Raw genomic sequence first — 461,373 nt, forward strand, 5'->3', positions numbered from 1 at the left:
CTTTACCTTCCTCTGAAGGTAAAAAACCTCTATCTTTTACACCAAAGTCATCTTTCCAATATCTAACGATTAAATCTCGATTAAAATTATTTTTTGATATTTCATTTGGAAGGATATCACTCTCGACAGCCTTCTCACTGTAGCTCTGCCGAACAGTGATATTTTCCGCAGATCTCATCTTATTTGCAGCGGTAACCAGCAAAGTATCAGGATGTGACATCACATATAAACCAAAATCTTTAGGGCTCAATCCATCAAGTCTCATCTGTATGACTTGATCTCGCAGATCTTCTGAAGAAATAGCAATATGGGAATACCAGTCTATGGAGTCCTGAGGTAAATGAACCCTACACAAATCATCATAGCCAGAACGATAACCGAACCAACGGCCCATCTGCATGAGCGTGTCATACATTTTAGTATTTCTGTACATGTAACTAATACATAAACCTTCGATAGTAAGCCCACGAGAAAGACTTAATCCACCTACAGCTATAGCTGTCAAACCATGACCATCTCTTTCATATTTTTTATAATCAAGAGGCTCATCAGACTTACTATTTACAACAAAAGTTCTTATCGAGTCAGCAGAGTCACATAAAGCAGGTTTTAGTTCTTCCCAAGAAACACCAACATCCACAAAATCAGATTCAAAAACCTTCTTTAACTGAGCCATATTCTCATTTTTCTGGGATACAGCATCAGGCATCAGATAGTTTGCCTTGATTGCTTCCTTCAATTTTTTGAGATACACGTTGATGTGAGTGCGTACTAATGCTTGAACGTCTACAAACCGTGAAACATTTACAAGCATTGAGCAATGTTTTTGCTGTTGTCCTCTTAGATTTCTAATCGTTTTGACTACAACAAATTGTCTAATAGCTTTGTAGAGCGAAGGTGGTAAGTCTAATACATCAAAATCTTTTCTATGAACAAAAGGAATATAATTTTCTGCGTCTTTAATCGGTTCCAGAATCCGAGTAGAACTATCATCGTCTAGGAAAACCCTATCAGGGCCAAAATATGTTGTAGGGGCATCAAGGCAATAAATAAAGTCTCTGGGAAAGAGTTCTTCGCGTAGCTTCTCATCACCATAAGCATCTGGATTAATAAAAATATTAGCAAACGGCGTTGCCGTATACCCCACGTAAGAGGACTTTTCAAACAGACTTAAAATTTCTCTAATTCTTCGGTTTGTTTGTGTCGGGTCATTATCTTCTTTTTTGGTGTTAATTGATGCATTATCAGCTTCATCATCAATCATTAGCATTGGGACGTCAGAGATTCTTCCTAGTCCTTTAGTATTAAGCTCGTCCAGCCAACGGTAAAGAGACTTAAGAGTTGAAACATTTTTCTTAATAACCAAGACAACCGGATTATTATAATTGTTGATTGTCCAACCGCTATCATCAGCAGTTCGCTTACTAAAATCTGAATAAATATTAGTGAGAGAGATTGGGTGTTCATCATTATTAAAACCATGACCAACACCAACCGTCTTCCAGCCTTCTTCATACTTAGTACGACCTACAAAACCTTCATCAACCCGCTCTTGAGTCTGCCTACGAAGATTATTATGAACACCAGCTATAACTATAATGAATTTGTATCCAGCATCAGCAGCTTTTGCCACCAATCCTAAGTAATTCGCTGTTTTACCCGATTGCACGTGACCAATCACCAATCCACGTCGATCCCAAACGCCGGGTGATGTTGGGTCTTGAAGATGACCAAGTATTTTCGTACCAACATCACTCAAAGACTGAACAACTGTAGGAGACCACTTCTCTTTTTTTAGGTGCTTTTCATATGCATCAGAATAAAACCATTCAATATCCTTACGCTTATAAACCCATTCTTTATCATGAGTTGCCTCAGGATCGACAAGCGAAATACCCAATCCCATTCTGGAATCTATTTCATAGTAAGCGTCATTAGCACAACTTACTGCATCATGTTCATCAAGACCTAATATCTTTGCTAGATCGACAGCTAAGGCATCAACTTCTTCTCGTGTTGGAACATAATCTGACCAACGTGCTTTTGCCGCAGTGATCAAGGAAACAGTAAAATTCTTTTTTGCCTCCAAGTTTTCTTTATCATTCCCCATTTTTTATCCCTTCATAATATTGTTCTACTAGTTCTTTGTGAGCATCAAACATACGTACAGAGTCAACTACGCTCCGAAAAGTATCGACATTCACCTCACCAGAACCAAATAAAGACCTTCTAAGTTCTTCAAGCTTTTGCAAAACATTGTTTTTTTCTATTGAGAACTGATCAACGCTTCTAGGTGCCGAAGAGTAATCCGAGTAGATCATCTCCACTGGAATTGCTGCTGAAACAGCTTCCAGATATGAATTCAAGATCGAGGACTGCCAGTCCGACAAACCATTCTTTAGACTCTGTAAAAGAGGATGAGATAAATTCAACTCAAATCGAACTCGTTCCTTATCAGCATACCGCTCCCAAATAGGTTCGAGAGAATCCTGAAAAAGCTTTTGCCCTCTGCCTCGATGAATTCTAGTACTAGTGTCTGTAACTTTAGATATGATCTGCCTAAGTCTTTCCCTTACTTCATTTGGTGGTCTCGCTCTTGATTTTTTGATATCAATTGTCCAACTTTCATCAAGAGCATTTGGAAAATCGATCTGAATTCTGGCAAGCTTGGTAGATTCACCTTTTGGAACTAATCTGAACCAGTCTCCCCAAGCCATAAGCCTGCTATTCCGGTAGATATATGCTCCTTGATTTGAGATAAAACTGCTACGGTCTTCGTAGAAGTCATATTCTGTAGCCGTGAGCTTACTATGATGCGGTAATATGTATGGCTGTATCATTACTTCCATACCATTAATTCTGACTATTTCTTCTGGAAGTACCTGTGTCGCTTTAATTTTTCGACAGAACGGATCGAATGCTTTTACAACATGTCCATTTATTCGAATTGCGAACCTTGGATGATGCTTAACTTCACCTGCAAGAAATCTATGGAAAACCAAAGATAAATGACGATCGACAAGATCCAGTTTTTCAAAAACTATTTCATCTCGTTTACTACCATACTGGTCTTCAAATAGCCGATCTAACTTCGTCCAAACAACTGCCGTTCCAGTTTCTCCTAACTGATCCAAATACGATATTTTTTGAATATCGTTGTCATCCAAAATCGATAGGTACCAATCATCCCTCTCACTGACATGATCCAGATCCCACTCAGCCCCACACATTTTTGATTTTATAGAGCTTACGACTGTTAAATTTCTGCACTGAGAAAAAGATGCTGTCTTCATACCCAAACCAAATCGACCTAAATCATTAGGGTCTCTGGCTTGTTTGGGGTTAGATGAGCCATGTTTCATTGCGAGAAGAAGCTCATCCTCAGTCATACCTTTGCCGTTGTCTAGGATAGCCAATATTGGTATTTTACAATTCAAATCACAGTAGACATCTACTTCTGTTGCTCCAGCAGTAATACTGTTATCTATTATGTCGGCAACAGCTGTCGCCAAAGAATATCCGAGGTCTCTCATAGACTCAGACAATGACGAAGCACTTGGTGGCAACATGAGTTCTTTTGCCATTAGTCCCCCCGGCAGAAGTAATTTAATTAGTTCCAAGACATCAATGAGGAATTTTGCTTTTCACAATCTTTGCTCCTAGGTAACAAAGGGGCATATATCGGTTCGATTGTTTCCGAACACATTGATGTAACTTTATAACATTCATCAAATCGGTAGAGATATTAAACTTACCTAATACCACTTTGAAACCGTCGGTGTTAGAAATGAAAAATATTTCACATTCGCTTGCATGCATATATCAAATTAGTATACATAATAAAAATTCGTTTAAACAATGATTTAGATAAATGTATTGCCAATCGCTCTAACCACATAATATATCTATGGAAAGTAAACGGACGTACATGACCAATAAGTCTGTTTCAAAAATATGAGAGCAATAAAAAGGAATACACAACCAGAGATGTTTATGTGACCGCTTCTGCCACATGCATGACTGTGCCGATTACCTAGAACAAGAACAGATTTCTGGAGTAGCATCAGGGAGGTATTCGCAAAGATGGTAAGTGAAATAGTACAATCAATTACATCCTATTGTATCTGGGGCAGGTTTATCTGGGCATGTGCTCTCAGAGGTAAGGAAAACACTATCCGAAAATATTTACTTTCACTGATTAAAACTTTTTTCCTTTCTGAACCTGAAGCAACAGAAATCAGTGGTAGGAGACTAATTTTTGCACACTGATTTGAAAGGCAACTTATAAAAAATAGTTATACGCCCATATCTTGACCCGTGAGTGATGTTTTTGTAATTGCCTACTTGCTCCAGAAAATAAGCCTGGTATTATTGCCTAGCAATTTGGAGAGGATAACATAATGAAATCGGGTGAAATTTTAGTCATAGATCTATTTGCTGGTCCGGGTGGACTCGGTGAAGGCGTGTCTTCAGTTGAAACTTCCGATGGTGTTTATCCTTTTAAAATTGGTATATCAGTTGAAAGAGAAGCCAGCGCTCACCGGACGTTAACTACTCGAGCATTTTTCCGCAAGATCAGACATAAACAAAATGCTATGACTGATTATTACGATTACGTAAAAGGTCTGATTACCAGAGATCAATTATTAACGAAGCATCCGACAGAATCTGCAGAAGCAGTCCAGGAAACACTTGATGGTCCAACTGAACTGGGCAAAGACAATGACCTAATTCACAAGAGAATTAAAGAATTAGTTTCTGCTCATGATGGTCCCAAAGTTGTTATTGGTGGTCCTCCATGCCAGGCATATTCATTAGCCGGTCGTTCACGTAATGCCGGTATAAAAGATTATGTTGCTGAAAAAGATAAGCGTCATTTTTTATACAAAGAATATTTACAGGTACTTTCAATAGCACAGCCAGATGTATTTGTTATGGAAAATGTAAAAGGTATATTATCAGCCAAAATTAACGGTCAAATAATGTTCCCTTCCATACTGGATGATTTACGTCATCCAGGCAAAGTTGCCCTAGATGGAGACAATACCGGAAAAAGCTACAGAATTTATTCGCTTGTTACTGAAGCAAAAAATCCTGAGAATCCACAGTATCCAAATACTTCAGACTTTCTGATTCGCTCTGAAAGATTTGGTATTCCACAAGCTCGTCACAGGGTGATTCTTCTTGGTGTTCGTGAAGATATAAAAGCAATACCAGGAACTTTAACAGAAAAAGACAATGCTGAATTAAACGTTAAAAACATATTAGATGATCTTCCTGAACTTAGAAGCGGATTTTCTAAAAGAACAGACGCTGTTTCGGATTGGGAAAAAACAGTATCTGATAATGCACAACTTTTAGAAAAAATTCTCCAAGAAGAAGGATATAGTGCAGAACAGATAGATGAACTGGACTTGAAACCATATTCAGGACTGCCTCGCAAAAGCAATAAACATGCTGATATCAGATTATGCCGAATTCAAGAACCATTAAAAACATGGCTAATTGATCCTGATTTAGGAACAGTACTTAATCACGAAACCCGTGGACATATTGAAGCAGATTTACTGCGTTATGCATTTTGCGCTGCATATTCTTCACTAAATGAGGGAATATCACCAAAATCGAAAGACTTTCCTGCAGCATTAGCTCCAGAACATGCAAACTGGAAGACAGGAAAACATGCAGATCGTTTTCGAGTCCAGTCGGCTAACCGTTATTCCACAACAGTAACCAGCCATATATCTAAAGACGGTCATTATTTTATCCACTATGACCCAAAACAATGTCGAAGCCTGACTGTTCGTGAGGCTGCAAGATTACAAACATTTCCGGACAATTACTTTTTTGAAGGAAACCGAACTCAACAATATGTCCAAGTGGGAAATGCCGTACCACCTTATTTAGCTCGACAGATCGGTAAAATTGTATTGAATTTGCTCGAAGATAGACATAATTAAACTCTGAGAAAATAGTGCTGACATTAAAATTTTAATATTGTAGCCAGAACTGGGATATATCATAAGTATATCGCAAACCCCATATCCTAATCAGGCTTCGTCCACTCGACAATCACATCTCCAACCTAAAGGAAATGTGATATAAATATGACGCACCGACCAAGAATGGCTGTCTATGATTGAACAATGCCAAGCTAGTTCATTTACACAACAAGATCTTGGCAATACCATATCCGACTCTGCTACATAATCTATTTAGTAGTTGGATCACAAATCAGTCAACATTACTCAACAAAAAAGACCGTTGATTACAATAGTAACCAACGTTCTTTTTTAAATGACATGTGTGATATTAAACGTAAGCGCCCCATGAACACACGGGGCGTTTTAATGTGAGAAGTTCCACGGAAGAAGTGAGTCAATGTCGGGCTCTGCTTTCGCCAGCTCTTTCATGCACTTGACCATGTAATCGTAGAGAATGAGCCCATTGGCTTTAGCCGTCTCGATGATGCTATAGAGTAATGCGCTAGCATCAGCACCTTTTGATGTGTTGGCGAAGAGCCAATTTTTTCGGCCAATGACCATTGATTTTATCGCACGTTCTGCTCGATTGTTGTCGATGGATAAGTGCCCATCATCCACATAACGCACCAACTTTGGCCATTGACCCAAGGTGTATTTAATCGCTTTACCCAGTGGGCTGGATTCGAACACTTTCTGTGTCGTGAGCCATTGATACAGGTCGTCCAATATTGGTTTGGCGTGTGTTTGTCTTTCTGACCAACGCTCTTCAGCTGACGACTGTTTTAAGCGAGCTTCAAGCGCATAGAGTTTTTGGATTTTTGCTAGCGCGATATCCACTTTCCCAGTCTTGCCTTTTCCCTGAATCTTTTTTGCCTCCATGAACTTACGGCGAGCATGAGCGAAGCAACCAACATTCGTCACTTGAGTGAGACCATCGTACGCCGCATAACCATCAGTTTGCAGGTAACCCGAGTAATCTCCCAAGAAGTCCATTGGGCACGCTCTCGCGCGACTGTTTTGATAGTCGTACAAGACGATGTTTTTCATATCCGGTAAACCAGCTTGCGGAGAGTCAGCTCCTGAGCAGTAAAGCCACATGTAACTGCGCTTCTCTTCTTGAAGAACATTCAACGGGGTTTCATCGGCATGAACCACCACTTGCTCAAGTAAGTGCGTTTTTAAGGCTTGGTACAAGGGTTGGAACTTCTCACTGACTTGGATAACCCAGCGAGCCATAGTGGTTCTTGATAAATCGATACCCGATTGCGTGAACAAGGTTTCTTGTCGATAAAGCGGCAATGCGTACTGGTATTTACCCAAGATGATATTGGCCAGCAAGCTTTCTGTGGCGAAGCTTTTCGGGATAATGCTCTCGGGTGCTGGCTGTTGGTGAACTGGGTTAGTCTCACTGTGTTGCTCACAATGACGGCACGCGTATTTAGGACGAACGTATTCGATAACTTTGAGGACTGCAGGCGTGAACTCCAGTTTCTCGCTACGGTCTTCCCCGATTTGATGCAGAGAATGCTGGCAGCAAGGACAATTTTTATCGTGCTCATCCAGGTCAAGCACCACGGTTTCGCGAGGTAAGTCTTTCGGTAATGACTTGCGTTTACCACGGCGCTTTGTTGTGGTCGTCGTGGTCACCACTTCTTCCTCGACGTTCTCCGCTTCGCATTCCACTTCATTAAAGAAGTCGCCCTGAGCTTCGTTATACGGTTTTAACGCTTCAGAGCGTTTGGCGAACTGACGGTCAAGTGCCAGTTTGAACTGCTCAATTAAGGATTGGCGCTCTTGTTGCCACTGCGATTCTTTTTGCTGCCAAGCGGCTTGCTCAGACATCAACGCCTTCACCATCGCTTGAAGTTCCGCGATGTTTTGGCTGTCTGGATTGATGTCGGGGGTCGTCTTTTTCATGGTGGTTATTGTACTTTATACCGATAAAAAAGGCTTGGTTTATCTGACTTTTTTTGCCATTAACCCATTGTAAAACTGTCGATTTTTACCGGTTTATGGCCGATTATTGTGAAGCCAGAAAGCAGCCTGTCGAGGTCAAATTGCGTTAAGGTAAACACCGTGTTTTTCTCTTGTGTTGGCCACTTAAACTTGGCTTTTTCGAGGCGTTTATACCAGAGCGCATAACCCGTTTGGTCCCAATACAGAACTTTGATTTTATCGCGTTGTTTATTGGTGAAGAGGAACAAAGCCCCTGAGCCCAATTCGAGGTCGGTTTCAGATTCAATCAACAGCGCCAGACCATTGATAGATTTTCTGAAATCGACAAACTCACGGTATAAATACACCACTGGCGCGGTCATCATGCGTTTCATGACAAGGCTCCAATCAACTCTGCAAGATAGTGTGGTGGCGTGCCTTGAGGAATACTCAATTCGACGTTATTTACCATCAAAGTCATGTTGGCTACCCACGTCTGGGTCACCTTGCGACAGGTGGTTTTTTCAATAATTTCGGCCTTAACGAAGCCACTCTGAGTTGGGGATGGGTTAACACTCAACTGCTGCCGCTTAGCGTAAAACGTCGATACGCTAATGTCGTGTTTTTGGCAAAAAGCTTGTTGTGTGAGCGAACTGGCTTGGCATTGCTCAATCAGCGAAAGCCATTCTTGGTCGGTGCGTCGTTTATTCATGTCACATCTCCTTTGGATTGGAGATGTGATCATAGAGTGGGCAAAGCCTGTTTAGAATGTGGGGTTTGTGGTGCGCTTACTATTAAACCACCGTACTAAGCATCATAATGAGTGATATACCTACTAATGACATAACGGTAGACATCAAAGTCCAAGAAAGAACCGTCTCTTTTACTGTTAAACCGAAAAAGTCTTTGATCATCCAAAAACTTGCATCATTAACATGAGAACAAATACAAGAGCCTGCGCCTGTAGCTAGAGTGACTAGAGCCAAATTCACATCCGAGTGAACAGCTAGTAGAGGAAGAACTAAACCCGATGTTGAAATAGCTGCAACAGTGGCAGAACCTAGACAGATACGCAGTAGAGCAGCAACACCCCAAGCTAGAATAAGAGGATTAATATCAGTTCCAGATACAAGTGAAGCTATATAATCACCAGCGCCTGAACCTATCAATACTTGCTTAAACGCACCACCACCACCGATAATAAACAGAAGCCCTGCAATACCAGCGATTGCACTTGAGCACGAGTTCATCAGTTCAGATACAGACTTATTTCGCTTAATCCCCATTGTGTAAAATGCAAACAGTAAAGAGATCAACATAGCGATAGTTGAATTACCCAAAAAGTTCAGAATTGAATACAACATATTCTGGTGAGCAGATCCAACCGACACTTCCATTTTATAAATCGTAATACAACCCATCATTATTACTGGCAACATTGCTGTCAAAAAGCTAATACCAAATCCAGGCATTTCATCTTCACTAAATTCTTTCGGAGTACCAAGTGATTGCAAACTACCCATTTTCACAAAAGCATCAGGAATAATACGTTTACAAAATTTGTTTAAGATAGGACCTGCAATAATAAATGTTGGCAAGCCAGCCATTAAGCCATAAACGAGAACATGTCCGATATCAGCTCCATATTCTTTAGCAATAACTGTTGGTCCAGGATGAGGGGGAAGAAAACCATGTGCTACCAATAACCCAGATAACATAGATAGACACAGCATCATTGGGGAAATTTTCGCTTCACGCGCAATGGCGAATACAATTGGGATTAACAAGATTAAACCCACTTCGAAAAATAGTGCAATACCAATGATAAAAGCAGAGAAAACAACAGCCCACTCTAGTCTTTTTTTACCAAAGAAATCAATCATAGTGAGCGCAATACGCTGAGCGCCACCAGCATCGGCTAATAACCTGCCGAGCATAACACCAAAGCCGAAAATCAATGCAATACTTCCCAAAGTACCGCCCATTCCAGACTCGATAGTACTCACTATTTTTCCTGATGGCATACCACTAGCAACTGCGACCCCAATTGAAACCAAAATTAAAGAAATAAAAGTATTTAGCTTTAGTTTTATTGTAAGCAGCAGAAGTACTGCAATACTAACTGCAATAATAAACAAAGGCATATGATTACCTCATAGATGTAGGTTTATGTGTAGGTAGATGTTTCTGTCGAGCTACAGCTGATAGAACTACTGGTATTTTTATATTTGAACTATCAGCTGCAGGTTTCTTATTTTTGTTTTAGCTTGGCTATAGATTCGGAAATCATATCGACATCGTAAATACAACCGCGCCAAGTACCACCGCTGAGTGATTGAAGTAATGCCCATAAACGAGTATCTTCCGGCAATAGTGGATCGGGCTGTAAATTAGGATTTGATTGACGACGAGCTAATTCTTTTGCGCCTTCTTGCGGAGAAAGCTCATGCTCTCCATCTCCAAGGAAGTTCACACTTCCCGTCAAATTCTTGCAGTCAATCTTAATCTCAACAATATCGCCATCTTTTAACTTGCTGATCGGACCGCCAGCTAATGCCTCAGGTCCAACATGACCGATACATGCACCTGTTGAAACTCCAGAAAAACGAGCGTCTGTGATCAACGATACTTCTTTACCATAAGAAAGGTGCTTTAACGCACTAGTAACTTGATAGGTTTCTTCCATACCGGTTCCTGAAGGTCCTGTACCCATGATGACCAAAATATCTCCAGCTTTTACCTTATGGTGTTTAATATCGTAAACAGCTGATTTTTCAGAAAGGTATGTTTTTATTGGAGCTTTGTGATAATAGATACCCTCTTCATTTATCACCGAAGGATCTATCGCAGTTGACTTAATAACAGAACCTTCTGGGGCAATGTTGCCGATAGGGAATGTAATTGTGGACGTGAGACCTTTTTCTTTAGCTCGTTGAGGAGACATAATGACATCATCTGCACTCACCTGCTCCTGGCGTTCAAGAAGCTGTTTGAAAGTGCCCCTTCTTTCAGATTGTTCCCACCAATCTAGATTTTCTCGCAATGTACTTCCTGTTACCGTTAATACATCTTCATGAAGCAACCCTAGGCTGCGAAGATGTAGCATGACTTCTGGTACACCACCGGCCATAAATGCATTAACTGTAGGATGATAAACAGGTCCATTTGGTAGCACACTGACTAATCGAGGAACTTCTCGATTAATTCGAATCCAATCTTCTACTGTCGGAATTTTGCAGCCAGCTTGATGTGCTATCGCAGGTATATGGAGTAGTAAATTGGTCGAGCCACCAAATGCAGCATGCACCATCATGGCATTTTCGATTGCCTTATCCGTCAAAATGTCTCGCATAGTGATATTTTGCTTTAACAAATCCACAACAGCAGTTGCAGATCGTTGTGCAATATCAACCCAGACAGGCTCTCCTGATGGTGCAAGAGCAGAATGAGGAAGAGCTAAACCGAGACCTTCAGCAACGACTTGGGATGTACCTGCTGTTCCAAGAAATTGACAACCACCACCAGATGAAGCACATGCTGAACACCCCAGACGACAAGCTTGTTCAAGTGATAGTTCATTATTGGCAAACCTCGTTCCTATAGTCTGAACTTTACCATTATCTTCACCATGAACTGCAGGTAATGTTGAACCACCTGGAATAAGAACAGCCGCTTTATCATGCTGTGACGCTAACGCCATCATTGTTGCTGGCAAACCTTTATCACAACTAGCAACACCAATTACTGCTTTCGCCGTAGGAAGTGAGCGAATTAAACGACGCATTACCATAGATGCATCATTTCTATATGGCAATGAATCAAACATACCTGTAGTACCTTGTGTTCGACCATCACAAGGGTCAGAAACATAAACAGCATATGGGATAGCATTGTGGTTAGTTAACGTATCAGCGGCTGCTTTCATCTGAATATCTAATTCATAGTGACCTTGATGCAATGCTAATGCAGTCGGAGAACCATCACTATTACGCATTCCCCCTAACGTGCTTAGTAAGAGCACCTCATCTCCGAGTAATTTTTCCGGCTTCCATCCCATACCGGCATTCATCGTCATACCGAAAATATCACCGCTAGGTTTATTGATAAGCATATCGCCCGTCAAAGGCAAATTTCCTGTAGGACCCTTTGCATGAGTTCTGATCGTATAAATTTCATCATTTTCTATTTCATAGAGATGATTTACAGACATAATGCTCCCCTTACTATCCGATGATTTTTTGTTGGGAAAGAAATTGTTTAACTTGATTTTTAGTTGTTTCAGATGGAGGAAGTGTTGGAGGAAGACAATAGGTGTTGATGTCCAATCCTACATATTGCATTGCATGTTTAATAATGGAAATGAAAGGGCTATCCAAACCATATAAGCTAGGCATTTGAAGTAACTTTTTGTTTAAAGTAATTGCTGTTGCCCAGTCACCTTCGACGACAGCACGATATATACCAACCGATAACTGGGGTGCAAAATTAACACTAGCTGTAATGGAACCATCGCCACCGAGTAAAAGTGTATTCAGTAAGTGATCGTCATAACCACAAAATACTGAAAAATCTGGGCGATAAGACTTAACTTCATTGATCATTGAACGTAGGTGACCAACACTGTCGATGGTGTCTTTTATTCCTACAATATTGTCATATTTTGATACTAACAGCTTTACAAGTTGAGGGGACAGGTCCTGGCCAGTCAGGCTAGGAAAGTTATATAACATGATGGGCAGCTTTGTGGCACTAGCGATTGAATCATAATAATGAGTTAAATTCCGCTCCCCAACCTGCCAATAGTAAGGGTTTATAGCAATTACACCATTGGCGCCAATTTCTTCTGCATGACGAGTTAACTCTAATGCTTCTTTTGTGCTAGTTGACCCAACCCCAATAAGTACAGGAACTCGACCTCGAGCAGCCTTAACACCTGCTTCAGCCATCTCAAGACGTTGACGACCATTCATTTGACTAAATTCGCCGCCACTCCCAAGATAAAACAACCCATTAACGCCTTGTTCAATCAAGAAGTCAGCAACTCTATCTGCGGATTTGTTATCCACATTTCCATTATCATCAAATGTTGATGAAACTGGAGGAATAATTCCTTGAAAAATGGTTTTGTTCATATTTATTCCTTAATAGTTTAACTATTTAAATCTCTTTTTATAACCAAGGCCACGAGAAATATTATCTGCATATTTTTTAACAAGAAATACATAGCTATTGATATTTCTTTGAGAGAAAACATTAGGATTACCTGATAATGAAATTGCATAATTTACATGATGATAAATATCAAATATAGGTGCACTTATACATACAGAGTTATATGCAGACTCTTCCCTATCAATTGCCCAACCTCTACTTTTTGTTAATTCTAACTCTTTAACAAAATCAATTTTATTAACAATGGTATTTTTTGTATAACACCTCAATGAACAATTGTTTATGTAATAATCAATCTCACTAGCACTTTTCCAAGCTAATAATGATTTACCAAGCGCAGTAACATGTAATTCCAACTCTTTGCCTATCCAGCTTTTACGAGTTGGTACAGAAGAGCTAGACTCAATTTTATCTAAGTAAATCGCATGATTACGTTCAATTGTTCCTAAATGACAAATCAATCCGCTTTTATATGAAAGTTCTGTCATAGGCCTTTTGGTAATTTCAAAAATATCTTTTTTATGTATAGATTGACATCCTAGCTCATATATCTTTAAACCAAGTGAATATTGTTTACTTTCATTTTTAATTAAAAAACCAATTTCACACATTATATTAAGCAATACCAACGCACTACTTTTAGGTATATTAAGATTGGAAACTATATCCATAAAGCTAGCTGAACCAGCGTGACTGATATAACTTAATATCTCTTCAGTTCTAATTAATGATGTACCACCTCTATTACCCATAACTCATCCTATACGAATTAGATTAAAATAATATACCGGCGAATAAAACACTTAGTTCAGCATGCTGAACCAAAATAAAACCAGAATAGAATCCCAATAGTTATATGCGATTAAAACGAAATTTAATTTATTTGAAATAGATCACTTAATTTTAAAAAATAATTTATAACTAATAAGGACATAATAAATAATAATTTATATGTATTTGTAAGGAAGAATCATTCAAATAAAAAATGTATCGATTATTAACTTAATTAAAGATTAATTAAATGACATTAGTCGCATATTCTCAGTCATGTGATAGTTCAATATACCAATAAGTTAGATTCTATAAAAAAGCTAGTAGGTTAGAGAAAATGTGAGGTACTTCTTATAGATACCATAAGAAGTGGTGATGTCGCCGAATAGCACAGAAAAACAAAAATAGGTATGTATCTACATTAAAGCACGCAATAAAGCGAAAGTAAGACGACAAAGACAAGCTTTACTTTGAGCTGCTAACACAAATTAGATTTAGCTTAATAAGTAAACAGTTGCCACCTTACCAATTTTGCTTTTTCTATCCGATTTATGAAACACGTCTTTTAACGCTTGTCCAAAGTGAGGTCTTTAGGATTAGCAATACGGAAGTAATAGACGCCCGTTTGAGGGTGTTTGAATGGTGATGCCATAACACTCCGCTTTAACCAAACAGAGATGGCCTTGGGCAGTAACGAAACCTTATTAACCAAGGTACTCGTAGATACAAAAAAAGACGTCCTAGGACGTCTTTTTTCTTGAATGTGGCGGTGAGCAAGAGATTCGAACTCTCGATACGTTGCCGTATACACACTTTCCAGGCGTGCTCCTTAAGCCACTCGGACAACTCACCGTGTTTTCGTTAACTGTGTTAACGAGGCGCTAATTTAATGATTCTACTCAGGTTGGTCAAGTGCAATTGGCAAAAAAAGCCCTTTTTCTCGCACAACTGCCTACAAAATAACTGATTTGATCAAATTAGCTGCAAAGCATTCCAATAAGTGATGTTCTCTAACCTACGTGGTAATACCCTGGAACTCGAAACCAACGGCGACACATGTCGAGGAAGTAACCATAAAGAACGCCCATACCGCAAGAAATAACAGCGTTACTGGTTACCGCGGTCGCGATTTGGTCCCATGATGCACCTACCGTAAACAGAATCGCGGCATAGACTGGCGATTGAAATAGCACATAAGCCACTAAATCAGCACCGTTTTTCATCCAACGAGTATCCGATATCCGCTTACCCTGACGCAAAACGAAATCTCTGAACACTCCATAAGGCCATGCAATGGCAATATTAACTGGAATCGACAACGTTCTTGACGCTAAAGACTGTTCAAAACTCATCCCTGAAATAAATATCTCAACAATCATTCCTGAAATAAAACAGAACACGACCATAGCAAAGGTATCGGCAGCAGCATGCCGAATACAAAATGGGCCACGAGCTTTCATTTACATCCTCAAAAAAATAAATCACTAGCTATTTGCTTTTATTGTAAAACAGATGACTACACTAACCCTGACCATCCAGTTTATGGCGCTATTAAAACATAGCTTTTATAGTTTTAGATTCCGTATTTAAATATGTTGAGTTAATAAACCACTAGTTTTGCCGAGAAAACTAGCAGCTCTAGCTACTTTTTCGCTTTGGCCATTTATTACACAGTTTGAGTTCGCGTAATTCGGCAAAAATGACTCTGTATTACTCGCCTCAATAGACGGTTTAAAGGTACACTAGCGGCAGAATTGACAACAAAGTGGAAAGTAATTTTGACCCTTCAAGAACTGCTCGCTCAACCAGAGTTAAACGATCGTCTTCTTAACGAAGCACAAACGACTGGATTTGTAACTGCAATGGCCTGCACTCCAAATACCCTACCACCGCAAGAATGGCTACCTTATTTGTGGGGAGAAGAAGAAGTGGCTCCGTTTAGCGATGGGGAACAGTTAGAAAATTATTTAGAACTGATTATCAACATGTGGAATCATTTTCGTCCTGCACTATTGAATAATCAGTGGACTTGGCCGGAAGGTTACGAACTTGATGAGCAAGAAATCGTAAATGAATCGGTTCGAGATTTCTGTGAAGGTGTACTTCAAGGCTGGCAGCTCACTCGTGACGACTGGGAAAATATCATACCGCCAGAAAGTGAAGATGGTGTTTTACTTGCTGGGGTTATTCTGTCACTGAGCATGCTTTATGATCCTGAGACCTCTATCTCGACCCTAAGTGAACAAGGTGTTGAGGGACTAGAGCAATTTGAAGAAATTTACAATGCAATGCCAGCTATGCTGTGCGGGCTCACGTTGCGCGGTGCTCAGCGAGCTGAGAACCAATAAGACACGCTTGAGCGTGACAGAAAAGCGGCACCGGATACAAGGTGCCGTTACCATCATAGTGAATGGTGAAATTGCTCCCAAAGCCAGTTTGGGAGCGAACAGGAATAATAATCAGCTTAAACAATATGGTTTTCGCTTAACCGTTACGGAAAATATAGCTGTAAGCGTTAATGGCAGGCACACCACCAAGATGGGCATACAACACTTTGGAGCCTTTCGGGAAATAGCCTTTGCGCGTTAAATCAATTAAGCCTTGCATTGATTTACCTTCATAAACAGGATCGGTCATCATTGCTTCAGTGCGAGCAGCGATACGAATTGCTTCTACTGTTTCATCTGAAGGCACACCGTATGCTGGATAGGCGTAATCATCAATAATCACCACATCGTCTTTGGTAATCGATTGATTGAGTTCTACTAAATCCGCTGTATTTTGCGCAATACGGAGCACCTGCGCATGGTTTTGTTCTGGCGTACCAGATGCATCAATCCCAATCACTTTTTGTGCTCGACCATCAGCGGCAAACCCAACCACCATACCAGCCATCGTTGAACCCGTTACCGTACATACCACGACATAATCGAAGGTAAAGCCAAGTTCTTTTTCTTGCGCCCGCACTTCTTCAGCAAAAGCGACATAACCTAAAGCGCCATACTTGTGCTCAGATGCGCCGGCAGGAATGGGATAAGGCTTACCACCTTTTGCTTCAACATCCTTGAGCGCATTTTCCCAACTTTCACGAATACCAATATCAAAACCTTCATCGACCAATTCAACATGGGCGCCCATAACACGGCTCATCAATATATTACCCACACGGTCGTACACTGCGTCTTGGAAAGGAACCCAGCTCTCTTGAACTAAGCGGCATTTCATACCCACCTTTGCAGCCACTGCTGCCACCATACGCGTATGGTTAGATTGCACACCACCAATAGAGACTAACGTATCGGCCCCTTCTGCTATCGCGTCAGGAACAATGTATTCCATCTTGCGTAACTTATTGCCACCAAAGGCAAGACCACTGTTGCAGTCTTCTCGCTTTGCGTAGATCTCCACGTCGCCACCAAGGAACTCAGATAATCGACTCAGTTTCTCAATCGGGGTTGGGCCAAAAGTCAGTGGGTAGCGTTCAAATTTGTCCAGATTCATAGCAACTCTCCATCACGAAATAGTTGGGTGGCACTCCATCCCACCCGTTTTTTGTTGCTTTCAGCTTACCGAATCCGCATTGAAATGTGCTTTCTATTTTCTAGTTATTAATAACTACTATTTTCATAGTAAGAAAAACATGTTTAACTAAATTTCAAATAGTGACGGATTAACGGAAGAATATTTCATGGACGAATCATTAGATCGTATCGACTATAAGCTTCTGCGCTTATTACAACAGGATGGTCGTATCTCTAACGCCGATTTGGCGCAACAAGTGAATATCAGCGCAGCAACCTGCCATCGACGCGTCGACCGATTATTTAAAAAAGGCATTATTCACTCTGTTCGCGCCCTTGTTGAACCGAGTGCGATACAGTTAGGCAGTTTGGTGATTGTAGGAGTGGTATTAGATCGCTCTACACCAGAAAGCTTTGCGGAGTTTGAACAGGCGGTCACTCTCCTCCCCGTCATCATTGATTGCCAATTGGTTGCGGGAGAGTTTGACTATTTTTTACGGATTCGGGTAAAAGACATGGCTGATTTTAACCAACTGCATGCCTCTCAGCTGTTGGCATTACCTGGGGTACGCCAAATTAGAACCTTCTTTGTGATGAAAGAGGTGGTCGAAAATGCCCCACTCACTTTTTAGGTTCGACAATAAGCCGTATTAAAAACACAAGCCCTGCTCTGTTGCTCAACAGTTCAGGGCTTTGTTTGACACTTTGAACATTCGATTAACGAGTTAAAGTTTGCGCAAAGTCCAACATTCGATTCAGTGGAACCAAGGATTTCACTCTGGTTTCTTCATCGACAAAAATCTCATGCTTATCGCCGCCCTCTTGTAACGCAGCTTCAATAGCGACCAAACCGTTCATCGCCATCCAAGGACAATGGGCACAGCTGCGACAAGTGGCTCCGGCTCCTGCAGTAGGTGCTTCAATTAAGGTTTTTTCCGGCACCATCTGCTGCATTTTAAAGAAGATACCTTTATCGGTCGCTACAATCATTGTCGACTGAGGCAGCGTCTGAGCGGCTTTAATGAGTTGGCTAGTAGAACCCACCGCATCAGCAAGTTCTACCACACTAGAAGGCGACTCAGGGTGAACCAAAACGGCAGCATCAGGGTAAAGACCTTTCATTTTACGCAATGCATCCGCAGAAAACTCATCGTGAACGATACATTCACCATTCCAAAGCAACATGTCCGCTCCGGTTTGTTTGGCAATATAAGCGCCTAAATGACGATCGGGTCCCCAGATGATTTTCTTACCTTCACTATCAAGATGCTCGACGATCTCTAGTGCAATGCTAGAGGTTACAACCCAGTCTGCCCTTGCTTTCACTGCCGCGGAAGTATTGGCATAAACCACTACCGTATGGTCGGGGTGAGCATCACAAAACGCACTAAACGCATCGGCAGGACAACTCAAATCCAAAGAACACTCAGCTTCTAAGGTAGGCATTAAAATACGTTTTTCTGGCGTGAGAATCTTAGCGGATTCGCCCATAAACCTCACCCCAGCAATCACTAACGTAGTTGCGGGATGACGATTACCAAACTTCGCCATTTCTAACGAATCACCAACAAATCCACCAGTTGCTTCAGCAAGAGCTTGGATTTCTGGGTCGGTGTAATAATGGGCAATCAACACAGCATTGTTTAACTCTAATAGTGCTTTAATGCTCTGTGTGTATTGCTCTTTTTCTGCATCAGACAATGCGATTGGCTTGGGCGGAAATGGGTAAACAGTTTCAATTTTATCCAAGATATGTGTCATTGCTCTTGCTCTATACGGCTTTTTTGTGTTCTGACAGTTTACACCGATAATTTGCCAATACGCAAAATAGAGGTCTCATTTATCAAATGAATAAAACATAAAATCGCAGCACGCTTTTCGTTCCAAGAGAAATAACGCCAATTGCCGCCAATATCTGACCACAATGAGTGTCAGACAATCGCCATAAGACGCTGAAATAACCTTGTAGCAAACAAAGATAATTAGAAAAGAAGAAGGTGATATATGTGCAGTGCCAGACAAAAATAATGAGGAGCGCTCTCCCCATTATTTTGCCTGCTGCCAGTTTTGCTCTGCATTGTGAAACAAAACCAAGCTTTATTTCAAATGCGAACGAGCCACTTCAGCTGATGAACTGTTTGGATATTCATCAACAACTTGCTGGTAATACTTCTTCGCTTGAGCGGCGTTATTGTTACGAGTCGCGATATCACCCAACTTCACAAGTGAGTCTGCTCGCTTGTTTGATTTAGGGAATGAAATCACAGCAGCAAAACTCTTCGCTGCATCAACATCTTGTTTCTTAGCAAAGAACAATTGGCCTAACCAATAATGGCTGTTTGGTAAATAAACCGATTGAGGAAAGTCTTTTTGGAATTGTTGGAACGCGGAAATCGCACCGGTGTAATCATGTTTCTTCAAGATGAGGTCAACAGCATCTTGGTAAGCGGTTTGTTCGTTAACGTTAGCTGAATACGTTCCACCTTTACTGGCATCGTTGCTTTCATCTTCGCTTTTAGGCGCTGAAGTTGATGATTTCATATTGCTACGAACACGGTCGAGCTCTATAAACAGTTCGCGTTGACGCTGCACCATTTGTTGCATGTCGTAACTGTTTTTCTCGATTTGACCTCGTAAATTACGGATTTCTTGTGACATTTCATCCAATTGCTGCTGCATGCGCAATTGGGTTCTATTACGGTTTTCTAATAGGCGCTCCAAACGCTGAACATCTGTTTCAGATGCAGGGCCTGAGCTTACAGACGCGGTGTTTGCACTTGTATTGGAACTATTTCCAATCTCGGATACTGGAGCTGGTGCAGCGAGCACTGAGCTCGCTGCACTTGCCAGTAACGAAAGCGTGACTACGCGCTTTAAGTTACTGAACATGAGGTTCGTCCTCAATAATTAGTAAACGAGAACCGCACGACGGTTTTTCGCGTACGCTTCTTCAGATTGACCAAGAACTAGAGGTTTTTCTTCGCCGTAGCTAACAATTGAGATTTGTGCAGGTGCAACACCTAGTGCTTCTAGGTATTTTTCAACTGCTTTAGCACGACGCTCACCAAGAGCGATGTTGTACTCTGGAGTACCACGTTCGTCAGTGTAACCTTCGATAGTCACTTTAAGGTTGCTGTTTTTGCTTAGGTATGAAGCGTGAGCAGCTAGCATATCTTCGTAATCGCTTGCGATTGTTGAGTTATCAAATGCAAAGTATACAGTTTGATTTTCACGAAGAGCTTGCTCTTTAGCTTCTTGCTCAGAAACTTGAGCACTGCTGTCATCCATAGGAGTAACAACTGTGTTGTCAGTCGTTGTTTCTGTTGCAGGAGTAGATTGCTGTTGGTTTGTTTCAGAAGAGCCAGATGCATTTGCTGCATCATCGCTTGAACTACATGCTGTCATTGCTAGAACTGGTAGCGCGATCAGTAGCCCTTTAAGAACTTTATTAAGTTGCATCTTTATTTTCCTTACTATTGAAAAGTTTGTGCTTATAAAAACGGTGACCAAGCTGGAGCTCTTACGCGCCCATTTGTTGCTGGTAATCTCGCTTTAAATCTTCCATCTATTGAAACCATAGAAAGAACGTTAGTACCGTTATAAATCGAACTGTATATAACCATAGCACCATTAGGCGCGATACTTGGAGACTCATCAAGCAAAGTCTTCGTCAGAATTTGCACAGCTCCTGTTTCCAAATCTTGTTTTGCTAAATTAAACCCTGAATTGCTTTGGTTAACCATTACAAGATAACGTCCATCTGGGGTGATTTGGCCCCCCAAATTTTGATTACCTTGCCAAGTCAGGCGTTTAGTTGAACCATCATTTAAATTTACTTGATAAATCTGTGGTTTACCACCCCGATCCGAAGTAAAAATCAGTGATTTGCCATCCGGTAACCAAAATGGTTCGGTGTTGTTTGCACGGTCGTGAGTGATCTGCGTCAACTTACGAGTTTGCAGGTCAAGTATATACAGTTGTAGCGAACCTGTTTTAGACAAGACTAACGCTAACTTCTTACCATCAGGCGAAAATTCAGGCGCGCCATTATGGCGTGGGTATGATGTCAGTTTTTCTCGCTTACCCGTGTAAATATTCATCATGTAAATTTCAGCTCGGCCATTTTGGAAACTAACATAAGCCAGTTCCTTTCCGTCTGGTGACCACGATGGTGACATTAATGGCTGTTTAGAACGAAGAACTAATCTTTCGTTATAGCCATCATAGTCAGCAACACGTAGCTGATACGGATAGGCTTCTTTGTCATTCACAACAACATACGCTATCCGTGTAAGGAAAGCGCCTTTTTCACCCGTGAGCTTTTCATACACCAAATCTGAAATGCGGTGAGCATATTCACGCATGCGTTGTCCTGGCACAGTGGCAATTTTGCTAAATAGAATATGATCTTTTGACATAATCAATTGACCATCAGAACTTAGCCCTTTGCTTTGACCATTTGTTAGCTGACCACGTACCACATCAATGAGTTTGTACTTAATAACATAATCGCCCTTCGCATCTTGCGCGATGGTTCCTGTTAATAATGAATCAACCCCGAGCTTCGTCCAAGCTTCAAAATTAATGTCATCATCATTATATGGCGTCTGTGGCATTTTACTGGTTGGAACGGGACTAAATTTACCACTGCGCATCAAATCCGAAGCCACTACCGCCGAGACGTCTTGAGGAAGTTTTGATTTCCCTTCCCACTTAAAAGGAACAATGGCAATAGGCCGTGCCGCGTTGATACCATCTGTAATAACGAGATCCAAGGCCGCATTGGCCATGTGTAAACTGCTTAGCACTAAGCATAAGCATCCTAGAAGTAATCGCTTAAACACAAGCATTTCCTTTTTACTCTGGTGCAACGGTTAAGTTGATATTTTTTAATGTTTCGACGACTGCTGGATCTTTAGGCAAAGGGAAAGTACCCACTTGAGCGACCGCAGAGCGCGTTGCGCTACACAATCTCGAATCTCCGCCTTTAACACTTAAACTTCCTACGATAGCATCAGTGCCCGTCGGTATTAGCTTTAAGTTAACTATGCATTCTTTACCACGATAGCTATCTTCAATAATCAATTTTGCTTTAATCCTTTGCTGGTAAATTAATCCCCAACGTTGGGCTTCACTGGCTACGTACTTTGCCTGAGCGGACTGGTTTTCAGAAGACTCCGTTTCAAGGCCTTTAAAAATATCATCGAGTGCTTTTTGCTGCTGCTCTTTCTGCTGCTGCAACTTTCTTAAGCGTTCTTTTTCAGCAGCGGCTTTTTTGGCAGCTTCTTGCGCCGCTTTTTCACGTGCAATACGTTGCTGCTCAGCTTTCGCGGCCGCTTCTTTTTCTTTACGCGCTTTCTCTGCTGCTGCTTTAGCTGCCTTTTCTTGCGCTATACGCTGTTGCTCTGCTTTTGCCGCTGCAGCTTCTCTTTCCTTTCGTTGCGCTTCTGCTTTTGCTGCTAGGGCTTTTTCTTTACGCGCTTTTTCGGCAGCCGCAGCTTGCTCTTGCTCGCGCTGCTTACGCAATTTTTCCGCTTCTCGCGCCGCTTTAGCTTCTTGAACTTGCTGCTCTTTCAGCTTACGGATGCGTTCCTCTTCTGCGCGACGATTAGCTTCAAGCTGTTCACTCTCTCGACGCATCTTATCCAAGCGTTGTTGCTCTTTTTGTGCTGCAGCTTGACGCTGCTCACGAATTTGCTGTGCTTGCTTCTTAATTACCTGAGGGTCGATGACCACCGCTTCCACCATATTTCCGCTTGGCTTCGGCTTCTCCATCGAAAAGTCAGCCCCCCAAATCAACGCAGCAATTAACAATAAGTGCAATGCGAAAGATATCAGCAGAGGCTTCTTATAATAACTCTTGTTCTGTCTCTTTGTTTTCATGAACAGTACTAAGCCTAGTCCTTGATATCTGTTAACAAACCAACTTTGGGAATGCCCGCTTTACTTAACTCATCTAACACCATAACAATATTGGCGTAAGGCGTTGCCTTATCACCACCCACTGCAACTGGGGTTTCTGGGTTAATTTGACGCTCGGCTTTAATCCTCACGATGGCATCAGACAAAGAAACGCCACGTTGCATTTCTTCATCATTCACGCTAATTCCTAATTGTCCTTCTTTATTGATCTCGACAATAATAAAACTCGAACTATCACCAGCTAATTCAGAAGCCGGTTTCGCTGTCGTTGTTTTTGGCAAATCGACATCAACACCTTGAGTCACAAAAGGTGATGTCACCATGAAGATGATCAACAGAACCAACATAACATCGATATAGGGAACGACGTTGATTTCAGCTGTCATCTTCCGTTTTTTCGGTTGATAACCCGCCATAACCTATTCCTTTCCCGCCATCGCTTGACGATGCAAAATGTTGTGAAACTCTTCGGAAAACGTTGCGTAGTTATGCTCGAGCTTACTTACTTTATTACTTAAACGGTTGTAAGCGATAACAGCTGGAATCGCTGCAAACAGTCCCATCGCCGTCGCAATAAGTGCCTCGGCAATACCAGGTGCCACCATAGCTAAGGTGGCTTGTTTCACCTGTCCTAATGCAATAAAGGCGTGCATTATCCCCCACACGGTACCAAATAGACCGATGTATGGGCTGATAGAACCGACTGTAGCCAAGAATGGTAGATTGGTCTCTAGCTCTTCGACTTCACGACCAACCGCGACGCGCATAGAGCGACCCGTACCTTCCATCACATAATCAGGGGATGCTGAGTTGGTTTTATGTAGGCGAGCAAATTCAGTAAAACCGCAATAGAAAATTTCTTCTGTTCCGGCAAGATCGTCTTTGCGTTTTTTTGAATCTTGATACAGGGCAGATAGGTCACTACCCGACCAAAATTTATCTTCGAATTCATCAGCACTCTTTTGTGCTTTAGAGAGAGCTTTACTGCGTTGCAAAATCATTGTCCATGAGACAACAGACATGCCTAGCAGTAACAGCATAACCAATTTAACAAGGAAACTGGCTTGTAGAAACAGATCAAGAATTGAAATATCAGCACTCACTGGGGGTTAACTCCACACTTAATGACTGAGGCATCGCAATGGGCCTCATGTTCTGATTGTTGATACATGCTACCTTAACTATTGCTTTACACAATAGGTCGCCTTCAGGATTAACCAGCTCTTGACAGAATGTTAGGGAAGCCTTTTTAAGTTGAGAAACACTCGTGTTTACCGTCAGCTTATCGTCAAGACGAGCCCCTTTCAAAAAATCGATGTCTATATGTCGGACAACAAACCCGATATGTTGTTCCAGCAGAACTTGCTGATTGAGACCGATGCTGCGTAACATCTCAGTCCGAGCACGTTCAAAAAATTTGAGGTAATTGGCGTGATAAACCACTCCGCCAGCATCTGTGTCTTCATAGTACACAGTTACAGGCCATTCGAAAGTTTCCATAGTTTTGGCACGTTCTGTCAAAAAGTTAATACAACTGACTGATTACTATAACGCAACTTGTTGTGTTGAGTACAAGACTATGGGGTGATTTCACAAATAACTGATAAAAAATTAGCGCTGCCTCAACAAGACAGCGCTAACTTGATTAATTCATCAACACACTATGACGCTATTATGACAAGTTGCAACCTATGCAACGAGGCGTAATGCCGTCAAATAGAGCAAGATGAGCAGCGAAAAATAGGGACTGAATAGAATTTGCCAAAACCAATGGCGTGGCTTAAAACCAACCCCATAAATCATGCTGGAACAGATTGCCCAAATCATCAGCGGTGCAATGACAGGATTAAACCCACCAATCGACTCCGCATATAACTTGGGATCCCACATCATCATGGCAACATGATAGAAGCCAAGAATCATGGATAAGGCTCTAAGCAGAGCCTTATCAAGTGGAGCATGAATTTTGGAAACCTGTTCGGACCAACTATTATTCACTATCTTTGTCCATCATCTCTCTGTGCTCTAGCCAAAGAGCATTGATAATACCGAATGAACAAGCCAGTAGTAGGCCTAGGATCCAAGCGAAATACCACATAGTTTCAGCTCCTTAGTAAGTAGAATTGTTTTTGTCTTCAACAAATTCTTTGTTAACACGACCGTACATTTTGTAGTAACAGAATGCAGTGTAAGCCAGGATGATTGGTACGAATACCGCAGCAACACCTGTCATCAGTTTCAGAGTCAACTCACTTGATGTTGCATCCCACATGGTCAAGCTCACGTTTGGATTCAAGCTTGAAGGCATGATGAATGGGAACATTGCAAAACCAGCAGTAAAGATGATACCAGCAATACCAAGGCTAGAAGTCACGAATGCTAATGCGCCTTTTTCAACGCGAGAAAGCAGCGCTGCAAGTAATGGCATTACCACACCAAGAATTGGTGCAATCCACATTGCTGGGTACACTTCAAAATTGTGTAACCAACCACCAGCTTGACGGATAACTTCTTTGTTTAGTGGGTTTGATGCAGCATTAGCATCAATGTTGCTTGCTACTAGGAAACCATCGATATGTTGGATCCAAAAACCACCAATCACAAATAGAACTGCGGTAAGCACGCCCATTAATTGGGTAACGGTACGAGCACGCGCATGAACTGCTGCGTCAGTTTTCATTTGTAGCCAGCTTGAACCTTGCATTAGGAACATAAATACCGATACAAGGCCACACAAGATACCAAATGGGTTTAGTAGACCAAAGAATGAACCATGGTAAGTCACCATTAGGAATTCATTGATGTCTAGTGGAACACCTTGAAGTAGGTTACCAAACGCAACACCGATGATAAGTGGTGGAACAAAACCAGAGATCGAAATGCCGATATCTAATGCGTTACGCCATTTGTCGTCATCGATTTTTGCACGGTATTCCAAACATAGTGGACGTAGCCATAGGCCAGCCAATACGAGAATCATACCTAGGTAAAAACCAGAGAATGATGCAGCGTAAACCATTGGCCATGCAGCAAATAGTGCACCACCAGCAGTGATAAGCCAAACTTGGTTACCATCCCAGTGAGGAGCAATGGTATTAATCATTACACGACGTTCTGAGTCACCTTTACCAATAAATGGAACTAGTGCACCCACGCCCATATCGAAACCATCGGCGACTGAGAAACCAACAAACAGCACACCAATTAGAATCCACCAAATAAATCGTAGGACTTCGTAATCAAACATTATTGAGTCTCCTTGCTTAAGCTTCTACTTGGCGGCTAACTTTGTCTTCAACAGAGTTACCGTTTTGCTCGAAATGGTAGCGGCCTGTTTTCAAGCTACTTGGACCCTTACGAGAGAATTTAACCATTAGGTACACTTCAGCAATTAAGAAGATAGTGTAGAGCGCTAAAACAGCAATTAGAGAAGTGATCAATTCACCCATACTCAATGCAGAGCTAGCGACTGTTGTTGGTAGAATTTCACCAACAGCCCAAGGCTGACGACCATATTCAGCAACAAACCAACCTGTCTCTACAGCAATCCAAGGTAATGGGATTGAGAATAGAGCTGCTTTTAGCAGAAGTGGATGTTGTTGGATTTTGTTACGGCACGTTTGAATAAATGCAGCACCGAATACCAATAGCATGATAACGCCACAAGCGACCATGATACGGAACGAGTAGAACAAAGGCCAAACTTCAGGGATAGAGTCATCCGCTGCTTGTTGGATTTGATCTTCAGTCGCATCAGTTACGTTGTCTGTATAGCGTTTAAGCAATAGACCATAGCCCAAGTCTTTCTTCGCTTCTTCAAAGTTTGCTTTATCTTCAGGTGTTTGAGTTCCTGAACGCAGTTTTTCAAGCAAAGAGTATGCGTAGATACCATTACGAATACGCTCAACGTGCTGTTCACGTAAATCACGTAGACCTGGAACTTGTTGATCAAGAGAACGAGTTGCAATGATACCTAATGCCCAAGGAATTTGGATTGAGTATTTGGTTTCTTGCTCTTCATTACTTGGTAGACCGATCAGTGTCCATGCTGCTGGAGCTGGTTGGGTTTCCCACTCACCTTCAATTGCAGCCAATTTCACTTTTTGCACATCACCCATTTCGTAGCCAGATTCGTCACCTAGTACGATAACAGACAGCACAGCTGCCATACCGAAAGAAGCAGCAACAGCGAATGAACGACGAGCAAAGCCTAAATCGCGGCCTTTTAGCAGGTAGTATGAGCTCACACCTAGAATGAACATTGCACCAGTACAGTAACCAGCAGCTACAGTGTGAACAAATTTCACCTGAGCAACAGGGTTAAGAACAACGTCTGCAAAGCTCACCATTTCCATACGCATGCTTTCAAAGTTGAATTCAGCACCCACTGGGTTTTGCATCCAGCCGTTTGCTACAAGAATCCAAAGCGCAGAGAAGTTTGAACCGATTGCGGTCAACCAAGTCGCTACTAAGTGTTGACGTTTAGATAGGCGATCCCACCCGAAGAAGAATAGACCCACAAAGGTAGATTCAAGGAAGAAGGCAACTAATGCTTCAATCGCAAGTGGGGCACCGAAAATATCACCTACATAGTGAGAGTAATAAGACCAGTTTGTACCAAATTGGAATTCCATGGTGAGACCAGTAGAAACACCTAGGGCAAAGTTGATACCAAACAGTTTACCCCAGAACTTAGTCATGTCCTTGTAAACTTGTTTGTCGGTCATTACGTAAAGAGACTCCATGATGGCAAGCAAGAAAGTCATGCCTAGAGTCAGAGGTACGAATAAGAAGTGATACATCGCTGTTAATGCAAACTGCAATCGCGACAGATCAACTACGTCAATCATAGTAACTCCTTTGTGTCGGCTGAAAGACACGTTGAGCACTGTTACTCATTTTCACTTAGTTACACAAAATGTAGGGTTGTTATAAAAAAGTGATTTTTGTTGTAATCATGTGCCGTTGTGGTTAGTTAATTGTTAAGCGCTAGCTAATATAGCTGCGACTAATACTACTGCCAAAAGTCTTTTGTTTCAAAAGGTTTATAGGAGGATTCCGCTTTGATTCAAATCAAGTTTCGACGCGCAAAACTGAGCAAGAAAACAACAAAATGATTCAAATCAATAAAATTACAGTTTTATTGTTACCGAGACGTAAATTCTAGAAAAAAGAGAGGAAGAGAAAGAACAAATAGTTAACAAGAGCACCATTCTTGCTAACTATTCACTAAGAAATGGATTTTTCTTTTTGTGATAAAAGTCACACCAAAATGTCAAATATAAACAGATGCTAATTTTTGTAACCTTTAACGATCAAGTCCGAAATGCAAATAAGCTCGATCAGTCGCTATTCTACCCCGTGGCGTGCGCTGAAGGTAGCCCTGTTGAATAAGAAATGGCTCTAACACATCTTCAATAGTGTCTTTTTCTTCGCCAATTGCCGCCGCTAAGTTATCAAGCCCCACAGGACCACCAGAAAACTTCTCCATAATTGCTAATAGTAACTTACGATCCATGTAATCGAAGCCTTGGTGATCAACATCAAGCATGTTTAACGCTTTATCTGCAATGTCGGCACAGATATGACCATTCCCTTTTACTTCTGCGTAATCGCGTACACGCCTTAACAAACGGTTAGCAATACGTGGTGTACCACGAGCACGTCTAGCGACTTCTAATGCGCCTTCACTGTCCATAGAGAGCCCAAGGCAAGTAGCACTGCGTTGTACAATATGTTGTAAGTCGGCAACATTGTAATATTCAAGGCGTTGAACAATACCAAAACGGTCACGTAACGGGGATGTTAACGACCCCGCTCGTGTCGTCGCCCCGATCAGGGTAAATGGCGGTAAATCAATTTTTATCGAGCGTGCAGCAGGGCCTTCACCAATCATGATATCGAGTTGATAATCTTCCATCGCTGGATAGAGCACCTCTTCTACTACAGGGCTTAGGCGGTGAATTTCATCGATAAACAACACGTCATTTTCTTCGAGGTTAGTAAGCAAAGCCGCTAAATCACCCGCTTTCTCTAGCACAGGGCCAGAGGTGGTACGAATGTTTACTTCCATCTCATTCGCAACAATGTTAGCTAAGGTTGTTTTACCTAGGCCTGGGGGACCAAAAATCAGTAAGTGATCTAACGCTTCACTGCGCTTTTGTGCTGCTTGGATAAAAATTTCCATCTGATCACGGACATGATCTTGCCCCCGATAGTCGCACAGTTTTTTGGGTCGTATTGCACGGTCAATCGCTTCTTCCTCTCTAAAGGAAGGGTTTTCAGGTGCAATGAGACGGTCGGCTTCTATCATGAATGAGGTTCCTACTAACTTTTCTTTTAATGACGGCTTTGCCACTTCAAATAACAAGGTGGCCAAGGTCAAAGTGCTACAACATGGTTAACGACGCTAACGTTCGTCAACAACACTATTGAACGGTTAACTACACCATCGATTTTAGTGCGTCACGAATTAATTGCTCGCTGCTCATGCCTGGTTTAGTAATTTGAGACACAACCTTAGAGGCCTGAGCCGGCTTGTAGCCCAATGCGAGCAGAGCACTAATGGCTTCCTCTTCCGCACTTTGTTCCGCAGTTGTTAAATTATCAATCGGCGCAGCATCGGTCGCTGGAGTAAAGAGATCTCCCGCGCCCCACCCTTTCAAACGATCTTTCATTTCGACAACCAAACGTTCTGCGGTTTTTTTACCCACGCCTGGAAGCTTCACCAAGGTCGAGATATCTTCTTTTTCAACACACGAAACAAATTGAGTTGCTGTCATACCAGATAAGATACCCAGCCCCATTTTTGGCCCTACACCGTTTGCTTTTATCACTTCACGGAAAAGGGCTCGTTCTTTCACTGTATTGAAGCCGTATAATAGCTGTGCATCTTCACGGACAACAAAGTGAGTATAGATAATCGCTTCTTCACCAACATTTGGCAGTTCGTAAAAGCAGCTCATTGGCATTTGTATTTCGTAGCCAACACCACCCACTTCAATTAACAATTCTGGTGGCTGTTTTTCTATCAATATTCCGCGAAGACGTCCAATCACGGTAGTATCCTTATGAAGACTTAATATGGAAAAGATGATAATCAATAACTGGATGGATAGCCAGTAAAAGATAGATGAAACCGTTAACGATAACGACCTCGGCGGGCACTGCTCGCTTTACCAGCTAAAGCGATAAGCGTCTTATTGGTATTAGCGTGACAAATTGCAACGCCAAGAGCATCTGCAGCGTCAGCCTGCGGTTTCGCGGGCAATTTCAACATCTGCTGCACCATGTGTTGAACCTGAGCCTTTTCTGCCCCACCTGTTCCCACCACCGCTTGTTTAATTAAACGTGCGGCATATTCAAATACCGGTAAATCGGCATTCACAGCAGCAACAATTGCACTACCACGAGCTTGGCCTAACTTTAATGCAGAGTCGGCATTTTTTGCCATAAACACCTGCTCGATAGCAAACACATCGGGTTGAAATTGGGTAATGATTTCACTCACACCTGCGTAAATTTGTTTTAGTCGGAGCGGTAAATCCTTTTCAGAAGTTCGGATACACCCACTGCCCAAATACTGCAGTTGCCGACCTTGCTGACGTATCACACCATAACCTGTGATACGAGAACCGGGGTCAATCCCCAAAATGATAGACATAGATAAATCTTGATAAGGTAACGATATTCTTAACGATGTTAGCTTAATTCATCCAAGTACGATAGCTAACACCACTTGTTCCGAGCTCAACATCCAATTAAATGAACGTTGCAAAAAAAGAAAGTGGGCCTAAAGCCCACTTCCATTTTTAACGCAACACTCGGACTTACTTACGACGCCAAGTTGTTCCTTCTGGACCATCTTCTAATACGATGCCCATCTCATTTAACTTATCGCGAGCAAGGTCGGCATTAGCCCAATCTTTTGCCGCACGAGAATCATTGCGTAACTTGATTAGTGCTTCTATTTCAGCTGCTTCATCAGAATCACCCGCATCCCCTTGCAGGAAGTGCTCTGGGTCTTGATGAAGAATGCCGATCACGTCAGCAAGCTCACGCATTAGTGCACCTAACGCATTGGCTTTGTCGAAGTCTTCACCTTTTAGACGGTTAATTTCACGCGCCATATCAAACAGCACTGAATACGCTTCTGGAGTATTGAAGTCATCACTCATCGCGTCGTTGAAACGTTGTTTGTAATCGCCCATTTCAACAGGAGCCGCAGTTAAGTCCAAACCACGTAATGCCGTGTATAAACGCTCGAGTGACGCACGTGCTTGATTGAGGTTTTCTTCACTGTAGTTCAATTGGCTACGGTAGTGACCAGACATCAAGAAGTAACGTACTGTTTCTGGATCGTAATGACCCAATACATCGCGAATGGTAAAGAAGTTGCCAAGAGATTTTGACATTTTCTCTTTATCTACCATTACCATTCCACTGTGCATCCATGTATTCACGTAATGACCACCGTGAGCACAGCATGATTGGGCAATTTCATTTTCATGGTGTGGGAATTGCAAATCTGAACCACCACCATGAATATCAAAGTGATCACCTAAAATGGATGAGTTCATCGCTGAACATTCAATGTGCCAACCTGGACGACCGGCACCCCATGGAGATTCCCACGTTGGTTCGCCCGGCTTAGACATTTTCCAAACCACAAAATCCAATGGACTGCGTTTTGCGGTTTCAATATCAACACGCGCACCGGCTTGCAATTGATCTAAATCTTGTCGAGAGAGCTTTCCGTAATCATCAAATTTAGCCACTTCAAACATAACGTCGCCATTATCTGCCACGTATGCAAAACCTTTTTCGATCAGCTTTTCAACTAAGGCAATGATTTCAGGAATAAACTTAGTTGCTCTTGGCTCTACATCTGGACGACGCATATTCAGCGCATCAAAATCGGTATACATATCTTGAATCAAACGCTCAGTTAATGAATCACATGATTCACCGTTTTCCGCAGCGCGCTTAATAATTTTATCGTCAATATCGGTGATATTACGGACAAACGTCAAATCGTAACCCAAATAACGTAAGTAACGAGACACGACATCGAAAGAAACAAAAGTACGACCATGGCCAATATGACAGAGATCGTAGATGGTGACTCCACAGACATACATGCCAACTTTGCCAGCATTGATCGGTTTAAATTCCTCTTTTTGTCTTGTGAGTGTGTTATATATCTTCAACATGATCTCTATCTAAACTGTCTAAAAAACGAAATGGTCTAGTAGTATAACAACTCTGTTATCGTCTGGTCATCCATTTGATGTTTTGAATGAACAAAAAGTTAGGCTAGAATTGCCATTTCATACAAAACAAAGCAAAGGTAATGCTCATGATCACCCTTCACACTAACTTTGGTGACATTAAAATTCAGTTGAACGAAGAAAAAGCGCCAGAAACTAGCGCAAACTTTCTTCAATACTGCCGTGATGGTTTTTACGACAACACACTGTTTCACCGTGTTATCGACGGTTTCATGATTCAGGGCGGTGGTATGACTTCAGGCCTGAAAGAGAAAGCCACTCGTGCCTCTATCAAAAACGAAGCAAACAATGGTCTGAGCAACAAAGTAGGTACGCTTGCAATGGCTCGTACTATGGAACCGCACTCAGCAAGTTCTCAATTCTTCATTAACGTAAACGACAACACCTTCCTAGACTTCCGTTCAGAAAGTCGTGATGGTTGGGGTTACTGTGTTTTCGGTGAAGTGATTGAAGGCATGGATGTGGTTAACCAGATTAAAGGCGTAAGCACTGGTTCTTACGGTATGCACCAAGACGTACCTCTAGACGAAGTGGTTATCACCAGCACAACTATCGAAGAATAATTCGATTATGGGGCGCTGCGGCGCTCCATCTATTCCTATGCATAAAACATTATTTATTTCTGATTTACATCTCACCCCTAAACGCCCTGATATTACCGACTGTTTTGTACACTTCATGCGTACAGAAGCGATAGAGTGTGATGCACTTTATGTTCTCGGTGATCTGTTTGATTTTTGGGTTGGAGACGATGATAACAGCGAATTTGCCCTGCGCATTCAAACAGAGTTTCGAACGCTCACTCAACGTGGTATTCCTTGCTATTTTATTCACGGTAACCGTGATTTTTTGGTCGGCAAACGGTTTGCAAAAAATACGGGTGTCATCTTACTTAACGAAGAGTACGTGGTGGATCTTTATGGACAAAAGGCCCTTCTGCTTCATGGCGATACCCTATGCACGAAAGATGTTCGCTATCTCGAATTTCGTAAAAAGGTCCATCAACCCTGGTTACAATGGCTATTCAACCGCTTACCACTGTTTATAAAACGCAAGCTTGTCGCCAAAATTCAACAAGATATCCGTTCAGATAAGCAACAAAAAGCAATGGAGATCATGGACGTGACTCCAGAAGAAGTCGAACAGCGCCTCTCGTATCATAACGTAAACCTTATGATTCACGGACACACACACCGTCCTTTTATCCACAAAGAACATTACGGCACGCGTATCGTTTTAGGGGATTGGTACGACCAAGGCTCAGTTTGTGTGGTCACCAAAGAGGGTTACACTTTAGAACAGCGCACTTTTTTAAACTAAATCACAACATTTAGTCTCCCATACATACGTTTTTGGAATACGCTTAGTAGATGGAATCTTAATGACTAATTCGAGAGTTATGGCGTCGAGCAAAGACACACCAAAGTTTTCCTATATAGCACGTCAACCGATTTTAAATAGCGAGCGCGTTACTATCGGTTACGAACTGCTATTTAGGGATGGGCCCAATAATAGTTTTCCTGAAGTTGATCCGGAAAAAGCAACGAGCCAGTTGCTATCGGATCATTTTTTGTCGACGCATTATCACACCTTAGGCGGAAAGCTTGGCTTTGTTAACTTTCCCTACGATAGTTTGGTCAATATGATTCCCACCAGTTTTCCAACCAATAGCTTGGTTATCGAAGTGCTGGAAACCTGTGCTCCATCTGTAGAATTGTTAACATCGATAAGACAGATGCACAAACAAGGTTACAAGATAGCGTTAGATGACTTTATTCCAAGTAAAGAGTGGAAGGCTTTTTTACCTTATGTGTCGGTGATCAAATTTGATTTACGCCAAACGTCGATCGATCATGCCAAACGGTTTATGCGCAGTACCAAGCAGTTCAATATCGAGTTTCTTGCGGAAAAAATAGAAACCTATGAAGAATTTCAACAAGCAAAGGCGGCCGGATTTACGCTTTTTCAGGGTTATTTCTTTGCTCGCCCTGAGATTCTACAACACCAATCTCTCGACCCTTCTTTTCTCACTGTGATTCAACTTTGCCAAGAGGTCGCAAAAGATCAACTCGATTACCCTGCATTAGAAGCGATCATCACCCGTGATCTCTCGATGTCGTATAAACTGCTGTCTTTTGTTAATGCATCCGCTAGCGTCAGTTCAAAAATTCAAAACTTTAAACAAGCCATTATCTATCTTGGCGAACATCGTTTACGCCGATTTATCTCGATAGTGGCTGTCGCCTCGGCCCAAGAGGCCAAACCTCATGCTCTTTATACTCTTTCAATTCAAAGAGCGCGCTTTTGCGAATTGCTGTGGCAGAGTGCTAAAAAACGTGACCATACCCTCGAGCAAGGTGCTGCGTTTTTAACAGGCATGTTCTCATTGTTAGACAGTTTACTCGATCAACCTTTAGAAAACATTCTGCTACAAATGCCCATCGACGTGTCGATAAAATCGGCATTGTTACAGCGTGAAGGTCTACTCGGTGACATTTTAAACTTGGCGATTAGCTATGAAGAAGCAGACTGGACAAACGTAGCGACGCTCTCCCACAATCTGGCCATTCAACACTCAGATGTCATTGGCAGTTATGACGAAGCGATTCAATGGGCTGATGTGCTGATGGATATGGACTTATAGACAAGCTGATCAGATATTAATAGACTTTGTGATTATTTCATTATCTAGTATACGTTTATGACTCTTTGCCATTGTGGGTCTGGTGTGGATTACGCCAAATGCTGCCAGCCTGTCCATCATAATCACGCACATGCAACCACCCCCGAACAGCTAATGCGCGCGCGATACTGTGCTCATGTCCTCAAGCTAGTCGATTTTATTGTGGCGACCTACCATCCATCGTGCCACGCAGAACAAGACCGTGCTGATATAGAATCGTCAACGCACAGTAACTGGCAAAAACTCGAGGTTTTGTCTACTACGCCAGGAAAGAGTGACAACGAAGGCTTTGTGCACTTTAAGGCCCATTTTGTTGACCATGACCAACCGTACTGTTTAGAAGAACGCTCTCGCTTTTTACGCGAAGAAGGATTGTGGTTCTATATTGATGGGGAGTTTCCATCGCAGCCTGCGCAAGCTAAAGTGGGTCGTAACGATCCTTGCCCTTGTGGCAGCGGTAAAAAATACAAGAAATGCTGTGGTTAACCTTTGGACCATAAAAAAACCAGCTACCGCTGGTTTTTTTATTGAAATGAGTCGTCCACGATTACTCTTGGTCGACAATCCATTTACGAAATGCTTTGCGTTCTTGTTCAGAAGATCGGCTGTACCAAACCTTTAGCTGCTCAACATTATTCGACATTAATTCAGATGTTTGAGCTAATGTTTTAGCATTAGAATGAATTTTATATGTACTATGTTCTTTATTACTAGTTACGGCGACAACTGGGGATTTTGTTTTAGCCAATAATGTGATTGCCGCGGCACCTCTAGCAAAGTTATATTCTCGAGCTTCAGTGATGTAGTCTCGCCCATATTGAACACCATCTTTTGTAAGAAAGTCATATTTAACAGGAATAGAATGTTGAGTGTTAGCTTCGACAAATCCCCATTCCATTTCACGAATATTTTCTTGTGCTATACGAACACTTCGATATTCTGGTAATTTGAAATCCAAGGTAGTATCAGCAGCATTAAATTTAGTCACCACGGCTTCGCTTGATACATTCCTTATTTCATCTCCAGATTCAAACGTTGGTATGTATTTAAAAAGTATTTGATTCTCACCATTTGGTAAAGTCAACTTCTTACCAGAGAATAAGCTGTTTTCAACGTTCGGCTTATTCATGTTCACCACTAAAATACTCACGTCTTCTGGTACGTTTATTACCACGTTTGCAGCAGCTGTAAAAGGAGAAGTAAGCACTACTCCAAAAAGAAACATTGTGGCTTTTTTCATTTCAAATCCTTTGGGCCTTTTCATAACCATAACAGTAACTATCTCTTACAATGAAACAGCAGACATCAAGCGCTTAATTATGTCAAGTTTCTCAAATAATAAAAGCCATTGATTATCAGATTTATAGTTAACTTTAAAATCAGTGAAAAACAAAACCCGACCAAAAGGTCGGGCTTTAGTAATTTTCAGGTCAAGTAGATACTTATTACCAGTATACTCGAGCACCTACACCGTAGTAGTAATCGTCATCAGCTGCATCTTGATTGTTTACGCCACCTTCAGCGAACACACGAGCCCATGAACCAAATTTGTACAACATACCACCGTATACGTTATTGTAGTCGTTACCCTCTTCAGCATAGTCAGCTACGAACTCGTAACCACCGTACGCTTGAAGTTTTTTGGTTAGACTGTAAGCTCCAGCAACAACAATAGAGTCAGAAGATAGTTTTGTATCTGCTGAATTGTTCTCCAACTCTGCGTGCCAGTAAGTAGTACCTAGGTTCCAACCGTCACCGTTATAGTTTACCGTAACCATACCGTGTTTAAGCTCTTTATCAGCTTTCACTTTAGTAGTTGTAGACACAATTTCAGAACCAACTACAGATTGCGTAGTTGTAGAAGTGTTTGTACGGTCATCTTGGTAACCTACACCACCATAGATGTCTAGGCTTCCTACTTTAGTACCTACGAAAATTTCGGCAACAGTTGGGTTAGTGTCACCATTGTCGTATGAGTATTCAGCTTGAACCCAACCAGCATCAGTTTCGAAAGAGTACTTCAACATTGCCTGTTGTAGCCACTCTTGAGAGAAACCGCTAGCTTCTGGAAGCATACTTGCAGAGTTACCTAGGTAACTGTTTTCAACACCCCAAACGTCATCAGAAATGATGCTTTGCTTACCTACAGTCAGAGTACCCCATTCAGATGAAGTTAAACCGATGTAGTGTTTACGGTTGTCACCACTGTTAGATTCACCAAGACCAAATTCTACTGAACCTAGTAGTTTTACAGTATCGGTTACTTTGTAGCTAGCGTTGATACCTGCACGAGATGAGCTTGATTTCAGAGTTGCATCTGTATCTTTAGCATTTTTAGTTGCGTATTCACGTAATTGACCGTAAAAATCTACTGATGCATCGTCAGTTTTAACGATTTCTGCTGCGTTAACAGAACCTGCTGCTGCAAGCACTGCTAGTGCTAAAAGAGTCTTTTTCATATTAATCCACTGCCTTTTCTTAAATCGGGAGATCCTTGCCCGGTTCCCTTTTGTTTTGAAGATGGTTTATCAACTCTGCGGTTGTTGCCCATCGCCACTAAATTCGAGTTTTAGATTGCAAAAGAATATGCTGGGTGTCAAATGCTCTAAAAGAATAGTTAAAAAAACCTAAAAATCATTATATATCAAAAACTTAATTCAAAAGGTTTGTAAAAAACGCTTAAAAATCAACCAAAAACATCAATTTTCATCACTATCAAAAGGTTAGCCAATCCGGATAATTATCTTTTTCTATGCCTTATAAATACCAATAAGTAGCATTTTATAAAGACTAAACCCTCTTTTTGGAGCTTTATATTTTTGATTTGCTAAAAAATATTTAAGTGCATGAAGGTTCAATCTTTTTTTGTGAACGAGATCTACATTTGATTTAAAACAGTGTTGTTTTACGGAACTACTTGTTAGCAAGCCTTATGTGGTAGCATCTCCGGGTTAGATTCCAGAGCGCCAACATGATCACTAATAACATCCAGAAATCGATAAGAAACAGCTATCATAACCTACAAGCACAGCTTGATAATTTTGTTCCCCGCCGAGCACAAAATTACCTTGTGGCCGAAATAGCCAAAACGTTATGTGGTGAATATCACAAATCTACCCGTATGCTTGTTGCAGAAGCCGGAACGGGGATCGGTAAATCCCTTTCTTATTTGATGGGCGCGATTCCCGTTGCCCTATCAAACCAGCGTAAAATTGTTATTTCAACCGCAACTGTTGCGCTGCAAGAACAATTAATGAATAAAGATTTACCGCTATTTCGCCGCATCACCGATGTGCCTTTCTCCTTTATTGTGGCAAAAGGTCGGCAACGTTATTGCTGTGCAGAAAAACTGGCTGTTGCCGCTGGTGTGGATGGTGGTCAATTAGCCATCTTTGAAACCAAGCCCACGAATGACACACTAGAAACACTAAAAACGCTTTATCATGAGCTGGCTAATCAGAAATGGGACGGCGACCGAGATTCGTGGCCCGATACGATACCTGATGATGTTTGGCAATTAATAGTGAGTGATAAACATAGTTGTAATCATAGTTTTGCTGCTCATCGGCACTGCCCGTTTCAAAAAGCGCGCTCGGAATTGGATCGTAACGATATCATCATCGCTAACCACAGCTTAGTGATGGCCGACGCCGACTTAGGTGGTGGCGTTATACTTCCCGAACCTGAAAACACTATTTATATCTTTGACGAAGCGCATCATTTACCTCATGTTGCACGAGATCATTCTGCTGCAGCTGCGACCTTAAAGGGAGCCGCTAGCTGGCTTGAGAAACTGAATCAATCTTTGAGTAAGTATGCCAACCTTGCCGATGAAAAGCGCGTCGGGCGCTTTCGAGAGCAAGCAGCTTCCGCATTTCAGCAACTTATACCCGAATTGACTCGCCTACCCAACCAATTTACGCCCAGCCAGTTTGATGAAGGAACGTTGCGATTTGAAAATGGTGAGCTCCCAGAATGGTTAGAACTGATGGCTAAAGAGCTGAAGCGTGAGAGTCAAAAAGCCAACCAAGCGGTGTCAAAAATAGCGGATCTGATTGCCGAACGAGTCAAAGAAGGCGAAGTGGCAAGTCGCTTAGCGGAACCAGCCCTCTCCGAATTAGGTTTTTATATTCAAAGACTAGAAAACCTACAACAGGTTTGGACCTTAATGGCTCAGCCTCAGCCGGAACGCGGAGCGCCATTGGCGCGTTGGTTTGAAATCAGTAAAGAGCGTGATGGTGATTACGTGGCAAACGTATCCCCACTTGAAATAGGCTGGCAACTAGATCAACAAATATGGAGCCGTTGTGTGGGAGCGATTTTGGTTTCAGCCACCATGAGAGCCTTGAATTCATTCCAATACTTCTGCCGCCAAGCGGGCATCAGTGATAAAGAGGAAGATGGCGTACAATTTTTAGCGCTTTCTTCCCCTTTCGACTATCAAAAACAAGCCGAATTATTGATTCCTAAGATGGATATCGAACCAACATCGCCGGAATTCACATCTTATTTGGCAAAACGTTTAGTGGATTACATCCAGCCTAATCGTGCAAATCTCATTCTTTTCTCTTCTTATTGGCAGATGAAAGAAGTAGCGGAAAAGCTGAGACCCAGTTGCAAAAAGTTGGATTGGACACTACAACTTCAAGGTGAAAAATCCCGTTCAGAAATTCTAAAAAAACATAAAAAACTAATTAAAAATCAAAAAACCAGCATATTATTCGGCACCGGTAGCTTCTCTGAAGGATTAGATCTGCCTGGTGAGCTTTTGGAAAATCTGGTGATTACAAAGATTCCTTTTGGCGTACCTACCTCACCAGTGGAACAAGCTCATGCTGAATACATTCAACGCTTAGGCGGAAATCCCTTTTTGCAAATTTCTGTTCCAGACGCCAGTAAAAAACTGATTCAGTCGGTTGGTCGTTTACTACGTAAAGAAAGAGATTCTGGTCGAGTTGTGATCTTAGACCGCAGAATTGTTTCAAAACGCTATGGTAAACAGCTTTTAGACTCTCTGCCCCCGTTTAAACGAGTGATAGAATATTAGGAGTTGTTTTTCTAATTTGAACGTTATGAACGATTTGTCTCAACTACGCCACGGTTTGAATCAGTTAGCTGCCGACGCGACTCGATTTGATGAAAAAAGAGGTAAAGATGTGAAGCCTCTTTTTGATAAAGCACTCTTTCGCAATGACACTAGGCATGCGGTATCTTGTGTGAAAGAAGCTCAAGCGACATTAGAAAGCTTGATCGTGGGGCAACGCAACGCAACGTTAACTAAAGAAAGTGCCGAATACTTAACTGAGCGACTGCTACTACAAATTAATGCGCTTTATCGCACATTAGCCAGTGTACCAGCAAAAATAGACCAGCAAGAGGTGGCTAACACAAACCAGCATAAAACGCTTGATGACCTATATCGCGACAAAATCCAACATCAGGAGTGGCTACGGCGTTTAAACCAATTAGTCGCAGACAAGCAAGTTGCTCTTGAACAATCGGACTATTTAACACGCAGCCCCGCGCAAGAAGCGTTAGACGTAGCAGAGCAGCGGTTGCAACGCTGCCAAATTGCGCTAGCCAATATTGAACAACTCATCACACAAAAAGAGAAACAACAATAAATGTCAGATACAAAAGAAACATCTCTCGACCAGGCCCCTGATGAGATTAAATTGGCCGTTGATCTCATTTACCTATTGGAGACCCATAACATTGCACCAGATACTGCGCTGGCAGCTCTCGAGATTGTGAAGAACGATTTACTACGACGCCAAGCCGATGGCATCACTAAAGAAACAGATTCCCTGTAAAACTTGGGGTTGAGACAACCGAGCACAGTGGTACTATCGACAAATAATTCAATGATAAGGACTCTGAATGAAAGTCGTCAGTTTTAATATCAACGGCCTACGCGCCCGACTACATCAATTACAAGCACTGATCGACAAACACGATCCAGATGTGATTGGTCTGCAAGAAATCAAAGTTCATGACGAAGCATTTCCAATCGCGGATGTGGAAGCCATGGGTTACAAAGTCTATTTCCATGGTCAAAAAGCCCACTACGGTGTTGCCCTTCTGTGCAAGCAAGAGCCAATTTCGGTACAAAAGGGTTTTCCTTCAGATACTGAAGAGCACCAAAAACGGATGATCATGGCGACTTTCGCTGATGAAAATGGCGATAAGGTAACGGTGATGAATGGTTATTTCCCGCAAGGCGATAACATTAACCACGAAGTAAAGTACCCATACAAACGCCAGTTTTATGCAGACTTGATGAGCTACTTAGATGAGTATCATCAGCCTGATGAACAAATCATTGTGATGGGTGACATCAACATTAGTCCAATTGACTTGGACATCGGTATTGGTGAGCCCAATCGCAAACGCTGGCTTAAAACCGGCAAATGTTCATTCCAACCAGAAGAGCGTGAATGGTTACAACGGCTACTAGATTGGGGTTTTATTGATACCTTCCGTCAAGTTCACCCAGACGTTGAAGACCAGTATTCATGGTTTGATTACCGATCTCGCGGCTTTGACGATAACCGCGGGCTGCGCATCGATGTGATTCTTGCAACACCTTCGTTAGCCAGTCGCTGTATTGAGTCGGGAATTGATTACCCTTTGCGGGGAATTGAAAAACCATCAGACCACGCACCTATCTGGTCGGTATTTAGCGCTTAGTAATGGACGCTTTATCTGCCTAAGGTTTATTAGAAAGATATATCTTAATGGGTATATCTTTCTATGTGCGTGGCTTAAGGTGGGCTAGATACCGTTTCTCAGCTTGTTTAAAACACCAAATGAGCGAAAAACTCAGCACCATATAAAACAGCCCCGCCGTTAAAAATGCTTCAAAAGGCGCGTAATAACGAGAATTGACCAGCCTTGCCGCGCCAGTAAGGTCCATGATAGTGATGATCCCTGCCACAGCGCTACCGTGGAGCATGAAGATCACTTCATTACTATAGGCAGGAAGCGCGCGACGCAGCGCACTAGGTAGAACAATGCGCTGAACTATCTTCCACCGCCCCATCCCAAATGCGGTAGCGGCTTCAATCTCGCCTTTTGGCAACCCATTAATCGCACCACGAATAATTTCTGCGGTGTAGGCAGAGGTATTTAAAACAAACGAGACTAATGCGCAGAACCAAGCGTTTTCCCACAGTGTATCTTTAACCGCGAAAAACTGATCCATTCCATAGTAAATAAGATACAGTTGCACCAATAAGGGCGTACCACGGAAAAAATAGATATAGAGCCAAGCAGGATAACGTAACCAAGGCTGCTTGCTATTGCGAATAAACGCCAAGGGGATAGCAACAATGATCCCAAACACCAACGACGCCCCCACCAGCCACGCGGTTGTCCCGAGACCCTTTAAATAAATGGGCATACTTGCCATTATTAATGAAAAGTCCATATCCTCTCACCTTGCCTTAATCGCATAACGTCGCTCAAGCAAATTCAATGCACCGGTCGATAGACTCGTAAAGATCAAGAAGATAACCGATATCGCCATATAAAAAGTAAAGGGCATTTTGGTCGAGCCGGCAGCAAGAGCGCCAATTCTTACCATATCTTCAAGGCCAATGATCGATACTAATGCGGTGGTTTTTAGTAACACTAACCAGTTATTGCCAAACCCAGGCAAAGCATGCCTAACCATTTGGGGAAACAATACTCGCTTAAAACTAAGCCAAGGCCCCATTCCATAAGCCTTGGCCGCTTCAAGCTCGCCTTGATCAACCGCCATGATTGCACCGCGAAAAGTCTCTGCCATGTAGGCACCAAAAATAAAACCGATCGTTAAAATCCCAGCAATAAATGGGCTGACATCAATGTAATCGGGTAAATAGGCGGCCCATTCATGTTGAGGGTTAAAAGAGGTGATTACCGTGTTAAGCCACTCATTCACATGATAGAGACTATTATTAAGGAAGATCTGTCCACCAAAAAAGATCAACATCATGAGTACCAAATCGGGAATACCACGAATGATGGTGGTATAGACAGTCGCCCCAGCGCGAAGCAGTTTGGAACTCGACAGTTTTGCCATCGCCCCTACCAGCCCTAAGACAACCGCGACCAATAGGGAGAGCAACGCAACTTCAATCGTTAACCCAGCACCTTTTAAAATGGCCCAACCAAACCCTTGAAGCTCAAATATCACTGGCCACCAGCCTCCCTATTGGGCTCGAATAACATGGTCAAGCAATCGTCAAATAACGACATGCTTAGAGTGTCAATATTATTCACCGTACACATCGTAATTGAAGTACTTAGAAGAAATTTGTTTATAAACACCTTTAGCTCGAACAGCATCAATCGCGTTATTTAGCTTTTCGGTTAGGTCCTTGTCCCGCTTACGAACTGCAATACCGAATCCTTCACCAAACCATTTAGGATCGGTTAATGTTGGTCCAACAAATTCATATTTATCGCCACCCGGTTTTTTCAACATCCCTTCTTCTAACGCTGAAGCATCACCAAGTACTGCGGCAATACGACCGTTAGCTAAATCAAGATAAGCTTCGTCAAATGAACCATAGCGAACGATGTCGACTGAATCACCATAGTTATCGGAAAGGTATTTATCATGTGTGGTTGCACGTTGAACACCGATTTTTACGCCTTTCAATCCTTTTTTAGTAAAATCAATATTGCTGCCTTTCTTGGCAATAAACTTATTGGGAATCAATGCATACTTGTGGGTAAAATCGACTTTCTTGCGGCGCTCATCGGTGATCGACATCGCGGCAATAATCGCATCGTATTTACGCGCTAATAATGAAGGAATAATGCCATCCCAATCTTGACGCACGATTTTGCATTTCACTTGCATCTGCTTGCAGAGCGCATTCGCCATATCGACATCAAATCCTTTTAACGATCCGTCTGGTTCAGTCCAACTAAATGGAGGATATGCGCCTTCAATCCCAAACCTTACCACTTTCCATTCTTTCGCTTGTGCCACACCTGTCACCGCTGTTGCGGCCATTGCAGCTACCAGTAACCACTTTTTCATATCCTTACTCCTGTGATAACGCTGTTTTATTTGCAAAAGTGGCAGACCAAATCGCTACCACTTATATCCATATCGCCTTGCGGCATAGCCGTCGCTACTCTGTGCCACGGTTAATAAATAGAGGAGATAAATTGTTTTAACCTTTGTGATTTTGGATGGGAAAAAAGCTCATTAGGATCACCTTGTTCTTCTACCATCCCTTGATGTAAAAACATGACATGAGACGAAACATCGCGCGCAAACGCCATCTCATGGGTCACCACTAACATGGTTCTTCCCTCTTGCGCCAAATCGCGCATCACACCTAACACCTCACCAACCAATTCAGGGTCAAGCGCTGAGGTAGGTTCATCAAAAAGCATCACTTCTGGTTCAACGGCTAGGGCCCGAGCGATTGCCGCCCGCTGTTGTTGTCCACCGGATAAATGCCCAGGGTAATAATCTTTATGCTCATACAACCCAACTCGTTTGAGCAGAACTTCTGCCTTATCAATCGCTTCTTGTTTATTTACCCCTAAAACATGGACAGGGGCTTCAATCACATTCTCAAGCACCGTCATATGCGACCAGAGATTAAAACTTTGAAACACCATCGCTAAACGTGAACGAATCCGCTGCACTTGCTTCGCATTCACTGGAACATATTGCCCACTTTTATTCTTGCGCATTTGCAATTGCTCACCATTAACCCAGATATCTCCCTGCGTCGGCGTCTCGAGCAAATTGATGCAGCGTAAAAAAGTACTTTTCCCAGATCCGGAAGAGCCAATAATAGAGATAACATCGCCTTTATTAGCTTGTAATGAAATGCCTTTTAACACCACATTGTGGCCAAAGGTTTTGTGAAGGTTGTTGATTTGCAGCGCCGGAACATTCGTCATGCGCTTTCTCCCTATCAATAAATAGACTGCTACCCCCGATACTTACAGAGCATTTTTCATTAAAACAACTGTACAGAAAAGAGTAGCATAAGCTTCCTAGCTCATAAGATGCCAAAGTATCACTTGAACAAATTCAAATCAACTTACAAACAAATGATTGAATATTAATGCGCACATATTATATATAATTCATACAAAAACCCACAAAAAAGCAACTATATGAATATTTATTCAAACCCTATTTTAATCGTTTGTTACTTATCGTCAGAATTGTACGTATGTCACTAAATTTTAAGTGAGATATGTCACAATGCGCCATAATTGAGGGCGTATAGATGGTAATTTTCGTGCTTACTATGCGCCTCAAAGCTTATAAATAGTGGCAAAGTACAAATAACACGCACCTTGAAGAGAAAATCAGCAATACCGAGTTCACTTTATTCCATTTTTTGAACTTTTATTGATTTAGTTTAAGGTTTGCCATTTTTTTTTAGCTTAAATTGAAACTCAACAAAGCGAAGTAGCGATATCCATACTCAAATCGACACGGTGTGATTATCAATATTGTTATTTCTATGAGTGTACTGCTCCGATAAAAAGGATAGCTGGCTCAACGGCTAAGACAGTACGTGTTTTTTCTACTAATAAAGGTAGGTATGTCATGGCAGAGCAATTTGCTAAAGCTTGGGAAGGTTTTGCTGCAGGTGAGTGGCAAAACGAAGTAAACGTTCGTGATTTTATCCAAAAGAACTACACTCCTTATGAAGGCGACGAATCTTTCCTAGTTTCTGAAGGTACTGAAGCAACTAAAACGCTTTGGGCTAAAGTAATGGAAGGTATCAAACAAGAAAACTCAACTCACGCTCCTGTTGATTTCGATACTTCTATTATCTCTACCATCACTTCTCATGATGCTGGATACATCAACAAAGACCTAGAAAAAATCGTTGGTCTACAAACAGACGCTCCTTTGAAACGTGCTATCATCCCTAACGGTGGTATCCGCATGATCGAAGGTTCTTGCAAAACTTACGGTCGCGAACTTGACCCACAAGTTTCAAAAATCTACCACGAATACCGCAAAACACATAACCAAGGTGTTTTCGACGTTTACACTCCTGGTATCCTAGCATGTCGTAAATCTGGCGTTCTAACTGGTCTTCCAGATGCTTACGGCCGTGGTCGTATCATCGGTGACTACCGTCGTATCGCGCTTTACGGTATCGACTACTTGATGAAAGACAAATTCGCTCAATTCACTTCTCTACAAGAGCAAATGGAAAACGGCGAAGATCTACAAGCAGTTATCCAACTGCGTGAAGAAGTTGCTGATCAACACCGTGCTCTAGGCCAAATCAAAGAAATGGCTGCTAAATACGGTTGTGATATCTCTCGCCCTGCAGAAACAGCTCAAGAAGCAATCCAATGGACTTACTTCGGTTACCTAGCTGCTGTTAAATCTCAAAACGGCGCGGCAATGTCTCTAGGTCGTACTTCTACTTTCCTAGACATCTTTATCCAACGTGATATCGAAGCAGGTAAAATCACTGAAGTTGACGCTCAAGAAATGATCGACCACTTCGTGATGAAACTACGTATGGTTCGTTTCCTACGTACTCCAGAATACGATGACCTATTCTCTGGCGACCCAATCTGGGCAACAGAATCAGTAGGTGGTATGGGTCTTGACGGTCGTACTCTAGTTTCTAAAACTAACTTCCGTTTCCTAAACAGCCTATATACAATGGGTCCTTCTCCAGAGCCAAACATCACTGTTCTTTGGTCTGAGCAACTACCTGAAGGCTTCAAAAAATTCTGTGCTAAAGTATCTATCGATACTTCATCTATCCAGTACGAAAACGATGACCTAATGCGTCCAGACTTTGAGTCTGATGACTACGCAATCGCATGTTGTGTATCACCAATGGTTGTTGGTAAACAAATGCAATTCTTCGGTGCTCGTGCAAACCTTGCTAAAACTATGCTTTACACCATCAACGGCGGTGTTGATGAAAAATCTAAAGCACAAGTTGGTCCTAAGATGCCTAAAATCACTTCTGAAGTTCTTGATTACGATGAACTTTGGGAAAAAATGGATCACTTCATGGATTGGTTGGCAAAACAATACGTTACAGCATTGAACGCTATCCACTTCATGCACGACAAATACAGCTACGAAGCGTCACTAATGGCTCTACACGACCTACACGTGAAACGCACAATGGCTTGTGGTATTGCTGGTCTATCTGTTGCAGCTGACTCTCTATCTGCAATCAAATACGCTAAAGTAACTCCAATCCGTGACGAAGACGGCGTAGCGGTAGACTTCAAAATTGAAGGCGACTACCCTAAATTTGGTAACAACGACGCTCGCGTTGATGACATCGCATGTCAATTGGTTGAAACTTTCATGAACAAAATCCGTTCATTGAAAACTTACCGCGATGCAATCCCAACTCAGTCAATCCTTACTATCACTTCTAACGTTGTGTACGGTAAGAAAACTGGTAACACACCTGATGGCCGTCGCGCAGGCGCTCCATTCGGTCCTGGTGCAAACCCAATGCACGGTCGTGACCAAAAAGGTGCTGTAGCATCATTGACTTCAGTTGGTAAACTGCCATTTGCACACGCTAAAGACGGTATCTCTTACACCTTCTCTATCGTTCCAAACGCACTTGGTAAAGAAGACGATTCACGTCGCGCTAACCTAGCTGGCCTAATGGATGGTTACTTCCACCACGAGTCTGGCGTTGAAGGTGGTCAACACCTAAACGTTAACGTTCTAAACCGTGACACTCTTCTAGATGCTGTTGAGCACCCAGAGAACTACCCTCAGCTAACTATCCGTGTATCAGGTTACGCTGTTCGTTTCAACTCTCTAACTGCTGAACAACAACAAGACGTTATCTCTCGTACATTCACTGAATCAATGTAATTGACTCTTCTGAATGAATGATTCTAAGCCCCGCAATGCGGGGCTTTTTTTATGTCTTTTGTTTGAGGGGTGGCAAATCTCATGACAGAATCCATAACCAATTCCCCCGCTTTCAGCCAACCAGAATGGTCAGATAGGATTGGAAGCTTGCCAAGCATTCGCTTTTCCGTTTCGAAGACAAACCAGTGAAATAAAAATCGGCCTCAAAATAGATTGAGACCGATGTTAGTATGAGAAGAACAGGACTCAATCGGTAGTTAACAAAACCGAGCCGAATCCGATTGATAGATTAAATAGCAAAGCGCTGACAATCCTCATTTAATCGAGTTGAACGCTTATCTACTTCTTGACTAGTCTGACGAATCTGATCGTTACCTTGCTCAAGAGACTTCATTGACGAAGATATTTGCACCATATTGTTCGCCATTGACTGACTGGTGGTTGCCAACTCTTTCATTGAAGCAAAAATAACTTCTGTCTGGCTTGCCGCTTCATCAGCCTTTTCGGTAATCAGACGCATCGCTTCAATTGCTTCCAACCCACGTTGCTGACCGACCGACATCGAATCTTGTGATTGCGAGATATACTGGATAACTTCCGAGCTTTCATCTTTCATCGTTTTGATGGTGAGAGTAATGTCCGATACCGCATCAACAGTTCGCACCGCCAAGCTGCGCACTTCATCAGCTACCACAGCAAACCCTCGCCCCTGTTCGCCAGCGCGAGCCGCCTCAATAGCAGCGTTTAACGCAAGTAAGTTGGTTTGTTCGGCAATGCCATTGATGATCTCCATCACCGAATCGACTTTGGTCGACGCCTGCTCAAGTTGTTGAATATGCCCGGCAGCAGAATCGAGTATTTTGCCAATGTCTTCAAGGGAACCAATTGCAGCAGAGATGACTTTAGCCCCCTCTTCGGCCGCCTCATTCGATGACTTGCTCATCTGTGCCACAAACTCAAGAGAATTCGACACTTCTTGTGTGGTAACACTCACCTCTTCCGTTGCAGAAGCAAGCAATTGGGTCTGACCAATCACATCACTTTGGCTAAGCACTTGCTTATCTATACCGCGATTTAATACCGCAGCATCACCAGATAATGCGCGGCTATTTTCCTGCACTTTACGAACTAAGCTGCCCAAATGCTCACAACTGTCGTTGATTGCAATTGCTAACTGATTGAATTCATCATTAGGGTTATTGGTCAAACTCATGCGTTGAGATAAATCTCCCTCAGAGAGCTGTTCTAAAACGCGTTTGGTTTGCGCCAAAGAACGAGTCAATGACATGCTTAACATCATAAAGATGGAGATGGTGACTAAAGCAAGCACCGCACAAGCAATCAATACTGACCATAACGTAGTTGTACCAGTGTGAGCTGCTTGTTCTTGATGTTGAGTACTGAGATTTTCAATATTCTGAGAGATACTGGCAATCACATTCCGCGCTTCAACTTCGCCCTCAATTAGCTTCTGGGCGTGTTGTTTTACCAACTCATTGAGTTCGGCCACTCTTTTAAAAACAGCTTTGTATTGCTCTATTTCTGTTTTGTATAAATTGAGCATCGCATAGCTGTTCGACGTATTGATAAAGCCAAACATAGCTCGATTGAACAACTTGAGATTTTGCTCACTCTGCTTTAGCAGGTAATTTTGCTGCATTTTGATCATCGCTTGAAAATCAGACATAACTGTCACCATGCCGGTCTCATCTATCTTTTTTTCAATTTGATTTTCGAGCGATTTCAATTGCCCCAATTTCCCTTCATCGACGCTAAAACCTAGTTCAGCTTTGGTGTTTAACCACGGGCGAAATGCCAAATCAAACGATTCTACCGCTGACGCGAGCTTATCAGCGTCACCAACCAGGCCAATACCTTGTAGAAACTCAACATCATGCTTCACGACTAAGGCTAAGGTATCTAACTCCTGCAATGCCTTATCTACCTGCGATGAAGTGAGATCATCGCGCTCAGCAGCCAGAGTTAAGAGTTGCGATTGGGTTGAATGGAGGCCAACAAGACCAGAAGTGATGTTATTACTCTGCTGGTACTGTGAACTCATACCTTTCAGGCTATGCGCTGCATAGGTGCCTAGAGCAACAAATCCGATGCAAAGAACAACAATAAAAGCAGTTATTTTCTGCTTTTGAGACAACTTAATTACATCCATGTACGTATCCCTTTGAGAGTGTTAAGGTTTAAATCGACAGCCTAATATCCTTATTATTTTCTAGCCGAATGGTATTGTTATAACACATTTTTGCTCAATATCTAGGCATTTTAGTGCTGGCGGATTCCGACCTTAATAATCATAAGGAAAAACTATTTTATCCTGTTGGTTTGTAATAAAATAACACCCAAGAACCTCCAAGAAGAAGAGCTGCACATGTCTACTACTGGTCGTATACATTCCTATGAAACCTGCGGTACTGTCGATGGTCCAGGAATCCGTTTTATTATTTTCCTACAAGGATGCCTATTCCGTTGTAAGTATTGCCATAACCGAGACACATGGGATGTGCATGATGGTAAAGAATCTTCTGTGGAAGAGATCATCCAAGAAGCGAAAAGCTATCGTCACTTTATGAAAGCGTCTGGTGGTGGTATCACCTGTTCCGGTGGTGAATCGTTACTTCAACCTGAATTCGTTCGTGACCTATTTACTGCTGCCCATGCTGAGGGTATCCACACCTGTTTGGACACCAACGGGTATGTACGTAAGTACACTCCCGTTATCGACGAAGTACTCGACGTCACGGATCTAGTGATGCTGGATATTAAGCAGATCAAAGATGACGTACACCAAAATTTGGTTGGCGTTTCCAATAAACGTGTTTTGGACTTTGCGCGATACCTTAACAAGATTGGTAAGAAAACGTGGATTCGTTATGTTGTCGTCCCTGGCTACACCGATGACGATGAATCAGCCCATTTGCTAGGTCAATTCATTAAAGAAATGAGCAACATTGAAAAAATTGAAATGTTGCCATATCACAAGCTAGGCGCTCATAAATGGGAAGCCATGGGTGAAGTTTATCCTTTGGAAGGCGTTAATCCGCCACCTAAAGAGACAATGGAACGCATCAAAAACATCCTGTTAGAGTACCATCCTGTCGTTAAGTACTAAGCGTTTAAGTACTAAGAGTTTAGTACTAACAGGTTGAGTACTCGGCTAATTAGCCGTCTTAACAATATTCCCCAAAGGTCAGCACTGTGCTGACCTTTGCTATTTTAGGTGACCTCTTGGGAGGTCATTTTTGCTCTAGTTAGCAGCCAAAGTCCCTCACAATTGCACTCGCAATTCAGTAGCACGATTTTTTAGCCATTTTCAAATATTTGTTCACTAAATATGTGTTTAGATCATATTTATCGAGCGGCTATCACGGTAATCTGATCCCATAAACACAAAATTTAAACCTTTTCATTTAGTGAGGCCACCATGGAAATGACTAACGCTCAACGTCTAATCTTGTCGAACCAATACACTCTAATGAGTCAGCTGGATCCAGCTAATAGCGCCAAATATCAACGTTTAAAAACCATTGTTGAACGTGGGTATGACCTACAGATGAAAGAGTTAAACAAAGAATTTGGTTGCTTATCTGAACAAACTTGCCGTGAAGTTATTGATATCATGGAGATGTACCACGCTATGCAGGAATCATACAATATGCTTCCTGAATCCGCTCAATCCGATGTCGACCAACGCCGCTTAATATTTTTGGGATTTGACGCGGCAACCGAAGGCCAGCTTGTTCAATACGTCCGTTTCTTGGTTTCCAGCGAAGGTCTCTATACCCAATTTGATCAAGGCGAGCATGGATTTAATAGTCAAATACCTATGGTTGAGAAGTACCACCGCATGCTAACCGTGTGGAAAAAATGTCCGCGTCAATATCACCTATCCGCTAGTGAATTGCATCAAATTTTTGGAGCTTAAACGTAACGTCCCCCTAACGGAATTCAGAACTAAAAACAGGGAGCGTGTTTCGCTCCCTGTTTTTTATTATCTACGCACAGATGATTGTCAGATGGAAACACTAAAACAGGTAAGAAGCCCCTGTAAAAAATGCCACATTCTCGCCATGTGAAACCATAGGGCTATCCTCTATTTCACTGTCGTATGAAGTTAAACGCAGCCCTGCGTCAAAACGCACATTGTCAGTAAGATGGTAAAAACCATTCAAACCGATATAAAACTGTCCCGCGCCATCAGCATCATATTGATCCAACCCAGAACGACTCGCTTCACCGGCAGAAACACCGTAAAGATAGTTCGTCATTTTGCTTGAGTTGTATTCGTAACCAATACCCGGAATCACCCCCCACGGGCCAGCAATGATTGGATAGCTCCATCCAGCATGTGCCATATAACCATCATGCTCACCGGTAAATTCAATTGCAGCGCCAACCTCAAGTTTACCAAGTGGCAAACGTAATTCGTATTTTGGACCAATTAAGCCCGTAGCGTGGCGTTTATCAAGTTCTCGCATTTGACGATCATCTGAATCAGACGGGTCAAAATGACGGCCATCATAAATCAGGCGTAATGAAAAGTTTTGTGCAGAATCTTGGGGTAATACTCGATAGCCTAATTCACGACCACGAAAATAAACATAGTCGCCTTCATAGCCTCCCACAAGGGTCGAACCAGTAGTGTAATCAGTATCCTTATACAACTCCGAAGAGACACCCGCACCAACACCAACAGACCACCGCGTACCCGCAGCATGAGCAAAACTTGTACAACCGATCGCTAACATGATCGCGGTCTTAGCCAAGCGGCCAGCCATTTTTGTTTGCACTTTTTCAATCCTCGTTCAGTAAAATTGGTAGATAAATCACACTTACTTAACAATATTTGTGCGAGTAATACCTATGGATATCGTGTTGTAAAGGTAAACCGCTTCTCGTATAGACCCAAAATATAATCAGTAAGATTCATATCCAACCTAATAATGGCAAATATGTAAACACGATACAACCATCACGATTTTGAAATAAATGCATAATTGTTAAGCAAAATCGTATGTTTGGAACTAGGCTTAGATTGTTAGGGATTTGTGTTTTAAGCGGTTGTATGTCAATAGACATTTCTAGAGGGGAATCACTATGAGTATTTTTGACCACTTTCAGGCGCGCTATGAAGCAGCCAAGGACGAAGAGTTATCAATACAAGAGTTTCTAGCTCTATGTAAAGAAGACAAAAGTGCTTATGCTAACGCCGCAGAGCGTTTGTTGTTAGCTATCGGGGAACCTGAACTGGTAGACACATCTAAGCACCCTCGTCTAAGTAGAATTTTTTCAAACCGAGTTGTTTCACGTTACGAACCTTTTAAAGAGTTTTATGGCATGGAGGAAGCCATAGAACAAATTGTTTCTTACCTAAGACACGCAGCTCAAGGCCTAGAAGAACGTAAGCAGATCCTTTATCTGCTAGGTCCAGTAGGTGGTGGTAAATCATCTTTGGCTGAAAAATTAAAAGCCTTGATGCAACAATGTCCAATCTATATTTTGTCAGCAGATGGTGAACGTAGCCCAGTTAACGACCACCCTTTCTGTTTGTTCGATGTCAATGAAGACGGCTCACTTCTAAAAGAAGAGTACGGCATTGATAAACGTTATTTGCGTTCAATTATGTCCCCTTGGGCAGCTAAGCGTCTTCATGAATTTGGTGGCGATATCACTAAGTTTAAAGTAGTAAAAGTTCGTCCATCTATCTTAGACCAAATCGCGGTCGCCAAAACCGAACCTGGGGATGAAAACAACCAAGATATTTCTTCATTGGTCGGTAAGGTCGATATCCGCAAACTAGAACACTATTCTCAAGATGATCCTGATGCATACAGCTACTCCGGTGCATTGTGTCGAGCTAACCAAGGTTTGATGGAATTCGTGGAAATGTTTAAGGCGCCTATCAAGGTGCTACACCCACTCTTGACCGCGACCCAAGAAGGCAACTACAACGGTACAGAAGGGCTATCTGCATTGCCATTTGATGGTATGATCTTGGCTCACTCAAACGAATCCGAATGGCAAGCCTTTAGAAACAACAAAAACAATGAAGCGTTCTTAGACCGTGTTTACATCGTCAAAGTCCCTTACTGTTTACGTGTTTCTGAAGAAGTTAAGATTTATCAAAAACTGTTGGATCACAGTGAACTATCTCATGCTCCATGCGCGCCAAGCACCTTAGATCTTTTAGCACAATTTAGTGTACTTTCTCGCTTAAAAGCTCCTGAAAACTCGTCTATTTTCTCCAAAATGAGGGTATACGATGGGGAAACGTTAAAAGACACCGATCCAAAAGCGAAGAGTTATCAAGAGTACCGAGATTATGCCGGTATTGATGAAGGCATGGCAGGTCTATCCACTCGTTTTGCGTTTAAGATTCTGTCTCGTGTCTTTAACTTCGACCATGGTGAAGTCGCGGCTAACCCGGTTCACTTGTTCTATGTTATCGAACAGCAAATCGAAAGAGAGCAATTCCCTCAAGATGTTGCTGAACGTTACCTCGAATTTGTTAAAGGTTACTTAGTCCCCCGTTACGTGGACTTTATCGGTAAAGAAATCCAAACCGCATATCTAGAGTCTTACTCTGAGTACGGTCAAAATATCTTCGACCGTTATGTAACTTATGCTGACTTCTGGATTCAAGACCAAGAGTACCGTGACCCAGAAACCGGACAATTGTTCGACCGTTCAGCGCTAAACAGCGAGCTGGAAAAAATTGAAAAAACAGCAGGCATTAGCAACCCTAAAGATTTCCGTAATGAAATCGTCAACTTTGTGTTGCGTGCTCGCGCCAATAACAATGGCAACAATCCACTTTGGACCAGCTACGAAAAACTGCGCACGGTCATTGAGAAGAAAATGTTCTCTAATACCGAAGAGCTGCTGCCAGTTATCTCCTTTAATGCGAAAACCTCTTCAGAAGATCAGAAGAAACACGACGACTTTGTCGCTCGTATGATGGAGAAAGGTTATACAGAGAAACAAGTGCGCTTGCTCTCTGAATGGTATCTACGAGTTCGTAAATCCTCATAACCCTCCTATGGCCCTTTAGCCCCTCATCACGGCAGGACGCCGTGATGAGGAAAACTTAATCTAAAGGTACCCATTTGTCGTTAAAAGGGGAAACACATGGCGCAATTTATCGATAGAAGATTGAACGGCAAGAATAAAAGCGCAGTGAACAGACAGCGCTTTTTGCGTCGCTATAAAGATCAAATTAAGGAATCGGTAGCAGACGCTGTACATCGTCGTTCTATTACCAATACGGATACAGGTGAAGATGTATCCATTCCAAATCGTGACATCAGTGAGCCTTCTTTCCATCAAGGAAAAGGGGGTGAGCGTGAACGTGTTCATCCAGGTAATGACCAATTTATTCGTGGCGACAAAATAGAGCGTCCCAAAGGTGGTCAAGGAGGCGGCGGTTCTGGTGAGGGTGATGCCAGTGCCGATGGAGAAGGCGAAGACGATTTTGTTTTCCAAATTTCCAAAGACGAATATTTGGATCTTCTATTTGAAGATCTTGAGTTGCCAAATCTTGAAAAAAACCAAGTCAATAAAATTACTGAGTGGAAAAGTCACCGAGCTGGTTACAACACCGCAGGGGTGCCCACCAACATAGCGATAGTGCGTTCACTGCAACAATCATTAGCTCGTCGTACAGCAATGACCGCAGGGAAACGCCGATTACTGCACGAGTTAGAAGATGAACTCGAGAGAATTCAACACACTGAGCCAGCGCAGTTGTTGGAAGAAACTCGCATCAAAGAAGAGATTGAAGAGCTACGTAAAAAAATTGAAAGTGTGCCATTTATTGACACTTTCGACTTACGCTTCAAAAACTATGAACGACGCCCAATACCTTCAAGCCAAGCGGTCATGTTTTGCTTGATGGATGTCTCTGGCTCAATGGACCAGGCAACCAAAGATATTGCTAAGCGCTTCTACGTGCTGCTGTATCTATTTTTAACCCGTAAATATGAAAATGTTGAAGTCGTCTTCATTCGTCACCACACTCAGGCGAAAGAAGTCGATGAGCACGAATTCTTCTATTCCCAAGAGACCGGGGGCACCATAGTGTCGAGTGCTCTAAAACTTATGCAGGAGATCGTGGAAAAACGTTATCCCAATGGTGAATGGAACATTTATGCAGCGCAAGCCTCAGATGGTGATAACTGGGCTGATGACTCACCACGCTGTAAAGAGTTGCTCAGTGAGAAATTGCTTCCACTGTGCCGCTACTATTCCTACATTGAAATTACTCGTCGCTCACATCAAACCTTATGGCACGAGTATGAAAAACTTCAGGAGTCTTTTGGAAACTTTGCTATCAAAAACATTCGGAGTACAGATGATATCTACCCCGTCTTTAGAGAGCTATTCCATAAAGAGACAGCATAGGGAGGTCATATATGGTGACAAAAACTAAATCAGCGAAATCTAGCGCTCCCGATAAAAGTCGTATGCTGCCAGACGGACCCGACTGGACATTTGATTTGCTAGAGCAGTACCACACCGAGATTCGTCGTGTGGCTGAGCACTATAAACTGGACACGTATACCAATCAAATTGAGGTAATCACCTCTGAACAGATGATGGATGCGTATTCCAGCATCGGGATGCCGATCAATTATAACCACTGGTCGTTTGGTAAAAAGTTTATTCAAACGGAACAGGGTTATAAGCATGGTCAAATGGGGTTAGCTTATGAAATTGTAATTAACTCCGACCCTTGTATCGCCTATTTAATGGAAGAAAACACGGTCACAATGCAGGCGTTAGTGATGGCCCATGCCTGCTACGGTCATAACTCTTTCTTTAAAGGGAACTATTTGTTTCAAACTTGGACTGATGCGTCGTCCATCATTGATTACCTACTTTTTGCGAAAAACTACATTCGCAAATGTGAAGAAAAGTACGGTGAAAAAGAGGTTGAAAAACTGCTCGACTCTTGTCACGCCCTAATGAACTATGGTGTCGACCGATACAAACGCCCAGAAAAAATTTCCATTGCAGAAGAGAAAGCGCGCCAAGAAGAACGTGAGGCGTATCTTCAATCGCAAGTGAATGAACTTTGGCGTACGGTACCTAAAAAGGAAAAAGAGGATGCGAGTGTAAAACGTTTTCCAAGTGAACCTCAGGAAAATATTCTCTATTTTATTGAAAAACATGCACCATTGTTGGAATCTTGGCAACGTGAGATCGTACGTATTGTGCGTAAAGTGAGCCAATACTTCTACCCTCAAAAGCAGACCCAAGTCATGAATGAGGGATGGGCAACGTTCTGGCACTACACCATTTTAAATCACCTTTACGATGAAGGTTTTGTGTCTGATAAATTCATTCTTGAATTCCTTCACAGCCACACCAGCGTAGTGGCACAACCACCATACAACAGTCCTTATTACAGTGGGATAAACCCTTATGCGCTTGGTTTTGCCATGTTCCAAGACATTAAGCGTATATGTGAAAATCCGACCCAAGAAGATTATGAATGGTTCCCTAACCTAGCGGGGACTCCATGGTTAGAAGCGGTACACTTCGCCATGCGTAACTTTAAGGATGAAAGTTTCATTAGCCAATATTTATCACCTAAGATAATTCGCGATTTCAAATTGTTTGCAATTGACGATGATGACCGAAAGAACTTTATCGAAGTTAGTGCGATTCATGATGACACGGGCTACCGTGCTATTCGTGAAAAGCTCGCGGCTCAATATAACTTGAGCAATCTCGAGCCCAACATCCAAATCTACAATGTGGATGTCCGTGGTGATCGTTCGTTGACACTTCAATATGTGCCACATGATCGCATTCCATTAGACCCTAGTTATGACGAAGTATTGAAACATCTTCATCGTCTATGGGGGTTTGAAGTGAAATTAGAGGAGGTAAAAGACACTGGAAGAAGGGAAATCCTCTCAACCTGCCCTAAACGTAACGATTACGACACTCGCATATGATTGGGGCTCAAAACATTAAATCACTTAACACCTAATCAAAAGGCTCCATTATGGAGCCTTTTCATCAATTGTGGTTGATGCCTCTACCCTGTTGGTCACGGCAAATTAAGCTTTACGCTGTGCCACAATGTGTCTTACTGCTTCTAAATCTTCTAGGGTATCAACGCCAGCAGGCGGTGCTTCTTTGGCCACATCAACATGAATTTTCTCACCGTACCATAGTACTCGCAGCTGCTCTAAACTCTCTATCTGTTCAAGCTGGCTTGGTTGCCAATTCACGTAAGTGTTAATGAAACCAGCACGATACGCGTAAATACCTATGTGGCGTAACAATGGGCGAGTAATTTGCTTCGGTTCAGCCGCGTAATTATTACGATCCCAAGGGATAGAAGCACGACTAAAATAGAGAGCATACCCATCTTTATCCGTGACCACTTTAACCGCATTCGGATTAAAGACCTCAGACTCTTCGGTAATTTCGATGCCTAATGTCGCCATAGGAGCCACACTATTAGCCAAATTATCCGCCACTTGGCCAATAATGGATGGCGGTATGAGTGGTTCATCACCCTGCACATTCACGATAATCTGATCGTCTGCAATGCCCATCAGTTTAACGACTTCCGCTAAACGTTCAGTTCCAGACTGGTGATCGGAAGATGTCATGCACACTTGGCCACCAAAACCAGTGACAACGTCAGCAATACGCTGATCGTCAGTAGCAACAATCACCTGCTCAGCACCAGCTAAACTGGCTTGTTCATACACCCACTGCACCATAGGCTTACCACAAATGTCAGCTAATGGTTTCGCAGGTAAACGTGACGAATGATAACGCGATGGAATCACCACGGTGAAAGACATATTAACGCCCCTCATCCATCGACATAGTGCGAGCTTCCGTTTCTAGTAAAACAGGAATACCATCTTTGATCGGATAAGCAAGTCGGTCAGCTTTACAAATAAGCTCTTGTTTTTCTTTATCGTAAACCAGTCTACTTTTGCAGACAGGACAAGCAACGATCTCAAGTAGTCGATGATCCATAGTGTTCCATTACCTCTTGTATTTTATGAATGATGCGCTCCGCATCTGGCGCTGCTAAAGTTGCAGTCACCGGCAAATACCACCAATTTTCTTTAGCAATATGCGCGCATTTAACCGCATCTTTCTCGGTCATGATCAGATTGTCACCACGTTGATCGAGCGCTTCTAGCTCGGCTGGCGAAAAGTCCTCATGATCAGAGAACGACTTTGTAACCAAAGGATTAGCTCCCAACTGTTTGAGAGTATTAAAAAATCGTGGTGGATGACCAATACCTGCAAAAGCAACTAAGCGAGTTAACGATGCTGCACTGCATCGCTCACCTGTCACAAGATTGACAGCATCATCAGGACGTAACGACATGGCAATTTCAGAGTCCTGAGCCTGTCCACCATTCGTGATTTTGAAATCCACTTGTCCTAAGCGAGACATCGGCTCTCTTAACGGGCCAAGAGGAATCAAGTGTTGATTACCAAAGCGACGAACGCCATCAATCACCACCAGTTCAATATCCCTCTCTAAGGCATAATGTTGTAACCCATCATCGGTAATAATGATGTTAATACCTTGGTTTAGCAAAGATTTTACCGCTTCAGAACGGTTAGGATCTACCGCTACCGGTACGCCAGTGCGCTGATGAATTAATTTAGGTTCATCTCCGCAATGGGATGTAGGAGTGGTTGCATTAAGCACCAATGGGTATTGTAGGGCTTTTGCGCCATAACCACGGGAAACAACACCGGGTTTGTAGCCAAGAGCAAGCAGAGTTTCAACAAGCCAAATAACAACAGGGGTTTTACCATTTCCACCAGCAGTGATATTCCCCACCACCACGACAGGTACAGGTGCACGATAACGTGCTTTTTCCCCATCGGCATAGGCCTGACGACGAGAGCGACTGACCTTTGAAAATAGGCAGCTCAATGGCCACAATAGTGGCCATAGAAGATAGAAAAGAACCGAGCGTTGAAACCAGATTTTTTCTATCACGCTTTTTCACCAAACTGAATGCTGTGTAGCTGGGCGTATGCCCCATTTAAACTCAGCAGTTCAGAGTGACTGCCTCGTTCAATGATTTCACCATCTTCAACCACTAAGATTTGATCTGCATTCTCAATAGTCGATAAACGGTGCGCAATCACTAATACCGTTTTATTCTTTTGTAGCTCTTCTAATGCAGCTTGAATCGCACGTTCTGATTCCGTATCCAAAGCAGACGTTGCTTCATCAAGAATCAACACTGGCGAATCACGAAGCAGCGCTCGAGCAATGGCGATACGCTGGCGTTGTCCGCCCGATAGACTCGTACCATTTTCACCAATAACCGTATCAAGACCTTGAGGCATGTTATTAATGAATTCCATGGCATGGGCTAACTCAGCAGCATGCTCAATTTGTTCACGGGTGTACTCACCTTCAGCCGCGTACGCGATGTTATTTGCGATAGAGTCATTAAAGAGGTGAACGTTTTGTGAAACAAGACCAAAATGGCAACGTAAGTTCGCCAATTTATAATCTCGCACGTCGTGTTCATCAAGGGTAATTGAACCTGAGTCTACATCGTAAAAACGGGTGAACAAGTTGGCAATGGTCGATTTACCCGAACCAGAACGCCCTACCAAAGCAACGGTTTTCCCGGCTGGCAAATTAAAACTCACATTACGTAACGCTGGCTTCTCTTTACCTTGGTAAGTAAAGGTAACCTCTTTCACCGCTACATCACCAGAAACTTTATCTGACTCAAATTTACCTTGGTCTTTCTCACGTTCCAGATCCATCAGACCGAATAACGTTTGGCTTGCAGCCATCCCTTTTTGGAATTGAGACGTTACATTCGTTAGTGACTTCAAAGGACGCATCATTGAGAACATGGAAGTAAAGACGACGGTAAAAGTACCTGGAGTCAAACTTTGACGAATCTCATCAACGCTTGCTAAATAAAGTACCGCTACCACAGCAAACGATGCAATAAATTGGATCAATGGGTTAGCAATCGCTTGTGCTGATACCAACTTCATTGACTGCTGTCGCATTCGGTTGCTGACTTTATCAAAACGGTCTTGTTCAATCGCCTGACCACCGTAACTCAAAACGACCTTGTGACCTTTCAGCATCTGTTCCGCCGATTCTGCCACATGGCCCATCGCGGTTTGCATATTTTTCGAGATCTTACGAAAACGCTTCGAAACCACGCGAATCGCAATAGCAACGATTGGCGCAATGACAATTAACACAAGAGATAACTGCCAGCTACTCCAGAACATCAGCGTTAACAAGCCGATAATGCTAGCCCCTTCTCGAACAATGCTCACCAATGCTTTACTGGTCGCATCGGCTACCTGCTCTGAGTCGTACGTAATACGCGATAGCAAACTACCGGTCGATTCTTTATCAAAAAAGCTCACAGGCATGTGCATAAACTGGCCGAATATAGCGCGGCGCATCGACATTACGACATTACCGGAAACCCAGCTCAAACAATAAGCCGACACAAAACTACTGGTACCACGGAGAAACATGACTCCGATAACAATCAAAGGCAAAGTACGCAAAAAGTTAGAATCGGTAGAAGTAAAACCTTCATCAAGCAACGGTTTTAGTAGTGACATCATGTAGGTATCAGATGCCGCGTTAAGAACTAAAGCAATACAAGCAACAACGAGGCCTGCTTTATAGTTGCGAATGTAGGTCCACAGGCGTTTAAACGTCTGCCAGGTGGTTTCATCTGTATCGATCGACATGGATATCCATCACTGATTAAAAAATTGGAGTCATTCTACCCCGTTACGCAGCATCTGCCTATACCATGGCTGGTTAGCATCTGAGCGTTTCGTTGTAATTGTTATCTTACTTGTCTGAAAATTAACAGTTATTTGACCTGAGTCAGCCGTATCTAGCCAAACAGAATCTAAAGAACGATACAAATTTACGATATTTTTTGACGGCAGACGCCATTGCCCACCTTTTTCTACCGATGCAATCGCCCAATTAGGATGCACCTTTTCAACAAAATGACGAGTCGATGATGTACGACTGCCATGATGAGGGACTAACATCACATCAGCATGTAAATCGTCACGCCCGCGAGAAAGTAACCACTCGCCAACAGCATCTATATCCCCCGTTAATAGCATTCGATGCCCAATAAGATCACTAACCATGACAACACATGAATGCTGATTACTGGCGCGAGAAACCATTGCCGGGGGCCAAAGCACATCAAAGCGTAACGCCTTCCACCACCAATGACTGCCCGCAACACAAGGTTGATACCCAGTTAAACGTTGGCTAGCGCGCAGCCATGCATTAGGCGCAGACTCTTCAAGCCACTGTCTTCCTCCACTATGGTCGTTATCAGTATGGCTCAGGATTACGCCGTCTAACTGCCACCCTCTCCTCGCTAACATAGGTAAAATCAAGCTTTGCGCATAACTACCATGGGTCCAAGAACTGCCAGTATCGTAAATCACAACACGCCCCTGCTGTTCAATCAATATCGCTAACCCATGCCCTACATCTAACACATGAATACTCCACCCTTCCTCTGGCTTAGCAAATGCCTCGTGCAGTAACCAAAGCAAAAGCAATAAACCAAGCATAGAACGACGAACGACATGTCGAATCAACCATAATCCAACAATAACCATCATGATGCCGATGAGAGTTTGACTTAAGGGTAACCATCCTCCTTTTGCCAAAGGTAACGCCCATTGCAGTGGCGTAAATCCCAACACAATGGCTTGCCATAACCAACCGCTAAAGCCACTCGTAAGCAATAGCGTCATGAGTAAAAGAAATACCAGCGGCACCAATAGAAAGCTAAACCAAGGGATAAAAAACAAGTTAAACAAGAAGGAACCGACACTGATACCAGAGAAAAACCAACCGGTCACAGGCAGCATTCCAATGCTCATTCCAAGTTGAATCAGCAGCGCCTTTTGCCAAGCATGGCGAATATTCATGACCGAATGAGCAAAGACAATCACCATCACCACAGCAAGAAACGATAACCAAAAACTACTCGAATAACTGGCAAAAGGGTCCAGCAACAAAACGCCGGACAAGGTAACGATAATGCGCCAAACACTCGACACCTTAACCTGAGCAAGCAGCAAGATAACCTGTATAGCACACATCATGAGCGCTCTTTGGGTTGGAAGCGTGAACCCCGCGAGCCACGCGTAACTCCAAGCTACCCCAAAGCCCATTAACCAAGGAGACCAGAGTAGCCATCGATGACCACGCCCCACCAAGTTGCCAATAAAAAAGCCGACACCAAATGCGATACCAATATGCAAACCTGAAATAGCCACCAAATGAGCCAAACCGCTATCGCGTAACTGCTGCCACTGCTCTGCACTGATTTTGCTACGGTCTCCAAACACAAGAGCAAAGACTAAGCCCTGTATCGGACTATCTGCGCTTAGTAGAGTAAGATGGCGGTATAATTTGTCCTTTATTCCCGTATAAGAGCTAACCACAAAGGAGGATTTTGGCAAAACACTCGCACGAGCGACTATTCTCTGACTTATGACTTGTTTTTCAAAATCATAACCCACTTCGTTTAATACGCCGTAAATAGGCTTAATCGCGACTTTAAAGCGAGCAACTTGACCATTTCTCAGTTCAATAGGCGCCCGCAGGTAAACTCGGGGCTGCTGAAACCATGACAAAGGCCGATTATTAATTTGAATAATTTTAACCGTCCCCGAATATCCGCTCTGGTTTGCTTTAAAAAAGCTGTCAACTTTTGCGGTTATGGTAATATTCGCCCCAAATTTAAAAATCATTTGTTTTTGTACGCTCAATATTTGGCTGTGTGTTAGTATCAACACCACAGCAAACCCAATACCAGCGCCCCATCTTAAGTGTCTAAGAACGATGCAACAGGTGCACAGTAATATGCCCAATTGCCACGATGGCATTGCAGGCCAAACGACTGAAGAGAGTATGGTGAGCGAGAACGAAATCAATATCCAATAATTATATAAGCGAGTCATGATCCCTTATGCCAAGAAAGTTCATTAAGCGGTTTATGCCTAACCACGACTTAATTAAACGTCAGAAGGCACTTAAAATTTTTGGCAACGTGCTATACAACCCCAATTTGTGGTGTCTAAATCGACGCTCCGCAGCCGGGGCATTTGCTGTTGGTCTATTTATGGCGTTTGTTCCACTTCCAAGCCAAATGATCATGGCTGCCGGTCTGGCCGTGCTGTTTGGGGTAAACCTACCACTCTCAATTGCATTGGTATGGATTACCAACCCAGTCACCATGCCTGTGATTTTCTATTTCTGTTACAAACTGGGGGCTTGGGTAATGCAAATGCCGCCGCAAAACTTCCACTTTGAGTTAACGTGGCAGTTTCTACGTGAACAACTCAATACGATTTGTTTACCTCTATTAGTGGGTTGTGGCATCAGTGCTGTCATCGCATCCATTCTGGGCTACTTTGGCATCATGGGTCTATGGCGCTACTCAGTCGTGCGTAGTTGGCAAAAGCGTCGCCATAAATTCGGTAAGAATTGAGCGGCAATCTCAACGCCATTCCCCAAATCTGCTTGAGCAGCTTATAAGTTTTGCGGCGTAGAGCGATAGGCAATCCAGTAGGGTGCGAGTGAACCAGCGATTTAGTTTGAAAAAAATGCAAACGCACCGAGTAACCGCTGGTTATCACAATGAAAAATAAAAAAGGACCTCACGGTCCTTTTTTATTTCATCGATTCTAACTTTTTGATGTTTTTCTATTTACCACTAAGAACGATCGCCGGGTTAAGCCTACTGGCTCTTTTCGCCGGATACCAAGTCGCGACTAGACTCAATATAATCGCGGTACCTGAGACTAATACCACATCCGCCAATGCCACTTGAGACGGCAGAAAATCGACAAAATAGATATCACCGGATAAGAAATGATGGCCAATTATCCCTTCAATTAGTTTGACTATTTGAGTGAGATTCATCGCTAATACCACGCCAAGGACGCTACCGACAATACTACCTAGCACACCGGAAAACACGCCTTGCCAAACAAATATCCGCTTCACTAATCCATCAGTAGCCCCCATGGTGCGCAAAATAGCGATTTCTGCTGCGCGGTCTTTTACCGCCATCATTAACGTTGAAACGATATTAAAACTCGCAACACCAATCACAAGCACCATGACCAGATACATGATGGTCCGCACCATTTCAATGTCACGGTACAAATAGCCAAACTTCTGCTTCCAACTGCGCAAGTAAACAATTTCGTTGAGCTGTTTACCAACTCGACGCACGACATCCGTCGCCATGAACACATCATCAACCTTAATAGAAACCCCTGTTACCTTGTCACCAAGGTCGGTGTACTGCTGCGCATCTGAGATAGGTAACAACGCAATATTGTGGTCAATCTGTCCATTCAGCGTGAGTAAACCAACGACTTTTACCCTAACTCGTTTAGGTGCCTCAACCTTATTGGCTTTATTCACTTGCGGAATCATCAAGGTGATGTAATTTCCCACTTTGACATTCAGCTTGTCCGCCACCCCTTTACCAATAATTATCTGCTGTTGATTAGGTTGAAAATTTTGCCAAACATCGGCGCTAATAAAACGAGAAAGATCAGACACCTTGTCTTCTTGCTTCGGATCAACGCCACGAACCTCAAGCGCTTTAAGCTGCTTGCCTCGCTCTGCTAATGCCGTAAACCGAACATAAGGTGCCGCGGCGATCACACTCGGATCGCTCTGTGCTTGTTTCACCATCAAAGGCCAGTCTTGAATTGGTGCTCGCACCCCTTCAAATTCACCATGAGGAATGACTGACAATACTCGGTTTTTCAATTCACGCTCAAAACCGTTCATCGCAGATAAACCAATGATGATCACTGCAACACCAACAGCAATGCCAATCGTGGACGAAAGCGAAATAAAAGAGACCATTTTGTTACGCTGCTTGGCTCGGCTAAAACGACCACCAATAAAAAGAGAGAGACCGCCTAACACTTAAGCCTCCTTATTTTCAAGCAACAAACCATCTTGCATGAACATACGACGATCCATTTTACCCGCTAACTCACTATCATGAGTAACGACCAAAAATGCGGTGCCGGACTCTTGATTAAGCTGACGCATCAAATCGTAAATCGACAGTGCGGTTTGATGGTCAAGATTACCTGTTGGCTCATCAGCTAACACAAGATCAGGCTTATTCACGAGGGCGCGTGCGATGGCAACACGTTGACGTTCACCACCGGAAAGTTCGGCAGGACGATGCTGCATACGATGTCCAAGACCAACACGCTCAAGCAACTCTTTTGCTGCTTGCTTAGCTTCTGCCACCTTCTTACCACCAATCAAAAGCGGCATGGCGACATTCTCTAACGCGGTAAAGTCGGCCAACAAATGATGAAACTGATAAACAAAGCCGAGATGGGTATTGCGAACCTTCGCCTGTCGATTTGAGCTCAAACGCGCCATATCATGACCAAGAAACTCAACCTGCCCTTCACTTGCATCGTCCAAAGCACCTAAAACATGTAACAGGGTGCTTTTACCAGAGCCAGAAGAACCAACAATTGAAACCAATTCACCCGGTTTGAGCGCAAAGCTCACACCTTTAAGCACTTGAGTGGAGAACTCGCCTTCTTGATAGGTTTTGCATACATTCTGACAAGACAACAAATTATTCATAACGTAACGCCTCAGCGGGTTTCACAGATGATGCTCGATAAGCAGGGAAAATAGTGGCTAAAAGACTTAAAGCAATAGCCAGCAAAATCACGACCGTGATTTGTAATGGGTCAATAACAACAGGAAGTGTGCTACCTAACGCAAAAAATGCCACGCCTAACGCACTAAGTAAGGTATTGAGATTATCAGCGACTGCCACACCGAGTAAACCGCCTACCAACGCGCCAATCACGCCACTGCTCGCCCCTTGTACCATAAATATGGCCAGCACTTGACGATTGGTCATGCCCTGAGTTTTCAAAATCGCCACTTCTGCTTGTTTTTCCATAACCACCATAATAAGAGCAGAAATAATATTAAACGCAGCAACACCAACGATGAGTCCGAGCATTAAGCCCATCATGTTCTTTTCCATGCCAACGGCTTGGAAGAGTTCGCCCCGTTGGTCGCGCCAGTCACTCCAATGCCAACCGTCTGGCAACGACTTACGTGACATTTCGCCAACAACAAACGGATCATTAAAGAACAAACGCCAGCCGGAAATGGTGTCTTGACTGTAATGCAATAGCCGACCAGCATCAGCAATATGAGAAATAATTAACTGTCCATCGACATCAGATCCCGTATTGAAAATTCCCGCGACCAGAAAGTTACGCTGACTAGGAATGCGACCAAATGGCGTGTACTGACTCGCACTTGTGACCATTAAACGAACTTTATCACCTACAGTAACATTGAGCTCTCGCGCCAACATTTGTCCTATAAATACTCGATAGCTGTTTGGCTGCAAATAAGAAACTTTACCGCCCAAGAGATATTGCTCAATCGGATCGTTATCTTGTGGCTGAATGCCAATCAATAACCCAGCAGTGAGTTCACTTGAACTTTGGATAACAGCTTCACTACGGATTATGGGTTCAGGCGCCCGAGCTGTGGAAAGCTTTGATATGAATGAAGGAGGCGTCGCGCTCGCACGCGTCTGATCATGGTCTTGGCTAATAACTGCTTGTGGTAACACGCCCAAAATGCGGTCTTTCAATTCGCCTTCGAAACCGTTCATCACGGATAATACCGTCACTAATGCCATCACACCAATGGTAATACCCGCTGTGGACATGTACGAAACAAATCGACTAAACCTATCACCTGAGCGACCACGCAGATAGCGTAAACCAATAAAGGTTGAAATCGGGTGAAACATAATACAAACCAAACAACTAGAATGGCGCTACTGTAGCGGGAATCGGCAGAAGGTTGTAGTTTTTCTTTGCTAAAACTGTGTAAGAATCGGTTCATCTCACGTTTATTGTTGGCTATTTCACTGAGATAACACTAAGACACCTTGATTACTGCACCAGTATGACGATAATCATCTCAAGCGTAACAAGGAATGAGAATATGACTGACCAAGAGTTTTTTTCGGTGCATCACGCACTCACAATCAATGTGGAACCCCTAGAGGCCAGTTTTGTTCTGCCTTCCACTGATGATTTCGTTCGTGAAATCCCAACGCCGTTCATCGTCGCTAGCGAGTTTAGTCAGCTAGATAGCCTTACTGAACAAGCCAAATCAGATATCAAGAGCAACGATTTTCGGCATGTATGTCAGTTGCTGGATACACAGAATGCGAAATTGAATTTATTACTTACGTTCATGCTTTCCCAAGAGGACAGCAAAGAACATCGTTATAAAAGCCTTTCATTTGGTGCCAGTCAGTTTACCTATCCAACAACGACTGCATTAGCGGTCGGTACCAAAGTGCGCGCAAAGCTCTTTTTAGAACACCCTTCAGCCGCAATTTACTGTTACGGCAATGTGGCAGCATGTGAAGTGAAAGACACCCAGCACATCATTACGGTAAAATACGATTTACTGCGCGATGTTGACCAAGATCTGTTAATCAAAGCCGCACTTTATCAACAGCAAAAACTGTTACGCCAACGTTCACTAGATCGAGAAAAATAATAAGCCTTACCAATGACAACACAAACACTACTCCCTCTAGCAAACGCAACCAAAGCTGGAGATAAAAAATTTAATGGCAATTTGCCCGGCGCGAGTTTAGCGCTCGCCATTGCAGAACTGGCTAACCAGCATAACAGCCACACTATTTTAGCCGTTCCAGATCCACAAACGGCGCTGCGTTTACTCAATGAAACCGAGCAGTTTATTCAAGGTGACATTGCCATGTTCCCTGATTGGGAAACCTTGCCATACGATCATTTTTCGCCTCACCAAGAGATTATCTCTGAGCGTATCGCACGTCTTTATCAACTGCCTAACCTAGGTAAAGGCATTACGATCGTCCCAGTCAGCACTTTACTGCAGCGCCAATCGCCACGCTCCTTTTTGTTGCAACACACCCTAATGGTTAAACGTGGCGACCGTTTTTCTCTCGAAAAACTGCGCCTTCAGCTCGAACATTCGGGCTATCGACATGTTGATCAAGTATTTAGCCCCGGTGAATACGCCAGTCGTGGTTCGATTTTGGACCTATTCCCAATGGGCAGCCAAGTACCCTACCGTTTTGATTTTTTCGATGATGAAATTGATACCATCCGCACCTTTGATCCGGAAAATCAACGTTCTATCGATGAAATCGACAATGTATGCTTGTTGCCTGCTCACGAATTTCCTACAGCAGAAACAGCAATAGAAGAGTTTCGCAGCCGTTGGCGCCAGCGTTTTGAAGCCCGCCGCGAGCCAGAATCAGTCTACATGCAAGTGACCAAAGGCACTTGGCCTGCCGGTATTGAATATTGGCAACCACTCTTTTTTGATCATACTGAAACCTTATTTGACTATCTCCCTGAAGGCAGCCAAATCATCGCCGTGGGTAACCTAGAACCGGCCATCGATCAATTTCTGAGCGACACAGCTTATCGTTATGATCAACGTAAAATTGATCCGCTACGACCACTGCTTCCACCAGAAGAGCTGTGGCTCAAAAAAGATGAGCTGTTTGGCTTATTTAAAACGGTTCCCGTTATTCAGCTAGAGCGAGAGCCAGTCGCAGAGAGAGCTGGGCGCGTTAACATGCCAATTAACGCGCTACCAGAGCTAGCAGTCAAACATCAACAAAAAGAACCATTGGCAGCACTGCGTCAATTCACCGAACAATTTGCTGGCAAAATACTGTTTTCGGTTGAATCACAAGGGCGTCGTGAAGCACTACTTGAACTGCTGCAACCACTCAAGTTACGACCAAAAACCGAAGCCAATTTCCAAGAAGCACTTAACAGCAAAAGCAAATGCACACTGGTCATTGGCTCAGCAGAACATGGTTTTATCTATGGTGACAACCAAGTCGCTTTGATTTGCGAAAGCGATCTCCTTGGTGATCGTGTTCTACAACGGCGCAAAAAGGACCGTAAAGTCACCACCAATAGCGATGCGGTTATTCGTAACCTTGCCGAGTTAAAACCGGGGCAACCCGTGGTCCATATCGATCATGGCATCGGGCGCTACTTAGGCCTGCAAACACTCGAGGCGGGTGGCATTACCACCGAATATGTGACGTTAGAGTACCAAAACGAAGCGAAACTCTATGTTCCTGTTGCGTCACTCAACCTCATCAGCCGCTATTCCGGTGGCGCAGAAGAGAGTGCCCCACTGCATAAGCTGGGTGGTGAAGCATGGGTAAAAGCTCGGCGTAAAGCCGCTGAAAAAGTACGTGATGTGGCGGCAGAACTATTGGATGTATACGCCAAACGCGAACTCAAACCGGGTTATAAATTCCACCTTGACCGCGAACAATACGCGACCTTTAAAAGCAGTTTCCCATTCGAAGAGACTGATGATCAAGCCATGGCAATCAACGCCGTGCTGTCGGATATGTGCCAAGCCAAAGCCATGGATCGCCTAGTCTGTGGTGATGTGGGCTTTGGTAAAACCGAAGTTGCTATGCGAGCAGCCTTTGTTGCGACAGATAACAGTAAACAAGTCGCGGTATTGGTACCTACTACCCTGCTAGCTCAACAACATTTTGAGAACTTCCGTGACCGTTTTGCCAACTTACCTATCCGGGTGGAAGTGCTGTCACGCTTCAAATCAGCAAAAGAACAGAAGCAGATTCTCCAAGACGTTGCCGAAGGCAAAGTTGATATCGTGGTCGGTACACACAAATTGCTTTCAAGTGAGATTAAGTTTGCCGATTTGGGCTTATTGATCGTCGATGAAGAACACCGCTTTGGCGTACGCCAGAAAGAGAAAGTGAAAGCGATGCGTGCAGACGTAGACATTCTCACCTTAACCGCGACGCCAATTCCACGTACGCTTAACATGGCAATGAGTGGTATGCGTGACTTATCGATCATTGCGACACCACCGGCTCGACGCCGAGCCGTAAAAACCTTTGTTCGTCAGAGCGAAGACGCCGTGGTCCGTGAAGCGATCTTGCGCGAAGTTGCGCGTGGTGGCCAAATCTATTTCTTACATAACCAAGTAGAAACCATAGACAAAGTTGCTGCTGATTTGGAGAAACTGGTTCCTGAAGCCCGTATTACTGTTGCCCATGGTCAAATGCGTGAACGCGAACTAGAAAAGATCATGAATGATTTCTATCACCAGCGTTATAACTTGCTGGTGTGTACCACCATCATTGAGACAGGTATCGATGTACCCACTGCCAATACGATTATTATTAATCGTGCAGATAGTCTAGGGCTGGCTCAGTTGCATCAGTTACGTGGTCGTGTGGGTCGTTCACACCACCAAGCCTATGCTTATTTGCTAACGCCACCGCCAAAAGCGATTACCAAGGACGCAGTGAAGCGTCTTGAAGCCATCGCGTCCCTTGAAGACTTAGGCGCTGGCTTTACTCTCGCCACGCACGACCTTGAGATTCGCGGCGCAGGTGAACTGCTTGGAGAAGAGCAAAGTGGGCAAATCCAATCGGTTGGATTTACGCTCTATATGGAAATGCTTGACCAAGCGGTTGAAGCACTGAAATCGGGTAAGGAGCCAACGCTGGATGAATTACTTCGCGAACAAACGGAAGTGGAAATGCGTGTTCCCGCACTGCTGCCTGAGGAGTATATTCCAGATGTAAATACACGCCTATCCATGTACAAACAGATAGCGAGTGTGAGCAGTGCCGATGAATTAGCAGAGCTAAAAGTGGAATTAATTGACCGCTTCGGTAAGCTGCCCGATGCCGCACAGCATCTATTAGCGATTGCTCAGTTGAAGCTCGATGCGGGCCAACTCAAAGTTCGCAAAATTGAAGCTCATGACAAAGGTGGCTACATCGAGTTCTATCCAAATGCTGACATTAACCCAATGTTTTTGGTTAAACTACTGCAAGCACAACCAAAGCAATTTGCGATGGACGGCCCAACTAAATTCAAATTCACCTTGCCATTAGTGGATAGGCGCGAAAGAATGAGTTTTGTCGCAAACATGCTAAACGAATTTGAGCAGAATCTTCTGCCAGCAGCCTAATGCTGTTTTTTTGAGCAACCTCTGTTGCAGTCATACTAATAGCCTTTGGCAAACATGACGGAGTCATAATGAAAAAACTGATCCCTTTACTTCTTCTTTTGGTGGCAATGCCTAGCTTGGCACAGCGGCAATTTGACATCGAGGTGATTATTTTTAAACGTGCCGTAGACGCAGAAAAAGTCAGCGAATCATGGCCAAATAGTCTGCCTGCTATCAATGTTGATAACACAGGCACTTTTGCTGATAACGCTTATCTCGAAAAGAAAGGTGCAACCTTATTACCGGTTAGTGATTACCAATTGAATGCACAAGAGCAGATATTGAAAGACCACGCAGGCTTTGAAGTGCTGTTGCATACGGCTTGGCGTCAAGGGGATGAAGGAAAATCTAAGGCTCCAATTTTCCATATTCAAGCTGGCAAAAATTACGCAGATTCATTTAATCCCGATGGTAGCGCTCGTCAGCCGCAAGATGAGCCAGCAATTCCGGTTGAAGGTGTCGTAGAACAAACCATGCCTGCACCAATTTATGAACTTGATGGAACCTTACAAGTTTATGTACAGCATTATCTCTACGCAGAAACCACCTTGGATTTAAAAGAACCTAGCACTCGAGATGTGGTTCTTAAAGATAAACAACTGGAGTTGGAAGTAAGCCCAGAAGACCAAGATGCCAATGTGCAATTAGGTCACCTAGAGTCTGTGTCACCAACTCAAGAAGTGGAGACCTTCCTTAAGAGCTATCGCATGGAACAAAAGCGTCGCATGCGTAGTGGAGAAACTCACTACCTTGACCATCCTTTGATGGGCATGATCATTCAAGTTCGCCGTGTCGACGAATCTGCTCAAATTGCACAATAATATGCGTGGCACCTTAAACGGTGCCACTTGCTTTTCTGCACAAAGGATTAGCAATGACACCTGATTTTCACATCGTTACGCCCCGCTTAATACTGCGCTTGATCGTGTTAGATGAATCTGACCAACTGGTGCACTGTATTCAATCTTCCCCATCGCTTCATCACTGGATCGACTGGTGCCACAAAGATTTTTCCCATAATCAGGCAGAGCGCTTTATTTTAGCCACACGATTAAATTGGGTAAAAGCGGAAGCCTATGGATTTGGCGTGTATCACCGCCGTACCAATCAGTTAATCGGCATGGTTGCGATTAATGAGTTTTACCCCACCTTTAATATGGCAAGTTTGGGTTACTGGATAAGCGATGAGTTCCAACATCAGGGCTATGGAAAAGAAGCCTTAGAGGCGCTAATTGAGTTCAGTTTTAGTAAACTCTCTCTCACTCGCTTAGAAATTGTATGTGATCCCGAAAACAAACCCAGTCAAAAACTGGCTATCGCTTGCGGGGCCGAATTTGAAACGCTCGCACGCCACCGCTTCTTGCACAATAATCAGCCCAAAGTTGGTGCTGTATACTCGATCATTCCCGAATAACCGCGTCTGAGGTTACATAGATAAAGAGATATGAGGGTATATTTTTCTAGTAGAATAACTAGGTATTCTAATCGGTGCCTTGCCTATGAGCGAATACATTCTCGCTGAAACCGCATCTTGAGGTTACTTGGGTAGAGATAGTTATTCCATAAAAAAACCGCCAAACGGCGGTTTTTAAATAGGGGTAATGCACTATCAATAGACTTAGTGTAATTTCAAGTTTGGACGCAACACACGGTTAATACGACCAACTAACATCATCAAGCCTGTTTTGAACATGCCATGCAACGCCATTTGGTGCATGCGGTAAAGCGAGATATACACCATACGCGCTATGCGACCTTCAACCATCATTGACCCTTTCGTTAGGTTACCCATTAAGCTACCCACGGTAGAGAAGCGGCTAAGAGAAACAAGTGAACCGTGATCTTTATAGATATACGGTTTCATCTCGCGACCATTTAGCTTCGCTATGATGTTTTTGAACGCCAAGCTCGACATCTGGTGAGCTGCTTGAGCGCGTGGTGGCACAAACTTACCATTTGGTTGAGTACACTGTGCTAAATCACCAATCACGAAAATGTCTTCATCGCGAGTTGTTTGCAACGTCTCTTTCACTACCAATTGGTTAATACGGTTAGTTTCTAAGCCTGCGATATCTTTCATGAAATCTGGGGCTTTAATCCCCGCAGCCCATACCATGATTTTCGCGTGAATCTTCTCACCGTCTTTAGTCGTTAGACCATCCGCCTCAGCTTTCGTTACCATAGTCGCGGTACGCACATTAACGCCCAACTTTGTTAACTCTTGATGAGCTGCTGCGGAAATACGTGGAGGAAGCGCTGGAAGAATACGTTCACCCGCTTCAACTAAGTTCACGTTCAGTTTGCTCGAGTCTAAGTCACCAAAGCCATAGTTACGCAATTCTGCAACGGCATTGTGCAATTCAGCAGAAAGCTCTACACCAGTAGCACCGCCACCGACGATAGCAATGTCGACAGTACCGTGACCTTGGTTGGCATGTAGCTTGAGGAACTCATTGTTCATTTCGGTACGAAAACGATGCGCTTGTTCAGGGCTATCAAGGAAGATACAGTGATCGCGCACCCCTTCGGTATTGAAATCATTGGAAGTCGAACCAATTGCCAGAACAAGAATATCGTATTCCAATTCGCGCTGTGGCATCAGCAGCTCGCCAGCTTCATCATGCTGTTCAGCCAAAACGATCTTTTTCGCATCGCGATCGATCGACTGTAAGCTACCGAGTTGAAAATCAAAACTGTGGTTGCGAGCATGAGCACGATAACTCAACGCATCAACACCTTCATCCAGTGAACCCGTTGCTACTTCGTGCAATAAAGGTTTCCAAAGATGGCTAGATTTACGATCAACCAGAGTAATTTTTGCGCGTCTTTTTCGGCCAAGGGTTCGACCTAATTTGGTTACCAGCTCAAGGCCGCCCGCGCCTCCGCCTACAACAATAATGCGTGTCACTTTACAAAGATCCTCAAAAAATAAACATTAGTAATTGTTTTTCTATTCGACAAAAGCCAAACAGAAAGAATTTGTCAGGTGCAGTAAATATCCGCACTCTTATGAGGTTCATAAACAACCGATAGTTCTAAACAACCGATAGTTCTGAGATGCCGAAACAAGGTTATCTGACATCAAAGTTTAGGCGAGTTTTTCACTCGTTCTTAATTTTTTTTGATATCTATCAATTTTTTTTGATGGCAATCATTATATATGGCAAATCTAGTCACGCAACCAAGAATTCATCGGCTCTGTCGGTTTTTTTAAGTAAAACCGCTAGAAAAAAGCGGCGATTAATGATCGCCGCTAATAACAGGACACTTAATGATCACTAAGCGTTTTGAACGCCTTTAACAATTGTAGATGATGGGAGATTTTAGGAAATTTATGTGGCTGTTTTTCATCCCACATAATGGAATAGTATGGTGAAAGTTCAGCAGCCGACTCACGGCTATCAAGGATGCCATCGGTACGAGATAAGAAAACCATACAACGGCTGGCATTATCATTACGAAAGCCATCGATACATTTGGTCGCAATATCTTCATACTCTTCTGGACGGTCTATTTTGCCGCCCATAGTCAATTCTGGATGGAGGTTAGGGTTAAACAGCGCCTGTTTTATCCCACAGAGAAACCCTACTCGTTCAGACCAATAAGCCCCTAGTCCGACCCCACAGATCAAGGGGGAAGGGTCATCACTGGTTTCAATCGCCTTTTGCACTTCATTGAGTAGATGCTGCATATCATGCTTGGGATGCTGAGTGCTGTAACTGATAAACCGCACATCATCATCAATAAACTGCAGCTGCATTATTTTTTCGTGGTTACCAGGGCTGGTAGAATCATACCCATGTAAATATACAATCATGTCACTTCCCTGCTTTATCGTTCAAATGACAGTCAGATTTGAGCTGACGCTTTGCCAATTTACCTGACTTACATGATGAAACAGTGATCCTACTTACATAAATTTTCTTTTATTTGAATAGCTTGTTGTTCATACACAGGGTCACCTCGTAGCTGAAATGCTAAGAGATACCACAGCAGAGCCATCATGTGGACACGGATAGACCACTGTTTCACCCCTTCAACCCAGCCATCGATATTATCAATATCGCGCAATTGACAATAGCGAGCGACATTAGTGGGCTCTAATTGATTCTCGGTGGTTAATAACATCGCCAAATCTAATCTTGGGTCAGCAATACCAGCATACTCCCAATCAATAACACTGAGCCCTTGGGGTGTCTTAATCAAATTATGCGGCCCCAAGTCAAAATGACACAGGGTCAACTCGACTGGGTCAAGTGCAGGTGCAGAACGCCACTGGTGATAGAGCTCGACCAGCGCCTCATCTTTCATTTTTGCATCGAGCTGCATCCAATAATGATCAACTCTGGCAGTGTAATTAAATGGCGCGACAGGAATGCGCTTTTTGTCCAATAAGTGAATGCGCACCAGTGTCTTAATTTGTATATCGAAATCCGCATCATCAAACAGCTCGCCATCAACCCATTCCACCAGCAAACCTTGATCATTAATGTACGCCGCATTCGGGGCAATCATGTCATGTTCGATGGCTTTGAGGATTTGGTACTCTTGAAAGCGCGAGATAGTGAAGGCTTTGGTTAACTCAGTAATAGGACGCCACACAAAACTGCCTTTGTGTGGCGCAATCACTTTCCAACAGCGGTTGGTGAGTCCGCCGGCTAACGTTTCTGCGTAAGTTGGCGGCACATCAAAGAAACGAGTCAAAGACAATAAAGTAGGATCAAGCTGACATGCTTCTGCCCATGCTATTTTGGCCATCACTCGTCTCCTTATCGGGGGCTAGCTCAATTTAGTGTTTATAAGCCAAACAGACTTTTTTGCTCTTGTTTACGAATTTCAGTTTCATCAGCCCATTCGATAAGACCGGTTTTTAGATCCATCAAACGCATTGTCATTTTGTAATACACGTCTTTATCACTGCCGGCATTTTTCACAATACTGGATAGATTGCCGTACAGCATGTATTGCGCACCAACCATTTTACCAAATTGGATTGCTGAGTTTTGGTTCACTAACTCGTCGTTATTTTGGAATTTTAGTTGCTGACGAACGGAGTCGACACGGTCCATATCCACAAAACGGAATTTACCTGAGTTTAGCAACTTCGTGCTGATCGAATCTGTGATGGATTCAGTATCAATATGTTCGCTGGTTTTATTTTTAATTCGTTCCACAAACACAATTGGACGTTTATCGTGAGTGATAGCCCCCACAGAACCAGACATCATCATGCTATCGACCATATCCGCAGCGATTTTTTGTAAGTCAGTAGAACCAAAGTCAGCGGTGACAGTTTCTACACCTTGTGCATCACCATAACTGACTTTATTAGCACAACCACCAAGTAGGACAGCTAATCCCAGTACAGCCCATAAACCTTTGTTCATTTTTGAAACCTCAAACTATTTCAATTTATTGATTAAACTGGCGAATTTGCACACGGAATTGCGTGCCATTGGGTTTGATTGATACTTCTGACAAGGTAATACCCTCACCGCCACGCACAATCGCTTGCTGCCATGCACTTGGCCGCGTATTCACTTCTAAACCTTGAGCATCGTACCAATAGAAACGATACTGAATAAACTGGTCACCTTTATAATGGCTGGTGAGTCGTACTACGCCGCGAGCATGCCCATTCAACTGAGTGGTGGTGATATCTTCGACTCTAAGTCGATCACCCAAAACATGGTCACCAAATAATACTTGTTGATTGGCGCCATCAACTTGCAAGCCTGCGGTATTCTTTGCACATCCAGCAAGCAGTCCTATCGCTATCAATGCTCCCAACCATTTTTTCATCACAATTTCCCTAGTTGTTTATGCCAAATCGTGGCGTTATCGCCTTGGCGTGATAACCAAACCAGCGTCGTCCCTCCAGAGGGGACGTTAAAAGTATAACTCTTTTGACCGACCTGAAGTGTTTGCTCTCCTGCAGAGACCAATTGACTCATCGCATTAACTTGAGCAGGTAAAGTTAACCAACTGCGGGTGTCTGGCTGCTCAGTAAGCGTGTTCCAAATGTTAAAGACCAAACTGCCAATATCATTACCTTGGGTCGTATTCTTACGCAGTTCGTCCTTAGCAATCACTCGTAACACTTGTCGGACAACAAGTGTGGGCATACGTTCAGTCAAATCTTGTTTAGCCATATTATTGACATCCGCTAACCGCGATCCCAACACAACCTTTTGGTTAAGCACTAAGTCAGCTTTACCGTGGTGGGCGTGGGATGGGTAATAAGGCAGGGCAACAGAATACAATGCTAATTGGCCTCGACTGTCATACAGAGGTAAAGTTAATTGCCATCCATCTAACGCATCAACAATGCCTTGTTCATCAATAAGAATGACTCGCCCTTGGCCTGTATTTAAGGAGGGCATATCCCCATAGCGTTTTTTCAGCATACGAAGGTCTTCATTCATAGCCAATGCTTTAGCAACACGGATGCTGGCTTCAATCACCGCTTGGTTATTTGGTGCTACGGCTAACGCTCTACGATAGTCAACATAAGCATCATTGAGATCATGAGACGTTTCATATAAAAGCCCAGATAAGAAAAACAAATACCCATTTTGTACCGCAGACAGCTTTTTGCCTGCATCTGGGTAATGCGCTAAAACAGCGCCTATATTGGGGCTGACACCTTCATCTTCTAGCTGCTGCTGTGCATTATCTAACTCAGCTTCTCGGCTCTTGCGTGCCGCCTCTTGTACTTGATTAGCTCGGCGCATTTCTACGAGGGCATCTTCCAGCTTTTGTTGTTGAAGATAGTTCAAACCAAGATAAAGATGCAAAAATCCCAATTCATAATCGGGAGCAATATACTCTTTTAAATTATCATTAATGGCGAGTGAGCCAACGCTGTTGGCACTGCGGCTAAGTGAAATGGTGGCTTCGTCCTGTTGCTCTTTTACGGCTTGATCAGACTTTTCAAATGCTGAAAAGCTTTGTGGATATTGGGCATCTAGAAAATAGACTCGCCCTTTTTCCAAATTATCAAGCACATCCCCTGCAACAAAATCATCGAGATTGTCAGTCGCTTCGGTGTAATTACCTGCTGCGACGGATTGATAAAGATCTTTATTTTGTGCGCTGTAATGGCTAAATAAGTTGCCGGCAGTAAAGTTAGCGCAACCACTGAGCAGCACACTGCACAGGGTTAACGAAACGTAACGTCGATGCATCGTCACCCGTCACTCCGTTTTTTAGTATTGCGATCGACACAGTGCCCGTTAAACGGGCACCTGATTCCTATTAGCTCATTAGCAATGGCCCAAGAGGGCGACCACCAAGAAGGTGCATATGAATATGATAAACTTCTTGGCCACCAAATGAGTTGGTATTCACAATGAGACGATAGCCATCGGCTGCAATACCTTCTTGTTCTGCGATTTTTTTCGCTACGGTAAACATACGACCAAGAGCTAACTCGTCTTCTTCCTCAACGTCATTGACAGTTGGGATAAGTTTATTCGGAATGATCAAAATATGGCTAGGCGCGCGAGGGTTGATATCACGAAAGGCTGTCACAAGGTCATCTTGATACAAGATATCGGCTGGGATTTCTTTGCGAATGATTTTACTAAAAATGGTTTCTTCCGCCATGAATTCACTCCATTGGAATATTGAGATTTAACATGTTGACAATGAGTATGCGCTAAGGGGTTGTAAAGCTCAATAAAAAACAGTGTTCTAGAAATTCACTCACTGCTCTGAACTATTTAGCTCACCGAGGTCTAAACCAGATATAGAGCCTAATATACCCAAATGACCTCAAGATGCAGACTTCAGAGCTTCATCAACGAGCACAGGTCAAGCTCAATGACGGAAGGAATGGTCATTCCCTTTCAACGTCATTTGGCGCAGAAATGGGCTTGTTGATGAGCTCCCAAGGGGCGAGTTGTATTCGCTCCTATGCTGCGTTACCGATTTTCTACGTAGAATAACTATGTATTCAAATCGGTGCCTTGCCTATAAGCGAATACATTCTCGCTGAAACAGCATCTTGAGGTTATTTGGGTATAAAACGCAATCCCCTTTGTTACAGAACGGCGTACATAGTTGCCGTTTTTACCACTTATTGTTAATACCCCGTCAAAAGACACGGTTACTGTCAGTATTCTCACAATAGGGTCTTGTTTTTTGCTCGAACCACCATTATATGAGTACCAAGCGCTTGCATCCTACCCTTTCGATACCTTCAGATTTTTGCAAGCCACACATGAGGATAATAATTTAGATGAGCATTCATGTTGGCATTATTGATCAAGATCCTGTGAGATTGGTCACGCCGTTATTAGACAGTCGAATCGATTGTCAGCACATTATTTTCGTTGGCGACAGCAACCAAGAAAGCATGTATCTCCGTTTACATACGGTACTGACTCAGCGAGGTATCGGGTCCGAATTTTTCGAAATTCCTTCAGGTACGAACATCTCGGAAATTAAACATAGTGTTCGTGGCCTAGTGGAAAGCCTTAAAGATCGTAAGCAAGAAATTCACCTCAATGCTAGTTGTGGTCTGCGACACCGTTTATTAGCCATTTATGAAGTTTTTCGCTCCTATCACTGGCCTATTTTTGTCGTGGAACCGTCAAGTGACCAACTCTGTTGGCTCTACCCAGATGCCAATGAAGATACACAAGTTCAAGACCACATCACTATTGCTGATTACCTCACTATTTTTGGTGCCCGCGGTGAGTTCGCCGAACAAACATTATCGCCCCAACTGGATCAAAAACTGTATGAGTTAGGTGAGCGCTGGGCAGGCAATGCGTTGGAATTAGGCCCTGGATTAGCAACGCTGAACTATCTTGCCACCACCTGTCGTAAAGAGCAGCGCCTTGATGTTGAACTATCCGAGAAACAACAAGGTTATCGTGAATTAAACATTCTCTTAGACGATCTTGTAGAAGCCGCTATCGCCACATACGAAAATGGCGTACTCACCTTCGCTAACGAAGATGCACGTCGTTTTTCTAACGGTGAGTGGCTAGAAACACTGGTTCATAGCACAGTGAAACAAATACAAGATGATATGCCAACCATTCAAGACCGCTCGCTCAACGTCCAAGTGTATCGCCAGCTTGGTGAACGAGAAGTTCGTAATGAACTAGATGTGGCTACAGTTGTTAATAACAAACTGCATATTATTGAATGCAAAACTAAAGGCATGCGTGACGATGGCGACGACACCTTGTATAAGCTGGAATCGCTACGTGATCTTTTAGGTGGCTTGCAAGCGAGAGCGATGCTCGTCAGTTTCCGTCCACTGCGCCATAACGACATTACTCGCGCCGAGGACCTAGGACTAGCTTTGATAGGCCCAGACGAACTTAAAGATCTAAAGCCTCACCTAGCCCGCTGGTTTAAAGAAGCTGGCGGTCGTGAAGAAGAGTTATAATTTTCAGTAACGTCGATAAACAACAAGGCCCGCTGAGTGCGGGCCTTGTTATTATGTCTAGTAAAAAACGTCAGATTAGCAATCATCTTCTGTAAAATTCGACGGCAACGTTTTCTTCATTTCATTCCACAAATGAGCACTGGCGATTCCATAATGGCGAATCAAGTTAGGTAATTGTTCACTTGAACCGCTTTGGCACACAGCCAAAAGATCTTTGTAGAAATTCAACGCCAATGCACATGACTGAGGGTTGGAGAAATAATAACTACCCACTCGATCATAGAGCTTTTTAAGGCCATTAAAAATCAAACCGTAAATCTGATTTCCAGAATGAAATGCTAAACGTTGGAACAGCATATAGTCATAAAAGTTAAAGGTTTTCGCCACCAATATTTGCTGACGTTTCTCTTCATCTTTTTCGCCATCATCTTTCACTTCTTGGGCAATTTTATCTGCATAAGGCGACTGAGAAACAAAAGCATCCCAAGACTCAGCACTTAATAAAGCCTCACAAGAGTCAATGACATTTTTAATTGTGCGTTCCGAATTCTCACGGTTTACTTTGAAAGCATAACGCATGAAAATAGGGCTAATATTGGTACGAGCCGCTAAAAGGTCTTCCACAATGCTGGTTGCGTTATCCGCATCTAACGTCATCAAGGTATCCAAAATATGAAGCCCGGAGGTTTCCATAAATTGGTTTACTTTAGTAGGTTTGCCGTGCTGAATGGTTAACCAACCATCTCGAGCTAAACGCTGTAATACTTCTCTTAGTGTCGTACGAGTAACACCTATCAATTCAGAGAGTTCTCGCTCGGCTGGTAGAATCGAGCCTGGGGGGAAACGTCCGTTCCAGATGCTTTCAATAATATATTTTTCTGCAAAACCTGCTGGGCTTTTTGCCTTAATGACCATTAAGTACTTTTCCGGTTTTTTTAATTATCTATCGAATGAACTCATCATACCACTATAAGCTAACTAGCGGAAACGACCCATCGATAAAGTTGTCAAAATGTCACACCTGTCATTGACAGCCATGGTGTTTTATTACGATATTGTTAGCTTATGTAACTAAAACATAACGATTTTTTATGTTTCAAAATATTACATATCCACTAATGTGTGACCACCCTATAAACAACACTAACAATAACACCCTATCAAAAATACGATAACTCTCTCTAAGTTAAAAAGTTTTTTGTGACTTTTATCATAAGGATTGGATGCAAGATCACCAATTCGGTTTGACGTGAACCATCGGTTCAATTTGTGATATGCTCGAAGTACTTTAGCGATGTGGTAGATAACGATAAGATGATTTGTTACTGTTTTGTCGTTGATTTTTTAGTCACATCTCGTTTATCGCGTTGAATGTTTCCATGTAGCATCGCTTTTAGGGATAGCTTGAGACCACACATTTCAAACTATTAACTCAGGCTATTTATGGTTTAGCAAACACACCGCTGATGTTGATGTACTATGCGTCGATATCATTGAATCTCCTGCATAATAAACGATTCGCCAATGCGGACCGCTTTGGAGGCTTCAATGATCAATGTCTCATCGAGCTCTCATAGTCAGTAATTAAGCAGTGTCTATTCATAATAACAGATAAGAGTAATCATCATGCCAATATCCTTAGGAAACGCTTTTATCAAGAATTTCCTTGGAAAAGCGCCAGATTGGTACAAAGTTGCCATTGTTGCATTTCTAATAATTAACCCTATTGTCTTTTTCTTTATCAACCCCTTCGCTGCCGGCTGGTTGTTGGTCGTAGAATTCATTTTTACACTTGCAATGGCGTTGAAATGTTACCCACTACAACCAGGTGGACTACTTGCTATTGAGGCGATTGCTATCGGCATGACCAGCCCAGAGCAAGTTAAACACGAATTGGTGGCTAATATTGAAGTTTTATTGCTGTTGGTCTTTATGGTCGCCGGCATCTATTTCATGAAGCAGTTGTTGCTGTTCATTTTTACTAAAATTTTGTTAGGTATTCGCTCAAAGATCGCCTTATCTGTCGCCTTTTGTGTCGCGGCTGCATTTTTGTCAGCGTTTCTAGATGCGCTAACGGTAATCGCCGTTATCATCAGTGTTGCGGTCGGTTTCTACTCGATCTACCACAAAGTGGCATCTGGACAAGGAAGCAACTCAAGCCATGACCATACTCATGACGATTCTATCCCAGAACTCACACGTGACGATTTGGAACAATACCGCGCTTTTCTGCGTTCTTTGCTCATGCATGCGGGTATTGGTACTGCGTTAGGTGGCGTAACCACGATGGTGGGTGAACCACAAAACTTGATCATAGCCGATCAAGCAGGATGGCTGTTTGGCGAGTTTTTACTCCGTATGTCTCCAGTCACCTTGCCTGTCTTTATCGCTGGGCTTTTGGTTTGTATGTTGGTGGAAAAATTCCATTGGTTTGGCTATGGCGCACAACTTCCGGTGGCTGTACGTCAAATCCTTAACGACTTTGATCAAGAAGAGCGTAAAAACCGCACCAAGCAAGATGTCGCTAAACTTATCATCCAAAGCCTTATCGCTTTATGGTTGATTTTTGGCCTAGCGCTACACGTGGCGGCAGTAGGTCTTATCGGCCTGTCCGTCATTATCCTCGCGACTGCGTTTACTGGCGTTGTAGAAGAACATTCTCTGGGCAAAGCCTTTGAAGAAGCCTTGCCTTTCACAGCGTTATTGGCCGTGTTTTTCTCTATTGTGGCCGTTATTATCGACCAAAATTTGTTTACGCCAATCATCGACTGGGTGTTACATATCGAAGATAAAGGCTCACAACTTGCGCTGTTCTATATCGCAAACGGGTTACTCTCGATGGTATCAGATAACGTGTTTGTCGGTACTGTCTACATCAATGAAGTGAAAACAGCGCTGTTGCATGGCGTGATAGACCCAGACCAATTCGCGTTGCTTGCTGTTGCTATTAATACCGGTACTAACCTACCTTCAGTAGCGACACCAAATGGTCAAGCAGCGTTCTTGTTCCTACTAACCTCGGCTCTCGCTCCACTGATTCGCCTTTCTTATGGCAGAATGGTGTTAATGGCCCTTCCTTATACAATTGCACTGACCATTATTGGTCTGTTATCCATTGTGTTCTTGGTTGAGCCTGCAACCGCTTATTTCTATGATTTAGGCTGGATATCACATCATACGATTCAAGCAGTAGGCACAGCGGTATCAAGCCATTAAAATTTGCCTTGGCAATGAAACTATTTCAAGATAAAAAGCTCTGATATTTCAGAGCTTTTATTTTTAACCAAGGATGAACCTGTGAACATTCTCTATCCACTCAACACATTTTCACGTCAACGCAAAGCCTGGTTACTGCTGCTACTGTGCATTATCATTTTCGAATCTTGTGCGCTGTTCTTTCAACATGTCATGCTACTTGCTCCATGTGTCATGTGTATTTATGAGCGCATTGCAATGCTTGGCATCGGTCTAGCAGCCATAGTCGGTGCAATAGCGCCACAAAACCCGGTTTTTCGTTGGGTAGGCTTCGCTGGCTGGGGTATCGCTGCTATCAAAGGGTTGACGTTAGCCTTGCAGCATGTTGAATTCCAACTGCACCCATCACCATTTCACACCTGTGATTTATTTGTGACTCTGCCGAGCTGGATGCCTCTCAACGAATGGATGCCATGGATGTTTCAGTCTTACGGAGATTGCAGCGAGATTGTCTGGCAATTTTTAACTCTCTCCATGCCTCAATGGCTTGTGGTCATCTTCGCCGGTAACCTCGTTGCACTGGCTATTATGATTGTGGCGCAATTTAGCAAGCAACGTTAATCGTAGCTCTATCAACTAAACCATCACATAGCCTAAAAAGAAAAAAGGGCGTTTATCCATCGATAAACGCCCTTTTATATGTCTGCTAATCAGTCATTCACAGCTTGCGATTAGTCTCGTATCGGCGCAGGTGCCAACACTTCTCGATTACCATTATGTCCAGGGGCACTAACGATACCCTGCGCTTCTAATTGCTCAACAATACGTGCCGCACGGTTATAACCAATTTTGAAACGACGTTGTACGCCAGAAACCGAACCTCGGCGAGTTTCAACCACATGCTCAACCACTTGGTCGAATAGAGGGTCGACATCTTCATCCGCTTCCATACGTTCGCCAGGCAGCAACATTTCAGGGCTTTGATCACCTGAGGTAATTTCATCGATATAATTCGGCTTACCACGTGCTTTCCAGTTATTGACTACCGCATGCACATCATCGTCGGACGCAAAAGCACCATGAACACGGACAGTATGGCTAGACCCCGGAGGTAAGTACAACATATCCCCCATACCCAAAAGCGATTCTGCCCCGCCCTGATCGAGAATTGTACGTGAGTCGGTTTTTGTCGATACCGTAAAGGCAATACGCGCAGGAATGTTGGCTTTGATCAAACCGGTTATCACATCCACCGATGGGCGCTGTGTAGCAAGAATTAAGTGAATTCCCGCCGCACGAGCCTTTTGTGCTAAACGTGCGATTAACTCTTCTACTTTCTTACCAACCACCATCATCAGATCGGCAAATTCATCGACAACCACGACGATATACGGCAATTTTTCCAGTAGTGGAGGCTCAGGATCCATACTGTCCCCTTCACGCCATAATGGGTCATGAATTGGGTGACCAGCTTCCGCTGCCATTTTAAGTTTTTCGTTAAAGCCTTTAAGGTTACGCACCCCTAATACAGACATCAGCTTATATCGGCGCTCCATCTCACCAACACACCAACGTAAAGCATTCGACGCATCTTTCATGTCTGTAACAACTTCAGACAACAGATGAGGGATCCCTTCATAGACGGACAATTCCAACATTTTCGGGTCAATCATGATAAAGCGAACGTCTTCTGGTGTTGATTTATACAACATACTCAGAATCATCACGTTTACACCCACAGATTTACCTGAACCAGTGGTACCAGCAACCAATACGTGCGGCATTTTCGACAAATCAGCAACCACGGCATCACCGGCAATGTCTTGACCCAAAACAACCGTTGTTGGTGATTTTGAACGTTCAAACTGCTCACTAGCCACCACATCAGACAAATAAACTGTCTGACGGGTCATATTCGGCAGCTCAAGTCCGACATAAGGTTTGCCCGGTATCACTTCGACAACACGTACAGCCAGTGCAGAGAGCGAGCGAGCCAAGTCCATCGACAAGCTCGAGATACGGCTTACTTTGACCCCTGGCGCCAAATCCAACTCAAAACGTGTAATCACAGGTCCTGGGAATATATCCACCACCTTGGCTTGGATTTTATAATCAGCCAATTTGGATTCAACCAAACGAGCAATCTGTTCAAGCGCATCTCTATCGATGAAGTCTTCCCGTTTCTCTGGATGATACAGCAGTTCCAGTGTCGGCATTGGTTCAGCGGGTTTAGGTAGTACCGTTTCCTTTTGTACTAAGAACGGATTTTGACTTGCCGCTGCGTTATTTTGTGCCTCAGATACCATATTTTGGAACGCCTTTACGTCCTCATCTTGGTCATCATCAGAACTGGCTAATTCATCTTGATCCGAAATATAGAAATTCGTCTCATCATCATCGATATCGAGATGGGAAATTGTAGGACCATTCTCTTCATCAGTCTCAACCGACAAATTCGCATTAGGCTCATGAGAAGTCTCATTATGCCATGGCATCTCGTCATCAGTGAGTGGCTGTTGTGTTATTTGCTCAACATTATCGGCATAATCATTATGCTCTCGAGCGTCCATGTCCAACTCTTCAATCGTTGAATTAAGTTGCTTACTCCGAGGTATTTCTTCTTCATCGTCATACACATACGTAGGCTTTGCTGACTCTGTAGCGAATGAAGTTTCAGGAGCCACTCGTTCACGGCGCTCAGGGACATGGATATTAAATCGGCGTGCATTATCGGTAGGTTCAACGTACTCATCTTCCGCAACGCTATGAGCCTCCTGCCCTACCTGCTCCAATTCATCTTGCTGGTCTAAATCGACCGTGGAAATTAAAGGATCATTTTTATCTTCGACGGGCAGCTCTGCGTCATCCACGATTGACGGTTCTACAAGGTTAGGCGTGATAATTTCTTCTTTTTCACCACGCATACGATTCGCGAGCCACTGAAAACCTTCAATACATTTCTCACCAAGGCGCTCGACAATCCTTAACCAAGAGATCCCGGTAAGTAGCGTGAAACCTGCGCCCCAAAGAAATAACATGGCAAGAGTGGTACCCAATACATTTAATGTCGGTAAAGATAAACTGGTAATAACATCACCAATCACACCACCGGAAGAGAAATACCAAAGGTCATCAAAATTGATATCAGCTAAAGCACAGCTGGTCAGCATCAATACGATAAGACCCAATAAACGCGTTCCCCACAACATAAAATCAATCGGTTCATCAGCCGAGCGTTTACGTAAGGTAATCCATGCGCCTAGAGTCAATAGAAAGGGAATCGGATAGGCCAGTGAACCAAAAACAAAAAACAGCGTGTCAGCAACCCAGGAGCCTAGTAAGCCACCCGCATTGTGAATATTGCTTCCCCAAGCCGTTTGTGACCAAGAAGGGTCGGCTGGGTTAAAGGTAAATAAGGATACGGCCAATAGAACGGATGCCAGCACTGCCAGTATCAGTCCACACTCTTTTAATCGTTCAACACCATTAAGACGAAAGAACGGTGCTAATTCACCAGTCTTCACAATGGTCTCTACTTTTTTCTTGTTCTCTTTGAACATAAACCAACTTGATTATGACTTGAGCCAATATGGTAAACAATATACTCATATTATGGGCGTGAAAACAGTCCGAGCGGCCGGAGCCGCTCGATTTGTCAAAAGATTTAACCATACCTAGGTCAAAAACCCAATTAGCCAAAGTCAGAATGTGGCAAGAAGTTGCACTTTTTAGAGTGACTTCGCTTAACGAGTTTTGATAACCAGTTGGTTGGTTTGTTTGACTTCTTCCATTACCACATAAGTACGTGTGTCGTTTACCCCAGGCAAACGCAACAGCGTATCCCCTAGCAGCTTACGATACGCCCCCATGTCGGACACCCGTGTCTTTAAAAGATAGTCGAAATCACCGGAAACGAGATGACATTCTTGAATATCATCTAGCTTTTGAACGGCAGTATTAAACTGTTCAAACACATCAGGTGCACCACGGTTCAACGTAATTTCAACAAACACAAGTAGAGAAGCATCCAAATATTGCGGATTCAGTAATGCAGTATAACCTGTGATATAACCTTGACGCTCTAGACGTCGTACACGCTCCAGACACGGTGTAGGAGAAAGGCCTACGCGTTTGGATAACTCTACGTTTGAAATACGACCATCTTTCTGCAACTCATTGAGTATATTGCGATCAATACGGTCTAGATCCTTGGACGGCTTCTTATAGTTGTCTACCATTTTTTATTCCACCTTTTTACTTCCTTGCAAACATATATGCTACAACTTATTAAAATTTAGCATCAAATATAAACAACCAGCAACTATACTAGCGTTAAATTCGTACTAGCACTCTATAAATAGTCATTACAACCATACTTTTACAAGGGGGCAGAATGATCATTGGCGTGCCGAAAGAAATCAAGAACCACGAATACCGAGTCGGGATGGTTCCTGCTAGTGTCAGAGAACTGATCTCTCACGGTCACCAAGTGTATGTAGAAACTCATGCCGGTAACGGCATCGGCATTTCAGACGATGACTACATCGCTGTAGGTGCATCCATTCTACCCAAAGCTGCAGACGTCTATGCGTGCGCAGATATGATTGTAAAGGTTAAAGAACCTCAAGCTATCGAAAGAACTTTACTTAAAGAGGGGCAAATATTATTTACCTATTTGCACCTAGCCCCAGATTTTCCACAAACTGAAGCGCTTATCAAGAGCAAAGCTATCTGTATAGCCTACGAGACTGTAACAGATAATATGGGTCGCCTACCACTATTAGCCCCTATGTCCGAAGTCGCCGGTCGAATGTCCATCCAAGCTGGAGCGCAAATCCTTGAAAAATCCCATGGTGGGCAGGGGTTGCTACTTGGAGGTGTTCCAGGCGTTGCACCAGCCAATGTCCTTATTCTTGGCGGAGGGGTCGTCGGAGCTAATGCCGCGCGAATGGCTGCGGGGCTACGCGCCAATGTTACAATACTCGATCGCCATCTTGACACATTACGGCGGTTAGACCAAGAGTTTCAGGGGCGAATTCAATTACTTTATTCCACAAAAGAGGCAATTGAGCAACAAATACTCGGCGCAGACCTTGTCATTGGAGCGGTTTTAATACCCGGCGCATCTGCCCCCAAACTCGTTACAGCAGATCATATCCGCCAGATGAAGCAAGGGGCAGCGGTTGTTGATGTAGCAATTGACCAAGGTGGGTGTTTTGCAACCTCCCATGCAACTACGCACGACAACCCAACATTTATCGTTGATGATGTTGTCCATTACTGCGTAGCAAACATGCCCGGAGCAGTGGCAAAAACATCCACTTATGCGCTAAACAATGCCACTCTCCCCTACATCATAACGTTAGCTAACTTAGGTGTGAAAAAGGCTCTGTTACAAGACGAAGGGTTACGCAATGGTTTAAACGTCTATTTAGGTCATATTACATGCCAAGAAGTCGCTGTCAGTGCCAATTTACCTTATATACCCGCGCTAGAACTGCTCAGTCTCTAAAATCGGCAAGTCGCTCCCTAAAGCATGGATTGCTTTGGGGAACATGACCTACCTTGAATGACGTTTCCTACCTTGAATAAAAAAGTTGCGCGGCGTAGTGGCCCGCGTACAGAATTCGCTAACGGTAACATCGTAGCCGTGTTCTTCGAGAAATAACATACGATCGAGTATTAGCCACCATTCTAATAGGCGGCGAAATCCCCCTTGTACCAAGCTCAATTTTTCCATCAATAGGAATTGTTGCTCACCAATACGTTGATAATGATTCCAATCCACTGACGCGGGCAGGACCCACCCTTTCTGATCACACGCCCATTGGCAAAAATGCGCAAACCCTGAATCGAGCAATGATTTTTTAATACTGGGGACTGTTTCATAATCGCAAAAACCAAGTACATCTTTGCCTAGTGCTTGAAAGCCTAGGCGGTAAACCATTTCCGTTTGGCGATGGCGCCGAACTCTCTCTCCCCCTGTCACCGTTTCTTGTAATGGAATGCGCAATTCATTACGCGACAGAAGCAAGGCACTTTGCTGCGCTGTCAAAGACAAAGGTTGATAGTGTTCAGCCTGAATTAAATGGTAACAACAAGGAGAAAATGAGATCGCCTGACAGCCATTCGCTACAGCATGTTTAAGCATCACTGTATGAAGGTCACCGCAAGCATGCAGAGCAACAACGTGAGAATGAGATGTTAGCAATTGACTGGCTGATGCATCAAACGCATCACCTTGCACAAAATGCATCGGTAAATGCTGCTGATCAGCAAACACCTGTCCTGAATCGCATAACGCTTGCTGATACTCGAAGCTAACCACTGGTGCTTGATAACGAAAAGCCAGCAACCGACCAAGATACCCTTTACCAGAACACCATTCGACCCACGGACCTTTAACACCAGGTTGGCGCTCAATTTCATGAGTAATAGCAAGAATCTGCGCCACTTTTCGCCCAGGAACCCCCGTCAATAAACGGGCCTCATCAGCCAGTGGATGTTGAACGGTTTCCGTCGTCAGTGAAGACTGCTCAAGTAACTGTTGATATGCCATCATATCTGGGAAAAACTGACCTAACTCAGTCATGTGTCGTTTAGGATCATTTTGCATGGCTTCAACGTGTTGGTAATCAAGTGTATTAAGCCAGTCAATCAAAGGGGGGAGACCCTCTTTCCATGCGGTAGGATAGCAAGAACACAGAGACTGTAAAAAAGGTTCAAAACGCCAATAATTTTGATGTCGTAGCAAAAACGCTGTGAGTTGGTTAAAAGTCGCTTTCATACCGCCCCCGAAATGTCAGTGGCGGTATTCTAAGAGTCGAGAAAAAAAACTCAAACTAAATCATTATCGAGTCGGTAAAACGATATCCCTAAACATCTCATTGATTTCCGAGTTCGACTTTAATGTAATGGCTTGCTCTACTACAGGACGAGTTAAATGCGGTGCGAATAATTGCATAAAATCAAACATATAAGAGCGTAGAAACGTACCGCGACGAAAGCCAACACTAGTGGTACTGTCACCAAACATATGCCGCGCATCAATGGCAACGAGATCGCTATCGGCCTCTTGATCAATCGCCATACTGGCGACGACACCAACACCAATCCCCATACGCACATAGGTTTTAATCACATCTGCATCGGTTGCAGTAAAAACAATACGTGGTGTTAATCCTTCACGATGAAATGCAGCATCCAATTCAGACCGACCAATAAAGCCAAACACATAAGTGACCAAAGGGTATGCAGCTAAATCGGAGATAGTCACTTTATCTTTGTTGGCGAGAGGATGGTCTTTAGGTACTACAATTGATCGATTCCATCGATAGCACGGCAACATCACTGCATCTTCGTACAGATGCATCGACTCAGTTGCAATCGCAAAATTCGCCGCACCTTTCGCAACAGCTTCTGACATTTGAGAGGGAGTGCCTTGATGCATGTGAAGAGAAACACGTGGATATTGGTGGGTAAATTGCTTGATGGCTGAGGGAAGTGCGTAGCGAGCCTGAGTATGGGTAGTTGCAATGTGAAGCGAGCCCATTTGCGGATGAGTATGTTCCCCAGCAACCGACTTAATACTCTCAACTCTTGATAAAATATCCGTCGCAATTCGAATTATTTCGTCCCCAGCACGGGTGACCTGCGTGAGATGCTTACCACTACGCTCAAAGATCTGTATGCCCAATTCATCCTCTAACATACGAACTTGTTTACTAATACCCGGCTGAGAGGTATAGAGGCTCTCTGCCGTTGCTGAGACATTTAAGTTATGATTAACCACCTCAACAATGTATTTTAATTGTTGTAACTTCATGAACTATTCCGCTTTTCCCTAAATTGGACACAACACTTATGCTACTTTATTTATATTAAATAGTTATATCGTGTTAAAGCCTATTTTCAAAGGATAAAGGTCAATTAGTAGCAACAATTCTTAATCTTTTTATGCATTCTGTGGAAAAATTGCCAAGTGTCGCCCAAACTCTACATTCAAATACGGCTTTCTGTTGATAAAACAGTAATAATGTAAAATATAAATTTGTGGGTGTGTTGATTAACGGGGATAGTGTATCCTTTGTTAGTTGTTTGCCATTCGAAATAGTGAAGACTTGGATTATATGAATATTGGTTTAATAATCGCTCTAGTTGCTGTGTTGCTCGTATTGGTGCTGGGTTACAACATAATGCTCCAATACAAAGTGCGTCTAGAATCCACAAAGAAGCAGGAAGCATCGAAATACATTGCGATTATCGATGCAACTGAAGATTTGATCGGTAACGCTCACCATATGCCATTTAGCAAAGAGCTTCTCGTATGTTTAAATACAAGAATACTGGATGCACTAGAGGCAATGCATGAGATAGATCCCAAAGATAAAAATCTGGAACATCGTGTTGCTAATATGCGTAATCAGGTTGAACAGCTCAAAGCGAACCATCCCGGCGGCGAAAGTGCTTCTTTTAAAGTACCTAGTAGCGACAAACAAGCTCTATTGATGCTTAAATTGGTTAAGCGGTTACGAGACACCATTCGCAGCGAACATAATAAGGGGCGTTTTGATACTCAATCCTTTGTTGCTGAAAATGCTCGTCTTGAGAACATCCAAATCAAAATTAACATAGAAAACGTTCTGAAACGCTCTAACGATGCAATCGTTAGAGGACAACCGGGAACTGCACTGCAGTTGTTACGTAAAGGCATTGATGTGTTAAGTTCTAAGAATGACGCTTATTCAAATCAAGCAAGAGAGAAATTGCAAACCATGCACGACGAGCTAGAGAAACGTCGTCAAACGAAAAGCGAAGCCGAACTTCACCAAATTGAAGCAAATGAACACGATAGTGACATGGAAGCGCTCTTTGGCGAGAAGAAAAAATGGTAGTATAACGCCTCGTTTAAAGGCACCTCTTTTATTTAAAGGCCGTCATGACGGCCTTTTTTACTGTTTATAATTATGATTATTCAAGAAGACGCTATCCAGCAATTGTTACAACCTATCAGTCAGTTTTTAAAATGCTCTACTCCAGATGAATGGATTATCGAAGCGCGTAAACCTGAAAACTTGCGCGTATTACTGCTCGATCACCTACTGTGCGAGCTCAAAGCTGGCCAATCGGCTATGTACCTCATTCGCAAATATGCCGTAGACCCATCGAGCCAACACTCCTTGTTAGATTGGTTTAAACCTTATGAAGATTTTGCTTATCGTGGTTTAGGTTCGATTGAAACGTTAAAAGGGAAAAGCCAGATATCCAAAGCAATCATGGCGAAATCGGATTCTCCCTACAGCCAAGAGCTAATTGATAAAATGGTGCTACTTATTAAAGAAGAGTTGCACCATTTCTATCAAGTTCTGGAGATCATGGAGCAACGTGGTGTGCAATATGAGTCGATACCAGCCAGTCGCTACGCGAAAGGATTGCTTTCACATATGAAAACACACGAGCCAGAGACGTTAATCGATAAATTGATAGTGGGTGCTTACATCGAAGCTCGCTCTTGTGAGCGATTTGCTAAATTGTCCCCTTATCTCGATGAAGATATGGCTCGCTTTTATATTTCACTGTTACGTTCAGAAGCTCGCCACTATCAAGACTATTTAGCGCTTGCTGAACAAATCGCGGGTAAAGACATCAGTGAACGCATCGCCTATTTTGGCAGAGTTGAAGCAGAACTCATTTCATCACCTGATCAGGAATTCAAATTCCACAGTGGTGTTCCCGCCTAATTAGGTACGGGAAACGAACCAATAAAAAGGGGCAGTATAATCACTGCCCCTTTTCGTTTAGCGATAAATCCTAGCGTTACGCTAGCGTTGCGTTAATATCGAGTAACACTTGAGACGGATTTTCCGCTTGGGTAATGGGACGCCCAATCACAAGATAATCAGAGCCAGCTTGAACAGCATCATAAGGCGTCATGATACGACGTTGGTCACCGGCAGCAGAACCTGCAGGACGAATTCCCGGAGTCACCAATTTAAAATCTTTACCAAGCTCACCTTTTAGTAAAGAGGCTTCCTGAGCAGAACACACTACCCCATCAAGCCCCGCATTTTTGGTTAGCGTCGCTAGCGTAATCACTTGCTGTTGAGGTAAGCGATCAATACCAATACCCTGTAAATCGGATTGCTCCATACTGGTTAGTACCGTTACTCCGATAAGCAATGGGCGATCTTTACCGTAAGGCTCCAAAATTTCGCGAGAGGCTGTCATCATACGTTCACCGCCACTGGCGTGAACATTTACCATCCATACTCCCAATTCTGCTGCTGCACGAACCGCTTTAGAACAGGTGTTCGGAATATCATGAAACTTCAGATCTAGGAATACTTGGAATCCACGACGGTGTAACTCTTTAACAAAATCAGGACCAAACAAGGTGAACATCTCTTTACCTACTTTTAGGCGACATGTCGCAGGGTCGATTTTATCAACAAAGGCAAAAGCATCTGCTTGATTATCATAATCTAAAGCGACAATTACTTTTGGATCGTTCATTTGTACTCCTAACTAGTTACGCTAAAAAAATGCAGCCATTAGGCTGCATAAAAAATTTCAATATCACTATTCCCCATCCAGTCCACGGATAGGCTTAATACAACCCCAGCTCTTACAAGATGGGCAATGCCAATAGAGTGAGTGCGTCGCAAAACCGCACTGGCGGCACCGATACTGAGGTTTCGCTTTTAACTGTTCCCCTACTAATTTTTGCAACGTTAACAAACTCTCTTTTGCTCGTCCTTCTTCTGCCTCAGCAATATGGTAATCAATAAGGCGGTAGAACCCTTTCATCGTTGGGTTTTTAACTAGCTGGCGAGTTAATAAGTCCTGCGCCGAAGCCGTACTTTCATGCTTCGCCACTAAATGCGCAAGCATAAGCTCAGCCGACACACCGGCGTTATGTGCGATGCATTCACGTAAGAAACGCACTAACTCATGTTCTTGGCCTAAATGGTAATAGCAGTCTGCCATGATGGGCAATACTTCACCGATAAAATCGATATCTTGTCTTACCACTTGGCGCAAATACTCCACTGTATGTGCATAGTCTTCGTGCTCAAGATAAAGCTTACCAAGAGAGATACTGGCGCGAACACACTTAGGGTCTATTTGCAGTGCTTTTTTAAATAGTTGAATCGCTTTGTCGTGGTGACCATCACCTTTCTCTTGCATCGCTATCTCACACCAAAAATGTGCGATATTCGTCTTGTTTTTGTCACGCCCCATTTTGACCAGAGCTTGGGCACAATCAATGGCTTTATGCCATTCACGAGTCTGCTGATAAATCGCCGTTAGTTGCTGCAAAGCTGATTCTCGATGTTCTGGTTCATCGATCAATTGTTCAAAAATACGCTCTGCCCGATCTAAAAAACCTGAAACCATATAGTCTTTGGCAAGTTGTTGCAGCGCTAAGTTTTTTTGATCAATAGTTAAACCAGTACGAGAAATAAGGTTCTGGTGAATACGAATTGCACGGTCTACCTCGCCTCGAGAACGAAAAAGATTACCCAATGCAAGGTGAGTATCGATGGTATCGTTATCGACTTGCAAAAGTTCAATGAAGTGATCAACTGCCTTGTCCGATTGGTCAGACAATAGCAGGTTCAATCCCGTCACATATTGACGAGAGATTTGGTGAGATTGTTTCTGTTTATCTTGTTGAGCACTGCGGTGCCCCATATACCAACCATACGCAGCTGCGATTGGTAATAACAAGAACAGTATTTCTAACATTAAAAAACAGCCTTATCCTATCAAATCAGTTCTGATCTGCAGAGACATCGTTCTTGGCAGCCTGCTTTTTTAATTGTTTGTTCAGTTTACGAATTCTAAATTTTGATTTGAAATGTACACCCACAAAGAGCATCCACGCCAATACAAACCCAACAACAAAAACGCTTCCAAGTAATGTCGAAAGATGGAACTGTCCCTGAGCCAACAAATAGTTAAAAGTGACTACTTCTTGGTTTTGAGCTCCCAACGCTAATGCGATAAGAAACAGAGCCAGAATGAGTACAATTTTTATAATTTTCATACGCGTCACCTATTCAGGAATGAGCCTCCATGATTATGCAGGAAAATCGCGTTACAAACCACGCCTAATCGGCATTCATGCTATAAAAAAGCGGCACGCTTATAATAGCATGCCGCTTTCTAGAAATGCGTTTAGTTATCAGAGACTTTCGTTTACACGTTCGCGCAATTCTTTACCAGGTTTAAAGTGTGGAACGTATTTACCTTCCAGCTCAACTTTATCACCAGTTTTAGGATTACGGCCGACACGAGGCTCACGATAATGTAAAGAGAAACTACCGAAACCACGAATTTCGATGCGCTCTCCATCTTCCAACGTAGATGCCATATGTTCAAGAATGTCTTTCACCGCATCTTCGATCTCTTTTGCAGACAAGTGAGTTTGTTCAGCACAGAGTCTTTCGATCAATTCAGACTTAGTCATAGTTTCCCTCTTTGAGTTGTTCACACTCATTATAGTAAGTAATGCCAATTCCAACAAACACTTGAGAGCTATTGGCCAAAAACTTCACGCTTTGATATTGGAACTTTGATCCAGTTTACACAACTTTGCTATTTTCGTGTGTAAAAAATGCGCAAAAGTGATGTAAGAACAGGAATTACTTCTAAATTATAGACAAAAAAAAGGAGCCAGGATGGCTCCTTTTTTATAAAGGTCGATTATTCGCCTTTAGCAGCTTTGAAAGCGTCAGCCATAGCGTTACCGAACGCAGCATCATCTTGCTTGTTCAGAGTAGCCATTGCTTCTTGCTCTTCAGCTTCGTCTTTCGCTTTGATAGACAGGTTGATTACGCGGTTTTTACGGTCAACGCCAGTAAATTTCGCTTCAACTTTGTCACCAACGTTAAGAACTAGAGTTGCATCTTCAACGCGGTCACGTGAAGCTTCAGAAGCGCGGATGTAACCTTCAACGCTGTCTTCTAGTTCGATAGTTGCGCCTTTAGCGTCAACTGCAGTAACAGTACCGTTAACAAGAGTACCTTTCTTGTTGTCAGCAACGTAAGCGTTGAATGGGTCATTTTCCATTTGCTTAACGCCTAGAGAAATGCGTTCACGCTCTGCGTCTACTGCTAGAACTACTGCAGAGATTTCGTCGCCTTTCTTGTATTCACGTACTGCTTCTTCTCCAGGAACATTCCAAGAGATGTCAGATAGGTGAACTAGACCGTCGATGCCGCCTTCAAGACCGATGAAGATACCGAAGTCAGTGATAGACTTGATCTTACCAGTAACTTTGTCGCCCTTAGCTTGCATTTCTGCAAATGATTGCCATGGGTTAGCTTTACACTGTTTTAGACCTAGAGAGATACGACGACGTTCTTCGTCGATATCAAGAACCATAACCTCAACTTCGTCGCCAACATTAACAACTTTAGATGGGTGGATGTTCTTGTTAGTCCAATCCATTTCTGAAACGTGAACTAGACCTTCAACGCCTTCTTCGATTTCAACGAAGCAGCCGTAGTCAGTTAGGTTAGTTACGCGACCAGTCAGTTTGTGACCTTCTGGGTAACGAGCAGCGATTGCTACCCATGGATCTTCGCCAAGCTGTTTCAGACCTAGTGATACGCGAGTACGTTCACGGTCGAATTTAAGAACTTTAACAGTGATTTCGTCACCAACGTTAACGATCTCAGATGGGTGCTTAACGCGTTTCCAAGCCATGTCAGTGATGTGTAGAAGACCGTCAACACCGCCAAGGTCAACGAATGCACCGTAGTCAGTAAGGTTCTTAACGATACCTTTAACTTCAGTACCTTCTTGTAGAGTTTCAAGAAGTTCGTCACGCTCAACACTGTTTTCTGATTCGATAACAGCACGACGAGAAACAACAACGTTGTTACGTTTCTGGTCAAGCTTGATAACTTTGAACTCTAGCTCTTTGTTTTCTAGGTGAGCTGTGTCACGGATAGGACGTACGTCTACTAGAGAACCTGGTAGGAACGCACGGATACCGTTAAGTTCAACAGTGAAACCGCCTTTAACTTTACCGTTGATGATACCAACAACAGTTTCAGCTTCTTCGTATGCTTTTTCAAGAACGATCCAAGCTTCGTGACGTTTCGCTTTCTCACGAGAAAGTTGAGTTTCACCGAAACCATCTTCAACAGCGTCTAGAGCTACGTCTACTTCAGAACCAACTTCAACTTCTAGTTCGCCAGCAGCGTTTTTGAACTGTTCTGCAGGGATTGCAGATTCAGATTTAAGACCTGCGTCAACAAGAACGTAGCCGTTTTCGATCGCTACTACAGTACCTTTAACGATAGTACCTTGTTGGAATTCAGTCTCGTTTAGAAACTCTTCAAAGAGTTGAGCAAAAGATTCAGTCATTTAAATAATCTTCAATTAAATTAAACTTCCACGGGTATCCTACCTCGTGGGGTTATTAAATTCGCCAGTCATCTTCCATGCGACCAACGCTCTATACTTCCCCGATGCAACTATGCTCGTGGAAGCTTAGATTCAATATATATCAGTGCCTGTTCTACCACTTGTTCAATAGACATCGTTGTAGAATCAAGCACTAGCGCATCCTCTGCGGGGCGTAAAGGAGCCACCGGGCGGTTACGATCACGATCGTCACGCTCTTGGATTTCGCTTAAAAGGGCGTCAAATTTAACATCTAAACCCTTAAGTTGCAACTGCTTAAAGCGTCTACGGGCACGTTCTTCAGCACTTGCATCGAGAAATATTTTGACTTCCGCTTCAGGGAAAACAACCGTACCCATATCACGACCATCAGCAACCAAACCTGCACCATCAGCAAATGCTCGTTGACGACGAAGTAGAGCTTCGCGCACCCGTGGGAGAGCGGCCACTTTCGATGCAGCCATTCCAGTTTCTTCTTTACGAAGTTCACCAGACACATCTTCGCCTTCTAAGATAACGCGGACTAAATCGCCTTCTGCAATAAATTGCACATCGAGATGAGTTGCTAGCGGCACCAACGCCTCTTCTGATTCAGTATCCACACCGTGGTGAATTGCGGCCAAAGCCAACACACGATAAATAGCACCAGAATCAAGGAGATGAAAACCAAGTTTTTTTGCCAATAACATACAAAGCGTACCTTTACCCGCTCCGCTTGGTCCATCGACGGTCACTACCGGTGTTTGAGAGGACATGTTTTACTCCACTTTGTGTTAATTACGCAGCCTCTAATGACAGCGTTTTACCGGCCCGAAATTATAATAACAATCGCGTCTATGTGCCAGTTTAGAATCTCCACTGTGATAGATTTTGCTCAGATAAAACATAAAGCCCAATCACAATGGATTGGGCTTTATGTCATAGGTCACAATTAGAGCAGAATACGCTGTTCGTTTTTCTTTAATATTGATTTACCAATGCCTTTTACTTTAGTCAGGTCATTTTTCGTTTTGAATGGACCGTTTGCTTGACGGTATTTTACGATAGCTTTGGCTTTAGCCAGCCCCACTCCTTTAAGTAAAGTGGACATTTCATCCGCAGATGCCTCGTTTATGTTAACGGTTATCTGAATCTGTTCACTTTTAGGGTTGTTGTCTGCCGCAACGGCTTGGAAGGTAGGAATACCCAAAAACAAAATGGTGCTGAGTAGCCAATGTGGGTTTCGTAATAATAAATAGTGCATAAAGTGTTCCTTTGCTCTTGTTTAATCGTCGTAGAAATTTTACAAGCGATGGATTCTCCATCCGACACAAAGGCACCTAAAATACGACGGGCCCCATTTGGGGCCCGTCTTTTGTCACATCAAATACATTGACGCTTGGATTTACTTCACATAATACTCAATGTCAGTATTCGCACGTAAAATCGCGAGAATGCCAGCCATATCTTGCTGTACCGAAATTTGAGTCAGCTGCTGACCAATTTGCTGTTGATATCTGCCATCATTGTTGGTAGCCACTTTTTCTAGCTTAACCACCACAACGTTTTGCTCTGCATCAGAAGAACGACTGTAGGTTGCTTTGTCTGCTTCAGGTTTAGGCATCGCAAATACGGCTTCGGCCAGTGGCGAGTTACGATCAATTGTCTCTACATCACCAAACTTAAGCTTGTTCGCTTTCAGAACGGAATCGTCACCTTTCGCCAGAGCTGCCACTAATTGGTCACCCAGTGACGCTGCAGCGTCTTTCGCCTTCACATCAGTCAACTGTTTAACCACTTGGTCTTTCACTTGAGCTAAAGGAAGAACTTGCTCTGGACGAGATTCTTCAACACGAACAACCACTACATGCTCAGGAGCCACTTCCACCACTTCAGAATTAAGACCGTCTTCTTTTACTTCTGGGGTTTCTAGTGCTTTTTGTACATCAGTATTTTGCAGAAGCTTAGGTGCATCTTGAGCGGAAACAAAGTCAGTTGTGACCACTTTAGCACCAATAGTTTTAGCCGCTTCGTCTAATGAATCTGGCGACTCAAAAGCCACTTTCTCCAGCTTGCTTTGTAAGTCGTAGAACTGATCGATAGCTTTTTGCGAGACAAGTTCAGTGCGAATTTGCGCCGCAACCTCTTTCAGCGGTTTCACCTTACCAGGCTTCACTTCATCAAGTTTAATGATGTGATAACCAAAGGCAGATTTAACAACACCCGAAAGTTCGCCAGCTTTTGTCAATGCGAATGCTGCTTTTTCAAACTCTGGGTCCATGGTGTCGTGTTCAATCCAACCGAGAGAACCACCTTCATTGGCACTACCGACATCTTGAGAGTCTTTCTTCGCTAAAGCAGCGAAATCAGCACCGCCTTTAAGCTCGCTTAATACTTCTTCTGCTTTTTTCTCATCATCTTTAATTAAGATGTGGCTAACTTTACGTTGTTCAGCAGTAGAGTATTTATCTTGGTGTTCTTTGTAATACTGTTGAACCTCTTGGTCGGTCACTTTAATTTGTGACTGCAATGCTTGGGCAGACAATTCAACATAAGAAATTTTAGCTTGCTCTGGGCGAGTATAAGCTTCTGGATGTTCCTTGTAGTACTGATTGATTTCGTCGTCACTCAACTGAACTGTTTTCGCGAAATCCACTGTTTTTAGCGTAATTGTACGAACATCACGTGTTTGGTTAATCAAGGCAGCCTGCTGTGCCACTTCACCTTTCAAACTGAAAGCGCTGCCCTGCAGAGCTGACATTAGCTGGTTACGAACTAGATCCTGACGAAGATATTCAGCAAATGAATCCGGCGTGAAACCAACGCGACGTAAAGCAGATTGGTAAAGCTCTTGATCAAACTTGCCATCTTTTTGAAAAGCAGGAATGGCAAGCAGTTGTTCACGAACTTGAGCATCGCTAACACGCAGGCCTAATTGCTCGGCTTGCTGTTCAACTAAAAGATTGTTGATCATACGATCAAGAACAGATTTACGGAAAGAGGCAACGTAAGCAGGGTCGCCCAGAAGATTTGAGAAATAATCACCCAATTGAGATTGCATGCGATTACGTTCGTTCTGGTATTCTTGTTCAAATTCAGTGCGACTGATTTTGCTGTCTCCAACTTTCGCCGCTGCATTGTTGCTACCACTAACCAAGTAGCTACCGATGCCAGCAAAAACGAAGGATAGGATGATGAGTCCTAGAATAACTTTAATCGCGATGCTATTAGCGCCTTCGCGTAGTCGATCCATCATAGTGTTACTGCTCTCCGGATTAAGAAGTGAGATACTTCGTTCAAAATTGAATAGCGCGATAATAACAGAAAAAGAAATGCGCATCAGTAGGATGCGCATATTTTAAAAAGGTTCGATTTAATTGCTAGAAAAGATAACTAGCAACATTCGAATTAGTTACAAGCGTCTTTAAGCGCTTTACCTGCTTTAAATGCAGGTACTTTAGCTTCTGCGATTTGGATTTCGTCACCAGTTTTTGGGTTACGACCAGTGCGAGCTGCACGAGTACGTACCTGGAAAGTACCAAAGCCAACAAGAGCAACTTGGTCACCTGATTGAAGCGTATCTGTTACTGCTTCGATGAATGCGTCTAGAGCACGACCTGCAGATGCTTTTGAGATATCAGCATTCGCTGCGATTTGTTCTACTAATTGTGTTTTATTCACTGTGATTCCCCTTTGGTCACCAATTATTATTTTGTTCGGTGCCTGTTCGTTCCATTATATTCCAAAAATGTGTCGCAACCCTTGTCATTAAAGGGCTAGCGTCACAGAGCTTAACGTTAGCTGGCAAAAAAAACGCTGACAAGCCTTTTTTGAGCTAATCAGCGTAATCTTTTACTTATTTTTGCTACACATCACTATTTTACAGGCTCTAACTCGACACCTGTTGGGTCTTTAGCCAGTGCAACTTTCAAAACTTCGTCAATCCAACGCACCGGACGAACGTCCAGATCAGCGATAACATTGGCTGGAATCTCTTCCAAATCGCGTTCATTATCTTTTGGAATCAGCACAGTTTTGATGCCGCCACGGTGTGCCGCAAGCAGTTTTTCTTTCAATCCACCAATCGGTAATACTTCACCACGTAGTGTGATTTCACCCGTCATTGCCACATCAGCTTTGACAGGATTACCAGTTAGGCTTGATACCAATGCGGTGCACATCGCAATACCCGCACTTGGACCATCCTTAGGTGTCGCACCTTCCGGTACGTGAACATGAATATCACGTTTTTCATGGAAGTCGGCATTAATGCCCAATTTATCGGCACGAGAGCGAACGACAGTCATTGCTGCTTGAATAGACTCTTGCATCACATCACCCAATGAACCGGTTTGGGTCATTTTACCTTTACCAGGCATGGATTGCGCTTCAATAGTCAGTAGATCACCACCCACTTCAGTCCAAGCTAAACCAACAACTTGACCAATACGATTGTGATCGTCTGCTTTACCATAGTCAAAACGCTGTACGCCTAGATATTCTTTCAAGTTATCCATGGTCACTGTCACGTGTTGAACATCTTTGTTCAGCAAAATATTCTTCACTGCTTTACGGCAGATTTTAGAAATCTCACGTTCTAGACTACGGACACCAGCTTCTCTAGTGTAGTAGCGGACGATACCGACAATAGCAGAATCTTCAATTGTAATTTCTTTTTCTTTCAATCCATTACGTTCAATCTGCTTACCAACTAAGTGGCGTTTTGCGATATTCAGTTTCTCGTCTTCGGTGTAGCCAGAGAGACGAATCACTTCCATACGGTCAAGCAATGGACCCGGAATGTTCATTGAGTTTGACGTTGCAACGAACATCACATCAGACAAATCGTAATCCACTTCTAAGTAGTGGTCGTTAAACGAGTTATTCTGCTCTGGGTCAAGAACTTCAAGCAGTGCTGAAGCTGGGTCGCCACGCATGTCAGACGACATTTTGTCAATTTCATCTAAAAGGAACAGTGGGTTTTTTACGCCAACTTTCGCCATTTTCTGAATCAACTTACCAGGTAATGAACCGATGTAAGTACGGCGGTGACCACGAATCTCGGCTTCATCACGCACGCCGCCAAGCGCCATACGTACATATTGACGACCTGTTGCAGCAGCAATCGAACGACCTAGCGAGGTTTTACCCACACCTGGAGGCCCAACAAGACAAAGGATCGGGCCTTTTAGCTTGTTAATTCGGCTTTGCACTGCGAGGTATTCCAAGATACGTTCTTTAACGCGTTCCAGACCATAGTGGTCTGAGTTTAAAATCTCTTCCGCTTTAGCAAGGTCTTTTTTCACCTTAGAGCGCTTATGCCAAGGAACGCTCACCATCCAATCGATATAACTACGTACTACGGTTGCTTCCGCAGACATAGGCGACATCATTTTCAGTTTTTGCAGCTCTTGCTCGGTCTTTTCACGAGCTTCTTTTGGCATTTTTGACGCTTCGATTTTCTGTTTTAGAGCTTCGAATTCGTCAGGAGCATCGTCCATCTCACCCAGCTCTTTCTGAATAGCTTTCATTTGCTCATTCAGATAGTACTCACGTTGAGATTTCTCCATCTGCTTTTTCACTCGGTTGCGAATGCGTTTTTCAACTTGCAGCAGATCAATTTCCGATTCCATTTGGCCCATGAGGAACTCTAAACGTTCCGTCACATCCAAAATTTCCAACACCTTCTGTTTATCAACCAATTTCAAGGGCATATGAGCTGCAATCGTGTCTGCAAGACGCGCTGCTTCATCAATACCATTGAGTGAGGTTAAGACTTCAGGTGGGATCTTCTTGTTAAGCTTGATGAACCCCTCGAATTGATTGATCGCACTACGAACAATCACTTCTTGTTCTTTTTCATCTAGCTCAGGAGTGATCAAAAACTCTGCTTCAGCAGAGAAGTAATCGCTCTCGATGAATTTTTCGATTTTAGCGCGCTGTTGCCCTTCAACAAGAACTTTTACCGTACCGTCTGGTAACTTAAGTAATTGCAAAATAGTGGCAACAGTACCAACGTCAAACAAATCAGATACTGTCGGCTCATCAGTCTCCGCCTGCTTTTGTGCGACAAGGAGAACTTGTTTGTTGTTATCCATCGCAGCTTCAAGGCATTGAATGGACTTTTCTCGACCAACAAACAAAGGGATAACCATGTGTGGATAAACCACTACATCGCGCAGAGGTAGTACGGGGATCTCGATACGCTCGGAACGTTCCAAGTTCATATTTTTCTCTCTTCCGCTTTCATTCATATCGAAGTATATGGGGGCTAACTTACTGGAATCAATAACAGAACATAAAAAAAGGAGGTATTTCTACCTCCTTTGCTATTTTCTTGACCGAAGTTACTCAGCGCCAGCCGCTTGGCTGTCTTTATTTGAGTAAATCATCAATGGTTCTGATTCACCGTTAATAACGGATTCATCGATAACCACTTTACTCACATCGGTCATGGAAGGAAGTTCGTACATTGTTTCCAAAAGTACATTTTCCAGAATAGAGCGCAGACCACGAGCACCTGTTTTGCGTTTCATTGCTTTGGCAGCAATCGCTTTCAGTGCGTCTTCACGGAATTCTAAATCTACGTTTTCTAGCTCGAACAACGCACCATACTGTTTTGTTAGAGCGTTTTTCGGTTCGTTAAGAATCTGGATTAACGCGTCTTCATCCAATTCAGTCAAGGTTGCCGTTACTGGCAAACGACCGATGAACTCTGGAATCAAACCGTATTTCACTAAATCTTCAGGCTCAACTTGAGTAAACAGTTCACTCAATGATTGGCTCTGGTCTTTAGAGTGCACTTCAGCAGCAAATCCGATACCCGTTCCTTTTGATACACGCTGTTCAACCACTTTATCTAGGCCAGCAAACGCACCGCCACAGATAAATAAGATTTTAGAGGTATCAACTTGAAGGAATTCTTGTTGCGGATGTTTACGGCCACCTTGTGGTGGAACAGATGCAACCGTGCCCTCGACAAGCTTCAATAGCGCTTGTTGAACGCCTTCACCAGAAACATCACGGGTGATGGATGGGTTTTCTGCCTTACGAGAAATCTTGTCGATCTCATCGATATAGACAATACCACGTTCAGCTTTAGCCACGTCGTAGTCACATTTTTGAAGCAATTTTTGGATGATGTTTTCAACGTCTTCACCCACATAACCCGCTTCAGTCAATGTTGTTGCATCGGCCATCGTAAACGGCACATCTAGAAAACGCGCTAAGGTTTCAGCAAGAAGCGTTTTACCGCTACCTGTTGGACCAATCAGCAGGATGTTACTTTTACCAAGTTCCACGCCTTCACTAGTGGTATCGCCGTTACGTAAACGCTTGTAGTGGTTATAAACCGCAACCGCAAGCACCTTTTTAGCTTGTTCTTGGCCGATCACATAGTCATCTAGGTGGTCACGAATCTGACGCGGCGTTGGTAATGCCGTTGATTCTTTCTTAGGAAGAACATCTTTAATCTCTTCACGAATAATATCGTTACAAAGATCGACACATTCGTCACAGATATACACCGATGGACCTGCGATCAGCTTGCGAACTTCGTGCTGGCTTTTGCCACAGAAAGAGCAGTAAAGCAGTTTACTACTACCACCCTCTTTGCTTTTATCTGTCATTCGCTAACCTCTTAGCCTTTACACATATAGGTCTGAGTGTATAACAATTTTATTCAAATTGCGTGAAGCAATTTGCAGAACTGTCAAACACCAGACATCAAGTCTATTACTTGCTAATTTTACTCACCACGGTGAGTTAGTACAGCATCTACCAAACCATATTCCACTGATTGAGACGCAGACATGAAGTTATCGCGATCAGTATCACGTTCAATCACTTCTAGGTCTTGACCAGTGTGCTCTGCAAGCAATTTATTCAATTTCTGTTTGATAGATAGAATTTCTTGGGCATGAATTTGAATGTCTGAAGCTTGCCCTTGGAAACCACCTAACGGTTGGTGAATCATTACACGAGAGTTTGGTAACGCATAACGTTTACCCTTCGCACCACCCGCTAGTAAGAATGCGCCCATTGATGCGGCTTGTCCCATACATACAGTGCTAACGTCAGGCTTGATAAATTGCATGGTGTCATAGATAGACATACCAGCAGTCACGCTACCACCAGGAGAGTTGATGTAGAGGAAGATGTCTTTGTCAGGGTTTTCAGATTCTAAGAAGAGCAGTTGCGCCACAACCAAATTAGCCATGTGGTCTTCAACTTGACCCGTTAAGAAAATGACACGCTCTTTTAACAGACGAGAATAGATATCATAAGAACGTTCACCGCGAGACGTCTGTTCTACTACCATAGGTACTAGCGCATCAATAATTGGTGACATTGCATTTTTTTCTTGGTAGCTCATAGTCTTATATCCCTAAAATAAATGGCCCGGATGACGAATATCATACGGACCATTGTTAGCAGAAGAGTCAACGTTTCGTCAACCTTCTACGCTACATATTGCTTATTAAGCAGCAGTTTGAGGGTTCATTAGCTCGTTAAAGCTAACTGCTTTCTCAGAAACTTTTGCATCAGCAATGATCGCGTCGATTGCCTGATCTTCAAGAGCCAGGTTACGCATGTTATCCATCATTTGTTGGTTTTGCTCGTAGTAAGCAATCACTTCAGATGGGTCTTCGTATGCAGTCGCCATTTCTTCGATAAGAGCTTTCACTTTCTCTTCGTCAGCTTTTAGCTCTTTAGATTTGATGACTTCACCTAATAATAGACCAACTACAACGCGACGTTTTGCTTGTTCTTCAAATAGTTCGCGTGGAAGTTGTGCAGCAGCTTCAGTGTTGCCACCAAAACGTTGTGCAGCTTGACCACGTAGAACGTCGATTTCTTGGTCGATCAGTGCAGAAGGAACATCGATGTCGTTTTCAGCTACTAGGCCGTCAATAGCTTGCTGTTTGATGTTTGCTTTAACAGCTTGTTTAAGCTCGCGTTCCATGTTTTTGCGAACTTCAGCTTTAAGCGCTTCAACACCACCTTCTTGAACACCGAATTTAGAAACAAATTCGTCATTCAATTCAGGAAGCTCTTGAGCTTCAACTTTGTTCACTTTGATAGCAAATTTCGCTGCTTTACCTTTTAGGTTTTCAGCGTGGTAATCTTCTGGGAAGTTTACTTCGATATCGAATTCCATACCTGCAGTTTTGCCAACGATACCGTCTTCAAAACCAGGAATCATACGGCCAGCACCCATTTCTAGTGGGAAGTTTTCAGCTTTACCGCCTTCAAATTCTTCACCGTCGATAGAACCAACGAAATCGATACTAACGCGAGTGCCTTCAGCTGCTGGAGCGTCAACTTCAGTCCAAGTAGACTGTTGTTTACGTAGAGTTTCTAGCATTTCTTCTACGTCTGCATCTTGTACATCAGCAGTTGGTTTTTCAACAGAGATGTTAGATAGACCTTTCAGTTCAACTTCTGGGTACACTTCGAAAGTCGCTGTGAAAACAACGTCTTTACCTTCAGCAACTTCAACAGGAGCAAAAGTAGGTGCGCCAGCTGGGTTGATTTTTTCTTTTACGATTGCTTCGATGAAGTGACGTTGCATAACTTCGCCTAGAACGTCTTGACGAACTGCTTGACCGTACATTTGAGCAACCATTTTCATTGGCACTTTGCCTTTACGGAAGCCATCGAAACGACGGTTTTTCGCAATGTTGCGTAGTTCAGCTGTCACTGCATCTTCAACGTTTGCAGCAGGAACAGTAATGTTAAGACGGCGTTGTAGGCCTTCTAGCGTTTCAACAGTAACTTGCATTATATTTAAACCTCAAAACTTGCTCAGTTCACTGAGCATCGTGAGCCAAAACCTAGTTTGGCTGCATCCATGTAGTATGCCCGAACGAGCACATAAATGTATCAATTGAGTGTAGATATACGTCCCACGAGGAATCGTATATCGGACTAATGAGTGATATCTTGGCCAGCCATTGGCTGATGAAAGGTATCTCCGATTAGTCTCAGAACCAAAAATTAGAGACGCGACATTCTAACGAGCTACGCTTTTCCTGTCGAGCGCCGACCCGAGATGAAGTGTTTTAAGTTCTAAAAACCCAATCAAGTGCTAAAAAAAACACCAAACTAACATGGCACGGTGTAGGAAATGGGGGCATATCAACCTATTTCAAGGCGTTGTTAAGGTTTTTTTCTTGAAAATAGGCCGAATTGTTTAAAAAGAGATCTTGCTCAGGTTTTACTCCGCAAATTCAGCACCTTTCCCAGCACGTTTTATCGCTTTCCCATTATGCTTAGAACTCTGGAATCTGCAGTTGAGGCATCAGGATGCTGCCATTACGTCGTTTTAATGTCTATTTTGTGCTTCTCTACCTGTTTGTGACGGCACTGACCGCTCATTGGGTATGGCACTATAGTTATCAGTCGCTCATCACTGACCATACTACACAGTTAGAACGATTCTCTTCACATATTGCTGCGAAACTAGACAAATATGCCACCATTCCGCGCTTGTTATCAAAAGATCGCGAATTAATTGACGCACTACTCAGCCCCAATAACTCGGCCCAAATTGAAATAACTAATCGCTTTTTAGAACAGGTAAATAACGTTATTCAGGCATCCGACACTTACCTACTGGATCCCAAAGGAACCACTATTGCAGCAAGTAATTGGTCCTTAGGCCGAACTTTTATTGGCCGTAACTTTGCGTGGCGCCCCTATTTTTATGAAGCGATTGTTGGTGATAGCAGCCAATACTTTGCACTCGGCTCGACCTCTGGCGAGCGAGGGTACTATTATTCCTACCCCGTTATTTATGCGGCAGAAATCATCGGCGTCGTCGTCGTAAAAATGGATTTGACAGCGATTGAGGACAATTGGCAAAACCCTGACAGTTACTTTGTTGCCACAGATGCCAACAGTGTCATCTTCATGTCGAGTCAACCCAAATGGCTATTTAAAAGTATTATCGACTTATCCCCAGAGACGAGGGAAAAAATACGTAATAGTCGCCAATACCTCAACAATACCATTCCATCATTGGGCTTTGTGGCTGATTTAACCCATTCGCCAGCAGAATGGACCAACCCGAAACAAGGTTGGCTAACAGGAGACATGATTGTTAACAGTCGCCCGTTATCAGAGTTAAACCTCAATATTCGCGTTCTTACTCCTAAAATGGATCTGTTTTGGACTACTTTTGGCGCGGTGCTCATTCTGACTATGGTTTTCGCTATTGTATACCTCATTTTATTGTTGATTTACCATCGTCTTGCACGGCAAAGACAGATTGAACAAATTCAACAAGAAGCAAAACAGAAACTCGAATTTTTGGTGATGGAGCGTACATCAGAGTTACATGCAGAGGTGCAAGAGCGTATTCGCACCGAAGGGGCTTTGCGTCAAACTCAAGACGAACTTATACAGGCGGCTAAACTCGCGATGCTCGGGCAAATGTCGGCGAGCATCAGTCATGAACTTAACAACCCGTTAGCCGCGATTCGCGGCTTTGCCGATAATGCTCGACGTTTTATCGCTAAAGGCCAAATTGAACGAGTGGATGACAACTTAGCGCGCATTTCATCTCTAACAGACCGTATGGCGAAAATCAGCAATCAATTAAAGTCTTTTGCTCGAAAATCTGATGCAAAAGAACAAGTTGTCGCCCAGCTTTTGCCCGTCATCTTATCCGCTAAAGAACTGGTTCAGCCACAATATCAAGCTCACCATGTTGATTTAGCCATTCACACTCCAGAACAGCCAATTTGGGTTAGCATGAATCCAATCCAGCTTGAGCAAGTGCTGATTAACCTGCTGACGAATGCTTTACAGGCCATGGAGAATCAAGAAGTAAAACAAGTCGACATACATCTAGAAGTACATGAAGGTTTGGTCATGCTGTTTGTTGATGACAATGGCCCCGGAGTTCCTCTAGACAAACGAATACACCTTTTTGATCCCTTTTATACTACCAAGAAAAATGGCTTAGGCTTGGGGCTCTCTATCTCTCATCAAATTATTGCTAGTTTAAACGGTAAGCTCACCGTCACCGAGGCACCAAGAGGCGGTGCAAGGTTTGTTATAGCTCTCCCCGAGGTGGAGGTCCCCATGGTTCTATCGCCCCCGCCACCAGAGAATCAACACTGAGGAGCCATTATGTGTGATGTGTTTTTTATTGACGATGAAAATGACTTAAGAGTAGCAATCGAACAAAGTTTTGAACTAGCGGATATTGATGCCCGTTTTTTCGCTTGCGCTGAAGATGCCTTACTTGCTCTCAAAGAGGGAGAATCACCTGCTGTCATTATTTCAGATATCTGTCTCCCTGGTTTAACTGGGCATAATTTGTTGGCGACGTTGACTCAACAAGAGCCTGACATTCCTGTTATTTTGATTACAGGCCATGGCGATATTTCTATGGCTGTTCAAGCAATGCATGATGGAGCCTATGATTTTATTGAGAAACCCTTTGCCACAGAACGTTTAATTGAAACCACGCTACGTGCTATAGAAAAACGCTGCCTGACCATTGAAAACCAAAAGCTCAAGCGCAGCTTAAAAGCCAGTCAAACATTAGGTCCACGAATTATTGGCGAAACACTCTCAATTCAACAACTGCGCGACACAATCTCTCATATTGCAGATACGGATGCCGACATTCTACTGTTTGGCGAAACCGGCACAGGGAAAGAGCTTATCGCTCGCTCCCTACATGAGCAAAGCTCGCGACGTGAGCGTAATTTTGTCGCTGTCAACTGTGGTGCAGTACCAGAAAATCTCATTGAAAGTGAGCTTTATGGCCATGAGAAGGGGGCTTTTACAGGTGCAGAAGCAAAACGTATTGGCAAATTCGAGCATGCCCAAGGCGGCACGCTGTTTCTTGATGAAATTGAATCAATGCCAATGCAAGCGCAAATAAGGTTACTTAGAGTATTGCAAGAACGAGTCATTGAGAGAGTTGGATCTAATGAGCTGATTCCTCTCGATATTCGCGTTATTGCAGCAACGAAGATCGATCTTAAACAAGCGGCGTTAGATGGTGTATTTAGGCAAGATTTGTATTATCGCCTTAACATTGTCACACTCGACATTCCGCCGCTACGGGAGCGAAAAGAAGACATCCCCGCATTATTTCATCACTTTCTTTTGGTGGCGGCGGCTCGCTATGGCAAAGCCGCTCAATCGCTATCGCGCCAAGATCTACAATCCTTAATTAATCACTCTTGGCCAGGGAATGTACGTGAACTGAGAAACAGTGCTGAGCGCTACGTTTTACTTGGCAAATTGAGCCACCTTACCGATACACCTATCTCGATATCATCACTTAATAGTCTGGCAGATCAAGTTGCTGAATTTGAGAAAACCGTGATTGAAGAGGCGCTCATTGCTTGTGGAGGTAGCATTAAGGAAACCATGGATAAATTGGCCATTCCACGTAAAACCTTATACGACAAAATGCAAAAATATCGCCTAGATAAGGACTTATACAAAGCCAGCTAATTCATTATGCCAAAGAAAAACCTCATCCGAAGACGAGGTTTTTTTATGCTATGAGATTACTTGGTAATAATTTCAGGCCCCATCAGCATCGTTGGCAACCAGGTCGATACAGCAGGAATATAGGTTACGATAATCAAGAACAGGAACATAATCGCTACCCAAGGTAAGGCGGCCTTCACCACATTGAGCATCGACATTTTCGCAACCCCAGCCGTCACAAAGAGGTTGAGCCCAACAGGAGGCGTTATCATGCCAATTTCCATGTTTACTACCATCATGATACCTAAGTGAATTGGGTCAATCCCTAAAGCAATTGCAATCGGGAATACCAATGGTGCCACTATGATGAGTAGCCCCGATGGCTCCATAAATTGACCACCGATTAACAGCAATATGTTGACAGCGATAAGGAAAGTAATTGGCCCAAACCCAGCCTCCAATATCGACTCAGTAATCATTTGCGGAACACGTTCTTCTGTTAACACATGCTTCAGAATCAATGCATTGGCAATAATAAACAGCAGCATGATAGTTAACTTACCGGCATCAACTAAGGTTTTCTGAGTGTCTTTATGCACAAAAGAATGCAATACCTTGACCACAAAGTTGGCCCGATTTTGTTTATCAGCAAACGGCCCCATATCGCGGTAGATAAAATTAGCAATAAAGAAGGAGTATATTGCAGCCACTGCCGCCGCTTCTGTTGGGGTAAAGATACCGCCATAAATACCACCCAGGATAATAACGACAAGTAATAACCCCCAGCTTGCTTCTTTGGCAGAGATTAATGCCTCTTTCCACCCCACAAAAGGTTGTTTCGGCAACTTTTTCACTCGCGCAGCGATGTAGATAGCAACCATTAACATCAACCCAGCTAACAGCCCAGGGATTACGCCTCCCAAAAACATACGCCCAACCGAAACATCGGTGGCGGCTGAGTACACAACCATTACAATCGAAGGCGGAATCAAGATACCTAGCGTACCTGCGTTACAAATAACCCCAGCGGCAAATTCTTTGGTGTAGCCATTTTTGATCATCGCGGTAATCACGATACTACCAATCGCCACTACTGTTGCTGGAGAGGAACCCGATAGGGCAGCAAACATCATACACGCCACAACCGATGCCATCGCCATACCACCAGGGAACCAGCCTACCATTGCTATTGCAAAGCGAATGATTCGTTTAGCTACCCCACCCGTGGACATAAAGCTTGAAGCCAAAATAAAGAAAGGAATAGCTAATAAGGTGTAATGGCCTTCGAATGCATTAAACAGCGTTTGCGCAACGGAAGCCAAAGAGGCTTCAGAGTGCCACATCAAAAACAGAATACTGGATAGGCCGAGCGAAACAGCAATTGGCACGCCAATCAGCATAAACCCAATCACCATCAAAAAGAGAACCAAAATAGCCATGATTATTTCTCCTTATCAACAGTTGAATTGGTTTTCGAGTCAAATGCCTCTCCAACATCGGCCAATTCAGCTTTAAGCGCATCAAGATCTTCTTCAGCTTCATGACCAGCAATTAAACGGTCAGCACCACAGAACACAATCATCCATGCTGCCTGTAAGAATCGAAACGTGAGTAATGCCATACCTAGTGGCAGAGCAAGATAAGGAATAAAACGAGGCAATTTTTCGTAAGCCTCCCCTTCGTTTAACCAATCTTCCATAAAACGCAGAAGATCAGGCATAGGGATATCGTCGGTCTCATACCATGCGCGCTCCGTCGCAAACGGATACCAATAGTTCCACGAGCCGACTAATAGCAAAATGGCGAAGGCCAGACAGCTTACGGCAGAAAGGAGCGCCAACACTTTTCGCCATGGAGGTGACACAATATTAATCACCACATCGACGCCAATATGGAAATGCTTCTTTACACCGTAGGAGGCGCCCACAAGAACCATCCATGCAAACATAAAGACCGTTAATTCGACAGCCCACAAAATATTGTCATTAAATGCATAACGCATAATGACATTGACAAAAGTCAGAAGAGTCATCGCTCCGAGAAAGAACGCGATCAAGGTTTCTTCTACCTTATCGGTCACCTCGCCTACGCGACTAAAAAAGGATTTTTCCATGAGATACATCGCTCAATTGGTCAAATGGGGTGTGGCCTTCCCGCACAGAAGGCCACTCGAACGCTATTTTTTATTCGCATCCAACGCGGATTGAATCAGATCAGAACCGATGTCTTTTTCGAACTTCTTCCAGACTGGTTTCAACGCATCAACCCACTGTTGACGTTGTTCTGGGGTTAACTGACGAACAACACCACCAGCATCGATGACGTATTGACGGTTCATCTGTTCTACTTTGTTTGATTCGGCGTTACGGGTTGCCGACACTTCCTTGATAATTTGTGCCAATTGAGTGCGCACATCGTTTGGTAACTTGGCCCACCATTTAGATGATGTCACAACGAGGTAATCGAGAATTCCGTGATTGGTTTCCGTTGTACCATCTTGAACTTCAAAGAATTTCTTACCGTAAATATTGGACCAAGTGTTCTCTTGACCATCGATAACTTTGGTTTGCAAACCACCATACACTTCGGCAAATGACATTTTTTGAGGGTTGGCGCCAAGCTGCTCAAATTGGGCAACTAGCACATCAGACGCTTGTACACGGAACTTGAGGCCTCTGGCATCGGAGGGCATCACAATAGGTTTGTTGGCCGAGATCTGTTTCATACCGTTATGCCAAAATGCAAGACCTTGGACGCCGCGGCGTTTCATAACGTTTTTCAATTTTTCACCAGCCGGTGAGTTTTGAAAACGGTCTACCGCTTCTACATCATCAAAAAGAAAAGGAAGGTCAAAAATGCGGAACTTTTTGGTGAATTTCTCAAATTTAGAGAGAGAAGGTGCGGCCATTTGCACATCGCCATTGAGCAAGGCTTCGAGTACTTTGTCATCATCGTATAACGTTGAGTTAGGGAACACCTGCATACACGCTTTGCCATTCATCTCTTCGTTAACGCGTTTCTCAAGTAACGAAGCAGCAATGCCTTTAGGGTGTTTATCCGTATTGGTAACGTGACTAAATTTGATGACAATCTCGCCCGGTTCACAAGCAGCAAATGCAGAAAAACTGGTCGTAGCAAGAATGGAAGCAGTAAGTAGGGTAATTGGTTTCAACATTCTTATTCTCCTTAAAGGTTTTATATATCAGCCCCATCAATGGAGTCTGTATGCCTTTAAAAGAGCAATAAACAAGCCAAGTTGAAACAATTTTATAACATTTGTTTCAATTCAACAACTTAACACCTATTAACATAACTTAAGACGTTAAAAAGAAAAAATGATGCATCTAAACTTGGGGGAAATGGGTGGAAAGTAACCCATCCAGATCGACCAAATGAGTCATTTCCCGCCAACCTTATCTCGAATAGACGTTGAAAGGGGTGAGCGTTCCTTCCAACATCGAGATTGACCTGTGCTCGTTGATGAAACGTTGAATTCTGATCAGAAATCAAAGATCAGACTAAAGCACTATAGATCGGATTAAAGTACTATGAAGAACAGCTAATTTCCAACTGCTTGCCCCACTCTGGGGGTAGTTTGGCTAAATGAGCGTGCTCATTATGTTCATCAAAAGGTGTAGCAAGTACCTTAGCCAACAGTAATACCTCGCTTATATCGCCCTGCTCTGCTTTTTCAATCGCTTGTTGTGCTAAGTAATTTCGCAGAATGTATTTGGGGTTTACTTGACGCATTGCAGCGCAGCGAATTGACCAGTCAACCTCACCTTCGCTCTCACAACGTTGGCGATAAGCCGCTAACCACTGCTCTGCCTGGTTTCTATTGATAACCAAGTCGAGTAGCGGTTGATTTCCGTCGCGATCGATGCAAGCAAGTTGGCGCAGAAAACGAGTATAGTCGGTTCGGTTACTTGCCAACATCGCAAACAGTTGATCAAACAGCTCGCTGTCGCCCAACTGTTGAGTGGTTAGCCCTAACTTTTTGCGCATCAAAATGCTGTATTCTTGGTTTAATGTTGGCTCGTAAAGGGCCAATCCCGATTCCAAATCGGTTCGATCGATAAGTGGTGAGAGCGCATGAGCTAGCGCCGACAAGTTCCATAACGCGACCCGAGGCTGGCGATCAAAACGATAACGCCCTTGATAGTCTGAATGATTACAGATGAATTCAGGATCATAATCGTCTAAAAATCCAAATGGTCCATAATCAAAAGTTTGGCCAAGTATCGACATGTTATCGGTGTTCATTACGCCATGGGCAAATCCCACCGCTTGCCAATGGGCTATCATGGAGGCAGTCGTTGTTACAATTTGTTCAAACATAGCAGCATAAGGTTTTTCGGCCTCTAAACATGAGGGGAAATGCCATAGCAAAACGCTATCAGCAAGTAAACGTAACTCTGCAATTTGATTGGTATAGAAAAAATGCTCAAAGTGACCAAAGCGAATATGACTTTGGGCCACGCGCAACAGTAAAGCACCACGCTCCTGCGTTTCACGATAAATTGGTGTTTGACTGCCAATCATTCCTAGTGCACGTGTGGTTGGAATCCCTAATCCGGCCATCGCTTCGCTACACAAATACTCACGAATGGTTGAACGTAATACCGCTCGTCCATCTCCCATACGAGAATAAGGTGTTAGGCCAGCACCTTTAAGATGTAGGTCGTACACTTCACCATCTAAAGCCGTTATTTGGGTCAACAGTAATCCGCGTCCATCACCTAGGTCCGGGTTGTACACACCAAACTGATGGCCAGCATATTTCATCGCTAACGGGGTTAACTTATCATCTGACACAAGCCCGGTAACACTCTCAAGCAATTCAAGAGTGGGTGACTCAGGCTGACCCAATAGTTTGGCTAACGGCGCATTCCACACTAGCCATTCCATCTCATCGAGTGGTTGGGGTTTAATACGAGTGTAAAAAGCGTTAGGTAATTGACTGTAACGCGAAACTAATTGGACGGAATCCCAAATCGACATGCTGCATCTCAACTTATGAAACAGATCCAAACGGTAGCAAATACTTGAGTAAAATACTAGGTTTTAGTCAATTACCTTGAGAGGGAATGACTATTGCTACCATAATTAAGTTTGAGCTGTTCTTGTTGATACAGCTTTGAATTCTGCATATTGAGGTCATTTGGGTATATAAACTGTCTCTATCTATACTTCAGCTAATACAGTTCAACGTTGTTCATGACTATGGAGTGAACGATATGCTATCGATATTTGATATTTTCAAAGTAGGTGTAGGTCCATCGAGTTCACATACTAACGGGCCAATGGTCGCTGCCGCTGATTTTGCACAACAGCTTACAGGCTACACCAACGTACATCGCATACAAATTGAACTGTTTGGCTCACTTGCCTTAACCGGTAAAGGTCACCAAACTGACCGAGCAGTCATTGTAGGTTTAAATGGATTTCAGCCGGACACGATTGACAAAGAAACCGCGGAGCAAGCGTGGCAGCATGGGGTAAAGGCCGGGTATTTATCTATTCCAGCTCTGGGCGATATTCCTTTTAGCTATGATAAGGATTTACTGTTCCATACTCATTCCCTTCCCCATCATGAAAACGGAATGCGTTTTTCAGCATTTAACGAAAAAGACAAATTAATTCATCACTATACTGCCTATTCGATTGGTGGAGGCTTTGTTGCTTCTGAACAAGAGTTACTTAATCCAATACCACGCCTAAGCACCAATTTCCCCTATTCGTTTACCAGTGCCAACCAATTGCTCAGTTTGGCGGAAAAACATGGCTTAAGCATCTGCGGATTGGTACTCGCCAATGAACAGGCTACCCGGACGACACAAGAAATAGACACCCAAGTCGATCATCTATGGCAAGTAATGCGCAATTGCATGCAAAAAGGCTATGAACAAGAAGGCATTTTGGCGGGAGGACTGAATGTGATTCGACGTGCGCCTGCGCTACTAAAAAAATTGGAATCGAATATCACTCTAGAAAAAGATCCTATGGCGATTCTGGATTGGGTCAATTTATTCGCGTTTGCCGTAAGTGAGGAAAACGCAGCCGGTGGACAAGTGGTCACTTCCCCCACTAATGGTGCAGCAGGCGTAATACCTGCGGTATTAATGTACTTCAACCAATTTGTTCGACCGCTCGATACCAAACAAGTACGTGATTTTTTTGCCGTTGCTGGAGCCATCGGAATTCTATACAAAACGAATGCATCGATTTCCGGTGCAGAAGTGGGGTGCCAAGGGGAAATTGGAGTGTCATCATCGATGGCAGCGGCGGGTCTTACGTCGCTGTGGGGCGGAAGTAATGAACAGATCTGCATGGCTGCCGAGATAGCCATGGAGCACTCGCTTGGCATGACTTGTGATCCCATCGGAGGCTTAGTACAAGTCCCCTGTATTGAACGCAATGCGATGGGAGCGATGAAAGCCATTAATGCATCACGCATGGCAATAAAACGCACAAGTAAGAGTCTAATTTCTCTCGATAAAGTTATCGATACTATGTACCAAACAGGCAAAGATATGAACGCAAAATACCGAGAAACCGCATTAGGGGGACTTGCCTTAGTGCACCTCGCTCCACCATGCGAATAGCAATGTGTCATGTTGAAATAGTGAGCCGCTCAGCGGACGCTAGCGTCTTAAGTGTCAGTATATGGTCATCATTTTTCGAACTGCTTGAATTGCCAAGCGAAGCACGTCAATATGAAACCAGATTAGCAACAGAGGTAAAGGATTAATGAGAAATCCAACCCCACGTCTTACGCTACGTGTGATAGAGAAAAGTGATTATCCTCAATTGGCAGAACTCATGGATCTCGTCTTTCCCGACGTAGGTGGCGCATGGCCAAGAATGACCATAATGGATTTAATCCATCAATTTCCTGATGGACAAGTTTGTATCGAAGACAACGGGCAAATCGTCGGAGCTGCACTGACAATTAAAGTAGATTATAACCGGATGTCTCTTCCCCACGTTTACACAGACATCGTCGATGAACACAATGTTATCCAGCATAAACGTAATGGCGACGCTCTGTATGGTTTGGATGTTTTTGTTCACCCTGATTATCGAGGTCTTCGCTTAGGACGTCGCCTTTACGAAGCTCGCAAAGAAATTTGTCGTAGTAATAATTTAAAAGCCATTCTCTCTGGCGGTCGAATACCCCGCTACAAAGACCACGCAGACGAGATGACCGTGTTGGAATACATAGAAAAGGTGAAGCGTAAAGAACTCTACGATCACATTCTCTCCTTCCAACTCTCCAATGATTTTGATGTTAAACGTGTCATGCGACACTACCTCCCTGAAGATGAAAGCTCCCATGGTTATGCCACTCTATTAGAATGGGATAATGTCTTTTATGAAGAAGATATTCATTCTATTCATGATGTTGAAAAATCCCTCATTCGTATCGGCATCGTACAATGGCAGATGCGAGCGGTCGTCGGTGTTCAAGATCTCATGGAACAGGCCGAATTCTTCGTCACTTCGCTCTCAAACTACAAAGCAGATTTTGCCCTATTCCCTGAGTTTTTTAATGCGCCATTAATGGGCTTAAAGCACGGCCAAAGTTCGGTTGAGGCAATTCGTTTTCTCGCCTCATTCAGTGAACAGATCAAACTTCGTTTTGCTGAACTCGCCGTTTCCTACAACATCAATATCATCGCGGGAAGTATGCCAGTTGAAGAAAACGGGCAGCTCTATAACGTTTCTTACCTTCTGCATAGAGATGGCACCATTGATGAACAGAAAAAGATACATATTACGCCACACGAACAGCGTGATTGGGTAATTGATGGCGGTAATCATATTCAAACCTTTGAGACCGACGCTGGTCGTGTTGGAATATTGATCTGTTATGACAGTGAATTCCCTGAATTGGGACGTATGCTCGCCGAACAGGATGTACAAATTATCTTTGTTCCTTTCTGGACCGATACCAAAAATGGCTACCAACGAGTCCGTTTGTGTTCACAAGCACGTGCGATTGAAAATGAATGTTATGTCGCGATTGGCGGAAGCGTCGGCAATTTACCTCGTGTCGATAACGTAGACATTCAATATGCGCAATCAGCGGTATTTTCTCCATCAGACATTTATTTTCCACACGATGCCATGATTACTGAGGCAAGTCCCAATACTGAGATGATCATCTTCGCCGATGTAGATTTAGATAAACTCAAACAATTAAATACTGAAGGCTCTGTAACCAATATAAGACATCGTCGATTGGATCTGTACGGTAACTTCACACAACCGCAAATTGCTCCAAAATAATCATCTAGAGTCACTCTGTGATTGTTTCGAGCGATGAGCCTTGAGTTCTAACATTGTAACGCCCCGTTTTATCGGGGCTTTTCCCCACTTCAACACCACGTCAATTAACCGTTTATAGGCTCATGCCCCTTATTGTTTGACCATCATCGACATTACGCATAAACATTCATAACAAGTAAAACTCCGCAATACCTCGAAAGAGTCAACTATTTCAAAGCGCTAGTAAGCTCTTGTATTGGTGTTTATTCATTAGATGCTTATTTAATCTGACTATACTTATACTCAAACAACCTCAAGATGCTGTTTCCGCGAGAATGTATTCGCCCGCAGGAGCTTGAGGTCATTGGGGTATATTTTGTAATGATTTACTTTATCTCGAAGAAGGAGCTTTGCGATGGTTCACTCTCAATGTAGTCGCTGGTTATTGGTCGGTGCAGCAACCCTATTTTCAACGGTCTCATTTGCTCAAGAAGATACCGTACTCACAGTAACGGGCATTCCAAACACACAACAATTTAGTCTTGAGCAGTTAATTCAAAATGCAGATGAAGAGATTGTCACGGCGACACCTTGGACTGATGGACAAACCAAATTTAAAGGCATCTCAGCCCAGAAGTTGCTGGAATTGACCGGCAGCATGAAAAGCAACCTAAAAGTGACGGCTCTTAACAACTATTGGGCCGTTATCCCATATTCGGATATCGAAAAGTACAACCCTGTATTTGCCGTAGAACGTAACGGACAAGAGATGAGCGTTCGTGACAAAGGGCCTATTTGGGTTATCTATCCATTGTCTAAATATAATCAAGTAAACAATGAATTACTGCATAGCCGTATGGTATGGCAAGTTAATCGAGTTGAATTGACCCAACAAACCAAATAGCCCTTAGTCTATAGGTGGTATAACTGCGCATGAATAAGAGTTTTTTTGGTTTCATAATGATGGTTTTTGCTCTTTTCATCTTCACCATTATGACACTGTTTAAATTCAACAACGTCTACGACATGCTGACAAAAAACACTCAACTGTCGGCATGGTCGCTTGCGCAAATGGAAGTGGAAACACTGGAGCTAATGAACCAGGTAGATCGCTATTTACTCGATAAAACCGTCTCTAAACGGCGGTTAAATCTCAAATTCGATATACTTTGGAATCGCTATGAAACATTTTTAACCAGTGACGAAATGAAGCAAGTGCGTAATAGCTATGACTCAAAATCCACCGTTGAAAGAGCATTTACCCTTTTAAAGGTTCATGAGCAAGATGTGATAACAGGTAATCGCGAAAAACTCGCCATCCTACAACAACAACTGCACGCTATTCTACCGGAAGTGCGTAATCTCATGATCGTTAATTTTACTGGAAGTCAGTCGATTGAACACCGGCGCATTATTGAAGAAACCAAGACGCAAATCTATATCTCGATGATCTTTATTTTGTTCATCTTGGCATACCTCTCTCGTCGTTATTACAATCACAACAAATTGCAGCAGGAAATGGCTTGGCAAGACCCATTAACCAAGCTCAAAAACCGTAACTTCCTATTCTTTGCCATTGAAAAACAAAAACGAGCGGCCAAGCCAACTTCATTGGCACTATTTGATATCAATGGTTTCAAAGACCTTAATGACACCTTTAGCTATGACTATGGCGATAGAGTTCTGGTCTCTTTAAGCGCCTATTTACGCCAACAGTGTGCGCTATATGAAGGCGTTGATTGCGCCCGTGTTGGTGCCGACGAGTTTGCCATTCTCTCCACTAACCCACAACTCGATATGGAGAGTTGCATTAGTAAGCTTGCAACAGAACTTTCTCTGCTACTCAAAGAGATGGATCCGTCCCATCGAGCAAGTTTATCGTTTGGTATAGCAACTTCACATGAACTATCAGAAACCAACCGACAATACGTCAAGCGCACAGCCAATCTATTCAATAATGCCGATTTTGCACTCAATATTGCCAAGCGAAAGACAGAAAACTCGATCATTCATTACAGCCAAGAAATCGAAAATGAACATCGTAAAAAACAACAATTAGCGACCGAACTGGAAGCACTGCTAACAAGCCCTGATCAAACCCAACTGTACATGTGCTTTCAGCCTATTATCTCCGTTGTGAGTTCCAATAAATTGGGCTGTGAGGCTCTTATTCGTTGGAATAATCCCAACTATGGTTTTATCAATCCTGAGTATCTAATTCGTATTGCGGAAGAGGCAGGGCTTGCCAAACGTTTGGGTTACTGGATCATGCTACAAGTAAAGCATGCACTAATGCACGACTGGGCACCATTTAGCCATCGGGTTGAGGTGGCGATTAACTTGTCAGATTCCCTTTTCGATGAGGAGTTACCAGAGATGATGGCAGCCATTTTCTCTGGAGAGGCTGAAACCAATTTCCTTAACTCTATTGTATTGGAAATTACCGAAACCATGACGCTAGATGAGGTTGAACGCAGCAGTAATATCATCAAACGTTTAGAAGAAATTAACATACGCATGGCGCTAGATGACTTTGGTACAGGTTGGTCATCACTTTATAATTTAAACCACATGAAATTCAACAAGTTGAAGATTGATAAATCCTTCGTTGAAAATATTAGCCAGCATGATAACCAACATTTCTTTATTTCAGCGATCGTAACACTCTCCCATCAACTTGGGATCAAGGTGGTTGCTGAAGGCGTCGAGCAGAAAAATCAATTGGAGCGGTTAACGGAATTAGGGGTAGATGAATTTCAGGGCTACTATTTTTCAAAACCGGTTCGCAAAGAAGAATTTGCCGAATTTGGCCTGCGCTTTTTCGCTGAACAAGATGAAAAACGCAACAAATCACTTCACTAGTTCTGATCATTAAGCTAATGCAGATAAGCAGGCTCCCTTTACCAGAGATAGAAAAGAGAGTCTGCGTAGGACATTTACCTAAATGACTGACATTTTAGAATCGCTTAATCGGCCATCATCACACTGACACCCGTCGCAACAGAACGACGACGTAGCCACGTCATCACCCGCTCAGGCCATTCAATTTCAGGTAAGCAAATCCAACCTCGTAACAGCGAGTAGATGACGGCTTCTTCGAGCAAACTTGTCACACCTTGAGCTGGGAACAAGAACGCCTCAACTGCGGCAATATGTTCTGAAACTTGCGCTGCTATTGCGTCTTTATCAGCAATTAAACGCTCAAAATTAAGCTCTTCAGTCTCTTTGTTTTGTTGCCACTGTTGACGACTGTTAAGAGTTAAAAATTCCCCTAAGCCCAACTGATGCCAACGTGGGTAACCCACTTTTTGCAGCAGAGGAAATGCTTGAGATTGCCAGTTTGCCACATCATCACTAACCGTTTGAGAGGCGACTTGTTGAATCTTTAGCTCCAGAAGATAATGGATAATATCTAGGCTTTCACCCATAGCAGAACCATCATCTTTAACCAAAATCGGCACAGCTTTTTTACCAATCAGTTCCGTTGGCGTTGCCACATCATCATAAGCCAATACCTTTTCTTCAACAGGAATATGCAAAAGGCCAGCAACATAACGAACACGCGCACAAAAAGGGCAATGCTCGTAAATATAAAGAGTTAGCATAGTAGTACCGTTTATCATTAAATATCACCGCATTATGCCATAACCGACATGGCATGACGTTTTTTCTTTGATTCTCTCTTGCTACTTGAATCACACAATATTAATGTGAAGATCAGCTCAATAATAAGGATATGGATTTCATTTATGAACACGGCAATATTGGGTATGTTTATCCCTACTTTCTTTTTTGTATCGATCACTCCTGGGATGTGCATGACCTTGGCTTTAACGTTAGGCATGAGTATTGGCTATCGTCGCACATTGTGGATGATGGCGGGAGAAGTCATTGGTGTCGCTGTAGTTGCCATATCGGCGGTGGTTGGCATTGCGGCAGTCATGTTGCACTATCCTTGGCTATTTACCGTCTTTAAATGGATAGGGGCAAGCTATCTTGCTTACCTTGGTGTTCAAATGTGGTTATCGAAAGGCAAACTGGCCGTCAGTTTTGATGAGCAACAGCGTTTTGAAGGTAACGATCGTGATTTGATCGCGCAAGGTTTTATCACTGCGATCGCCAACCCAAAAGGCTGGGCATTTATGATTTCTCTACTGCCCCCTTTCATTGATAACTCAATCAGCTTGACTCCTCAGTTAGCGTTTTTGGTGAGTATTATTATGCTGTCTGAGTTTCTTTGCATGTCTCTTTATGCCACCGGTGGTAAAGGACTACGCAAAGCATTAGGCCAAGCAAAAAATGTACGTTTACTCAATCGTATAGCAGGTTCATTGATGATAGGGGTCGGTATTTGGCTTTTCTGCAGTTAAGGTTTCCTTCTCCATCCGAAAAAAAAGCCCACATTACTGTGGGCGTTTTGCTTTTCTCTTTTAACGACTTCTCTCAGAGATTCGCTTAATAGGCGTAAGCCTCAGACTTATCAACTTGAACTGATAATTGCAGTGGTCCCGGTAGCGGGTTTGAGTCCTGCGTAGTGAGCGTTATGGTGTCGTCTGCTTTCATCGTATTCGACAATAGGATGTTATCTGAACTATCGCCGACTTCGATACGGTAAGTCCCTGGCTCAACCACCCAACTGTCACTACTTTTCACATAATAAGCAAATGAACGCGCATTAAGTGGAATAGAAACGGTTTTGCTTGCACCAGCCTCTAAGTAGATCTTGCTAAAACCTTTCAGCTCATGCTCTGGGCGCTCAACACTCGCGCTTAATGGAGCGATATACAGTTGAGGTACCGCATACCCAGCCTTACCGCCAGTATTGGTTACGGTAAAGTTGGCATACATAACATCGTCTCCGGTGACTTTGCTGGTAGAAAGTGACATATCAGAGAAGATAAAATCAGTATATGACAAACCAAATCCGAACGGATACAGTGGCTTATGGCTAGATACTTCATAACCACGGTAACCAAAGAACAGCCCTTCAGAATAGGTCATACTGGTTTTCGCATCATCGCCCACGTATTCGTCAGGGTCAGAATACGATGCATAACTTGGGTTAAATTTGACTCGTTTATCGAGTGTAATTGGCAGTTTACCCGATGGGTTTACGTCACCATATAGGATTTCAGCCAACGCTTGACCACCGTATTGACCACTGTACCAAGCGTGCAAGATACCCGGAGCGGTGTTTGCCCATGGCATCATATTCATCGCCCCACCACCATGCATCACAACAATAGTATTTGGATTAGTGGCGATCACTTTTTTCAGCATTACTTTTTCTTGATCTGGAAGATCAAAGCTTGGGTCAAAACCTTCTCCTTCATACTCGTAGTTACGACCAACAACTGCAACAACGGCATCGTAATCAGCAAGATCAGTCGGCGGAACCAATGATGCCCAGCTAAACTGAATTCCGTTTAAACCACCAAGGTTAGATTGGAAATATTGCTCACGGCTGTATTCCAGACGGAATGAATAGAGGCTTCCCGCTTCCAACTTAGGTGTTTTCACCGTTACAGGTACTGCGTTAGGTACATCCGATGCGCGTGGCTCACCGTCGCTTTCCATCAACAAATCACCATTCATGTACAACTTGAATGGGCCATCTGCACGCACTTTAAAGACGTGCACACCGTCGACGGTTGGACGTAATTTACCAGTCAAACGTACAGAAAACGCACCTTGTGTTGGCGACACATCGCTTATTTCACGAACACCATCTTGTGCATCACTTGGAATGGAACTGCAATCTAGGCCTGTATCGTTATCACTGTCATCATCGGTACATGGGTTAACCACTTCGTTGGTCATCGTTGTCCAATCAAAGTTAATGCCAAGTTCTTTACGCGTTAATACAGGTTCGCCTGATAAGTCAGTATTATCGAAGTACTCCGCAGTTACACCCACTTCACATGTATCATCTTCGCTAGTGCAATCTGGTTGAACATATAGCGCTGTGCTTGGCGTTAACGACATGCTCTTAATAAAGGTAACATTATTAGCGTTAGTGTTTAGTTGTTGTAAACCTGCAAGCTCCGTCACATAGTTATCGTCGGGATCGGAGTTAGCCGTTCCGTATGGAGAAGTTGGTGCTTGCTGTGCAAAGTCACCAATTACGGCAACCTTAGCTGATTTGCTCAACGGCAAAATTTTACCATTGTTGCCCGACTCGTTTTTCAGTAACACAATCCCTTCTCGAGCCGCATCAAGCGAAGCTTCCTGACCATACTCTGGATAATCTAATGTATGAGCAGAATACGTTGCTTCATCAAAACCATAACGAACCAATGCACGTAAATTACGTTTCACTTTATCGTCAATCACGTTTTGTGTCAGTGCACCACTTTCTACGTACGGCTGTAATGTTGACTCGGTAAATTTCAAGCCTGATGGCATATCCAAGTCAGTACCAGCCCACGCGCCTTCAAAACCATGTTGAATAGAGTTAAAGTCTGACAGAACAAAACCTTGATAACCCCACTCACCTTTCAAAATATCGGTTATGATGTGGTGGTTTTCACAAGCGTATTCACCATTGATTTTGTTAAAACCACACATGATGGATGCGATATCCGCGTTTTTCACTAGGGATTCAAATGGCACCAAATACATTTCACGTAAGGTGCGTTCGTCTACATTCACATCTAGATAATGGCGATTAGCTTCTTGCTCATTGGCGATTAGGTGCTTAGCACCCGCTTGAACACCTTGCACCTGAATACCATTAGTAATCGCTGGAGCCATCACAGCGCATAAAAAGGGGTCTTCACCACAGATCGACTCTGCAGTGCGTCCATTAAAAGGGGTACGGTATAAATTCACCACCGGAGACAATACTTGTTCACCACCAGCACTACGTGTTTCGTAGGCTAGCGCCATACCCAGTTGTTTGGCACGATTAATGTCCCAAGTTGCAGCTAAAAGGGTTTGAGAAGGGTAACTTGCGCCGAAAATAGTACGATTGACATACACCCCCATGGAAGAGTCGTAAGCCACCGTTCCATCAATCCCAAATCGCGAATTGGTTGGGATCATGTGCCCATCATCAACACGAATAAAACTGTATTTTTCGGATTGAGACATGTTATCCGCAATTGCACTGACTCGTGCTTCGACTTCTGCCCATGTTTTTCCATTGTAATCAGCTTGTGCGCCCATTGGTGCAACCAAAATTGCTAATGAGACTAGCGATCCTACCTTGCTTAATTTCATCGTCTTACTCATCACTCTTATTTGGTTTTAACGCTCAGGGAGTCGTCGTGTTTTGGTGAAACCTGCAACAGTTGCTGCTGTTTTGTATTGTTCTTCTCCACGTAGTCACTGGCGTACGTAATATTATCTTTTTTCTGTTCGTACTCCGCTCGTGCTTGTGCGTCACTGTTGTTTTGAGTGCTTTGCGCGAATGCGGCTAAAGGCGAGGTAACCATTATTGCGATACCTAAAAGACTCCACTGCTTTTGAAAACTCATCACCATCTCTCCTTACTGGATGCTGCTGTCATGAATTGATTCGATTTAAATTAAACCAAACCGTACGGTTATATTAACCATGGCGAAATACGGTAAACAAGATGGAACTTCTTTAAGGGGTAAGCTGTCAAATAGTACCTAAAGTCTCATGTCATCCCAATGAAATAAAGACTATTAAAACTTAATAAATCAATTAGTTATGTATTTTTGTTCGTATAAAACCAAAATAAGTATGCGTACAACGTGCCAATTAAATGAGTATTATATCGACAAAGGGTGACATTTATTGCACCCACCTAACACTCAGCTGACAGAAAAATTTCATAGATAAATCAGATTGTTGGAATATAGATCTAAAAAAACCTCTTCGTAATGAAGAGGTTTTTGGGGTGTTTCGGTCGCTAACTAACTGTTCTTATACCCATTAGGCAGATTCTGATAAGCAGCCCCTCTTTACCAAAGGATGGCAAAGAAGAGCCCCATGGATAGATTTATGCGAGTCTGCGTTCAGCATTTGCCTAAATGACTTACATTTAGGAATAGTGCGTTAGTAATGAGCGTTATTCCGCATTACCAAAGTCAGGCATACCATCTTTCCAAGTAAAGGACTTCATCCTTGTATGGCGATTAGGGTCCCACAAAGGGTCGCCTTCAATTTCGGTATAATCCCGCGCATGGTAAACCAACACATCATTACCCTGCTCATCCTTGGTAAAACTGCTGTGACCCGGACCATAGACCTTGGCTGGCCAGTTGGTTCGAAATACGGGCACTGGTGATTTATGCCAATTGTCTGCCACCAAAAGATCACTACTTTCATCCGCCCAAAGCATTCCCATGCAATAGTTTTCATCCGTTGCACTGGCGGAATATGTTAACCACACCTTACCGTGACTCTGTAACAAGTACGGTCCTTCATTGACCATAAACCCGCGGGTTTCCCACTCAAATTCCGGAACCGTTAGTAACGTACCAGGCAATTTAAGCTGTGTTGGTGTCGCCATTTCAGCAATATAAAGATTGGAATTTCCCGCAATCTTCGGATCTTTTTGCGCCCAGATGTAATAGTCTTTCTCCTGATGATGAAACACTGTCGCATCAAGGCAAAAAGCATCAATACCTGAATCCACCTGACCAGCAAATGTCCATTCTGGTGTCATCGGGTCAGAACTTAAGTTTTCTATGGCATACATCCGATGTTGGAATAGGTCATCCTTAATTTCACGACTTGGCGCTGCTGCGAAATAAATCATCCAGCGACCTTGCACTAGGTGAATTTCCGGAGCCCAAATCAGTTCAGAATAAGGGCCCTCATCGGGTTTCTGCCACGCGGTAATGATCGATTCTGGATCAGCCAGACCTGTCAAAGTCTTGGCACGACGCAGCTCAATACGGTCATATTCCGGTACTGACGCGGTAAAGTAGTAGTAACCATCATCATGCAGATACACCTGCGGATCGGCACGTTGAGATATGATCGGATTGTTAAACTTCATTGCGCTTTCCTTTTATTTCAATACAGCATGAGAGTGAGTTGGATCCAACTCTGGGCTAGCCTCTGCTGTTTCATCCGGCATGTTTTCCATCATTTTGTGATAGTAAGCATCGGTCACTTTGTATTTAAACATCAGCCCACCCATTAAGAAATGGAACACCCCAGGGATAATCGTCAGCATTAAAGCAATACCCGTCAACGCCATGGAGCTTTGTTCTTGGTTTGGTACGTAATCAAAGAAAGTCAGCAACCAACCAACAATCGCACCGGCGATCCCCATCCCAAATTTTTGCGCAAAAGAGATCCCCCCAAAGGCAAGTCCAGAGACACGTTCACGCGAGCGGTACTGTCCATAATCCACTGCTTCTGCAATCGCAGACCAGAAAACGGGGGCATGAAGATCCACCACGAAACAGATGAGGAAGTAAAAAACAAACGCGAGTACAACATCATCACGCCCTACGACCAAATACATCAAAGCACTCAACACCATGACCAATATTTGGCTATAACGGAACAGTTTTACTTTACAAAAACGTTTTGTAATCCAAGTGGATGCAACCATAGCCAAAATAGCCGCTGTCACACCAGTAGCAAGAAACGCGGAAATCATGCCAGCGTCACCACCGAGATAATATTTAGCGTAGTAAGCACCAACAGAACCTCGAATAACATAACCCACCGTACCGGTAATACACACTAAAAAGAGAACTACCCACTGGTCGTTTTTAAATAGCATTCCCATTTGATGTAAAATTGGGGCTTTTTCTACTTGGTGCTCTAACCGTTCTTTGGTGGTAAAGAAACAGAACAGGAATAATAGAGTCCCCATTAATCCCATTAATCCCATTGCGTATTTATAACCAGCCTGAACGCCACCTTCGCCCCAAGAGGCTGCTAATTGAGGAACAATAATAGTCACCAAGAAAGCCGCAATTTTGGCAAAGAACAGACGATAACCATTCGCAGATAGTCGCTCTTGTGGGTCATCGGTTAATACACTGATTAATGAGATATAAGGAATAGTCACCGCGGTAAACATAATGGTTACTAGAATATAGGTGGCATAGGCATAAGCCAGTTTTTCGTTATATCCTAAGTCTGGTGTACTAAATGTTAAAAATACAGAAAGACCAAACGGAATGGATATAAACAACATGTATGGACGATAACGTCCCCAACGTGTATTGACTTTATCGGTAATCAGCCCCATCAGAGGGTCTGTAATCGCATCGATTAAGCGCACAACAATGAACAACATCGCCAAATCTTGAGCATGAATACCAAAAATATCGGTGTAGAAGAAGGTAATGATCAGCATCATGGATGAAATCACGACGTTGACCGCCATATCACCAGAGCCAAATCCCACTTTTTCCAAAACGGAGAGTTTGTATTTATACATAGAGTACCTCTTTGCAGGGCAAGACTTTTATAATGTTTCTTACTTATAAAGAGTTACTCAACGCTCTGATGTTAACCTATTCCAACTCGAACAATTACAGCTATTTTGTCCATATATTCAGCGAATGTTACAACGCACGAGATCACAACTTAATAATATTCCTCTATTTAATAAGGCTAATTCTCTGATTGAAAGACGTTTTTTATAAATAAAAAAAACGACACTGCTAAACTGTGTCGTTTCCGTCGAAGTTGAATGAGTTTGATTAAACTAGCCAATATCGGTCAAAGTATGCCGATAAAAAAAGCAAACACTAACATAACCAAACCAACAATCCACAAACCTAAAAAGCTGTAACGAATGTGCTCTTTTAATTCCACATTCGCCAACCCGATACCAAGGTAAGTAGCAGGAACAAGTGGGCTAATCAGCAAAGCTAAGTTTTTCCCAACCAGCATCGCAATAGCCATCGTTAATCCGGGAATTTGGTAGTTTTTACCTACTTCAATCGCAAGCGGCAATAAACCATAGAAGTAAGAATCCGTACCCAACATTGTTCCTAATGGGAAGGCAAATATCCCCATAATGATGTGCAGATACTGAGCGATTGATGCCGGAATGACGTGCAAAAGCGGTACAGCCATTGCTTCCAACATTCCCGACTTACTCAACACACCAACCATAATACCCGCAGCTAGCATCACGGAAGAGACATCGATCGCTGCAGGTGCATGAGCCATCATACGTGCTTTTTGCTCTTTCATATTGGGATAGTTGATCAGCAAGGCCACACAGCACCCAACCATGAAAACGAAATAAGTTGGAAAAACATCAATGACTAACACGATCAACATCAGCAATAAAACACCGAGGTTGACCCAAGCAAGATGAGGCCGTTTTAATCGTAACGCCTCATCATCAACCTCTTCGAGTTTCACGGCTCCTTGCGCATCTTCCACCACGGCAACTTGACCTGCGCCATGGAATTTCTTCTCTTTAAGAGCCATGACCACCGCAAGCGCCAATGTGGCGACAATACCAGCCCCTTGCATTGGCAAGAGTATGTGCCAGAGATCGCCAGCATCCATTTTTAGCACAATGGCTTCGCGCATCACAGGGCCCCCCCAAGGTAAGAGGTTCATCACCCCCATACCACAACCAACGATCATCAACAGTAAATGGGGACGAATATTAAGTTTCTTATAAATAGGCAACATAGCCGGAACCGTCACCAATACGGTGGTCACCGTTGCCCCATCAAGATGAGAAAAAATACCAATAATCGCTGTTGCAATCGCCACCGCAACAACATTAGTTCCCGCTTTGGTCACAAGCTTATTCACTAACCCATCGAACATGCCTGCATCAGACATCACTCCAAAAAAGGTTACCGAAAAAATAAACAGCACGGCCATCTTGCTGGTTTTGGAAATACCAAACTCAACAAAACTCACGACTTCATCAATGGAGAATCCAGCGGCGAACGCGGCAATGACGGGAATGGTGATAAACACCACCACGGGAAGTGTTTTGCTTTTGAACAACAAAAACAAAATAGTAAAGAGCATTAAAAAGCCACAAATAGCCAGCAGCATACATACCTCATAAACATCCGTTGTTATTTTTATGTCGCTAACGAGGTTAACACTGAATATTTATTTCGCTTTTTTCAATAAATGGGATTGTGATATTACGCAGAAATAACAGCTCAAATGTTAAACAAATAAGCACCATTGTGCATAATTTGTTTTTAATATGTTGATTTAAATAGTGTAAAAATTGACTTTTATACCTAATCGGGTCAATTCGGATTGAATTATAAATTATCATTATATGAGAATTATTGCTTTTCAGTATCTATGCGACCAATATTTATTCAATAAAAATTCACTGCATAAATGTTGTGCATTTTACCGTTGGCTCATAAGGGTCACTTCGTTCGTAGCCCTATCGCTCTCTGTTTAAGCTCAGATAACGTAACTTAATCACTATTTATTGCTCTTTACGTTTCTTTACCCATCCTAAATTAAAAGAAAATATTTATATATTAATCAAAATGTTAAACAATTTCACTCTTAGTTTTTGTCATCCATTTATTAAGCATTTGGCTCATTTGGTGTTTGAAATTATTTATGAACCAGACTAAATTATGAACCATAACATCAAATGAACAAAAAGGTTTCTGTATGACAACTTACCTCTACACCAAATTTTCTCCCAAAAATGAACACTTTGCCACTCAACTGGATGAGTTAACCCAACAACACCCACAAGCCACTCTATTCAAAGATGTCGTAAAAGGGCGAGTTCCTCCACTAGAGCGCCCTGAGTTCTCTGCCTTACTCGCACAATTGGTGGATCAAGATACGCTTGTTGTTTACTGGCTAACGGCCTTCTCGAAAAATATGCAGCAATGTCACGACATAATGCAGACCTTACTCGCCAAAAACATCACGGTGCAAACCATAAAACCAGCCCTCACCATCACGCCCGATAGCGAGGCCAGCCAAATTGTTTTGCATATGCTTGAAGGCTTTGCTGGCGCAGAAACGCGTCATCGCTTACGCGCAGCCCATCAAGGACGCGAAGCTTTGCGTGGTGATAAAGCCGCGTGGAATGAAAAATTCCGTGGGCGTCCCGCTAATCGAGAAAAACATCAGCTCATTGCCGCGAGCCTACTGGAAGGCAAAACACTCGAAGAAGTGGCACAAGAGTGCGACTGCAGTCTGTCAACGGTAAAACGCGTTAAAGCAAAAATAGCGGAGCATGATGAATTTGGCGGCTTACGCCATCGAGGACGCGGACATCATCGCGGTGGCCGTCATGAGCACAAAGGAGAACGCGGCCATGACCGTTCAGGCAAGGAGCGCGGATTGGGCGGACGTCACCATCGAGAAGAGCGAGGAAGACGAGGGCAAGGAAAGCAGCAAGACAGTACGACAGCCGAATAGTCATCCTATCTCACTGCTTTATATTCAGCGATTAACCAGCTACCCAGTTAACCGCTTTACAAATAAAAGGTGCATCGTTGCACCTTTTTTTGCCAAGTCTAATCCTGAGCAAAGGCTTCTTTGACCGGTTGTACTGTATGACTGCGATGAGTAAGTACAAACAACACTAGCATTGCAACCATAATCCAACCAGATAACGTAAATAGAAAGGTATAGCCCGTTTCTACCGCAATCATGCCATAAATAATAGCCCCTAAGCCGTTACCGATATCCAACATGTTATAAAACGTGGCGCTAGCAGCACTGCTCTTTTCCGCTGGAACGCTGGTCAATATTTGAGTTTGTAATGCTGGGAATAAGGCACCTAAACCAAATCCATAGGCCAAAGAGCAAACCAAGAATAAGGTCTCACTATGCACGCGAGCAATGCCAAAGAAGGCGACCATAAACAAAATCGTGCCGGGAATAACCACGTAAGGTGCGCCTAATTTGTCGTAAATACGCCCTGAGAACAGACGTGAAATAAACACACATACCGTGGACAATAAGAAGAACAAACCCGGGCTGCCAATGCCATTTTGCTGTGAAAAGATAGAAACGAAATTCAAAACACAACCATAACCGATACCAAACAGTAACGTTAACACAGCTGGGATTCGTGCGCCTTTTACCGCAAATTGGTCAATATAAGAAATGGCCATTTTCGCAGGAGAGCTTTGGCTTGAGAGCTGCTTATGGAACCGACAAAAATAGGTCCACACTAACGCAATCAGTTGGCTTGCAAGAGCAACATAAAACACATAGTAATAGTCGTAATCAAGAGCAAGCCATAAACCAATAGCGGGTGCCACGGCCATCGCGACGGTGGTCCCTAAACCAAAATACCCCATCCCTTCACCTTTGCGATGCGCAGGAATAACAGCAGCGGCCAACGTTGCGTAAAACGTGGTGGCAATGCCAAATCCGACGCCGTGCAGCAAACGTACTTCCAGCACACCATCCACAGATTGGCATGTGCCATAACCGACCACACAAATCAACGAAATGATGATACCAACAAAAAGGGAACCGATTGTGCCAAAACGTTTTTTAAGCACATCAGAAAAGAGACGAATAACGATAGCAGAAAAAACAAAGATACCCGCTACTAATCCTACTTGCGTCGCATTTGCCCCCATCTTGGACACATACAAAGGCAATACTGGTAGCAACAGATGGAAACCACCAAAAAACAGACCATTGGTGACAATTAATGCAACAAATTTAGCATTCCACAACGATTGCGAATGCTCTGACTGAACTTTAGACATAAAGAATCCTTGCGTTTCTCGCTGCGTTATCCTCAATAGCCTACCTTTTACAACGCTCCGATAAGCTGTTAGATAACCAACAAGAACAAACAAACCATGTAATGAAAACGAGAATGTGTAGAAAAACGGACTCTCGTGATTTGCGCTAAGCAGACCAATCTAATCGATGAGGAAAAAGCATGATTGGTGTAACGCGAAACTGAATAACATCAGTGAAAGGAAAACTAGCAGACGCTCATTTCAGCTTGGGAAACTGTCATGATTGACGCCATAATAACTCCGCATGAAACCTCCATAATGTAACCTGTGCACGACAATATTTTAAAAATAAGCTTGAACAAGCAGTTTTATTATTGGAAGTGCGTCTATGTTGGTCAATATCAAAAAATGAAGCATTCCTATCCAATAATAAAAACTGTTATGCAACTAGATCCAACAAATCGATTCAATCTATCTTATAAATTGCTGATAAAGCAGACTCTTAGCAATAAGAGCACTTAAAGCAAAAAGCCTCGATCAATCGATCGAGGCTTTAATTATTCATCTCATTCAGTTTACTTGATTTGCTCAAAGGTCTTAATGATGTCCAACACGCATCAAGATTTGAGCGAGTAAGATACCCGTTAATCCACCTAAGATATCCACCATCACATCCATGGTTTCTAAACCGTGGTGATGACCCCAAATCTCACAGATTTCATGGCCCAATGGGATCATAACGATCAATAAGCAGTGCCAGCGCCAGCTTAACCTTGATAGTGCCCACGTCGTGACCACACCAACCAAACCGAAAGCGAGAAAGTGCAGTTCAAAATGCCAAGGGCCAGCGGCCTGACCTACCGCAGGAACGTAGGCGCCAGCGAACAGTACTGACAGCATGACGCTAAACGTTAGTAAGCGCCATGGATGGGATACGGATGATAAGTACATGTTGCCCCCGAATGAGTATACCTATTGAATATAGCGACGCTGTCACCAAACAGCAATCAGATGGTAACAGTGATAGGTCATCACTGCGTTCGTTTTGCGTTAGGATTATTGCCTACGTGCTGTTCTTCGCGTCAAAAACACGCCACAGACAAAAGACATACCACTCGTAAGGAAAAGGTAAGTTCGCCTAATCAAGGCGGCAAGCATGACAATCCCACATTGTCATAATAAAATCGAGCGCTTGAGTGAGTGTCGCTAACGTCGCTCCATCACGAATTTCTATCGAAAGCCCTTTGAGAAAGGAATCAAACACCATAGCAAAACTCAAAACATCGGTTTTTTCACTGAGTTCGTGTTGCTCTACCCCACGTTGAACGCATCGCACTAATGCTTGGCGAGTTTGATGACGAGCTTGTTCTGAAACCCGGCAAATCGCTTGATTATCATCGTCGCAATTTAGTCCAGCAAGAACCGCCATACAACCTTTGGGTGTTTGGCTATCTAGTTGTGCTTCAATGGTCTTTTTCAACATAGCATACATTGCGCTACGAGCACTCATCGAAGTATCTTCAAGCGGTTGATTTAGCGCCTCACACATCGTCATGTACTTGGCCAGGCACTCTTCGAACAGTTGCTGTTTAGAGCCAAAAGCCGCATAAAAGCTCGCAGAGGAGAGATTACCTAACTGAGCTTTCAACTCAGCCAATGAGGTGGGTTCATACCCTTTTTCCCAAAAGAGATGCATCGCTTTGGTGATCGCTTCATCGCGGTCAAAATTTCGCGGCCTACCAACTCGTGCCATGTACTCTTTTCTCCCTTACGTTTTTATTGGGTGAGAGGTCATTCCTTTACACTCTCCCTCAATAAGAAATCAGCCGCTTACTCGGCGGTGACTTGAGTTGCCTCGCTCTCTTCGTCTAATTCCACGACGGCAACGGCTTCCTCATTTACTTGCTGTTCGGCTTCTTGTGCTTCTAATGCCGCACGTTCTGCTTTAGAGATGTAGCGCGGTTTGTTGCTACGGTGCAGGCGAGCGTTCGCCTTTTTTTGCTTCTGCTTGTATATCTGATTAATCTTTTTCTTGCGGTTCATTATGAGGCATCCTCAGGTAAATGGCGCAGTAAAATAGCAGAAAGCGCACGCTTATTCTACGTATCCTTACATCATAAATTTGGGGGCGGATTTATGAATATCAATCACTATAGTTACTCACATCGTCCTCATTATGTCTTCGCTTATCTATCATACAATTTAGAACATACAGCCACTTTTTTTGCTGATTCGGTACTCTGCATTGCCAATAGTGAGGAAAAGTAGCACAGCAAGTAGCACACAGTGCATACCCCATCTTTTGTTCAATACGAGTCCACTCATGAAACAAATACACCTTTCCTATACAGGAGCGGCACTATCCTTAGTTACAACGTATTTAGCCTCTGGTACCCCCATTCCACTTTACGGGCGCTATCAGTTGGAAAATGGCGTTAGCTATATGGCGCTATCGTTAAGTTCAGTCTTGTATTTTATTGGCGCGGTCACAGCGCTGCTCTTTTTCGGCCGAGTATCCAACTTTTTGGGTCGCAAACCCATCGCTCTTGTGACCGTACTGCTCGCTGGCGTGTCTACCTTCTACTTTATGAATATTACGGAAGCGACGCCTTTGATCGTTGGTCGGCTATTGCAAGGGTTGGCATCGGGTTTAGCCTCAACAGCCATGGCAGCCTGGGTGGTTGATAATGCCAAAGCAGTTCCCCGCTGGTTAACCCCCGCAATTTTAAGCTGTGGCCCAATGACAGGGCTAACTATTGGTGGTGTGGGTTCTGGTGTGCTGGTTGAATATGGTCCAGATCCGCGCCACTTGTCTTTTTATATCGTATTAGTGCTATTGCTATGCTGCCTAGCTTTACTGGTGATGAGCACTGATTCCGTTATTCATAAGTCAGGCGCATTAAATTCTCTCAAACCCCGATTAGCGCTACCTTGCAAAGCACGAAGTGCATTTCCCGTGGCCGCTTCTACTTTTGTCTGCACTTGGGCATTAGGGGGATTTTTCCAAGCATTTGGCCCAGCAATGGCACAACACAATTTACACTCATCAAGCGCAGTCGCTGCTGCCTTTGTCTTTGCCGCCATTATGGCGCCAAGTTCACTCGGCGCTTCTCTCGCAGGCCGAGTATCGGCCATCAAGGCACAAAAGGTAGGAATGTACAGTTTCACACTGCTACTGGGTGGAATTTTGTTTTTCCTTTACCAAGGCATGCTTATTCCATTTGTGATCACCAGTATCTTGGCTGGGATTGCCCAAGGTGGCGTACTCACCGGAAGCATTCAAACCTTAGTCACCGATTTAGAGCAGGATGAACGCGCGAGTGTGTTATCTCTGATTTACACCACATCTTACATAGGTGCCGCTATCCCAACTCTTGTCGCTGGGCGTGCATCTGAACACTATTCACTGTTTACCATCGCATGTGGCTATGGAGTGTTGGCACTACTTGGCTCAATCTATATGTTTGTTTTTCATAGCAAAACGTCAAAAACGCAGGTCAATCAGCACGTTCGTTCTTAATCAGGATGGGTAATTCGTGACAAGAATATTTAGATAGGTAAAATGAAAAAGCCCCGACAACTCATAGAGTTCTCGGGGCTTGAATTTGATGGCACGCCCTACAGGATTCGAACCTGTGACCACCTGCTTAGAAGGCAGGTGCTCTATCCAGCTGAGCTAAGGGCGCGCTACAGGGAAAGGATTATACGAGTTAAAGAGGGTAAATCAACGCATTTCTCTAACAATCTGTTTCAAATGACGATTTTTTTACCAATAAATGCTAATCCGATTAAAAACACCTCAAAGCAAACGTTTGCCTATAGATGTTCTCTGAATTATCTGCGACAATGCGCGCAAAAATTTCACGACCCAAGTGTTAAGGAAAGTCATGACTGCCCAAAATATAGATGGAAAGCTCATATCTCAAACGGTTCGCTCAGAAGTTGCTGAGCGTGTTAAAGCACGTCTTGCCCAAGGGCTACGCGCTCCCGGCCTTGCTGTTGTCTTGGTAGGTGAAGATCCTGCATCACAAGTTTATGTCGGCAGTAAGCGCCGCGCTTGTGAAGAAGTCGGGTTTATCTCTAAATCATACGATATGCCAGCTACCACTACCCAAGACGAATTGCTCGCTTTGGTTGATGAATTAAATAACGATCCAACCATTGACGGTATTTTGGTTCAGTTGCCGCTGCCAAAAGGCATCGACTCAACGCCAGTTCTCGAACGTATTTCCCCAGCGAAAGACGTTGATGGTTTCCACCCATACAACGTTGGCCGCTTAGCACAACGTATTCCGGTACTACGCTCTTGCACCCCAAAAGGGATTATTACGTTACTTGAGCGTTATAACATCGAAGTGCGCGGTAAACATGCGGTTATCGTTGGCGCGTCGAATATTGTCGGTCGCCCTATGACACTAGAATTGCTTCTGGCGGGCTGTACTACCACCACTTGTCACCGTTTTACACAAGATCTCGAACATCATGTTCGCCAAGCAGACTTGCTCGTAGTTGCGGTCGGTATACCCCACTTCATCCCGGGAGAATGGGTCAAAGAAGGCGCTATCGTGATCGATGTCGGTATCAACCGCTTAGAGTCTGGTAAATTAGTGGGTGATGTGGACTATGATGTCGCTCGTGAGAAAGCCAGCTTTATTACGCCAGTTCCTGGTGGTGTTGGCCCAATGACAGTAGCAAGCTTGATTGAAAACACCTTAATTGCTTGCGAGCTCAATGAAACTCAAAACTAAATTCAGTTTTTATTAGAGTACCAAAAAGCGGCAGTCAAATGACTGCCGCTTTTTTAATGATCATTGAATGATCTGAGTGAATTGGAACTCTATCTTTCTCTTTTAAAACACGATAGCATCCGCTAAATGAGAAACCGCCAACGCAAAGTAGTATGAACGGTTCCATTTCATCAACACGTTATAGTTGTTGTATACCAAATACACACGCCCTTTTTCATCATCTGGAATGATAAGCCAAGCTTTAATGTCTTTACTTAATTTAGGCAGTTCACGACCATCGTAGCGAGTCACACCAAGCTTGTTCCATTCGTGCAAATAGCGCCCTTTATCGGCCTCTCTACCCGCTAGGCTTGCATCAAACCCACTTGGCAGCTTAACTTGACGCCCCCAAGTCCAATGGTCATTCCAGCCTGATTTACTCAGATAATTGGCAGTGGATGCAAACACATCGACTTTCGTACCCCAGATGTCTTTTTTACCATCGCCGTCACCGTCCGCAGCAAATGCCAAAAACGAACTAGGCATAAACTGACACTGCCCCATCGCACCAGCCCATGAGCCTTTCATGGATTTCGCTTCAATGTGGCCCTGTTGCAAAATTTTAAGTGCCGCCATCGTTTCATTACGGAAGAACGACTCACGGCGACCGTCGTAGGCCATAGTAGATAAAGCATCAATGACATTATAACCTCCGGTTAAAGAACCAAAGTTACTCTCTACTCCCCACAGAGCGACAATAAACCGAGGCTGAACACCATATTCAGCACCAATTTTTTGCAGCTCATCATGATATTTCTTATACAGGTTTTTCGCCTGTTTCACTTTCCAACTGGGGACGGCACGCGGAATGTATTCGTCTAAAGTCAGTTTTTTCTCTGGTTGGTTGCGATCAGCCACAACCGCCCGAGGACGATACTGAACACCAGCAAAGGCATCTTGAATCACTGTGTCCGAGATCCCTTCTTGTTTTGCCTGCTGTTTTAAGCCTTCAACATACTTTTCAAAACCAGCACTGTCGCCGGCTAACACTGGTGAGGCGAGTGTTACACCTAAAATAATCGAAAGTAACTTTCTCAAGATCTCCTCCTTGAGCGGTGAGGCGTTTGAAAGCGGAGCCTCAGGTTTCATCAAAATTCGAGACTGATTGATGTCATTTACCCTGTTGATTCGCCCTTTCTTGTTTATATTTTTCTAGTAAATTCTCTGGCGGCGGTGGTAATTGCAGGAAAAAACCTTGTTCGTTTAAAGCGCTTTTCACTTTTTCCACATCTACCAGCGCTAATTGACGCTTGTCCAGATTAACTAACATTACAAAACTAGGTTTACCGAACACCTGCATTAGAGTGTCAGGTACCTGTGAAAAATCGTCTCGTTTTGGCACATAGAGATAGGTGCCTTCTTTCTTAGAACTTTTATAGATAGAGCAAAGCATGACAAGCCTTTTATTGTAAATAAGCCGCTTTTATCGCGTTTTTGTACAGAAACCGTCAAGTTTCAATAAAATTACCAGCAAATCACTCAAAAGGTTGTAAGATAACTTGCTGTGGTCTGTTATGGAATATAACATGACACCCCTAGTCTCAGGCAACGCCCTTTCTTAATTAGCCATGAGTTTATCGAGGTCACAGTAACGATGTCTAATATACCTGACCTAAAAGGTAGTAGTTTCACTTTGTCAGTATTACACCTTTCTGACAATCAAATCGCCAATAGCGTAGAATTTTTAAAACAGAAAGTGGAACAAGCACCTGCTTTTTTCGCGAGTGCCCCCGTTGTAATCAATATTGCCAAAGTGACTAGCGATATTGATTTCAGTGGATTAAAACAAGGTATTGCTGATGCTGGATTAATTCCAGTGGGCATTACAGGTTGTCATGATAAACGTACGCAGAATTTAGCGAAAGACGCCGGATTTGCCGTGATGACCACCAGCAATTCACCCACCAATGCTCCCGCTCTGATTGCACCAACCAAAGTTATCCATACTCCAATTCGCTCTGGGCAACAGGTGTACGCAAAAGACGGTGATTTAGTCATTCTCAATCACGTTAGTCCAGGAGCTGAAGTGATTGCCGATGGTTCAATCCATATTCATGGGACCTTGCGCGGCCGGGCAATTGCTGGAGCGAGTGGTCAAAAACAAGCAAAGATTATCTGTCAAGATTTACAAGCTGAACTAGTCTCTATTGCAGGGAACTATTGGCTTAGTGACCAAATTGAAAGTGAGTTTTGGCAAAAGAAAGTGATCCTGAGTATGAATGAAGAATCACTGCATTTTGAACTACTTACTATATAAGTTTGAAAGGAAAATAAAAAATGGCACGCATTATTGTCGTAACGTCAGGAAAAGGCGGTGTTGGTAAAACCACCTCTAGCGCAGCGATCGCGTCGGGGTTAGCGCTTAAAGGCAAAAAAACGGCGGTTATCGATTTCGATATCGGCTTACGTAATCTAGATCTTATTATGGGGTGTGAACGACGCGTTGTTTACGATTTCGTTAATGTAATCAACGGCGAAGCAACCCTAAATCAAGCGCTTATCAAAGACAAGCGCAACGAAAACCTCTTTATTCTGCCAGCATCACAGACTCGAGATAAAGACGCCCTAACAACTGATGGTGTGAAACGCGTACTCGATGAGTTAGACAGTATGGGGTTTGACTTTGTTATCTGTGATTCTCCTGCGGGCATAGAACAAGGCGCATTAATGGCACTTTACTTCGCTGATGAAGCAATTGTCACAACAAACCCAGAAGTCTCTTCTGTGCGCGATTCAGACCGTATTCTAGGCATTCTTGATTCCAAATCGCTTCGAGCAGAAGAAGGCAAAGAACCGGTCAAACAACATCTTTTACTTACTCGCTACAACCCAGCTCGCGTTAACCAAGGCGAAATGCTGAGCGTGAACGACGTCGAAGAAATTCTACACATTCCGTTATTAGGTGTGATTCCAGAAAGCCAAGCGGTATTGAATGCATCAAACAAAGGTATTCCTGTTATTTTTGACGAACAGTCAGATGCAGGCCAAGCTTACGATGACACCGTTGCACGTTTACTCGGTCAGGAGATCGAATTCCGTTTTCTGACTGAACCTAAAAAAGGAATTTTTAAACGACTGTTTGGAGGCTAATGACGTATGTCACTACTTGAATTTTTCCGCCCAACGAAAAAAACAACGGCCAGCTTAGCCAAAGAACGTTTGCAAATTATTGTGGCAGAACGTCGCAGCGGCAGTGACCCTGCACCTACTTACCTACCACAATTAAAAGAAGACATTCTAAAAGTGATCGCTAAGTATGTGCCGATTGATCCAGAAATGGTTGAGTTAACTTTCGATCACAAGGACGACGATATTTCAGTATTAGAACTGAACGTCAAACTGCCTGAAGAAGAACGCTAATTCAGAGCTTAAAACAAAAATGCCAGCCGCAGGGCTGGCATTTTTATTATTAACATTCAATTAATTAGCTGAAATAATGCTTAGTGATATACTGCTCAAACTCGTCACACATTTGTTCCGTAGATTGCGCGTTCGAAGCTAACTCTTTCGCTCCATCGACAATACGAATAGTCGCATTCAGATCCGCCGGCTTAGTTTGCTCACGCTCTGCCAAGGCCGCGATTTTTTTCTGCTGCACTTGCCACGCTTCCTCTACCGAGAGGTTACACGTATCGGCTAAGTACTTAGCATTAAACCCTTCTCCAGTTAACGCCTTAATGGTGTCGTTGTGCGACACACTATTACCGCGATGCCAGTAATGCTCAGCAAGCAATGGACCAATCTCTGGGTTATCAGTTAGGTAGCCAAAACGATTCAAGAAGTAAGCACGAGTTTGATATACCGCCATATGTGCCAACAAGTAGCCATGGTAAGCACACGCAGATTCATCAGACAATAGGTGCGGAATCGCCATTAATGGACGTGGGCTGCACTTTAGACCAAGAATGTTTTGCTCACATTCGCGAGCCAGCGCAGTAGCACGCTCTGGTGTTAACTCATCATCACTTAACTGATACAGCGCACGTTCAAAGTAAGGAACAACTAGGATGCTACGCTCTTCGTATGCTTTAAATGGCTGACGGCTCTGAATCATCGCTTGAATGACTTCGTCAGGTACAGGCGTACCCTGAGCATCCAGCGCATAGGTTTTTAACCAATCGGCATCGGTTAATAAGCTATCGCAGAACATAGATTGAGTTTCTGCATAAGCCATTGATGTAGGTGCAAACTCTTGAGAGAAACATGGCGCATTAAGTTTTACATTCGCAAAGTGAGCTGCATGCCCCCCTTCGTGGAACAAGGTGTTAATGCCATCATAACCACTACCAACTTGGTCTGGTTTTGCATTACTGGTGAAGTTCACCTTGGCTGCGATCCATTGGTTCTGATCGTAGAAAGAAGGAATCGGACCATGACAGAAACCGTTGGGATACTTACCTTTACGATCGAGTAAATCCAACGTTAGTTCAGCACCAGAATAATCGATATGCAAACGGCCAAAGGATTCCGCCCAACGGCGCAGCGATTGTGCAAAAGGAACGTACGGGTCCAATTCGCGCATCACATCACCAGCAAATGAATAAATGAAGTTATGACCGGTTAATGCACTCTCGCCTTTTTCTGCAGCCAGTGCCGCTAAACTGCGTTGATGAGCGCTACGAGTGCGCTGTTCAAAGTCGTCTAAAATAGTGAACAACTGCTCACTGGTCATCTTTTCACCCTTAGCGACAGAGTAGTCAAAGAAGGTGTCAAACCCTAACGAGCGAGCAAATTTATTACGCAGTTTGATCAGTTCAATAAAACCGTTATTCAATACCCATTGCTCTAAACCAAGCAAAGCTTGGTGAGCACTTTGACGTACCGACTCATGGTTATTAGTACGTACCGTTGAACCTAATGAAACCAATGATGCTTCAACTGCTTCATCGTTTTCATTTTGGTACGTCATTACGTACGCCTTTTTCTTTTCAAACAAATCAGCTTCGAACTTAATCAGTTGGTCTTTGAGCTCTTGAGCTTCTGCCGATTCAATCGCATGGGATTCGAACATGGCTAACCAGCCTTTTAAGCCTTGTACCGTTTGTGCTTTTTCTTGTGCATCGGTGATCTTCTCAGCTTGTACTAGCTGATCACGAATCGCTTGAATTTGCTCAGCTGCGCTCAGAAACTTAGTCCATGCCGTTTGCGCTTTAGCCGAGCCTTCATGGTCATCACTGATGCCCATGTAAGTTTCCCAGAAAAAATCTTCCTTGACGCGGTGAACATTCAAATAACGGTGGTTAAGATCGTTAAGGTATTGGGTTGCAGTCATGACTATCCTTCTTTTTATTTCCTTTAGGCCTGAACGTCAGGGCCAAAACGACAACAACCGCTCAAAGAGCGGTTATGTTCTTAATTCATTGTACTTTTTGGTTGAGCTTATCCCCGACTAAGGCCAAACGCCATCCTTGCATCACATCGGGTAACTTAGCGGGATCGCGCTCTTTCTTCCACACCCAACTCAATAATTGGTTGATCTGTTTTTTCGAGGCGACAAACTCACTGGCCAATCCTTTACTCTCTGCAGCCGCTTTAACAATATCTTTCAATTGTTTAAAGAGCTGCTTATACCCGGGGTAATCCATTAACGGCACGATGGCCTCTGGATATTCGTCAGCAGGAATGGTTAATGAGTCTTTTACAATAGCGGCCAGCTTCGCGCCATGACGGCGAATCGCATGGGCGTCCACTCCCGCTTCTTCCATCGCTTTAGGTGTTAGCAGTAGCTCTCTCGCAATCGATAGCATTTCGTTTTCACGCAATACAAAATTAAGCGCAAGGTTACGTTTAATGGCCTCTTGGTGTCGCCATGTAGCTAACGATTTTAGCGCCGCTAGCTCTTTGGGCGTAAGCTGCCAAGCCCCTTTAACATCAAGATAGGCTTTCTCAGGATCGGTAACACGAGTTCGCTTAATGCATTGCAATTCAGATTCTTGCCAAGCGGCTTCTAACCATCCAGCTTGTTCTACTCTCGTACGCAACGCATCATAAATAGGCATAAGATAAAAGACATCAGCCGCTGCGTAGTCAAGCTGTTTCGCCGTCAATGGTCTTGCTAACCAATCGGTACGAGATTCACTCTTATCCAGCTCTACACCAACGAATTCCTTAACCAAAGCCGCAAACCCAGTTGATAAACCATACCCTAAAAACGCCGCCATGATTTGAGTATCAACCATAGGTGTTGGCACACAACCAAATTCATTGAAGAACACTTCAATGTCCTCTCCACATGCATGCAGGACTTTGAGTACCGCAGTATCTTTTAATAACGCAACAAACGGCGTCATATCTGTGATAGCAAGAGGGTCGATTAATGAGGCATTTTCACCATCGTACAATTGGATTAACCCCAATTGAGGGTAGTAAGTTCTAACCCGAACAAACTCCGTATCTAGCATCACTACATCCGTCTCACGCGCCGCCGCGCAGATACGTTCTAATTCGCTATTGGTTGTTATTATCTGATATTTCACTCAAAGCTCACTTCTGTGAATGGGGACTGGCACATAAAACAATGCCGGCGTATTCTGCCGGCATTGTAACACTGTTTAGGTTAGATAACTGCTCTGACAGGCAGTAAGATATCACCCACGCTCTTTATTACGCGTTTTTTTGCTGCTGCTCATTCTCTTCACGCAGTACTCTACGGAGAATTTTTCCGACATTCGTTTTCGGTAGTTCATCGCGAAACTCAACAATTTTGGGCACTTTATACCCCGTTAAATGCTCACGGCAGTGTGTAATGAGCTCTTCTTTGGTCAAACTATTATCGCGAGCAACAACGTAGACTTTGACCACTTCGCCTGACACTTCATGCGTCTGACCAATTGCCGCGACCTCAAGCACTTTATGGTGCAACGCCACCACATCTTCGATCTCGTTAGGATAGACATTAAAACCAGACACCAGAATCATATCCTTCTTACGATCAACGATATACATCATCCCATTATCGTCAAAACGCACAATATCACCGGTCGATAACCACCCATCATCAGTCAACACTTCTCGCGTCGCATTTGGACGACGCCAGTAGCCCTGCATCACCTGTGGTCCGCGAACTTGCAATTCACCGACTTCATTATGTCCTACCACTTCACCCTGTTCGTTAACAAGACGAGCTTCAGTTGAGGGCACAGGGAAACCAATCGCACCAGAGTAATCTGTTAGATCATAAGGATTACCAGCCACCAGCGGTGAACATTCCGTCAAACCATACCCTTCTAACAGATGAATACCGGTGATTTTTTTCCACTTGTCGGCCACCGCTCGTTGCACAGCCATGCCACCACCAACAGAGAGTTTTAAGTGGGTAAGATCTAATGTATGAAAATCTTCGTTGCAAACCAAGGCATTGAATAATGTGTTCACCCCGGTAATTGCGGTCACATCATGTTTATCCAGCTCTTTAATGAATCCTGGAATATCACGCGGATTGGTGATCAATAGATTCGAACCACCCATTTCAATAAATAACAAGCAGTTTACCGATAATGCAAACACGTGATAAAGCGGCAGTGCTGTCACCACCAGCTCTTGACCTTCACGTAATACCGGACCATAAGCGCCTTTGGCCTGTAATACGTTCGCCACCATGTTACGGTGAGTCAATATTGCCCCTTTCGCCACGCCAGTGGTCCCCCCCGTGTATTGCAAGAAAGCAATATCATCACCCGATAACTTGGGCTGAACATAGGGTAAACGGCGACCTTTACGAATGGTTTGGCGCATAGAAATGGCGCCTGGCAGATGGTATTTCGGCACTAAACGTTTAACGTATTTCACCACGAAATCGACGAGCGTTCCTTTAGCACGAGGTAACATCTGCCCAAGACTGGTCAAAATCACATGTTTGACTGGCGTGTTGGCGACAATCTTTTCCAGCGTATTGGCAAAATTCGATACGATCACAATCGTCTCGATATGCGCATCTTTAAGCTGATGCTCCAGTTCACGCGGCGTGTAAAGAGGATTAACGTTTACCGCCACAAGACCGGCGCGTAAAATTCCGAACAACGCGACGGGGTACTGCAGTAGGTTGGGCATCATCAAAGCAACACGATCCCCCTTTTTCAGCTTGAGATCATGCTGAAGATAAGCAGCAAAGGCACGGCTACGCTCTTCCAGTTTTTGGAAGGTCATTACTGTGCCCATATTTATAAATGCTGGTTGCTCGGCGTATTTTTTTACCGATAACTCAAACATCTCAACAAGTGACTGATATTGATCGGGATCGATGGTTTCAGGTACATCACTTGGGTAACGTGAAAGCCAGGGTTTATCCACGGTATACTCCTCGTCATTGGCCTTTCTGCTGTTTATTATTTTGATAACACTATCAGCATAGCCAATTGGCTTGAGTATCTTTACTCAAGCTCTTTATTAATTTTATTAACCAAGCCAAGAATCAGTTCAGCAACTTGTTGGGGCTGCTCCAGATGGCAATGGTGTCCACCTGCAATGGTAAACACTTCTGGTCTTTTTTCCGTCAGTTCAGTGCATTGTTGATGTAAATGAGGATATCCCTCCTCCCCTAAAATGACTCGATCCACACAAGTCACCTTTTCCATAATCTGTTTCGCATGCTCCGGGCTCATCCGGTACAGCGCATCACATTTTAATTTTGCATCACAACGCCAATACCACAAGTCTCCGACTTGTCGCATACCTCGCTCAATCACTGGCGTAATCAATGCTGGCGCGATCTTGTTCACTTGGGAACGATGACGAATGGCCGTTTTTAAGCTGTCATAGCCTCGAGCAGGAACACTGCGATATTGATGACGACTGATCACCCCTTCTCGCATTCGTGCAACACAGGCATCGGGTTCTTCAAACAGCGGAGCATAACCTTCAATTTGAACTAATCCTGCAACTTGCTCAGGAAAGGCGGCACTATAGCAAGCTGAGATTAAAGCACCAAGAGAGTGACCCACCAAAATTCGTCTATTTGGTGAAAAATTTGGCATGAGTTGATAGATGTCGTCCACATAATCATGAAATAGATAGAAATTACTACCTGCTTTGTTGGTCGACAAACCGTGCCCAGGAAGATCAATGGCACATAAATGGTATTGAGGGGCTAGCTGATGAAAAGCTTCCATGATAGTAAAAAAACTGGCAGCGTTATCTAGCCATCCATGTAAAAACACGATGGTGGTATCCGCACTTTTCGCATCGCCTATCTCAACGGCAGCGAGCTCACCATCAGCCAGTGTATACTTCGTTTCAGTCAACATTATTTTACCGTCTGAATCACGCGACCTTCATTAGATTCTCTATCGAAGTGTCGACAGTAATATCCCCGGCATGGATAAAAGAAAGGACCGACATCCATAATGACGCGCTGTTCTACTTTCCATAAATGGTAACCAGTTACCTTCATCACAGGGAAAGAGTAAGCGTAATCCCCAACTTTACCTTGTTCATTCGCCGCCGTTTTACCAATTAAGGTAATCAAACGATCTGGAGCATAGGTCACTGGGTCGATAAATCCTTTTACATAAGCAATGAACCGACCATGAGGTTCTTGGCTGATGTCTGGGCGTCCTGCTTTATCTATTGGGAGATTAACAATTTCCAATCGAGTGCTATTGGCCTGATTAGAAATTCCCGCGATTACTCCACCTAAACGGACTTCACTACCGGCAGATGGTTTTGTTTCAGTCCAAGTTGAGTAATCAGTCACGACAGCCGTATCATTTGCTGCTAATTCTGGCGGCAAAGACGCACAGGCTGTCAATAATACGATTGGAAGGAAGCTAAGGAGAAATCTCCATCTCATCACATACATAGTTAACCCTCTAACGTGTTGATTAGATGTATATATCGACGCCTAATAACTGAGCAAGTTCCTCTTTTTTTGCTCGATTCATCACATCCATATACTCTTCCATTGCTTTTCGGGCTCGTCCTTCCGGTAAATCATAGTGCAATTGAGCACCACGAATGTCCGCTTCATCAACATGGCGTATCGATTGAGAAACGGCAGTTGCAAGTTTCGACGGAGCCGCTACTTCCGTGCTTGCGCTCTTTTTTCCTTGGCCCTTTTTAGCCTTTGATGCACGATTAGGACCGGGGATGGAAGGGGGTAAACCGTTAATAGATACCATACAGTTCCTTTACAGGTTGAGACAAGGTGTGAACCACCCCATCTCAACGAGGGAGGAGAGGGTTATTCACGTCCTGGCAACTTCTTCCAAGTTACGTTATCACGCAAATATACTGGGCTGGATTCTTCCACCGGAACAGTATTGCCATTTTCCAATTCAAATTTAGCAAGAAAAACAATATCACGCGATTCTGGATACAGCACATCCGTCGTGGTACGTTCTAACTTAACCTCGGCCATTTCTACTTGATAAGCATCCCAACCTGTGCCGACTTGTGCCCAAGTATTGTTATCGTGACGCAAATGTGCCACTAAGTCACTTGGTGGTATAACACATTCATTGCCAACTGTGATCCAGCTACCATCTTGCTGACGTTGATACTGTCCCCAGTAAACTTCGCTCATTCGTGCATCAATAGCACATGCGACATGTTCAACACCATGACGACGATAAGCCCCCTGCGCCATCGCTGCTAGGGTAGATATTCCTATCATTGGTAAATCAGCACCAAGCGCTAAACCTTGAGCAATACCAATCCCAATACGCACTCCCGTAAAACTGCCTGGGCCACGTCCATAGGCTAAAGCATCAAGTTCAGATAAGCTCACGCCAGCTTCTTTCAACACTTCATCGACCATTGGTAAGATCTTTTTCGTGTGATCGCGTGGAGCAATTTCGTTACGGGAGAAAATCTCATCCCCCACCATTAAAGCAACAGAACACATCTCTGTTGCGGTATCGATGGCAAGAATTTTTGCGCTCATGGATATCTCTAATTATTTTCTGTTTCTGATAATGTACCAAGAAAGTCGGAAATCACCTGCAAGTCACGTGTGCGTGGTATTGGAGGCAAACTGGCGAGAAAAATACCGCCATAATCCCGAGTGACCAAACGGTTATCACAGATGATCAACGCGCCTCGGTCTTTCTTATCTCGAATAAGTCGTCCGACCCCCTGCTTTAAGGTAATTACCGCTTCAGGTAATTGCACTTGAGCGAAAGGATCTCCCCCACGTAACCGACAATCCTCGATGCGAGCTTTCAATAAGGGATCGTCAGGGGCGGTAAACGGAAGTTTGTCGATAATAACACAGCTTAGTGCATCGCCTCTAACATCAATTCCTTCCCAAAAAGCCCCGGTTGCCACCAGCAACGCATTACCTAACTCAAGAAACTCAGCTAATGTTTTTTGCTTGCTGGTTTCCCCTTGCAAAAGCACGGGCAATGACAAGCGCTCGCGAAACTTTTCACCTAAATCACGCATCATGCTGTGTGATGTGCATAAAAAGAAGCAACGACCGCCATTCTCCTCAATCACCGGTGCTAGCATGCGCACTAATTTGTCCGCCAACCCTGGACTATTTGGTTCTGGCAAATATCGCGGCACACAGAGTTTGGCCTGGTGCTGATAATCAAATGGACTCGGTAATGAAAATTGCTGTTTAGGTTTGATCCCTAACCTTTGGGTAAAGTGGCTAAAGTCATCATTCACCGCAAGTGTGGCTGAGGTAAATACCCAAGCGCCTTGTTTGATTTCAATCTGTTCATGGAACTTGTCAGCCACTGTAAGCGGCGTAATGTGTAGTGAAAAATGGCGTGGCGTGGTATCAAACCAATAGGAATAACCAGTAATCGACACATCGCAAACCCGCTCTAATCGCCCTTTAATCAAGTTGGCTCGTTCATAAGCCGTATCCAGTAATTGGCTGCGGCCCAACGCCATTTTTAATACTTCAATGGCAAAATCTAAACTGTCTTTAAGACGCTCTATCTCTCTTTGTACTGACGGTGACCCCATCGCATCGCGCCAATTACCACGATACCCCGGCTCACCGAGTACAATGCGCAAATCCATCGCACAGTTTTGCAGCTTCTCAGCCATTTTCTGAAGTTGGCGCATGTCTTTTGCTTCGGTGCGATAGCCGATTTCGATGTCTTTCGCGAGCTCTTGAATCTGGCGGCTTGATAACGACTGACCAAAGTATTGGCTGGCAATATCAGGAAGCTGGTGCGCTTCGTCGAAAATGAACACATCGGCCTCAGGAATTAACTCACCAAATCCTGTCTCTTTAATTGCCAAATCCGCCAAAAACAGATGATGGTTAACCACCACCACATCGGCATCCATTGCTTTGCGGCGCGCCTTTGAAACAAAACAGTCTTGATAGCTCGGACACTCTTTACCCAAACAATTATCGTTGGTTGAGGTAATAGTGGGTATGACTAAGCTGTCTTCCGGTAAGGCATCACACTCGCCTAAATCGCCCGTTTTGGTTTCCGATGACCAACCGCGAACTTTCACTAGTTGACTGAGCAAGGTTGGGTCTGATTCATTGGTATGGCTTTCAATCATCTGCCGACTTAATCGGTCAAGACAAAGATAGTTTGAACGACCTTTCAGCAGCGCGGTTTTACCAAGAAATCCCAATGCTCCGATCATAAGCGGCAGATCACGATGATAAAGTTGTTCTTGTAAATTTTTTGATCCCGTACTGATGATTACTTTTTTACCACTAAGCAGTGCAGGAACTAAGTAAGCAAAGGTTTTCCCCGTCCCCGTACCTGCTTCAACCACAAGTTGACCATCGTTACGAATCACATCATCTACAGCCTTTGCCATATCGATCTGTGCTTGACGAGGTTGAAATCCAGGTATCGCTTGTCCTAAAGCGCCCTGTTGAGAGAAGGTTTTCGCGATCATTGCCTGTTCATATCGGAGAAAAGATGGCGAGATTATGGCAGGTTTCTAAGGGTGACGCGACTTTGATTGCATGTCACCGCCTAGAGTCACTGTTGCAGAGTATAGACGCCACTTTGCCATCCTTAGCAAAGTGAATCGGTTTATCAAGCTCCGCCTGATGACCAGAGCTGGAGTAATACTTGAAACCATTGATGAGTAGCCGTTTACCTATCTTTAAACTGCTTATTGTCCGTCTTACATCACTTTCGATTTAGATAACGAGTCAACCAAGCCGGTGCATCAAAACTCGGTCCCTGTTCTTGTTGCATCAACATTATTTTGGCGGCAGAGCTAGGAGAGGCTTTTGCTTCCCACATTTGGTCTAGCAAATCGTAATCGATATTGTGGTCTCCCATAAGAGCACTTACACGTTCGATATAGAGTTTATGAGCAAGTAGATCTTTGTCCATAACAGTCACCTTGAGACAGCGTTTAACAATCGTTTTGTCTGATTTAGACGGTTTTTCCCTTACGGATTCAAAAGGTCACACAATGCCAAGACGGATGGTTTTTACTGTAGAGGTTGAATCTATTCTGATTATGGATTAATTATAGTGGCTATTCTCGAGTGTGCCTCTGCCGTTATGGCTACTCGATTTATTTTTTATGATAAAAAATTCTTTCACGGAAGTCGTATTTGATGGAAAAGAAAACCCTGCTGACACACTGCAGCGATGAGCCTGGACTCATTTCAAAAATCACTAACATCTGTTACAAGCATCAGTTGAACATCATTCACAACAGCGAATTTGTAGATAACACCACAAGCCAGTTTTTTATGCGCACTGAGCTAGAAGGTTATTTCAATGACGAAACCTTGCTCGCCGATCTCGATCAAGCGTTACCTGAAGGTGCTCTGCACCAATTGGTAAACTCTGGTCGAAAACGCATCGTGATCTTGGTGACCAAGGAATCTCACTGTTTAGGTGATATTCTGATGAAAAACTACGATGGCAGTCTCGACGTAGAAATTGCAGCGGTAGTAGGTAACTACGATAAATTACAAGCCCTCACCGAACGTTTTGATATTCCTTATCATTGTGTCTCTCATGAAGGTCTTACTCGTGATCAACATGATCAAAAGGTACTAGAAGCGGTCAATCAATATCAACCGGATTACCTCGTATTGGCCAAATACATGCGCATTCTGACACCAGAGTTCGTCAACCAATACCCACATCGCATCATCAATATACACCACAGTTTCTTACCTGCTTTCATTGGTGCGAAGCCATATCAACAAGCTTATGATCGTGGCGTGAAAATCATTGGTGCCACTGCTCACTTTGTTACAAGCAATTTAGATGAAGGCCCAATCATCAAACAAGACGTTATCCCTGTTGACCACACCTTCAGTGCGCAAGATATGGCGCAAGCAGGTCGTGATGTAGAGAAAAACGTCTTGAGTAAAGCCCTTGGCAAGGTGCTCAACGACCACGTTTTTGTAGAAGGCAACAAAACCATCATTCTCTAGCTTACCCTACCCAAGTAACCTCGAGATGTTGTTTGAGGTCATTTGGGAATATTAACGCCCATGTTTTTCTGGGCGTTTTTCTTTTTCCCTTAACACCCGCGATGCATTGACATAAAACTAACGCACATTCCCACGCAAATGCGATCCCGGACGCAGTTGTTTGGGTATAATAGATCACGTAGGATATTCTTATTATTTACTATTCGTCACTCACTAACCTCCTAGTGATGGAGCACTAATGAAAAAGTTATTTCGATTTATCGGCCTGATTTTTAAAGGCATATGGAAAACCATTACCTTTATTCGTGTCGCCCTACTCAATCTGATTTTTTTTGTCATTTTGGGCGCAGTCGTGGTTGCTTATCAACAAGCATCAGGGCCAACTGAAACGCCACCTTCAACGCCATCAGCTTTAGTTCTTAACTTGTCTGGGCCAATCGTTGAACAAAGCACCTATTTAAGTCCGATGGATTCATTAACCGGAGGTGTGTTAGGCAATGAAATGCCTAAAGAAAACGTGCTATTCAAAGTCGTAGACACGCTTCGTTATGCCAAAGATGATCCAAACGTCACTGGCTTAGTGCTTGCATTGCGCGATATGCCAGAAACCAGCTTGACCAAGCTACGCTATATCGCTAAAGCGATTAACGAGTTTAAATCGTCAGGTAAGCCCGTATTCGCTGTGGGTGATTTCTACAACCAAAGCCAGTACTACTTAGCAAGCTACGCCGACAAAATATTTCTAGCACCAGATGGCGCAGTAATGCTCAAAGGTTACAGTGCGTACTCGATGTACTTTAAAACCTTGCTCGATAAATTGGATGTCACCACACACATCTTCCGTGTAGGCACATACAAATCTGCCGTTGAGCCATTTATGCGTGATGATATGTCAGATCCAGCCCGTCAATCGGCATCGCGCTGGCTGGGGCAGTTATGGGGAGCCTATATTGATGATGTAGCGAATAACCGCCATATCAAAGTAGACACATTAACACCCGATATGCAGCAATTCCTCGCTCAGTTCAAAGCCGCCAATGGCAACCTTGCAGAACTGTCATTGAAAGCAGGACTCGTAGACCAACTCGCCACACGCACACAAATTCGCTCGGAACTGACCAAAAAATTTGGCAGTGATGGCGTTGACAGTTACAACGCCGTGAGTTTCTACGATTATCAGAGCCAAGTACCACACCGGACTAGCATCGCCAGAGATCGTGTTGCTGTGATCGTGGCTAGCGGTACAATTATGGACGGCACCCAACCAAGAGGAACGGTTGGTGGAGATAACCTCGCCGCGCAAATTCGTGACGCTCGCAATGATAAGCAAGTGAAAGCAGTTGTCCTTCGAGTGGATAGCCCTGGAGGTAGTGCATTTGCATCGGAAGTGATTCGTAATGAACTGGAAGCGCTAAAAGCATCGGGTAAACCAGTTGTGGTATCGATGTCGAGCCTTGCTGCATCTGGCGGTTACTGGATCTCAATGAGCGCGGATAAAATCGTCGCTCAACCAACAACCCTCACTGGCTCTATTGGCATCTTCAGTGTCATTACCACATTTGAAAAAGGCTTATCTAAGCTTGGGGTGTCAACCGATGGTGTCGGCACAACGCCGTTCTCTGGTATCGGGGTGACAACAGGGTTAAGTGATGGAGCCAAACAGGCACTGCAAATGGGAATAGAGCACGGTTACCATCGCTTTATCTCACTGGTAGGCGAAAATCGTCATCTGCCTTTAGAACAAGTCGATAGTATCGCTCAAGGTCATGTATGGACTGGCCAAGATGCGTTACGTCTTGGCTTAGTCGATAAACTTGGTGACTTTGATGATGCCGTCGCATTAGCGGCACAGTTAGCTAAGCTCAAACGTTACCAGTTAGATTGGATTAATGAACCACTCTCCCCGACTCAACAAGTTCTTCAAGAGCTGTTAAGTGAAGCTCATGCGAGCCTTGGTCTTAATATCGAAAGCTGGATTCCAGCAGCGTTAAAACCGGCAGCAACTCAATTAAAGGAAAGTGCCAATATTTTAGCCTCCTTTAACGACCCACAAGGCCAATATGCTTTTTGCTTGCCTTGCCAAGTTGAATAGGATGCCACTTCAGCAAAAACGGTCACCAGGTGGTGGCCGTTTTTCTTTTGCCACACCAACGTTACGCAAACGTTTAACTCATAATGAATATTTATGCGTACAAAATAGCTATAAGAAAGCAAATAAAATCCTTTGCTGCGTGTAGCACCTATTTTTATTCCTAAAGTTTTCGCTATAATCCACGCTCTGTTCCCTACTACATGAGTGATTTCTAGCAATGGCCAGAAAACATATCTATATCGCCTACACAGGCGGCACCATCGGTATGACAAAGTCAGATCATGGCTATGTACCGGTAGCTGGATTTATGGAAAAACAGCTGGCTAGCATGCCAGAATTCCATCGTCAGGAAATGCCTGAATTTACCATTCATGAATATGATCCGTTGATCGACTCTTCGGACATGACTCCAGAAGATTGGCAAAAAATCGCTGACGATATCCGTGATAATTACGATAAATATGATGGTTTTGTCATTTTGCATGGCACTGATACCATGGCGTATACGGCCTCAGCGTTGTCATTCATGCTGGAAAACTTGGGTAAGCCCGTTATTGTTACAGGTTCACAAATTCCTCTCGCGGAATTGCGTTCAGATGGTCAAGCAAACCTACTGAATGCGCTGCATATTGCAGCCAACTACCCAATCAACGAAGTCACACTTTTCTTCAATAATAACTTAATGCGTGGTAACCGCAGTGTGAAATCTCATGCCGATGGTTTCAATGCATTTACCTCACCAAACTTACCACCGCTGCTAGAAGCAGGAATCAACATTCAAGTGGCTAATTTCGTCAACGTGGATGAAAAACCACAAGGTGAGTTCCGCGTACACAACATCACTCCACAACCCATAGGTGTGATTACTATGTACCCAGGCATCTCCCATGAAGTGATTCGTAACACCTTACTCCAACCGGTTAATGCAATGATTTTATTAACCTTTGGTGTAGGTAATGCACCACAAAAACCAGAGTTGCTGGCACACTTGCACGAAGCATCTGAGCGTGGCGTGATTGTTGTAAACTTGACTCAATGTTTGGCTGGTAAGGTCAACATGGGTGGTTATGCGACAGGATGTGCTCTACACGATGCTGGCGTTATCAGTGGTTTCGATATGACTCCAGAAGCCGCTCTTGCCAAACTGCACTACTTGCTAAGCCAAGATTTGACTTACGAGCAAGTAAAAGAGCAAATGCAGCAAGTTCTGCGCGGTGAAATGACACTATAACCCATTGTTATTACAGTGAATTGAGAAAGCCCCGTTTATTACGGGGCTTTTTATACCCAAATGACCTCAAGATGCGGTTACTTGGGTATATTTGTTCTCAAATACAGCGTTACTGATTTTCTACGTAAAATAACAGGGTATTCAAATCAGTGCCTTGCCTAAAAACGAACACATTCTCGCCGCAACAGCATCTTAAGGTAACTTAGACACATCTGTATTTTTTGCTGAAAAATTGAGCTAAGACATAGTACTATTTGGATTTATTCTTATTATATCTTCTTGATTAGATTGAAAACGTTTTTTTAGCTCGGCTTTCGATTTAAAAACGAGCTCTCCCTCGGTGTTGATACTCATGTGGTCAGGCTCTACATTGTGTTTTGCTTGATACAACATCACAGCTTGCAGACAAGAATCTCGCTGCTCAGGAGAAAGTGGTGTACCTTCTGGCCACTTCCCTGTTTCAACAGCATATAACAGACGTTCATACGCCTGCGGGGTAATTGCATTAATCAACTGATCTCGGTCCATGAAGAGTTCTCTCTTTACTAAAGGATGAGCTTTACCGCTCAACTCTGATGAGTAACACCTTATCTCGCTGGAAGTTTGAGTCAAGAAAGGCTAAATAGTTAAGTGTCATCGATCACAAGCGAACTCTATGAATAGCATAAAATTTGCAGCACTTTTACTACTCACCGCTAGTATCAGTGGGTGCTTTGAAAACCGAAATAATACAGACAAGCTCTGTAGTGAAAATCCTAACTTACGGTGTGAGCGTCTCAACATTGATGACGGGCAGTGCCGCGTAGCACGCACAGATTTAATCTGGCATCGCTATGAAGTGTTGAAAAACGACACTGTGTCCAACAAAATTGAAGAATACCATTACCTTGCTAAGTACAAAAAGTGCATGGAATTGGCTTCTCAAATTCGCGCGATTGACCAAACAGAACTCAAACGCGTTCGTTTTCAAGCAACGCAAAATGCCGCAGAGGATCAACTGGCACTTATCGAATCAATTCGCCAAAGCAAAACTCCGCAAGCTTACTACTTTCTGTGGAGCCAAATCGGTGATAGAAGTGCCCAGCGTGAATTCTTGCAAATGGAAGGCAAGCCGCAGTTGGAAACCACCGAGATGCAATATGCTTTAGCGACGTTTTATACTCAACGCGACCAGAAAAAAACCGTGCGATTGCTCGATCATGCTCTTGAACTTGCCTCAAATGACAAGGTCAACATCGACATATTCAAATCATTAGCCAGTACCCATCAACTGCTGAATCAAGACGAATATGCCTATATTTGGGCGAAGGTAAGTCAGCATTATGGTGTGCAGATTGCCTCTGCTAAGGACTTGCAGCTTTTATACGGTTTCACAGCAGCGAAATACGGAGAGTTGGATAACGTTGCAGACAAAGTGATTGATGCCTTGAAAAAAGGTCAATATCACCCCTCGTTAATCAAAAATCAGCTTGCATCATTACAGGAGCAACCGCTGAAGGATCAAACACAACCCGAGTAACGAGTGTTCATTTCCAAATAGGTATTTTCAATTGATAGAACGCCTTCAGCCTCTCAACAACTATGAGAGGCTGATTTATCGTTCAGCGCCAGAAGATCAACCTCCCTCCGCATAATGGCGACGATGGGCACACTCACATGATCACACATACATTCGCTTAAACGTGCAACAGCGCTTGTAACGTGCCGCAGAAATGAAATTTCTTGATCAATTTTTGTTAAAAACTAACGAAACTGAATTCACACAGTAGCGCTCACCTGTCGTTTGTGGCCCATCAGGAAAAACGTGCCCTAAGTGGCTATCACACGCTGCACAACGGATCTCTGTACGCACCATTCCGTGACTGGTGTCATCTAAATAGCGAATGGCTTTTGCTGAGATAGGCGCATCAAAACTTGGCCAACCACACCCCGAATCGTATTTATTGTCTGAGATAAACAATGGCGTTTGGCAACAAGTGCAGTGATAAATTCCCGTCTCTTTATTGTGTAACAAGGTCCCTGAATAGGGCATTTCGGTTCCTTGTTCACGGCAGACTCGATACTGCTCTTCAGTTAGTAATTGGCGCCAATAGTCATTTGATTTTAATTTATTTTCTTGGTCGTTATTCACGTTAAACTCTCTTCCTTAGGCTGATTTATTTGTCAAATTTTTCGAATAAACCTTGCATCACAAATGCTTTGTAGCACATACTTTTTTACTATGCTATGGCAGATGGTTTATTGATAAATTACCTAACATAACATGACAATTTTCGTTAGCTGGCAGTCCATATTTCAGCATCACGTGCAAAAAATAATCAGTCGTGACTGATTGTCAAAAAAAGCGCCGCTTTTTTTTGACTTTAAACAAGTTAAGTCGGATTATCTGTTGCAGACAAAAGCTGGATTCTGTAATTTTACTACCAGTTATCTTTAATCAGAAATTAAGTTGTGGAGCAACTATAATGACTATCAAAGTAGGTATTAACGGTTTTGGCCGTATCGGTCGTTTCGTATTCCGTGCATCTCAAGCTCGTAACGATATCGAAGTTGTTGGTATTAACGACCTTATCGACGTTGAATACATGGCATACATGCTTAAATACGATTCAACTCACGGTCGTTTCGACGGCACTGTTGAAGTTGAAGGCGGTAACCTAATCGTTAACGGCAAAACTGTACGTGTAACTTCAGAACGCAACCCAGCTGACCTTAAATGGAACGAAATCGGTGTTGACGTTGTTGCTGAAGCAACAGGTCTTTTCCTAACTGACGAAACAGCTCGTAAACACATCGAAGCTGGTGCGAAAAAAGTTGTATTGACTGGTCCTTCTAAAGACGCAACTCCAATGTTCGTTATGGGCGTAAACCAAGAAACTTACGCTGGTCAAGATATCGTTTCTAACGCTTCTTGTACTACTAACTGTCTAGCACCTGTAGCTAAAGTTCTTAACGACAAATTCGGTATCGAATCTGGTCTTATGACTACAGTTCACGCTACAACAGCAACTCAAAAAACTGTTGACGGTCCTTCTCACAAAGACTGGCGCGGCGGCCGTGGTGCAGCTCAAAACATCATCCCATCATCAACTGGTGCGGCTAAAGCTGTAGGTAAAGTTCTTCCAGAACTAAACGGCAAACTAACTGGTATGGCTTTCCGCGTACCAACTGCTAACGTATCTGTAGTTGACCTAACAGTTAACCTAACTAACGCAGCTTCTATCGAAGACATCAAAGCAGCTATGAAAGCAGCAGCTGAAGGCGAACTAGCTGGCGTTCTTGGTTACACTGAAGATGCAGTTGTTTCAACTGACTTCAACGGCGACACTCGCACTTCTATCTTCGATGCAAGCGCAGCAATCGCTCTAACTGACAAATTCGTTAAAGTTGTATCTTGGTACGACAACGAAATCGGTTACTCAAACAAAGTTCTAGACCTAATCGCACACATTTCTAAATAATGTAGGCTGTTAGCTTAGCACTATTGAGAGGGCAGCGTTTCGCTGCCCTTTTTTCATTTCAGAACCAACATCAATGAGAATAACTGATGTCATAAACAACAGACGTTCGCCACGAACGTTATATTAAGGTACTGATATATGGACTTACAAAAACTTCCTGTCATCTCTACACTCTCGGACTATATTGACGTCGTTCAACACGACCAAGTCAAAATCCTTCGCGTCACTCATCCTAAATTAACTGCTGGCATTTCGCTGTACGGTGGTCACGTTGTTTCTTTCCGTCCTAAAGGTTTTCAAGATCTCATTTGGATGAGCGAGGAAGCGGTTTATGATGCAAAACTGCCACTGCGTGGTGGCATTCCTATCTGCTGGCCTTGGTTTGGTCCAATTGCCTCACCATCTCATGGTTTTGTCCGTAACGCACAATGGCAACTTGTGGAACATCGTGAAAACGAGCAAGGGGTCGTCATTTGTTTAGGCCTGACAGACAACAGCGACACACAAGTTATTTGGCCGTATCAATTTGAAGCCAAACTCTATGTAGAAATGAATGATACGCTCAAAGTAACGTTAGACGTAAAAAATACCGATGAAAAACCATGGACCTTCTCCGGCGCCTTGCACTCCTATTTAAACGTAGGTGATATTCATCAAATAGAAGTAACCGGTATGGGCGACCGTTACATCGATAAACTGCAAGATGGCAAAGAGTGTGAAGGTCCAGAAGTACTCAAATTAACGGCCGGTATTGACCGTATTTACACTCAACCAGCGGCTGTGATTACTGTCGCCGACCCTGAATTTAATCGCCAACTGACCATCGAAAACCTAGGTCATAACTCAGCAGTGCTTTGGAACCCTTGGGCTGATGGTGCTAAAAACATCAAAGACATGAGTAACACAGGTTATCTCAATATGATGTGTGTAGAATCAACCGTATTCGCTCCTTGTATCTCTGCGGGAGTTACATTGTCTCCAGGCGAATATCACCAGTTGATCACGACCATCGCTCAACGTTAATGCAATCAAAAGTAAATTAATCAAGGACAGCTGAGCTGTCCTTTTTATTTTGAGCACGAACCGTTACACTAGCGCCTTTCTTATTTAGACCGAGATCTTTATGGCTTATCAATGTCCATTATGCCAGTTACCTTTGGCGCAATCCCCAAAAGCCTATGTATGTGCCAATAACCACCAATTTGATGTAGCCAAAGAAGGGTACGTCAATTTGATGCCAGCTCATCACAAACGTTCTAAAGATCCGGGTGATAACAAAGAGATGACTCAAGCACGCCGTCGCTTTTTAAATACAGGGCATTATGATCCAATGCGAGATCGCGTCGCGCAATTGTGTCGTCAATATCTCAAAGAGACAGAGCACCAACTGCTTGATATTGGTTGTGGCGAGGGCTACTACACTACATACGTCGCTGAGACATTAACGCAGCAACACTCAACTGCTCAAACTTTTGGCTTAGATATTTCCAAAGTCGCTGTTCGTTATGCGGCAAAACGTTACCCCAATTGCCAGTTTGCCGTGGCATCAAGTCACCGCTTACCCTTTGCCGATAACTCTCTCGATGGCATTTTACGAATTTACGCTCCTTGCAAAGCGCAAGAGCTTGCTCGCTGTGTCAAAACGAATGGCGTTGTGATTACCGTCACTCCGGCTCCTCATCACCTTTATCAATATAAAGAACGCATTTACGAGGCAGTGCGCTTGCATGATGACAAGCCTGAAGAAATGGCAGGCTTCCACTTAGTTCATAGTGAGCAATTACGTTACACCATGACACTCAACAGCCAAGATGCGCTCGATTTGCTCCAAATGACACCGTTGGCGTGGCATGCGAGTGATGAGTTTCGTGAGTTTCTAAATAATTCTGTGAACTTTGAAAGTGAAGCTGACTTCACATTGCGAGTGTATCAACGACAGTCCGAAAACGAATAATCCATTAATCAAGGATTAATAATGACTACGCTGCCTTATGTCTTATAGGGCAGCAACCTTTACCTTATTCACCAAAACTCCTTAATCTTTGATTTTATTCCCAAATTTATTACCATTTGCTACGATTTCTATTAAAAGAGTCAGTATTTGTTCATTCCGGCACAAAGTTTGCTCGTAAATTTTATGCTCAGATAGTGTAAAAACTTCGCAAGTTTTTGGCCTATCGGTCGATAACACTAACTGAGGATAGACTTAGGAGAGAAGTATGAACCCAGTAGGAGCAGGATCAGCAAATCTGTATTCCACCCAAACGGTGAAATCTCATACATCGACTCGCCCTGGCAATTCCACCACGGCTACAGCAAATACTTCACTTATCGAACGCAAAGAAGGTAGTGACAAAGTCTCACTCTCATCTGAGGGACAGGCTCTGCTTAAAACCTTAAAGCAGATTGATAAAACGGGTACGTTGGAAAACGTGAACAAAGAAAAAACCATTGGCGATAAGGTTGAATCCTTCACTTACGGAGCGCTTGGGTTGGAAAAACCTGAACAAAAGGCGGAAAAAGAAGAAGAGAAAGATAGCTCATACTCTGCAGGACGTTACTTATCGGCTGCTGCCACTATCGGCGGTCTCATTTTAGCAATCGTCTAACGAATTGAGATAGGTTTCTTTGAATTTTTAGTCTCGCTTCAAGCAAAAGGCACATTATGTGCCTTTTTTATTTTATCTTTCAGTTGTAACGGGTTAACTCTCCTAACTGGCACCTAGCTTCCTCTTAAAATTCGCTTTCTCTCGGTACATGTTCTGGTCAGCCAAAGCAAGCAGCGCATCAAGGGTTATGTCTTGGCCCTTAAACAGTACATGGCCAACAGCAAACGAACCATGTAACCGCAGTGTTTTCCATAAAAATGGATGGCGCTCAAAGTAACGACGAATTTTATAATTGATGAGGTCAACTTGAGCACAAGTCACGATACCGCGCATAACCACAATAAACTCATCGCCCCCCATGCGCGCTACAACATCGTTTTTTCGCACACAGCGAGTTAACATATCCGCGATGTATTTGAGGTACTCATCCCCCACATTGTGACCGTAGGTATCATTAATCGTCTTGAAGTTATTTAAGTCGATATTGAGCAGAACAAACGATTCGTTTGCCGCTCGTCTCTCTATTAACTGGCCAATATGATTTAGAGCAAATCGCCGGTTTGGCAAACGCGTAAGTTCGTCATGCATCGCATCGCGATGGGTAAACATGTAATGGCGATAGAGTAAGGTAAATACAAAGTAGATCAGTAAGCAGATCACAATCACGCAGCCTTGAACTGCCCATCTAAACTTCATAACTTCAGGCGTTGCGATGGAACTGAAGTTAGCGTAAAGCTCCCAACCTCCACTAGGAAGATTGACTGATAACTTGGTATCAAAGTTGTTCAAGACCTTATCATCACCATAGAAAAAGCCTTTTTGAGCAGTTAACGCAATGAGGGTATTGGGCAAACTGGCGATACCGGCATCAGCTATCAGCCTTTGATAATCAATCACGACACTAACTGTCCCCCAATACGCCTTATTATTAGGAAAGTCAGTAAAAATAGGATATCGGGCGATTATCGCTCTCCCCCCCTGAACGAGTTCTAAAGGGTGAGTAATATAAACACTCGCTTGTTTTCTCGCCTGCTTTACGCTCTCGTATTGCGCTGGAATATTACGAAAATTGATGCCTAAAGCTTTTTCATTCCCCTTCAACGGATAGACGCGAGTAATTACATCATTTGGCGCTATTGCAATGTTTCTAACGTAGGTCGCTTTTTTTAGCAGTTGCCGTGCAATTGTATCCCAATGTTTTAGAGAGAAGTTGGGGTCGATAGTCACCATCATCGCCAAACTGTCAGTAAGATAAGTATCAATGTACACTTTAGATTCGATATTGGAGCGAATCATCGAGAGCTTGTTCATCAGAGCTTCTTGCTCGGTACGCACTTGTCTCTCAACTAATAAATTAGCAATAAGAGAAGCCATCGCTATGCTAGCGATTAGATAAATCACCGAAAAAGTGCTGATGATAACTTTTTCTTTATGTGTAATTTGGTGAGATAACTGGGTCATCAACTCGTCTTTTCAAATTGTTTATCCCTGTTTGTGTTCCACACATCAGGCCAAAATTAGTGATGTAAGTGTAGACGAGGATCTCCCATGTTCATCAACCAAAAGCCTCTCTTTAAATGTGATTTCGCACACATATCAATCTTTATACCCCCTTTTAGATTTCCCATGTCACCTTTGCTTCTTCTATTTTTAACGAGTTGCAGCAGACTGACCAAGACAAAACGCCAAGTTCGTCTATTCTTAAATCATTAAGTTAAAGTCTGTGTACTTTTTAAAACCTCATAATAACAGGCAAACAATGCCGATTAATCCCGTCTGGATTGGCTGAATCGTTAAAAACTCGTGTTAGTTAAAGGCTCGGGCGACTTAGGAATAGGATTCGCTATGTTAAAAAGTGCAAAAACAATATTTATTATTCAATTGATTGTTGCCATCACCTTGGTATTAGGTGTCACTGGGTATCTGGACTATACATCGTCTAAGACGGATCTCTATGAAAAGCTTGATGCAAGAATCGAAAACGTAGGGCATCGTCTTGGTTTGAGCCTGCCAGCTGCCATCTGGAACTTTAACTTGGATGCAGCCAAGCTGAGTATTGCTTCTGAGTTACGTTCTTCCGATTTGAGATCGGTAAAAGTATTAAATCCTCAAGGCGATATTGTTCTATACGTAGCACTCGACCCAGATGACCAAAGTAAACTCATTGAATTAGATGGAAAAACGCCCCCAAAGAGCGATGAATTCGAAGCGAAAACCGACCTTGTTTACTCGGAGTATGGCTCTGAAAATGCCGTTGGTAGTGCCGTTGTCTACTACCATGCTCACACAGCTGAACAGCAGCTAGCTAGCAGCCTCAGGAAAAACATTTACCAAGTCATCATCCTAGATGTATTGATGGTCATCATCCTGATTATTTCTTTATCAACTACGTTATTACGTCCATTACGTGAACTCACAGAACGAATTTCCCAACTCTCGTCAGGAGACGGCGATCTGTCGCATGTGATTCCTCCGGCCCGTTATAGCGAATTTCAGCAAATTACTGACAGTATTAATAAGTTCACTCGTTCTTTACGGGATATCGTAGCGGACGTGACCAACTCATCAGCCCAATTAAAAGATTCGGCCGAAACCACCGAACGAATGGCATTGGAAGGTTCTCAACAAATTGATTTACAACAAAATTCCCTGTCGGTAGTTGCTACTGCTGCAACTGAAATGACGCAATCAATTGCCACGGTTGCAGATACAGCAACAGTAGCCGCTTCACAAGCAACAGAGACAGCTAATCTAGTCAAAGTTGTGATTAAAACCATTGATGAGTCCTCGACAGAAATCTTCAATATGCGCTCGGAAATGAACAACGTAAATGCAGAAATGCACAAGCTTTTAGAAGAAGGGCGTAATATTTCAACCGTAGTCAATGTGATTAACGAAATTTCTGAGCAAACCAATCTCCTAGCATTAAATGCTGCAATTGAAGCTGCGCGAGCCGGAGACCATGGCCGCGGCTTTGCCGTGGTAGCTGAAGAAGTTCGTAATCTGTCGCAAAAAACCAGTGAATCAACAGATCAAATACAAAACAATATTCGGGCGCTTAGTGGCGCAACCGAATCCGTAGAAAAAGAGATTAATCGTATATCAACACTGCTTGAGAAAACCGCAACTCAGGTTTCCGAGTCTCAGCAATCGGTCATTCAAGTAACAGATAACATTTCTGAAATTGCGCAACAGAATAGCCAAATTTCTCAGGCCACCGATGAACAGCGCCTAACTATCGAAGATGTTAGTAGAGCCATTGTAGAAGCATCAGAGGCAACCTATGAGCTTGCATCAGGTGCAAAAGAAACTGCAAGTAGGACTAAAGATGTACTGCAACTAAGTTCAACAATCCGCAGTCACATGCAGAAGTTCAAAATATAAATCACACTGGAGAGTGAGTATGAAATATTGTTGGGGGTTATTTCTAAGCTGGTTGCTGGCCATACCCATGAGCTTTGCTGCAACCCTTACCGCAGCTCAAGACCCATGGCCACCTTTTATTACTGGTGACCCTAATATGCCAGGTATCTCGGTAGAAGTCGTAACAGCAGCAATGAAAACACAAGGTTACGACGTCCAGTTTAAAGTCATGCCTTGGGCTCGAGCTCTTGATGAAGTTAAAAATGGTCGCGTTGACCTATTACCTGCAACTTGGTACACCAAAGAAAGAACGGCTTTTCTAAGATACAGTACACCCTATATCGAAAATGAGTTGAGCTTCATTAAGCTCGTTGGCAACCCTTTCGAATATGATGGATTAGCTAGCTTGCAAGGAAAAAACGTGGGGATCGTTCGTGGTTACGGTTACAACAGTGATTTCATGACTGACAAAAACTTTAATCGCCCAGAATCCGGCGATTTGGTGACCAACTTGAAAAAGCTGATGTCCAAGCGTATTGATTTAACGATAGAAGATAAGGTGGTTGCTTTATCCATCATGAAAGAAAAGGGAATTCCTGCTTCTCAGTTCGCTTTTACTAACAACCCGCTCTCTCGTAGCCCGGTTCACGTCACATCTGGTATAGCTAACCCTAACTCACAGAAATACATCGACGCCTATGAGAAAGGAATAGCAGCTATCCAGCAAAACGGAACCTTCGATGCTATCTTGAAAAAATACGGTATCAAATAACCTACCGGTTAGATGCTGACCTTTTGCGCAGCAAAGGTCAATGCGCAGAAAAAAGAGAAGCCTAGGCTTCTCTTTTTGCGTAATGCGATTTAGGCACACAGGATGCCCATAATAAAAATGCCCACAGGGGTGGGCCTAGGTCAACGATCACTATCCAATCAGCAACCTAAAATAGGTAAACCGCATAACGAGTCTTATTTAACACTAGTTCAGGATAGTGAGATCGTAAACGTGGAGAAGCCCCTTTTTTCTCTCATAAAAAGGCTGAATTTATCCCAATAGCAATCATTGATATGGAAGGTATACCCTTGATATCCCTAGGCTCGATTAGGGTGATTCAAAATGTGGTCTTCCCAGTCGATTACATCAATTTCATAGACCACTTTGTTACGAACGCTCTCGCCACAGCGATGCATCGCTTCTTTTGATCCGGTGATCAACGGATGCCATTCTGGTAGCGGTTCTTTCTGCGACAACAAACGATAAGCGCAGGTTTCTGGTAACCAGTTAAACTCATCAATACGTTCACGTGTGAGCTTGGTACACTCCTCGCCTGAAGCAAAGCGATTTGGGTAATCTTTACAACTGCAGGTTTGATTATCTAGCAGACTACACGCGACGTTGGTGTAATAAACCTCGTCACTATCTTCATCCATCAACTTATGCAGACAGCATTTACCACAACCATCACATAGAGATTCCCACTCTTGTTCCGTCATCTGTTCTAAAGATTTGGTTTGCCAAAAAGCGTGTGTCATAGAAACTCTCGTTTGATTAAGGTAAAAATTAGGACGGCATTTATACCCGTCCTCGGATTAAAGTGCAACCATCAGGCTATACCCAAATGACCTCAAGATGCAGAATTCTGAGTTTGACCAAAGAGTATAGGTCAAACTCAATTCCGGCCGGAATGTCCATTTCCTCTCAACGTAATTGGACGCAGAACTGTATATCGATCCCGCGTGCATTTTCTGATAGGATTTGCGCCCTTTGAATTCTGTTTGATGTTTAAGTGTAGGTAATAGATGGATTGTCGACTTGGCTGTGGTGCATGTTGTATTGCGCCTAGTATTTCATCCCCGATTCCCGGGATGCCCAATGGTAAACCTGCGGGAGTACGTTGCGTACAACTCAACGAAGAAAACCTCTGCAAACTGTTTGGTAAACCAGAGCGCCCTGCCGTGTGCCACCACTTTAAAGCAGAACCGGATATATGCGGCAGCACTAACCAGCAAGCGATAACAATTATTACTGAGCTAGAATCGATTACCTAAGCGGATTTCAACTGACAAAGAAAACCAAAATAAAAAATCCTCCGCGGAGGATTTTTGCATCGGTTGAGGACAACTAACGCTAGAAAGCGCTATTCCATTATTCAAAGTCGATGACGACCCAATAATGAGTGAGACAGTGTAGTACCATCCACCAGCTCAAGTTCACCACCCACAGGAACCCCATGAGCAATTCGGCTAGCGGATACACCATGTTCACGGCATAACTCAGCAATATAATGGGCTGTTGCTTCCCCTTCCACTGTTGGGTTCGTCGCCAGAATCACTTCGCTAATGCCACCTTGTTGCAAACGAAAATCTAGCACATCCAAACCAATATCACTTGGACCGATACCATCGAGTGGTGACAAATGCCCCATCAAGACAAAGTAGCGTCCAGAATATTGCCCCGTTGCTTCTAATGCAGCAATGTCGGCAGGACTTTCTACCACACACAGTTGGCCGTTTTCACAACGTTTGGGATTATTACAGATATTGCACACTTCTTCTTCGGTAAACGTGCGACATTCACGGCAGTGACCAATTTCCACCATCGCTTTGCCTAACGCATCCGCTAACTGAAGTCCGCCTTTTCTATCGCGCTGTAACAAATGAAAGGCCATACGCTGTGCTGACTTGGGGCCAACCCCAGGTAGACAACGTAAAGCCTCCATCAATTGCTCCAGCATAGGGCTGGTTCGCATCAATAACCTTCTTAGAGATTAAAATGGCATTTTCATGCCTGGTGGTAGCTGCATACCGCCAGTCACTGAGGCCATTTTTTCTTTTTGAGTTTCTTCAACACGACGAGCAGCATCGTTAAATGCAGCTGCGATAAGGTCTTCAAGCATCTCTTTGTCGTCTTCCATCAAACTTTCATCAATGTTGACACGACGCACACTGTGGCTACCAGTGATAGTAACTTTAACAAGACCAGCACCAGATTCACCGGTGACTTCCATGTTTGCAATTTCTTCTTGAAGCTTTTGCATGCGATCTTGCATTTGCTGGGCTTGCTTCATTAGGTTGCCCATTCCGCCTTTACCAAACATTCTATTCTCTCTGGTTTCGTCTTGAAATGTTGCACATTAAGTGGGGGTGATTATCAAAAAAACAACCCCACTCCGGTTAAACAGGTCGCACACTATCTTTATCAAGTACCGCTTGAAAACGTTGCTCAATAAAGTGGACATTGGGGTCACTGGCTAAACTGTCCATTGCTTGGGAAAGTTTACCTTGGTACAGACGCTCTCTCAATTCTAGAGGGGTTTCACCATCTTCACCAATTGTAACGGTTAAATGGCACTCCTCTTCAAGTTGGTCATTGAGCGCGTGTAGAAGTTCACTTTGTGCTTTGTCATTATTTAGGTGAGCATGACTTGGGCGTAGAACGAGCTCAATCGAGGAACCATCTTTACGATAAAACGAGTTAAGAGCTAACTGTTCCACAAGTTTTGCTGTATCTGTTTTGGCAATTAGTGCTGCCCATTCATTCTGCTCTATCGACTCTTGAGCGAGTTTTTCAGCCATCGCAGGCGTCTTCTCATGCTCAAGAGCACGCTTTAATTGTGTAGGTGTGAGCTCTGATTTTTTCTCAACATGTTTCTCTGGTTGAGAAAAACGCCATTGATAATCACGCTCATCGATAACGTCGTCTTGCTCGGCGCCTGCCTCATCATAAACGTATTCTGGCGACACCTGAGCAGGTTGGCTGATTTGCCCACGCTGAGCAACACGCTCAATCACTGTGGTTGGCTTATCAGATGTCGCTTGGCCCTTTTTTGCGCCGTTCTCACCTTTGGCTGCTAGACCTTTACGCTGAGAACGTAATTGGTGACGTAAGCTGCCAATCTGGGAATGACGAGGCTCCGTCGATGCTTGATTAGGTGCTTGCTGAGACACTGGCGACTCAACAGGTACTGATTGCTGTTCAGGCACTGGTTGAGAGACAGCCCCACCAACATTAGGTGGTACTGCCGTGTTCGGCATCGGTGTTTTAGCAGGCGGAACATAGGCTGGCTGCTGTGGCGCTGGTGTTGATGGCTGAGTTTGAGCCGGAGCCACGGATGACTCAACGCCCGAATTTGACAGCGGCATTGAAGTGACAGCCGCTCGGTCAGGCTGCGCGACAATCGCTTGTGCAGTCACTGATGCTGGCCTAAACGCCATCATACGCAGTACGATCATTTCAATGCCAATACGAGCCGTTGGTGACAGCGGTAAATCCTGCCGCCCTTTCAATGCAATTTGATAATACAACTGCACATCTTGTGGCGAAAGCATATCGGCGATCGCTCGAACTTTATCCGCATCCGGTAACTCTTTATCTAGCGATGACGGCAAAGCCTGAACCATGGCGATACGATGTAACTGCGTTGCTAATTGCTGAAGCAAACCATCCCATTCAACGCCATTCTCAGCGAAGGTGTGAATAGTATCCATCACGGTTTGGGTCGAATAAGACCCAATCGCAACCAGCAGGTTTAACGCTTGGTCAGTATCTAACGTGCCCAACATGTGGGTCACTGTGTCAGCATGAACTTGACCATTACCTAATGCGATAGCTTGGTCAGTCAAACTCAAGGCATCGCGCATACTGCCATCTGCAGCATGGGCAAGCATTGCCAAGGCGCGAGGCTCACTTGTGATCTGCTCTTGAGTTAAAATGTGTTCCAATTGCTGTGAAATGGTCTCCACACCAATTGGTTTTAAATGAAACTGCAAGCACCGGGACAAGATAGTCACCGGTAACTTTTGGGGATCTGTGGTCGCCAGAAGAAACTTCACATATTCTGGTGGTTCTTCTAGTGTCTTCAATAAGGCGTTAAAACTATGACGAGAGAGCATGTGCACTTCGTCAATAAGATAAACTTTAAAGCGACCACGAGCCGGCTTGTATTGTACGTTATCCAGCAACTCGCGCGTGTCTTCTACTTTAGTGCGAGAAGCCGCGTCGATTTCTAAAAGATCGACAAAACGGCCTTGGTCGATTTCTCGACACGTAGCACACTGACCACAAGGATTGGCGGTAATACCGGTTTCGCAATTTAATCCTTTAGCGAAGAGTCGAGCAATGGAGGTTTTACCCACCCCTCGAGTCCCGCTGAACAGATAGGCGTGATGAAGCCTATTTTGCGTCAGGGCGTTCTCTAAAGCTGTTAATACATGGGATTGACCAACGACTTCATTGAATCGAGTCGGTCTCCATTTACGCGCAAGAGCAAGATAACTCATGAATACTTCCGTTTTGGGTGTTTAGTGGCCTTCGAATTCACAGATGCTGTAAACGTTTAAGCCTAAACTTTCCAAACGCTTGTCTCCACCAATTTCTGGTAGGTTGATAACAAATGCAGCATGCTCAACTTCACCACCTAGTTGGCGGATAAGCTTAGTTGTGGCTTCAATGGTACCACCTGTTGCAAGTAAATCATCAACGACAAGCACTTTATCGCCTGGCTTGATCGCATCAACATGGATTTCCAGTGTATCAGTACCGTATTCCAAATCGTAGGTTTGTGCGATTGTTTTCCGTGGCAATTTGCCTGGTTTACGGACAGGTACAAAACCCACACCCAATTCAAGCGCCAATGGTGCACCAAATAGGAAACCACGAGCTTCTGTACCCACAACTTTGGTAAAGCCCATTGCTTTGTATTTGTCCACTAGCAATTGAATTGTCGCGCGGTATGCTTCTGCATCTTCTAGCAGACTAGTCACATCACGGAACAAGATTCCTGGCTTTGGGTAGTCATTGATACTTTTAATGCTTGATTTGATAAGTGAAAGAGTTTCGGTTGTCATAATTACGTTAACTTCGATTGAGACAATGCTCCCGTGAATAATCACAGCATTGCTGTTTAAAATTCTTCGCCCGTAATCCGAAGATTTCCAGACGCTGAAAAAACAAACGCCCACTCGAAGAGTGGGCACACTTCCACATAATGCTAGTGATTTTCGCGTCTATTAGCAACAAGCTCGTGCGTTGGTAGCTTAAGAAACCAGCTCATTAGAATCACAAAAACCACAAAAAGTAGCACTTTAAGCCATAGATTAGGCACAATATAAATGGAAAAACAAAAACTTAGCGCAATCATTATCGCACCACGTTGTTTGACTACTTTTGATACAGCTCGCTGTTCTTGCCATGTGACTAGAACGGGACCCAACATTTTATGCTGATGTAACCAACGATAACAACGTGGGCTGCTTTTCATAAAACAGTAACTGGCTAAAAGTAAAAATGGCGTGGTCGGCAACAAAGGTAAGAATATTCCCGCAATCCCTAATAGAACAGCAAGAACCCCCACTCCCAGCAGTGCCCATTTTTTAATCATCTGATTCACCGAGATTTATCTGTTAACGATATCATGCTAACCAGAGTGTTTTATAAAGTCTTTAGAAGGGAAAAATACCGTTACAAATAAAAGGTAATACAGGGCGAACTCTGAACAATCACTAGCAATTCGCCATGTATTACCTTAGAGACATTAGATTTCGTAGAGGTCTTGCTGGGTGAAAATATCGAAACTAAAACTACTTGAACCGATATTGTGCAGAGTTAATTTGCAACCTTGACCAATTTGCAACTCTTTAGTCATAAAGTTCTTCAAGCATTGATTACCAAGCATCACATCGCCGGAAATATGCATTTTTTTGCGTCCATTAGACCACTGACAATCCAGCCCTGCAGGTAATATCGAAAGGCTTGCGTCATTGAAATCAACTAAGCCAAATAACGCAGACACGGGCTCAGTACAATCTGAACAACCGATACCACGTTCCAATATGGTCGCTAGGTCTTTCAAATCAACACTCATGCTGCGCAAATTACGCAAGTAATCATGGAACAATGCTCGCACCAACAAGGTGGTACCGACACCTTTATCTTCTCCACTCGCGGAGTCGATAATGTAAAATGCCATTTGCCCATTCATCAACCATGTGTAATCAAAAACTAACGGCAAACTTTCTGTCGATTGCAACAAACGATAGCTACAATGCCAAGCGCCTTGAGAACTGTCATTTTCTGGCAGCAAAGCATGGAGTAACTCTTTGGCAGCATTAGGATTTTTGTGTAAATAATCTAGATGCCAATGCAGTTCACGCTCTTCCGGCATATCTCCGCCATCATCAACACGAAACCATTGACTGGAAAAGTCACGCTTATCCGCCACGGTGTTTTCTGTGTCTTCTAACGTGCTCTCGATGGCGCAGGCCAAATGCTCATGATTGCTGATAGGCTTGGGCAAAAAGTCTTTAATACCAAACTTAAGTGCTTTAGCGACTTCAGACATATCTTCTGTCGCAGAAACCACAATCAACGGAAGTGATGGATAAGCACCGCTTGCTTCTTCAACAAATTCTATCCCGTTCAACACCGGCATTGATAAATCGCATAATACAAGGTCTGGTGGCGTTTCTTTTAATTTACGCAAACCGTCTAAGCCATCTTCGGCTTCAATAACGATATAACCTTGAGCGACTAAATAGCCACGCGTGATACGGCGAAAGATGGGATCATCATCAACGACCATGATGATCTTGGGTTGAACAGCTTCATGCACTTGCGCCTTAGCCTCATCATCAATCCGACCCTCTGTTTTATACATAGCTTGAACCTCACTATGCTCTTCCTGTTCACAAATTTTTTTATTGTTATAGGATAGTTTCATACGTTACCTATTAAGGTAGTCTTGAAATAAGATTTATACAAATATTCCGGATTTACGTATAGTTGCATACTATACGTACGGAATATGGCATATCATACTAGTCGTTGATATGTCTCAAACTTTGTTATTGTATATGCGTATAAATTACTCCTTCTTGTAAAATAATGTGTCTGGAACTATGAAATTAGATGACCTAAACCTCTTTCGACTGGTTGTCGAAAATGGCAGCTACACCGCAACTTCACGCAAAACTATGATCCCCGTAGCAACCATTACCCGACGCATTCAAGCGCTTGAAGATTCTCTGAATCTAAGACTATTGAATCGCCATGCTCGTAAGCTGTCTCTTACTGAAGCCGGTGAGCGTTTCTTCGGTGAATGTTCCCCCCTACTTGAGCGTCTAGCTTCAATGGCAGAGGAGATCACTGACGAATGCCGCGGTGCTTCAGGGAAAATAAAAATTTCTGCTCCTTCAAACCTAACAAAACGTCTGATGATGCCCATGTTTATTGATTTCATGCGTGCTTTTCCCGAAATCAATATTGAACTCACAACCAGTAATCATGCAGACCAACTGGATCCCACAGAATGGGACGTCATCTTTCGTGTCGGCCCCCAACGAGATTCAAGCCTCATTGCCCGCAAGATCAGTGAAGTTAAAGACATTTTAGTCGCAAGTCCTGACTATCTTGCTAAAAACCCAACGCCCACTCACGCTGAAGATCTAACCCAACACTCCTTACTGAAAGGCTACCCACTCATCAAATGGCAACTTACTGATAGTAAAGGTGAAACCGTTGTCAACGTAGACAAAGCTCGCTTTCAAGCCAACACCATTGATGTGATACGTCACGCCTGTTCACAAGGTCTTGGTATTACACTAATGCCTGATGTTATGCTCGAACAGTACATTCAAACTGGCGCACTTGTTCGGGTTCTAAGTGATTGGTCGGCAAACCCCCGAGACATCTACATGCTTTACAATCACAAAGACCACCTTCCAGAAAAAGTACGTCTCTTTATCGACTTTGTGATTGGGTACCACATCCACTGATCATTTACAGTATGCAACAAAGAAAAAGGGCCAATATGGCCCTTTTGCATTATAAATATTCGACAAAATCCCCTAAGGAACGTGTTGGAACTGGCATGGCAGATCCCATAGGTGTCCCAAGATAAAGGAAACCTACAATTTCATCTTCCCCCTCCACTCCAAAAGCGGCTCGCACTTCTGGATGGAACATCCAATTACCTGAACGCCAAATACCTTGAAAACCTTGTGCTACTGCTGCCATTTGCATCGCTTGTACTGCACATCCTGCCGATAGATGCTGCTCAATAGCAGGAACTTTAACGTGAGGTGTTACTTTTGCAATTACGGTAATAACCATGGGCGCACGAAACGGCGCATTCTTCACTTTAGTAATAACCGCTTCATCACTCTTATCCATTTCGGCGGCTTTGACCAAAATTGCAGACAGCTTCTGCAATCCACTACCTTGGGCAATAACAAACCGCCAAGGTGTCAAATTACCGTGGTCTGGAGCCCTTAAACCAGCACGAATAATATTTTCAAGCGCCTTACCTTCTGGGGCAGGGCCTTCCAGTTTTGCCATTGAACGGCGATTTAACAATAATTCTAGAGCGTCCATAACCATTCCTAACATCGAGTTACAGTACCAACTGCCGCGTATTCAGCCAGTTTCATTCCCCTTATCGTTTTATACCACTTATTGATAAGAATCCTATATCTTATCAATTTCATAACAAAAAAAGCGAGTGATGCACTCGCCTTTTACATTCTTTTTCCGATTTAAAGTGACGTTTTTATACACAATAAAGAATAATCTAATAAAACTTCTCCCCTTTTCCTGCGCGATCTAATAACCCGCTATAAGGGGCAAATCGAGCTCCATAAAGCTCGCTATAACGGTTCATAATGTCAATTACCTTCGGTAGTCCAATTCGGTCCATATAAGAGAATGGCCCACCAAGAAAAGGAGGGAACCCTATACCAAATATCGCTCCGACATCACCATCACGAGCAGAAGCAATCACCTGTTCATCTAAACATCGTGCCGCTTCATTAAGCATGGGTAATAGGCAGCGTAAAGATATTGTTTTTGGTGTTAAATGCGTTTCGCTCGACAACCCAAACATCCGGTAAACCTTGCGATCCACTTCCTTACGTTCTCCTTGACGATAAACATAAAACCCTTTGCCCACTTTTCGTCCTAACCGTCCACTGGCAAGTAAGGGTTCAAAAATATCAGGGCCAGAAAATCGCGCTCCTAAATTCTCCACCAAGTTAGGGATCACTTTAGCACCTATATCAATTCCCACCTCATCTAATAAGGTAATAGGTCCAACTGGAAATCCAAAGTTGACTAACGCCTGGTCAATCTCATCTATCGGCTCACCATCCATCATCAATTGTGCAGCCTCATTCATGTAAGGCGCCAAAATACGATTGACATAAAACCCCGCACTATCTTTTACAACGATAGGTGTCTTACCTTGCCGCCTAGCGAAACTTACTGCCAAAGCAATCGTATCTTGCGAGGTTGTGCTGTGTGGCACCACTTCAACCAATGGCATTTTATCTACCGGACTAAAGTAATGCAGACCAATGATTCGCTCCGGGTTAGCCGCTTTTGCTGCGATAGCATGAATTGGAATAGAAGAGGTATTAGAAGCAAACACCAAGTTCGCATTGTTTTGGGTTAATGCTTCGACTTCTTGCACCATCTGTTGCTTGAGAGCGACATCTTCAAACACCGCTTCAATCACCAACTGACAACGATCCAAGGTATTGAACTCCGTCCCGCCAGACAGACGTGACATAATGTTACGTACTTGATATTGATTCAGCTTGCCACGCTTTTTCTGCGTCTGTAACCTTTGATATGCATATCGTAAAGCGGACGCCACCCCTTGATTCGCAACATCTTTAATTCGGACATGCATTCCCGCTTTATGAGCGCTAACATAACTAATCCCAGCGCCCATAAAACCGCCCCCTAACACCAACGCATGGGTTAATCCACCATCACTTGATTTGCCTTGCTGCTCTTTCTTCAGTTGTGTCGTGGCAAAAAACAGTTTTCTTAATGCCTGTGATTCAGGCGTCATAACCAACTCACCAAATTTGGCTGCTTCTGCTTCTAGGCCTTTCTCAAAGCCCGCTTTACTCCCCTGCCGAATGACATCCAAAATCGCATCGACCGCTGGGTAGTTACCGCGCCCTTTTTTAAAAGCTTGCGCTTGCGCTTTTTCTAACACCCGATGTCGAATCCAATTTGATTTCACCAACACTCTTTCTAGCCAAGGTAGCTGTCGGGCCACTCGTTTGTGCTCTAACCAACGTTGAGCCACATCCAAAAGCACACTATGAGCGACAATGGCATCCACCACACCAAGCTTTAATGCTTTTTTGGCTACTAGGGTTTTACCAGATAAAATCATATCTAAAGCGGGTAAAAGGCCGATTAACCTCGGTAATCGTTGCGTTCCACCAGAGCCGGGCAGCAGTCCTAACTTAACTTCTGGTAACCCAAGCACTGTGATGTTCTCTTCCGAACAAATACGATAATCGCACGCTAATGCCAGCTCTAAGCCGCCTCCGAGACACGTACCATGAATCGCTGCAACGGAAGGGAAAGGTAAAGCCTCAATTCGGCCAAACAACTGCTGGCCCCGAGCCGCGATTTCTTGCGCTTCACTCGCACTCGAGCAAGCATCAATCATGTTAACGTCAGCGCCAGCCACAAAGTTATCATCTTTGGCTGAATAGATAACAAGGCCTTTAATACGGCTTTGTCGTGCTTCAAGTTCTGCGAGAATTTCGTCAAAACGGACAATAGATTCACGTTTCAGCGTATTCATTTTTTCGTTAGGAACATCGATACACAACCATGCAATAGAATGGTTATCGATGGAAAATTGCAGTCCACTTTGTTCAGTCATTCTTCCACCTCCAGTACCATTGCCACACCCAAGCCTCCAGCAGCACATGCGCTTGTTAAAGCCAAGCCACCACCACGTTTGCGCAGTGCATACAAGGTTTGAGTCAGCATTCTCGTGCCTGTTGCCGCAAAAGGGTGACCATAGGCAATCGATCCGCCTTGCACATTAAAGCGTTCCCAATCCACCTCTCCAACTGCAGTTTTACGACCAAGACGTGTTGTAGAAAACGTATTACTGCCCAATGCCCGCACATTAGCGAGCACTTGGGAGGAAAAAGCTTCGTGCATATCGATAAGGGTTAAATCTTTAAGGCCAATTCCCGCCCGCTCAAGAGCTGTGGGAATAGCATAGGCTGGCCCCATTAACATATCCTGCATCACCTCAATCCCCGTAAAGGCATAAGATCGCAGAAATCCCATAATAGGTAACCCTAACTCTTTAGCACGGCCTTCTCTCATTAATAGAACGGCAGATGCCCCATCGGTTAACGGTGAACTATTGCCTGCGGTAACCGAACCATAGCGGCGATCAAATACCGGTTTGAGCATAGCGTAGTCATCGAGTGAGGCATCGGCTCTTAGCGTGTTATCTCGCTCTAGCCAGTTAGAATAAGGTTCGGGGAATGCCACCATGACTTGTTCGTTTAAGCTGCCTTGATCCCACGCTTGCGTTGCGAGTTGGTGAGAACGAAAGGCAAATTCATCTTGGTCGTGCCGACTGATACTATGGCTTTTCGCCATTTGTTCAGCGATTTGCCCCATAGAAAGGCCCGTGGAATAATCAGCTATAGGCAGTGCGACAGGTAAGAAATCTCGCATATGTAACCGGCGTAACAAAGAGAGTTTATCTAGCCAAGAACGTTTTTTCGACATGGCCAACAAGGTGGCAGCTAAAGGCTTTGACACACCAATAGGCAGCACAGAACTAGAATCCGCACCACCAGCAATTCCTGCCTCAATCGACCCTGCAACAATACTTTCGGCGACCGAAGCGACGGCCTGAAAACTGGTCGCACAGGCACGAGACACACTATACGCATCCGTTGTAACAGGCATCCCGGTGCCAATCACTATCTCACGGGCAATATTTGGTGCTTCCGGCATTTGAATAACTTGGCCAAAAACCACTTGATCAATCCAGCGTGGATCAACATGTGAGCGAAGTAGTAACTCTCGCACCACCATTTTACCTAATTCAACCGCTGGTAGAGCTTTTAGCTCTGTACCTTGGCGAGCAAATGGCGTGCGTAATCCTGCGACAAAGGCGACACGCTCTCTAGAACATGTCGTCACACAATTCTCTTGATGAGCCATGATAACTCCTCAACACATTGGTCTGACCTGAATAACTTCAAGTGTAATCAGAATGTTACAATTCGCAAATACGGTCAAAAATAAACGTGAGTCATAACGACATTTCCCTTAATAATCGAAATAGTCGTTACTTGACCTCTCCATCCATTTTCCATCCACGGCAAAGAATGGCTGCTTATCCGTATCCGCCTGACCATCATAATTGGAGCTTATTCAGCTTGATTTAATGACACAAAATTTAATTTAATATTAAGCATGATACGAATGAGGAAATATACCTATAGCGGTAATTCTAAGGTTAGAGAATGACGAGGTAAGGTTACTTGGGTATATTAAGCTACAGCAGAAAGTTTTTTAGCAAAAAAAAACCACACAAGTCATTGTGTGGTTGGAATTTATAAAGCAATTAACTTACGCCAATTGAAAAATAATCAGTTTCCTGATTAGGAGAAAGTAAAGTCAGCCTTCAAAAGGAAGTGTCATCTTGCTCAACACGCTAATCACAAGGACTAACTAGATGACAAGGTTTACTATAGCCACTTTAGGACAACAAAAATTGAATTAGATCAATTTTGATGTGATTTATTCGAGGTATGAAATTTAAAATTGATTCAAAACAATCTCTATGCAGATTGTGCTTTACAAGGATAAAACACCTTTCTTTACGTTTTTCTCTCGTCAACTCTCATTAAAAAAACTAGCATTCTAGCCACTTCTTTACTATTAATTGAGTCAATATAAACATCAAATATCCATTTTTAATCATTTAAATAAAAATGCAGTATGAATGACCAAGTTAATACATTTAACTTGTTAAATAAATGGCCCAATTAAAGCGAATGTTTTTAAATAGCACAATAAATAAACACACAACTTTCAGTAGAGTTTTTGCTCTACTTATCCGATTTTTCCGGTCTATTTACGCCGATTCACCATCATTTCCACAATTTTATCGTATTTTTACCCATTAGTCGGATTGCCAAATGCTAACGTAACGTCTAGTATCAGCGACCCACTGAGTAATTGCTCAAGTTAACGCCCAAAAGAGGCGTAAAACCATAGGAAAAACACATGAAGAAGACACGTCTATTTAAAAAGACACTAGTTGCATTGACCGTTGGTCTCGCGACACAGCAAGCTGCTGCTGCGGGCTTCCAACTCAACGCACAGTCTGCGACGGGCCTTGGCCGTGCTTTTGCTGGCGATGCCGTCATTGCGGACAATGCATCTGCAATGGCTCGTAACCCTGCCACTATGGCACTATTTGACAAAACCTCGCTCTCTTTAGGTTTTGAAACGATTACCACAAAAATCGATGTTAAAGATGCGACTTACAATGGCTCATCCATTGATGACGTAGATAATGTTGGTAGCACTTCTGTTGCACCTAACATTCATCTCATTGTCCCGGTAAATGATAAATTTGCATGGGGTGTGGATGCTTACACCAACTTTGGTACTAAAACAGAATTTTCTGATGATTACCCAGCAGCACAATACGGTGGCTTAACCGACGTTAAAAGCTTTAACTTTGGTTTGGCTGGTTCTTATCGTCTAAACGAGGCGTGGAGTTTAGGTGCTGGAATTGATGTTATTTATGGTCAAGGCACCATGAAACGTGCTTACCCAGGCTCTTCAACGTTGAACCTTATTGACGTAGATAAAGCCGACGGTTGGGCTGTCGGTTATAACGTTGGCACTGTGTACGAAGTAAACGAAAACAACCGTTTTGGTTTAGCTTATCACCATAGTCCAGAATTCAAAGCAAAAGATGACAATGGTCAAGAGATCACCTTACCGCTACCTGATATCGCTGAATTCTCTGGCTACCACCGTATTAAAGACACACGTTTTGCCGTGCACTATAGTGTGCAATGGATTGGTTGGAATTCTTTCGACAAAATCGATTTTGACAATCTAGACTCCAGCAAGAGCGTACTAGCATTGAGCAGCACTTCTTATGATAAACAGTACAAGTGGCAGAACGGTTGGCACTATGCAATCGGCGGCACCTTCTACTTAAACAAAACCTGGACATTGCGCGCTGGTTATATGTATGACACCAGTGCTCAAGACTCTGTAACTTCGATTTCAGTTCCAGATTCAGATCGCCAATGGTTCTCCACTGGTGTCACTTACCAGATCGATGACAAATCCAATGTCGACTTTGGCTTTACCTATCTGTTAGGTAAAGATGTTAAAGTAAATGAAAATTCGGTTAGTCCAACTGTACTTAACGCGACCACTCGCGCGGACGCTATCCTGTTGGGTCTACAGTACAGCCGCACATTCTAATCACGAGCTGTTTGCAAAAAAGGTCGCTATGGCGACCTTTTTTATTGCACCAATACTATCCGCAAGTAACCTCAAGGTGCCGTTTCAGCGAGAATGTAATCGCTCATAGGCAAGGCACGGATTTGAATACATAGTAATTCTGTTGCAAAACAACGTTGTTAAAGCGTGGGCAATAGTCGTTCAGCCGCATCTTCTAATAGATCGAGAACATGTTTAAAACCAGAGTCACTACCATAATAAGGGTCGGGAATTTCTTGCTCTTCCATTCCTGCCTTAGCCAGTAATAAATCCAATTTGTAATGATAAGCAGTCGGACAATGCTGACGCAAATAAATAAGATTGTCTTGGTCTGCAGCTAAAATCCAATCAAAATCGACAAAATCCTGATCGCTTACTTGCCTTGCACGCATACCAGCAAAGGAGTATCCACGTTGCTTCCCAGCACTCTGCGCCCTAGAATCTGGGCCTTCACCTTGGTGATAAGCAATCGTTCCTGCTGAATCGACTCGCACATTCACACCCAATTGTGCTGCTTTAGCACGAAACACCGCTTCTGCTGTTGGTGAACGACAAATGTTTCCCATACAAACAATCAATATTGAGCAGCTTTTTTTCGACATCTCGTCTCCTTGCATTGAGTCAATCCTTTTCGTATTCATTTCCCTGAACTTTGCCAGTGTTTGCAGCAATAATATTAGGTTATGATGCAAAAAACCGATTAAGAAAGGAATAGTCATGTCTGACGACAGTATTAAGCAAGAGCGTCACAAAGCTCGCCAACAAAAAGTGAAAGAGAAAGTTGACGCTAAAATCGCCTCTGCACAAGAAGTCAAAGGGCTACTGTTAGTCATTACTGGTAACGGCAAAGGTAAGTCCACCTCAGGTTTTGGCATGATTACCCGTGCTATTGGTCACGATAAACGTTGTGCTGTGGCTCAGTTTATCAAAGGCACATGGGATAACGGCGAGCGTAATGTATTAGAAAAGCTCGGCGTAGAATTTCACGTCATGGCGACCGGTTTTACTTGGGAAACCCAAAACAAAGAAACCGACACTGCCGCCGCGCAAGCAGTATGGCAAGAGTGTAAACGGCTTCTGCAAGATGAAACCATTGATGTCGTTTTGTTTGATGAACTAACCTATATGGTGAACTACGGTTACATTGATTTGGAAGAAGTGATCATCGCACTACAAAACCGACCACACATGCAGTCAGTGATCATTACCGGCCGTGCCGCTCACCGAGAATTGGTTGAAATCGCCGATACCGTCTCCGAAGTAAAGAACATTAAACACGCATTTGAGTCTGGCATCAAAGCATTACAAGGCATCGATTGGTAATCTCTACCTCATATATACCCAAATGACCTCAAGATGCAGACTTCAGAGCTTCATCAACGAGCACAGGTCAAGCTCAATGACGGCAGGAATGGTCATTCCCTTTCAACGTCATTGAGCGCAGAAATGGGCTTGTTGATGAGCTCCCAAAGGGCGAGTTGTATTCGCTTCTATGCTACGTTACCGATTTTCTACGTAGAATAACTATGTATTCAAATCGGTGCCTTGCCTATAAGCGAATACATTCTCGCTGAAACCGCATCTTGAGGTTACTTGGGTATAAAACACCATTAAAAAAGGTCAGTGAACACTCATTCACTGACCTTGTAGCTTTACAGGGGGAATACCACTTGAGTAAGCGCCACTTTAAAAATGAGCGCGCGCTTTTAGTGAAAAAGCCCTTTTAGCAAACTATTCACCGCTTTTTTGGTTTTCTCATCTTTGATTTTATCGTCGAGTTTTTTCAAACCACGATCAAGCTCTTTTTGGGCTTTCTTCTTCATCACATCATCCATTTTCAAACCAAACTTCGGCTGTTCCCAAGTGCCATAAATTCGAAGAGGTATCGTTACGTCGCGTAGATCATCAATCGTCTTACCTCCCTGACCTTCTAGTGAGCCAACGATTGATGTTCTAAACAACATATCCATCGTCTGTTTGATGTAATTAGCATGACCTTGACCGGCGATACGTAGCAAAGGTGATTGCATTTGCAAGTCCTGTGTGGATAGGTTGCCTTGCGTAAATTTAAGTGTTGCGGATAACGCACTGAAATCCGTTTTCTTTGTCTCTGAGTCAGGTACTTTTTCACCTTTAATGCGGGCATATGTCGTACGAATCAAATGAGGAATATTAATACCGTTAATCGCGCCATCGGCAAAGTTAATCGCCACTGTTCCATCAAGATTCTGTTTGATTGCCTGCGTTGTTAACCCGCTACCAGAAAGATCAAACGCAACATTCCCAGTACCTTCTAAGAGATCTTTTTTCGCCACATCATGCAACAATGGCAAGACCTTCACGCCTTCCATTGCCCCTTTTGCAACGTAATGCGCTGGCGCTTGACGCGCATCCAGTGTGCCTTTCAATGTCAGCGAACCTTGGTACAGATTCGCGTTAAGATGGTTAAGTTTGACCTGACCACCTAATATTGCCATATCCAAATCGACATCTTGCAGACTCATATTTTGCGCTTTCAACTTAGCGATCTTAACCGAACCGGCAACATCAAGATCATTAAGAGCAGTTAAATTGGGTTCTGGGGTATTCGAATGATTAACCTCTTTGGTTACTGGCACCATATTCGCGCTACTTTCTGTATCCGTACTGCTCTCTTTTGCAGATTGAGGTTGAGTGTTGCTTGCTGTTTCATTACCCAAAAAGGCATCTAAATCCAAATTTGGACTTGATAAAGCAAAACGAATTTTCGGCTGCTGGAGTAATTCAACGCTTGCTTGCCCCTGCCACTGTAAATCGTTGGCTTTGAGGCTATCTAACCACAGTTGGGCCTTACCTACTTTTGCATCGTAGGCGGCTTTGGCTTCAATATTAATGTTTAAAGGCGATTGAGGGAGGTTATTACCATCAACGGTCGCGTCCAGCGTTAACTGATCTACATTGGCTTTAGTCAAGCTTTGGTTAATAAGTACCGAAGCCTTCCCTTGAGCATTAAAGTTAAGTTCTTGTTGTGATCCTTCTACTTGGTAGTTCAATCCACTTGCCTGACCAACGGAAAACGTGGGTAGCGATAACTTCAGCTCTTTAACCGCTACTTGTCCATCTGAATAACTTGCAGTGATATCCGTCTCTTTTAAAGCCGACATTAACGGCTCCTCAGCCAAGCGAATTTGCGTGGAACCAGACAAAGCAAATTGTTGCTGATTATGCTGACCTTTTGCACCAAAACGTAGATTCGACCATTCGCCTACAGCAAACTCGGTTAGGTTAAGCTGCACATCATGTAATTTGGTGTAAGACTGAGTTTGTTGATTTTGGATATCAAGTAACGCGTTAACAATTTCGATCCCTGCCAAAGAGACGTCCCAGTGGGCTTTGTTCTCACCGACCTTGTCCGTAGGGTTACTCTCTTGTGCTGTTTCAACCGTTGCGGAATCTTTGACTGAGACATTGCCGGTATCTGCTTGCGGCTCACTCGATTTTTTCAGTGTCAGCGCATCTATATTGGAAGATCCATCTTGCAATGTTTCAATATGAACTTCCGCCCCTTCCACACGCACTTCGCCAATTTCCAATTTGTGGTCCATCAGACCAAGTAAAGAAATATCGATGCCGACCTCATCAACTTTAAACAGGTTCACCGAGGTAAAGCCACTCGGGTTTTTAAGTTCGGTTTTGCCTAATTCAAAACCTATGGCCGGAAAAAACTGCCAGCTTATATCCCCTTCGATTTTTAGGTCTAACCCTGTTTTCTCTTTCACTTGATTGACTAACAAGGGCTTAAACTGATTAGGGTTAACCAATACGACCAAAGCGAATGCACTACCAAACACTAGGACGAAGACGATCAACACAACAAGAGACAATTTTTTCATTGGTTCTTCCTTGCGAATGACGGAAAAAGAAAATGGCACCTTAGGTGCCATTTATCTTAAACAAAATACAATTCTAAATTGCTATTACTGCGTAAAAATTATGATTTTAGCAGTCTAGAAATGTGCGCTTTTAGCACATCGATCGCAATTCGGTTTTTACCCCCACGAGGAACGATAATGTCCGCATGTTGTTTAGAAGGTTCAATAAACTGCAAGAACATAGGGCGTACCGTCTTTTGATACTGTTTCAAAACAGAATCCATTGTACGACCACGCTCTTCCACGTCTCGCTTAACACGACGCAGTAAACAGATATCCAGTGGTGTGTCCATAAACACACTCGCTTGAATTAAGCCACGTAAACGAGGATCCGTAAGTAACAAAATACCTTCAAGGATGATCACTTTCTTTGGTGTTAATAAAGTCGTGTTTTCTGTACGAGTGTGTTCGGTGTAGCTGTACTCTGGGACGTGAACCGCTTCACCACGCAGAAGCTGCTCTAGATGTTCACAAAGAAGATCGTGATCCAATGCATTTGGATGGTCGTAATTCGTTTTTACACGTTCTTCCATACTCAGATGGCTTTGGTCTTTGTAATAGCAATCTTCTGTGATCACCCCAATTTGATGATCGCCCACTTTCGCGCGTAGCTCGTTATAAATAGTACTTGCGATAAGGCTCTTACCAGAAGCAGAAGCGCCAGCGATACCGATGATGACGCATTGATTATTATCAGACATGTATGTGTACCCGATACGTGTAAATGTGAGGAATTAAGATAAACCGCCTGATTATAGGGAGATCGCTAGTCAGATACCAGTTTCGAATAGCCTAAATACAGCAGTTTTCGCCCAATTGATTAAACAAAAAGCAGAGTAAACGATTACATTCACTCCGCCTAAAGTTAGATCCACATCACAACTAGACTAAGGTCACTCCAATTACATCCGGTTTTACTTTTCCTTGCCAAAACAGAATCGAGCTGATTCGCTCAGCCAAGTCTAAATAATAACCGGCATGCTCACTTTCTGGCCGACGAGCCACGGTTGGAATGCCTGCATCAATATCTTCACGCATGGCAATATGAAGGGGAATTTGGGCAAGAAGTGCTAATCCATATTCCCCCGCTAATTGCGCAGCTCCCCCATGACCAAAAATGTGCTCTTTGGCACCACAGTGACTGCAAACGTGATAACTCATGTTCTCGATCAGTCCAACCACTGGCACATCCACTTTCTCAAACATAGCCGCCCCTTTACGTGCATCGGCTAAGGCTAAGTCTTGAGGTGTGGTGACAATAACAGCACCTGTAACAGGAATTTGCTGAGCAAGGGTCAATTGAATATCACCTGTACCTGGCGGCATATCAATCACCAAGTAATCCAAATCTGGCCACTGAGTTTCATTTAAAAGCTGCTCTAACGCTTTAGAGGCCATAGGACCACGCCAAATCGCCGCTTCCGCTTTATCAACTAAGTAACCGATAGAGTTGGTATATAAACCATGGGCCTCAACGGGCTTCATCCAGCGCTCATCTGCCACCAGCGGTTTATCACCAACAGTACCAAGCATTAATGGTACTGACGGGCCGTAGACATCAGCATCCAGCAACCCCACTTTGGCGCCAGAATGAGCCAACCCCAATGCTAAATTGACCGCGGTGGTTGATTTACCAACGCCGCCTTTCGCTGAAGTCACGGCGATAATGTTCTTCACTCCAGCGATGGTTTTCGCCACTGGCGCCGCTAAGGTTTTCGTTTTTACCGAGATGGTATAGTCAAATTTCGATACCTCTCCTTTTTGCAGCTGGCTTTGAATCCAAGCCTCCAACTCTTTAATTAGTCCATGAGCGGCAAAAGGGAAAGTAATCTGATAAGCCTGAGGACCAGATTCGGTCACGAGATAGGGTTGATTTGCCCAATCTGCAATCAGATGGGAATGAGAAAATTGATTTAGCCAGGTGCATAAATCATGTTTGGACGTCAACGAAAGCATAGGTCCTCCTTTTTGCTGGTATGCTATCACTCAATGTGCATAGAAAGAAGCCTGAAAAAGTTAGACATTCACCGTGACTCTGCCTTGGCGTTACTGGCATCATAAGGTAGTATTAACGACCAACCTTTTTATACCTATCAAGAAAGCGAATTATTAAGTATGGCAACTGAACCAAGAAAAATTTTGGTAACTTGTGCCCTTCCGTACGCTAACGGTTCTATTCACTTGGGTCATATGCTTGAGCATATCCAAGCGGATATTTGGGTACGTTACCAACGACTACGTGGCAACACTATTAACTTCATCTGTGCTGACGATGCTCACGGCACGCCAATCATGCTTAAAGCGCAACAGATGGGTATCACGCCAGAAGAAATGATCGCAGAAGTAAGCAAAGAGCACCAAGCTGACTTTGCTGGCTTTGATATCAGCTTTGACAACTACCACAGCACTCACAGTGATGAGAACCGTGAATTAGCGTCAAGCATCTACCTAGAATTGAAAAAGAACGGTTTTATTTCAAGCCGCACCATTTCTCAGTTGTTTGACCCTGAGAAAGAGATGTTCTTGCCAGACCGTTTTGTAAAAGGTACTTGCCCGAAATGTAAATCTGAAGACCAATACGGCGACAACTGTGACGCCTGTGGCGAGACTTACAGCCCAACTGAACTTATCAACCCTCGTTCAGCAGTATCTGGCGCAACTCCTGTTCTTAAAGATTCAGAGCACTTCTTCTTCGACCTGCCTCAATTTGAAAGCATGTTGAAAGAGTGGACTCGTTCAGGTTCTCTACAATCTGAAACCGCAAACAAAATGCAAGAATGGTTTGAATCTGGTCTACAACAATGGGATATCTCACGTGATGCGCCGTACTTCGGCTTTGAGATCCCAGGCGAGAAGAACAAATTCTTCTACGTATGGCTAGATGCACCTATCGGCTACATGGGTTCATTCAAAAACCTATGTGACAAACGTGACGACCTAGACTTCGCAGAATACTGGAACAAAGACAGCTCAGCAGAGCTTTACCATTTCATCGGTAAAGACATTGTCTACTTCCACAGCCTATTCTGGCCAGCCATGCTCGATGGCGCAGGTTACCGTAAACCAAACAACGTATTCGTACACGGCTACGTCACGGTTAACGGCGCGAAAATGTCGAAATCTAAAGGCACGTTCGTTAAGGCCAGCACGTACCTAAAACACTTGGATCCTGAGTGCCTACGTTACTACTACGCTGCAAAACTCAATAGCCGCATCGACGACCTTGATTTGAACCTAGAAGACTTCACTCAGCGTGTAAACGCAGATGTAGTGAACAAAATCGTGAACCTTGCGTCTCGAAATGCAGGATTCATTACTAAACGCTTCGAAGGTAAGCTGTCAGATACCTTTGCAGAACCAGCTCTATACCAAGAGTTTGCTGATGCAGCAGAGCGCATTGCTAACCTATTCGAAACACGTGAATTTGGTCGTGCAATCCGTGAAATCACCGCGCTTGCAGATAAAGCAAACCAATACGTGGATGAAAAAGCCCCTTGGGTTGTAGCGAAAGAAGAAGGCCGCGATCAAGATCTACAAGACATCTGTACTGTGGGCATTAACTTGTTCCGCGTATTGATGACTTACTTGAAACCTGTCATGCCTGCGCTGGCACAGCGCACTGAAGCATTCCTAAACCAAGAACTGACTTGGGAAGGTATTGCAACCCCTCTAACTGGTCACGAAATCAGCAAATTCAAAGCGCTGTTCAATCGTATCGACCCTAAACATGTGGAAGAGATGATTGAATCGTCAAAAGAAGAAGCTGCAGCAGAGAAAGCGAAACTTGAAGCAGCAGCACCAAAAGCGGCTGAAACTGAATTGGATAAAGATCCAATCGCAGACGAAATCGAATTTGATGATTTCGCTAAAGTAGACATGCGTATTGCCAAAATCATTTCTTGTGAAGAAGTGCCTAAGGCAAACAAACTACTTAAATTCCAATTGGATATCGGTGGTGAAACTCGCCAAGTATTCTCTGGAATTAAAGCAGCTTACAAACCAGAAGACTTGGTTGGTAAATACACTGTGATGGTGGCAAACCTAAAACCTCGTAAGATGAAGTTTGGTATGTCTGAAGGCATGATTCTCGCAGCAGGACCTGGCGGCGACCAATTGTGGATTCTTGAACCACATGAAGGTGCTCAACCTGGCATGCGCGTTATGTAATCGGCGACGAATATTGCTAGCCCTCATAGCCTATGGTTATGGGGGCTTTTTTATGCTCCTTTCCCTCGCAAACGCACCAAAAAAGTGCGTTAATAATGGTGGGCTTAATTTAACCCATTGATTTTAAGTTACTCTTACTTTGGCATTATCTCTGCATGGTTATACAGACTGTTGGGTATGACTAACAAGGAGGAGTTGGTTATGTTTGTACTGCTATCTATGATCATCTCTCTGGCCATTTTAGGGCTAATGTTTTTCTATTCCAAACAGCGTGAATCTTCCTCGCAGCGTAAATACGAACTGATCGTCGATTTACGTCAATTGCTCGCTCTGTGTCGACAACATCGTAATGCAACACATCTCGCACTAATGTTTGATGAAGACCGTCGTACTGAACTTAATGAACTGCAACAAGCCCTCTTGAACCAATCACAACACTTGATTGGTATTGCCCATTTCGATAACAAGCCCATGTATCGAATTTTGCAGCGTAAACTCGAAAGTCTCACCAATGAATGGCAAGAACGCTCCGTTGCTCGTAATCAAATCGTGCACGGCAAAGCCATTCGCCACTGTATGTTTTTGCTTGATGAGGTGATGTTGGCATGGCTGGTCGAATCTGGGCGTGAAGCACTTAGTGATGAATACCATATCAACTGGCAGCAGATTATTGATGCGATGGATGCGCTAACCCAAATGCGCATCTGTATTGAAGAGCTCGACACAATGGAAGGACAACGTCGTTTTACCCACTACGTCGCCACCGTACAAAGAAAAATAAATCAGTTATCGATTATTAGTGCTTTAACAACCGATTCTCCTGCATGCTCACAAGCGCTAGAGAAATTAAAAAAATGGCAGGACATGCAGCAATCACTCAGTAGCCAAGACTTATATGCCATATCATCAGCCCTCTCGTTGACCATTGCTCACACCTATGATCACATGCTGAGTGAATTGTTAGAGACACTTTACCAACCGCTTCCCAAATTGCACTTCGTCGAAACCAGTTAATGCATTTAACTCATTATTAAACATTAGATAAACACAAGGCCGCTCAAAAAGCGGCCTTGTGTTTAAAATTTAATTCGCATTACAGCAACTTGCGAGCAGCTTCAACAACCACCTTAATCGAGCGAGTTTCTGCCAGTTTTAGCGTTTCATGATCTGGCGTCTCTTTTTGGGTACGGTTAATGATAACACCCGCCACACAACCTGCTTTCAAGCCTGAGCTTGCACACATGGTCAGCAAAGTTGCCGATTCCATTTCGAAGTTAAGCACGCCCATATCCTGCCACTCTTTCATCGAGCCTTGGAAACGACGCACAACACGACCAGTAAAGGTGTCGTAACGCTCTTGACCAGGATAGAAAGTATCACTCGACGCTGTAACACCCGTATGAACAGTCGCGCCACTTTCAACTGCAGCCGCCTTCATTGCTGTCGCAACATCAAAATCCGCTACAGCTGGGAATTCCATTGGCGCAAAATGCAGGCTTGCACCATCAAGACGCACAGAACCTGTTGTTACAATCATATCGCCTACATTCACATGTGGCTGGATTGCACCTGTTGTACCTACGCGCAAAAACGTACGCACACCAAGTTGTGCTAATTCTTCAACAGCGATAGAGGTTGATGGACCACCAATACCGGTTGAACAAACCACAACAGATTGACCGTCTAGCTCAGCACGGTACACCGTGTATTCACGATGGCTGGCTAAAAAGGTAGGGTTGTCCATCAAGTTGGCAATTTTTTCTACACGCGCAGGGTCACCAGGAATGATGGCCAGTGTTGCGCCATTAAGGTCGTCTTGAGTTACACCAAGATGGAACACAGATTGAGTCATAGATACTCCTATTACGGCTTGTTCAGCTCTCTAATTTATATTGGGTACGGGGTTACTTTATCCGACCACGCAAATTATAAAGCCGACGATTATCACAAAAACTGCAGTAACATTTTTCAATATTACACAATAACGTGATTTAAATCACAATAAACCAGCGCATACGAACAATATGGCTAAAGAAAAAGGTGCTGCTAACAGCACCTTTTCAGTATAGAAAAATCAGCTGAACTTGGGTTTATACCCAAGTAACCTCAAGATGCGGTTTCAGCGAGAATGTATTCGCTTATAGGCAAGGCACCGATTTGAATACATAGTGATTCTACGTCGAAAATCGGTAACGCAGCATAGGAGCGAATACAACTCGCCCCTTGGGAGCTCATCAACAAGCCCATTTCTGCGCCCAATGACGTTGAAAGGGAATGACCATTCCTGCCGTCATTGAGCTTGACCTGTGCTCGTTGATGAAGCTCTGAAGTCTGCATCTTGAGGTCATTTGGGTATATAACGAAGCAATCGTAGCGCGTTGAGTGTAACTAAGGCGGTTGCCCCACTGTCTGCCAATACCGCAACCCACAACCCTGTAATTCCTAATAAACTGGTCACCAAAAAGACAGCTTTCAATCCTAAGGCAATCGTGACGTTTTGCTTGATATTACGCATCGTTGCTCGGGACAACGCAATCATATTCGGCAATTCAATCAGCTGATTGTGAGTAATCGCTGCATCGGCCGTTTCCAAAGCGACATCCGAACCACCACCCATGGCAATACCAATATGCGCTTCTTTCATGGCAGGCGCATCATTAATACCATCGCCAACCATTGCGACATTGTGTTGTTTCGCCAACGTTCGAATACCCGCCACTTTATTTTCGGGTAAAAGCTGCGCTTGGAAAGTTATGCCCAATTTGCCTGCAATGGCAGCAGCGCTGCGCTGATGATCGCCAGTCAGCATAATGCTCTCAACGCCAAGTTCTTTCAGTTTGGCGATGGCACTGAGTGCATCGTCACGCAGGGTATCTTGCCATGCTATCACCCCCGCTATTTGGTCATTAACCGTCACATAAACCGCGGTTTTCCCTTCACTTTGCAAGGTTTTAACCAAGGCTTGAGCCTGGTTCGATGCATTATCATAATGGTTTGGTGCGATTAAGGTGACTGTCTGATGATCCACTTTACCACTAACGCCCCGTCCTACCATTGCACTGCGCTGTTGAGCGGGCTCTATGATCAATCCACTGTGCTCAGCTTTTTGAATCACCGCTTGAGCTAGGGGATGGCTTGAGCCAACTTCCACGGCAGCAGCCACGGCTAATATGCGTTCCTCAGACCAAGCATCAAAGCCAATAACATCAGTCACATGAGGTTTGCCCTGCGTTAACGTCCCCGTTTTATCCAAAGCAAGGTGGTCAACATGCGCCAACTTTTCTAATGCAGCCCCACCTTTAATGAGCACACCCAATCGAGCAGCCATTGCCAACCCAGATGTGATCGCCGCTGGTGTTGAAATCACCAAAGCGCATGGACAAGCAATCAGTAACATCGCCAAACCACGATAGACCCACGTTTCCCACGGCTGGGCGAACAACATCGGTGGAATGGTCACCACAAGTAAAGCCACCACCATCATCAAAGGTGTGTACCAACGGCTGAATTTTTCCAGAAACCGTTCTAATGGTGCTTTGCGTGACTCAGCCTCTTCGATCATGTGCAAAATACGATCAATCGCATTTTCCCCTTGGCGCGATGTTACTTTAATCTGCACCACTTTATCGATGACCACAGTGCCTGCAGATAAAGAGTCCCCTTGCACATGTTCAACCGGAATCGACTCTCCCGTTAAAGCACTTTCGTCAATACTAGCTGAAGCATCCGTTAAATAACCATCAGCAGGTAAACGCCCTCCAGGGCCGACTTCGACAATATCTCCAACAGCCAACTGGGCGATTTCGGTTTCAACACGCTGTCCATCAACAATTTTGATCGCTTTTTCTGGTAACAAAGCCATCAAAGCTTGAACGCCACTGCGAGCTTTTTCAGCAGCAAAGCCTTCTAACCGCTCACCAATTAAAAATAGCCACAATACCATTGCCGCCTCAGCGGTTTCTCCTAAGTAAAGGGCACCGAAAGCGGCAACTGTCATCAACATTTCGATAGCGAAAGGTGTACCCGCTCTCGCCAATTTAAACGCCGATACGGCAATAGGAAGTAATCCAGCCAAACAGGTTAAAACATAAAGCCATTGAGCAACAGCATCTGAGAAAAAGCTCGCCACAAAGGCCGCTAACATCCCCACACCTAACCCAATAAGTCTGAGGTTATCTGATTGCTGGTACCAAGGTTGAGTTAACGTCTCCGCTGAAGTGGGAGCACTAAGTGAAACGATCTTAAATCCAGAGCGGCCAACGGCCTGCTCAACGGCGGTAATCGTCTGCTCATGGTCATGATCGACGACTAATTTTTCCGTACTAAACACGACTTTTGCCGCAACAATATCGGAGAGTTGCCCAACGGCATTTTCAATTTTACGCGCACATGATGGACAATCCATCCCAATAACACGCCAACTTGAGCGATATAGACTGCCTCGCCGGGCAGGTTCTTCATCGTCTCCACCGCCACCTTCTAGCGACTGGGCATCCATGGTTAACGCGCCAGATACCGCGCTCCCAGTGGCAGGACGAATAGAGAGAATTTTAGGTGAGACATGAGCACAAGATTCCTGATGTTTCTCCGGTTTTGCGCTGCGATTTGAGCAGCAATCTGTATGTTTGGTACACATAAATAAGACTCCTTATCAGTTACATTACCAAGCATACACTTTGGAGTTAACTCCAAGGTCAAGCAGTTTTTCACTCCCCAAGAAAAAGGAAAGGGGCTTACGCCCCGACACCTTATACTGGATGTTTAAAACAATTCACCAGATTTTTTTCTACTGCTTTGAGCACTTCCGTTCGCGAGATCAAACCAACCAATTTTTGGTTGTGCACCACTGGATACACCTTGGGTTTACCGACTTGCATTAAATCCGCTAGTTCAATAATACTCATATCGGGTTCCACCGTAAGCACTTCGGTGTGCATGCAATCCGAGACAAGATGAGAATCTTGGCAAAAATAACTCGCTTTAACCATTTTATCGAGCAAGTCCTGCTCTGAAATAAAGCCTATTACATGTTCTTGTTTATCTATGACAGGACCTCCGGGCCGATTCGCTTTCAACAATTTAGCTAGAGCAGCAGTCAGCGGCATGTCGGGGGTGAACGTAACAGGCTGATACGTCATGTAGTCTTTAACTTGTATTGAGTCCATAGCAAATCGCCTCCTTAGCGAGAAACCGACCATTGTGGTTACTGTAAGTGTTGACCAGTTTTGGCGTTTTGCTAAATGGAATTCATCAATTAATGTGATAGGTTTTACCAATAAAAAGGCCAAGTTATTCACTTGGCCTATATAACACTGAGATTTTTCCAACACTTATTGCTATTCATTCCAGCGCAGTGCTGCCTTTTGATCGCTTTCTCTTGACTCAATCCAACGATTTTCACTGGTTGTGCGCTCTTTCTTCCAAAATGGCGCTTGGGTTTTTAAGTAATCCATAATGAACTCAGAGGCAGCAAATGAAGCACTGCGATGCGCACTAGTCACTCCAACCATCACTATCTGATCACCCAAATCCATGTCACCAACACGATGGATGATGCAAACCCGTAACAAAGGCCAGCGCTGTGCAGCTTGATGGGCGATATCGGTGAGCGACTTTTCAGTCATGCCTGGGTAGTGCTCAAGATGCAACCCTTGCACTTCATCGCCTAAATTCATATCTCGAACTTTGCCAACGAAGGTGACAATCGCGCCCGCGTCAGTACCTTGTGCAAGGGCATCGTATTCTTCCGCTAAAGAGAAATCCTGCTCTTGTACTGAAACTTTAAGCTCCATTTTAACCTCCTGTCACCGGCGGGAAAAACGCCACTTCATCCCCATCACATAGACCTTGAGTCATAGGAACAATCGATTGGTTCACTGCGGCTAGCAATTTGCCGGCCTCCATCGCTAAAGACCACTTTCCCGGTTGTTCAGATAAATAAACACGCAAATCATCTACCGTAGAAAATTGGTTCTCAAGTTCAAGGCTATCACGGCCAACCAACTCACGAGTTTGGGCGAAAAATAGCACTTTAATCATAATTCCGCCTTAAAGTGACCAGACTTACCACCGGTTTTTTCCAATAAACGGACATGTTCAATCACCATGTCTTTTTGCACCGCTTTACACATATCGTAGATAGTGAGGGCAGCGACCGATGCGGCCGTTAACGCTTCCATCTCAACGCCTGTTTTACCGGCCAACTTGCACACTGATTCAATGCGAACTTTGTTTTCTGCTGTTATTGCCTCTAAGTGCACTTCGACTTTAGAAAGCAACAAAGGATGGCACAGAGGAATCAAGTCCCACGTTTTCTTCGCCGCTTGAATCCCGGCAATACGTGCCGTCGCAAACACATCACCTTTGTGATGCTGACCAGAAACGATCATAGCCAATGTTTCTGGTGCCATTTGGACAAATGCTTCAGCGCGCGCTTCACGAACCGTTTCGGCCTTCGCTGACACATCAACCATGTTTGCTTCGCCAGAAGCATTAATATGTGTAAATTGGTTCATCCCATGCTCCTCTTATAGGTGAGGCATGAAGTTACATGGACGATGAGTCGCATCCAACTGATCTTTAATAATTTTCGTCCAACCAGTACGGCAAGCTCCAGTGGAACCTGGCATGGCAAAAATAACCGTGTGGTTGGCAAAACCTGCGACAGCACGAGACTGAATCGTTGAAGTGCCAATTTCTTCATAAGAGATAGCACGGAACAACTCACCAAACCCTTCGACTTCTTTATCAAACAGCGGCTTAATTGCTTCAGGAGTGCTATCACGAGAAGTAAAACCTGTTCCGCCTGTAATCAATACCACTTGTACGTTTTCATCTGCAATCCACTGTGAAATCACAGCGCGAATCTGATAGATGTCATCAATAACTATTTTTTTGTCTGCAAGATGGTGACCAGCGTCTTTAAGTTGTTCGACAAAATACTGGCCAGATGTATCGTTTTCTTCAGTACGAGTATCAGATACAGTCAGAACGGCGATGTTCGCCGGTTGAAATTCGCTAGCTGCGTGACCCATAAGTTCACCTTTAATTATTCAGATTATTCCACGGTGCTTTTGCCTCAAACAAAAGCATCAATTTGTTAGCCGCCAATAGACGCCAAATGAGGTGTCATACCAGTATTTCCATCATGCAGAAAATGGCTCACCGACTTGGTTTGTAAGTGTGATTGGATACGTTGAATCAGAGCATATTGCTGCTCATCGGCTTGCATTAGATCGCGTAATTCCACGCCTTCTTCACCAAATAAACACAAGTGAAGCTTGCCCATCGCTGAAATTCTTAAACGATTGCAGCTTTCACAAAAGTGCTTTTCGTAAGGCATAATCAAGCCAATTTCGCCTTGATAGTCTGCATGGACAAAGACTTGCGCAGGACCATCGTTATGACCACGTGCTTTAAGAATCCAACCATTAGCGATCAAAAAGTTTCGTATTGATGTACCAGAAACATGATGCTGGTTAAACAGATCATCCATCTCGCCTGTTTGCATCAACTCAATAAACCGCAACTGAATAGGACGTTGTTTTATCCATTGCAAAAATTGCGGTAACTCTTGATGATTGAGGTGCTTCATCAAGACAACATTGACTTTAACCTGCTGATACCCAACTTCAAACGCTCGGTCAATACCAGCCATCACTTGGTGAAAGCGGTTTTGACCAGTGATTTGATGGAACATTCTCGGGTCGAGACTATCTACGCTGACATTAATGTGGGTTAAACCCGCTTCGCGCCATTCTCCAACCTGTTTTTCCATTCGGTAACCATTGGTCGTGGTCGCCACTTTTTCGATACCTGGCGTCTGAGCGACGACATCAATAATATCGGTAAAATCTTTCCGTAAAGTTGGCTCCCCTCCGGTAATACGCACTTTAGACGTACCACAGTTAGCAAACGCATGAACCACACGTTTGATCTCTGGTAGAGTAATAAAGGATGAGTTACGCTGGCCCGAAGGCTGATAGCCATCAGGAAGACAGTAAGTACATTTAAAGTTACAGACATCTGTAACAGACAAACGCAAATAATAGAATTTACGTTCAAATCGATCTTGAAATTGTTGCGCCACGAAACACCTTTCCAAACACGGGAGGCACCATCATTTCTCATCGTGCCCTCGTGGCATTATTGCCACTGGCTGCAGCACCATATCAGCGTTAGACTTAGGTGATGAAGCTCGGAGTTATGGCAACTGATTGCACAACATGAACAGTCACACAAAAAGTAGCTGCGGCTAAAATACTTAAAATCTGTATATCTTTCCACCCTTTAAACGAAAAAAAGATCGCCCCTACCTCACTTTTTTGGCAAAGCGATACCGCTTGTTAAAGAAATGACCTACATTGTGCTCACCTTCGTTAACCAAGCAGAATCAATGACCTTACATCGTAGTTACAAAGTCGTCGCGATTGGCGGTGGCCATGGTCTTGGCCGTGTGTTAGCGGCACTAAAAAGTTTTGGCGAAAATGCCACTGGAATAGTCACCACTACCGATAATGGCGGTTCGACGGGACGAATTCGAAACTGCCAAGGCGGTATCGCTTGGGGTGATACGCGTAATTGTATTAATCAGTTGATTACCGAACCTTCGATAAGCTCAATGATGTTTGAATATCGCTTCAAAGGTTCTGGTGAACTTAATGGTCATAACCTAGGTAACCTGATGCTGACAGCACTCGATAACCTGTCGGTAAGACCACTTGACGCCATTAATCTTATTCGGAATATGCTGAAAGTTGATGTACGCATCGTGCCAATGTCAGAACACCCATCCGACCTAACAGCTCTATCTAAAGAGGGTCTTCGTGTAACAGGTGAGACGAATGTTGATGAAATGGAGGGGGATTTAATTCGTCTTGATCTTGAACCGGAGGTTCCTGCAACCAAAGAAGCGACTTTGGCGATCAGTGAGGCGGATGCCATTATATTAGGACCAGGTAGCTTCTTAACCAGCTTGATGCCACCGTTACTGTTGCCAGAAATTGCTAATGCGATTGCGACTAATCATAACGCCAAACTGATTTTTATTGAAAATTTGTCGCCTGAGTTTGGCCCTGCAGGCCGAATGTCACTCAAGCAAAAATTAGAGTGGTGTGAACGTTCGTTCAGAGCACGTAAAATCGATGTGGTCATCGGTGAAACAGCCCATCCAGAATTGGATACTCTTTGGAATTGTGTAACTCGCGAATTAGCCTCACCCAACCGAGCTTGGCGCCATGACAGAACCAAGCTACAAGAGGTGATTGAAGAACAATTAAGGCAATAACTGCTGATAACGCGTAAAGGTCGCTTTTAGCAACTCCAATACAGACTCGGCTTCTACATCAACATCGAAGTCTAAGCCGAGTTTAACCATACCATCTATTTCTACCGCTTTAGCACACAAGCGATCTGCACCAAAACTGGCGGCACTGCTCTTTAAAGCATGGCTAATCTCTTTTAGATATTCATATTTTTCAGCACCACTAATTTGGCTAAGTTGCTGCTCATAACTGGTTAATTCACCAAGAAAAATTTCCAACAACACAGGAACATTTTCTTGACCAATTTCCTGTGCTAAACCATCGATTTTACCTTGATTTAGAAAGTCCATAAGTGATTATTTTTCCTTCTCTTTTTCTTTTTCATTCCAGCTTTGTAACTTGCGGTAAATAGTTGATGGACTGACATCCAAATACCCCGCAGCTTTAGGAATATTGCCATCACAAGCTTCAATCGCTTTCTCGATAGCCTGTTTTTCTGTTAACCATAACGGAAAAATATCGTGTACTGATAATGTGCCGCTTTCTACTTTTTCAGAGATCACTTCTACGCGAGGTTCTATGGGACGGTTTAACGGTGGCGGTAACATATTGAGGGTAATTTCACGACCCTCATTTAATACCACCACATTTCGTAATACGTTTTGCAACTGCCGCACGTTACCTGGCCAACCATAATGCTGGAATCGCTCGACAACTTCTGATGAAAGACGAACAAACCCTTTGCCCTCCTCTTTTGACATAAAGCCAAGCAATGAGTAAGCAATTTCAATCACATCATCACCACGTTCGCGCAGTGGTGGTAAGTGCAACGGGATAACGTATAAACGATAGTACAAATCTTCTCGGAAGCGACCTTCTTGGACCTCTTTCCATGGGTCACGGTTAGTTGCACAAACAAAACGCACATCAACGCTCTTCATTTTAGAAGAGCCTACCTTCTGGAAGGTGCCAGTTTGGATAAAGCGCAGTAATTTGGTTTGCAGATCCAAATCCATTTCGCACAATTCATCCAAAAACAGCGTACCACCATCGGCAGCCTCTGCCGCCCCTTGGCGATCCGTTGCAGCGCCAGTAAATGCGCCTTTCACATGACCAAACAGTTCACTTTCGATCAAGTCTTTGGGAATCGCTGCACAGTTAATCGCAATAAAAGGTTTATCGCCCCGTTTACTCGCCGCATGAACAGCCTCAGCACACACTTCTTTACCAGTACCACTTTCACCCGTAATAAAGATACTTGCCTTACTCGATGCCGCAGAGTCGATAGTTCGGTAAACTGCTTGCATGGTCTGACTACTACCGATAAAACCTTGGTAATTTTGTTCACGCGGGTCATCCGTTTCATTCTTAAGCTTACTTGCTTTACGAATTGCGTTGTTCACTGTGACACGTAAGCGGTCTGCTTCGCAGGGTTTGATTAAGAAGTCTTTTGCGCCATGTCGCATTGCTTCTACAGCAGTATCTATCGAGCCATGCGCCGTCATAAAGACCACTGGCACATCTGGATGCTTGAGTTTTACTGCATGTAATACGTCCATACCAGTCATATCCGGTAAACGTAAGTCAAGAAGGATCAAGTCCGGCTCTCGTTGAGCAATACTTTCGATAGCTTCTCGTCCAGTCCCTACCACCTTAATATCAATTTCTAAAGGCAATAGATAAGAACGGTACAGTGCCGCTACCGATGCGGTATCCTCAACCATGAGCAGATATTTTGCTTTTTGAGTTGGGTATTCTAATTGCATAACCTAGCCGTTACTGTTTTATTTGCATTTTGCTCATAATAATCGCATTAAGAATTGCATTTTGCAAATCGCAATTCCATTTTTGACCATTTATCGCAATATCATCACATTTTTTAGTGATTTAAAGTTGGCATAGGTTATGCATTAATATAATTGACTCGCAAGAGTCACCTAGCCAACTGACGTTGTTAGTGAATTTATTATTCACAGAATTAAAGCCAATAGAGCCTATTTCTATTGGCTATTTTTTTGCCTGCGCGGCGCCACATTAAACACAATTTTTAACTATTGGCGATAAATTTTGTCCGCAATGCTTCAATTTCATCACGAATTTGAGCAGCCAGTTCAAATTCTAAATCTTGTGCATGCTTATACATCTTCGCTTCAAGTTTACCAATCTCTTTATCCAACTGTTGTGGCGTTAATATGTCGTAGCTTCCAGATGTTTCTGCAACTTTGTTCAACGGCACCAATTTCTGCGATTTTTGCTGCCGTGATTTAGTCACGTCACCAAGTTCCATGATGTCTTTAACGTTGCGTTTTAAGGCTTGTGGGACAATACCCATTTTTTCGTTATACGCTTGTTGCTTTTCACGACGGCGATCCGTTTCATCCATCGCCTTGCGCATCGATTTAGTCACCTTGTCGGCGTAAAGTATTGCTTTACCTTTAATATTACGCGCAGCACGTCCAATAGTCTGAATCAAAGATCGTTCAGAACGTAAAAAACCTTCTTTGTCTGCATCAAGGATAGCCACTAAAGAGACTTCTGGCATATCCAAACCTTCTCGTAACAAGTTGATGCCCACCAGCACGTCAAACTCACCAAGGCGCAAATCACGAATGATTTCAACACGTTCAACCGTATCTATATCTGAATGCAAATAACGCACTTTTACGTCATGTTCATGCAGATATTCTGTTAAATCTTCTGCCATACGTTTCGTTAATGTGGTCACCAAGACTCGCTCATCTTGTGCCGCTCGCAGGCGAATCTCAGACAATAAATCATCTACCTGCGTAGCCACAGGGCGAACTTCCAATATCGGATCAAGCAAGCCGGTAGGACGCACCACCTGATCGACAATATCGCCGCCCGATTTCTCTAACTCATAATTGCCTGGCGTTGCCGAAACAAAGACAGTTTGAGGAGCTAACGCTTCAAACTCATCAAATTTTAATGGCCGGTTATCCAGCGCTGAGGGTAAACGAAAGCCGTATTCCACTAGGGTTTCTTTCCGAGAACGATCCCCTTTAAACATCGCGCCGATTTGGGGCACAGTCACGTGAGATTCGTCAATGACCAACAATCCATCATGGGGCAAATAGTCAAATAGCGTTGGAGGCGGCTCACCTTCAGCTCGTCCACTGAGGTATCTCGAATAGTTTTCAATTCCAGAACAAAAGCCCAATTCATTCATCATTTCGATATCAAATTGCGTGCGCTGACTGATTCGCTGCTCTTCAAGTAGCTTGTTGTTATCGAGCAGGTACTTCTTGCGCGCTTCCAACTCGACTTTGATATTTTCTATCGCTTCAAGGATACGATCACGTGGCGTAACGTAATGGGTCTTGGGATAGATAGTATAGCGTGGTAAATCACGCTGCTTCACCACCCCCGTTAATGGGTCAAAAACGCTAATGCAGTCCACTTCATCATCAAACATCTCAATGCGCACCGCATCTTGTTCAGATTCTGCAGGGAATATATCGATGACCTCACCACGGACACGAAATTGGCCACGTTCAAAACCGATATCGTTACGAGAATACTGCAGCTCCGCTAACCGTCTGAGCATATCTCGCTGCTCAACTACATCGCCACGACGTAAATGCAACATCATCTTTAAATAAGAGTCGGGATCGCCTAGACCATAAATAGCGGAAACTGAAGCCACAATGATCGCATCTTTACGTTCAAGTAGGGCTTTAGTTGCCGATAAACGCATTTGTTCGATATGCGCATTAACCGAGGCATCTTTTTCAATAAAGGTGTCCGTGGTCGGCACATAAGCTTCTGGTTGATAGTAATCGTAGTAAGAGACAAAATACTCAACCGCATTTTTAGGGAAAAAGCTTTTCATCTCTCCATACAATTGGGCGGCAAGTGTTTTGTTGGGAGCGAGCAATATTGTCGGCCGCTCTGCTTGAGCAATCACATTCGCTAAGGTAAAGGTTTTACCCGATCCTGTGACCCCGAGTAAGGTTTGATGGGCCAATCCAGCATCCAACCCTTCTAATAAAGCTTGAATCGCTGTAGGTTGATCCCCCGACGGTTGATAGTCAGAGACCAACTCAAACGCTTTATTCATAGTTCCTAACTCTCTTTTATTCGCTTATCACTATTGTCGCTGTTAGTCTCCATTTATGGCAAGTTGTTCTTTCGCCAAACGGATAAGAACAAAAAATAGTCAAGAAAACCGCACAGAAAAACAGTGACAAAAATAGTTTTCAATATTGGCAAAAAAAAGCCTCGAATAGACCTAGATTAATAAAATCATGTCTGTTATTATCCGTGCCCCTCTGCGGTTTCCCCACCTAAAAATCACATAAAACAATCCACGGTTTTTCCCCAATTTTTCTAAAATTGACATTTTCATAACATTTTCGATCCAACACACCCAACCTTGAATTAATTGTGGTTAAGTAAGATAACAAACTAAATAACAACAACTTAGGTGTAAAAATAGCGTTAATTGTCAATTTACTCACAAGTCACATTTTAATCAAAAGCTAATTACCCAAAAACAATTAACATGGTTATCCACAATTTTAGTGGATAAGTAAACCTAGCTCAGATGGGATAAGGGCTACAGAAAAGTAAAGCTTTTATTTAAGAAAAAACTTTAAATTTTTCAATAGCAATTGTTGACATCGCCAAGTGGTATCGTTAAGATTCGCTCCGCATTAAGTAATTCCCCCTTAGTTCAGTCGGTAGAACGGCGGACTGTTAATCCGTATGTCGCAAGTTCAAGTCTTGCAGGGGGAGCCAAATTTAAGAAGAAAGACGTCCTAGGGCGTCTTTTTTTGTATCTGCGTACGACTCGCTACAAAATCCAAATAATACGCAACAAATCTTCTTTCGTTATCCTTTCCCCCTACCCAGTTCATTCTTGCCACCGCCTAAATTGCTCATATTTTCAAGTCAACGACACTAACTATCCGATATTTATCAAATTTATAAGATATTTAACTAAGTTATTGCTCAGGTATCGTGATATTTTTTCAATCAATATTAAACAATTTGCAATGGAAAATATGAAAGTATTGATCGTTGACGATAGTCCCAACGTCATTGAAACCATCGGTGATTATCTTGAAATGATGGGGGTTATTGTTGATTGCGCCTACCACGGTGAAGCCGCTATCCACATGCTTAAAGAGAATCACTACGATGTCATTATCATGGATGTCATGATGCCCAAAATGGATGGCATTAAAGCGGTAAAAACATTGCGAGCAGAGCTGCTCTGCCACACTCCAACACTATTTTTAACTGCCAAAGACACGCTAGAAGACAAGATGGCAGCGTTCAAAGCTGGCGGTGATGATTACTTGTTAAAGCCATTTGCCATGGAAGAACTCTATCTGCGCCTACAAGCACTATCTATTCGGGGGCCAAGACTGGATACAGGCAAACTCACCTTTGCGGATATTGAATATTGTACGCAAACAGAAACGGTCACCCGCTCAGGTCGCGCTATCAAATTGAGTCGAATTCAATTGCAGATTCTCAAGCTATTACTGCAAAACTCGGCATCGATAGTCAGTCGCCAACACATCATTACGGCTATTTGGGGAGATGAATTGCCCAACAGTGATGCGCTAAGAAGCCACATTTACGGTTTACGCACCTCTTTAGACCGAGGATTTGAACACTCACGACTGGAGACGATTCATGGCCAAGGCTACCGACTTAAGCACTGAGAAAAAAATCAGTATCTATCGCACCATTCGTCTTAGTTTTGGTGTTGTCACCTTTGCCATGTTTCTGTTGTTTTGGACCGTTATCTATGTGGCTGAATTTCAGCTCGAACGAATCAGTTTACATCACTGGTTAGATACAGAAGCAACCGCTTATGTCCAGCTTTATCATCAACAAGGAGAGCGTGCACCACTGCCTAACCCAAAAGAATTCAAAACCTATTGGAATCAACAAGCCCTACCTGATTGGTTAAACCAATATCAACAACCAGGATTCTACGAACATCTTCTCGGTAAAGAAGATAAACACTTTATTGTATTCCTTCATCCTTCCGGACAAGGTTTAATGTATCTACTGTTTCAAGACGATGCAGATGACTACTTAGATGAATATGAAGATAATTTACATCACTACACCTTTCTTATCGGCAGCCTCTTATCCATCATGATATTTGGTTATGGTAGTTACATGGTACGAGCAATATCCAAACCGTTATTGCAGGTGGAAGACAAAATCGCACAAATGTCTCCCGATCATGATGATTTTTCTATCGATACCCACTTCGTAGAAACGCGTAAGATTGAGCAAGCATTGCTACAGAGTAAGCAAAATATTGCGCATTACTTTCAGCGCGAGAAGGAGTTTAGCCGTTTTGCTTCCCATGAACTTCGAACCCCTATCATGGTGATTCAGGGCTCGGCGGAACTGCTCGACAAGGTCCCTGACCTGCCGAAAGTTGCCCATAAAGCGATCAAAAGAATCGAGGATGCCAGCGACGAAATGAAGATACTCACTGAAGCCTTTCTCTTATTAGGCAAGGAGACTATCGAGCGCTGTAGCTATGGCAGCCATTCACTTACACAGACATTAACCTCCCAATTGGCACAACTTGAGCCGCTATTTTTAAAACAGAATGCAGCTTATCAACTCAACATAACAACAAACACCCCTCATATTGTTGAAGCACCATTCGCATTCATTGTTATTGTCATCAATAACTTAGTAAAGAATGCTTTCAGTTACAGCATGGGCGATGTGGATATAGTGTTAAATCAATCTCAATTGCGCATAGCGAATTTTCACGCTGGCAACGGGACTTACCAAGCGGGTTATGGCTGTGGATTAGCTATCGTTGAAAGAATTTGTGAACGTATGCAATGGGATTTCAGCACCCATAACGATGGCCAACATTTTGTATCTACTGTTAATTTTTAAAATAGCTCTATAGCCAAAAGACGAGTTGTATTCACTGAAAACGCACATGTATATGTGAGTAAAAACTTCACGATTATTTCACGTTTGGTTGCATAAGATTCTCAGCAACAACAACTACTTGAGAATCTAAAATGAAAAAAACGTTACTTGCTGTATTACTGATTAGCCCTATTTCAGCTACCGCTGCGCCCTACATCGGCCTTGAATATGGTTTTGGTTCCGTAGACCACGATTATGAACCTCAATTTTCAGCAGATAATGTCACTCTTAATCCTGATCTTGAAGAAAACTTCACGGGTATATTAGTCGGTTACGCGTTCAATGATACTTGGGCTATCGAACTGGGTTATCAGCAATATGAACTCGAAGACAGCCGTTCAAGCAACTTAGGCGTTGTTGACCGTAATGGACAAAATTATACCCATGAAATGGATTGGGATTCCTCGATTAAGGCAAAACAGTTCTCTCTAACCCCCGTTTACACGTTTGCAATGAACGACAAATGGAGCCTCAAATTGAAAACTGGAGTGACGTATACCGAGTACAAATCCAATGCAAGTAAATCAGAAGAGTTAGAGTTAGTGACCAATGACGATGTAGAAATCAATAACTCATTATCTTACCAAGCCGCTAGCACTAAAGAATGGGGTGGCTTGGTAGCTGTGGGCACTGAATATAAAGTACTCCCTCAACTGAGTGTCGGTGCCAACGTCAAATATCAGATAGATAGCTTCGCCAATGCAGCCTCATTAAACGTATCAACGGCTTACTATTTTTAATCGTTTTTACGTTTAACGAGTAAATCACCATTTCAACATGAGCAGTAGGGAGTTTTATGTCTCTCTATTGCTCGATATCACAACCGCATTCTCCTACCATTACAGGCTTCAGCCTGTAACGTATCTTCTTTTTATACCACGTTCTTTCATATCTCCCGCTCGTTACTTTTGCTTGCGGCATAGCCATTCCTATTTACATTTAACCTTTTGTTTAACTATGATCATATTTGATCACGTATGTGGCTGGTTTTTATCCTGCCATATAAAACCTTATCTTTCCTTGGTTGTTATTGAGGTGACAAAACTGGATAATGCGGGGATCGGAATAACACTCTTAAATAACTATGACCGAATATGTGTTGTTGTTAATCGGTACTGTGCTGGTTAACAATTTTGTACTGGTAAAATTCTTGGGCTTATGCCCTTTTATGGGCGTGTCGAAAAAGCTGGAAACAGCAATAGGTATGGGGTTGGCAACCACGTTTGTCTTAACTCTCGCTTCCGTGTGTTCGTATTTAGTAGAAACCTACATCCTCCGACCACTTGGGATAGACTATCTTCGTACCATGAGTTTCATCTTGGTGATTGCCGTTGTTGTGCAATTTACTGAAATGGTCGTGCACAAAACAAGTCCGACTCTCTATCGTCTGCTTGGTATTTTCTTGCCGCTGATCACCACCAACTGTGCGGTGCTTGGGGTAGCGTTATTGAACGTCAACGAAAACCACAATTTTATCGAATCGATTATTTATGGATTCGGCGCAGCCGTCGGCTTCTCCCTCGTGTTGATTTTATTTGCCTCAATGCGTGAAAGAATCAATGTTGCCGATGTGCCAGCACCATTTAAAGGTGCTTCTATCGCAATGATCACTGCCGGATTGATGTCGCTAGCCTTTATGGGCTTTACCGGGTTGGTGAAATTGTAATGAATACCATCTTAATTGCCGTCATCGCTCTCGCTGTTCTCGCCGCGATATTTGGAGCGATTCTAGGTTTTGCATCGGTGCGATTCAAAGTCGAAGCCGACCCTATCGTTGATCAGATTGACGCTATTTTGCCACAAACCCAATGTGGTCAGTGCGGTTATCCTGGCTGTCGCCCTTACGCTGAGGCAATAGCCAATGGTGATCAAATAAACAAATGCCCTCCAGGTGGACAAGCGACGATTGAAAAACTCGCCGACCTAATGGGGGTAGAGGTGCAAGAATCGGCACACGACCTCTCAGAAAACGTCAAAAAAGTTGCCTTTATTCATGAAGACATGTGCATCGGTTGTACCAAGTGTATCCAAGCATGTCCTGTAGATGCCATTGTGGGTGGGACCAAAGCCGTGCACACCGTCATTAAAGACGAATGTACCGGTTGTGATTTATGTGTAGCCCCATGCCCTACCGATTGTATTGAGATGATTCCACTGTCCGTTACAACCGATAGTTGGAAATGGCAGTTAAATGCAATTCCTGTTGTTAATGTTACCGATACTGAGCAGCACGCTCAGAAAAGCGTGAAGTAAGGGCTGGTATGTTGTCATTAATCGAACAGATCAAATCCGGTAAATTATGGGACTTTCCCGGCGGTATTCACCCACCAGAGAATAAAACCCAGTCGACTCGAGATAACTTAGTCCAAGCTAAGATTCCGAGCGAATTAATTCTGCCCATCAAACAACACATTGGTAAAGCAGGCGATCTAATTGTTGAGCCTGGCAGCTATGTGTTGAAAGGCCAGCCTCTGACTAAGTGTAACACGGCATTTACGGTACCCGTTCACGCCCCAACCTCTGGCACCGTCGTTGCGATAGAGCAACGTACCGTTGCCCACCCATCGGGCTTAACAGAACCTTGCATCATCATCGCACCTGACTTTAAGGATACGTGGTGTGAACGTAACCCGATGCCCGATTACACCCAAACATCGCCAGAAGATCTCATTGAAAAGGTTCGCCAAGCAGGGATCTCAGGTATGGGTGGTGCAGGTTTCCCGACCGCGCGCAAAATAGAATCTGGTCAGTCAAAAATAGAGATGCTGGTGGTGAATGCTGCCGAATGTGAACCCTACATTACTGCCGATGATATGTTGATGCGCGAACATGCCGAAGAGATCATTGCTGGAATCAAAGTCGTAGAGCACATTTTGGCCCCAAAAATGTCGATCATTGGCATTGAAGACAATAAACCACAAGCGATTGCCGCTCTGCAAAAAGCAGCAGAACACGAAGAAAACATTGTCATTCGCGTGGTGCCAACCAAGTACCCTTCCGGTGGCGCTAAACAACTGATCAAAATTCTCACCAACTTGGAAGTACCGAGCGGTGGTCGCTCGACCGACATCGGCCAGATGGTGTTAAACGTTGGTACAATTCAAGCGATTAAACGTGCAGTGATTGACGATGAACCATTGATTCGCCGTGTGGTTACCTTAACCGGCAAAGCGTTTAAGCGCCAACGTAACGTATGGGCACTATTAGGTACACCAATTCAATCGTTATTAGACGAATTTGGTCATAAAGCCGACAGAAAAATGCCTCGCCTTATTATGGGTGGGCCACTCATGGGCTTCACGTTGCCACATGCACAAGTACCCATTACCAAAATCGCGAACTGTATTTTGGCTCCGACACGTCGTGAGATTGCGCCAGCACGCCCAGAACTTTCTTGCATTCGCTGTAGCGCCTGTGCCGATGCCTGCCCGGTCTCCTTACTGCCCCAACAATTGTACTGGCACGCCAAGGCAGAAGAATACGACAAGTGTGAAGAACTTAATTTAAAAGAGTGTATTGAATGTGGTGCATGTGCTTATGTGTGCCCAAGTGACATACCTCTCGTTCAATACTACAGACAAGCCAAAGCAGAAATTCGTTCACGCCGTATCGAAGCGGAAGCTGCCGAGCGTGCGAAACAGCGCTTTGAAGAGAAAAAAGCTCGCCTTGAACGAGAAAAAGAAGAACGCGAAAACCGCTTCAAAAAAGCCGCGGAAAATCGTCGTTCAGAAATGAAAAAATCATCTGGTGGTGATGATGCCATTGCTGCTGCTATTGCTCGTGTGCAGGCGCAAAAAGCACAACCAGCAGCAGAAAAAACCGTGAAACCAGCTGTTGCAGCCGCGATTGCTAAAGCGAAAGCAAAGCAAGCTCAAGCGATGCAATCGGGGGCACAAGAACCAGATAACAGTGAAATGGCCAAATTACGTGAAGAACGTAAACGCCAAGCCAGAGAGCGCAAAGCACAGAAGGCCGCTGAAGAAGCAACAAACGCTGATGTTAGCAATCCAGACGAAGATAAGAAAGCGTCTGTAGCCGCTGCCATTGCTCGTGCTAAAGCGCGTAAAGCCGCTCAGCAAACCGAGCCATCCGATGATAACGCAGTAACACAAACGCCGACTCAACCTGAAGCGGAAGATCCGAAGAAAGCTGCCGTCGCCGCAGCTATTGCTCGCGCTAAAGCGCGTAAAGCCGCTCAGCAAACCGAGCCATCCGATGATAGCGCAGTAACACAAACGCCGACTCAACCTGAAGCGGAAGCAGAAGATCCGAAGAAAGCTGCCGTCGCCGCAGCTATTGCTCGCGCTAAAGCGCGTAAAGTCGCTCAGCAAACCGAGCCATCCGATGATAGCGCAGTGACACAAACGTCGACTCAACCTGAAGCGGAAGCAGAAGATCCGAAGAAAGCTGCCGTCGCTGCTGCCATTGCTCGTGCTAAAGCGCGTAAAGCCGCTCAGCAAACCGAGCCATCCGATGATAGCGCAGTGACACAAACGTCGACTCAACCTGAAGCGGAAGCAGAAGATCCGAAGAAAGCTGCCGTCGCTGCTGCCATTGCTCGTGCTAAAGCGCGCAAAGCAGCTCAGCAAACCGAGCCATCCGATGACAGTGCAGTGACACAAACGCCGACTCAACCTGAAGCAGAAGATCCGAAGAAAGCTGCCGTCGCCGCTGCCATTGCTCGTGCTAAAGCGCGTAAAGCCGCTCAGCAAACCGAGCCATCCGATGACAGCGCAGTGACACAAACGCCGACTCAACCTGAAGCAGAAGATCCGAAGAAAGCTGCCGTCGCCGCTGCCATTGCTCGTGCTAAAGCGCGTAAAGCCGCTCAGCAAACCGAGCCATCCGATGACAGTGCAGTGACACAAACGCCGACTCAACCTGAAGCAGAAGATCCGAAGAAAGCTGCCGTCGCCGCAGCTATTGCTCGCGCTAAAGCGCGTAAAGCTGCCCAAAAACAACAAGATAATCAATCTGAGGAGAACGACTAGTGGCCTTTTTTATAGCTAGTTCGCCGCATACCCATGTTAAGCGTCGCACCGCTGACATCATGAAGTGGGTAGCACTTTGCGCTCTACCTGGTCTTGGTGTGCAAACTTACTTCTTTGGTTACGGTACTTTGATTCAAGTCGTTTTTGGTATTTCGGTTGCGTTAGCAATCGAAGCCATTGTGATGAAATTGCGACGTCGACCTATTGCTGCATCGTTAGGGGATTTTAGTGCTCTAGTGACTGCATGGTTATTAGCTATCGCCATTCCGCCACTCTCTCCTTGGTGGGTGATCTTTATTGGTCTACTTTTTGCGATTCTCATCAGTAAACAGTTATACGGCGGATTAGGTCAAAACCCATTTAACCCTGCGATGGTCGGTTATGTGGTCTTGCTTATCTCATTTCCAGTACAGATGACCAGTTGGATGTCACCGACTCAACTTGCCCCTGAAAGCGTATCGTTGAGCGATTCACTATCATTGATCTTTACTGGTTTCTCCGTTGATGGCCTGTCACTACAACAAATTCGTACCGGTATCGATGGCATCACAATGGCAACACCTTTAGATGCGATCAAAACGTCAATCAAAGCGGGTCACAGCATGACTCAAGCACTTAACCAACCACAATTTAGCCAGTTAGCCGGTCTCGGTTGGGAATGGGTCAATATCGCTTACTTAGTCGGCGGGTTAATTTTGCTGCGTCTGCGCATTATCAATTGGCACATTCCAGTCGCTTTCTTAGGTGGTGTGCTTGTCACCAGTATTATTGCAACGTTCGCCACACACGGAACGACCGCCTCGCCGCTCATTCACCTATTATCTGGTGCAACGATGCTCGGCGCTTTCTTTATCGCGACTGACCCAGTGACGGCATCAACCACCAATAAAGGTCGCCTGATTTACGGAGCCTTTATCGGCGCTATGGTAGTCATCATTCGCAGTTGGGGAGGTTTCCCTGACGGCGTGGCGTTCGCCGTGTTGCTCGCCAACATGTGCGTACCCATGATCGATTATTACACCAAACCAAGAACTTACGGGCACTGAGAACATTCATGTTAAAAGCGATTAGCAAAAACGGTTTAACCCTCGCCATTTTCGCCTGTCTTTCAACAGGCGTGGTTGCGCTAACCAATTATCTAACGTCAAGCCAAATAAAAGAACAAGAAAAAGCTCAGCTTTTGTCTGTTTTGAATCAGGTGATTCCACCAAAGCTTCACGATAATGAACTCGCCAATACCTGTACTTATGTATCCGCACCAGAACTTGGAACCGCAGATTCTATGCCGGCATACATCGCAACATTCCAAGGTAAACCTACGGGTATTGCCATCGAATCAATCGCTCCAGATGGTTACAGCGGCGCGATTAAAATCATTGTCGGTATCAATGCTCAAGGTGTTATCACTGGCACTCGAGTTCTTTCTCACCAAGAGACACCAGGACTTGGCGACAGAATCGATCTTCGAGTCAGTAATTGGATTTTAGGTTTTACTGGTAAACAAGTGACGCCGGAAAACCTAGACTCATGGAAAGTACGTAAAGATGGCGGCCAATTCGACCAATTTACTGGAGCAACCATCACTCCTCGAGCAGTAGTCAAAGCGGTGAAAAATACGGTACAGTATGTCAATGAGCATCGTGATGAACTGTTTAGCCAAGCACAACACTGTGAGGTGAAATGAGATGAACGACAATAGAATGCTAATGAAAAATGGCATGTGGGACAATAACCCAGCATTGGTTCAATTGCTTGGTTTATGCCCACTGCTCGCCGTGTCGTCCACCATCACTAACGCGCTTGGTTTAGGTTTAGCTACCTTATTGGTCTTGGTAAGCTCAAACGTTGCTGTTTCATTGGTTCGTGAGTATGTTCCTAAAGACGTACGTATTCCTGTTTTCGTGATGATCATTGCGGGACTGGTGACTTGCGTTCAGTTACTAATGAACGCCTATGCTTATGGCCTTTACCTATCACTGGGTATTTTTATCCCACTCATAGTGACCAACTGTATCATCATTGGTCGTGCTGAAGCATTTGCCTCCAAAAATGACGTATTGCCTTCCGCCTTAGATGGCTTTTGGATGGGGTTAGGTATGACCTCTGTACTTGCCGTACTTGGCGCATTACGTGAAATCATTGGTAAAGGCACACTCTTTGATGGTGCGGACCTGTTACTCGGCAGTTGGGCGAAAGTCTTGCGTATTGAAGTCTTCCACTTTGATAGCAGCTTTTTATTGGCTTTATTGCCACCCGGCGCCTTTTTTGGTGTGGGTTTCCTAATTGCTGCAAAAAATGTTCTCGACAAAAAAATGGCAGAACATCAACCCAAGACTGAGAAGCCTGCAATTGAACGGGCTCGCGTAACCAACGCACAATAAAACACAATAATGACGAAGTTAACCTCACTCATGATATTTGAGTGAGCGTTAAACGCACTGGAAGCAGCCTCAAATGAACAACACAAAGCGCAGAGAAATTCTCGAGCGGCTTAGGGAAAACAATCCCCATCCGCAAACCGAGCTCAATTGGTCAACACCATTTGAACTCTTGATAGCCGTGTTACTGTCCGCTCAAGCAACCGATGTTAGCGTGAATAAAGCAACGGATAAACTTTACTCCGTAGCAAACACGCCACAAGCACTGCTTGATTTAGGAGTAGATGGCGTCAAGCAGTACATCAAAACCATCGGCTTATTTAATTCAAAAGCAGAAAACGTCATCAAAACCTGTCGTATTCTGGTTGAACAACATGGTGGCGTGGTACCTGAAAATCGTGAAGCCCTTGAAGCACTTCCTGGTGTGGGGCGCAAAACGGCGAATGTGGTGTTAAACACCGCATTTGGTTGGCCAACGATTGCAGTCGACACACACATTTTCCGCGTTTCGAACCGAACAAAATTTGCAATGGGGAAAAATGTTGATGAAGTCGAACAAAAGCTGCTGAAAGTCGTCCCTGCTGAGTTTAAAGTGGATGTACACCACTGGTTAATTTTACATGGTCGTTATACATGTATCGCGCGTAAACCACGCTGTGGTAGCTGTATCATTGAAGACCTATGTGAATATAAAGAGAAAGTCTACCCTGAAAATTAGGAGCAATTATGTCTAACAGCCGAATTCTTCACACAATGCTGCGCGTCGGTAACCTCGATACGTCGATTGCCTTTTATACCGACATCATGGGTATGAAACTACTGCGTAAAAGCGAAAATGCTGAATACAAATACACATTAGCCTTTGTAGGTTACGGCGACGAATCTGAAGGTGCGGTCATCGAGTTAACTTACAACTGGGGTGTAGAAAGCTACGATCTAGGCAACGCATTTGGTCATATCGCTATTGGTGTTGACGACATCTATACCACTTGTGATGCAATCAAAGCAGCAGGAGGTAATGTCACTCGCGAACCAGGTCCAGTTAAAGGTGGAACCACTCACATTGCTTTTGTTGAAGACCCTGACGGTTACAAAATCGAACTGATCCAAAACAAACAAGCAGGTGCAGGTTTGGAAGGTTAATTCACCACAACCCCAAACTGAACATAAAAAACCGCTATTTTTTAGCGGTTTTTTTATACACTGCGATAACCAAAATTCACCAGACTTATATTTACATGATAATAGTTATCATTTAATCTAGTCACCTAATTGAGTCTTTAGGAGAGTGAACTCATGTCCATGAAAGAGTGGGAAAAGCACACTTTGCTGGCGGATAGCGCCATGCAACAAGCGGATCATCTGCGCGGCATTTTACACTATCAACAAGCGCTAACCTTGAGTGAACGCTTAAGTGACTATGATGAGATTGAATTAGATGACCGCTTATTTATTTCTGTTATTTCTTGTCATAATTTGGCCGATTTTTGGCGGCAGATGGGCGATGAGCAATATGAATTGAAATATTTGGAGCTTGCTTCGGAGCGAATTCTTACACTCGTACCTCAGTGCCATAACAGCAGCTGTGAAGCCTTTATCGACTCATTGGGATGCTGCAAAAAAGCATTAATTGAATTTATGAAGCGCCATCCCAACCCCAAAGTTGCCCAAGCGGTGAAAGATGTCGACAGTGCCACTAGCTGTAACCTCATAGCCCGTTTCCGCTTAAACTAGCCCACCAGTAACAACGCACAGATAAGTACAACAGGGTGGTAACCACCACCCTTAATCACTGCAATAGAAGAACATCGAAAAAATAACTATGTTTTGAAATCAGCACCTTGCCTAACTTGAGGTGGCTTAAATACGACTAGTAGTTAGTAGTACATTTCACTGCGCCCTAGTGATATCACAACACGACGGTTTTTCTGCTTTCCTATTGGTGATGCGTTATCGGCAACAGGCCGACGTTTACCGTAACCTTCGACTTGAATTCTGTCTTGAGCAAGTCCGAGCGATTCAAAATACTTACGCAAAGATTCCGCACGTTTTTCGGATAGATCTTGGCTTACATCTTTAGTTTCACTTGAATCGGTGTATGTCGATACCAGAACGAGATCAATATCTTTGTTGTAGCGGATATATTCAGCAACTTGAGCTAAGCGTTTTTGCGATGCCTTGTTCAGCTCTATGCTGTCACCCCGGTCGTAGTGCAAAATTGTGAATGAGATATCTTCAAAGCTGTAGGGTAACAACCTCGATATACAAGCGTTAAAGGCGTTATACGGCGCTTGAAACAACACTGACGACAGTCCTATTTCAATACGTCGATCCGAGCTTTGCCATTCGTTATAACTGAACGTTGGGTAACTTCCTTTTTCTAACTCGCTTAACATAGTCCATGCTGTTTGCCCGCCGACATAACCATCAAACTGCTTAAAAAACTTCAATGTCGTTAAACGATTAGCACTTTCCCCTGGACGCCATGCTGGCGGCATGGAGACCAAACTCACATCGCGAGTCTCCCCCATAGGGCGCAACATTTTCAGTTCAAAATCGAGGTTGATTTTTTTCCCTGCATGAGACGAGAATTCCGCATCGCCAAAATTTGGAATCGTATGAATAAGGCGGCATTCTAGCGGTGTATCCGTTGCTAGATTCCATGTTGACTGTTCTGGTTTTGCTACGTAATGCATTTCAAATGCATTGGCAACACTAGGCGCCAAACATATTGCCGCCCCCAGATATAACGCAACCTTTTTATTCATAAGAATTTTTCTCTATTTAATAGCTTTTATCAAAGGCAAATACTTGCCATACAACATGAGACTAGCTTAACAATGCAAAAATCCCGCCAATATTCGTATAACTGTAGGTAACTCTACCGCTATCATGAACATGTCTCTCATTATATCGCTATGGATGAATCAAGCGTCACTATCTTGAGGTGACTTGAGTAGAGGATGAAAGCTAATTAATTCCCTATAAAACCGTCAGTTTGGTTTTTCTTATCTGCAGAATCTGTAATAATGCTGCCCCTGTCACACATACTAGGGTACACATGAAAGAAGTAGATGAAGCACTCACCCTGAAAAAACGCTTTCGTGGCTATTTTCCAGTGGTTATTGATGTAGAAACAGCCGGATTCAATGCACAAACTGACGCTTTGTTGGAAATATGCGCAGTCACCCTGCGTATGGACGAACATGGCGATCTCCATCCTGCCTCGACTATTCATTTTCATGTTGAGCCATTTGAAGGCGCTAATATCGAAAAAGCGGCATTGGAGTTCAACGGTATTTATGACCCATTTAGCCCACTTCGCGGTGCAGTTAGCGAAGAGCACGCGCTAAAAGAGATCTATAAACAAGTGCGAAAAGAGCAAAAAGCGGCTGATTGTAGTCGCGCTATTATCGTTGCTCACAATGCTACCTTTGATCACAACTTTGTGATGGCAGCGAGTGAACGCTGCAAAATGAAACGCGTTCCATTTCATCCTTTCGCTACCTTCGATACAGCAACGCTTGCAGGGCTTGCTTATGGTCAAACTGTCTTAGCTAAAGCTTGTCGTACTGCAGGGATGGATTTCGATAATCATGAAGCTCACTCAGCCCTTTACGATACCGAGCAAACGGCTCAATTATTCTGTGGTATCGTCAATAAATGGAAAGCCCTTGGCGGCTGGCCTTTATTAGCTGACGACGAAGAAGACAACGCATAAAAATACTTACAATGTCTTTTGATTCCATTTAACGAGAATCACTCCCTCCATTTCGGTGAGAAAATAAAAGACGTAAACGTTCGAGAAATATATGAATCCTGTAGTTATTTCTGTCTGCATAATGCTGGTGCTAGCATTAATGCGAGTCAATGTAGTGGTAGCGCTCACCTTTAGTGCTATCGTGGGTGGATTGGTATCGGGCATGAGCCTACCCGATTCGGTTGCCGCATTTGAAAGCGGCCTTGGTGGTGGTGCGACTATCGCACTGAGCTACGCTATGCTAGGAACATTTGCTGTAGCTATCTCTCGCTCCGGCATCACAGATTTGCTTGCGCAATTTGTTATCAAAAAGCTGCATGGCAAAGAGAACAACGCCCCCACCACTGGGCTAAAGTATGGCGTTCTAGTGGCTCTACTATTGATGGCAGTTTCATCACAAAACGTCATTCCGGTGCATATTGCCTTCATCCCGATTTTGATTCCACCTTTGCTAGGTGTATTTGCCAAACTCAAACTTGACCGTCGCCTTGTGGCTTGTGTCCTGACCTTTGGTTTGATTACACCATACATGGTTTTGCCAATCGGCTTTGGCGGTATCTTTCTCAACAATATTTTGCTGAAAAACTTACATGATAACGGGCTAACAGATGTGACGGCAGCGCAAGTCCCAACAGCAATGTTATTACCCGGTGCGGGTATGCTTTTCGGTCTGTTAATCGCAGTATTCTTTACTTACCGTAAACCACGCGAATATCGAGCAACTGAACACACTTCGACAGAACAAAAAGCCATTACCATCAATAAAAAACACATTGCCATTGCAGCCCTTGGCATCATTGCTGCTCTAGCCGTTCAACTAGTGACAGGATCAATGATCATTGGTGCATTAGCTGGCTTTATGGTGTTTACCTTTGGTGGTGTGATTGCGTGGAAAGAGACACACGATGTCTTTACCCAAGGTGTCCATATGATGGCAATGATTGGCTTTATCATGATTTCAGCTGCCGGTTTTGCTGCCGTAATGAAAGCAACTGGTGGTGTAGAATCTTTGGTTCACGCCTTGTCGACTGGCATTGGTGACAACAAACCCCTTGCAGCACTTCTGATGTTAGTTGTTGGCCTACTGGTTACGATGGGGATTGGTTCTTCTTTCTCAACGATTCCTATTATTGCTACCATCTATGTTCCACTGGCGTTGGCATTTGGCTTCTCACCAATGGCAACAATCGCGCTAGTGGGTACGGCGGCGGCGTTAGGCGATGCTGGCTCACCGGCTTCAGACTCCACCTTAGGCCCAACCTCAGGCTTAAACGCAGACGGTCAGCACGAACACATTTGGGAAACCGTGGTTCCTACGTTTATTCACTACAACGTACCTTTGATTATCTTTGGTTGGATTGCGGCAATGGTGCTGTAACCATTCAAACTGTGGTAATCATTCAAACTAAAGTCAAAAGCAGCGCACTAGCGCTGCTTTTTTGTATCTTGAATTTTTTTGTATCTTGAATTGAGGTCCAACAAAAAGGGCTTGGAAAATCCAAGCCCTTTTTCATTGTTCGGTAAACGAAGCTATTAAGCCCCTTCGTTATACAACTCTAGGTTAGCGAGATCTTGCTTTAGCTCTTGAATCTCTTTGGCGTCATCGTTACGCATTGCATCCAAGTGGTCCAAATAAGCTTGGTCGATATCACCTGTTACGTATTGGCCATTGAACACAGCTGTTTCAAATTGTTCAATATCAGGATTTCCTAGACCAACGGCTTCAACCAAATCTTCTAACGTTTGGAAAATTAATGCATCAGCGCCGATTTGCTTACAAATCGCATCGTTATCACGACCATGCGCAATCAACTCATTCGCACTTGGCATATCAATGCCATACACGTTAGGGAAACGAATCTCAGGAGCCGCAGAAACCATGTATACCTTCTTCGCGCCTGAATCTCGAGCCATCTCAATGATCTGCTCAGATGTGGTACCACGAACAATAGAGTCATCTACTAACAATACGTTCTTGTCTTTAAACTCAGAGCGGATTGCGTTCAACTTACGGCGAACGGATTTTTTACGTTGTTGTTGGCCCGGCATAATAAACGTACGGCCAACATAACGGTTTTTCACAAAACCTTGGCGGTATGGTTTATCAATCGCTTGTGCAATACGTAACGCGATATCATTAGACGTTTCTGGGATAGGAATGACCACATCAATATCTAAATCAGAAAATTCATTCTTGATACGCTCACCTAATTTAATGCCCATTTCAACACGAGCACTGTACACAGAAATTTTATCGATAAATGAGTCTGGACGAGCAAAGTAAACAAACTCGAAAATACATGGGTTCAATTGTGGGTTATCAGCACATTGCTTAGAAAATAGCTGACCATCAAATGTTACATAAATTGCTTCGCCTGGTGCGACATCACGAACAAAATCAAAACCAACCGCATCGAGCGCAACAGATTCAGAGGCTGCCATGTATTCAGTACGACCATTAACAACACGCTTGCCAAGACATAAAGGGCGAATTCCGTGCGGGTCGCGAAATGCGATCATACCGTGACCGATAATCATAGCCACAACCGCGTAAGCACCTTTGATAGTACGGTGAACGTTAGCTACCGCGCGGAATACATCGTCTTCGTTCACATTGCCGCGAACAGTATCAATTTCATGAGCAAGAACGTTCAAAAGAACTTCTGAATCAGATGTGGTGTTTACGTGGCGGCGGTCTTTATCAAACACGCGTTGACGAACTTCACTTGCATTGGTGAGGTTACCGTTGTGTGCCAACGTAATACCGAAAGGAGAGTTAACATAGAAAGGTTGAGCTTCAGAAGCGCTTGAGCTGCCTGCTGTTGGGTAACGAACATGACCAATACCCACTGTACCCTGCAGTCTTTGCATGTGTCTTGCTTCGAACACATCCTTAACTAAACCGTTCGCCTTGCGCAGACGGAAACGATTGCTTTCTATGGTACAAATACCCGCGGCATCTTGGCCACGATGCTGCAATACCGTTAATGCGTCATAGATAGACTGGTTTACAGGCGTTGTGCCCACGATTCCAACAATACCACACATGTGCTAATCCTCGATTTGCGACAATAACTGGCGCGGTTAAGCGCCAGACATAAAACTTGATGATGACATTATGTGCTCAAAGAACGGCTCTATAATCGGTTTAAATTTAGGCACGAGTTCTGAATTTTGCCACCAATCAGCGGCGGCAAAGTTAGTGAACGTGTCAATAAAGACTAAAGCGGCTGCAACGATTAAAACGCCACGCAACGCACCAAACACCACACCTAAAACTCGGTCTGTACCAGATAGGCCCGTCTTCTGCACTAATTGTGCTATCACATAGTTAACAATGGCTCCGACAATCAATGTGGCAACAAACAAAATACCAATTGCTGCCCCATCGCGGAATGTCTCATTTTGGATGTTGGTTAAGTACACTGCCAAACGGGAGTAATACTGCGAAGCAATAAAAAATGCTCCAAACCAAATCACTAACGACAATGCTTCCTTAGCAAAGCCACGAATCAAACTGATCAAAGCAGATAGCCCGATCACACTTAAAATGACGATATCTAACCAATTCATGAGTTTTTACATCTTAAGTTGGCGCGCATTTTAACAGAAAAACGCACGACGCAAACGTTTTCTTATGGGTTTAGTGGTTTAAATTTAAGCAATTGACCTTTTGCACCGGTGATTTTTTCCAATTCACCGAGTTGACGCTCCAATTTGCTCTTTGACACATCAGGGCCGACAATTACTCGTGTAAAACCATTTTCTTGTTTCGTATGAGCTTGATAGCCTCTTTTCTGCAAGTCTTTTACTAAAGTTTTAGCGTTATCTGCATTCTTCAAAGCCATCAGTTGAATCAACCAAGCATCATCTTGGTAAGCATTCGTATCAGGTGTCTCTTGAACTTCCGTTTTTAACGGCTTATTGGCTGATGCTTTCGTTTGCTCTTCCGTCACCGTTACGGGTGTCTTGGGCAAAGTGGCTTTATCTTCAACCGGGTCAAGTACCTCAAACTGTTCAGCTTGGCTGTCTAGCTCTGGCTTAATTGGAATACTGGCAACATCATCTTTGTAATGTGTTTTTTGTCCATCCAACACATCCGGTAAAATAATTACACCAAACGCAACTAAGACGATGGTACCTACCAAACGGCTTTGAAACTTGCTCGCCATTTATTCTCCTTTACTTTGCCAATGCTCCAGCACCTCACCAACGGTGTGGAATGAACCGGCGACGACTATGACATCCTCAGCAGATACTTGTGTCAACGCTGCTTCAAAAGCCTCAACTGGTGTATTAAATTGCTGTAGAGATTCTTCTGTATGAAGTTGGATGTTTTCCACCAGCTCCTTTGCGGTAGCGGCTCGAGGCCCGGTAAGAGAAGCTGGATACCAATGTTCCACAATAGGAGCCAAAATCGACATCGTCGAAGTAATGTCTTTATCGTGTAACATGCCGACCACTAAATGAACTTTTTGGTTTGGATAACGGGCTTTAAGTTGATTAACCAAATATTGTGCAGAGTGAGGGTTATGTGCCACATCAAGCAGAATCAAAGGAGCAGTATGGATTTTCTGCATACGACCCGCTAATTGAGCGTTATTCAAACCATTAACAATATCAACGTCAGTGATCTCAAGCCCTGCGGTGCCTAATGCCATCAATGCTGTTGCCGCATTGGGTAATGGCAATGTTGGAATGGGTAAATGGTCTAAATCAAAACTGCCATTGTGCCAACGCCAAGTTGTCTCTGAAGTCACCTCATAATCAAACTGAATCCCCACTTGATAGAACTCAGCACCAATATCATCTGCATGGGCTGCAACCGTGGCTGGCGGCTTCGGTTGACCACAAATTGCGGGTTTGCCACCTCGGTAGATGCCGGCTTTTTCATAACCAATCACATTGATGTCATCACCCAGCCAATCAACATGGTCAACAGCAAGACTGGTAATGACTGACACATCATGGTCAACAACGTTGGTCGCATCCAGGCGACCACCTAACCCTACTTCCAGTAGCAGGATTTCGACTTTTTCGGTCTGAAAAATTCTTAATGCTGCTAACGTGCCAAACTCAAACAAGCTTAACGACACATCACCGCGTTGTTCTTCGATATACGCGAATGCATCAGTGTGTTTTTCATCGGATAGTTCTTGACCATTGATACGAACGCGCTCGTTGTAACGAATCAAGTGAGGGGAGCTGTAAACACCAACCTTGTATCCCGCAGCCAAAAGAATAGCTTCCATGAGCGCACAAGTGGAGCCTTTGCCGTTAGTGCCAGCAACTGTGATGATAGTGGGTGCCGGTTTGGTCAATCTTGCCTTTTCAGCGACTTTTGACACGCGCTCAAGACCAAGATCGATAGCAGAAGAGTGAATATGAGTTAAATAATCAAGCCACACCGCTAGTGGGGATGTGGCTTGAGGAATAAGGATATGTTTCATCTAACGTGTAACCATATTTCCGTTGGTTTAGTTAGTGCCTACTTTACCCTTTTTTATCCGCTTCTGGTACAGAATATGATTCTTCTTGTTCTGCATCTTCTTCAGTGACTAGCGGAGTTTCGTGGTGAGTCATTTTAGCCAATAGACCAGCAACACGTGTGCGCATTTCGCGGCGATCAACGATCATGTCGATTGCTCCGTGCTCTAGTAAGAACTCACTGCGTTGGAAACCTTCTGGTAAATCTTCACGCACAGTTTGTTCGATAACGCGACGACCAGCAAAACCAATTAGTGCTTTCGGTTCACCAATATTGATATCACCTAGCATCGCCAGACTTGCAGATACACCACCCATCGTTGGGTCAGTCAGCACAGAAATAAAAGGCAGGCCTTTTGCTGATAAGCGCTCTAAAGCAGCACTGGTTTTCGCCATTTGCATTAGAGACATGAGGGCCTCTTGCATACGTGCACCACCACTTGCTGAAAAACACACCAAACCACAGTTGTGTTTGATAGCTTCTTCAACAGCTTGTACAAAACGAGCACCGACAACAGAGCCCATAGAACCGCCCATGAAAGAGAACTCAAATGCACACGCCACAACAGGTACAGACATTACTTCGCCTTTCATTGCGATCAATGCGTCTTTTTCACCACTGTTTTTTTGCGCTGCAGCAATACGTTCTTTGTAGCGTTTAGAGTCTTTAAACTTCAATTTATCTTGAGGTTCAAGTTCTGCTGCAATTTCGTAACGACTGCTATCATCTAAGAATGTTTCTAGACGACGACGCGCCTTCATTCGCATATGATGATTACACTTAGGACAGACTTCCAAGTTGCGCTCTAGCTCTGCGTAATACAGAACCTGCTCACATGAAGTACATTTCGTCCACACCCCCTCAGGAATGTTTGCTTTGCGAGAACTAACAATATGGGTTTTGTCTAAAATCTTTTCGAGCCAACTCATGGAAGACCTTTTACTCTAACTCTCCCGCACCATCGCGAAAGATACAAATCGAATATTAATGCGTGAGGATTAAACCACATAAGTTACTATCTTTGCACAAAAAACTGGTTGTACCTATTTTTTCGTACCGTTTCACGCATATCTCTTTGGAGTTTTTGATGCAATTTTATCCAACTAGTTCAGGTTGTCCGGTAAAAATAACGGACCAACTGGAACTTTAGGTAAATCAAACTCCTGTGGATAATCCACTTCCACTAAATACAGACCTTCCGCTTTAGCAGTTGGTCCTGCCAAATTACGGTCTTTTGCCTGCAATAACCATTGAATCCATTCTGTTGGTTGTTCACCGCGACCAACCACGATCAAACTACCAACGATATTACGCACCATATGGTGTACGAAAGCATTTGCTTTAATATCAACCACAATAAAATGCCCATGTCGAGAGACATTTAAATGCATAACGTTACGCCAAGGGCTTCGTGACTGACAGTGCGCAGCACGAAATGACGTGAAATCATTTTCGCCTAATAAATATTGACCAGCGAGATGCATTTTTTCTGCATCTAAATCGCCGTGGTAATGGCTAATGCCTTTGTCCAAAATAGCCGGACGGTAAGCATGATTGTAAATAATATAGCGGTAGCGACGCGCTGTTGCACTAAAACGAGCATGAAATTCTTCCGGAACTTCTTTCGCCCAACGCACAGCAATGTCTTTGGGCATGTTCGCATTTGCGCCCATAGTCCATGCCACCATTTTACGAGTTGCAGTTGTATCAAAATGCACAACCTGCCCCGTACCGTGAACCCCCGCATCAGTGCGGCCAGCACACTGAACTTCTATCGGGTGATTTGCAACAACACTTAGCGCCTTTTCTAACGATTCTTGGACACTTTTCACTTCCCGTTGTCGTTGCCAACCAAAGTAATGAGCGCCATTATACTCAATACCTAAAGCGATTCTCATGATGTTCTCTCGTTAAAAATGGGGCGAGAAGTATAATATCAATTAGCCACAATTTCTAATTACTCAACGAAAAAGGCAGGAATTCCTGCCTTTTCTTTACTTTACGCGCGCCCATTAAGAACATCGATTAGGTGTTTCGCTTGACGACGAATTTCGTCATCTCCATCAACAATCGCTTCTTCTAGAAGCTTTATCGCACCTTTATTATCGTTCATTTCAACGTACATTTTGGCGAGATCCAGTTTTCCTGCAGCTTCTGCGTTTAGATCGACATCAACATTAGATATCGCGCCAATCACATCAGGAAACTCATTTAAACCGACATCCAATTTGAGATCTTCATCATCTGGATTAAAGCGTTCATCGTCTTCTTCCACTTGAGCCATCAACTCATCGATTGTCATGTACTTTTTATTCGGTTCATAATTTTCGATGTTTTCTTGTTGGCCCCAATTCTCTTCAGCCACTTCTGGTGATTGATTCTGAATTGTGTCATTCCATACCGCTTCTTCTTCTGCTGGTACGTCATCTGGAATCTCAGCCTGTTGCTCTGGAGTGAGATTAAAACCATTCCAATCTTCTCCTCCCACTTCCAACATAGCGTCGAGGTCCATACCTGCACTATCAATCGTACGCGCGTCGATAGGCTGGTCAAAACGGAATGGAGCTTGTTCACTTTGCGTTTCATCTAACCAGTTATTGAGAGATTGTTCTTGGTACTCTTGTTCAATCTCTCCAGCAGATTTTGCAACTTTCTCTTGTGAGGGCTCAGAATCCGCTTCACCAAGCTGATCATTAGATAACACTTGTTCGTCATCTAAATCTGCATCATTCGATAGAACATTATTGTCATCCGCTTGAGCGGCATGTTCATCTGACTCGCCAAATGCAGCAGCTAAGGCATCTTCTTCAGTGAATTCAGGAAGCTCATCCTCACCAACTTCAAAGTCCGCTAATTCAAACTCATCATCTGTAATCGGATCTTCCGTTAAAGTTTCTCCAGGCTCGTCTGCTACTGAAGCTAATGCATCCTCTTCGGTAAATTCAGGTAACTCTTCATCACCTAATTCAAGATCGCCTAGGTCAAAATCGTCGTCTAACGCGAACTCATCTTCCGCTACTTCCGATTCAGCAGGTGCGGCGGTCTCTACTTGCTCTTTAGCCTCAACAGGTGTTTCAGCGATTTCTGCTGGCTCATCTGCCGCTGCAGCTAATGCATCTTCTTCGGTAAACTCAGGTAACTCTTCATCACCTAATTCAAGATCGCCTAGGTCAAAGTCGTCTAACGCGAATTCATCTTCCGCGACTTCCGATTCAGCAGGTGCGGCAGGTTCAACTTGCTCTTCTGCTTCAACAGGCGATTCAGCGATTTCTGCTGGCTCATCTGCCGCTGCGGCTAATGCATCTTCTTCGGTAAACTCAGGTAGCTCTTCGTCACCTAATTCAAGCTCGCCTAAGTCAAAATCGTCGTCTAACGCGAATTCATCTTCCGCCACTTCCGATTCAGCAGGTGCGGCAGGCTCAACTTGCTCTTCTGCTTCAACAGGCGCTTCAGCGATTTCTGCTGGCTCATCTGCCGCTGCAGCTAATGCATCCTCTTCGGTAAACTCAGGTAACGCTTCATCACCTAATTCAAGCTCGCCTAGGTCAAAATCGTCGTCTAACGCGAATTCATCTTCCGCCACTTCCGATTCAGCTGGTGCGGCTGGCTCAACTTGCTCTTCTGCTTCCACAGGCGTTTCAGCGATTTCTGCTGGCTCGTCTGCTACTGAAGCTAATGCATCTTCTTCAGTAAATTCAAGTAACTCTTCATCACCTAATTCAAGCTCGCCTAGGTCAAAATCGTCGTCTAACGCGAATTCATCTTCCGCCACTTCCGATTCAGCAGGTGCGGCAGGCTCAACTTGCTCTTTAGCCTCAACAGGCGTTTCAGCGATTTCTGCTGGCTCATCTGCCGCTGCAGCTAATGCATCTTCTTCGGTAAACTCAGGTAGCTCTTCGTCACCTAATTCAAGCTCGCCTAGGTCAAAATCGTCGTCTAACGCGAATTCATCTTCCGCTACTTCCGATTCAGCAGGTGCGGCAGGCTCAACTTGCTCTTCTGCTTCAACAGGCGCTTCAGCGATTTCTGTTGGCTCATCTGCCGCTGCAGCTAATGCATCCTCTTCGGTAAACTCAGGTAACGCTTCATCACCTAATTCAAGCTCGCCTAGGTCAAAATCGTCGTCTAACGCGAATTCATCTTCCGCCACTTCCGATTCAGCAGGTGCGGCAGGCTCAACTTGCTCTTTAGCCTCAACAGGCGCTTCAGCGATTTCTGCTGGCTCATCTGCCGCTGCAGCTAATGCATCTTCTTCGGTAAACTCAGGTAGCTCTTCGTCACCTAATTCAAGCTCGCCTAGGTCAAAATCGTCGTCTAACGCGAATTCATCTTCCACCACTTCCGATTCAGCAGGTGCGGCAGGCTCAACTTCCTCTTCCGCTTCCACAGGCGCTTCAGCCACATCTTCCAGTGGTTCAGGAATAACTTGTTCATCTTCAACAACGCTAGGAGTGTCTACCTCATCCAGTTCAACTCCGTCCGGAGCAACTTCATCTTCTTGTTGTTCCTCGGGCTGTTGATGAGCAAGGACTGACTCTTCTTCATGCTCTATTTCAGGCGAAGATTCTGCGTCTTCCTCCGCATCAGAATCCAAATCAACTTGCGGTTCAAGAGTTTCCAATTCTGGCTGAGGTTGGCTCTCGCTCTCTTCTAATTCGTCTCGGTCACTGTTTTCAGGCAGCTCTTGCTCAGCCAAATCAAAGATGGCATCTTCTTCAAGAGGCGCGATTTCGTCCTCGTCATCGATTAACCAATCGTCTGCTTGAGGGACACCAAATTCGTTGGCCACCGGCTCTGGTGTACTAGAATCCGTCCCTTCAATTTCAGGATTGAAATCAAACTCATCATCTGAACGAGCCTGTTCTGAATCCGCGGCAAAATCAAACTCACCTAGCAGTGGATCTTGCTCGGGAACGTTACTAATCAAATCATCAATAAAGTGTTCGCTATCAAAAGGCTCTTCTGGATCTTCTGATTCTTCTAATTGTTCCGGCTCTTCTTGTTCTGCCGTCGATTGTTCAATCTCAAGCAATTCATCAAACAGATCTACGCCATCGGTATCCTCACCCGCTTCCGGAGACTCTTTCTCCATCGCCAAGAGATCAGGATCTTCGGCCAAATTCAAATCATTACTAGAAGACTCTTCATCAATAAACTCATCTAAAAGCTCAATACTGTCATCGGATAGATCGAAATCCTCTTCCGCATCATCTTCATTTAGAAGCTCATCAAGTGTCTCGCCGGTCTCGAGCTTGGCGAGAAGATCATCATCCTCTTCAGCATGCTGTAGATCTTCCGGCTCTTGTAATAGCTCATCAAGCAGTGCGACACTATCATCTTCTACGATTGGCGCATCTGAGCCACCAGCTTCTTCATCAAGTAACTGATTTAGTAACTCCTCTTCCTCAGATGTTGCCAATTCAGCACTTAATTCACTTTCATCAAGAGCTTCTTTTTCTAACGTCTCAAGATCTGCTTGTGATTCTATGTTGTCGAATAACGAATCTAATTCATCGTCAGACGCTAAGCTGTCACTTAAGTCGAGATCGTTATCATCATCTAATGCAACTTCGCCTAAATCCAATTCATTGGTAGTAGCTGCATCATCGTCGTCAAGGAAAGAGCTAAAGTCGACCTCTTCATCACTTGGGTCACTCTCTCCGCTTGCTAGTAATTCATCAAGCAGAGATTGATCCAATGAGTCGGAGTCTAAATCTTCTCCCTCATCCGTATCACCAGCTAACAGGTCTTCAATGTCATCTTGAGATATTGCTGAATTATCATCGTCATCGGATAGGTCGAAAATATCTGAACCAGCCTCATCAGCTTCTTCATCCAGCGTACGCTGCATTTCATCCAAACCAATTGCAGGTTCATCTTCTAGAACAGAATTCGACAAGTCATCATCAAGGTCGCCATCATCACCAATTCCGGCAAAGAGGTCTTCCCCGTCTTCATCCCCTAAATCAAAGTCAATGTCATCAGTACTCAGCTCAGAGAGCAGGTCTTCCTCTTCGTTCTCATCCGTTACTGAATCATCAAAGAGCGCTTCTTCTCCAAGATCATCTGAATCACCGAACAAATCTTCATCCAACTTGAGATCATCATCATCCATATCCATTGGTTCATCACCAAGGGTAATTGGCTCATCAGTGACGGGAGCTGGCTGCTCAAGTATTTCTGTTTCTTCTTCTTTTTTACCTGCACGACGATTCAGCAGCATCACAATCAGTAACGCAATAAGTACGCCAGGGATAAGTGCCAAACCGGCCACCAGCCAAGTATTGGATAACAAACGATCCATTGACGACGGTGCTAAACGAGCCGCTTCTTCTCGCTTCAGTTTTTCCTCTGCTAGCAGTTTTTCAACTTCGCTACGAATACGGTTTTCATCACCTAACTGCTGTTTTAGATCGGTCACTTCTGTTTGAACATCGCTGAGCATTAGGCGTAAACGATGGTTCTTTTCTTCCAGAGCCAACAATTCACTTTGAGAGCTTGTGAGTTCTTTTTGTAAAATGGCCGCTTCTTTATTCGCAGTATTTTCAACTTGAGTTTGAGTTGACGCAGCTTTTGTCGTGGTATCAACTGCACTTTTTGGTGTTTGTGTTACTGGCGTTGACGGCGCAGTCGTTGGTGCCGGAGTCCTCGTCTCATTTGCTAAGCGAGCTTGATGCGCTTGCATTACACGCACCGCTTCTTGAGTCGTTGCTCTTTGGACTTGAGCTAATGATGGAATCCGTAAAGTACTCCCCGGTATCAGGGTGTGGATATTCTGATTTTCAAACGCTTGAGGATTAAGACGATAAATCGCTAGGAGCGTCTGTTGAACAGACACTCGAGTTGAAGGTCGTAACTCTGTCGCAATTGACCATAAAGTATCTCTGGCCGTCGTTGGACCAAAAAATCGAGCTGGCTGATTTTCAGCAGCGACAGCTTGCGTATTACGCACGACTTCACTGTTATATTGAGGGGCTGATTGAACTTGGCCTGACGGCCCGAGAAGACGAATCCCCTCCGCACTCACAACAGAAGTCTGAGTCACGGCTGCTACTGCAACGGGCAATAGCAAACGCTTAAAAAATTGACGCATATAAGGCTCAGCTATGTGCTTGGATAAATTAAAATGAGATCTGTTAAATATATCGGAATCATGGGACAAAACTACAGAAAGAAACGCAAAAAATGTGTGTAGCTACTAATAATCGCATAAATCTCACACTAATTTGTTTCAAACGTCCACCTGACCTACAACAGCGTATGTAATCTTGAAACAAAAATAAAGCCAGCATTAACGCTGGCTTTAACATTTTCTTACTGCAACAGGTTACGCTGCATCAATTTTGGCCCAAGTATCACGCAGACCAACTGTGCGGTTGAAGACCAAAGCATCGGCTTTAGAATCTTTGTTATCTGCGCAGAAGTAACCAATTCGTTCAAACTGATAACCAAACTCAGGTTTTGCTTCCGCAAGGCTTGGTTCGACAAAACCTTGAACTTTAACCAATGATTCAGGGTTAATCGTATCAGCAAAGTTCGCCGCTGCAGCAGGGTTAGGTACAGTAAACAAACGTTCGTAAAGACGAATTTCAGCAGGAAGTGCTTTAGCAACAGATACCCAATGAATAACACCTTTCACTTTACGACCATCCGCAGGGTTAGCACCTAGTGTGTCGGCATCGTACGTACAGTAAATAGTGGTGATATTACCTTGCTCATCTTTCTCGATGCGCTCAGCTTTGATCACGTATGCACCACGTAGACGCACTTCTTTGCCTAAAACCAAACGTTTGTATTTTTTGTTTGCTTCTTCGCGGAAGTCGTCACGCTCAATCCAAACCTCACGAGTGAATGGCACTTCGCGATCGCCCATTTCAGGCTTATTTGGATGGTTATGGATGTTTAGCATCTCAACTTTATCGGCATCGTAGTTTTCAATAACGATTTTAACTGGATCTAGCACAGCCATTGCGCGTGGAGCACGTTCATTTAGGTCATCACGAATACAAGATTCCAGTGAGCCGTACTCAATCATGTTGTCTTGTTTAGTAACACCAATACGCTTACAGAACTCTCGCATAGACTCTGGAGTAAAACCTCGACGACGTAGGCCAGAAATCGTTGGCATACGAGGATCATCCCAGCCGTTAACCAATTTTTCAGTCACCAACTGGTTAAGCTTACGCTTAGACATCACTGTGTATTCTAGGTTTAGACGACTGAATTCGTACTGACGGGGATGACAATCAATCGAGATATTGTCTAAAACCCAATCGTAAAGACGACGGTTATCTTGGAACTCTAGTGTACACAAAGAGTGAGTAATGCCTTCCAACGCATCTGAAATACAGTGAGTAAAATCGTACATTGGGTAAATGCACCATTTATCACCGGTTTGATGATGGTCAGCAAAACGAACGCGGTAAAGAACTGGATCACGTAAAACGATAAAAGAAGAAGCCATATCGATTTTTGCACGCAAACATGCCGTACCTTCAGCAAAACCACCTGTACGCATTTTTTCAAACAACGCGAGGTTTTCTTCTACGCTACGGTCGCGGTATGGACTGTGTTTACCTGGTTCAGTTAATGAACCACGGTACTCACGAATCTGCTCAGGACTTAGCTCTTCAACATACGCTAAGCCTTTGTTAATCAATTCAACTGCATATTCGTATAGCTTATCAAAGTAATCAGAAGAGTAATGAGGCTCTCCAGACCATTCAAAGCCTAACCATTTTACATCTTGTTTAATCGACTCAACGTATTCGAGATCTTCTTTTTCTGGGTTAGTGTCATCAAAACGAAGGTTACACTGTCCCTGATAGTCCTGAGCAATACCAAAGTTCAAACAGATAGATTTAGCGTGCCCAATATGCAGATAACCATTTGGTTCTGGTGGGAAACGAGTATGCACGCTATTGTGTTTACCATCCGCTAAATCTTTGTCGATGATTTGGCGAATGAAGTTCGATGGACGAGCCTCAGCTTCACTCATCTATAGCACCTCTAGTTTATTTAGTATTGTCAGTATGAAAAATTTCTTCGTGCGGTTTAGCCAATTTAACTGGCTTTCTACTCACATCAAAGATTATTGCAGCTAATGATCCACAATTATGAAGTATTGCACAATAAAAAGTGCGGCTTTCTTATGATTATTTATCGTTACTGGTCGAATATCCTACATCCCAGCGACAAAAAGCCCTCCAAAAGGAGGGCTGAATAGTATGCTTGATTGCTCGTTATGGCAATGTCACATTAGATAAGTCTTCATTTGGATCAATAGATTTCATCTCACCAGCCACAATTTCAGCTAGTGGGCCAAGCACCACTTGAAGATTGTTATTACCTAATTTCACCACGCCCATCGCACCTAACGATTTCAATGTTTGTTCATCAATAACGCTCATGTCGTTCACGGTCAAACGCAAGCGTGTAATACACGCATCGATATTTGCTAGGTTTTCATGGCCGCCAAGTGCTTTAAGATACTGTTTTGCTAAACCATCTTTGGACTGTTTAGCAACCGAAGCTGATGACTCCGATGCAGTATCATCTTCACGGCCTGGCGTTTTCAACTTAAATACTTTGATAGCAAACGAGAACGTAACAAAGTAGATGAAGAAGAATACAATACCGATAACCAATAAAGTGACAGGCTTAGTCGCTAGACCCCAGTTAAGTACAAAGTCAATTAAACCGGCTGAGAAACCAAATCCATCTAACGTGCCAAACATATTGGCGACCACGAGAGAAAGACCAGTAAACACAGCATGCAATGCATAGAGCGCTGGAGCTAAGAAAACAAATAGAAACTCTAGCGGCTCTGTAATACCCGTTAGGAACGCACAGAAAGCCACAGAAAATAACACACCACCCACTTGGCTGCGTTTCTCTGCTGGCGCTGCTAGATACATTGCCAATGCCGCACCAGGCAGACCAAACATCATTACAGGGAAGAAACCATTCATGAATTTACCAGCACTTAAATCACCGCCAAAGAAGCGGTTTAAGTCACCGGTTTTCACGGTTTCGGTCACTTGATTCACCACAGCGGTCACTTCTGGCGTCACGACATTATTAAATTGGAAAGTATGTTCCTGACCAGCCACTAGCGATTTCGCCAACGTTGGGTCTACACACAACTTAGTCAATGCTGGTAGCGCCTGCCCCATTGAATGAGCACCAGAAACCAACACTTCCTGACAGCTGCCCATACCAAACCAGAAATAAGAGTTCAGTACATGGTGTAATCCCACCGGAATCAAGGCTCGGTTTAACAAGCCGTATGCAAACTCACCAATAGAACCAGAGTTAGCGATACCATGCGCCAAACTGTCTAGACCCGACTGAATGCTAGGCCAAATTTGTCCCAAAATTGCACCCGCGATAACAGAAAACACCCCTGCCACGATAGGCACTAAACGTTTACCAGAGAAAAAGGCTAACCATTCAGGCAGGCGAGTATTATGAAAAGCGTTATAAGAGTGACCAGCAATGATACCGGCAAAAATACCACCAAAGAACGACATATTGATCGTGCTATCAATGGTTTTAGTCGTGGCTGTCAATACAAAATACGCAACGGCACCAGCAATGCCAGCGGCACCAGCACCATCAACAGACAAACCAACAGCAATCCCCAAACCAAATAATAGAGGAAGATTTTCAAAAATAGCCCCACCAGCAGCTGCCATAAATGGGATATCTAACAGATCTCCCTGTCCTAATCGCAGCAATAAGGCGGCAACGGGTAAAGTGGCGATCGGCAGCATTAACGCCTTACCCAACTTTTGTGCATAACCTAAAACGTTCACGTGTTGTTCTCCAGTTTGATTTCCGTATCGTAAGTTCTTTATGTGTAATGTATTGTGACTTTTTTTAGTCATTCAATTTAGTTATCGCCAGTGTATTCAGTTACGCTAACTAGGCAAACAATCAGCCCCACTTCTTGTGACATCAATCACCAAAATATGCTGAACTTGTGTTACAAATAGTGACATACCCGAAACTTATTTTACATTATGAAATATGATAGTTTCGCGCTATGATAGGAGAGGTATTTTGTTGGTAAATCACCCGATTTTAGGTGATAAAAACATCAAAAGAATGCGTTTTTATAACATCTTTTTGGTTAGATGTTTCCTGCTTGATAACATTAGGTTATAACGTTAGCTAGATGATGAGGGCGAGAAAATAAGTTTCTCTTCGACTCTCGACATCTCACAACCAAAAAGCTGTGTTTTACACTGAGTGGTATGCGTCGAGCTGATCGGATAAATCAGCCCCTTGCGACATGTCTCAGCGAGAATTATGAGATATTTAAGGATTTGAAGATGAAGTACGCGTTGGTTAACGGCATTATTTATACTGGCTATGATAGATTAACCCAACATGCAGTGGTGATTAATAATGACAGCATTACTCAAATATGCGCTCAACAAGACTTGCCAGCAGATATTGACCAGATTGACGTCAAAGGAGCAATTGTTGCTCCCGGTTTTATCGACTTGCAACTGAATGGTTGTGGCGGAGTGATGTTTAATGATGATATTTCAACTCATGCTCTGGATGTCATGCATAATGCCAACCTGAAATCCGGCTGTACCAGCTTCTTGCCGACCTTTATCACTTCATCCGACGCCGATATGCTCAAAGCCATAGAGGAAACTCGTCAATATATGGCTGAACATCCAAACCAAGTGTTAGGTTTGCATCTAGAAGGCCCTTATCTCAACCCCGAGAAGAAAGGCATTCACAATATCGATTACGTGCGTACTTCTGACCAAACAATGATCGACACAATCTGCGCCAACCACGATGTGATTGCCAAAGTGACCATGGCACCGGAGGTCAATGACCATAAGCACATTAAACAACTTGCTGAAACAGGCATCGTAGTCTCACTTGGACACACCAACTGTACCTACCAACAAGCCAGAGCTGGTTTTGCCTCAGGAATGACGTTTGCAACGCATCTTTTTAATGCGATGTCCTCGATTGCGGGTCGTGAGCCGGGTGCTGTTGGTGCTGTTTATGACTCTCCTGATATCTACACAGGCATTATCGCAGATGGTTTCCATGTCGATTATGCAAACATCCGAATTGCGAAGAAAATCAAACAAGATAAGCTTATATTAGTGACCGATGCCACAGCTCCCGCAGGCGCTGAAATGGATTACTTTATTTTTGTAGGTAAGAAAGTATATTACCGAGATGGTAAGTGTGTTGATGAACATGGCACACTTGGTGGTTCAGCGCTCACCATGATTCAAGCGGTGAAAAATGCAGTTGAACACGTAGGGATCGCTTTAGATGAAGCTTTGCGGATGGCAACACTCTATCCCGCCAGAGCGATGAAACTTGATCATAAACTGGGCAAACTCGCACCAGACACCATCGCTAACCTCGCGATTTTCGATCAAGACTTTCAGGTTCAAGCGACAATAGTTAACGGTAAGTATGAGCAAATTTAGTCATGAATGGCGGACAAATCGGCAACGTAGATCTTGTAAAACAATTAAATAGCGCAGCGGTATATCGCTTAATTGATCAACAAGGACCCATTTCTCGAATTCAAGTTGCCGATGTTAGTCAACTGGCACCGGCGAGTGTCACCAAAATCACTCGCCAACTGCTAGAGCGTGGTCTGATAAAAGAAGTAGCGCAACAGGCATCTACCGGCGGCAGGCGTGCAATTTCGTTAGAAACAGAAACCAAGCCTTTCCACTCTGTTGCAGTACGTCTTGGGCGTGACTATATCCAATTGGGGCTTTACGATCTTAGCGGTAATGAGCTTTCTTCTTCAAATCAGGACTTCCCCTATTCTGATCAACATCAATTGGTCGAAGGGCTGATTCAATTTATTGATCAGTTTATTGAACATCATCAATCACAAATTCAACAGTTAATCGCCATTGGTATTGCCCTACCAGGATTGGTCAACCCAGAAAGCGGCGTGGTTGAATATATGCCTCACGTTGATGTAGATACCATGGCAATTGGTGATACCGTTCGTGACCATTTTCAGGTCGAGTGTTTTGTGGGTAACGATGTAAGAGGTATGGCTTTAGCAGAGCATTACTTTGGTGCGAGCCAAGATTGCCAAGATTCGATCTTGATCAGTGTTCATCGTGGCGCAGGCGCAGGAATCATTGTCAATGGGCAAGTGTTCCTTGGCCATAATCGTAATGTTGGGGAGATTGGTCATATACAGATCGATCCCCTCGGAGAACAGTGTCAATGCGGTAACTTTGGCTGTTTAGAAACCGTCGCGGCAAACCCTGCCATCGTCCGCTTAGTCAAGAAACGAGTTGCTCAAGGCTATCCAACATCGTTAGCTGATGAACCCAAGATCACCATCGATACCATTTGTGAACACGCTTTAGCCGGTGATGAACTGGCAAGCCAAGCACTAATCAAAGTGGGTAACTATCTTGGTAAAGCAGTCGCCATTACCGTTAATCTATTCAACCCACAAAAAATTGTAATTGCAGGTCAAATTACCCAAGCTCAAGAACTGATTTTCCCAGCCATCTACCGTAACGTGGCCAATCAATCGCTTGGTGTATTCCATCGTCAATTACCCATTGTTGTTTCACAAATAGATAAACAACCGACCTTGAGTGCGTTTGCAATGATCAAACGTGCGATGCTAAATGGCGTACTACTCCAAAAGCTACTGGAAAATTAACGTATCAGCTCACCTTTCCGGTTTCATCTTCACGCTAAAGGATGAAACCGGAGAAAGTTGCCACTTTTTCTCTCGTAATTACACTATTCTATACTCAAATGACTTTAAGATGCAGAATTCAGGGCTTCATCAACGAGCACAGATCAAGCTCAATTACACAGGTAATGGTCATTTCCTTTCAACGTAATTGGGCGCAAAAATGAGCTTATCGATGAGCGATTACATTCAGGCTAAAACAGTATCTTGAGGTTACTTGTGTATATAACATAAAACAGTGAATTCATCGTCTATGGAACTCATATTTATCTCCTGTGCTTTTGTGGCTGGTTTTATCGCCTTGCGCTGTCATTTACCACCTTTAGTTGGCTTTTTAATTACTGGCTTTGCCCTCCATGCTTTCGGTTACTCACCGAATCAAACCCTAATCAACCTAGCCGATTTAGGGGTCACACTGTTGTTGTTTTCTATAGGCTTAAAGCTCGATATAAAAATGTTGCTTGCCAAGGAGATTTGGGCCAGTGCCACCCTACATAACTTATCATGTACTCTATTTTTCTCTATGGCATTGGCCGGGCTACAATATCTTGGACTAGATAGCTTAGCAGGGTTGAATTTCTACCAGCTTATGTTGATTGGCTTTGCCCTTTCTTTTTCTAGTACGGTGTTTGCCGTCAAATCACTACAAGAGAAAGGTGAAATGCATGCCACCTACGGTATGCTGGCAATCGGCATATTGGTGATGCAAGACATCTTTGCGGTTATTTTTCTCTCCGCATCAACCGGAAAAGTCCCAGACTTATACGCTTTAGCACTGTTTTTATTGCCTTTAGCAAGACCTCTATTTTATAAATTGCTCGATTGGGTCGGCCATGGTGAAATGCTGGTTCTGTTCGGTATATTCGTCGCATTGGTACTCGGTGGTGGGCTCTTCGAAAGTGTTGGTTTAAAAGCGGATTTAGGCGCAATCGTCGTCGGTATGCTACTTTCAGGACACAGTAAAGCCTCTGAACTATCCAAATCTTTATTCAATCTGAAAGAGCTATTTTTGGTTTGCTTCTTCCTTAACATTGGCTTAGCGGCACAAGTTTCTGTAACCGGTGGTTTACTTGCTTTGTTACTGATTCTTCTGCTGCCTTTTAAAGGCGCACTCTACTTTTGGATGTTAAGACCACACCGCTTCCGTACACGCACCACTTTATTAGCTTCTTTAAGCTTACTGAACTATAGCGAGTTTGGCCTGATTGTCGCTGGACTTGCTTATCACCAAGGTTGGTTGCCTGCCGATATTCTTGTCGCTCTCGCTATGGCCATCCCTCTTTCTTTTGTTATCTCTGCACCTGTCGTACGAAAAAGTAACCAAATCTATCAAAAATCAGCCCCTTGGATTCATTCACCTGTTGCAGATGCGCTCAATCCGAGAGATCGTTTAATCAGCGCAGGGAATGCTCAAGTGATCATATTTGGTATGGGCCGGATCGGCACCGGTGCCTACGATGAAATTCACTCCCGTTTTGGCAAAGTTTGCTTAGGCATAGAACTGAAAGAAGAAGCCGCTCAGCAGCATAGAGATGAGGGCCGCAACGTGATTACAGGTGATGCCACCGATCCAGACTTTTGGGAACGTATTCTTGATACCGAACGCGTTAAGTTAGTACTGCTTGCCATGCCTCATAACCAAGCGAATAAGATCGCTTTATCGCTACTTAAACAGCATGACTACACGGGACAAATCGCTGCCATTGCTGAATATCAAGACCAAAAAGACGATTTACTTGCAAGTGGCGCTCATGCTGCTTTCAATATTTACAGTGAAGCAGGAACAGGTTTTGCCCGACATGTTTGTCAGCAGCTAAAACCGCACTTCGATTAACTATAAAGCAGCGTTACTCGTTTTCTACGTAAGAATAACGAGATATTCAAATCAGTGCCTTGTCCAAGATTGAGTACATGCGCGCTGAAACAGCATCTTGAGATTACTTAGCTATACATACTTAACTCTCTGAAGAAAAATAAAAAAGGGGTCATTGACCCCTTTTTTATCGTTTTTTGCTAGTTTTTTCACCCACACTTAAACACCATTCACAAAAACAACTATTAAATTAAATTTCATTCACCATAACTCACTTTATATAAATTATTACCTATTTATCGGTTGCTTTTTTTAATTAGAGTGGCAAATTGAAGTCATCGGAAGAAATCAAGTAAGTAAGGAAGTCGTATGTGTTCTATCTTTGGCATTCTAGACATAAAAAGTGACGCAGCTGAGTTGCGCCCTGTCGCGTTAGAAATGTCTAAAAAACTTCGCCACCGTGGCCCAGACTGGTCAGGTATTTATTCATCTGAACGAGCTATCCTAGCTCATGAACGCCTTGCGATCGTAGGTCTAAATAGTGGCGCTCAACCCCTGTTCAGCCCTGATAGAAAACTAATCCTTGCTGTTAATGGCGAAATCTATAACCACAAAGAAATTCGTGCCCGTTACGAAGGAAAATACGAATTCCAAACTGAATCAGATTGTGAAGTCATCTTGGCTCTTTATCGTGATAAAGGGGCCGACCTTCTTGAAGAGCTAAACGGCATTTTTGCATTCGTGCTGTACGATGAAGAAAAAGACGAGTATCTCGTTGGCCGTGACCATATCGGCATCATTCCTTTATACCAAGGTCATGACGAACACGGTAACTACTATGTTGCTTCAGAAATGAAAGCGCTTGTTCCAGTGTGTAAATCTATTAGCGAGTTTCCTCCAGGTTCTTTCTACCGCTCTGGAGATGCAAAACCTCAGCGTTATTACGTACGTGACTGGTTCGAATACAATGCAGTGAGAGATAACCTCACATCAAAAGAGGAGCTAACCGAAGCACTAGAAGCAGCCGTTAAACGCCAGCTAATGACTGACGTACCATACGGTGTTTTGCTTTCTGGCGGTCTAGATTCATCAATTACGTCTGCTATTGCCAAACGTTTCGCTGCAATGCGTATTGAAGATGATGAAAAGTCAGCAGCTTGGTGGCCTCAATTACACTCATTTGCGATCGGTTTAGAAGGTGCTCCTGATTTGAAAGCGGCACGTGAAGTGGCAGATCAGATCGGTACAGTTCACCATGAAATGACTTACAGCATCCAAGAAGGGTTAGATGCGATTCGCGATGTGATCTACCACATTGAAACTTATGATGTGACCACTATTCGCGCTTCAACCCCAATGTTTTTGATGGGTCGTAAGATCAAAGCAATGGGCATCAAAATGGTGCTTTCTGGCGAAGGGGCAGATGAGATCTTTGGTGGATACTTATACTTCCATAAAGCACCTAACGCACAAGAGTTCCATGAAGAGACTGTACGTAAACTGCTTGCACTGAACTTGTTCGACTGTGCTCGTGCTAACAAATCACTCGCCGCTTGGGGGGTTGAAGGTCGCGTACCATTCCTAGACAAAGAGTTTATCGATGTTGCAATGCGTCTAAACCCTAAAGACAAAATGTGTGGTAATGGCAAAATGGAAAAACACATTCTTCGTGAGTGTTTTGAGCAATATTTACCGGAATCTATTGCATGGCGTCAAAAAGAGCAGTTTTCTGATGGTGTAGGTTACGGTTGGATTGACACCTTAAAAGCCACCGCTGAAGCAAAAGTGTCAGACCAGCAAATGGAAACTGCAAAATTCCGTTTCCCATACAACACTCCAACCACTAAAGAAGGCTATGTGTATCGAGAAATTTTTGAGGAATTATTCCCTCTTGAATCCGCTGCACACTGTGTTCCTGGTGGCCCATCAGTTGCTTGTTCTTCTGCTAAAGCAGTGGAGTGGGACGAGTCATTTAAAAACTGTATCGACCCATCAGGTCGCGCAGTGAAAGCGGTTCACCACGAAGCTTACTAATAGGTAAACAGCACTCAACATCAAATAGCAAAAAGGTGCCTTTCGGCACCTTTTTATTGGCTGTTAATTGCCTTTGGAGGTAGATTTCAGCGCTAAGTCACGATTAGCAACACTTATCTCCACGTTTTGATTAATCAGCTTAATTAGCATGATAGAACGCGTTTCACCATCAGGTTCCTGATAAATAGCTTCAATGCCGGCAAATTGCCCACCCGTCACCTCAATAACTTGCCCTTTTAGTGGACCTGAATCTTCAACAAACTGCTGGTGTTCTTCTTCCACAAGCTTTAACTCACTTATCAGCTCACCGTTCAACTCTTTTGGCGTCGCCCCAAAGCGAATAAAATCCACCACTCCACGCGTTGAACGTACCGCAGTGAACGTGGGCCCTTGCTCATAATCAAATCGAACAAATACATAGGACGGAAACAGCGGTTCTTTTACCTTCTGACGTTTATTTCTGACAATCTTTTCGACAACAACCTCAGGGTAGTAGCAATCCACTCCCTGATTTTCTAGGTGGAGTTTTGCTCGCATCTGCTCACCACGCTTGCAATACAACAAGTACCAACGTTTCATAAGATGATTCCACTCTTTTTTCTTAATCGTACCACATTCATTGAAGCAAGAAATAACGCAACGGTTTGTCAGCCGAACCCTTGTGCGCACAATCATTGTTTTACTATTTATTTGTGATTTAAATCACAAATAAATAGGTATTTTCCATTTTTGCAAAAATAGTTTTCGCGTGATTAGATCGTGCAACAGCGGACTTAACCTTATGATATAAATAAATTTTACATGACAGTTCATAATTCGGTCATTTTTATCCCTTGCGATTTAAATCCCTAGTCTGTATACGTACACTCCGAATAAAACTCTTTATTACAACCTAAAAATAGTTGTCATTACTTTGTAATTTGTTGGGTAAGACATTTCAGCACTACTGAGAACCTCACCCGATATTTTGATGCATAACACAGCCGCGTACGCGGAAGCTTACAGGAACTTCATATGTCTGACTTGAACATTTTCAAGCAACCGAAGTCGTTCTATCTGATCTTTTCAATAGAATTCTGGGAACGATTTGGTTTTTATGGGATGCAAGCCATCCTTACTGTATATCTAGTAAAAATCTTGGGTATGGATGAATCTACTTCATTTGTACTGTTTGGTGCATTCTCTGCATTGATTTATGGTTTTGTTGCCGCTGGCGGTTGGTTGGGTGATAAAGTCATCGGAACCAAACGCGCCATCACGCTAGGTGCAATTATCCTTATGGTTGGTTACGCTCTTTTGGGTGTATCTACCACATCAGGACACATCGGTGGTTCCACACTGATTTTCGTTGCAATGGGCTTTATCACCGTTGGTAATGGTCTATTTAAAGCGAACCCATCAAGCCTTCTTGCTAAAGTATACGATGAGCACGACCCTCGTTTAGATGGCGCGTTTACTATGTATTACATGGCAATCAACATCGGCTCATTGATCTCAATGATCCTAACGCCTATCGTCGCAGAGAAAGCGGGCTATGGTATGGCATTTGGTGTGAGCGCAATTGGTCTGGCTATCACTGTCGTTAATTTCCTATCTTGCCTAAAAATGCTCAACTCTGTTGGTTCTCCTGCAGATCTTGCTCCGGTAAACAAAAGCAAGCTTTTGATGGTCGTGATCGGCTCTGTTGTTGCTAGTTTTATTTGTAGTTACCTACTACAAAACCTGACTCTTGCACACGGTATTTTAGTGATTGCAGGTCTTGCGATTCTGTTCTTCTACTTTAAAGAAGCATTAAGCATGACTGGCATTGAGCGCCAGAAAATGTTCGTTGCGTTTATTCTGATGCTACAAGGCATTGTATTCTTTGTTCTTTACTTCCAGATGCCTACGTCATTGAACTTCTTTGCTATTCACAACGTAAGTCATGACCTATTTGGTTTCCACGCAGAACCAGAACAATTCCAAGCACTAAACCCATTTTGGATTATGGTAGCAAGCCCAATCCTAGCGATCATTTACGGCAAACTAGGTGATAGCCTATCTATGCCATTCAAATTTGCTATTGGTATGGCGCTTTGTGCTCTGTCTTTCCTTGTTCTCTCTTGGGGGGCAGGCTTTGCGAATGAACAAGGCATCATCAGTTCTAACTGGTTAGTACTAAGCTACTTGTTCCAATCTATCGGTGAATTACTTGTTTCTGGCCTTGGCCTTGCCATGGTGGCTCAACTTGTGCCACAACGCATGATGGGCTTTGCTATGGGTATGTGGTTCTTAACCTCTGCAACCGCAGCGGTTATTGCTGGCTGGGTAGCAAGTTTGACGTCTGCGCCAGCAGATATCGCTAGTGCTCATGAGTCTTTGGCTATCTATGGTGATGTATTCGGTAAAATCGGCTACTGCACTGCAGGTATTGCTGTAATTACTTTCCTAATTGCACCAAAACTGACTCGTGTAAGTCGTGGTGAATCAGCGGCTAATACTGAAAACGCACAAGCGTCTGCATAACATAAATTTATGTTGAACAATAAAAAGCCTCGTTAATTAACGAGGCTTTTTTTATCTAAATCACGCCAAATGATCGCTACTCTACGTCACGGTTGCCAAAATGTGATTCCTTTAAACCAATAATTAGCATCAAAATTGGGAGCTGTTATTTAAACCTAGCTGTAAAACTCAACCAATTTGGCCATCATTTCAATGTGTAAATCACTGTCGTTTAAGCACTCAACATAATGAAACGCCTCACCACCAGCTTCGATAAAAATCTCTTTATTTTGCTCTTGCAACTCTTCTAAGGTTTCTAGGCAATCCACAGAAAATGCAGGAGAAATAATATCTAACTTCCTGATGCCTTTTTCTGGCAATGTTTCCATTGTTTTATCGGTATAAGGTTGTAACCATTCTTCACGTCCAAAGCGCGATTGATAGGTCATCATGATTTGCTCCGACGTTAAACCTAGCTCAATCCGTAGCAACTCGGTTGTTCGCTCGCAATGATCGGGATAACAATCTCCATTGTCAGCATAACGCTTTGGAATACCATGATAAGAACAAAGCAAAACATCACCTTGACCATGTTGCTGCCAAGATTGACGAACTTTATCAGCCAATGCTTTTATGTAAGTAGGATGATCGTGATAGTCACGAATAAAAATGAGCTCAGGTAACACAGGTTTGGACTTCATGGCTTTAGCAAGGCCATCAAATACTGCCGCCGTGGTGGTCGCCGAATATTGCGGATAGAGCGAAAGCACGATAATACGCTCCACGCCGCGCGCTTCTAATGCTCGAATACCATTAGCTAAGCTCGGTTCACCATAGGTCATGCCTAACTCAACAGGCAATGCTAATTCCTGCTCGAGCTTGTGCTTCTGGCGTAATGAATACACCATGAGAGGCGAGCCCTCTTCCATCCAGATAGATTGGTACAATTTTGCTACTTTAGGTGAACGTATGGGCAAAATAATCCCGTGCAAAATCGGACACCAAAGTAGACGAGTAAGATCAACCACTCGCTTGTCATGCAAAAACTCTCCTAGAAAGCGCTTTACTGCCTTAGCCGTTGGCGCCTCTGGAGTACCTAAGTTTGCTAGCAACACTCCAACTTTTTTCTCACTTTGCACTTTATTGACCCTTTGCATCGAAAACTTTTTGGTACCTGTATATCCCAAGAAAATATTATAAAAAAAGCGACCTTACGGTCGCTTTTCACTATAGCAAAATTCTACACAAATTAAGCAAGTGCTTTTTCGATATCTGCACTCACTTCTTCAACCGCTTTAGTGCCGTCGAATTTTAAGTATTTAGTTTCGCCAGCGTCTGCCAATTTACCGTAGTACTCGATAAGTGGCGCAGTTTGAGTATGGTAAACATTTAGACGTGCACGTACAGTTTCTTCTTTGTCGTCATCACGAACAACGAGATCTTCACCTGTTACGTCATCTTTTCCTTCCACTTTAGGTGGGTTGTAAACCACGTGGTAAGTACGACCAGAAGCTAGGTGAGCACGACGACCAGCCATACGTTCAACGATAACGTCATCAGCTACATCGAATTCGATAACGTAGTCAACGTCAACACCCATTTCTTTCAAACCATCAGCTTGAGGAATAGTGCGAGGGAAACCATCTAGTAAGAAACCTTTTTCACAATCGTCTTGAGCGATACGTTCTTTGATTAGACCAAGAATAATATCGTCAGAAACAAGCTGACCTGCATCAATAACTGCTTTTGCTTGTTTACCAAGCTCAGTACCCGCTTTGATTGCAGCACGTAGCATGTCACCAGTTGAAATTTGTGGGATACCAAACTTCTGCTGAATGAATTGAGCCTGTGTACCTTTACCTGCACCTGGAGCACCTAAAAGAATGATGCGCATGTTCTATCCTCTTTATTAACTAAATCGTTATACCGAAGCTCACAACGTCTTGTGACATACATGGTAAGTTTCGGTATAAACTAATCTCATTTGTGGCGTGCCAAAATACACGCCTTAGTTTTGACATTCAAGTCGAAGATTCTACCACAACTTTTTCTTGTGCTGACGAAACTTAGACTAAAGATTGCGACGGTTTAGTAGAAAATAACCACCATGTTTACCAAAAAAACCACCAGATCCGCCAAGAAAAAAGCTCGCCAATTGGCGAGCTTTATCTAACTAAAAAGGATTATGCCTTTACCAGCAATTGGTTAACAGCACTTAAGAACTCAGATGGATCTTCCATCGAGCCACGTTCTGCTAACATTGCTTGACCAAATAGCACTTCAACCCAACGACCAAATGCTTCTTCATCAGGCTCATCTGCCATGCGAGTCACCATTGGATGCTCTGGATTGATTTCGAAAATGTACTTCACTTCTGGCGCTTCTTGCCCTGCGGCAGCCAGTAGCTTGGCCATTTGTGTACCCATTTCAAAATCGTCAGTGACCAAAACAGCTGGAGTTGTCGCTAATTTAAATGTAGTACGAACATCTTTAACTCGATCGCCAAGGTAAGTTTTGATTCGTTCAGATACAGATTTAAACTCTTCCTCAACTTCTTTGTGTTTTTCTTTCTCTTGCTCGTCTTCAAATTTGCTCAAATCCAGACCAGCTTTTGTAATCAGTTGGAAAGACTTACCATCAAACTCAGTAAGATAGTTCATCATCCATTCATCGATACGGTCTGAAAGCAGTAATACTTCAATCCCTTTACTACGGAACTGCTCTAGGTGTGGGCTGTTTTTCGCTGCTTTATAGCTATCTGCTGTCAGATAGTAAATCTTATCCTGACCTTCTTTCATGCGTGAGACGTAATCAGCCAGCGATACTTTCTCTTCAGATGTCTCTTCATGAGTTGAAGCAAAGCGCATCAAACCGGCAATTTTCTCTTTGTTAGAAAAGTCTTCTGCAGGACCCTCTTTTAGTACCAAACCAAATTCTTTCCAAAAAGCGAGGTACTTGTCTGCGTCTTTTTTAGCTAAACTTTCCAACATAGTGAGTGCGCGTTTTGTAAGTGCACTACGTAAACTACTGGTGACTTTGTTATCTTGCAGAATCTCACGAGAAACGTTGAGCGGCAGGTCGTTCGAATCAATTAAGCCGCGAACGAAGCGTAGGTAATTTGGCATAAACTGCGCAGCGTCATCCATGATAAACACACGTTGCACATAGAGTTTCAAGCCATGTTTGTGCTCGCGATTAAACATATCCCACGGGGCTTTCGCTGGAATATACAGCAAGCTAGTATAATCGTTTTTCCCTTCTACGCGGTTATGTGACCAAATCAATGAATCAGCGTAATCATGAGTAATGTGCTTGTAGAACTCTTGGTACTCTTCATCGGTGATTTCCGATTTTGAACGGGTCCATAGCGCTTGAGCTTTATTGACCTGTTCCCACTTCTTCTCACCCGTTTCTTTACCTTCGTCATCTTTTTCTGCGACTTCTAGGTAAACAGGAATGCTGATATGGTCAGAATATTTGGAAATCACATCACGTAAACGCCATTCCGATAAGAACTCTTTACCCTCTTCGCGCAGATGTAAGATAATATCCGTTCCGCGGGATTCTTTCTTAATGGTTTCAATGGTATACTCACCTTCACCTTTCGAATACCACTGGACGGCATCTTCGGCTGGTACTCCTGCGGCGCGTGTACGCACAGTGACAGCATCCGCAACGATAAATGCAGAGTAAAAACCAACACCAAATTGCCCAATTAATTGAGAATCTTTGGTTTGATCTTCTGAGAGTTTTGAGAAGAATTCTGCTGTTCCAGACTTCGCGATTGTACCTAAGTTTTCAATCACATCATCTCGGCTCATGCCTATACCATTATCTGAAACAGTAATGGTGTTTGCGTCAGCATCGAATGATAGCTTTACGCCCAAATCGGCGTCGCCTTGATAGAGTTCTGGATTAGACAACGCTTTGAAACGTAGCTTATCCGCTGCATCCGACGCGTTGGAAATAAGTTCACGTAAAAAGATCTCTTTGTTGGAGTACAAAGAGTGAATCATCAAATGAAGTAACTGTTTTACTTCTGATTGAAAACCACGTGTTTCTTTATTCATAGTTGCAGTTTCGCTCATATCCGCTCCGTAACATCTAAACATGTTCATTCCGAACCAGCTCGAAATGAACGCTGAAACTTTGTTAAATAGATGAGGACTGTAAATGTAAAATCAAGGTCAAATGCAATAAAAACGATGTTTTTTGCATTTGTATTGTTTATGCTTAGCTTTGTTTTTATCAAGGAAGATAAAAAATGCTATAGTCTTAACTCGTTCTTAACTCATTGACATGGAAAATACCTTCTCGGTAAAAGTCAAAAAATCTAATACTTATAAAAGAAGATATCGATGAGTAACATTGGTCCAAAGTTTATTCTTGATGATAGATTCACCTTTGATCCCACAAGTAACTCATTAGTTGATAAAGAAGCTGACGATGAGATTGTTCGCCTAGGAAGCAATGAAAGTCGTATTTTACTAATGCTGTCACAACGACCAAATGAAGTTGTCACTCGTAACGAGCTGCATGATTTTGTCTGGCGGGAACAAGGTTTTGAAGTAGATGACTCTAGTCTTACACAGGCTATTTCGACTCTTCGGAAGAATCTAAAAGACTCAACTAAGTCACCGCAGTTTGTAAAAACTGTGCCTAAACGCGGTTATCAGTTGATTTGTAATGTGTATTCTATCAATGAACCATTAGATTTCGAGCCTCCTACACAGGTATCCCAACCAGAAAAGGGCTCGCTAGCTAGTGAACTTACCGCAGAACAACCAGAGTTAAACGCTGGTAACGAAACTAACGATAAAGTGATAGAACATACCGAATTTGTTAAACATTCAGAATCGGTAAGTGTACAAAATGATGATGAAGTAACGGCAAAAAATCAAAAAAGTTCTAAATCGACTGATTTTGTAACAAAAATGTTGCTTTTGCTGGCCATCTTAATGCCAATCTTTGTTTTGACATGGATGAGCCCTACTCCTTCTAAATTTATTCATTTGGCCAGCTATAACGGTATAGAAGTGAATGCACCACTAAATCAACCTGAATTGACTTCGTGGTTACCCTCGATCAAGCAGTGTATTGAGGCCTATAGCGTTCGTCATACCGGTGAATATAAAGCGACACAAGTCATAGCAACAGGTGGTCAGGACAACGTCTTAGTGCTGAACTACGTTAGCCAGCCACTGCACTCTGTCGGTAATTTCACAGTACGAATTTTCGGAAATCAAAGTGATTTATCGAATCTTTGCCGGTAATGGGAAGAAAAATGACAAAAAAAATTGCTACGATTATCTTTCTAATATCATTGATTTTTTCTGCCTGGTTATACCTCGACAGTGATTTAAAAGTCGAACAACTCCTCTCATCTAGAGAGTGGCAATCACGTATCGTCACCAAATTAGAAAGAGATCGTTCCGTTGGACCACTAACTCGTGTCGATGTGTCATCTAACATGAAATACTTGCCTAACGGCAACTATATCCGTGTTTCAGTTATGAGGTTATTCGCTCAAGAGGCTAAAGAGCCTGATAGTGTGATTAATATTTCAGAAACTGGGGATTGGGACGTTAGTGACAACTACCTTCTAGTGACACCAAAACAATTTAAAGACGTTTCTAATAGCAAGAGCAGTGATTTTACTCCTGAACAACTCAAGCTAATCACTCAGTTTTTTAAATTGGATGCAGAGCAAAGCCGTCGCATTGATATTGTAAATGACAAGACGTTATTGCTAACAAGCTTAAGCCACGGCTCTCAAGTGCTGTTTAGTAACTAGTTAAAAATAACAAAGGACTCAATAAGGGCAGCATCGCTGCCCTTTCTATTTATATTATGGATATAATCAATTCATTAGGGCTATTTCTAGGCTCATATATATCAAACACTTTAGCCGCATTGTCAGGTGGCGGAGCAGGACTATTACAATTTCCTCTCCTCATCTTTTTAGGCCTGCCTTTTTCTCAAGCCCTTGCAACCCATAAAGTGGCAAGTGTTGCCTTAGGATTAGGCGCCGCATTTACCCACATTCGTCATCGCAACATTCCATGGAAGATGGCCTCTTACGTCACTTTAGTGGGCTTAATCGGTGTTGTGGTAGGGGCAAATATTGTTGTGTATATTCCTGAGCAAGCAGCCAAAATGATGTTGGGTGCCATGATTCTCAGCTTGGGTATTTACTCACGTTTTAAGAAATCACTCGGGCAAGAAGAAAAACCGATTCGTCGCGATGCAAAAGGGATGTTATTGGGTGCCCCACTACTGATTTTTATTGGTATCATCAATGGCTCTCTCGCTGCTGGTTCCGGGCTTCTAGTTACACTCTATGTAGTACGTTGGTTTGGCTATAGCTATAAACAGTCTATCGCTATCACCATGTTTTGCGTTGGCTTTATCTGGAATGGTGTAGGCGGTCTCGCCGTCGCTCAAGCTGGCGCTCCTATCTACTGGCCATGGTTACCTATTTTGCTGCTAGGTTCTTTTGTTGGTGGCAGTAGCGGAGCTTATCTTGCCAATCGTTACAGTAACCGAGTAATTAAAATCATTTTTGAAGTGATCACCGTAGTCGTTGGGATCAAACTATTAGTAGGCTAAATAACTGTTCCTAATTATGCTCCAGTGTGATTCAACAGGCGGGTGCTGATAAGCAGACCCTCTTTGCCAAGGATGGCAAAGAGGAGCCCCATGGATGGGTTTATGCGAGTCTGCGTTCAGCATTTGCCTAAATGACCTACATTTAGGAACAGTGATTTAGAGATTGTAGTAGGTTATAGATTAACGGGATAATGATGAAAAAAGCGAGCATTGATATCTATTACTGCCGTCAATGTAACTGGATGCTTCGTGCCAGTTGGATGGCTCAAGAACTGCTTCATACTTTTAGTGAAGAATTGGAAACTGTCGCCTTACATCCTGATACGGGCGGCCATTTTGAAATTTTATGCAATGGTAAAACCATTTGGGAGCGTAAAGCAGATGGTGGGTTTCCTGAAGCGAAAGAGCTTAAACAACGCGTGAGAGATGAAATTGATCCTGAGCGTGACTTAGGCCATGCCGATCGTGTCTTGCCATCTGAGCAATAACGTTGGCAACGTGAGATGAGGATTCATCTTTAATGCTGAACCCTCATTCTTATTAGGCAAGGCAAGTGGCTACTAATGTTTCACCATCAAACGTGATGACTGATAGCTTATCGTTTTCCAATAATCCGTAGCTGGCTGGTAAACCATTTCTGGGAAAGGTGACAGAGCCTGGATTAAAAATAATGGTTTGATCAATTTTTTCTGCAACAGGGACATGTGTGTGTCCATGCGCAATCACATCATTTTCTCTTAATGGTGGTTGCTTATTTTGATTATAAAGATGCCCATGGGTCAAAAACAGACGCTGACCACTTTCTAGTAGTACCCAAGCATAATCGCTCATCATAGGGAAATTGAGCAGCATCTGATCCACTTCACTGTCACAATTACCCCGTACTGCAATAATTTTATCGGCTTGCTGATTGAGTAAACTCGCAACTTCGGGAGGATTATACCCTTCTGGAATAGGGTTACGTGGTCCGTGATTAAGCAAGTCACCGAGCAATACTAGACTTTGTGCGCCAGATTGAGCAAACAATGCCAAAGTACGCTGTGTAGCAGGTAAGGATCCATGAAGATCCGATGCAAAAAACAATTTCATAAACTACCTCTCTAATGCGCATTCATTGTACGTAATTTTAAATGGAACGCCACCCACACTATTCACTTCGCAGGATGCAACAACTAGCGTATGATCGGCGCTAACAATCTATATTTTCTTCTTAAACATCACTCACTTTTCCGGCAGATGGGCAGCGGCAGGGAGGCACAATGAAAATTTTGATTACCGGTGGTACAGGCCTCATTGGCAAAGAATTAGCCAAGTTGATCATGACACATGAATTGGTTGTACTTACTCGTAATCCTTATCGGGCTAGACAGCAACTGTCTTATATTAACCATGATAAGCTCAAGTTTATTCAAACACTTGATGGTCTCAACGACCTCAATAGTTACGATGCCGTGATCAATCTCGCGGGAGAACCTATTGCCGATAAGCGCTGGACCAAAAAGCAGAAACAAGTCATTTGTGACAGTCGTTGGACAATTACCCAAAAACTCACCAACCTAATCAAACAAAGCCAAACGCCTCCTAAAGTGTTTATTAGCGGCTCAGCAGTCGGCTACTATGGCAACCATTCAGTGGGGACGTTTAATGAACTTAACGACCTGCATAACGACCGTTTCTCGCACTATGTCTGCGCCAATTGGGAAAAGATTGCCTTGAGTGCGCAAAGCGAAAATACTCGAGTCGTGATATTACGCACCGGCGTCGTACTGTCCACTCATGGCGGCGCTTTAACAAAAATGCTTCTGCCCTATAAGTTAGGCTTGGGAGGCACTATTGGTAACGGAAAGCAATATTTACCGTGGATCCATATGGTCGATATGGTTCGAGCGATTGTCTATTTACTTGAAAGCCCACAAGCGCATGGAGCATTCAACTTAACCGCCCCCCATCCCACGACCAATAAAGAATTTAGCCGCACTCTAGCCCGCTGTTTGAGCCGCCCACATTTACTATTCACCCCTAAATGGCTCATTAAATTGCTCATGGGAGAGTCATCAGAATTGTTGCTCGACAGTCTGGGAGCCAAACCTAAACGTTTACACGATCTTGGGTTTCAATTTCATTTCACGCGCATTGAACCCGCTTTGCGTAATTTGCTGCATCTAAACCATTAAAGCGAGGTATACGGTGAAAACTTCCCCAACGCTTTCAATTTTGATTACTGGCTGTTCAAGTGGCATTGGCTACATGGCCGCTCATGCTCTTAAAAAACGTGGTCATGAGGTGGTAGCCTCTTGCCGTCATGCTGACGATGTGAAGCGCCTTACCGAAGAGGGGCTGACTTGTATCATGCTTGATTTGGCTGATGAGGCGAGCATTGATCATGGTGTAAAGCAAGCGCTTGAACTCACGGAAAATAGGCTCAACGCACTATTTAACAATGGAGCATACGGTCTTCCAGGAGCATTGGAGGATCTTTCTACTCAAGGATTGCGGGAGCAATTTAATACCAATTTTTTTGGTTGGCATCATCTTACTACCCAGTTGATTCCTCACTTTCGTCAACAAAATTATGCGCGCATTGTGCAAAATAGCTCCGTGCTTGGGTTTGCCGCTATGAAATATCGCGGTGCCTACAACAGCTCCAAGTTTGCTATTGAAGGATGGACAGATACTTTACGACTCGAACTCGCCGATACTCACATTCGGGTTAGCCTTATTGAACCCGGTGCGATAGAAACCCAATTTAGAAACAATGCACTAGCTGCATTTCGTCACTGGATTGATATTGAACACAGCGTTCATCAGCAAGAATATCAAAGCCAGATTGATCGATTGTCCCGCACTCAATCACGCAATAAGTATGCTCTGCCAGCAGAAAGTTGTTTACCGCCACTGATTCATGCGCTCGAATCTGACAACCCCAAATTGAGATATCGCATCACCAAACCAACCAAAATTATTGCCATTCTCAAACGGCTATTGCCCGGGAAGGTCATAGATAAAATTTTATTAAAATCCTCATAAACGACAAAATTGTCATTAATTGGTCATAATTTACTCTCATAATAGATCCTGTTTACTAATCTAATTGATCTTTCAGAGAGCCGTTATGACCCTAAATCAGTGGAACTGGCTTGGTGTTATGGTCGTGGTTGTACTGTTCCTCACTTTTTAATACCAGTCGTCACAATGAACGATCCCTTTCCAAGGCCTATTTTTTCAAGGCCAACGGGAAGGGATGTTTATTTTCTTGCATCAGCCATCTTGAAAAATGACTAACTTTGCCCCATTTTAGGAAAAAAGTGCGACGTTATAAGGATTTGCTATGCAATCACCATACATTATCGATGTGAGCCAAACGAATTTTCATCAAGTGTTAGAGAGCTCAGCTCAAACACCTATTCTTTTCTATTTTTGGGCTCCGATGAGTGAAGAAAGCACTCAGTTATTGCCTCAAATTCAACAACTAGCGCAAAATTACGATGGTGCATTCACCTTAGCAACATTGAACTGTCAACAAGAGCAAGCTATAGCCAGTCAGTTTGGCATCCAAGCATTACCTACTATTGCCATGTTTATCAATGGTCAGCCAGTCGATGGTTTGGGTGGTCCACAACCCATTGCTGCCATCGAAACGATGTTGGCTCGTCACCTCCCAAGCCAAGAAGAGCGAGATGTCAGCAAAGCAATGCAATTGGTTCAAGCACAGCAACACGGCGCTGCACTGGCTTTGCTTCAACCTTTGTCTGATGAATGGAAAAAACAAGGTGATGTGAAATTGGCTCTTGCTGATTGTTACCTAGCCACTCAACAATTTGATTTAGCAGCTGAGTTACTTAACCACATCCCATTGGAATATCAAGACAACTACTACAAAAGCCTCTGTTCAAAGTTGGAACTGCATCAACAAGCCTCTAACAGTCCTGAACTGCAAGCGTTAGAACAGGCCTATCAAGCAGCACCGAAAGATGCGACATTGGCAAATGAATTGGCGACCTCTTACCATGAAGTGTCGCGAGACGAAGAGGCTCTTGAGCTACTGTGGTCATTTTTGAAAAAAGACCTTAACACCCTTGATGGTGAAATGAAAAAAACGTTTATGGATATTCTCAATGCGCTCGGTCAAGGTAACAGCCTAGCCAGCAAATATCGTCGCCAACTATACTCGCTCCTCTACTAACCACAGGTTGGTAAACTAATCGCTTAGTTTGAACAATGACAGCAGTGCCCTTTGAGATCTTCGATGATTGGGCACTCGCTATTTTCATCGCCAGGGCATTCGTTTACCCATTCTTGCAGTTGTTGCTGCACTAACCGTAACTCATTGAGTTTTTTGGTCACCTGCTCTAACTTCAATTGTGCTTGTTGCTTCACCGCTTTACTCTGTCGAGTTGGATCGTTAGCAAGCATCAACATCGCCTTACATTCATCCAAACTGAAGCCTACTCGTTTACAACGCGCGATAAGCAATAAATCATCGATATGATGTTGTTGATAGGTCCGGTAACCGTTATCCGCGCGCACGGGCGCTGCAATCAAACCTTTTTCTTCGTAAAGACGAATCGACTTAGCGGTAAGTCCTGTTTTTTCTGCTACCTCACTAATATTCATCATCGATAGACCCCTTTTCTTAAACGGTATTGGTATATATCCAAGTAACCTCAAGATGCTATTTCAGCAAATACAACTCGCCCTTTGAGAGCTCATTTGGGTATAAACTACCACAAAGAAAAAAGCCCTGACCAGAGTCAGGGCATTGTTGTTACTCATTTTCAATCGGTTTACGCCAAGGGGCTGAGTAAGTCCAGCAGATCTTGTTCAGTACGAACTTCAACGCCTAGCTCTTGTGCTTTTACCAATTTTGAGCCTGCAGCTTCACCGGCAAAAACGATATCGGTATTTTTCGATACGCTACCCGCCACTTTAGCGCCCAGCGCTTGCAGCGCGGCTTTAGCATCGTTACGTGATAACTGAGTCAAACTCCCCGTTAGTACGACGGTTTTGCCAGACAATGGCTGTGCGGCTGCGTCAGCATCGCTTTTGGCCGCCAAATCCGGCCAATGCATGCCGAGATCTCGTAAACGAGTGATGACCTGCTGATTACGTTCTTGGTCGAAAAAGGCCTTCACATGATTCGCAACAATAGCACCGACATCTTGCACCTCTATCAATTGCTCTACCGATGCTTGCATAATCGCTTCTAACGTAAGGAAATGCTGCGCTAAGTTAAGCGCTGTTGCTTCCCCTACTTCGCGAATACCGAGTGAGTATAAGAATCGAGGTAAAGTTGTCTCTTTTGCTTTGGTCAACGCATTAACAACATTTTGCGCCGACTTAGGGCCCATACGTTCTAATATCGTCAACTGACCTGCGCTCAGCGTGAATAAATCCGCTGGCGTCGCCACTAATTCCTTATCCACTAGCTGCTCAATGACTTTTTCGCCCAAACCATCAACATCAAGAGCTTTACGCGAAACAAAGTGCTTAAGTGCTTCTTTACGTTGTGCAGGACAAACCAAACCACCACTACAACGAGCAACGGCCTCTCCTTCAACACGTTCTACTTCAGAACCACACACAGGACAATGGGTTGGGAACAGGATTGGATGAGAGTCTTCGGGACGCAACTCTTTAACAACAGAGACAATCTGAGGGATAACATCACCTGCGCGACGAATGATCACGGTATCGCCTACTTCAACACCAAGTCGTTCAATTTCATCGGCATTGTGTAGCGTTGCATTACTCACGGTAACACCACCAACAAAAACAGGAGCTAACTTAGCCACCGGTGTAATGGCACCAGTTCGACCTACTTGGAACTCAACATCATTCAGACGGGTCATCTCTTCTTGAGCAGGGAACTTATAAGCAATTGCCCAACGCGGAGCTCGAGCAACAAAACCTAACTCTTCTTGAATTGCGATATCATCAAGTTTGATCACCACACCATCAATCTCATAAGGTAGTTCAGGACGGCGTGTCATAATGTCTTGATAATAGGCTTTAACGGCTTCAACACTATCCACCAGCTTAACTTCGGGACTCATAGGTAAGCCCCAGCCTTTAAGCTGGATAAAACGTTCATAGTGACTATCCACTAAAGAACCACCTTCAATGACACCAACACTGTAGGCGTAGAAGGCTAAAGGTCGTTTAGCAGTAATACGTGAATCTAACTGACGTAGGCTACCCGCCGCAGCATTACGCGGGTTAACAAAGGTTTTTTCGCCTTTTTTGATCGCATTTTGGTTCAAGCGATCAAAGCCCGCTTTAGGCATGAAGACTTCGCCACGCACTTCAATACGTGTTGGCCAACCTTCCCCACTAAGATGTAAAGGGATCGATTTAATGGTGCGAACGTTTTCTGTGATATTTTCACCAGTCGCACCATCGCCACGTGTTGCAGCTCGAACTAACACACCATTTTCGTATAATAGACTTACGGCAAGCCCGTCAAGTTTAGGCTCACAACAGATACGAGCCGATGTTGCCGCAGGAACGCGATCGCCCATACGTCGGAAAAAGGCATCAAGTTCTTCATCATCAAACACGTTATCAAGCGATAGCATTGGAATGTCATGAGCAACCGATTCAAATCCATCCAGCGGCGCACCACCAACACGTTGGCTTGGCGAGTCGGATGTTACCAACTCTGGATGTTGTTCTTCCAACGTCAGTAACTCACGCATAAGACGGTCGTACTCTGCATCCGGAATGGTTGGATCATCTTCCACGTAATAACGGACTGCATGATAATTAAGGGTTTCGCGTAATTCTTTGAGTCTGTGCTCGACATTCTGCATCGTTATTATTCTCTTGCATGATGAAAAAAGGCCCCGCCCGGAGCCTTTGCATTATATTTTCTAATTAAGCGTTGGCTTTGCGGGCCTTGTAATCTCTTATCTGGTGGCGGTACTCAGCAAGGCGATCTGGTGTCATTAAGTTACGACCATCATCTAGCACATTTCCCCCCATGTCATCCGCAATTTGTTGTGCGGTTTTGAGCATCAGTTTAAAGTTTTGCTCAGCATCACCAAAGCAAGGCAATGTCATGAAGAAAGAGATACCTTTAGTTGTAAAGCTGTCTGGGTCATCATGTTCTAGTGTGCCTGGTTGCATCATATTGGCGACACTGAACAGTACTTTACCCGTCCCAGAAAGATCAGCATGGCGGTGAAAAATATGCATTTCACCGTAGAGCAAACCATTTTGCTGCATGCTATCAAATAATTTTGTCCCCACAAAAGGCTCATTACCCGAACAATGGACATTCAGAACCAGTACCTCCAGCTCTTCTTCTCCAGGTTCTTCAACTTGGGGTTCTGTTATTTCTGCAACAGAAACATCATCTTCTTCTACCGCAGAGTTATCTGTTTCTTTTGTCTTCGCGTAAGGATTATCAATAGAAACACTTACTTCCTCAACATCCGGCTCGGCCGATGAAAATGATCCGATTAAAGGGTCAACGGGATCGGCTTCTACATCACCAAAATTGGGTTCTTTACGCATTGATGTAGGCTCTGCGTCTTGTTTACCTAAAGATACATCTTCCTCTTGGTCAACATCGATTTTTTGCAGAGGTCTCTCTCCAAACTTGGATTTTCCTTCCTTCTTAGAGGTCCAAAGACCATGAAATAGTAAAGCGGCTATCGCTAGCCCGCCAACAATAATGAGTACGAATCGCAATTCCTGCATCTTAAACTCTCAGTTTCTCTACTTTTGATGTTCTGAGTTTATGTCGATAAATAGAACGTTGTTGACCAAGTAGGTTTGTCAGTTCATCTCGTTACTTTACCAAAACTCTTACCCTGTTTTGAACAACTTAATGTAAGAACTTCCAACCTTGCTGTAATTTTTACCCAGCTTTTATGACGGTATCGCTCAGATACAATACAATGACAGCTGAAAATTGTTTAACACCGACTCGGAACAAAATTAATGCAACCAAAACAACGCTCTGGCTTTGGCTACTTTTTTTACGGACTCGAACTGGCGTTTTCACCAGGTATTCGCCGCTTTGTGCTTTTGCCACTACTGGCCAATATTTTGCTAGTAGGTGGTTCTCTTTACTTCCTTTTTCAACACTTAGGTGGCTGGATTGATCAATGGATGACTCACCTACCCGATTTCCTATCGTGGTTAAGTTATGTCATTTGGCCGTTACTTGTTATTACAATATTAGCGACGTTTTCTTATTTTTTTAGTACGTTAGCCAATTTTATTGCAGCACCGTTTAATGGTTTGTTGGCAGAAAAGGTGGAAGAGAAGCTTACGGGCCAAAAAATAAACGACGACGGCATTCTTGATGTCGTAAAAGACGTGCCACGAGTTCTGAGCCGAGAATGGCGCAAACTAATGTATATGCTCCCGAAAGCATTAGGTCTGTTTATTTTGTTATTAATTCCTGCACTAGGGCAAACCATAGGTCCCATTGCTTGGTTTATCTTCACTGCTTGGACACTAGCAATCCAATACTGCGATTATCCTTTCGATAACCACAAAATTGATTTTCACTCTATGCGTATGAGCTTGAAACAAAAACAATCAAAAGCCTATGGGTTTGGTGTGGTGGTATCCGTATTGACCACAATCCCAATAGTCAATTTGTTTGTGGTTCCTATCGCAGTGTGTGGCGCGACAGCCATGTGGGTCGCCGAATATCGCGATGAGTTTAAGAACCGTAGCTAACTCATTATAGGTGGGAGCCTTTTAGTACGATAGATAACAATACAGAATGTAATAAGAGACTATATCTTATAACTTTTTAGTCCTTTTACCTGACTAGTGAAGTGAATATGCTTCTTAGCATATTCACTTCGATACAATGTTATCGACACGATCCCGTGCGAAATGAAGGAACATCACAATGAGCAAAATCTACGAAGACAACTCCCTAACTATTGGTAATACACCACTCGTTCGTCTTAACAAAGTCAGCAAAGGCAACGTACTGGTCAAAGTAGAATCTCGTAACCCAAGCTTTAGCGTTAAATGTCGTATTGGCGCAAACATGATTTGGGACGCAGAGAAAAAAGGTTCACTAAAAGCAGGTGTTGAACTTGTAGAACCAACCAGTGGTAATACTGGTATTGCTCTTGCTTTCGTTGCTGCAGCGCGTGGATATCAATTGACTCTAACTATGCCTGAGTCAATGAGCCTTGAACGCCGTAAACTGCTTAAAGCTCTAGGGGCAAACCTCGTGCTTACTCCAGCAGCAGCTGGTATGAAAGGTGCTATCAACAAAGCTGAAGAAATTGTTGCTAGTGACCCTGCTAAATATCTGATGCTACAACAATTTAACAACCCTGCTAACCCAGAAATCCACGAAAAAACTACAGGTCCTGAAATTTGGGATGCAACTGATGGTCAAGTGGACGTATTCGTTGCTGGTGTGGGCACAGGTGGTACTCTAACCGGGACTTCTCGTTTCCTTAAAGCACAAGGTAAACAGATCACCTCAGTCGCAGTAGAACCCGCTGAATCTCCTGTTATTACTCAAGCGCTCGCTGGCGAAGAGATCAAACCTGGACCACACAAAATCCAAGGTATCGGTGCGGGTTTCATTCCTGGAAACTTAGATTTAGAACTGATCGATCGCGTAGAAACTATCCCTTCAGATGATGCAATTGCCATGGCTCGCCGCCTAATGGAAGAAGAAGGTATCCTTGCTGGTATTTCTTCTGGTGCAGCAGTTATCGCCGCTAACCGTCTTGCGGAACTACCTGAATATAAAGATAAAACTATCGTTGCCATTCTACCAAGCTCTGGTGAACGTTATCTTTCAACTGCATTGTTTGCTGGTTTTTTCACTGAGAAAGAGAACGAACAGTAAATACGTAGCCAAATCAAATTTTCTTGTAAAAAAGCCCCTTGCCGGGGCTTTTTTGTTGATTCTAGCTCGCCCTTTGGTAATATCGGGCTGTTTTATTTTTCGCTTCAAAATAAAGAAGTGACCAAGTTTGTACTACGAACGCTTGAGAACGTCATAGTTCCAGCGGTCGCGAAAATGAATCAGAAAAGCTTTTGATGGCTTCAAAGTAAATGTCACTCTGGCACATTTGTGGCTATCAAGGTAAGCTATGACTGGTCAACAATCTTACAAAAATATAAATTAATTGGGGTATATCACATGTACGAGAAGCAAGTAGAAATTACTGCAGAAAACGGTCTTCACACTCGTCCAGCAGCACAATTCGTAAAAGAAGCTAAAGCTTTTGACGCGGACATCACTGTAACTTCAAATGGTAAAAGCGCTAGCGCAAAAAGCCTATTCAAGCTGCAAACTCTAGGCCTTGTAAAAGGTACTGTAGTGACTATCTCAGCTGAAGGTGCACAAGCGCAAGAAGCAGTTGATCACCTAGTTGCTCTAATGGATCAACTTCACTAATACGACCATTTCTATTAAAGCCATTTTGCCAGTGCAAAATGGCTTTGTTGGAAATAAGGCAAAGAATGAGCTAAATAATTAGTGAACTTTGTCTCTCATTTCACGTTTACAGATGACCAGTTTAAGGTAACGCTATGATTTCAGGCATCCTAGCATCTCCTGGTATTGCTATTGGTAAAGCATTACTACTTCAAGAAGATGAAATTGTCCTCAACACCAACACTATTTCTGACGCTCAAGTTGAAGCCGAAGTGCAACGTTTTTACGATGCGCGTAATAAGTCAGCTCAACAACTTGAAGTGATCAAGCAAAAAGCACTTGAAACGTTCGGTGAAGAAAAAGAAGCGATCTTCGAAGGCCACATTATGTTGCTGGAAGATGAAGAGCTAGAAGAAGAAATTCTGACTCTGATTAAAGAAGAGAAACTTCACGCTGACAACGCAATCCACACTGTTATTGAAGAGCAAGCGGCAGCGCTAGAATCTCTAGACGACGAATACTTAAAAGAACGTGCAACGGATATCCGTGACATCGGTTCTCGTTTCGTTAAGAACGCGCTAGGTATCAATATCGTTTCTCTAAGTGACATTAGTGAAGAAGTTATTCTGGTAGCTTACGACCTGACTCCTTCTGAGACTGCACAAATCAACCTAAACTATGTTTTAGGTTTTGCTTGTGATATCGGTGGCCGTACTTCTCACACCTCTATTATGGCTCGTTCTCTTGAATTGCCAGCGGTTGTGGGTACTAACGACATTACTGCTAAAGTTAAAACCGGTGACACACTGATTCTTGATGCAATTAACAACAAAATCATTGTTAACCCTTCAGATGCTGAACTTGCACAAGCTAAAGACGTTCAAGCTTCATTCCTAGCAGAAAAAGAAGAGCTAGCGAAACTGAAAGATCTTCCTGCCGTGACTCTTGATGGTCACCACGTTGAACTTTGTGGCAACATCGGTACTGTAAAAGACTGTGACGGCATCAAACGCAATGGCGGTGAAGGTGTAGGCCTATACCGTACCGAGTTCCTATTTATGGACCGTGATGCTCTTCCTACTGAACAAGAACAGTACGAAGCGTACAAAGAAGTTGCTGAGTCTATGTCAGGCCAATCTGTGATTATCCGTACTATGGATATCGGTGGCGACAAAGACCTACCATACATGGATTTGCCAAAAGAGATGAACCCATTCTTGGGCTGGCGCGCAATCCGTATCAGCCTAGAGCGTCGCGAAATCCTACGTGACCAGCTACGTGGTATTCTACGTGCTTCTGCTCACGGCAAACTACGCATCATGTTCCCGATGATCATCTCTGTTGAAGAGATTCGCGAACTGAAAGCGGCTCTAGAAGAGTACAAAGCAGAACTTCGTAGCGAAGGTTACGCATTCGATGACAACATCGAAATCGGTGTGATGGTTGAAACACCAGCAGCTGCTGCAATCGCTCACCACCTTGCTAAAGAAGTATCATTCTTCTCAATCGGTACTAACGACCTAACGCAATACACTCTTGCAGTAGACCGTGGTAACGAAATGATTTCTCACATGTACAACCCACTGTCTCCATCAGTATTGAGCGTAATCAAACGTGTTATTGATTGCTCACACGCTGAAGGCAAATGGACTGGTATGTGTGGCGAACTAGCAGGCGACGAACGTGCGACTCTATTGCTTTTAGGTATGGGTCTAGACGAGTTCTCAATGAGCGGTATCTCTATTCCTAAAGTGAAGAAGATCATCCGCAACACCGATTTCGCAGAAGTGAAAGCAATGGCAGACGAAGCATTGTCTAAAGCGACTGCTGAAGAGATCCAAGCTTGCGTTGATAAATTCATCGCTGAAAAAACCAAATAATCGAAGTGATAACCAAGGCATTAGACGATCAAAAGTAGTCGTCTAATGTCATTGATTGTTATACTATACTTCGACTGAAAAAATTTTAAACGTTAGGAGCATGACACAATGGGTCTGTTTGACAAACTTAAGAAGCTAGTCTCTGACGACAGCGCTGATGCAGGTGCAATTGAAATCATCGCACCACTTTCTGGTGAAATCGTAAACATCGAAGATGTGCCAGATGTCGTGTTCGCTGAAAAAATCGTTGGTGACGGTATTGCTATCAAGCCTTCTGGCGACAAGATGGTAGCTCCTGTTAACGGTACTATCGGTAAAATCTTCGAAACTAACCACGCGTTCTCTATCGAATCAGACGACGGCGTTGAGCTATTCGTTCACTTCGGTATCGACACTGTTGAACTGAAAGGCGAAGGTTTCAAACGTATCGCTGAAGAAGGTCAAAGCGTTAAAGCTGGTGACACTGTTATCGAATTCGATCTTGCTCTTCTACAAGAAAAAGCAAAATCTACTTTGACTCCAGTTGTTATCTCTAACATGGACGAAATCAAAGAGTTGAACAAACTTTCTGGTTCTGTTGTTGTTGGTGAAACGCCTGTACTACGCGTTACTAAATAATTTTATTTAGCCAATGCGATTAAAAAACGCTGCCTAGGGCAGCGTTTTTTGTTTTGGGCTGAGGCTAATTCAAACCAAGTGCATAACGCAGCACCTGTTTTTTTATTGGACCTGAATGTTCTGCTACTTTCAGTAATGCGTTACGCGCCAACTTCAATGGAGTAAGTTCATTACTAAACGCTTTATAAAACACATCCATCCCACTTTGCATCAGTAGGTTATCAGGTCGGCGGCGACGCTCGTATGCTTGAAACTGCTTCAATGTGAGCGCGCTATGACCCTCTGTTGCTTCTAATAATACCGATACATCTTTAAAACCTAGATTCACTCCCTGCCCTGCTAGCGGGTTAATGGTGTGCGCAGCATCGCCAATCACTACACATCTGTTTTTAACATAGTTTTGCGCATGGCGGCGAGTTAGCGGGAAGTGGCCATGTTGCTGCACTTGCACATCACCTAATTCTGCAGGGAAATAGCGTAATATTTCTTGGCGTAATTGTTCAGAGGAGAGCAGATTTAACTGCTTAATGCGACTTGGTGAGTCATACCATACTAAAGAACCTTGATGACCACTAAGCGGCAAAAATGAACGTGGGCCTGAAGGGAAAAACTGCTGCCAAGTAATGTCTTGCTGCGGTAACTCTGTGGTTACGTTAATTAACATGCAGCTTTGTCTATAATCCCAAGCGGTCACGCCAATACCTGCAATGTTGCGCACTTTGGAATTAGCCCCATCAGCACCAATAACCCATGGCGCATAAAGTTGAGCCCCCGACTCTAACGTAATGCACTTTTCATCTTCACCCTGTATCGATGCCAAGCGGTCAGGACAAAACAGAGTAATATTCTCCGCGGAGAATTGCTGCCAAAGACCAAGTTGAATAATGCGGTTTTCCACCATATAGCCAAGCTGGTTTAATCCTAGGTCTTCACTGTTAAAGCGAGTACGGCATTCCGGATGCTCCCAAGTCTCTAGGCGGCGATAAGGGCAAACACGCATCTCGTTGATTGCTGACCATGCTCCCAGTGAACTCAGTAGGTCAACCGAGGTTTGTGAAATGGCGGAAATACGCACATCCATTGGCTGTGTTTCATCAAAAGCTTGGGGCGTTGCCGTTTCTACCACCGCAACCTGACGCCCTTGCTTGGCCCAACCTACCGCCAAAGCAGCGCCGACCATGCCACCACCAATAATTACCACATCAAACTTGTTCATATTTCACAACTTCTTACGTTATTTTGCCTCTAACCGTATTGTACGTAGTCGCGCCCTATTTGCGAATTATTTTGCGAAAAAACCCTAACTCAAACAAGGTCAAAAGCCTGATGGCACAATGCTTACAATAGATTTCGTGTCATGACTAGTCAGCCCGTTTTTAAAGAAGTACAATACGCCGCTTATTGCCACCAAAGTGGTGATACCTAAGCTTCTTCTACCTGCTATTCTTCCTTCTAGAGGTAGCTTAGGTATAAAGACAACAGATGAACTATTAAACGAGCGAAAGTGAGATGAGTAAGAAACTGCTAATAAAAACCTGGGGATGCCAGATGAACGAATACGATTCATCAAAAATGGCCGACCTGCTTCATGCTGCCAATGGCTATGAGCTGACCGAAGAACCAGAGGAAGCAGATGTCCTACTACTAAACACCTGCTCTATCCGTGAAAAAGCACAGGAAAAAGTGTTCCATCAACTTGGTCGTTGGAAAACTTTAAAAGATAAGAAGCCTGGTGTTGTCATCGGTGTGGGCGGTTGTGTGGCGACACAAGAAGGGGATCACATCCGTCAACGCGCCCCATTTGTTGACGTTATTTTTGGTCCACAGACATTGCACCGTCTACCAGAAATGATCAAACAGTCGCAGGTAGATCATGGCCCTGTGATGGATATTTCTTTCCCTGAGATCGAAAAGTTTGACCGTTTACCTGAGCCTCGCGCCGAAGGTCCAACAGCATTTGTTTCAATCATGGAAGGCTGTTCAAAATACTGTACTTACTGCGTCGTACCTTATACTCGTGGTGAAGAAGTTAGCCGCCCAATGGATGACGTTCTTTACGAAATCGCCCAACTTGCTGATCAAGGCGTTCGTGAAGTTAACCTTCTTGGTCAAAACGTTAACGCGTACCGCGGTGCGACGTTCGACGGCGATATTTGCACTTTTGCAGAGTTGCTGCGTCTGGTTGCTTCAATCGATGGTATTGACCGTATTCGCTTTACTACCAGCCATCCGCTTGAGTTTACTGACGACATCATCGCCGTATACGAAGATACACCAGAACTAGTAAGCTTCTTGCACCTACCAGTACAAAGTGGCAGCGACCGCATCCTAACTATGATGAAACGTCCACACACTGGTATCGAATATAAATCTATTATTCGTAAGCTACGCAAAGCACGTCCTGATATCCAAATCAGTTCTGACTTTATCGTTGGCTTCCCTGGCGAGTCAGACAAAGACTTTCAAGATACGATGAAACTGATTCGCGATGTTGATTTTGACATGAGCTTTAGTTTTATTTTCTCTGCTCGCCCAGGCACTCCAGCCGCAGATTACCCATGTGATTTGTCCGAGGATGTGAAGAAAGAACGTTTGTATGAACTGCAACAGCAGATCAACTCACAAGCTATGCGTTACTCGCGTCAGATGCTGGGCACCGAGCAACGTATTTTGGTCGAAGGTCCATCGAAGAAGAACCTAATGGAACTTCGTGGCCGTACTGAGAACAACCGCGTTGTTAACTTCGAGGGGTCTGCAGACCTTATCGGTCAATTTGTTGATGTTAACATCGTGGACGTATTCCCTAACTCACTTCGTGGTGAGCTAATTCGTACTGAGCAAGAGATGAACCTTCGCGTTGTCACTTCTCCATCAGAAATGATGGCGAAAACTCGTCGTGAAGATGAGCTAGGAGTCGCTACTTTTACTCCATAAGCTCGTATAAACTGTCATTAGGTGCCCGGTCCCAATCGGGCATCCTAAAATGACATTATTGAGAGGCTAATTTGAGCAATAAAATCGTTACTGTCGAGATCAATCTCGAACCTTCTGATAACCGCCGCCTGGCAAGCCTATGCGGTCCTTTCGACGATAATATTAAACACATTGAGCGCCGCTTAGGTGTTGAAATTAACCACCGTAACAACGTATTCACTGTTGTTGGTAAACCTCATACTACTGAGGCTGCCATCGATATTCTAAAAACGCTTTATGTGGATACCGCGCCAGTACGTGGTGACATTCCCGATATTGAGCCGGATCAGATTCATCTTTCTATCAAGGAACACGGTGTACTTGAGCAAAACACGCATATTGAATCTGCAATTGCTCACGGCAAAGAAGTGTTTGTTAAAACCAAGAAAGGCGTAATCAAACCGCGTACACCCAATCAGGCACAGTACCTGATGAACATGGTTACCCATGACATTACGTTTGGTATCGGCCCTGCGGGTACAGGTAAAACCTATCTGGCCGTCGCCGCCGCCGTTGATGCGCTAGAACGTCAAGAGATTCGACGCATTCTATTAACTCGTCCTGCTGTGGAAGCTGGGGAAAAACTTGGTTTCTTACCCGGAGACCTAAGCCAAAAAGTGGACCCTTACTTGCGCCCACTTTACGATGCCTTATTTGAAATGTTGGGCTTTGAGCGAGTAGAAAAACTGATTGAACGTAACGTCATTGAAGTGGCTCCATTGGCTTATATGCGTGGTCGTACGTTGAACGACGCCTTTATCATCCTTGATGAAAGTCAAAACACCACTGTTGAACAGATGAAAATGTTCTTAACACGTATTGGCTTTAACTCTCGTGCGGTAATTACAGGCGATGTTACCCAGATAGACTTACCTCGTGGTGCTCGTTCTGGCCTTCGTCATGCGATTGAAGTATTGAGCGAAGTGGATGAAATTAGCTTTAATTTCTTTATCGCCGATGACGTTGTTCGTCACCCAGTTGTTGCTCGCATCGTGAATGCCTATGAGAAATGGGAAATTCAAGATCAAAAAGAGCGCAAAGAGTACGAAAAACGTCGTCGTGAAGAACGCGAAGCGAAATTGCTAGAAACTCAAAAAGCAGATGCCACTCTAGTACGTTCAGAACCTCAGGAATCCGACGAATAATGAGCATTGAACTGGATTTACAAATTGCGTGTGAAAATGAACAAGGTCTGCCAAGCGCAGACCAATTTTCTCACTGGCTCACGCAAGCAGTAAGCGGCTTTCAAGAGCAAGCCGAAGTGACTATCCGTATCGTTGATGAAACAGAAAGCCACCAGCTAAACTTTGATTATAGAGGCAAAGATAGGCCAACCAACGTACTATCTTTTCCTTTTGAAGCGCCTCCTGGTATGGACATTGACCTCTTGGGTGACCTGATAATTTGTCGCCAAGTTGTTGAACGTGAAGCACAAGAGCAAAATACGCCCTTAGCCTCACACTGGGCGCATATGGTTGTACATGGTAGCCTTCATCTGTTAGGTTATGACCATATCGAAGATGATGAAGCTGAAGAGATGGAATCTCTTGAAGCAGATATCATGCTAGCAATGGGGTTCGAAGACCCCTACGCAGCTGAAAAAGAGTAACACGCAGCCCAACTCGGTAGCGTGTGATATGTGAGCTATCACACATCTGATAGCATTATATTAATGAGAAACAATGAACGAAGATAATTCGCAAAGTTCTGACGGTCCGAGTAGAAAGTCCTTCTTTGAGCGTTTAGGTCAATTATTTCAGGGAGAACCCAAGGATCGTCAAGAACTCGTTGATGTCATCCGCGACTCTGAAGTCAATGACCTAATTGACCATGACACACGAGACATGCTCGAAGGTGTGATGGAAATCTCCGAAATGCGTGTTCGGGATATTATGATCCCGCGCTCCCAGATGGTTACCGTTGATCGTAACGACAATCTGGACTCGCTTGTTGCACTGATTACAGATGCTCAGCATTCTCGCTACCCTATAATCAGTGAAGACAAAGATCACGTTGAAGGCATTTTGCTCGCGAAGGACTTACTTAAGTATCTGGGCTCCAATAGTTCACCATTTAACATCGAAGAAGTGATTCGTCCGGCTGTGGTTGTACCGGAAAGTAAACGCGTCGACCGCCTGTTAAAAGAGTTTCGTGAGGAACGATATCACATGGCGATTGTCGTAGATGAGTTCGGTGGTGTTTCAGGACTCGTGACCATTGAAGATGTGTTAGAAGAAATAGTGGGCGATATCGAAGATGAATTTGACGATGACGACCAACTAGACATTCGAAAACTCAGCAAGCACACCTACGCGGTGAAAGCACTGACGACAATTGAAGACTTTAACCAAACATTCAATACCAACTTTAGCGATAACGAAGTGGATACCATTGGTGGTTTGGTCACAACGGCATTTGGGCATTTACCTGGTCGTGGTGAGGTTGTTGAAATCGACCGTTATAACTTCAAAGTGACAGCAGCTGATAACCGTCGTGTGGTGCAACTTCATGTCACCATTCCTGATTTGGAATCATTACCTCAAACCACTAACGAGTAATGTTAACCCTTCCTCTTACCCATTAAGAGTTCAGAAAAGTTGCAGATGATTAAAGTTGTTACTCATCGCCTAAAGCGGCCCTTAGCGGCCGCTTTCATTGGCGCTCTCACTACCCTCGCTTTTGCTCCTTATCAATATTGGCCAATGGCGATATTGAGTCCTATGCTCCTGCTTTTGCTTCTTGAACAACGTTCAACTAAACAGGCAGCGTGGATAGGTTTCTTCTGGGGTTTAGGTCAATTTAGCACCGGCATTAGCTGGGTTCATGTCAGTATCGACACTTTTGGTGGTATGCCTGAGATTGCAACCATTGCTTTACTCTCGCTGCTCTTTGCCTATCTAGCGCTCTATCCAGCATTATTCGCTTGGTTACTCAATCGCTTTGCTGCCCATTCTGGTCGCACCCGATTCTTTATCATGGCGCCAGCCTTATGGCTCATTTGTGATCTACTCCGTGGCTGGGTATTCACTGGCTTCCCGTGGTTATGGTTGGGCTACAGCCAAATCGACAGCCCTCTCGCCTCTTTCGCTCCAGTCGGAGGCGTCGAACTACTCACGTTTCTAGTGGTGCTATGTGGCTCATCGCTCGCGTATATGGTGCTCAAACGTACTTGGCGCATTGCCATGATTCCACTCGTGCTTCTCGCAGCAGGTTTTGGCCTAAAATCAGCGCAATGGGTAACGCCCGATCCCAATCGAGTAGCTTCTATCGCCCTGGTTCAAGGTAATATCGACCAAGCGTTAAAATGGTTACCTAACCAGCGCTGGCCAACCCTAATGAAGTATGTCGATTTATCTCGAGAAAATTGGGACGCCGATGTCATCATTTGGCCAGAGGCAGCAATTCCCGCGATCGAATATGAAGTTAGGCCATTTCTGACCAACCTTGACCATGCTGCACGAATTAATAACAGCAGCATTATCACTGGTGTGATCAATTTGGATGAACAAAAACACTTCTACAACAGCATTCTTACCCTAGGTAAAACACCAAGTGATGGGTATCACTACGACATTGATGCCCGTTATCATAAGCATCACTTGCTGCCGTTTGGTGAATTTGTGCCATTTGAATCGCTCTTGAGACCATTGGCTCCACTTTTCAATCTGCCCATGTCTTCCTTTTCCGCAGGCGATTACATTCAACCAAACATTATCGCAAATGGTTTTTCTTTTGCGCCCGCACTCTGTTATGAAATCGTATTTGGTGGCCAAGTGCGAGCCAATGTAAATGAAACCACCGACTTCATTTTAACGCTCTCCAACGATGCTTGGTTTGGCCATTCGATTGGTCCATTGCAACACATGGAAATCGCCCAAATGCGCGCACTAGAGCTTGGCAAGCCTGTTATTCGGTCAACCAACAATGGGGTCACAGCAATTACCGATTACAAAGGTCATATTGCCTATACCATTCCTCAATTTGAAACCGGCGTCTTAAAGGCTGATGTACCGACAACCCAAGGGGTAACACCTTATTATATTTGGGGTTCATGGCCCTTATATATGTGGATTGTTGTGACGATTGGATGGGCGCTACGCCGACGCTATCAAGCAGTTAACGCTCAGCAAAGCTAATCTAGCGGTAAAAATGCAAACAAGGCGCTCACGAGCGCCTTGTTTATATCTCAATGGACCAAAGAGATACTGAACTCAGAGCTTCATTAACCAACACTGTTCAAGCTCAATTACGGTTTCAATGGCTCACGATGAAATGCACTCCCCTCGCAATGAGGGCATGGCGTCACTCGAGTAGCATGAATATACTCGGTTTTATATCCACACCGTTCACACACTAAAACGCCCAAGCCAATCACATCACCAACTTGGTAGAGCCCCTGCTGCTCAAGCTCTTTCGCTAGCTCTATCCATTCCAAACGTGTTTTGTCGGTAATATCAAGTAAGCTCTGCCAGATGCTATTGGTAATCGTGAGATAAAATGGCCCACTTTTACTTTCCTCAAACGCATCAGCAAACTCTTTAAGGTCGGCTTTTACATAGGCAGAAATCAACGCAATTTCGTCTTTAGTCATCTCGTTCGCCGCGCTAACGACTTTTTCCGAGTTTTCTAACAAATGCCCTATTTCTTCAGGGCTTTGTTGCAACCTTTTGACGAATTCTTCGAGTAATGCTTCATACCCTTGTTTCTGTTTTGGCATAAGTCACCTCCATCAATGTGGATTGGCTATTGTTGTGCTCTCCAGCTTTAGGTATTCTATGACGATCTATTAGTATCAATTCTAATTGAACTCACAAATTCCAAGATAACCGGATATCATCGATGCAAGATCAATATAACCCGCAAGATATTGAACAGAAAGTTCAACAGCACTGGGATAGCAACAAAACTTTTGTTGTCACTGAAGACCCTAACAAAGAAAAATTCTATTGTCTCTCAATGTTCCCATACCCAAGTGGTCGACTCCACATGGGTCACGTGCGTAACTACACCATCGGTGACGTAATCTCTCGCTTCCAGCGCCTACAAGGCAAAAACGTCATGCAACCTATCGGTTGGGACGCTTTCGGTCTACCTGCAGAAAACGCAGCAGTGAAAAACAATACTGCACCTGCACCTTGGACTTACGAAAACATCGAATACATGAAAAACCAGCTTAAACTTTTAGGCTTTGGTTATGACTGGAACCGCGAATTCGCCACTTGTCGTCCAGAATACTACCGTTGGGAACAAGAGTTCTTTACGAAGCTGTACGAAAAAGGTTTGGTTTACAAAAAAACCTCATCAGTAAACTGGTGTCCAAACGACCAAACCGTTTTGGCGAACGAACAGGTTGAAGATGGCTGCTGCTGGCGTTGTGATACTCCAGTAGAGCAAAAAGAGATTCCACAGTGGTTCATTAAAATCACCGCTTACGCTCAAGAATTGATTGACGACCTAGACAAACTAGAAGGTTGGCCTGAAATGGTGAAAACCATGCAGCGCAACTGGATTGGCCGTTCTGAAGGTGTTGAACTTTCTTTCCAAGTAAAAGATCACGACCAAGACCTAGAAGTCTACACTACACGTCCAGACACGCTTATGGGCGTAACTTACGTGGGTATTGCAGCGGGTCACCCTCTTGCAACGAAAGCAGCAGAAAACAACCCAGAGTTGGCTGATTTCATTAACGAATGCCGTAACACCAAAGTTGCTGAAGCTGAATTAGCAACAATGGAGAAAAAAGGCATGGCAACAGGCCTTACTGCGATTCACCCATTAAATGGCCGTGAAGTTCCTGTATACGTGGCTAACTTCGTATTAATGGATTACGGCACTGGTGCGGTAATGGCGGTTCCGGCACATGACCAACGTGACTACGAATTTGCAACCAAATACGGTCTTGACATCATGCCGGTTATCCAACCATTGGATGGCGGCGAACCAGACCTATCAGAAGCAGCGTACACAGAAAAAGGTCGACTATTTAACTCTGGTGAGTTCGATGGTCTTGAATTCCAAGAGGCATTCAATGCTATCTCTGCAAAACTAGAAGCAGAAGGTAAAGGTAAGAAAACCGTTAACTTCCGTCTACGTGACTGGGGTGTGTCTCGTCAACGTTACTGGGGTGCACCAATCCCAATGGTCACGACCGAAGACGGTGAAGTTCATCCAGTACCAGCAGACCAACTGCCAGTGATTCTTCCTGAAGATGTGGTAATGGACGGCGTAACTAGCCCAATCAAAGCAGACAAAGAGTGGGCAAAAACCACTTTTAATGGCGAACCAGCACTACGTGAAACAGATACCTTTGATACCTTTATGGAATCTTCTTGGTACTACGCTCGTTACTGCTCACCACAAGCTGACGATATCCTAGATCCAGAAAAAGCAAACTACTGGCTGCCAGTAAACCAATACGTGGGTGGTATTGAACACGCATGTATGCACCTACTGTACTCACGTTTCTTCCATAAGTTACTACGTGACGCAGGTTACGTGACTTCTGATGAACCATTCGAGAAATTGCTATGTCAAGGTATGGTATTGGCTGATGCCTTCTACCTAACCAACGAAAAAGGCACCAAAGAGTGGATCTCGCCAACCAAAGTTGACGTAGAGCGCGATGGTAAAGGTCGTATCACTAAGGCAGTTGATGACCAAGGCCGTGAAGTTGAGCACTCTGGCATGATCAAAATGTCTAAGTCGAAAAACAACGGTATCGACCCACAAGAAATGGTCGACAAATACGGTGCAGACACAGTTCGCCTATTTATGATGTTCGCATCTCCTGCAGATATGACGCTTGAATGGCAAGAATCAGGCGTTGAAGGCGCTAACCGCTTCCTACGTCGTGTATGGAAACTGGTTAACGAACACATTCAACATGGTGACGTACCGGCTATTGATGCCGCTAGCCTAACGTCAGACCAAAAAGCATTGCGTCGTGATGTTCATAAAACCATTGCGAAAGTGAGTGACGATATTGAACGCCGTCAAACATTTAACACTGCAATTGCTGCGATTATGGAACTGATGAACAAGTTGACGAAAGCGTCACTTGCTGAAGGTCAAGATCGTGCCATTATGGATGAGGCGTTAAAAGCGATCGTACGTATGCTTTACCCAATCACTCCACACATTTGTTATGAAATGTGGGAAGCGCTTGGTGAAAGTGACGTTGACCATGCAAGTTGGCCAACTTACGATGAAGCTGCACTAGTTGAAGATGAAAAACTGATCATTCTTCAAGTGAATGGCAAAATGCGCGGTAAAATTACCGTTGCTGCAGACGCATCAAAAGAAAGCGTTGAAGAGCAAGGTCTAAACGATGAAAACGTGGTGAAATTCACCGACGGTAAAACGATTCGTAAAGTAATCTATGTTCCAGGGAAACTTTTGAACATCGTTGCTAACTAAGACAGAAATGGGCAAGTCGATTGATTTGCCCAGCTTAATTTGAGAAGTTGCCATATTGGCAACTTCTTTATCGTACGAAACACAGTGAAGCACTTAGCTTAGGCGACAACCTTTTGTCGATTAAGCTAAGTCTTTCGATAACAGAGAACACCATACTAATGCGCTTAACAAAGTCTTCTCCATTTCAATTTTCATTGGTTATCCTACTCGTTTCTCTTTTGAGTGCCTGCGGTTTTCATTTACGTGGTGACTACGACATCCCTGATGCGTTAGACACGATGTCGTTTACCAGCTATGACCAATACAGCTCCTTTACCCGCGTTGTAAAAAGCCAGCTAAGAATGAACTCCGTTGAAATCGTGGCTCCAGCAGAGAACATCCCTAATTTACATTTACTGTCGGAATCTCTTGGCGAACGAACCCAATCTCTTTACCAAAATACTCGTGCAGCAGAGAAAGAACTTACATTCCGCGCAAACTATCGCGTAACGATTCCTAATATTGGTGAAAAAACGTTTACGACCAGTGTAACGCGCAGCTATTTGGATAACCCATTAAGTGCTCTAGCAAAATCTGTTGAACGCGATATGTTGGAAGATGAAATGCGCAAACTGGCTGCCAGTCAAATCATTCGCCAAATGGCTCGTTTAAAAGCGAATATCGAAGCGGGCACCATGAACCTAGACAAAGATGGGGTTGAAATTTCAACCAAAGAAATGGCTCAGCAAGAAGCGGATCGTAAAGCAGAGGAAAAAGTGGGTAGCGACCTTTCTAATTCAGACTCAATCAACTGATTGGATTTAAGATAGCTATTACATGAAAATTTTTGCCGACAAACTCAATGAGTCGCTCAATAAAGGGTTGCTACCGTGCTATTTTTTGTACGGTAGTGAGCCGTTATTACTTGATGAATCGAAGACGTTAATTGAACACGCTGCGTTTCAACAAGGATTTGAAGAAAAGCACCGCTTTACTGCTGATGCAAGCTTAGACTGGCATGAAGTGTACGATTGTTGTCAGTCGATGAGCTTATTCTCTGCTCGCCAATTGATTGAAATCGATATTCCAGAATCAGGTATTACTGCAGCTTTAGGTAAAGAGATTGCCGCGTTAGCAAAGCAACTTAACCCGGACATCATTCTACTAATCCTTGGTAACAAACTAACTAAAGCCCAAGAAAATGCAGCTTGGTGTAAGGAAATCAATGCCCTTGGCTGTTTTGTAAACTGCCTCACACCGGATTTATCGCGCTTACCACAATTTGTAATGACACGTTGTCGACAATTAGGGCTTACGCCAGATAAAGAAGCGGTACAAATGTTAGCCCAGTGGCATGAGGGCAATTTATTCGCCTTGATGCAGAGTTTGGAAAAGCTACGCCTTATCTACCCTGATGGGCAGTTGACCCTAATTCGCCTAGAAGAAGCCCTTAGCCGTAATAACCATTACACCGCTTTTCATTGGACCGATGCGTTATTGGAAGGAAAAGCGAATCGTGCGCAGCGTATCCTACGTCAACTTCGAGCAGAAGAACTAGAGCCCATCATCTTAGTTAGGACAGTACAAAAAGAGCTATTTCAACTGCTAAAAATGCAGCAGCTCATGGCTACGACGCCCCTATCGAGTGTGATGGAAAAATTTCGCATCTGGCAAAATAAGCGCAGCGTCTATGCTGCCGCTCTACAACGTTTGACTCCACAAAAATTACGTCATTTGGTGCAATTACTTGCTCAATGCGAAATATTGACGAAGACTCAATATGAGCAACCAATTTGGCCACTCTTGCAACAACTCAGCCTTGAGTGTTGTCATACAGAAGCATACATACCTTTGCCGAATTGAGGCGTGGTATACTTTAGCTCTGTTATTTCAATTTATTCCTATTTGTATTTGAGGATATTTACTTGCAACGCGAAGAATTAACCGTATTTTTGGCCGACAAAGCCGACGACATGAAAGCGCTGGATATTGTGACGCTCGATGTTCAAGGCAAATCCAGCATCACCGATTTTATGATTATCTGCACCGGTACATCTAAACGCCATGTTTCATCTATCGCGGAACACGTCGCGAGCGAAGCACGTAAAATTGGCCTACCCCCACTTGGTTTAGATGGTGAGAATGAAGGTGAATGGGTTGTGCTCGATATGGGGTCGTCCATTTTGCACGTAATGCAAGAAGAACAACGTGAGCTATACCAGTTAGAGAAACTCTGGGGTTAAGCGTTGAAAATTCAATTAATTGCAGTTGGCACTAAAATGCCAAAATGGGTAGAAGAAGGTTTCGAAGAATATCGCCGCCGCTTTCCACACGATATGCCACTTGAATTAGTGGAAATTACCGCTGGGAAACGAGGAAAAAACGCCGACATCGCGCGTATTTTGCAAAAAGAGGGCGAAGCCATGTTGGCTGCGGTACCGAAGGGAAACCGAATTGTCACACTCGATATTCCAGGAAAACGCTGGGATACAGAGCAACTGGCACAACAACTTGAAGCTTGGAAACTGGACGCACGCGATGTATCGATCTTGATCGGTGGTCCCGAAGGGCTCGCTCCAGCGTGTAAACAGGCGGCAGAGCAGAGTTGGTCGTTATCTCCTCTTACCCTACCTCATCCACTGGTTCGCGTAGTAATGGCGGAGAGCTTATACCGAGCTTGGAGCATTACGACAAACCACCCATATCATCGAGAATAGGTAGAGATGTTACGTAAGCGTAGCCCAATCCGAGACTACCAAATCGAAGCACGGTTATTTCGTAACCGTGCTATGGTATCTTTTGTCGGCATTATCGTATTAGTGGGCGTGCTGATCGCAAACTTGTACAACATACAAGTTAATCAATATCAGGACTACAAAACTCGCTCCAATGACAACCGCATTAAAATTGTCCCAATTTCCCCAAACCGCGGCTTGATCTATGACCGTAATGGCAAGCTCTTGGCTGAAAACCGACCCGTTTTTAGCTTAGAAATCACCCCGGAAAAAGTGAAAGACATGGATGACACCATCCAGCGTCTACAAAACATCCTCCCGATTACCCAGGACGACATTGACCAGTTCAAAAAGGAACGCCGTCGCAATCGCCGCTTTGATGTAATTCCTCTTCTGACTCAGCTAACCGAAGAGCAAGTGGCTAAGTTTTCGGTTAACCAATATAAATTCCCTGGTGTACAAATTACCGCCGCACTCAAGCGCTATTACCCCTATGGCGATATGTTAACGCATGTACTTGGCTACGTATCTCGAATTAATGACAAAGATTTGGCGCGTATCGACCGAGAAGGTAAATCCGCTAACTATCAAGCAACTCGTGATATCGGCAAGTTGGGGATTGAAAAATATTACGAAGACGTGCTGCATGGCATCGCAGGCTACCAAGAAGTTGAAGTTAATAGTCGTGGCCGGGTCATTCGTACCCTAAAATACGTGCCGCCGACACCAGGAAAAGATATCGTGCTCAACATTGATATCGACCTGCAAGTTTACGTAACCAAATTGCTCAATGGTCGTCGCGGCGCCGCTATCGTACTTGATGCCAAAGATAATGGCGTGTTAGCCATGGTCTCTAGTCCAAGTTACGACCCCAATGCCTTCGTTCATGGTATTTCGTCCAAAGAGTATAATCAGTTACTCAACGATACAGATCGTCCATTGGTTAACCGAACCACACTGGGTATCTATCCTCCGGGGTCGACAGTGAAACCTTTTATTGCCGTGTCGGCGTTAAAGCAAGGTGTTATTACACCTCACACAACTCGTAACGACCCTGGGTATTGGAGAATTCCTAATTCCAACACACGTCCTTTCCGTGACTGGGCGCGTTGGGGGCACGGAACGGTGAACGTCACCAAGGCATTAGAAGAATCGGTCGATACGTTTTTCTATCAAGTAGCCTTTGATATGGGCATTGATAACCTATCGCGTTGGATGCAAATGTTTGGCTTTGGTGACTATACCGGCATCGACATTTACGAAGAGAGTAAAGCCAACATGCCTACCCGGGAATGGAAAATGGCACGCTTCCACCAACCGTGGTATCAAGGCGACACTATTCCGGTCGGGATTGGTCAAGGTTACTGGACAGCAACGCCACTGCAAATTGCCAAGGCAACATCGGTATTGATCCATCACGGTAAAGTGATTGCACCGCACTTGTTACGCTCAACGATCAACAATGGCGAAGCGTTTTCCACCCAAAAAGATGCCGAAATCGTCACCTATCCGCCGATTACAGGCGTACCTGATAAATACTGGGATATTGCCATCCACGGTATGTATTTGGTGAATAATGGCAAACGCGGTACTGCACGGCATGCTTTTACCAATGCCCCTTACACCAGTGCGGGTAAATCGGGTACAGCGCAGGTATTTGGTCTGGCCGAGGGTCAAGACTATAACGCTAGCGAACTGGCAGAACATCTGCGTGACCACGCTCTGTATACCTCGTTTGCTCCAGTGGAAAATCCAAAGGCCATAGTAACATTAGTACTAGAAAACGCCGGTGGCGGCTCAAGTCAAGGTGCACCAATTGCACGTAAAGTTTATGACCGCCTAATCTTAGGTAACGGCGTGAATAAGGACGATAAAAAATGAATTTAGATCCATCCTCAGAAAATCGTTCTTTTTTTCAAAAGATACATATCGATTTGCCCTTAGTTTTAGCGGTAATTTTGCTGATGCTTTTCAGCCTCGTCATTATGTACAGTGCCAGCGGGCAGAATATGGCGATGATGGAACGTCAAGGAATGCGTATGTTGCTGGCACTTGGGGTCATGATTGGCATGGCTCAAGTACCTCCACGAACCTTTGAGCGATTGGCTCCGATGCTATTTTTTGTCGGGGTGCTGATGTTGATTGGTGTATTGCTGTTTGGCGAAATATCCAAAGGCGCACAACGCTGGCTGAACCTAGGATTTGTTCGTTTCCAGCCATCGGAATTACTAAAATTGGCCGTACCTTTGATGGTGGCCAGCTTCATTGGTAATCGACCACTTCCGCCTGATTTTCGCACCCTTATAGTGTCACTTGCCATGGTGTTTGTGCCCACAATTTTGATCGCCAAACAACCAGACTTAGGGACCTCGATTTTGATCGCAGCATCCGGTGTCTTTGTTATTTTCTTAGCAGGGATTAGCTGGAAATACATCATAGCTGCAGCAGCGGCTGTTGGCGCTTTTATTCCAGTGCTGTGGTTTTTCTTGATGCATGATTATCAAAAAACCCGTGTACGAACCCTATTCAACCCTGAATCCGATCCGCTTGGTGCTGGTTATCATATCATCCAAAGTAAGATAGCGATTGGCTCCGGAGGATTAATGGGCAAAGGTTGGTTGCATGGCACCCAATCACAGTTAGAATTTCTACCAGAACGCCATACTGACTTTATCTTCGCCGTCATCGCAGAAGAATGGGGGTTAGTTGGCGTCTTAGTATTGCTGTCTGTATATCTGTTTGTCATCGGAAGAGGTTTGTACCTAGCAACAAACTCCCAAACCGCGTTTGGCCGCATGATGGCTGGCAGTATCGTGCTAAGCTTTTTTGTATATGTCTTCGTGAATATCGGTATGGTGAGTGGAATTTTACCTGTTGTTGGCGTTCCTCTGCCATTGATCAGTTATGGTGGCACTTCCATGGTGACACTATTAGCGGGATTTGGGATTTTGATGTCAATTCACACTCACAGAAAAGCATTTTCAAAGGCGAACTAAATGACAAAAATGACTTTGCCATACGCAGCTGCCATCGTACTTTTTTTGGCTGGCTGTAGCTCGTCTGGGCGCTATTCAATCGATAACGATATCGCGCCTAACGCGCCTATTTCTGTCGATCATATCGAAGATGCTCATCCACAAAATGAGTCATATAGTATTGGTGGTAATAAAGACTATACTTTAGGTGGAAAGACATACCATATTATCAAGAACCCAGAAGGGTTTACCGAAAAGGGAAAAGCCTCATGGTATGGCACTAAGTTTCATGGGCACCTAACCTCGAATGGAGAAATTTACGACATGTACTCCATGACAGCCGCTCATAAAACGCTACCTCTACCCAGTTATGTCAAGGTCACTAATGTGGATAACGGCAAAACAGCGGTAGTTCGAGTCAATGATCGCGGACCATTTCATACAGGCCGAATTATTGATTTGAGTTATGCGGCAGCATATAAGTTAGGCGTATTGAAAACCGGAACAGCTAATGTAGAAATTTCGGTGATAACTGCAGACAAAAACGTCAAGTCAGACGATAAAGCAGACCAACAGAAATACTATATTCAGGTTTCATCTTCACAAAATGAAAAGAATGCGCGAACTTTAGCGAAAAATTTGAGTCAAACGTTATCAGTGCGTAGTTTTGTTGATACTATGAATGGCAGTCATCGGGTGTTCTTAGGCCCTTTTGTTGACTATTCTCTGACTCAAGAAAGTCTAGAGAGAGTAAAATCTCTCGGCTACCAAACCGCATTTGTGAAAAAGCTCATCCATTCGCGATGATACGCAGAAACCTAGCCCCAGCCGGGACTGTTCTACCGTATCATTTCTGATAAGATAACGGACAATTAAGTAAAAAAGTCAAACTAACCATGAAAAAAACGATCTTACATTCTGTTTTGGCGTCTTCTATTGCGCTATCAGCAAGTTTCTCAGGTTCCGCTGCTGCTTCACCTGTTGTTGTACCAGATGCTCCTCAAATCGCCGCTAATGGCTATGTGTTGATGGATTACCATTCTGGTAAAATTCTCGCACAAAAAAACATGGACGAGAAACTTCCGCCAGCCAGTTTGACAAAAATGATGACCAGTTATGTTATCGGTCAAGAATTAAAACGAGGCAACATCAGCAACGATGATGACGTTGTCGTTAGCCAAAATGCTTGGGCTAAAAATTTCCCAGACTCATCTAAGATGTTCATCGAAGTGGGCACAACCGTTAAGGTTAGCGACCTTAACAAAGGGATCATTATCCAATCAGGCAACGATGCTTGTGTGGCTATGGCTGAGCATATCGCTGGGTCAACTGATGCGTTCGTTGACCTAATGAACGCTTGGGCAAATACTCTTAACATGAAAGACACGCACTACACTAACGTGCACGGTCTTGACGATCCAAACCTCTATACAACGCCTCACGATCTTGCCGTACTGGCGCAAGCTATCATTCGTGACGTGCCAAACGAATACAAGATCTACTCAGAGAAGAAATTTACCTACAACGGTATTACGCAGTACAACCGCAACGGCCTATTGTGGGACAAAAGCATGAACGTGGACGGCATGAAAACCGGTCACACAAGCCATGCAGGTTACAACCTAGTTTCATCCGCAACAGAAGGTCAAATGCGACTAATCGCGGTTGTAATGGGCACCAAGAGTTCAAATGCACGCAAAGCAGAAAGCAAAAAACTGCTTGGTTACGGTTTCCGTTTCTTCGAAACGGTTGAGCCACACAAAAAAGGTGAAACCTTTATTAACGAACGTATTTGGATGGGCGACAAAGATACAGTTGCACTTGGCGTAAATGAAGATACTTATGTCACTTTACCTCGTGGTCAAGCTAAAGACTTAACTGCCAACTTTGTCCTTGAAAAAGAACTTAAAGCCCCAATTAAAAAGGGTGATGTAGTGGGTAAGCTTTTCTATCAAGTTGATGGTAAAGATGTGGCTCAATACCCATTGATGGCTTTAGAAGATATCAATGAAGGCAGTATGTTTAGCCGCCTATGGGACTACATTGTATTGTTGTTCAAAGGCTTATTCTAATCACTTAGATTAAATGCAGAAGGCCGCTTTATGCGGCCTTTTTGTGCCCTTGAGATCCTGGTAGAATGGCTGTACTATTCTGCACCGTTATTTATTTGCAAACCTTGGAGTTTCCTATGTTGACTATCAACTCTGACGCAAAACTAAAAGATCTTCTTGAGTTCCCTTGTTCATTTACCTACAAAGTAATGGGACATGCGAAACCAGAATTGCCAGAGCTCGTTTTAGAAGTGATTCAACGTCATGCTCCAGGTGATTACAGCCCACGAGTAAAACCAAGTGGTAAAGGCAATTATCACTCAGTGTCTGTGACTATTACAGCAACCTCTATTGAGCAAGTTGAAACCCTTTATAAAGAACTTGGTGATATCGAGATCGTACGTTTGGTTCTGTAATTCTTTCAATTTTATTTGATAAAACCAAACTATATTTTAAAGCAGCCATGGCTGCTTTTTCTATATTATTCATAGCGTTAGTGAAAAAACGTTTCACAAGTGTTAAAAAAAATCGACAGAAAAAGTAGTTCAAATCGCCTATACCGTTTATAATCCAAAAACTTTATATAAGACCGATGGGCAATAAAATGGATAGTGAACTGGTTGTCAGACAGTTAGGTCGTCAAGACTATCTACCTATTTGGCAAGGCATGCATGATTTCACCGATAAACGAGATGAAAACACTCGTGATGAGATCTGGTTAGTCGAACACAACCCGGTATTTACACAGGGTCAAGCTGGCAAAGCTGAGCATCTGTTAAATACGGGTGATATCCCCGTTATTCAAAGTGATCGTGGCGGTCAAGTGACCTACCATGGCCCTGGTCAAATCGTTGCTTATTTTTTAATAAACTTACGTCGTAAGAAGTTAGGTGTGCGTGAGCTAGTAACCGATATCGAAACTTTGGTTATCAACACCCTAAAACATTACGACATTGAGTCTGCTGCTAAATCTGATGCCCCTGGCGTATACGTAGACGGACGTAAGATCTGTTCACTTGGTCTGCGCATTCGTAGAGGTTGTTCATTCCACGGGTTGGCATTAAATGTCAACATGGACCTATCCCCTTTCCTGCGCATCAACCCATGTGGTTATGCTGGACTTGAGATGGTACAAGTTAGCGATCTGACGGGCCCCACGACAGTAGCAGACGTTGAAACACTATTAGTAAGAGAGCTCGTAAACCTGTTGGGCTACGAGAAAGTCGAATTCAGCACAGAAGCCTATAATCATGAGTAAACCAATTCAGATGGAACGAGGCGTCAAGTACCGTGACGCTGAGAAGATGGCACTGATTCCAGTTAAGAACATGCCAACTGAACAAACTGAGGTTTTACGTAAACCTCAGTGGATGAAAATCAAACTGCCATCCGATAGCCAACGTATTAAAGATATCAAGTCGGCGATGCGTAAGAACGATCTTCACTCTGTTTGTGAAGAAGCCTCTTGCCCTAACCTAGCAGAGTGCTTCAACCATGGCACGGCAACCTTCATGATTCTTGGTGCTATTTGTACTCGTCGTTGTCCATTCTGTGATGTTGCCCATGGTCGCCCATTAACACCGGATGCTCAAGAGCCGCAAAAGCTGGCGCAGACCATCAAAGACATGAAACTCAAATACGTAGTGATCACCTCCGTAGACCGTGATGACCTACGCGACGGCGGCGCTCAACACTTTGCCGATTGTAACCGTGAGATTCGAGCTCTTAACCCTAGCATTCGTATCGAAACACTGGTTCCTGACTTTCGTGGTCGCATGGACACTGCGCTAGAACTATTAAAAGACAACCCACCAGATGTGTTTAACCACAACTTAGAAACAGCACCACGTCTGTACCGTAAGGCTCGTCCTGGTGCAAACTACAAGTGGTCTCTTGAACTGTTGCAAAAATTCAAAGAACAACACCCTAATATCCCAACGAAATCAGGGATCATGATGGGGCTTGGTGAAACTAAAGAAGAAATCATCGAAGTCTTGAAAGATTTGCGAGCTCATGGCGTTACTATGTTAACCCTAGGCCAATATCTTGCACCGAGTCGTCACCATCTACCGGTTGTCCGTTACGTTCCGCCAGCAGAGTTTGACGAATTGAAAGAAATTGCACTAGAACTGGGCTTTACACACGCGGCTTGTGGTCCATTTGTACGGTCTTCTTACCATGCCGATATGCAAGCACAAGGTATAGAAGTAAAATAGTCGATACATCTAACGATGATAAAGGGCCGATATGGAATCCATATCGGCTTTTTTATTCCATAAACGGTCTATAGTTGCAGCTTGATTGTAAGTTTTATACGCTGTTTATGGCTTGGGCTAAAACAACGTAAAGGAATCCATTATGAATAAAATGGGACTCGTCGCGATCTTGGTGTCTGGTGTTCTTGCTGGATGCGCATCTAACGAGCAGAGAGATAACTACCAAGAAGCATCATTCGAACTGTGTAACACCAGCGTTAAAGTGTATTCAGTGAGTGATGATGGCCGAGTACGCATTGTCTGTGAGGATGGCGCTAAGTTCTCATTACAGAGCGAATCTACTCTAGATACTATGCGTGATATCAACGCCGATTACTGTTCTGGTGAAGGCTTGGGAAAATTCTCTGAAAGCAGCAACTACTACATGTTCCAATGTAAATCTGGCGCCCTACTTAGCGTGGCTAAGTAGCTAGACAAACCCAAACAGTAGTCAGATTAAAGACATTCAGATACATAAAGGCCCGCATGTTATGCGGGCCTTTTGATTATCAACAAAGTGTTGGCAATTAAGCGTAAACAGGTAGGCGTTTACAAATATCCAATACTTTCTGTTTCGTTGCATCGATCACAGATTGATCGTTGATGTTATCGAGAACATCACACATCCAGTTAGCAAGGTCTTTAGCATCTTCAATACCAAAACCACGGCGAGTGATTGATGGCGTACCAACACGGATACCAGAAGTCACAAATGGGCTGCGCGGATCGTTTGGCACTGAGTTTTTGTTTACTGTGATGTTTGCTGCGCCTAGTGCTGCGTCAGCTTCTTTACCAGTGATGTTTTTGTCGATCAGGTCAACAAGGAACAGGTGGTTTTCAGTGCTGTTAGACACGATTTTGTAACCACGTTCTTGGAATTGAGCAACCATCGCTTTTGCGTTAGCAACAACACGTTCTTGGTAAGCTTTGAACTCAGGTTCCATTGCTTCTTTGAATGCCACCGCTTTTGCTGCGATAACATGCATCAAAGGACCACCTTGACCACCAGGGAACACGGCTGAATTCAGTTTTTTGTACATCTCTTCGCCAGCATTAGACAGGATCAAACCACCGCGTGGACCAGCTAATGTTTTGTGAGTTGTCGTCGTTACAACGTCAGCAAATGGGATTGGGCTTGGGTATACACCAGCCGCAATTAGACCCGCAACGTGAGCCATATCAACGAACAAGTAAGCACCTACTTTGTCCGCGATTTCACGCATACGTTTCCAGTCAACGATTTGTGAGTAAGCAGAGAAACCACCAATGATCATTTTTGGCTGATGTTTTACTGCTAACGCTTCCATTTCATCGTAGTTGATTTGACCATCTTCATCGATGCCGTAAGGAATAACGTTGTAGTGTTTACCTGAGAAGTTTACTGGTGAACCGTGAGTCAAGTGACCACCGTGAGCTAGGCTCATACCTAGAACAGTATCACCAGGGTTCAACAGAGCCATGTATACCGCACTGTTTGCTTGTGAACCAGAGTGTGGTTGAACGTTAGCGTATTCACAACCGAACAGTTGGCAAGCACGGTCAATCGCTAGTGCTTCAGCTTTATCAACATACTCACAGCCACCGTAGTAACGTTTACCAGGATAACCTTCTGCATATTTGTTGGTAAGCTGAGAACCTTGAGCTTCCATTACACGCGGGCTGGTGTAGTTTTCAGAAGCAATAAGTTCAATGTGCTCTTCTTGACGAAGAGTTTCTTCCTGAATGGCAGCGTAAAGCTCCGGATCGTAATCAGCGATGTTCATATCACGCTTAAGCATCTGTATCTCCTGACTCAGATTAACTGAAAGTATGGGGAAAAAACCGCACAATGACTAAACGCAAACGTTTTCGTCACCGCAATGGCGCGCATTCTACATAATTTGATCTGTATCATAAAGAACATTTTTACGAATTTATTATGCAGTTTTTTCATAATGAGTGACGAACAGTTTCATAAACCCTGATGTTTCGGCAGAAAGGGCATGAAGTGTCAATTTCTCGCTTTACACCCTGTAAAACGGTCGTTACATAGGTTTACCCTAATTTCTCGTCTCTATCTACCGAAAATATCGTCTTTTTATTACTATCGCCCCATTCTGGTCAATTATTCACAATGTAAATGGAAAAACACTCACTCAAAGAAGACGCGATTGCGATTTTAACAGGTTCAATTATTACCGCTCAGGGCGTATTTTTCCTGCAATCAGCTCACCTCCTTACCGGAGGCACTGCAGGTTTAGCTCTGTTATTAACCCACCTGTTGTCTTGGAGCTTTGGTACGCTCTATTTTGTCACCAATATCCCGTTCTATATTCTTGCTTGGCGTCGCTTTGGCAGTACTTTTGCTCTCAACAGTATTATTGCTGGGGCTTTAGTTTCCGTATTTTCCGATCAACTGCGCGAATTGATACACCTTGATGTGGTCAACGAAGTGTATTGTGCGCTGGCGGGAGGTCTTTTCATGGGCCTAGGCATGCTTATTTTATTTCGGCATCGTTCTAGTTTGGGTGGCTTTAATGTTATGTGCCTCGCCATTCAAGATAAATGGGGAATCTCGGTTGGGAAAACTCAGGTTGTGATCGATTGTTCTATCCTTATCGTTTCGTTCTTCTTTGTCAGTCCTTGGTTACTTATTTTGTCGGTTGCTGGAGCAATCATTGTCAATATGGTGCTCGGCATGAACCACAAACCGACACGCTATACCGTTCGCTATAACTAAACTCGCGATCAATCAGATGGTTTCCCCCATCCATTTGGGTAGAAAACCAAGAGTAATGTAAAAAGCGAGGTCGATATTTGACTTCGCTTTATAGCCGTCATTAAATCCATGAGATAAAACAACTCCTTGGCACAAGGAAACAACACAAAACGGTCAATTACCCTCATCTTTGTCCAAAAAGCCAGCATTCAATTCAAAATGATAAAAAAAGGGTTTACAGCTTCAAACAGTTTGCTATGATGCGCTCCGCACTTGAGGGATGAGTTGGGAAAACATCACTTAAGTATAAAAATACCCTGGAGGGGTTCCCGAGTGGCCAAAGGGAGCAGACTGTAAATCTGCCGGCTCCGCCTTCGATGGTTCGAATCCGTCCCCCTCCACCATATTCTTCTCTTTGTGAGAAAAACTTGATTGAACGTGTTGGGAAAACTTCAATTAAGTATAAAAATACCCTGGAGGGGTTCCCGAGTGGCCAAAGGGAGCAGACTGTAAATCTGCCGGCTCCGCCTTCGATGGTTCGAATCCGTCCCCCTCCACCATATTCTTCTCCTTGTGAGAAAAACTTGATTGAACGTGTTGGGAAAACCTCAATCAAGCTTATTCTGATAAAGAATAGGAAAACACCCTGGAGGGGTTCCCGAGTGGCCAAAGGGAGCAGACTGTAAATCTGCCGGCTCCGCCTTCGATGGTTCGAATCCGTCCCCCTCCACCATATTCTTCTCCTTGTGAGAAAAACTTGATTGAACGTGTTGGGAAAACCTCAATCAAGCTTATTCTGATAAAGAATAGGAAAACCCCTGGAGGGGTTCCCGAGTGGCCAAAGGGAGCAGACTGTAAATCTGCCGGCTCCGCCTTCGATGGTTCGAATCCGTCCCCCTCCACCATATTGAAAAGCCAGCTCATCGAGCTGGCTTTTTTGTTTTCTCAATACCATCAATAAAAAAGGCCACCTGGGTGACCTCTCTTTGAATCAGATTTTGTTACTTCTGCAAGTAACTCGGAACATCCGCAATACTGTCAAGAACCGCTGTTGCAAGGGCTTCGCCTTTCTCCGTCACAGGCTTACCTGTACGAACTAAAATTTTCGTTCCGACACCGGCAGCTTCAGCCGCCATCAAATCTTCTGCTTTATCACCAACCATAACTGACTTGGCCATATCGATCTTTAAGAAGTCTCGAGCAGAGATAAACATGCCTGGCTTTGGTTTACGACAATCGCAATCTTGCTTATATTCACCAACGCCGTGCTCTGGATGATGTGGGCAATAGTAAAAGCCATCAAATTCAACACCATTATCTTCAAAGTTCCAATCCATCCATTGGGTTAAAGAAAGAAAGCGATCTTCGCTAAACATTCCTCGAGCAATACCGGCCTGATTGGTCACTAACACAAGAAGATAACCCATTTGCTGCAATTTTTTAGTTGCCTCAAATACCCCTTCGATAAATTCGAAGTCGTGCTCATCATGCACATAACCATGATCGACATTAATCACGCCATCACGATCTAAAAACACCGCTGGTTTAGCCAAAACTACTCTCGCTATTGAGTGAATATAGAGGAATTATTACATAGCTTATTTCTTTCATCACTATCAAATTGCTTTCTGTTATAGCAAATTGTCAGATTTAGACGTCTAGACGTCAAAATATCTATTGACTTGAATGGCGAGAAACCATAGCATCATCATCCAAGTTTTAAGGTTTACAAAACAATATTCTGTGGCACTGGCACCGCAGAACGTTTTTATAAGCAAGCCGTTCCCTGCACAGGTTTTCGAATGATTGAAATAAGTAATGTTAACAAGGTGTTTTTACAGGGCGAAAAGGAAATTCACGCTCTAAAAAACATCAATCTCACAATTCCACAAGGCACCATTTTTGGTGTTATCGGTTCATCAGGTGCAGGGAAAAGTACACTGATCCGTTGTGTGAACATGTTAGAGCGACCAACCTCCGGCGCTGTGGTTGTCGATGGTATCGATTTGACCCAACTTACTGCTGCAGAGCTTTCTGCTGCCCGCCGTAATATTGGCATGATTTTTCAGCACTTTAACTTACTTTCATCACGCACAGTATTTGATAACGTAGCGCTACCATTAGAGCTTGCAGGTGAAAACAAAAAAGCCATCGACACTAAAGTAAGCGAGTTACTTGAACTGGTTGGCCTAGCAGACAAAAAAGATACCTACCCATCGAATTTAAGTGGTGGCCAGAAGCAGCGTGTGGCAATTGCCCGTGCGTTGGCCAGTGACCCTAAAGTGTTGCTATGTGATGAAGCCACCAGCGCTCTTGACCCAGCAACAACGCAATCAATTCTTGAACTACTAAAAGAGATTAACCGTCGTCTCAACATCACTATGCTGCTGATTACCCATGAAATGGACGTAGTAAAAAGCATCTGTAACGAAGTCGCCATCATTGGTGGTGGCGAATTGGTCGAGAAAGGCACGGTTGGTGATATCTTCGCTTACCCTAAAACAGACTTAGCACATCAATTTATTCGTTCTACATTGAATTTATCAATTCCTGATGATTTTGCAGCTCGCCTAAAAACTAAACATGTTGCAGGTACGCACCCACTCGTGCGCTTTGAATTTACCGGAGCCAGTGTTGATGTCCCATTAGTTTCCCAGGTATCTCGTAAGTTCAATATCGACGTAAGCATTCTGAATTCTGACCTAGATTATGCCGGTGGCGTAAAATTCGGCATGATGGTCGCAGAAATTCTAGGCGACAAAGAGAACACAGAAGCAGCAATTCAGTTTATTCGCGATAACAAGGTTAAAGTTGAGGTACTTGGTTATGTCAATGCATGATTTAATGGCGTGGGTATCACTCAACAGTGATCTAATTTTAAAAGCAACATGGCAAACTGTTTACATGGTTGCAGTATCTGGTGTGGTTGGTTTCGCCATCGGTATCCCTCTGGGTGTAATACTGCACACCACAAAGAAAGATGGATTACTAGAAAACCCAATCCTGAACCGAGTGCTAGGCGCTATTGTCAACATTGGTCGTTCTGTACCATTTTTGGTGTTGATGGTTGCCATTATTCCAGTGACAAAAATGCTGGTCGGTACGTTTATCGGTACAACCGCAGCGATTGTACCTTTGACTATTGGTGCAATTCCGTTCGTTGCGCGTCTTATTGAAGGTGCCTTAATGGAAGTACCATCAGGCTTGGTTGAAGCTGCCCAATCGATGGGTGCAACACCATCGCAAATCATTAATAAGGTATTAATCCCAGAAGCGCTGCCGACTATCCTCAATACAGTCACCGTAACACTAGTAACTCTAGTGAGCTACTCAGCCATGGCTGGTACTGTTGGTGGCGGTGGTTTGGGTGATGTTGCTATCCGTTACGGCTTTTATCGCTACGATATCGTTATCATGGCGGTAACCGTCGTAATGCTCATTATCCTAGTACAAATTATACAATCAGTTGGTGACGCACTAGTTCGTCGCGTAGACCACAGATAAATAAGATATTAAACAATATAAGACATAAAAATTTAACAGGAGTTAGGAATGAAATTCAGCGTAAAAGCTCTATTCACCATCGCAGCGGCAGCATCTACACTTATTCTTGCGGGCTGTGGTGACGAAACAGTAGACCAAAGCAAAATCAAAGTCGGCGTAATCGCTGGTGCTGAGGCTCAAGTAGCCGAAGTTGCTAAAAAAGTAGCAAAAGAAAAATACAACCTAGACGTAGAACTCGTTACTTTCACTGACTACGTAACACCAAACGCAGCTCTAGCGGATGGCTCTGTAGATGTAAACGCGTTCCAACACAAACCATACCTAGACCAGCAAATGGAAAGCCGTGGTTACAAACTTGCTATCGCTGGTAACACGTTCGTTTACCCAATCGCTGGTTACTCTAGCAAAATCAAGACCGTTGCAGAAATCAAAGATGGTGACCGCATTGCAGTGCCTAACGACCCAACTAACCTAGGTCGTTCACTAATGCTTCTTGAAAAACAAGGCCTACTCAAGCTACGTGAAGGCGCCACTCTAAACGCAACAACTCGTGATATCGTTGAAAACCCTAAAAATCTAGAAATTGTTGAACTAGATGCCTCTCAACTACCACGTTCTCTAGACGACGTAACAGTTGCTATCATCAACAACACGTTCGCTAGCTCTATCAACCTAACACCTAACAAAGATGGTATTTTTGTTGAAGATAAAGATTCACCATACGTGAACCTGATCGTTGCTCGCCAAGACAACGTAAACAACGAAAACGTGAAAAACTTTGTGAAAGCATACCAAACTGAGGAAGTTTACCAAGCAGCACAAAAAGCGTTTGGCGGTATTGTTAAAGGCTGGTAATTCATTCTTATTAAAGAGAAAAAACAAAAGGTTGGCCATGGCCAACCTTTTTTACATCTTGTATTTGGACTTATTCAACCCAGTTTATTTCAAGTGATCCCAAGAGATATTAGAAACAATCCGGCACTGGTCGCATTTGAAGTGGAAGATATCATGCAAAGGTTCTTCAAGTAACCACTCCCCGTTACATTTAGGACAGCGGCGAGCTTGCTCTTGAGCAAGGCTTATTCCACCAACGCGATACAAATAATAGTAAGTTGGTACTTTGGTGAGATATTCAATCCGACCACGTAAGTCCCAGCCACGAATGAACATGTCGCTGTCGATGTCGCAAATTTCATGTAACGCTGCGTGTTCAGCCTTGCAACTGCCTGCCATCTGTATTTCGTCACACGCTTGCCACTCAGTTTGCCACTTTACAACCGCCTTGTGATCACCATTGAAGGTAGGCTCATTTCGGTAAAGCGGAATAGGCAATAACGTATCACCACTTCGCAATGGAGAACACGTATGAACATAGGTGGTATAAAGCACTTGCCAGCTTGGCTGCACATCATCTGCCGCTTGCTCTGAATTCATATCACGCCCAAGTAAGCGTACTTTAGGAGCCAGTAAGCATGCGTCAGTTAAGCGCTCAATGCACACCTGCACAAAATCGGAATGATTGCGCGGATGTAAGCTCTCTTTTTCCGGGCAAACAGCGCGGACAAAAAACTCGCCCTCCCCCATCACCACAGGAAATTCACGTCCCAGCACTTGGCCATTGTAGCGTAGGGCTTCCATTAAACCATTAATGGCTTTATCAACAGCGCTAATAGTGGTGTTATCAAAACACTCAAATTCCAGTTCAACAACAAACATTCAATTTAAACCATGGTGTTAGAAGGGGTTGGTTCTAACTGAGACAGAAATAACTCCAGCGTTGGCGCTAGTACTTCTCTTTCTCCTGAACCTAGAGTTTCTAACAGCACTTGCCCAGTTAAGTTACACACCGAAATCACTTGCATTTCATCTTCTGCTGCCGCAATAAACACGGTTGGTTTATGCTTCAAACGACGCTGCATGACCAAGTGACCCAAAATATTTTCTTGTAAACGCTCAAAATCGTCGTCGCTCCACACTTGTAGCAGCGTTAGCGGTTGACCATGCCATACTGCGGGCATATCAGCACTGTATTGCGAACCATAAAACGCAATGACATCCTCATGCAGAGTTAGCTCGATAGCGCGTTCTACATTGGAAAAATCTGCTTGCTGTTCACGTTGTACTGGTTGCCAAAACACACACTCATCTGTTGTTTCACTAATACAAGGGGAAGCTAATCCAACCAAGTCTGCATCAGCGGGAAGATGTCCTAATTGCTGCTGACACTGCGCAACATAACGTTGGCAAAATAGGGACAGCGCCTTATCAATGGATGTCATGTCATTCTCCATCGTCGATTCCTTTAACCCTGCTTAATGACAGAAGCGAAGGGATTGCGTAAAATTCTCGGTATTCTAATCGAATTGACACAAAAAAATGAGCAAATATTCCAACGCAAAAGAGCTATCCGGCTTAACCTTGGGCAAAAAAACCGCCTATGCCACACATTATGACCCAACTCTATTGCAGCCTGTCCCACGTAGTTTGAACCGCAATGACCTGAAACTCGGCGACGATTTGCCTTTTAAAGGCAGCGACTTATGGACGCTATACGAAATTTCTTGGCTCAATCAACGTGGTCTCCCTCAAGTAGCTGTTGGTCACGTTGCCATTCCTGCAACCAGTGCCAATCTGATTGAATCGAAATCGTTTAAACTGTACCTCAACAGTTTTAACCAAACGCGTTTTGCAACTTGGCAAGACGTTCAAACCACCATGTCCAAAGACCTATCAGCTTGTGCTGGTGAAACGGTGTCGGTTGAGCTTTGCTCTGTCGAGCAATTTACTGGTGAAGCGATTGTCTCAATGCAAGGCGAGTGTATCGATAACCAAGATATTGAAATTACTCATTATGAGTTTGATGATACCCTACTCTCTGGCGCAAAGGGCACTGAACAGGTCACTGAAACTCTCCACAGCCACCTACTCAAGTCCAACTGCCTCATCACTAGCCAACCAGATTGGGGCAGCGTAGAAATTCAATACACTGGTAGCAAGATCGACCAAGAAGCCTTATTGCGTTACATTGTTTCTTTCCGCGACCATAACGAGTTTCACGAACAGTGTGTGGAACGTATTTTTACCGACATTATGCGTTATTGCCAACCAACTCAGTTGACGGTTTATGCACGCTATACCCGTCGCGGTGGCTTGGATATTAATCCATATCGTTCAACTGAGAACACGCTACCAGCAAACAAACAACGTATGGCAAGACAATAATAGGAACACCCTAGTAATGAGAATAACTCGCTGGCAATCTTGGTTTGCTCTGTTGATGTTAACCGCATCAACATTAGTTCATGCAACGATCTATTCATCACCAACACTGAATGAAGCGGCAGGACTGGTCGACATTTCCCCCATTCAAGCCAAGGCACTAGCCAGCGAGTATTTAAATCAACGCCGTTTAACTGAGAAAGCAGAAAAGACACCGACAACAATCGCTCGAGACGAAGCGGATAGCCGTATTCGAACCCCAGGTAGTACGGTAGATGCCATGGAGCTGTTAGCCCAAGCAGAGTTTAACTTAGGTAACTCACTCACAGCCTATACGGTTCTAGAACAAGCAGAGAAGCTCACTCAGCAGTATCAACTTCCTTACTTAAAACTGGATGTAAAACTCTTACATACCCGCTTGCGTTGGTTAGATACCGAAAGTGCCGCTAATGCCAATCAAGCATTGGATGATATCGAAGCGGATTTTAAAAATATCCAAAATGCTGACCAGCTCGCTACAGGTATTGAATACAAATTAAAAATGTTGCGTGCTGAAGTTGCCTCTAAGGCAGGCCAAACAACTACGGCTAATCATCTCTTTGCCGAGGTTGAAACCTATCTCAAAAAAATAAAATCGACCAAAACTGCCATCGACTATCACATCACAGTCGGTGAACACTATCTCAATCACGAACGCTACAACCTCGCGTTATCAGAGCTTCTTAGAGCATACTGGGATGCGATAGAAAACGACTCAGGCGCTCTACTCGCCAAAACTAACACCCTACTTGGCAGGCTATTTTTTGAACGAAGAGTGTTGGACAAATCGTTACTTCACTTATCTCAAGCTGCTGATTTCTATGGCAAGTATGATAAATCTCCAGTTTTAGCGCGGGTACTAAAACGCATGGGAGACACTTACTTCCTACAAGGAAAATATAATCTAGCTCTGGTTCACTACTTCAACGTCATTGACCACGAGAGCAGTAATAGTGATATTGAACAAGTGATCGAAACACGTTTATCGTTAGCAGCAACCTATTTACAGCTTTATAACTACCCACTTGCAAGTCAATATTTACAGCGTGCAGAAGAGTTATTGAACTACAGTGATATTCCACGCCTAAAAGCCAAAGTAGCACTACTCAATGCAGGGCTGGCTTTCCATCAGAAAAAAACCAATGATGTCATTAATTACTCGACAAAAGCATTACAAATTAGTCGTGCTTTAAGTGATACCGAACTGGAAGAACAGGCGTATCAACTACTATCAGAAGGTTATGAGCAATCTGGTCAATTAGCTCGTGCGCTGCAAAATATGAAATATCACAACCATCTTGCTCAACTAAGACAAGATAAGCTTAACCGCATTAGTGAAGACGCATTTCGCCAGCAGAAAGAGTTCGTCGAACAAACACTGCACATGGCTGGACAAGAGCAAGAGTTGAAACGCCTAAAGCAGGAGTACGGTAAATTCCAAAAAATTGCATTTGGATTGTTTATTACTTCTGCACTCTTTTTCCTCTTTTTACTGCGTCGCGGCTACATCATTCAACGTCAAAAAGATGAGATAGAAGAGCTTAACAGCAATCTTTTCACCCACTCTCGCTCGCGCCTGCGTAACCTACGCATGCTCAATGCAAGGCTCGCTACATCGTTAGAAAAAAGCAGTCGCAGTTTTGAAGAGTGGCACATTGGTGAACTCATCAATGAACCTCTCAACGACCGTTTGCGGTTTGTTATGGTCGACATTCCATTTATGCGCAATATGTACCTGCAACATGGGTATACCGGTGGGCTTGAACTCGAACATGCCTTTGGTGCATTCCTAAAATCCAAGCTTACTGGTTCGCAGAGAATCTATCATTTTTCCGACTCGAACTTGCTTTATATTGAGCCAAATACCGACCGCAACCGACCACCAGAAGAGATGTTTGAGCAGTTCCAGGGATGGGTGAATGAATTTGAACCACACCGTCATCTTAATCGAAACATTCGGGTGGGAATTGCCGACTACCCATTCCTGCCTCGCGCCTATACCGCGATCAATGACAAGGAGTTGTTGGATATTTTATTGATGGCAACCGATATTGCCAGAGGCTTAAGTTTGCAGGAAAACAGCAGCCACTGGGTGTACTTTAGAGCAATCGATAACGCACCTGCGGCAAGTTTTGCATCTAATAATATTCGTCGATCATGTAAGTACGCTATTAACCAAGGTTTGGTAAAAGTGCAATCTTCGTTTAAAAATGAAGACACAATTAAGAAACTCTTAAAAGCTGGTTAATTTTCCACCACTTAAGCAATTGAGAAGGTGACGAATCTATTTATTTTGATATTATCGCCAATAGATTTACGTGAAGAACTTTTATATTATATTCAACTAGTTTAATAAACAAATTAGTGACTAAATCGTTGTTCCTAATTATGTCCCCGATAGGGTAAGCAACCGTTATTTAGAATGGTAGGTAAAAGAGTGTAATCCGAAAAATACAGCACTTAACCACCTGTTTTATTTATTTAAAACCGTTTTTCTGGATATAAAACAAAGTATCTCTGCGGTGAATACGCACAATAAAGTAAGTAAAGCAGAGTGCTCAAGAGCGCTCCTTTGCTTTAGTGCCATAACGTTGAACCGCGTATCTTCTTAGCTTCCTCTCATATGAACTAAGACTTCAACATTATTGGTCACCCTTTTTGTTCCTTAACCAGTGGCATTGGAGCACTCGTAATGCAGCACAGTCTGGCAACTGACAACCCGACACCAACATTAGCTGAACAGCTAAAACGCAGTAGTGAATGCCTGCTTCGGGTACCTCATTTACCGGAAAGAGTAAAACGCGATCTACGTGACCTCGTTAATTTTGCCGCATCACAGCGCATAGATGACAATGAGCAGGCATTACGCCTACTGAATCTCTACGAGATTACCATTAAAATTCTGAGTACGAATCGTGAAACACACGCTCCAGACTTGTCCGGTTTCGACGCCAATACTGATCAGTTAAAACGCCTCAATAAAGAGTTACAACGCGTAATAACTGAGTTGGATTTTGAAGGCGAATACGGTGATTTACTGATCGACATTCGAGCAAAATTACTGCTCGGGGTAAATTCTAGTACCTTGCTAGAACTAACCCTGCAAGTGTTACAGTTGGTGGTTTTAGGAACAGAGAATGAACGGAAAACTTCAGAGAAGTTTCTAGAACAAACTAACGAATCGCTTTCTAAAATCAGCTCAAATTCGGAACAAATTATCAGCCAAAGCCGCAGTGATTTCGTTCAACGGCAAAGCTTACATAATGAACTCAATGGGTTGGCTAAACGAAGCCAAAATTCACTTACATTGGATAAAGATTTCAGTTCATTATTAGGAAGCATGACACCTCTTGTTCGTGAATTATCGTTGCTCTCAGAACGTTTTAGACAATCTGAATCCCGTGAACAAGCCCTACTAGAACAGATCCAATACGCCAAGCGGCAGATTGACACCTTGAGTGATATGACCAATGAGTATCGCCGCCGCTTGGAAGATCAAGCGAAACGCTTACTGTTAGATCCGTTGACTAAAACGCTCAATCGCACCGCATTTAACGACCAACTCGAGTTAGAATACCGTCGCTGGATTCGCACACAGCACAACCTTCGAATCGTCCTGTTTGATATCGATAACTTTAAGCAAATCAATGATCATTTTGGTTATAGCGCTGGCGATAAAGCACTTAAAATCATTGCACGAACCATAGGTAAAGAACTGAATCAATCTGACACTCTGGCACGCTTTGGTGGTGAAGAGTTCATTGTCATTTTACCGGAATATCAGGATCAAGAAGTACTGACCTTAATTCAAAAAGTTCAACGCAACATTGCCCTCTTGCCATTCAAATTTCGCGATCGTAGCTTAAAAATCACGGTCAGTGCCGCCTGCACGCAATTAAAAGATACAGATACCCCAGAGCTGGTACTCGAGCACTTGGGTAAAGCTCTCGCAGAAGTGAAAGATTTTGGATCCAATCAGCTATTTTGGAAATAAATCCCACATAAGCTGATCCATATTGGAACTTGGATGAGTATTAGCCCCTCGCACAAACGGTCAAAAAACACGCTATCATTAGCAAAGATTGTGCTCAGCGTCACATCTTTGTAGTTGAGCAATTTCCGAACACTAAAGATGCACACTAGATTGTTATAAGCAAAATATATCAATAAGTTAGTGACCACCTTCGTCGGTTATGAGTAAGCTCTTATGACATCAATACCCTGAGGTGGTTTGATTTTCCTTTTCCAAGGAGGCCAGTATGATCACACAAGTCAGCCCAGCGGGCAGTATGGATTTGTTATCGCAGCTGGAAGTTGAAAAACTAAAAAAAACAGCCACAAGCGAACTGTATCAGCTTTATCGTAACTGTAGTCTTGCCGTGCTCAACTCAGGCAGCCACACTGACAACTCGAAAGAACTGTTAGATAAATACCAAGATTTTGATATTGATGTGATGCGTCGTGAACGCGGCATCAAACTTGAACTCATCAACCCACCTGAACATGCATTTGTCGATGGCCAAATCATCAAAGGCATTCAAGAGCATCTGTTCTCTGTGCTAAGAGACATTGTCTACCTCAATTTACATCTGGGTGCGACGCCTCAAACATGCGAAGAAGACTCAACTTATATCACCAACCGCGTCTTTGCCATTTTACGGAACGCAGGAGCGCTGATTCCAGGTATCACACCTAACCTAGTAGTGTGTTGGGGTGGTCATTCAATCAATGACATCGAATACCAATACACCCGCGAAGTGGGTAATGAACTAGGATTACGCGAACTGAATGTTTGCACTGGCTGTGGCCCAGGTGCGATGGAAGGGCCGATGAAAGGGGCGGCGATTGGTCACGCCAAACAACGCTATACCTCTCAGCGTTATTTAGGTTTAACCGAACCCTCCATCATTGCGGCAGAGCCACCTAATCCTATTGTAAATGAATTACTCATCATGCCAGACATTGAAAAACGTCTGGAAGCATTTGTGCGAGTTGGGCACGGCATCATCATCTTCCCTGGCGGACCAGGCACAGCCGAAGAGCTACTCTACATTTTGGGTATCATGATGCATCCAGATAATGCTGACCAACCGCTACCTATCGTATTAACAGGTCCTAAAGAGAGCGAAGCTTATTTCCGCTCACTCGATCAATTCATCGGCGAGACGCTAGGTCAAGAAGCGCAAAAACACTATCAGATCGTCATTGATGATCCTGCAGAAGCTGCGCGGATTATGAAAAAAGCAATGCCAGAAGTACGTCAACATCGTAAAGACATGGAAGATGCCTACAGCTTTAACTGGTCACTGAAAATCGAACCTGAATTTCAGCATCCATTCGAGCCAACTCATGAAAACATGGCCAACTTAGATTTGCATTTAGGCCAAGCCCCACAAACCCTAGCCGCAAATCTACGTCGAGCGTTCTCTGGGATTGTTGCTGGTAATGTTAAATCAGAAGGCATTCGAGAAATTGAGCAAAATGGCCCATTTGAAATCCATGGCGATCCCGTCTTAATGAAGAAAATGGATACCTTACTCAAAGACTTCGTTGCTCAAAATCGCATGAAGTTACCTGGTGGTTCAGCTTACGTACCTTGTTATAAGATCGTTCAATAAGCAGTTAGGTTAGCCGTAAGGTAGTATTCCTATTCAATATCATTACAATAAGGGCTTATCAGCCCTTATTTTTTTGTATTTATGTCAATTCATCTGGTCATTATCGACGCTCTTAACCTTATTCGCCGCAACCATTCGGTTCAACAGGATCCGACCGATATTGCCCGGACAATAGACACCACCAGCAAAACACTCACCCGAATAATCAATGAGTCTCAACCCACCCATATGATTGCTGTGTTTGACCACCATCTACAAGATAGAGGCTGGCGTGGCGACATTCTACCCAACTATAAAGAAGGCAGAAAACCCATGCCCGAGCCACTGCAAAATGGCTTAGAAGCAATTCAGGAAGCATGGTGGGAATTAGGTATTGATTCACTACTTTCTAGCGGTGATGAAGCGGATGATCTCGTAGCGACCTTAGCGCTAAAAGTCGCAGCACACCAAGAAAAAGTCACCATCATTTCAACCGATAAAGGCTACTGTCAGTTACTCTCTCCAACGCTACAGATTCGTGACTACTTCCAACAGCGTTGGTTAGATGCCCCTTTTATTGAGCGAGAGTTCGGGGTTAAACCAGAACAATTGGCAGACTATTGGGGATTAGTTGGTGTCAGTTCCAGCCAAGTACCCGGCGTGCCAGGCATTGGCCCTAAAGCCGCAAAAGAGATTTTAAACCAATTTCCTGATATTGAAGCCGCTTATGCCAGCGATGACTTAGCCGCAAAATATCGCAAAAAGCTCGATGAACATATCGATATGGCAAGACGTTGCAAACAAGTCGCGACACTCAAAACTGACATTGAACTAGGATTTAATTTGCAAGATATCCGTTTTACAGGCCCCAACGAAGCTGAACCGACAGCTTAATATCAATCGGCACCTCTTAAATTAAATCGATAAAAAATAGCGCCAACGGCGCTATTTTCACTTCAACTCCTCAACATATTTCCAGCAACACCTTAGTGAGGAGAAATATTAGATAATACTTGAACATGTACCGTTATTTCTTCACGGTCATGGTAAAGGTGTTTGGCTTGCATACGGAATTTAACGCCGTTTTGAATTAGGAAGATTTTTAGGTTTTCAATATCCTGAAGCACTTCATCATAACGACCTTTCATTGGCAATTTGAGGTTAAACAGCGCCTCTTTTGCCCAACCGGCAATCAACCATTCCCCCATCAACTGTGCCACGCGTGATGGTTTTTCGACCATATCACACACTAGCCAAGTCACATTCTTACGTGCCGGCTCGAATTTAAAGCCATCTTCCATGTGATGCTTCACTTGGCCGGTTTCCATCAAGCTATCCGCCATCATACCGTTATCAATTGCGTGTACGAACATAGAACGCTTAACCAATTGATAAGTCCAACCACCAGGACACGCACCCAAGTCAACAGCCCACATTCCCGGCGCTAGGCGGGTGTCCCACTCTTCACGAGGTATAAACACATGAAACGCTTCTTCCAACTTCAACGTCGAACGGCTAGGTGCATCGGCTGGGAATTTCAGGCGAGGAATGCCCATAAAGAATTTCGAGTTGTTATCAGTGTACGAGTAACCAGCAAAACAGTGGCCAGGCGCGACAAAACATACGTGCAAGACCGGTTTTTTCGGATTTTCGCTTCTCAACAATAAACCTTTACCACGCATTGCTTGACGTAGCGGCACAGTAAATTTGCGACAAAACTTCAACAGCTCTTTCGCTTCATTAGTATCTGGTGTTTCTACCCGCAGCTCACCGCACTTAGGCATGCTTTCATCATCAGATAAATCGGCCAGCAATGGCGAAATACGATCGTCTTTCGGCAAGTCTTGGCACTCAGCAACCACAGCAAACATCTGACGCGAGAAGATTAGAGAATTGAAGTCGATTTTACGAATCAGTTTCTCTGCATCACCATCCTGATAGCATTCAAACAACACAAAACCTGTATTGCTTTTTAAACGCGGAAAACCAAACACTTCCAGTTGGGTTGCCTTATCCTGAATCTCACCTGCACACTCTTTTTCAAAACCAGAGCGGCAATAGAGCATCACTTGTTTCACGACTTCACCTCGTTAATTTTCAGTGCAGCTACAACAAAGTACACCCAGCCCAAAATGAACATAAGGCCACCGAAAGGTGTGATGGGACCAAACCATTTCGCCCCCGTCATCGCTAAAGCGTACAGACTGCCACTAAAACAAAAGATGCCGATGATAAAGCAAATTGCCGCGCGGCTGAAATACTTTTGTGCCAAAGATGCTTTTGACTGCAATAAGATTAATATACCGCAAAGCAAAATAGCGCCAGCATGAATAAATTGGTAATGCACGCCCGTCTGAAACACTTCCACCATCGGCAGAGCAATCGTTTTTTTTAGGCCATGGGCCGCAAAGGCACCAAGAATCACTCCTAGCCCAGACAAGGATCCGCCAATCGCCAATAAGGTTTTACTTTGCATTTTGGTATACCTCAAAGATAAAAGCACTAAGCTTATCTACCGCTAACTGAATATTATCTGACTCGGTATAGCCAGAAGATTTACGTGGTTTGAAACTGTGGTCACCGTCGGGAATGAAGCTGCAACTAACCTGCTCGCTCAGCGTAAAATCGGTGAACTCTTCTCGCTTCCCAAAAGTATCCCGTTCACCTTGCAAAATAAGGCAAGGTTTCGCCATGCTTGCCAAATGTTCGCCTTTATAACGCTCTGGTTTACCCGGAGGATGGAATGGATAGCCAAGGCAAGCAACACCTGCAACTTGTGGATGCTCCCACAATAGCGAGGCCATACGGCCCCCCATCGATTTACCGCCGATAACAACCGGACCTTTGGCATGCTGTTCAATCACCTCAGAGTAGGCTTCAAGCAACTTAGGTGCTCTATCAGGAGGGGACTTCTTGCCCGTTAAGCCTCGGCGAACCATATAAGGGAAGTTGAACCGTAATACTCGAATGCCTTTCTCAGCCAATCCTAAAGCGACTTGCTCCATAAAGGCATGCTCCATCCCCGCCCCAGCGCCGTGAGCAAAGATGAATAGAGGCTGATGATCTTCACCATTACACATGACTAATTCACTCATCTAACACATCCTCTTGTTCACTGCGTGCGGTTTTTAACATCCAGTCACGAAATGTAGCTATTCGCCCCATGTCCGCTTGTTTTTCATCACACACGACATAAAACGCATTAGGCGTCATTAAAATTTCATCAAACGGGGCAATTAAGCGCCCCGCATCCATTTCTGGTTTGGCCAACACATTATTGCCTAGCGCAATGCCCTGCCCGTGAGCCGCGGCTTGCAAGACCATAGTGGTATGGCTAAAGATAGGACCATGATTCACATTCACACTCTCTAAGCCGTTCTCTTTGGCAAACTGTTTCCAATAATGGCGTGAGGTATCATGCAATAACGTATGGTTAGCTAGGTCAGCCAGTTTTTCGAGGGGTTTATTACCGAGCAAAACGGTTGGAGAGCATAGCGGAATCAAATATTCCTGATAGAGCAAATCGGTACGTAAACCGGGCCAATGACCGCGCCCATAGTAAATCGCCACATCCACATCATCTGTCAAAGAACCTTCATCCATATCGACAGCCTTGATGCGCACGTCGATATCAGGCTCTTTCTGATTAAAATCAGATAAACGAGGCACCAACCACTGGATAGCAAAGCTTGGTGGTAAACTAATGGTTAACGCCCCTTTCTCGGTTCGCTCCAAAAGCTTATCGGTTGCCTCTGCGATTGAGCCAAATATATCTTTAATATCAGAGAAATAACCTTGCCCTTCTTCGGTCAATAAAAGGGAACGATTACGACGACGAAACAGTTTTAAACCTAAAAATTCTTCTAACGCTTTAATCTGATGGCTCACCGCGGCTTGAGTCACAAATAACTCTTCTGCTGCACGTGTAAAACTCAAATGTCGAGCCGCCGCTTCAAATACCTTAAGCGAATTTAATGGTGGTAATCTTCTAGACATAGGGACGCTCTACCATGGATTAGTTTTTCTTATGTGAAACATTATAAATTGTCCGTTGCTAACCGACCAGAGAAAATCTATATTTCGTCCCGCAGCAAAAGCCTGAACGGCTTGATTCGTTTTCGAATCAATGGGTTTTTGTTGCGATGTTGTGTTTGCAAACTCGATTTTCGAGTCCGGTAGTTTCTACCATCCGGTTTTGTACAGTTATCCCCTGTGCAAAACTAACTTCCTGTATTTATTTTTTGACCTGTCTGTCAAATTTTCTTCACCGCCTTATTAGGCGGTGTTTTTTTATCTAAAAATCATACAAATACCATTCTCTACTATCCAGAGAACATTGCACTAACTTACCCCATCTTTAGGTCACAATTCGCGTAGTTCGTTTATTCCTATGGCGTTAGGGATAAAAAAACGCCGCGACAGTGATGTCAGCGGCGTTACAAAATGACGTCAAATATATGAATTTTTTCTATCGATTAAGGACGATACACTTTCACGTTATTGAAACCTTGTTCTTTCAAGTACAACGCTTGCAAGCGACTCATCACACCACGGTGACAGTAGAGCAAGTAAGTCTTCGATTGGTCAAGATCACCAAACTTAGTCGAAAGCTTATAGAAAGGAATATGTGTAACTTCAACCCCTTCGATTTCTAACGGGTTATCTTCTTCTTCGTCTGGGCTGCGAATATCCAAAACCACAGCTTCGCTTTGAACAACGTTGACCAATTCCACTTCAGGAACCGCTTCTTCGCTCTCTTTCGCGATATCACGAATGTCCATTTGACGGGCGTTGTAAACCACTTGCTCAAGAATACTGAAGTCAAACTTCGCTTCTTCTGCTTCCAGTTTCGCTTTTACCGCTTTCACTGTTGGCTTACGAGAAATCACACCACAGTATTCAGGCATAGTTTTCGCGAAATCTTCAGTACCGATCTCGCGGGCCAGATTAATGATGTCTTCTTTGTCCCAGTTAATCAAAGGACGCAGAATCAAAGAATCCGTTACCCCATCGATATGACGCAAGTTGGTCAGGGTTTGACTCGATACTTGGCCTAACGCTTCACCAGTGACAAGCGCTTGAATATCAAATTTCTCAGCAACCATACCTGCAGCGCGCATAAACATACGTTTGAGCACCACGCCCATTTGACCGTCGTCGACTTTTTCTAGGATTTCCGCCACAACAGGTTCAAAGTCGATAGCAAGGAAACGAACCTTGGCTGATGAGCCATATTTGTTCCACAAATAGTGCGCGACTTGTTTTACGCCAATTTCGTGTGCTGGACCGCCTAAATTGAAGAAGCAGTAATGTACTTTTGAACCGCGTTTAATGTGCAGATAGCTAGATACACCAGAGTCAAAACCACCAGAAATTAAGCTCAATACGTCTTCTTGAGTTCCAAGAGGGAAGCCGCCTAGACCTTTGTAACGAGCAATAATTTGGTTGAGTAGCTCATCTTGTACTTCAACATTGATAGTCACATCAGGTTTTTTCAATTTTACTTTTGCACTTTCAACTGCTTGATTTAAGCCACCACCAACGTAGCGTTCAAGCTCGATAGACGTAAAGTCATGCTTACCACGACGTTTGGCTCGCACCACAAAGGTTTTACCTTCAATGAGGCCGCGACTGCGCTCAAGCACTTGCTCGTAAATGTTGTGTAAGTCGGTAAAGGTTGACTGTTGAACTTCCAGTACATGGTGAATACCTGGAGTGTGAGTCAAAATTTCCAATACTTCTGCGTAGAACGTATCGCTATCTGCAGCCACTTCAATATGGTCGCGACGATTAAATACCGCTACACCTTCTGTTCTACGTTTGATAATGATGCGAATGTTGCTTTCGAGAATCTTTGTGAAGCGCTTACGCACAGATTCACTTTTGACATAAATTTCTGGATGTGGCTTAACAATAAATTTCATAAGTATATTCGCAATCTAAGTAAAACGTCAGGCAAGCGGAATATGTACTCACTCAAACCATTTGGCAGAGGTACATCAAGCGCTACCGCTAAGGGGGCGCGATTATACACGATCTCTTCAGTTCGAGGAAAGCCTATGAAAAAGGCAAGCTCGAAAGCTTGCCTTATTTAATTGAAAACCAGTATGTTTTACTGATTAGCGCTGTTGGTCGTCGTACCAGATTCCCCCGGTAATGATGGAACTTCTTGGCTGAACAATGGCTCACCCTGCATAATGCTGATCTCGACACGACGGTTTTCAGCACGATGCTCAGGCGTATCATTAGGAACCAAAGGCGCGGTATCGGCAAGACCACGCACCTGTAGACGCTGATGATCAAACCCTTTTACCTTTTCCATTTCCTGAGCGACAGAAACTGCACGCTGTGACGACAAATCCCACAACGAGCGATAAAGCTCAGAATCAATCGGTTGATTATCTGTATGACCCGTAATGCGTATTTTACCCGGTATATCTTTTACTAACTCAGCAATTTGGCGCACTAACGGACGAAATTTAGGTTGTAAAAACGCCGAGCTAGAAGGGAATGCCCCTTTCTCTTTGATACGTATTACAATTTGTTGACCTAGGTTCTCAACCTCAATGGCACCTTCTGCTATTTCTCGTTGTAGCGCTTTTTGGATCTTTTCAACTGTTGCCTCAACTTCTTCCTCAGACATCGCTTCAGACTGTTGCTGCTGTTGTACTGAATCGACGTTCTGGTTATTTTCCGTTGATGTTTCGGTTGATTGACCACCAGTGAGTTTACCTGCATCACGCTGCGTCCCACCAGCCCTATCATCATCGCCTTCTTGAAACTCTAAGGTTTGTTGGGTGATATCGATAGTCTGCTGCATGATCACATCGATAGGGGTAGGTTCAGGGCGTCCAGGGCGAAATTCTTGCGCAATAATACTGGTCCCTTTAGGGATATCTTTTACTTCCAGTTTGTTTTGCACCCCGAAAGCAAACTTCATTGAACCAGCAATCTGTTTGAATTTCAGTACGTCCATTTCTGAAAACGAAAGGAGCAGTACAAAGAAACACATCAACAGTGACATCAGATCGGCAAATGTCCCTAGCCATGCAGGTAACCCAGGGGGGGGACATTTACATTTTTCTTCGTCATCCATACTTCACTTCCACTTTTCTATTCGTTATCTACATCAAGAATACGTTTACCTTCATTGAGGTAGTTTTTCAGATAGCTGTCGATAACACGTGGGTTTTGGCCGTCTTGAATGGCAAGCACCCCATCCATAATTAAACGGCGGTTTAATGTCTCTTGTTCACGACGCAAGGCGAGTTTGTCGGCAATTGGGAAGAACACCATGTTTGATAGAACCGCACCATACAAGGTCGTTAACAGTGCTACCGCCATCGCTGGACCGATAGATTTAGGGTCATCCATGTTTGACAACATCGCTACCAACCCCACTAGCGTACCAATCATTCCCATTGCAGGCGCAACGTCACCAAACGCGCGGAACACATTACCACCGTTCTCATGGCGTTCATTGGTTAAGGCGATGTCCTTTTGCAGCGTTGAACGTACGACATCCGCATCATGTCCATCCACCAGTAAATCAATGCCTTTTTGCATAAAAGAGTTAGTAATCTCCATCTCTTCTAGTGCAAGAAACCCGCCTTTACGAGCTGCATCGGCCATTTCTACAACTTTTGCAATCAAATCTTCAGGCTCATCAGCCTTAAACATAAATGCTTTACCAGCAATCTTGGCAGCACCAAAGAATTGACCCATGGTAAATTTCATCATGACCACAAAGATCGTACCGCCTACCACGATAAGAATGGAAGTCACGTCGATAAACATCGACAAACTACCACCTAAAATCATCGCCATGATTACGAAGCCTAGGCCACCAATTAGCCCTAACAGCGTTGCTAAATCCACGAAGTGCTCCTCTGCGACTGTTCGCCTCTATTTCGTTTCTCTACTATTATCGGCAAGATTATCAAATCCTTAAGCCAATAACATCAAAAGGACAGAACATACACCTCCTGACACAACTTAAAGCCTAATGTGCCAATGGTAGTGATCTATTTTTTGTTTGAACGAATTGAGTATATATCCAAGGACATTCGATGTGCAGGTTTTAGAGTCATCAAAGCAAGCGCAGTTCAATCAATGTCACATTCACTGCAAATTATTTCGCTTGTTAGTCTCAGTCGACATCAATAGTGTCATCAAATCTAAATCCCTGTTCCTAACTGTAAGTCATTTAGACAAATGCTGAACGCAGACTGACATAAAATTCAAACTTTTCATTTTAAATACGATTAAATACGCCTTACCCGAAGTCACTCTTCTTGTCTTTACACAAAAAAACGAAGAAAAATGCACCAAGGGAACCAGTATCTCTCGGTTAGCTGTATTTTTTTTTACAGAGATGCTAACGAACTTGCTCTATTTGTGACAAAATTGCTCGGTTAAATTTGACCGTAGGTATTCCCTAAGGTAACTTTCGTGCATCTTTCTCAAGGTAAAATCATTATGGCGAGCAAAAAACCGGAAAATATGTCCTTTGAAGAAACCATCAGTGAATTGGATCTTCTCGTTGAACAACTCGAAAACGGGGACTTAGTTCTGGACGAAGCGCTGAAAAAATTTGAACGCGGCATCGCTCTAACTCGCTCAGGTCAAGCTAAGCTTGATGAAGCCGAACAGCGCGTCAGCATTTTGCTCAGTAATAATGATGATGCCCCATTGACTGATTTTGCCCAAGAGCAAGAATGATGGAAGAAAATATTTCGATGAATGAGGCTTTAACCTCTTTACAGAAAAGAAATAATCAACAACTTGACCATTGGTTAAACCACCTACCAAACCAGCAGCTGAGCCTGATAAAGGCAATGCGTTACGGTTTACTGCTCGGTGGCAAGCGCGCACGTCCATTCTTAGTTTACATCACAGGCCAAATGCTAGGGTGTCGCTTAGAAGACCTTGATACACCTGCTTCCGCCATTGAATGCGTGCACGCCTACTCGTTAATTCACGACGATTTACCGGCGATGGATGATGATGAGCTGCGCCGCGGTCAAGCTACCTGTCATATCAAATTTGATGAAGCGACTGCCATTTTAACCGGAGATGCTTTGCAAACTCTGGCGTTTACCATTTTAGCTGAAGGCGCTTTATCTGATGATGGTGAACAGCAACGAATTAAAATGATCCAGATGCTTGCTGAGGCTTCGGGAGCACAAGGTATGTGTCTGGGCCAAGCATTAGATTTAGCGGCAGAAAACCGCTCAGTTACTCTTGAAGAATTGGAACACATTCACCGCAATAAAACCGGCGCTTTGATGCGCTGTGCTATCCGTCTCGGCGCTTTAGCTGCTGGAGAAAAAGGCGTGGAGGTGTTGCCACAACTCGATCGCTATGCCAATGCCATTGGCCTAGCTTTTCAAGTTCAAGATGACATTTTGGATATCATCAGCGATACCCAAACTCTCGGAAAACCACAAGGTTCCGATGAACAATTACACAAAAGCACCTACCCTGCCTTACTTGGGTTAGAAGGGGCTATGGATAAAGCGCATACTCTGCTGCAAGAAGCGCTTCAAGCATTAGAAGCGATTCCTTATAACACTGAGTATCTCGAAGCGTTCGCACGATACGTTATCGAGCGCAAGAACTAACACTATAAGCGCGCATCACTATGACTCTTGATATTTCAAAGTATCCAACGTTAGCACTCGTTAACACACCGGAAGATTTGCGAAGCCTGCCAAAGGAGGTTCTGCCTCAACTGTGTGATGAGCTGCGTGAATTTTTGCTTAACTCCGTTAGCCAATCCAGTGGCCACTTAGCGTCTGGCCTTGGCACGGTTGAATTAACTGTCGCTCTTCACTACGTATACGACACCCCTAATGACCGATTGATTTGGGACGTGGGCCACCAAGCCTACCCGCATAAAATCCTCACAGGGCGTCGCGAGCAAATGTCGACTATTCGCCAAAAAGATGGGCTACATCCCTTCCCTTGGCGTGAAGAAAGTGAATATGACACTCTGTCTGTTGGCCACTCATCCACTTCTATCAGCTCAGCGATAGGCATGGCCGTTGCTGCAGAAAAAGAAGACAGCGGCCGAAAAGTCGTTAGTGTTATTGGCGACGGTGCAATTACTGCAGGAATGGCATTTGAAGCAATGAACCACGCAGGTGGTATTCATCCAAATATGCTGGTTGTTCTGAACGATAACGAGATGTCTATCTCTGAAAACGTTGGCGCATTAAATAACCACCTTGCTCAGTTGTTATCCGGTAACTTCTATACCTCCATTCGCGAGGGAGGCAAGAAGGTCCTGTCAGGCATTCCTCCGATTAAAGAGTTAGTGCGCCGTACAGAAGAACATCTTAAAGGCATGGTTGTCCCTGGCACCTTGTTTGAAGAGTTAGGTTTCAACTACATTGGCCCGGTAGATGGCCATGATGTACTAGAGCTAATCAAAACCATCAAAAATATGCGTGAGCTAAAAGGCCCACAGTTTTTGCATGTGATGACCAAAAAAGGCAAAGGCTATGAACCTGCGGAGAAAGATCCGATTGGTTACCATGGTGTGCCTAAGTTTGATCCCAACGCGAATTCATTGCCGAAAAGCAAATCCACCAGCCCGACCTTCTCGAAAATCTTTGGTGATTTCTTGTGTGATATGGCTGCGCAAGATCCAAAACTGCTGGCGATTACTCCAGCTATGCGCGAAGGCTCAGGTATGGTGCGCTTTTCTAAAGAGTACCCAGAGCAATACTTTGATGTTGCGATTGCAGAGCAACACGCAGTAACGCTCGCAACGGGGATGGCAATCGGTGGTTACAACCCAATTGTGGCGATTTATTCCACCTTCTTGCAACGTGGCTACGACCAATTGATTCATGATATTGCCATCATGAATCTCCCTGTGATGTTTGCCATCGACCGTGCAGGGCTTGTGGGTGCTGATGGACAAACTCACCAAGGTGCGTTTGATTTGAGCTTTATGCGCTGCATTCCAAACATGACCATCATGGCACCAGCCGATGAAAACGAGTGTCGCCAAATGTTGTACACCGGTCACTTACATCAAGGACCTAGTGCCGTACGTTACCCTCGTGGTACCGGCATGGGCGTTGAGCTTGAAGCACAGTTTACAGCCTTACCTATCGGTAAAGGCCGCATGATGCGCCAAGGTGAAAAGGTCGCAATTCTCAACTTCGGCACCTTCTTACCTAGTGCTTTGGCAGCTGCAGAAGCGCTAAATACAACAGTCGCAGACATGCGTTTTGTTAAACCACTTGATGAACAGCTCATTCGCGATTTAGCCGCATCTCATGACGTGCTGGTAACTCTTGAAGAGAATGCCATTGCCGGTGGTGCTGGCGCTGGGGTGATTGAATTTATGATGAAAGAAAAAATCATCAAGCCCGTACTTAACTTAGGCTTGCCTGATCACTTTGTTGCACAAGGTACTCAAGAAGAACTGCACGCAGAATTAGGTTTGGATGCCACTGGCATTGAGCAGGCGATTCGCGAGTATCTTGCCCGTTAAGAGTCTTTCTTACCTAGAAGATTTTCCAAACATTATCACATCGGCCTCAATAATTTTGAGGCCGATTTTTCATGTCTAAAATATCACGACTACTGTAACTTCAGTGCACCAGCTCCTTCCCCAGTCCTCCCTCTAAAGAAGGAGGGGGCCGATCGAGTTCGCTGTGACTATGCAATCAATCTAGACCTCGAAAATAACGGTGAGCACCAAAATCACAGCGTTCTCTATAAATGTGGGTTAACCCATTCAAACTCGGTAAACAACCTCAGCCACGTTTCATCAAACCCAGCTCGAATCACGGTGTCCGCTTGAGTATATGGATGAACAAAACGCATTTCACTGCAATGTAGCAACAAGCGGTGAGAGTCATACTGCTCCCGATATAAACGGTTATGGCGCCCTTCTCCATGGCAAGTATCCCCTACGATCGGGTGCCTTAAATGTGCCATATGGCGACGCAGTTGATGTTTGCGACCCGTCTTGGGTTTCAATTCCACCATGCCGTAACGCGTCGTCGGGAAACGTCCAGTAGAGTGTGGGACCTCTACCACACTCAATGGTCGATATTCAGTAATGGCCTCTTGCGCTTCTTTATCTTGATTGGCTTTTTTGTCGGCGATCTTATCCAGTTCTTCTTTGAGGGGATAATCAAGGGTGCCCTCTTCCGCTACCCAACCGCGCACGATGGCGTGATAGGTTTTTTCCATTTCATGGGAAGCAAATAACGGCATCACATCACGCGCGACATCGCTAGACAAACCAAAAATAAGCACACCAGAGGTAGGACGATCAAGCCGATGCAACGGAAACACATGACGACCTAGTTGGTCACGCAATGTTTGCATTGCAAAAACGGTTTCGTGCTTGTCCAACCATGAACGGTGTACCAACATGCCTGCAGGTTTGTTAATCGCAACAAAATGCTCATCTTGATAAACGATCTCTAGCATAGGTGACTTGCCTCATCGATACTACGAATAACTCTAATCACCGCCAGAAACTCAGGCTGCTCGATCCAAGCTTGCTCAAAATAAGGCGTTAATGAAAACCCATTTGGCACCTGTTCTCTTGCCAGCAGTTCACTCATTTTAGGGATAAAAATCCACTGCAGCCATTCGTGAGGCTCTAGGGTATCTAGGGCAAAAGGTTCACGACTCTCCAACGCTTGCGCAGAAGGAGCAAAAGCTTGCCACACGCCAGCGCGCTGAAGCTCATATTCAAGCTCATTTAAAGCGTGTTCTAATTCAGTCAAAGGCGTTGTCATCGGCTATTCCATCATCATGGTTATCATTAGTTGAGTAAGGGATTTACCTCAAAGCAAGGCATGGTATGCAGTTATAGCAAAAATGCAATGGTTGGAGATCTGTTTGATCGCGCGTGAGTATAGGTTAACATGGGCCCAGCAAAGCAAACTTGAGCCGTAAATGTCCATGGAAAACCTTCAAACTCTGAGCCAACTGTTAAAAACCAGTGGTAACCATTACAAAGTATTCGACCTTGGTCGACGTATTCAATGTCTTGATAACGAGCAATTTGCCCAAGTTGAACAAGGATACCAACCCTATCCATTTCCCGTTCAACGTACGGCTCAATTAGCCGTTGCCTACTGGAATGATAGCCATCAACCATGGATTTGGTTTCTTAAATTCGAATTAGATGAACGGGGTCTATTACAACAAGCACATATTAGCCAGTTTATTCAGTATGTGATTGAAGCGATGGGTTCACGTCTGACTAACGAGTTAGATGAAGAGCAACAACAAAAACTCAGTAATAATCCATTTACCTTCAAACCTAATGAAGACAAAATGGCGATGTTTCATAGCTTGATTCGCGCTCACTTAGGCTTGTCGTGCAGTCAATACTACGAACACGCTCAGTTCTACTTTACCGGCGGCTTAGGTTGGGAAAAATGGCAAACGGTCGGTTTGCAGGGCATCACCGATATGTGTGCTCGTATTGGCCAAGAAAATAATGGCGTGGTATTACGAAAGGCACTGCGCCACTTACCAAACCAACCACTTTATGCACTGTTGGGTGCTTTAGAACATATTGATTTACCTGAAAAACTCTCAGATCGTTTAACTGAACTCGCACAAGATCAGATCGCATCAGATCAACCTGATCTGTTTTTACTGTCTGCCTTAGTTCGCGCTTTAGCCGGTGCGCCAAATCAGCAACTTGAACAGTTGGTCGACGCCTTGTTGGCGACACCGATATTAAGCCATCAGGAAATACTTATTGGGATTGCGGGGCGATCTTGGCGCGTACTTGCAGAAACAGGACGTGCACAACGCTTTTTACTTCGCTTAGCACAAACAGGAAATCAAGACTTATTCAATCACCTCTTTGCCGACTTAGTGATGCTTCCACCGCTACGCATGGTTATTTTGCCGCTCCTTCACTCCAGTCCATCACCAGAGCTGACTCAAGCATTGATGGAATTACAGCGCAAAACTAAAGGATAAATAAATGGAGCATCTGCTTAATCTATTGCTGGTGTGTTTGGTCTGCTTTGCTTTTTGGCAACAACGTCGCCAATCTGAGATCGCAAAAATGGTGATTCAGCGCCAATGTAATCAACTTCAGCTCCAGTTGGTTAGCGTAGCATTTGGCAGGCACCATCTAAAAACGCCACAAGGGACGTGGCGTTGGCATACTGTGTATTGGTTTGAATTTTCTTCTCTTGGCGACGACTGCTACCAAGGTCAGCTCACTATGTACGGGTTTAAAGCGGGTAAGTTTCACCTACCACCACACCACTTACCTCAGCTTTAGTCACTTGGTGCCATTCAAAACGGTAAAATTGACCAAAATCGTCTTCATCGACACCAACCATGGTAAACCCAAGTTTGCGTAAAATAGCAATGCTCGCATCGTGGCCGATGTTCGCAGTGGCGCTCACATGAGTAAGATTCAGCTGTTGGCACACATGAGGAAAATAAGCTTTTAACGCCTCAGTTGCCAACCCTTTTCCCCAATAGGCTTTATCAAAAATATAAGCTAATTCGGCTTGCTCACGTATGTCAGTTTCGACATACACATGCCCCATATATTCGCGATTGTAGTTATCTAACACTGCCATCGCATGATATTCAGGATCCCCAATCACTCGCTGAAACAATTTACGGGCAGAAGCCACGGTTTTAGGTCCATTCATTTGCGCGCGGTTTTTAACACAGCAATTAAGCATCAGAAATTCAGACTCTAATGCTTCTGTGTAAGGAATCAACAACGTCCTACGTGTCACTATGGTCAACGGACAATCCTTGTGAGATACAAACTCAAATAACACACGTTCCTTTCCCTGATAGAAAAGAAACACTTGTGGAAAAATGGATACGTATTTTGTGCCTTCTAACGGAGCAATGAAGGTATCTAGATCAAATTATACCCAAGTAACTTCAAGATGCAGAATTAAGAAAAGCCCCGATACCAACGTATCGGGGCTTCATTCTTACTCGCAGCAATCCGGCTACTATTCGTGCTCCATGCATCATCCATAATAGTGGCATCATCCTTTTGCCTCATCCTCGCATCGCCATCCTAGCGGTGTCCGAACTGTCCTTGATGCGATGTACAATCCTACATCGCGCTCATCACTTGTTCCTTGAGCGGTGTCCATTCCATCATCCTGATGGTTTCCCCCGTCCCTTGGTTGATCCTTCGCAATCCATGCCAGCTTATAAATCCGTATAAACTGCAGTATCCAAACTGAATCCAAACCATCCATGTTGCGGTATATCCTCATACCGACTCTTCATCCTGAAGACGCCCAATTCCGTGGCGATTTATCCGTGTCAGTTTCCATCCGACCCCTTCAATCTACCCCTTTATGGTAGATAAACAATGCACTCTCAGCAGAAAATTCTACACGCCTATCACCCAAACACAACAAAACCAATAAAAACAATAACTTAGTCACGTACTAAGATAACAACAATAGAATAAAACGCCTTTATCCTACGTAATATGTAAGAGATATCTCACAAGCAATATCCACTTTTGCTACTCAATTGCATATTACTGTTTGTGACACAACACCACTTTGCTCTCAAATTAGTCGAGGTACACAGCCAAACACTGCATCTTTACTGGTTTTCAGTATAATAGCCAACGCCGTTTTAGATAAGGAAGCCTCATGCTCACAAAAGACGTATCGGAAGAACTCAAGGCTATTTTTGCCAGTTTAGTCGCTGAAGGGAAAGAGCCGAGTATTGCCCTAGTCAAATCTCGTCTTAGCACCCCAGTTCCTATGCCTGCGCTCATCACTGCAATGCGCAGTTGGAAGAATCAAGCCAAAGTACCCAAAATTGAAGTAGCAGAACCACAACAAGAGCAATCGAATGAACAACGAATTGCAACGTTGGAATCTCAAGTAACAGAACTCATCAATCGAGTGATGACGTTAGAAGCAAAACTAGCAGGAAAAGCGGAATGAAAATTTGGGTTGATGCCGATGCGTGTCCAAAAGTGATTCGCGAAACACTAGTACGCGCTGCCGAGCGTACCAATTTTGAATGCACTTTTGTTGCCAATCATCTCGTGCCAGTACCAAAGCGCGCCAACATCCGCACCCTGCAGGTCATGAGTGGATTTGATGTAGCCGATAATGAAATAGTCGTTCGAGTTGAAGCTGGCGATTTAGTGATTACCTCCGATATTCCATTAGCAGCAGATGTGATAGCCAAAGGTGCTCATGCGCTCAGTCCTCGGGGGGAGCTGTTTACTAAAGAGAACATTGGAGCTCGTCTTAATATTCGCGATTTTATGGATACCATGCGCTCTAGCGGCATTCAAACCGGTGGTCCAGCGGCACTATCACAAACGGAACGTCGTGAATTCGCAAGCCATTTAGACAGACTTATTGCCCAAGCAATGAAATGAGTCTATACCCAAATGATCTCAATATGCAGAAACAGCATCTTGAGGTTACTCAGGTATAAGCCCTCGATAATAGAGGGCAGACTCTCTCACTTTTGAAGAAGTTCTTCCAAGGGCTTACATTAACTTGGTTAGAGATTAGCGCTGAACCGCTTTAAAACGAGGGTTGGTTTTGCAAATCACGTACAAACGTCCACGACGCTTTACGATTTGGCAATCTGGGTGACGACTCTTGGCGCTTTTTAGCGAACTTAACACTTTCATAGTAACTCCGAATAAAATATCAATATTTCAATTAGTTAGATGATTGGCGTTATTTAAACATACCAAAGCGGTCTTTAAATCGTGCAATACGCCCTTGTTGAGTCGCTACACGTTGTTTACCGGTATAGAACGGGTGAGATTCTGAAGAGACCTCAATCGTTACGTATGGGTATGTTTTTCCCTCAAACTCAATCGTTTGTTTTGTTTGAACCGTCGACCCCACCACAAAGTAATGGTCGATACTCGTATCGTGGAAAACCACTTTGCGATATTCGGGATGGATACCTTCTTTCATGTGTTCCTCTTTTCTTTAAATTGTTATGTTATAACATGCTAATTAGAAATCATTATCAACTAGGATTGCAAGCGATTTATCCATAAAACTGTGATATTTTTTGCGCTGGTCCTTTTTACACACTTAGCCAATATGTACACCATTGAACCTGTTGCTTTCATTGAAAGCCCTTATCAAGAAAAGTTTGCCGTTCCCCGCCAACCTCGACTGGTACCTTCTGCAACCGGCCGAATCAAATTATTAGGCGAGTTGAATTGTGCTGAAGCCATTCGAGGCATCGAGCAATTCAGTCACTTATGGCTGCTATTTTTGTTTGATCAAAACTTAGACGCTGGCTGGAAGCCGACGGTTCGCCCACCTCGTTTAGGGGGAAATGAACGTATCGGTGTTTTTGCCTCACGTGCGACATTTAGGCCCAATGGCATAGGTATGTCTGCGGTTGAACTAAAAGGCGTAGTGAAAGAGAATGATCAGTACTATTTAGAAGTTGGTAGTGTGGACTTGGTCAATAACACTCCAATAATTGATATAAAACCCTACGTTCCCTACTCCGATGCGATTCCCGATGCGAATGGGGGCTATGCCTCTGAGGAACCTGAAACCTGTCAGGTTAAATTCAGTGATTCTGCACTCAAAACTTTGGCATCCCGTCTTAACGGCGCGACAGAGCAAACCGTGATTGAGCAAGTCCTAGCCCAAGACCCTCGTCCCGCGTATAAGAAAAACAAACCAGACAGCAAAGAATATGCAGTAAATTTGTACGATTTGAACGTCAAATTCATGGTTGAGAACAAGTTAGTGACAGTTACTGCGATAGACCTCTTTTGACAAAGGCATTTGACTGATATTATTAGCGGCTAACAATGAATGGCTCGTCGCACTGAACACGGCGAATCCCCTTAAACTTTGATGAACGGATACCATAAATGCGTACCAGTAAATATCTTCTTTCTACTCTGAAGGAGACTCCAAACGACGCAGAAATCGTGAGCCACAAACTCATGTTGCGTGCAGGTATGATCCGTAAGTTAGCTTCAGGCCTATACACCTGGCTACCTACTGGTCTGCGCGTACTGCGTAAAGTCGAAACTATTGTTCGTGAAGAAATCGACAATGCAGGGGCAATTGAAACCTTAATGCCCGTTGTGCAGCCGTTTGAACTATGGGAAGAGACTGGACGTTCAGAAAAAATGGGGCCAGAGCTACTACGCTTTACTGACCGTCATACACGTCCGTTCGTATTGAGCCCAACCGCAGAAGAAGTGATTACTCACCTTGTGCGTAACGAAGTAAGCTCTTACAAACAACTTCCAATCAACTTGTACCAAATCCAAACTAAATTCCGTGATGAACGCCGCCCACGTTTCGGTGTAATGCGTGCTCGCGAATTTTGCATGATGGATGCATACAGCTTCGATTTGGATAAAGAAGGCCTACAAAAATCTTACGACGCAATGCACGCAGCGTACTGCAATGCATTTAACCGTATGGGGCTTGATTACCGTCCAGTACTTGCAGACAGTGGCGCAATCGGTGGTAACGGTTCACAAGAATTCCATGTGCTAGCAGAAAGTGGCGAAGACGTCATTGCTTTCTCTACTGAATCTGACTACGCAGCAAACTTGGAAAAGGCAGAAGCCGTTGCACCAACAACTGAACGTGCAGCGCCAACGCAAGAAATGACGCTAGTTGAAACACCAAACGCGAAAACTATCGCTGAATTGGTTGAGCAACACGGTCTACCAATCGAAAAAACAGTTAAGACTCTGTTTGTTAAAGCATCTGATGCGATTGACGCGCCAATTGTAGCGCTATTGATTCGTGGCGACCACGAACTAAACGAAGTGAAAGCAGAGCACTTAGACGAAGTCGCTGCGCCATTAGAAATGGCTGAAGAAGCAGAAATCCGCGCTCTTATCGGTGCAGGTCCTGGTTCACTCGGTCCAGTTGGTTTGACTCTCCCTGTAATTGTTGACCGTTCTGTCGCTGTAATGAGTGATTTTGGTGCTGGTGCAAACATCGACGGTAAACACTACTTCGGTATCAACTGGGGTCGTGACGTTGAACTCGGTAAAGTTGCTGACCTTCGTAACGTAGTTGAAGGTGACCCAAGCCCATGCGGTAAAGGTACATTGATGCTTAAACGTGGTATCGAAGTAGGTCACATTTTCCAATTAGGTACGACCTACTCTGAGAAAATGAACTGTGGCGTATTGGGTGCTGACGGTAAAAATACCATTCTAGAAATGGGTTGTTACGGTATCGGTGTTTCACGCGTGGTTGCTTCAGCTATCGAACAAAACAACGATAAATATGGCATTATTTGGCCAGATGCGATTGCGCCTTTCCAAGTCGCTATCGTTCCAATGAACATGCACAAATCTGAACGCGTTAAAGAAGCTGCAGAAAAGCTGTATCAAGAGCTTAAAGACCTTGGTGTAGACGTGCTGTTTGATGACCGTAAAGAGCGTCCAGGGGTCATGTTCTCAGATATGGAACTGATTGGTGTTCCTCATACTATCATCATCGGCGATCGCAGCATGGATGAAGGTAACTTTGAGTACAAACATCGTCGCACTGGTGAGAAAAAAGCCGTCGCGATGGACTCAATCATCGAACACATTAAAGCGCAATTGGCTTAATCGCTTCATTCGCTTTTCCAAAAGGTCGGGTCATCCCGGCCTTTTTTGTTACATCTTGCAATCATTTCCTCTCCCTAGATTAATCTTCAGTTCATCTTCATCCACTTAGACTGGTCAATAAATACTCTAATCACGTGGAAAGGTAGTAACAATATGGATTTAAAACAGCTATTAAACCAAGCGTTAAACTCAGACCTCGTACAGCAAGGTCGACAAAAGGTCAGCCAAATCAGTCAAAATACCGATAGTAATCAATTAAAAACACTCGGCTTAGGTGCTGCTGGGGGCGGTCTAATTGGCCTGTTAATGGGCTCAAAAAAAAGCAAAAAATGGGGTGGCACTGTACTTAAAGTCGGTGGCGTAACAGCATTAGGTGCATTGGCTTATAAACTCTATAACGACCATCAGAAAAAGCAGACACAACCAGCACCAGCAATCGAGTTCGACGAAACCAACCCTCGTCATGAACTGTTAATCCTTAAAGCAATCATTGCAGCAGCGAAAGCGGATGGTCATGTTGATCAAACTGAAATGGCGCAAATTGAAGAAGCGATGCAAGCTCTCGGTGCGGACAGTTCCGTTCAGACATTAGTTGAACAAGAACTGGCAAAACCTAGCGACCCAAGTGAAATTGCCTCTCTAGCACAGTCGCCGGCTCAGGCAGCAGAAATTTATCTCGCTTCGCTCGTCGTCATTGATGAGCAAAACTTTATGGAAAAAGCCTACTTAGAAGAATTAGCCAAACAGTTGAAGCTAGACCCTGAATTAGTTGCATCACTGAAAGAACAGGTTAAGAACAATAATTAGCCAATCGATATTGAGATTTGCTACAACTCAAAAAAGGCCGTCTTGCCTTCAGTCTGAGCTTGTGTATAGTTGAGAGCAGTTATCATTTATAGGATAAAACCATGCAAGTTTATGACTGTTGCGATTTAGTTCGGTCTCTTTACGCTCAAATTGGTAGTGGTGATCAAGCCTATGTGCCCAAAGCTATAGACTGCACTCTGCGAGCTCTTAACGAGATTGCAGCCAACACTGAACTGGATAAAGAGACAAGAGAGAAAGCGGCCTTTGCTGCAGCCAACTTGTTGATTTCTGACTTTGAGGATGAGTAATGAATCTCGCTAATTTTGAATCGATGGATCCCATTTTGCTTTTCAGCCTAATCAACACCAAACTGCGTGATGATTTCGCGGGTGACCTAGACAAACTCGCTCGTTATTACGACATTGATCGTAGCAAGCTTGAAACCAAACTGGCTGCTGCCGGCTTTGATTTTATGCCAGAGACGGGCCAGTTCCGCTAAACAAAAACAGTAAAAGCGCCAACTGGCGCTTTTTGCTTAACAGGTGCTTGCAACGACAAAATATGTCTAGTTAAGATGAACATCATAATCCGTTGCGTAACGGCGTAACTTACATTGATTACCTTCATGGCAGCCACAACTCAAGCAACGTTTCGCCTCATTATGAACTTGCTCTGCGGTAAATCCCGTTTCCACCTCATCAAATGTCGTGAGTCGTTGATCCATTTCGATCTCTGGCATCTGTGCTCGGAAAATTCCCTGCATCGCCAACTGGTAGTTGATCTCTTTGATCGGCGCGCTACTGCCACGAGCCATATTTTTTAAGCTCTGTTTTAGCCGCTCTACGTGATCTTTACGTACCAAATTTTCAGTCCGTGGTACATTTTTTGAACGGAAAGAGCGAGTATAAAGCGGCTCCATATCGCCACCAAGATACTCATCAATTCCCTGAGCAGCCGCACGAGCATCCGCAATCGCCTCAATCGCTGTGGCTGGGCCACGACGAAAATCACCAATCGCGAATATATTTTCTACCCCAGAGAACATACTCTTTTCATCGACATTGATCGTATTACGCCGACTCATGTTGAGATGAATGCTCTCCCCTTCGAGAAAACGGGTATCGGTCTGCTGTGATACCGCAGCAATAACCGTATCAAATGCGACAATTTCCGTTTCGCCCGTCGGTTTAGGTGAACGTCGGCCACTGGCATCAGGTGCACCTAATTCCATTTTTTCTAGGACAACATGTTTTACACGTCCCTGATCATCAGCCACGTTTTCAATCGGATTGGTCAGAAAACGGAACTCAATACCCTCATGTTCCGCTTCATCGACTTCGTATGGTTCGGCAGGCATTGCATCGCGAGTACGGCGATAAATCAAGGTCACTTCGGCACCACGACGTAGTGCTGAGCGAGCGCAGTCAATCGCTGTATTACCGCCCCCGATCACCGCGACTTTCTTACCGATATCTAACTTGCGTTCTAATACATTGTCTTTTAGAAAATCCACACCAAGGAAACAGCCATCTAAATCGCTGCCTTTGTAATCCATAGCACTGGCTTGAGAAGCACCAACCGCTAAACAAACCGCATCATAATCGTGGCTTAGTGAAGACAAGGTAAAATCGTCACCGAGCACATGATGGGTATGCAGTGTCACACCATGCTGGCAGAGCAAATCGATTTCTTGATCCAAAATGGCTTTTGGCAAACGAAATTCCGGAATACCGTAGCGCAGCCACCCACCCGCTTGCGGCATAGCTTCAAAGATATCCACATCATAGCCTTCGCGACCGAGAAAATAACCGCAACTTAACCCGCCAGGGCCAGCACCGACAATCGCTACTTTTTTGCCTTTCTCAGCTTTACGCTCAGGCTGGAACGAGCGATATGCAGCGATATCATAATCGGCGGCATAACGCTTTAGCTGGCGAATAGCCAGCGGCTCATCCACATTATTGCGCAAACATTTATGCTCACAAAAAGCTGGGCAAACACGACCAATAGAGAGCGGCATCGGTAAGGTATTTTTAATCACCTTCACCGCCTGCTGAAACTCATTTTTTGCAATAAGAGAGAGATAGAGCTGCACATCAACCTTGGCCGGACAAGCAACCTGACACGGTGGCAAACTGCAGGTGATGTTAGGGTTTTCTAACAGCGTTTCGAGAATGTGTTTACGACGTTGTTCAATTTTGCTGCTGTTGGTTGTGATTACCATGCCTTCACGCGGCTGGCAATCACTGGCACTCGTTAAACCAACACCATCAATGTCGACATCACACAAACCGCAATACCCACTCACACCATCTGACCCACACAGGCACGGAATAATCACACCACACTGCTGGGCGGCACTGAGTAAACTTTGATTAGCTTCAACTTGGAACGGTTTTCCATTAAGGGTAATTAAGACCATAGCAATCCTCTAAATAGACTGACATAGGGAAATACACCCGCAGTCCGTTCCTATTTGGGGACTGATATTATTATCGCTCGAGCAAGAATCCTCTTTGTAGAAGTTTGGGGTTATCCCACTTTTTGCGTTATTTTTCTCGGTATTTCCCATCAATTACTGCACAGTGAGAAACCTGACTTGATTTTCTATGCAGCTTGACACACAAATTTACAATCGAGTCATTCTTGCACAGCAATGACGGATTACTTTGACCTTGCTCAAAAAACTCTATCTCAATCAATGAGTTCGGCAACAACCATTAAGTAAATAACTGATTTAAAAGAATTAATTATTTTGATTCTATATATGCGATATTCCTCTAACGTTATTGCTTAAAATTCATATCATTTTCTAATGTGCTTCGATGTAGTGCTTAGATTGCTCATCTACAGCCCTCGATCAGCAACCAAATAAAAAGGCCCTGCCGAAGCAGAGCCTTTAATATCAATCAATTACTTGAACTGACGAGTTGACCAACTAGGTGATTAACCCAGATTCTTACGTGCGTTTTGGAACATACGCATCCAAGCACCGTTTTCACCCCAGTTATCTGGGTGCCATGAGTTCGCAACAGTACGGAATACACGTTCTGGGTGCGGCATCATGATGGTTACACGGCCATCTTGAGTCGTTAGACCTGTGATTGCGTTTGGTGAACCGTTCGGGTTGTTTGGATATTGTTGCGTTACGTTACCGAAGTTATCCACGTAACGAACCGCTACTGTGCCTGATTGTTCAATCGCTGTTAGGTGTGCATCATCACGCACTTCCACACGACCTTCTCCGTGAGAAACGGCGATAGGCATACGAGAGCCAGCCATGCCATCGAAGAAGACAGAATCTGATTTCTGTACTTCAACGAGAGCGAAACGAGCTTCAAAACGTTCTGATTCGTTACGCACGAAACGAGGCCATAGGTCAGCACCTGGGATAAGATCTTTCAGGTTAGACAGCATTTGACAGCCGTTACATACACCTAGAGAGAAAGTATCTTCACGGTGGAAGAAGTTTTGGAACTGTTCACGCGCTTGTGCGTTAAACAGAACAGACTTAGCCCAACCTTCACCAGCACCTAGCACGTCACCGTAAGAGAAGCCGCCACAAGCTACAAGGCCGTTGTACTCATCAAGCACTGCTTTACCAGTTAGGATGTCGCTCATGTGAACGTCAACTGCATCGAAGCCAGCACGGTCAAATGCCGCTGCCATTTCAACGTGAGAGTTCACGCCTTGCTCACGCAAGATAGCCATGCGAGGTTTCGCGCCAGTCGCAATGTAAGGTGCAGCCACATCTTCGTTTACGTCAAAGCTTAGCGACACGTTCAGACCTGGGTCTGTGTTGTCTTTCTTCGCTGCGAACTCTTGGTCAGCACACGCTGGGTTATCGCGTAGTGCTTGCATTTTGTGTGTTGTTTCTGCCCAAATAGTACGTAGTTCAGTACGTGAACGGTCAATCACAACGTCGTTACCAGATTTGATAACGAATGCGTCCGTCGCTTCTACTTGACCAATCACGTGTGAACACGCTTCTAGACCAAATTGCGCTAGAGTTGCCAATACACCATCAAGTTCAGTGTTCGCCACTTGAACAACCGCACCCAACTCTTCGTTGAATAGCGCAGCCAGTGCATCATCACCTAGTTTCGAAATATCCGCTTGGATACCACAGTGACCTGCGAATGCCATTTCCGCTAGCGTTACAAACAAGCCACCGTCGCCTTTATCGTGGTAAGCGATCAGTTTGTCGTTACGAACCAAGGTTTGGATAGCGTTGAAGAAGCCTTTAAGCTGTTCTGCGCTGTCTACGTCTGCTGGTTTGTCACCAAGTTGTTTATAAACTTGAGCAAGAGCCGTTGCACCTAGACGGTTTTTGCCGTTACCTAGGTCGATAGCGATTAGGCTGGTCTCACCTTTGTCAGTGCGAAGTTGTGGTGTCACAGTCTTACGCACGTCTTCAACGCGAGCAAACGCTGTAATCACAAGAGATAGCGGGGAAGTCACTTCTTTCTGTTCGCCGTTCTCTTCCCACTTGGTCTTCATCGACATTGAATCTTTACCTACAGGAATCGTTAGACCCAGTGCAGGACATAGCTCTTCACCTACTGCTTTAACCGCTTCGTACAGACCTGCATCTTCACCAGGGTGACCTGCTGGAGACATCCAGTTTGCAGAAAGTTTGATGCGTTTTAGATCGCCAATGTCAGTTGCTGCCATGTTAGTTAGCGATTCCGCTACCGCTAGACGAGCAGAAGCACCGAAGTCTAGCAGAGCAACCGGAGTGCGCTCACCCATTGACATCGCTTCACCGTGGTAAGTGTCGTAACTTGCTGCAGTTACCGCACAGTTCGCCACTGGCACCTGCCAAGGACCGACCATTTGGTCACGAGCAACCAAGCCCGTTACGCTGCGATCACCGATAGTGATAAGGAAGGTTTTCTCAGCAACAGCTGGAAGACGCAGTACGCGATCAACTGCTTCGTTGATTTCGATACCTGAACGGTCAACTGCCGTGCCAGTTACTTTCGCCGTAGTGGCTTCACGAGACATTTTTGGCGGCTTGCCAAGTAGAATGTCCATTGGCATGTCGATTGGCGTATTGTCGAAGTGTGAGTCTTCTAGAGTTAGATGACGCTCTTCTGTTGCCGTACCAACCACTGCGTATGGTGCACGTTCACGTTTACAGATCGCGTCGAAACGTTCCATGTTCTCTGGCGCAACGGCCAACACATAACGTTCTTGAGATTCGTTACACCAGATTTCTAGTGGGCTCATGCCTGGTTCATCGTTTGGCACGTCACGTAGTTGGAATTTACCACCACGGCCGCCATCATCGACAAGCTCTGGTAATGCGTTAGAGATACCGCCCGCGCCCACATCGTGGATAAACGCGATTGGGTTCGCTTCACCTAGCTGCCAACAACGGTCGATCACTTCCTGACAACGACGTTCCATTTCTGGGTTTTCACGTTGAACAGAAGCAAAATCCAAATCTTCAGCAGATTGACCAGACGCCATTGAAGACGCAGCGCCACCGCCAAGACCGATGTTCATTGCAGGGCCGCCAAGTACGATTAGGCTTGCACCAACAGGAATCTCTTTTTTCTGTACGTGTTCATCACGGATGTTACCCATACCACCAGCAATCATGATTGGCTTGTGGTAACCACGAATTTCTTCACCAGCGTGAGAAGTTACTTTTTCTTCGTAAGTACGGAAGTAACCCAATAGGTTTGGACGACCAAATTCGTTGTTAAATGCCGCGCCGCCAAGAGGGCCTTCTAGCATGATATCTAGCGCATTAACGATGCGACCAGGTTTACCGAAATCGCTTTCCCAAGGTTGAACAAATTCTGGAATACGTAAGTTCGATACAGAGAAACCAACCAAGCCTGCTTTTGGTTTACCACCGATACCCGTTGCGCCTTCATCACGGATTTCGCCGCCTGAACCAGTCGATGCGCCCGGCCATGGAGAGATAGCTGTTGGGTGGTTGTGCGTTTCCACTTTCATCAAGATGTGCGCATCTTCATGGTGGTAACCATATTCGTTGCTGTCTGGGTTCGGGAAGAAACGACCCACTTTAGAACCTTCCATCACTGCCGCGTTATCTTTGTATGCAGATAGCACGTAGTCTGGGTGAGTTTCCATGGTGTTCTTGATCATTTTGAACAGTGACTTCTCTTGCTTCACGCCGTCGATAGTCCAATCTGCGTTGAAGATCTTGTGACGACAGTGCTCTGAGTTTGCTTGAGCAAACATCATCAGTTCGATGTCGTTCGGGTTACGACCCAGTTTAGTGAAGTTCTCTACTAAATAGTCAATTTCGTCTTCAGCAAGAGCCAGACCGAGGGAAACGTTTGCTTCTTCAAGCGCAACACGACCGCCGTTTAAGATATCAACCGGAGTCAATGGTGCTGGTTCTGCGTGGCTAAATAATGCTTCAGCCGCTTCAAGTTCAGTAAATACCACTTCCATCATACGATCGTGGATCAGTGCTTTCACAGCTTGAACTTGTTCATCAGTCAGCGGTTGCTCTGATTCAATGTAGTAAGCCGTACCACGTTCTAGACGCTGTACAGAAGCTAGACCACAGTTATGAGCAATATCAGTAGATTTAGAAGACCAAGGAGAGATTGTACCAGGGCGTGGCGTTACAAGAAGCAGTAAACCTTGTGGTTCATGCTCTTGAATTGTTGGGCCGTAAGTCAATAACTTCGCTAGTTTTTCGAGTTCTTGACTGTCCAGATCTGCGCTAAGGTTCGCAAAATGCATAAACTCGGCATAGATGTTGGTCACAGGCAGATTTTGTTCACGACAAGTTTCAATCAGTTTGCTGACACGAAACTCAGAAAGAGCTGGGGAACCACGCAAAATTCTCATGTGCTTAGGTCTCTATTAACTAGTGTGTGAGATAGATATTGGAATAAACTTAATAATTACAGTTGGTTACTGCTCAATAATTAAACTTATACCAATTTCAACTCTGGATTGCGTGCGCATTATAGAGGATTTTTTTTTGTGACGTAACACCAAAAGCAACCGTTTGCGTCATTTTTTTTATGAATTTTGAAATTAACCGCGTTTGATGACAAATAAATACACGCTCCACAGATTTTTTTCTTTTGTTGCTTTTACACAATCCTTGTTAGCGCGGGCGTTACACCCTAGCTTACTTAAAAAACAAATCCCTAAGTGCGAAAATGGACACATCTCATGCAACAGAAAGTGCCCAAAACGATGGTTAATAGGTATAATTACCCAAAACAGATGGCGTATTGGTTTGTCAAAACTTTGCCAGAAGCACCGCCTTTATCAATGATAGGGCCACCACCGCTGTAAGAGAAATTGTATTAATGACAAAGCTTTCTTCCGATACTTTAAGTCGTAGTCTATTGTTCCTTTTTGTAGCTATTCTACTATCTGGCTGCCAAATTGACTCCGATCCCAAAAGCGAATTAGAGCAAATTCGTGAACGCGGGGTATTGCGTGTTGGCACCTTAAATAACCAGCTTTCGTACTATATTGGTCCCGATGGTCCTGCAGGGTTAGACTACGAACTAACTCGTGAGTTCGCACGAGAACTTGGGGTAAAACTTGAGATAAAACCTGCTTACCGCCTATCGAGCTTATTTCCTGCGCTAAAAAATGGCGAGATCGACATTATTGCCGCAGGTCTAAGCCAATCAGAGCAACGTGTTAACGATTTTCGAGCAGGTCCTGCGTACTATTACGTATCGCAACAATTAGTTTATAAACAGGGGCAATGGCATCCGCGCAATATAGAACAATTAATAGCCAAACAAGAACAGCTCTTTAAAGAGACTGAGTACAAACCCATTTTAAGTGTGGTGGAAGATTCTCATTTTGAGACAACGCTACACGACCTAAAACAGACTTACCCTGATTTTCGGTTCCACATCGACCAAGATTCGGACATTAACGATCTGTTAAAACAAGTCTCCGAAGGTGAGCTCATGTTTACCATGGCCGACTCGGTACAAGTATCCCTTGCGCAACGTATTTATCCTGATTTAGCCGTTGCGGTTGAGATGACAGAAGACCAACCTATCTCTTGGTTTATGCGTCGCTCAGACGATGAAAGTCTTTATGCCTTAATGATCGAATTCTTTGGCGACTTAAAACAGTCAGGTTATTTAGCCTCATTAGAAGAGAAATACATTGGCCATATCGGTACGTTCGATTACGTGGATACTCGCGCACTGATTCGTGCACTAGATACGCGTCTAATGAAATGGGTACCCCTATTTCAAAAATACTCTGGCGAATTTGACTGGCGTTTAATTGCGGCTGTTGCCTATCAAGAATCCCACTGGAACCCTAGAGCCAAATCGCCAACTGGGGTACGTGGAATGATGATGCTTACACTGCCCACAGCACGCAGTGTCGGAGTGGTGAATCGACTTAACCCTGAACAATCGGTTCGAGGTGGGGTTGCGTATTTACAACGTATGGTTAGTCGTATTCCTGATTCGATACCAGAACATGAAAAAATTTGGTTTGCCCTCGCCTCCTACAACGTCGGTTATGGTCATATGATGGATGCAAGACGCCTTACCAAGCTGCAAGGTGGCGATCCAAACTCATGGGGTGATGTTAAAGATCGACTACCACAATTGCGTCAGAAAAAATATTTCCGCCAAACACAATACGGTTACGCACGCGGAGATGAAGCGCTCATGTATGTAGAGAACATCCGTCGCTATTATCAAAGCATTATTGGTCATATGGAACGACGCCAGATAATAACCGGCGATGACAGTACAGATGACTTGACCGTTATCAATGTTGCAACCCCATTGTCGGCCGACGACCAAGTACTAAGTGATAATAATCTTCCAGTTAAGTCAAAACCGACTGAAGATGTGACAAATAGCAAGAAAGCCAAATAAAGACGCCGACTGTAACGAAATTATCACTTGATCTTTATCGGGAAAACCCATAAAACTTAGGTGAGCTCGTAAGAAATTGTTTTCTATTTTTGAACATCTTACGAGCTTATCGTACCAACGATAGATAATCACCAACCTGTTCAGTTACTCACTGTATGAAACCGTACGGTTTTACTGTTTGTTATACGTCCTTTGAATAATAAGTCCGATAAACATACAGACGAAACCTTAGCGTTATCACTCATAAATCTGGCATAGTCATCACCTGAAACAGACGATATGGCGTAGAAAAGACAAAGCGCCACAGGAGAGACTAAGTAAAAGATGATAACTGCACAGATTCGCGTCATATCTGTTATTACATAAAGGAGGTTGTTTTATGTTAAGACGTAGACAATCAAAACTCTTCAATAAAGCCATATCAGCTAACCGACGTCGTCGCATGCTAGCGAACAATAAGAAAAAAGTGATTGCTCGCCATCGTGCTTTTGTTCAGTTTATTTGCTGATATTTATAGAAATGCAAACATCTACACACATCATAACGTAGATGTTTGCTTATATTCCCTTCTTCATTTCCCTAATTCGCTACTTCCCTTATTTGTTACTTCTCTGCGCTATAACGTTTACATTGCCTTCAGCGTTTTTCTTTGCTTGGCGTTCCGCTTTAATCTCTTTACGACGACGTTGAAAAAACGCTTGCAACTGTGCTCGACATTCCGCTTCTAAAAGGCCTGCTTCAACAGTGGCGTAGTGATATGACGCCTGACTATCAAAAAGATTGAGTACAGTTCCCGCGGCTCCTGCTTTCAGATCGGGCGCGCCATACACAATCCGTTTAACACGACTATGCAATAAAGCCCCTGCACACATAGGACAAGGTTCAAGAGTGACGTATAAGGTGGTATCGAGTAACCGGTAATTTTGTAATGCTTCCCCTGCCGCACGCAGCACTTGAATCTCTGCATGAGCCGTTGCATCATGATTGCCAATAGAACGATTCCAACCTTGCGCGATGATTTCCCCCTCTTTCACTAACACCGCGCCCACGGGCACTTCGCCTTCACTTTCAGCATGCGCAGCCAATTCCATCGCATGGCGCATAAATGCTTCGTCTTCAGCGGTAAATGAGGCTTGGTAATCAGTCATAACACTCTCTCTTTGATTGGCGCGGCATTATAGCCAACTCCGCCTATGACTTCGAGATTCATTGTCTCGATTGTGGCAACTTATACGGTAAGATGCTCAGCGAGGTAATCCAGCATCAAACGCACTTTAGGTGATAATAAGCGTTTTTCCGGATAAAGCGCCCAAACCCCTTCCCGATCATCTTTTAAATGAGTTAACACCTCAACTAAGCGCCCAGTTTGTAAATGTTCTTTCACGTAATAATCCGGTAGTTGAGTCAACCCCATCCCTTTTAAGGCCGCATCTAACAATACAAAACCACTATTGCACGCAATACGCCCACTTACTTTTAACGTTCTTGCTTGGCCGTCAACTTTGAAACGCCAGTGATCATAGGTTCCCACCAAACATTGGTGATGATTGAGTTCAGATAAAGTATGCGGCACACCATAATGAGACAAATACTCAGGTGTTGCACAAACGTACAATTGTCGCTTACATAATTTGCGTGAGATAAAACTGGAATCACCTAACTGACCTAATCGAATAGCAACATCAACCCCTTGCTCAATCAAATCAAGTTTACGGTTGGTTAGCACCAGCTCTAACTCCAATTCCGGATAGAGCTGTAAAAAATCGTGCAATAGTGGTGCGATTTTACGCTCCCCGTAAGTCACTGGAGTGGTGACTTTGAGCTTACCTTTCGGTGTTGCTTGCATTTGCGTAACTGCAAGTTCAGCTTGGGCTAAGCCCTCCACCAGCGAACGGCAGTGCTGATAATAGAGTTGCCCAGCTTCGCTTAACGACACCTTGCGGGTGGTACGCTGCAGTAACTTGACACCCAAGCGCTGCTCTAGGGTATTCACACGACGACTCACATTGGCAACCGATGTGGCTAAGCGTTGTGCCGCCAAGGTAAAACTGCCCGTATCAGCGACCATGACAAATTCATTCACCCCATCCCAATTTGCCATCACACACCCTTATTATTACAAAATCGTAAAAGTAATTCTTAATTTAACCTAATTATCATTCAATTTGAAATAACTATACTCATTGAAACGCGAGAACTTGCCTGTTCTCCCACTACATAACGCCATGAGGGAATACTGATGTCACAAGATAAATTCATCAAATCACGTGCAGCCATTGCTTGGGGTCCTAAAGAACCTTTAAAAGTAGAAGAAGTCGACGTAATGTTGCCACGCAAAGGTGAAGTCCTAGTTAAAATCGTTGCTAGTGGTGTTTGTCACACCGATGCTTTCACTCTTTCTGGTGAAGATCCAGAAGGCGTTTTCCCAGCGATTCTCGGTCACGAAGGTGCTGGTATTGTTGAAATGGTTGGCGAAGGCGTCACCAGTGTTGAAGTTGGCGACCACGTTATCCCACTTTACACCGCAGAATGTGGCGAATGTAAATTCTGTAAATCAGGCAAAACTAACCTATGTTCAGCGGTTCGCGAAACACAAGGTAAAGGTTTAATGCCAGACGGTACCACGCGTTTCTACAAAGATGGTCAACCTATCTTCCACTACATGGGCTGTTCGACTTTTTCTGAGTACACCGTACTTCCAGAAATCTCCCTAGCCAAAGTGAATAAAGAAGCCCCACTTGAAGAAGTGTGCCTATTAGGTTGTGGCGTAACGACAGGTATGGGCGCAGTGCTCAACACCGCAAAAGTTCAAAAAGGCGATACGGTGGCTATTTTTGGGCTTGGTGGCATTGGTCTATCCGCAATTATCGGTGCGCGTATGGCGGGCGCAGGTCGTATCATTGGTATCGATATCAATGAAAGCAAATTTGAACTTGCGACGAAGCTGGGCGCAACCGACCTAATTAACCCACAAAAATTCGACAAACCAATCCAAGAAGTGATCGTTGAGATGACCGATGGTGGCGTAGATTTCTCCTTTGAATGTATCGGTAACGTCAATGTGATGCGTCAAGCTCTGGAATGCTGTCATAAAGGTTGGGGCGAATCTGTGATCATCGGTGTTGCGGGTGCAGGTCAAGAGATCTCAACTCGTCCATTCCAATTGGTGACTGGTCGTGTATGGCGTGGTAGCGCATTCGGTGGCGTAAAAGGCCGCTCACAACTTCCAGGAATCGTAGAACAGTACCTCAACGGTGAATTCGGTCTGCAAGAGTTTATCACTCATACCATGAGCCTTGATGAAATCAACGACGCATTTGAACTGATGCATAAAGGCGAAAGTATTCGCTCTGTGGTTCACTACTAAGCTATCGAAAAACACAATGGCGGCACTGCAAGAAGTGCCGTCAGAGGAGAAACAATGGATATGATCAATCTTAGTCAAACCAAAGTCTTTGGCGGCTGGCACAAACAGTATCAGCACACCTCTACCGTGTTAAATTGCGATATGCGTTTTGCGATTTTCCTACCGGAAACGGCAGGCCCTACATCACCCGTTCCCGTTTTATACTGGTTATCAGGCCTAACCTGCACCGATGAAAACTTCATGCAAAAAGCAGCAGCGTTCAAAAAGGCAGCGGAATTAGGTATCGCAATTGTTGCGCCAGACACCAGCCCTCGCGGTGAAGGCGTGCCCGATGATCCAGACGGAAAATATGACTTTGGTTTAGGCGCTGGCTTTTATCTTAATGCCACCCAAGAACCTTGGAAAAAGCATTATCAAATGTATTCCTATGTGGTTAACGAACTGCCAGAGTTAATCGAAACCTACTTTCCAGTGACACCAGATAAAGCGATCTCTGGGCACAGCATGGGCGGCCATGGAGCATTAACGATTGGCATCAATAACCCAGAAGATTATGTCTCTATCTCTGCATTTAGCCCTATTTGTCATCCAAGCATTGTTCCTTGGGGTGAAAAAGCATTTCGTCACTATTTAGGGGAAGATAAAACCACTTGGCAACAGTATGACGCGGTATCTTTAATTAACCAACACCCGGTCACAACTCCTATCTTGGTTGATCAAGGTGATGCCGACGGTTTCTTGCATGAGCAGCTAAAGCCAGAAACATTGGTAGCAGCAGCAAAAGCCAATAACGTTCCTCTCACTCTCAGAATGCAACCTGGCTACGACCACAGCTACTTCTTCATTCAAACCTTTATAGAAGAACACTTAGAGTTTCATGCTGAGCACCTTCGTCGAGATGCTTGGTAAGCCATATAGAAAAGGCACGCCTCCATTATAAACATGTTCAATCTGAGGTGTGCCCTCTTCGACTAAATTGGGAGAAAAAAGTCATGCTCTGCTCTTTGCCACTGCGCTCTTGCCAAGATACCGACATTTCGACATTTTTCACTAACCCACTGAGCTGAGATTCGACTTGCCAACTCACAACATAGCCATCCACTTGCTCCTCTCCATCCCCCCACCTCAGCCAAACATCTTCACTCACTTCAGGTAATTGCCATAAACGCCACTGCTGCAATTTTTTCTCCGCCAAAGCCTGCGCCGCAATAGCCTGGCGGGCATACTGACTGTGCTGCTGCAAATAAAGATGGGCTTTCATTAAGGTGAGCAAGGTGACCGAAATCAAAGTCATGCTCACCAACACTTCAATTAAACTCAAACCGCGCTGCTTATGGTTCATAGTAACCGCCACTAATCAGGCTCGCTTGCCCACGCTGTATACGTAATGTTTGAGTAAGAGTCACCGACTCAAACCGGCTGGTGAGAATACCTTGCTGGCCATTCACAACCCACCTTACTTCACTCACCTTCTCTGTATCTCGAACGCGACAAAGCTCAAAAGAGCTCACAAAGCTATTCTCTTGCACCAACGCCAATGCACACTCCAACTGCCCAGCGGCACGCCAGTAATGCAATTTAGCTTGTGATAACTGATGCACCTGTTTTAATTGATAAAACTGCATTTTGTAAGCCGTGGCAGTAAACATAAGCATCACCGAAATTAAACTTACGACCAGTAATAACAACGCTGCCCCCGATTCATTTCGTTTCATAGTTGTTCACCACAACAGTTCGAGTCAATGTATAGACGAATTGCTCATTACGACTATCCGCCACCTGCAGTGTGATGCGCCATAACACAGCGGAGCCATACGCTTCTTGATGTGCAGAAAATTGCTTTACCGCTAACGCGTTAGGGTCAAAGACCGAATAGCAAAGACTATCCCGCGTTGATTTGGCAGCCGAGGTCAGTGTCAAAGGTTTATTCGAGCGCTTCTCACAGGCAATAAGACGATTGCCTTCCAAGGTATACACCAAATGAAAATACGCACTTGATCTGGGCTGATTGGGGTCTTGATAAATAAGTCCCAACTGATGTAAGTCATCACGCCAAATCACCGACAATGTACTTTGCTGAAAGTAACTAGGGTGAGCAGAAAAATGATGATAGCCGGCCCTGCGCATATCTTGGCTTACTGACTGTAAAGCGGTTTCAACCGAACTTTGGAGCCTCAGCGGCTGATTCACCGCCTCCATTCCTCGATAAGACTGAACCAAAAAAGCACTGAGGCTACCCAGCGCCAAAGAACTAATCACCACCACAAGCAACATCTCGAGTAACGAAAACCCTTTTCTTGATAACCTTGTGCTCCAACCGTTTGGTTTGCTAGCAAGCGGAGTAGCCATAAGCCGCGCCTTTGATGCTGCATACCCGAACACGTCCTGCCCCATAAGAGGTGATAAGTTTTAACCCTTGGGAAAGATCCGTATTGATCGTCATGATCAGGCTACCATTACTGATTTTGCCTCTCTCTCCCAATAACAGAATACGGTCATCTCGATAATTGACTTGCAACGACACCAATGGAAATCGCTGCCCATTAAGTACCAGCACTCTAGAATCGTCCTGCCCTATCAAATCTAACGACCACTCACCCGCTTCATTTGTGCTTTGAATATCAATCCACATGGAGGAGCGGTGACTGTGAGCAATTGATTTGGCCGTTTCGACAAAACTCTGTAATTCTTGTCCCGCACTTTGTATCTGCTGTGAACGTTGTGTTGTTATCGCATAACCAAAGCCAATACCCAGCAAAATACCAATGATGACTAATGAGGTAAGCAGTTCTAATAAACTAAAGCCGCGACACATTTCCCAAAAATCTCCCAACACAGTTCATCTGAATGATCTAAAGTTGTCTGAGATTAACAGCGCCGATATGGACAGTGCGCTGGAATAAAGGGGATGACTGGACATGATTCTAAAAAAACCATGTAACCTACAATCACGCTCAATAACAGGTATGACATTGCTCGAATTACTGATCGTAGTCAGCATAATTAGTGTGCTCGCCTCAATTGCTTACCCTAGCTATAGCCAATACGTGAAGGAAAGCTATCGAAAACAAGCACTCACCGATATGGCTCGTATCCAGCTCTTTATCGAAGAGCATCAGCTACAAAACGCAGCTTTACGTGAAATTAGTGACAATGGGGTATGCAACGATTTTTGCCAAAGCGATCCACATCGTTATCGCATCTCACTCAACATGATAGCCAATCACTATGTGATTACAGCAACGCCGCAACGAGACAGCGGTCAGGATGAAGATACGTGCCAAGGCCAGGGTTACACCAAATTGACTTTAACCGATACGGGATTAACCACACCGCAAGCGTGCTGGAAATAACGGCAAACCAGTTCAAGCCCACGGTGACGCTCGTTAACAGATTGAGATACAAAAAAATCGGCCTCAAACACATTTGAGGCCGATTTAAAATAGACTTACCGTTAACCCAAAAGCATGGATTAAATAGGCAAAATTACGAATTAACTGGTTAGATCGTCAAAGAATTTCTTCACACCTTTGAAGAAGCCTTCCGACTTGGGTTTGTGCTTATTGCCGTCCTCCCCCAAGCAAGAATCCTCCAATTCACGAAGTAATTCTTTTTGACGTGCACTCAATTTAACGGGTGTTTCTACTACCAATTTCACAATCAAGTCACCAACCGCACCGCCACGTACGCTCTTCACGCCTTTTCCGCGCATACGGAACATACGGCCAGTTTGTGTTTCTTCAGGCACTTTCAAGTTCACACGGCCATCTAATGTTGGAACTTCAACATCACCGCCTAGCGCTGCCATACCAAAGCTAATTGGCACTTCACAGTACAGGTTGCTACCGTCGCGTTCAAAAATCGCATGCTCTTTAACATGAACTTGAACATATAGATCGCCCGCAGGAGCGCCTTGCTCTCCTGCCTCACCTTCGCCAGCAAGACGAATGCGGTCACCGGTGTCGACACCAGCAGGAATTTTAACGTTAAGTGTTTTGGTTTTCTGTTTGCGACCTTCGCCATGGCATGAATCACATGGGTCTTTAACAATCTTGCCTTTACCATGACAGGTTGGACAGGTTTGTTGAACCGCAAAGAAACCTTGACGCATTTGTACTTGACCATGGCCATGACAAGTTGGACAAGTTTGTGCAGAAGAACCTTTCTTCGCACCTGAGCCATGACAAATATCACACTCAACCAGTGTTGGTACTTCAATTTCTTTATTACAGCCACGAACCGCTTCTTCTAAAGTCAGTTCCATGTTGTAACGCAAGTCTGCACCGCGCTGTGGACGATAACCACCACCGCCGCCGCGACGACCGCCACCAAAAATATCACCGAATACATCACCAAAGATGTCGCCGAAATCAGCACTGCCGCCACCACCGAAACCGCCGCCGCCAAAGCCACCAGCACCTTGCTCAAATGCAGCATGGCCGTATTGATCGTAAGCCGCTTTTTTCTGGGCATCGGTCAGAATTTCGTACGCTTCTTTTACTTCTTTAAACTTATCCGCAGCACTTTCATCACCCGGATTGCGGTCTGGGTGGTATTTCATAGCAAGGCGTTTATACGCCTTTTTGATATCGCGCTCTGAGGCATCACGGCTAACGCCTAATACTTCGTAAAAATCACGTTTTGACATGTTCTTAGTCACCAATTATTACTGCAAACGGGCTATACCGCTCGGTGTTTGTATTGATATAGATAAAGCACATAACCCATTGATTAAATTAAAACTGAGCTATTGCAATTAAAATGCTTCGCCTTATCTATAGCCACACTATGTGGACAAACATACGGGCGTCAGAGTCACCTCAAACGCCCGCATCAAACTTCTTCGCTTCTTGCTTATGGCAAGGAGTGATTCGAAGCAGAAACCTGTTTTACCAGATAAGCCCATCAGGGCTTATCTGAACAAGCGTCTCGTATTAACGATTATTTTTTGTCGTCGTTAACTTCTTCGAATTCAGCATCAACAACATCATCATCAGCTGATTGAGATTGTTGACCTGCTTCAACACCTTGTTCCGCTTGAGCTTTTTGCTGAGCGATTTCCATCAGTTTTTGAGATGCTGTCATTAGAGCTTGAACTTTCGCATCGATTTCAGCTTTGTCTGAACCGTTACGTGCAGTTTCTAGTTCTTTAATAGCAGCTTCAATTTTCTCTTTTTCTTCTGCTGGAAGTGCATCACCCGCTTCAGTCACTTGCTTGTTAGTAGCGTGAATGATTTGGTCTGCTTGGTTACGTGCAGTTGCTAACTCTTCGAATTTCTTATCTTCTTCTTTGTTAGCTTCTGCTTCTTGAACCATTTTCTCGATATCTTCATCACTTAGACCGCCAGAAGCTTGAATTGTGATGTTTTGTTCTTTACCTGTTTGCTTATCTTTAGCAGACACGTGAAGGATACCGTCCGCATCCAAGTCGAAAGTAACTTCGATTTGTGGTGTACCACGAGGAGCAGGGTTAATACCTTCAAGGTTGAACTGACCAAGAGACTTGTTGAAAGACGCTTGTTTACGTTCACCTTGCAGTACGTGAATCGTTACAGCACTTTGGTTGTCATCTGCAGTAGAGAACACTTGGTGCGCTTTAGTTGGGATAGTTGTGTTTTTCTCAATCAGTTTAGTCATCACACCACCCATGGTTTCGATACCAAGAGATAGTGGAGTTACGTCAAGAAGAAGAACGTCTTTCACGTCACCAGCTAGAACACCACCTTGAACCGCTGCACCAACAGCAACCGCTTCATCAGGGTTCACGTCACGGCGAGCTTCTTTACCGAAGAATTCAGCAACCGCTTTTTGCACCATAGGCATACGAGTTTGACCACCCACTAGGATTACGTCAGTTACTTCGCCTACAGACAGACCAGCATCAGCTAGAGCCACTTTCATTGGTTCTAGAGAACGTTGTACTAGGTCTTCTACAAGAGACTCAAGTTTCGCACGAGTCACTTTGATGTTCATGTGCTTAGGACCAGTTGCATCAGCAGTGATGTAAGGTAGGTTTACATCAGTTTGTTGTGCTGAAGACAGTTCGATCTTCGCTTTTTCTGCAGCTTCTTTTAGACGTTGCATTGCTAGCGGATCGTGTTTAAGGTCAATACCTTGTTCTGCTTTGAACTGTTCAACTAAGTAGTTGATCATGCGAGTATCAAAGTCTTCACCACCTAAGTGAGTGTCACCGTTGGTAGAAAGAACTTCGAAAGTTTTTTCGCCGTCAACTTCATCGATTTCGATGATTGAAATATCGAATGTACCACCACCAAGGTCGTATACAGCGATAGTGCGGTCACCGCCTTTTTGGTCAAGGCCGTAAGCAAGAGCAGCAGCTGTAGGTTCGTTGATGATACGTTTAACTTCTAGACCTGCGATACGACCAGCATCTTTAGTTGCTTGACGTTGAGCATCGTTAAAGTAAGCAGGAACAGTGATTACTGCGCCAGTTACTTTCTCACCAAGGAAGTCTTCTGCTGTTTTCTTCATTTTTTTCAAAACTTCAGCAGAAACTTGTGGTGCAGCCATTTTTTCGCCGCGAGCTTCAACCCATGCGTCACCGTTATCAGCTTTTACAATTTTGTAAGGCATGATTTCGATATCGCGTTGAACTTCTTTGTCTTCAAAACGACGACCGATCAAACGCTTAATTGCAAATAGCGTGTTTTCTGGGTTAGTAACAGCTTGACGTTTTGCAGGTTGACCAACCAGAGTTTCACCATCTGTATAAGCGATGATGGAAGGAGTTGTACGTTCACCTTCAGCGTTTTCGATTACGCGAGGTTTGTCACCATCTAATACTGCAACACAAGAGTTAGTAGTACCTAAGTCAATACCAATGATTTTACCCATCAGGCTATCTCCGAATAATTCTATTGTTCGTTTGGCTATATCCCCAACATGGGGATGGAGAATGGGCTTTTAACCCTTACTCACAAACTAAACTTTTTCAAGTTTGCTTCTCTATGCCCCTTAGATTAGGGCGTAAATATTCTTTTCAAGGGAACTTTTGAAAAAAAATACAAATTAATGATTTTTTTCTGTTGCTAAAGGCCCAAATGCCGCATAAATCACCACATCGCCTTTACCATTCCTGCTTGGTTAGCCATTAAATGGGGATAGCCAGTTTTATTTACAATCCTTTTCCAAACAAAAAATCACACTTTTTAATAATAAAGAGTGATTGAACGGTATATTTTTCAATCAAACCACTGCCTAAACACAATTCAAACCCACCTTCCCATCACCAAATATTATTAATTAACATTGAACAATCACTTTTGGCACGTTTTTGTAAACATCTGATAGCATAGAAAAACCACCCAGTCGTGATCCAGCCCACACAACACTATCGATTAATTGTGTAAAGAATCAAATTACAAAAATACTATTGATAACAATTCTCATTAGTCTTAGCATTTGGAACTCAATAATGATCACATTGTCAAAGGCCGTCTATTATGAATCAATCTATTAGCTCCTCATCTTTTGGGAAGCCCAATTATCTCAAGTTAGTTATTGCAACTGTTTTAGGTACTGCACCTCTTTTCTACTCTTCTCTTGCAGTGTCTGCTGAAACGACGCCAGAATCGAAAGCGCAAAGCATGGAAACCATCACGGTTACAGGTGAAAAGGTCAATCGTAGCTTAAAGAAAACAACGACTGCAGTTTCTGTCATTGATTCAGACCAATTTGGCAATGGTCAATACAGCAAATTAAACGATTTGGTAACCATTTCTCCAGACGTTATCTCTGAAGGTTTTGGGTCAGTCAGTATCCGTGGTATCAGTGGTACAGGTGCAGCAACTGGCCAATATGCTTATATGACAGGTAGCCGTTCTCGTATCGGAACCATCGTTGACGGCGTTACCCAGCGCTGGACTGGTTATGCATATTCTCCAGCTGGGTTGTGGGATGTAAAACAAGTTGAAGTCCTACGTGGCCCTCAATCTACCTCTCAAGGTACCAATGCCATCGGTGGCGCGCTTGTGTCTACAACCAATGATCCAACTTACGAGTACGAAGCAGCAGTTCGCGGCGGTTTAGAAAACTACGAAAACGGTAACTTCAAGAAAAACGCTGCAATCATGTTCAACGCACCTATCATTGATAACGAACTCGCAATGCGTGTCGCTGTTGATGGTCTTAAAGGTGAAGGTTGGATGAACTATGAAGATGAATCGACATCAACCAAAGATGTTGATCCAAATGATTCAGAAAACTTGAATTTACGCACCAAGTTACTTTGGGAACCAGCTTCAATCCCAGGTCTTTCTGCCAAGTTGACCTACAACTACCACAAGTACAAAGGTGAATTCCTCACATGGGTAAACGACAGTGATGACGATTACGGCTCACAAACACTGACGCTACTAGATAATAATAAAGGTGGTAACACTCGGATTCAGGATACCGACGTACACTCTATTGCGGCTGACGTTAACTACGACTTTGATAACGGCATTCAAAATAACTTCCATGCTGATTATCAAGTAAACAACATTAATTTCTTCCAATATCCAAAAGACTCAACTACGTTGGATAACGATCTCAAATCATTTGAAGTCGACAACCGTGTTTCTTTCTCTTTCCCTGCTTCAGCTTGGTCGGGCATGGTTGGCGTTTATTTAAACCACGAGAAGAACGACTTCACAGTTGATAACCCTGCATCATCAACAACAACTTACCTAAGTAGCGCCAAAACTAATGTTTACGCAGTATATGGTGAAGCGACTTACGCCCTAACTCCAGTATGGAACTTGATTGGTGGTGGTCGTTTGGAACATAACACGATTGATCGTGATATGACCTTCCACAAAAGCGCTGATGAATATCTAAATCAAGACGATAGCGATACCGTATTCCTACCAAAAGTAGGGGCAACTTACGACGTAACAGAAAGCACAACGTTGGGTGCCAACATTCGCCGTGGTTACAACGCAGGCGGTGCTGGTTTGAACATGACAAGCTTCGAATACTACGCGTTTGACAAAGAAACCGTATGGGCTTATGAACTAAGTTCAAGAACTCAATTTGGCAACCGAGCTTCTCTTGCGGCTAACTTGTTCTACAACGATTACGATGGCTACCAAGCTCAATCAAACTCTGAAATCACTAACGTAGATTCAGCTCACACATACGGTTTAGAACTTGAAGGTAACTTCTGGGCGACGAACAACCTAATGTTGCGTGGTAATGCAGGTTTGATGAATTCTAAAATCGATTCCGACACAGATAGCCTAGGTGACACACTACCTAACACACCTCACGCCAACGTTGGTCTTGGCTTTACTCAATACATCGGTGAGAATTTCTCATTTGGTGCTGACGCGAAATACGTTGGTGAGTACTACTCTGACCTAGACAACGACAGCGAATACAAAGCAGGCGACTATGTAACAGCAGACGCTCGACTACAGTACATTTGGGGTGACCTGACTATTGACGGTTACGTGAAAAACCTAACTAACGAAGACGTGGTGCTCTATGTGAACAACTACCGCGCTTCTGTAGGTCAAACTCGTACTTACGGCGTAAACCTTACTTACAAAATGTAATTAATTGACTGCCTGTCAATAAAACACAAGGCGACTGCAATGCAGTCGCCTTTCTTTTTTCCTGAAGAGTCACTTCGCGCTAAGCGCTATTTCAGCCCAAAGCTAGCGATGAACATCAAAATAGAAAAAAAGCTGGGACACTCCCAGCTTTATTATTATGAAAGCTTATCTGGTTAGATTATTTAGAAACCATAACCATTGCAGGACGAATCAAACGACCGTTCAACTCATAACCTTTTTGCATCACAAACATCACCGTGTTTGGCTCGTGATCGGCACTTTCTTGAATTGACATCGCTTGATGCAATTCAGGGTTGAATGCTTCACCTTCAGGGTTGATCACTTTAAGGCCGAACTTACCGATAACATCAGCGAACGTTTTATGAGTCAGTTCAACACCTTCAAGCAAAGGCTTAACCGCTTCATTCTCTGTATCGGCAGCTTGAATAGCACGCTCAAGGTTATCAATAACCGGTAGCAGTTCTTCAGCAAAACGGTTCAATGCGTATTTACGAGCTTTATCGATTTCCTGCTCTGAACGACGACGCATATTTTCTACTTCAGCTTTGGCGCGCAAAACAGAATCTTGTTGTTCTTTTACACGCTCTTCGCTGCTTAATAAAGCCGCTTCAAGCTGAGCAATTTTCGCTTCTTGTTCATCTAGAACTTCGCCTTCTTGGGCGTCGTCATTTTCATTCCACTCGATATCGGCATCGGTACCTACGGCTTCAGCTTCTACTTCAACCGCTTGCTCTTGCTGTAGCTCTTCTTCTTGAATCTTTTTTTCTTCGTTGCTCATGATATCTCCAGAATTCCACACTCTATTGTGGTGAGGGATTGAATTCTCGTCTGTTTCGTGACACAAAAATTCGCATAAAAGTATAACTTGCCCTTATTATGGGGATGAAGATTTCTGATTCAAGCCTAATTAGGTTGGAAAACACATGAAAAAACCATTTGAAGTGATCGCCATCATAGGTAAACCACGTGATAAACAAGCAATTCAGACCCACAAAGAGCTTTATCAGTGGTTAACTTCTCTTGGCTATCCCGTATTTATCGATGACCGTTTGGCCGAGATTTTACCGGAAATACCAGAGACTCAATTTGCCACTCTTCTCGAACTAGGCAAAAAAGCAGACCTTGCTATCGTTGTTGGTGGTGATGGTAACATGCTTGGCGCAGCACGTGTCTTATCACGCTTTGACGTGTCCGTGATTGGCGTTAACCGTGGCAACTTAGGCTTTCTTACCGACCTCACCCCTGATGACGTGTGTGGTGGCTTACAGCAAGTCCTCAATGGCGAATACATAGAAGAAACGCGTTTTCTTCTTGAAGCTGAAGTCCATCGCCATGGTCAGATTAAAAGCCACAATTCTGCATTAAATGAAGCCGTACTCCATCCAGGTCAAATCGCCCGCATGATCGAGTTCGAAGTGTACATCGATAATAACTTCGCATTCTCGCAGCGCTCTGATGGCTTGATCGTTTCAACACCAACAGGCTCAACAGCCTATTCCCTCTCTGGTGGTGGTCCTATCTTGTCGCCAAGCCTGAACGCCATCACTTTAGTGCCGATGTTTCCCCATACGCTTTCTTCTCGACCACTCGTTGTGGACGGCAAGCGTCGTATCAAGTTAGTGGTATCCCCAACTAACTCATCAAATCAAGAAGTGAGCTGTGATGGGCAAGTGACACTTCCAGTATCTCCTGGGGACGAAGTGCATATTTATCAGAGTCCTAATGTACTGAAACTGATACATCCTAAAGACTACAACTACTATCACGTGTTAAGGAATAAGCTGGGGTGGTCGAGCAAGCTCTTTTGATAAATCTCACATTTTTCTAAGAACAATGAAATTATTCACCTGATCATCTTTACTGTATAAAGAAACAGTATATACTGTTTTCTTATACAGTATTGTTCAACTATACAGGTGCAATAAAATGCTGGCTCATCTCAGTGTCAATAACTTCGCTATCGTGAAATCTTTGCAATTAGAACTCGCTTCCGGAATGACCACTATTACCGGTGAGACAGGTGCAGGCAAATCTATCGCAATCGATGCTTTAAGTTTATGTCTTGGCGGCCGAGCGGAAGCCAGCATTGTAAGACAAGGTGAATCCAAAACCGAAGTCTGCGCCACCTTTATTCTCGATAACAACGTCAACGCAACCCGCTGGCTGGAAGACAACGAACTTCTTGATGGCAAAGATTGTATTTTACGTCGCATCATCACCAAAGAAGGCCGTTCCCGCGCGTTTATCAACGGTAGCCCAGTTCCTCTATCCCAATTAAAATCATTAGGACAGTTACTGATTAACATCCATGGTCAACATGCTCATCAACAACTGATGAAAAATGAATATCAACTGACCATGCTAGATCAGTACGCCGGGCATACCGAATTATTAAAGAAAACGCGTTTGGCTTACCAAGACTGGCGTCAGGCTAATAATCAATTAAAACAACTCAAAGAAAACAGCCAAAACAATTTGGCTCAACTTCAGTTACTCGAATATCAAATAAAAGAACTGAATGAACTTGCCATTGCCGAAGATGAATTTGGTGAATTGGAGCAAGAGTACAAACGCTTATCTAACAGTGGCGACCTTGCGATTAACTGTCAAAAGGCCATAGAGCTCATTTACGAAGGTGAAGAGGTCAATGCCTTAAGCATTCTTCAATCGGCCAGTAGCACCCTTGTAGAGCTCGCAGAATTAGACAACTCATTATCTACGCTGCCCAATATGGTTTCTGAAGCGATGATTCAGCTAGAAGAAGCCAATAGTGAACTCAGAAACTACCTCGATAGTATCGATGTTGATCCTGAGCGCATGGCGTTTGTTGAAGAGCGTTACTCACGCATTATGTCGCTTTCTCGTAAGCACCATGTTCTTCCAGAAGAACTTTACCAACATCATCAAGACCTACTGAGCCAAATCGCCCAGCTCGATTGCTCAGATGAAAAAATGGCAGAGTACGAACAAGATGTCGCGGCAAAATATCAAGCTCTTGTAACTCGAGCAGAAAAGCTGCACAAGTCTCGCTCTCGCTATGCCAAAGAATTAGATAAACTGATTTCACAAAGTATGCACGAACTGAGTATGGAACATGCTCAATTCCGTATCGAAGTGAACTCACAAGAGCACCCATCACCACTAGGATTTGACGCAGTGACTTTCTTGGTCTCAACAAACCCAGGTCAGCCACTACAACCGATCGCAAAAGTGGCTTCAGGTGGCGAACTCTCACGTATGTCACTAGCAATACAAGTGATTACCGCACAGAAAGTAGATACCCCTAGCCTAATCTTTGATGAAGTGGATGTCGGTATCTCTGGCCCTACCGCTGCGGTTGTTGGCAAAATGCTGCGCAAACTGGGCGAATCAACCCAAGTGCTGTGTGTCACTCACTTACCTCAAGTCGCTGGCTATGGCCACAACCAGATGTTTGTTGCTAAACAAACCAAAGCAGGCAAAACCGAAACACAAATGGTTAAATTGAACCAAGAGCAGCGTATCGCTGAATTGGCTCGCCTACTAGGTGGTAGTGAAATTACGCCAACAACCCTTGCCAACGCAAAAGAGTTACTCGTTGCTGCTTAATCATGAATGTACAAACAGGTACTGCAATCCATGCAGTACCTGATAACCTTCTGATATACCCCACGTAATCGAAAAATTTTCTTCTATCTTTGCAACCAAATTCAAAATTCGCAGTCATATAAAGCTCAGGAAGTGAACGAAGTTTTTACTTCTGCCTCGAGCTTGTTTATTATCAGCCAAGTTTTTGAGTCCATCACAAAAGTACAGAATTTTAAAATATGCAGTTTAGCAAGTGGCTTATCGCCCTCCCTCTAGCACTCAGTGCTCTGACAGGCTGTTCCGTTGTAGAGCGTTTGGTTTACCGAATCGACATCAACCAAGGAAACTACATTGAGCAACGTGAAGTTGACCAACTGAAATTTGGCATGTCAAAAGAACAAGTACGCTATGTACTAGGATCACCAATGCTCGTAGAAAACGGCTATCCAAATACGTGGTACTACATTTATTCTCACACCCCAGGTCATGATGAAACTATCCAAAAAGATTTGGTGGTTAACTTCAATGATTCAGACAAGCTCGTGAAAATCTCTGGTGATTACAAACCGGGATCGAACTTCTTTGAAGGTGTGAACTAAACTGCATCAAAAAAGCTCGCCTAGGCGAGCTTTTTGCTATTTTTGTTTTGCTTGTTCAGCACGCTTACGGCGAATCTCTTTCGGGTCGGCAACGAGAGGTCGGTAAATTTCAATTCGGTCATGATCGCGAACTGTTGCGTCTAATTTCACGTTGCGCGAATAAACACCAACCTTGTTCGCTTTCAAATCTATCTCAGGATACATTTCCAAAAGACCGGATTTTTGAATGATCTCTTCAACGGTCAAATCGCTCTTAACCACCAGCTTAACCACTCTTTGTTCATGAGGAAGTGCGTAAACCACTTCAACATGAATCATGCCGCTTTCATTTTCCATTATCGATACACCTGTTTCGCACGTTCAGTAAATGCGTTCACCATATTATTAGTCAACTCATTAAAAACTTTACCAAACACCATCTCAATCATTTTGCTAGAAAACTCAAATTCCAACTTTAGTTCGACTTTACATGCCTGCTCATCGAGCGGAGTAAAATACCAACCGCCACGCAAGGTTTTAAATGGGCCATCCACTAACTCCATTAAAATCGCCTCGCCCGGACGCAGATCATTTCGAGTCACGAACGTCTTCTTGATGCCCGCTTTTGCAACATCGACAGACGCAACCATTTTGTCATCGGTAGACTCAATCACCTGTGACCCTGAACAACCAGGTAAAAACTCTGGATAACGAGCCACATCATTGACCAGATGAAACATCTGCTCTGCACTAAACGACACTAACGCAGAACGACTCACTTGATTCATCTTCACTCCTCATTGTTTTCCGAGACAATCTAGCGCAGCGATTGTACTGGCATCAGCACATCAGCTCAAGCTTCCCGCCCCCCTAGATTAATAGATTCAAACCGCTCCCTTGAAAACAACAAAAACAACCCCATTTATCAAGTTGTAAACACGCGAATGTGCGCTTAGCACGCTTAAGGTATTAACGACTTGCCACCACGTAACGTCACAGTTAAGCTGCACGCTTTATTACCTACACAACCCAAAGAAATTGCGCTATAAACGCTATTTTTGAAGGTTATAAGGGTATATAAAGAAAAGCATTTTCATCATATTAACTAACCCGTATAATGCGCCCACTATGGCAAAGAAAAAATCTAAAGATAAAGCGGGTAGTAACACTATCGCGCTAAACAAAAAAGCTCGTCATGAATATTTCATTGAAGATGAAATTGAAGCAGGACTTGAGCTACAAGGCTGGGAAGTAAAAGCACTTCGCCAAGGCAAAGCAAATATCGCAGAAAGCTATGTTTACATGCGTGACGGAGAAGCGTTTGTATCTGGAATGAGCATCGTTCCATTACAACAAGCCTCTACCCACGTTGTAGCAAATCCAACTCGCGTTCGTAAGCTTTTGCTATCGCGTCGTGAATTGGACAACCTATTTGGACGAATTAACCGCGAAGGTATGACGTTAACTGCGTTATCGCTCTACTGGTCGCGTTCTTGGGTAAAACTGAAAATCGGTGTTGCCAAAGGTAAAAAAATGCATGACAAACGCGATACTTTGAAAGAACAAGATTGGCAGCGCCAAAAAGCGCGCATCATGAAAAGTAACTTGCGTTAATTGTAACCACTTGAACTTAGAGAGCTAGACAGATGAAAACAATCTGTTACTATGCACTCACAACCTTGGGGCTGATTTAGGATTCGACGGGAATTTTGAAGTCCGAGGTGCATGCCGAGGTGCGGTAGGCCTCGTTAACAAACCGCAAAAAAATAGTCGCAAACGACGAAAACTACGCACTAGCAGCTTAATAACCTGCTCAGAGCCCTTCTGCCCTAGCCTCCGCTTGTAGGACGGGGAGTTCAGAAGGTCAAAAACAATCAAGCTGGCGTGGATTCCCCCACCTGAGGGATGAAGCGTAAGATACAATTCAGGTTAGCCATTCGTTCGCGTGTCGGTTCGCAGGCGGTGGTGAAATTAAAGATCGACTAAGCATGTAGTACCAGAGATGAATGATTTTCGGACGCGGGTTCAACTCCCGCCAGCTCCACCAATCGATTGGAAGGCCGCTAACTCAATGAGTTAGCGGCCTTTTTGTTTTCTTATCAGTAAGACAAATTTGCTGACTTACAGGTATTTGTTCTTCGAGCAGTAGCTATAATTTTATGTATTCCAGGTTATATCCCAAAACTTTTGCAATGAAATTTTGGAATACAACGAAGCGCTAGAATACTGTGACTACTATGCCGAAAGCCGCTACTCCTCTTACCCAAACTCAAATCAAAAACGCCAAACCTAAAGAGAAAGACAACAACCTTTCAGACGGTTTTGGTCTTCAACTACGAGTACGCAGTAACGGTACTAAGCACTGGAACTATCAATACAGCCATCCCTTCACGAAAAAGCGTGTGAATATTGGTTTGGGTACTCTCGATAAGGTCAGTTTAAAACTGGCAAGGGAATTGGCGCGAAAATATCGTGAGTTAGTTGCACAAGGTATTGATCCCAAAGATGCGCGTGAACAAGAGCAACTATCCATTCAAGCGCTTTATCAAAACACGTTTTACACCATTGCGAAACGTTGGATGGAAATTAAACGAGACAGTGTCACTCCCGATTATGCCAAAGATCTTTGGCGTTCTTTGGAACTGCATATCTTTCCTTCTCTAGGAAATACACCTATCTATGCGCTCACAGCACCTAATGTCATCAAAATTCTACGTCCTATCGAAGCCAAAGGCAGCTTAGAAACCGTTAAGCGTCTAACTCAAAGACTCAATGAAGTAATGACTTACGCCGTCAACTGTGGGTTGGTTCAAGCCAACCCACTCTCCGGCATTAAAGAAGTTTTCAAAAAGCCAAAAAAAGAAAACATGGCCGCTCTCGCTCCAGCAGAATTGCCAGAGCTGATGCAAGCCATCGCTACCGCCAGTATCAAGCGCACTACACGTTGTTTAATTGAATGGCAGCTTCATACCATGACACGCCCTAACGAGGCGTCAAGTGCTCGCTGGGAGGAAATAGACCTAGAAACCAAGATATGGACTATTCCACCAGAACGAATGAAAAAAAGAAGAGAGCATCGCATTCCACTGACAGAACAAATGCTGGCTTTACTGGAAGTCATGAAACCGATTAGCGGACATCGAGAATATGTTTTCCCATCGGACCGTGATCCTAAAAAGCCATGCAATAGCCAAACCGCCAATATGGCTTTAAAACGTATGGGCTTTGCTGGGCGATTAGTCAGCCACGGCTTGCGCTCATTAGCCAGTACCACGCTCAATGAACAAGGATTCGAACGAGATTTGGTTGAAGCCGCATTAGCGCACGTTGATGACAACCAGGTACGTAGTGCTTATAACCGAACTGACTACCTAGAGCGTCGTATTCCCATGATGTGCTGGTGGAGCGAGCATATTGAAAAGGCTTCTCAAGGAAGCTTATTGAACACAACCACTCGAAACCTGAGAGCTATTGGATTAGTTCGGGGTGATGATATATATGTGAGATTATTTAAACTCTAGAAACAACAAAGCCGCTATTAAGCGGCTTTGTTAAATGATGTTTGATTTTAACGACAAACGCGCTGATCAGCTTTTGCAATCATTTCTTGCTGTTCTTTGATCGTTTCTTTTACCACTTTATCGAAGAGTTTACGTTTCTCGCTTGATGAAGCATGACGAATAAAATCAGAGAAAGGTGTGGATTTAACCTTTTCACGTTTAGTACCGATCATCCTTTCCTCCTTATGATTGTTGTAATCCGACGATGGTTTCTAAAGATTGGCGATTGTACTTTTTGCGTAACAATGCGTCAATGTCAGTCACATTAAAATGAGGTCTTTCGTTCTTTCCGTCAATATTTTTTTCAATGAACATAATATCGATATCAGAACCAAATATTTTCTTCAATTCACTAACCACTTGTTGTGATTGCATAAATTGAGTCACAAACACTTCTTCTGGAACTCTTCGCCCTTCAACTTTCTCTCGTGCTTTCACCAAGCGCCATGCTTGCTCAGGCTCCTGATAGACAAAGATAATTTGCACAAACCTTCCACGCTTTAAAGAACGTTCGATATTGACCTTTGCTTTTTCAAAGCTAGACAATGTTGAATCCAAGATAAAGCTAACGTCTTTGTGTAACGCACGCTCGTGAATCGCTTCTACCAGAAGAAGTAGCAGCTCTTTGGAACAATGGTGAATTATCACCATGATAATCAGCGAACTCTTTGCGAAGCTCATCATTTTCGATATGAACTAGCGACATACCACTTTGAGTTTTAAACATACTCAAAATATTACGCGCTGTTTCAGTTTTTCCAGCTCCAGGAGAACCCGCCATAAAAACAGAAACCGCAGACTCTTCCTGAGGCAAATAGTCCACCATCCTTTTAGCCAGAGCCTTTTTCATTTTTTTAGCTTCAGAAATTGCCTTATCGATAACCTCTTGATCATTCATTGCGTGTATCCCATGACAAATTACTGGTTAGCTCTCGGCATAAATCGATCCATAAGATGTTTGAACCGGTCATTATGGTGACGTTCCAGTAAATGGACCATCTCATGAACTAAAATATACTCCACACATTCAGGCGTTTTTTTTTGCCAACGCGGAATTGAGCCAAAGATGATGGGCTTTAATAAGGGCCATGACATTTTCGACATCTACCCTATGGCTAGCCATTTCTTCACTAATCGTATAAGCAATTTCACGTTCTTTGAAACGCTCTCCCACCCAATAATCATTTTTCAATTTTAGTTACTCATTAGTATTTTCTATAATTTCTAAACTGAAAAGTCCGAATGTAGCGATTGCCAATGATGCTTTAATGCTAATTTCTGCTCAGCATCCATTGGAAGAGCTTGTAAAAGTTCAAGCCAGTTTTTTCTTGCTAAGTTCATAACGTCATTCAGGTGCGGCTTAATTGCAACCCACGGTGCTCCAGCTTTCTCTGCCCACACTTCAAAGTGTTTCATGGTGATTTCAGACCATTGTTTGGTTTCAGCCATATTGAGCGCTAGGCTGTCATGTTCAATATAGGGCACGGTAAACACCACGTCATAGAGAGGAGCCAAACGAGGGGATATCTGATCATGATAAATCAAGGTCCAATTTTTAAGATGAGCATCACCGTTACCCAGTAGAACACTAATCAACAATCGTCTCGCCATTTGTTGGATGTCTTTCAATCGCTCTGAGCTTGATTGATACAGTACTCTACCTAGTTGCTCATAATTCACCCGTTGATATTTATCCGAAGGATAAAGGCCAAAAACTTGCGCAAAATCTTCTGTATGAATGCGTCCTTTATCGCTACGGTCAAATCGCTTGATGCCATAGGCATACTGCTCATCAGGTAACTTGATACTTGGCAATCCAGCCAATTCGCTAAGTTCAATTAGTCGAACTTCTGGAATATTGGCTCCTGCTGCTTCGGCCAACTTCATGCAGGTATATTCGTTAACGGGTACACCTTTGTGGATTGTCGAGGGCGTTTTTATAATCCACATATCCTCAGAGATTTCCTGATCGATGTGGTAACGGCCATCTAAATGAGACGATGAAAATTTCATCTGTACACCAGCTAATGAAAACTTGGTATCGGCATGCTTAACATCAATTTGTTGAGGCTCTGTCGACAACCGTTGCTCCAATGCCCAAGCTGGCATATCACCTACTTTTATTGGGTGAGCAATAACGGCTCCAGGTAAGTTAGAGCCCAAATAGGCAAGGATTGAAAACTCATTATTGGTATGACATCGAAGCGCTTGAGCTGTCACTTCCCTTAACGCCCCTTCAGGCAGTAGATTCGACAGGACAGGTGGAATCTTATCTGTTCTAATTTGTGGTTTGCTTAAATAGTTAGGATCAAGCAACTGCCTCAAAGTAAAAACTGGCCGCTGGTGATCTGACATAGCGGTAAAATTAGGGTTAAAGGTGAGAATGTTTTTACCACCAGCATAATGAGCAACAACCGCAACATCGATGCCATGCAGTTGAATATTAAGACCTTCAACCTTTTCTATCTGCTTACTCATCATCTGTCCTCAGAGCCAAACCAAAAACCGAGGTCATCAGTATCATCTTGTAACTCATCACTTTGAGATGCTTGGATCTGATCTTGAAAAACACCTTCAACTGAAGCGCAACGTTCTCTTTTCCCTTTAGGCGCGATCGTAAGTTCCAGATCCAGTCCTTCTAGCACTCTAAGCAAAGTTGATAACTTGATGTCGCTCCCCGCTTCAATACGCTGATATTGTTGCTGCTTCATGCCAATTCGCATATACATGTCTTTTTGCTCGATACCGAGTTTTTTACGTTGCTCAACCAGCAGTGCTGCAATTTCATCGATATTCTTCATTATTAACCTCAAACAACTAAAAAGTTGTGTCAATAGTTAAAAACAACACTCTAGTTGTAAAATAGTCCAATTACAACTTTTAAGTTGTACCGGCACAAAAATACAACTCAGGAGTTGTACAATACCTTCCATACAACACTTGAGTTGTATCCACACCAACAAAAAAGCCGCTTGCGCGGCTTTTGTCATGTCAGTTTCTACGATTGTCTCGTGTACTTACCAGTCATACTTCAACGTAGCGTTAAATGAACGGCCTGGGTTGTAGTAATCCGATGTACCAGAGCCAACAACATACTGTTTGTCGGTCAAGTTATGTACGTTAAGCGAGAACTTGGTCGCTTTGTTGATTTGGTATGAGAACGCAGCGTCGAACAAGGTGACAGCTTCACTCTTCGATGTGTTGTCAGTATCGAAATAGTAACTACCGATGTAACGAGCACCTAAACCTACATCCATGGTTTTGATTGGTAGCGTATAGTAACCCCAAAGCGAAGCAGTGTGGTTTGGTGTTGCAACAAACTCATTACCTTCAATTGATGAACCATCGCTTAAGCTGCCGCGGATAACTTTTGATTTCATGTAAGAGTAACCGCCGGTTACGTTGAAATCTTCTGCTACTTCCGCTTTCATCTCTAGGTCAATACCGCGTACGCGAGTTTCACCCATGGTTTCTTTCTCAATCGTACCGTTGTCTTGCACAACCGCCATGGTCACGTCTTTTTTCTTCAGGTCATAAATGGCTGCAGAAAATAGCGCGTTAATCTCTTGTGGTGCGTATTTCACACCCAGTTCAATCTGATTACCACGTTCAGGTTTCACACCAATCGTTGGTGGAGCGACAGATTCCACTTGGCTAATGTAAGTTGACCACTCTTGCGATACCTTGTAAGTCAACGCCGCACGCAGTGAAGTTTCTGAGAAATCATCTTTGCTTAGGGTATTGTCAATGTCACGACTGGAGAGATCCATAAAGTCATGGCGCACACCTACGGTTAAGATGTAACGGCTATCAAGCGATAGGTTTTGTTGCAAGAAGATAGACTTAGTGATCGAATCTAAATCCGTATCGCTGTAAGGAGCACCAATCGTTGGAGCGCCGCTGTACGTCGGATTATCGATATTGATGCTGCTTGCCGAACCATAATAATCCACCTCATGAGTCGATGAATTACGATATTCCAAACCAATTAGCGAGCTGCTATCGATACGGTCGAAACTCGCATCGTATTGCAAAATAGTGTTACCAATGATCTGGGTAGAATCCGTGTCTGTACCAAAATAGTAACGAGAAATATCGCTGCCAGTTCGGCCTTCGTAGTCATACAAATAGATATAACCGAAATCATCACGTAAATGGCTATAACGTAAATTACCGCTTAACTTCATACCGTTATCAAAATAGTGAGAAATTTGCGCTGTCACGTTCGCACGATCAACATTGTGTTTGTTGTAATCAGGCTCGCCAAAAAAGTCGCTGCGATCGTACTCTTTGTCGAGAGGATAACCACCGCTGTTTGGTGTTGAATCACGACCAAGGTAATCGACAATTAATGTCGCTGTAGTATCAAGCGATGGTTGCCATGATAGCCCCGCCATCACAAACTGAGAGTTATCTTTAGAGTGATCGTATTCTAAATCACTGTCTTTAATTTTAGTGGTAAGACGATAAGCGACCGTTTGTTCATCATCGATTGTATCGCCAAAATCAAGCCCCATCTCTTTATGGTCAAACGAACCATAAGAGACATAACTTGACCCGAAGCGTTCAAACTTAGGACGTTTACTCACAAAGTTCACTGAACCACCAGGGTCAGCTGGACCAAACAAGGTAGAGTTCGCGCCGCGAATCACTTCCACACGTTCAAAAGCATACGGATCTTCACGCACGCTGCGCATTGAACCTAGCGTCATGCCATCACGATACGTCGTTGCTTCATAACCACGGATTTTGAAGTAATCGTTACGATCATCAGAACCATAGTAATCGGTCAGTAAACCAGGAGAATATTGAAGAATCTCTTCGGTCGTGGCAACGTCACGTTGATCCATCTCTTTTTGAGTAATAACAGAAACGGACGCTGGAGTGTCGAGAACATTGGTGGCCACTTTACCACCCACCCATAATTCTTTAGGTACGGTAGTTTGTGAATCGTCGGATAAAGCTTGACCGTAAACCGAAATAGTATTGATACGGCCGACTTCTTTATCATCGCTATTATTTTGATCTTGAGAATACGCAACCCCTGAATAAGCTAATACAGGGAAACAACACAAAAGCAAATGTCTTGGGTTATAACGTGTTTTACGTGAACACGTACCACTTTTCATACCGCCCATAATAAAAATCCTACGCTGGAAAATTTTAATATTTTTAATTTTTAAATTAATGAGATACCCAATTTCCGCCATAACTTTTGCAGAGAATAAAGCACGATATTTACGTGCTTTATTGATTATTTCGTGCTCTCATGTAATAAGTTAATTTCATATAAAACTACGAATCACAAACTCACACTCCGACAAAATTCGGACGCAATACCGTATTTACGGTATGATCAGGCACAACTCATCCGTCCAAGATATTGGCGTTTAATCAAATTCCAAACAGGCTTTGTTTCTCTGCTAAAGCATGGTCGTTATCGACAAGTGGCATGGGTGATTTAAGCAATGGGCTAAAACTCAAGATAAAGAGGCCGTTACTTTATCTGAATAGCGACTTTGCTTAGTACATAGAAATTCGAGAGCTGCCTTTAGCATTGACACAACAAAGTCAACACAGGCAACTCCTGCTATCCACTCGCAATAACCGATAAGACCATTGGGTTGGTTTTCTCAATTGCGAAATGATAATGCTTTTTATTTGTAATCAATGAAATTGATATATAGTTATCAACCGATGCCGATTTAGAAGTGAAACGATGGAACTACGTCATCTCAAATATTTTCTGGCTGTTGCCGAAACACAAAACATCCGCTCAGCGGCAAAAAAGGTTCACGTAACCCAACCAGCTATTTCTAGAAAAATCAAAGAATTGGAAGATGAACTAGGCGTGCAACTATTTGACCGATTGCCTAAAGGCCTTTCGTTGAACAAAGCAGGAAAAGTGTATCAAAAGCATCTTGGTGCAGTGTTGCGTCAAATAGAAGATGCCAACGCCAAAGTGCGTCAGTTTGCGAAAACCGAATATGGCTCACTCGCCCTTGGCGCACCAGACTTTATTTTGTGGCAAGGTGAAGTCACAGAACAAATTAATCACTTTCGTCAGGCCAATGCACAAGTCGAGTTGGAAGTTTTTTCCGACTCTCCAGTCGTATTACTAAAGCGATTAGAATTAGGTCAAATTGATGGGACTTTTATCTATTTTCATTCACAGCTATCTGAAGAATATGAAACCCACTTGATCAGCAAAGACAAGCTGGTACTCGCTTACCCTGCGAGTTGGGAACAGGAAATTTCGCCAACGATAACCATCGATGAACTTAATCAGCTCCCCGCGATTCGCTTACCCCAAAGCGCCGATCCATTCTATTTTGATTGGCAAGAAGCTCTTTTCCAACAACTGGGTTGGGCACCAAAAACTGTGCAATGGGCGCATGGTGAAAACACCATGCTTGGGCTAGTCGCCGCGGGCTATGGCGTCGCTATCGTGAACGAAAGACATTTTTCGCGCCATTCCGAGCAAGTGCGCTACACACAATTAGACATATTACCGCAACAAGCGTCACTCCATTTTGTCTGTAAAGAAACATCCGATAACCCTGCACTTGCCACATTTCTAAAACTACTAAATAACACATATTAAGCTTAGAAATTCAATCAACGCACTGTCATCCCTGCTTCTACTCGACGCACATGACAGTGCCGAGAACAACTCATTTTGTATGTTTAGATTTTAGCGCCCTCCCCCATAACTAAACTGATTTAATGAGTTAAAAATAAGCCAAAACTTTTCGTTGAGAGTCCTTCCCCTATAAAACAGCAGAGTTATAATGCGACTAATTGCATTTACCAGTCAGTTTTCTATAACTAAGGAATTTGCTTTGCACAAATTACAGTTTCCCCCCGAGTCTTTCGGCACTGTACTCGGCCACGCTCCTGGGGGCGTTGCTATCTTCTCCAGCGATTATAACAGTGCAGATCCAACCGAATTTCACCATCGCTCGGATTACCGTAGCTACATCGGTAATGAATACATGGGCCATAAATGGCAATGTGTTGAATTTGCTCGCCGCTGGCTTTATCTCAACCGAGGCCTTGTTTTTACCGATGTACCAATGGCTTACGATATTTTCTCCCTACGCCATCTACGCCGCGTTGAAGACGACGCCCTCTTACCTCTACAAGCCTTTAAAAATGGGACCCAGAAAAAGCCTGAAGTTGGCGCGCTGCTGATATGGTCTGCGTATGGCGAATTTGATGTCACTGGCCACGTTGCCGTCATCACTGAAGTATTGGACGACAAAGTTCGTATCGCAGAGCAAAACCGCGAACATTGCAAACTACCGACTGGCCAGCAGTGGTGTCGCGAGCTGACCTTAGAACAATCGCCAAACGGTACTTACCACATTGTTGAAGATTGGAGTAAAGCACGCGTGTTAGGTTGGATGATTCAAACCGACGACACAGAACATGCCGAACCAACTCACTGGTCAAATCCGGCACTATTTGATCTAAACTCACGTCTAGTTGAAGATAAAGGCCAGTTCAGCAAGCCTTGGCTTGATCATAGCGAACCACTGCAACAAACCTTCTCCCAAGCGATGGGCGGTGATTTCCTTACCGAATCTCCCCAAGAGCAATTGCGTTACTTCCGCCTGTCAGAAACCGCTGAACGTGAACTGATTCGCGCGACTAATGAGTTGCACTTAATGTACCTGCATGCCACAGAGCAAGTGCTGCGCAACGATGAACTGCTTACCCATTTCAATATTCCTAAAGTGCTTTGGCCTCGCCTACGCCGCTCTTGGCAAAATCGCCGCCACCAAATGATTAATGGCCGTTTCGACTTTTGCCTCACTCACAAAGGCCTCAAGGTCTACGAATACAATGCCGATTCCGCTTCATGTCATACCGAAGCTGGAGTGATTCAAGGATTATGGGCAAAACAAGCAGGTTGTGAAGAGGGTAACGATGCGGGCGAAGATTTACTTTCCGCCTTGGTGGAAACATGGCGTCATAGTGATGCAAAAGGCACAGTGCATATATTGCAAGATGATGATAAAGAAGAAAATTATCACGCACTTTTTATGCAAAATGCCATCACCCAAGCTGGCATTCGTAGCAAGATTATCCGCGGACTTGACCAACTGCACTGGAATGACGCCGGTGAAGTGGTCGATAAAGATAACGAAGTGATCACCTATGTATGGAAAACATGGGCATGGGAAACCGCACTCGATCAAATTCGCCACGAATGCGAGGATGATGACCGCGCGCCACCGATTCGCACTGGCGAACCTAACTCTCCAGTACGTTTGGTTGATTTGCTGCTGCGTCCAACCGTACAAGTTTACGAGCCACTTTGGACACTCATACCCAGCAACAAAGCGATTTTGCCCGTGCTTTGGGATCTTTTTCCAGACCACCGCTACCTGCTCGACTGCTCGTTCGACCTGACCGACGAACTCAAACAACGTGGATACGTCATCAAGCCGATTGCCGGACGCTGTGGCGACAACATACTCTTGGTTGATAAACATCAACAACAATTAGGACAAACAGAGGGACGTTTTGCTCACCAAAACAATATCTATCAAGAGTTATGGCGGTTACCTCAAATCGATGGCTATCGTGTACAAGTATGCACATTTGCAGTTAGTGGTAGTTACGGTGGGAGCTGTTTGAGAGTTGATAGCTCTTTGATCATCACAACCGACAGTGATGTACTGCCCTTACGCATTGTTCCAGATAACACGTTGTAATCCATTAGAATTTTTTATTGGATTATCAGCGAATCGGTCTCAAAACAATTACCGCTTTGAGGCCGTTTTTTATTTCAAGAATTAGTCCCCCAATGATCTCAAGATACAAAACTCAGTGCTTCATCAACGGGCAAAGGACGAGTTGTATTGGCTGAAACAGCACTTGAGGTTACTTGGATAACAGACCATTCAAAACATTAGAATAACCCTATTCTTCACACATCCTCAAAATGAAACTGATTGATATTTGCGCAGTAGCATAGCGATTACTACACTAAAATCGTGCAGGAAATAATCACAAAAAGCTGCAATTATTGATTCATTCAAGAGGTTGGCATGAGAGTTCATTCAATAAGATTAAAGATGATGCTCCCCATCATCCTACTAGCAGTATTAGTGCTCGCAATATTTGTCTTTATGCAAGTCATAACCAAAATAGAAGCAAGTGCTATGGAAAAACAAACCAAGTCCTATTTTGAGGCGATTGCTGTGGTACTTAATGCGGACCGAGACATCTATCAAGCTCGGTTGGCGCAAGCCGAACTGCTGTCAAATTTTGGAGACAAGGTTCAACAACTACAAGATTTCCATGAAAACACCCAACAAGTGTATGACCGTTTTCAAAGCTATCGAAAATACTTAGCCGATGAACCAGAATTGGTCGAACCGTTTAGTAACTTCGATAAACTTTATGATGATTGGATCCAATCGAGTAAAAACATCTCATCAATTTATACCGCGAATAAAGTCATCAATGACCGATTAACCGCCATAGATAAAGACTTTTATGTTCTACGCAACCTTACAGACCAAGCCGAAGAGAAATTGCGAGTTCATGCATCAAACTGGAACGATGACAATATTAATCGTGAACAGCTAAAACGCTATTTAGATGCCTTAGCCGAAGTACTGAACGCGGATAGGGATCTGTATCAAGCGCGTTTAGCTCAACAAAAAATGATTAGCGGTATTGGCGATGCAGAAAAGAACCGCAGCGAATTTGAAGAGAATGCACTTCAGGCGATTAACCGTTTTCAAGCTTACCGAACTTTAATGTCGTCTGAACCTGAATATGTTACCCCATATGCAAAATTCGATAATCTCTTCGCAACTTGGTTCAAAGAAAGTTCAGCATTACTAGATTCAGACGAACTGAAAACCTCCGTTAGCGAAAACAACTTATTAGCAGCCACTGACGTAAAATTCGAAAAGATTCGTGACGTACTGGATAGAGCCGGCGAAGCGGTTAGAGAACATGGCTTACTCATGGAACAAAAAACCGTCGAGGAAATCAAAAGTTATCAACAAGCCGCAATTGTTATGGTAATCATAGGTTTTATCATCGCTTTCTTGATTGGCTACTTTATTCCCAAACGCATCACGCAAAACGTCAACAATATCTCTCAACGTATTCATGAGATCTCACAAGGCGATGGGGATTTAACCGCTCGTATTAACTCAACAGCTAAAGACGAGCTGGGTGATTTAGCCCACGAATTCGATGCATTTGTCGGCAATTTACAGTCAATTATGCAAGTCATCCAGGAAAAGAGTGCCGCACTCGGTGATTCAACCCATCAACTTGAAGCGGTGGCAAACTCCGTTAGCAACATTACTCAAAATTTAGTTGAATCGAGTGATTCTATTGTGAGTGCGGCAAGTGAAATGTCGATGGCGAACGAGCAAATGGCCGATGTCGCATCCAATACCTCCGGCGAATCGACTAAAGCCGCCGACCATATTGATCGCGGTCGCGGCGTAGTTCGTGATTCTCACTCGAGTATCGATTCTCTGGTGGATAACATCGATATCACCATGACCAAAGCCGAAGAGCTAGAAAAGAACTCGGAAGCGATATCCTCAGTATTGGAAGTCATTCGTGGCATTGCCGAACAAACTAACTTGCTGGCGCTCAACGCCGCCATTGAAGCCGCTCGCGCAGGCGAATTTGGTCGTGGCTTTGCGGTGGTAGCCGATGAAGTGCGGAAACTGGCTACTCAAACCGGTGAAAGTACCAATCAAATTGAGCAGATGATCAGTCAACTGACCGCCAGTGTGTCCGATGCGTTTGCTGCTATTAAACTCAGTAAAAATAACGCCACCAGCGCAGTCAGTAACTTTGATAACGTGATTCAAGTATTTGATGCGCTTAATAGCTCGTTTAACTCCGTACGTGATCTTTCAGAGCAAACAGCATTAGCCACGCAAGAGCAGTCGAGCGTGTCGAATGAAATCAACAAGAACCTGATTTCAATGAAAGACCAAACCGATGGTGTTGACCGAGCTTCTCAAGAGATTCGCCAGCAGTTCAACCACCTCAACAACGTGTATTTAGAGCTGAATGGGCAAGTATCTAAGTTCAGAGTATAAGTATCGTTAAGGTAAACACGACATACAGCGTTAATCTAAAGGCTACGACATTGCTCGTAGCCTTTTTGTTCTATCTTGATAACAATTTAAAGAAAATCGAACCGACCTAACCCATCATTTTCTTATCGCTTTAAATTTAAATAAGTCGACTACGTTATCGGGTATCTCGTCGGGAATATGTTGTTCATTCAATGGCGTGTCTTCAATTTCTTCACTATCGAATCGGCCAAAAGACATGCGACGCATTGCCGCAAACTGATCTCGGATTGCGGCGATACGTGTAGTATCTACATGACCATATTGAGTCATCCAATCAATAAACATCTCTTCTTCAGGGAAAAAAGAATCTTTCTTCTGTTTTGTTCCACGCAATTGATTGTTGCTCCAGCTATCAAAACTCGCCCCTTCTTCCTCATTATTGGGCAAACAACCAATGTCATAGGCCTGATTTTCAAGATGCCAAAAAACATCATTAATATGAGCCGTAACACTTCGATCACTGCGCTGATGAAATTGAAAATCACTATGTTGATGTAAGAACGACTCCAGCATCAAATGAAGTTGATCTTCAGTACCAAAACCAAATTCTTCATCCACTAAGCTCATATTGTTAAACAGGCGCTCTAGTACCATTGGCACGAACGTTTGCCAATCCCCTTTTTTAATATCAGAAAAAACCATCGCATAACGGGTCGGCACATGCATCACCACTAATGCATTTTTACGCAGAATATTTTTGACATGCACCACCCACTGATTTTGAGGATGTAGAGCATCGCCCTCATCAAACACGCTCTCGGTTGTCGGCTTTTGAATAGGAGACTGTTTCTTCCCTTGGCGAGTCACAGTAAAAAAATCAGCCGCGGCTTTGGTACAGTTAAAAATCAACATGGTAAATCACTTATCAAGGTTAACGAGTTTAGTCGTCAGTGGATCAAGCCTTAAAATTAAAGCTCTACGTTTTTGGTTAAGCGTAACAAATTGTCGATAACGAACAACGAAATCGTCTAACATTTGTTTGAGTTGGTAAGCATCGTAAAGTTCGTTCAGCGTTTTCGAAGCATTATTGTAACCACTGGCGCAGGTTCGACTTGTTTGTGTTGCAACCAATTTCCAGTGTTTTTCTCGATCGTCATACACGCCACTTAAATGCTTTTCCCTTTTCGCTCTGTCTCTCTGCGCTTGTAATTCTTCAGCTCTAACACGCTCTTGCTCCAACTCACGCTGTGCAAGTTCGATATAACTCAACAAATTATCAGCACTCACATAATGCTCGTAGGTAGGTTGTTGCGGTTCACTCGTCGAACATAGATAGGTTTGAGCTTGGCTAAACGATAAGTGTCCTTGATCAAACAGCTCACCTAACAAGGTATTTTTATCTTGGTCGGAGAGCGTTGCCAACCACGATTCCTTAGTGCTTTTAGGCTGCTGGCTCGGCATGTCAGATGGATGCTGCGCAAGATATAAATCAAGCGCTCGGATAACCGAATCCCCGCTAAAAAATAGATTAGAGAAGTCGATTTGAGCTTGAGTTAACTGTTTAAAATCAAAATGGATTAACGGGATAATATTGTCTTGTTGGTACTCTCCCGTATATTCAATATCGGTAGCCCAAGCACAATAGAGCACGCGAAAATCCCCACTGAGCATTTCCAAACGCAGCGCGGTAAGTTGCTCTAAAACGTCTAATGCATCCTCATCATCCAAATAGTCCCACTGCTCTTCAATTAAAAATACGACGAGCTGCGATTGCTCATTATTATGCACTTCGCAAACCCATTCTTTTTCAATGGCGTTAATAAACGGGGCTGGAATCGTACCTGAAGGTAATGTGATATAAGCACGGCGAGTTCCCCAGTTAGCAAAATAGAAACCGACATCAAAGTGCTCAAGCATGATGGCATTCACATCACCACGAAAATCGCCATAGTTATATGTCACGCAAAATGAATCGCTGTTGATATCAGCTCTACTTGAGATAGCTCTTAACTCTTTACGCACTGATGGACTTAAAACTCTATCGACCGTTTCAAATCGATAATACTGATATTCACTCACGGCAATTAGACTCTATCTGTTCAAGTAATTAGCAAACCCAACATCATACCCTAGATTTTACTCAATTTGATTCCTTTCGCTGCCAATTGCTCCTGCATGATGGCAAGTTCATGTTCAACAATAAAATCATAAACTTTGGCAAGTTGAGAATGAGAGAACTCTGGGTTCTTGCCGTATTTTTGTACCTGTTTCACGAACGTAGCGTGCTTATTTCGCAGCGTCTGATTTTCAATAAACGTTGGAAATTCCGCATAATTAGCCGGCAAGATTGGCACTGCGCCCGTTTGTTGATACCAGCGGTCTGCCATTAAAATCCCCGCCAAATCAAAATCGAAATAACCAAAGCGAGGCGATTGAGCTTCTGGTAATTGGGACAAAAGATGTTTGAGATGGGATTGATTACGGCCATGGCCGCGATAAACGAGCAAACAGTGTTGCAAAGTTTCCGGCAGACATTGCACCCACCCAGACCACTGGGTGAGCATCGAACCATTTTCAATCACCAACACAGGCACAGTAAGATCTAGCTGCTCGGGTAACACATTGAATGACGTGTCATTTGGGGTTGTCACTTCACCTTGTTTGAGACGAATTGGCAGGTGGTGCGCACGCGCCACCGTCAGCACTTGACCAAACACATTGCCCGTGGCCCATTTTTCATCATCCACCAGCGCAGACGTGGCAATGCGCTCTTGGGGCAGCGTCAGTTGGAGCACATTGGCGTCCACTTCGAGTTGCAATAGCCGATGAATCTCATCGAGTTCTTGGTGAGTAAAGTGCATCTCTTTGCCACGTAAATGACCTAGTCCGTAGTGCTCAGAAAAATCGCGCAAAGCCTTACTGGCACTTGCCACCTGTTTACGGTGTTGCACAATCCCTTGTAAGAGAGTGAGAGTTCGTTTATCCATCTTCAGCTCGTTTTACTCAAAAGATGAACGCCGCGAAAAACGTACATCATCAATCCAGTGGTTACCTGAGTATCCAGGTAACTCTCGTTCAATTCGCTCAAAGTTCAATTGTTTAGAGAGTGCACTGCCCTGCGCTTTAAAATGGCTGACTAACGCCATCAGCCAAATATCAAATTCTACATCGGGAGCCAACACCTCATAAGCGTGCGAGCCCGTCATATCATAAGGGCCACGCGCTTGCGTTAACGCATCAAAGAAACACTCCACCGCTTGATAAACCGGATCAACAGGCTCATCTTCCCAGCTCTGCTCGTTAGCAGTGACGGGAATCACCGCGGTGTTTTTCCCGGCTCCATCATTAGAAGGACTGCGTTTGGCACACGCCTCTTGCGCGAGCGTATCTAAAAACGATGCGTACTGTTCAGAGTGTAAATCCGCAGTTGCCTCAAAACGCAGTGGCTCAACTCGCGTTAGCGCACTGGGCATATCGTCGGCCAACGACAAGTCCGGCTTGAAGGTCGGAACACGCTGATAATGGGCATACAAAGTATCAACCAGGCGATTAAGTTTGGCGCTAGCCAAATCGCGCTGCAATTTTGCTAGTACATCTCGCAGCAATGCCGATGTAGCCACCAGCTCTTTGCGGCACACGTCCATGGTCTGTTTCAACTGTTTGAGCAACAAACGGTTAAGCAGTAAATCACTGCCCGCCATTTCACTTAACTCATTGATATTGAAATCAGAGAACAGATCATTAAGTCGCTTTATCTCATTGAGTGAGCGTTCATTTTCACGAATTTTCAGCGTTAAACTGGTGATGCCACTGAACTCATTGTGCACTCGGTAAGAAAACTGCTGCACCAGCTCTAATAGCAAATCAGAGAGTTCAAACACTTGCTCATAAATCGCCGCTTCGTAGGTCTGCTGATCGACCGATTCATGATGCTGACAAGCAATGCGATACCCTTCACACGCTTCGCGCAATCCATCAAGCAAGTCGGCCACCGCACCGCTCGACAGTTTTAAGCGATAGTTTTTCGTTACATGGTGAGATAACCGCATCACCGCACTGTTAAGCTGAGTGCCAAATCCTTCGGTACGAAAAGCCAAACGATGTTTGACCAACAGCTCCGCGACTTTTAAGCCATCTTCGTCAACGGGCAAAGCGCCACTGTTTTCAAACGCCGCATCAGCAATGATCTCGCCATGCCGCTGCAAGGCACCAAAGGCACTGATTAGCGATTGCTTTCGGCTCATTAGAACATCTCTCCTTGAATGTGCGACTCTTCACTCGGCTCTTCAATCCCCGAAAAACGCAGCACAAAATCCATCTGTTCGTAGAGCAGCGACCATTTCGCCGTAGCTTGATATACCGAGCCTGTGCCCGAAATCGCGATCAGATATCCGTTATCTTTTAAATAATCGAATACCTTGCTCAATTTCACTTTCAGAGTGCTCTCTTTACGCCCAACATTGAGCTTGTGCGCCACATCGTCTAACTGAGTTTGCAGCACAGGTGAGGATTCCATTTCCGCCAGCAATTCACCCTCTTTCACAATATCGCCCGCGACAATTGGGCGATCGAGATTTTGCGCCATGCGCGCTAAACGCAACCAACTGACCAAACCGTCGAGTTTATCGCTCACCAATTCAAACTGGCGGCGAATACTCGCTTTGTGCTCTTCCGGTTGCAGATAGCCGCAGTAATAACCCAGCTCATCATTGGTGACTAACACCACGCGACCAATGCGCCGTAAGAACTGGCTCACCTCATCAAAATGCAGAGGCTGCGCCAAATATTGGGTCAACCCCGGCTGGCTGTAATGGCAAATCACCTCACCTTGCAGGAGCCGCTCAATGGTTTCCGTAAAACGATCACTCATGATCTTCTCCTTCCTCTAACAGTGGATTATGCCCAACCGCCGCTAACGCGGGACGATAACGACTCACGCCGCGCTTTTTATCCAACTCATTTTTCACCACAAAATAGCGACTGAGTGTCGGCGTTGGGTCGGGCTGAGCACAAAATAGCGCAATATTGTGTTGCTGCATTAACTCAAATAGACGCCCAATATTCGCGCCGGATAAGCGGCCAATTTCGTCCAACGGCCAGTGAATGCGTACTCGTTCATCGGGACACAAAAAGCGTGTCATGCCGCAGAACACCACAATCACCGCCAGCAACGAGATGCCGGTACTGCTCGCTCCTTTCAAATCCGCATCGGTGCGAATATGCACCGGACGACCGTTTTCTCGCATTGAGATGGTCAAATCCACCAGCGAATAGAGGTTACTGTTGATATGTGAGCGTTTCATGGTTTCCGACAGCTCTGTGAGCGCCTGAATAAACATCGAATCAGGCAACGATTGCTGTCCTTGCTCTACCCAGTTATCCCACACTTGTTTAAATGATTTGAGCAGTGGCCACATTTCAAACTCCGCCACTTTAGAGCGCAGCTGCACTTCAATATCGCTTATCGCTGGGAACGTGTGTTGGGTATAGACCTTCTCTTTAAGCATGCTCGAGACTTGATTCACTTTGCGATTGAGATGCTCTAACGTGTCGTGATATTCAGCGATTAGGTTACCAGATGAGGCGATATTGCTGATAATCGACCGCTCCGCTTGAGGAATAAACTCATTAATCAGTTGGCTAATATCATCAATCACCTCCAACTGATAAGTCGTGCTTGATGGCACATGATGCGAGCTTTGACGCCTCGTATCACTGATGTTGCGCCAAAATTCACCCATCTGAGTAGCGGCGGGTAAGCTTTGCAACTCTGCAGTAATTTCAAGAACTTGCTTACGCAGGTTCATCCGACCGGACTCACTGCGTTTGAGCAGCGTTTCACACTGGTCTTGCACATGCTGGCGATGGGTTGGCATCACCACAGGTTGGCTAACGAAATCTGTCGGTAACTCTTGCTCCAATGCGTGGATATCCGAGGCAATGTGTTCAAGACGTTTGAGTTCGTCATTGATCCCTTTTAAGGTCGTCAAATGGGTTTGCTGATCCGCACGCCATTGCTTGGTCTGATTGTCATACTCAGTTTGATGACGCGCCAATTGCTGCTCTATAGTAAACAGCGCTTGTTGCAGCGCTTGCTCGGCTTGCTGTTTGCTCGTCAGCCCCGACCACTCGGTTCTCAACCAGGCTTGATACTGATTAACCCGCTCACGGTATTGCGCCACCGCATCAACTCGCTGCTGCGCCTCTTCAACCGCTTGTTTGGCGACCATTAATACCTTTTCATCAATGCCTTTTTGCGCGCAGGCACGCTGAAACGCAGCTTCAAGGTCAGCGATGCGCTGCTCAAATTGCAACGCTGCATGAGTGATTTGCTGTTGGATATGTTTGAGCTGCTCATCGAGATCGGCGGCATCTGCACTTTGGTCACTCTCTATTTGCAGCTTTTGCGCTTGCGTGTTGGCATCCCACTCTTGACGCTCTTGTTTTGTCGTCTGCTGATACTGTTTGAGCTGAGCTTGCACTTGCTCTAATACCCGTTTTGCCTGTTCGATGCGCGCTTGTGCCGCTAACTTAGCACTCTCTTTGGCCTCTTCGGTGCGCAATTCAATTTGCTGCAACCGCTCTTGCTGTTTCTTTTGCTGCCGTTCGGCGGTGGTTCGCGTCACCATCAAGGTTTCGAGATGCTTTTTCGCTTCACGCAGTGCTTTATCAACACGTTGAATCATCTCTTTTTTGAGCTGAATCTTACCCTCAACGTCCTGCAACTGCTCTTGCAGTATGGCCTCATTGGTGGTGATGCTCGCCTCACCTAATACGGACACATCCAGCGCCAAACCAAAGACCGTTGCGCTTTCTTCGCCCCACGTAGGCTGCAAATCTTTGCGGCTGAATAATTGCGGATCAAGCACCTTAGCAATGTGCTGTTGCCAAGAACGATCAGCGTTTTTCAAAAAGGCATGCAGGGAGTTATCGGCCGGGAAAAGCTGGCGCGAGAGCGCGGTTTGCTGCTCACGTAATTTGTCCAGTTCATGGTTTTGTTGCCCAAGCAGAGCAAGCTGTTCGTCGCGCTCGTTTTTGGCATTGCTCTCGGCAAGCAGAGCTTGCTGCCATGCAGCTTGCGCCTCATTTAACGCCTGTTGAGCAGATTTACGATCTTGCTCTAAAGCCGAAATGGCTTGCTGTTCTGGCTGGGTGAAATAACCCGCCACTTGATACTGGCTCTGCTTTTCGCTCACCAAGTTATTGAGTTCCAATAACGATTCGTTGTGCTGTTCGAGGAGCGCATTGCGACCTTTTTGCCGCTCGTTAAGATAGTCGCTTATCTGTTGATGATGGCGTTTGACCAACTCACTTTGCTGTTGCAGCTTGGATTTCAGCTTCTGATCTAATTCTGCATGCTGTTTTTGGTGGCTCTGCTGCAATGACTCTTTGGCGCGCAGCATCTTGGTTTCTTCCGCAGAAACATGCTTTAACAGAGTATCGTAGTGCTGCTTGGCATCACGCAGGCTTTGTTCAAACTGCGGCAATGCCTCAATGTCATTTTGCTTTTGTTGAATCTCTTCTTGTTCCCAGCTATCGCGCTGTTCATACAGCAAATTAAGCGCTTTTACCGTGCTTTCTAAACTGCCCTCGGTATCGCTTTTTTCACTGCGTAACGCATGGCGCTGCTGCTGATAATGCTCTTCGAGCTGTTTTAACTGCTGACCAATTTGGTTAACTTGCTCTTCCAATTCCGCTTTTTGTTTAACCAACTGGCTTTGCCAGGTTTGCAATTCAGGGAAAGCAGACAGCAAAAATTGCCAATCCTCTTTTAAAGAATCGTATTCACCCACCAACTTACGTAACACGTTTTCTCGGGAACGAAACGAATCCAGCGCTTCTAAGTCACGAATTAAGCCTTGGTTTTTCGGGCTATAAGGTAATTCAGGAATCGATAGCTGATCTTCAAGAAAGCTATCGACCAACATGATCTTAAATTGCTCAAGCAAGCGATCATGTTTGAGCACTACCGAGGTTAACGCCTCCATATGCTGCATATGGGTTGTGGCATCACCAAGACAGTAACGACCCGCATCGGCAAGGGCTTTGACTCCACTACTGCCACGCCCTAAACGGCGATGATCATTTTGCAATACAGCGCGATATTCGCGCGTAGTGTCATATTGATTCGACACCTCAAAGCCGTATTGAGTGACATACTGACGCAGCAAAATACGCGCTTCAACACCCTCATCAAAATGACGCTGCATCGCTGGGCTAAACAAAGCGGCATCTGCCGAGCCTGCAATAAATCGATAAGCAAAAGTGTTGCTGTTTTTACGGTACATCACCACGCAGCAAGAGCCACTTTTACGCTCGTACTCAAACACCACCATGCTCTGATCGCGTGGCAGATAGAAATCCACAAACGACACCTTATCCGCACTTCTATCGACCAACTTTTGCGGCTCTTGCCCGTAGAAAATAGGAATAAGCGTTAACGCGGAGGTCTTGCCTGCCCCGTTATCTCCGGTGTTATTGGTTTGATCATAACAATCAATCCGAGTGCGAATGCCACGGTAATACGAGTCATGCAAAATAATGGCTTTAAGTCCAAACATGAAGAGACCTTTGAATAAACAACAAAGGTCTCATTGTACTCATCGCGCCACACAAAAAAGGGAAACACGCCAAAAATCGCAGCAGAAGTGTGATCGCGATTGCCCTTTAACCCAACATTGGCAGGGTTGAAGCCACCAGCAAGCTGGCCATTGACCAGTTAAACCAACGCACATGATGATCGTGTTTAAGAAACTGACTGATTTTCTTTCCTGCATACACCCAGCTAATACAGCAAGGTATGTTGATCGAAACAAAGATAAAGGTAATCACCCCCAGCCCCCACAAACTCGCCGTGGGGTTATATAAACTGACAGCAGAAAGCGCCATCGACCAACCTTTTGGGTTCACCCATTGAAACAACATCGCCGAGAAAAACGTCATTGGCCGATAAGCTTGCGTTTCCAATTTAGGTTTACTGCGCGCAATTTTGAACGCCAAATAGAGCAAGAAAAGACCGCTCAACACCTGCAAAACTTGGTGCGCGATAGGAAAGCGAGTAAACACCCCCGACATGCCAACGCCCACCAAAAACACCATTAAACCAAACCCCAGAGCCACTCCCAGAATATGCGGAATACTGCGGGCAAATCCAATGTTCGCCCCAGAAGTCATTAACATCATGTTGTTAGGGCCAGGGGTAAAGGTAGAAACAAAAGCAAACAGAACTAATGCCAACAGCTGATCATTCATTTTTTGTCCTTAAGTAACATCATTCGATGAGCAAAAGGATACGTAGAATGCAGCGCAATTTTGTGCTTATATTGTGTTCATTAGCCTTAATTAAACAACAATATTGCCCATGGATAAATTTAACGAAAGAATCTTGCATGAGCTACGCAAGGACGGCAGATTATCGAATGTTGAGCTTGCAGAACGCGTGGGGCTATCTCCTTCCGCGACACTGCGCCGTGTACAAGATCTTGAACGCACAGGCGTGATCAAAGGCTATCGCGCCATACTCGATCGCGATCAGCTTAATATCGGCGTGGTCGCTTATGTCTCTGTTGGACTCAACAACCACAGTAAACAGTCTCAACTCGCCTTTCTGCAACACATTATGGCCGTACCGGAAATTGTGGAATGCCATAACATTACTGGAGTTTACGAATACCTACTGCGCATTGAAGCCCGCGATTTAAAACACTTTCAACGCATTCACGCCGATGTGCTTGGCGAATGCAAACAAGTGCGCGAACTCAATACCACCGTGGTGATGGACTCCCCAAAAGACGAAAGACAGTAAGAGCAAAATAGACAGTTTGAGAACCCTGCCCTACGTCCATTTACACTTTTATGCGCATAAAAATGTAAAATTCCGCACTTTTCTGCGCATAAAAAAGTTTGAATCCACACTTTTCTGCGCCTAAAAAATAGACAACAGCGTTAAAACCAACGTGACCGTAAGCCGATCACGTTGACCTTATCCCCTAGTGGGGATAAAACAACAAAGTGAAGCAGCTCAATGTTTAATTCTCTACAGCTAGTTCAACTTAGTCATTGACTCTTTTTAATCAAAGAAATCGAAAAATTCATCAATATCAGATAGATCTATTGGCCCACCAAAAGATGGAAACATAGGTTTAAACCTATCGCGTCGTTGACGCAACACTAACTGGATATCTTGCACTGTGCGTATCGACTGAATTTTATCTCTCAGTCCCTGAGCTTCTTTGGTCAGCCCCAGTCTATAGTCTTCTAACTCTTTCTTCCGACTATTTTTGTTACCACCACCAAAACGATGCCAAACTTGGCTCTTTAAGTCTGGCCCCGCTTTCAACTGGTGATATTCGATCTCCAATTGGTCGAGTTTTTGCTGCAAATTCTGAGTAAGACCATTTAGCGCCTTTTCATCTAAATTCATTTCAAAATCAGGCAGCCACGTTTGTGCTAGCATCAACATGCCAAAAATATCTTTCTCTTTTTTTGCTTGAGAAAGTTGTTGCATCAACTCATGATGCTGCTGCTTTTTCTCAGTATCTTGGATGCGATCGGGATGAAGCTGTCTTGCTAACTGCTTATAGAGTTTATTGATGTCTTTATTCTCAAACAATGCTGAAATATCGTTATCTGCTTCATTAAACCAGGGTTCATCCTCTTCATCGTCGAAAAATGAGAAGGTATCGTCGTCAAAATCAGCACCATCCTCACTCTTCGCCTCTTTTTTCGCCGCCTGCTCTCGAAGAGATTCAAGATACTGTATGAAACTATCTGGATGACTAATCATCTCTTTCAATTGTTCATCAGTAAGATCTATATCCAACCCAGTGATAGCCGAAACCTCCGCACGAACAAGATCATAATCTTCTTTGCTAGGTTCATAAGCTTCATCTTCAGGATGAGCTTTTGATAGCGCAGCTTGATACTGTTCTCGCAATGGCTCTGAGCTCTTGATTCGAAAAGGATTTGCTTCCAAAAGATCAAACTCTTCACTAATCCAGTCGTAGAGAGTATCACGCATACTGCCTTTAATACTTTTACGAGAAATAAAACTGATTAGGTGTGCAATCAACTCCTCGGTTGCCGCACATACCTCTTGTTCAGTGCCTTCAAGCTCGAGGCGAAACTGGTCCAAAAAGTTCGTTATTTTTTCATCGTAACGCTGGTTGCGCGCTTGGCGCTTTTCGATCTGCTGCCAAAGCTTTTGCACTCTTCCCCAACCAGACTTTGAAGGCTTTGACGTTGCTTGAATACTTAAAGGGGTTACAACTAGATTATTCATATACATTTCGCTACGTAGAGAGTGAGGCTGATAAAAACTAAGTCACAAGGCTATCACAATACAATATGTGGAGTGCATTGCTGGCTAAAAATGACCATGTCAATATCAAAATGATGACATCGGTCTAACGAACGAGTGAGAGGTTAACGTGTCAATCAAGTGGGAGCGTTTCATTGATAATGGCAGTTACTCCATTTTTCACACGATCAATTAAATCTCAATAAACACAGACAAATCACCACATTCCTCAATAATCCTGCGAAGTAAAACGTTTTTCCTCAGGTTAACTCCTTGTTATGAAGGTATAAACTAGGTCTCATATACCCAAATAACCTCAATATGCTGTTTCAGCGAGAATGTATTCGCTTATAGGCAAGGCACCGATTTGAATACATAGTGATTCTACGTAGAAAATCGGTAACGCAGCATAGGAGCGAATACAGCTCGCCCCTTGGGAGCTCATCAACAAGCCCATTTCTGCGCCCAATGACGTTGAAAGGGAATGACCATTCCTTCCGTCATTAAGCCTGACCTGTGCTCGTTGATGAAGCTCTGAAGTCTGCATCTTGAGGTCATTTGGGTATACCAACCACAGTGTTCATCGTGCTTCAATTAAAGGATTAATATGGCCAACTTAGTCAAAACACTTTCCGCCTCGGTATCCAAACTGTCATTAATAGGTCGAGCTTTAATGCTGCCTATTTCTCTTCTCCCTGCTGCTGGGCTGCTGCTCGCTTTGGGAGACAAGTTTGGTATTGATTTAATGATGCAAGCAGGTGGCGTTATTTTTGATAACTTGCCGCTTCTGTTTGCTATCGGCTCTGCCGTTGGTCTGGCGGGGGAGTCAGGTATCGCAGCCCTTTCGGCAGCGGTATCGATTCTGATCATCAACTCAACCATCAGTTCGCTCCTGCACATCACTTCAGAAATGGCATCGAGCGGCGGAAAATACGCCATGGTTCTGGGGATACCGACCCTCCAGATGGGGGTATTTGGTGGCCTCATTTCAGGGATTCTCGCGGCAGTTTGCTACCAGAAATTTCATGATATGAAGCTTCCGGAATTTTTAGGGTTCTTTGCAGGAAAGCGATTTGTTGCTATTTCGACAGCGGCCTTTTCTTTCATTTTGGGACTGATACTGCCCTATGTTTGGGTTTACGTTCAAAATGGCATCGATGCGTTATCACAAATCGTTAATGGCGATAATCAGGCTCTCTCAACCTTCATTTTTGGCTTTGTCGAACGAGCGCTGATTCCACTCGGCTTACACCATGTATGGTATCCGTCATTCTGGTTCTCTTTTGGGGAATACATCGGTCCAAATGGCACAGTGACCACAGGCGATCAGACCATTTGGTTCAAAATGCTTTCTGATGGGGTGAAATCATTCTCCACCAACACCTACAACGATGCGGGTAAGTTCATGCAAGGCGAATTCCCATTAATGCTGTTTGCATTACCTGCTGCTTGCCTTGCTATGTATCATGAAGCCCACACTCGCAATAAAAAGATTGCTGCCGGCATCTTGTTTTCAGCCGCATTAACCTGCTTCATAACTGGCATTACCGAACCCGTTGAGTTTACGTTTATCTTCGTTGCGCCAGTGCTATACGTTTTCAATGCGATTATGGCAGGCTTGTCCTACATGACGATGTACCTCATGGGGGCACACATTGCTAAGTCATTCTCAGCCGGACTGATTGACTATATTTCTTTTGGGATCATGCCGTCGTTTAATGGCTTTCAGACACATTGGATTAACGCGATCATCATCGGCATCCCAATGGGGTTGATCTATTACTTTGTGTTTAGAGTGGTCATCCGTAAATTTGATGTCAAAACACCAGGCAGAACCGAAAGCACTAACTCAGTCGATAACCTAGACGATCAAGCGTTAGCCAATAACGTTATTGAAGCGATTGGTGGGTTAACCAATATACACAGCTCAACCGCTTGCATCACCCGTTTACGACTTGAAGTGAATGATAAAAACGAAGTAAGCAAAGAGCAGCTAAGCCAACTCGGCGCTCAAGGCGTTGTTTATGTCGGTGACGTCGGCATTCAAGTCGTGCTTGGTGCTAGGGCTCAATTCATTTCCAATATCATTGAGCAAAAAATGCAGCCCCAGCCTAAGTGATTAAATAAGGGTTGAATTAATCAGCATTTTTTCAATCGGTGAATGTGGCCTTTCTATCTTAGCCATCATGCGTAACGCAGCTGACTGACCAACCGAATACAAATCGGTTTGAACAGTCATGATGCCTAAATCACTAAATGAAGATGCACCATATTCACCAATACTAATCAAAGCCACGTGGTCATCTAAGACGTGGCTTTGCCCTATATTTTTACCAAGTCGATTCATTAAGTTCATCACAGCTACTGCGACGTCGGCATCATGGCAAACCACTGCTGATACTTGAGCATGCTGGGTAAACAGCGAATGCAGAGTTTGCTCGATATTTTGGTTATTATCCTCAACGACCAAAATGGATTTACTAAGGCCATTGGATTTCAACGCCAATTCATACCCAGCAATACGCTCATTCCAACAAGCGGTCCCCTTTACTCCACCAACATAAGCAATGCGGCGGTGACCTTGTTGGATTAAATGCTCGGTGGCACAAAAACTGGCTTGGCTATTGTTTATCGCGACACTGTCTATCGTTTCAGCAATATCATGATCGGCAATGCACACCATCGGCACCGAATTCTCTAAATCAAGTTGAGAAAGGTTTAAGGTGTTATTCACACTCGCAAACAAAATGCCATCGACGCCTTTTTCTTGCAGCGTCTTAAGCTTTAAGTGAAAGAGAGAATCTTGATACTGGCACTGAGTGAGAAACAGCATGTAGCCACGCTCTTCCAACGTATTACTGATTCCAGCGATTAACTGATTGGGCATATGGCTATCAATGCCATTAACGATCAAGCCAATAGTGCGACTGTATTGATTTCTCAAATTGGCTGCCGTTTGATTACGGGTATAACCTAACACCTCGACTGCATGCAGCACTTTCTGGGCTGTCTCTGCAGAGATCTTTCCTTTATTACTCAATACATGAGAAACCGTCGTAACGGATACCCCCACATATTTCGCCACATCCTTAATCGTAATCTTGGGGTTTGACATGGAATGGTCCATTTCCAACATAAAAAAGCAAAAACGCTATCTTACTCTTTAGCCCACGGTGTTCAAACCGAAGGTTCATTTAGTTGGAAAACCCCAACTCAGGCTCCCCCACCATAATGACTGGTATTACCTAACCTACTGAAGAGGAATCTATTAACAGTGCAACAGTATTTACTCTTGCGGATCCTTCTGGTGAGGTGTGGTAATGGCTTCTCTCAATGCCTACATGAATGGATTACTGGTTGGCGAGTTAATCAAAAGAAATATCCCCCTTTGTGTATCAAAGAGGGATGTCTGATAGAAATAATGAAAGCCGTACAAGGCTTTTAACCCACCATATTACTTTACCCCAGCACCTCAAGCTTATTACGTAAGTTCTCTAGCGACGCTTCGAACTGAGCGATTCGTCCTTGTAACGGTTTCATGATGTTTCGGCGTTGGCGGCTATTTCGCATGCCGTTGAGTGGCGCTTTAATCCACACAAAAACGTTAAACAACACACAAGCGCCAGCAATGAGCATCGGTACAGGAGCAAGGCCAGCCATACCACATCCGATAGCAGCGATAACAAACAGCGCATTCCATCCCCACCAAGCAGCACTACCACGGTTATCTGAGTAGGTTTCTAACCCATTAAAATGGAACACTTTGTCTTTGGTGATGTTATAGAAATACTCAAAGGAGTAATGGTTCTCTTCAGCAAATTGAATATCACTGTCAGCCGCTGCAATCCAATCGCCTACATCGATATCACCTAAGATTTGCTCTTGCACACTCAAGGTGTAAGTGTCGCCATTCACCAACTCTAGTTCTATCTTGCCGCGCAGATCTGAACTACGAGAACGAAAGCGACTCTCTTTGGTTTGATGGGTGGAATGTGAATAGATACCACCGCGATAGTGCTGAGTCTCGGTCGTGGTGGTCGTTACCGTGGTGATATCACTTACCGAGTTTTTTACATCCGTCGCAATCACTTTGCCGAGCATAAATTCGTTGGTCACTTTCGCCTCGCGATCGGCGGTTAGCACATGACGATGTAAGTATTTACTATCAGTTTGAAACAAGTATTGTTCTGAAAGGTGAGCGTACACTTCAGAGACCGAAAAGCGTGCATTAACCTCTGGTGTTTCACTCACCACAAGTTCATTTTCACCACTTCCTTGCTCTTGATTTTCATGAGAGAGCAAAGGCGCTTCGACGATCATTTGGCTCGCTCCGCAGTGAAAACAGAAATGAGCGTCATCCGGTAAACGGGTATTACAAGAGGTGCAGATAACGTCCGATTTTTGTGTCACTCGCGCGATATGGGTATAGCCGAGTTGATAACGATGAATCCCCAACAGTTGCTGAAAGGACTTTTGCAACGCATCGTATTTTTCGGTTGCTTTGGCAAACTTAGTCTTATTGCGGCTCATCTCGAACAGCATTGTTGCCACAGCAGCCACGGCACTGATAGCGAAAATTGTGTTCGTTGGCATACGCTGATAGTTAAACAGATAAATAGCCACTAGAGCGCCAATCACCAACCAAAGCCAGGCTGTTTTCTTTTGTGGTCTTGGATAAATGTTTTCTACGGTGTAGTTCTGCCCTTCTTCTTTATGCACCACAACACAAGGCACTGCTGCGTTATCTTTCACAAAGCGCTTCGCTTCTTTGCCCTGCACCTTATGATACAAAGTCATCTCGGTTGGGTAATAAAGCGTGAGAATATCGCCACGACCAATCGATTGAGTGTATTGCGACTCTGCAGAAATCGACGTTTCGACGATTTGTTCATCGCTAGTGCGTAACTTAATCCACCAAAAAGCGTATTCCACATCATGGTTAGAACCACGCGAACGGCGTTTATAGTAACGCGAATCCAGCACCTGACCGGTGACCGTGCGAGCATCAGGATAATAAGTCTTCACTTCTTTTAAGATATTAGGGTCAACCTCATCCACACCAACACACTTAGGGACAAACTCAAGTTGCTCGCCACAATCTGCGCAGTAGCGATCACCAAAATAGACAGTACTTTGACAATGTTGCATTCACTTTCCTTCTGTTCTAACCAACCGCGCCTGAACTATCAGGTTGCGTATTAAGGGAAGAACAGAATAAAAGCGAATCGTGAGAATGGGATATTGTAAGCTTATGAACTGAGTACAATACTCATACTAAACAACGAATGGATTAAACAATGGTAAATGACTTAGTCACTCAATTATTGCATTGGTATCAGCAAAAACATCCTAACTATTCAGGAAACAATACGGCAAACGCTCAGTCACTTATCTATTTAGAGCAATTAGCTGAGCAGCTATTGCTCCCAATACAAAATCTATTTGGGCCGATAACCATCAGCTATGGATTTACCTCATCTCCATTACTTCGCTACCTGCTCAAACACAGCCCTGGAGATATGGGGCCGAGTTTGGATCAACACGCGTCCGCAGAATTAAATACCCGAGGCAACCGAATCTGTCAGCGCGATGGCGCAGCTTGTGACTTTTGGGTGCAAGGCTACGAAACCAGAATGCACATAATCGCTCAATACATTACCGAGAGCCTTCCTTTTGACCGCTTGTATTTTTACGGTAAAGATCGACCTATTCATTTGAGTATTGGCCCTGAGAATGCCCGCTATGTACTACTTCGTTACCGTAATAAAGATGGCATCCGAGTCAATGGGAAAAGTGGCACAGGGAGCACCACACCTCAACTCTTTATTGATTTATAATCATATCGCCTAATCAGATAACGGAGTAAACGAATGGATTCACAGTTATTTCTCTCTCTTGTCGCGAAAATCACTATTGGGAAACAACTCCCTGATGCCATTTATTTACACAAAGATGCGCTAACCGCTATTCCTGAAGTCCTACAAAAGTTTATTCCGGCTGTTGCGAAAGCAGTCAATCTACCGAACGACGAATGGAACCTAATCAAGTTATTCAAAAAAGAGTTTCGGCTATCGCTTCTTCATTATCCTGATTTTTACACTGATTCTTACCCATCGTTAAAACAAAGCCTTAATGTCGATCTTTCCAAACTCACACACAAAATTACCCAGTATCAAGATTCAGATAACCCGCCAATACTACACCGCAAAGAAACCATGATTCTGCCAACGAGTGATTACTACGAAAGCTTCGTAAACTTAACTCAAGAAGGTGAAAATGCAGGGCTTTATCAAAATAGCCGCTTAATAGGTTTTAAACAGTCTTGGCTCAATATTATCGCACGTCACGGATATGAATTGGTCGATGGGCGTTTATTTCGCAGCTCAGCGATCATGACCGATCGTAACGATCATGGTATCGACCGGCACAAAACAGCAATTGTTCGCCATGAACTCTCAGCCCCTATGAAAATGCTGGCAAAACATGGGTATTTAGAAGGTAACTATTCCATCTTTGATTACGGTTGTGGCCGTGGTGATGACTTAAGAGAGCTGGAAGCACACGGATTAGATGCGCTAGGTTGGGACCCAAACTTCCGCCCTGATAGTGATAAAGTGAAAGCCAATATCGTCAATATCGGCTTTGTCTTGAATGTGATTGAAGATCAAGATGAAAGGCTTGAAGCTTTATTAGGCGCTTGGGAACTCACTCAAACTTGCTTAGTGGTTTCAGTGATGCTGGCTAATGAGTCCTATATCTCTCAATTCAAACCATTTAAAGATGGCGTCATCACCTCAAGAAATACCTTTCAGAAGTATTACGCACAATCTGAAATCAAAGCCTATATTGAACGCTCATTACAGGAAGAAGCGATTACAGTCGCACCAGGCATTTTCTTTATATTCAAAGACAAACTGCAAGAACAAACGTATCTCCAAGGAAAGTTTAAACGCCATCATACGTGGCAGCAGATAACATCCCCTGCTCCTGTTGATTCAGCAGACAAAGCCAAATTGGTCATCACTCAACATCCTGAACTGTTTGAGCAATTTTGGTTAGCTTGCTTAGATCTAGGTCGCATCCCGGCCAATGACGAATTTGCTGATTCCGATAGAATCAAAGAGCTAATAGGTTCTCCGAAAAAAGTCTTTAACTTGCTCACAGAGCTTTATGGCGATGACGATTTTGCACAAGCACAAAAGCGGAAAAAAGAAGATCTATTACTGTTCTTCGCGATGGGGCTTTTTGAGAAACGTAAACCGTACACACAACAACCTGAATCATTAAAACGGGATATCAAAGCACTCTTTGGCGAATATCAAACAGCTTTAAATCTGGCAACTGAATTGCTGTTTGCCATTTCAGACACTCAATTACTCGAGGAGCAATGCATCAAAGCCAATCAATCTCTTGCTGCAAGTCACCTCAATCCTGGACACTCCCTAATTTTCCACAAAAAGTACATTAATGATCTTCCTTTACTTTTGCGTACCTATGTCGGTGCTGCGTTACAAATGTATGGGGAAATTGATGACCATATTGACTTAGTTAAGATTCACATTACTTCAGGCAAGCTCACCCTCACCGCCTATGATGACTTTGAAAAATCCGTCCCGTTTTTAGTTGAACGAATCAAGATAAAAATGGCCGATCAGGATATCGATTTCTTTGATTATATTGATGAGAACAAGCAGCCCCCATTGTTGAACAAACATCTTTATATATCAAAAGATGATGTGAATTATAAGAAACAGGCTCGTTTTGATAAGCGATTAACTAATTTATTTGGAGATTCAGACAAAAGGGAACTGCTTTATTCCCGAGTTGTGTATGATGAAATAATATCTAAAAAACAAATATAAAACTAGATGATTCACAACCATAAATTCAAGTTACAACATAAACTCTCCAAGACACTTCCTTTCTATTTAATATATCTTCCCCTCCATCAAACCAAGTGATATTTTTATTTTTACATCCTAAGTAATCTAAAACTAAATAATTAAACTTATAAATTAATGGATCACTATCATCCTCTTTAATAGAAAAAACCAGCATACCATCATCTTTCATAAGATTAACTATATTTTTTATACTAATCAATTGTTCCTTAGGATTTAAAAACATTAGAACGGCACTCAATAAAATTAAATCGTACCTATTAGTTTCCGTTATCATTTTTAATTCAGGGAGAGAATCAACAATCCAATTTACAGCACCAGATTCATCTTTTCCTTTTGCAATTGAAATTAAATTTTCTGATATATCTACAGCCGTGACAATACCTCCTTCCCTAGACATAAAAATAGCGTCCCTACCACTCCCACATCCAATGTCCAATATTGAAGCATCATTAAAATCAATGAATTTAATCCACTTCTCATGTACTATTTCAGATGGTTCAATATCATACTTTTTAGAAAGAACTTCTGCATTCTCATCAAAATAAGATCGTAAATTATTCATCTTTAATATTCAAACCAAAAGGTAATGACGGCATGTTCTTCATCCTTTCCCACCCTCTATTATAATTTTCATCTGTAGGCTCGACTGTATTATTTTTGGCAGTCTCGAACATTTCCTCCAATGAGCGAATTAAGTATTTCTTTTCATTTTCATCTAAAAATGGATTACTTCCTCGTCTAGATTTTTGAGCTATATTATTAAATATACTATGAGATTTTGTATGATAATTATAATTATTTCTATATTCTTGAACAAATCCAACCAATGTTAAAAATAACGCTCCTAATGAACAAACTAATGAAATCACCATATCCCATTTTTGAAAAAATGAGCACCTGTTCGATAGAGTGCTAGAAAATATTGGTATTATAATCAAAATAGACGTAATAGTTTCGCATAATCTAATTTTACTTTTAGCAACAGTAGCAGCATCCATATGTGCTAAAGCATTATGACGGGCACGAAGCCAAATATCTCCAAACTTCTCTTTAGCATTACCAACATTATTATTTTTAAATCCATCATCCATTAGTATCTCCTTATGCTAGAGGTAACGTCTAAGCACTTCTATTATTTTTTGTGTTGGCAGTTCCGATGTCATATAACACCAAGACATCCTTATTGCACTGTCAATCCGCTCTTCATCCAATCCCATAGCAAGCAAAACATGACTTGGGCTATAACTTGATGATGTACATGCTGAACCATTAGACACAGCAATAATGCCTTTTAAAGCAACAATTGCAGCTTCAGAGTTCATTCCTGGTATAGAAAAGTTAAGTACATGAGGAGCTAAATTTTCACCGTTGATTTGAATATCTAAAACAGACAAAGAACTGATAGCTAAATCCTGTAATTTCTTGCAATGAGATGCCCATTGCTCTCTATTTTCTTTAACCAATTCACAAGCTTTACCTAAACCAGCTATGAGAGGAACAGCTAGAGTGCCAGGACGTAGCCCTCTTTCCTGACCACCTCCGAACATCAAAGGCTTTAATGGGATTTTTTGGAACCCGCGGCGACGGGTAATTAACGCACCAATACCTTTAGGAGCATATAATTTATGTCCACTAACACTAATCATATCAACACGTTGATTTGCTAACCCATTTTCATATTTACCAAATCCTTGAGCAGCATCAACATGAAAGTAAGCATCGTGATTAGCTAATACGTCACAAAACCCTTCAATATCCTGAAGACAGCCTGTTTCGTTATTAACCTGCATAATACTCACAAGAACAGTGTCATCTTTTAAAGCTGCAGCGAGATCTTCTTTATGAATCAACCCACTTTCATCTGTTGGTAGGTAGGTAACTGAAAATCCGATTTTTTCTAATTCCGCAAGAGGTTCCAACACAGCTTTGTGCTCAATTTTAGAGCTAATGATATGCAACTTTTGGCTTTGTTGCGCATACTCTTTTAATCCTAAAATAGCGATATTATTACTCTCGGTAGCACCACTGGTAAATATCACTTCACTTTTATCAGCATCAACAACATCAGCAACCAACTGCCTTGCTTTCTCTACAGCTTGCTTGGCAACAACACCAAATTCATGAGTTCTACTTCCCGAATTCCCAAACTCTTCTTTGAGATATTTATTGACTATATCAATCACTTCAGTCGCTATGGGCGTTGTTGCGTTGCAATCCAAATACGTTGTCATTTAAATCCCTCGAATAAAATTGAAGACATTCTTTATCAAGTATCGTATATTACTCATAATTGTTCGTACGAACAATTGATTTGTTCGTAAAAACAGCATGTAATATAAACTATGACTAATAAACTGATATCAGGAACCTCATTCCCGGCAATCAAAGGGATACAAGCAGATACCGAATTTTACACAGTGATGTGCCCATTAAAAAGGCTTACAAAGGTCTTTACCTTTGATGAAGGAACATTACCAGTAAATGAACGAGCTCAACGCATACTAAACCCAGATCGAATACCAGAGATAAGTAACTACATTTTATCAAATCGAGATAGCTATGTGTTCTCAGCTTTGACTGCATGTATTGATGGGGATAGTGAATTTACACCAATCGGTGATACTAAGCACCATCAGCGTATTGGAACGTTAACAATAGATGAAGACGCAGAAGTTTATATCACTGATGGCCAACACAGAAATGCAGCCATATTAGAAGCACTGAAGCAAGATCCATCGCTTGGTGAAGAAAGTATCTCCGTAGTATTTTTTGTTGGTAAATCACTATCTGAAAGGCAAAAAATATTCAAAGATCTAAATCTTTACCCAGTAAAAACCGACAGCTCATTAAGTATCACATACGATGATGAACCTGATGCAATGCTTTCAAAAACGATCGTATTTGAAAGCAAGATACTAATAAAGCTAATTCATATGGAAAAAAGTAACTTAGGTCCAAGATCTAAGAAACTTGTGAGTCACAGTGCTTTAAACAAAGCAACTAATGAGTTATTCGATACCATAAATAGTTCAACTTATAAGACACAAATTTCAATAGCTAAAGAGTTCTGGGAGCATTTAGTACATGTGATACCAGCATGGAGCCTTGTCCTAAATGATAAGGTCTCCGGAGGAGAAATCCGTGAAGAGTCCATTCATGCCTATTCAGTCACTTTTCAAGCATTAGGAATTGTTGGTAACTGGTTACTTAAAAGCGATCCTAATTGGAAAGAAACAACCGAAGCGTTGAAAAATATTAACTGGTCTCGTGCCAACAAAAAAGATTGGGATGGACGTTGTGTGGTAAATGGGGCAATGAGAAACTCTTCCGTAGCGACTAAACTCACAGCCAATAGAATTAAATACTATCTTCAAATACCTCTTAATGAAAAAGAGCTTAATGAAGAAAAAAAATTTAAACAACTACAAAAAAGTAAATAATATCAGGTTCGATAAAACATGACTGTACATACTCATAAACCTACCTATTCAGCATTCAATGAAAAAGGGTTTAAAGCAACTATTCGTGAGCTTATTGATCGAACTAAGACTCTTTACCAAAAAGACAATATCCCGTGGGTAATTGGCTATAGTGGAGGTAAAGACTCTACTGCGACATTACAAGTAATTTGGAATGCAGTATCAGAACTAAAATCAGAAGGCAAAGCAAATAAACCTGTACATGTCATTAGTACAGATACACTTGTAGAAAATCCGATTGTAGCATTGTGGGTCGAACGTTCTCTTAATCAAATGAAATTTGCTGTAGAAGAACAAGACCTGCCGATAGTCCCTCATCGTTTAACCCCCAAAGTTGAAGACCGCTTTTGGGTTAACCTGATCGGTAAAGGCTATCCCGCCCCAAGATATAAATTCCGTTGGTGTACAGATCGTCTGAAGATTAGCCCTTCTAATACATTTATAAAAGAAGTGGTTCAAAGTAACGGTGAAGCTATTTTAGTTTTAGGTACCAGAAAACATGAAAGCTCAGTCCGTACAGCAAGTATGGAAAATATCGAAAATTTAAAAGGGAATACTAGAAAGGATGATGGGTTAAACCTAAACACCCAACTTGATCGTGTATGGGTATACACTCCAATCGAAGATTGGACAAACGATGATGTTTGGACATTCTTAACCCAACAAAAAAATCCCTGGGGTTATCGAAATACTGATCTCTTAGGTATGTACCAAGGAGCAACTGAAGGTGGTGAGTGTCCTCTTGTTGTTGATCAGTCGACTCCTAGTTGTGGTGATAGTCGATTTGGATGTTATGTTTGTACTATGGTTGGTGAAGATAAATCCATGGCTGCCATGATAGCTAACGACGAAGAAAAAGAATGGATGCTTCCTTTGCTAGCACTGCGTAATGAAATAGATATTAATGATTCTGATCCACTTAAAAAACAAAATAAAGTTGCAAGAGATAAAAGTAATCGCGATTTTCGTCGTATGAACGGAAGTCTCACTGTTCATATTAGCTTAAAAGAGTTCAGTTCGAATAAAGACTTAGAAGAAAGTGACGATTTATATGAACGTCTTGCGCAGTATGAAGATACCACAGATTATAAATATGAAAACCTTCCTGCAGACATTGTCCGTGGACCATATAAGCAATCTTTTAGAGAAAACATGCTTCGTAAAGTTTTAGAAGCTCAAAAAGCAGTGCAAGCTTCTGGCCCACAAGATGTCAAGTTATTAGAACTATTAACATTGGAAGACTTGGAAGAAATCCGACGTATATGGGTAGATGAAAAAAATGAAGCTGAAGATTCTGTTCCAGTAATCTACCAGGAAGTGATGGGTAGAACTTATCGTGGTGCAAAAAGAGCGCACAGTCCGATACTAAATCATCCTGTACTAAATAAATTAAAAGCTCACTGCAAAACATATTCAGATAATGATGAATTAAAATACCACCAACTTCGAGGGCTGCTTGCCATAGAAGATCGTTATAAGCATCAGCTAAGAAGAGCAAAAATTTCAGAAGAGTTAGAAATAGCTATAGATAAAGGTGCGTTCGACAGTATTGATCATGCTAGACAATTTGCATTACAAAGAGCTAAAAATGAGTACCTTATCAAATTGAAACATCTGATGAAGTCTGATGAATCTCAAGAGTTTTTAACCGACATTGATAAAAACTTGTCTATCATTGATGCCAAAAAAGACTTATTTAAGATCAAAAAATACAAACTATTACTTAATAAAATCACTGAAAATAACCAGGAAAAAGAAAAGCTTGTTGAAATGTCGATAGAGTTAACTTCAGGATTAAAGAAGCTATATAAATACTATATTGAACAAATTGACTTTTCTTTTACCTTATTAAATAAAAAAATAGAAGAAAATAAACAACAAGAAGAACGTAATCTTAAACTATTAACTCCAGAACAAATTACTGTTCAGGAAAGCAAGCTATGATATTTGAACAAGTAAAACTTTATAATTTTGGTATTTATCAAGGTGAACATATTATTAACCTTGACATAAACTCTCATACACAACCAATCGTTCTTTTAGGCGGGTTAAATGGTGGTGGTAAAACGACACTTTTAGATTCACTACAGCTCGCTTTATATGGTAAACATGCTAAGTGTTCAAATAGAGGTCGATTATCTTACAGCGAATATTTGAAACAAGTTATAAATAGGTATTCTAGTGAAGAATCCGCTTCAGTTTCGTTAACTTTCAGACACAGTAAAGGAACATTAAATAAACAATATGAAATAATTCGCAACTGGTCCGTAACTGGAGCAAAAGAAATTTCTGATAACATAACCGTATTAGTCGATGGTGAAAAAGATTACCTTCTAACTGAAAACTGGAATGATTTCGTTTCTGAATTTATTCCTCAAAGTATGTCTGAGCTTTTTTTCTTTGATGGAGAAAAAATAGAAGACTTAGCAGATCCAACTCGTTCTGCTCAATTGATAAAAACAGGAATCGAAGCTCTACTTGGGCTTGAATTACTATCTCAATTATCAAAAGACTTAAACAATCAAAGACAAAATAAACAAGGTAAAAACTTAAATAAAACTGCATCAGAAAAGTTTCAGGAGTTAGCGGATAAGAAAGAAATACTAGAAAAAAATCTTGAAACGTTAGAAATGAGTATTAATGATGAATTAACGAACCAAGAAGATTTACAAGAAAACTTCAAGGTAGCAGAGAGTGCTCTACATAGTTCTGGAGCTCACCTATTAGATGATTTATCCGATATTCAAGCAGAAAAGAAACGTATAGCTATTCAAGTAGAAGCTTTAGATCATAGTTTACTTAAAATTGCTTCTAGTGCATTACCTTTAAGTTTGTGTAAAAACCTATTATTTAAAGCTCATAAACAGGCCGAATGCGAAGATCAAGTTAGTCGAGTAAAAGAAGCTCAAGAACAAGTCACTATACAAAATAAAAAATTACTTTCCCTACTAAACAAAAATATTGATAACAAAGGCATCATTAATTTGGTTGGTGGATTAATGGAGCAAATCAATCAGGACTCACTTAGTGAATATAATGATTTGGATTTTTATCTAAACACGAAACCAGATTTATTCGACTTTGCTCTGATAACGATTCAAAATGAAGAAATTGAAAGTAACAATCTACTCACTCAAAAAAATGATTTGGTAGAAAAACTTGCTCTAGTCAATAAAAAACTTGAAGCAGTGCCTGATTTTGAGTCAGTAAAAGATAAAATAGAGACTAAAGATAATATCGAAGTAAAATTAAAAGAAAATTCGCTTTATATCGAAGCGCTAATTGAAGAACGTAACCAATGTATCAAACAGATACATGAAAATGAACTTAGATTAGAAGCAACTCTTGTTCAGAAAAATATTGAAACATTTGAACATAAAAGAAACCAGCAAGTTGCCGATCATCTAATAGAGATGAGAACGATCATCGATAATTTTAAAGAAGTATTAATAAAAGAAAACATCTCTAAATTAGAGCGTAAAATCAAAAGTAAATTTGATACTCTGGGAAGAAAATCAAATTTAATTACAGAAATTAAAATAAATCCGATTTCATTTAATCTAACAATAAAGGGAACGGATTATAAGCCAATCGATCCCAAACGATTCTCTGCAGGTGAACGTCAATTACTATCTGTAGCTATTCTATGGGCATTAGCAGATGAGTCAGGCAAAGAAATACCGACAATAATCGATACACCGATGGGACGTCTTGATGGTAAGCATAGAACCAAGTTAGTTGAAAATTATTTTCCTTCAGCAGCTGGGCAAGTCATCCTTTTATCTACTGATGAAGAAATATCTGGTAGTTACTATAAGAAATTAAAACCATATATAGCTAGGGAATACCATATTAGTTATCAAGATGAATTACAAACCTCAACAATTACTCCCGGATATTTTGGAGGAGAAGCATGAGTATCGAAACAGTACGCTTATCTGAAAAAGCCAAAGGACAGCTTATTACGGTCAAGCGTAACACTAAAATTGAAAACTGGAATGTTTTGTGTCGTTGGGCTTTGATGCTTTCCTTGAAAGAAGAAAGCATTCCTCCTCATGAAGAAATTATAACAAATAGTAATGTTGAAATGACGTGGAAAGTGTTTGGTGGCGAGTTTTCAGATATTTATCTCGCACTACTTAAGCAACGTGTTTATGAAGACTATGGAAATGTAAATGAAAGTGAACTTGGCTACTATTTTAAACTCCACCTTCATCGTGGAATTTCTTATCTATTTTCTAAAGCAAAAAATATTAAAACATTAGTAGAATTGACCCTATAGGGTCAATTCACCATTAGAAAAATAACTACCAAATGTATTCTTATCAAAGTCTTCTCGTTTTATATATCTATTAGGTAAAACGCTATGTTCTCTACATACAACTCTCATACTTGCTGGTGTAATATTTTTTGTCGGACCAAAAATAGATTCAACAGTCAATTCACTATTACCTAAATTATTTTTACATCCGGGATATTCACATTTTCTCCTAAGGCCAATAAGCCTAAGAAGCCAATAATAGTAGGAACGGGGCCAAAAACCACTATTCTGATTCAACCTATTACCGGGACTATAAGCAGTTATATGATTACTTTTAACTCTATTAGCCCATCCACAAATTAATCTATAATTATCAATATCATCTTTTCCGCCAAGAGAAAATGGGTATAAATGATCCACTTCTATACGTAAATCAGATTCATTTAAACCAATTGGTTTTAATCTATCCACGAACTCAGGTAATTTTAAATTTACTCTCTCTGATTTTGGAGCATCAAAATTAAATATCGCTTCTGGAGAAAATTCATATCCAGTTAGCCAACAGCGTAAGCTATCACCACTAGAATATATATCTATTAAATCCCTTTTTACCTCATTTGATATTGATTTTCTTCTGCTGCTTTTATTTAATTTCTCCATTCGAGATAGAACTAACTTAGACAATTGTTTAGAAATGTTAATCTTATAATCATCATTTTCTTGCAATCCAATCAACTTATCTATACATGAGTATATATCACTATATACCTTTACTATCGTACAATTAGTTCCTATATGACTATAATCAACAAACTGTTCGATTATCCATCGAAGCCATTCTCTCGTAATGTCGCCCTGAATAATATCTTTACGTATACCCAGTAGAATATCAGGTGTTTTCAAAGAAGCAAGCTCCCTTTGATTTTCCCAATCCCATACATTTTCCTCAGATAAAATACTAGAAGCAAGAAGTCTTATATCGCTTATATCTGAACTCATTTTTTAGGATTCCTATAAGATCTAACCTGCGGTAACTGCTCAGGACTTTCACGATAATCAGCCCAGTTTTCAGACCATCTGGATTTAATACCTGTACTATCTTTTTTTACTCCTGATAGTTCCCAATCTCGATCAAAATATTCTCTACTTACATCTTCTAGCCATTCATCTACTATGGATTCGATATCTTCTATATTATCTATTTTCTTTCTTGACCCATTTAAATATTTAAAAAAATCGGCTGCAAGTATTGTTAAAGATATTTTGTTAAAGATATTTGATTTTCTAGTATTTCCCCAATAATTAAATCTCGTAGGATTCTCATCTTGAGCAAACTCTACTTTTACCTTATTCCAAAACTTAACAAAAACATCTCTCCACACTCCATCAAGCTTTCTCCACTCTTCAAATGCTAAATCTGTCTGGTCAGAACTGACAATGCCTGATTTTGCTAAGTATTTAATTTTCCAACTTTTTGCATAATCATTCCTAGCATGAAATAAACTCCCGCCTTTTAACTCCCTAAATATTTGTATCAGAGACCCCATCACATTCCACTGCAACAAGTCCTTACCATCACCTTCAAGTCCACGCTCAACAAGCTCGAAAAATGGACTTGATGGATTTCTAGCTGCCCATGTAATAGCTCTTGCGTCATCAAGCGCTATACCAGATTGCATTAGTCTTTCCGAAACACTTTCCATCTCTTTTGTGGTTAGAGATGTGGAAATAATAGTTCCTAAAAGAGACCTACCGATAGGAGTCGCTTTCTGGTTAATGACCACAAATTGAAATACTTGTTCTTTGGGATCATCATCCAATAATAAAGACACTGGCAATTTTCTCGAATTTTTTATTAATAGGTCCTGTTCGACTTTTTCTAAATCGTCGCCAATTGATAAACGGTTAGTGATCATCTCCATATTACTTTCAGATGATAAGCTACTATGTGCATCTCTAATAGCCCCCTTTAACCGATGTTGACCATCTACTAGCGTCACTGGTAGCAAAAAAGATAATATAGCAGATCTCTCAAAACCTAAAAATATATTTCCTTCTTGTATTTTTACATCTGTAATTTCTTTTAAAATTTCGTGACGTGAAATTACATCTCTTAAAAATTCTTCCAGATGTGATTCTTCTAACAAAACACTATCAGAACAATACTCAGAATCTCCTGAATCTTCAGTTGAATCATCGAGATTAATATTCATTTGCAGCGTGGATTTTAAATAATCAATTTGTTTTGAATCAATTAGTTTACTATCGTCACTAATACCTATTCTCTCCGATAGAGATTTTCTTAGAAGATTAAACAAATCAACTAGCTTCATATCATATAAATTAGGGAAAGTTATTGTAATATTTCCAGAAACACCATCTTCTGATTTAAAATTGACAGAACCACCATCTATTTTTTTCAGACCACAAATAAGACTATTTTGGATTACATTACTTTTATTATTAAAAAAACTTTCGATCTGTTCTAATCTTTTTCTATTCTCTGTTCTTTGAAACCCTGCACTTTCAGCTGAATCAGGGCTAAAACTTTTTTTCTGTGGAATTCCAGCCCATTTATCTATTTCAACGGCTGGTGCACCAAAAAGTATTAATGGTTTAGAATTTTCAGATTGCTTTACACAAATTGCAGGATAAGAAAAACTAAGCATTTAAACCTCTAACAAATTTATTTTATCGTCTAAATATAAGAAAACTTTTTATATAATAAACAATAATACATTGGAAACATTAGGCTTATTTAAGAGCCCACTTTTTAACTACTTTATCAAATTTAAAACCATTATTAAGTAATAAACCTGTCACAGTACCATCCACATTTAACCCAGTAACTTCTGAAATCTTCAAGTTAATTTCACCAATAGTCATTGGACGAGACATGTGCTCCGATAACCACTTAACCGCTTGAGTAAAATTCATTCGTCTCACATCATCTCCCCAAGAGGCTAACCCTAAAAACATAGCTTTAACCAAATGAAAGCGTTTATCTCTTTGGGCCAAGTTTAATAACGTATAGGGCTCTGGATAGTTTGTTAAATCTGTACATTTTAGAACTCCATCAACTTCAGAAACGTGAATACCTTTTTGAGTTTTGTTTAGGTACGCTTCTAAGCAATCCAAAGCCTTTGAAATTTCTTCTTCAGTCGAACCGATGTCTCTCTCTACGAGTCCCCATAAGTCTGGACCAACTTGAATCATCCTATCATTGGGCTGAATTTGTTGAATTTCACCAACTCCACGAAATTCTCGAAGTGTATCTCTAAGCTCACTCCCTTTCATTGGCGCTCCATTCTCCTCTAGGAATTTAGTAAACGCTTCGGCCATATCAATACGATCTTCCGGAGATTGATTGGAGTCTGAGCGAGCCCAAACCATTCTATTTAAATAGGTAAGCTGCTCGTCTTTTTCCAATATAATATTTAGAATATAAGTATCAAGTTCTTCCGGTAAGCTAGGGAATTTTTCCTGAAGTGCTTTTAATAGCCCTGAAGAATGCCACTGCCGTTTTAGAGGTCCTTCATACATCATTTTTTTAACTACAAGACGAATGTTATTGCACATACGTTCAGAAATGGGGTTAAAACGCTCTAAGCCATACATTCCTCGACCGTATAATTTTGCCCCCTGGGCCTGAAGAGCATTTTGAGCTCTCCTTTCATCAACTTTCTTACCAAGCTGCTCTGTTGCTCGAATTGCAACTTCAGAATAATGAAGAGGTGACTCAGCCTGTTCTAATACTGCAGCTACCGCTGATTCAGCAGATTTACCATAAGAAACTAAAATGGCATTGTCATCATCACCGGTGAACTGTAATAGCTCATTAAACTCGTTAAATAGCAGATTATTTAGTTCTAAAGCACCCACAGATTCTAGCTGAGACATAATTAAAACTTCAATATCCCTACGCTGCCATAGTTTTTCTTCAGCTTTATCTTTTAATGATTTTCTTAAATATGAAACTGCTTGTTCCCATTCATCTTGGCTAATGCGAGTAACAATTTTAAAACCATTTATTTTTATTACCCTAATTTTCTGTTCAGAGAATATTTCTAATATTGCTGCCAGGTGCTCATAATTACTTATAAATCCTTTAAACCACTCATCTTCAAGTTCGAGCATTTCTAAATAAAGTGGCTCTGTTCTTGTCGCAAGTATTTGTCCTACTTTTACAGCGATAACATCATCCCAAGACTCTTCACGAATAATTTTATCTATATTCTTTTTTTGTATTTGCCTAACTCGTTCCCTAGTTACACCGATCTCTTTGCCTGTAGCTTGAAGTGTTAATGCTGGTCCCTGAAATCCTGTTCTCAACTCAATGACCATTCGGTCTTTATCTTTTAATTTTGATAATGTAGATTCAAAATATTCTTTAAGCGTCTTATTTTCTACCTTGCTGTTTTCTGCATTTCCGAGCTCATCTCGACTCTCAAGTTCATTTATACTAGCTTGTTGTTTTCTTGAACAAATATCCGAATATTCCAAATTATCTGCCAACTCGATTAACCTTAAACAAAAATCATCATTAGATTTTTTACCAAAATTAGGCCAATTAAACATTTCGGTTTGATTAATAGAAAGTAATTCACTGAGTACTTCGAACCCTTGAGAAATAAATACATTTTCAAGTCTAACTGAAAATCCCAATTTAGAAATTGATTTCGTTAAAATCGATTTAGGAATAATATTTAGCAACAAATGAGGGTCATTTTTTTTGGTGACCTCCTTCAGTTCTTTATATCTATATACATCGGCAATTGCTAATAGTTTTGATGGCAATAAACTAAATTTTTCACAAAAAGACGCATCATCATAAATACCATATACCATTAATTGGTTGGCTATATCAGATGAATATTCATTTAAATTTTTTACCCAACTGGCCAGCGGTATATTTTGCCCACCACTCAAAAAATAACGATGATCAGCGGTTCTCGAAAAACATGGACTATCAGCAACTTTTGAGTAATGACTACCAAACGAATATCGATTTAACTCAACATCTAATACATCAATTGGCCGTGTAGCTTTAAAGTCATACAATCCATCCTGAATGATATGCGCAAAAATTTCTTCTTTATTTAGCGGCTTACCCACTTTCTTTATCACTTTTTGCGCAGCTTCAACGATTGTATATCTAGATGAATTGTCACTTTGTTTTGAAACAGAAAATCCACTCTCAGGCATGAGGATATTTTCATACTGCGACAATTCGAGTTCATAACCGAATCCATTGGTAATCAGATAACTAGGGACATCATCTTGATTGATATTTAAGATGGCTGCGGGTCTATCGGTAGATACATATCCACCCGGTAAAGCCCACTTTACTGATGAAGTAACAATAATATTACCTAAAAGCACTGGCGATATTTTTTGTTTAAACTTAATTTTGGGCCGCACAAAGCCAATATGAACAATTCCTAGCAAACTATTGTTAGAACGCTCTTTCCAACCCAACTCTAATGAGCCCAAGTCACGAAAGACAATAGTTTCAACAGCCTTACCATCATCAATGATAATTAAATATAGTTTTAATGAACTCATACTATTTCATGAAATATTCTTCAAATGGGAATTGACCCGTAGATTGATATGTTTGGTACAGTTCTCTAATACCTTTTTCAGCCAACCTTTCAATATAGCCGTATATTGATGTTCCTTCTGGTACTAAATTACTATTTTCTAATGCTGTATATAAAGTACGCTCTTCGTCTAATTCAGCAACACGTAACGTATTTAGACTCTTATCTTCTAGTACTGGCGCATTAACTTTATTTTTTATTCCAAGGGCAACCATTAAACGATATAAATCGAACTTAATCAATTTCGTGCCTTCTTCACCATCACCAGGATTTAGCTCATCAAGTAATTCATCTAACTGTGCCATTCCAACAGCAGTCAAACCAACACGATTTGGCTCATCCATATCAATCACCTCTTTCAATTCTTGATTCTGTTGCAGAAATACGCTTTATCTGATAACGAGCACCTATTCTTTCTGCAAAATGACTTAAATCTTTTTTAGGATCAATCTCTCCCTCATGTACCAATAATACGACTTGCTCAGCCATCTTCGGCAAGTATTTAAGTACATTACTTCTATGCTTAGGATCTAAACGTCCTAAAGGCGTATCCATCACAATTGCGCCTGAATTTCTTGCTGTTCGATTTAAGCCATCAATTAATGATAAGGCGACAACTTGCTCTGCCCCAGCACTTCTTTCTTTAAGGGTTCTTCCTTCATGATCAATAATAGATAGTCCATAGTTTCTATTTATCTCTAAGCCACTATATGATTTCTCAGTAGTTAACTCAGAAAATGCCTCAGATGCGTATTTTTGTACATTGGATCTGAGCGAGTCACGTAACAGATCAATGCCATCAGAAAAAATACATTCTAGTTCCTGGCATAAATTAACCCTTCTAGAACTTAACTGCCCTTGAGCTCCTGCACTCTTTGAAATTAATGTAGCAATATGGTCTTGTCTCTTTTGGTTTTCATCAATAGATTGCTTGATTTTAGATAAATCATTTTTTATTCGAGATACATGAATAATCAGTTGCTCACGCTTTTCACGTTGTCGCATAATTTGATCGGTATCGTACTCTCGAATTTCTTCATCTATTTCATCTAGCTTGGTTTCGATTCTTATTAATTCAATATCACTTTGCCGCTGTTTATTTACAATCTGAACAATACGACTACATTCACTATGTGAAGTGATTTTTGATAATTTATCAATTTTGCTATTCAAATCTCTGACATTTTCAACATCAGTTACTGACAGCTCTGCCTCTGCCAAGTACTGTTCTATTGATGACTTTATTTTAGCCATATTGTCTTCGGGAATGTGTTGACCACAAGTCGGGCATAAAGGATTATCTAATGTCGCTTTTAATTCTGATATTTTATTTTTTAATGAAACTTCACGAGATAGCGCATCTTGAATACTATTTCTTCTAAGCTTGAGATCATCTAAGATAGGGCTGACACTTTCAGATAAGACATCCTTCCAAGCCGTTTTTAATAACTGACGTTGCTCATCTTTGAGATTGGCTAATTGCTGTTCCGTTACTTTTTTTTCTCCAATCAATCCTTCAAGCTGAATTTTTTTCTTCTGCACAGCTTCCGTATTTTTCAACTCATCATCTATTACGTCAATTTCATTCTGTTTTTCAGTGAGTTGTGCTTTTAAATCTCTCTGATCTTTTTCTAGTGAAGTAAGCTGAATATCAAGCTGTCTCTGTTGCTCTGCATATTGCTGTAGCTCTTTATCTTTTTTTGCATCTTTCGCTTGAAGAGCACGTGCTTTTTTACTCAAGGTTCTAAGTTCATCTCTTCCATGAATAAGAGCAGGAACACCTAATGCTTGTTCAATATGCTCTTTTATCTTTTCACCTTGTTCGCTTTCTTCAATCAATAAATTTTCATATTCCTGAAGCAATTCACCATCAAAAAGAAAAAACCTAGAAATTTCCTCAGGGATAACCTGATTTATTTTATTTATAATTCTATCAGCAGTTAGCACTTCACCATTGACTCTTAAACCAACATTTTCTTCAAAATCTGAATCATTTTTAGGTTCAGAGATATACTCTTTTTTCTTTATATGGCGCTTTAACTCATATTGTTTTCCAGCATGTGAAAACTTAAGAGTTACCCCCATTGACCAGTCTCCTTCAGCAGCAGAGTCCATATTAACAAGGTTAACTCTAGGAATTTCTCTTAAATGTCGACCAATAGCACTTCCGTAAAATCCCCATCTTATAGAATTGAGGAAACTTGTTTTACCACGCATATTATCGCCAAATAAAAGCATTACATTTTGAGTTTCATGCTGGGGAAATTGAACTTTTTGCTCTCCCTTATAGGGCATAAAGTTTCTTATACTTAATTCTTCAAGTTTCATATAAGTTTATATTCCTCATCTTTCACCAACTCATCTTCTATAAGAGCTTCCATCTTTTTTAGAGTAATTCTCTCTTTATCATATTGATGCGCACTTTGTAGTTGATAGCATTGCTTTATAAGGTCATCAGCAACTAACAATCCCTTTTGTTCCTTAATTTTTAGTAGAACACTCAACGGATCACTTTTATTCATTATCTTCTCCTACTTCTATACCATCAGTTTCAAGCAGACCAATTTCTTCTGGATCAATACCCAAATCAATGGCAATAGAGATTAATTTATTCGCACCAGACTTATTCACTGCCGTTTTTGAAAATTGAATACTTCTTTGCAGTTCACTTTTTAACAACGACAATTGTCCAGGCTCTAGATCCAGACTAATAGGAACAACTACAGCATCGTAAATTACTGCTAAATACTTTCCTTTGCACGTACGCAGTACACGTCCACGCCGCTGAATAAATTGCCGTGGATTTTGAGATGATGCAAGAATAACAGCATGGGAAATTTTTGGAATATCAACACCTTGATCTAAACAGCGAATTGAAACCATAATACCACCGAACTGTTTAAACCACTCAAGAGAAGCAGCCTGATCTCCAGACATATTAGTGTGATATTCACATGGTGAATAACCTTCTTTAACTAGCAGCTCCATAACTTCATCAAGCTGATATTGATCTTCACAGTAGACTAACCAACTTTTACCTTCCACATAATTTTCTTTTATCGTTCTAATGGCATATGGAATTTTTCGGGCGGCTTTTTTTGCTATTCGAGAACGTTGAATTAATAGATTTTGAACTCTAGCTGATACAATAGGCTTGCCATTATCATCACGTTTAGAGCGAGCAAACTCTTTAGAAATTTCCTTTGTTGCAACTTTCCAGTTATCAGACTCTTCTTCCGTTAAGTTTATTGGCTGAGGATGGTATTCGTACTTAACCAAACGACCATCGGCTATTGCATCTTCCAAAGTATATGGTGGTTGCACAATCGGGCCAAAATAATCAAGTATTCTTTTGGTTCCCAAAAAGTCATTATATCTGCGAGGTGTCGCGCTTAAGGCAAGGCGCTTGCCTCCTTGAATAAGAAGTGCGTTTGAATTCTCTTGACTACCTATTTCATGAACTTCATCAGCAATGACCATAAGGTGATCACCGCCAAAAATTTCACTTTGGAATGCTTGTGTTCTTGCTGTAGACATCGTCGCTAATACGACTCGCTTACCAGCATTAGCCACCGGACGAGTGAACTTATTTAATCGCTTATTTAGCTTCCACTTATTAAACCCATCACCAGCTTTCAATAAAATAACGTCAGGAATTTCTTCTTGAATCTCTTTAGTCCATTGTTTATGAAGCAGCCGATCAGGCACAAGTACAAGAGCAACGCCATCGTGTTCCAAGTGTTCAGCTAAAGCAACTAATGCAGTAAATGTCTTACCACTTCCTGTCGCATGTTCTAAAATCCCACAACAACCTTGAGTCTTCCATGCGTTAAGTGCATTTAATTGATGAGGTAGTGGTGTTCGTTTTTGTTTCATTTTAGATTTGTTTTTTTCGATATGTTTTTTACCAACATGAAAATAATCAATTAACTCAGCACCATTGATTTCATCAATCGTGTTTTTTGCTATAGACTCTAATTTCTGTTTGCTCAGCTCAGGGAAAGGGATGACACAAAGCCCTTCAACATCGTTGTTCCATAATTTTTCGAAATAAAGGACATTACGCTTAACTTGCCGCTCATCTCGCCCATGTTCCCAGCTACGATAAACATCCAGAGTCTCATGGTTACCTCTTTCGTGCCACCCATTCCATGACTCATTTACCGACCCTTTAAAACTAACTATATTTCCCTGTTCATCTTTTAGAAGCCCAAGCTTTGCATGGTATTCACCTTTTGCTTCAGGTAAAAATACAATTTTTATATCTAAAACACCGAGCTTAACTAATGTGGCAAGTGCTTCAGTATTTTTTGCTATATCGCTAGTAGTCAAAAGGTCATCAACATCATCTGATACCGCTTGTTCTACTACATTTAGATTTCGATAACCTTCAGCTATCGCACCTATATCAGATTCAGTAATACTTGGAGAACAAATAAGTCGAATTTTGCCTCCACGTTTAGCAAATTCAATAACGTTCGGACCAATTATGAGGAATACTGAAGAGCGAAAATATCCGACAGATCTGTCATAAAAAATTGAGTTATCTAAAGCTGGTTTATAAAAACTTTCGACTAAATCATCTTCACCAGTGAAGTATTCTTCCTTTAAATCAATATCTTGCAGCATATACATAACCCATTGCAAACAAGCTCATCCGGTTGAGATACATTTAATTATGAAATCCATATTATCAAAACGTAACTAGCTATTTTTCTGCTAAATACAGGATATAGGATAACGAGTACTGTCGTGACGACACGTATGGTTAACAAGTTTCACTATAACCAGCACCAGCAAATTATCTAACTACCCATCTGCAACTACACATGGGATTCCTAGCTCCTCAATTGAACTTATGCCGTCATTTTTATTACTCACTGCATATGGAGAAGACTTCGATAAGATGCTGAGTGCGCTTAATAAATCCAATGTTATGACCTATCCAACTAACCTTTTAGTATCATCATAAAGTATTAGTGCATCAAAAGTCATATCAAAATTGACATTCTTTGACAAAATTCGTGTATTTTATTGATATAAATGTAATCTTAATTTTAAGTGCCTACAGAAACCATAGCGTTTGGGAAATTCACACAGTCTCACTGAACTGAATTGACTACATAACCACCTCACGCGCTGCGCTCCCTCCCCACCCCTCCCTCTAAAGAAGGAGGGGGCTGATCGAGCACGTTGCTGGACCAGCAATTCCCCGGCCAATGGCTTAATGTCCGGGATAATTAAACCTCTACCGTTTACTGCTACATTAATTTGTCGCTGAGATGAAAAGCGTCATTACCAGCCCTACCTCAAAGCTGACGGGGCCGTTCGAGCATGTTGCGGATGCGGCAATTCCCCGGCCAATGGCTTAGTGTCCGAGATAATTAAACCTCTACCGTTTACTGCTACATTAATTTGTCGCTGAGATGAAAAGCGTCATTACCAGCCCTACCTCAAAGCTCACGGGGCTGATCGAACACGTTGCTGAAGCAGCAATTCCCCTACCAATGGCTAAGGCTATGGTTTACTGATACAAGAATGTTATTTAATCAAATAGCTTCTTGGGTGGCATAAGCCATGCTGGTGGTTGTGCTAGGTGCTTATTTTGGCGAGCTTCGTTCTCTGTCGCGGTTTTGAGGGTGTTGTCGACTTCTGGCAACGAGATAGTTTGCTCGGAAATCATAAGAGGTTTTTGTTGCTGTTCTAAACAAAAAGTAATTGAACTAACTAGGCAACCTGCCACAGCAAACAAAATGAGAAAATTACGGGCTTTTAAGAGCACGTTTGCACCTTTCCATGAACATTAAACAGCGGATCAGCTCAATGTTTTGGCAAAGGCGAAACCGGAGAAGAGAAGAATAACTAACTATTTAGGGCTAGACTATCAGGTAGATTTTGCCTGCTCCATACCTGAAAACAGGTAGAATTCGCATTTAGCTCTCAAAATCAGCAATTTAATTTACATATTTATCATTAAAAACACTCTTTAACTTTGTTGAAAAAATCTAGATCAAATTGTCGAGAATATGTGGGTGAGTCAATTTGTCCCTTAGGCGGCGATATTTCCAACAGCAATATCGTAGCAACTCTGTTGATGGTGATTCACAAACTCAACAATGGTGCGGTCAAGTTTTCCCGATTCCACCATATCCTCCAAAATGACCATAATTTTATCGATGTTCATTCCTTCTCGATAAGGTCGTGTTTGGGCAAGCGCTTGAAATACGTCACTCACCGCGATGATTCGCGCTTCCATAGAAAGGTTGGGACCACTTTTATGAAATGGATAGCCATGGCCGTTAATCCCTTCATGGTGCGAAGATGCCCATTGGGCAATCTCTTCAAGGCCATTAATATGATGTAAGATTTCGAAGGTTTCATAGCTATGCTGAAACATCACCGCCTGCTCTTCAGGAGTCAGTTTGCCCGGCTTATCTAGAATTTCATCAGGGATTTTCAGTTTACCGATATCATGCAATAGTGCGGCTATTTCTACTTTTTTACACTGCTCTTCACCCATGCCGTATTGCTGAGCGATATAAAGCGATAATGCGCCCACCCGCAATGAATGCTCGGCGGTAAACGGACTTTTTTGGTCCACAATATAGGCCATGATTTGCGAAAGCTGTTTGAGCTCATCTAACGACAAGCTTTGCTGGTTAGCACACCTTTGTGCCATCTCCCACGTAAAGTGATGGATGTGGTTGTCTTGCAGCATGATCCAAAAGGCTTCCGATTCCGCCAGTTTGATATAGGCTTGAACCAATTCAAAATCAAAATAGTGGGAAGCTTGATGGCAAAGCTCTGCTGTAATGTCCATGCGAGCCAATAAGATATCGCTGCCATAATGGGATGCCCCTAACACATCGACGCGATCAGCCAAGAAGACAAGATTCGCCATCATGGCATCACGACCAGAGATATCCGCTTGTGCGAGCTGAGGGTAAGGTGTGTGATGATACAAAATCGGTACCGCAAACTGCGCAAGCGGTGGAAACTCTTTAAGCAGTTCATAACCTATTTTGCAGTGCTCTTGAGCGTGGTCCCAATCAAATTCTGAGACCAATTTTTTGTGAGTAGCGTTGGTTGATACACCGATATCATGCAACATGCCCAGTTCAAAAGCGTATTCAACATCCGTATCGCTAAGGCCCAACTGTTTCGCGATGCATGAGGCAATATAGCCCACGCGTTTGCCGTGGTTGGTGTCATCCACCCCCACCAGCGAAACCGCGGTTTCTATCGCCAATATCAAATCTCGACGGTTCACTTTAAAAGCGCTTGGTGACGTCACTGTCATAGCATTCACTCCATCTACCCGTTCTCATGATAAGCATAGGAATGTTTTAGAGTTAACTAATGTTGTGAGTCACAAATTGAACTCTGGCTACTGACAAGCTCAAAACTACTGAAGTTTTACCACGCTTATGAGCTGTCAAGTATGTTGTTTATTACTGAATTTCTTACCTATGTTCTCGAATTCCCCCACATTAACATAGTTGATCGAGATCGCAATGTGAGGAAAAGGCTGTTTCATTAGGTAAAGCGTTAGCTAATCCGACCCTAAAGTAAGCAGCGCTTCAGTGGCAGAATGAGACAATTGTTTACTGCTGAGCAAAAAGACTCGTTCAGGTTCGATCTTAAGTTGGTTCACCAAATAAGCTTTCACGGCTTGGCCGCGGGCAATCGCCAAATCGAGCAAATCCTCTTGGGTTACGTTCTGTGCTTTGATGAGCTGGTTATAGAGTGAGGCATACAAACGCGTCTCCACCTCTTCCTCTTTTGGTACTTTTCCCTCTACGGTTAACTCTTGAGTGATGGCTTCACGCTGCGCATCCACACTCGGTGTTTGTGGCTGCTGCTCACGGTAATCATCGTAAAGATCGTCCACAGCATCACGGGCATCATCACTGGCGACATAACTTGCCGTTAGCGTTGGAGCACTGTCGACGCCCATCAGACTCAGTTGAGCACGAACTTTTTGTTCCGCCAGCGCATTGGCATCCACACTGGGATTGACCGCGCCTTCCACATTCAAACGCAGCTGTGGGCGTTTGGTTAATGCTTGAGCAAGCTGAGTTAAACGCTCTTGTTCTTTTGCCTCAATATTTGCTTGTCCAGCACTAAAGGTAATTTTGTTGAGTTCTTCATCACTACCAACCAGGTTCGCCAACAAAGAAAATGGTGATGTAACCGCTTTGGTCAGAATATTTTTCACGGCGGTCCAAATCACACTACCAACACCAAAACTGGGGTCATTCACATCGCCACTTACCTGCACACCTAGGTCAATCACACCATTGCGATCTTGTAACAATGCGAGCGCCAGTTTAACTGGAAGACTGGTCGCCAAATCTGAGTTGCTGGGCTTACCCAATTGCAATTGGTCGATATAAACCTGATTTGATCCTTTTAGCTGGCCGTTATCCAACAGGTATTGAACCGACAAAGAAAGTTGACCTTTATCGATGTAATACCCTGCGTAAGTGCCTGAATAAGTGTTGACTGACGTCAGCTCAGCGCTTTTCACTTTCATGGTCAAATCTAAATACGGTTTCGCCAGTAGCGGATTCACTTCCCCTTTTAGGCTAATTGGCGCGTATTGGTCAATTTTGCCCTTGAGGTCGACCTTAGCTGCGGTGTTGCCTTGTGAACTTAAATCGGTAATCGCCCCAGCAAGGCTGCGAATACCCGATGAGAAGTTAGGCAATAACGATAAGTCTGAAAAATAGGCCGAACCATCAATGACATTGATGCGATCCACTTGTAACGCGATTGGCAGTGGCGCACTTGGCTTGGCTTCAGTTTTGGTGCTTTTCGTCGCCTTTTTGCTCTTTTGCGCTGGCTGGTTAGGATCGGTTTTGGCAATGTCACCAATATTGGTGGTGCGGTCTTTATGAATGATTACCTTGGCATAAGGTTTGGTGAAATCGATATGATGCACCGTGACCTTGTTGGCCTTTTGCGAGTAAACCAATTTATCCACGTCGAGCCCTTGCCAAGAGACCAATGGCTCGCGGCTACGTAAATCATTTAGACGGAACTGTTCTACCGCCAACTTACCGGTGTAACTGGTGTCGTTATTTTTCCATGCACTGCGCAATTCACCTTCGGTTGAAAAGCGCCCTTTTTGCAAGGTCAAATTAGCGTATTGACCAAGGTAAGGTTGCAGCGCAGTGAGGTCGAAATCTTTAAACGCCAGTAAGGTAGTCAGTGTTGATTTGGCAATATCCACTTGGCCTTTACCGCTAAACTCACCACTGTTGTCTGGGTTATCTCCTTTTGCCACACTTGCTGAAGAATTATAGATTTCGAGCGACCATGAATAGTCGATAGGTCGGCGAAAATCGCTAAACACATTGCTCACGTTGAGCGAAATTGGCGTGATACGCCATGTGACATCATTCGCGTAAGCCTTATCTTGCATCGCAACATCTGCTGACAGTTGCAGCTGTTTAACGTTCACCACCCAAGGTTCAGCGCCACTTTCTGGCGACGCGGTCGTGTTATCTACATTGGCGGTCACCGCTTTTTTCTCTTCTACAGCAGGTGCTGTTTTGGCTGTGGCAGGTGGCGTATCGGTCGCCTCCGGCGTAAATAGCGTTTGTAAATCAACACCTTGTTTGGTTAATACGCCATTGACTTTTAAGCCGTTGACATCAATATTGCCCAAGGTGACGAGATGCTGTTTCGAGCTCAGAGAGATCTCCGATAAATCGAAGTTTTGCCACGCTAACTTCGTTGTCGCGTTTGTGGATTGACCATCATCAAACGCCACATCCTGCAGAGCGACACGACCTTGGGAGAGTGAGTATTGCGCCTCACCATTTTCATAACGAAAACGCACTATGCCGTTGGTACTCAACATACCTTGATTAAGATTGGCGGGAATCATGTTCTTGGCGTAAGGCCAAAACTGAGTGAGATCGACATTATCTAAAGCGAAACTGGCTTGCGCGACGACGGGTAGCAGTTGGAATTGCCCCTGCACGGACACCGCTTGATCATCACCGGATTTCGCTAAAAAGTTGAACTGGTTTAAGGCCTTATCATTTTTACCATCTTGTCCGATAAACGCCTGTAAATCGAGGTGTGTCAGTTCAAAGCTCATATCATGATAGGCAAGCTTTGCCGTCGCAATATGGTCAGAAAATTCAAATGAACCATCCACAATGGCGATGCGGTCGGCGCGAAATCTCGGAGTGGCACTCTCTGTTTCCGCCGGATCCTCCGCTGATTTGGGTTGGCTGTTCAATGCGGTAAGAATACTGATGATATTCGATTCTGGCTGTTGCTGTGCATTATTGGCACGAATCAAATCCACTTGCGGCTTTGTCAGCACCACTTCACTGACGGTTGGCGTTAGGGTAAAGAGGCTTTGCCAAAACTGAAACTGAGCGTGAAACTGCTCAAAACTGAATAGCTTAGTCTCTTCCTGCTGCGGCCAATTGGCAATTGCGCCTTGTTTTACCGTAACACGCAGCAGAAACGGGTTGATATGAATTTCACCAATGGTGACTTCGCGACCGAGCAGTTGGGTCGCCTTTTGCGGCAATTGACGTTCGAGCACCATAGGTAAGATGCCACCCAAAACAATGAGATAGAATCCATAGGCTGCCGCCAAGTAGCTCAAAAATCGCTGGTATTGCGGCAGCGTTTTAAAACGTTTTCGCCACTTGGTTAATATTGTCATTATCGCCTCACTGATCGCCGCTTCATTATTCTTGGTGTTGTGGTAAGCACCCACAGGTCATTTAAGTATGAAACACTTTTAACTGCTCTTCATGGATCAGCTTATCAGTCTTCGCGATGCTTGTAAGACAGCAATCGGTCATATTTTCTTTGGTGAAAAGAAAAAGCCCTTCATCAATAGAAGGGCTTGATATTATTAAGATATTCTCTTTAGGAAATAACCTAATAAAGTGTTACTCAGTGATAGAAACCGCAAAAGTCCCTTTAGGCATCACAGGCAAATATTTTTTGTAGAAGTTTAGGTAGTCTTGCTCTGGATTTAGATCCTTGAACACTTCTGGATAGAGCGCTTTGGCTAAGTATTCCGACATGCTGTAGTCAAGAATTGAGCGAGATGCACCTTGGTAGATACCAAACACACGCTTATCTTGCACCGCTGGCAGTTGCGACCAACCAGGGCGCTTGGTAAAACCTTTCAAACGATTTACCGCTTCTTGGCGATCAACCCCTTCGCCCATCAACACCGCATCTTTTACTGCAGAAGATTCAGTACCCGCCAAAAAGACCACTTGTGGTTTTGCCGCTAGCACTTGCTCTGGGTTAATCGGGCCCCACCATTCAACATAAGGAGCAGCGATATTATCGCCACCGGCTTGTTTAAGCATCGCGCCCCACATGTTTTTGCCGTAAGTAAAGCTGTATTGACTTGGCCCTTTGTTACCAAATTCGACGTAAGCGCGTGGCTTTGGCAAACCCGATTTAGCAATGCGCTCTTCAATCATTGTCATAGCATTGGAGTACTCGTTTGCTATGGTATTTGCGCGTGCTTCTTGGCCCGTTAGTTGACCAATGATTTTAGTGCTTGCCACGTGGCGAGCAACGGTTTGAGCGTTGTAATCCACAACCACAATTGGAATACCGGCTTGTTCAAGACGCTTAACGTCTGATCCTAAACCTTGGTATTGCCACTCAGCCAACACCAATACATCCGGTCTTAAACTGATCACTTTTTCAATCGAGAAGGTTTGCGCTTCTACTTCACCAACATCTGGAATTTGCGCCAATTTAGGGTCGTGTTTGGTATAAATTTCCCAACTGGCAGGACGCCAAACTTTCCATGTATCGCGGGAAAGCCCGACTACTTGATCAAATGACTTTTCGCCGCCAATCGCCATGTAATCTTCAGCATAAAAACCGAGGACGACGCGTTTTGCAGGCACATCTACTTGGATATCGCGATCCAAAATATCGTGAATCGTTTGTACTTCAGCTTGAGCAGAGAAGGCTCCCATGGCGAGCGCCAATGGAAGTAAGACTGACTTAAAATTCATGTTGAGCTCTCGTTATTGTAATAAGGACTTTGCCAATGAATTAGATAAGTAACGATTGGCGAGATGAATGTTAACATAGACAAATAATAATCAATATCATTTTTATTAAGTTAATAACTTGCTAATGTTAAAGATATTATTCTTAAACGAACGTTTATAGTCACGACAATATGGTTGGTTGACTAACCAGTGAGGAATGTAGAGTGATACCTCATGCTAATTGGGACACACAGGTCAAAAGTTGCAGGGTATTTGCTGACAAGTAGCCCCTCTTTTCTAGGCGTGGCGAAGAAGAGCCCATGAATGGGTTATGCGAGTCTGCGTTCAGCATCTGCCTAAATGACTTACATTAAGGCACTATTATTTAGGCCAACAAAAATGGCACATCCCGTTTTTGACATCTAGCGCTAAGTCGTTACACTCTCTTTTTTATCAAGCTCTGTGGTATGCCATGCTCAAAATATCCAACACTGTGACTCTTGCCGATTGGGAAATCGAGCTGACGGCCATTCGCGCCACAGGCAACGGCGGACAAAACGTCAACAAGGTATCATCAGCCATTCACTTACGTTTTGATATCCCACACTCCACCCTACCGGCTATCTATAAAGAAAGACTGCTTGCTTTGAATGATTCACGGATCACCAAAGAAGGCGTGATCATCATTAAGGCTCAAACCTTCCGCACTCAAGAGAAAAACCGCGAAGATGCATTGAATCGACTATTGGAAATCATTCAAGCCGCCATGGTCGTACAAAAGAAACGACGGGAAACCAAACCGACTCGTTCATCACAAAAAAAGCGGGTTGATAACAAGAAAAAGCAGGGTGAGAAAAAGTCACTGCGCGGCAAAATTAGTATTTAGAACATGGTAACCCAAAAGCTCCTCTTACTACCTTAAACCTAACACAAGCTATTTAATATCAGTTATTTACAAAGAGTACATGTTCAACGTACAGCTTGGTGAGTAAAAAGATCATGGGTAACCCAAAGCTCTGTAGCTTGAATTAAAAAGCCTATTCAGTTGGTATTACAAACGCGGTTAATTGCCCTGAGCTTTATGCACAAGTCATAAATTGAGGTGAGAGTCATTATTGGGGCACGAGCGGATGTTCTGTTGACCTTTATCAAGGCCAACAGGCGAGCAAAAATATCACAAGAGATAAGTATCGGTAGGTTAGTTGAGGCGGCCCAAATTGACAATCGGCAATTCTTCATCCACCACACTAAAGTTATTCAGTGCCCGTAAATGCGTACCTTCCAACATTTTATCAGGATAGCGATAGCGCGCATTGATAGGCCGTTGATAAAGACTCGGCAGTTCACGGGGGAGAGTCGTTTGCTCGTTAGAAAGAAGGTATTCTTTCGCGTCCACGACGTTAATTTCATCGCCCACCTGCAAAGCAGCAGGGTTAGAAAGATATCTAGGGTTGAGCTCAAGTAATCGCTTGGCAGAAATGCCATGTTTGAGGGCAATCTCGCTCCAACCTTCGCGCTTATTGCTGCCTAATTGGCGCTGAACGAAATAGGTCAGTGCACGTTTCTCACTATAGGCATCAACGAAAGCGCTTCGCTCACTTTGCCAATCTTTTTGATGGCGTGTATTGAGCAATTTAGGCATATCAATCGCAACACTGTATTTTTCAAGCCATTGCTCGTTGATGTTATCTAACTCATCGCGAGTAATTTGTCGTGGCAGATACACCAAATTCTGCTGTTTAATGACATGACCACGCAATTTCCAAAACAACAAAATAGCGGTTTGGTATTTATTAAACCCTTGCCGAGCATCAAGTTTTTCATGAGTTGAACGAGTTCCGTAAAAACTCCACTTACCGTCACCTAAGATTTTATATTCTTGAATCAAACGACGATGGCAAAAATGGTAGTAATAGCCTTCGGTAGGTAAACCTAAACGCTTGGCGCTTTCCACAGCAGGAACAACAGGAATGTAAGCATCACGAACGCTATCGGTGCCGATTTCATCTAAGGCAAGCGGATTCGGTAAGGTGATGCCCAACGGAGCTGACGCCACTTGAATCATTAGGCGTTTTGGCTCGTCAAAAGCGGTATGAATGGTAAATTTAGTGCCATGCTTGGTTTGCGATTTATGCCAAGTGCCTAACATAGGCTCTTGAACTGTCTTCGCCAAAGCAAAGGAGCAACCGACGTTGTTAATGAGTGTTTGTTCTGAACAAGCAATTTCGAAATTATATTCGTATTTTAGTGGCCTAACCGAGTCACTAAAATCCGGTCTAACTGACGTTGTTAGCTGAGATTCTTTGTGAGAAAACTGAGGACGTAAAAAGGGAAATTGTCCGGTTTTCGTTTGCTTCGATTTTGCTTGTTGGGAGGAAAAACCGCCCACTGCTTTTTTATTCGTTAATGCATACAATGCTTGATTTGCCGCTTCAGATAATCCCCCCTGCGTTCCTGAGTCTAGCGCCCAGTGAACATCGGAATCTGCAGCTTGCTTAAGTGCTGGATTCTTAGGGTTTTCTGTTAGCAGCCAAAGCTGGCCTTCTCTCAATTTTTCGGCAAAACTATCCAGCTCCATACCCTCAGGCACTAGAGCTTCTAATTCTTCGCGCGATAACTGATCCAGCCCACCTTCGACTTGACTATAAACAGAGCTATCTAGCTCTGTCAGCCTTGCCATTCGGTAAGTCATTTTTATTGTATTGCCTAGCCATAATTCTATTTTTATGCGCACATAGTACTGATTTATCTGGTTAAAACTACTCCATTTCGTCAGAACTTTGTCAGGGACAAATCTATTAGGCACAAGATCACATTTTTCACTCTTGACTATGCAACTTTACACATTTTTACACGTTTACTTCGTGCTATATCGTTAGAATACGCTATTCCCTATCATCTGGCACCTATTTACCGTTAAATTTCCAGAAAAATTCTTGTAACACCATTGATATTAGAAATTAATTAATCTTCTGATCTAATCAAATATTAAACAAATTTTTATCAAAAACTTTAAACACAAAAAATAACAAAAGAACAATTAAATACTAATGACAAAGATCATCCAAAAACCTAGTAAGAAAAAAATAAAATAAATGATTACTTTCAGATAAAAAGGTGTTTTCACTCGAAAAATCAAAATAATTTATTGTTTAAACAATATAAATCAGTTTACTATTCATCCGTTTTTAACATTAAAATACAATAACGATAAACATTCTTATTTACCTTATTCCATTTAGGGGGGCTCTGGCCTGTTCTAAAGTTATTAATATTAAGTTTATTCCACTCGTCAATTTAATCAGTTAGAGAGTTTATGAGATTACAATCTATTCAAACCAAGATAGCGCTAATTGGTGGTATTGGACTAGCTGTTACAGCAACTGTATTGGCTAGCTATAGTATCACTTCTGCTAATTCAACTAAGGATATTGTGTTAGCCGAAACCACATCCTTAATAACCGAACGAACTCATAAAGAATTAAGTATTACCACTGAAAAATATGCTCAGATCATTGAGAATCGTATTGAACAGGGTATTAATTCAGCAAGAACCATTGCGGAAACGATTTCGTCAAAAAATACTGGACAACAAACTCTTTTTAACCGCAACACTTTTAACCTCACTTTGCAGTCGGTCTTAAAAAGCAATCCAGATTTAAACGGTGTTTACAGTGCTTGGGAACCAGACAAATTTGATCATCAGGATGAACAATTTATCGGTGCTGAGAATGGTAGTGAAACAAATACAGGACGATTTATCCCTTATTGGACACGTTCTGCTTCAGGCCAAATTACAGTAGCGCCTTTGGTCGATTTTGATAGTTTAGAAAAACATCCGAACGGCATTGGTCGTGGGGCTTGGTATCAAATACCAAAGCTACAAGGGAAAGAAACGGTTACAGCACCACTGCCTTATCAAGTTCAAGGCCAATCACTGTGGCTAGCCACGCTTTCTGTTCCTATCAAGTTTAATGGTCAATTTGCTGGAGTGATCGGTGCCGATTACAACTTGCAGTTTGTTCAATCGTTGAGCCAACAAATTTCACAACAGCTTTATGAAGGTCAATCACAAGTTACTATTTTGACTGACCAAGGCTTAGTGCTAGCAAACAGTCAAGACGCTTCCACAATAGGCAAACAGGAACAAAACTTGTTTGGTCAAGCGCAAGACAGGATTAAAAAGCTTGCTCATGATCATCAGCTAGGCTCCTTTGAATCAACCAATGCCAAAGGAGAAAAGGCATTTTTCGCTCTAGCACCTATTGCATTAGGTCGTGGTAACAGCTTTTGGATCGTTGTCGTTCAAGTGCCCAAAGCCACCGTGTTAGCGGACGCCTATAAGCTTGAGCAACGCATTAGTGACAACAACGACAGCAACATTCATATCCAACTGTTATTGAGTTTGGTTGTGGCATTAATCGCTATCACTGTTCTTGCGATGTTTGCGAAAAAAATCGCCGCGCCAATTTTGCGTGCAGTGGATATGGCAAAATCCATCGCAGGTGGTGAGTTTGGTAAACGTTTGGACTATCACAGCCACGATGAAGTTGGTGTTCTAGCAGAAGCACTCGACAACATGACGGCGAGCTTAGAAAAACACGTGGCTGTGGCAGAGCAGATTTCTCAAGGTAATCTGAATGTCACCGTGACCAAAGCATCTGACCACGATCAATTGGGAAATGCTCTAGCGCAAATGTTGGATGACTTAAATAAAGTTATCTTTGAAATTGGTCGTAACTCGGACCACATTGCATCTAGTGCAGGCGGTGTTTCTGACTTAAGTCATAACCTTGCTGCTGGCGCGGCGCAATCAGCTTCCGCTGTGACTGAAATCAGCGCATCGATTGCCGAGATTGCGACACAAATACAGCAAAGCTCTGTCAATGCCCATCAAGTAAATGAGCTATCACAAAAAACCTTAAACGCTGCTCATGATGGCAACAAAATGATGCATGCTCTTTCTAATGCAATGCACGATATCAACCAATCAGGTAAAGACATCAACAACATCATTAGTTCCATTGAAGAGATTGCCGAACAAACCAATTTGCTTGCACTAAATGCCGCCATTGAAGCTGCTCGTGCTGGTGAATATGGCCGAGGCTTCGCTGTTGTTGCAGATGAAGTTCGCCAGCTTGCTGTTCGCAGTGCAACGGCCGTGCAGCAAACCGCGAAACTCATTGAAAACTCCGCGACCAATACTCAAAAAGGTATTCAATTGACAGAAAGTACCTCTAAGTCACTTGATGAAATCTTAGGTCACATCGACCACGTTGCCGGACTAGTAGCTGAAATAAGCACAGCTTCAAGTGAACAAAGTTCAGCAGCGGAACAGGTCAACATCGGTATTCAACAAATTGATGAAGTGGTTCATCAAAACGGACAGATTTCTGAGGAATGTGCTAACTCTTCTAAAGAGATGGAACAACAATCTCGCACACTTATCTCATTGGTTTCCCGTTTCCAATTACGCAACAAATAGCGAATTACAGTGCGCATTACCTACACCGCCTTCGGGCGGTGTTTTTCGTTATGAAGCAACATTGGCATCTTGTTGAATGAGCAAAATAGATAGATTCTTAAGCGACATATTCCCCTGATTAATAAGCTTTTATATACCCAAATGACCTCAAGATGCAGACTTCAGAGCTTCATCAACGAGCACAGGTCAAGCTCAATGACGGAAGGAATGGTCATTCCCTTTCAACGTCATTGGGCGCAGAAATGGGCTTGTTGATGAGCTATTCGCTCCTATGCTGCGTTACCGATTTTCTACGTAGAATCACTATGTATTCAAATCGGTGCCTTGCCTATGAGCGAATACATTCTCGCTGAAACCGCATCTTGAGGTTACTTGGGTATAAACCTTTTAATTGAATTAGGGTCTTAACAATGTCTGCATAAAACCACTCCCAGAATATCGAGGTTTTGCTTTGCTATGAAATATCTATTTGTACCTAGGTTACGAACATCCTTCGTTACCGGCCTTATCACCAGTCTCATGCTATTTTGTTCTGTATCTCAAGCTGATTCAGTCAATCCCCTACTTATTCACACACAATCAGGAGCAATTGTCGGGAAGAACCTCCCACAGACATTTAGCTGGCAAGGCATTCCTTATGCCAAACCGCCTATCGGCCAACTACGTTGGCACGCACCAGAACCCGCCGAGCATTGGTCTGGGGTAAAACAAACATCCACCTTTGGCCCTTCCTGTATGCAAACTCCACCACCGAAAGGCCCTGAAGCGATACTAGGCCAACAACCCATGAGTGAAGATTGTCTCACCCTCAATATCTGGAAACCCAAAAGACGTTTTGAGGAAGACCGCCTTCCCGTCATGGTGTGGATTCATGGTGGCGCATTTCGGATGGGAGCGTCGTCTCTCAAACTCTATGATGGAGCGAATGTAGCGAAAAAAGGGGTTATCGTGGTCACTCTCAATTATCGCCTTGGCCCGTTGAGTGTTTTCCCTCATCCAGCACTGGATAAAGAAGATAAAGGGCAAGCCCTTAACTTTGGTTTACTTGACCAAATTGCCGCGCTGCAATGGGTGAAAAACAATATCGGTCAGTTTGGGGGCGATGCTAATAACATTACCATTTGGGGGGAATCTGCAGGAGGAGCCTCTGTGGGGTATTTACTAACATCCCCACTCTCTAACGGCCTATTTAATAAAGCGATTATCGAATCTGGCGCTTTAGCTTTACCTGAACTGTCACGGCAACAAGCCGTTACCTCGATTAAAAAGCAGCTACCCAAATCCCTAGCCAATATGACCCCAGCACAATTACGTGCGTTATCCGCAAGCCAACTACTGACCTTGCCACTTGCTAAAACTTCCACCATGCCGATCATTGATGACGTATCGTTAACCGAGAAAACCCAGAAAGCGATCGCCAGCGGTCACTATCACCATGTACCGCTTTTGATTGGTAGCAATAATGATGAAGCAGGATTCTTTCCACCAGCATGGCGTGCCTCGGTAAAAGAGAAACTGGGTAACCTGTGGCCTCATGCCGCCAAGCTAACCGATGGCTACGGTACGAATTTGGTTGAGAATAAAGAAGCTCAGCTTGCAACCGACATTTTTGCCACGGTGAATACCCGAGCCTTAGCAACAAGCTCTGTCAAAAACAAGATGCCCACTTGGCGTTACTATTTCAGTTACCAAAGTTCAGCTCAGCAACAAAAACATCCAGGGGCCATTCACACCGCAGAGATCCCTTACGTGTTTGGTAACATTGACCAATTAGGCTTTATGCCAAGTGAGGAAGATAAAGAGTTAGCCAATAATTTAACCGAACGTTGGGTTCATTTTGCCAAACACGGCACACCCAATCCCGTCGCGTTTAAAACTTGGCCGCAATACGATCCTAACAGCGATAGCTTATGGCTTATCGACAACCACGGCGAACGAGCCATTGTCGAGCAAGGCACGGCACGTCTGGACTTGCTGCAACGCCATCCTGAGATTCAGTTGAACTGACCCTAACAGTTAACTTTCACTGGCTATTCATACAAAAAAGCCCTCAACCGTAATTGAGGGCTTTGATTTTATGGATTAGTTAGTGATTACTTAGCGGCTGCAATCCATTTTTCATAAATGCTTGTCAAGGTTGCTTCATCACCCATCATGATGTAATCAGCATCATCTTCATCTGCGTATTTGTCTGTCATATACACACTGAATTTGCCAAAATCACGGACACGATAAGTGTTACGCTCGTAACCACCATCAAAGGTTTGATGCTGGTTCAAGTACACTGTTGTATCGCCATCTTCAGTGATTGTATCGACTTTCCAAGTACCAGGTTCAGAGACTTCGCCAGTTGTATCATTTACATCAATTGCATTAAATGAACCGTCAGTATTGAAGTCGTAATAGAACAGGAGAGGCTCAACGTCACCAGTGCCGTTAGATTGTTCGTTGTTATCATCACCCAAGACAAAAACTTTGCCGTCAAATTGCGCTTCTGTCACTTCAAGGAAGTTGTAGTAATCTTTATTGGCCGAATCTAACCAGAATAGTTCTCCATCACCTGTACCGATAACCATTTGCTCGCCATTTCCAACGTTAGCATGGTAAAGAACAGTGAAGCTATTTGTCTTACCTTCTTCGTCAAAAGTAAGCGTGCCGTCATCTTGAAGAGTGACAGGGAAACAATCGGTTAAATCTGCTGAGCTTTCAAATAGATTATCCAGAACAGGACCAAAGTCGTGACCTGTTAGTGTCTGTCCAAAATCCATACACATTTGAGTTTCTGAACCATTCACTTGGAAGGTCGCGAAACCGACTTCTGTATCACCAGCATTAAAGCTACCCATGCTCCATACTTTCGCTTCGCTAAACATAGCGTTGGTAAAGGCTAAAGACTCATCAGATGCAGAATCATCATCTTCTTCATCTACAGCACTTTCCGTGATAGAAAGATTAAGTGTATATGATGCAGCGGTGCTATGAGTCGAGTCTGTTGCGGCAATAGTTAATGTTGCAACACCAGAAGTCGTTGGCGTACCAGATACGGTTAGCAAACCAGATTCATCAACAGACACTAAAAGACCACTGTCTGAAGACGATACCGAGTAAGTTAAAGTGTCACCTTCAGCATCATTAAACAGCTCGCTCACATCAACACTATTTTCTGTGCTTTGGTTTTGTTCCAAATTCCAAGCACTCAATGTTGATTGTAACGCCGTGGTTACAGAAGTATTTACAGTCGGTGCTTCATTTGTTGAGGCTACAGTAAAGGTAATCACAGCAGGAACAGTCGCAACAACTGAACCATCGGAAGCGACATCTTTACCTTCGATAACAATATTGTAAGTTCCAGCTTTTGAAACTTCGCCTTGAAGAACCAAATTACCACTGCTTAAAGAAACCTCTAGACCAGCAGCCTTCAGCTCAGCAATGCTAGTTTGAGTTAATGCTGCCGTAATATTGCTATTATCTTCATCACTAAACAGACCTGAGTAAGCTTCACTAAGTGTAATGCTGCTACCCACCTCCAGGTTCATATTTACAAGCTCTGCTTCAATGCTAGCAATGTAGTCACTGCTAACCACTAAGCTAGAGTTGGAAACTGAAGTCAAATTAACACCGTCGCCAGAAGATTGATCGATAATGACTGGCTTAACCGTCACATCATTAAGTTCTTCTTCGCTTAATGTTTCTGTAGCTTCTGCAGCTGCTTCAGCAAACTTCAGTGCATTGGCGTGGTAATTGTCATCACCTTCACCTTCGGCAACTTTTGATACCGTTAAAATCTGAGCAGTCTTATGCAGTTTCTTAGAAGTGTTGTCTGTCGCACCAATATAATCGGAGTAAACATTGATGGTTGCATCACCTAAAGCTTCAGCAACATTGCTTGCAGCTTGCTCTTCTGTTGCACCATTACTGATTTCAATCGCAACAAGGTCGGTCAATGGTGAAATCATGGTTGAAGATGGTGTTGAACGGAATACCACTTCACTCTGCATCGCTTGAGTGGGTTGGTCCATATCTACAGTGTAAATACCTGCGTATTTCTCGCTATCCAACGCGATTAGTTGAGCTTGGGCATCGCCACCAGGCACAACGGTTTGCACGGCTAAAGTACCCTCAGGACGAGAATCCAACGTTAGCTGCCCATTGTTATCAGTCAAGCCAAGTAAAACTTCACTGTTTTGCCACTCACCATCATTGTTCGTATCGACAAAAACGACCGCATTTTTCAAATAACCGTCTAACGCTTTAATGGTCGTTTGAGTGCTTTCATCGCTACTACTATCACCACCACACCCAGTTAATGCCATGCTCACAGACAAAGCCAACAAACTTATTTTTTTCACTAACTAATCCTTTTTATCTTTATATTTATAACTTCATAGAATAGACAAATAAATAATATAACAATCAATAAAGTCATATTTATTCGATGTGGTTTATAACTATATTTTTATAGAATGTAAATATATGCAAAGAATTTTAATTAAGAATCTAAATATTTATATAAAACATGTTGTATATTAATTTTAAACATAATATTCAATATCTTAGCTCACAAACCGCTATATCCAGATACAACTATAAGGATTAAATCACGATTTTAATTTTCATAAGCTTATAAAAATCATTGGTGACATTTTATCTCATTAAATTCAGCTAATGACAAATATAGCAGTATCAGTATAAAAACAAACCAATAATAATATTTAACTTTGATCAAATATCTTTAAATAACTTCAAGGTGCAGAAATTAGAGCTTCATCAACGAGCACAGGTAAGCTCAATTAAGGAAAGGATGGTGACAATAAACGTCTAAAGTTTGGGAGTTCCCCTAACAAGAATGGAGGGATTTTTACTATATCTCTCTTTGCATCTCGTGTTTTAAGTTTAGTTTTTGACTAAATTGCGGGACTTTCGTCACAAACAGCGATAAATTAACCACTTCTTTTTATCAAGCTAGTCAAACCTAAACCATGGAATCACCCCCATCATCTTCACCAATCTTCCCCATTGGTGTGCGCTTTATGTTTCTGTCAGCATTGGGCTTTTCCCTAATGACTGCCTTTGTAAAAGGTGTCAGCAATTATGGAATTCCAGTATTCGAAATCGTTGCTGCTAGGGCCTTTGTTTCACTGATCATCAGCTACATTGACGTAAAACGTAAACGTATCTCTATTTGGGGTAACAATAAGAAACTGCTGTTTGCTCGAGGGGCGTTTGGTACCGCATCATTGATGTGTGTGTACTATGCGGTAACCTCATTACCTCTCGCTGAAGCGACGATTTTGCAGTACGTTCATCCAATTTTTACAGCGCTGCTTGCTGTGCTGTTTTTAAAAGAGCGAGTTCAACCAGCAACAATCGTCTGTATCGTGCTGTGCTTACTCGGCCTTTACACTATGCTGCATCCCGAACTTGCCAGTGGTCAGCACTCAGATATTCCACTGTTCAGTGTCGGAATTGCATTACTCGGTGCGTTTGGCAGCTCTATCGCTTACGTGATCGTGAAAAAACTGAGCCGAACCGAAGACAGCTCAGTGATCATCTTCTACTTCCCTATGGTTGCATTACCGATTTCCGCATTGTTAATTGGGCGCGATTTTATTTGGCCAGAATGGCACGTCACGGTCATGATGATTTTGGTCGGTGTGTTCACTCAAGTTGGCCAATATGGTTTAACTAAGGCGATGCAAACTCAAGATGCAGGAAGAGCTTCGGCTTTCTCCTATATTCAAATCGTGTTTTCAATTTGTATCGGCGTTATTTGGTTCCAAGAAATCCCATCGGTTTGGACTTATCTAGGCGGTATTTTCATTGTTTCTGGTGCCTTGATTAACGTATTTGGTCAGCGAATTCCTTTGCTAAGACGCCGTGTTTAATCACGATATCAGTTCGATATTCAACCCACAAAAAGGGCGTACTGTTCAGTACGCCCTTTCGTTTATTTATCAATAATCGTTCCTACTACCGCGCCGGAAGAGTTAACAGCGCTTGCGTTGCGACTTGGGCAATATGTTCGATTGATGCCGCGCTGCCATATACCCAGCAAGGTTCAACCGTCAAGAAATTGCCTTGACGAACGAAAGGCAGGTGCTGCCATAATGCGGAAGAAAACAATCTCTTCTCTTGAGCAAATGGACGAACGTAAATCACAACACCATCTTTAATCGACGCCAGCGACTGCAGTGGCAAATTCGTTTGCCCCCATGCACTCTTGTTCGTTTGTAACGCAGGCTCGATCCCAAGCTGAGAGAGCGCGTATTCAACGGTAGAGTTGTTACCTGAGACGGATGCATGGCTAAGGTCAACAAAGTGAACCATCGTCACTTTAGGAATGTTATGGTTAAAATGCTTATTAAGTGCCTCTCGCCACTGTGCGATTTTTTGTGTACGTTCAGCTAAATACTGCTTTGCTTGCGCTTCTTTACCAACCACTTTAGCCATTTTTAAAAAGGCATCATCAACGGCTTGTCCATTATCTTGGTCATCACGAAAGGTATCAAAGCTCAATACTGGAGCAATTTGACTTAAAGAATCATAAGCAGCGGGCTGACCAGAACCACTAAGGATGGCATCCGGCTTTAGCTGATGAATCAACTCCATATTGGGTTCACCTCGCATTCCGACGCTAGTGATATCCTCAGGTGCCTTAGGCTCTTTTACCCAAGTGTTATAACCTTCCGGATCCGCAACGCCAACGGGTTTCACCCCCAATACATACATAGCTTCCGCAGCAGACCAGTTCAGCACAACCACTCTTTTAGCTGGCTGAGACCATTTGTGCTCACCGTTCATATCGGTAACAACTACCGTTTGTGCAGCAAAGGTTGAGGCTGATACAGCGAAGAGAGCCAATCGTGCCAGGTGCTTAAAAATCATCATATTTATCACTGTTATATAGGAAAAAGTCAAAAGACAAGAATGATAACGATTGTTATTAGCGAACAATTATACAGAAATAATCTCGTTTCGATAGCGGTCAACCACTCGATCGTTCGTGTAGAGATAAACTTTATCGTACAGCCACCTTTATCACACATAGAAAACAAAAAATTTCAGACGCCAAAAGAGAAAACAATCTCCTAAGTTCGTTATGAACAGAACTGAGTTCATTGGCACTCTTTCTAATTCATGCTAAATTCAACCCTTATATAACAAAGCATACAGGCGAAGTATTTACTAACTAGTGTACTAGCACACTGTTCGAAACACTTCGTTAAAAATCGAAAAGGAATGTCGGTCATTGTCATTGAAGGTTGAGCATTCAACGGTAAATGAAAGACCGAAATTTAACAGACAAGGAAAAGAACCAACATGAAACTTTGTATTGCTGGCGCAGGCGCTATTGGTTGTACGCTTGCCGCTCTACTGGCCAAAGCGGGAAACACCGTTAACGTTCTAGCGCGTGGTGCGACATTAGACGCATTACAAACCAACGGCATTTCTCTTAAAGACCTACAGGGTCAACATCGCGTAAATGTTGTAGCAAAACAAAATGCTGAAGAGTTTGGCGTACAAGACGTGATATTTGTTTGTACCAAAACCACAGCGCTTGAAGTGATTGCCGAATCGATTCAACCCATGATGGGTGAGCACACCATTATTGTGCCGATGATCAATGGCTTACCTTGGTGGTATTTTCAAGGCATCGACAACCCGACTCATCAAGTGATCAAGCGTCTCGACCCAACAGGCAAACTGGCCAGCCTGCTGCCAGCGAAGCATTTGATTGGTTGTGTGACCTTTATGACTGCGTTTCGTCAAGCGCCTGGCGATGTGGTTTCAGAAAACCCGCATCTGCTGATTTTGGGTGAAATTCATAATGAGCTAACCGAGCGTTTGCAGCAACTACGCGCCGTGCTAGAGGCAGCCGATATTGAAGCTCGCGCGGTGGATAATATTCGCGACCAGATCTGGACTAAAGTTGCAGCGAACTTAACCTCTAACCCACTTTCCGTGATTACCAAAGGCACGCTAAATCAGCTGTATGCTGACCCACGTTTAAGCCCATTGGTCCGTCATATCCTTGATGAAGTGCTATTAACTGCCGCAGCATACAGCGCGCGCATCCGCTTTAATCCTCTACAAATTATGGAAATGGGCGCAGGCATGGGCAATATCAAAACCTCAATGCTACAAGACTTCACAGCAGGTCAACCGCTAGAGCTGGATGCTATTGGTTACTCGGTTATTGAGCTGGCAGAAAAAGTGAGCATTGAAATGCCGCGCACGAAACAAGTGCTCGACATGGCAGCGTTTATCTCTGAGCAAGATTTGGCAAGTCGCGTTTAAGTTTTATCAAATTGAACGTCAATGGGGCTATTCGTTAGCCCCCAAATTCATCACTAAAATGCCTTTAGTTTAGCACCCCAATGGACTACTCATCTGCAGCTTTATCATTTACCATAATTGGGACCGCTAAGTGTTAGCTTTAATACTTGGTGTGAGAACGTTGGTTTAAATTATAGATTATTTTTACTTTTAGCTATAGACATAGGAAAACATGTAGCAACTAATAAAACAGAAAAAATAAAACCAAACCACCAGCAAAATACATTATTAACATCATTTGGCATGATTTTTTCGAAAAGAAATGCGAATTGATGATACTTTGCGAAATAAAAATATTCAGATGCAATATACATTACAAAAATAATATATAAAAATCTAACTACAATATTCGAATTTACTAATTTTCTAGATATTACCCTTAGTATTTTCCAAACAAAAATCGATGCTAAAAGAAACAAAAGTATACTCATTGAAGATTACACTCAAAATCATCGCTTACGATATCATTATAAATTGATTGCACTGCAGAAATATCAGCAACGCCCTCAACTCCAAGAGCTAGTGGACCTAACGTTTGTAAACCTATTAGATAGTCCTCTGCCGTAGCCCTATATAAAATTATTTTCTTACTATTACTTAACTTATTTAATAGTGAATAATGTTGTTTTAATACATTACTTCGTGACGCAAGCCCATGAGCAGAAAATACCAAGTCAATTGCGTTGTAAGCCATATCACCATATTTTGGCGAACAACCTTTACTTTTAGCATATTCTTCATATAATTTTTTCACTGGGCCAATATAATTATCATCACCAGTAAAAAAATATACACCTCCTTCTATAGTGTTATTAATGCCATGAGCAACCATCCAACCATGATATGGAATACTCACTCCTCTTGTTTCTGATATACCAATCAACCCACTTTTTATTTGTAATAACCCTGCTATAAACCCCGCTCCCTTTTGAGAAATAGTGATACTCTGTTCTAGTAAGTTTTCAGCTTCTTCCTCAATTGAAGACAGAGCCTGATTTAAGCTTTTTCGACCTTGCTCGAATTCAATTACAATTTGATTAGCAATATCATCATAATATTTTAAAAATTTTGCTTTAACCGACCCATTTTTTATGTGCTTATTACCTTCGATAGATGCTCTTATTATAAGGTTACGAGATCGACTTTTTACTTCATTTGATTCTTCGTAATTATTTCTCACCCCACTCTCCATTATTCCATGAGTCATAGCCTTCTGTACCAGAAATTTTGTGTGTCCATATAATATCTTTATAGCCAAAGCTAATCATTTCATGCATCTCATCACCATGAGAATTAATCGTATTAGGTAGAACAAAATCCAAAGCAACAATAATCGCATCTACCAATTCAATTGTATAAAAAAGCTCATTAAACCCTTGTTCATTATTTCGAAAAAAATTTATTTTGCAGCTAAGTTTTTCACCTTTTGAAAAAGCACTAGCTAACAAAGGTGACGACTTGTCAATATTTTTAGAAATAACCACTGGGTTATGTAGCTTTCTTTGTTCATACTTTGACATTGAGTGATTACAAGCTATTACTGAAATTTCATCAATATGATTTGATTGGTATTTTCCTCCCATAGAGTCTTGAGTATTACAGCCTTTAGAGATCGGTCCCTGAGTTGCGCCTTCGACGGTTAAGTATGCTACGTGTGCCATTTATTATAATCTTAATTTAATGATAAAAATCAGAGAGTAATACAGACTTTCTCTGAGTCAATTTAGATCTTTCTTTTTGGGACTAACATTGCAAATTCCTAAAACTACTACGATCACTCCAACCTTGACAATAGCTTGTCACTCGTTTGGTAAAACTGAATAGAACTTAAGAACGGAGCATCACTAGCAGCTAAGTGAATGTGCTTCACTTTCGCTGATTTCAAGATCGGTAATGTGTTGAGATGATCATAAGCTTCATCTCGACCAAAAAATCCGGTTTTTGCCCCGTTTTCTTGTAGTGTTTAAAGTTTTTAGTCAACAATTGAAGCTCACTGTCCGTCAGTGAGTCAATTACGATCTTATGCTTAAAAACTTGAATATTTAACGAGTTACTCACTCTTAAAAATCATCCAAATCACGTTCATCGAGATCTGTTAATGCTTGAGCATTCAGATGAGCAATAACGTCCAAGCGAACACTCATTGGCCTAAATGATGAAACAGCGTCAGAATTCTTAGCTTCTAAAGCTTTCAGTAGCTCGAGTAAACGACTGCCTTTCGCCACGATCTACTACGTTTCCCCTAATAGTGATAACATCCCCGCATCAGAATGACCGAGAAAATCTATGTTTATCCATCATGTTAACGACATCGACTGGCTGGTAATTACCGCTTTTGAAGAATTCAAAACGTTGTTTATCGAAGATGCCGGTGCGATCCCTGCTTGCTTCTCTACCGCCAGCGAATTGAGTCTGCTCGATCAAGCCAGGCGCACTTATGGATATTTGCCAAAACTCAGCGGCGTCATTACCGATACAGGAACCTATCAAAGTGCGGATATCAAAGAGGATTTACACCCTCAGCTTGCCTGCTTAGTTGAAGGTCGCGGTCGGGTGTTTATCTATCACGGTGGCTTTGTCGCTTTTGTGGATGACGAGCAAACCTTCATTACCCGAATCGACTAAACGTGATTCAGTGAGTTGCAATGGAGCGAGGTCATGTGCAGCTTCAATAAGAATAGCCTTTGCTTTCTGATTTACTAAGGAAACTTGGTTAACCAACTCAATATCAATAATAAAGCAGAGGCTATCATATCCTCTGCTTTAATACCCCAACGACCTTAACATGCAGCATTCAGAGCTTCATTAATGAACACAGGGCAAGCTCAATTACGGAAGGAATGGGCTTGTTGATTATTAATAGCCAATTATTATTAAGATCTATTTATCAGCTTTAATTAACCTAATATTCGGAGTTGGTGCACCATCTGGAAAATAATAACTTACGTGAGCGGGTTGGTTATAACCGACGTTTTGCACCGCTACATTCATGCGATACATTGGATCATGCATTAATGTGTAATTTTTGTGGTCGGTTTCAAACCAACTAGAAAAAAGTAATAATTCCGTATTATCAACATTGGGGAAAATAATCTCCTCTCTCCAATCACCTATAATATCGGCGACTAAATTGGCATCATTTTTAGAACTATGTATGGTTTTAGCTCCATAATACCAACCAGTAAACAAACGTTTATCCCCATTAACACTCGCTCCTCCTCTAAGCTCTTGTTGTACATCACCATCAAAATACAAAGGCTGTAGATATGAGTTATAACTTTCGCTTAATTGATTGCCATAGACATCAAAACTACCTAAACCAACCGCAGCAATCTCTGAACCTCGGTAATCGCTATTTACATCTGCCGCCCAAGCGCGACCGACATCGTTAGAGCTTAATACTTCCCACAAGATTTCACCGGTTTTTGCATCACGCATATCGATGCCATAAGTGCTATTTTCATGTGGTTGGAAAAACTCAATTCCATCACGATCTGGCATCAAATCACCAATCGCATGTGAATCACCATGTCCACGACCAGTACTGTACAAACCAGTGCCATCATTATCGATGGCCATTGCACCGTAAGTGAGTTCGTCTGAACCATCCTCATCAACATCACCTACCGCTACACTGTGGTTTCCTTGACCTGCGTATTCTTCATTGCCTTCATCATCAGAATCAAACTTCCAAACCGTAGTAAGCGTATTCGCTCCATCCCACTTGTAAGCTGCCATACCGATACGGCTATAAATCCCACGAGAATAAACCAACATAGGTCCGTTATTGGCGTCGTATAAAACAGCCCCTTTTCTGGATGCCGAACGTTTACCGTAACTGTCACCCCATGTTGCTTTCATGTCCTCAATTGGTCCAATCGCAGGCCATAAATTTACGGTGGCCATTTCTTTACCAGTTTCACCGTTAAATAGAGAAATATATTGGGGATCTGCCATCAAATGACCAGAGACCCTTTCAATCACTAATGAGTCATCGTCGTTTGCCGCTGGCCCTTTGCTTAAGTAACTCCCCGTTCCATCTTTTGTACCGGGGCCAGTCAACATAGCGACTTCGGCTTTACCATCTTCATTGAGATCATAAACCATAATATTGAGAATCTGTTTATCGGTATTTGGACCACAATCTATACGCCATAAACTGTTGCCATCGAGATCAATGGCCTCAACATAAGAGTGAACACCAGAGCTAGGCTCCCACTCAAAGATCAGTTCATACTGTCCATCACCATCTAAATCGCCAACACTCATATCGCCGGGAGTGTAGGTAATACCCTCATTTTCTGGAGCACTCGGTAAAGGGATTCGTTTAAACGGGATTTTAGGCTTTCCAGGATTTCTATAAGGTTCTTTTAGACTCCAAACAGTAGCCTTATCTGACATTTCACTACCGGAATCCAAAATTGTTTCAACTGTATAAGTATCAGAAACCGTTCCATCTTCATCTACATAATTAGTTGATGTGGTAATTGGGCTTTCGTTAATCTGCTCACCGTTACGGTAAAGATTAAAACCAATATTTTCATCATCAGTCCCTAACATTCGCCAAGATAAGTAAACATCGTTACTTCTCTCAAGTGCTACTAAACCACGATTTAAATATTCCATCGGTCGTGGCGAAATACTTGCCATCGAACTTGTTGTAGACATGATGCCAATTAACCCTAGCGAGATACAACGTGCTAATTTACCCAATCCAAGACGACGATGAATCACTGAATGTTTGCCTTTCATATCCTTTCCTTTTAATAATTAAAACAAACATAAGCATATGTATTTTATTATAACAAAGTGCAATTTTATATAGCTATTTGAACGCAGTTAACAGCGGTATGTGATGATTACCTTGATAAGGGATTTTTATTCAAATAAAAATGCAACATTGTGAGTTTTTACGGGATACAAAAAAAACACACAGTGGATGCAACTGTGTGTTTTTACGATAGCTATTATTCAATTAGTTAAAAACTATTATAAATCAATATAATAAATATTACTAAGACCTTACTTTTGCCTGTTATCGATCAAGCAGCTGCCTGACCGATTGATAGCTGCAGCAAGTAATGTTCGAGTTCAGAGTTAGTAACAATTTCAAAATCCGTAAACAAAGCGACAGGTTTAATCGACTTGCCAGCACCTTGCTCTAAACGCACAAACCCTTTTTCACTTAATGCTTTAAGAGTGTTTGATAAATTAGATTTAGCTCGCCCTGTTAACTCTGACAATTGAGTTAGGCTTTCAGGCCTCTCTGAGTCAATTAAGCGTAACAATTCAATATTTTCCGGACAAAGAATCTGAGAAATAGCATTAATCGATGTATACCATACTCTCGGCTCATCCTGTTGAGGCTTGTATTTTCCTTGAGCAATAGCAAGCAGCCTCATACGAATGAGCTTTTCAGACATAATTCCAATTCTTGCTTTCATATTATTTACCTTCTATTGCAGCAATGGTTTTGTCTATACCCTCAAAGAAATCCTGAAGCAAAGTATAACAATCAGAAAACTCGTAAGGGGTGCCTTGATCAACAGCTGATTTATGCATGTGATCATATTCGTAACATTTCCCACTGAACTTTTTACTTTTGGGCGGTTTAACTGCATGGGCGTTATCATGCCCAAATACCCGCTTATTGTATTTATTATGCAGCGTGAGGTTATAGCGAATACCATGAGGACGTTCTTTAGTTGGAGGAACAGCCCAAGCCTCAATCTTCCACCAATATCCATCATCCCTATGAACTTGCTCACCATGCATACTTAGTAATACATCAATCTCATCCAAAGGTTTTAGCTCTGATTTATGTTATGACCAGAGTATAACAAACTTATTAGTCGGATGTGAAACGTAAATAAGTCATAACACTGTTAAGTTCTAAATACTCCTCAGAAGCGCAAAAAAAACACACAGTGGATGCAACTGTGTGTTTTTTATTAGAGATGTTGTGTTTGCAGAAACGGTCTGCAAGATAAGCGGTTAACGCTTATTTCACGCTGACATCAAAGCCTGTGAAGTATTGTGCAGCCAGTTTTTTCACTGTGCCGTCATCTTGTACTTCTTTGATGGCTTTGTTGAATTTTTCTTTTAGCTCATCGCTGCCTTTACGCAGGCCAAAACCGATACCGCTGCCTAGGATTTTAGCGTCTTCAACCGGTTCGCCGATAAAGCCATAGCCTTTGCTTTCTGGTTTGCTAAGGAAGCCAGCTTGACCAGCTGCAGCCATTACTAATGTACCGTCGATACGACCGGTCATCATGTCGGAATAAACCATGTTTTGGTCTTTATACGCTGTCACGGTTACACCTTTTGGTTCCCAGTGAGCTTTTGCGTACACTTCTTGGATTGAACCTTGAAGCACACCAATGTTTTTACCGCGTAGCGCGTCAGCCGTTGGTGCGAGGTGTTGATCGACACGAGCGATCAGCTGTGAAGGAATACGGTAGATTGGATTGGTAAAGTCGATCGCTTTAGCGCGCTGCTCAGTAATGTTCATCGCAGAGTTGATCACGTCGAATTTTTTCGCATTCAGTGCAGGAATCAGCGTATCAAAGCTGCTTTCTTTCCAGACACATTCGGTTTTCATACGTTCACAAATAGCTTTACCCAGCTCAATGTCAAAGCCGACTAATTCGCCTTTGGCATTTTTACTTTCGAAAGGAGGGTATTCTGCTTCTAAGCCGTAACGTACGGTGGCTGCAAAAGAAGAAGCTGATGCCATCAAACCCAAAGCAAGCATCACTAAACGCGCTTTATTCATAGTAATTCCCTTGTTATCCAATCAGTAACTAATAAAAAATCCGGTTCTTTAACGCCGGTAATTGTTGTCGACTTTGATCAAGTCGTTCTAAATCGATTTCCGCAGTGACGACGCCTTCGCCCTCTTCCAGCATTGCCAGCACTTCGCCCCAAGGGCCGATGATCATACTGTGGCCAAAAGTGCGATTGCCGTTGGGATGAACGCCCGTTTGCGCCGCTGCAATCACGACACATTGGTTTTCCACAGCGCGAGCTCGAAGTAATAGCTCCCAATGTGCTTGGCCGGTGGTGTACGTAAACGCAGCAGGAACTGTGATCACCTCATACTCCTTATGCAGACGATACAGCTCAGGAAACCGCAAATCATAACAAACCGAAGGTCTGACCTTGGCAAAAGGCAGTTCAAATGTGGTAACGACCTTACCAGGATAAAGTGTGTCTGATTCTTTGTAACTCTCTTGCCCGTTATCAAAGCCAAATAGGTGAATTTTATCGTAGCGACCGACACATTCACCCTCTTGGTTAAACAGCAAGTTAGTATTGTAAACTTTGTCTTTATCAGGGCTGATTAACGGAATGGTGCCAGCCGACAACCACACCTGCGCCTCTTTAGCTATCGCACGTAGCGCTTGCGAAATCACCCCACCGCTGTCGGGTTCGGCATGTGCCAAACGCGCTGCATCATTTTGCCCAATAAAGCAAAAATACTCTGGTAAAACAACAAACTGAGCACCCTTTTGAGCGGCTTCAAGAACCCACTTTCTCGCCCGTTGCAGGTTATCAGCAACATCGTCGTTGCTGTTCATCTGAATCGCGGCAACCGTGACTTTCACAGGAAAACTCCTTAATCAAACCGAGCGCGGCAGAGTGCCTGTGCGCCGGCAATGATGGTCGCATCGTCTTTCGCAAATGACAGACGAATCACTTTGTTATCCGTGCCATCAGTATAAAACGCGGAAAGTGGAATGGTTGCAACCCCTTGTTCTTTGATTAAACGGGTCACCACATCACTGTCTTTCTCTTGGCTTAAGTGTCCATAGCTGGCGAGCAAGAAGAAAGAACCACTGCTTGGAATAAGTTCAAACGGACTTTCAGCCAGAGAGGAGATCATCAAGTCACGTTTATGTTGGTAAAACTTCGCCAGATGCAAATAGGTTTGTGGATCTTTCATGTACTCAGCAAATGCATACTGCATTGGTGTATCCGCTGAGAACATAAGAAATTGGTGAACTTTCACCACTTCGTCCATCAAAGCTTGTGGCGCAACACAATACCCCACACGCCAACCTGTCACATGGAAGGTTTTACCAAAAGAAGAAATAATCACACTGCGCGCCGCTAACTCGCTGTGAGTGGCCATGCCGCAATGGGGTTTATCATCAAACACGATGTGCTCGTAAACTTCGTCAGACAAAATCACGATGTCAGTATTACGGGTAATCGCAGCCAGCTCATCAAGATCCGCTTGGTTTAACACTTGCCCTGTCGGGTTATGCGGAGTGTTGATGATGATCATTTTGGTTTTGCTGGTAATGGTGGCACGCACTTCATCCCAGTTAATACCAAAATCAGGCGCCTGCAATTTAAGCGGAATCGCCTTAGCACCTTGCAAACGAACAATCGGCGCATAGCTATCGAAAGAGGGTTCGAAATAGATCACTTCATCGCCCGGATGCACTAACGCAGAAATCGTTGAATAGATCCCTTGGCTAGCACTGGCGGTGACCAGAATTTCCCGTTCTACATCGTATGAGCGCCCATAGACATTCTGGATTTTTTCCGCGATGCGCTCACGCAGTAACGCGTACCCTGTCATTACAGCGTATTGGTTATGGTTATTCTCCATCGCGCGCGTTACGCCTTTGATCAACTCAGAATCACAGGCAAAGTTAGGAGCACCTTGAGATAAGTTGATGGCTTTGTAACGGCTGGATAATTCACCAATAACAGAAAATATGGTGGTACCAACATCATCCAATTTAGTGCGCGATGAAACGGGAGTGTGAATCATGAAAACCTCTTAACGACAACTATCCACCGATAGTTCTAGACCCGATAATTTACCGTGATAACCGTTGTCGCGAGTATCGAATTCTTGTCATAATAGGCATGAGAAAAACACATAGCTGGGACTTTTTGATGTCACGACGCACACCACCATTTAATGCTCTGTATGCTTTTGTTATTACTGCAAAACATCTAAATTTCACCCACGCGGCTAATGAGCTGTGCGTGACGCAAGGTGCTGTCAGTCGTCAAATTGCCACCTTAGAAGAGTACTTGGGCTTTGCGGTATTTAACCGGCTAGCGCGCGGATTATCGTTAACCGCGCAAGGACAAGAGATTTTACCTGAGCTACAAAAGGCGTATGACCAACTGCTGACCGTCACCGAAAAAGCGAGTTTGCAGCGCAGTGAAATTCGCTTAAAAGCCCCCACTTGTTCAATGCGTTGGTTAGTACCTAAGCTGATGCAATTTCAACAAGAAAAACCCCATATTCATGTCTCGCTGACCACCACGACCGATCACGATGTCAACTTTCGTACTGAGAATTTTGATGCTGGAATCGTGTTTCGCGCCGCTCATGGTGAAGGTCATCATGGACTCAAGCTATTTGAAGAGGCGATTTCACCGGTGATCGCCTCCCACATTGCCCCGTCGGATCTCAATATCTCCTTAGAGAAATATACCTTACTGCACCCAACGCAAGATCAAACCGACTGGTCACTGTGGCTTAAAGAGACCCACAAAGTGGCGCCTAATTCTCATAAACATCAATATTTTAATACCATGGATTTGGCAATTAGCGCCGCGGTACAAGGCTTTGGCATCGCCATGGCAGATGTCCATTTGGTCGAAGATGATATTCGCATGAAGCGCCTCGTTAAACCGTTCGCTGAAAACGTAAAAACCGGTGCCAGTTATTATCTGGTGCACCGGTCTTCATCCAACTCTTCTCAAGTATTAGAAGAGTTCATCAGTTGGTTTTACAGTGTTGCAGAAAGCGCTGACACATGATGCATCGCCGCAATGGTCTGCTCGATAGAGACTTTGCTTGGCATGTTATCCATATCGCTGGTAGCAACCGCAGCTTGAGCAACTAAGAACAGCTCTTCTTCAGTAAGATCAACGGCAATCTCATTAAGTGATACTGGCACCGCACAACGTTTCGCTAACTGAATCGCTTCAATGATTTCAGCGTCAGGACGACCTTCCAAAGACAATAGGCACAAGTTACCAAAGCCCACCAGCAAACCGTGGCCAAATTCGCGAGTCTTATCAATCACGGTAAACCCATCGTAAATCGCATGCGCGGCAGCAACGTGATCGCCTACACCCATGGTTGAGGTAAGCGCAGCAAAAATAAAGATCGCGTCCATCACTTGCTCGAGGGCAAAACCGGCTTCTTTACGCGTCACTTCCGCAACCGCCTCTTCGCCATAGCGATTGATAACGTCGTAACACAAACGACCATTACTAAATGCTGACATATTCAACGCACACTGAGGCGCCTTTTCAGCAATCGCGCGAAATTCATACCATTTCGCTAACGTATCCCCAAGGCCAGCGGCAAGCCAACGCAGTGGTGCTTCAGCAATTAATGCACTGTCTAGCACCACAAAAGCAGGAGCATTCTCTAACTTATAGATGTAATCGTAGTGGCCGTTATCATGGTAAACCACGGAAACAGAAGAGTTTGAAGCGCAGGTTGCCGCGATGGTGGGAATGGTAGCCACAGGCAAACCTAGGCTTTCACCCACAGCTTTACCGGTATCAATTGCTTTGCCACCACCAACACCGACGATAACATCGGCTTTGAATTCTTTAGCCAATTTCACTAAACGATCGATATTAGTTTGCGATGTTTCGCCACCAAACCACTGTGTTTGCACCACAAAATTGTGTTCTATGTTTTGTGCAAGACAGAGATCCAATTTAGGCATCACACTGGCTAAAGCGCGTTCTCCCCCGATCACAAATAAGCGATGCCCCTTGGTCGCAACCGCTGGCAGAAAGTCGTTTAACGCACCTTTACCGCGCAGAATTTGGCTAGGAAACGGAAGCTTCATTATTGTGTTTGACATGTTTTTTTATTCTCGTGTGATGCTTATTTTACCGTTGGACGGTGCTTTTTGATGATGTCGCAGGTTTGCGCCATCAGAACTTGCTCTTCAATGGTCAAATTCAGTTCTAGAACCGTTTGCACGCCCTCTTTACCAATCACACAAGGCGTGCTGGCGTAGACATCATGCTGACCATATTGCCCATTAAGCAGGGTTGAACAAGGTAACACTCGACCATCATCGTGGAAGATGGCATCAATCAGTTCACAAGCTGCAGTGCTGATACCAAATTCAGTGGCATTTTTACCTTTAAAAATATCCCAACCGGCACGTATCACTTCCTGTTGTAGTGCAGCAAAATCCAATCCATCAAAACGTCCTGATTGATCTTTTAGGCACTCAGCTAAAGGTACGCCCATAAACGAAACATGGCTTTGCGCTACAAACTGGCTATTACCGTGTTCCCCCAAGCAATAGGCTTGGATATAACGTGGCGAGATGCCGGTTTCACGAGAGAGCGCCGCACGCAAACGCGCAGAGTCGATTAAGGTGCCTGTCCCTATAACGGAAAAGCCGGTCAGTTCATGAAAATATTGTGCGACCACATCACATGGGTTGGTAATGGAAATCACCACGCCGTTGAACTTAGTGGCCTTGAGCTTAGTCGCCACTTCATTAATGATGCTCAGGTTGTTATCCAATTCAAGCAAGCGGTTCTCTTCCACAATAGGACCACTGGCACTGATGACAACAACGTCAGCATCATCCAGATCAGAATACTCACCACAACTGATGGTCATACGGTGATAACCAAAAGCGGCACCGTCACGTAAATCGATACGGTGACTTTCTGCTTTCTGAGTATCCTTATCAATTAAAACCAATTCATCACACAACCCACGAGTCACAAGGTGGCTAGCCACATGTGAACCCACTCGTCCAACGCCGATAACGGCTACTTTTCTGGTTTTAATACTCATAATCGATCCCTGCCTTTGTTGTGTTTACAGTGGGCATGGCAACTTAGATGATTCACACACTAGTGAGTAGCGAATTGTGATCATAGTAGCCATGAGAAAAAGTCAGATCTGCGCAAACGGCTTGCAGCAGATAGAAAAAAACCTGACATGGTCAGGCTTTTCTAGAAACGTTATTTGAGAGCTCCGGAGAGGAATTGTTGAAGTCGTTCGCTCTTTGGATTTCCTAAGAGTTCCTCAGGAGCGCCTTGTTCTTCTATCTTTCCTTGATGTAAGAACACCACATGGTTGGACACATGGCGAGCAAAGCCCATTTCATGGGTCACCACCACCATGGTTTTTCCTTCTTCAGCCAATTGCTGCATGATTTTTAGTACTTCACCGACAAGCTCAGGATCGAGTGCGGACGTTGGTTCGTCGAACAGTAAAACTTCTGGTTCCATGGTTAACGCACGTGCAATCGATACACGCTGCTGTTGACCACCAGAGAGTTGTGCTGGGTATTTCTGGCGAGCCTTGGCATCAATCCCTACTTTATCGAGATATTTTTCTGCAAGTTTAATGGCTTCTGCTTTAGGCATTTTTAACACATTGACCGGAGCTGCAATGACGTTTTCTAGCACTGTCATGTGTTCCCATAGATTGAAGTGTTGGAACACCATAGTCAACTGCGTGCGTAAATTTTGTAGCTCTTTTTTATTCACTACGTTCAGTTCACCTTGAGCATCCGCTTTCATCTGAATGGCTTTACCATTAACGAAAATTTCGCCCGCACAGGGCTTTTCAAGGAAGTTCAAACAACGTAAGAAGGTACTTTTACCCGAACCGGATGAACCAATAATACTGATCACATCACCGGCTTTCGCTTCGAGAGAAACGCCTTTTAATACCTCGTGATTACCATATTTTTTATGCAGGTTGCTGACTGCGAGTTTTGTTGTATTCATCATGGACCTCACTATGCATTCTGTGACGCAGGAGCTAAATGTTTCAGCCAGCGTTTTTCTGCTCGTTTAAACAAGCTAATTAAAATTAGAGAAATAACTAAGTAAATCACTGCCGCAATACCAAAGGCATGGAACGGCATGTAAGTCGCAGCGTTAACATCGCGCGCAATTTTCAAAATATCCGGTACGGTTGCGGCAAAGGCCAGCGACGTTGAGTGCAGCATCATGATCACTTCGTTACTGTACGCAGGCATGGCGCGGCGCAGTGCTGAAGGAATAATGATCTTGGTGTACATCGCCCAAGTGCTAAAACCATAAGCACGCGCAGCTTCTACTTCACCCGCTTTGGTTTCACGAATCGAACCAGCAAAAATTTCCGTGGTGTAAGCACATGTGTTCAAAACCAAAGAGAGCAACACACAGTTATAACCACTGCGGAAGAACCAGTTTAAAAACTCAGTATCACGAACAAAGCCAAGGGTATAAACACCGGAGTAGAAGATCAGGAGCTGAACATAGAGTGGCGTGCCACGAAATACGTAAGAGAACAGCCACACAGGCACCGAGAAAATCTTGTATGACGATACGCGGGCAACCGAAAGTGGAATCGAGATAAAGAAACCAATCGTCACCGAAACCACCAACAACCATAACGTAACCGCAATCCCAGTTAGGTGATAGCCATCAGTCCATAAGAAAGAGATACCATACTCTTTTAAAATCTCAATCATAGCTGTGCCTTCTTATGTCCGGTTGAATAAACGCGGTTTAACCACCAGAACACAAAATTGGAAACCGTGGTAAACATCAGATAAAGCACACCAGCAACGATAGTAAAGAAGAAGAAATGGTAAGTCCCTTTCCCTGCATCTTGCGTCACTTTCACGATATCGACTAGCCCGATAATAGAGACCAAAGCGGTCGCTTTCATCGTCACCAACCAGTTATTTGATAGGCCTGGCAGCGCAAAACGCATCATTTGGGGAAAAATGATTTTGTTAAAGACTTGCGCTGGAGTAAAACCGTACGCCACACCCGCTTCAATTTGGCCTTTAGAGACCGTCATAAATGCACCGCGGAACGTTTCGGTAAAGTAGGCACCGTAGATAAAACCAATGGTGAGCACGCCTGCAGAGAATGGGTCGATATCAATTTGATCCATGCCCAAAGATTCCGTTACGCTGTTGAGCGCCATCTGCAAGCCATAGAAAATCACCAACATCAGCACCAAATCCGGCACACCACGAATTAAAGTTGTATAACAATCAGCAATGATTGCGAGCGGTTTTGCGCCAAATAATTTTGCTATCGCAGAAATAAGTCCTAAGACAATCGCCACTAACACCGACAATAATGCCAATTGAATAGTGACCACTGAACTCTGCCAAATTATGCCTTGATAGTCATGTAATATGCTTACATACTCGTGTAGCATCTGGAAAGCTCCTGACTAAAAAGTGGTTACCCACCAAAATGAAACAAGATGAATAAAACCACTAAAAATCGAATAAAAGTGCAAGAATTTGCAAAATAGTAATTAGAGTCGCTGAGTCTATCACACTTATTTTCAATGATTAAAGAGATTAAAAACCAATTGGTCGCTAATTTTAAGAACTTTCTCAATGCATAGATATTCAATAAAAGTCAAAAACAGCATGCTGAACGGTTACTTATCAGAGATTTATACATGAAAAAAGCCATCTAAAACTAGATGGCTTTTTTGCATAATTATATTTTTGAACAATCAAACTATCACAGAGCATTTCTGTGGCAGAAAACCTCAATAGTTGATGCTAATTAGGAGTAATAGGGCAGTGTTACCTTAAAAGTGTCGACATAACGCTTCTTTGCCAAAAAGGTCTAGCTCGTTGGGCATCACGTAGACTTTTTCTAAGCCACAATCGATACGGATCGCTTGATCTGAATTACGCGCATCTGCGGTTGAATACTGAAAATGACTCACAAACAGCAGCACGGCAGCAAACACACCAACCGAACCTAATACCATTTGAGTGACACCATAACGACGATAAAAGCTTGGGTGCCAACCTTTCCACAAGGATTCACCTTGAGTAAGTTTGCGGTAGTAGTCGAAGTTTGCTAACTGAGCGCTCATGGCAGAAGGCGGTAACCAATAGCACATATGTGGAAAGCGCACACCAAGCAGGTATTCCACCGCCAGTAGCAACGCACTCCACAGCATAGTAACGGAGAAGATTAACCCCGCCTTACCGACCATGCCTTTGTACAGGTAGTAAACAAACCCGCCAACAAATGCCAAAGGATTGAAAGAGAGCAGTAAACGATCTTTCCAACTTAAATTTTTATAAGCCGATGATTTAAATACATCTGAGCGACCACGCTCTTGGGCACCTAATGTATCGAACAGCTCAAAACGCAGTTTCCAAACATCACTTACCCCAAGACTCATCGCATCGATAGTCTGGTTATTCATTATTTTTACCTAGCCGTATGATTTTTATTTTATATCTATCTCAGAGCTCTGCATCGGCAGATGTCATCCAAGATTAAGTAAATTGTCACATAACGTTCTGCAACATTTAACGAAGACTTGAACAAAAAATAACTATTCTGGGCAAAGATCACATTTTTATCTTGCAGAACTCTGACAATTCCCCTTTTCAGCCCGATTTTTCTTGCCGAATAGATCTTCAAGGATCCTTCCAAACACAAAAACAGCCTGCTAGTAACTAACAGGCTGTGAGTAAGCTTTGCTTTTTGAGGCCTTTGCTTAACGCCTTAAGAGCACCTTAAAAGGACAGGCACTCCAAAGGGAAAGCGTTCGGGGGACAGGCACTTCAAAAATATTGAATCCGGACGAAATAGCGGCTCCTAGTTATCTAGGGAAAAAGCATTTAGAACAAAAATCGATTCACAATATTTTCTAAGTACTCTTGGCGACCTGATTCTTTGACTGGTTGGATATTGCTGTCCACTGCGTATTTCGCTAGTGATTCCAGTGAATGGTCACCACTTAAAATGGCTTTGCCTAGTGGTTCATTCCAGCCTGCGTAACGCTGGGCAATGTTCTTCGCCAGAAGGTCATTTTCAATCATGGCGGCGGCTTTTTCTAACGCGAGCGCCATGGTATCCATACCACCGATATGACCGTAGAACAGATCTTCTGGAGCAATAGATGGTCGACGTAAACGCGCATCAAAGTTAAAGCCACCGGTAGTAAAACCACCCGCTTTAAGAATTTCGTACACAACGAGGGCGTTTTCTTCCACACTATTTGGGAATTGGTCAGTATCCCAACCCAGTTGAGGGTCACCACGGTTCGCGTCAATCGAACCAAAGATACCTAGAGAAATTGCGGTAGCCACTTCATGTTGGAAGCTGTGCCCAGCAAGGGTTGCATGGTTAGCCTCAATGTTCACTTTGATCTCATTTTCCAAACCGAACTGTTTCAAGAAACCATACACAGCAGACACATCGTAATCGTATTGGTGTTTGGTGGGTTCTTGAGGTTTAGGTTCGATCAAAATTGTGCCTTTAAAACCGATTTTGTGTTTGTTTTCCACCACCATCTGCATCAATCGACCGAGTTGCTGACGTTCTTGACGCAGGTCGGTATTCAGCAGAGTTTCATAACCTTCACGGCCGCCCCACAACACATAGTTTTGACCGCCTAAGGTTTTGGTCGCTTTCATCGCATTGAAGATCTGAGTTGCCGCGTAGGCAAACACTTTAGGATCTGGGTTACTTGCTGCCCCAGCCATATAGCGAGGATTAGAGAACGCATTGGCAGTGCCCCACAGCAGTTTCACCCCGGTTTCTTCCTGTTTTTTACCTAACACATCGACCATCTCTGCCAAGTTATTTACGTATTCGCGAATATTAGCTCCTTCTGGCGACACATCCACATCATGGAAACAGTAATAAGGAACATTCAATTTGGAGAAGAATTCAAACGCAACATCGGCTTTCGCATGCGCCAGTTCAAGTGCATTACCCGGTTGCATCCAAGGACGTTCAAATGTGCCTGTACCAAAGATATCGGCACCGGGCCAAGTCAAACTGTGCCAATAACACGCAGCAAAACGAAGATGGTCTTTCATCGATTTACCCAAAATCATTTTGTCTGGATCGTAATGATGAAACGCAAGTGGGTTTTCGCTGGAATTGCCTTCAAATTGAATTGGTTTCACGTTGGAGAAGAACTCATTCATTGTTATGTCCTCATATTTGGTTCGAGTCATCTTGAGTTCATCTTTGACCGTGAGAGGCTTTTGAACAATTACGTTTTTTCACTCCGTTTTTCATATATTTACCAAATGTGAAACGCCACTCAATTTAACAATTTCACTGTTATGCAACCCAGTTTTAACGTCAAATCCCCAAGCAATTCACATTAGTGAAATATCGTAATCGTGATGTTTTTTTCGACAATTTATTAATTCATGCGCTTTCCCAACAATGAGGTGACCCTACATAAAAATAATGAGGAAATAACATGAATAACCAGATAAGTGTGCTGAGGCTAACCTTAGTCGTCGCACTGGGAGGTTTGCTGTTCGGCTACGATACAGCAGTCATCTCCGGCGCAACGGAAGCACTGCAAAACTACTTTGATTTAACCTCTACAGAACTTGGCTTCGCCGCCTCTTCTGCACTGATAGGTTGTGTTCTCGGTGCGTTGATTTCTGGCGAAACCAGCGCCAAATATGGTCGTAGAGGCGCTCTATTCATTGCGGCATTACTGTTTTTGATTTCCGCGATCGGTTCTGCGATTCCACAAAACTACTGGACCTTTGTTATCTATCGCATTATCGGCGGGGTTGGCGTGGGTATCGCTTCTATGGTTTCCCCTATGTACATCGCTGAAGTCGCACCACCTAAAAAACGCGGTGGCTTAGTGGCTTGTAACCAATTTGCGATTATTTTCGGGATGTTAGTGGTCTATTTCGTTAACTATGGCATTGCACTACTCGGTACAGAACAGTGGCTAAACCAAACCGGTTGGCGTTATATGTTCGCCTCAGAAACCATCCCTGCAGGCCTGTTCTTGATTTTACTGTTTTTTATTCCAGAAACACCACGGTGGTTGGTCATGAAAGGTCGTAACGATGAAGCTCATGCTCTGCTGCAATCGTTAAGCCCTGGCGACAATATCGAAGGTCAATGGCAAGAGATCAAAGCCTCGCTGACTCATCACAGCAGCCCTTCCATCATGGCTGCAGGTTTAATGGGCGTCTTGGTGATTGGCATCATGCTTAGCGTGTTGCAACAAGTGACTGGGATTAACGTATTCCTCTACTACGCGCCAACTATTTTGAAAGGCTTTAGCTCCTCTTCGATTGACTTAGCGCTGCTGCAAACCATCTTGGTGGGCGCGGTGAACTTAAGTTTTACCGCTGTGGCTATCTTCACTGTCGATAAATTTGGTCGTCGCCCATTGATGATGTTGGGATCATTTCTGATGGCGATCAGTATGATAGCGATTGGTACGGCTGCGTACATGGATGCGATTGGCGGCTATCTGCTAATCTTTGTGCTGCTTTACATTGCCGCGTTTGCTCTTTCACTTGGTCCAGTGGTTTGGGTATTGCTCTCCGAAATTTTTCCCAACCACATTCGTTCTAAAGCACTTTCCATTGCGGTGTTTGCCCAATGGGCCGCTAACTTTGTGGTGTCACAAACCTTCCCAATGATGAACGACCACGAAAGCACAATCTATCAAGCATTTAATGGCGGATTTCCATTCTGGTTATACGGCATTATGGGCTTATTTACGGTCTACTTTATCTATCGCTGGGTACCGGAAACCAAAGGGCTTTCTTTGGAACAACTTGAATCTCTATGGCATAAGAAAGAGACGCGCGTACCGCAACACACCTCTTTGCATCTAAAATAGTCACGCCATTTCAAACTCGATAAAGCCACCTAAGTTGCACTCAGGTGGCTTTTGTTTAAACGTATTTTTTACAATACATTCTCGCTGAAACCGCATCTTGAGGTTACTTGGGTATAGAACCTTGATGACACGTTAATCACCACCAACGCGGTACTCTTTGGGGGTTTTGTTATAGGCCTTTTTAAACACGGAATAGAGATATTGGATAGAGGGATAACCACACACATCGGCAATATCAGAAATCGGCAATTCACTGTTTTCCAATAGGTAACTTGCCCGTTCTAACTTCGCCTGATGAATCTCTTGGTGGATCGAATGCCCACGCTGCAGCTTAAAGCGAGCTTCAAGATTAGTACGCGATACTCCTACATGATCAAGTACTTGCTCTACTTTGATCCCTTTGCAGGCATTTTGCCGAATAAAGTGCATGGCATGAACCACATAGGGGTCATCGACACCTTCATAATCCGAGCTCTGCCGAGCATAAACCTGAGTGGGCGGAATCAAAATGCGCGGTAATTGGGCGGGTGACCAACGGGTTCCATTGAGCATTTTGTCGAGCAGTTTAGCTGCCGCATAGCCCATAGATTTGGTGCCCTGCCCCACTGAGCTTAACGAGACTCGCGTAAGATAACGAGTCACCTCTTCATTATCGATACCAATCACCGCCACCTTATCCGGCACCATCAAGTTGAGGTCTTCACACATTTGCAAAAGGTGCCGCGCACGTGCATCGGTCACCGCAATAATGCCAATCGGCGTCGGAAGTTGTTGCAGCCAATCCGACAAACGATTCATATCAAATTGCCATGTTTTGGAATTGGTCGCACTGCCTCGAAACACCGAGAAATAATACCCTTCGCGCTCCATCAGATTCACAAAGGCACTTTCCCGCTCTATCGCCCAACGTTCCCAAGAATCATCGGGGATGCCATAAAAGGCGAACTTTTCTAAGCCCTTATGTTTAAGATGCTCAAACGCCATTTCAATTAATTTGACATTATCGGTCGCCACATACGGGACGGGGGGATAGTCCTCTTGTTTGGCGTAAGAGCCGCCAATTCCCACCACAGGAATGGTTGCTTGAGACAACAATTGAACAATGCTCGGATTATCAAAATCCGCAATCACTCCATCACCACGCCAGTTGTGAAATTGTTCAATATCGGTAGTAAAGTCTTCTTGAATAAAAATATTCCAACGCGATTGCGAAGCCTGTAAGTATTCGCCAATACCTTCCATTACCTGTCGGTCATAGGCTTTATTGGCATTAAACAGTAACGAAATTTGGTAGTTCTTATTCATAGCCAATGTTAGCACTCCCTTATTTAAACCGATGAGTCTATCAACGTGCTAGTCAAGCCAATGTGATCCTATGCTCAGTCGTTAAATCGCAGAATTTGGTTGAGAGAAAACGTAATTGTGGTCACGTTGTTAAGGATTAAAATCAAGGGAAAAGAACAATAAATCTAACGTATAAAAACTCACTGAAACAGAAGGGAAATAATGATGTTCATCGGTATAGATTTAGGCACCTCTGGAGTCAAAAGTATCCTGATAACCGCATCTGGCGATGTGGTCAGTTCCGCTACCGTTAATATGACGGTGTCTCGCCCAAAGCCGCTTTGGTCTGAGCAAGATCCTTTGCAATGGTGGCAAGCCACTTGCGCTTCCATTCGCGAATTAGGCGCGAAACACTCTCTCAAAGAGGTGCAAGCGATTGGTCTTTCGGGTCAAATGCACGGCGTCACCCTACTCGATAAACACAATCAAATTCTGCGCCCCGCCATTTTGTGGAATGACGGACGCTGCGCACAGGAGTGTCAGTTACTCGAACAAGAAGTGCCGACTAGCCGAACAATCACTGGTAATCTGATGATGCCCGGATTTAGCGCGCCTAAAGTCAAATGGGTTCAACGCCATGAACCAGAGATTTTTCACCAAATACACAAAGTGTTACTGCCCAAAGATTACCTGCGCTTTCGCTTAACAGGCGATTACGCGTCAGATATGTCCGATGCGGCAGGAACAATGTGGCTCGATTTGGAAAAACGCGATTGGAGTGATGAGCTTTTGGCTGCAACCGGACTTACCCGTAGCCATATGCCATCCCTTTTTGAGGGCTCAGAAATCACGGGTTATTTAACTCGTGAGGTAGCGGATCAACTCGGATTACCCGTGGTTCCCGTCGTCGCAGGTGGCGGTGACAACGCTGCTGGTGCTGTCGGTGTGGGGATCATCGAACCGGGTCAGGCGATGATTTCACTTGGAACATCAGGCGTCTACTTTGCTGTTAGCGATGGTGTGGTCACCAACCCAGAAGCTGCACTGCATAGCTTTTGTCATGCTCTGCCCAATACTTGGCATACCATGTCGGTGATTCTGAGCGCCGCCTCATGTCTAAACTGGGTGGCACAATTAACGGAATTTAAAGATGTTCCGACCATGATGAGTGAGTTAGAAGCTCGTAAGCCAAGCACTCAAGTGATCTTCCTACCTTATCTATCTGGTGAAAGAACCCCGCACAACAACCCAGATGCCAAAGGGGTGTTCTTTGGTTTGACTCATACCACCGACCGCTATGAATTAGCCCAAGCGGTATTAGAAGGGGTGGGATTTGCCCTAGCCGACGGTCTAGATGCGATGCATAAAACCGGTGCTCAACCCCAAGAAATCGCACTGATCGGCGGCGGCGCTCGCAGCCCATATTGGCGACAAATGTTGGCAGATATTTTCCAGCAAACGTTAGTGTATCGCCAAGGTGGCGATGTGGGTCCAGCGCTTGGAGCTGCTCGTTTAGCCCAGTTAGCACTAGCCGAACCTCACACCGACATTCGCCAGATTTGTCCATTGCCTGAAGTATTGGCTCAGCACACACCCAATAGCGCTGCGAATCAGCAGTATGCGAATAAACGTGCGACTTTTATCGCCCTCTATCAACGTTTGCAGGATCTGTTTTAGGTTCGTTTAGTCAAACTAAGAGATTCATGGATTGGCAACCGCCAATCCATGATCACCTGCGGCTTGCAGCGCTAACTCTACCGCCTGCTCTAATAGCTGTTGGCTACGAATGCGTTCACTCGCGTTCAAATACGTCACGGTAAAATAGAGTGGTTTGGGGTTCCATTCAGCTTCAATGATCACCAGCTCACCGCTCTCTAACTGCTCTTGCACCACTTCCTTGGGTAGTGACGCAATACCCACACCATTTTCCACCAGCTTGACACAAGCAGACAAAGAGGCAGAAGAGTAGAACCGCATATCATGTTGATTTTTCTGTTTAAAGTAATGGGAGATTTCATGATATGGCGCGGTGTTACGCCCATAAGTAATGATGGGCCAATGGATAAAATCACGAAGCCCACCGCTGACTTGGCTGGCGATATCGGGTCTTGCAACCCAAAAAAGTTGGTACGTGCTAAGAGGGCTGTTTACCGAACTCGGCTCATTAATCGGCCCCATCATCATGGCGATATCCAAGTTACGCGCCAGCAGTTCACGCGTGAGATTGACCGTGGCATCCACCGACAGCTCCACTTCCACTTGCGGTAACACCTGATGCAGTCGCTCCAAAAAAGCCGGCACCCAAGTGTGAACTAAAGTCTCTGACACCCCCATTTTGAGTAGCCCAGACAAGGTGGTTTCATGACTGGCTTTTTGCATAAATTGCTGACTACTCGCCACAATACTTTCGGCCAGTGGCAACAGCTCACGCCCTTTGGTGGTTAACGAAACTTTGCCGCCATCGCGATGGAACAGCGTGGTATCTAACGTGTGTTCGAGATTAACAATACGAGTTGAAATCGCTGGCTGCGTGGTACACAACTGCTCAGCGGTTTGACGAAAGCTACCTAAATGCGCGATGCACACAAAGGTCTCTAACTGTTTTAGATTTAGCACTCTTATCTCCCTGCGATGCTCAATCAGTTTCACTTAATAACTTACTAACGCACTGTTTTCCCTAGGGCATTAATTTTATTTATCAGATATCGAAAAAAATCATTAATAGACATTATCACCATAACCGTTATTTTGGTGTTTTACAATTCACGAACCAAGGACTGGTTATATGGATAAGCTAGATACCTCAGTATCGCTTGAGTCTCTCACTCCCGCACAAGTGCGCGCCTTAATTCGGACCAAGGATCACACCGGTTCAACGAGTGGTTTAGCCAAAGGTTACCTACAAGCCAACCTATTGATTTTGCCTGCAGACTGGGCAAATGACTTCCTGCTCTTTTGTCAAAAAAACCCAGTTGCCTGCCCACTGGTTGGCGTGTCTGAACCTGGGAGTCGCTATATTCCTGAACTGGGTCATGACATCGATATCGGTCGTGATGTACCAGAATTTCATGTGTTTCATGAGGGTCAATTTACCCAAGCGGTGTATGACCTTGATGAACTGTGGCGGGATGATTTGGTGATCTTCGCTTTAGGCTGCTCTTTCTCTTTTGAAGAAGCCTTGATTCAAGCTGGATTGAAAGTTCGTAACATCGAACAAAACACCAATGTCTCAATGTACGATACCAATATTGCCTGTCTGCCTGCGGGGAAATTCAGTGGCAACATGGTGGTATCAATGCGTCCATTTACCCCCAAAGATGCGATTCGCGCCGTGCAAGTGACCAGCCGTTATCCCAAAGCACACGGTGCGCCAGTGCACTTTGGCGACCCACAAGCGATTGGGATTGACGATATTAGCAAGCCAAACTACGGCGAAGCGGTCGATATCTATCCTGGTGAAGTGCCGGTATTTTGGGCCTGTGGCGTGACACCACAAAACGTGGTACGTCACAGCAAACCACCTTTTTGTATCACCCACTCTCCGGGCAAAATGTTGATTACCGATCTACTGAGTAATGCGTTAGCGGTGCTGTAAGTAAAAGGAGTTCAAGGATGAAAATTAACTGCGATATGGGCGAAAGCTTTGGTCACTGGACCATTGGCCACGATGACCAAGTCATGCCTTTCATTGATATGGCGAACATCGCCTGTGGCATGCATGCCTCTGACCCAACCGTCATGTTAGAAACCGTTCGGCTAGCGAAAAAACATGGCGTCACCATTGGTGCTCATCCGGGTTATGCCGATTTGCAAGGGTTTGGCCGCCGTCCGATGCCTCTTAGCGACACTGAACTAAAAGCGCTTTTTATCTATCAAGTTGGTGCGCTAAAACTCTTGTGTGAAAGTGAAGGCGTTGCCCTCAGTTACGTCAAACCCCATGGCGCGCTGTATAACACCATGATGAAAGACGATAAGGTCTTTATCACTTTACTTGAAGCGATGCAGCAAGCTGCGCCCGAACTTCCTTTGGTGGTGATGGCGGTGCCCAATCACGCCAAATACCAAGCCGCTGCAGATAACCGTGGTATTACCGTCTGGTTTGAAGCCTTTGTTGACCGAGCGTATGACGAAGATGGTCGCTTAGTAGCGCGTTCTATTCCCGGCTCTACCTACACTGACCTTGAGACCATTGGCGCCCAAGCGCGCTCTTTAATTGAATTTGGCCAAGTGACCACCCTCGATGGCACAACGATTGAAGTGCATGCCGATACCCTTTGCATCCACGGTGATGGCCCAGCTGCAGTGCCAACAGCGCGTCTGCTTAATGACATTTTGCGATCTGGGAAAGGGAACGCATTATGAAGATGAGCGCAGTGAATGAAAACTCGTTGATCCTCTACTTTGGCGATGCGATTAACGCGCAAGTGGCTGATCGCATTGGACTCGCCGTGCCACTAATTCGTTCTGCGCTAGGACAAGCCTTAATCGATGTGGTGCCTTCGTACACCTCGGTTTTGGTGACCTTCGATATCATGTCGATTGGAATGGAAGAGTGCCTTGCCACCTTGCAAGAAACCCTTCAAGAGATCGATGAGCTCGAGGGGCACAGCCAACAAAGTGCGCAGATTGAAATTCCCGTGTACTACGGACCAGAGGTCGCTTTGGATGCCGATGATGTCTGCGCCCATACTGGCCTGAGCTTTGAGGAAATCGTCGCCATACACAGTAGCGAAACCTATCGCGTGTATGCGATTGGCTTTACGCCTGGCTTTGCTTACCTAGGTAATACCGATGCCCGCATCGAGATTCCGCGCAAAAAAACGCCGCGGTTATCGATTCCCAAAGGCAGTGTTGCCTTAGCCGATCGCCAAACCGCGATTTATCCCAAAGTCTCGCCCGGTGGCTGGCAAGTGATTGGCAAAACACCGATTGATCTTATTGATTATCAACGAGATAACCTGACCTTATTTGAGATGGGCGCTAAGGTCACCTTTAAGCCCATTACCCGGGAGCAATTTTTGCAACTCGGCGGTGAACTGCCGCAAACCACGCACAAGGAAACCCGCGTAAAAAAGCCGCAGAGTGATAAGGAGATCGCCTGATGTTAACCCTACTCTCATCTGGTCCGTTGAGCCTGATTCAAGATTTGGGGCGTCAAGGACACCAACATATTGGCGTGAGCCCCGGCGGTCCAATGGATGAACATGCCTTTTTGTGGGCAAATCGCTTGGTAGGAAACCAACCTAATGCACCACAAATTGAGATTACTATGGGTCAGTTTCGTGCCTGCTTTACCAAGCCAACCACCTTTGCACTGACCGGTGCAGACATGGGAGCGCGCTTAAATGATAAGCCGCTAACGCCTTGGCAGAGTTATCACGCCAAGGCTAATGATGTACTGGTTCTGCGTGGTGCACGTTTTGGCACTCGCGCCTATTTAGCCGTGGCAGGCGGTTTTACCGTTCCGACCATTTTAAATAGCGCGACAACGGTCGTTCGCGATCAATTAGGCGGACTCGCTCGCCATGGCGCAGCACTACAAAATGGCGATGAGATTGACTACCCAACTTGCAATGCGCGTAGTCTGCATCAAGTTCCACCAGAGTTTATTCCTCATTACAGCCAAGACGTCGTGATCGACATGATCGGCAGTTATCAGTATGAGTGGTTTGCTCCCGAACAACGCACACGCTTCTTTCAATCTGACTATACCGTGACAACGAACTGTGACCGGATGGGATATCGTTTATCAGGCGATACCATTACGTGTCGCCAGCAGAATTTGATTTCCGAAGGGATTGCGCTTGGAGCGATTCAGATCCCTGCCGATGGTCAACCGATAGTGTTGATGCGTGACAGACAAACGATTGGTGGTTATCCCAAGATGGGATGCGTCACCACCAAAGATCTCAGCAAACTGGCTCAATGTCAGCCAGGAACTCGGGTACGTTTTGTGGAAACAACGTTGGAGAAGGCCACTCAGCAGCGCCGCCTCCAGCAGCAGTTTTTCCATCACTACGTAGCCAAACACCGTGCAGCAGAGTGGCTCACTCAAACACTTTAGTGCCACCTTGTTTGCAAGATGTGTGAAAGGGTGATGTCACCTTGTTCACAAAACCACTGTGACCGGATTGTCACAGCGAACTTTACAGGAGTTACATTATGTCGTCAGAAAAAGTCATTTCTGCTGCCACCAGCGCAGTGACGCCCAAAGCTCAAGCCGGCTTTAACTGGTCACTCATCATGGGTGCCGTATTTCTTATGGCAACCTCAGCAGTGGGACCGGGCTTCCTTACTCAAACCACTGTTTTTACTCAAACCTTAGGCGCAAGTTTTGCCTTCGTTATTTTAATTTCCATCCTGTTGGATATCGGTGCGCAGCTCAATATTTGGCGCGTCATCGTTGTCGCTAGAAAGCGTGCGCAAGATATTGCTAACGACCTTGTACCGGGGCTAGGCATTGCCATCGCAGCGGCTGTTGCCTTAGGTGGCCTTGCCTTCAACATTGGTAACATTGCGGGTGCAGGTCTTGGGGTCAACGTACTCTTTCCTGATATCTCACCTATCGGTGGGGCTGCACTGAGCGCGGTGATCGCTGTGGCGCTGTTTGTGATGAAAGATGCGACACGCATGATGGACCGTTTCACCATCTTAATGGGCGGCGCACTGATTCTGATGATTGTGTATGTGCTGTTTTCGACTCAGCCTCCTTATGCACAAGCCGCTTATCACGCGGTTGCACCTGAGAAACTGGATATCATTTCCATCGTCACTCTCGTGGGTGGCACAGTGGGTGGTTACATCACCTTTGCTGGTGCACACCGTTTGGTGGACGCCGGAGTAGTAGGTAAAGAGTCACTTCCTCAAGTCACTCGCGGCTCTATCTCTGCTATCAGTGTGGCTTCGGTGGTGCGCATCATGCTGTTTTTGGCAGCATTAGGCGTGGTAAGCCAAGGTATTACCCTTGATCCAAGTAACCCACCAGCGTCTATGTTCCAACACGCGGCTGGCGCCGTCGGTTACAAGCTATTTGGTTTGGTGCTTTGGGCAGCAGCGATTACCTCAGTTATCGGTGCGGCTTACACCTCGGTTTCTTTCTTGAAAACCTTACACCCAGCAATTGAACGTCACAGCCAAGGGGTGACTATCGCCTTTATCGTGATTTCGACCTTTATTTTCTGTTCGATTGGTAAACCGGTTATGCTGCTGGTGTTAGTTGGTGCGATTAACGGCTTCATCCTACCTGTGACCTTAGGCACCATGCTGGTTGCGGCGCACAAAAGCAAAATTGTTGGTGACTACAAACACCCTATCATTCTGTCTGCTATCGGCTGGATTATCACCATCATGATGGCGCTTATGAGCCTTTACAGTCTGTATAAAATGCTGTTTATGTAAAAGATTCACCTCCCCCGTCGTCTTGCGTCGGGGGATGTTTTGCCCGTTACTCACTCATATAACGAGCAATGGTTTTGTACATATCATCTATCAGCTCACCGGTTTTACCGCGATTTAAGATAAGAGGTGAACTGTCACAAAGCTGGTCATGCATACTGTCTGCCTCTTGGGTCAAATTAAGCATCTGCTGAGGAGTGTCACTGTCCATTAAATCTTTCATCAAACTATCGATTATCAGCGCCTTGCCGCCAGCAACTCGTGAATCGAGATTAAACCAACTGTCGGCTTTCTGCTTTATCTCATCCACTCTGTCTTGAAAACTTTGCTGTAAACCCACTTTCAAATGGCTCAATTTTAGGTCATCAACACCACGTAATACGGTCGCTTGGAGCTTATCTTGCGGAGACAACTGTTCACTGGCATGTGCATCGGTTAAACGCTCCGTCGCTTGCTCCGTTAAAGCCAGCACCTTTTCACCTTTAGCGTCCTTGTGCCATTCCACATCAGGGCTGGCTTTAATCGCCTCTTTTACTGCGGTTTTATCGTAGTTTTTGGTCATTAAATGGTAGATATCATCTAATGCTTTAACAAAATCATCGGTGGGTAAAGCGCCAGCAGAGTGAGGATTAACCGAGACACTCAAGGTTTTATCTTTGTTGATACCCACTTCAAATAGTCGACCATATTGGTTTTCAATTCGCTGCTTCACATGCTGACTAAACTCAGCAGGTGTTTTGACATCCACACCCATCTTTTTCAAAAGCTTACTGTGTTTGGCGAGAAAGCCTTTCGCACCATGTCCTCTCGCATCTAACGTGGCTTGATTGAAACCTTCCACCGCACTGCCGAGCATTTGCGTAATATCTTGCTGCAACGCGGCTTCTGACATCGCCCCATCAAGACGGTGATCGAGAGTTGCTTTACGTTGCGCTAAAAAGTGAATCACCTCTGGTGAAGACTTGTTCAACGTGTGCGCCATGCTGCCCATCTGATCTTTCACATACTTAGATAACAGCGACAAACTGTCCATATTATTGACCAGTGGAAGAATCTGTTTCGGCTTATCCATCAGCAGCGCCACCACATTACGCTCACACAACACATCGTGTTTGGCGTATTGCGCCATGGCTTTAATGTCAGTGAAACTGTTGCGATTATCTGGCGTACCTTTGCCTTCCAATAGCATCGGCGCCATCTGCTCCAATTGCGCTAGGGACTCAGAAAACTCTTTTCTTTGCAGATTTTGCTGGTGGGAAAACGGCTCGCCTCGCTGCTCAAGACTTTTCACTATCGCGGCAAAATCCTTAAACAAGGTCATGTGCACCTTAAACTTCTGCTGATATTCAGCGTTCAGAATCGGCGTCGACTTGGCAGCTTGGTTAGTGCGAACGTCGCCACTTCGGGTGGTTTTCGCCTCCGCTTGTTGGTTGAGTTGATACGCCACTCGCTCACCACGAAAACGCGCCATCATGCGATCAATCGGACTTAGTTTGGCTTTTAAATGGGTCGGATCAGCCTCGTTTGACGAAGAAGAGGCGGTCTTACGGGCAGAAGATGAAGCATCGGCGACGTCATAAACTTGAGAAGCCGCTGAGGAATGAATTGAATGAATAGGACTCATGCGAGAAACTCCTTTTTCTCCATTTTGTATAAACTTGTTGCATATGGTTCCACGCGCCAATTTATTACTCTTCACGCCACCAGATTGGGAACTAATGAGCACTGCCTAACCACACAATGGGCACATCGCACTTTGGAAGAAACCCGTACCTTGAACACCATTTCTTGGACTGAATCAAACGTCTGGGATCACCAAATAAGATGACATTTACTCTCTAGCCCAAAGGAACTTACTTCATGATTAACTTAGGTATTCGATTATCCGACTCATCGGACTGGCAACAAAGCTCCGCACTTGGCAACAACTCCATCGATAAGGGGACAGGCACTTCAAGCTCTACTTCCAACGATATGGGGACAGGCACCTCAGGCAGCCAAGATACCACCACAAAATTGCTCGCTATGCTCATCATGGCTGCACTGGAAATGATGAAACAAAGCAACTCTTCAAGCGATAACGGGACAGGCACTTCATCATCAGATCCGTTCTCTAGCAAATCGTCTACCGACAACACCATGCAGCAGCTCACCAATAGCCTATTGAACGGTTCGATGTCTGATAGCAGCAACGGTGGCGGTCAGCTATCTCAAGCCAGTTCACCACTCACTCAAGAAGTGGGCAAAATGATGGATACCCAACCAGAAACCTTCTCCTCGCCTGCTGCTTTAGCAAGCACTGGTGGTAATGGCGAAAGTGCGGGAGCCAGCGATGTGGGGACAGGCACCACAAGCCTTGGTGATACAGGCTCTAAAAACAGTGACTTAGGCGGTAACGTTCTGGGGACAGGCACTTCAAATAACTCTGCAACAACAAACTCCACTTCCCTAGGCGGAACCTCTGATACCTCAACTGCTGATGTGGGGACAGACACTGCAACGCAAGCCAACAACACCAGTAACTCCGCAGTTAATATGTTCCCTACCGCATCGAGCAGCCCTAACGTCGTAGATGAAACGATTGTGGTGAAAGCGGGCGAAACCTTTGATGGTAAAGGACAAACCTTTACCGCCAGTAGCAAGCTAGGTAAAGGCGACCAAGCCGAAGACCAAAAACCACTGTTTGTGCTTGAAGATGGAGCAACGTTGAAAAACGTGGTGATTGGCGATAATGGCGCTGACGGGGTTCACACCAAAGGCGATGCCACCGTCGATAACGTGCACTGGACCAATGTAGGTGAAGATGCTCTTACCATGAAAAAAAGTGGCGATGTAACGATTCAAAATAGCAGTGCGAAAGGCGCTGATGACAAGATCTTCCAATTGAACGCCGCAGGCTCTTTAACTCTCGATAACGTGCAAGCTGATGACTTTGGCAAGCTAGTGAGAACCAATGGCGGACAACAAGCCGATTGGGAAATCAATTTGAATAATGTGAAAGCCTCTAACGGTCACAACGCATTGGTTCAAAGTGACAGTAATACCGTCAAAGTGAATGCCACTAACGTCAGCACTGACAACGTCAAAGGCATGTACAAACTTCCTGAATCAGGCCAACTCAATATCGCTTAATCCAAGCAGCCTCTGATCCCTGTCAGAGGCTTTCTCCCTTCAGTCACACGTTTCATTTACACGAGATAGCTTATGAAGATCAATAACTCCGCCCAGTTAGATATTGCGGCACTACAGGCAACACAAGCCGCTGCCCACGACTCCCCCAGACCCGATTTACAACTGGTACAAAAATCAGCCACATCGCAACACGGACAGGTGAGTACCCTCGCCAGTGAGGGTAAACAGGCACCAATTCCCAAAAACTTAAGTCAGCAAACTGCCGCACCTGATGGTCAGCCGCTTGCCAAGCAAGCGCAAAAACCACGCACGTCATTACAAGACCTATTTAAAGCAGCTTCGTCAAAATCAGCATCAAGTTCATCAACACCCGAGAACAACGCTTCAACGAAAACCATCAAACAAGAAGCGACTGTCACGAGCAACGCGAAGCGTCCCAGCCTGCAAGCGCTTTTTGCGGCCGATAAAAGTCATGCAACTCATCATGCGAACGAAAGCTCTGCCGCCAACGCTGCGAATAAAACCACTCACACTCAATCCGCAACCAAACCTGTCGCAGCCGATGTTCTCGCCGCTCCCCAACTTAAACTCGCTCAGGGAAAATTAAGCATCGGGGAACAAACCGCTCCGGGTGTATCAACGCTTCTTTCCCACACTTTAGGTAAGCCGCAGCAAAACTATTTAGCGCACCACACAAAAGATGAGGGCGCTCAGCAGTGGCTACAAGACAAAAAAGGTCGCGTGATTTTCTTAGCAACAGATACTCAATCTAACTTGGTTGGTCTGCATCGCAGTTCATCGCTGCCTAACCCATCACTGAAACTCGATGGTCACACACTCGAAAAGCAACATACCCCATCAAGCAATGTAATGAGCCAGCTAACCGGTATCCATAAAGACAAAGAGGGCAGCCTGTGGCGAGTGCATCGCGATAAATTATTCTCGATTGGTGAACATGGCACTTGGCAACAAACCGATAAGAACGTGAGTAAATTGACGAGCCAAGCCAGCGGTGACGTTTATGGCATCGAAGATAAAAAGCAGCTCACTCTTCTCGGTCAATCCTCCTTACCTAAATCAGAAGAGAATATCGATGGCTACAGTGTCAATGAAAAAGGCAATATTGCCCTGCTTTTCAAAGGAGATGATGAAAAAAATAAGCCCGGCAGCATCGAACTCTACTCTTCGATCTCAGATACCGCAGACAAGGCTCAATCGCTGTCGGTACATTTAGCTAACGCAGTGGAAACCGATGGTGAGACACCGCCACTCCATTTAGAGTCGATTGGTATTGATAACCAGCATCTGTTTGCCATCGATAAAGAAAACCGTCTGCTCAAGGCTGATTTGCCTAAAGCCGATCAATCACGCCTTGAACTCAGCGAAATCACTCCAGAACATCTGCATCAAGCACTGGGTAAAGACATCAAGTTAGAAGGCTTTCTGCATAGCGACGACGGTGCAATTGGCTTACTCGTCAAAGATAACCACGGCCAGCAGCATAGCTGTCCGATGGACAGCGCCAAGAATCACTTCACCACTGGCTGGAACCTATCTGATGTATTACACGTCGATAATACTCAAGGGTTGAGTCACGTAGATAACCAAACACTCGATGTGCAAGACTTTGGTAAACAAGGCAAATTAGCCCTGCATGAGCAAACCCTTTACGCCAAAGATCCCCACACTCAAACTTGGCGTGAACAAGCAAAAGATATTGATGCGCTTCAACGCGGCAATGATGGCCAAGCCTATGCGTTACAAAACGGCAAGCTGAAGAAAATCACACTGAGTGAAAAATCTGACGCGATTAGCTTTGGTGACAACAACTTATTCACTCTGCATCAAACCAAAGGCAACGTCAGTTTGGGAGATGGACCTAAAGGTTTACCAGAAGGTAAGTTAACCGCAGCAGCCGTGATTAACGCCAATCAACACGTGGTACTAAAAGAGGATGGTGACCTCGTTCATACTCATCTTCATTCAGGCACATCGCAGGCCGTGCAGCCAAGTTCGACCCTGTCACAAAAAGGGATTGAAGGTAAAATTGCCCAGCTTTCTGTCGATAAAGATCAGCATTTATATGCCCTAACCGACCAAGGCGACCTATTCCGTTTGGATAAAGATCAGTGGCAAAACAAACTTCGTCCAGATGAGCAAGCAACATGGCAGAAAGTCTCCGTACCGCAAGGTGAAGAAGGCAGTAAGATTCATCAACTGAGTGTCGACGATAAGCGCAATATCACCCTCACGAATGACAAACACCAGTCACTCTCTTTAGGTCAAGATAACTGGTCGCAAGGTCATACAGAACCGCACGCCTCAGGGATAAGCCAACGCGATCAGCTGTTTGCTCGCTTGTCACAAGCCACTAAAGGAACGCGTCTCACCGAACACGGAACACAAATCAACGTGACAGCGCAAATGGGCGGCATGTCAGGTGCAGAAGGTGGGCAAATCAATAGCAAATGGACTTCCCGTCTTAAAGCTCACGTGTTTAAACCGTCGCTAGAGGTGCCTCGACCACTACAAACCTTAGGGCATTCCGTGCAACATAAATGGCAAGGCCGCGAAGGATTAAAAGAGCTTTATCAACAGCAACATTCGCTCTATACCGAACTGGAAGCACAGCACAAACAGTTACCCACAGTGGTGAAGCCAGCGCTACAAGGAGCTGACCTTAAAAGTCGTTTAGAAAAACTCGATCTGGGTGAAAAAGGCCATGCTTTGAAAGCGGCGATGGAGAATTTACGTGAGCAAGTTGAGACCAGCGCTGAACATCAATTAACTGCATTGGGTAAACATCAAGGCATCATAGATAAAGAAGGCGCGTTGAAGTTTGACTATAAACCGTCGTCAACGAAAGCGGCGGTACAAACACTTAACCCCAATCGCTCCGGTCATAATCTCAGTAATGAATTACTGAATTTGTGGAAACACACGCCCTCATCTCCCGAATCGGTACCAGGAAAAATGCTAACCTCATTTTCCGCATTAAAGCTTGATATGAGCCATGAGAAAACCAATGTGCCATTGGGTCGACAACGCGATCCCAACGACAAAATGAGTTTGGTGAAATCACGCTTGGTGCTGGATACCCTCACGATGCGCAAGCTCGACACGCTTCTAACCAAAGCCGAATCGATAGCCACCGATGTGGGGACAGGCACTTCAAGTAAAGCGCCATCATCTGCTGAAGGCCTATCTACCACCGATGTGGGGACAGGCACTTCAAGTAAAGCGCCGTCATCTGCTGAAGGCCAATCGACTGAAGGAACTGGTGCTGAAAGGACAGGCACTCTTAAGGGGACAGACGCTTTAAGCTCGCTCGAAAAAGAGTTTATGCAGTTAGCGAATCAAGGCTATGAGCAAACCCCAGTGAAAAAGGCCAGCGACCAAGGTTTACGTAGCAACAAAGAGGCAGAAGCCGCTTATGATGCGACCAAGTACTTTATCGGTGCCATGCATGATAAAGATAACGGGGTGAACGTCATTACGCGTTCCGCCCTAAAAGCAAATGATCAAACGGAACTCAATCATCAACTTAAAGCGTTGCTGCATTCAATGAAACCGTCTGACGACGTCAACATGACTCGCGGTTACAGCGTCGATGCGTCTGTCACCTTCATTCCGACACCATTAATGGGCCATGCGGTTAATATGTTCCCGACCGCAGGGGTGAGTGAAAAACGTAACTATACCTTGGATTTCAACGGTCAAGACGACGGCGTTCAAGTCACCATCAGCGGTAACTTAGGGCCTTCTGCTTCTGGCACATTTGGTATCAGTAAAAACGCACTACCGCATATGTTGGACAAGTCTCCGGCCGATCTTAAAACCTCCCTTAATAATGGCAATCAAACGTTAACCCCTGACATCATGGCGGGCGCGGGGTTAACCGCCAACATGAGTAAAGTGGAAGATCACCAGCTAACGTTTGGCTTAAAGGGACATGATATCGACCAGTTTATTGATGGCCTTACTTCAGGCAAATTGACCGTACAAGATCTCGTTAGCAAAGGGCAAGAGCATGCAAACACTCATGGTACAAAGACCAGCTTTAGCCTTGATTTAGGTCTAAACATCAATGGTCGTCTTGGTTTGGCATTGAACAAAAAAGGCAGCGACCCTAGCGCCTTTATGCGGGCCAGTGCAGGCGTCAATGCTGGGATTAACCTCGCAAGTGCTAACAAAGACTCTTACCAATCACACAGCATTGATACCGCCAAAGTGAACGTGGCAACTAAGCACGGTTTACTTAACACCGCCACCGCAGGGGCAGGTTTCGACATCACTGCAGGGATAAGCCACAAGGATAAAAATGGCCTATTGCCGGCTACCAGCAAAATCGCTGCTAGCGTGACAGCCGCAATTGATAACTCGGTAAAAGTGAAAGGAGAACTCAAAACCAAACACGCAGATCCTGTGACCAAAGAGACGCTGGATGGCCTGCGCGATACCTTAAGCGGCGCGTTCCCTGACGCCAAAAGCCAAAAAGTGCTGAAAGATGCGAAAGAGATAAGTGAACCAGAGAAACAATTAAGTTCACTGCAAGAGCATTTTGGTCAAAGCGAAGCGAATAACGATGGTCAGCATTCAGCGCTTAACGAACTGCACAAAGTGAATATTCAACAGCAAGCGGTTCAAAATAAAGGTGATATTATCAGTGACACCAAAATGGTAGTGACCAATTCCAACCCAGCCCATTTGGACAAACTGGGGATGGTCGATTTTCTAACATCACTTGTCGCGCCATCACATCGTCATGATCTGACCGAGCAAATTCACGCGATGATGCAGCAAGACCCTAACTTTGCATCGGTATTGGATAAGGCTCGCACTAATCCAAACACACATGCTGGTATTACACTTGAGCTGAAAGACGATGTGCGTCAGAAGCTAGAAAAAGAGTTTGTGTCAGGAAAAGTCTCTTTGAACGAAGTGAAAGCTGCGTTGGAAAATCCGGAAAACCGCCGCATCAAATCCATTACTATCTTTGAAAAAGGACAACACAAAGAAGGATTTAGTGCACCAACCCCACTCGTGAGCGGTTCAAGTACCGCCAATATTTACATGGAGCGAGATGCAGGCAGCATCGCATTTAAATATGGCACAGACCAAAAGACACCGCGAACGTACACCATCGGTGGGCAAGCCGCTGTCGACCAACCCCAGATCGTCAAAGCCATGACTGATCTTAAACTGCAAGGTATGGACGTCAAAGCCTAAACAGCATAAGCCTCTGGTCTCCAGAGGCTTTTTTCGTTGCTCGATAACCGTTAATTATAAGGACAGGTAATTATAAGGACAGGCATTTCAAGCAGGCTCTTCAGCAAGTGTTTTTTTGAGGAGATGCCTTGAGAGGACAGGCACGCCAATTCCTTGAACTCACTCGCACCAAAGTCGCACCACACTCGCCTTAAGCGTTCATTATTTGCACACTCAATATCAAGCCAATTTCAACGAGTATGTATTTATGACCATCGCTAGACGCCAGCAAATCGACCTCGCGATTACACCTTATTATCACTGCGTTTCGCGTTGTGTGCGTCGCTCTTTCTTATGCGGCAGAGATCCACTCACCAATCGCTCTTATGAGCATCGCCGCAGTTGGCTTGAAAAACGCATTCACCAACTGGCTTCTATCTACTGCATTGATATTTGTGCTTATGCCGTAATGAGTAATCACTATCATCTGGTCGTTCACATCAATAAAAACAAGGCACTAGCACTTTCAGATCAAGAAATCATCGAACGTTGGTCACAGGAACACAAACTCGACCCTTTTATCACTCGCTTTCATGAGTTGAAACAGCCCAACAGCCTTGTTATTGAGCAATATCATAAAATTATCGAAAAATGGCGAGAGCGGCTTTATTCACTAAGTTGGATGATGAAGGAACTCAATATGAGCATCGCCTGTTGGGCCAATAAGGAAGATGAATGCACCGGGCACTTTTGGGAAGGGCGTTATAAATCTCAGTCGTTGCTTGATGAAAAAGCACTGTTAGCCGCAATGACTTACGTCGATTTGAATCCAGTGCGCGCAAAAATAGCCAAAACTCCTGAAGAAGCAGAGCACACCTCGCTAAAACTGCGGATTGACGCCTTAAAGAAAAACCAACCAACACCCGCGGCACTCTTGCCTTTCGTCGGTATCCAAGAACAAGTGCAAGGCTTGCCATTTCGTCTTATCGATTATCTCGAATGGGTAAATTGGATAGCTAACACAACAGCTCAACCGCCATCATCTTTCGACTCCAAACCCATTATGGTGCAACACTTAGAGCTTGAAGACAGCGAATTTTTCACCACCTGTACTCAGATAGAAAAACATCGCTGTTTATGGGTAGGAACTCCAGATAACTTACGAAGTGCCAAAGCCAGTTTAAACAAGCAGCGTATTCAAGGCGTTAGAGTGTAGATGTTTCATCAATCTCTTCAGTCTCCGGTTCAACCAAAGACAGTAAACACTGTTCGATAGATGCCCACTGACAGTCAAACACGCCTCCTGCGGTATCCAGTCGCACCTGCAAATTAGACAAGCGGCTATCCTCTTTGACTTGCCATGGCAAGTCCTCTCTTTGAGCCAGCAGAGATTGTGCTTGAGCAACAATATCAGAGCTACAATACATAGTCCCTTGTGAATAGTGCTTTTGGGTTGCCATGATCTTTTCCATCATCAAGCTGAGTTTTTCTTGGTTCGATGCTTGTTTACACCAAGAATTTAATATCTGATTCAGTACATTCGAACAATGCTGCTCAATACTTTCCCACATCAGCGCTTCGCTCTCTTTGAGCTGATTTAACCATTCACTACTCTGCTGCCAAGTCTGCTGCTCTATTGATTGAGTCAGTTCTTGTGCCTCAACTTTGGCTTGTTCTTTGGCATCGGCTATCAATTGTTCACATTGATTTTGAGTTTCTTCAAGGCGTTGTGTTGCCAAATCATTCGCTTCATCTAGCACCTTTTGCGCCGAAAAGAGCAAGTTAAAATCATCAGCCTTAAACCATCCGTTGAAGTGTCTGTCCTCACAAAGAGGAAGTGAGATATGTCGTTTGACGAACATGGTTAGATCCTTTCAAAAATAGTCGCTACTGGGATTGCTCGGCCCGCCAAAGTACGCTTTGCCATAACTGATTGATTCGATTGCGCGGTAAAGGCTCATTCGCCAATAAATCAACCTCTTGAACCACTGAGTGTGGGAACAATAACCTAAAGCGTTGCCAAACCTCGGGGGGCATAAATTGCTTTAATACTCCACAAAGCAACACTTGAGAATCAGCAACCAAGAAGCTCTCACTTAGCCAACTTCCCGGACGTAGCGCTTTAGCCAAATGGCGACACCATTCTTTATCACGCGCCACTAACTGGGCATCACATGCGCCTTTACGAACGATTTCAGCAAGAAGTAATGCGGCTAGATTTTGACACTCTGGAGAAAGCTTCATCCAGCGTAACGTCTGTTCATCAGGCTTGGGCATAGCGCAATCATCTAACTCAAGCCAAGCGCGTAAAAACCTTGGTGCAACAGTCCCAACCAACTCAAGTGACTCTATTGGCAGGATTTTTAGCCAACTCTCGTTCAGATGTTGCCATGGGCGATACCAAAACTCAGACCAAAATGGTAAGTCGTTAGCGTGCCTGTCCTTGTAAGAAATAGCCTCAGGCGAAAAACTTTCCTCATTCGTGAACGCTTGAGTTAGAGTGCCTGTCCTTTCAAGAACAGCTTCTGAAGCCATTGAGGTGCCTGTCCCTTCAAGTGTCCCTTCAAGTGTCCCTTCAAGTGTCCCTTCAAGGGAATCTGCCATATCGTGGGTTGGAGTGTCTGTCCCCATAAGGTTGGTCATGATTGTGGTGTTTGGGTTGGGTTAGTTTTGGGCTGGCGGTGGAAAAGTGCCGCGCGCCATTCGGGTTTGAGCCATAAGACCAGCGCACAAATCAGTACTATAAAACTCACAATTGCCCCAATAAACAAGGTTTGCCAATAGGAGACTTGGCGCTCATCAAGCAAAAATGGGCCCCAATTCACTAAGCGTTGCTGTTCGTGATATTCCGCCGCAGGCACAAAAATCACACTCAGCTCATCAGGATTATCCGAAAGCCCGGGAATACTGGTGCGCACCAAACGCAAAATTCTTGGTCGAATCACATCCGGGTCCAGCCCTTGGCGATGCTTGATAAACACGGAAGCCGAGGCAGGTTGAACTGGCTCGCCAGGAGCCACTCGCTCCGGCAGCACCACATGTACCCGCGCCACGACCACACCATCAATTTGCGAAATGGTCGATTCAAGTTCTTGAGATAAAGCGTAAATATAACGAGCTCGCTCTTCTAAAGGAGAAGAGATGACCCCCTCTTTCTTAAACACATCACCAAGGGTAGAGCGTGCTTTTTTCGGAAGACCCGCCGCATCCAGAATCCGCACCGCTCGCGCCATATCCTCTGCATCAACTGAAACCGTAATCCCCTCTTTAGAAAGCGTTTTTTCTGCTTGGATATGGCGATACGCCAATTCTGCGATCACCTCATTGGCATCTTTTTCACTAAGATTACGGTGTAATTCGACACTCTGCTGACAGCCAGCCAAAACGAAGACGAACAAGACAATCCACCAGCGATACATGAACGATTCCTTATTACTGCAAATTGGTAAGTTTTTCGATAGCTTGAGTCCCTTTACTGATCAACTTGGTGGTCAGTAGACTCTCTAGATAGAACGATGACAAGGCTCGGTTCGCCTGAATCACATCTTGAGGGTTACTCGAATCCGCAGCCTTACGCAGTGCTCGGTCGGCGTTATCAGACAACTGTTGTAAATGCTGAGAAGAACCCGATAGCTGGCCCACAATGCGTTCCGCCACATTGGCATTAGGTTGGCTAGGGGTAACCTTAAGTTGAGCACTAAACCAATTCACATCATCAGAACTGGGGCCATGACCATCAAGGGATAATTTAGGTGAATTGTCTGGGGTGATTTCTGTAGATGTACGTACCGATTGGATAGCATCAAATGACATGAGTTCCTCTCCTAGGCTCATGGATAAAGCAGGTTGGATGAGGCCTAACCTGCTCATCCTGTATCGTTTTACTGAGACACTTTGTACAGTGCGTCACTCATAATGGCGTTACATAACATCATGCCATCGGAATCCAACTGAGAATTCCCCATGCTTTTGCCATCCATCAAATCTTTTATGTCTTGCATTGCATCTTTAAAGTGACCAATTTCTTCGCTATTGAAATCTTTACGTTTTTCAATGCGATTTGCCCAGCCACCTCGTGGCGGTTCGCCATAGGTTTCAGGGTGTTGATCCATGAACTTACCAATTTCTTTGGCCAGATCTTTATCTTCACGACCAAATTTAAAACGTCCATGACGCTCAATAATGTTCAATCCATCAATCGCAGTATGGCCAACATGTGCAGCGAAATCGCCTCCCATAGAGAAGCCCGACTCTGTCGCCGCCCCTTGACCGTTGCAACATTGCTGACCACCACCAATATTGGAAGATGAGCCAAAACCAGCCGCACCAAAGCCTGATGAACCGAAATCGTTTTGTTTAAACCCACCGAGCGAGCCACCAAAACCATTAGAATTTGCAGAACCACCGGTCATGATACTGGCGTAAGTACCATCCATGATGCTATTCAGAGCATCTTTAATGCCTTGTTTAAACTGGTTAAACTCGTCAGCATTAAGACCATTGTCTTCTTTAAGCTCTTTCTTCCAGTGGTCTTTGCCACCGAAATCTCCATTAGGGCCTGCGTATTTTTCGCTTTGTTTATCCATAAAGCTGGCAACCATATCCATGATTGGATTGTCACCCGAATCATCAAAAGTCGCGCCGTTATCATTTTTTTTAAACAGCATATCGATAAGCAAGTCAGCCATGGTGTCAGCAATGCTGCTGCCGCTAGAACCGAAGTTCATCGCCGGAGAACGGCCACCACCAGAATTTAGTGCGCCCATTTGGCCAAAGCCTTGTGAACTACTGATCGAAATCGTTAGCGTTGCGTTGATCATAAATTCCTCCTTGAGGAGTTACGTTTATTCATAATGAACTCAAAATAAATGGCGACACGTAGTCGCCATAGAGCCAATCCGATGGATTAGTAGTTGATTGCTTTACCGCTTTGGGTTGCTGCGTTGTTGGCTTTGTTTGCCGAGTCAACGTAACCGTTCATGATACTGTTTACTGTGTCAGCTTGCATTTTTTGTGATTGTGCAGCTGCGTTCATCATAGTTGTTTGTGCTGAAGTTTGATCCAACATTGCCAATGCTGATTGAGAAGCCGCTAGACCTGCACCACCCATTCCACTTAATAAACTCATGGTATATTCCTTATATATTCGCTAATGACACTCTAAAAATTGGTAACAATCTGTTTTTCAATGCAATAGAGCTTAAGAGTTTGTTTATAAGACATACCCGATGCATGTCTCGCAGATTAAGTGGCACTCAACTCAACCCAGTTCCGAATCCGTGCAAAAAAATCTCAACAACACATATTATTTTCCTGTTGATGGTGCGTATCCGGCGCCAAATATCGTCCGTCACTTTCGCACCAAAGCCACGATGGAACTAAAGTGAACTATCGTCCACTCAGGCCTTGCTTTAACACTCAATAAGTTGTTTTAACACTCAATAAGTTGCTTTAACACTCGATAAATTGATGAACAAGGAGATGGACATGCCTTTTACGGTGTCAAATAACGAACAGACGATGAATAGCCTTTATAACAACGACACACATTCCTCCCATTCAGGGAACAATGCGGGCACTTCCAGTGATGAGTTGCTTGAGCAGTTGGGACAGCGGGCAAGCGAAATGCAGCAACAAAATATGCAAGCCTTACAAGTGACGGACAGAGCCATCGCGCAATCTGTGATACAACAGAGCCTAGCGCAGTCAGAAAAAGCGTTCGTCGATACTGCTAACACCATCGCCAATGGCTATGTGGACTCAGCGAACAAGGCAAATAATGCAAATACGCAATCGGGTAAAGGAATCAACTTCTAACCTATTGATTTTTCAAGCCCGGAAATTTCGGGCTATTTTCTCACCTCATTTTCCTGCATGCTGACGGTATAATGCTTAAGTCACAGACAAGCAAATATTAACTTTTTAAAAAGAAATTCAATAACTTATATTGTTTATTTGGGTATTATGGACAAATTAACTCCCGATTTTTACCACCAATCTGAAGTCGACGTTTTGCGCCACGAAAATGCACTGCTAAAAACCTTGATTGAAGAAACCTACGACCCTGCAATTGTGGTAATCGACCCTCACGACGACTTTCATTTTACTTTCGTCAACCAAGCTACCTGTCGCCTGTTTCAGCTCAGTAAACCTCAGCTTTACCAGCGACAGCCATGGCACCTTAATCCTGCTTGTAATCGCTCGCGATTAACCAAGATGAAAGAAGAGTTACACCGACACAAAAGCCTTAGTTATGAGATATATTTTTATCCTGATAATGCCCCACCCCGTCTGATACACATCATTGCCAACGATTTTGTTTACCAAGACACCCATAAAATCATCGCCTATTTACGGGATATTACTGACGAAAAACAAGCAGAGCAGGCCCATCGTGACCGCGAACTGAGCTCACAAACTCGTTTGATAGAAAGGGAATATAAAAAAGTGTTCGCTCACATGGACGACAACATCATGTTGCTTGATGTGACAGACGACCACCAACTGCGTATCGCCGATCTGAACCAGTCAGCCAAGCACACCTTGGGACAACACGCAGACTCCTGTATCGGTTCTTATTTAGAATCCGTCATGCCGATTCAAAATCTCACCCAATTAGAGACCCTCAAATATCAAAGTATCCATGACCAAACGACGACCCATCTGGAGAACATCTTTTGCTATCGAGATAGTCGCTATTACGATGTCACAATGACCCCTCTGCTTGATATCGATGGCAAGGTAAAACGCATGGTCTTTGTGAAACGAGAAGTGACCGATAAAATTTTGCGAGAAGAGGAGCGCCGCCAACGAGCGCAAGAATTTCAAATGTTGGTCGAAAACTCGACCGACACCATCGTTAGGCATGATCTAACCGGCCGGCGCATCTATGTAAACCCGACTTTTCGTCGTCTATATGGACACTACTCTGCTAGCGAGTTAATCAAGCCGCCCAAGTTCTTTCCTGGTGGAAAAGAGGGTGAACAATATCAGGAGCATATCCATACGGTTATCCGCACAGGCAAGCCTTTAGAGTTCGAGTTTCATACCTTAGTCAGCATTGAAAAGCGTTGTGCCTTGATAAGCTTGGTCCCAGAAAAAGACTCATTGGGCAATATTACCCATATCCTGGCGATAGGTCGCGATATCACTCTGCTTAAGCAATACCGCCAAGAACAAGAAATGGCGCAACAGCAACTGCGGCGCTTATCCGCCTATAACGAAAAAGTACGCGAAAATGAACGCAAATACATCGCTCGTGAGGTACATGATGAGCTGGGACAGCGCTTAACAGCCCTGAAATTTGGTATGCAAAGTCTCGCGCTTCAGCTTAAAGACAATCCTCCTATATTGCCGACCTTGACCCAACTCCACACCCATCTAAATGAGACGATCGCCTTTGCACGTAATCTTGTTTCTCGTCTGCGTCCAAGCGCTTTAGATATGGGTATGGTGGCAGCCCTCGAGTGGCTTATCGAGGATTACCGCCATCGCAACCCCAAGTGCCACTATCAACTGCGCGTCTCTCAATCCGAGATCACCTTAGATGAGGATATTGCGATCGCATTATTTCGTTTGGTGCAAGAATCTCTCAATAATGCCTACAAGCACGCCAACGCAACGCTCGTG

At 43.6% G+C, this 461,373-nt stretch carries 403 protein-coding genes, 7 tRNA genes, 1 other RNA gene, 3 pseudogenes and 1 riboswitch (2 of these 415 only partly in view); of the genes and pseudogenes, 179 read left to right on the forward strand and 235 right to left on the reverse strand.

The window, feature by feature from the left end; translation table 11 throughout:
* Both JCM16456_RS09925 and JCM16456_RS09930 read right to left on the reverse strand, forming a co-directional pair.
* Window positions 1-2,110, reverse strand: partial view of a Z1 domain-containing protein gene (locus tag JCM16456_RS09925; RefSeq protein WP_068714064.1) — the 5' portion only. Its footprint begins 599 nt before the window's first position; only the first 2,110 of its 2,709 coding nucleotides appear in the window; its start codon is at window positions 2,108-2,110; its stop codon lies off the left edge, out of view.
* Window positions 2,100-3,584: an ATP-binding protein gene (locus JCM16456_RS09930; protein WP_068714065.1), complete on the reverse strand. Its 1,485-nt coding sequence runs from the start codon at window positions 3,582-3,584 to the stop codon at window positions 2,100-2,102. The genes JCM16456_RS09925 and JCM16456_RS09930 overlap by 11 nt, the downstream gene beginning before the upstream one ends.
* 816 nt (window positions 3,585-4,400) lie before the next feature.
* On the opposite strand from JCM16456_RS09930, the gene JCM16456_RS09935 reads away from it, so the two are divergent.
* Window positions 4,401-5,960 (forward strand): DNA cytosine methyltransferase, encoded by a 1,560-nt coding sequence (locus tag JCM16456_RS09935; RefSeq protein WP_068714066.1) that lies wholly within the window; start codon window positions 4,401-4,403, stop codon window positions 5,958-5,960.
* A 387-nt stretch (window positions 5,961-6,347) separates the two neighbouring features.
* Here JCM16456_RS09935 and tnpC read toward each other — a convergent pair whose 3' ends face one another.
* The 9 genes from tnpC to JCM16456_RS09980 form a co-directional block, all read right to left on the reverse strand.
* Window positions 6,348-7,901 carry an IS66 family transposase gene (tnpC, locus tag JCM16456_RS09940; RefSeq protein WP_068713893.1) on the reverse strand — a complete coding sequence of 518 codons (1,554 nt, stop codon included), beginning with the start codon at window positions 7,899-7,901 and terminating at the stop codon, window positions 6,348-6,350.
* Window positions 7,902-7,960: 59 nt separating this feature from the next.
* Complete coding sequence (tnpB, locus tag JCM16456_RS09945; protein WP_068713892.1) at window positions 7,961-8,314, reverse strand: IS66 family insertion sequence element accessory protein TnpB; 354 nt, start codon at window positions 8,312-8,314, stop codon at window positions 7,961-7,963.
* Complete coding sequence (gene tnpA, locus JCM16456_RS09950; protein WP_068713891.1) at window positions 8,311-8,631, reverse strand: IS66 family insertion sequence element accessory protein TnpA; 321 nt, start codon at window positions 8,629-8,631, stop codon at window positions 8,311-8,313. Before tnpA ends, tnpB begins: the two co-directional genes overlap by 4 nt.
* Window positions 8,632-8,713: 82 nt before the next feature.
* A complete protein-coding gene (locus JCM16456_RS09955; protein WP_068714067.1) occupies window positions 8,714-10,063 on the reverse strand; it encodes a gluconate:H+ symporter in 1,350 nt (449 codons plus the stop codon).
* 107 nt (window positions 10,064-10,170) lie between these two features.
* Entirely contained in the window at window positions 10,171-12,129 is a 1,959-nt protein-coding gene (locus JCM16456_RS09960) for a YjhG/YagF family D-xylonate dehydratase (protein WP_068714068.1), read from the reverse strand.
* 13 nt (window positions 12,130-12,142) lie between these two features.
* Entirely contained in the window at window positions 12,143-13,051 is a 909-nt protein-coding gene (locus JCM16456_RS09965) for a dihydrodipicolinate synthase family protein (RefSeq protein ID WP_068714069.1), read from the reverse strand.
* Window positions 13,052-13,072: 21 nt separating this feature from the next.
* Window positions 13,073-13,843, reverse strand: a complete 771-nt coding sequence (locus tag JCM16456_RS09970; RefSeq protein WP_068714070.1) for an IclR family transcriptional regulator — start codon at window positions 13,841-13,843, stop codon at window positions 13,073-13,075.
* Window positions 13,844-14,626: 783 nt separating this feature from the next.
* Window positions 14,627-14,714 (reverse strand) — tRNA-Ser (locus JCM16456_RS09975).
* Window positions 14,715-14,872: 158 nt separating this feature from the next.
* Window positions 14,873-15,322, reverse strand: a complete 450-nt coding sequence (locus JCM16456_RS09980; RefSeq protein ID WP_068714071.1) for an L-alanine exporter AlaE — start codon at window positions 15,320-15,322, stop codon at window positions 14,873-14,875.
* 318 nt (window positions 15,323-15,640) lie between these two features.
* Between JCM16456_RS09980 and JCM16456_RS09985 the strand changes: the two genes are divergently transcribed.
* Complete coding sequence (locus JCM16456_RS09985) at window positions 15,641-16,210, forward strand: UPF0149 family protein (RefSeq protein WP_068714072.1); 570 nt, start codon at window positions 15,641-15,643, stop codon at window positions 16,208-16,210.
* Between the two features lie 136 nt (window positions 16,211-16,346).
* Here JCM16456_RS09985 and JCM16456_RS09990 read toward each other — a convergent pair whose 3' ends face one another.
* Entirely contained in the window at window positions 16,347-17,363 is a 1,017-nt protein-coding gene (locus tag JCM16456_RS09990; RefSeq protein WP_068714073.1) for a 1-aminocyclopropane-1-carboxylate deaminase, read from the reverse strand.
* A gap of 187 nt (window positions 17,364-17,550) precedes the next feature.
* Here JCM16456_RS09990 and JCM16456_RS09995 point away from each other — a divergent pair, with 187 nt between their 5' ends.
* Window positions 17,551-18,015 carry an Lrp/AsnC family transcriptional regulator gene (locus JCM16456_RS09995; protein ID WP_068714074.1) on the forward strand — a complete coding sequence of 155 codons (465 nt, stop codon included), beginning with the start codon at window positions 17,551-17,553 and terminating at the stop codon, window positions 18,013-18,015.
* Window positions 18,016-18,100: 85 nt separating this feature from the next.
* Here JCM16456_RS09995 and nadA read toward each other — a convergent pair whose 3' ends face one another.
* The 16 genes from nadA to cysS all read right to left on the reverse strand — a co-directional run bounded on the left by nadA (window position 18,101) and on the right by cysS (window position 32,517).
* A complete protein-coding gene (gene nadA, locus JCM16456_RS10000; protein ID WP_068714075.1) occupies window positions 18,101-19,144 on the reverse strand; it encodes a quinolinate synthase NadA in 1,044 nt (347 codons plus the stop codon).
* Window positions 19,145-19,480: 336 nt separating this feature from the next.
* Window positions 19,481-20,272: a tol-pal system protein YbgF gene (gene ybgF / locus JCM16456_RS10005; RefSeq protein ID WP_068714076.1), complete on the reverse strand. Its 792-nt coding sequence runs from the start codon at window positions 20,270-20,272 to the stop codon at window positions 19,481-19,483.
* Window positions 20,273-20,290: 18 nt separating this feature from the next.
* On the reverse strand, window positions 20,291-20,842 hold the full coding sequence (gene pal / locus JCM16456_RS10010) for a peptidoglycan-associated lipoprotein Pal (RefSeq protein WP_068714077.1): 552 nt from the start codon (window positions 20,840-20,842) through the stop codon (window positions 20,291-20,293).
* A 32-nt stretch (window positions 20,843-20,874) separates the two neighbouring features.
* Window positions 20,875-22,227 (reverse strand): Tol-Pal system beta propeller repeat protein TolB, encoded by a 1,353-nt coding sequence (gene tolB, locus JCM16456_RS10015; protein WP_068714078.1) that lies wholly within the window; start codon window positions 22,225-22,227, stop codon window positions 20,875-20,877.
* A gap of 13 nt (window positions 22,228-22,240) precedes the next feature.
* Entirely contained in the window at window positions 22,241-23,266 is a 1,026-nt protein-coding gene (gene tolA / locus JCM16456_RS10020) for a cell envelope integrity protein TolA (protein ID WP_068714079.1), read from the reverse strand.
* Between the two features lie 14 nt (window positions 23,267-23,280).
* Window positions 23,281-23,721 (reverse strand): protein TolR, encoded by a 441-nt coding sequence (gene tolR, locus JCM16456_RS10025; protein WP_068714080.1) that lies wholly within the window; start codon window positions 23,719-23,721, stop codon window positions 23,281-23,283.
* Window positions 23,722-23,724: 3 nt separating this feature from the next.
* On the reverse strand, window positions 23,725-24,408 hold the full coding sequence (gene tolQ / locus JCM16456_RS10030) for a protein TolQ (RefSeq protein WP_068714081.1): 684 nt from the start codon (window positions 24,406-24,408) through the stop codon (window positions 23,725-23,727).
* Window positions 24,398-24,805: a tol-pal system-associated acyl-CoA thioesterase gene (gene ybgC / locus JCM16456_RS10035; protein WP_068714082.1), complete on the reverse strand. Its 408-nt coding sequence runs from the start codon at window positions 24,803-24,805 to the stop codon at window positions 24,398-24,400. The genes tolQ and ybgC overlap by 11 nt, the downstream gene beginning before the upstream one ends.
* A 189-nt stretch (window positions 24,806-24,994) precedes the next feature.
* Complete coding sequence (gene ybgE, locus JCM16456_RS10040; RefSeq protein ID WP_068714083.1) at window positions 24,995-25,303, reverse strand: cyd operon protein YbgE; 309 nt, start codon at window positions 25,301-25,303, stop codon at window positions 24,995-24,997.
* Window positions 25,296-25,403 (reverse strand): cytochrome bd-I oxidase subunit CydX, encoded by a 108-nt coding sequence (gene cydX, locus JCM16456_RS10045; protein ID WP_068714084.1) that lies wholly within the window; start codon window positions 25,401-25,403, stop codon window positions 25,296-25,298. Before cydX ends, ybgE begins: the two co-directional genes overlap by 8 nt.
* A 12-nt stretch (window positions 25,404-25,415) precedes the next feature.
* A complete protein-coding gene (gene cydB, locus JCM16456_RS10050; RefSeq protein ID WP_068714085.1) occupies window positions 25,416-26,552 on the reverse strand; it encodes a cytochrome d ubiquinol oxidase subunit II in 1,137 nt (378 codons plus the stop codon).
* Window positions 26,553-26,568: 16 nt separating this feature from the next.
* Window positions 26,569-28,155: a cytochrome ubiquinol oxidase subunit I gene (cydA, locus tag JCM16456_RS10055; protein WP_068714086.1), complete on the reverse strand. Its 1,587-nt coding sequence runs from the start codon at window positions 28,153-28,155 to the stop codon at window positions 26,569-26,571.
* 458 nt (window positions 28,156-28,613) lie between these two features.
* Window positions 28,614-29,618, reverse strand: a complete 1,005-nt coding sequence (ruvB, locus tag JCM16456_RS10060; protein ID WP_068714087.1) for a Holliday junction branch migration DNA helicase RuvB — start codon at window positions 29,616-29,618, stop codon at window positions 28,614-28,616.
* Window positions 29,619-29,748: 130 nt separating this feature from the next.
* Window positions 29,749-30,363 (reverse strand): Holliday junction branch migration protein RuvA, encoded by a 615-nt coding sequence (gene ruvA / locus JCM16456_RS10065; RefSeq protein WP_068714088.1) that lies wholly within the window; start codon window positions 30,361-30,363, stop codon window positions 29,749-29,751.
* A gap of 83 nt (window positions 30,364-30,446) precedes the next feature.
* On the reverse strand, window positions 30,447-30,968 hold the full coding sequence (gene ruvC / locus JCM16456_RS10070; protein WP_068714089.1) for a crossover junction endodeoxyribonuclease RuvC: 522 nt from the start codon (window positions 30,966-30,968) through the stop codon (window positions 30,447-30,449).
* A gap of 166 nt (window positions 30,969-31,134) precedes the next feature.
* Window positions 31,135-32,517: a cysteine--tRNA ligase gene (cysS, locus tag JCM16456_RS10075; RefSeq protein WP_068714090.1), complete on the reverse strand. Its 1,383-nt coding sequence runs from the start codon at window positions 32,515-32,517 to the stop codon at window positions 31,135-31,137.
* Window positions 32,518-32,663: 146 nt separating this feature from the next.
* Between cysS and JCM16456_RS10080 the strand changes: the two genes are divergently transcribed.
* The 4 genes from JCM16456_RS10080 (at window position 32,664) to JCM16456_RS10095 (ending at window position 35,764) form a co-directional block, all read left to right on the forward strand.
* On the forward strand, window positions 32,664-33,158 hold the full coding sequence (locus JCM16456_RS10080; protein WP_068714091.1) for a peptidylprolyl isomerase: 495 nt from the start codon (window positions 32,664-32,666) through the stop codon (window positions 33,156-33,158).
* Between the two features lie 37 nt (window positions 33,159-33,195).
* Window positions 33,196-33,915, forward strand: a complete 720-nt coding sequence (gene lpxH / locus JCM16456_RS10085; protein ID WP_068716018.1) for a UDP-2,3-diacylglucosamine diphosphatase — start codon at window positions 33,196-33,198, stop codon at window positions 33,913-33,915.
* Between the two features lie 61 nt (window positions 33,916-33,976).
* A complete protein-coding gene (locus tag JCM16456_RS10090) occupies window positions 33,977-35,239 on the forward strand; it encodes an EAL and HDOD domain-containing protein (RefSeq protein WP_231894403.1) in 1,263 nt (420 codons plus the stop codon).
* Between the two features lie 57 nt (window positions 35,240-35,296).
* On the forward strand, window positions 35,297-35,764 hold the full coding sequence (locus tag JCM16456_RS10095; protein WP_082712277.1) for a YchJ family metal-binding protein: 468 nt from the start codon (window positions 35,297-35,299) through the stop codon (window positions 35,762-35,764).
* Window positions 35,765-35,825: 61 nt separating this feature from the next.
* Here the strand turns inward: JCM16456_RS10095 and JCM16456_RS10100 are convergent, their stop codons facing one another.
* Both JCM16456_RS10100 and JCM16456_RS10105 read right to left on the reverse strand, forming a co-directional pair.
* The gene (locus JCM16456_RS10100; protein WP_068714092.1) at window positions 35,826-36,518 is read right to left on the reverse strand and encodes a DUF2057 family protein; all 693 of its coding nucleotides are present in this window, start codon (window positions 36,516-36,518) and stop codon (window positions 35,826-35,828) included.
* Between the two features lie 205 nt (window positions 36,519-36,723).
* Complete coding sequence (locus JCM16456_RS10105) at window positions 36,724-37,737, reverse strand: porin (protein ID WP_068714093.1); 1,014 nt, start codon at window positions 37,735-37,737, stop codon at window positions 36,724-36,726.
* Window positions 37,738-38,249: 512 nt separating this feature from the next.
* On the opposite strand from JCM16456_RS10105, the gene dinG reads away from it, so the two are divergent.
* The 4 genes from dinG (at window position 38,250) to xthA (ending at window position 41,968) form a co-directional block, all read left to right on the forward strand.
* Window positions 38,250-40,325 carry an ATP-dependent DNA helicase DinG gene (gene dinG / locus JCM16456_RS10110; RefSeq protein WP_068714094.1) on the forward strand — a complete coding sequence of 692 codons (2,076 nt, stop codon included), beginning with the start codon at window positions 38,250-38,252 and terminating at the stop codon, window positions 40,323-40,325.
* A gap of 25 nt (window positions 40,326-40,350) precedes the next feature.
* On the forward strand, window positions 40,351-40,902 hold the full coding sequence (gene priC / locus JCM16456_RS10115; protein ID WP_068714095.1) for a primosomal replication protein PriC: 552 nt from the start codon (window positions 40,351-40,353) through the stop codon (window positions 40,900-40,902).
* Complete coding sequence (gene rsmS, locus JCM16456_RS10120) at window positions 40,903-41,091, forward strand: pleiotropic regulatory protein RsmS (RefSeq protein ID WP_068714096.1); 189 nt, start codon at window positions 40,903-40,905, stop codon at window positions 41,089-41,091. It abuts the gene before it with no gap.
* A gap of 67 nt (window positions 41,092-41,158) precedes the next feature.
* On the forward strand, window positions 41,159-41,968 hold the full coding sequence (gene xthA / locus JCM16456_RS10125; protein WP_068714097.1) for an exodeoxyribonuclease III: 810 nt from the start codon (window positions 41,159-41,161) through the stop codon (window positions 41,966-41,968).
* Window positions 41,969-42,029: 61 nt separating this feature from the next.
* Here the strand turns inward: xthA and JCM16456_RS10130 are convergent, their stop codons facing one another.
* The 4 genes from JCM16456_RS10130 to JCM16456_RS10145 form a co-directional block, all read right to left on the reverse strand.
* A complete protein-coding gene (locus JCM16456_RS10130) occupies window positions 42,030-42,707 on the reverse strand; it encodes an ABC transporter permease (protein WP_068714098.1) in 678 nt (225 codons plus the stop codon).
* 6 nt (window positions 42,708-42,713) lie between these two features.
* Window positions 42,714-43,454, reverse strand: coding sequence for an ABC transporter permease (locus tag JCM16456_RS10135; protein ID WP_068716024.1), 741 nt, complete (start codon window positions 43,452-43,454; stop codon window positions 42,714-42,716).
* 81 nt (window positions 43,455-43,535) lie between these two features.
* The gene (locus JCM16456_RS10140; protein ID WP_068714099.1) at window positions 43,536-44,312 is read right to left on the reverse strand and encodes an ABC transporter substrate-binding protein; all 777 of its coding nucleotides are present in this window, start codon (window positions 44,310-44,312) and stop codon (window positions 43,536-43,538) included.
* A 110-nt stretch (window positions 44,313-44,422) separates the two neighbouring features.
* Complete coding sequence (locus JCM16456_RS10145; protein ID WP_068714100.1) at window positions 44,423-45,193, reverse strand: ABC transporter ATP-binding protein; 771 nt, start codon at window positions 45,191-45,193, stop codon at window positions 44,423-44,425.
* 661 nt (window positions 45,194-45,854) lie between these two features.
* Here JCM16456_RS10145 and pflB point away from each other — a divergent pair.
* The gene (pflB, locus tag JCM16456_RS10150; protein WP_068714101.1) at window positions 45,855-48,131 is read left to right on the forward strand and encodes a formate C-acetyltransferase; all 2,277 of its coding nucleotides are present in this window, start codon (window positions 45,855-45,857) and stop codon (window positions 48,129-48,131) included.
* Between the two features lie 289 nt (window positions 48,132-48,420).
* Here the strand turns inward: pflB and JCM16456_RS10155 are convergent, their stop codons facing one another.
* Window positions 48,421-50,301 carry a methyl-accepting chemotaxis protein gene (locus JCM16456_RS10155; protein WP_068714102.1) on the reverse strand — a complete coding sequence of 627 codons (1,881 nt, stop codon included), beginning with the start codon at window positions 50,299-50,301 and terminating at the stop codon, window positions 48,421-48,423.
* Window positions 50,302-50,517: 216 nt separating this feature from the next.
* Here JCM16456_RS10155 and pflA point away from each other — a divergent pair, with 216 nt between their 5' ends.
* Window positions 50,518-51,258 carry a pyruvate formate lyase 1-activating protein gene (gene pflA / locus JCM16456_RS10160; protein ID WP_068714103.1) on the forward strand — a complete coding sequence of 247 codons (741 nt, stop codon included), beginning with the start codon at window positions 50,518-50,520 and terminating at the stop codon, window positions 51,256-51,258.
* A gap of 312 nt (window positions 51,259-51,570) precedes the next feature.
* Window positions 51,571-52,071 carry a YfbU family protein gene (locus JCM16456_RS10165; protein WP_068714104.1) on the forward strand — a complete coding sequence of 167 codons (501 nt, stop codon included), beginning with the start codon at window positions 51,571-51,573 and terminating at the stop codon, window positions 52,069-52,071.
* 100 nt (window positions 52,072-52,171) lie between these two features.
* On the opposite strand, the gene JCM16456_RS10170 is transcribed toward JCM16456_RS10165, so the two are convergent.
* Window positions 52,172-52,936 carry a MipA/OmpV family protein gene (locus tag JCM16456_RS10170; protein ID WP_156430505.1) on the reverse strand — a complete coding sequence of 255 codons (765 nt, stop codon included), beginning with the start codon at window positions 52,934-52,936 and terminating at the stop codon, window positions 52,172-52,174.
* A 307-nt stretch (window positions 52,937-53,243) separates the two neighbouring features.
* Between JCM16456_RS10170 and JCM16456_RS10175 the strand changes: the two genes are divergently transcribed.
* The 3 genes from JCM16456_RS10175 (at window position 53,244) to JCM16456_RS10185 (ending at window position 58,108) form a co-directional block, all read left to right on the forward strand.
* Window positions 53,244-55,178 carry a PrkA family serine protein kinase gene (locus tag JCM16456_RS10175; protein WP_068714106.1) on the forward strand — a complete coding sequence of 645 codons (1,935 nt, stop codon included), beginning with the start codon at window positions 53,244-53,246 and terminating at the stop codon, window positions 55,176-55,178.
* Between the two features lie 96 nt (window positions 55,179-55,274).
* Window positions 55,275-56,546 (forward strand): YeaH/YhbH family protein, encoded by a 1,272-nt coding sequence (locus tag JCM16456_RS10180; protein ID WP_068714107.1) that lies wholly within the window; start codon window positions 55,275-55,277, stop codon window positions 56,544-56,546.
* A gap of 11 nt (window positions 56,547-56,557) precedes the next feature.
* Window positions 56,558-58,108 carry a SpoVR family protein gene (locus tag JCM16456_RS10185; protein WP_068714108.1) on the forward strand — a complete coding sequence of 517 codons (1,551 nt, stop codon included), beginning with the start codon at window positions 56,558-56,560 and terminating at the stop codon, window positions 58,106-58,108.
* Window positions 58,109-58,213: 105 nt separating this feature from the next.
* Here JCM16456_RS10185 and kdsB read toward each other — a convergent pair whose 3' ends face one another.
* Genes kdsB through JCM16456_RS10210 form a run of 5 tightly spaced genes read right to left on the reverse strand, consistent with a single transcriptional unit; the run spans window position 58,214 to window position 64,076 of the window.
* Window positions 58,214-58,972: a 3-deoxy-manno-octulosonate cytidylyltransferase gene (kdsB, locus tag JCM16456_RS10190; protein ID WP_068714109.1), complete on the reverse strand. Its 759-nt coding sequence runs from the start codon at window positions 58,970-58,972 to the stop codon at window positions 58,214-58,216.
* Between the two features lies 1 nt (window position 58,973).
* On the reverse strand, window positions 58,974-59,153 hold the full coding sequence (locus tag JCM16456_RS10195; protein WP_068714110.1) for a Trm112 family protein: 180 nt from the start codon (window positions 59,151-59,153) through the stop codon (window positions 58,974-58,976).
* On the reverse strand, window positions 59,134-60,141 hold the full coding sequence (gene lpxK, locus JCM16456_RS10200; protein ID WP_068714111.1) for a tetraacyldisaccharide 4'-kinase: 1,008 nt from the start codon (window positions 60,139-60,141) through the stop codon (window positions 59,134-59,136). Before lpxK ends, JCM16456_RS10195 begins: the two co-directional genes overlap by 20 nt.
* Window positions 60,138-61,892, reverse strand: coding sequence for a lipid A ABC transporter ATP-binding protein/permease MsbA (gene msbA / locus JCM16456_RS10205; protein WP_068714112.1), 1,755 nt, complete (start codon window positions 61,890-61,892; stop codon window positions 60,138-60,140). Before msbA ends, lpxK begins: the two co-directional genes overlap by 4 nt.
* A gap of 30 nt (window positions 61,893-61,922) precedes the next feature.
* Entirely contained in the window at window positions 61,923-64,076 is a 2,154-nt protein-coding gene (locus JCM16456_RS10210; protein ID WP_331710531.1) for a DNA internalization-related competence protein ComEC/Rec2, read from the reverse strand.
* An 83-nt stretch (window positions 64,077-64,159) separates the two neighbouring features.
* Between JCM16456_RS10210 and JCM16456_RS10215 the strand changes: the two genes are divergently transcribed.
* On the forward strand, window positions 64,160-64,681 hold the full coding sequence (locus tag JCM16456_RS10215) for a DUF2062 domain-containing protein (protein WP_068714114.1): 522 nt from the start codon (window positions 64,160-64,162) through the stop codon (window positions 64,679-64,681).
* A gap of 215 nt (window positions 64,682-64,896) precedes the next feature.
* On the opposite strand, the gene lolE is transcribed toward JCM16456_RS10215, so the two are convergent.
* From lolE to lolC, 3 genes are read right to left on the reverse strand one after another with little or no spacing between them, the layout of a single operon-like run.
* Window positions 64,897-66,141: a lipoprotein-releasing ABC transporter permease subunit LolE gene (gene lolE / locus JCM16456_RS10220; protein ID WP_068714115.1), complete on the reverse strand. Its 1,245-nt coding sequence runs from the start codon at window positions 66,139-66,141 to the stop codon at window positions 64,897-64,899.
* Window positions 66,142-66,828, reverse strand: coding sequence for a lipoprotein-releasing ABC transporter ATP-binding protein LolD (gene lolD, locus JCM16456_RS10225; RefSeq protein WP_068714116.1), 687 nt, complete (start codon window positions 66,826-66,828; stop codon window positions 66,142-66,144).
* Window positions 66,821-68,029 carry a lipoprotein-releasing ABC transporter permease subunit LolC gene (lolC, locus tag JCM16456_RS10230; RefSeq protein WP_068714117.1) on the reverse strand — a complete coding sequence of 403 codons (1,209 nt, stop codon included), beginning with the start codon at window positions 68,027-68,029 and terminating at the stop codon, window positions 66,821-66,823. Before lolC ends, lolD begins: the two co-directional genes overlap by 8 nt.
* A 197-nt stretch (window positions 68,030-68,226) precedes the next feature.
* Between lolC and JCM16456_RS10235 the strand changes: the two genes are divergently transcribed.
* The 4 genes from JCM16456_RS10235 to JCM16456_RS10250 all read left to right on the forward strand — a co-directional run bounded on the left by JCM16456_RS10235 (window position 68,227) and on the right by JCM16456_RS10250 (window position 73,723).
* Window positions 68,227-68,793: a hypothetical protein gene (locus JCM16456_RS10235; protein ID WP_068714118.1), complete on the forward strand. Its 567-nt coding sequence runs from the start codon at window positions 68,227-68,229 to the stop codon at window positions 68,791-68,793.
* A 12-nt stretch (window positions 68,794-68,805) separates the two neighbouring features.
* Complete coding sequence (gene mfd, locus JCM16456_RS10240) at window positions 68,806-72,270, forward strand: transcription-repair coupling factor (protein ID WP_068714119.1); 3,465 nt, start codon at window positions 68,806-68,808, stop codon at window positions 72,268-72,270.
* Between the two features lie 68 nt (window positions 72,271-72,338).
* A complete protein-coding gene (locus tag JCM16456_RS10245; RefSeq protein WP_068714120.1) occupies window positions 72,339-73,130 on the forward strand; it encodes a peptidoglycan binding protein CsiV in 792 nt (263 codons plus the stop codon).
* Between the two features lie 53 nt (window positions 73,131-73,183).
* The gene (locus JCM16456_RS10250; protein WP_068714121.1) at window positions 73,184-73,723 is read left to right on the forward strand and encodes a GNAT family N-acetyltransferase; all 540 of its coding nucleotides are present in this window, start codon (window positions 73,184-73,186) and stop codon (window positions 73,721-73,723) included.
* Window positions 73,724-73,927: 204 nt separating this feature from the next.
* Here JCM16456_RS10250 and JCM16456_RS10255 read toward each other — a convergent pair whose 3' ends face one another.
* The 7 genes from JCM16456_RS10255 to hinT all read right to left on the reverse strand — a co-directional run bounded on the left by JCM16456_RS10255 (window position 73,928) and on the right by hinT (window position 79,917).
* Complete coding sequence (locus JCM16456_RS10255; RefSeq protein WP_068714122.1) at window positions 73,928-75,217, reverse strand: NAD(P)/FAD-dependent oxidoreductase; 1,290 nt, start codon at window positions 75,215-75,217, stop codon at window positions 73,928-73,930.
* 360 nt (window positions 75,218-75,577) lie between these two features.
* Complete coding sequence (ycfP, locus tag JCM16456_RS10260; RefSeq protein ID WP_068714123.1) at window positions 75,578-76,126, reverse strand: alpha/beta hydrolase YcfP; 549 nt, start codon at window positions 76,124-76,126, stop codon at window positions 75,578-75,580.
* 89 nt (window positions 76,127-76,215) lie between these two features.
* A complete protein-coding gene (locus tag JCM16456_RS10265; protein WP_068714124.1) occupies window positions 76,216-77,067 on the reverse strand; it encodes a phosphotransferase in 852 nt (283 codons plus the stop codon).
* 38 nt (window positions 77,068-77,105) lie between these two features.
* Window positions 77,106-77,696 (reverse strand): penicillin-binding protein activator LpoB, encoded by a 591-nt coding sequence (gene lpoB / locus JCM16456_RS10270; RefSeq protein ID WP_068714125.1) that lies wholly within the window; start codon window positions 77,694-77,696, stop codon window positions 77,106-77,108.
* A gap of 25 nt (window positions 77,697-77,721) precedes the next feature.
* Entirely contained in the window at window positions 77,722-78,111 is a 390-nt protein-coding gene (locus JCM16456_RS10275) for a YcfL family protein (protein ID WP_068714126.1), read from the reverse strand.
* Window positions 78,111-79,496: a COG3014 family protein gene (locus JCM16456_RS10280; RefSeq protein WP_068714127.1), complete on the reverse strand. Its 1,386-nt coding sequence runs from the start codon at window positions 79,494-79,496 to the stop codon at window positions 78,111-78,113. The genes JCM16456_RS10275 and JCM16456_RS10280 overlap by 1 nt, the downstream gene beginning before the upstream one ends.
* 70 nt (window positions 79,497-79,566) lie before the next feature.
* Entirely contained in the window at window positions 79,567-79,917 is a 351-nt protein-coding gene (gene hinT / locus JCM16456_RS10285) for a purine nucleoside phosphoramidase (protein WP_068714128.1), read from the reverse strand.
* Window positions 79,918-80,090: 173 nt separating this feature from the next.
* Here hinT and JCM16456_RS23705 point away from each other — a divergent pair, with 173 nt between their 5' ends.
* Window positions 80,091-80,258: a hypothetical protein gene (locus tag JCM16456_RS23705; protein WP_156430507.1), complete on the forward strand. Its 168-nt coding sequence runs from the start codon at window positions 80,091-80,093 to the stop codon at window positions 80,256-80,258.
* Window positions 80,259-80,551: 293 nt separating this feature from the next.
* The gene (locus JCM16456_RS10290; RefSeq protein WP_068714129.1) at window positions 80,552-81,715 is read left to right on the forward strand and encodes a DUF1887 family protein; all 1,164 of its coding nucleotides are present in this window, start codon (window positions 80,552-80,554) and stop codon (window positions 81,713-81,715) included.
* Between the two features lie 75 nt (window positions 81,716-81,790).
* On the opposite strand, the gene fadR is transcribed toward JCM16456_RS10290, so the two are convergent.
* Window positions 81,791-82,630, reverse strand: a complete 840-nt coding sequence (gene fadR / locus JCM16456_RS10295) for a fatty acid metabolism transcriptional regulator FadR (protein ID WP_068714130.1) — start codon at window positions 82,628-82,630, stop codon at window positions 81,791-81,793.
* 711 nt (window positions 82,631-83,341) lie between these two features.
* Between fadR and nhaB the strand changes: the two genes are divergently transcribed.
* Together nhaB and dsbB are read left to right on the forward strand one after the other, a co-directional pair.
* Window positions 83,342-84,931 carry a Na(+)/H(+) antiporter NhaB gene (gene nhaB, locus JCM16456_RS10300; RefSeq protein WP_068714131.1) on the forward strand — a complete coding sequence of 530 codons (1,590 nt, stop codon included), beginning with the start codon at window positions 83,342-83,344 and terminating at the stop codon, window positions 84,929-84,931.
* Window positions 84,932-85,012: 81 nt separating this feature from the next.
* Complete coding sequence (gene dsbB / locus JCM16456_RS10305) at window positions 85,013-85,531, forward strand: disulfide bond formation protein DsbB (protein WP_068714132.1); 519 nt, start codon at window positions 85,013-85,015, stop codon at window positions 85,529-85,531.
* Window positions 85,532-85,641: 110 nt separating this feature from the next.
* On the opposite strand, the gene JCM16456_RS10310 is transcribed toward dsbB, so the two are convergent.
* Window positions 85,642-88,470, reverse strand: coding sequence for a DNA translocase FtsK (locus JCM16456_RS10310; protein ID WP_068714133.1), 2,829 nt, complete (start codon window positions 88,468-88,470; stop codon window positions 85,642-85,644).
* 183 nt (window positions 88,471-88,653) lie between these two features.
* Entirely contained in the window at window positions 88,654-89,148 is a 495-nt protein-coding gene (lrp, locus tag JCM16456_RS10315; protein WP_068714134.1) for a leucine-responsive transcriptional regulator Lrp, read from the reverse strand.
* 155 nt (window positions 89,149-89,303) lie between these two features.
* Between lrp and ald the strand changes: the two genes are divergently transcribed.
* Window positions 89,304-90,422, forward strand: a complete 1,119-nt coding sequence (ald, locus tag JCM16456_RS10320) for an alanine dehydrogenase (RefSeq protein WP_068714135.1) — start codon at window positions 89,304-89,306, stop codon at window positions 90,420-90,422.
* 48 nt (window positions 90,423-90,470) lie between these two features.
* Here ald and JCM16456_RS10325 read toward each other — a convergent pair whose 3' ends face one another.
* Both JCM16456_RS10325 and cysB read right to left on the reverse strand, forming a co-directional pair.
* Window positions 90,471-91,697, reverse strand: a complete 1,227-nt coding sequence (locus tag JCM16456_RS10325; protein WP_068714136.1) for a methyltransferase — start codon at window positions 91,695-91,697, stop codon at window positions 90,471-90,473.
* A 63-nt stretch (window positions 91,698-91,760) separates the two neighbouring features.
* Complete coding sequence (gene cysB / locus JCM16456_RS10330; RefSeq protein ID WP_068714137.1) at window positions 91,761-92,735, reverse strand: HTH-type transcriptional regulator CysB; 975 nt, start codon at window positions 92,733-92,735, stop codon at window positions 91,761-91,763.
* A 304-nt stretch (window positions 92,736-93,039) separates the two neighbouring features.
* Here cysB and JCM16456_RS10335 point away from each other — a divergent pair, with 304 nt between their 5' ends.
* Both JCM16456_RS10335 and miaE read left to right on the forward strand, forming a co-directional pair.
* Window positions 93,040-93,804, forward strand: a complete 765-nt coding sequence (locus JCM16456_RS10335) for a DNA repair protein (protein ID WP_068714138.1) — start codon at window positions 93,040-93,042, stop codon at window positions 93,802-93,804.
* A 75-nt stretch (window positions 93,805-93,879) separates the two neighbouring features.
* A complete protein-coding gene (gene miaE / locus JCM16456_RS10340) occupies window positions 93,880-94,650 on the forward strand; it encodes a tRNA isopentenyl-2-thiomethyl-A-37 hydroxylase MiaE (protein WP_068716026.1) in 771 nt (256 codons plus the stop codon).
* A 76-nt stretch (window positions 94,651-94,726) separates the two neighbouring features.
* Here the strand turns inward: miaE and pyrF are convergent, their stop codons facing one another.
* From pyrF to tig, 13 genes are all read right to left on the reverse strand, one after another.
* Complete coding sequence (gene pyrF / locus JCM16456_RS10345; protein WP_068714139.1) at window positions 94,727-95,422, reverse strand: orotidine-5'-phosphate decarboxylase; 696 nt, start codon at window positions 95,420-95,422, stop codon at window positions 94,727-94,729.
* A gap of 66 nt (window positions 95,423-95,488) precedes the next feature.
* Window positions 95,489-96,658 (reverse strand): lipopolysaccharide assembly protein LapB, encoded by a 1,170-nt coding sequence (gene lapB / locus JCM16456_RS10350; protein ID WP_068714140.1) that lies wholly within the window; start codon window positions 96,656-96,658, stop codon window positions 95,489-95,491.
* A 25-nt stretch (window positions 96,659-96,683) separates the two neighbouring features.
* Entirely contained in the window at window positions 96,684-96,959 is a 276-nt protein-coding gene (locus JCM16456_RS10355) for a LapA family protein (RefSeq protein WP_068714141.1), read from the reverse strand.
* Between the two features lie 138 nt (window positions 96,960-97,097).
* Window positions 97,098-97,412 carry an integration host factor subunit beta gene (gene ihfB, locus JCM16456_RS10360; protein ID WP_269450765.1) on the reverse strand — a complete coding sequence of 105 codons (315 nt, stop codon included), beginning with the start codon at window positions 97,410-97,412 and terminating at the stop codon, window positions 97,098-97,100.
* A 206-nt stretch (window positions 97,413-97,618) separates the two neighbouring features.
* Entirely contained in the window at window positions 97,619-99,289 is a 1,671-nt protein-coding gene (rpsA, locus tag JCM16456_RS10365; protein WP_068714143.1) for a 30S ribosomal protein S1, read from the reverse strand.
* Window positions 99,290-99,399: 110 nt separating this feature from the next.
* Window positions 99,400-100,083, reverse strand: coding sequence for a (d)CMP kinase (cmk, locus tag JCM16456_RS10370; protein ID WP_068714144.1), 684 nt, complete (start codon window positions 100,081-100,083; stop codon window positions 99,400-99,402).
* 176 nt (window positions 100,084-100,259) lie between these two features.
* A complete protein-coding gene (locus JCM16456_RS10375; RefSeq protein ID WP_068714145.1) occupies window positions 100,260-100,571 on the reverse strand; it encodes a ComEA family DNA-binding protein in 312 nt (103 codons plus the stop codon).
* A 141-nt stretch (window positions 100,572-100,712) separates the two neighbouring features.
* Window positions 100,713-102,563 carry a peptidylprolyl isomerase gene (ppiD, locus tag JCM16456_RS10380; protein WP_068716028.1) on the reverse strand — a complete coding sequence of 617 codons (1,851 nt, stop codon included), beginning with the start codon at window positions 102,561-102,563 and terminating at the stop codon, window positions 100,713-100,715.
* Between the two features lie 152 nt (window positions 102,564-102,715).
* The gene (locus tag JCM16456_RS10385) at window positions 102,716-102,988 is read right to left on the reverse strand and encodes an HU family DNA-binding protein (protein ID WP_068714146.1); all 273 of its coding nucleotides are present in this window, start codon (window positions 102,986-102,988) and stop codon (window positions 102,716-102,718) included.
* A gap of 194 nt (window positions 102,989-103,182) precedes the next feature.
* Window positions 103,183-105,534: an endopeptidase La gene (gene lon / locus JCM16456_RS10390; RefSeq protein ID WP_068714147.1), complete on the reverse strand. Its 2,352-nt coding sequence runs from the start codon at window positions 105,532-105,534 to the stop codon at window positions 103,183-103,185.
* A 120-nt stretch (window positions 105,535-105,654) separates the two neighbouring features.
* On the reverse strand, window positions 105,655-106,935 hold the full coding sequence (clpX, locus tag JCM16456_RS10395; RefSeq protein ID WP_068714148.1) for an ATP-dependent protease ATP-binding subunit ClpX: 1,281 nt from the start codon (window positions 106,933-106,935) through the stop codon (window positions 105,655-105,657).
* 119 nt (window positions 106,936-107,054) lie between these two features.
* A complete protein-coding gene (clpP, locus tag JCM16456_RS10400) occupies window positions 107,055-107,681 on the reverse strand; it encodes an ATP-dependent Clp endopeptidase proteolytic subunit ClpP (protein WP_068714149.1) in 627 nt (208 codons plus the stop codon).
* A 105-nt stretch (window positions 107,682-107,786) separates the two neighbouring features.
* The gene (tig, locus tag JCM16456_RS10405) at window positions 107,787-109,091 is read right to left on the reverse strand and encodes a trigger factor (RefSeq protein WP_068714150.1); all 1,305 of its coding nucleotides are present in this window, start codon (window positions 109,089-109,091) and stop codon (window positions 107,787-107,789) included.
* Between the two features lie 524 nt (window positions 109,092-109,615).
* Between tig and JCM16456_RS10410 the strand changes: the two genes are divergently transcribed.
* Window positions 109,616-111,436 (forward strand): sensor histidine kinase, encoded by a 1,821-nt coding sequence (locus JCM16456_RS10410; RefSeq protein WP_068714151.1) that lies wholly within the window; start codon window positions 109,616-109,618, stop codon window positions 111,434-111,436.
* A 9-nt stretch (window positions 111,437-111,445) separates the two neighbouring features.
* Complete coding sequence (locus tag JCM16456_RS10415) at window positions 111,446-112,789, forward strand: sigma-54-dependent transcriptional regulator (RefSeq protein ID WP_068714152.1); 1,344 nt, start codon at window positions 111,446-111,448, stop codon at window positions 112,787-112,789.
* A 56-nt stretch (window positions 112,790-112,845) separates the two neighbouring features.
* On the opposite strand, the gene JCM16456_RS10420 is transcribed toward JCM16456_RS10415, so the two are convergent.
* The 4 genes from JCM16456_RS10420 to JCM16456_RS10435 all read right to left on the reverse strand — a co-directional run bounded on the left by JCM16456_RS10420 (window position 112,846) and on the right by JCM16456_RS10435 (window position 117,769).
* A complete protein-coding gene (locus JCM16456_RS10420) occupies window positions 112,846-114,207 on the reverse strand; it encodes a TRAP transporter large permease (protein ID WP_068714153.1) in 1,362 nt (453 codons plus the stop codon).
* 2 nt (window positions 114,208-114,209) lie between these two features.
* Window positions 114,210-114,881 (reverse strand): TRAP transporter small permease, encoded by a 672-nt coding sequence (locus JCM16456_RS10425; RefSeq protein ID WP_068714154.1) that lies wholly within the window; start codon window positions 114,879-114,881, stop codon window positions 114,210-114,212.
* Between the two features lie 63 nt (window positions 114,882-114,944).
* Window positions 114,945-115,943 carry a TRAP transporter substrate-binding protein gene (locus tag JCM16456_RS10430; protein WP_068714155.1) on the reverse strand — a complete coding sequence of 333 codons (999 nt, stop codon included), beginning with the start codon at window positions 115,941-115,943 and terminating at the stop codon, window positions 114,945-114,947.
* Window positions 115,944-116,314: 371 nt separating this feature from the next.
* Window positions 116,315-117,769 (reverse strand): protein adenylyltransferase SelO, encoded by a 1,455-nt coding sequence (locus tag JCM16456_RS10435; protein ID WP_068714156.1) that lies wholly within the window; start codon window positions 117,767-117,769, stop codon window positions 116,315-116,317.
* 236 nt (window positions 117,770-118,005) lie between these two features.
* On the opposite strand from JCM16456_RS10435, the gene JCM16456_RS10440 reads away from it, so the two are divergent.
* From JCM16456_RS10440 to JCM16456_RS10455, 4 genes are all read left to right on the forward strand, one after another.
* Complete coding sequence (locus tag JCM16456_RS10440) at window positions 118,006-119,373, forward strand: L-serine ammonia-lyase (RefSeq protein WP_068714157.1); 1,368 nt, start codon at window positions 118,006-118,008, stop codon at window positions 119,371-119,373.
* A gap of 145 nt (window positions 119,374-119,518) precedes the next feature.
* Complete coding sequence (locus JCM16456_RS10445; RefSeq protein WP_068714158.1) at window positions 119,519-121,060, forward strand: bifunctional GNAT family N-acetyltransferase/carbon-nitrogen hydrolase family protein; 1,542 nt, start codon at window positions 119,519-119,521, stop codon at window positions 121,058-121,060.
* A 394-nt stretch (window positions 121,061-121,454) separates the two neighbouring features.
* Window positions 121,455-121,943, forward strand: coding sequence for an oxidoreductase (locus tag JCM16456_RS10450; protein ID WP_068714159.1), 489 nt, complete (start codon window positions 121,455-121,457; stop codon window positions 121,941-121,943).
* A gap of 29 nt (window positions 121,944-121,972) precedes the next feature.
* Window positions 121,973-123,901 carry a putative bifunctional diguanylate cyclase/phosphodiesterase gene (locus JCM16456_RS10455; protein WP_068714160.1) on the forward strand — a complete coding sequence of 643 codons (1,929 nt, stop codon included), beginning with the start codon at window positions 121,973-121,975 and terminating at the stop codon, window positions 123,899-123,901.
* A gap of 104 nt (window positions 123,902-124,005) precedes the next feature.
* Here the strand turns inward: JCM16456_RS10455 and grxB are convergent, their stop codons facing one another.
* The gene (gene grxB, locus JCM16456_RS10460) at window positions 124,006-124,644 is read right to left on the reverse strand and encodes a glutaredoxin 2 (RefSeq protein WP_068714161.1); all 639 of its coding nucleotides are present in this window, start codon (window positions 124,642-124,644) and stop codon (window positions 124,006-124,008) included.
* 144 nt (window positions 124,645-124,788) lie between these two features.
* On the opposite strand from grxB, the gene JCM16456_RS10465 reads away from it, so the two are divergent.
* A complete protein-coding gene (locus JCM16456_RS10465) occupies window positions 124,789-125,409 on the forward strand; it encodes a LysE family translocator (protein WP_068714162.1) in 621 nt (206 codons plus the stop codon).
* A gap of 85 nt (window positions 125,410-125,494) precedes the next feature.
* Here the strand turns inward: JCM16456_RS10465 and JCM16456_RS10470 are convergent, their stop codons facing one another.
* The 5 genes from JCM16456_RS10470 to JCM16456_RS10490 all read right to left on the reverse strand — a co-directional run bounded on the left by JCM16456_RS10470 (window position 125,495) and on the right by JCM16456_RS10490 (window position 133,012).
* The gene (locus JCM16456_RS10470; RefSeq protein WP_068714163.1) at window positions 125,495-128,260 is read right to left on the reverse strand and encodes a beta-glucosidase; all 2,766 of its coding nucleotides are present in this window, start codon (window positions 128,258-128,260) and stop codon (window positions 125,495-125,497) included.
* A gap of 17 nt (window positions 128,261-128,277) precedes the next feature.
* Window positions 128,278-128,517, reverse strand: coding sequence for a hypothetical protein (locus tag JCM16456_RS10475; RefSeq protein ID WP_068714164.1), 240 nt, complete (start codon window positions 128,515-128,517; stop codon window positions 128,278-128,280).
* Between the two features lie 560 nt (window positions 128,518-129,077).
* Window positions 129,078-130,013, reverse strand: coding sequence for a glycoside hydrolase family 43 protein (locus tag JCM16456_RS10480; RefSeq protein ID WP_068714165.1), 936 nt, complete (start codon window positions 130,011-130,013; stop codon window positions 129,078-129,080).
* A 12-nt stretch (window positions 130,014-130,025) separates the two neighbouring features.
* Window positions 130,026-131,417 (reverse strand): MFS transporter, encoded by a 1,392-nt coding sequence (locus JCM16456_RS10485; RefSeq protein WP_068714166.1) that lies wholly within the window; start codon window positions 131,415-131,417, stop codon window positions 130,026-130,028.
* A 284-nt stretch (window positions 131,418-131,701) separates the two neighbouring features.
* Complete coding sequence (locus JCM16456_RS10490) at window positions 131,702-133,012, reverse strand: CitMHS family transporter (protein ID WP_068714167.1); 1,311 nt, start codon at window positions 133,010-133,012, stop codon at window positions 131,702-131,704.
* A 591-nt stretch (window positions 133,013-133,603) separates the two neighbouring features.
* Here JCM16456_RS10490 and JCM16456_RS10495 point away from each other — a divergent pair.
* Complete coding sequence (locus JCM16456_RS10495) at window positions 133,604-134,368, forward strand: recombinase family protein (RefSeq protein WP_082712280.1); 765 nt, start codon at window positions 133,604-133,606, stop codon at window positions 134,366-134,368.
* A 98-nt stretch (window positions 134,369-134,466) separates the two neighbouring features.
* On the opposite strand, the gene JCM16456_RS10500 is transcribed toward JCM16456_RS10495, so the two are convergent.
* The 4 genes from JCM16456_RS10500 to JCM16456_RS10515 all read right to left on the reverse strand — a co-directional run bounded on the left by JCM16456_RS10500 (window position 134,467) and on the right by JCM16456_RS10515 (window position 137,700).
* Window positions 134,467-135,678: an MFS transporter gene (locus JCM16456_RS10500; RefSeq protein ID WP_068714168.1), complete on the reverse strand. Its 1,212-nt coding sequence runs from the start codon at window positions 135,676-135,678 to the stop codon at window positions 134,467-134,469.
* Between the two features lie 576 nt (window positions 135,679-136,254).
* On the reverse strand, window positions 136,255-136,608 hold the full coding sequence (locus JCM16456_RS10505) for a hypothetical protein (RefSeq protein ID WP_156430508.1): 354 nt from the start codon (window positions 136,606-136,608) through the stop codon (window positions 136,255-136,257).
* 187 nt (window positions 136,609-136,795) lie between these two features.
* The gene (locus JCM16456_RS10510; protein WP_082712281.1) at window positions 136,796-137,410 is read right to left on the reverse strand and encodes a TetR/AcrR family transcriptional regulator; all 615 of its coding nucleotides are present in this window, start codon (window positions 137,408-137,410) and stop codon (window positions 136,796-136,798) included.
* Between the two features lie 77 nt (window positions 137,411-137,487).
* Window positions 137,488-137,700 carry a DUF2986 domain-containing protein gene (locus tag JCM16456_RS10515; protein ID WP_068714170.1) on the reverse strand — a complete coding sequence of 71 codons (213 nt, stop codon included), beginning with the start codon at window positions 137,698-137,700 and terminating at the stop codon, window positions 137,488-137,490.
* 280 nt (window positions 137,701-137,980) lie between these two features.
* Here JCM16456_RS10515 and JCM16456_RS10520 point away from each other — a divergent pair, with 280 nt between their 5' ends.
* Window positions 137,981-139,177 (forward strand): MFS transporter, encoded by a 1,197-nt coding sequence (locus JCM16456_RS10520; protein WP_082712282.1) that lies wholly within the window; start codon window positions 137,981-137,983, stop codon window positions 139,175-139,177.
* 89 nt (window positions 139,178-139,266) lie between these two features.
* Here JCM16456_RS10520 and JCM16456_RS10525 read toward each other — a convergent pair.
* Window positions 139,267-139,343: transfer RNA gene (locus JCM16456_RS10525), tRNA-Arg, on the reverse strand.
* A 201-nt stretch (window positions 139,344-139,544) separates the two neighbouring features.
* On the opposite strand from JCM16456_RS10525, the gene folD reads away from it, so the two are divergent.
* Complete coding sequence (folD, locus tag JCM16456_RS10530) at window positions 139,545-140,405, forward strand: bifunctional methylenetetrahydrofolate dehydrogenase/methenyltetrahydrofolate cyclohydrolase FolD (RefSeq protein ID WP_068714171.1); 861 nt, start codon at window positions 139,545-139,547, stop codon at window positions 140,403-140,405.
* A 102-nt stretch (window positions 140,406-140,507) separates the two neighbouring features.
* On the opposite strand, the gene JCM16456_RS10535 is transcribed toward folD, so the two are convergent.
* Both JCM16456_RS10535 and JCM16456_RS10540 read right to left on the reverse strand, forming a co-directional pair.
* Window positions 140,508-141,482 (reverse strand): lytic murein transglycosylase, encoded by a 975-nt coding sequence (locus JCM16456_RS10535; RefSeq protein ID WP_068714172.1) that lies wholly within the window; start codon window positions 141,480-141,482, stop codon window positions 140,508-140,510.
* 73 nt (window positions 141,483-141,555) lie between these two features.
* Entirely contained in the window at window positions 141,556-141,837 is a 282-nt protein-coding gene (locus tag JCM16456_RS10540) for a YcgL domain-containing protein (RefSeq protein WP_068714173.1), read from the reverse strand.
* A gap of 201 nt (window positions 141,838-142,038) precedes the next feature.
* On the opposite strand from JCM16456_RS10540, the gene minC reads away from it, so the two are divergent.
* The 3 genes from minC to minE are packed head-to-tail and all read left to right on the forward strand — an operon-like array spanning window position 142,039 to window position 143,804.
* Window positions 142,039-142,701: a septum site-determining protein MinC gene (gene minC, locus JCM16456_RS10545; protein ID WP_068714174.1), complete on the forward strand. Its 663-nt coding sequence runs from the start codon at window positions 142,039-142,041 to the stop codon at window positions 142,699-142,701.
* A 20-nt stretch (window positions 142,702-142,721) separates the two neighbouring features.
* Window positions 142,722-143,534, forward strand: a complete 813-nt coding sequence (minD, locus tag JCM16456_RS10550; RefSeq protein ID WP_068714175.1) for a septum site-determining protein MinD — start codon at window positions 142,722-142,724, stop codon at window positions 143,532-143,534.
* 6 nt (window positions 143,535-143,540) lie between these two features.
* A complete protein-coding gene (gene minE / locus JCM16456_RS10555; RefSeq protein ID WP_068714176.1) occupies window positions 143,541-143,804 on the forward strand; it encodes a cell division topological specificity factor MinE in 264 nt (87 codons plus the stop codon).
* Between the two features lie 64 nt (window positions 143,805-143,868).
* On the opposite strand, the gene JCM16456_RS10560 is transcribed toward minE, so the two are convergent.
* From JCM16456_RS10560 to JCM16456_RS10600, 9 genes are all read right to left on the reverse strand, one after another.
* Window positions 143,869-145,716, reverse strand: coding sequence for a M3 family metallopeptidase (locus JCM16456_RS10560; protein WP_068714177.1), 1,848 nt, complete (start codon window positions 145,714-145,716; stop codon window positions 143,869-143,871).
* Between the two features lie 85 nt (window positions 145,717-145,801).
* Entirely contained in the window at window positions 145,802-146,920 is a 1,119-nt protein-coding gene (gene rnd / locus JCM16456_RS10565; RefSeq protein ID WP_068714178.1) for a ribonuclease D, read from the reverse strand.
* Between the two features lie 127 nt (window positions 146,921-147,047).
* Window positions 147,048-148,733, reverse strand: a complete 1,686-nt coding sequence (gene fadD, locus JCM16456_RS10570) for a long-chain-fatty-acid--CoA ligase FadD (RefSeq protein WP_068714179.1) — start codon at window positions 148,731-148,733, stop codon at window positions 147,048-147,050.
* A gap of 80 nt (window positions 148,734-148,813) precedes the next feature.
* On the reverse strand, window positions 148,814-149,686 hold the full coding sequence (locus JCM16456_RS10575; protein WP_068714180.1) for an alpha/beta fold hydrolase: 873 nt from the start codon (window positions 149,684-149,686) through the stop codon (window positions 148,814-148,816).
* Window positions 149,686-150,231, reverse strand: a complete 546-nt coding sequence (locus JCM16456_RS10580; RefSeq protein ID WP_156430509.1) for a Slp family lipoprotein — start codon at window positions 150,229-150,231, stop codon at window positions 149,686-149,688. The genes JCM16456_RS10575 and JCM16456_RS10580 overlap by 1 nt, the downstream gene beginning before the upstream one ends.
* Window positions 150,232-150,262: 31 nt before the next feature.
* Window positions 150,263-150,559: a chromosome partitioning protein ParA gene (locus tag JCM16456_RS10585; protein WP_068714182.1), complete on the reverse strand. Its 297-nt coding sequence runs from the start codon at window positions 150,557-150,559 to the stop codon at window positions 150,263-150,265.
* Between the two features lie 62 nt (window positions 150,560-150,621).
* Window positions 150,622-151,323, reverse strand: coding sequence for a tRNA (adenosine(37)-N6)-threonylcarbamoyltransferase complex dimerization subunit type 1 TsaB (gene tsaB / locus JCM16456_RS10590; RefSeq protein ID WP_068714183.1), 702 nt, complete (start codon window positions 151,321-151,323; stop codon window positions 150,622-150,624).
* An 8-nt stretch (window positions 151,324-151,331) separates the two neighbouring features.
* Entirely contained in the window at window positions 151,332-153,260 is a 1,929-nt protein-coding gene (locus tag JCM16456_RS10595; RefSeq protein ID WP_068714184.1) for an ATP-dependent DNA helicase, read from the reverse strand.
* A gap of 239 nt (window positions 153,261-153,499) precedes the next feature.
* Window positions 153,500-153,709, reverse strand: a complete 210-nt coding sequence (locus JCM16456_RS10600; protein WP_068714185.1) for a hypothetical protein — start codon at window positions 153,707-153,709, stop codon at window positions 153,500-153,502.
* 230 nt (window positions 153,710-153,939) lie between these two features.
* Between JCM16456_RS10600 and purU the strand changes: the two genes are divergently transcribed.
* The 3 genes from purU (at window position 153,940) to ansA (ending at window position 158,096) form a co-directional block, all read left to right on the forward strand.
* A complete protein-coding gene (gene purU / locus JCM16456_RS10605; RefSeq protein WP_068714186.1) occupies window positions 153,940-154,773 on the forward strand; it encodes a formyltetrahydrofolate deformylase in 834 nt (277 codons plus the stop codon).
* A gap of 238 nt (window positions 154,774-155,011) precedes the next feature.
* Window positions 155,012-156,865 (forward strand): signal peptide peptidase SppA, encoded by a 1,854-nt coding sequence (sppA, locus tag JCM16456_RS10610; protein ID WP_068714187.1) that lies wholly within the window; start codon window positions 155,012-155,014, stop codon window positions 156,863-156,865.
* Window positions 156,866-157,082: 217 nt separating this feature from the next.
* Window positions 157,083-158,096 carry an asparaginase gene (gene ansA, locus JCM16456_RS10615; RefSeq protein ID WP_068714188.1) on the forward strand — a complete coding sequence of 338 codons (1,014 nt, stop codon included), beginning with the start codon at window positions 157,083-157,085 and terminating at the stop codon, window positions 158,094-158,096.
* A gap of 237 nt (window positions 158,097-158,333) precedes the next feature.
* On the opposite strand, the gene JCM16456_RS10620 is transcribed toward ansA, so the two are convergent.
* Window positions 158,334-158,624, reverse strand: a complete 291-nt coding sequence (locus JCM16456_RS10620) for a YeaC family protein (protein WP_068714189.1) — start codon at window positions 158,622-158,624, stop codon at window positions 158,334-158,336.
* 127 nt (window positions 158,625-158,751) lie between these two features.
* Between JCM16456_RS10620 and JCM16456_RS10625 the strand changes: the two genes are divergently transcribed.
* Complete coding sequence (locus JCM16456_RS10625; protein WP_068714190.1) at window positions 158,752-159,615, forward strand: DUF2989 domain-containing protein; 864 nt, start codon at window positions 158,752-158,754, stop codon at window positions 159,613-159,615.
* A 207-nt stretch (window positions 159,616-159,822) separates the two neighbouring features.
* Here JCM16456_RS10625 and msrB read toward each other — a convergent pair whose 3' ends face one another.
* On the reverse strand, window positions 159,823-160,227 hold the full coding sequence (msrB, locus tag JCM16456_RS10630; protein ID WP_068714191.1) for a peptide-methionine (R)-S-oxide reductase MsrB: 405 nt from the start codon (window positions 160,225-160,227) through the stop codon (window positions 159,823-159,825).
* Window positions 160,228-160,561: 334 nt separating this feature from the next.
* Here msrB and gap point away from each other — a divergent pair, with 334 nt between their 5' ends.
* From gap to JCM16456_RS10650, 4 genes are all read left to right on the forward strand, one after another.
* Window positions 160,562-161,557, forward strand: coding sequence for a type I glyceraldehyde-3-phosphate dehydrogenase (gene gap, locus JCM16456_RS10635; RefSeq protein WP_068714192.1), 996 nt, complete (start codon window positions 160,562-160,564; stop codon window positions 161,555-161,557).
* 138 nt (window positions 161,558-161,695) lie between these two features.
* Window positions 161,696-162,580 (forward strand): D-hexose-6-phosphate mutarotase, encoded by an 885-nt coding sequence (locus JCM16456_RS10640; protein ID WP_068714193.1) that lies wholly within the window; start codon window positions 161,696-161,698, stop codon window positions 162,578-162,580.
* Window positions 162,581-162,680: 100 nt separating this feature from the next.
* Entirely contained in the window at window positions 162,681-163,511 is an 831-nt protein-coding gene (gene rlmA / locus JCM16456_RS10645; protein WP_068714194.1) for a 23S rRNA (guanine(745)-N(1))-methyltransferase, read from the forward strand.
* Window positions 163,512-163,776: 265 nt separating this feature from the next.
* The gene (locus JCM16456_RS10650) at window positions 163,777-164,166 is read left to right on the forward strand and encodes a hypothetical protein (protein ID WP_068714195.1); all 390 of its coding nucleotides are present in this window, start codon (window positions 163,777-163,779) and stop codon (window positions 164,164-164,166) included.
* Window positions 164,167-164,268: 102 nt separating this feature from the next.
* On the opposite strand, the gene JCM16456_RS10655 is transcribed toward JCM16456_RS10650, so the two are convergent.
* Window positions 164,269-165,627, reverse strand: a complete 1,359-nt coding sequence (locus JCM16456_RS10655) for a diguanylate cyclase domain-containing protein (protein WP_068714196.1) — start codon at window positions 165,625-165,627, stop codon at window positions 164,269-164,271.
* 384 nt (window positions 165,628-166,011) lie between these two features.
* Here JCM16456_RS10655 and JCM16456_RS10660 point away from each other — a divergent pair, with 384 nt between their 5' ends.
* Both JCM16456_RS10660 and JCM16456_RS10665 read left to right on the forward strand, forming a co-directional pair.
* Complete coding sequence (locus JCM16456_RS10660; RefSeq protein WP_068714197.1) at window positions 166,012-167,550, forward strand: methyl-accepting chemotaxis protein; 1,539 nt, start codon at window positions 166,012-166,014, stop codon at window positions 167,548-167,550.
* 19 nt (window positions 167,551-167,569) lie between these two features.
* The gene (locus JCM16456_RS10665; RefSeq protein WP_068714198.1) at window positions 167,570-168,301 is read left to right on the forward strand and encodes a transporter substrate-binding domain-containing protein; all 732 of its coding nucleotides are present in this window, start codon (window positions 167,570-167,572) and stop codon (window positions 168,299-168,301) included.
* A gap of 317 nt (window positions 168,302-168,618) precedes the next feature.
* Here JCM16456_RS10665 and JCM16456_RS10675 read toward each other — a convergent pair whose 3' ends face one another.
* On the reverse strand, window positions 168,619-169,059 hold the full coding sequence (locus JCM16456_RS10675) for a YcgN family cysteine cluster protein (RefSeq protein WP_068714200.1): 441 nt from the start codon (window positions 169,057-169,059) through the stop codon (window positions 168,619-168,621).
* Between the two features lie 267 nt (window positions 169,060-169,326).
* Between JCM16456_RS10675 and JCM16456_RS10680 the strand changes: the two genes are divergently transcribed.
* Window positions 169,327-169,575 carry a YkgJ family cysteine cluster protein gene (locus JCM16456_RS10680; protein ID WP_068714201.1) on the forward strand — a complete coding sequence of 83 codons (249 nt, stop codon included), beginning with the start codon at window positions 169,327-169,329 and terminating at the stop codon, window positions 169,573-169,575.
* A 101-nt stretch (window positions 169,576-169,676) separates the two neighbouring features.
* Here JCM16456_RS10680 and recR read toward each other — a convergent pair whose 3' ends face one another.
* The 6 genes from recR to JCM16456_RS10710 all read right to left on the reverse strand — a co-directional run bounded on the left by recR (window position 169,677) and on the right by JCM16456_RS10710 (window position 175,181).
* Window positions 169,677-170,276 (reverse strand): recombination mediator RecR, encoded by a 600-nt coding sequence (gene recR / locus JCM16456_RS10685; RefSeq protein WP_068714202.1) that lies wholly within the window; start codon window positions 170,274-170,276, stop codon window positions 169,677-169,679.
* A gap of 18 nt (window positions 170,277-170,294) precedes the next feature.
* The gene (locus JCM16456_RS10690; RefSeq protein WP_068714203.1) at window positions 170,295-170,624 is read right to left on the reverse strand and encodes a YbaB/EbfC family nucleoid-associated protein; all 330 of its coding nucleotides are present in this window, start codon (window positions 170,622-170,624) and stop codon (window positions 170,295-170,297) included.
* Between the two features lie 76 nt (window positions 170,625-170,700).
* Window positions 170,701-172,806 (reverse strand): DNA polymerase III subunit gamma/tau, encoded by a 2,106-nt coding sequence (gene dnaX, locus JCM16456_RS10695; RefSeq protein WP_068714204.1) that lies wholly within the window; start codon window positions 172,804-172,806, stop codon window positions 170,701-170,703.
* Between the two features lie 21 nt (window positions 172,807-172,827).
* On the reverse strand, window positions 172,828-173,373 hold the full coding sequence (gene apt / locus JCM16456_RS10700; protein WP_068714205.1) for an adenine phosphoribosyltransferase: 546 nt from the start codon (window positions 173,371-173,373) through the stop codon (window positions 172,828-172,830).
* Window positions 173,374-173,516: 143 nt separating this feature from the next.
* Window positions 173,517-173,906 (reverse strand): YbaN family protein, encoded by a 390-nt coding sequence (locus JCM16456_RS10705; protein WP_068714206.1) that lies wholly within the window; start codon window positions 173,904-173,906, stop codon window positions 173,517-173,519.
* A gap of 153 nt (window positions 173,907-174,059) precedes the next feature.
* Window positions 174,060-175,181 (reverse strand): response regulator, encoded by a 1,122-nt coding sequence (locus JCM16456_RS10710; RefSeq protein ID WP_068716032.1) that lies wholly within the window; start codon window positions 175,179-175,181, stop codon window positions 174,060-174,062.
* 241 nt (window positions 175,182-175,422) lie between these two features.
* Here JCM16456_RS10710 and JCM16456_RS10715 point away from each other — a divergent pair, with 241 nt between their 5' ends.
* A complete protein-coding gene (locus JCM16456_RS10715) occupies window positions 175,423-176,298 on the forward strand; it encodes a LysR family transcriptional regulator (protein ID WP_068714207.1) in 876 nt (291 codons plus the stop codon).
* A gap of 49 nt (window positions 176,299-176,347) precedes the next feature.
* Here JCM16456_RS10715 and JCM16456_RS10720 read toward each other — a convergent pair whose 3' ends face one another.
* From JCM16456_RS10720 to fadI, 3 genes are all read right to left on the reverse strand, one after another.
* Complete coding sequence (locus tag JCM16456_RS10720) at window positions 176,348-176,896, reverse strand: NAD(P)H nitroreductase (protein WP_068714208.1); 549 nt, start codon at window positions 176,894-176,896, stop codon at window positions 176,348-176,350.
* Window positions 176,897-177,092: 196 nt separating this feature from the next.
* A complete protein-coding gene (gene fadJ / locus JCM16456_RS10725; RefSeq protein ID WP_068714209.1) occupies window positions 177,093-179,210 on the reverse strand; it encodes a fatty acid oxidation complex subunit alpha FadJ in 2,118 nt (705 codons plus the stop codon).
* Window positions 179,207-180,523 (reverse strand): acetyl-CoA C-acyltransferase FadI, encoded by a 1,317-nt coding sequence (gene fadI, locus JCM16456_RS10730; protein ID WP_068714210.1) that lies wholly within the window; start codon window positions 180,521-180,523, stop codon window positions 179,207-179,209. The genes fadJ and fadI overlap by 4 nt, the downstream gene beginning before the upstream one ends.
* A gap of 1,071 nt (window positions 180,524-181,594) precedes the next feature.
* Between fadI and JCM16456_RS10735 the strand changes: the two genes are divergently transcribed.
* A complete protein-coding gene (locus tag JCM16456_RS10735) occupies window positions 181,595-182,818 on the forward strand; it encodes an outer membrane protein transport protein (RefSeq protein ID WP_068714211.1) in 1,224 nt (407 codons plus the stop codon).
* A gap of 158 nt (window positions 182,819-182,976) precedes the next feature.
* On the opposite strand, the gene JCM16456_RS10740 is transcribed toward JCM16456_RS10735, so the two are convergent.
* Window positions 182,977-183,402 carry a low molecular weight protein-tyrosine-phosphatase gene (locus JCM16456_RS10740; RefSeq protein WP_068716034.1) on the reverse strand — a complete coding sequence of 142 codons (426 nt, stop codon included), beginning with the start codon at window positions 183,400-183,402 and terminating at the stop codon, window positions 182,977-182,979.
* A 151-nt stretch (window positions 183,403-183,553) separates the two neighbouring features.
* Here JCM16456_RS10740 and cobO point away from each other — a divergent pair, with 151 nt between their 5' ends.
* Window positions 183,554-184,159 (forward strand): cob(I)yrinic acid a,c-diamide adenosyltransferase, encoded by a 606-nt coding sequence (gene cobO, locus JCM16456_RS10745; protein ID WP_068714212.1) that lies wholly within the window; start codon window positions 183,554-183,556, stop codon window positions 184,157-184,159.
* A 33-nt stretch (window positions 184,160-184,192) separates the two neighbouring features.
* Window positions 184,193-184,360, forward strand: coding sequence for a hypothetical protein (locus tag JCM16456_RS23710; RefSeq protein ID WP_156430510.1), 168 nt, complete (start codon window positions 184,193-184,195; stop codon window positions 184,358-184,360).
* Between the two features lie 182 nt (window positions 184,361-184,542).
* On the opposite strand, the gene JCM16456_RS10750 is transcribed toward JCM16456_RS23710, so the two are convergent.
* The 3 genes from JCM16456_RS10750 to apbC all read right to left on the reverse strand — a co-directional run bounded on the left by JCM16456_RS10750 (window position 184,543) and on the right by apbC (window position 188,703).
* On the reverse strand, window positions 184,543-186,708 hold the full coding sequence (locus tag JCM16456_RS10750; RefSeq protein ID WP_068714213.1) for an AsmA family protein: 2,166 nt from the start codon (window positions 186,706-186,708) through the stop codon (window positions 184,543-184,545).
* Window positions 186,709-186,806: 98 nt separating this feature from the next.
* Window positions 186,807-187,448 carry a uridine kinase gene (gene udk, locus JCM16456_RS10755; protein WP_068714214.1) on the reverse strand — a complete coding sequence of 214 codons (642 nt, stop codon included), beginning with the start codon at window positions 187,446-187,448 and terminating at the stop codon, window positions 186,807-186,809.
* Between the two features lie 181 nt (window positions 187,449-187,629).
* On the reverse strand, window positions 187,630-188,703 hold the full coding sequence (gene apbC, locus JCM16456_RS10760; RefSeq protein WP_068714215.1) for an iron-sulfur cluster carrier protein ApbC: 1,074 nt from the start codon (window positions 188,701-188,703) through the stop codon (window positions 187,630-187,632).
* Between the two features lie 159 nt (window positions 188,704-188,862).
* Between apbC and metG the strand changes: the two genes are divergently transcribed.
* Complete coding sequence (gene metG / locus JCM16456_RS10765; protein WP_068714216.1) at window positions 188,863-190,914, forward strand: methionine--tRNA ligase; 2,052 nt, start codon at window positions 188,863-188,865, stop codon at window positions 190,912-190,914.
* Between the two features lie 201 nt (window positions 190,915-191,115).
* A complete protein-coding gene (locus JCM16456_RS10770) occupies window positions 191,116-191,928 on the forward strand; it encodes a hypothetical protein (protein ID WP_068714217.1) in 813 nt (270 codons plus the stop codon).
* Between the two features lie 79 nt (window positions 191,929-192,007).
* Here the strand turns inward: JCM16456_RS10770 and udp are convergent, their stop codons facing one another.
* The 9 genes from udp to moaA form a co-directional block, all read right to left on the reverse strand.
* The gene (udp, locus tag JCM16456_RS10775) at window positions 192,008-192,766 is read right to left on the reverse strand and encodes a uridine phosphorylase (RefSeq protein ID WP_068714218.1); all 759 of its coding nucleotides are present in this window, start codon (window positions 192,764-192,766) and stop codon (window positions 192,008-192,010) included.
* A 254-nt stretch (window positions 192,767-193,020) separates the two neighbouring features.
* Entirely contained in the window at window positions 193,021-193,251 is a 231-nt protein-coding gene (locus JCM16456_RS10780) for a hypothetical protein (RefSeq protein ID WP_068714219.1), read from the reverse strand.
* Between the two features lie 7 nt (window positions 193,252-193,258).
* Window positions 193,259-195,550 (reverse strand): zinc/cadmium/mercury/lead-transporting ATPase, encoded by a 2,292-nt coding sequence (locus JCM16456_RS10785; RefSeq protein WP_068714220.1) that lies wholly within the window; start codon window positions 195,548-195,550, stop codon window positions 193,259-193,261.
* Between the two features lie 112 nt (window positions 195,551-195,662).
* Window positions 195,663-196,079, reverse strand: a complete 417-nt coding sequence (locus tag JCM16456_RS10790) for a CBS domain-containing protein (protein WP_068714221.1) — start codon at window positions 196,077-196,079, stop codon at window positions 195,663-195,665.
* 171 nt (window positions 196,080-196,250) lie between these two features.
* Window positions 196,251-196,706 carry a molybdopterin synthase catalytic subunit MoaE gene (moaE, locus tag JCM16456_RS10795; RefSeq protein WP_068714222.1) on the reverse strand — a complete coding sequence of 152 codons (456 nt, stop codon included), beginning with the start codon at window positions 196,704-196,706 and terminating at the stop codon, window positions 196,251-196,253.
* A 1-nt stretch (window position 196,707) separates the two neighbouring features.
* Entirely contained in the window at window positions 196,708-196,953 is a 246-nt protein-coding gene (gene moaD / locus JCM16456_RS10800) for a molybdopterin synthase sulfur carrier subunit (protein WP_068714223.1), read from the reverse strand.
* A complete protein-coding gene (moaC, locus tag JCM16456_RS10805; protein WP_068714224.1) occupies window positions 196,950-197,429 on the reverse strand; it encodes a cyclic pyranopterin monophosphate synthase MoaC in 480 nt (159 codons plus the stop codon). The genes moaD and moaC overlap by 4 nt, the downstream gene beginning before the upstream one ends.
* A 12-nt stretch (window positions 197,430-197,441) precedes the next feature.
* The gene (gene moaB, locus JCM16456_RS10810; protein WP_068714225.1) at window positions 197,442-197,948 is read right to left on the reverse strand and encodes a molybdenum cofactor biosynthesis protein B; all 507 of its coding nucleotides are present in this window, start codon (window positions 197,946-197,948) and stop codon (window positions 197,442-197,444) included.
* 65 nt (window positions 197,949-198,013) lie between these two features.
* Window positions 198,014-199,003 (reverse strand): GTP 3',8-cyclase MoaA, encoded by a 990-nt coding sequence (moaA, locus tag JCM16456_RS10815; RefSeq protein WP_068716036.1) that lies wholly within the window; start codon window positions 199,001-199,003, stop codon window positions 198,014-198,016.
* Window positions 198,992-199,129, reverse strand: a riboswitch (molybdenum cofactor riboswitch). Its footprint overlaps the gene before it by 12 nt.
* A gap of 180 nt (window positions 199,130-199,309) precedes the next feature.
* Between moaA and yvcK the strand changes: the two genes are divergently transcribed.
* The gene (gene yvcK / locus JCM16456_RS10820) at window positions 199,310-200,200 is read left to right on the forward strand and encodes a uridine diphosphate-N-acetylglucosamine-binding protein YvcK (protein WP_068716038.1); all 891 of its coding nucleotides are present in this window, start codon (window positions 199,310-199,312) and stop codon (window positions 200,198-200,200) included.
* Here the strand turns inward: yvcK and luxU are convergent.
* From luxU to uvrB, 3 genes are all read right to left on the reverse strand, one after another.
* Window positions 200,189-200,527 (reverse strand): quorum-sensing phosphorelay protein LuxU, encoded by a 339-nt coding sequence (gene luxU / locus JCM16456_RS10825; protein WP_068714226.1) that lies wholly within the window; start codon window positions 200,525-200,527, stop codon window positions 200,189-200,191. The two genes, yvcK and luxU, sit on opposite strands and share 12 nt — an antisense overlap.
* Window positions 200,528-200,533: 6 nt before the next feature.
* Window positions 200,534-201,943 carry a quorum-sensing sigma-54 dependent transcriptional regulator LuxO gene (luxO, locus tag JCM16456_RS10830; protein ID WP_068714228.1) on the reverse strand — a complete coding sequence of 470 codons (1,410 nt, stop codon included), beginning with the start codon at window positions 201,941-201,943 and terminating at the stop codon, window positions 200,534-200,536.
* Window positions 201,944-202,224: 281 nt separating this feature from the next.
* On the reverse strand, window positions 202,225-204,255 hold the full coding sequence (uvrB, locus tag JCM16456_RS10835) for an excinuclease ABC subunit UvrB (RefSeq protein WP_068714230.1): 2,031 nt from the start codon (window positions 204,253-204,255) through the stop codon (window positions 202,225-202,227).
* 604 nt (window positions 204,256-204,859) lie between these two features.
* Here uvrB and JCM16456_RS10840 point away from each other — a divergent pair.
* The 13 genes from JCM16456_RS10840 (at window position 204,860) to JCM16456_RS10900 (ending at window position 216,225) form a co-directional block, all read left to right on the forward strand.
* Window positions 204,860-204,935: transfer RNA gene (locus JCM16456_RS10840), tRNA-Asn, on the forward strand.
* Between the two features lie 266 nt (window positions 204,936-205,201).
* Window positions 205,202-205,870 (forward strand): response regulator transcription factor, encoded by a 669-nt coding sequence (locus JCM16456_RS10845; RefSeq protein ID WP_068714232.1) that lies wholly within the window; start codon window positions 205,202-205,204, stop codon window positions 205,868-205,870.
* Complete coding sequence (locus tag JCM16456_RS10850; protein ID WP_068714233.1) at window positions 205,842-207,083, forward strand: sensor histidine kinase; 1,242 nt, start codon at window positions 205,842-205,844, stop codon at window positions 207,081-207,083. The genes JCM16456_RS10845 and JCM16456_RS10850 overlap by 29 nt, the downstream gene beginning before the upstream one ends.
* A 131-nt stretch (window positions 207,084-207,214) precedes the next feature.
* A complete protein-coding gene (locus tag JCM16456_RS10855; RefSeq protein WP_068714234.1) occupies window positions 207,215-207,862 on the forward strand; it encodes an AcfA family outer membrane beta-barrel protein in 648 nt (215 codons plus the stop codon).
* 344 nt (window positions 207,863-208,206) lie between these two features.
* Window positions 208,207-208,788 carry an electron transport complex subunit RsxA gene (rsxA, locus tag JCM16456_RS10860; protein WP_068714235.1) on the forward strand — a complete coding sequence of 194 codons (582 nt, stop codon included), beginning with the start codon at window positions 208,207-208,209 and terminating at the stop codon, window positions 208,786-208,788.
* Window positions 208,788-209,375 carry an electron transport complex subunit RsxB gene (gene rsxB, locus JCM16456_RS10865; RefSeq protein WP_068714236.1) on the forward strand — a complete coding sequence of 196 codons (588 nt, stop codon included), beginning with the start codon at window positions 208,788-208,790 and terminating at the stop codon, window positions 209,373-209,375. Before rsxA ends, rsxB begins: the two co-directional genes overlap by 1 nt.
* An 8-nt stretch (window positions 209,376-209,383) precedes the next feature.
* A complete protein-coding gene (rsxC, locus tag JCM16456_RS10870; RefSeq protein WP_068714237.1) occupies window positions 209,384-212,113 on the forward strand; it encodes an electron transport complex subunit RsxC in 2,730 nt (909 codons plus the stop codon).
* On the forward strand, window positions 212,113-213,159 hold the full coding sequence (rsxD, locus tag JCM16456_RS10875; RefSeq protein ID WP_068714239.1) for an electron transport complex subunit RsxD: 1,047 nt from the start codon (window positions 212,113-212,115) through the stop codon (window positions 213,157-213,159). Before rsxC ends, rsxD begins: the two co-directional genes overlap by 1 nt.
* An 8-nt stretch (window positions 213,160-213,167) precedes the next feature.
* Window positions 213,168-213,797: an electron transport complex subunit RsxG gene (gene rsxG, locus JCM16456_RS10880; protein ID WP_068714242.1), complete on the forward strand. Its 630-nt coding sequence runs from the start codon at window positions 213,168-213,170 to the stop codon at window positions 213,795-213,797.
* A 1-nt stretch (window position 213,798) separates the two neighbouring features.
* Window positions 213,799-214,494 carry an electron transport complex subunit E gene (locus JCM16456_RS10885; protein WP_068714243.1) on the forward strand — a complete coding sequence of 232 codons (696 nt, stop codon included), beginning with the start codon at window positions 213,799-213,801 and terminating at the stop codon, window positions 214,492-214,494.
* Window positions 214,495-214,567: 73 nt separating this feature from the next.
* Complete coding sequence (gene nth / locus JCM16456_RS10890) at window positions 214,568-215,209, forward strand: endonuclease III (RefSeq protein WP_068714244.1); 642 nt, start codon at window positions 214,568-214,570, stop codon at window positions 215,207-215,209.
* A gap of 8 nt (window positions 215,210-215,217) precedes the next feature.
* A complete protein-coding gene (gloA, locus tag JCM16456_RS10895) occupies window positions 215,218-215,634 on the forward strand; it encodes a lactoylglutathione lyase (RefSeq protein ID WP_068714245.1) in 417 nt (138 codons plus the stop codon).
* Between the two features lie 153 nt (window positions 215,635-215,787).
* Complete coding sequence (locus tag JCM16456_RS10900) at window positions 215,788-216,225, forward strand: DUF2753 family protein (protein ID WP_068714246.1); 438 nt, start codon at window positions 215,788-215,790, stop codon at window positions 216,223-216,225.
* A 143-nt stretch (window positions 216,226-216,368) separates the two neighbouring features.
* Here JCM16456_RS10900 and motY read toward each other — a convergent pair.
* A pseudogene (gene motY / locus JCM16456_RS10905) lies at window positions 216,369-217,190 on the reverse strand (flagellar protein MotY); the annotation flags it as partial.
* Between the two features lie 362 nt (window positions 217,191-217,552).
* On the opposite strand from motY, the gene rnt reads away from it, so the two are divergent.
* Entirely contained in the window at window positions 217,553-218,212 is a 660-nt protein-coding gene (rnt, locus tag JCM16456_RS10910; protein WP_068714248.1) for a ribonuclease T, read from the forward strand.
* A gap of 91 nt (window positions 218,213-218,303) precedes the next feature.
* Entirely contained in the window at window positions 218,304-219,629 is a 1,326-nt protein-coding gene (locus JCM16456_RS10915; protein ID WP_068714249.1) for a Na+/H+ antiporter family protein, read from the forward strand.
* Between the two features lie 155 nt (window positions 219,630-219,784).
* Here the strand turns inward: JCM16456_RS10915 and purF are convergent, their stop codons facing one another.
* From purF to nagE, 9 genes are all read right to left on the reverse strand, one after another.
* Window positions 219,785-221,299, reverse strand: coding sequence for an amidophosphoribosyltransferase (gene purF, locus JCM16456_RS10920; protein WP_068714256.1), 1,515 nt, complete (start codon window positions 221,297-221,299; stop codon window positions 219,785-219,787).
* 36 nt (window positions 221,300-221,335) lie between these two features.
* The gene (locus JCM16456_RS10925) at window positions 221,336-221,824 is read right to left on the reverse strand and encodes a CvpA family protein (protein ID WP_068714257.1); all 489 of its coding nucleotides are present in this window, start codon (window positions 221,822-221,824) and stop codon (window positions 221,336-221,338) included.
* A gap of 62 nt (window positions 221,825-221,886) precedes the next feature.
* Window positions 221,887-222,423: an SPOR domain-containing protein gene (locus JCM16456_RS10930; RefSeq protein ID WP_068714258.1), complete on the reverse strand. Its 537-nt coding sequence runs from the start codon at window positions 222,421-222,423 to the stop codon at window positions 221,887-221,889.
* Window positions 222,424-223,701 carry a bifunctional tetrahydrofolate synthase/dihydrofolate synthase gene (folC, locus tag JCM16456_RS10935; protein WP_068714259.1) on the reverse strand — a complete coding sequence of 426 codons (1,278 nt, stop codon included), beginning with the start codon at window positions 223,699-223,701 and terminating at the stop codon, window positions 222,424-222,426.
* A gap of 43 nt (window positions 223,702-223,744) precedes the next feature.
* Entirely contained in the window at window positions 223,745-224,668 is a 924-nt protein-coding gene (accD, locus tag JCM16456_RS10940; protein ID WP_068714261.1) for an acetyl-CoA carboxylase, carboxyltransferase subunit beta, read from the reverse strand.
* A gap of 174 nt (window positions 224,669-224,842) precedes the next feature.
* On the reverse strand, window positions 224,843-225,637 hold the full coding sequence (gene truA / locus JCM16456_RS10945; protein WP_068714263.1) for a tRNA pseudouridine(38-40) synthase TruA: 795 nt from the start codon (window positions 225,635-225,637) through the stop codon (window positions 224,843-224,845).
* A gap of 101 nt (window positions 225,638-225,738) precedes the next feature.
* A complete protein-coding gene (locus tag JCM16456_RS10950) occupies window positions 225,739-230,832 on the reverse strand; it encodes a FimV/HubP family polar landmark protein (RefSeq protein ID WP_068714268.1) in 5,094 nt (1,697 codons plus the stop codon).
* A gap of 234 nt (window positions 230,833-231,066) precedes the next feature.
* Window positions 231,067-232,737, reverse strand: coding sequence for a glutamine--tRNA ligase (gene glnS, locus JCM16456_RS10955; RefSeq protein WP_068714270.1), 1,671 nt, complete (start codon window positions 232,735-232,737; stop codon window positions 231,067-231,069).
* Window positions 232,738-232,981: 244 nt separating this feature from the next.
* Window positions 232,982-234,556 (reverse strand): N-acetylglucosamine-specific PTS transporter subunit IIBC, encoded by a 1,575-nt coding sequence (nagE, locus tag JCM16456_RS10960; protein WP_068714272.1) that lies wholly within the window; start codon window positions 234,554-234,556, stop codon window positions 232,982-232,984.
* 519 nt (window positions 234,557-235,075) lie between these two features.
* Here nagE and nagA point away from each other — a divergent pair.
* From nagA to asnB, 4 genes are all read left to right on the forward strand, one after another.
* On the forward strand, window positions 235,076-236,215 hold the full coding sequence (nagA, locus tag JCM16456_RS10965; protein ID WP_068714275.1) for an N-acetylglucosamine-6-phosphate deacetylase: 1,140 nt from the start codon (window positions 235,076-235,078) through the stop codon (window positions 236,213-236,215).
* Window positions 236,216-236,217: 2 nt separating this feature from the next.
* The gene (nagC, locus tag JCM16456_RS10970; RefSeq protein WP_068714277.1) at window positions 236,218-237,432 is read left to right on the forward strand and encodes a DNA-binding transcriptional regulator NagC; all 1,215 of its coding nucleotides are present in this window, start codon (window positions 236,218-236,220) and stop codon (window positions 237,430-237,432) included.
* A 289-nt stretch (window positions 237,433-237,721) separates the two neighbouring features.
* On the forward strand, window positions 237,722-239,302 hold the full coding sequence (locus JCM16456_RS10975) for a cation:proton antiporter family protein (protein ID WP_068714278.1): 1,581 nt from the start codon (window positions 237,722-237,724) through the stop codon (window positions 239,300-239,302).
* Window positions 239,303-239,650: 348 nt separating this feature from the next.
* Window positions 239,651-241,315, forward strand: coding sequence for an asparagine synthase B (gene asnB / locus JCM16456_RS10980; RefSeq protein WP_068714279.1), 1,665 nt, complete (start codon window positions 239,651-239,653; stop codon window positions 241,313-241,315).
* 63 nt (window positions 241,316-241,378) lie between these two features.
* Here the strand turns inward: asnB and rfaH are convergent, their stop codons facing one another.
* Window positions 241,379-241,894, reverse strand: coding sequence for a transcription/translation regulatory transformer protein RfaH (gene rfaH, locus JCM16456_RS10985; protein ID WP_068714280.1), 516 nt, complete (start codon window positions 241,892-241,894; stop codon window positions 241,379-241,381).
* Between the two features lie 435 nt (window positions 241,895-242,329).
* Here rfaH and dtpA point away from each other — a divergent pair, with 435 nt between their 5' ends.
* A complete protein-coding gene (gene dtpA / locus JCM16456_RS10990; protein ID WP_068714283.1) occupies window positions 242,330-243,820 on the forward strand; it encodes a dipeptide/tripeptide permease DtpA in 1,491 nt (496 codons plus the stop codon).
* A 155-nt stretch (window positions 243,821-243,975) separates the two neighbouring features.
* Here the strand turns inward: dtpA and hemH are convergent, their stop codons facing one another.
* The 3 genes from hemH to htpG form a co-directional block, all read right to left on the reverse strand.
* Window positions 243,976-244,956: a ferrochelatase gene (hemH, locus tag JCM16456_RS10995; protein WP_082712284.1), complete on the reverse strand. Its 981-nt coding sequence runs from the start codon at window positions 244,954-244,956 to the stop codon at window positions 243,976-243,978.
* A gap of 92 nt (window positions 244,957-245,048) precedes the next feature.
* Window positions 245,049-245,693, reverse strand: a complete 645-nt coding sequence (adk, locus tag JCM16456_RS11000; protein WP_068714284.1) for an adenylate kinase — start codon at window positions 245,691-245,693, stop codon at window positions 245,049-245,051.
* Window positions 245,694-245,982: 289 nt separating this feature from the next.
* Window positions 245,983-247,887, reverse strand: coding sequence for a molecular chaperone HtpG (gene htpG, locus JCM16456_RS11005; RefSeq protein WP_068714286.1), 1,905 nt, complete (start codon window positions 247,885-247,887; stop codon window positions 245,983-245,985).
* 270 nt (window positions 247,888-248,157) lie between these two features.
* On the opposite strand from htpG, the gene JCM16456_RS11010 reads away from it, so the two are divergent.
* The 4 genes from JCM16456_RS11010 to JCM16456_RS11025 all read left to right on the forward strand — a co-directional run bounded on the left by JCM16456_RS11010 (window position 248,158) and on the right by JCM16456_RS11025 (window position 250,896).
* Window positions 248,158-249,072: a winged helix-turn-helix domain-containing protein gene (locus JCM16456_RS11010; RefSeq protein WP_068714288.1), complete on the forward strand. Its 915-nt coding sequence runs from the start codon at window positions 248,158-248,160 to the stop codon at window positions 249,070-249,072.
* 11 nt (window positions 249,073-249,083) lie between these two features.
* The gene (locus JCM16456_RS11015; RefSeq protein ID WP_068714289.1) at window positions 249,084-249,593 is read left to right on the forward strand and encodes a regulatory protein ToxS; all 510 of its coding nucleotides are present in this window, start codon (window positions 249,084-249,086) and stop codon (window positions 249,591-249,593) included.
* A 56-nt stretch (window positions 249,594-249,649) separates the two neighbouring features.
* Window positions 249,650-250,408: a sulfite exporter TauE/SafE family protein gene (locus JCM16456_RS11020; RefSeq protein WP_068714290.1), complete on the forward strand. Its 759-nt coding sequence runs from the start codon at window positions 249,650-249,652 to the stop codon at window positions 250,406-250,408.
* Between the two features lie 194 nt (window positions 250,409-250,602).
* Window positions 250,603-250,896 carry a SelT/SelW/SelH family protein gene (locus JCM16456_RS11025; protein ID WP_068716042.1) on the forward strand — a complete coding sequence of 98 codons (294 nt, stop codon included), beginning with the start codon at window positions 250,603-250,605 and terminating at the stop codon, window positions 250,894-250,896.
* A 52-nt stretch (window positions 250,897-250,948) separates the two neighbouring features.
* On the opposite strand, the gene yfcE is transcribed toward JCM16456_RS11025, so the two are convergent.
* Window positions 250,949-251,497, reverse strand: a complete 549-nt coding sequence (gene yfcE / locus JCM16456_RS11030) for a phosphodiesterase (RefSeq protein ID WP_068714292.1) — start codon at window positions 251,495-251,497, stop codon at window positions 250,949-250,951.
* A 170-nt stretch (window positions 251,498-251,667) separates the two neighbouring features.
* On the opposite strand from yfcE, the gene JCM16456_RS11035 reads away from it, so the two are divergent.
* The 3 genes from JCM16456_RS11035 (at window position 251,668) to JCM16456_RS11045 (ending at window position 254,591) form a co-directional block, all read left to right on the forward strand.
* Complete coding sequence (locus JCM16456_RS11035; RefSeq protein ID WP_068714294.1) at window positions 251,668-252,582, forward strand: TIGR01777 family oxidoreductase; 915 nt, start codon at window positions 251,668-251,670, stop codon at window positions 252,580-252,582.
* A gap of 13 nt (window positions 252,583-252,595) precedes the next feature.
* Entirely contained in the window at window positions 252,596-253,435 is an 840-nt protein-coding gene (locus JCM16456_RS11040) for an SDR family oxidoreductase (RefSeq protein WP_269450770.1), read from the forward strand.
* A gap of 301 nt (window positions 253,436-253,736) precedes the next feature.
* Complete coding sequence (locus tag JCM16456_RS11045) at window positions 253,737-254,591, forward strand: co-chaperone YbbN (RefSeq protein WP_068714296.1); 855 nt, start codon at window positions 253,737-253,739, stop codon at window positions 254,589-254,591.
* Between the two features lie 23 nt (window positions 254,592-254,614).
* Here the strand turns inward: JCM16456_RS11045 and cueR are convergent, their stop codons facing one another.
* The 3 genes from cueR to zipA all read right to left on the reverse strand — a co-directional run bounded on the left by cueR (window position 254,615) and on the right by zipA (window position 258,109).
* Entirely contained in the window at window positions 254,615-255,022 is a 408-nt protein-coding gene (cueR, locus tag JCM16456_RS11050) for a Cu(I)-responsive transcriptional regulator (protein WP_068716046.1), read from the reverse strand.
* Between the two features lie 170 nt (window positions 255,023-255,192).
* Window positions 255,193-257,217: an NAD-dependent DNA ligase LigA gene (ligA, locus tag JCM16456_RS11055; RefSeq protein WP_068714298.1), complete on the reverse strand. Its 2,025-nt coding sequence runs from the start codon at window positions 257,215-257,217 to the stop codon at window positions 255,193-255,195.
* A 64-nt stretch (window positions 257,218-257,281) separates the two neighbouring features.
* Window positions 257,282-258,109, reverse strand: a complete 828-nt coding sequence (zipA, locus tag JCM16456_RS11060) for a cell division protein ZipA (protein WP_068714300.1) — start codon at window positions 258,107-258,109, stop codon at window positions 257,282-257,284.
* Between the two features lie 243 nt (window positions 258,110-258,352).
* Here zipA and cysZ point away from each other — a divergent pair, with 243 nt between their 5' ends.
* The 5 genes from cysZ to crr all read left to right on the forward strand — a co-directional run bounded on the left by cysZ (window position 258,353) and on the right by crr (window position 263,278).
* Window positions 258,353-259,102: a sulfate transporter CysZ gene (gene cysZ, locus JCM16456_RS11065; protein WP_068714303.1), complete on the forward strand. Its 750-nt coding sequence runs from the start codon at window positions 258,353-258,355 to the stop codon at window positions 259,100-259,102.
* A gap of 178 nt (window positions 259,103-259,280) precedes the next feature.
* Window positions 259,281-260,246 (forward strand): cysteine synthase A, encoded by a 966-nt coding sequence (gene cysK, locus JCM16456_RS11070; RefSeq protein ID WP_068714305.1) that lies wholly within the window; start codon window positions 259,281-259,283, stop codon window positions 260,244-260,246.
* 297 nt (window positions 260,247-260,543) lie between these two features.
* Window positions 260,544-260,801, forward strand: coding sequence for an HPr family phosphocarrier protein (locus JCM16456_RS11075; RefSeq protein ID WP_068714307.1), 258 nt, complete (start codon window positions 260,544-260,546; stop codon window positions 260,799-260,801).
* Between the two features lie 134 nt (window positions 260,802-260,935).
* The gene (ptsI, locus tag JCM16456_RS11080) at window positions 260,936-262,660 is read left to right on the forward strand and encodes a phosphoenolpyruvate-protein phosphotransferase PtsI (protein WP_068714309.1); all 1,725 of its coding nucleotides are present in this window, start codon (window positions 260,936-260,938) and stop codon (window positions 262,658-262,660) included.
* A gap of 108 nt (window positions 262,661-262,768) precedes the next feature.
* On the forward strand, window positions 262,769-263,278 hold the full coding sequence (gene crr, locus JCM16456_RS11085) for a PTS glucose transporter subunit IIA (protein WP_068714311.1): 510 nt from the start codon (window positions 262,769-262,771) through the stop codon (window positions 263,276-263,278).
* Window positions 263,279-263,342: 64 nt separating this feature from the next.
* On the opposite strand, the gene JCM16456_RS11090 is transcribed toward crr, so the two are convergent.
* Window positions 263,343-264,494 (reverse strand): 2-octaprenyl-3-methyl-6-methoxy-1,4-benzoquinol hydroxylase, encoded by a 1,152-nt coding sequence (locus JCM16456_RS11090; RefSeq protein ID WP_068714313.1) that lies wholly within the window; start codon window positions 264,492-264,494, stop codon window positions 263,343-263,345.
* Window positions 264,495-264,787: 293 nt separating this feature from the next.
* Between JCM16456_RS11090 and miaB the strand changes: the two genes are divergently transcribed.
* The 5 genes from miaB (at window position 264,788) to lnt (ending at window position 270,387) form a co-directional block, all read left to right on the forward strand.
* A complete protein-coding gene (gene miaB, locus JCM16456_RS11095; protein WP_068714314.1) occupies window positions 264,788-266,212 on the forward strand; it encodes a tRNA (N6-isopentenyl adenosine(37)-C2)-methylthiotransferase MiaB in 1,425 nt (474 codons plus the stop codon).
* A gap of 71 nt (window positions 266,213-266,283) precedes the next feature.
* A complete protein-coding gene (locus JCM16456_RS11100; RefSeq protein ID WP_068714316.1) occupies window positions 266,284-267,396 on the forward strand; it encodes a PhoH family protein in 1,113 nt (370 codons plus the stop codon).
* A complete protein-coding gene (gene ybeY / locus JCM16456_RS11105) occupies window positions 267,396-267,860 on the forward strand; it encodes an rRNA maturation RNase YbeY (protein ID WP_068714317.1) in 465 nt (154 codons plus the stop codon). Before JCM16456_RS11100 ends, ybeY begins: the two co-directional genes overlap by 1 nt.
* Window positions 267,861-267,933: 73 nt before the next feature.
* Entirely contained in the window at window positions 267,934-268,809 is an 876-nt protein-coding gene (gene corC, locus JCM16456_RS11110) for a CNNM family magnesium/cobalt transport protein CorC (RefSeq protein WP_068714318.1), read from the forward strand.
* A 45-nt stretch (window positions 268,810-268,854) separates the two neighbouring features.
* Window positions 268,855-270,387: an apolipoprotein N-acyltransferase gene (lnt, locus tag JCM16456_RS11115; RefSeq protein WP_068714319.1), complete on the forward strand. Its 1,533-nt coding sequence runs from the start codon at window positions 268,855-268,857 to the stop codon at window positions 270,385-270,387.
* 110 nt (window positions 270,388-270,497) lie between these two features.
* On the opposite strand, the gene JCM16456_RS11120 is transcribed toward lnt, so the two are convergent.
* A complete protein-coding gene (locus JCM16456_RS11120) occupies window positions 270,498-270,968 on the reverse strand; it encodes a zinc ribbon-containing protein (RefSeq protein ID WP_068714320.1) in 471 nt (156 codons plus the stop codon).
* A 122-nt stretch (window positions 270,969-271,090) separates the two neighbouring features.
* Between JCM16456_RS11120 and leuS the strand changes: the two genes are divergently transcribed.
* The 13 genes from leuS to JCM16456_RS11185 all read left to right on the forward strand — a co-directional run bounded on the left by leuS (window position 271,091) and on the right by JCM16456_RS11185 (window position 284,092).
* Window positions 271,091-273,667 (forward strand): leucine--tRNA ligase, encoded by a 2,577-nt coding sequence (leuS, locus tag JCM16456_RS11125; RefSeq protein ID WP_068714321.1) that lies wholly within the window; start codon window positions 271,091-271,093, stop codon window positions 273,665-273,667.
* Window positions 273,668-273,825: 158 nt separating this feature from the next.
* Complete coding sequence (locus tag JCM16456_RS11130) at window positions 273,826-274,461, forward strand: LPS-assembly lipoprotein LptE (protein WP_068714323.1); 636 nt, start codon at window positions 273,826-273,828, stop codon at window positions 274,459-274,461.
* A 22-nt stretch (window positions 274,462-274,483) separates the two neighbouring features.
* On the forward strand, window positions 274,484-275,509 hold the full coding sequence (holA, locus tag JCM16456_RS11135) for a DNA polymerase III subunit delta (protein ID WP_068714325.1): 1,026 nt from the start codon (window positions 274,484-274,486) through the stop codon (window positions 275,507-275,509).
* A gap of 62 nt (window positions 275,510-275,571) precedes the next feature.
* On the forward strand, window positions 275,572-275,889 hold the full coding sequence (gene rsfS, locus JCM16456_RS11140) for a ribosome silencing factor (RefSeq protein ID WP_068714327.1): 318 nt from the start codon (window positions 275,572-275,574) through the stop codon (window positions 275,887-275,889).
* Between the two features lie 3 nt (window positions 275,890-275,892).
* On the forward strand, window positions 275,893-276,363 hold the full coding sequence (rlmH, locus tag JCM16456_RS11145) for a 23S rRNA (pseudouridine(1915)-N(3))-methyltransferase RlmH (protein ID WP_068714329.1): 471 nt from the start codon (window positions 275,893-275,895) through the stop codon (window positions 276,361-276,363).
* Between the two features lie 6 nt (window positions 276,364-276,369).
* Window positions 276,370-278,262, forward strand: coding sequence for a penicillin-binding protein 2 (mrdA, locus tag JCM16456_RS11150; protein WP_068714336.1), 1,893 nt, complete (start codon window positions 276,370-276,372; stop codon window positions 278,260-278,262).
* Window positions 278,259-279,377: a rod shape-determining protein RodA gene (rodA, locus tag JCM16456_RS11155; protein ID WP_068714337.1), complete on the forward strand. Its 1,119-nt coding sequence runs from the start codon at window positions 278,259-278,261 to the stop codon at window positions 279,375-279,377. Before mrdA ends, rodA begins: the two co-directional genes overlap by 4 nt.
* A complete protein-coding gene (locus tag JCM16456_RS11160) occupies window positions 279,378-280,163 on the forward strand; it encodes a septal ring lytic transglycosylase RlpA family protein (RefSeq protein WP_068714338.1) in 786 nt (261 codons plus the stop codon).
* An 89-nt stretch (window positions 280,164-280,252) separates the two neighbouring features.
* Window positions 280,253-281,428, forward strand: coding sequence for a serine hydrolase (locus tag JCM16456_RS11165; protein ID WP_068714340.1), 1,176 nt, complete (start codon window positions 280,253-280,255; stop codon window positions 281,426-281,428).
* 116 nt (window positions 281,429-281,544) lie between these two features.
* Window positions 281,545-281,823, forward strand: coding sequence for a DUF493 family protein YbeD (ybeD, locus tag JCM16456_RS11170; RefSeq protein ID WP_068714341.1), 279 nt, complete (start codon window positions 281,545-281,547; stop codon window positions 281,821-281,823).
* A 188-nt stretch (window positions 281,824-282,011) separates the two neighbouring features.
* Window positions 282,012-282,665 carry a lipoyl(octanoyl) transferase LipB gene (gene lipB / locus JCM16456_RS11175; protein WP_068714342.1) on the forward strand — a complete coding sequence of 218 codons (654 nt, stop codon included), beginning with the start codon at window positions 282,012-282,014 and terminating at the stop codon, window positions 282,663-282,665.
* Entirely contained in the window at window positions 282,658-283,623 is a 966-nt protein-coding gene (gene lipA, locus JCM16456_RS11180) for a lipoyl synthase (RefSeq protein ID WP_068714343.1), read from the forward strand. Before lipB ends, lipA begins: the two co-directional genes overlap by 8 nt.
* Before the next feature lie 142 nt (window positions 283,624-283,765).
* Window positions 283,766-284,092: a hypothetical protein gene (locus JCM16456_RS11185; protein WP_068714344.1), complete on the forward strand. Its 327-nt coding sequence runs from the start codon at window positions 283,766-283,768 to the stop codon at window positions 284,090-284,092.
* Window positions 284,093-284,189: 97 nt separating this feature from the next.
* Here JCM16456_RS11185 and glyA read toward each other — a convergent pair whose 3' ends face one another.
* Complete coding sequence (gene glyA / locus JCM16456_RS11190; protein ID WP_068714345.1) at window positions 284,190-285,440, reverse strand: serine hydroxymethyltransferase; 1,251 nt, start codon at window positions 285,438-285,440, stop codon at window positions 284,190-284,192.
* A 341-nt stretch (window positions 285,441-285,781) separates the two neighbouring features.
* On the opposite strand from glyA, the gene JCM16456_RS11195 reads away from it, so the two are divergent.
* The 5 genes from JCM16456_RS11195 (at window position 285,782) to JCM16456_RS11215 (ending at window position 287,265) form a co-directional block, all read left to right on the forward strand.
* A complete protein-coding gene (locus JCM16456_RS11195; protein ID WP_068714346.1) occupies window positions 285,782-286,381 on the forward strand; it encodes a YitT family protein in 600 nt (199 codons plus the stop codon).
* Window positions 286,382-286,679: 298 nt separating this feature from the next.
* Window positions 286,680-286,764, forward strand: a tRNA-Tyr gene (locus JCM16456_RS11200).
* Between the two features lie 71 nt (window positions 286,765-286,835).
* Window positions 286,836-286,920: transfer RNA gene (locus tag JCM16456_RS11205), tRNA-Tyr, on the forward strand.
* An 88-nt stretch (window positions 286,921-287,008) separates the two neighbouring features.
* Window positions 287,009-287,093: transfer RNA gene (locus tag JCM16456_RS11210), tRNA-Tyr, on the forward strand.
* Window positions 287,094-287,180: 87 nt separating this feature from the next.
* Window positions 287,181-287,265, forward strand: a tRNA-Tyr gene (locus JCM16456_RS11215).
* A gap of 96 nt (window positions 287,266-287,361) precedes the next feature.
* On the opposite strand, the gene gmhB is transcribed toward JCM16456_RS11215, so the two are convergent.
* Window positions 287,362-287,913 (reverse strand): D-glycero-beta-D-manno-heptose 1,7-bisphosphate 7-phosphatase, encoded by a 552-nt coding sequence (gmhB, locus tag JCM16456_RS11220; RefSeq protein WP_068714347.1) that lies wholly within the window; start codon window positions 287,911-287,913, stop codon window positions 287,362-287,364.
* A 249-nt stretch (window positions 287,914-288,162) separates the two neighbouring features.
* Here gmhB and metN point away from each other — a divergent pair, with 249 nt between their 5' ends.
* Genes metN through JCM16456_RS11235 form a run of 3 tightly spaced genes read left to right on the forward strand, consistent with a single transcriptional unit; the run spans window position 288,163 to window position 290,719 of the window.
* Window positions 288,163-289,200 carry a methionine ABC transporter ATP-binding protein MetN gene (gene metN, locus JCM16456_RS11225; RefSeq protein WP_068714348.1) on the forward strand — a complete coding sequence of 346 codons (1,038 nt, stop codon included), beginning with the start codon at window positions 288,163-288,165 and terminating at the stop codon, window positions 289,198-289,200.
* Window positions 289,187-289,864: a methionine ABC transporter permease gene (locus JCM16456_RS11230; protein WP_068714350.1), complete on the forward strand. Its 678-nt coding sequence runs from the start codon at window positions 289,187-289,189 to the stop codon at window positions 289,862-289,864. The genes metN and JCM16456_RS11230 overlap by 14 nt, the downstream gene beginning before the upstream one ends.
* Window positions 289,865-289,912: 48 nt before the next feature.
* The gene (locus JCM16456_RS11235; protein WP_068714351.1) at window positions 289,913-290,719 is read left to right on the forward strand and encodes a MetQ/NlpA family lipoprotein; all 807 of its coding nucleotides are present in this window, start codon (window positions 289,913-289,915) and stop codon (window positions 290,717-290,719) included.
* Between the two features lie 84 nt (window positions 290,720-290,803).
* On the opposite strand, the gene JCM16456_RS11240 is transcribed toward JCM16456_RS11235, so the two are convergent.
* Together JCM16456_RS11240 and syd are read right to left on the reverse strand one after the other, a co-directional pair.
* Window positions 290,804-291,580 carry a Zn-ribbon-containing protein gene (locus tag JCM16456_RS11240; protein ID WP_068714355.1) on the reverse strand — a complete coding sequence of 259 codons (777 nt, stop codon included), beginning with the start codon at window positions 291,578-291,580 and terminating at the stop codon, window positions 290,804-290,806.
* Window positions 291,581-291,585: 5 nt separating this feature from the next.
* Window positions 291,586-292,143: a SecY-interacting protein gene (syd, locus tag JCM16456_RS11245; protein WP_068716048.1), complete on the reverse strand. Its 558-nt coding sequence runs from the start codon at window positions 292,141-292,143 to the stop codon at window positions 291,586-291,588.
* Between the two features lie 97 nt (window positions 292,144-292,240).
* Here syd and queF point away from each other — a divergent pair, with 97 nt between their 5' ends.
* The 5 genes from queF (at window position 292,241) to xni (ending at window position 299,613) form a co-directional block, all read left to right on the forward strand.
* Window positions 292,241-293,086, forward strand: coding sequence for an NADPH-dependent 7-cyano-7-deazaguanine reductase QueF (gene queF, locus JCM16456_RS11250; protein ID WP_068714358.1), 846 nt, complete (start codon window positions 292,241-292,243; stop codon window positions 293,084-293,086).
* 16 nt (window positions 293,087-293,102) lie between these two features.
* Window positions 293,103-295,370: a tetratricopeptide repeat protein gene (locus JCM16456_RS11255; protein ID WP_068714360.1), complete on the forward strand. Its 2,268-nt coding sequence runs from the start codon at window positions 293,103-293,105 to the stop codon at window positions 295,368-295,370.
* Between the two features lie 444 nt (window positions 295,371-295,814).
* Window positions 295,815-297,116 (forward strand): GGDEF domain-containing protein, encoded by a 1,302-nt coding sequence (locus JCM16456_RS11260; protein ID WP_068714362.1) that lies wholly within the window; start codon window positions 295,815-295,817, stop codon window positions 297,114-297,116.
* A 265-nt stretch (window positions 297,117-297,381) separates the two neighbouring features.
* On the forward strand, window positions 297,382-298,740 hold the full coding sequence (ppnN, locus tag JCM16456_RS11265; protein ID WP_068714364.1) for a nucleotide 5'-monophosphate nucleosidase PpnN: 1,359 nt from the start codon (window positions 297,382-297,384) through the stop codon (window positions 298,738-298,740).
* An 81-nt stretch (window positions 298,741-298,821) separates the two neighbouring features.
* Window positions 298,822-299,613, forward strand: a complete 792-nt coding sequence (gene xni / locus JCM16456_RS11270) for a flap endonuclease Xni (RefSeq protein ID WP_068714366.1) — start codon at window positions 298,822-298,824, stop codon at window positions 299,611-299,613.
* A gap of 92 nt (window positions 299,614-299,705) precedes the next feature.
* Here the strand turns inward: xni and rlmM are convergent, their stop codons facing one another.
* The 7 genes from rlmM to pomA form a co-directional block, all read right to left on the reverse strand.
* On the reverse strand, window positions 299,706-300,797 hold the full coding sequence (gene rlmM / locus JCM16456_RS11275) for a 23S rRNA (cytidine(2498)-2'-O)-methyltransferase RlmM (protein ID WP_068714368.1): 1,092 nt from the start codon (window positions 300,795-300,797) through the stop codon (window positions 299,706-299,708).
* On the reverse strand, window positions 300,794-301,195 hold the full coding sequence (locus tag JCM16456_RS11280; protein WP_068714374.1) for a DUF423 domain-containing protein: 402 nt from the start codon (window positions 301,193-301,195) through the stop codon (window positions 300,794-300,796). Before JCM16456_RS11280 ends, rlmM begins: the two co-directional genes overlap by 4 nt.
* Window positions 301,185-301,814 carry an alpha/beta fold hydrolase gene (locus tag JCM16456_RS11285; protein WP_068714376.1) on the reverse strand — a complete coding sequence of 210 codons (630 nt, stop codon included), beginning with the start codon at window positions 301,812-301,814 and terminating at the stop codon, window positions 301,185-301,187. Before JCM16456_RS11285 ends, JCM16456_RS11280 begins: the two co-directional genes overlap by 11 nt.
* On the reverse strand, window positions 301,807-302,715 hold the full coding sequence (locus JCM16456_RS11290; RefSeq protein ID WP_068714377.1) for a transcriptional regulator GcvA: 909 nt from the start codon (window positions 302,713-302,715) through the stop codon (window positions 301,807-301,809). The genes JCM16456_RS11285 and JCM16456_RS11290 overlap by 8 nt, the downstream gene beginning before the upstream one ends.
* Before the next feature lie 479 nt (window positions 302,716-303,194).
* Window positions 303,195-304,643, reverse strand: a complete 1,449-nt coding sequence (gene thiI, locus JCM16456_RS11295; protein WP_068714379.1) for a tRNA uracil 4-sulfurtransferase ThiI — start codon at window positions 304,641-304,643, stop codon at window positions 303,195-303,197.
* Window positions 304,644-304,831: 188 nt separating this feature from the next.
* Entirely contained in the window at window positions 304,832-305,815 is a 984-nt protein-coding gene (locus JCM16456_RS11300; RefSeq protein ID WP_068714381.1) for a flagellar motor protein MotB, read from the reverse strand.
* 17 nt (window positions 305,816-305,832) lie between these two features.
* Window positions 305,833-306,597, reverse strand: coding sequence for a flagellar motor protein PomA (gene pomA, locus JCM16456_RS11305; RefSeq protein WP_068714383.1), 765 nt, complete (start codon window positions 306,595-306,597; stop codon window positions 305,833-305,835).
* 600 nt (window positions 306,598-307,197) lie between these two features.
* On the opposite strand from pomA, the gene xseB reads away from it, so the two are divergent.
* Genes xseB through dxs form a run of 3 tightly spaced genes read left to right on the forward strand, consistent with a single transcriptional unit; the run spans window position 307,198 to window position 310,228 of the window.
* Window positions 307,198-307,440: an exodeoxyribonuclease VII small subunit gene (gene xseB / locus JCM16456_RS11310; RefSeq protein ID WP_068716050.1), complete on the forward strand. Its 243-nt coding sequence runs from the start codon at window positions 307,198-307,200 to the stop codon at window positions 307,438-307,440.
* 17 nt (window positions 307,441-307,457) lie between these two features.
* Window positions 307,458-308,342: a (2E,6E)-farnesyl diphosphate synthase gene (gene ispA / locus JCM16456_RS11315; RefSeq protein WP_068716052.1), complete on the forward strand. Its 885-nt coding sequence runs from the start codon at window positions 307,458-307,460 to the stop codon at window positions 308,340-308,342.
* Window positions 308,343-308,362: 20 nt separating this feature from the next.
* Window positions 308,363-310,228: a 1-deoxy-D-xylulose-5-phosphate synthase gene (gene dxs, locus JCM16456_RS11320; RefSeq protein WP_068714384.1), complete on the forward strand. Its 1,866-nt coding sequence runs from the start codon at window positions 308,363-308,365 to the stop codon at window positions 310,226-310,228.
* Window positions 310,229-310,452: 224 nt separating this feature from the next.
* Here dxs and truC read toward each other — a convergent pair whose 3' ends face one another.
* Complete coding sequence (gene truC, locus JCM16456_RS11325; RefSeq protein ID WP_068714385.1) at window positions 310,453-311,178, reverse strand: tRNA pseudouridine(65) synthase TruC; 726 nt, start codon at window positions 311,176-311,178, stop codon at window positions 310,453-310,455.
* The gene (locus tag JCM16456_RS11330; RefSeq protein ID WP_068714386.1) at window positions 311,172-311,492 is read right to left on the reverse strand and encodes a YqcC family protein; all 321 of its coding nucleotides are present in this window, start codon (window positions 311,490-311,492) and stop codon (window positions 311,172-311,174) included. The genes truC and JCM16456_RS11330 overlap by 7 nt, the downstream gene beginning before the upstream one ends.
* A gap of 166 nt (window positions 311,493-311,658) precedes the next feature.
* Between JCM16456_RS11330 and JCM16456_RS11335 the strand changes: the two genes are divergently transcribed.
* Both JCM16456_RS11335 and JCM16456_RS11340 read left to right on the forward strand, forming a co-directional pair.
* On the forward strand, window positions 311,659-312,696 hold the full coding sequence (locus JCM16456_RS11335; protein ID WP_068716055.1) for a DUF3549 family protein: 1,038 nt from the start codon (window positions 311,659-311,661) through the stop codon (window positions 312,694-312,696).
* A 4-nt stretch (window positions 312,697-312,700) separates the two neighbouring features.
* On the forward strand, window positions 312,701-313,006 hold the full coding sequence (locus JCM16456_RS11340) for a DUF3301 domain-containing protein (protein ID WP_068714387.1): 306 nt from the start codon (window positions 312,701-312,703) through the stop codon (window positions 313,004-313,006).
* Here the strand turns inward: JCM16456_RS11340 and JCM16456_RS11345 are convergent.
* Window positions 312,957-313,487, reverse strand: coding sequence for a GNAT family N-acetyltransferase (locus JCM16456_RS11345; RefSeq protein WP_068714389.1), 531 nt, complete (start codon window positions 313,485-313,487; stop codon window positions 312,957-312,959). The genes JCM16456_RS11340 and JCM16456_RS11345 overlap by 50 nt on opposite strands.
* A gap of 882 nt (window positions 313,488-314,369) precedes the next feature.
* On the opposite strand from JCM16456_RS11345, the gene JCM16456_RS11355 reads away from it, so the two are divergent.
* Together JCM16456_RS11355 and JCM16456_RS11360 are read left to right on the forward strand one after the other, a co-directional pair.
* A complete protein-coding gene (locus JCM16456_RS11355; RefSeq protein WP_068714399.1) occupies window positions 314,370-314,669 on the forward strand; it encodes a hypothetical protein in 300 nt (99 codons plus the stop codon).
* Window positions 314,666-315,115 (forward strand): YaiI/YqxD family protein, encoded by a 450-nt coding sequence (locus JCM16456_RS11360; RefSeq protein ID WP_068714401.1) that lies wholly within the window; start codon window positions 314,666-314,668, stop codon window positions 315,113-315,115. Before JCM16456_RS11355 ends, JCM16456_RS11360 begins: the two co-directional genes overlap by 4 nt.
* 135 nt (window positions 315,116-315,250) lie before the next feature.
* On the opposite strand, the gene ykgO is transcribed toward JCM16456_RS11360, so the two are convergent.
* On the reverse strand, window positions 315,251-315,376 hold the full coding sequence (gene ykgO, locus JCM16456_RS11365) for a type B 50S ribosomal protein L36 (protein WP_010319082.1): 126 nt from the start codon (window positions 315,374-315,376) through the stop codon (window positions 315,251-315,253).
* A gap of 49 nt (window positions 315,377-315,425) precedes the next feature.
* A complete protein-coding gene (locus tag JCM16456_RS11370; protein ID WP_068714403.1) occupies window positions 315,426-315,671 on the reverse strand; it encodes a type B 50S ribosomal protein L31 in 246 nt (81 codons plus the stop codon).
* Between the two features lie 132 nt (window positions 315,672-315,803).
* On the opposite strand from JCM16456_RS11370, the gene tsaA reads away from it, so the two are divergent.
* From tsaA to JCM16456_RS11395, 5 genes are all read left to right on the forward strand, one after another.
* Window positions 315,804-316,499: a tRNA (N6-threonylcarbamoyladenosine(37)-N6)-methyltransferase TrmO gene (gene tsaA, locus JCM16456_RS11375; protein WP_068716056.1), complete on the forward strand. Its 696-nt coding sequence runs from the start codon at window positions 315,804-315,806 to the stop codon at window positions 316,497-316,499.
* Window positions 316,500-316,597: 98 nt separating this feature from the next.
* Entirely contained in the window at window positions 316,598-318,313 is a 1,716-nt protein-coding gene (locus JCM16456_RS11380) for a proline--tRNA ligase (RefSeq protein WP_068714405.1), read from the forward strand.
* Between the two features lie 153 nt (window positions 318,314-318,466).
* Window positions 318,467-319,120 carry a tellurite resistance TerB family protein gene (locus JCM16456_RS11385; RefSeq protein WP_068714407.1) on the forward strand — a complete coding sequence of 218 codons (654 nt, stop codon included), beginning with the start codon at window positions 318,467-318,469 and terminating at the stop codon, window positions 319,118-319,120.
* A 101-nt stretch (window positions 319,121-319,221) separates the two neighbouring features.
* Window positions 319,222-319,428 carry a YaeP family protein gene (locus JCM16456_RS11390; protein ID WP_068714408.1) on the forward strand — a complete coding sequence of 69 codons (207 nt, stop codon included), beginning with the start codon at window positions 319,222-319,224 and terminating at the stop codon, window positions 319,426-319,428.
* The gene (locus tag JCM16456_RS11395; RefSeq protein WP_068714410.1) at window positions 319,428-319,619 is read left to right on the forward strand and encodes a DUF4250 domain-containing protein; all 192 of its coding nucleotides are present in this window, start codon (window positions 319,428-319,430) and stop codon (window positions 319,617-319,619) included. The genes JCM16456_RS11390 and JCM16456_RS11395 overlap by 1 nt, the downstream gene beginning before the upstream one ends.
* Before the next feature lie 66 nt (window positions 319,620-319,685).
* On the opposite strand, the gene JCM16456_RS11400 is transcribed toward JCM16456_RS11395, so the two are convergent.
* Window positions 319,686-321,542 carry an FAD-dependent oxidoreductase gene (locus JCM16456_RS11400; protein ID WP_068714415.1) on the reverse strand — a complete coding sequence of 619 codons (1,857 nt, stop codon included), beginning with the start codon at window positions 321,540-321,542 and terminating at the stop codon, window positions 319,686-319,688.
* A gap of 524 nt (window positions 321,543-322,066) precedes the next feature.
* A complete protein-coding gene (gene purL, locus JCM16456_RS11405) occupies window positions 322,067-325,960 on the reverse strand; it encodes a phosphoribosylformylglycinamidine synthase (RefSeq protein WP_068714417.1) in 3,894 nt (1,297 codons plus the stop codon).
* Between the two features lie 473 nt (window positions 325,961-326,433).
* On the opposite strand from purL, the pseudogene mltF reads away from it, so the two are divergent.
* Window positions 326,434-327,886: pseudogene (mltF, locus tag JCM16456_RS11410) on the forward strand (membrane-bound lytic murein transglycosylase MltF); the annotation flags it as partial.
* A gap of 483 nt (window positions 327,887-328,369) precedes the next feature.
* A complete protein-coding gene (locus JCM16456_RS24330) occupies window positions 328,370-328,498 on the forward strand; it encodes a hypothetical protein (RefSeq protein WP_263646973.1) in 129 nt (42 codons plus the stop codon).
* A gap of 88 nt (window positions 328,499-328,586) precedes the next feature.
* On the opposite strand, the gene tadA is transcribed toward JCM16456_RS24330, so the two are convergent.
* Both tadA and JCM16456_RS11420 read right to left on the reverse strand, forming a co-directional pair.
* Complete coding sequence (tadA, locus tag JCM16456_RS11415; protein ID WP_068714422.1) at window positions 328,587-329,138, reverse strand: tRNA adenosine(34) deaminase TadA; 552 nt, start codon at window positions 329,136-329,138, stop codon at window positions 328,587-328,589.
* Between the two features lie 80 nt (window positions 329,139-329,218).
* Window positions 329,219-330,091, reverse strand: a complete 873-nt coding sequence (locus tag JCM16456_RS11420) for a LysR family transcriptional regulator (protein ID WP_068714424.1) — start codon at window positions 330,089-330,091, stop codon at window positions 329,219-329,221.
* A 138-nt stretch (window positions 330,092-330,229) separates the two neighbouring features.
* On the opposite strand from JCM16456_RS11420, the gene JCM16456_RS11425 reads away from it, so the two are divergent.
* Window positions 330,230-331,357 carry an S-(hydroxymethyl)glutathione dehydrogenase/class III alcohol dehydrogenase gene (locus JCM16456_RS11425; protein ID WP_068714426.1) on the forward strand — a complete coding sequence of 376 codons (1,128 nt, stop codon included), beginning with the start codon at window positions 330,230-330,232 and terminating at the stop codon, window positions 331,355-331,357.
* A 54-nt stretch (window positions 331,358-331,411) separates the two neighbouring features.
* Window positions 331,412-332,266, forward strand: coding sequence for an S-formylglutathione hydrolase (gene fghA, locus JCM16456_RS11430; RefSeq protein WP_068714428.1), 855 nt, complete (start codon window positions 331,412-331,414; stop codon window positions 332,264-332,266).
* 37 nt (window positions 332,267-332,303) lie between these two features.
* Here the strand turns inward: fghA and JCM16456_RS11435 are convergent, their stop codons facing one another.
* Genes JCM16456_RS11435 through JCM16456_RS11450 form a run of 4 tightly spaced genes read right to left on the reverse strand, consistent with a single transcriptional unit; the run spans window position 332,304 to window position 334,193 of the window.
* Window positions 332,304-332,699, reverse strand: coding sequence for a type IV pilus modification PilV family protein (locus tag JCM16456_RS11435; protein ID WP_068714431.1), 396 nt, complete (start codon window positions 332,697-332,699; stop codon window positions 332,304-332,306).
* A complete protein-coding gene (locus JCM16456_RS11440; protein ID WP_068714433.1) occupies window positions 332,689-333,072 on the reverse strand; it encodes a hypothetical protein in 384 nt (127 codons plus the stop codon). The genes JCM16456_RS11435 and JCM16456_RS11440 overlap by 11 nt, the downstream gene beginning before the upstream one ends.
* A complete protein-coding gene (locus JCM16456_RS11445) occupies window positions 333,059-333,706 on the reverse strand; it encodes a PulJ/GspJ family protein (protein ID WP_068714438.1) in 648 nt (215 codons plus the stop codon). Before JCM16456_RS11445 ends, JCM16456_RS11440 begins: the two co-directional genes overlap by 14 nt.
* A complete protein-coding gene (locus tag JCM16456_RS11450; protein ID WP_156430513.1) occupies window positions 333,687-334,193 on the reverse strand; it encodes a pilus assembly FimT family protein in 507 nt (168 codons plus the stop codon). The genes JCM16456_RS11445 and JCM16456_RS11450 overlap by 20 nt, the downstream gene beginning before the upstream one ends.
* Window positions 334,194-334,275: 82 nt before the next feature.
* Between JCM16456_RS11450 and JCM16456_RS11455 the strand changes: the two genes are divergently transcribed.
* The gene (locus tag JCM16456_RS11455; protein ID WP_068714442.1) at window positions 334,276-334,710 is read left to right on the forward strand and encodes a type IV pilin protein; all 435 of its coding nucleotides are present in this window, start codon (window positions 334,276-334,278) and stop codon (window positions 334,708-334,710) included.
* Window positions 334,711-334,850: 140 nt separating this feature from the next.
* Here the strand turns inward: JCM16456_RS11455 and dnaJ are convergent, their stop codons facing one another.
* Window positions 334,851-336,005 (reverse strand): molecular chaperone DnaJ, encoded by a 1,155-nt coding sequence (gene dnaJ / locus JCM16456_RS11460; protein WP_068714444.1) that lies wholly within the window; start codon window positions 336,003-336,005, stop codon window positions 334,851-334,853.
* Between the two features lie 293 nt (window positions 336,006-336,298).
* On the reverse strand, window positions 336,299-338,212 hold the full coding sequence (dnaK, locus tag JCM16456_RS11465) for a molecular chaperone DnaK (RefSeq protein WP_068714446.1): 1,914 nt from the start codon (window positions 338,210-338,212) through the stop codon (window positions 336,299-336,301).
* Between the two features lie 608 nt (window positions 338,213-338,820).
* On the opposite strand from dnaK, the gene JCM16456_RS11470 reads away from it, so the two are divergent.
* Together JCM16456_RS11470 and JCM16456_RS23715 are read left to right on the forward strand one after the other, a co-directional pair.
* On the forward strand, window positions 338,821-340,917 hold the full coding sequence (locus JCM16456_RS11470; protein WP_068714447.1) for a TonB-dependent receptor: 2,097 nt from the start codon (window positions 338,821-338,823) through the stop codon (window positions 340,915-340,917).
* A 39-nt stretch (window positions 340,918-340,956) separates the two neighbouring features.
* Window positions 340,957-341,094: a hypothetical protein gene (locus JCM16456_RS23715; RefSeq protein ID WP_156430514.1), complete on the forward strand. Its 138-nt coding sequence runs from the start codon at window positions 340,957-340,959 to the stop codon at window positions 341,092-341,094.
* Window position 341,095: 1 nt separating this feature from the next.
* On the opposite strand, the gene grpE is transcribed toward JCM16456_RS23715, so the two are convergent.
* Window positions 341,096-341,716, reverse strand: a complete 621-nt coding sequence (gene grpE, locus JCM16456_RS11475; RefSeq protein WP_068714449.1) for a nucleotide exchange factor GrpE — start codon at window positions 341,714-341,716, stop codon at window positions 341,096-341,098.
* A 145-nt stretch (window positions 341,717-341,861) separates the two neighbouring features.
* On the opposite strand from grpE, the gene nadK reads away from it, so the two are divergent.
* The 3 genes from nadK to bamE all read left to right on the forward strand — a co-directional run bounded on the left by nadK (window position 341,862) and on the right by bamE (window position 345,104).
* Window positions 341,862-342,746, forward strand: a complete 885-nt coding sequence (nadK, locus tag JCM16456_RS11480; RefSeq protein WP_068714451.1) for an NAD(+) kinase — start codon at window positions 341,862-341,864, stop codon at window positions 342,744-342,746.
* Window positions 342,747-342,864: 118 nt separating this feature from the next.
* Window positions 342,865-344,526 (forward strand): DNA repair protein RecN, encoded by a 1,662-nt coding sequence (gene recN, locus JCM16456_RS11485; protein WP_068714453.1) that lies wholly within the window; start codon window positions 342,865-342,867, stop codon window positions 344,524-344,526.
* Between the two features lie 218 nt (window positions 344,527-344,744).
* Window positions 344,745-345,104, forward strand: coding sequence for an outer membrane protein assembly factor BamE (bamE, locus tag JCM16456_RS11490; RefSeq protein ID WP_068714455.1), 360 nt, complete (start codon window positions 344,745-344,747; stop codon window positions 345,102-345,104).
* Between the two features lie 36 nt (window positions 345,105-345,140).
* On the opposite strand, the gene JCM16456_RS11495 is transcribed toward bamE, so the two are convergent.
* Together JCM16456_RS11495 and JCM16456_RS11500 are read right to left on the reverse strand one after the other, a co-directional pair.
* Window positions 345,141-345,440: an RnfH family protein gene (locus JCM16456_RS11495; protein WP_068714456.1), complete on the reverse strand. Its 300-nt coding sequence runs from the start codon at window positions 345,438-345,440 to the stop codon at window positions 345,141-345,143.
* A complete protein-coding gene (locus tag JCM16456_RS11500) occupies window positions 345,440-345,871 on the reverse strand; it encodes an SRPBCC family protein (protein WP_068714459.1) in 432 nt (143 codons plus the stop codon). The genes JCM16456_RS11495 and JCM16456_RS11500 overlap by 1 nt, the downstream gene beginning before the upstream one ends.
* Before the next feature lie 340 nt (window positions 345,872-346,211).
* On the opposite strand from JCM16456_RS11500, the gene smpB reads away from it, so the two are divergent.
* The 3 genes from smpB to JCM16456_RS11515 all read left to right on the forward strand — a co-directional run bounded on the left by smpB (window position 346,212) and on the right by JCM16456_RS11515 (window position 348,604).
* Window positions 346,212-346,697, forward strand: coding sequence for an SsrA-binding protein SmpB (smpB, locus tag JCM16456_RS11505; protein ID WP_068714461.1), 486 nt, complete (start codon window positions 346,212-346,214; stop codon window positions 346,695-346,697).
* Window positions 346,698-346,764: 67 nt separating this feature from the next.
* Window positions 346,765-347,130, forward strand: a transfer-messenger RNA (tmRNA) gene (gene ssrA, locus JCM16456_RS11510).
* A 190-nt stretch (window positions 347,131-347,320) separates the two neighbouring features.
* Window positions 347,321-348,604: an integrase domain-containing protein gene (locus JCM16456_RS11515; protein WP_068714464.1), complete on the forward strand. Its 1,284-nt coding sequence runs from the start codon at window positions 347,321-347,323 to the stop codon at window positions 348,602-348,604.
* A 47-nt stretch (window positions 348,605-348,651) separates the two neighbouring features.
* Here JCM16456_RS11515 and JCM16456_RS24045 read toward each other — a convergent pair whose 3' ends face one another.
* From JCM16456_RS24045 to JCM16456_RS11535, 8 genes are all read right to left on the reverse strand, one after another.
* Window positions 348,652-348,816 carry a hypothetical protein gene (locus JCM16456_RS24045; protein ID WP_169795768.1) on the reverse strand — a complete coding sequence of 55 codons (165 nt, stop codon included), beginning with the start codon at window positions 348,814-348,816 and terminating at the stop codon, window positions 348,652-348,654.
* A gap of 10 nt (window positions 348,817-348,826) precedes the next feature.
* A complete protein-coding gene (locus tag JCM16456_RS11520) occupies window positions 348,827-349,327 on the reverse strand; it encodes a zeta toxin family protein (protein WP_331710501.1) in 501 nt (166 codons plus the stop codon).
* A complete protein-coding gene (locus JCM16456_RS24335) occupies window positions 349,209-349,541 on the reverse strand; it encodes a zeta toxin family protein (protein ID WP_197655204.1) in 333 nt (110 codons plus the stop codon). Before JCM16456_RS24335 ends, JCM16456_RS11520 begins: the two co-directional genes overlap by 119 nt.
* A gap of 20 nt (window positions 349,542-349,561) precedes the next feature.
* On the reverse strand, window positions 349,562-349,747 hold the full coding sequence (locus JCM16456_RS24410) for a YgjP-like metallopeptidase domain-containing protein (protein ID WP_082712286.1): 186 nt from the start codon (window positions 349,745-349,747) through the stop codon (window positions 349,562-349,564).
* Window positions 349,671-349,835: a hypothetical protein gene (locus JCM16456_RS24005; protein ID WP_162266519.1), complete on the reverse strand. Its 165-nt coding sequence runs from the start codon at window positions 349,833-349,835 to the stop codon at window positions 349,671-349,673. Before JCM16456_RS24005 ends, JCM16456_RS24410 begins: the two co-directional genes overlap by 77 nt.
* A gap of 32 nt (window positions 349,836-349,867) precedes the next feature.
* On the reverse strand, window positions 349,868-351,124 hold the full coding sequence (locus JCM16456_RS11525; protein ID WP_231894404.1) for a type II toxin-antitoxin system HipA family toxin: 1,257 nt from the start codon (window positions 351,122-351,124) through the stop codon (window positions 349,868-349,870).
* Window positions 351,121-351,444, reverse strand: a complete 324-nt coding sequence (locus JCM16456_RS11530) for a helix-turn-helix domain-containing protein (RefSeq protein WP_068714467.1) — start codon at window positions 351,442-351,444, stop codon at window positions 351,121-351,123. The genes JCM16456_RS11525 and JCM16456_RS11530 overlap by 4 nt, the downstream gene beginning before the upstream one ends.
* A gap of 216 nt (window positions 351,445-351,660) precedes the next feature.
* A complete protein-coding gene (locus JCM16456_RS11535; protein ID WP_082712287.1) occupies window positions 351,661-353,781 on the reverse strand; it encodes a TonB-dependent siderophore receptor in 2,121 nt (706 codons plus the stop codon).
* A gap of 581 nt (window positions 353,782-354,362) precedes the next feature.
* On the opposite strand from JCM16456_RS11535, the gene JCM16456_RS11540 reads away from it, so the two are divergent.
* The 3 genes from JCM16456_RS11540 (at window position 354,363) to JCM16456_RS11550 (ending at window position 359,736) form a co-directional block, all read left to right on the forward strand.
* Window positions 354,363-355,247 carry a LysR family transcriptional regulator gene (locus JCM16456_RS11540; RefSeq protein ID WP_068714469.1) on the forward strand — a complete coding sequence of 295 codons (885 nt, stop codon included), beginning with the start codon at window positions 354,363-354,365 and terminating at the stop codon, window positions 355,245-355,247.
* Between the two features lie 238 nt (window positions 355,248-355,485).
* Window positions 355,486-357,366, forward strand: coding sequence for a bifunctional glutathionylspermidine amidase/synthase (gss, locus tag JCM16456_RS11545; protein ID WP_068714471.1), 1,881 nt, complete (start codon window positions 355,486-355,488; stop codon window positions 357,364-357,366).
* Window positions 357,367-357,729: 363 nt separating this feature from the next.
* A complete protein-coding gene (locus JCM16456_RS11550) occupies window positions 357,730-359,736 on the forward strand; it encodes a methyl-accepting chemotaxis protein (protein ID WP_068714473.1) in 2,007 nt (668 codons plus the stop codon).
* A 114-nt stretch (window positions 359,737-359,850) separates the two neighbouring features.
* Here JCM16456_RS11550 and JCM16456_RS11555 read toward each other — a convergent pair whose 3' ends face one another.
* From JCM16456_RS11555 to JCM16456_RS11585, 7 genes are all read right to left on the reverse strand, one after another.
* The gene (locus JCM16456_RS11555) at window positions 359,851-360,627 is read right to left on the reverse strand and encodes a DUF6933 domain-containing protein (protein WP_068714474.1); all 777 of its coding nucleotides are present in this window, start codon (window positions 360,625-360,627) and stop codon (window positions 359,851-359,853) included.
* A gap of 6 nt (window positions 360,628-360,633) precedes the next feature.
* Window positions 360,634-361,794 carry a hypothetical protein gene (locus JCM16456_RS11560; RefSeq protein WP_068714479.1) on the reverse strand — a complete coding sequence of 387 codons (1,161 nt, stop codon included), beginning with the start codon at window positions 361,792-361,794 and terminating at the stop codon, window positions 360,634-360,636.
* A gap of 50 nt (window positions 361,795-361,844) precedes the next feature.
* Entirely contained in the window at window positions 361,845-362,702 is an 858-nt protein-coding gene (locus JCM16456_RS11565; protein WP_068714481.1) for a DUF7281 domain-containing protein, read from the reverse strand.
* Between the two features lie 12 nt (window positions 362,703-362,714).
* Window positions 362,715-363,959 carry a hypothetical protein gene (locus JCM16456_RS11570; RefSeq protein ID WP_068714483.1) on the reverse strand — a complete coding sequence of 415 codons (1,245 nt, stop codon included), beginning with the start codon at window positions 363,957-363,959 and terminating at the stop codon, window positions 362,715-362,717.
* The gene (locus JCM16456_RS11575) at window positions 363,959-364,585 is read right to left on the reverse strand and encodes a condensin complex protein MksE (RefSeq protein ID WP_068714485.1); all 627 of its coding nucleotides are present in this window, start codon (window positions 364,583-364,585) and stop codon (window positions 363,959-363,961) included. The genes JCM16456_RS11570 and JCM16456_RS11575 overlap by 1 nt, the downstream gene beginning before the upstream one ends.
* Window positions 364,578-368,276 (reverse strand): ATP-binding protein, encoded by a 3,699-nt coding sequence (locus JCM16456_RS11580; RefSeq protein ID WP_068714487.1) that lies wholly within the window; start codon window positions 368,274-368,276, stop codon window positions 364,578-364,580. The genes JCM16456_RS11575 and JCM16456_RS11580 overlap by 8 nt, the downstream gene beginning before the upstream one ends.
* 106 nt (window positions 368,277-368,382) lie before the next feature.
* A complete protein-coding gene (locus JCM16456_RS11585; RefSeq protein ID WP_068714489.1) occupies window positions 368,383-368,967 on the reverse strand; it encodes a LysE family translocator in 585 nt (194 codons plus the stop codon).
* A 109-nt stretch (window positions 368,968-369,076) separates the two neighbouring features.
* Here JCM16456_RS11585 and JCM16456_RS11590 point away from each other — a divergent pair, with 109 nt between their 5' ends.
* The gene (locus tag JCM16456_RS11590) at window positions 369,077-369,520 is read left to right on the forward strand and encodes an Lrp/AsnC family transcriptional regulator (RefSeq protein WP_068714491.1); all 444 of its coding nucleotides are present in this window, start codon (window positions 369,077-369,079) and stop codon (window positions 369,518-369,520) included.
* 264 nt (window positions 369,521-369,784) lie between these two features.
* On the opposite strand, the gene JCM16456_RS11595 is transcribed toward JCM16456_RS11590, so the two are convergent.
* Entirely contained in the window at window positions 369,785-370,996 is a 1,212-nt protein-coding gene (locus tag JCM16456_RS11595; RefSeq protein WP_068714492.1) for a J domain-containing protein, read from the reverse strand.
* Between the two features lie 334 nt (window positions 370,997-371,330).
* A complete protein-coding gene (locus JCM16456_RS23720; protein ID WP_156430515.1) occupies window positions 371,331-371,561 on the reverse strand; it encodes a hypothetical protein in 231 nt (76 codons plus the stop codon).
* 60 nt (window positions 371,562-371,621) lie between these two features.
* Here JCM16456_RS23720 and JCM16456_RS11600 point away from each other — a divergent pair, with 60 nt between their 5' ends.
* Window positions 371,622-373,133, forward strand: a complete 1,512-nt coding sequence (locus tag JCM16456_RS11600; RefSeq protein WP_068714494.1) for a PTS transporter subunit EIIC — start codon at window positions 371,622-371,624, stop codon at window positions 373,131-373,133.
* Here JCM16456_RS11600 and JCM16456_RS11605 read toward each other — a convergent pair whose 3' ends face one another.
* Both JCM16456_RS11605 and JCM16456_RS11610 read right to left on the reverse strand, forming a co-directional pair.
* Window positions 373,134-374,129 carry a LacI family DNA-binding transcriptional regulator gene (locus JCM16456_RS11605; protein ID WP_068714496.1) on the reverse strand — a complete coding sequence of 332 codons (996 nt, stop codon included), beginning with the start codon at window positions 374,127-374,129 and terminating at the stop codon, window positions 373,134-373,136.
* A 344-nt stretch (window positions 374,130-374,473) separates the two neighbouring features.
* Window positions 374,474-376,162, reverse strand: a complete 1,689-nt coding sequence (locus tag JCM16456_RS11610; RefSeq protein ID WP_068714498.1) for a zinc ribbon domain-containing protein — start codon at window positions 376,160-376,162, stop codon at window positions 374,474-374,476.
* 149 nt (window positions 376,163-376,311) lie between these two features.
* On the opposite strand from JCM16456_RS11610, the gene JCM16456_RS11615 reads away from it, so the two are divergent.
* The gene (locus tag JCM16456_RS11615) at window positions 376,312-376,851 is read left to right on the forward strand and encodes a hypothetical protein (RefSeq protein ID WP_068714500.1); all 540 of its coding nucleotides are present in this window, start codon (window positions 376,312-376,314) and stop codon (window positions 376,849-376,851) included.
* Between the two features lie 33 nt (window positions 376,852-376,884).
* Window positions 376,885-378,876: a DNA phosphorothioation-associated putative methyltransferase gene (locus JCM16456_RS11620; protein WP_068714502.1), complete on the forward strand. Its 1,992-nt coding sequence runs from the start codon at window positions 376,885-376,887 to the stop codon at window positions 378,874-378,876.
* Between the two features lie 25 nt (window positions 378,877-378,901).
* On the opposite strand, the gene JCM16456_RS11625 is transcribed toward JCM16456_RS11620, so the two are convergent.
* The 3 genes from JCM16456_RS11625 to dndA are packed head-to-tail and all read right to left on the reverse strand — an operon-like array spanning window position 378,902 to window position 381,149.
* A complete protein-coding gene (locus JCM16456_RS11625) occupies window positions 378,902-379,480 on the reverse strand; it encodes a class I SAM-dependent methyltransferase (RefSeq protein ID WP_068714504.1) in 579 nt (192 codons plus the stop codon).
* Entirely contained in the window at window positions 379,473-380,009 is a 537-nt protein-coding gene (locus tag JCM16456_RS11630) for a hypothetical protein (RefSeq protein WP_068714506.1), read from the reverse strand. The genes JCM16456_RS11625 and JCM16456_RS11630 overlap by 8 nt, the downstream gene beginning before the upstream one ends.
* 15 nt (window positions 380,010-380,024) lie before the next feature.
* On the reverse strand, window positions 380,025-381,149 hold the full coding sequence (dndA, locus tag JCM16456_RS11635) for a cysteine desulfurase DndA (RefSeq protein ID WP_068714508.1): 1,125 nt from the start codon (window positions 381,147-381,149) through the stop codon (window positions 380,025-380,027).
* Between the two features lie 111 nt (window positions 381,150-381,260).
* Between dndA and dndB the strand changes: the two genes are divergently transcribed.
* Genes dndB through dndE form a run of 4 tightly spaced genes read left to right on the forward strand, consistent with a single transcriptional unit; the run spans window position 381,261 to window position 386,679 of the window.
* A complete protein-coding gene (gene dndB / locus JCM16456_RS11640; protein ID WP_068714510.1) occupies window positions 381,261-382,358 on the forward strand; it encodes a DNA sulfur modification protein DndB in 1,098 nt (365 codons plus the stop codon).
* Between the two features lie 18 nt (window positions 382,359-382,376).
* Window positions 382,377-384,341 carry a DNA phosphorothioation system sulfurtransferase DndC gene (gene dndC, locus JCM16456_RS11645; protein WP_068714512.1) on the forward strand — a complete coding sequence of 655 codons (1,965 nt, stop codon included), beginning with the start codon at window positions 382,377-382,379 and terminating at the stop codon, window positions 384,339-384,341.
* On the forward strand, window positions 384,338-386,314 hold the full coding sequence (gene dndD, locus JCM16456_RS11650; protein WP_068714514.1) for a DNA sulfur modification protein DndD: 1,977 nt from the start codon (window positions 384,338-384,340) through the stop codon (window positions 386,312-386,314). The genes dndC and dndD overlap by 4 nt, the downstream gene beginning before the upstream one ends.
* Window positions 386,311-386,679: a DNA sulfur modification protein DndE gene (dndE, locus tag JCM16456_RS11655; RefSeq protein WP_068714516.1), complete on the forward strand. Its 369-nt coding sequence runs from the start codon at window positions 386,311-386,313 to the stop codon at window positions 386,677-386,679. The genes dndD and dndE overlap by 4 nt, the downstream gene beginning before the upstream one ends.
* Here the strand turns inward: dndE and JCM16456_RS11660 are convergent.
* The 11 genes from JCM16456_RS11660 to JCM16456_RS11710 form a co-directional block, all read right to left on the reverse strand.
* Window positions 386,674-387,657, reverse strand: a complete 984-nt coding sequence (locus JCM16456_RS11660; RefSeq protein ID WP_068714518.1) for an HNH endonuclease — start codon at window positions 387,655-387,657, stop codon at window positions 386,674-386,676. The two genes, dndE and JCM16456_RS11660, sit on opposite strands and share 6 nt — an antisense overlap.
* Window positions 387,654-389,327: a ParB N-terminal domain-containing protein gene (locus JCM16456_RS11665; RefSeq protein WP_068714520.1), complete on the reverse strand. Its 1,674-nt coding sequence runs from the start codon at window positions 389,325-389,327 to the stop codon at window positions 387,654-387,656. The genes JCM16456_RS11660 and JCM16456_RS11665 overlap by 4 nt, the downstream gene beginning before the upstream one ends.
* An 85-nt stretch (window positions 389,328-389,412) precedes the next feature.
* On the reverse strand, window positions 389,413-392,223 hold the full coding sequence (locus JCM16456_RS11670) for a sigma factor-like helix-turn-helix DNA-binding protein (RefSeq protein WP_068714522.1): 2,811 nt from the start codon (window positions 392,221-392,223) through the stop codon (window positions 389,413-389,415).
* A 1-nt stretch (window position 392,224) separates the two neighbouring features.
* The gene (locus tag JCM16456_RS11675) at window positions 392,225-392,605 is read right to left on the reverse strand and encodes a hypothetical protein (RefSeq protein WP_068714524.1); all 381 of its coding nucleotides are present in this window, start codon (window positions 392,603-392,605) and stop codon (window positions 392,225-392,227) included.
* Window position 392,606: 1 nt separating this feature from the next.
* Window positions 392,607-394,589, reverse strand: coding sequence for an AAA family ATPase (locus JCM16456_RS11680; RefSeq protein ID WP_068714526.1), 1,983 nt, complete (start codon window positions 394,587-394,589; stop codon window positions 392,607-392,609).
* Window positions 394,586-394,783 carry a DNA modification system-associated small protein gene (locus JCM16456_RS11685; protein ID WP_068714528.1) on the reverse strand — a complete coding sequence of 66 codons (198 nt, stop codon included), beginning with the start codon at window positions 394,781-394,783 and terminating at the stop codon, window positions 394,586-394,588. Before JCM16456_RS11685 ends, JCM16456_RS11680 begins: the two co-directional genes overlap by 4 nt.
* Window positions 394,776-396,890, reverse strand: coding sequence for a DEAD/DEAH box helicase family protein (locus JCM16456_RS11690; protein WP_068714530.1), 2,115 nt, complete (start codon window positions 396,888-396,890; stop codon window positions 394,776-394,778). The genes JCM16456_RS11685 and JCM16456_RS11690 overlap by 8 nt, the downstream gene beginning before the upstream one ends.
* Before the next feature lie 916 nt (window positions 396,891-397,806).
* Window positions 397,807-398,043 (reverse strand): hypothetical protein, encoded by a 237-nt coding sequence (locus JCM16456_RS11695; RefSeq protein ID WP_068714532.1) that lies wholly within the window; start codon window positions 398,041-398,043, stop codon window positions 397,807-397,809.
* Window positions 398,044-398,310: 267 nt separating this feature from the next.
* On the reverse strand, window positions 398,311-399,561 hold the full coding sequence (locus JCM16456_RS11700; RefSeq protein WP_068714534.1) for an HD-GYP domain-containing protein: 1,251 nt from the start codon (window positions 399,559-399,561) through the stop codon (window positions 398,311-398,313).
* Between the two features lie 252 nt (window positions 399,562-399,813).
* Entirely contained in the window at window positions 399,814-402,954 is a 3,141-nt protein-coding gene (locus tag JCM16456_RS11705) for a DUF748 domain-containing protein (RefSeq protein WP_156430517.1), read from the reverse strand.
* 232 nt (window positions 402,955-403,186) lie between these two features.
* Window positions 403,187-404,284, reverse strand: coding sequence for an ABC transporter substrate-binding protein (locus tag JCM16456_RS11710; RefSeq protein WP_068714537.1), 1,098 nt, complete (start codon window positions 404,282-404,284; stop codon window positions 403,187-403,189).
* Between the two features lie 451 nt (window positions 404,285-404,735).
* Here JCM16456_RS11710 and arfB point away from each other — a divergent pair, with 451 nt between their 5' ends.
* Window positions 404,736-405,149 carry an alternative ribosome rescue aminoacyl-tRNA hydrolase ArfB gene (gene arfB / locus JCM16456_RS11715; RefSeq protein WP_068714540.1) on the forward strand — a complete coding sequence of 138 codons (414 nt, stop codon included), beginning with the start codon at window positions 404,736-404,738 and terminating at the stop codon, window positions 405,147-405,149.
* 312 nt (window positions 405,150-405,461) lie between these two features.
* On the opposite strand, the gene JCM16456_RS11720 is transcribed toward arfB, so the two are convergent.
* Window positions 405,462-406,943, reverse strand: coding sequence for a LysM peptidoglycan-binding domain-containing protein (locus tag JCM16456_RS11720; protein WP_068714542.1), 1,482 nt, complete (start codon window positions 406,941-406,943; stop codon window positions 405,462-405,464).
* Window positions 406,944-407,579: 636 nt separating this feature from the next.
* Between JCM16456_RS11720 and JCM16456_RS11725 the strand changes: the two genes are divergently transcribed.
* The 3 genes from JCM16456_RS11725 to JCM16456_RS11730 all read left to right on the forward strand — a co-directional run bounded on the left by JCM16456_RS11725 (window position 407,580) and on the right by JCM16456_RS11730 (window position 411,755).
* Window positions 407,580-409,748, forward strand: coding sequence for a methyl-accepting chemotaxis protein (locus JCM16456_RS11725; protein WP_068714544.1), 2,169 nt, complete (start codon window positions 407,580-407,582; stop codon window positions 409,746-409,748).
* Between the two features lie 152 nt (window positions 409,749-409,900).
* The gene (locus JCM16456_RS23725; protein WP_156430518.1) at window positions 409,901-410,101 is read left to right on the forward strand and encodes a hypothetical protein; all 201 of its coding nucleotides are present in this window, start codon (window positions 409,901-409,903) and stop codon (window positions 410,099-410,101) included.
* A 103-nt stretch (window positions 410,102-410,204) separates the two neighbouring features.
* A complete protein-coding gene (locus tag JCM16456_RS11730; protein WP_082712291.1) occupies window positions 410,205-411,755 on the forward strand; it encodes a carboxylesterase/lipase family protein in 1,551 nt (516 codons plus the stop codon).
* 86 nt (window positions 411,756-411,841) lie between these two features.
* On the opposite strand, the gene JCM16456_RS11735 is transcribed toward JCM16456_RS11730, so the two are convergent.
* The gene (locus JCM16456_RS11735; RefSeq protein ID WP_068714548.1) at window positions 411,842-414,097 is read right to left on the reverse strand and encodes a hypothetical protein; all 2,256 of its coding nucleotides are present in this window, start codon (window positions 414,095-414,097) and stop codon (window positions 411,842-411,844) included.
* A 630-nt stretch (window positions 414,098-414,727) separates the two neighbouring features.
* Between JCM16456_RS11735 and JCM16456_RS11740 the strand changes: the two genes are divergently transcribed.
* Window positions 414,728-415,633 carry a DMT family transporter gene (locus JCM16456_RS11740; RefSeq protein WP_082712292.1) on the forward strand — a complete coding sequence of 302 codons (906 nt, stop codon included), beginning with the start codon at window positions 414,728-414,730 and terminating at the stop codon, window positions 415,631-415,633.
* A gap of 85 nt (window positions 415,634-415,718) precedes the next feature.
* Here the strand turns inward: JCM16456_RS11740 and JCM16456_RS11745 are convergent, their stop codons facing one another.
* Window positions 415,719-416,636 carry an iron-siderophore ABC transporter substrate-binding protein gene (locus JCM16456_RS11745; RefSeq protein ID WP_068714552.1) on the reverse strand — a complete coding sequence of 306 codons (918 nt, stop codon included), beginning with the start codon at window positions 416,634-416,636 and terminating at the stop codon, window positions 415,719-415,721.
* A 432-nt stretch (window positions 416,637-417,068) separates the two neighbouring features.
* Between JCM16456_RS11745 and JCM16456_RS11750 the strand changes: the two genes are divergently transcribed.
* A complete protein-coding gene (locus JCM16456_RS11750) occupies window positions 417,069-418,046 on the forward strand; it encodes a ketopantoate reductase family protein (RefSeq protein ID WP_068714554.1) in 978 nt (325 codons plus the stop codon).
* 466 nt (window positions 418,047-418,512) lie between these two features.
* Here JCM16456_RS11750 and JCM16456_RS11760 read toward each other — a convergent pair whose 3' ends face one another.
* The 4 genes and pseudogenes from JCM16456_RS11760 to JCM16456_RS24010 form a co-directional block, all read right to left on the reverse strand.
* The gene (locus JCM16456_RS11760) at window positions 418,513-419,265 is read right to left on the reverse strand and encodes a DUF4225 domain-containing protein (protein ID WP_068714558.1); all 753 of its coding nucleotides are present in this window, start codon (window positions 419,263-419,265) and stop codon (window positions 418,513-418,515) included.
* Window positions 419,255-419,746 carry an Hcp family type VI secretion system effector gene (locus tag JCM16456_RS11765; RefSeq protein WP_068714560.1) on the reverse strand — a complete coding sequence of 164 codons (492 nt, stop codon included), beginning with the start codon at window positions 419,744-419,746 and terminating at the stop codon, window positions 419,255-419,257. The genes JCM16456_RS11760 and JCM16456_RS11765 overlap by 11 nt, the downstream gene beginning before the upstream one ends.
* 113 nt (window positions 419,747-419,859) lie before the next feature.
* Window positions 419,860-420,021: pseudogene (locus JCM16456_RS24475) on the reverse strand (type II toxin-antitoxin system YafO family toxin); the annotation flags it as partial.
* Between the two features lie 124 nt (window positions 420,022-420,145).
* Window positions 420,146-420,310 carry a hypothetical protein gene (locus JCM16456_RS24010; RefSeq protein ID WP_162266540.1) on the reverse strand — a complete coding sequence of 55 codons (165 nt, stop codon included), beginning with the start codon at window positions 420,308-420,310 and terminating at the stop codon, window positions 420,146-420,148.
* 61 nt (window positions 420,311-420,371) lie between these two features.
* Between JCM16456_RS24010 and JCM16456_RS11770 the strand changes: the two genes are divergently transcribed.
* Window positions 420,372-420,710, forward strand: a complete 339-nt coding sequence (locus tag JCM16456_RS11770; protein WP_068714562.1) for a cytosolic protein — start codon at window positions 420,372-420,374, stop codon at window positions 420,708-420,710.
* 255 nt (window positions 420,711-420,965) lie between these two features.
* On the opposite strand, the gene JCM16456_RS11775 is transcribed toward JCM16456_RS11770, so the two are convergent.
* The 6 genes from JCM16456_RS11775 to JCM16456_RS11800 all read right to left on the reverse strand — a co-directional run bounded on the left by JCM16456_RS11775 (window position 420,966) and on the right by JCM16456_RS11800 (window position 426,870).
* Complete coding sequence (locus JCM16456_RS11775; RefSeq protein WP_068714564.1) at window positions 420,966-422,837, reverse strand: rhamnogalacturonan lyase family protein; 1,872 nt, start codon at window positions 422,835-422,837, stop codon at window positions 420,966-420,968.
* A gap of 290 nt (window positions 422,838-423,127) precedes the next feature.
* Complete coding sequence (locus JCM16456_RS11780) at window positions 423,128-423,529, reverse strand: HVO_A0114 family putative DNA-binding protein (RefSeq protein WP_068714566.1); 402 nt, start codon at window positions 423,527-423,529, stop codon at window positions 423,128-423,130.
* A 1-nt stretch (window position 423,530) separates the two neighbouring features.
* Entirely contained in the window at window positions 423,531-423,887 is a 357-nt protein-coding gene (locus JCM16456_RS11785; protein WP_156430519.1) for a DUF6516 family protein, read from the reverse strand.
* Window positions 423,888-424,086: 199 nt separating this feature from the next.
* Window positions 424,087-424,860, reverse strand: a complete 774-nt coding sequence (locus JCM16456_RS11790; RefSeq protein WP_068714570.1) for a transporter substrate-binding domain-containing protein — start codon at window positions 424,858-424,860, stop codon at window positions 424,087-424,089.
* Between the two features lie 28 nt (window positions 424,861-424,888).
* Complete coding sequence (locus JCM16456_RS11795; RefSeq protein WP_179946780.1) at window positions 424,889-425,692, reverse strand: carbon-nitrogen hydrolase family protein; 804 nt, start codon at window positions 425,690-425,692, stop codon at window positions 424,889-424,891.
* 11 nt (window positions 425,693-425,703) lie between these two features.
* The gene (locus JCM16456_RS11800) at window positions 425,704-426,870 is read right to left on the reverse strand and encodes a methionine aminotransferase (RefSeq protein ID WP_068714572.1); all 1,167 of its coding nucleotides are present in this window, start codon (window positions 426,868-426,870) and stop codon (window positions 425,704-425,706) included.
* 128 nt (window positions 426,871-426,998) lie between these two features.
* On the opposite strand from JCM16456_RS11800, the gene JCM16456_RS11805 reads away from it, so the two are divergent.
* Window positions 426,999-427,877, forward strand: a complete 879-nt coding sequence (locus JCM16456_RS11805; RefSeq protein WP_068714574.1) for a LysR substrate-binding domain-containing protein — start codon at window positions 426,999-427,001, stop codon at window positions 427,875-427,877.
* Here JCM16456_RS11805 and JCM16456_RS11810 read toward each other — a convergent pair.
* From JCM16456_RS11810 to xylA, 7 genes are all read right to left on the reverse strand, one after another.
* On the reverse strand, window positions 427,847-428,944 hold the full coding sequence (locus tag JCM16456_RS11810; RefSeq protein ID WP_068714576.1) for an iron-containing alcohol dehydrogenase family protein: 1,098 nt from the start codon (window positions 428,942-428,944) through the stop codon (window positions 427,847-427,849). The genes JCM16456_RS11805 and JCM16456_RS11810 overlap by 31 nt on opposite strands.
* Before the next feature lie 23 nt (window positions 428,945-428,967).
* Complete coding sequence (locus JCM16456_RS11815) at window positions 428,968-429,903, reverse strand: L-lactate dehydrogenase (protein ID WP_068714578.1); 936 nt, start codon at window positions 429,901-429,903, stop codon at window positions 428,968-428,970.
* A gap of 170 nt (window positions 429,904-430,073) precedes the next feature.
* The gene (gene hisP, locus JCM16456_RS11820) at window positions 430,074-430,850 is read right to left on the reverse strand and encodes a histidine ABC transporter ATP-binding protein HisP (protein WP_269450793.1); all 777 of its coding nucleotides are present in this window, start codon (window positions 430,848-430,850) and stop codon (window positions 430,074-430,076) included.
* An 8-nt stretch (window positions 430,851-430,858) separates the two neighbouring features.
* Window positions 430,859-431,578, reverse strand: coding sequence for an ABC transporter permease (locus JCM16456_RS11825; RefSeq protein ID WP_068714582.1), 720 nt, complete (start codon window positions 431,576-431,578; stop codon window positions 430,859-430,861).
* Window positions 431,575-432,282 (reverse strand): ABC transporter permease, encoded by a 708-nt coding sequence (locus JCM16456_RS11830; protein WP_162266541.1) that lies wholly within the window; start codon window positions 432,280-432,282, stop codon window positions 431,575-431,577. Before JCM16456_RS11830 ends, JCM16456_RS11825 begins: the two co-directional genes overlap by 4 nt.
* 387 nt (window positions 432,283-432,669) lie before the next feature.
* On the reverse strand, window positions 432,670-433,302 hold the full coding sequence (locus JCM16456_RS11835; protein ID WP_068714584.1) for a hypothetical protein: 633 nt from the start codon (window positions 433,300-433,302) through the stop codon (window positions 432,670-432,672).
* A gap of 421 nt (window positions 433,303-433,723) precedes the next feature.
* On the reverse strand, window positions 433,724-435,040 hold the full coding sequence (gene xylA / locus JCM16456_RS11840) for a xylose isomerase (RefSeq protein ID WP_068714586.1): 1,317 nt from the start codon (window positions 435,038-435,040) through the stop codon (window positions 433,724-433,726).
* Window positions 435,041-435,324: 284 nt separating this feature from the next.
* Between xylA and JCM16456_RS11845 the strand changes: the two genes are divergently transcribed.
* Complete coding sequence (locus JCM16456_RS11845) at window positions 435,325-436,725, forward strand: sugar porter family MFS transporter (protein WP_068714587.1); 1,401 nt, start codon at window positions 435,325-435,327, stop codon at window positions 436,723-436,725.
* A gap of 132 nt (window positions 436,726-436,857) precedes the next feature.
* Here the strand turns inward: JCM16456_RS11845 and JCM16456_RS11850 are convergent, their stop codons facing one another.
* Complete coding sequence (locus tag JCM16456_RS11850; protein ID WP_068714589.1) at window positions 436,858-438,030, reverse strand: XylR family transcriptional regulator; 1,173 nt, start codon at window positions 438,028-438,030, stop codon at window positions 436,858-436,860.
* Between the two features lie 204 nt (window positions 438,031-438,234).
* Between JCM16456_RS11850 and xylB the strand changes: the two genes are divergently transcribed.
* Entirely contained in the window at window positions 438,235-439,686 is a 1,452-nt protein-coding gene (xylB, locus tag JCM16456_RS11855; RefSeq protein ID WP_068714591.1) for a xylulokinase, read from the forward strand.
* 24 nt (window positions 439,687-439,710) lie between these two features.
* On the opposite strand, the gene JCM16456_RS11860 is transcribed toward xylB, so the two are convergent.
* Window positions 439,711-440,625 carry a LysR family transcriptional regulator gene (locus JCM16456_RS11860; protein WP_082712294.1) on the reverse strand — a complete coding sequence of 305 codons (915 nt, stop codon included), beginning with the start codon at window positions 440,623-440,625 and terminating at the stop codon, window positions 439,711-439,713.
* A gap of 169 nt (window positions 440,626-440,794) precedes the next feature.
* Here JCM16456_RS11860 and JCM16456_RS11865 point away from each other — a divergent pair, with 169 nt between their 5' ends.
* The 5 genes from JCM16456_RS11865 (at window position 440,795) to JCM16456_RS11885 (ending at window position 445,407) form a co-directional block, all read left to right on the forward strand.
* Window positions 440,795-441,604: a putative hydro-lyase gene (locus JCM16456_RS11865; RefSeq protein WP_068714593.1), complete on the forward strand. Its 810-nt coding sequence runs from the start codon at window positions 440,795-440,797 to the stop codon at window positions 441,602-441,604.
* 17 nt (window positions 441,605-441,621) lie between these two features.
* Window positions 441,622-442,371, forward strand: a complete 750-nt coding sequence (locus JCM16456_RS11870) for a 5-oxoprolinase subunit PxpA (RefSeq protein ID WP_068714595.1) — start codon at window positions 441,622-441,624, stop codon at window positions 442,369-442,371.
* Window positions 442,368-443,111 carry a 5-oxoprolinase subunit PxpB gene (gene pxpB, locus JCM16456_RS11875; protein WP_068714598.1) on the forward strand — a complete coding sequence of 248 codons (744 nt, stop codon included), beginning with the start codon at window positions 442,368-442,370 and terminating at the stop codon, window positions 443,109-443,111. Before JCM16456_RS11870 ends, pxpB begins: the two co-directional genes overlap by 4 nt.
* Entirely contained in the window at window positions 443,111-444,073 is a 963-nt protein-coding gene (locus JCM16456_RS11880) for a 5-oxoprolinase subunit C family protein (RefSeq protein WP_231894405.1), read from the forward strand. The genes pxpB and JCM16456_RS11880 overlap by 1 nt, the downstream gene beginning before the upstream one ends.
* A gap of 98 nt (window positions 444,074-444,171) precedes the next feature.
* Window positions 444,172-445,407 (forward strand): NRAMP family divalent metal transporter, encoded by a 1,236-nt coding sequence (locus tag JCM16456_RS11885; RefSeq protein WP_068714601.1) that lies wholly within the window; start codon window positions 444,172-444,174, stop codon window positions 445,405-445,407.
* A 46-nt stretch (window positions 445,408-445,453) separates the two neighbouring features.
* Here JCM16456_RS11885 and JCM16456_RS11890 read toward each other — a convergent pair whose 3' ends face one another.
* On the reverse strand, window positions 445,454-447,028 hold the full coding sequence (locus tag JCM16456_RS11890) for a hypothetical protein (RefSeq protein WP_068714603.1): 1,575 nt from the start codon (window positions 447,026-447,028) through the stop codon (window positions 445,454-445,456).
* A 236-nt stretch (window positions 447,029-447,264) separates the two neighbouring features.
* Here JCM16456_RS11890 and JCM16456_RS11895 point away from each other — a divergent pair, with 236 nt between their 5' ends.
* From JCM16456_RS11895 to JCM16456_RS11905, 3 genes are all read left to right on the forward strand, one after another.
* Entirely contained in the window at window positions 447,265-448,536 is a 1,272-nt protein-coding gene (locus tag JCM16456_RS11895; RefSeq protein WP_068714605.1) for a pectate lyase, read from the forward strand.
* A gap of 72 nt (window positions 448,537-448,608) precedes the next feature.
* Complete coding sequence (locus JCM16456_RS11900) at window positions 448,609-453,765, forward strand: AvrE-family type 3 secretion system effector (RefSeq protein ID WP_068714607.1); 5,157 nt, start codon at window positions 448,609-448,611, stop codon at window positions 453,763-453,765.
* 247 nt (window positions 453,766-454,012) lie between these two features.
* Window positions 454,013-454,960: a transposase gene (locus JCM16456_RS11905; protein ID WP_068714609.1), complete on the forward strand. Its 948-nt coding sequence runs from the start codon at window positions 454,013-454,015 to the stop codon at window positions 454,958-454,960.
* Here the strand turns inward: JCM16456_RS11905 and JCM16456_RS11910 are convergent.
* From JCM16456_RS11910 to JCM16456_RS11935, 6 genes are all read right to left on the reverse strand, one after another.
* Window positions 454,950-455,606: an HrpE/YscL family type III secretion apparatus protein gene (locus JCM16456_RS11910; protein ID WP_068714611.1), complete on the reverse strand. Its 657-nt coding sequence runs from the start codon at window positions 455,604-455,606 to the stop codon at window positions 454,950-454,952. The genes JCM16456_RS11905 and JCM16456_RS11910 overlap by 11 nt on opposite strands.
* Before the next feature lie 25 nt (window positions 455,607-455,631).
* Complete coding sequence (locus tag JCM16456_RS11915; protein WP_068714613.1) at window positions 455,632-456,375, reverse strand: hypothetical protein; 744 nt, start codon at window positions 456,373-456,375, stop codon at window positions 455,632-455,634.
* A gap of 8 nt (window positions 456,376-456,383) precedes the next feature.
* Complete coding sequence (gene sctJ / locus JCM16456_RS11920) at window positions 456,384-457,163, reverse strand: type III secretion system inner membrane ring lipoprotein SctJ (RefSeq protein ID WP_068714615.1); 780 nt, start codon at window positions 457,161-457,163, stop codon at window positions 456,384-456,386.
* A 13-nt stretch (window positions 457,164-457,176) separates the two neighbouring features.
* Window positions 457,177-457,557 carry a type III secretion system inner rod subunit SctI gene (gene sctI, locus JCM16456_RS11925; RefSeq protein ID WP_068714617.1) on the reverse strand — a complete coding sequence of 127 codons (381 nt, stop codon included), beginning with the start codon at window positions 457,555-457,557 and terminating at the stop codon, window positions 457,177-457,179.
* Between the two features lie 68 nt (window positions 457,558-457,625).
* Entirely contained in the window at window positions 457,626-458,564 is a 939-nt protein-coding gene (locus JCM16456_RS11930) for a hypothetical protein (RefSeq protein ID WP_068714619.1), read from the reverse strand.
* A gap of 86 nt (window positions 458,565-458,650) precedes the next feature.
* Window positions 458,651-458,872 (reverse strand): hypothetical protein, encoded by a 222-nt coding sequence (locus tag JCM16456_RS11935; RefSeq protein WP_197655205.1) that lies wholly within the window; start codon window positions 458,870-458,872, stop codon window positions 458,651-458,653.
* A gap of 359 nt (window positions 458,873-459,231) precedes the next feature.
* Here JCM16456_RS11935 and JCM16456_RS11940 point away from each other — a divergent pair, with 359 nt between their 5' ends.
* On the forward strand, window positions 459,232-459,561 hold the full coding sequence (locus JCM16456_RS11940) for a hypothetical protein (RefSeq protein ID WP_068714621.1): 330 nt from the start codon (window positions 459,232-459,234) through the stop codon (window positions 459,559-459,561).
* Between the two features lie 147 nt (window positions 459,562-459,708).
* On the forward strand, window positions 459,709-461,373 hold the 5' portion of the coding sequence (locus JCM16456_RS11945; RefSeq protein WP_068714623.1) for a PAS domain-containing sensor histidine kinase. It continues 222 nt past the right edge of the window; 1,665 of the gene's 1,887 nt are visible here — the first part of the coding sequence; the start codon lies at window positions 459,709-459,711; its stop codon lies beyond the right edge, outside the window.

Source organism: Vibrio tritonius (genome assembly GCF_001547935.1).
GTDB lineage: Bacteria > Pseudomonadota > Gammaproteobacteria > Enterobacterales > Vibrionaceae > Vibrio > Vibrio tritonius.

Excerpts from the sequence above, each read along its gene's own strand:
- JCM16456_RS09930 (WP_068714065.1), bottom strand. The coding sequence starts at position 3,584 with ATGGCAAAAGAACTCATGTTGCCACCAAGTGCTTCGTCATTGTCTGAG.
- JCM16456_RS09935 (WP_068714066.1), top strand. The coding sequence starts at position 4,401 with ATGAAATCGGGTGAAATTTTAGTCATAGATCTATTTGCTGGTCCGGGT.
- tnpC (WP_068713893.1), bottom strand. The coding sequence starts at position 7,901 with ATGAAAAAGACGACCCCCGACATCAATCCAGACAGCCAAAACATCGCG.
- tnpB (WP_068713892.1), bottom strand. The coding sequence starts at position 8,314 with ATGAAACGCATGATGACCGCGCCAGTGGTGTATTTATACCGTGAGTTT.
- tnpA (WP_068713891.1), bottom strand. The coding sequence starts at position 8,631 with ATGAATAAACGACGCACCGACCAAGAATGGCTTTCGCTGATTGAGCAA.
- JCM16456_RS09955 (WP_068714067.1), bottom strand. The coding sequence starts at position 10,063 with ATGCCTTTGTTTATTATTGCAGTTAGTATTGCAGTACTTCTGCTGCTT.
- JCM16456_RS09960 (WP_068714068.1), bottom strand. The coding sequence starts at position 12,129 with ATGTCTGTAAATCATCTCTATGAAATAGAAAATGATGAAATTTATACG.
- JCM16456_RS09965 (WP_068714069.1), bottom strand. The coding sequence starts at position 13,051 with ATGAACAAAACCATTTTTCAAGGAATTATTCCTCCAGTTTCATCAACA.
- JCM16456_RS09970 (WP_068714070.1), bottom strand. The coding sequence starts at position 13,843 with ATGGGTAATAGAGGTGGTACATCATTAATTAGAACTGAAGAGATATTA.
- JCM16456_RS09980 (WP_068714071.1), bottom strand. The coding sequence starts at position 15,322 with ATGAAAGCTCGTGGCCCATTTTGTATTCGGCATGCTGCTGCCGATACC.
- JCM16456_RS09990 (WP_068714073.1), bottom strand. The coding sequence starts at position 17,363 with ATGAATCTGGACAAATTTGAACGCTACCCACTGACTTTTGGCCCAACC.
- JCM16456_RS09995 (WP_068714074.1), top strand. The coding sequence starts at position 17,551 with ATGGACGAATCATTAGATCGTATCGACTATAAGCTTCTGCGCTTATTA.
- nadA (WP_068714075.1), bottom strand. The coding sequence starts at position 19,144 with ATGACACATATCTTGGATAAAATTGAAACTGTTTACCCATTTCCGCCC.
- ybgF (WP_068714076.1), bottom strand. The coding sequence starts at position 20,272 with ATGTTCAGTAACTTAAAGCGCGTAGTCACGCTTTCGTTACTGGCAAGT.
- pal (WP_068714077.1), bottom strand. The coding sequence starts at position 20,842 with ATGCAACTTAATAAAGTTCTTAAAGGGCTACTGATCGCGCTACCAGTT.
- tolA (WP_068714079.1), bottom strand. The coding sequence starts at position 23,266 with ATGAAAACAAAGAGACAGAACAAGAGTTATTATAAGAAGCCTCTGCTG.
- tolR (WP_068714080.1), bottom strand. The coding sequence starts at position 23,721 with ATGGCGGGTTATCAACCGAAAAAACGGAAGATGACAGCTGAAATCAAC.
- ybgC (WP_068714082.1), bottom strand. The coding sequence starts at position 24,805 with ATGGAAACTTTCGAATGGCCTGTAACTGTGTACTATGAAGACACAGAT.
- cydX (WP_068714084.1), bottom strand. The coding sequence starts at position 25,403 with ATGTGGTATTTCGCTTGGATCCTAGGCCTACTACTGGCTTGTTCATTC.
- cydB (WP_068714085.1), bottom strand. The coding sequence starts at position 26,552 with ATGTTTGATTACGAAGTCCTACGATTTATTTGGTGGATTCTAATTGGT.
- cydA (WP_068714086.1), bottom strand. The coding sequence starts at position 28,155 with ATGATTGACGTAGTTGATCTGTCGCGATTGCAGTTTGCATTAACAGCG.
- ruvB (WP_068714087.1), bottom strand. The coding sequence starts at position 29,618 with ATGATAGAAGCCGACCGTCTCATTGCACCTGAAAACCCTTCCTTTAGA.
- ruvC (WP_068714089.1), bottom strand. The coding sequence starts at position 30,968 with ATGTCTATCATTTTGGGGATTGACCCCGGTTCTCGTATCACAGGTTAT.
- cysS (WP_068714090.1), bottom strand. The coding sequence starts at position 32,517 with ATGTTGAAGATATATAACACACTCACAAGACAAAAAGAGGAATTTAAA.
- JCM16456_RS10080 (WP_068714091.1), top strand. The coding sequence starts at position 32,664 with ATGATCACCCTTCACACTAACTTTGGTGACATTAAAATTCAGTTGAAC.
- lpxH (WP_068716018.1), top strand. The coding sequence starts at position 33,196 with ATGCATAAAACATTATTTATTTCTGATTTACATCTCACCCCTAAACGC.
- JCM16456_RS10090 (WP_231894403.1), top strand. The coding sequence starts at position 33,977 with ATGACTAATTCGAGAGTTATGGCGTCGAGCAAAGACACACCAAAGTTT.
- JCM16456_RS10095 (WP_082712277.1), top strand. The coding sequence starts at position 35,297 with ATGACTCTTTGCCATTGTGGGTCTGGTGTGGATTACGCCAAATGCTGC.
- JCM16456_RS10100 (WP_068714092.1), bottom strand. The coding sequence starts at position 36,518 with ATGAAAAAAGCCACAATGTTTCTTTTTGGAGTAGTGCTTACTTCTCCT.
- JCM16456_RS10105 (WP_068714093.1), bottom strand. The coding sequence starts at position 37,737 with ATGAAAAAGACTCTTTTAGCACTAGCAGTGCTTGCAGCAGCAGGTTCT.
- dinG (WP_068714094.1), top strand. The coding sequence starts at position 38,250 with ATGATCACTAATAACATCCAGAAATCGATAAGAAACAGCTATCATAAC.
- priC (WP_068714095.1), top strand. The coding sequence starts at position 40,351 with ATGAACGATTTGTCTCAACTACGCCACGGTTTGAATCAGTTAGCTGCC.
- rsmS (WP_068714096.1), top strand. The coding sequence starts at position 40,903 with ATGTCAGATACAAAAGAAACATCTCTCGACCAGGCCCCTGATGAGATT.
- xthA (WP_068714097.1), top strand. The coding sequence starts at position 41,159 with ATGAAAGTCGTCAGTTTTAATATCAACGGCCTACGCGCCCGACTACAT.
- JCM16456_RS10130 (WP_068714098.1), bottom strand. The coding sequence starts at position 42,707 with ATGGACTTTTCATTAATAATGGCAAGTATGCCCATTTATTTAAAGGGT.
- JCM16456_RS10140 (WP_068714099.1), bottom strand. The coding sequence starts at position 44,312 with ATGAAAAAGTGGTTACTGGTAGCTGCAATGGCCGCAACAGCGGTGACA.
- JCM16456_RS10145 (WP_068714100.1), bottom strand. The coding sequence starts at position 45,193 with ATGACGAATGTTCCGGCGCTGCAAATCAACAACCTTCACAAAACCTTT.
- pflB (WP_068714101.1), top strand. The coding sequence starts at position 45,855 with ATGGCAGAGCAATTTGCTAAAGCTTGGGAAGGTTTTGCTGCAGGTGAG.
- JCM16456_RS10155 (WP_068714102.1), bottom strand. The coding sequence starts at position 50,301 with ATGGATGTAATTAAGTTGTCTCAAAAGCAGAAAATAACTGCTTTTATT.
- pflA (WP_068714103.1), top strand. The coding sequence starts at position 50,518 with ATGTCTACTACTGGTCGTATACATTCCTATGAAACCTGCGGTACTGTC.
- JCM16456_RS10165 (WP_068714104.1), top strand. The coding sequence starts at position 51,571 with ATGGAAATGACTAACGCTCAACGTCTAATCTTGTCGAACCAATACACT.
- JCM16456_RS10175 (WP_068714106.1), top strand. The coding sequence starts at position 53,244 with ATGAGTATTTTTGACCACTTTCAGGCGCGCTATGAAGCAGCCAAGGAC.
- JCM16456_RS10180 (WP_068714107.1), top strand. The coding sequence starts at position 55,275 with ATGGCGCAATTTATCGATAGAAGATTGAACGGCAAGAATAAAAGCGCA.
- JCM16456_RS10185 (WP_068714108.1), top strand. The coding sequence starts at position 56,558 with ATGGTGACAAAAACTAAATCAGCGAAATCTAGCGCTCCCGATAAAAGT.
- kdsB (WP_068714109.1), bottom strand. The coding sequence starts at position 58,972 with ATGTCTTTCACCGTGGTGATTCCATCGCGTTATCATTCGTCACGTTTA.
- JCM16456_RS10195 (WP_068714110.1), bottom strand. The coding sequence starts at position 59,153 with ATGGATCATCGACTACTTGAGATCGTTGCTTGTCCTGTCTGCAAAAGT.
- msbA (WP_068714112.1), bottom strand. The coding sequence starts at position 61,892 with ATGTCGATCGATACAGATGAAACCACCTGGCAGACGTTTAAACGCCTG.
- JCM16456_RS10210 (WP_331710531.1), bottom strand. The coding sequence starts at position 64,076 with ATGCCATCGTGGCAATTGGGCATATTACTGTGCACCTGTTGCATCGTT.
- JCM16456_RS10215 (WP_068714114.1), top strand. The coding sequence starts at position 64,160 with ATGCCAAGAAAGTTCATTAAGCGGTTTATGCCTAACCACGACTTAATT.
- lolD (WP_068714116.1), bottom strand. The coding sequence starts at position 66,828 with ATGAATAATTTGTTGTCTTGTCAGAATGTATGCAAAACCTATCAAGAA.
- lolC (WP_068714117.1), bottom strand. The coding sequence starts at position 68,029 with ATGTTTCACCCGATTTCAACCTTTATTGGTTTACGCTATCTGCGTGGT.
- JCM16456_RS10235 (WP_068714118.1), top strand. The coding sequence starts at position 68,227 with ATGACTGACCAAGAGTTTTTTTCGGTGCATCACGCACTCACAATCAAT.
- mfd (WP_068714119.1), top strand. The coding sequence starts at position 68,806 with ATGACAACACAAACACTACTCCCTCTAGCAAACGCAACCAAAGCTGGA.
- JCM16456_RS10245 (WP_068714120.1), top strand. The coding sequence starts at position 72,339 with ATGAAAAAACTGATCCCTTTACTTCTTCTTTTGGTGGCAATGCCTAGC.
- JCM16456_RS10250 (WP_068714121.1), top strand. The coding sequence starts at position 73,184 with ATGACACCTGATTTTCACATCGTTACGCCCCGCTTAATACTGCGCTTG.
- ycfP (WP_068714123.1), bottom strand. The coding sequence starts at position 76,126 with ATGATTGTATATTTACATGGGTATGATTCTACCAGCCCTGGTAACCAC.
- JCM16456_RS10265 (WP_068714124.1), bottom strand. The coding sequence starts at position 77,067 with ATGGCCAAAATAGCATGGGCAGAAGCATGTCAGCTTGATCCTACTTTA.
- lpoB (WP_068714125.1), bottom strand. The coding sequence starts at position 77,696 with ATGAACAAAGGTTTATGGGCTGTACTGGGATTAGCTGTCCTACTTGGT.
- JCM16456_RS10275 (WP_068714126.1), bottom strand. The coding sequence starts at position 78,111 with ATGAAAAAATGGTTGGGAGCATTGATAGCGATAGGACTGCTTGCTGGA.
- JCM16456_RS10280 (WP_068714127.1), bottom strand. The coding sequence starts at position 79,496 with ATGCATCGACGTTACGTTTCGTTAACCCTGTGCAGTGTGCTGCTCAGT.
- hinT (WP_068714128.1), bottom strand. The coding sequence starts at position 79,917 with ATGGCGGAAGAAACCATTTTTAGTAAAATCATTCGCAAAGAAATCCCA.
- JCM16456_RS23705 (WP_156430507.1), top strand. The coding sequence starts at position 80,091 with ATGCAGACTTCAGAGCTTCATCAACGAGCACAGGTCAAGCTCAATGAC.
- JCM16456_RS10290 (WP_068714129.1), top strand. The coding sequence starts at position 80,552 with ATGAGCATTCATGTTGGCATTATTGATCAAGATCCTGTGAGATTGGTC.
- fadR (WP_068714130.1), bottom strand. The coding sequence starts at position 82,630 with ATGGTCATTAAGGCAAAAAGCCCAGCAGGTTTTGCAGAAAAATATATT.
- nhaB (WP_068714131.1), top strand. The coding sequence starts at position 83,342 with ATGCCAATATCCTTAGGAAACGCTTTTATCAAGAATTTCCTTGGAAAA.
- JCM16456_RS10310 (WP_068714133.1), bottom strand. The coding sequence starts at position 88,470 with ATGTTCAAAGAGAACAAGAAAAAAGTAGAGACCATTGTGAAGACTGGT.
- lrp (WP_068714134.1), bottom strand. The coding sequence starts at position 89,148 with ATGGTAGACAACTATAAGAAGCCGTCCAAGGATCTAGACCGTATTGAT.
- ald (WP_068714135.1), top strand. The coding sequence starts at position 89,304 with ATGATCATTGGCGTGCCGAAAGAAATCAAGAACCACGAATACCGAGTC.
- JCM16456_RS10325 (WP_068714136.1), bottom strand. The coding sequence starts at position 91,697 with ATGAAAGCGACTTTTAACCAACTCACAGCGTTTTTGCTACGACATCAA.
- cysB (WP_068714137.1), bottom strand. The coding sequence starts at position 92,735 with ATGAAGTTACAACAATTAAAATACATTGTTGAGGTGGTTAATCATAAC.
- JCM16456_RS10335 (WP_068714138.1), top strand. The coding sequence starts at position 93,040 with ATGAATATTGGTTTAATAATCGCTCTAGTTGCTGTGTTGCTCGTATTG.
- pyrF (WP_068714139.1), bottom strand. The coding sequence starts at position 95,422 with ATGAACGATCCAAAAGTAATTGTCGCTTTAGATTATGATAATCAAGCA.
- lapB (WP_068714140.1), bottom strand. The coding sequence starts at position 96,658 with ATGTTAGAAATACTGTTCTTGTTATTACCAATCGCAGCTGCGTATGGT.
- JCM16456_RS10355 (WP_068714141.1), bottom strand. The coding sequence starts at position 96,959 with ATGAAAATTATAAAAATTGTACTCATTCTGGCTCTGTTTCTTATCGCA.
- ihfB (WP_269450765.1), bottom strand. The coding sequence starts at position 97,412 with ATGAGTGTGAACAACTCAAAGAGGGAAACTATGACTAAGTCTGAATTG.
- rpsA (WP_068714143.1), bottom strand. The coding sequence starts at position 99,289 with ATGACTGAATCTTTTGCTCAACTCTTTGAAGAGTTTCTAAACGAGACT.
- cmk (WP_068714144.1), bottom strand. The coding sequence starts at position 100,083 with ATGTCCTCTCAAACACCGGTAGTGACCGTCGATGGACCAAGCGGAGCG.
- JCM16456_RS10375 (WP_068714145.1), bottom strand. The coding sequence starts at position 100,571 with ATGCACTATTTATTATTACGAAACCCACATTGGCTACTCAGCACCATT.
- ppiD (WP_068716028.1), bottom strand. The coding sequence starts at position 102,563 with ATGATGGATCGACTACGCGAAGGCGCTAATAGCATCGCGATTAAAGTT.
- lon (WP_068714147.1), bottom strand. The coding sequence starts at position 105,534 with ATGAACTTGGAACGTTCCGAGCGTATCGAGATCCCCGTACTACCTCTG.
- clpX (WP_068714148.1), bottom strand. The coding sequence starts at position 106,935 with ATGACAGATAAAAGCAAAGAGGGTGGTAGTAGTAAACTGCTTTACTGC.
- clpP (WP_068714149.1), bottom strand. The coding sequence starts at position 107,681 with ATGAGCTACCAAGAAAAAAATGCAATGTCACCAATTATTGATGCGCTA.
- tig (WP_068714150.1), bottom strand. The coding sequence starts at position 109,091 with ATGCAAGTTACTGTTGAAACGCTAGAAGGCCTACAACGCCGTCTTAAC.
- JCM16456_RS10410 (WP_068714151.1), top strand. The coding sequence starts at position 109,616 with ATGCTGCCATTACGTCGTTTTAATGTCTATTTTGTGCTTCTCTACCTG.
- JCM16456_RS10415 (WP_068714152.1), top strand. The coding sequence starts at position 111,446 with ATGTGTGATGTGTTTTTTATTGACGATGAAAATGACTTAAGAGTAGCA.
- JCM16456_RS10420 (WP_068714153.1), bottom strand. The coding sequence starts at position 114,207 with ATGGCTATTTTGGTTCTCTTTTTGATGGTGATTGGGTTTATGCTGATT.
- JCM16456_RS10425 (WP_068714154.1), bottom strand. The coding sequence starts at position 114,881 with ATGGAAAAATCCTTTTTTAGTCGCGTAGGCGAGGTGACCGATAAGGTA.
- JCM16456_RS10430 (WP_068714155.1), bottom strand. The coding sequence starts at position 115,943 with ATGTTGAAACCAATTACCCTACTTACTGCTTCCATTCTTGCTACGACC.
- JCM16456_RS10435 (WP_068714156.1), bottom strand. The coding sequence starts at position 117,769 with ATGTCGATTTGGGATTCCGTCCAATTAGTTTCGCGTTACAGTCAATTA.
- JCM16456_RS10440 (WP_068714157.1), top strand. The coding sequence starts at position 118,006 with ATGCTATCGATATTTGATATTTTCAAAGTAGGTGTAGGTCCATCGAGT.
- JCM16456_RS10445 (WP_068714158.1), top strand. The coding sequence starts at position 119,519 with ATGAGAAATCCAACCCCACGTCTTACGCTACGTGTGATAGAGAAAAGT.
- JCM16456_RS10450 (WP_068714159.1), top strand. The coding sequence starts at position 121,455 with ATGGTTCACTCTCAATGTAGTCGCTGGTTATTGGTCGGTGCAGCAACC.
- JCM16456_RS10455 (WP_068714160.1), top strand. The coding sequence starts at position 121,973 with ATGAATAAGAGTTTTTTTGGTTTCATAATGATGGTTTTTGCTCTTTTC.
- grxB (WP_068714161.1), bottom strand. The coding sequence starts at position 124,644 with ATGCTAACTCTTTATATTTACGAGCATTGCCCTTTTTGTGCGCGTGTT.
- JCM16456_RS10465 (WP_068714162.1), top strand. The coding sequence starts at position 124,789 with ATGAACACGGCAATATTGGGTATGTTTATCCCTACTTTCTTTTTTGTA.
- JCM16456_RS10470 (WP_068714163.1), bottom strand. The coding sequence starts at position 128,260 with ATGAAATTAAGCAAGGTAGGATCGCTAGTCTCATTAGCAATTTTGGTT.
- JCM16456_RS10475 (WP_068714164.1), bottom strand. The coding sequence starts at position 128,517 with ATGAGTTTTCAAAAGCAGTGGAGTCTTTTAGGTATCGCAATAATGGTT.
- JCM16456_RS10480 (WP_068714165.1), bottom strand. The coding sequence starts at position 130,013 with ATGAAGTTTAACAATCCGATCATATCTCAACGTGCCGATCCGCAGGTG.
- JCM16456_RS10485 (WP_068714166.1), bottom strand. The coding sequence starts at position 131,417 with ATGTATAAATACAAACTCTCCGTTTTGGAAAAAGTGGGATTTGGCTCT.
- JCM16456_RS10490 (WP_068714167.1), bottom strand. The coding sequence starts at position 133,012 with ATGCTGCTGGCTATTTGTGGCTTTTTAATGCTCTTTACTATTTTGTTT.
- JCM16456_RS10495 (WP_082712280.1), top strand. The coding sequence starts at position 133,604 with ATGACAACTTACCTCTACACCAAATTTTCTCCCAAAAATGAACACTTT.
- JCM16456_RS10500 (WP_068714168.1), bottom strand. The coding sequence starts at position 135,678 with ATGTCTAAAGTTCAGTCAGAGCATTCGCAATCGTTGTGGAATGCTAAA.
- JCM16456_RS10505 (WP_156430508.1), bottom strand. The coding sequence starts at position 136,608 with ATGTACTTATCATCCGTATCCCATCCATGGCGCTTACTAACGTTTAGC.
- JCM16456_RS10510 (WP_082712281.1), bottom strand. The coding sequence starts at position 137,410 with ATGGCACGAGTTGGTAGGCCGCGAAATTTTGACCGCGATGAAGCGATC.
- JCM16456_RS10515 (WP_068714170.1), bottom strand. The coding sequence starts at position 137,700 with ATGAACCGCAAGAAAAAGATTAATCAGATATACAAGCAGAAGCAAAAA.
- JCM16456_RS10520 (WP_082712282.1), top strand. The coding sequence starts at position 137,981 with ATGAAACAAATACACCTTTCCTATACAGGAGCGGCACTATCCTTAGTT.
- folD (WP_068714171.1), top strand. The coding sequence starts at position 139,545 with ATGACTGCCCAAAATATAGATGGAAAGCTCATATCTCAAACGGTTCGC.
- JCM16456_RS10540 (WP_068714173.1), bottom strand. The coding sequence starts at position 141,837 with ATGCTTTGCTCTATCTATAAAAGTTCTAAGAAAGAAGGCACCTATCTC.
- minC (WP_068714174.1), top strand. The coding sequence starts at position 142,039 with ATGTCTAATATACCTGACCTAAAAGGTAGTAGTTTCACTTTGTCAGTA.
- minD (WP_068714175.1), top strand. The coding sequence starts at position 142,722 with ATGGCACGCATTATTGTCGTAACGTCAGGAAAAGGCGGTGTTGGTAAA.
- minE (WP_068714176.1), top strand. The coding sequence starts at position 143,541 with ATGTCACTACTTGAATTTTTCCGCCCAACGAAAAAAACAACGGCCAGC.
- JCM16456_RS10560 (WP_068714177.1), bottom strand. The coding sequence starts at position 145,716 with ATGACTGCAACCCAATACCTTAACGATCTTAACCACCGTTATTTGAAT.
- JCM16456_RS10575 (WP_068714180.1), bottom strand. The coding sequence starts at position 149,686 with ATGTTGACTGAAACGAAGTATACACTGGCTGATGGTGAGCTCGCTGCC.
- JCM16456_RS10580 (WP_156430509.1), bottom strand. The coding sequence starts at position 150,231 with ATGAGATGGAGATTTCTCCTTAGCTTCCTTCCAATCGTATTATTGACA.
- JCM16456_RS10585 (WP_068714182.1), bottom strand. The coding sequence starts at position 150,559 with ATGGTATCTATTAACGGTTTACCCCCTTCCATCCCCGGTCCTAATCGT.
- tsaB (WP_068714183.1), bottom strand. The coding sequence starts at position 151,323 with ATGAGCGCAAAAATTCTTGCCATCGATACCGCAACAGAGATGTGTTCT.
- JCM16456_RS10595 (WP_068714184.1), bottom strand. The coding sequence starts at position 153,260 with ATGATCGCGAAAACCTTCTCTCAACAGGGCGCTTTAGGACAAGCGATA.
- JCM16456_RS10600 (WP_068714185.1), bottom strand. The coding sequence starts at position 153,709 with ATGGACAAAGATCTACTTGCTCATAAACTCTATATCGAACGTGTAAGT.
- purU (WP_068714186.1), top strand. The coding sequence starts at position 153,940 with ATGGAAAAGAAAACCCTGCTGACACACTGCAGCGATGAGCCTGGACTC.
- sppA (WP_068714187.1), top strand. The coding sequence starts at position 155,012 with ATGAAAAAGTTATTTCGATTTATCGGCCTGATTTTTAAAGGCATATGG.
- ansA (WP_068714188.1), top strand. The coding sequence starts at position 157,083 with ATGGCCAGAAAACATATCTATATCGCCTACACAGGCGGCACCATCGGT.
- JCM16456_RS10620 (WP_068714189.1), bottom strand. The coding sequence starts at position 158,624 with ATGGACCGAGATCAGTTGATTAATGCAATTACCCCGCAGGCGTATGAA.
- JCM16456_RS10625 (WP_068714190.1), top strand. The coding sequence starts at position 158,752 with ATGAATAGCATAAAATTTGCAGCACTTTTACTACTCACCGCTAGTATC.
- gap (WP_068714192.1), top strand. The coding sequence starts at position 160,562 with ATGACTATCAAAGTAGGTATTAACGGTTTTGGCCGTATCGGTCGTTTC.
- JCM16456_RS10640 (WP_068714193.1), top strand. The coding sequence starts at position 161,696 with ATGGACTTACAAAAACTTCCTGTCATCTCTACACTCTCGGACTATATT.
- rlmA (WP_068714194.1), top strand. The coding sequence starts at position 162,681 with ATGGCTTATCAATGTCCATTATGCCAGTTACCTTTGGCGCAATCCCCA.
- JCM16456_RS10650 (WP_068714195.1), top strand. The coding sequence starts at position 163,777 with ATGAACCCAGTAGGAGCAGGATCAGCAAATCTGTATTCCACCCAAACG.
- JCM16456_RS10655 (WP_068714196.1), bottom strand. The coding sequence starts at position 165,627 with ATGACCCAGTTATCTCACCAAATTACACATAAAGAAAAAGTTATCATC.
- JCM16456_RS10660 (WP_068714197.1), top strand. The coding sequence starts at position 166,012 with ATGTTAAAAAGTGCAAAAACAATATTTATTATTCAATTGATTGTTGCC.
- JCM16456_RS10665 (WP_068714198.1), top strand. The coding sequence starts at position 167,570 with ATGAAATATTGTTGGGGGTTATTTCTAAGCTGGTTGCTGGCCATACCC.
- JCM16456_RS10675 (WP_068714200.1), bottom strand. The coding sequence starts at position 169,059 with ATGACACACGCTTTTTGGCAAACCAAATCTTTAGAACAGATGACGGAA.
- JCM16456_RS10680 (WP_068714201.1), top strand. The coding sequence starts at position 169,327 with ATGGATTGTCGACTTGGCTGTGGTGCATGTTGTATTGCGCCTAGTATT.
- recR (WP_068714202.1), bottom strand. The coding sequence starts at position 170,276 with ATGCGAACCAGCCCTATGCTGGAGCAATTGATGGAGGCTTTACGTTGT.
- JCM16456_RS10690 (WP_068714203.1), bottom strand. The coding sequence starts at position 170,624 with ATGTTTGGTAAAGGCGGAATGGGCAACCTAATGAAGCAAGCCCAGCAA.
- dnaX (WP_068714204.1), bottom strand. The coding sequence starts at position 172,806 with ATGAGTTATCTTGCTCTTGCGCGTAAATGGAGACCGACTCGATTCAAT.
- apt (WP_068714205.1), bottom strand. The coding sequence starts at position 173,373 with ATGACAACCGAAACTCTTTCACTTATCAAATCAAGCATTAAAAGTATC.
- JCM16456_RS10705 (WP_068714206.1), bottom strand. The coding sequence starts at position 173,906 with ATGATTAAAAAATGGGCACTGCTGGGAGTGGGGGTTCTTGCTGTTCTA.
- JCM16456_RS10710 (WP_068716032.1), bottom strand. The coding sequence starts at position 175,181 with ATGTATAAAACAGAGGGTCGGATTGATGATGAGGCTAAGGCGCAAGTG.
- JCM16456_RS10715 (WP_068714207.1), top strand. The coding sequence starts at position 175,423 with ATGAAATTAGATGACCTAAACCTCTTTCGACTGGTTGTCGAAAATGGC.
- JCM16456_RS10720 (WP_068714208.1), bottom strand. The coding sequence starts at position 176,896 with ATGGACGCTCTAGAATTATTGTTAAATCGCCGTTCAATGGCAAAACTG.
- fadJ (WP_068714209.1), bottom strand. The coding sequence starts at position 179,210 with ATGACTGAACAAAGTGGACTGCAATTTTCCATCGATAACCATTCTATT.
- fadI (WP_068714210.1), bottom strand. The coding sequence starts at position 180,523 with ATGGCTCATCAAGAGAATTGTGTGACGACATGTTCTAGAGAGCGTGTC.
- JCM16456_RS10735 (WP_068714211.1), top strand. The coding sequence starts at position 181,595 with ATGAAGAAGACACGTCTATTTAAAAAGACACTAGTTGCATTGACCGTT.
- JCM16456_RS10740 (WP_068716034.1), bottom strand. The coding sequence starts at position 183,402 with ATGGGAAACATTTGTCGTTCACCAACAGCAGAAGCGGTGTTTCGTGCT.
- cobO (WP_068714212.1), top strand. The coding sequence starts at position 183,554 with ATGTCTGACGACAGTATTAAGCAAGAGCGTCACAAAGCTCGCCAACAA.
- JCM16456_RS23710 (WP_156430510.1), top strand. The coding sequence starts at position 184,193 with ATGCAGACTTCAGAGCTTCATCAACGAGCACAGGTCAAGCTCAATGAC.
- JCM16456_RS10750 (WP_068714213.1), bottom strand. The coding sequence starts at position 186,708 with ATGAAAAAATTGTCTCTTGTTGTGTTGATCGTCTTCGTCCTAGTGTTT.
- udk (WP_068714214.1), bottom strand. The coding sequence starts at position 187,448 with ATGTCTGATAATAATCAATGCGTCATCATCGGTATCGCTGGCGCTTCT.
- apbC (WP_068714215.1), bottom strand. The coding sequence starts at position 188,703 with ATGCTTTCGTTGACGTCCAAACATGATTTATGCACCTGGCTAAATCAA.
- metG (WP_068714216.1), top strand. The coding sequence starts at position 188,863 with ATGGCAACTGAACCAAGAAAAATTTTGGTAACTTGTGCCCTTCCGTAC.
- JCM16456_RS10770 (WP_068714217.1), top strand. The coding sequence starts at position 191,116 with ATGTTTGTACTGCTATCTATGATCATCTCTCTGGCCATTTTAGGGCTA.
- udp (WP_068714218.1), bottom strand. The coding sequence starts at position 192,766 with ATGACTCAATCTGTGTTCCATCTTGGTGTAACTCAAGACGACCTTAAT.
- JCM16456_RS10780 (WP_068714219.1), bottom strand. The coding sequence starts at position 193,251 with ATGCAGACTTCAGAGCTTCATCAACGAGCACAGGTCAAGCTCAATGAC.
- JCM16456_RS10785 (WP_068714220.1), bottom strand. The coding sequence starts at position 195,550 with ATGTGTACCAAACATACAGATTGCTGCTCAAATCGCAGCGCAAAACCG.
- JCM16456_RS10790 (WP_068714221.1), bottom strand. The coding sequence starts at position 196,079 with ATGGACTCAATACAAGTTAAAGACTACATGACGTATCAGCCTGTTACG.
- moaE (WP_068714222.1), bottom strand. The coding sequence starts at position 196,706 with ATGGAGCTTAAAGTTTCAGTACAAGAGCAGGATTTCTCTTTAGCGGAA.
- moaD (WP_068714223.1), bottom strand. The coding sequence starts at position 196,953 with ATGATTAAAGTGCTATTTTTCGCCCAAACTCGTGAGTTGGTTGGCCGT.
- moaC (WP_068714224.1), bottom strand. The coding sequence starts at position 197,429 with ATGAACCAATTTACACATATTAATGCTTCTGGCGAAGCAAACATGGTT.
- moaB (WP_068714225.1), bottom strand. The coding sequence starts at position 197,948 with ATGGGTCACGCAGCTAGCGAATTTCAACCGGCGAACATCGCCGTTCTG.
- yvcK (WP_068716038.1), top strand. The coding sequence starts at position 199,310 with ATGACCTTACATCGTAGTTACAAAGTCGTCGCGATTGGCGGTGGCCAT.
- luxU (WP_068714226.1), bottom strand. The coding sequence starts at position 200,527 with ATGGACTTTCTAAATCAAGGTAAAATCGATGGTTTAGCACAGGAAATT.
- luxO (WP_068714228.1), bottom strand. The coding sequence starts at position 201,943 with ATGCAATTAGAATACCCAACTCAAAAAGCAAAATATCTGCTCATGGTT.
- uvrB (WP_068714230.1), bottom strand. The coding sequence starts at position 204,255 with ATGAATAAAGCGTTTGAGTTGGTCTCTGACTATCAACCGTCGGGGGAT.
- JCM16456_RS10845 (WP_068714232.1), top strand. The coding sequence starts at position 205,202 with ATGAAAGTATTGATCGTTGACGATAGTCCCAACGTCATTGAAACCATC.
- JCM16456_RS10850 (WP_068714233.1), top strand. The coding sequence starts at position 205,842 with ATGGCCAAGGCTACCGACTTAAGCACTGAGAAAAAAATCAGTATCTAT.
- JCM16456_RS10855 (WP_068714234.1), top strand. The coding sequence starts at position 207,215 with ATGAAAAAAACGTTACTTGCTGTATTACTGATTAGCCCTATTTCAGCT.
- rsxA (WP_068714235.1), top strand. The coding sequence starts at position 208,207 with ATGACCGAATATGTGTTGTTGTTAATCGGTACTGTGCTGGTTAACAAT.
- rsxB (WP_068714236.1), top strand. The coding sequence starts at position 208,788 with ATGAATACCATCTTAATTGCCGTCATCGCTCTCGCTGTTCTCGCCGCG.
- rsxC (WP_068714237.1), top strand. The coding sequence starts at position 209,384 with ATGTTGTCATTAATCGAACAGATCAAATCCGGTAAATTATGGGACTTT.
- rsxG (WP_068714242.1), top strand. The coding sequence starts at position 213,168 with ATGTTAAAAGCGATTAGCAAAAACGGTTTAACCCTCGCCATTTTCGCC.
- JCM16456_RS10885 (WP_068714243.1), top strand. The coding sequence starts at position 213,799 with ATGAACGACAATAGAATGCTAATGAAAAATGGCATGTGGGACAATAAC.
- nth (WP_068714244.1), top strand. The coding sequence starts at position 214,568 with ATGAACAACACAAAGCGCAGAGAAATTCTCGAGCGGCTTAGGGAAAAC.
- gloA (WP_068714245.1), top strand. The coding sequence starts at position 215,218 with ATGTCTAACAGCCGAATTCTTCACACAATGCTGCGCGTCGGTAACCTC.
- JCM16456_RS10900 (WP_068714246.1), top strand. The coding sequence starts at position 215,788 with ATGTCCATGAAAGAGTGGGAAAAGCACACTTTGCTGGCGGATAGCGCC.
- rnt (WP_068714248.1), top strand. The coding sequence starts at position 217,553 with ATGAAAGAAGTAGATGAAGCACTCACCCTGAAAAAACGCTTTCGTGGC.
- JCM16456_RS10915 (WP_068714249.1), top strand. The coding sequence starts at position 218,304 with ATGAATCCTGTAGTTATTTCTGTCTGCATAATGCTGGTGCTAGCATTA.
- purF (WP_068714256.1), bottom strand. The coding sequence starts at position 221,299 with ATGTGTGGTATTGTTGGAATCGTGGGCACAACGCCTGTAAACCAGTCT.
- JCM16456_RS10925 (WP_068714257.1), bottom strand. The coding sequence starts at position 221,824 with ATGAATTGGTTAGATATCGTCATTTTAAGTGTGATCGGGCTATCTGCT.
- JCM16456_RS10930 (WP_068714258.1), bottom strand. The coding sequence starts at position 222,423 with ATGGCGAGCAAGTTTCAAAGCCGTTTGGTAGGTACCATCGTCTTAGTT.
- folC (WP_068714259.1), bottom strand. The coding sequence starts at position 223,701 with ATGAAACATATCCTTATTCCTCAAGCCACATCCCCACTAGCGGTGTGG.
- accD (WP_068714261.1), bottom strand. The coding sequence starts at position 224,668 with ATGAGTTGGCTCGAAAAGATTTTAGACAAAACCCATATTGTTAGTTCT.
- truA (WP_068714263.1), bottom strand. The coding sequence starts at position 225,637 with ATGAGAATCGCTTTAGGTATTGAGTATAATGGCGCTCATTACTTTGGT.
- JCM16456_RS10950 (WP_068714268.1), bottom strand. The coding sequence starts at position 230,832 with ATGCGTCAATTTTTTAAGCGTTTGCTATTGCCCGTTGCAGTAGCAGCC.
- glnS (WP_068714270.1), bottom strand. The coding sequence starts at position 232,737 with ATGAGTGAAGCTGAGGCTCGTCCATCGAACTTCATTCGCCAAATCATC.
- nagA (WP_068714275.1), top strand. The coding sequence starts at position 235,076 with ATGAAGTACGCGTTGGTTAACGGCATTATTTATACTGGCTATGATAGA.
- nagC (WP_068714277.1), top strand. The coding sequence starts at position 236,218 with ATGAATGGCGGACAAATCGGCAACGTAGATCTTGTAAAACAATTAAAT.
- JCM16456_RS10975 (WP_068714278.1), top strand. The coding sequence starts at position 237,722 with ATGGAACTCATATTTATCTCCTGTGCTTTTGTGGCTGGTTTTATCGCC.
- asnB (WP_068714279.1), top strand. The coding sequence starts at position 239,651 with ATGTGTTCTATCTTTGGCATTCTAGACATAAAAAGTGACGCAGCTGAG.
- rfaH (WP_068714280.1), bottom strand. The coding sequence starts at position 241,894 with ATGAAACGTTGGTACTTGTTGTATTGCAAGCGTGGTGAGCAGATGCGA.
- dtpA (WP_068714283.1), top strand. The coding sequence starts at position 242,330 with ATGTCTGACTTGAACATTTTCAAGCAACCGAAGTCGTTCTATCTGATC.
- hemH (WP_082712284.1), bottom strand. The coding sequence starts at position 244,956 with ATGCAAAGGGTCAATAAAGTGCAAAGTGAGAAAAAAGTTGGAGTGTTG.
- adk (WP_068714284.1), bottom strand. The coding sequence starts at position 245,693 with ATGCGCATCATTCTTTTAGGTGCTCCAGGTGCAGGTAAAGGTACACAG.
- htpG (WP_068714286.1), bottom strand. The coding sequence starts at position 247,887 with ATGAGCGAAACTGCAACTATGAATAAAGAAACACGTGGTTTTCAATCA.
- JCM16456_RS11010 (WP_068714288.1), top strand. The coding sequence starts at position 248,158 with ATGAGTAACATTGGTCCAAAGTTTATTCTTGATGATAGATTCACCTTT.
- JCM16456_RS11015 (WP_068714289.1), top strand. The coding sequence starts at position 249,084 with ATGACAAAAAAAATTGCTACGATTATCTTTCTAATATCATTGATTTTT.
- JCM16456_RS11020 (WP_068714290.1), top strand. The coding sequence starts at position 249,650 with ATGGATATAATCAATTCATTAGGGCTATTTCTAGGCTCATATATATCA.
- JCM16456_RS11025 (WP_068716042.1), top strand. The coding sequence starts at position 250,603 with ATGAAAAAAGCGAGCATTGATATCTATTACTGCCGTCAATGTAACTGG.
- yfcE (WP_068714292.1), bottom strand. The coding sequence starts at position 251,497 with ATGAAATTGTTTTTTGCATCGGATCTTCATGGATCCTTACCTGCTACA.
- JCM16456_RS11035 (WP_068714294.1), top strand. The coding sequence starts at position 251,668 with ATGAAAATTTTGATTACCGGTGGTACAGGCCTCATTGGCAAAGAATTA.
- JCM16456_RS11045 (WP_068714296.1), top strand. The coding sequence starts at position 253,737 with ATGCAATCACCATACATTATCGATGTGAGCCAAACGAATTTTCATCAA.
- cueR (WP_068716046.1), bottom strand. The coding sequence starts at position 255,022 with ATGAATATTAGTGAGGTAGCAGAAAAAACAGGACTTACCGCTAAGTCG.
- ligA (WP_068714298.1), bottom strand. The coding sequence starts at position 257,217 with ATGCAGAATGTCGAGCACAGACTCAAAGAATTACGCGAAACCCTTAAT.
- zipA (WP_068714300.1), bottom strand. The coding sequence starts at position 258,109 with ATGCAGGAATTGCGATTCGTACTCATTATTGTTGGCGGGCTAGCGATA.
- cysZ (WP_068714303.1), top strand. The coding sequence starts at position 258,353 with ATGCAACCAAAACAACGCTCTGGCTTTGGCTACTTTTTTTACGGACTC.
- cysK (WP_068714305.1), top strand. The coding sequence starts at position 259,281 with ATGAGCAAAATCTACGAAGACAACTCCCTAACTATTGGTAATACACCA.
- JCM16456_RS11075 (WP_068714307.1), top strand. The coding sequence starts at position 260,544 with ATGTACGAGAAGCAAGTAGAAATTACTGCAGAAAACGGTCTTCACACT.
- ptsI (WP_068714309.1), top strand. The coding sequence starts at position 260,936 with ATGATTTCAGGCATCCTAGCATCTCCTGGTATTGCTATTGGTAAAGCA.
- crr (WP_068714311.1), top strand. The coding sequence starts at position 262,769 with ATGGGTCTGTTTGACAAACTTAAGAAGCTAGTCTCTGACGACAGCGCT.
- JCM16456_RS11090 (WP_068714313.1), bottom strand. The coding sequence starts at position 264,494 with ATGAACAAGTTTGATGTGGTAATTATTGGTGGTGGCATGGTCGGCGCT.
- miaB (WP_068714314.1), top strand. The coding sequence starts at position 264,788 with ATGAGTAAGAAACTGCTAATAAAAACCTGGGGATGCCAGATGAACGAA.
- ybeY (WP_068714317.1), top strand. The coding sequence starts at position 267,396 with ATGAGCATTGAACTGGATTTACAAATTGCGTGTGAAAATGAACAAGGT.
- corC (WP_068714318.1), top strand. The coding sequence starts at position 267,934 with ATGAACGAAGATAATTCGCAAAGTTCTGACGGTCCGAGTAGAAAGTCC.
- lnt (WP_068714319.1), top strand. The coding sequence starts at position 268,855 with ATGATTAAAGTTGTTACTCATCGCCTAAAGCGGCCCTTAGCGGCCGCT.
- JCM16456_RS11120 (WP_068714320.1), bottom strand. The coding sequence starts at position 270,968 with ATGCCAAAACAGAAACAAGGGTATGAAGCATTACTCGAAGAATTCGTC.
- leuS (WP_068714321.1), top strand. The coding sequence starts at position 271,091 with ATGCAAGATCAATATAACCCGCAAGATATTGAACAGAAAGTTCAACAG.
- JCM16456_RS11130 (WP_068714323.1), top strand. The coding sequence starts at position 273,826 with ATGCGCTTAACAAAGTCTTCTCCATTTCAATTTTCATTGGTTATCCTA.
- holA (WP_068714325.1), top strand. The coding sequence starts at position 274,484 with ATGAAAATTTTTGCCGACAAACTCAATGAGTCGCTCAATAAAGGGTTG.
- mrdA (WP_068714336.1), top strand. The coding sequence starts at position 276,370 with ATGTTACGTAAGCGTAGCCCAATCCGAGACTACCAAATCGAAGCACGG.
- rodA (WP_068714337.1), top strand. The coding sequence starts at position 278,259 with ATGAATTTAGATCCATCCTCAGAAAATCGTTCTTTTTTTCAAAAGATA.
- JCM16456_RS11160 (WP_068714338.1), top strand. The coding sequence starts at position 279,378 with ATGACAAAAATGACTTTGCCATACGCAGCTGCCATCGTACTTTTTTTG.
- JCM16456_RS11165 (WP_068714340.1), top strand. The coding sequence starts at position 280,253 with ATGAAAAAAACGATCTTACATTCTGTTTTGGCGTCTTCTATTGCGCTA.
- ybeD (WP_068714341.1), top strand. The coding sequence starts at position 281,545 with ATGTTGACTATCAACTCTGACGCAAAACTAAAAGATCTTCTTGAGTTC.
- lipB (WP_068714342.1), top strand. The coding sequence starts at position 282,012 with ATGGATAGTGAACTGGTTGTCAGACAGTTAGGTCGTCAAGACTATCTA.
- lipA (WP_068714343.1), top strand. The coding sequence starts at position 282,658 with ATGAGTAAACCAATTCAGATGGAACGAGGCGTCAAGTACCGTGACGCT.
- JCM16456_RS11185 (WP_068714344.1), top strand. The coding sequence starts at position 283,766 with ATGAATAAAATGGGACTCGTCGCGATCTTGGTGTCTGGTGTTCTTGCT.
- glyA (WP_068714345.1), bottom strand. The coding sequence starts at position 285,440 with ATGCTTAAGCGTGATATGAACATCGCTGATTACGATCCGGAGCTTTAC.
- JCM16456_RS11195 (WP_068714346.1), top strand. The coding sequence starts at position 285,782 with ATGGAAAAACACTCACTCAAAGAAGACGCGATTGCGATTTTAACAGGT.
- metN (WP_068714348.1), top strand. The coding sequence starts at position 288,163 with ATGATTGAAATAAGTAATGTTAACAAGGTGTTTTTACAGGGCGAAAAG.
- JCM16456_RS11230 (WP_068714350.1), top strand. The coding sequence starts at position 289,187 with ATGTCAATGCATGATTTAATGGCGTGGGTATCACTCAACAGTGATCTA.
- JCM16456_RS11235 (WP_068714351.1), top strand. The coding sequence starts at position 289,913 with ATGAAATTCAGCGTAAAAGCTCTATTCACCATCGCAGCGGCAGCATCT.
- JCM16456_RS11240 (WP_068714355.1), bottom strand. The coding sequence starts at position 291,580 with ATGTTTGTTGTTGAACTGGAATTTGAGTGTTTTGATAACACCACTATT.
- syd (WP_068716048.1), bottom strand. The coding sequence starts at position 292,143 with ATGACATCCATTGATAAGGCGCTGTCCCTATTTTGCCAACGTTATGTT.
- queF (WP_068714358.1), top strand. The coding sequence starts at position 292,241 with ATGAGCAAATATTCCAACGCAAAAGAGCTATCCGGCTTAACCTTGGGC.
- JCM16456_RS11255 (WP_068714360.1), top strand. The coding sequence starts at position 293,103 with ATGAGAATAACTCGCTGGCAATCTTGGTTTGCTCTGTTGATGTTAACC.
- JCM16456_RS11260 (WP_068714362.1), top strand. The coding sequence starts at position 295,815 with ATGCAGCACAGTCTGGCAACTGACAACCCGACACCAACATTAGCTGAA.
- ppnN (WP_068714364.1), top strand. The coding sequence starts at position 297,382 with ATGATCACACAAGTCAGCCCAGCGGGCAGTATGGATTTGTTATCGCAG.
- xni (WP_068714366.1), top strand. The coding sequence starts at position 298,822 with ATGTCAATTCATCTGGTCATTATCGACGCTCTTAACCTTATTCGCCGC.
- JCM16456_RS11280 (WP_068714374.1), bottom strand. The coding sequence starts at position 301,195 with ATGCAAAGTAAAACCTTATTGGCGATTGGCGGATCCTTGTCTGGGCTA.
- JCM16456_RS11285 (WP_068714376.1), bottom strand. The coding sequence starts at position 301,814 with ATGAGTGAATTAGTCATGTGTAATGGTGAAGATCATCAGCCTCTATTC.
- JCM16456_RS11290 (WP_068714377.1), bottom strand. The coding sequence starts at position 302,715 with ATGTCTAGAAGATTACCACCATTAAATTCGCTTAAGGTATTTGAAGCG.
- thiI (WP_068714379.1), bottom strand. The coding sequence starts at position 304,643 with ATGAAATTTATTGTTAAGCCACATCCAGAAATTTATGTCAAAAGTGAA.
- JCM16456_RS11300 (WP_068714381.1), bottom strand. The coding sequence starts at position 305,815 with ATGGATGACGAAGAAAAATGTAAATGTCCCCCCCCTGGGTTACCTGCA.
- xseB (WP_068716050.1), top strand. The coding sequence starts at position 307,198 with ATGGCGAGCAAAAAACCGGAAAATATGTCCTTTGAAGAAACCATCAGT.
- ispA (WP_068716052.1), top strand. The coding sequence starts at position 307,458 with ATGAATGAGGCTTTAACCTCTTTACAGAAAAGAAATAATCAACAACTT.
- dxs (WP_068714384.1), top strand. The coding sequence starts at position 308,363 with ATGACTCTTGATATTTCAAAGTATCCAACGTTAGCACTCGTTAACACA.
- truC (WP_068714385.1), bottom strand. The coding sequence starts at position 311,178 with ATGCTAGAGATCGTTTATCAAGATGAGCATTTTGTTGCGATTAACAAA.
- JCM16456_RS11330 (WP_068714386.1), bottom strand. The coding sequence starts at position 311,492 with ATGACAACGCCTTTGACTGAATTAGAACACGCTTTAAATGAGCTTGAA.
- JCM16456_RS11335 (WP_068716055.1), top strand. The coding sequence starts at position 311,659 with ATGGAAAACCTTCAAACTCTGAGCCAACTGTTAAAAACCAGTGGTAAC.
- JCM16456_RS11340 (WP_068714387.1), top strand. The coding sequence starts at position 312,701 with ATGGAGCATCTGCTTAATCTATTGCTGGTGTGTTTGGTCTGCTTTGCT.
- JCM16456_RS11355 (WP_068714399.1), top strand. The coding sequence starts at position 314,370 with ATGCTCACAAAAGACGTATCGGAAGAACTCAAGGCTATTTTTGCCAGT.
- JCM16456_RS11360 (WP_068714401.1), top strand. The coding sequence starts at position 314,666 with ATGAAAATTTGGGTTGATGCCGATGCGTGTCCAAAAGTGATTCGCGAA.
- ykgO (WP_010319082.1), bottom strand. The coding sequence starts at position 315,376 with ATGAAAGTGTTAAGTTCGCTAAAAAGCGCCAAGAGTCGTCACCCAGAT.
- JCM16456_RS11370 (WP_068714403.1), bottom strand. The coding sequence starts at position 315,671 with ATGAAAGAAGGTATCCATCCCGAATATCGCAAAGTGGTTTTCCACGAT.
- tsaA (WP_068716056.1), top strand. The coding sequence starts at position 315,804 with ATGTACACCATTGAACCTGTTGCTTTCATTGAAAGCCCTTATCAAGAA.
- JCM16456_RS11380 (WP_068714405.1), top strand. The coding sequence starts at position 316,598 with ATGCGTACCAGTAAATATCTTCTTTCTACTCTGAAGGAGACTCCAAAC.
- JCM16456_RS11385 (WP_068714407.1), top strand. The coding sequence starts at position 318,467 with ATGGATTTAAAACAGCTATTAAACCAAGCGTTAAACTCAGACCTCGTA.
- JCM16456_RS11390 (WP_068714408.1), top strand. The coding sequence starts at position 319,222 with ATGCAAGTTTATGACTGTTGCGATTTAGTTCGGTCTCTTTACGCTCAA.
- JCM16456_RS11395 (WP_068714410.1), top strand. The coding sequence starts at position 319,428 with ATGAATCTCGCTAATTTTGAATCGATGGATCCCATTTTGCTTTTCAGC.
- JCM16456_RS11400 (WP_068714415.1), bottom strand. The coding sequence starts at position 321,542 with ATGGTCTTAATTACCCTTAATGGAAAACCGTTCCAAGTTGAAGCTAAT.
- purL (WP_068714417.1), bottom strand. The coding sequence starts at position 325,960 with ATGAGAATTTTGCGTGGTTCCCCAGCTCTTTCTGAGTTTCGTGTCAGC.
- JCM16456_RS24330 (WP_263646973.1), top strand. The coding sequence starts at position 328,370 with ATGTTAAGACGTAGACAATCAAAACTCTTCAATAAAGCCATATCAGCT.
- tadA (WP_068714422.1), bottom strand. The coding sequence starts at position 329,138 with ATGACTGATTACCAAGCCTCATTTACCGCTGAAGACGAAGCATTTATG.
- JCM16456_RS11420 (WP_068714424.1), bottom strand. The coding sequence starts at position 330,091 with ATGGCAAATTGGGATGGGGTGAATGAATTTGTCATGGTCGCTGATACG.
- JCM16456_RS11425 (WP_068714426.1), top strand. The coding sequence starts at position 330,230 with ATGTCACAAGATAAATTCATCAAATCACGTGCAGCCATTGCTTGGGGT.
- fghA (WP_068714428.1), top strand. The coding sequence starts at position 331,412 with ATGGATATGATCAATCTTAGTCAAACCAAAGTCTTTGGCGGCTGGCAC.
- JCM16456_RS11435 (WP_068714431.1), bottom strand. The coding sequence starts at position 332,699 with ATGAACCATAAGCAGCGCGGTTTGAGTTTAATTGAAGTGTTGGTGAGC.
- JCM16456_RS11440 (WP_068714433.1), bottom strand. The coding sequence starts at position 333,072 with ATGAAACGAAATGAATCGGGGGCAGCGTTGTTATTACTGGTCGTAAGT.
- JCM16456_RS11445 (WP_068714438.1), bottom strand. The coding sequence starts at position 333,706 with ATGGCTACTCCGCTTGCTAGCAAACCAAACGGTTGGAGCACAAGGTTA.
- JCM16456_RS11455 (WP_068714442.1), top strand. The coding sequence starts at position 334,276 with ATGATTCTAAAAAAACCATGTAACCTACAATCACGCTCAATAACAGGT.
- dnaJ (WP_068714444.1), bottom strand. The coding sequence starts at position 336,005 with ATGTCAAAACGTGATTTTTACGAAGTATTAGGCGTTAGCCGTGATGCC.
- dnaK (WP_068714446.1), bottom strand. The coding sequence starts at position 338,212 with ATGGGTAAAATCATTGGTATTGACTTAGGTACTACTAACTCTTGTGTT.
- JCM16456_RS11470 (WP_068714447.1), top strand. The coding sequence starts at position 338,821 with ATGAATCAATCTATTAGCTCCTCATCTTTTGGGAAGCCCAATTATCTC.
- JCM16456_RS23715 (WP_156430514.1), top strand. The coding sequence starts at position 340,957 with ATGCAGTCGCCTTTCTTTTTTCCTGAAGAGTCACTTCGCGCTAAGCGC.
- grpE (WP_068714449.1), bottom strand. The coding sequence starts at position 341,716 with ATGAGCAACGAAGAAAAAAAGATTCAAGAAGAAGAGCTACAGCAAGAG.
- nadK (WP_068714451.1), top strand. The coding sequence starts at position 341,862 with ATGAAAAAACCATTTGAAGTGATCGCCATCATAGGTAAACCACGTGAT.
- recN (WP_068714453.1), top strand. The coding sequence starts at position 342,865 with ATGCTGGCTCATCTCAGTGTCAATAACTTCGCTATCGTGAAATCTTTG.
- bamE (WP_068714455.1), top strand. The coding sequence starts at position 344,745 with ATGCAGTTTAGCAAGTGGCTTATCGCCCTCCCTCTAGCACTCAGTGCT.
- JCM16456_RS11495 (WP_068714456.1), bottom strand. The coding sequence starts at position 345,440 with ATGGAAAATGAAAGCGGCATGATTCATGTTGAAGTGGTTTACGCACTT.
- JCM16456_RS11500 (WP_068714459.1), bottom strand. The coding sequence starts at position 345,871 with ATGAATCAAGTGAGTCGTTCTGCGTTAGTGTCGTTTAGTGCAGAGCAG.
- smpB (WP_068714461.1), top strand. The coding sequence starts at position 346,212 with ATGGCAAAGAAAAAATCTAAAGATAAAGCGGGTAGTAACACTATCGCG.
- JCM16456_RS11515 (WP_068714464.1), top strand. The coding sequence starts at position 347,321 with ATGCCGAAAGCCGCTACTCCTCTTACCCAAACTCAAATCAAAAACGCC.
- JCM16456_RS24045 (WP_169795768.1), bottom strand. The coding sequence starts at position 348,816 with ATGATCGGTACTAAACGTGAAAAGGTTAAATCCACACCTTTCTCTGAT.
- JCM16456_RS11520 (WP_331710501.1), bottom strand. The coding sequence starts at position 349,327 with ATGATGAGCTTCGCAAAGAGTTCGCTGATTATCATGGTGATAATTCAC.
- JCM16456_RS24335 (WP_197655204.1), bottom strand. The coding sequence starts at position 349,541 with ATGAATGATCAAGAGGTTATCGATAAGGCAATTTCTGAAGCTAAAAAA.
- JCM16456_RS24410 (WP_082712286.1), bottom strand. The coding sequence starts at position 349,747 with ATGTCGAAAATGTCATGGCCCTTATTAAAGCCCATCATCTTTGGCTCA.
- JCM16456_RS11525 (WP_231894404.1), bottom strand. The coding sequence starts at position 351,124 with ATGATGAGTAAGCAGATAGAAAAGGTTGAAGGTCTTAATATTCAACTG.
- JCM16456_RS11530 (WP_068714467.1), bottom strand. The coding sequence starts at position 351,444 with ATGAAGAATATCGATGAAATTGCAGCACTGCTGGTTGAGCAACGTAAA.
- JCM16456_RS11535 (WP_082712287.1), bottom strand. The coding sequence starts at position 353,781 with ATGGGCGGTATGAAAAGTGGTACGTGTTCACGTAAAACACGTTATAAC.
- JCM16456_RS11540 (WP_068714469.1), top strand. The coding sequence starts at position 354,363 with ATGGAACTACGTCATCTCAAATATTTTCTGGCTGTTGCCGAAACACAA.
- JCM16456_RS11550 (WP_068714473.1), top strand. The coding sequence starts at position 357,730 with ATGATGCTCCCCATCATCCTACTAGCAGTATTAGTGCTCGCAATATTT.
- JCM16456_RS11555 (WP_068714474.1), bottom strand. The coding sequence starts at position 360,627 with ATGTTGATTTTTAACTGTACCAAAGCCGCGGCTGATTTTTTTACTGTG.
- JCM16456_RS11565 (WP_068714481.1), bottom strand. The coding sequence starts at position 362,702 with ATGGATAAACGAACTCTCACTCTCTTACAAGGGATTGTGCAACACCGT.
- JCM16456_RS11570 (WP_068714483.1), bottom strand. The coding sequence starts at position 363,959 with ATGAGCCGAAAGCAATCGCTAATCAGTGCCTTTGGTGCCTTGCAGCGG.
- JCM16456_RS11575 (WP_068714485.1), bottom strand. The coding sequence starts at position 364,585 with ATGAGTGATCGTTTTACGGAAACCATTGAGCGGCTCCTGCAAGGTGAG.
- JCM16456_RS11580 (WP_068714487.1), bottom strand. The coding sequence starts at position 368,276 with ATGTTTGGACTTAAAGCCATTATTTTGCATGACTCGTATTACCGTGGC.
- JCM16456_RS11585 (WP_068714489.1), bottom strand. The coding sequence starts at position 368,967 with ATGAATGATCAGCTGTTGGCATTAGTTCTGTTTGCTTTTGTTTCTACC.
- JCM16456_RS11590 (WP_068714491.1), top strand. The coding sequence starts at position 369,077 with ATGGATAAATTTAACGAAAGAATCTTGCATGAGCTACGCAAGGACGGC.
- JCM16456_RS11595 (WP_068714492.1), bottom strand. The coding sequence starts at position 370,996 with ATGAATAATCTAGTTGTAACCCCTTTAAGTATTCAAGCAACGTCAAAG.
- JCM16456_RS23720 (WP_156430515.1), bottom strand. The coding sequence starts at position 371,561 with ATGCAGACTTCAGAGCTTCATCAACGAGCACAGGTCAGGCTTAATGAC.
- JCM16456_RS11600 (WP_068714494.1), top strand. The coding sequence starts at position 371,622 with ATGGCCAACTTAGTCAAAACACTTTCCGCCTCGGTATCCAAACTGTCA.
- JCM16456_RS11605 (WP_068714496.1), bottom strand. The coding sequence starts at position 374,129 with ATGTCAAACCCCAAGATTACGATTAAGGATGTGGCGAAATATGTGGGG.
- JCM16456_RS11610 (WP_068714498.1), bottom strand. The coding sequence starts at position 376,162 with ATGCAACATTGTCAAAGTACTGTCTATTTTGGTGATCGCTACTGCGCA.
- JCM16456_RS11615 (WP_068714500.1), top strand. The coding sequence starts at position 376,312 with ATGGTAAATGACTTAGTCACTCAATTATTGCATTGGTATCAGCAAAAA.
- JCM16456_RS11620 (WP_068714502.1), top strand. The coding sequence starts at position 376,885 with ATGGATTCACAGTTATTTCTCTCTCTTGTCGCGAAAATCACTATTGGG.
- JCM16456_RS11625 (WP_068714504.1), bottom strand. The coding sequence starts at position 379,480 with ATGAATAATTTACGATCTTATTTTGATGAGAATGCAGAAGTTCTTTCT.
- JCM16456_RS11630 (WP_068714506.1), bottom strand. The coding sequence starts at position 380,009 with ATGGATGATGGATTTAAAAATAATAATGTTGGTAATGCTAAAGAGAAG.
- dndA (WP_068714508.1), bottom strand. The coding sequence starts at position 381,149 with ATGACAACGTATTTGGATTGCAACGCAACAACGCCCATAGCGACTGAA.
- dndB (WP_068714510.1), top strand. The coding sequence starts at position 381,261 with ATGACTAATAAACTGATATCAGGAACCTCATTCCCGGCAATCAAAGGG.
- dndC (WP_068714512.1), top strand. The coding sequence starts at position 382,377 with ATGACTGTACATACTCATAAACCTACCTATTCAGCATTCAATGAAAAA.
- dndD (WP_068714514.1), top strand. The coding sequence starts at position 384,338 with ATGATATTTGAACAAGTAAAACTTTATAATTTTGGTATTTATCAAGGT.
- dndE (WP_068714516.1), top strand. The coding sequence starts at position 386,311 with ATGAGTATCGAAACAGTACGCTTATCTGAAAAAGCCAAAGGACAGCTT.
- JCM16456_RS11660 (WP_068714518.1), bottom strand. The coding sequence starts at position 387,657 with ATGAGTTCAGATATAAGCGATATAAGACTTCTTGCTTCTAGTATTTTA.
- JCM16456_RS11665 (WP_068714520.1), bottom strand. The coding sequence starts at position 389,327 with ATGCTTAGTTTTTCTTATCCTGCAATTTGTGTAAAGCAATCTGAAAAT.
- JCM16456_RS11670 (WP_068714522.1), bottom strand. The coding sequence starts at position 392,223 with ATGAGTTCATTAAAACTATATTTAATTATCATTGATGATGGTAAGGCT.
- JCM16456_RS11675 (WP_068714524.1), bottom strand. The coding sequence starts at position 392,605 with ATGGATGAGCCAAATCGTGTTGGTTTGACTGCTGTTGGAATGGCACAG.
- JCM16456_RS11680 (WP_068714526.1), bottom strand. The coding sequence starts at position 394,589 with ATGAAACTTGAAGAATTAAGTATAAGAAACTTTATGCCCTATAAGGGA.
- JCM16456_RS11685 (WP_068714528.1), bottom strand. The coding sequence starts at position 394,783 with ATGAATAAAAGTGATCCGTTGAGTGTTCTACTAAAAATTAAGGAACAA.
- JCM16456_RS11690 (WP_068714530.1), bottom strand. The coding sequence starts at position 396,890 with ATGCTGCAAGATATTGATTTAAAGGAAGAATACTTCACTGGTGAAGAT.
- JCM16456_RS11700 (WP_068714534.1), bottom strand. The coding sequence starts at position 399,561 with ATGACAGTGACGTCACCAAGCGCTTTTAAAGTGAACCGTCGAGATTTG.
- JCM16456_RS11705 (WP_156430517.1), bottom strand. The coding sequence starts at position 402,954 with ATGACAATATTAACCAAGTGGCGAAAACGTTTTAAAACGCTGCCGCAA.
- JCM16456_RS11710 (WP_068714537.1), bottom strand. The coding sequence starts at position 404,284 with ATGAATTTTAAGTCAGTCTTACTTCCATTGGCGCTCGCCATGGGAGCC.
- arfB (WP_068714540.1), top strand. The coding sequence starts at position 404,736 with ATGCTCAAAATATCCAACACTGTGACTCTTGCCGATTGGGAAATCGAG.
- JCM16456_RS11720 (WP_068714542.1), bottom strand. The coding sequence starts at position 406,943 with ATGGCAAGGCTGACAGAGCTAGATAGCTCTGTTTATAGTCAAGTCGAA.
- JCM16456_RS11725 (WP_068714544.1), top strand. The coding sequence starts at position 407,580 with ATGAGATTACAATCTATTCAAACCAAGATAGCGCTAATTGGTGGTATT.
- JCM16456_RS23725 (WP_156430518.1), top strand. The coding sequence starts at position 409,901 with ATGCAGACTTCAGAGCTTCATCAACGAGCACAGGTCAAGCTCAATGAC.
- JCM16456_RS11730 (WP_082712291.1), top strand. The coding sequence starts at position 410,205 with ATGAAATATCTATTTGTACCTAGGTTACGAACATCCTTCGTTACCGGC.
- JCM16456_RS11740 (WP_082712292.1), top strand. The coding sequence starts at position 414,728 with ATGGAATCACCCCCATCATCTTCACCAATCTTCCCCATTGGTGTGCGC.
- JCM16456_RS11745 (WP_068714552.1), bottom strand. The coding sequence starts at position 416,636 with ATGATGATTTTTAAGCACCTGGCACGATTGGCTCTCTTCGCTGTATCA.
- JCM16456_RS11750 (WP_068714554.1), top strand. The coding sequence starts at position 417,069 with ATGAAACTTTGTATTGCTGGCGCAGGCGCTATTGGTTGTACGCTTGCC.
- JCM16456_RS11765 (WP_068714560.1), bottom strand. The coding sequence starts at position 419,746 with ATGGCACACGTAGCATACTTAACCGTCGAAGGCGCAACTCAGGGACCG.
- JCM16456_RS11770 (WP_068714562.1), top strand. The coding sequence starts at position 420,372 with ATGTTTATCCATCATGTTAACGACATCGACTGGCTGGTAATTACCGCT.
- JCM16456_RS11775 (WP_068714564.1), bottom strand. The coding sequence starts at position 422,837 with ATGAAAGGCAAACATTCAGTGATTCATCGTCGTCTTGGATTGGGTAAA.
- JCM16456_RS11780 (WP_068714566.1), bottom strand. The coding sequence starts at position 423,529 with ATGAAAGCAAGAATTGGAATTATGTCTGAAAAGCTCATTCGTATGAGG.
- JCM16456_RS11790 (WP_068714570.1), bottom strand. The coding sequence starts at position 424,860 with ATGAATAAAGCGCGTTTAGTGATGCTTGCTTTGGGTTTGATGGCATCA.
- JCM16456_RS11800 (WP_068714572.1), bottom strand. The coding sequence starts at position 426,870 with ATGATTCACACTCCCGTTTCATCGCGCACTAAATTGGATGATGTTGGT.
- JCM16456_RS11805 (WP_068714574.1), top strand. The coding sequence starts at position 426,999 with ATGTCACGACGCACACCACCATTTAATGCTCTGTATGCTTTTGTTATT.
- JCM16456_RS11810 (WP_068714576.1), bottom strand. The coding sequence starts at position 428,944 with ATGTCAAACACAATAATGAAGCTTCCGTTTCCTAGCCAAATTCTGCGC.
- JCM16456_RS11815 (WP_068714578.1), bottom strand. The coding sequence starts at position 429,903 with ATGAGTATTAAAACCAGAAAAGTAGCCGTTATCGGCGTTGGACGAGTG.
- hisP (WP_269450793.1), bottom strand. The coding sequence starts at position 430,850 with ATGATGAATACAACAAAACTCGCAGTCAGCAACCTGCATAAAAAATAT.
- JCM16456_RS11825 (WP_068714582.1), bottom strand. The coding sequence starts at position 431,578 with ATGATTGAGATTTTAAAAGAGTATGGTATCTCTTTCTTATGGACTGAT.
- JCM16456_RS11830 (WP_162266541.1), bottom strand. The coding sequence starts at position 432,282 with ATGCTACACGAGTATGTAAGCATATTACATGACTATCAAGGCATAATT.
- JCM16456_RS11835 (WP_068714584.1), bottom strand. The coding sequence starts at position 433,302 with ATGAATAACCAGACTATCGATGCGATGAGTCTTGGGGTAAGTGATGTT.
- xylA (WP_068714586.1), bottom strand. The coding sequence starts at position 435,040 with ATGAATGAGTTCTTCTCCAACGTGAAACCAATTCAATTTGAAGGCAAT.
- JCM16456_RS11845 (WP_068714587.1), top strand. The coding sequence starts at position 435,325 with ATGAATAACCAGATAAGTGTGCTGAGGCTAACCTTAGTCGTCGCACTG.
- JCM16456_RS11850 (WP_068714589.1), bottom strand. The coding sequence starts at position 438,030 with ATGAATAAGAACTACCAAATTTCGTTACTGTTTAATGCCAATAAAGCC.
- xylB (WP_068714591.1), top strand. The coding sequence starts at position 438,235 with ATGTTCATCGGTATAGATTTAGGCACCTCTGGAGTCAAAAGTATCCTG.
- JCM16456_RS11865 (WP_068714593.1), top strand. The coding sequence starts at position 440,795 with ATGGATAAGCTAGATACCTCAGTATCGCTTGAGTCTCTCACTCCCGCA.
- JCM16456_RS11870 (WP_068714595.1), top strand. The coding sequence starts at position 441,622 with ATGAAAATTAACTGCGATATGGGCGAAAGCTTTGGTCACTGGACCATT.
- pxpB (WP_068714598.1), top strand. The coding sequence starts at position 442,368 with ATGAAGATGAGCGCAGTGAATGAAAACTCGTTGATCCTCTACTTTGGC.
- JCM16456_RS11880 (WP_231894405.1), top strand. The coding sequence starts at position 443,111 with ATGTTAACCCTACTCTCATCTGGTCCGTTGAGCCTGATTCAAGATTTG.
- JCM16456_RS11885 (WP_068714601.1), top strand. The coding sequence starts at position 444,172 with ATGTCGTCAGAAAAAGTCATTTCTGCTGCCACCAGCGCAGTGACGCCC.
- JCM16456_RS11890 (WP_068714603.1), bottom strand. The coding sequence starts at position 447,028 with ATGAGTCCTATTCATTCAATTCATTCCTCAGCGGCTTCTCAAGTTTAT.
- JCM16456_RS11895 (WP_068714605.1), top strand. The coding sequence starts at position 447,265 with ATGATTAACTTAGGTATTCGATTATCCGACTCATCGGACTGGCAACAA.
- JCM16456_RS11900 (WP_068714607.1), top strand. The coding sequence starts at position 448,609 with ATGAAGATCAATAACTCCGCCCAGTTAGATATTGCGGCACTACAGGCA.
- JCM16456_RS11905 (WP_068714609.1), top strand. The coding sequence starts at position 454,013 with ATGACCATCGCTAGACGCCAGCAAATCGACCTCGCGATTACACCTTAT.
- JCM16456_RS11910 (WP_068714611.1), bottom strand. The coding sequence starts at position 455,606 with ATGTTCGTCAAACGACATATCTCACTTCCTCTTTGTGAGGACAGACAC.
- JCM16456_RS11915 (WP_068714613.1), bottom strand. The coding sequence starts at position 456,375 with ATGGGGACAGACACTCCAACCCACGATATGGCAGATTCCCTTGAAGGG.
- sctJ (WP_068714615.1), bottom strand. The coding sequence starts at position 457,163 with ATGTATCGCTGGTGGATTGTCTTGTTCGTCTTCGTTTTGGCTGGCTGT.
- sctI (WP_068714617.1), bottom strand. The coding sequence starts at position 457,557 with ATGTCATTTGATGCTATCCAATCGGTACGTACATCTACAGAAATCACC.
- JCM16456_RS11930 (WP_068714619.1), bottom strand. The coding sequence starts at position 458,564 with ATGATCAACGCAACGCTAACGATTTCGATCAGTAGTTCACAAGGCTTT.
- JCM16456_RS11935 (WP_197655205.1), bottom strand. The coding sequence starts at position 458,872 with ATGAGTTTATTAAGTGGAATGGGTGGTGCAGGTCTAGCGGCTTCTCAA.
- JCM16456_RS11940 (WP_068714621.1), top strand. The coding sequence starts at position 459,232 with ATGCCTTTTACGGTGTCAAATAACGAACAGACGATGAATAGCCTTTAT.